The 461,373-nt window shown below is 37.0% G+C and carries 413 protein-coding genes, 2 tRNA genes, 1 pseudogene and 1 riboswitch (2 of these 417 running past the window's edge); of the genes and pseudogenes, 160 read left to right on the top strand and 256 right to left on the bottom strand.

The window, feature by feature from the left end; translation table 11 throughout:
- The 7 genes from DEU39_RS04920 to DEU39_RS04890 all read right to left on the bottom strand — a co-directional run.
- Nucleotides 1-4,133: the 5' portion of a CusA/CzcA family heavy metal efflux RND transporter gene (locus tag DEU39_RS04920; protein WP_120231140.1), read on the bottom strand. Its footprint begins 205 nt before the window's first position; only the first 4,133 of its 4,338 coding nucleotides appear in the window; the start codon lies at nt 4,131-4,133; its stop codon lies off the left edge, out of view.
- A gap of 201 nt (nt 4,134-4,334) precedes the next feature.
- Complete coding sequence (locus tag DEU39_RS04915) at nt 4,335-4,697, bottom strand: hypothetical protein (RefSeq protein ID WP_131797460.1); 363 nt, start codon at nt 4,695-4,697, stop codon at nt 4,335-4,337.
- 133 nt (nt 4,698-4,830) lie between these two features.
- Nucleotides 4,831-5,400 carry a Crp/Fnr family transcriptional regulator gene (locus DEU39_RS04910; RefSeq protein ID WP_062669523.1) on the bottom strand — a complete coding sequence of 190 codons (570 nt, stop codon included), beginning with the start codon at nt 5,398-5,400 and terminating at the stop codon, nt 4,831-4,833.
- A 66-nt stretch (nt 5,401-5,466) separates the two neighbouring features.
- Nucleotides 5,467-6,231, bottom strand: a complete 765-nt coding sequence (locus tag DEU39_RS04905; RefSeq protein WP_120231139.1) for a siderophore-interacting protein — start codon at nt 6,229-6,231, stop codon at nt 5,467-5,469.
- A 2-nt stretch (nt 6,232-6,233) separates the two neighbouring features.
- Complete coding sequence (locus DEU39_RS04900) at nt 6,234-7,409, bottom strand: MFS transporter (protein ID WP_120231138.1); 1,176 nt, start codon at nt 7,407-7,409, stop codon at nt 6,234-6,236.
- Nucleotides 7,410-7,493: 84 nt separating this feature from the next.
- Nucleotides 7,494-8,102 (bottom strand): hypothetical protein, encoded by a 609-nt coding sequence (locus DEU39_RS04895; RefSeq protein ID WP_120231137.1) that lies wholly within the window; start codon nt 8,100-8,102, stop codon nt 7,494-7,496.
- A 580-nt stretch (nt 8,103-8,682) separates the two neighbouring features.
- A complete protein-coding gene (locus tag DEU39_RS04890) occupies nt 8,683-9,465 on the bottom strand; it encodes an AraC family transcriptional regulator (protein ID WP_120231136.1) in 783 nt (260 codons plus the stop codon).
- A 71-nt stretch (nt 9,466-9,536) separates the two neighbouring features.
- Between DEU39_RS04890 and DEU39_RS04885 the strand changes: the two genes are divergently transcribed.
- Nucleotides 9,537-10,742: a CynX/NimT family MFS transporter gene (locus DEU39_RS04885; protein WP_228436642.1), complete on the top strand. Its 1,206-nt coding sequence runs from the start codon at nt 9,537-9,539 to the stop codon at nt 10,740-10,742.
- Nucleotides 10,743-10,754: 12 nt separating this feature from the next.
- Here DEU39_RS04885 and DEU39_RS04880 read toward each other — a convergent pair whose 3' ends face one another.
- Both DEU39_RS04880 and DEU39_RS04875 read right to left on the bottom strand, forming a co-directional pair.
- Nucleotides 10,755-11,462 (bottom strand): DUF421 domain-containing protein, encoded by a 708-nt coding sequence (locus DEU39_RS04880; protein WP_120231134.1) that lies wholly within the window; start codon nt 11,460-11,462, stop codon nt 10,755-10,757.
- Between the two features lie 61 nt (nt 11,463-11,523).
- On the bottom strand, nt 11,524-12,288 hold the full coding sequence (locus DEU39_RS04875; RefSeq protein ID WP_120231133.1) for an MBL fold metallo-hydrolase: 765 nt from the start codon (nt 12,286-12,288) through the stop codon (nt 11,524-11,526).
- A 92-nt stretch (nt 12,289-12,380) separates the two neighbouring features.
- Between DEU39_RS04875 and DEU39_RS04870 the strand changes: the two genes are divergently transcribed.
- Both DEU39_RS04870 and DEU39_RS04865 read left to right on the top strand, forming a co-directional pair.
- Entirely contained in the window at nt 12,381-12,695 is a 315-nt protein-coding gene (locus DEU39_RS04870; protein WP_120231132.1) for a winged helix-turn-helix transcriptional regulator, read from the top strand.
- Nucleotides 12,696-12,754: 59 nt separating this feature from the next.
- Nucleotides 12,755-13,309, top strand: a complete 555-nt coding sequence (locus DEU39_RS04865; protein ID WP_062669542.1) for a hypothetical protein — start codon at nt 12,755-12,757, stop codon at nt 13,307-13,309.
- A 101-nt stretch (nt 13,310-13,410) separates the two neighbouring features.
- Here the strand turns inward: DEU39_RS04865 and bioA are convergent, their stop codons facing one another.
- The 5 genes from bioA to DEU39_RS04840 all read right to left on the bottom strand — a co-directional run bounded on the left by bioA (nt 13,411) and on the right by DEU39_RS04840 (nt 18,354).
- Complete coding sequence (gene bioA / locus DEU39_RS04860) at nt 13,411-14,703, bottom strand: adenosylmethionine--8-amino-7-oxononanoate transaminase (protein WP_120231131.1); 1,293 nt, start codon at nt 14,701-14,703, stop codon at nt 13,411-13,413.
- A gap of 278 nt (nt 14,704-14,981) precedes the next feature.
- Nucleotides 14,982-15,965 carry a biotin synthase BioB gene (gene bioB, locus DEU39_RS04855; RefSeq protein ID WP_120231130.1) on the bottom strand — a complete coding sequence of 328 codons (984 nt, stop codon included), beginning with the start codon at nt 15,963-15,965 and terminating at the stop codon, nt 14,982-14,984.
- Between the two features lie 2 nt (nt 15,966-15,967).
- On the bottom strand, nt 15,968-16,579 hold the full coding sequence (gene bioD, locus DEU39_RS04850) for a dethiobiotin synthase (protein ID WP_120231129.1): 612 nt from the start codon (nt 16,577-16,579) through the stop codon (nt 15,968-15,970).
- A gap of 49 nt (nt 16,580-16,628) precedes the next feature.
- A complete protein-coding gene (locus DEU39_RS04845; RefSeq protein ID WP_120231128.1) occupies nt 16,629-17,738 on the bottom strand; it encodes an aminotransferase class I/II-fold pyridoxal phosphate-dependent enzyme in 1,110 nt (369 codons plus the stop codon).
- Nucleotides 17,731-18,354 carry a hypothetical protein gene (locus tag DEU39_RS04840; RefSeq protein WP_120231127.1) on the bottom strand — a complete coding sequence of 208 codons (624 nt, stop codon included), beginning with the start codon at nt 18,352-18,354 and terminating at the stop codon, nt 17,731-17,733. Before DEU39_RS04840 ends, DEU39_RS04845 begins: the two co-directional genes overlap by 8 nt.
- Before the next feature lie 66 nt (nt 18,355-18,420).
- On the opposite strand from DEU39_RS04840, the gene DEU39_RS04835 reads away from it, so the two are divergent.
- Entirely contained in the window at nt 18,421-19,911 is a 1,491-nt protein-coding gene (locus tag DEU39_RS04835; protein WP_120231126.1) for a PLP-dependent aminotransferase family protein, read from the top strand.
- 388 nt (nt 19,912-20,299) lie between these two features.
- Here the strand turns inward: DEU39_RS04835 and DEU39_RS04830 are convergent, their stop codons facing one another.
- Genes DEU39_RS04830 through DEU39_RS04790 form a run of 9 tightly spaced genes read right to left on the bottom strand, consistent with a single transcriptional unit; the run spans nt 20,300 to nt 33,992 of the window.
- Nucleotides 20,300-21,487, bottom strand: a complete 1,188-nt coding sequence (locus DEU39_RS04830; protein WP_120231125.1) for a PepSY-associated TM helix domain-containing protein — start codon at nt 21,485-21,487, stop codon at nt 20,300-20,302.
- Between the two features lie 2 nt (nt 21,488-21,489).
- Nucleotides 21,490-23,931, bottom strand: a complete 2,442-nt coding sequence (locus DEU39_RS04825) for a TonB-dependent receptor (protein ID WP_183037375.1) — start codon at nt 23,929-23,931, stop codon at nt 21,490-21,492.
- The gene (locus DEU39_RS04820) at nt 23,918-25,306 is read right to left on the bottom strand and encodes an AMP-binding protein (RefSeq protein ID WP_120231124.1); all 1,389 of its coding nucleotides are present in this window, start codon (nt 25,304-25,306) and stop codon (nt 23,918-23,920) included. The genes DEU39_RS04825 and DEU39_RS04820 overlap by 14 nt, the downstream gene beginning before the upstream one ends.
- A gap of 4 nt (nt 25,307-25,310) precedes the next feature.
- Entirely contained in the window at nt 25,311-25,556 is a 246-nt protein-coding gene (locus DEU39_RS04815; RefSeq protein WP_002979498.1) for an acyl carrier protein, read from the bottom strand.
- A gap of 1 nt (nt 25,557) precedes the next feature.
- The gene (locus DEU39_RS04810) at nt 25,558-26,961 is read right to left on the bottom strand and encodes an MATE family efflux transporter (protein ID WP_120231123.1); all 1,404 of its coding nucleotides are present in this window, start codon (nt 26,959-26,961) and stop codon (nt 25,558-25,560) included.
- Nucleotides 26,958-28,769 carry an IucA/IucC family protein gene (locus DEU39_RS04805; RefSeq protein WP_120232194.1) on the bottom strand — a complete coding sequence of 604 codons (1,812 nt, stop codon included), beginning with the start codon at nt 28,767-28,769 and terminating at the stop codon, nt 26,958-26,960. The genes DEU39_RS04810 and DEU39_RS04805 overlap by 4 nt, the downstream gene beginning before the upstream one ends.
- 7 nt (nt 28,770-28,776) lie before the next feature.
- Entirely contained in the window at nt 28,777-30,093 is a 1,317-nt protein-coding gene (locus DEU39_RS04800) for a lysine N(6)-hydroxylase/L-ornithine N(5)-oxygenase family protein (protein ID WP_120231122.1), read from the bottom strand.
- On the bottom strand, nt 30,086-32,494 hold the full coding sequence (locus DEU39_RS04795) for a GNAT family N-acetyltransferase (protein ID WP_120231121.1): 2,409 nt from the start codon (nt 32,492-32,494) through the stop codon (nt 30,086-30,088). The genes DEU39_RS04800 and DEU39_RS04795 overlap by 8 nt, the downstream gene beginning before the upstream one ends.
- Nucleotides 32,466-33,992: a pyridoxal phosphate-dependent decarboxylase family protein gene (locus tag DEU39_RS04790; RefSeq protein WP_120231120.1), complete on the bottom strand. Its 1,527-nt coding sequence runs from the start codon at nt 33,990-33,992 to the stop codon at nt 32,466-32,468. The genes DEU39_RS04795 and DEU39_RS04790 overlap by 29 nt, the downstream gene beginning before the upstream one ends.
- 216 nt (nt 33,993-34,208) lie before the next feature.
- Between DEU39_RS04790 and DEU39_RS04785 the strand changes: the two genes are divergently transcribed.
- Nucleotides 34,209-35,306: a TauD/TfdA family dioxygenase gene (locus DEU39_RS04785; protein WP_120231119.1), complete on the top strand. Its 1,098-nt coding sequence runs from the start codon at nt 34,209-34,211 to the stop codon at nt 35,304-35,306.
- Nucleotides 35,307-35,544: 238 nt separating this feature from the next.
- Here the strand turns inward: DEU39_RS04785 and DEU39_RS04780 are convergent, their stop codons facing one another.
- The 9 genes from DEU39_RS04780 to DEU39_RS04740 all read right to left on the bottom strand — a co-directional run bounded on the left by DEU39_RS04780 (nt 35,545) and on the right by DEU39_RS04740 (nt 43,016).
- A complete protein-coding gene (locus DEU39_RS04780; RefSeq protein WP_120231118.1) occupies nt 35,545-36,357 on the bottom strand; it encodes an alpha/beta hydrolase in 813 nt (270 codons plus the stop codon).
- A 167-nt stretch (nt 36,358-36,524) separates the two neighbouring features.
- Entirely contained in the window at nt 36,525-37,502 is a 978-nt protein-coding gene (locus DEU39_RS04775) for a 3-oxoacyl-ACP synthase III family protein (protein ID WP_062669574.1), read from the bottom strand.
- 127 nt (nt 37,503-37,629) lie between these two features.
- The gene (locus tag DEU39_RS04770) at nt 37,630-38,220 is read right to left on the bottom strand and encodes a Crp/Fnr family transcriptional regulator (RefSeq protein ID WP_120231117.1); all 591 of its coding nucleotides are present in this window, start codon (nt 38,218-38,220) and stop codon (nt 37,630-37,632) included.
- A 97-nt stretch (nt 38,221-38,317) separates the two neighbouring features.
- The gene (locus DEU39_RS04765) at nt 38,318-38,839 is read right to left on the bottom strand and encodes a GNAT family N-acetyltransferase (RefSeq protein WP_062669578.1); all 522 of its coding nucleotides are present in this window, start codon (nt 38,837-38,839) and stop codon (nt 38,318-38,320) included.
- Between the two features lie 17 nt (nt 38,840-38,856).
- Entirely contained in the window at nt 38,857-39,438 is a 582-nt protein-coding gene (locus DEU39_RS04760; RefSeq protein WP_120231116.1) for a nucleosidase, read from the bottom strand.
- A gap of 35 nt (nt 39,439-39,473) precedes the next feature.
- Nucleotides 39,474-39,848: a hypothetical protein gene (locus DEU39_RS04755; RefSeq protein ID WP_228436640.1), complete on the bottom strand. Its 375-nt coding sequence runs from the start codon at nt 39,846-39,848 to the stop codon at nt 39,474-39,476.
- Between the two features lie 107 nt (nt 39,849-39,955).
- A complete protein-coding gene (locus DEU39_RS04750; protein ID WP_120231115.1) occupies nt 39,956-40,657 on the bottom strand; it encodes a DsbA family oxidoreductase in 702 nt (233 codons plus the stop codon).
- Nucleotides 40,658-40,914: 257 nt separating this feature from the next.
- Nucleotides 40,915-42,081 carry an MFS transporter gene (locus DEU39_RS04745; RefSeq protein ID WP_120231114.1) on the bottom strand — a complete coding sequence of 389 codons (1,167 nt, stop codon included), beginning with the start codon at nt 42,079-42,081 and terminating at the stop codon, nt 40,915-40,917.
- Nucleotides 42,082-42,086: 5 nt separating this feature from the next.
- Nucleotides 42,087-43,016 (bottom strand): alpha/beta hydrolase, encoded by a 930-nt coding sequence (locus DEU39_RS04740; RefSeq protein ID WP_120231113.1) that lies wholly within the window; start codon nt 43,014-43,016, stop codon nt 42,087-42,089.
- A gap of 157 nt (nt 43,017-43,173) precedes the next feature.
- On the opposite strand from DEU39_RS04740, the gene DEU39_RS04735 reads away from it, so the two are divergent.
- Nucleotides 43,174-43,551 (top strand): winged helix-turn-helix transcriptional regulator, encoded by a 378-nt coding sequence (locus DEU39_RS04735; protein ID WP_120231112.1) that lies wholly within the window; start codon nt 43,174-43,176, stop codon nt 43,549-43,551.
- An 88-nt stretch (nt 43,552-43,639) separates the two neighbouring features.
- On the opposite strand, the gene DEU39_RS04730 is transcribed toward DEU39_RS04735, so the two are convergent.
- A complete protein-coding gene (locus DEU39_RS04730) occupies nt 43,640-44,836 on the bottom strand; it encodes an MFS transporter (protein WP_120231111.1) in 1,197 nt (398 codons plus the stop codon).
- A gap of 244 nt (nt 44,837-45,080) precedes the next feature.
- Here DEU39_RS04730 and DEU39_RS04725 point away from each other — a divergent pair, with 244 nt between their 5' ends.
- Complete coding sequence (locus tag DEU39_RS04725) at nt 45,081-45,812, top strand: MBL fold metallo-hydrolase (protein ID WP_120232192.1); 732 nt, start codon at nt 45,081-45,083, stop codon at nt 45,810-45,812.
- 16 nt (nt 45,813-45,828) lie between these two features.
- Here the strand turns inward: DEU39_RS04725 and DEU39_RS04720 are convergent, their stop codons facing one another.
- Both DEU39_RS04720 and DEU39_RS04715 read right to left on the bottom strand, forming a co-directional pair.
- Nucleotides 45,829-46,170, bottom strand: a complete 342-nt coding sequence (locus DEU39_RS04720) for a helix-turn-helix transcriptional regulator (protein ID WP_062669594.1) — start codon at nt 46,168-46,170, stop codon at nt 45,829-45,831.
- 518 nt (nt 46,171-46,688) lie between these two features.
- Entirely contained in the window at nt 46,689-47,318 is a 630-nt protein-coding gene (locus DEU39_RS04715; RefSeq protein ID WP_120231110.1) for a chloramphenicol acetyltransferase, read from the bottom strand.
- Between the two features lie 197 nt (nt 47,319-47,515).
- On the opposite strand from DEU39_RS04715, the gene DEU39_RS04710 reads away from it, so the two are divergent.
- The 4 genes from DEU39_RS04710 to DEU39_RS04695 all read left to right on the top strand — a co-directional run bounded on the left by DEU39_RS04710 (nt 47,516) and on the right by DEU39_RS04695 (nt 50,633).
- Entirely contained in the window at nt 47,516-48,388 is an 873-nt protein-coding gene (locus DEU39_RS04710) for an NAD(P)-dependent oxidoreductase (protein ID WP_228432527.1), read from the top strand.
- Between the two features lie 11 nt (nt 48,389-48,399).
- Nucleotides 48,400-48,846 carry a PPC domain-containing DNA-binding protein gene (locus tag DEU39_RS04705; protein WP_120231108.1) on the top strand — a complete coding sequence of 149 codons (447 nt, stop codon included), beginning with the start codon at nt 48,400-48,402 and terminating at the stop codon, nt 48,844-48,846.
- A gap of 49 nt (nt 48,847-48,895) precedes the next feature.
- The gene (locus DEU39_RS04700; protein WP_120231107.1) at nt 48,896-49,480 is read left to right on the top strand and encodes a Crp/Fnr family transcriptional regulator; all 585 of its coding nucleotides are present in this window, start codon (nt 48,896-48,898) and stop codon (nt 49,478-49,480) included.
- Nucleotides 49,481-49,565: 85 nt separating this feature from the next.
- Nucleotides 49,566-50,633, top strand: a complete 1,068-nt coding sequence (locus DEU39_RS04695; protein WP_120231106.1) for an SDR family oxidoreductase — start codon at nt 49,566-49,568, stop codon at nt 50,631-50,633.
- Between the two features lie 207 nt (nt 50,634-50,840).
- On the opposite strand, the gene DEU39_RS04690 is transcribed toward DEU39_RS04695, so the two are convergent.
- Genes DEU39_RS04690 through DEU39_RS04680 form a run of 3 tightly spaced genes read right to left on the bottom strand, consistent with a single transcriptional unit; the run spans nt 50,841 to nt 52,860 of the window.
- A complete protein-coding gene (locus DEU39_RS04690) occupies nt 50,841-51,647 on the bottom strand; it encodes a helix-turn-helix domain-containing protein (protein WP_228436638.1) in 807 nt (268 codons plus the stop codon).
- A 15-nt stretch (nt 51,648-51,662) separates the two neighbouring features.
- Nucleotides 51,663-52,064, bottom strand: coding sequence for a GlcG/HbpS family heme-binding protein (locus tag DEU39_RS04685; RefSeq protein ID WP_120231104.1), 402 nt, complete (start codon nt 52,062-52,064; stop codon nt 51,663-51,665).
- Between the two features lie 4 nt (nt 52,065-52,068).
- Entirely contained in the window at nt 52,069-52,860 is a 792-nt protein-coding gene (locus DEU39_RS04680; protein ID WP_120231103.1) for an SDR family oxidoreductase, read from the bottom strand.
- 200 nt (nt 52,861-53,060) lie between these two features.
- Between DEU39_RS04680 and DEU39_RS24650 the strand changes: the two genes are divergently transcribed.
- The 7 genes from DEU39_RS24650 (at nt 53,061) to pdeM (ending at nt 61,460) form a co-directional block, all read left to right on the top strand.
- A complete protein-coding gene (locus tag DEU39_RS24650) occupies nt 53,061-53,480 on the top strand; it encodes a hypothetical protein (protein ID WP_228436636.1) in 420 nt (139 codons plus the stop codon).
- Nucleotides 53,481-53,651: 171 nt separating this feature from the next.
- Nucleotides 53,652-54,509: a S41 family peptidase gene (locus tag DEU39_RS24645; protein ID WP_228436634.1), complete on the top strand. Its 858-nt coding sequence runs from the start codon at nt 53,652-53,654 to the stop codon at nt 54,507-54,509.
- A gap of 282 nt (nt 54,510-54,791) precedes the next feature.
- Nucleotides 54,792-55,814, top strand: coding sequence for a ligase-associated DNA damage response exonuclease (locus DEU39_RS04670; RefSeq protein WP_120231102.1), 1,023 nt, complete (start codon nt 54,792-54,794; stop codon nt 55,812-55,814).
- Nucleotides 55,811-57,391 (top strand): ATP-dependent DNA ligase, encoded by a 1,581-nt coding sequence (locus DEU39_RS04665; protein WP_120231101.1) that lies wholly within the window; start codon nt 55,811-55,813, stop codon nt 57,389-57,391. The genes DEU39_RS04670 and DEU39_RS04665 overlap by 4 nt, the downstream gene beginning before the upstream one ends.
- Before the next feature lie 176 nt (nt 57,392-57,567).
- Nucleotides 57,568-60,018 (top strand): ligase-associated DNA damage response DEXH box helicase, encoded by a 2,451-nt coding sequence (locus tag DEU39_RS04660; RefSeq protein ID WP_120231100.1) that lies wholly within the window; start codon nt 57,568-57,570, stop codon nt 60,016-60,018.
- 146 nt (nt 60,019-60,164) lie between these two features.
- A complete protein-coding gene (locus tag DEU39_RS04655; protein WP_062669619.1) occupies nt 60,165-60,767 on the top strand; it encodes a 2,3-bisphosphoglycerate-dependent phosphoglycerate mutase in 603 nt (200 codons plus the stop codon).
- A 51-nt stretch (nt 60,768-60,818) separates the two neighbouring features.
- Nucleotides 60,819-61,460 (top strand): ligase-associated DNA damage response endonuclease PdeM, encoded by a 642-nt coding sequence (gene pdeM, locus DEU39_RS04650; RefSeq protein WP_157885740.1) that lies wholly within the window; start codon nt 60,819-60,821, stop codon nt 61,458-61,460.
- 4 nt (nt 61,461-61,464) lie between these two features.
- On the opposite strand, the gene DEU39_RS04645 is transcribed toward pdeM, so the two are convergent.
- The 3 genes from DEU39_RS04645 to DEU39_RS04635 form a co-directional block, all read right to left on the bottom strand.
- On the bottom strand, nt 61,465-62,316 hold the full coding sequence (locus DEU39_RS04645) for a GLPGLI family protein (RefSeq protein WP_120232191.1): 852 nt from the start codon (nt 62,314-62,316) through the stop codon (nt 61,465-61,467).
- A 69-nt stretch (nt 62,317-62,385) separates the two neighbouring features.
- Nucleotides 62,386-62,604, bottom strand: coding sequence for a bacteriocin-like protein (locus DEU39_RS04640; protein ID WP_120231099.1), 219 nt, complete (start codon nt 62,602-62,604; stop codon nt 62,386-62,388).
- Between the two features lie 334 nt (nt 62,605-62,938).
- Nucleotides 62,939-64,156, bottom strand: coding sequence for an MFS transporter (locus DEU39_RS04635; protein ID WP_120231098.1), 1,218 nt, complete (start codon nt 64,154-64,156; stop codon nt 62,939-62,941).
- Between the two features lie 149 nt (nt 64,157-64,305).
- On the opposite strand from DEU39_RS04635, the gene DEU39_RS04630 reads away from it, so the two are divergent.
- The 4 genes from DEU39_RS04630 to DEU39_RS04615 all read left to right on the top strand — a co-directional run bounded on the left by DEU39_RS04630 (nt 64,306) and on the right by DEU39_RS04615 (nt 66,080).
- The gene (locus tag DEU39_RS04630; RefSeq protein WP_120231097.1) at nt 64,306-64,896 is read left to right on the top strand and encodes a TetR/AcrR family transcriptional regulator; all 591 of its coding nucleotides are present in this window, start codon (nt 64,306-64,308) and stop codon (nt 64,894-64,896) included.
- A 67-nt stretch (nt 64,897-64,963) separates the two neighbouring features.
- Nucleotides 64,964-65,422: a hypothetical protein gene (locus tag DEU39_RS04625; protein WP_120231096.1), complete on the top strand. Its 459-nt coding sequence runs from the start codon at nt 64,964-64,966 to the stop codon at nt 65,420-65,422.
- Between the two features lie 2 nt (nt 65,423-65,424).
- Entirely contained in the window at nt 65,425-65,727 is a 303-nt protein-coding gene (locus DEU39_RS04620) for a DUF3817 domain-containing protein (RefSeq protein ID WP_120231095.1), read from the top strand.
- Nucleotides 65,724-66,080: a rhodanese-like domain-containing protein gene (locus DEU39_RS04615; protein WP_120231094.1), complete on the top strand. Its 357-nt coding sequence runs from the start codon at nt 65,724-65,726 to the stop codon at nt 66,078-66,080. Before DEU39_RS04620 ends, DEU39_RS04615 begins: the two co-directional genes overlap by 4 nt.
- A 46-nt stretch (nt 66,081-66,126) precedes the next feature.
- Here DEU39_RS04615 and DEU39_RS04610 read toward each other — a convergent pair whose 3' ends face one another.
- The gene (locus DEU39_RS04610; RefSeq protein WP_120231093.1) at nt 66,127-67,080 is read right to left on the bottom strand and encodes a nitrilase family protein; all 954 of its coding nucleotides are present in this window, start codon (nt 67,078-67,080) and stop codon (nt 66,127-66,129) included.
- Nucleotides 67,081-67,143: 63 nt separating this feature from the next.
- Nucleotides 67,144-67,941, bottom strand: a complete 798-nt coding sequence (locus tag DEU39_RS04605) for a helix-turn-helix domain-containing protein (protein WP_120231092.1) — start codon at nt 67,939-67,941, stop codon at nt 67,144-67,146.
- A 312-nt stretch (nt 67,942-68,253) separates the two neighbouring features.
- Between DEU39_RS04605 and DEU39_RS04600 the strand changes: the two genes are divergently transcribed.
- Complete coding sequence (locus DEU39_RS04600) at nt 68,254-68,760, top strand: pyridoxamine 5'-phosphate oxidase family protein (protein WP_062669636.1); 507 nt, start codon at nt 68,254-68,256, stop codon at nt 68,758-68,760.
- Between the two features lie 138 nt (nt 68,761-68,898).
- Here DEU39_RS04600 and DEU39_RS04595 read toward each other — a convergent pair whose 3' ends face one another.
- From DEU39_RS04595 to DEU39_RS04585, 3 genes are read right to left on the bottom strand one after another with little or no spacing between them, the layout of a single operon-like run.
- Nucleotides 68,899-69,132 (bottom strand): thioredoxin family protein, encoded by a 234-nt coding sequence (locus tag DEU39_RS04595; protein ID WP_120231091.1) that lies wholly within the window; start codon nt 69,130-69,132, stop codon nt 68,899-68,901.
- 9 nt (nt 69,133-69,141) lie between these two features.
- A complete protein-coding gene (locus tag DEU39_RS04590; RefSeq protein ID WP_120231090.1) occupies nt 69,142-70,026 on the bottom strand; it encodes a dihydrodipicolinate synthase family protein in 885 nt (294 codons plus the stop codon).
- A 31-nt stretch (nt 70,027-70,057) separates the two neighbouring features.
- Nucleotides 70,058-70,513, bottom strand: a complete 456-nt coding sequence (locus DEU39_RS04585) for a cupin domain-containing protein (protein ID WP_062669648.1) — start codon at nt 70,511-70,513, stop codon at nt 70,058-70,060.
- Nucleotides 70,514-70,614: 101 nt separating this feature from the next.
- On the opposite strand from DEU39_RS04585, the gene DEU39_RS04580 reads away from it, so the two are divergent.
- Nucleotides 70,615-72,066: a PLP-dependent aminotransferase family protein gene (locus tag DEU39_RS04580; RefSeq protein ID WP_120231089.1), complete on the top strand. Its 1,452-nt coding sequence runs from the start codon at nt 70,615-70,617 to the stop codon at nt 72,064-72,066.
- 127 nt (nt 72,067-72,193) lie between these two features.
- On the opposite strand, the gene DEU39_RS04575 is transcribed toward DEU39_RS04580, so the two are convergent.
- Nucleotides 72,194-73,330, bottom strand: a complete 1,137-nt coding sequence (locus DEU39_RS04575; protein ID WP_120231088.1) for an Atu1372/SO_1960 family protein — start codon at nt 73,328-73,330, stop codon at nt 72,194-72,196.
- Nucleotides 73,331-73,445: 115 nt separating this feature from the next.
- Between DEU39_RS04575 and DEU39_RS04570 the strand changes: the two genes are divergently transcribed.
- Nucleotides 73,446-74,249: an AraC family transcriptional regulator gene (locus DEU39_RS04570; RefSeq protein ID WP_062669654.1), complete on the top strand. Its 804-nt coding sequence runs from the start codon at nt 73,446-73,448 to the stop codon at nt 74,247-74,249.
- Here the strand turns inward: DEU39_RS04570 and DEU39_RS04565 are convergent.
- The 14 genes from DEU39_RS04565 to DEU39_RS04505 form a co-directional block, all read right to left on the bottom strand.
- A complete protein-coding gene (locus DEU39_RS04565; protein WP_120231087.1) occupies nt 74,231-74,887 on the bottom strand; it encodes a DUF6766 family protein in 657 nt (218 codons plus the stop codon). The genes DEU39_RS04570 and DEU39_RS04565 overlap by 19 nt on opposite strands.
- Nucleotides 74,888-74,939: 52 nt before the next feature.
- The gene (locus DEU39_RS04560; RefSeq protein WP_228436631.1) at nt 74,940-76,472 is read right to left on the bottom strand and encodes an FAD-dependent oxidoreductase; all 1,533 of its coding nucleotides are present in this window, start codon (nt 76,470-76,472) and stop codon (nt 74,940-74,942) included.
- A gap of 20 nt (nt 76,473-76,492) precedes the next feature.
- Nucleotides 76,493-76,657: a hypothetical protein gene (locus DEU39_RS24285; protein WP_183037374.1), complete on the bottom strand. Its 165-nt coding sequence runs from the start codon at nt 76,655-76,657 to the stop codon at nt 76,493-76,495.
- A 37-nt stretch (nt 76,658-76,694) separates the two neighbouring features.
- Nucleotides 76,695-77,441, bottom strand: a complete 747-nt coding sequence (locus DEU39_RS04555) for an SDR family oxidoreductase (protein ID WP_120231085.1) — start codon at nt 77,439-77,441, stop codon at nt 76,695-76,697.
- A gap of 23 nt (nt 77,442-77,464) precedes the next feature.
- Nucleotides 77,465-78,256, bottom strand: coding sequence for an SDR family NAD(P)-dependent oxidoreductase (locus tag DEU39_RS04550; RefSeq protein WP_062669663.1), 792 nt, complete (start codon nt 78,254-78,256; stop codon nt 77,465-77,467).
- Between the two features lie 5 nt (nt 78,257-78,261).
- The gene (locus DEU39_RS04545; protein ID WP_047430617.1) at nt 78,262-78,762 is read right to left on the bottom strand and encodes a CinA family protein; all 501 of its coding nucleotides are present in this window, start codon (nt 78,760-78,762) and stop codon (nt 78,262-78,264) included.
- A 129-nt stretch (nt 78,763-78,891) separates the two neighbouring features.
- Entirely contained in the window at nt 78,892-81,030 is a 2,139-nt protein-coding gene (locus tag DEU39_RS04540; RefSeq protein ID WP_120231084.1) for a catalase, read from the bottom strand.
- 58 nt (nt 81,031-81,088) lie between these two features.
- Nucleotides 81,089-81,466 (bottom strand): hypothetical protein, encoded by a 378-nt coding sequence (locus DEU39_RS04535; RefSeq protein ID WP_062669667.1) that lies wholly within the window; start codon nt 81,464-81,466, stop codon nt 81,089-81,091.
- Between the two features lie 15 nt (nt 81,467-81,481).
- Nucleotides 81,482-81,784: a hypothetical protein gene (locus DEU39_RS04530; RefSeq protein WP_131797461.1), complete on the bottom strand. Its 303-nt coding sequence runs from the start codon at nt 81,782-81,784 to the stop codon at nt 81,482-81,484.
- Nucleotides 81,785-81,846: 62 nt separating this feature from the next.
- Nucleotides 81,847-82,434, bottom strand: coding sequence for a ferritin-like domain-containing protein (locus DEU39_RS04525; RefSeq protein WP_120231083.1), 588 nt, complete (start codon nt 82,432-82,434; stop codon nt 81,847-81,849).
- A gap of 72 nt (nt 82,435-82,506) precedes the next feature.
- Entirely contained in the window at nt 82,507-83,301 is a 795-nt protein-coding gene (locus DEU39_RS04520; protein ID WP_062669673.1) for a KGG domain-containing protein, read from the bottom strand.
- A 215-nt stretch (nt 83,302-83,516) separates the two neighbouring features.
- Nucleotides 83,517-84,131, bottom strand: a complete 615-nt coding sequence (locus DEU39_RS04515; RefSeq protein ID WP_228432485.1) for a Crp/Fnr family transcriptional regulator — start codon at nt 84,129-84,131, stop codon at nt 83,517-83,519.
- A 51-nt stretch (nt 84,132-84,182) separates the two neighbouring features.
- Complete coding sequence (locus DEU39_RS04510; protein WP_120231082.1) at nt 84,183-84,779, bottom strand: Crp/Fnr family transcriptional regulator; 597 nt, start codon at nt 84,777-84,779, stop codon at nt 84,183-84,185.
- A 512-nt stretch (nt 84,780-85,291) separates the two neighbouring features.
- Nucleotides 85,292-86,176 (bottom strand): DMT family transporter, encoded by an 885-nt coding sequence (locus DEU39_RS04505; protein WP_120231081.1) that lies wholly within the window; start codon nt 86,174-86,176, stop codon nt 85,292-85,294.
- Nucleotides 86,177-86,272: 96 nt separating this feature from the next.
- Here DEU39_RS04505 and DEU39_RS04500 point away from each other — a divergent pair, with 96 nt between their 5' ends.
- Nucleotides 86,273-87,694, top strand: a complete 1,422-nt coding sequence (locus tag DEU39_RS04500) for a PLP-dependent aminotransferase family protein (protein WP_120231080.1) — start codon at nt 86,273-86,275, stop codon at nt 87,692-87,694.
- 145 nt (nt 87,695-87,839) lie between these two features.
- Here the strand turns inward: DEU39_RS04500 and DEU39_RS04495 are convergent, their stop codons facing one another.
- The 5 genes from DEU39_RS04495 to DEU39_RS04475 form a co-directional block, all read right to left on the bottom strand.
- The gene (locus DEU39_RS04495) at nt 87,840-88,436 is read right to left on the bottom strand and encodes a Crp/Fnr family transcriptional regulator (protein WP_034698263.1); all 597 of its coding nucleotides are present in this window, start codon (nt 88,434-88,436) and stop codon (nt 87,840-87,842) included.
- Nucleotides 88,433-88,813 carry a bacillithiol system redox-active protein YtxJ gene (gene ytxJ, locus DEU39_RS04490; RefSeq protein WP_120231079.1) on the bottom strand — a complete coding sequence of 127 codons (381 nt, stop codon included), beginning with the start codon at nt 88,811-88,813 and terminating at the stop codon, nt 88,433-88,435. The genes DEU39_RS04495 and ytxJ overlap by 4 nt, the downstream gene beginning before the upstream one ends.
- Nucleotides 88,810-89,271, bottom strand: a complete 462-nt coding sequence (locus DEU39_RS04485; protein ID WP_228436629.1) for a DUF1569 domain-containing protein — start codon at nt 89,269-89,271, stop codon at nt 88,810-88,812. Before DEU39_RS04485 ends, ytxJ begins: the two co-directional genes overlap by 4 nt.
- A complete protein-coding gene (locus DEU39_RS04480; protein ID WP_062669686.1) occupies nt 89,265-89,801 on the bottom strand; it encodes a YfiT family bacillithiol transferase in 537 nt (178 codons plus the stop codon). The genes DEU39_RS04485 and DEU39_RS04480 overlap by 7 nt, the downstream gene beginning before the upstream one ends.
- A 216-nt stretch (nt 89,802-90,017) precedes the next feature.
- Nucleotides 90,018-91,160: a DEAD/DEAH box helicase gene (locus tag DEU39_RS04475; protein WP_120231078.1), complete on the bottom strand. Its 1,143-nt coding sequence runs from the start codon at nt 91,158-91,160 to the stop codon at nt 90,018-90,020.
- A 214-nt stretch (nt 91,161-91,374) separates the two neighbouring features.
- Between DEU39_RS04475 and pncA the strand changes: the two genes are divergently transcribed.
- Nucleotides 91,375-91,980: a bifunctional nicotinamidase/pyrazinamidase gene (gene pncA, locus DEU39_RS04470; RefSeq protein WP_034698270.1), complete on the top strand. Its 606-nt coding sequence runs from the start codon at nt 91,375-91,377 to the stop codon at nt 91,978-91,980.
- A gap of 189 nt (nt 91,981-92,169) precedes the next feature.
- On the opposite strand, the gene DEU39_RS04465 is transcribed toward pncA, so the two are convergent.
- On the bottom strand, nt 92,170-93,351 hold the full coding sequence (locus DEU39_RS04465) for a pseudouridine synthase (RefSeq protein ID WP_228432286.1): 1,182 nt from the start codon (nt 93,349-93,351) through the stop codon (nt 92,170-92,172).
- A gap of 101 nt (nt 93,352-93,452) precedes the next feature.
- On the opposite strand from DEU39_RS04465, the gene aroB reads away from it, so the two are divergent.
- From aroB to DEU39_RS04435, 6 genes are all read left to right on the top strand, one after another.
- Nucleotides 93,453-94,499 carry a 3-dehydroquinate synthase gene (aroB, locus tag DEU39_RS04460; protein WP_120231077.1) on the top strand — a complete coding sequence of 349 codons (1,047 nt, stop codon included), beginning with the start codon at nt 93,453-93,455 and terminating at the stop codon, nt 94,497-94,499.
- A 275-nt stretch (nt 94,500-94,774) separates the two neighbouring features.
- Entirely contained in the window at nt 94,775-95,410 is a 636-nt protein-coding gene (locus DEU39_RS04455) for a porin family protein (RefSeq protein WP_062669694.1), read from the top strand.
- A gap of 231 nt (nt 95,411-95,641) precedes the next feature.
- Nucleotides 95,642-96,262 carry a porin family protein gene (locus DEU39_RS04450; protein WP_062669696.1) on the top strand — a complete coding sequence of 207 codons (621 nt, stop codon included), beginning with the start codon at nt 95,642-95,644 and terminating at the stop codon, nt 96,260-96,262.
- A gap of 205 nt (nt 96,263-96,467) precedes the next feature.
- On the top strand, nt 96,468-97,055 hold the full coding sequence (locus tag DEU39_RS04445; protein ID WP_062669698.1) for a porin family protein: 588 nt from the start codon (nt 96,468-96,470) through the stop codon (nt 97,053-97,055).
- 431 nt (nt 97,056-97,486) lie between these two features.
- On the top strand, nt 97,487-98,185 hold the full coding sequence (locus tag DEU39_RS04440; RefSeq protein WP_120232189.1) for a porin family protein: 699 nt from the start codon (nt 97,487-97,489) through the stop codon (nt 98,183-98,185).
- A gap of 365 nt (nt 98,186-98,550) precedes the next feature.
- Nucleotides 98,551-99,270 carry a porin family protein gene (locus DEU39_RS04435; protein WP_120231076.1) on the top strand — a complete coding sequence of 240 codons (720 nt, stop codon included), beginning with the start codon at nt 98,551-98,553 and terminating at the stop codon, nt 99,268-99,270.
- An 89-nt stretch (nt 99,271-99,359) separates the two neighbouring features.
- Here the strand turns inward: DEU39_RS04435 and DEU39_RS04430 are convergent, their stop codons facing one another.
- The 6 genes from DEU39_RS04430 to DEU39_RS04405 all read right to left on the bottom strand — a co-directional run bounded on the left by DEU39_RS04430 (nt 99,360) and on the right by DEU39_RS04405 (nt 106,476).
- Nucleotides 99,360-100,307: a glycerophosphodiester phosphodiesterase family protein gene (locus DEU39_RS04430; RefSeq protein WP_120231075.1), complete on the bottom strand. Its 948-nt coding sequence runs from the start codon at nt 100,305-100,307 to the stop codon at nt 99,360-99,362.
- 144 nt (nt 100,308-100,451) lie between these two features.
- Nucleotides 100,452-101,951, bottom strand: coding sequence for an amidophosphoribosyltransferase (purF, locus tag DEU39_RS04425; RefSeq protein WP_062669706.1), 1,500 nt, complete (start codon nt 101,949-101,951; stop codon nt 100,452-100,454).
- A gap of 99 nt (nt 101,952-102,050) precedes the next feature.
- The gene (purC, locus tag DEU39_RS04420) at nt 102,051-102,773 is read right to left on the bottom strand and encodes a phosphoribosylaminoimidazolesuccinocarboxamide synthase (RefSeq protein WP_047430685.1); all 723 of its coding nucleotides are present in this window, start codon (nt 102,771-102,773) and stop codon (nt 102,051-102,053) included.
- A gap of 36 nt (nt 102,774-102,809) precedes the next feature.
- Nucleotides 102,810-103,505 (bottom strand): DUF3307 domain-containing protein, encoded by a 696-nt coding sequence (locus DEU39_RS04415; protein WP_120231074.1) that lies wholly within the window; start codon nt 103,503-103,505, stop codon nt 102,810-102,812.
- Between the two features lie 2 nt (nt 103,506-103,507).
- Nucleotides 103,508-104,113, bottom strand: a complete 606-nt coding sequence (locus tag DEU39_RS04410; protein WP_034698295.1) for a SatD family protein — start codon at nt 104,111-104,113, stop codon at nt 103,508-103,510.
- A 449-nt stretch (nt 104,114-104,562) separates the two neighbouring features.
- On the bottom strand, nt 104,563-106,476 hold the full coding sequence (locus DEU39_RS04405; RefSeq protein WP_120231073.1) for an endonuclease: 1,914 nt from the start codon (nt 106,474-106,476) through the stop codon (nt 104,563-104,565).
- 191 nt (nt 106,477-106,667) lie between these two features.
- Here DEU39_RS04405 and DEU39_RS04400 point away from each other — a divergent pair, with 191 nt between their 5' ends.
- The 9 genes from DEU39_RS04400 (at nt 106,668) to DEU39_RS04360 (ending at nt 115,368) form a co-directional block, all read left to right on the top strand.
- Complete coding sequence (locus tag DEU39_RS04400; protein ID WP_120231072.1) at nt 106,668-107,807, top strand: acyl-CoA dehydrogenase family protein; 1,140 nt, start codon at nt 106,668-106,670, stop codon at nt 107,805-107,807.
- A gap of 21 nt (nt 107,808-107,828) precedes the next feature.
- The gene (locus DEU39_RS04395; RefSeq protein ID WP_062669718.1) at nt 107,829-108,326 is read left to right on the top strand and encodes a DinB family protein; all 498 of its coding nucleotides are present in this window, start codon (nt 107,829-107,831) and stop codon (nt 108,324-108,326) included.
- Between the two features lie 366 nt (nt 108,327-108,692).
- Entirely contained in the window at nt 108,693-111,623 is a 2,931-nt protein-coding gene (locus DEU39_RS04390; RefSeq protein ID WP_120231071.1) for a reprolysin-like metallopeptidase, read from the top strand.
- Between the two features lie 471 nt (nt 111,624-112,094).
- Nucleotides 112,095-112,808, top strand: a complete 714-nt coding sequence (locus DEU39_RS04385; RefSeq protein ID WP_120231070.1) for a glycohydrolase toxin TNT-related protein — start codon at nt 112,095-112,097, stop codon at nt 112,806-112,808.
- 10 nt (nt 112,809-112,818) lie between these two features.
- Entirely contained in the window at nt 112,819-113,238 is a 420-nt protein-coding gene (locus DEU39_RS04380; RefSeq protein ID WP_120231069.1) for a hypothetical protein, read from the top strand.
- A gap of 229 nt (nt 113,239-113,467) precedes the next feature.
- Nucleotides 113,468-113,935: a nucleoside triphosphate pyrophosphohydrolase family protein gene (locus DEU39_RS04375; protein WP_034694493.1), complete on the top strand. Its 468-nt coding sequence runs from the start codon at nt 113,468-113,470 to the stop codon at nt 113,933-113,935.
- A gap of 3 nt (nt 113,936-113,938) precedes the next feature.
- Nucleotides 113,939-114,502 carry a TlpA family protein disulfide reductase gene (locus tag DEU39_RS04370; protein WP_062669728.1) on the top strand — a complete coding sequence of 188 codons (564 nt, stop codon included), beginning with the start codon at nt 113,939-113,941 and terminating at the stop codon, nt 114,500-114,502.
- 3 nt (nt 114,503-114,505) lie between these two features.
- Nucleotides 114,506-115,111 carry a DUF4230 domain-containing protein gene (locus tag DEU39_RS04365; protein ID WP_062669730.1) on the top strand — a complete coding sequence of 202 codons (606 nt, stop codon included), beginning with the start codon at nt 114,506-114,508 and terminating at the stop codon, nt 115,109-115,111.
- 71 nt (nt 115,112-115,182) lie between these two features.
- Nucleotides 115,183-115,368, top strand: coding sequence for a hypothetical protein (locus DEU39_RS04360; RefSeq protein WP_120231068.1), 186 nt, complete (start codon nt 115,183-115,185; stop codon nt 115,366-115,368).
- A gap of 95 nt (nt 115,369-115,463) precedes the next feature.
- Here DEU39_RS04360 and leuB read toward each other — a convergent pair whose 3' ends face one another.
- The 4 genes from leuB to DEU39_RS04340 are packed head-to-tail and all read right to left on the bottom strand — an operon-like array spanning nt 115,464 to nt 119,774.
- On the bottom strand, nt 115,464-116,588 hold the full coding sequence (gene leuB / locus DEU39_RS04355; RefSeq protein WP_120231067.1) for a 3-isopropylmalate dehydrogenase: 1,125 nt from the start codon (nt 116,586-116,588) through the stop codon (nt 115,464-115,466).
- The gene (gene leuD, locus DEU39_RS04350) at nt 116,569-117,177 is read right to left on the bottom strand and encodes a 3-isopropylmalate dehydratase small subunit (RefSeq protein ID WP_062669734.1); all 609 of its coding nucleotides are present in this window, start codon (nt 117,175-117,177) and stop codon (nt 116,569-116,571) included. Before leuD ends, leuB begins: the two co-directional genes overlap by 20 nt.
- A 15-nt stretch (nt 117,178-117,192) precedes the next feature.
- On the bottom strand, nt 117,193-118,581 hold the full coding sequence (leuC, locus tag DEU39_RS04345; protein ID WP_120231066.1) for a 3-isopropylmalate dehydratase large subunit: 1,389 nt from the start codon (nt 118,579-118,581) through the stop codon (nt 117,193-117,195).
- A 29-nt stretch (nt 118,582-118,610) separates the two neighbouring features.
- The gene (locus DEU39_RS04340; RefSeq protein WP_120231065.1) at nt 118,611-119,774 is read right to left on the bottom strand and encodes a 2-isopropylmalate synthase; all 1,164 of its coding nucleotides are present in this window, start codon (nt 119,772-119,774) and stop codon (nt 118,611-118,613) included.
- 148 nt (nt 119,775-119,922) lie between these two features.
- Between DEU39_RS04340 and DEU39_RS04335 the strand changes: the two genes are divergently transcribed.
- On the top strand, nt 119,923-121,467 hold the full coding sequence (locus DEU39_RS04335) for a hypothetical protein (protein WP_120231064.1): 1,545 nt from the start codon (nt 119,923-119,925) through the stop codon (nt 121,465-121,467).
- Between the two features lie 169 nt (nt 121,468-121,636).
- Here DEU39_RS04335 and DEU39_RS04330 read toward each other — a convergent pair whose 3' ends face one another.
- Nucleotides 121,637-122,611 (bottom strand): dipeptidase, encoded by a 975-nt coding sequence (locus DEU39_RS04330; RefSeq protein WP_120231063.1) that lies wholly within the window; start codon nt 122,609-122,611, stop codon nt 121,637-121,639.
- 242 nt (nt 122,612-122,853) lie between these two features.
- Here DEU39_RS04330 and thrS point away from each other — a divergent pair, with 242 nt between their 5' ends.
- Entirely contained in the window at nt 122,854-124,773 is a 1,920-nt protein-coding gene (gene thrS / locus DEU39_RS04325) for a threonine--tRNA ligase (protein WP_110008821.1), read from the top strand.
- A 174-nt stretch (nt 124,774-124,947) separates the two neighbouring features.
- Nucleotides 124,948-125,448: a translation initiation factor IF-3 gene (infC, locus tag DEU39_RS04320; RefSeq protein WP_027372223.1), complete on the top strand. Its 501-nt coding sequence runs from the start codon at nt 124,948-124,950 to the stop codon at nt 125,446-125,448.
- 95 nt (nt 125,449-125,543) lie between these two features.
- Here infC and DEU39_RS04315 read toward each other — a convergent pair whose 3' ends face one another.
- Complete coding sequence (locus DEU39_RS04315; RefSeq protein ID WP_147367552.1) at nt 125,544-126,107, bottom strand: hypothetical protein; 564 nt, start codon at nt 126,105-126,107, stop codon at nt 125,544-125,546.
- Between the two features lie 158 nt (nt 126,108-126,265).
- On the opposite strand from DEU39_RS04315, the gene DEU39_RS04310 reads away from it, so the two are divergent.
- Both DEU39_RS04310 and DEU39_RS04305 read left to right on the top strand, forming a co-directional pair.
- Nucleotides 126,266-127,339: a resolvase gene (locus DEU39_RS04310; RefSeq protein WP_120231061.1), complete on the top strand. Its 1,074-nt coding sequence runs from the start codon at nt 126,266-126,268 to the stop codon at nt 127,337-127,339.
- 86 nt (nt 127,340-127,425) lie between these two features.
- A complete protein-coding gene (locus DEU39_RS04305) occupies nt 127,426-127,992 on the top strand; it encodes a hypothetical protein (protein WP_120231060.1) in 567 nt (188 codons plus the stop codon).
- An 81-nt stretch (nt 127,993-128,073) separates the two neighbouring features.
- On the opposite strand, the gene DEU39_RS04300 is transcribed toward DEU39_RS04305, so the two are convergent.
- The 3 genes from DEU39_RS04300 to DEU39_RS04290 form a co-directional block, all read right to left on the bottom strand.
- A complete protein-coding gene (locus tag DEU39_RS04300; protein WP_120231059.1) occupies nt 128,074-128,703 on the bottom strand; it encodes a response regulator transcription factor in 630 nt (209 codons plus the stop codon).
- A 2-nt stretch (nt 128,704-128,705) separates the two neighbouring features.
- Nucleotides 128,706-130,913, bottom strand: a complete 2,208-nt coding sequence (locus tag DEU39_RS04295) for a histidine kinase (RefSeq protein ID WP_120232188.1) — start codon at nt 130,911-130,913, stop codon at nt 128,706-128,708.
- A 61-nt stretch (nt 130,914-130,974) separates the two neighbouring features.
- Entirely contained in the window at nt 130,975-133,428 is a 2,454-nt protein-coding gene (locus tag DEU39_RS04290; protein ID WP_120231058.1) for a tetratricopeptide repeat protein, read from the bottom strand.
- Nucleotides 133,429-134,400: 972 nt separating this feature from the next.
- On the opposite strand from DEU39_RS04290, the gene DEU39_RS04280 reads away from it, so the two are divergent.
- The 6 genes from DEU39_RS04280 to DEU39_RS04255 all read left to right on the top strand — a co-directional run bounded on the left by DEU39_RS04280 (nt 134,401) and on the right by DEU39_RS04255 (nt 140,256).
- A complete protein-coding gene (locus DEU39_RS04280) occupies nt 134,401-135,222 on the top strand; it encodes an alpha/beta fold hydrolase (protein WP_062669756.1) in 822 nt (273 codons plus the stop codon).
- A 229-nt stretch (nt 135,223-135,451) separates the two neighbouring features.
- Nucleotides 135,452-135,649 (top strand): 50S ribosomal protein L35, encoded by a 198-nt coding sequence (rpmI, locus tag DEU39_RS04275; RefSeq protein ID WP_034694453.1) that lies wholly within the window; start codon nt 135,452-135,454, stop codon nt 135,647-135,649.
- A gap of 117 nt (nt 135,650-135,766) precedes the next feature.
- Nucleotides 135,767-136,111, top strand: coding sequence for a 50S ribosomal protein L20 (gene rplT, locus DEU39_RS04270; protein WP_002979659.1), 345 nt, complete (start codon nt 135,767-135,769; stop codon nt 136,109-136,111).
- A 350-nt stretch (nt 136,112-136,461) separates the two neighbouring features.
- A complete protein-coding gene (locus DEU39_RS04265) occupies nt 136,462-137,640 on the top strand; it encodes a M28 family peptidase (protein WP_062669758.1) in 1,179 nt (392 codons plus the stop codon).
- A gap of 62 nt (nt 137,641-137,702) precedes the next feature.
- Nucleotides 137,703-138,878 carry a M28 family peptidase gene (locus DEU39_RS04260; protein WP_120231057.1) on the top strand — a complete coding sequence of 392 codons (1,176 nt, stop codon included), beginning with the start codon at nt 137,703-137,705 and terminating at the stop codon, nt 138,876-138,878.
- 208 nt (nt 138,879-139,086) lie between these two features.
- Entirely contained in the window at nt 139,087-140,256 is a 1,170-nt protein-coding gene (locus DEU39_RS04255; protein WP_120231056.1) for a M20/M25/M40 family metallo-hydrolase, read from the top strand.
- 83 nt (nt 140,257-140,339) lie between these two features.
- Here the strand turns inward: DEU39_RS04255 and DEU39_RS04250 are convergent, their stop codons facing one another.
- The 16 genes from DEU39_RS04250 to DEU39_RS04175 form a co-directional block, all read right to left on the bottom strand.
- Nucleotides 140,340-140,765 carry a tetratricopeptide repeat protein gene (locus tag DEU39_RS04250; RefSeq protein WP_120231055.1) on the bottom strand — a complete coding sequence of 142 codons (426 nt, stop codon included), beginning with the start codon at nt 140,763-140,765 and terminating at the stop codon, nt 140,340-140,342.
- An 87-nt stretch (nt 140,766-140,852) separates the two neighbouring features.
- Complete coding sequence (gene hisIE, locus DEU39_RS04245) at nt 140,853-141,440, bottom strand: bifunctional phosphoribosyl-AMP cyclohydrolase/phosphoribosyl-ATP diphosphatase HisIE (RefSeq protein WP_120231054.1); 588 nt, start codon at nt 141,438-141,440, stop codon at nt 140,853-140,855.
- Complete coding sequence (gene hisF / locus DEU39_RS04240; RefSeq protein ID WP_120231053.1) at nt 141,437-142,189, bottom strand: imidazole glycerol phosphate synthase subunit HisF; 753 nt, start codon at nt 142,187-142,189, stop codon at nt 141,437-141,439. Before hisF ends, hisIE begins: the two co-directional genes overlap by 4 nt.
- Nucleotides 142,182-142,901, bottom strand: coding sequence for a 1-(5-phosphoribosyl)-5-[(5-phosphoribosylamino)methylideneamino]imidazole-4-carboxamide isomerase (gene hisA / locus DEU39_RS04235; protein WP_120231052.1), 720 nt, complete (start codon nt 142,899-142,901; stop codon nt 142,182-142,184). The genes hisF and hisA overlap by 8 nt, the downstream gene beginning before the upstream one ends.
- 2 nt (nt 142,902-142,903) lie before the next feature.
- Nucleotides 142,904-143,482: an imidazole glycerol phosphate synthase subunit HisH gene (gene hisH, locus DEU39_RS04230; protein WP_120231051.1), complete on the bottom strand. Its 579-nt coding sequence runs from the start codon at nt 143,480-143,482 to the stop codon at nt 142,904-142,906.
- A 2-nt stretch (nt 143,483-143,484) separates the two neighbouring features.
- Nucleotides 143,485-144,579 (bottom strand): bifunctional histidinol-phosphatase/imidazoleglycerol-phosphate dehydratase HisB, encoded by a 1,095-nt coding sequence (gene hisB, locus DEU39_RS04225; RefSeq protein ID WP_120231050.1) that lies wholly within the window; start codon nt 144,577-144,579, stop codon nt 143,485-143,487.
- Between the two features lie 2 nt (nt 144,580-144,581).
- Nucleotides 144,582-145,607 (bottom strand): histidinol-phosphate transaminase, encoded by a 1,026-nt coding sequence (gene hisC, locus DEU39_RS04220; RefSeq protein ID WP_120231049.1) that lies wholly within the window; start codon nt 145,605-145,607, stop codon nt 144,582-144,584.
- 89 nt (nt 145,608-145,696) lie between these two features.
- Nucleotides 145,697-146,971 (bottom strand): histidinol dehydrogenase, encoded by a 1,275-nt coding sequence (gene hisD, locus DEU39_RS04215; protein WP_120231048.1) that lies wholly within the window; start codon nt 146,969-146,971, stop codon nt 145,697-145,699.
- Nucleotides 146,972-147,185: 214 nt separating this feature from the next.
- The gene (gene hisG, locus DEU39_RS04210) at nt 147,186-148,043 is read right to left on the bottom strand and encodes an ATP phosphoribosyltransferase (RefSeq protein WP_120231047.1); all 858 of its coding nucleotides are present in this window, start codon (nt 148,041-148,043) and stop codon (nt 147,186-147,188) included.
- Nucleotides 148,044-148,290: 247 nt separating this feature from the next.
- A complete protein-coding gene (locus tag DEU39_RS04205) occupies nt 148,291-149,388 on the bottom strand; it encodes a glycosyltransferase family 4 protein (protein ID WP_120232187.1) in 1,098 nt (365 codons plus the stop codon).
- Nucleotides 149,385-150,161 carry a polysaccharide deacetylase family protein gene (locus tag DEU39_RS04200; protein WP_062669784.1) on the bottom strand — a complete coding sequence of 259 codons (777 nt, stop codon included), beginning with the start codon at nt 150,159-150,161 and terminating at the stop codon, nt 149,385-149,387. Before DEU39_RS04200 ends, DEU39_RS04205 begins: the two co-directional genes overlap by 4 nt.
- A 1-nt stretch (nt 150,162) precedes the next feature.
- Entirely contained in the window at nt 150,163-151,092 is a 930-nt protein-coding gene (locus DEU39_RS04195; protein WP_120231046.1) for a glycosyltransferase family 2 protein, read from the bottom strand.
- A gap of 5 nt (nt 151,093-151,097) precedes the next feature.
- The gene (locus DEU39_RS04190) at nt 151,098-152,267 is read right to left on the bottom strand and encodes a glycosyltransferase family 87 protein (protein ID WP_120231045.1); all 1,170 of its coding nucleotides are present in this window, start codon (nt 152,265-152,267) and stop codon (nt 151,098-151,100) included.
- A 29-nt stretch (nt 152,268-152,296) separates the two neighbouring features.
- Nucleotides 152,297-153,109 (bottom strand): 2,3,4,5-tetrahydropyridine-2,6-dicarboxylate N-succinyltransferase, encoded by an 813-nt coding sequence (locus tag DEU39_RS04185; RefSeq protein ID WP_062669791.1) that lies wholly within the window; start codon nt 153,107-153,109, stop codon nt 152,297-152,299.
- 71 nt (nt 153,110-153,180) lie between these two features.
- Complete coding sequence (locus DEU39_RS04180) at nt 153,181-153,792, bottom strand: methyltransferase family protein (RefSeq protein WP_228436627.1); 612 nt, start codon at nt 153,790-153,792, stop codon at nt 153,181-153,183.
- A 213-nt stretch (nt 153,793-154,005) separates the two neighbouring features.
- The gene (locus tag DEU39_RS04175; protein ID WP_062669794.1) at nt 154,006-154,578 is read right to left on the bottom strand and encodes a C40 family peptidase; all 573 of its coding nucleotides are present in this window, start codon (nt 154,576-154,578) and stop codon (nt 154,006-154,008) included.
- Nucleotides 154,579-154,732: 154 nt separating this feature from the next.
- Between DEU39_RS04175 and DEU39_RS04170 the strand changes: the two genes are divergently transcribed.
- The gene (locus DEU39_RS04170; RefSeq protein ID WP_120231043.1) at nt 154,733-155,368 is read left to right on the top strand and encodes a hypothetical protein; all 636 of its coding nucleotides are present in this window, start codon (nt 154,733-154,735) and stop codon (nt 155,366-155,368) included.
- 38 nt (nt 155,369-155,406) lie between these two features.
- On the opposite strand, the gene DEU39_RS04165 is transcribed toward DEU39_RS04170, so the two are convergent.
- Nucleotides 155,407-155,775, bottom strand: coding sequence for a hypothetical protein (locus tag DEU39_RS04165; RefSeq protein WP_034694405.1), 369 nt, complete (start codon nt 155,773-155,775; stop codon nt 155,407-155,409).
- Nucleotides 155,776-156,160: 385 nt separating this feature from the next.
- Here DEU39_RS04165 and DEU39_RS04160 point away from each other — a divergent pair, with 385 nt between their 5' ends.
- Complete coding sequence (locus DEU39_RS04160) at nt 156,161-156,844, top strand: hypothetical protein (protein ID WP_062669796.1); 684 nt, start codon at nt 156,161-156,163, stop codon at nt 156,842-156,844.
- Nucleotides 156,845-156,936: 92 nt separating this feature from the next.
- On the opposite strand, the gene DEU39_RS04155 is transcribed toward DEU39_RS04160, so the two are convergent.
- The 3 genes from DEU39_RS04155 to DEU39_RS24815 all read right to left on the bottom strand — a co-directional run bounded on the left by DEU39_RS04155 (nt 156,937) and on the right by DEU39_RS24815 (nt 158,491).
- Nucleotides 156,937-157,122, bottom strand: coding sequence for a bacteriocin-like protein (locus DEU39_RS04155; protein WP_062669797.1), 186 nt, complete (start codon nt 157,120-157,122; stop codon nt 156,937-156,939).
- Between the two features lie 207 nt (nt 157,123-157,329).
- A complete protein-coding gene (arr, locus tag DEU39_RS24820; RefSeq protein WP_410493208.1) occupies nt 157,330-157,743 on the bottom strand; it encodes an NAD(+)--rifampin ADP-ribosyltransferase in 414 nt (137 codons plus the stop codon).
- 577 nt (nt 157,744-158,320) lie between these two features.
- The gene (locus DEU39_RS24815) at nt 158,321-158,491 is read right to left on the bottom strand and encodes a bacteriocin-like protein (RefSeq protein ID WP_409993834.1); all 171 of its coding nucleotides are present in this window, start codon (nt 158,489-158,491) and stop codon (nt 158,321-158,323) included.
- Nucleotides 158,492-159,151: 660 nt separating this feature from the next.
- Between DEU39_RS24815 and DEU39_RS04145 the strand changes: the two genes are divergently transcribed.
- The 16 genes from DEU39_RS04145 (at nt 159,152) to DEU39_RS04070 (ending at nt 174,497) form a co-directional block, all read left to right on the top strand.
- The gene (locus DEU39_RS04145; protein ID WP_120231041.1) at nt 159,152-160,159 is read left to right on the top strand and encodes a LacI family DNA-binding transcriptional regulator; all 1,008 of its coding nucleotides are present in this window, start codon (nt 159,152-159,154) and stop codon (nt 160,157-160,159) included.
- Between the two features lie 54 nt (nt 160,160-160,213).
- A complete protein-coding gene (locus DEU39_RS04140; RefSeq protein WP_120231040.1) occupies nt 160,214-161,128 on the top strand; it encodes a carbohydrate kinase family protein in 915 nt (304 codons plus the stop codon).
- Nucleotides 161,129-161,138: 10 nt separating this feature from the next.
- Nucleotides 161,139-162,383, top strand: a complete 1,245-nt coding sequence (locus DEU39_RS04135; RefSeq protein WP_120232186.1) for a sugar MFS transporter — start codon at nt 161,139-161,141, stop codon at nt 162,381-162,383.
- A 5-nt stretch (nt 162,384-162,388) separates the two neighbouring features.
- Nucleotides 162,389-163,798 (top strand): carbohydrate porin, encoded by a 1,410-nt coding sequence (locus DEU39_RS04130; protein ID WP_120231039.1) that lies wholly within the window; start codon nt 162,389-162,391, stop codon nt 163,796-163,798.
- A gap of 17 nt (nt 163,799-163,815) precedes the next feature.
- Nucleotides 163,816-164,655 carry a sugar phosphate isomerase/epimerase family protein gene (locus tag DEU39_RS04125; RefSeq protein WP_120231038.1) on the top strand — a complete coding sequence of 280 codons (840 nt, stop codon included), beginning with the start codon at nt 163,816-163,818 and terminating at the stop codon, nt 164,653-164,655.
- A 164-nt stretch (nt 164,656-164,819) separates the two neighbouring features.
- The gene (locus DEU39_RS04120) at nt 164,820-165,293 is read left to right on the top strand and encodes a Dps family protein (protein ID WP_002978775.1); all 474 of its coding nucleotides are present in this window, start codon (nt 164,820-164,822) and stop codon (nt 165,291-165,293) included.
- Between the two features lie 54 nt (nt 165,294-165,347).
- The gene (locus tag DEU39_RS04115; RefSeq protein ID WP_002978774.1) at nt 165,348-166,043 is read left to right on the top strand and encodes a LytR/AlgR family response regulator transcription factor; all 696 of its coding nucleotides are present in this window, start codon (nt 165,348-165,350) and stop codon (nt 166,041-166,043) included.
- A gap of 110 nt (nt 166,044-166,153) precedes the next feature.
- Nucleotides 166,154-168,361: a hybrid sensor histidine kinase/response regulator gene (locus tag DEU39_RS04110; protein WP_120231037.1), complete on the top strand. Its 2,208-nt coding sequence runs from the start codon at nt 166,154-166,156 to the stop codon at nt 168,359-168,361.
- A 12-nt stretch (nt 168,362-168,373) separates the two neighbouring features.
- The gene (locus tag DEU39_RS04105; protein WP_120231036.1) at nt 168,374-169,432 is read left to right on the top strand and encodes an NADH:flavin oxidoreductase/NADH oxidase; all 1,059 of its coding nucleotides are present in this window, start codon (nt 168,374-168,376) and stop codon (nt 169,430-169,432) included.
- A 21-nt stretch (nt 169,433-169,453) separates the two neighbouring features.
- The gene (locus DEU39_RS04100) at nt 169,454-170,005 is read left to right on the top strand and encodes an antibiotic biosynthesis monooxygenase (protein WP_120231035.1); all 552 of its coding nucleotides are present in this window, start codon (nt 169,454-169,456) and stop codon (nt 170,003-170,005) included.
- Between the two features lie 199 nt (nt 170,006-170,204).
- On the top strand, nt 170,205-170,762 hold the full coding sequence (locus tag DEU39_RS04095; protein ID WP_120231034.1) for a hypothetical protein: 558 nt from the start codon (nt 170,205-170,207) through the stop codon (nt 170,760-170,762).
- A 132-nt stretch (nt 170,763-170,894) separates the two neighbouring features.
- Complete coding sequence (locus DEU39_RS04090; protein ID WP_120231033.1) at nt 170,895-171,941, top strand: cupin domain-containing protein; 1,047 nt, start codon at nt 170,895-170,897, stop codon at nt 171,939-171,941.
- Nucleotides 171,833-172,639, top strand: a complete 807-nt coding sequence (locus DEU39_RS04085) for a YoaK family protein (protein WP_120231032.1) — start codon at nt 171,833-171,835, stop codon at nt 172,637-172,639. Before DEU39_RS04090 ends, DEU39_RS04085 begins: the two co-directional genes overlap by 109 nt.
- Nucleotides 172,640-172,643: 4 nt before the next feature.
- Nucleotides 172,644-173,105, top strand: coding sequence for a redoxin domain-containing protein (locus DEU39_RS04080; RefSeq protein WP_120231031.1), 462 nt, complete (start codon nt 172,644-172,646; stop codon nt 173,103-173,105).
- 2 nt (nt 173,106-173,107) lie between these two features.
- A complete protein-coding gene (locus DEU39_RS04075; protein ID WP_120231030.1) occupies nt 173,108-173,626 on the top strand; it encodes a DsbA family protein in 519 nt (172 codons plus the stop codon).
- Nucleotides 173,627-173,675: 49 nt separating this feature from the next.
- Nucleotides 173,676-174,497: an alpha/beta fold hydrolase gene (locus DEU39_RS04070; protein WP_120231029.1), complete on the top strand. Its 822-nt coding sequence runs from the start codon at nt 173,676-173,678 to the stop codon at nt 174,495-174,497.
- A gap of 117 nt (nt 174,498-174,614) precedes the next feature.
- Here the strand turns inward: DEU39_RS04070 and DEU39_RS04065 are convergent, their stop codons facing one another.
- From DEU39_RS04065 to DEU39_RS04055, 3 genes are all read right to left on the bottom strand, one after another.
- On the bottom strand, nt 174,615-174,821 hold the full coding sequence (locus DEU39_RS04065; protein ID WP_062669825.1) for a hypothetical protein: 207 nt from the start codon (nt 174,819-174,821) through the stop codon (nt 174,615-174,617).
- A 46-nt stretch (nt 174,822-174,867) separates the two neighbouring features.
- Nucleotides 174,868-175,668: an HAD family hydrolase gene (locus DEU39_RS04060; protein WP_062669826.1), complete on the bottom strand. Its 801-nt coding sequence runs from the start codon at nt 175,666-175,668 to the stop codon at nt 174,868-174,870.
- 176 nt (nt 175,669-175,844) lie between these two features.
- Nucleotides 175,845-176,717 (bottom strand): AraC family transcriptional regulator, encoded by an 873-nt coding sequence (locus DEU39_RS04055; protein WP_120231028.1) that lies wholly within the window; start codon nt 176,715-176,717, stop codon nt 175,845-175,847.
- A 156-nt stretch (nt 176,718-176,873) separates the two neighbouring features.
- Here DEU39_RS04055 and DEU39_RS04050 point away from each other — a divergent pair, with 156 nt between their 5' ends.
- Nucleotides 176,874-177,470: a hypothetical protein gene (locus DEU39_RS04050; protein ID WP_062669830.1), complete on the top strand. Its 597-nt coding sequence runs from the start codon at nt 176,874-176,876 to the stop codon at nt 177,468-177,470.
- Nucleotides 177,471-177,592: 122 nt separating this feature from the next.
- On the opposite strand, the gene DEU39_RS04045 is transcribed toward DEU39_RS04050, so the two are convergent.
- Genes DEU39_RS04045 through DEU39_RS04020 form a run of 6 tightly spaced genes read right to left on the bottom strand, consistent with a single transcriptional unit; the run spans nt 177,593 to nt 187,556 of the window.
- Complete coding sequence (locus tag DEU39_RS04045; protein ID WP_120231027.1) at nt 177,593-179,626, bottom strand: alpha-glucuronidase; 2,034 nt, start codon at nt 179,624-179,626, stop codon at nt 177,593-177,595.
- A 27-nt stretch (nt 179,627-179,653) separates the two neighbouring features.
- Nucleotides 179,654-180,628: a glycoside hydrolase family 43 protein gene (locus tag DEU39_RS04040; RefSeq protein WP_120231026.1), complete on the bottom strand. Its 975-nt coding sequence runs from the start codon at nt 180,626-180,628 to the stop codon at nt 179,654-179,656.
- 21 nt (nt 180,629-180,649) lie between these two features.
- Nucleotides 180,650-181,759: an endo-1,4-beta-xylanase gene (locus DEU39_RS04035; protein ID WP_120232185.1), complete on the bottom strand. Its 1,110-nt coding sequence runs from the start codon at nt 181,757-181,759 to the stop codon at nt 180,650-180,652.
- Nucleotides 181,760-181,769: 10 nt separating this feature from the next.
- Nucleotides 181,770-183,215, bottom strand: coding sequence for an MFS transporter (locus DEU39_RS04030; RefSeq protein WP_120231025.1), 1,446 nt, complete (start codon nt 183,213-183,215; stop codon nt 181,770-181,772).
- Between the two features lie 28 nt (nt 183,216-183,243).
- Nucleotides 183,244-185,148: a sialate O-acetylesterase gene (locus DEU39_RS04025; RefSeq protein ID WP_120231024.1), complete on the bottom strand. Its 1,905-nt coding sequence runs from the start codon at nt 185,146-185,148 to the stop codon at nt 183,244-183,246.
- A gap of 32 nt (nt 185,149-185,180) precedes the next feature.
- On the bottom strand, nt 185,181-187,556 hold the full coding sequence (locus DEU39_RS04020; protein ID WP_120231023.1) for a glycoside hydrolase family 127 protein: 2,376 nt from the start codon (nt 187,554-187,556) through the stop codon (nt 185,181-185,183).
- 516 nt (nt 187,557-188,072) lie between these two features.
- Between DEU39_RS04020 and DEU39_RS04015 the strand changes: the two genes are divergently transcribed.
- Nucleotides 188,073-188,759 (top strand): NUDIX hydrolase, encoded by a 687-nt coding sequence (locus DEU39_RS04015; RefSeq protein WP_120231022.1) that lies wholly within the window; start codon nt 188,073-188,075, stop codon nt 188,757-188,759.
- Nucleotides 188,760-189,416: 657 nt separating this feature from the next.
- Nucleotides 189,417-191,138: an RICIN domain-containing protein gene (locus DEU39_RS04010; protein WP_120231021.1), complete on the top strand. Its 1,722-nt coding sequence runs from the start codon at nt 189,417-189,419 to the stop codon at nt 191,136-191,138.
- Between the two features lie 616 nt (nt 191,139-191,754).
- Here the strand turns inward: DEU39_RS04010 and DEU39_RS04005 are convergent.
- The 49 genes and pseudogenes from DEU39_RS04005 to DEU39_RS03760 all read right to left on the bottom strand — a co-directional run bounded on the left by DEU39_RS04005 (nt 191,755) and on the right by DEU39_RS03760 (nt 257,952).
- Nucleotides 191,755-193,482 (bottom strand): sodium:solute symporter family transporter, encoded by a 1,728-nt coding sequence (locus DEU39_RS04005; RefSeq protein ID WP_120231020.1) that lies wholly within the window; start codon nt 193,480-193,482, stop codon nt 191,755-191,757.
- 3 nt (nt 193,483-193,485) lie between these two features.
- Nucleotides 193,486-194,643: an aldose epimerase family protein gene (locus tag DEU39_RS04000; RefSeq protein WP_120231019.1), complete on the bottom strand. Its 1,158-nt coding sequence runs from the start codon at nt 194,641-194,643 to the stop codon at nt 193,486-193,488.
- A gap of 27 nt (nt 194,644-194,670) precedes the next feature.
- The gene (araA, locus tag DEU39_RS03995) at nt 194,671-196,167 is read right to left on the bottom strand and encodes an L-arabinose isomerase (RefSeq protein ID WP_110009788.1); all 1,497 of its coding nucleotides are present in this window, start codon (nt 196,165-196,167) and stop codon (nt 194,671-194,673) included.
- A gap of 39 nt (nt 196,168-196,206) precedes the next feature.
- The gene (locus DEU39_RS03990) at nt 196,207-196,917 is read right to left on the bottom strand and encodes an L-ribulose-5-phosphate 4-epimerase (RefSeq protein WP_120231018.1); all 711 of its coding nucleotides are present in this window, start codon (nt 196,915-196,917) and stop codon (nt 196,207-196,209) included.
- 33 nt (nt 196,918-196,950) lie between these two features.
- Nucleotides 196,951-198,651, bottom strand: a complete 1,701-nt coding sequence (locus DEU39_RS03985; RefSeq protein ID WP_120231017.1) for a ribulokinase — start codon at nt 198,649-198,651, stop codon at nt 196,951-196,953.
- A gap of 128 nt (nt 198,652-198,779) precedes the next feature.
- On the bottom strand, nt 198,780-200,768 hold the full coding sequence (locus tag DEU39_RS03980; protein ID WP_120231016.1) for an alpha-L-arabinofuranosidase C-terminal domain-containing protein: 1,989 nt from the start codon (nt 200,766-200,768) through the stop codon (nt 198,780-198,782).
- Nucleotides 200,769-200,814: 46 nt separating this feature from the next.
- Nucleotides 200,815-203,454 (bottom strand): beta-glucosidase, encoded by a 2,640-nt coding sequence (locus DEU39_RS03975; RefSeq protein WP_120231015.1) that lies wholly within the window; start codon nt 203,452-203,454, stop codon nt 200,815-200,817.
- A 293-nt stretch (nt 203,455-203,747) separates the two neighbouring features.
- Nucleotides 203,748-206,486 (bottom strand): T9SS type A sorting domain-containing protein, encoded by a 2,739-nt coding sequence (locus tag DEU39_RS03970; protein WP_120231014.1) that lies wholly within the window; start codon nt 206,484-206,486, stop codon nt 203,748-203,750.
- Between the two features lie 269 nt (nt 206,487-206,755).
- The gene (locus DEU39_RS03965; protein ID WP_120231013.1) at nt 206,756-209,278 is read right to left on the bottom strand and encodes a glycosyl hydrolase 115 family protein; all 2,523 of its coding nucleotides are present in this window, start codon (nt 209,276-209,278) and stop codon (nt 206,756-206,758) included.
- A gap of 17 nt (nt 209,279-209,295) precedes the next feature.
- On the bottom strand, nt 209,296-210,516 hold the full coding sequence (locus tag DEU39_RS03960; protein ID WP_120231012.1) for an SGNH/GDSL hydrolase family protein: 1,221 nt from the start codon (nt 210,514-210,516) through the stop codon (nt 209,296-209,298).
- Between the two features lie 26 nt (nt 210,517-210,542).
- Nucleotides 210,543-212,480, bottom strand: a complete 1,938-nt coding sequence (locus DEU39_RS03955) for a glycoside hydrolase family 97 protein (RefSeq protein WP_120231011.1) — start codon at nt 212,478-212,480, stop codon at nt 210,543-210,545.
- A complete protein-coding gene (locus DEU39_RS03950) occupies nt 212,477-213,859 on the bottom strand; it encodes a glycoside hydrolase family 43 protein (RefSeq protein WP_228436625.1) in 1,383 nt (460 codons plus the stop codon). The genes DEU39_RS03955 and DEU39_RS03950 overlap by 4 nt, the downstream gene beginning before the upstream one ends.
- Nucleotides 213,860-213,891: 32 nt before the next feature.
- Nucleotides 213,892-214,764 (bottom strand): alpha/beta hydrolase, encoded by an 873-nt coding sequence (locus DEU39_RS03945; protein ID WP_120231009.1) that lies wholly within the window; start codon nt 214,762-214,764, stop codon nt 213,892-213,894.
- A gap of 100 nt (nt 214,765-214,864) precedes the next feature.
- Nucleotides 214,865-216,472: a glycoside hydrolase 43 family protein gene (locus tag DEU39_RS03940; protein ID WP_183037372.1), complete on the bottom strand. Its 1,608-nt coding sequence runs from the start codon at nt 216,470-216,472 to the stop codon at nt 214,865-214,867.
- A gap of 86 nt (nt 216,473-216,558) precedes the next feature.
- A complete protein-coding gene (locus tag DEU39_RS03935; RefSeq protein ID WP_120231008.1) occupies nt 216,559-218,277 on the bottom strand; it encodes a glycoside hydrolase family 43 protein in 1,719 nt (572 codons plus the stop codon).
- Between the two features lie 174 nt (nt 218,278-218,451).
- The gene (locus tag DEU39_RS03930) at nt 218,452-219,726 is read right to left on the bottom strand and encodes an MFS transporter (protein ID WP_120231007.1); all 1,275 of its coding nucleotides are present in this window, start codon (nt 219,724-219,726) and stop codon (nt 218,452-218,454) included.
- A 4-nt stretch (nt 219,727-219,730) separates the two neighbouring features.
- Nucleotides 219,731-220,363, bottom strand: coding sequence for a bifunctional 4-hydroxy-2-oxoglutarate aldolase/2-dehydro-3-deoxy-phosphogluconate aldolase (locus DEU39_RS03925; RefSeq protein WP_120231006.1), 633 nt, complete (start codon nt 220,361-220,363; stop codon nt 219,731-219,733).
- A complete protein-coding gene (locus DEU39_RS03920) occupies nt 220,360-221,358 on the bottom strand; it encodes a sugar kinase (protein ID WP_120231005.1) in 999 nt (332 codons plus the stop codon). The genes DEU39_RS03925 and DEU39_RS03920 overlap by 4 nt, the downstream gene beginning before the upstream one ends.
- A 4-nt stretch (nt 221,359-221,362) precedes the next feature.
- Nucleotides 221,363-222,781: a glucuronate isomerase gene (gene uxaC / locus DEU39_RS03915; RefSeq protein ID WP_120231004.1), complete on the bottom strand. Its 1,419-nt coding sequence runs from the start codon at nt 222,779-222,781 to the stop codon at nt 221,363-221,365.
- Nucleotides 222,782-222,909: 128 nt separating this feature from the next.
- Complete coding sequence (locus tag DEU39_RS03910) at nt 222,910-223,725, bottom strand: SDR family oxidoreductase (protein WP_120231003.1); 816 nt, start codon at nt 223,723-223,725, stop codon at nt 222,910-222,912.
- A gap of 32 nt (nt 223,726-223,757) precedes the next feature.
- Nucleotides 223,758-224,933 (bottom strand): mannonate dehydratase, encoded by a 1,176-nt coding sequence (uxuA, locus tag DEU39_RS03905; RefSeq protein WP_120231002.1) that lies wholly within the window; start codon nt 224,931-224,933, stop codon nt 223,758-223,760.
- Between the two features lie 79 nt (nt 224,934-225,012).
- Nucleotides 225,013-226,971 (bottom strand): RagB/SusD family nutrient uptake outer membrane protein, encoded by a 1,959-nt coding sequence (locus DEU39_RS03900; protein ID WP_120231001.1) that lies wholly within the window; start codon nt 226,969-226,971, stop codon nt 225,013-225,015.
- A gap of 12 nt (nt 226,972-226,983) precedes the next feature.
- Nucleotides 226,984-229,878, bottom strand: coding sequence for a SusC/RagA family TonB-linked outer membrane protein (locus tag DEU39_RS03895; protein ID WP_062669889.1), 2,895 nt, complete (start codon nt 229,876-229,878; stop codon nt 226,984-226,986).
- Between the two features lie 93 nt (nt 229,879-229,971).
- Nucleotides 229,972-231,300 carry a xylose isomerase gene (gene xylA / locus DEU39_RS03890; protein WP_062669891.1) on the bottom strand — a complete coding sequence of 443 codons (1,329 nt, stop codon included), beginning with the start codon at nt 231,298-231,300 and terminating at the stop codon, nt 229,972-229,974.
- Nucleotides 231,301-231,406: 106 nt separating this feature from the next.
- Nucleotides 231,407-232,891 (bottom strand): xylulokinase, encoded by a 1,485-nt coding sequence (locus DEU39_RS03885; protein WP_110009769.1) that lies wholly within the window; start codon nt 232,889-232,891, stop codon nt 231,407-231,409.
- Between the two features lie 15 nt (nt 232,892-232,906).
- Nucleotides 232,907-233,632, bottom strand: a complete 726-nt coding sequence (locus DEU39_RS03880; protein ID WP_062669895.1) for an NUDIX hydrolase — start codon at nt 233,630-233,632, stop codon at nt 232,907-232,909.
- Between the two features lie 925 nt (nt 233,633-234,557).
- Nucleotides 234,558-235,877: an aspartate kinase gene (locus DEU39_RS03870; RefSeq protein WP_062669897.1), complete on the bottom strand. Its 1,320-nt coding sequence runs from the start codon at nt 235,875-235,877 to the stop codon at nt 234,558-234,560.
- 288 nt (nt 235,878-236,165) lie between these two features.
- The gene (locus DEU39_RS03865) at nt 236,166-236,849 is read right to left on the bottom strand and encodes an MBL fold metallo-hydrolase (RefSeq protein WP_062669899.1); all 684 of its coding nucleotides are present in this window, start codon (nt 236,847-236,849) and stop codon (nt 236,166-236,168) included.
- Between the two features lie 54 nt (nt 236,850-236,903).
- Complete coding sequence (locus DEU39_RS03860) at nt 236,904-237,491, bottom strand: Crp/Fnr family transcriptional regulator (protein WP_120230999.1); 588 nt, start codon at nt 237,489-237,491, stop codon at nt 236,904-236,906.
- Between the two features lie 570 nt (nt 237,492-238,061).
- Complete coding sequence (locus tag DEU39_RS03855; RefSeq protein WP_062669903.1) at nt 238,062-239,252, bottom strand: DUF3570 domain-containing protein; 1,191 nt, start codon at nt 239,250-239,252, stop codon at nt 238,062-238,064.
- Nucleotides 239,253-239,287: 35 nt separating this feature from the next.
- Nucleotides 239,288-239,509: a DUF4266 domain-containing protein gene (locus tag DEU39_RS03850; RefSeq protein ID WP_062669905.1), complete on the bottom strand. Its 222-nt coding sequence runs from the start codon at nt 239,507-239,509 to the stop codon at nt 239,288-239,290.
- Nucleotides 239,506-240,432 carry an FAD:protein FMN transferase gene (locus DEU39_RS03845; RefSeq protein WP_120230998.1) on the bottom strand — a complete coding sequence of 309 codons (927 nt, stop codon included), beginning with the start codon at nt 240,430-240,432 and terminating at the stop codon, nt 239,506-239,508. The genes DEU39_RS03850 and DEU39_RS03845 overlap by 4 nt, the downstream gene beginning before the upstream one ends.
- Nucleotides 240,433-240,437: 5 nt before the next feature.
- Complete coding sequence (locus tag DEU39_RS03840) at nt 240,438-240,881, bottom strand: thioredoxin family protein (RefSeq protein WP_120230997.1); 444 nt, start codon at nt 240,879-240,881, stop codon at nt 240,438-240,440.
- 70 nt (nt 240,882-240,951) lie between these two features.
- Nucleotides 240,952-241,341, bottom strand: coding sequence for a hypothetical protein (locus DEU39_RS03835; protein ID WP_062669911.1), 390 nt, complete (start codon nt 241,339-241,341; stop codon nt 240,952-240,954).
- Nucleotides 241,342-241,378: 37 nt separating this feature from the next.
- Complete coding sequence (locus DEU39_RS03830; protein ID WP_120230996.1) at nt 241,379-243,886, bottom strand: cation-translocating P-type ATPase; 2,508 nt, start codon at nt 243,884-243,886, stop codon at nt 241,379-241,381.
- 75 nt (nt 243,887-243,961) lie between these two features.
- Nucleotides 243,962-244,426: a heme-binding domain-containing protein gene (locus DEU39_RS03825; RefSeq protein WP_120230995.1), complete on the bottom strand. Its 465-nt coding sequence runs from the start codon at nt 244,424-244,426 to the stop codon at nt 243,962-243,964.
- Nucleotides 244,427-244,468: 42 nt separating this feature from the next.
- On the bottom strand, nt 244,469-245,623 hold the full coding sequence (locus DEU39_RS03820; protein WP_120230994.1) for an efflux RND transporter periplasmic adaptor subunit: 1,155 nt from the start codon (nt 245,621-245,623) through the stop codon (nt 244,469-244,471).
- A gap of 2 nt (nt 245,624-245,625) precedes the next feature.
- Nucleotides 245,626-249,973, bottom strand: a pseudogene (locus DEU39_RS03815) (CusA/CzcA family heavy metal efflux RND transporter).
- A gap of 137 nt (nt 249,974-250,110) precedes the next feature.
- Complete coding sequence (locus DEU39_RS03810; RefSeq protein WP_228436624.1) at nt 250,111-250,428, bottom strand: hypothetical protein; 318 nt, start codon at nt 250,426-250,428, stop codon at nt 250,111-250,113.
- A 152-nt stretch (nt 250,429-250,580) separates the two neighbouring features.
- A complete protein-coding gene (locus DEU39_RS03805) occupies nt 250,581-251,255 on the bottom strand; it encodes a MarR family winged helix-turn-helix transcriptional regulator (RefSeq protein WP_062669921.1) in 675 nt (224 codons plus the stop codon).
- Nucleotides 251,256-251,488: 233 nt separating this feature from the next.
- Nucleotides 251,489-251,788 carry a hypothetical protein gene (locus tag DEU39_RS03800; protein ID WP_062669922.1) on the bottom strand — a complete coding sequence of 100 codons (300 nt, stop codon included), beginning with the start codon at nt 251,786-251,788 and terminating at the stop codon, nt 251,489-251,491.
- Between the two features lie 316 nt (nt 251,789-252,104).
- Nucleotides 252,105-252,695 carry a GTP cyclohydrolase II gene (gene ribA, locus DEU39_RS03795; protein ID WP_062669924.1) on the bottom strand — a complete coding sequence of 197 codons (591 nt, stop codon included), beginning with the start codon at nt 252,693-252,695 and terminating at the stop codon, nt 252,105-252,107.
- Nucleotides 252,696-252,721: 26 nt separating this feature from the next.
- Nucleotides 252,722-253,270 (bottom strand): lipocalin family protein, encoded by a 549-nt coding sequence (locus DEU39_RS03790; RefSeq protein WP_120230992.1) that lies wholly within the window; start codon nt 253,268-253,270, stop codon nt 252,722-252,724.
- Nucleotides 253,260-253,949 carry a lycopene cyclase domain-containing protein gene (locus DEU39_RS03785; RefSeq protein ID WP_120230991.1) on the bottom strand — a complete coding sequence of 230 codons (690 nt, stop codon included), beginning with the start codon at nt 253,947-253,949 and terminating at the stop codon, nt 253,260-253,262. The genes DEU39_RS03790 and DEU39_RS03785 overlap by 11 nt, the downstream gene beginning before the upstream one ends.
- On the bottom strand, nt 253,946-254,398 hold the full coding sequence (locus DEU39_RS03780; protein WP_062669930.1) for a sterol desaturase family protein: 453 nt from the start codon (nt 254,396-254,398) through the stop codon (nt 253,946-253,948). Before DEU39_RS03780 ends, DEU39_RS03785 begins: the two co-directional genes overlap by 4 nt.
- 1 nt (nt 254,399) lies before the next feature.
- A complete protein-coding gene (locus tag DEU39_RS03775; protein WP_120230990.1) occupies nt 254,400-254,867 on the bottom strand; it encodes an SRPBCC family protein in 468 nt (155 codons plus the stop codon).
- Nucleotides 254,868-254,924: 57 nt separating this feature from the next.
- Nucleotides 254,925-255,761: a phytoene/squalene synthase family protein gene (locus tag DEU39_RS03770; RefSeq protein WP_062669934.1), complete on the bottom strand. Its 837-nt coding sequence runs from the start codon at nt 255,759-255,761 to the stop codon at nt 254,925-254,927.
- A 1-nt stretch (nt 255,762) separates the two neighbouring features.
- A complete protein-coding gene (locus DEU39_RS03765) occupies nt 255,763-257,253 on the bottom strand; it encodes a phytoene desaturase family protein (RefSeq protein ID WP_120230989.1) in 1,491 nt (496 codons plus the stop codon).
- A gap of 42 nt (nt 257,254-257,295) precedes the next feature.
- Nucleotides 257,296-257,952: a MarR family winged helix-turn-helix transcriptional regulator gene (locus DEU39_RS03760; RefSeq protein WP_120230988.1), complete on the bottom strand. Its 657-nt coding sequence runs from the start codon at nt 257,950-257,952 to the stop codon at nt 257,296-257,298.
- 416 nt (nt 257,953-258,368) lie between these two features.
- Here DEU39_RS03760 and DEU39_RS03755 point away from each other — a divergent pair, with 416 nt between their 5' ends.
- Entirely contained in the window at nt 258,369-259,664 is a 1,296-nt protein-coding gene (locus DEU39_RS03755; protein ID WP_120230987.1) for an NRAMP family divalent metal transporter, read from the top strand.
- 10 nt (nt 259,665-259,674) lie between these two features.
- On the opposite strand, the gene DEU39_RS03750 is transcribed toward DEU39_RS03755, so the two are convergent.
- The 7 genes from DEU39_RS03750 to DEU39_RS03720 form a co-directional block, all read right to left on the bottom strand.
- On the bottom strand, nt 259,675-261,054 hold the full coding sequence (locus DEU39_RS03750) for an MBL fold metallo-hydrolase RNA specificity domain-containing protein (protein WP_120230986.1): 1,380 nt from the start codon (nt 261,052-261,054) through the stop codon (nt 259,675-259,677).
- A gap of 12 nt (nt 261,055-261,066) precedes the next feature.
- Complete coding sequence (locus DEU39_RS03745) at nt 261,067-261,483, bottom strand: Hsp20/alpha crystallin family protein (RefSeq protein ID WP_120230985.1); 417 nt, start codon at nt 261,481-261,483, stop codon at nt 261,067-261,069.
- A 69-nt stretch (nt 261,484-261,552) separates the two neighbouring features.
- On the bottom strand, nt 261,553-261,924 hold the full coding sequence (locus DEU39_RS03740) for a hypothetical protein (protein WP_120230984.1): 372 nt from the start codon (nt 261,922-261,924) through the stop codon (nt 261,553-261,555).
- A gap of 81 nt (nt 261,925-262,005) precedes the next feature.
- Nucleotides 262,006-263,058 (bottom strand): response regulator, encoded by a 1,053-nt coding sequence (locus DEU39_RS03735; RefSeq protein ID WP_120230983.1) that lies wholly within the window; start codon nt 263,056-263,058, stop codon nt 262,006-262,008.
- A 15-nt stretch (nt 263,059-263,073) separates the two neighbouring features.
- Nucleotides 263,074-264,261 (bottom strand): PAS domain-containing sensor histidine kinase, encoded by a 1,188-nt coding sequence (locus tag DEU39_RS03730; protein WP_062669950.1) that lies wholly within the window; start codon nt 264,259-264,261, stop codon nt 263,074-263,076.
- Between the two features lie 122 nt (nt 264,262-264,383).
- The gene (locus DEU39_RS03725) at nt 264,384-265,259 is read right to left on the bottom strand and encodes a universal stress protein (RefSeq protein ID WP_120230982.1); all 876 of its coding nucleotides are present in this window, start codon (nt 265,257-265,259) and stop codon (nt 264,384-264,386) included.
- Nucleotides 265,260-265,267: 8 nt separating this feature from the next.
- Entirely contained in the window at nt 265,268-266,641 is a 1,374-nt protein-coding gene (locus DEU39_RS03720; RefSeq protein WP_228436622.1) for a L,D-transpeptidase family protein, read from the bottom strand.
- 250 nt (nt 266,642-266,891) lie between these two features.
- Here DEU39_RS03720 and DEU39_RS03715 point away from each other — a divergent pair, with 250 nt between their 5' ends.
- The 19 genes from DEU39_RS03715 (at nt 266,892) to DEU39_RS03625 (ending at nt 290,089) form a co-directional block, all read left to right on the top strand.
- A complete protein-coding gene (locus DEU39_RS03715; protein ID WP_062669955.1) occupies nt 266,892-267,554 on the top strand; it encodes a BON domain-containing protein in 663 nt (220 codons plus the stop codon).
- Between the two features lie 38 nt (nt 267,555-267,592).
- Nucleotides 267,593-268,357 (top strand): MlaE family ABC transporter permease, encoded by a 765-nt coding sequence (locus DEU39_RS03710; protein ID WP_120230980.1) that lies wholly within the window; start codon nt 267,593-267,595, stop codon nt 268,355-268,357.
- A gap of 17 nt (nt 268,358-268,374) precedes the next feature.
- The gene (locus DEU39_RS03705; RefSeq protein ID WP_228436620.1) at nt 268,375-269,136 is read left to right on the top strand and encodes an ABC transporter ATP-binding protein; all 762 of its coding nucleotides are present in this window, start codon (nt 268,375-268,377) and stop codon (nt 269,134-269,136) included.
- A gap of 12 nt (nt 269,137-269,148) precedes the next feature.
- Nucleotides 269,149-270,192: an MlaD family protein gene (locus tag DEU39_RS03700; RefSeq protein WP_120230978.1), complete on the top strand. Its 1,044-nt coding sequence runs from the start codon at nt 269,149-269,151 to the stop codon at nt 270,190-270,192.
- A gap of 200 nt (nt 270,193-270,392) precedes the next feature.
- The gene (locus DEU39_RS03695) at nt 270,393-271,742 is read left to right on the top strand and encodes a sigma-54-dependent transcriptional regulator (protein WP_120230977.1); all 1,350 of its coding nucleotides are present in this window, start codon (nt 270,393-270,395) and stop codon (nt 271,740-271,742) included.
- Nucleotides 271,743-272,879, top strand: coding sequence for an FIST signal transduction protein (locus DEU39_RS03690; protein ID WP_120230976.1), 1,137 nt, complete (start codon nt 271,743-271,745; stop codon nt 272,877-272,879).
- 2 nt (nt 272,880-272,881) lie between these two features.
- Nucleotides 272,882-275,149, top strand: a complete 2,268-nt coding sequence (locus DEU39_RS03685; RefSeq protein WP_120230975.1) for a PAS domain-containing hybrid sensor histidine kinase/response regulator — start codon at nt 272,882-272,884, stop codon at nt 275,147-275,149.
- Nucleotides 275,150-275,264: 115 nt separating this feature from the next.
- A complete protein-coding gene (locus DEU39_RS03680) occupies nt 275,265-275,705 on the top strand; it encodes a response regulator (RefSeq protein ID WP_120230974.1) in 441 nt (146 codons plus the stop codon).
- Between the two features lie 6 nt (nt 275,706-275,711).
- Nucleotides 275,712-276,443 carry a polysaccharide biosynthesis/export family protein gene (locus DEU39_RS03675; protein WP_062669970.1) on the top strand — a complete coding sequence of 244 codons (732 nt, stop codon included), beginning with the start codon at nt 275,712-275,714 and terminating at the stop codon, nt 276,441-276,443.
- A 10-nt stretch (nt 276,444-276,453) separates the two neighbouring features.
- Complete coding sequence (locus DEU39_RS03670) at nt 276,454-278,601, top strand: GumC family protein (protein WP_120230973.1); 2,148 nt, start codon at nt 276,454-276,456, stop codon at nt 278,599-278,601.
- The gene (locus DEU39_RS03665; protein WP_120230972.1) at nt 278,598-279,824 is read left to right on the top strand and encodes a lipopolysaccharide biosynthesis protein; all 1,227 of its coding nucleotides are present in this window, start codon (nt 278,598-278,600) and stop codon (nt 279,822-279,824) included. The genes DEU39_RS03670 and DEU39_RS03665 overlap by 4 nt, the downstream gene beginning before the upstream one ends.
- The gene (locus DEU39_RS03660; RefSeq protein ID WP_120230971.1) at nt 279,815-280,930 is read left to right on the top strand and encodes a glycosyltransferase family 4 protein; all 1,116 of its coding nucleotides are present in this window, start codon (nt 279,815-279,817) and stop codon (nt 280,928-280,930) included. Before DEU39_RS03665 ends, DEU39_RS03660 begins: the two co-directional genes overlap by 10 nt.
- A gap of 1 nt (nt 280,931) precedes the next feature.
- The gene (locus DEU39_RS03655; RefSeq protein WP_062669979.1) at nt 280,932-282,236 is read left to right on the top strand and encodes an O-antigen ligase family protein; all 1,305 of its coding nucleotides are present in this window, start codon (nt 280,932-280,934) and stop codon (nt 282,234-282,236) included.
- 119 nt (nt 282,237-282,355) lie between these two features.
- Nucleotides 282,356-284,665 (top strand): hypothetical protein, encoded by a 2,310-nt coding sequence (locus tag DEU39_RS03650; protein ID WP_120230970.1) that lies wholly within the window; start codon nt 282,356-282,358, stop codon nt 284,663-284,665.
- The gene (locus tag DEU39_RS03645; RefSeq protein ID WP_062669982.1) at nt 284,662-285,405 is read left to right on the top strand and encodes an acyltransferase; all 744 of its coding nucleotides are present in this window, start codon (nt 284,662-284,664) and stop codon (nt 285,403-285,405) included. The genes DEU39_RS03650 and DEU39_RS03645 overlap by 4 nt, the downstream gene beginning before the upstream one ends.
- A complete protein-coding gene (locus DEU39_RS03640; protein ID WP_120230969.1) occupies nt 285,350-286,585 on the top strand; it encodes a glycosyltransferase family 4 protein in 1,236 nt (411 codons plus the stop codon). The genes DEU39_RS03645 and DEU39_RS03640 overlap by 56 nt, the downstream gene beginning before the upstream one ends.
- A gap of 1 nt (nt 286,586) precedes the next feature.
- Nucleotides 286,587-287,663 carry a glycosyltransferase family 4 protein gene (locus DEU39_RS03635; RefSeq protein ID WP_120230968.1) on the top strand — a complete coding sequence of 359 codons (1,077 nt, stop codon included), beginning with the start codon at nt 286,587-286,589 and terminating at the stop codon, nt 287,661-287,663.
- Nucleotides 287,664-287,789: 126 nt separating this feature from the next.
- Nucleotides 287,790-289,010, top strand: coding sequence for a DUF1972 domain-containing protein (locus DEU39_RS03630; protein WP_228436618.1), 1,221 nt, complete (start codon nt 287,790-287,792; stop codon nt 289,008-289,010).
- Nucleotides 289,011-289,021: 11 nt separating this feature from the next.
- Nucleotides 289,022-290,089 carry a glycosyltransferase family 4 protein gene (locus DEU39_RS03625; RefSeq protein ID WP_120230966.1) on the top strand — a complete coding sequence of 356 codons (1,068 nt, stop codon included), beginning with the start codon at nt 289,022-289,024 and terminating at the stop codon, nt 290,087-290,089.
- A gap of 590 nt (nt 290,090-290,679) precedes the next feature.
- Here DEU39_RS03625 and DEU39_RS03620 read toward each other — a convergent pair.
- Nucleotides 290,680-292,260, bottom strand: a complete 1,581-nt coding sequence (locus DEU39_RS03620; RefSeq protein ID WP_120230965.1) for a hypothetical protein — start codon at nt 292,258-292,260, stop codon at nt 290,680-290,682.
- A gap of 341 nt (nt 292,261-292,601) precedes the next feature.
- On the opposite strand from DEU39_RS03620, the gene DEU39_RS03615 reads away from it, so the two are divergent.
- Complete coding sequence (locus tag DEU39_RS03615) at nt 292,602-292,826, top strand: hypothetical protein (RefSeq protein WP_062669994.1); 225 nt, start codon at nt 292,602-292,604, stop codon at nt 292,824-292,826.
- Between the two features lie 64 nt (nt 292,827-292,890).
- Entirely contained in the window at nt 292,891-293,250 is a 360-nt protein-coding gene (locus DEU39_RS03610; protein WP_120230964.1) for a VOC family protein, read from the top strand.
- Between the two features lie 7 nt (nt 293,251-293,257).
- Here the strand turns inward: DEU39_RS03610 and DEU39_RS03605 are convergent, their stop codons facing one another.
- Together DEU39_RS03605 and DEU39_RS24640 are read right to left on the bottom strand one after the other, a co-directional pair.
- Nucleotides 293,258-293,674, bottom strand: a complete 417-nt coding sequence (locus DEU39_RS03605; RefSeq protein ID WP_228436762.1) for a GNAT family N-acetyltransferase — start codon at nt 293,672-293,674, stop codon at nt 293,258-293,260.
- 12 nt (nt 293,675-293,686) lie between these two features.
- Nucleotides 293,687-293,794, bottom strand: a complete 108-nt coding sequence (locus DEU39_RS24640) for a GNAT family N-acetyltransferase (protein ID WP_228436616.1) — start codon at nt 293,792-293,794, stop codon at nt 293,687-293,689.
- A gap of 172 nt (nt 293,795-293,966) precedes the next feature.
- Between DEU39_RS24640 and DEU39_RS03600 the strand changes: the two genes are divergently transcribed.
- A tRNA-Ala gene (locus DEU39_RS03600) sits at nt 293,967-294,040 on the top strand.
- Between the two features lie 463 nt (nt 294,041-294,503).
- Here the strand turns inward: DEU39_RS03600 and DEU39_RS03590 are convergent.
- Both DEU39_RS03590 and pnuC read right to left on the bottom strand, forming a co-directional pair.
- Complete coding sequence (locus DEU39_RS03590; RefSeq protein WP_120230962.1) at nt 294,504-295,535, bottom strand: hypothetical protein; 1,032 nt, start codon at nt 295,533-295,535, stop codon at nt 294,504-294,506.
- Nucleotides 295,522-296,118 (bottom strand): nicotinamide riboside transporter PnuC, encoded by a 597-nt coding sequence (pnuC, locus tag DEU39_RS03585; protein ID WP_120230961.1) that lies wholly within the window; start codon nt 296,116-296,118, stop codon nt 295,522-295,524. Before pnuC ends, DEU39_RS03590 begins: the two co-directional genes overlap by 14 nt.
- A gap of 25 nt (nt 296,119-296,143) precedes the next feature.
- A riboswitch (TPP riboswitch) is annotated at nt 296,144-296,250 on the bottom strand.
- 121 nt (nt 296,251-296,371) lie between these two features.
- Between pnuC and DEU39_RS03580 the strand changes: the two genes are divergently transcribed.
- Complete coding sequence (locus DEU39_RS03580; RefSeq protein WP_062670008.1) at nt 296,372-296,830, top strand: PA2169 family four-helix-bundle protein; 459 nt, start codon at nt 296,372-296,374, stop codon at nt 296,828-296,830.
- Nucleotides 296,831-296,952: 122 nt separating this feature from the next.
- Here the strand turns inward: DEU39_RS03580 and DEU39_RS03575 are convergent, their stop codons facing one another.
- The 8 genes from DEU39_RS03575 to DEU39_RS03545 form a co-directional block, all read right to left on the bottom strand.
- Nucleotides 296,953-297,564, bottom strand: coding sequence for a DUF4142 domain-containing protein (locus DEU39_RS03575; protein WP_120230960.1), 612 nt, complete (start codon nt 297,562-297,564; stop codon nt 296,953-296,955).
- A 129-nt stretch (nt 297,565-297,693) separates the two neighbouring features.
- Entirely contained in the window at nt 297,694-298,302 is a 609-nt protein-coding gene (locus DEU39_RS03570) for an alpha-ketoglutarate-dependent dioxygenase AlkB family protein (RefSeq protein ID WP_062670013.1), read from the bottom strand.
- A 225-nt stretch (nt 298,303-298,527) separates the two neighbouring features.
- Nucleotides 298,528-299,094 (bottom strand): ferritin-like domain-containing protein, encoded by a 567-nt coding sequence (locus tag DEU39_RS03565; protein WP_062670015.1) that lies wholly within the window; start codon nt 299,092-299,094, stop codon nt 298,528-298,530.
- A 163-nt stretch (nt 299,095-299,257) separates the two neighbouring features.
- Nucleotides 299,258-300,736: an alpha-amylase gene (locus DEU39_RS03560; protein WP_120230959.1), complete on the bottom strand. Its 1,479-nt coding sequence runs from the start codon at nt 300,734-300,736 to the stop codon at nt 299,258-299,260.
- A gap of 11 nt (nt 300,737-300,747) precedes the next feature.
- Nucleotides 300,748-301,500, bottom strand: coding sequence for an SDR family oxidoreductase (locus DEU39_RS03555; protein ID WP_120230958.1), 753 nt, complete (start codon nt 301,498-301,500; stop codon nt 300,748-300,750).
- Between the two features lie 37 nt (nt 301,501-301,537).
- Nucleotides 301,538-301,840, bottom strand: a complete 303-nt coding sequence (locus tag DEU39_RS24765) for a CinA family protein (RefSeq protein WP_262696559.1) — start codon at nt 301,838-301,840, stop codon at nt 301,538-301,540.
- Between the two features lie 47 nt (nt 301,841-301,887).
- Nucleotides 301,888-302,106, bottom strand: a complete 219-nt coding sequence (locus tag DEU39_RS24760) for a CinA family protein (RefSeq protein ID WP_262696558.1) — start codon at nt 302,104-302,106, stop codon at nt 301,888-301,890.
- A 27-nt stretch (nt 302,107-302,133) separates the two neighbouring features.
- Nucleotides 302,134-302,529 (bottom strand): low affinity iron permease family protein, encoded by a 396-nt coding sequence (locus tag DEU39_RS03545; RefSeq protein WP_120230957.1) that lies wholly within the window; start codon nt 302,527-302,529, stop codon nt 302,134-302,136.
- A gap of 374 nt (nt 302,530-302,903) precedes the next feature.
- Here DEU39_RS03545 and DEU39_RS03540 point away from each other — a divergent pair, with 374 nt between their 5' ends.
- On the top strand, nt 302,904-305,513 hold the full coding sequence (locus DEU39_RS03540; RefSeq protein ID WP_062670024.1) for a TonB-dependent receptor: 2,610 nt from the start codon (nt 302,904-302,906) through the stop codon (nt 305,511-305,513).
- Between the two features lie 101 nt (nt 305,514-305,614).
- Here DEU39_RS03540 and DEU39_RS03535 read toward each other — a convergent pair whose 3' ends face one another.
- Nucleotides 305,615-306,196 (bottom strand): YdeI/OmpD-associated family protein, encoded by a 582-nt coding sequence (locus tag DEU39_RS03535; RefSeq protein ID WP_120230956.1) that lies wholly within the window; start codon nt 306,194-306,196, stop codon nt 305,615-305,617.
- 169 nt (nt 306,197-306,365) lie between these two features.
- On the opposite strand from DEU39_RS03535, the gene DEU39_RS03530 reads away from it, so the two are divergent.
- On the top strand, nt 306,366-306,995 hold the full coding sequence (locus DEU39_RS03530; protein WP_120230955.1) for a hypothetical protein: 630 nt from the start codon (nt 306,366-306,368) through the stop codon (nt 306,993-306,995).
- A gap of 1 nt (nt 306,996) precedes the next feature.
- Here DEU39_RS03530 and DEU39_RS03525 read toward each other — a convergent pair whose 3' ends face one another.
- The gene (locus tag DEU39_RS03525; RefSeq protein ID WP_062670029.1) at nt 306,997-307,479 is read right to left on the bottom strand and encodes a MarR family winged helix-turn-helix transcriptional regulator; all 483 of its coding nucleotides are present in this window, start codon (nt 307,477-307,479) and stop codon (nt 306,997-306,999) included.
- Between the two features lie 2 nt (nt 307,480-307,481).
- Complete coding sequence (locus tag DEU39_RS03520; protein ID WP_120230954.1) at nt 307,482-307,970, bottom strand: GNAT family N-acetyltransferase; 489 nt, start codon at nt 307,968-307,970, stop codon at nt 307,482-307,484.
- 160 nt (nt 307,971-308,130) lie between these two features.
- Between DEU39_RS03520 and DEU39_RS03515 the strand changes: the two genes are divergently transcribed.
- Nucleotides 308,131-309,111 (top strand): BtrH N-terminal domain-containing protein, encoded by a 981-nt coding sequence (locus DEU39_RS03515; RefSeq protein ID WP_062670034.1) that lies wholly within the window; start codon nt 308,131-308,133, stop codon nt 309,109-309,111.
- Nucleotides 309,112-309,199: 88 nt separating this feature from the next.
- Here DEU39_RS03515 and DEU39_RS03510 read toward each other — a convergent pair whose 3' ends face one another.
- The 14 genes from DEU39_RS03510 to DEU39_RS03445 all read right to left on the bottom strand — a co-directional run bounded on the left by DEU39_RS03510 (nt 309,200) and on the right by DEU39_RS03445 (nt 327,815).
- Nucleotides 309,200-310,615, bottom strand: coding sequence for an efflux transporter outer membrane subunit (locus DEU39_RS03510; protein WP_062670036.1), 1,416 nt, complete (start codon nt 310,613-310,615; stop codon nt 309,200-309,202).
- A 91-nt stretch (nt 310,616-310,706) separates the two neighbouring features.
- The gene (locus DEU39_RS03505) at nt 310,707-313,853 is read right to left on the bottom strand and encodes an efflux RND transporter permease subunit (protein ID WP_062670038.1); all 3,147 of its coding nucleotides are present in this window, start codon (nt 313,851-313,853) and stop codon (nt 310,707-310,709) included.
- On the bottom strand, nt 313,853-315,040 hold the full coding sequence (locus tag DEU39_RS03500; protein WP_062670040.1) for an efflux RND transporter periplasmic adaptor subunit: 1,188 nt from the start codon (nt 315,038-315,040) through the stop codon (nt 313,853-313,855). Before DEU39_RS03500 ends, DEU39_RS03505 begins: the two co-directional genes overlap by 1 nt.
- 1 nt (nt 315,041) lies before the next feature.
- Entirely contained in the window at nt 315,042-315,497 is a 456-nt protein-coding gene (locus tag DEU39_RS03495; protein ID WP_034694378.1) for a hypothetical protein, read from the bottom strand.
- Nucleotides 315,498-315,613: 116 nt separating this feature from the next.
- Nucleotides 315,614-316,126, bottom strand: coding sequence for a GNAT family N-acetyltransferase (locus DEU39_RS03490; RefSeq protein WP_062670043.1), 513 nt, complete (start codon nt 316,124-316,126; stop codon nt 315,614-315,616).
- 173 nt (nt 316,127-316,299) lie between these two features.
- The gene (locus DEU39_RS03485) at nt 316,300-316,530 is read right to left on the bottom strand and encodes a DUF2007 domain-containing protein (RefSeq protein ID WP_062670045.1); all 231 of its coding nucleotides are present in this window, start codon (nt 316,528-316,530) and stop codon (nt 316,300-316,302) included.
- Between the two features lie 61 nt (nt 316,531-316,591).
- Entirely contained in the window at nt 316,592-317,917 is a 1,326-nt protein-coding gene (gene lat / locus DEU39_RS03480) for an L-lysine 6-transaminase (protein ID WP_120230953.1), read from the bottom strand.
- 111 nt (nt 317,918-318,028) lie between these two features.
- Nucleotides 318,029-319,579 carry an aldehyde dehydrogenase family protein gene (locus DEU39_RS03475; RefSeq protein WP_120230952.1) on the bottom strand — a complete coding sequence of 517 codons (1,551 nt, stop codon included), beginning with the start codon at nt 319,577-319,579 and terminating at the stop codon, nt 318,029-318,031.
- Nucleotides 319,580-320,053: 474 nt separating this feature from the next.
- Entirely contained in the window at nt 320,054-320,242 is a 189-nt protein-coding gene (locus DEU39_RS03470; protein ID WP_034694367.1) for a hypothetical protein, read from the bottom strand.
- Between the two features lie 83 nt (nt 320,243-320,325).
- Complete coding sequence (locus DEU39_RS03465; RefSeq protein WP_079241549.1) at nt 320,326-321,192, bottom strand: SPFH domain-containing protein; 867 nt, start codon at nt 321,190-321,192, stop codon at nt 320,326-320,328.
- 355 nt (nt 321,193-321,547) lie between these two features.
- Nucleotides 321,548-324,817 carry a cytochrome c biogenesis protein CcsA gene (gene ccsA, locus DEU39_RS03460; RefSeq protein ID WP_120230951.1) on the bottom strand — a complete coding sequence of 1,090 codons (3,270 nt, stop codon included), beginning with the start codon at nt 324,815-324,817 and terminating at the stop codon, nt 321,548-321,550.
- A gap of 244 nt (nt 324,818-325,061) precedes the next feature.
- On the bottom strand, nt 325,062-326,198 hold the full coding sequence (locus tag DEU39_RS03455) for a tetratricopeptide repeat protein (RefSeq protein WP_183037369.1): 1,137 nt from the start codon (nt 326,196-326,198) through the stop codon (nt 325,062-325,064).
- A 136-nt stretch (nt 326,199-326,334) separates the two neighbouring features.
- Nucleotides 326,335-326,916, bottom strand: a complete 582-nt coding sequence (locus DEU39_RS03450; RefSeq protein WP_120230949.1) for a Crp/Fnr family transcriptional regulator — start codon at nt 326,914-326,916, stop codon at nt 326,335-326,337.
- Nucleotides 326,917-327,176: 260 nt separating this feature from the next.
- Complete coding sequence (locus DEU39_RS03445; RefSeq protein ID WP_120230948.1) at nt 327,177-327,815, bottom strand: cysteine hydrolase family protein; 639 nt, start codon at nt 327,813-327,815, stop codon at nt 327,177-327,179.
- Between the two features lie 361 nt (nt 327,816-328,176).
- Here DEU39_RS03445 and DEU39_RS03440 point away from each other — a divergent pair, with 361 nt between their 5' ends.
- The 4 genes from DEU39_RS03440 (at nt 328,177) to DEU39_RS03425 (ending at nt 333,959) form a co-directional block, all read left to right on the top strand.
- The gene (locus DEU39_RS03440; RefSeq protein ID WP_062670057.1) at nt 328,177-330,756 is read left to right on the top strand and encodes an FtsK/SpoIIIE family DNA translocase; all 2,580 of its coding nucleotides are present in this window, start codon (nt 328,177-328,179) and stop codon (nt 330,754-330,756) included.
- A 64-nt stretch (nt 330,757-330,820) separates the two neighbouring features.
- On the top strand, nt 330,821-331,468 hold the full coding sequence (locus tag DEU39_RS03435) for a LolA family protein (protein WP_120230947.1): 648 nt from the start codon (nt 330,821-330,823) through the stop codon (nt 331,466-331,468).
- A 110-nt stretch (nt 331,469-331,578) separates the two neighbouring features.
- Entirely contained in the window at nt 331,579-333,036 is a 1,458-nt protein-coding gene (locus tag DEU39_RS03430) for an LptF/LptG family permease (protein ID WP_120230946.1), read from the top strand.
- 131 nt (nt 333,037-333,167) lie between these two features.
- Nucleotides 333,168-333,959 carry a hypothetical protein gene (locus tag DEU39_RS03425; protein WP_120230945.1) on the top strand — a complete coding sequence of 264 codons (792 nt, stop codon included), beginning with the start codon at nt 333,168-333,170 and terminating at the stop codon, nt 333,957-333,959.
- Nucleotides 333,960-334,002: 43 nt separating this feature from the next.
- Here the strand turns inward: DEU39_RS03425 and DEU39_RS03420 are convergent, their stop codons facing one another.
- The 3 genes from DEU39_RS03420 to DEU39_RS03410 form a co-directional block, all read right to left on the bottom strand.
- Complete coding sequence (locus DEU39_RS03420) at nt 334,003-335,064, bottom strand: 3-oxoacyl-ACP synthase III family protein (RefSeq protein WP_062670066.1); 1,062 nt, start codon at nt 335,062-335,064, stop codon at nt 334,003-334,005.
- 195 nt (nt 335,065-335,259) lie between these two features.
- Complete coding sequence (frr, locus tag DEU39_RS03415; RefSeq protein WP_034694343.1) at nt 335,260-335,814, bottom strand: ribosome recycling factor; 555 nt, start codon at nt 335,812-335,814, stop codon at nt 335,260-335,262.
- A 347-nt stretch (nt 335,815-336,161) separates the two neighbouring features.
- Entirely contained in the window at nt 336,162-336,806 is a 645-nt protein-coding gene (locus DEU39_RS03410; RefSeq protein WP_120230944.1) for a hypothetical protein, read from the bottom strand.
- 512 nt (nt 336,807-337,318) lie between these two features.
- Between DEU39_RS03410 and DEU39_RS03405 the strand changes: the two genes are divergently transcribed.
- Nucleotides 337,319-338,674 (top strand): lipase family protein, encoded by a 1,356-nt coding sequence (locus tag DEU39_RS03405; protein ID WP_120230943.1) that lies wholly within the window; start codon nt 337,319-337,321, stop codon nt 338,672-338,674.
- 79 nt (nt 338,675-338,753) lie between these two features.
- On the opposite strand, the gene pyrH is transcribed toward DEU39_RS03405, so the two are convergent.
- Nucleotides 338,754-339,461 (bottom strand): UMP kinase, encoded by a 708-nt coding sequence (gene pyrH, locus DEU39_RS03400; protein ID WP_062670071.1) that lies wholly within the window; start codon nt 339,459-339,461, stop codon nt 338,754-338,756.
- 168 nt (nt 339,462-339,629) lie between these two features.
- Here pyrH and porQ point away from each other — a divergent pair, with 168 nt between their 5' ends.
- The 5 genes from porQ to DEU39_RS03375 all read left to right on the top strand — a co-directional run bounded on the left by porQ (nt 339,630) and on the right by DEU39_RS03375 (nt 342,720).
- A complete protein-coding gene (gene porQ / locus DEU39_RS03395; protein ID WP_062670073.1) occupies nt 339,630-340,622 on the top strand; it encodes a type IX secretion system protein PorQ in 993 nt (330 codons plus the stop codon).
- A gap of 84 nt (nt 340,623-340,706) precedes the next feature.
- Nucleotides 340,707-341,381, top strand: coding sequence for a (d)CMP kinase (gene cmk / locus DEU39_RS03390; RefSeq protein ID WP_120230942.1), 675 nt, complete (start codon nt 340,707-340,709; stop codon nt 341,379-341,381).
- Nucleotides 341,382-341,476: 95 nt separating this feature from the next.
- A complete protein-coding gene (locus DEU39_RS03385; RefSeq protein WP_047431084.1) occupies nt 341,477-341,827 on the top strand; it encodes a YtxH domain-containing protein in 351 nt (116 codons plus the stop codon).
- Nucleotides 341,828-341,907: 80 nt separating this feature from the next.
- A complete protein-coding gene (locus DEU39_RS03380) occupies nt 341,908-342,216 on the top strand; it encodes a phage holin family protein (RefSeq protein ID WP_034694332.1) in 309 nt (102 codons plus the stop codon).
- Nucleotides 342,217-342,219: 3 nt separating this feature from the next.
- Nucleotides 342,220-342,720 (top strand): hypothetical protein, encoded by a 501-nt coding sequence (locus DEU39_RS03375; RefSeq protein ID WP_062670076.1) that lies wholly within the window; start codon nt 342,220-342,222, stop codon nt 342,718-342,720.
- 80 nt (nt 342,721-342,800) lie between these two features.
- On the opposite strand, the gene DEU39_RS03370 is transcribed toward DEU39_RS03375, so the two are convergent.
- Entirely contained in the window at nt 342,801-343,526 is a 726-nt protein-coding gene (locus tag DEU39_RS03370; protein WP_120230941.1) for a TrmH family RNA methyltransferase, read from the bottom strand.
- On the opposite strand from DEU39_RS03370, the gene DEU39_RS03365 reads away from it, so the two are divergent.
- A complete protein-coding gene (locus tag DEU39_RS03365; protein ID WP_062670078.1) occupies nt 343,512-346,121 on the top strand; it encodes a BamA/TamA family outer membrane protein in 2,610 nt (869 codons plus the stop codon). The two genes, DEU39_RS03370 and DEU39_RS03365, sit on opposite strands and share 15 nt — an antisense overlap.
- Here DEU39_RS03365 and DEU39_RS03360 read toward each other — a convergent pair.
- Nucleotides 346,118-346,675: a vancomycin high temperature exclusion protein gene (locus tag DEU39_RS03360; protein ID WP_373427997.1), complete on the bottom strand. Its 558-nt coding sequence runs from the start codon at nt 346,673-346,675 to the stop codon at nt 346,118-346,120. The genes DEU39_RS03365 and DEU39_RS03360 overlap by 4 nt on opposite strands.
- Nucleotides 346,676-346,731: 56 nt before the next feature.
- Nucleotides 346,732-347,856, bottom strand: coding sequence for a ferredoxin--NADP reductase (locus DEU39_RS03355; protein ID WP_120230940.1), 1,125 nt, complete (start codon nt 347,854-347,856; stop codon nt 346,732-346,734).
- A 33-nt stretch (nt 347,857-347,889) separates the two neighbouring features.
- Here DEU39_RS03355 and DEU39_RS03350 point away from each other — a divergent pair, with 33 nt between their 5' ends.
- The 13 genes from DEU39_RS03350 (at nt 347,890) to DEU39_RS03285 (ending at nt 361,695) form a co-directional block, all read left to right on the top strand.
- Nucleotides 347,890-348,450, top strand: a complete 561-nt coding sequence (locus DEU39_RS03350) for a TlpA family protein disulfide reductase (RefSeq protein WP_120230939.1) — start codon at nt 347,890-347,892, stop codon at nt 348,448-348,450.
- A 23-nt stretch (nt 348,451-348,473) separates the two neighbouring features.
- Entirely contained in the window at nt 348,474-349,445 is a 972-nt protein-coding gene (locus tag DEU39_RS03345) for a FecCD family ABC transporter permease (RefSeq protein WP_183037368.1), read from the top strand.
- 773 nt (nt 349,446-350,218) lie between these two features.
- On the top strand, nt 350,219-350,596 hold the full coding sequence (locus DEU39_RS03335) for a GxxExxY protein (RefSeq protein ID WP_062670086.1): 378 nt from the start codon (nt 350,219-350,221) through the stop codon (nt 350,594-350,596).
- Nucleotides 350,597-350,695: 99 nt separating this feature from the next.
- A complete protein-coding gene (locus DEU39_RS03330) occupies nt 350,696-351,619 on the top strand; it encodes an ABC transporter ATP-binding protein (protein ID WP_120230937.1) in 924 nt (307 codons plus the stop codon).
- A 165-nt stretch (nt 351,620-351,784) separates the two neighbouring features.
- On the top strand, nt 351,785-352,237 hold the full coding sequence (locus DEU39_RS03325; RefSeq protein WP_062671553.1) for a MarR family winged helix-turn-helix transcriptional regulator: 453 nt from the start codon (nt 351,785-351,787) through the stop codon (nt 352,235-352,237).
- Between the two features lie 53 nt (nt 352,238-352,290).
- Nucleotides 352,291-354,684 carry a 3-hydroxyacyl-CoA dehydrogenase/enoyl-CoA hydratase family protein gene (locus DEU39_RS03320; protein WP_120230936.1) on the top strand — a complete coding sequence of 798 codons (2,394 nt, stop codon included), beginning with the start codon at nt 352,291-352,293 and terminating at the stop codon, nt 354,682-354,684.
- A 118-nt stretch (nt 354,685-354,802) separates the two neighbouring features.
- Nucleotides 354,803-355,984, top strand: coding sequence for an acetyl-CoA C-acyltransferase (locus DEU39_RS03315; protein WP_062670092.1), 1,182 nt, complete (start codon nt 354,803-354,805; stop codon nt 355,982-355,984).
- Between the two features lie 80 nt (nt 355,985-356,064).
- Nucleotides 356,065-356,274: a four helix bundle protein gene (locus DEU39_RS24795; RefSeq protein ID WP_317126629.1), complete on the top strand. Its 210-nt coding sequence runs from the start codon at nt 356,065-356,067 to the stop codon at nt 356,272-356,274.
- 233 nt (nt 356,275-356,507) lie between these two features.
- Nucleotides 356,508-358,283, top strand: coding sequence for an acyl-CoA dehydrogenase family protein (locus tag DEU39_RS03305; protein WP_120230935.1), 1,776 nt, complete (start codon nt 356,508-356,510; stop codon nt 358,281-358,283).
- A 144-nt stretch (nt 358,284-358,427) separates the two neighbouring features.
- Nucleotides 358,428-358,742, top strand: coding sequence for a hypothetical protein (locus DEU39_RS03300; protein ID WP_120230934.1), 315 nt, complete (start codon nt 358,428-358,430; stop codon nt 358,740-358,742).
- A 26-nt stretch (nt 358,743-358,768) separates the two neighbouring features.
- Complete coding sequence (locus tag DEU39_RS03295; protein ID WP_062670100.1) at nt 358,769-359,104, top strand: YegP family protein; 336 nt, start codon at nt 358,769-358,771, stop codon at nt 359,102-359,104.
- Between the two features lie 79 nt (nt 359,105-359,183).
- Nucleotides 359,184-359,630, top strand: coding sequence for a phosphohydrolase (locus tag DEU39_RS03290; RefSeq protein WP_120232183.1), 447 nt, complete (start codon nt 359,184-359,186; stop codon nt 359,628-359,630).
- Between the two features lie 16 nt (nt 359,631-359,646).
- A complete protein-coding gene (locus DEU39_RS03285; protein ID WP_120230933.1) occupies nt 359,647-361,695 on the top strand; it encodes a M48 family metallopeptidase in 2,049 nt (682 codons plus the stop codon).
- On the opposite strand, the gene DEU39_RS03280 is transcribed toward DEU39_RS03285, so the two are convergent.
- On the bottom strand, nt 361,692-362,408 hold the full coding sequence (locus tag DEU39_RS03280) for a DUF2490 domain-containing protein (RefSeq protein ID WP_062670101.1): 717 nt from the start codon (nt 362,406-362,408) through the stop codon (nt 361,692-361,694). The genes DEU39_RS03285 and DEU39_RS03280 overlap by 4 nt on opposite strands.
- A 71-nt stretch (nt 362,409-362,479) precedes the next feature.
- On the bottom strand, nt 362,480-364,291 hold the full coding sequence (locus tag DEU39_RS03275) for a TonB-dependent receptor plug domain-containing protein (RefSeq protein WP_120230932.1): 1,812 nt from the start codon (nt 364,289-364,291) through the stop codon (nt 362,480-362,482).
- Nucleotides 364,292-364,929: 638 nt separating this feature from the next.
- On the opposite strand from DEU39_RS03275, the gene uvrA reads away from it, so the two are divergent.
- Both uvrA and DEU39_RS03265 read left to right on the top strand, forming a co-directional pair.
- Nucleotides 364,930-367,722: an excinuclease ABC subunit UvrA gene (uvrA, locus tag DEU39_RS03270; RefSeq protein WP_120232182.1), complete on the top strand. Its 2,793-nt coding sequence runs from the start codon at nt 364,930-364,932 to the stop codon at nt 367,720-367,722.
- Between the two features lie 88 nt (nt 367,723-367,810).
- Nucleotides 367,811-368,578: a methyltransferase domain-containing protein gene (locus DEU39_RS03265; protein WP_120230931.1), complete on the top strand. Its 768-nt coding sequence runs from the start codon at nt 367,811-367,813 to the stop codon at nt 368,576-368,578.
- Nucleotides 368,579-368,662: 84 nt separating this feature from the next.
- Here the strand turns inward: DEU39_RS03265 and DEU39_RS03260 are convergent, their stop codons facing one another.
- A complete protein-coding gene (locus tag DEU39_RS03260) occupies nt 368,663-369,301 on the bottom strand; it encodes an NAD(P)-dependent oxidoreductase (RefSeq protein WP_120230930.1) in 639 nt (212 codons plus the stop codon).
- A gap of 344 nt (nt 369,302-369,645) precedes the next feature.
- Here DEU39_RS03260 and DEU39_RS03255 point away from each other — a divergent pair, with 344 nt between their 5' ends.
- A complete protein-coding gene (locus tag DEU39_RS03255; protein WP_120230929.1) occupies nt 369,646-370,752 on the top strand; it encodes an epoxide hydrolase family protein in 1,107 nt (368 codons plus the stop codon).
- Nucleotides 370,753-371,359: 607 nt separating this feature from the next.
- The gene (locus tag DEU39_RS03250) at nt 371,360-371,647 is read left to right on the top strand and encodes a hypothetical protein (protein WP_120230928.1); all 288 of its coding nucleotides are present in this window, start codon (nt 371,360-371,362) and stop codon (nt 371,645-371,647) included.
- 49 nt (nt 371,648-371,696) lie between these two features.
- Here the strand turns inward: DEU39_RS03250 and DEU39_RS03245 are convergent, their stop codons facing one another.
- Genes DEU39_RS03245 through DEU39_RS03220 form a run of 6 tightly spaced genes read right to left on the bottom strand, consistent with a single transcriptional unit; the run spans nt 371,697 to nt 378,969 of the window.
- Nucleotides 371,697-372,068 carry a response regulator gene (locus DEU39_RS03245; protein ID WP_062670114.1) on the bottom strand — a complete coding sequence of 124 codons (372 nt, stop codon included), beginning with the start codon at nt 372,066-372,068 and terminating at the stop codon, nt 371,697-371,699.
- 18 nt (nt 372,069-372,086) lie between these two features.
- A complete protein-coding gene (locus tag DEU39_RS03240; RefSeq protein ID WP_120230927.1) occupies nt 372,087-372,656 on the bottom strand; it encodes a chemotaxis protein CheB in 570 nt (189 codons plus the stop codon).
- 11 nt (nt 372,657-372,667) lie between these two features.
- Complete coding sequence (locus DEU39_RS03235; protein WP_062670119.1) at nt 372,668-373,498, bottom strand: CheR family methyltransferase; 831 nt, start codon at nt 373,496-373,498, stop codon at nt 372,668-372,670.
- Nucleotides 373,499-373,864 carry a response regulator gene (locus DEU39_RS03230; protein ID WP_062670121.1) on the bottom strand — a complete coding sequence of 122 codons (366 nt, stop codon included), beginning with the start codon at nt 373,862-373,864 and terminating at the stop codon, nt 373,499-373,501.
- A 15-nt stretch (nt 373,865-373,879) separates the two neighbouring features.
- A complete protein-coding gene (locus DEU39_RS03225; RefSeq protein WP_120230926.1) occupies nt 373,880-377,488 on the bottom strand; it encodes a response regulator in 3,609 nt (1,202 codons plus the stop codon).
- Nucleotides 377,489-377,493: 5 nt separating this feature from the next.
- Nucleotides 377,494-378,969: a response regulator gene (locus DEU39_RS03220; protein WP_120230925.1), complete on the bottom strand. Its 1,476-nt coding sequence runs from the start codon at nt 378,967-378,969 to the stop codon at nt 377,494-377,496.
- Between the two features lie 309 nt (nt 378,970-379,278).
- Here DEU39_RS03220 and DEU39_RS03215 point away from each other — a divergent pair.
- Nucleotides 379,279-379,350, top strand: a tRNA-Arg gene (locus DEU39_RS03215).
- A gap of 243 nt (nt 379,351-379,593) precedes the next feature.
- On the opposite strand, the gene DEU39_RS03210 is transcribed toward DEU39_RS03215, so the two are convergent.
- On the bottom strand, nt 379,594-382,557 hold the full coding sequence (locus DEU39_RS03210) for a response regulator (RefSeq protein WP_120230924.1): 2,964 nt from the start codon (nt 382,555-382,557) through the stop codon (nt 379,594-379,596).
- Between the two features lie 632 nt (nt 382,558-383,189).
- Between DEU39_RS03210 and DEU39_RS03205 the strand changes: the two genes are divergently transcribed.
- From DEU39_RS03205 to DEU39_RS03180, 6 genes are all read left to right on the top strand, one after another.
- Entirely contained in the window at nt 383,190-384,215 is a 1,026-nt protein-coding gene (locus DEU39_RS03205) for an NAD(P)-dependent alcohol dehydrogenase (RefSeq protein ID WP_062670128.1), read from the top strand.
- Nucleotides 384,216-384,618: 403 nt separating this feature from the next.
- Nucleotides 384,619-384,972 carry a hypothetical protein gene (locus DEU39_RS03200; protein ID WP_062670130.1) on the top strand — a complete coding sequence of 118 codons (354 nt, stop codon included), beginning with the start codon at nt 384,619-384,621 and terminating at the stop codon, nt 384,970-384,972.
- Nucleotides 384,973-385,161: 189 nt separating this feature from the next.
- The gene (locus tag DEU39_RS03195; RefSeq protein WP_228436614.1) at nt 385,162-387,414 is read left to right on the top strand and encodes a TonB-dependent siderophore receptor; all 2,253 of its coding nucleotides are present in this window, start codon (nt 385,162-385,164) and stop codon (nt 387,412-387,414) included.
- 3 nt (nt 387,415-387,417) lie between these two features.
- The gene (locus DEU39_RS03190; protein WP_120230922.1) at nt 387,418-388,863 is read left to right on the top strand and encodes an ABC transporter permease; all 1,446 of its coding nucleotides are present in this window, start codon (nt 387,418-387,420) and stop codon (nt 388,861-388,863) included.
- Nucleotides 388,864-390,210 carry a DUF3526 domain-containing protein gene (locus DEU39_RS03185; protein ID WP_120230921.1) on the top strand — a complete coding sequence of 449 codons (1,347 nt, stop codon included), beginning with the start codon at nt 388,864-388,866 and terminating at the stop codon, nt 390,208-390,210.
- Nucleotides 390,204-390,899, top strand: a complete 696-nt coding sequence (locus DEU39_RS03180) for an ABC transporter ATP-binding protein (protein ID WP_120230920.1) — start codon at nt 390,204-390,206, stop codon at nt 390,897-390,899. The genes DEU39_RS03185 and DEU39_RS03180 overlap by 7 nt, the downstream gene beginning before the upstream one ends.
- Nucleotides 390,900-390,996: 97 nt before the next feature.
- On the opposite strand, the gene DEU39_RS03175 is transcribed toward DEU39_RS03180, so the two are convergent.
- Nucleotides 390,997-392,292: a cryptochrome/photolyase family protein gene (locus tag DEU39_RS03175; RefSeq protein WP_120230919.1), complete on the bottom strand. Its 1,296-nt coding sequence runs from the start codon at nt 392,290-392,292 to the stop codon at nt 390,997-390,999.
- Between the two features lie 187 nt (nt 392,293-392,479).
- On the opposite strand from DEU39_RS03175, the gene DEU39_RS03170 reads away from it, so the two are divergent.
- On the top strand, nt 392,480-392,722 hold the full coding sequence (locus tag DEU39_RS03170) for a hypothetical protein (protein WP_110008709.1): 243 nt from the start codon (nt 392,480-392,482) through the stop codon (nt 392,720-392,722).
- Between the two features lie 65 nt (nt 392,723-392,787).
- On the opposite strand, the gene DEU39_RS03165 is transcribed toward DEU39_RS03170, so the two are convergent.
- From DEU39_RS03165 to DEU39_RS03155, 3 genes are all read right to left on the bottom strand, one after another.
- A complete protein-coding gene (locus tag DEU39_RS03165) occupies nt 392,788-393,552 on the bottom strand; it encodes a hypothetical protein (RefSeq protein WP_120230918.1) in 765 nt (254 codons plus the stop codon).
- Nucleotides 393,549-394,043 (bottom strand): MarR family winged helix-turn-helix transcriptional regulator, encoded by a 495-nt coding sequence (locus tag DEU39_RS03160; protein ID WP_120230917.1) that lies wholly within the window; start codon nt 394,041-394,043, stop codon nt 393,549-393,551. The genes DEU39_RS03165 and DEU39_RS03160 overlap by 4 nt, the downstream gene beginning before the upstream one ends.
- 115 nt (nt 394,044-394,158) lie before the next feature.
- On the bottom strand, nt 394,159-394,905 hold the full coding sequence (locus DEU39_RS03155; protein ID WP_262696554.1) for an AraC family transcriptional regulator: 747 nt from the start codon (nt 394,903-394,905) through the stop codon (nt 394,159-394,161).
- A 169-nt stretch (nt 394,906-395,074) separates the two neighbouring features.
- Between DEU39_RS03155 and DEU39_RS03150 the strand changes: the two genes are divergently transcribed.
- Nucleotides 395,075-396,451, top strand: a complete 1,377-nt coding sequence (locus DEU39_RS03150; protein WP_120230916.1) for an MFS transporter — start codon at nt 395,075-395,077, stop codon at nt 396,449-396,451.
- Between the two features lie 38 nt (nt 396,452-396,489).
- Nucleotides 396,490-396,879: a hypothetical protein gene (locus DEU39_RS03145; protein ID WP_120230915.1), complete on the top strand. Its 390-nt coding sequence runs from the start codon at nt 396,490-396,492 to the stop codon at nt 396,877-396,879.
- A 64-nt stretch (nt 396,880-396,943) separates the two neighbouring features.
- Here DEU39_RS03145 and DEU39_RS03140 read toward each other — a convergent pair whose 3' ends face one another.
- The 3 genes from DEU39_RS03140 to DEU39_RS03130 all read right to left on the bottom strand — a co-directional run bounded on the left by DEU39_RS03140 (nt 396,944) and on the right by DEU39_RS03130 (nt 399,822).
- Nucleotides 396,944-397,594, bottom strand: a complete 651-nt coding sequence (locus tag DEU39_RS03140) for an HD domain-containing protein (protein ID WP_120230914.1) — start codon at nt 397,592-397,594, stop codon at nt 396,944-396,946.
- A 91-nt stretch (nt 397,595-397,685) separates the two neighbouring features.
- On the bottom strand, nt 397,686-398,543 hold the full coding sequence (locus DEU39_RS03135; protein WP_120230913.1) for an AraC family transcriptional regulator: 858 nt from the start codon (nt 398,541-398,543) through the stop codon (nt 397,686-397,688).
- Nucleotides 398,544-398,664: 121 nt separating this feature from the next.
- Complete coding sequence (locus DEU39_RS03130; RefSeq protein ID WP_120230912.1) at nt 398,665-399,822, bottom strand: MFS transporter; 1,158 nt, start codon at nt 399,820-399,822, stop codon at nt 398,665-398,667.
- Nucleotides 399,823-400,015: 193 nt separating this feature from the next.
- Between DEU39_RS03130 and DEU39_RS03125 the strand changes: the two genes are divergently transcribed.
- The gene (locus DEU39_RS03125; RefSeq protein ID WP_120230911.1) at nt 400,016-400,627 is read left to right on the top strand and encodes a GNAT family N-acetyltransferase; all 612 of its coding nucleotides are present in this window, start codon (nt 400,016-400,018) and stop codon (nt 400,625-400,627) included.
- Nucleotides 400,628-400,680: 53 nt separating this feature from the next.
- Here DEU39_RS03125 and DEU39_RS03120 read toward each other — a convergent pair whose 3' ends face one another.
- Both DEU39_RS03120 and DEU39_RS03115 read right to left on the bottom strand, forming a co-directional pair.
- Nucleotides 400,681-401,595 (bottom strand): helix-turn-helix domain-containing protein, encoded by a 915-nt coding sequence (locus tag DEU39_RS03120; protein ID WP_120230910.1) that lies wholly within the window; start codon nt 401,593-401,595, stop codon nt 400,681-400,683.
- Between the two features lie 77 nt (nt 401,596-401,672).
- Entirely contained in the window at nt 401,673-402,470 is a 798-nt protein-coding gene (locus DEU39_RS03115) for an SDR family oxidoreductase (protein WP_120230909.1), read from the bottom strand.
- A 134-nt stretch (nt 402,471-402,604) separates the two neighbouring features.
- Here DEU39_RS03115 and DEU39_RS03110 point away from each other — a divergent pair, with 134 nt between their 5' ends.
- Nucleotides 402,605-405,946: a DEAD/DEAH box helicase gene (locus tag DEU39_RS03110; protein ID WP_120230908.1), complete on the top strand. Its 3,342-nt coding sequence runs from the start codon at nt 402,605-402,607 to the stop codon at nt 405,944-405,946.
- A gap of 98 nt (nt 405,947-406,044) precedes the next feature.
- Here DEU39_RS03110 and DEU39_RS03105 read toward each other — a convergent pair whose 3' ends face one another.
- The 6 genes from DEU39_RS03105 to DEU39_RS03080 form a co-directional block, all read right to left on the bottom strand.
- Nucleotides 406,045-407,355: a T9SS type A sorting domain-containing protein gene (locus DEU39_RS03105; RefSeq protein WP_120230907.1), complete on the bottom strand. Its 1,311-nt coding sequence runs from the start codon at nt 407,353-407,355 to the stop codon at nt 406,045-406,047.
- A gap of 240 nt (nt 407,356-407,595) precedes the next feature.
- On the bottom strand, nt 407,596-408,771 hold the full coding sequence (locus tag DEU39_RS03100; protein WP_120230906.1) for an acetyl-CoA C-acyltransferase: 1,176 nt from the start codon (nt 408,769-408,771) through the stop codon (nt 407,596-407,598).
- Nucleotides 408,772-408,924: 153 nt separating this feature from the next.
- Entirely contained in the window at nt 408,925-409,425 is a 501-nt protein-coding gene (locus DEU39_RS03095; RefSeq protein ID WP_120230905.1) for an endonuclease V, read from the bottom strand.
- Between the two features lie 2 nt (nt 409,426-409,427).
- Nucleotides 409,428-409,796: a glyoxalase gene (locus DEU39_RS03090; RefSeq protein WP_120230904.1), complete on the bottom strand. Its 369-nt coding sequence runs from the start codon at nt 409,794-409,796 to the stop codon at nt 409,428-409,430.
- On the bottom strand, nt 409,793-410,242 hold the full coding sequence (locus DEU39_RS03085) for a GNAT family N-acetyltransferase (RefSeq protein ID WP_120230903.1): 450 nt from the start codon (nt 410,240-410,242) through the stop codon (nt 409,793-409,795). Before DEU39_RS03085 ends, DEU39_RS03090 begins: the two co-directional genes overlap by 4 nt.
- A gap of 89 nt (nt 410,243-410,331) precedes the next feature.
- Complete coding sequence (locus tag DEU39_RS03080; protein WP_120230902.1) at nt 410,332-411,372, bottom strand: M28 family metallopeptidase; 1,041 nt, start codon at nt 411,370-411,372, stop codon at nt 410,332-410,334.
- Between the two features lie 160 nt (nt 411,373-411,532).
- Between DEU39_RS03080 and DEU39_RS03075 the strand changes: the two genes are divergently transcribed.
- Complete coding sequence (locus DEU39_RS03075; RefSeq protein WP_120230901.1) at nt 411,533-412,672, top strand: aminotransferase class I/II-fold pyridoxal phosphate-dependent enzyme; 1,140 nt, start codon at nt 411,533-411,535, stop codon at nt 412,670-412,672.
- Between the two features lie 142 nt (nt 412,673-412,814).
- Here the strand turns inward: DEU39_RS03075 and DEU39_RS03070 are convergent, their stop codons facing one another.
- On the bottom strand, nt 412,815-415,547 hold the full coding sequence (locus tag DEU39_RS03070) for a sodium-translocating pyrophosphatase (RefSeq protein WP_120230900.1): 2,733 nt from the start codon (nt 415,545-415,547) through the stop codon (nt 412,815-412,817).
- 135 nt (nt 415,548-415,682) lie between these two features.
- On the opposite strand from DEU39_RS03070, the gene DEU39_RS03065 reads away from it, so the two are divergent.
- Nucleotides 415,683-417,404 carry an amidohydrolase gene (locus tag DEU39_RS03065; RefSeq protein ID WP_120230899.1) on the top strand — a complete coding sequence of 574 codons (1,722 nt, stop codon included), beginning with the start codon at nt 415,683-415,685 and terminating at the stop codon, nt 417,402-417,404.
- A 79-nt stretch (nt 417,405-417,483) separates the two neighbouring features.
- Here DEU39_RS03065 and DEU39_RS03060 read toward each other — a convergent pair whose 3' ends face one another.
- The 10 genes from DEU39_RS03060 to pdhA form a co-directional block, all read right to left on the bottom strand.
- On the bottom strand, nt 417,484-418,095 hold the full coding sequence (locus tag DEU39_RS03060; protein WP_062670183.1) for an inorganic pyrophosphatase: 612 nt from the start codon (nt 418,093-418,095) through the stop codon (nt 417,484-417,486).
- 17 nt (nt 418,096-418,112) lie between these two features.
- Nucleotides 418,113-418,625 (bottom strand): hypothetical protein, encoded by a 513-nt coding sequence (locus DEU39_RS03055; RefSeq protein WP_062670185.1) that lies wholly within the window; start codon nt 418,623-418,625, stop codon nt 418,113-418,115.
- Between the two features lie 24 nt (nt 418,626-418,649).
- Complete coding sequence (locus tag DEU39_RS03050) at nt 418,650-419,825, bottom strand: hypothetical protein (protein ID WP_120230898.1); 1,176 nt, start codon at nt 419,823-419,825, stop codon at nt 418,650-418,652.
- A gap of 88 nt (nt 419,826-419,913) precedes the next feature.
- Nucleotides 419,914-420,810 (bottom strand): phytanoyl-CoA dioxygenase family protein, encoded by an 897-nt coding sequence (locus tag DEU39_RS03045; protein ID WP_228436612.1) that lies wholly within the window; start codon nt 420,808-420,810, stop codon nt 419,914-419,916.
- Between the two features lie 109 nt (nt 420,811-420,919).
- Complete coding sequence (locus tag DEU39_RS03040) at nt 420,920-421,834, bottom strand: hypothetical protein (RefSeq protein ID WP_120230896.1); 915 nt, start codon at nt 421,832-421,834, stop codon at nt 420,920-420,922.
- Nucleotides 421,831-422,508 (bottom strand): RadC family protein, encoded by a 678-nt coding sequence (gene radC / locus DEU39_RS03035; RefSeq protein ID WP_120230895.1) that lies wholly within the window; start codon nt 422,506-422,508, stop codon nt 421,831-421,833. Before radC ends, DEU39_RS03040 begins: the two co-directional genes overlap by 4 nt.
- A gap of 29 nt (nt 422,509-422,537) precedes the next feature.
- Nucleotides 422,538-423,116 carry a murein L,D-transpeptidase catalytic domain-containing protein gene (locus tag DEU39_RS03030; protein WP_120230894.1) on the bottom strand — a complete coding sequence of 193 codons (579 nt, stop codon included), beginning with the start codon at nt 423,114-423,116 and terminating at the stop codon, nt 422,538-422,540.
- Between the two features lie 13 nt (nt 423,117-423,129).
- On the bottom strand, nt 423,130-423,798 hold the full coding sequence (locus tag DEU39_RS03025) for an ABC transporter ATP-binding protein (RefSeq protein ID WP_120230893.1): 669 nt from the start codon (nt 423,796-423,798) through the stop codon (nt 423,130-423,132).
- 245 nt (nt 423,799-424,043) lie between these two features.
- Entirely contained in the window at nt 424,044-425,639 is a 1,596-nt protein-coding gene (locus DEU39_RS03020; protein WP_120230892.1) for a 2-oxo acid dehydrogenase subunit E2, read from the bottom strand.
- Nucleotides 425,640-425,723: 84 nt separating this feature from the next.
- Nucleotides 425,724-426,725: a pyruvate dehydrogenase (acetyl-transferring) E1 component subunit alpha gene (gene pdhA, locus DEU39_RS03015; RefSeq protein WP_062670214.1), complete on the bottom strand. Its 1,002-nt coding sequence runs from the start codon at nt 426,723-426,725 to the stop codon at nt 425,724-425,726.
- Between the two features lie 843 nt (nt 426,726-427,568).
- Between pdhA and DEU39_RS03010 the strand changes: the two genes are divergently transcribed.
- Genes DEU39_RS03010 through DEU39_RS03000 form a run of 3 tightly spaced genes read left to right on the top strand, consistent with a single transcriptional unit; the run spans nt 427,569 to nt 430,480 of the window.
- Nucleotides 427,569-428,171 (top strand): phosphatase PAP2 family protein, encoded by a 603-nt coding sequence (locus tag DEU39_RS03010; protein WP_120230891.1) that lies wholly within the window; start codon nt 427,569-427,571, stop codon nt 428,169-428,171.
- An 8-nt stretch (nt 428,172-428,179) separates the two neighbouring features.
- Nucleotides 428,180-428,671: a BlaI/MecI/CopY family transcriptional regulator gene (locus tag DEU39_RS03005; protein WP_120230890.1), complete on the top strand. Its 492-nt coding sequence runs from the start codon at nt 428,180-428,182 to the stop codon at nt 428,669-428,671.
- A gap of 24 nt (nt 428,672-428,695) precedes the next feature.
- Nucleotides 428,696-430,480, top strand: a complete 1,785-nt coding sequence (locus tag DEU39_RS03000) for a DUF4153 domain-containing protein (protein ID WP_120230889.1) — start codon at nt 428,696-428,698, stop codon at nt 430,478-430,480.
- A 55-nt stretch (nt 430,481-430,535) separates the two neighbouring features.
- Here the strand turns inward: DEU39_RS03000 and DEU39_RS02995 are convergent, their stop codons facing one another.
- Both DEU39_RS02995 and DEU39_RS02990 read right to left on the bottom strand, forming a co-directional pair.
- Nucleotides 430,536-431,288, bottom strand: a complete 753-nt coding sequence (locus DEU39_RS02995) for a hypothetical protein (RefSeq protein ID WP_062670220.1) — start codon at nt 431,286-431,288, stop codon at nt 430,536-430,538.
- Between the two features lie 137 nt (nt 431,289-431,425).
- Nucleotides 431,426-431,776: an RNA recognition motif domain-containing protein gene (locus DEU39_RS02990; RefSeq protein ID WP_034696719.1), complete on the bottom strand. Its 351-nt coding sequence runs from the start codon at nt 431,774-431,776 to the stop codon at nt 431,426-431,428.
- 368 nt (nt 431,777-432,144) lie between these two features.
- Between DEU39_RS02990 and DEU39_RS02985 the strand changes: the two genes are divergently transcribed.
- From DEU39_RS02985 to DEU39_RS02945, 9 genes are all read left to right on the top strand, one after another.
- On the top strand, nt 432,145-432,558 hold the full coding sequence (locus DEU39_RS02985; protein ID WP_120230888.1) for a DUF6157 family protein: 414 nt from the start codon (nt 432,145-432,147) through the stop codon (nt 432,556-432,558).
- A 97-nt stretch (nt 432,559-432,655) separates the two neighbouring features.
- A complete protein-coding gene (locus DEU39_RS02980; protein WP_062670225.1) occupies nt 432,656-433,051 on the top strand; it encodes an acyl-CoA thioesterase in 396 nt (131 codons plus the stop codon).
- Nucleotides 433,048-433,608 (top strand): helix-turn-helix domain-containing protein, encoded by a 561-nt coding sequence (locus DEU39_RS02975; protein WP_062670227.1) that lies wholly within the window; start codon nt 433,048-433,050, stop codon nt 433,606-433,608. The genes DEU39_RS02980 and DEU39_RS02975 overlap by 4 nt, the downstream gene beginning before the upstream one ends.
- A 194-nt stretch (nt 433,609-433,802) precedes the next feature.
- Complete coding sequence (locus DEU39_RS02970) at nt 433,803-436,670, top strand: heavy metal translocating P-type ATPase (RefSeq protein ID WP_120230887.1); 2,868 nt, start codon at nt 433,803-433,805, stop codon at nt 436,668-436,670.
- Between the two features lie 4 nt (nt 436,671-436,674).
- Entirely contained in the window at nt 436,675-437,403 is a 729-nt protein-coding gene (locus tag DEU39_RS02965; RefSeq protein WP_120230886.1) for a DUF72 domain-containing protein, read from the top strand.
- Nucleotides 437,404-437,697: 294 nt separating this feature from the next.
- A complete protein-coding gene (locus DEU39_RS02960; RefSeq protein WP_120230885.1) occupies nt 437,698-438,567 on the top strand; it encodes a polysaccharide deacetylase family protein in 870 nt (289 codons plus the stop codon).
- Between the two features lie 64 nt (nt 438,568-438,631).
- Nucleotides 438,632-439,291 (top strand): YggS family pyridoxal phosphate-dependent enzyme, encoded by a 660-nt coding sequence (locus tag DEU39_RS02955; RefSeq protein ID WP_120230884.1) that lies wholly within the window; start codon nt 438,632-438,634, stop codon nt 439,289-439,291.
- A 56-nt stretch (nt 439,292-439,347) separates the two neighbouring features.
- On the top strand, nt 439,348-440,532 hold the full coding sequence (locus DEU39_RS02950) for a sigma-54-dependent transcriptional regulator (RefSeq protein WP_120230883.1): 1,185 nt from the start codon (nt 439,348-439,350) through the stop codon (nt 440,530-440,532).
- A gap of 100 nt (nt 440,533-440,632) precedes the next feature.
- Nucleotides 440,633-441,994 (top strand): MATE family efflux transporter, encoded by a 1,362-nt coding sequence (locus tag DEU39_RS02945; protein WP_120230882.1) that lies wholly within the window; start codon nt 440,633-440,635, stop codon nt 441,992-441,994.
- Nucleotides 441,995-442,165: 171 nt separating this feature from the next.
- Here the strand turns inward: DEU39_RS02945 and DEU39_RS02940 are convergent, their stop codons facing one another.
- Together DEU39_RS02940 and DEU39_RS02935 are read right to left on the bottom strand one after the other, a co-directional pair.
- A complete protein-coding gene (locus DEU39_RS02940) occupies nt 442,166-442,669 on the bottom strand; it encodes a GNAT family N-acetyltransferase (protein ID WP_120230881.1) in 504 nt (167 codons plus the stop codon).
- A gap of 181 nt (nt 442,670-442,850) precedes the next feature.
- Complete coding sequence (locus tag DEU39_RS02935) at nt 442,851-443,414, bottom strand: Crp/Fnr family transcriptional regulator (protein WP_062670243.1); 564 nt, start codon at nt 443,412-443,414, stop codon at nt 442,851-442,853.
- A 76-nt stretch (nt 443,415-443,490) separates the two neighbouring features.
- Between DEU39_RS02935 and DEU39_RS02930 the strand changes: the two genes are divergently transcribed.
- The gene (locus DEU39_RS02930; protein ID WP_120230880.1) at nt 443,491-444,180 is read left to right on the top strand and encodes an HAD family hydrolase; all 690 of its coding nucleotides are present in this window, start codon (nt 443,491-443,493) and stop codon (nt 444,178-444,180) included.
- 85 nt (nt 444,181-444,265) lie between these two features.
- Here the strand turns inward: DEU39_RS02930 and DEU39_RS02925 are convergent, their stop codons facing one another.
- The 3 genes from DEU39_RS02925 to era form a co-directional block, all read right to left on the bottom strand.
- Complete coding sequence (locus tag DEU39_RS02925; protein WP_120230879.1) at nt 444,266-446,668, bottom strand: alpha/beta hydrolase family protein; 2,403 nt, start codon at nt 446,666-446,668, stop codon at nt 444,266-444,268.
- A gap of 324 nt (nt 446,669-446,992) precedes the next feature.
- Nucleotides 446,993-447,421, bottom strand: a complete 429-nt coding sequence (locus DEU39_RS02920; RefSeq protein WP_120230878.1) for a DoxX family protein — start codon at nt 447,419-447,421, stop codon at nt 446,993-446,995.
- 68 nt (nt 447,422-447,489) lie between these two features.
- Entirely contained in the window at nt 447,490-448,365 is an 876-nt protein-coding gene (gene era, locus DEU39_RS02915) for a GTPase Era (protein ID WP_062670247.1), read from the bottom strand.
- 351 nt (nt 448,366-448,716) lie between these two features.
- On the opposite strand from era, the gene DEU39_RS02910 reads away from it, so the two are divergent.
- The 3 genes from DEU39_RS02910 to DEU39_RS02900 all read left to right on the top strand — a co-directional run bounded on the left by DEU39_RS02910 (nt 448,717) and on the right by DEU39_RS02900 (nt 450,690).
- Nucleotides 448,717-449,280 carry a Crp/Fnr family transcriptional regulator gene (locus DEU39_RS02910; RefSeq protein WP_120230877.1) on the top strand — a complete coding sequence of 188 codons (564 nt, stop codon included), beginning with the start codon at nt 448,717-448,719 and terminating at the stop codon, nt 449,278-449,280.
- Between the two features lie 225 nt (nt 449,281-449,505).
- The gene (locus tag DEU39_RS02905; protein WP_034696733.1) at nt 449,506-449,838 is read left to right on the top strand and encodes a DMT family transporter; all 333 of its coding nucleotides are present in this window, start codon (nt 449,506-449,508) and stop codon (nt 449,836-449,838) included.
- A 141-nt stretch (nt 449,839-449,979) separates the two neighbouring features.
- Entirely contained in the window at nt 449,980-450,690 is a 711-nt protein-coding gene (locus tag DEU39_RS02900; protein WP_120230876.1) for a T9SS type A sorting domain-containing protein, read from the top strand.
- A gap of 58 nt (nt 450,691-450,748) precedes the next feature.
- On the opposite strand, the gene DEU39_RS02895 is transcribed toward DEU39_RS02900, so the two are convergent.
- From DEU39_RS02895 to DEU39_RS02870, 6 genes are all read right to left on the bottom strand, one after another.
- Nucleotides 450,749-451,516, bottom strand: a complete 768-nt coding sequence (locus DEU39_RS02895) for a class I SAM-dependent methyltransferase (protein WP_120230875.1) — start codon at nt 451,514-451,516, stop codon at nt 450,749-450,751.
- The gene (gene map, locus DEU39_RS02890) at nt 451,516-452,325 is read right to left on the bottom strand and encodes a type I methionyl aminopeptidase (RefSeq protein ID WP_062670256.1); all 810 of its coding nucleotides are present in this window, start codon (nt 452,323-452,325) and stop codon (nt 451,516-451,518) included. Before map ends, DEU39_RS02895 begins: the two co-directional genes overlap by 1 nt.
- A gap of 86 nt (nt 452,326-452,411) precedes the next feature.
- Complete coding sequence (locus DEU39_RS02885) at nt 452,412-452,843, bottom strand: BT0820 family HAD-type phosphatase (RefSeq protein WP_062670258.1); 432 nt, start codon at nt 452,841-452,843, stop codon at nt 452,412-452,414.
- A gap of 97 nt (nt 452,844-452,940) precedes the next feature.
- A complete protein-coding gene (locus DEU39_RS02880; protein WP_047431293.1) occupies nt 452,941-453,918 on the bottom strand; it encodes an acyl-ACP desaturase in 978 nt (325 codons plus the stop codon).
- A 150-nt stretch (nt 453,919-454,068) separates the two neighbouring features.
- A complete protein-coding gene (gene gpmI, locus DEU39_RS02875) occupies nt 454,069-455,610 on the bottom strand; it encodes a 2,3-bisphosphoglycerate-independent phosphoglycerate mutase (RefSeq protein WP_120230874.1) in 1,542 nt (513 codons plus the stop codon).
- Nucleotides 455,611-455,793: 183 nt separating this feature from the next.
- Nucleotides 455,794-456,723: a DUF2268 domain-containing putative Zn-dependent protease gene (locus DEU39_RS02870; RefSeq protein WP_120230873.1), complete on the bottom strand. Its 930-nt coding sequence runs from the start codon at nt 456,721-456,723 to the stop codon at nt 455,794-455,796.
- A 160-nt stretch (nt 456,724-456,883) separates the two neighbouring features.
- Between DEU39_RS02870 and DEU39_RS02865 the strand changes: the two genes are divergently transcribed.
- The gene (locus tag DEU39_RS02865; RefSeq protein WP_002979957.1) at nt 456,884-457,207 is read left to right on the top strand and encodes a translation initiation factor; all 324 of its coding nucleotides are present in this window, start codon (nt 456,884-456,886) and stop codon (nt 457,205-457,207) included.
- A 2-nt stretch (nt 457,208-457,209) separates the two neighbouring features.
- Here DEU39_RS02865 and DEU39_RS02860 read toward each other — a convergent pair whose 3' ends face one another.
- The 3 genes from DEU39_RS02860 to DEU39_RS02850 all read right to left on the bottom strand — a co-directional run.
- The gene (locus tag DEU39_RS02860; RefSeq protein ID WP_120230872.1) at nt 457,210-458,109 is read right to left on the bottom strand and encodes a leucine-rich repeat domain-containing protein; all 900 of its coding nucleotides are present in this window, start codon (nt 458,107-458,109) and stop codon (nt 457,210-457,212) included.
- A 57-nt stretch (nt 458,110-458,166) separates the two neighbouring features.
- Nucleotides 458,167-460,320, bottom strand: a complete 2,154-nt coding sequence (locus DEU39_RS02855) for an alkaline phosphatase PhoX (RefSeq protein WP_120230871.1) — start codon at nt 460,318-460,320, stop codon at nt 458,167-458,169.
- A gap of 275 nt (nt 460,321-460,595) precedes the next feature.
- Nucleotides 460,596-461,373: the 3' end of a LamG-like jellyroll fold domain-containing protein gene (locus tag DEU39_RS02850; protein WP_120230870.1), read on the bottom strand. 3,281 nt of this gene lie beyond the right edge of the window; the window shows 778 of its 4,059 coding nt (coding positions 3,282-4,059); its start codon lies off the right edge, out of view; it ends in the stop codon at nt 460,596-460,598.

Raw genomic sequence — 461,373 nt, 5'->3', positions numbered from 1 at the left:
ATCTGCTGTTGGTTCATATAGGTAGTCAACTGTTGTTTCAATCTGTTTTTAAGTTCAATTTCTTTTCTCTGGTACTGATTCTCGGAGATGGCTATTTTTGCCTGTGCTGCCTTTGCCAAAGCTCTCTGTCCTTTGGTGAATAGTGGAATTCCTACTCCTACCTGAACCGAATTGAACCGATTATTATTGATGTTTTTCATACTTTGATTGGTGTATCCTATAAGAAGATCCGGAAGCAGCCTGCTTTTTTCAAGCTGTACTTCTGCCTCTCCTACTTTGATCTGCTGCTGCAGATATTGAAGCTCAGGATGCTGTTGTACCATTTCTTCTGCAATCTGAAGTCCGATATTCACCGTGGGACGATCGGCAACTGGTTGGTACGGAACCTCTGACTGAAGTAATAACTGAAGCTGAAGTTTTGCAATATTCACGTCGTTTTCTAACGTATTCAACTGTACTTTGATCTGTTCTTTCTGGATTTCTGCGGTGGATTCCTCCAGAATATTGGCTTCCCCTTTTTTTAATCTTAATCCGGCTTTATCTGCAAAATTATTGTAAAGCTGGCTGATGTATTCCAGCACTTTTTTCTTCTCCTGAAGCACCAGTATCCTGTAGAAAACACTTGTTACTTCTTTGGTAAGCTGTGCCCTGGTCAGATTCTGATTGATGACACTGGCAGACCATTCGGCATCCAGCATTTGTTTTCTTTTTGAATACACCGTTGGAAAACTGAATCTTTGAGTGATTCCGAATGAATTATCCGTTTCCTCTCCCTGAATCTGGCCAAATCCTCCGGTAATTTCCGTCTGGGGAATATCCAGATAACTGGCTTTCAGTTTTTCCTGATAATCTGAGACTAATTTTGAATTTTTAAGAGTACCATTCTGCTGGTATGCTTTTTCCAAAGCCTGATCATAGGTAATATTTTCCTGAGCCTGATAAGTTCCAAAGGATATTAACAACAGGAAAACAGACAGTTTTTTATAGTTGGTTTTTTTTGAGAATTTCATTTTATCTTTATTAATATGTTCAAAGAGGACGTATAAAATTGGAAGGACAAACAAGGTTAAAAGAGTGGCAAGCATTAATCCTCCGATCACCACCGTTGCCAGAGGTCTCTGTACTTCTGCTCCTGCACCGTTGCTGATGGCCATGGGAAGAAACCCCAGAGAAGCTACAAACGCAGTCATTAGAACCGGGCGAAGCCTGATTTTGGTTCCTATCAGTACAATTCTGCTGGTATTGGCTATTCCATTCTTTTTCAATCGGTTAAATTCTGATATCAAAACAATTCCATTAAGTACGGCAACTCCAAATAATGCAATGAATCCTACGCCTGCACTGATACTGAAGGGCATTCCTCTCAACGCCAGAAAGTACACTCCTCCTATCGCAGATAAAGGAATGGCAGTATAGATTAACAAGCTGTGTTTTACAGAACCGAAAGCAAAGAATAAGAGCAGGAAAATCATTACTAACGAAATAGGAACTCCGATTCCCAGTCTTGCTTTGGCTTCATTTAAGTTTTCAAAAGCACCTCCATAAGAAACAGTGTATCCTGGTGATAGTTTCAGGTTTTTATCTGCTTTTTGCTGAAGTTCTTCAACAATACTCTGGACATCTCTTCCTCTCACATTAAAACCTACAATAATCCTTCTTTTAGTATCTTCCCGCTGAATCTGGTTCGGACTGTTTTTAAGCTCTACTTTAGCCAATTGTGACAAAGGAATCTGTTCTCCTGAAGAAGTTGGAACCAAAAGATTCTGAATGCTGGTAATATCTTTTTTATGCTCATTATCCATTCGGACAACGATATCAAACTTTTTTTCACCTTCATATAAAGCACCTGCAGTTTGTCCTGCAAAAGCCATATTAATTACCCTGTTGATATCCGCCACTGAAATATTGTATCTAGAAAGTTCCGAACGGTTATAATCAATCACAACCTGCGGAGCTCCTACTACCGGTTCAATATAAAGATCCTGGGCACCTTTTACAGTGTTGATGATGCTTCCCATCTTTTTTGCATAGGTGGCAAGGCTGTCCAGGTCTTCACCATAAATCTTGCAGACTACATCCTGCCTTGCTCCGGTCATCAGCTCATTGAAACGCATCTGTACAGGAAATTGAAAACTGGTTGTCAGCCCCGGAATAACGCTTAATGCTTTGCCCATTTTGTCAGAAAGCTCAGAAAATGTCGTTGCAGAGGTCCATTCCTTTTTAGGCTTTAAAACGACGATCATATCTCCGGAATCCATTGCCATTGGTTCCGTGGGAATTTCTGCACTTCCAATTTTCATGACTACTTTTTCTACTTCAGGAAACTGTGTTAAAAGAATATGCGCCGCCTGTGTAGTGGCTTTCTTGGTTTCATTGATATTACTTCCCTGAAGAATTCTCATTTCGACAGCAAAGTCGCCTTCCTCCAAAGATGGTATAAATTCTCCACCCATTCTGGAAAGGATAAAAACAGCACCTGCAAACAGGATTAGCACACCAATAATGATAGTTTTTCTGAATTTAAGAGCTTTCATCAGTAATTGCTGATGTCCGGTTTCCACTTTACCCATGACGCGGTCCGAGATGTTTTCTTTTTCTTTTTTCTTTCTGCTTAATACCAGAGAACTCATCATCGGTATATAAGTCAGGGAAAGAATAAATGCTCCGATCAGGGCAAAGGCAACAGTTTGAGCCATAGGCTTAAACATTTTTCCTTCAATTCCCTGCAGGGTAAAAATCGGAAGATATACAATTAAGATAATAATCTGTCCGAAAACTGCACTGTTAACCATTTTGGTCGCAGAGCCTGAAACCTGATCATCCATTTCTTTTTTGGTGAGCATATTGTCTTTCCCAAAGTGCTTTTTATGAGCAAGCTGATGCAGCACGGCTTCCACAATAATGACAGCACCATCTACAATAAGACCGAAATCCAGCGCTCCAAGACTCATCAGATTTCCTCCAACCCCGAAAATATTCATCATGATAATGGCGAAAAGCATGGCCAAAGGAATAACGGAAGCCACCAGTAATCCTGCTCTGAAATTTCCTAAAAATAATACCAGAATGAAAACAACGATCAAAGCCCCTTCCATCAGGTTTGTTTTTACAGTACTGATGGTATTGTTCACCATTTTAGCGCGATCAAGGAAAGGCTCAATCACCACTCCTTCCGGTAAGGACTCCTGAATTTTTTCCAGTCTTTGTTTGATATTTCCAATCACGACATTGGCATTTTCTCCTTTCAGCATCAGAACAATTGCTCCGGATACTTCTCCGGTGTCATTATAGGTCATCGCGCCATACCTTGTCGCATAACCGATCTTGACAGACGCTACATCTTTAATATGCACAGGAATTCCTTCTTTAGTTTCCGCTACCTGAATGCTTCCAATATCTTCCGTACTTCCCACAAGTCCTTCGCTGCGGATAAACAGAACGGTTTCTTTCTTTTCAATATATGCACCTCCGGTATTCTGGTTATTCTTTTCCAGTGCTGCAAAAACATCATTGATGTTGATGTTAAATGCCTGTAATTTATTAGGATTAATGGCAATTTCATACTGTTTCAGTTTTCCTCCGAAACTGCTTACATCTGCCACACCTTTTGTTCCCAAAAGCTGTCTTCTGACCACCCAATCCTGAATGGTTCTCAGTTCTGTTTCGTCATATACATTTTCGTATCCTTTTTTGGCTCTTACCACATATTGGAAAATCTCTCCCAACCCTGTTGAAATAGGCCCTAATTCCGGCTTACCGATTCCTGCCGGTATATTGTCCTGAACAAGCTGCAGCCGTTCCTGAACCTGTTGACGCGCCCAATACACATCCGTCTTATCATCAAAAACTACCGTCACTAATGAAAGTCCGAAACGGGAGAAACTTCTCAGCTCTGTAATTCCGCTGATATTGCTGGTAGCCTGTTCGATAGGAAACGTAACAAGACGTTCTATATCTGCTGCACCATATGAAGGAGCAGTAGTAATGATCTGAACCTGATTATTGGTGATGTCCGGCTGGGCATCAATAGGAAGTTTAGTGGTTTCATAGACTCCAAAGAGGATGAGAGCCACAGTAAACAGAGCAATGATGAGTTTATTCTTTACAGAAAACTCAATAATTTTATTTAACATGGAAAAAACGATTAATGGTAATCCGGAATGCTTTATAAAAGCTGAAATGCTCCCAAAACTTAAAGTATCAAAACATGCATTTGTAACTTCTTTGGTTAAGGCTTAAGCATCAATACAATGCATTACGAATTAATTGATATGTAACAAAAATTCACTGCTTTAGATAAGAATATAAAGCATTAATTTTCAATGTGAAGTCGATTAAGAAAGCCGCGGTGGCTGGAAAATCTGAGAAAGGTATTGGTTGGAAAAGTCTTTTTCCTTGTAAATACTGCTTTTCTTTGAAACAGTAATTTCCTTAGGTTTTTTTATTTCGAATGAAAGCTCCGGAAGCTGTGCGTGTACGGTAAGTACGATAGGAGGATTGATAAAAGGCAGTTTCTGATCGGTATCCCAGTCTGAATCCTCTTTGTGGTTATCATAGTGCTCCATTACAAATTCTGAAAAGCTTCCATGGTATTCCATGAAATGTTCCACAAACATAGGCACTTTAAGTACTTCCCCCGCATTGGTGGTAGCCAGCACATACATCATTGAACATAATATGGAGAACCATTTTAACATGAGTGCAAATATAGGGCTTAAATTTTTTCTGAATGGGCTGTAGTATTAATTTTTTGAGAATTTTAGCCAGTTTAAAAGCAGTTTAAATAAATAATAACTCTTCGTAAAAATGTTAGGTTTATCAAACAAAAAATCAAAGCCTTGACTTCAGTCTGCTCAGTGTCTCCTGTGAGATATTAAGATAGGAAGCCACCAGTTTGTTGGAAAGCCGGCGTACAATAATCGGATTTTCTTCCAGTAACTGTTTGTATTTTTCAAGAGCATCCTGCACCATAAAAGACATCAGCCTTTTAGTGTTGGCAATACAGGCAATTTCAATATAAATTCTGTAAAATTTTTCCCATTGAGGAATAATGTCCAATAAATGATAAAAATCCTGATGGGTAATATAATAGACCTCTGAATCTTCTACTGCCTGAAGAAGTTCATCAGAAGGTTCCGAAGTAATAAAGGTATGAAGTGCTGTAGCGAACTGATTTTCAAAAGCAAAATATCTTGTAGAATCCTGCCCTTCCTTATTAATGTAAAATATCCTTAAACAGCCTTTTACAACAAAGAATGTTTTTTTGGGAGAATGAACATTGGTAACGAGAAGCTCGTTCTTTTTTAATTTGACAGGTTTGAAATAAGAAAGAATAACTTTCAATTCTTCATCTGTTATTGATATTTTGCTTTTAATATATGAAACTAATACGTCTTCCATTTATTTAAATCAGTCACCGCAAATGTAGCAATAAATATGTTAAAAACTTATTGCTATTCCTGCTTCTTAAGTGCTTTCAGAAGTTTTTCCTTCCGGTTGCCCTGCTCTCCAATAGGAACAGGCGTATAGGGCTTGGGTGTCCCATTTCAGGTTTGTTTTAAAATAGGTGCGAAGCTCATGTACAGTAGTATATTCTGCAGCGATGTAAACATATTCTTTCAATACACCTGATGGAAACTGAACAGATTTCACCACTTCGGCAAGCATGCTTCCCTGCTCAGGATGAAGATTGTACAGCCATTCAACTGAAATATCTGCTGCAGAACAAAGCATAAGCTCATCCTCTTTACCTGCCACTTCCAATATTATTTTTGCTCTTACGTAGGAAGGAAACTGTTCTGCGATGGCACAAATCACAGGCAGAGCCGTTGCGTCTCCTGCCATCAGATAAAAATCAGCATCCGGAATTAAAGGTTTTGTGCTTTCTTTCATTCCTATTTCCAATACATCACCTGGATTGGCCTTCAATGCCCATGCAGAAGCCGGACCGTTATCACCATGAGCTACAAAATCAATGCTCAGTTCCTTTTCTTCAAGGTCAATTTTTCTGTTGGTATACGTTCTGATGAGAGCTACGTTTTCTTCTTCAGCGGGTATAAATATTTTATTATTAGATCCTGACTTAACGTTAGCCAATAGTTCAGTCTGTTTTTTATCAATATTAAATATGACACGGATTAAATGCGGTGTAATAAAGAGTTTCTTTTTAACGGTAAATACAGAACGTATTTTTTTCGTTTCTTTTACTTGAGATATTAGGGAATATTCCATTTTTATTTTTTGTTAAATAGTAAAATAATCATTGCAATGACACAGCTGATTCCTCCGAACAGGTATACAGTCTGATAATCAAACCACCCGGCAATTAATCCTGCTATAGGACCTGCCAATCCTAATGAAAGGTCAACAAATGCGACATAGGCTCCTAGTGCTGTTCCTCTCATCTGCGGCTTTACTTGTTGAATGGCAAGAACTCCCAATGCAGGAAAGACCAATGAAAATCCTACTCCCGTCAATCCACATCCGATAATAGCCAATGTTTTGGAGGCAGAGGTCCAGATCAGCATTTGTCCTGCCACTTCGATAATCAGAGAGATCAAGGCTATTGTAAATCCTCCGTATTTATCCGGAAAAGAAGCAAATAAAATTCTGGTCAGCACATAACATGCTCCGAAGATCATAAAGGCAAGAGAAGCATCACCCCAATTTTTTTGAGAGAAAAACAAGGCAATAAAAGAAGCAATACATCCAAAAGCCATTGATGAAAAAGCAAGGCTCAGACCCTGACCCGATATGGTACCAATTACTTTGTAGAAAGGCATTCTTACATGATCTTTATCTACGGGAATAGAAGGAAGTTTTGCTGTGGAAAGCCAACTTACCAGCGGAAGTAAGGCAATAAGAAGAAAAGCAGGAAAAATATTGTATTCTTTACTTAACCAGATACTGATGGGAGCTCCGATTGCAATTCCCGCATACATGGCAATACCATTCCAGGTCATTACTTTTCCCGAACTGGAATGTCCTGCAAGACCTATTCCCCACGTTAATGCTCCTGTAACGAGAAAACTTTCACCAATCCCATGAATAATTCTTGCCAATAAGAGAAAAGCAAGTGCCAGAATCGGTTGAGTCTGAAATAATACCGCCAGGACATAAGCAATTCCTGCAATAACAGCCAGTATTACGCCGGACATTTTACTTTTCTTAGCACCTCTGGTATCTGTGATTTTTCCGGAATAGGCACGGGTTAAAAGTGTTGATAATGATTGCAGACCAATCACAAGTCCTACAATAATGCTGTCAAAACCCAACGTGTTCTGAACAAACCTGGGAAGTAATCCCAACGCAATTCCTATGGTAAGGTAAATTGCAAATACCGAAATGATAATAGGAGCCGTTGCCTGATAGAAATTAATAGTCTGTCCTTTTTCTAATGTTGTACTCATAAATCTGTTTAAAATATTCGGGTGCAAAGGTCCCGGTACAACAGATAAAAAACTTTGACTTAGATCAAAAAAGGAAGAATGGCATTAATCAAAATCCAGAAAACTATCCGTAAGTTGTTTCCACTGTATTTTTGCAATTCCCAGCATTCCGCCTAAAGCAGTAGCAAGATTTCTGATGACATCCGGAAGCTTTGCGTTCCAGTTGGGTCTTTCATTTCGTCCGTATACGGCTGCTTTTAAATAAGCTATATTGCGGGATATCATAAAAGTTGAGCTGGCTGCAGAACTATAAAAATGGGCAATATGACGACTTTTTTTATTTTGAGGATTTATCGAAGGTCTGCATGTGATTGATATACTTTCAGAAAAACTGTCCTGATAGAAGCAGATATCTGTTATTTTTACCCAATCGTACCCTTTAGCCTCAGGTTCTCCCGGACCAGGAATATCAATCCTGATAAAATCTCCTTTTTGAGGTTCTCGGTCTGCAGGATTCCCATCAAAATCATATAATTTAAATGCAGCGAAAGCTTTTCCGGTATAATTTTCCCAATTATTAACTGAAAAGAATCTTTCTTTTAATAGGTTAAACTTTTCCGGAATCAGATCCTGGTCAAATACTTTTCTGCTTTCCGTATCATGGAAGCCACCGAACTTTTGTGCAGGAACTCCTTTAAATATCTTTGGACTCATATGACAGGTTTTTATCCAAAGTAGTACAAAAAACTTTCAGAATTTATGAGTAGGATCACAAAAGAGTTAAGCGTGTGTTTAATTATTACCTTTATAAAGTCGTATTCTGATAATAATTCACTTTTTGAGGTTTCTTTATTTTGCTTAAAAAACATGCGTACAATTCTTCAAATGGCGAATTATATTTATCAGGAGAGGTTTATATATTGCTGATTTCGGAATCTCAAAGAAAACAAGGAAGATTTAGGAAATAATTACTTTTAGGAAAAATCAATAATTTTTAAAAAAAATAAACTTATACTGTTTTGCATAACGTGATTTTTGTTTATATTTGTGAATCGAAATAATTTTTTTTCATCATTTGTGTTTTTTTAAGGTCTCCATCCGTGGAGACCTTTTTATTTTCAATAATATCATAATTGAATATTGACTAATGAAGTGGAAAAACGGGCGAAATGTGAAATATTTTCTTATTTAATTCAGTTGATTGCTTTTCTTTAAAGGAATGTACGAAGTTTTATAATGTTAATAACTCCCCTTTTTTAATAATTTCAAACTGTTTTTATAAAGATTAAAAAAACTATTGAATGGTTTTAATAAAATCAGTTGGCCTGAATTTCATCACAGAATAAAAACTTCTGGTATAAGCCTGAACACTCTTGTACCCTACTTCATAAGCTGTTTCTGAAATGGTAAGATTTCCGGAACTCAAATATTCCAGACTCTTGATGATACGAAGCATTTGCTGATATTTGCTTAAAGTAAGACCTGTTTCTTTTTTGAAAATACGCTCCAGAGTACGGAAAGATAAAAGTGCTGTATCACTCAGGTCTTCCATTTTGATCTCATTTCGGTAATGACTGTGGAGATACTCTATGACTTTAGCAAGGCGTTTATCTTTGGGAAGACTGATATGAAGAGTCAGGGAATGTTCTACAAACCGTGGAAGTTCGTTGAACAATGCTTTCAGAAACAAGCTTTCATGATGATCCGGAGTCATCAGCTTAGACCATTTCTCTGCATATTTTATCATTTCCTTTAAAACCGGAGGAACAGAAAATACCTTCACATCTTGATAAAAAGATTCTTGGATACTGATCTCCGCAAACATGATCATCAGTTTGATCTTTTCAGAATGGGAATTGGTTTTATGGACTGCATTTGGTGGGATCCATACGGCATGATTTTGAGGGAGGAGATAGATTTTTTCTTCGATAGTTATGTACTGGAAACCACTCTCTACATACACGAGCTGCCCTTTCTGATGGTGATGCAGAACATTATCATGCACCCAGTTTTCTTCAAACCATACAAAATAAGGCTTTTTCAGTTCATCTATTTTTATACTGTCATTAGCATTCATGTCGTTTCAGGTTAAAACTTTGGCAAAATTAAACAAAATTACTGTGCTAATTTTGTACAAAAGTTTTTATTATGATGAAGAATGAAGTAAAAAAGAATGCTTCGTATATTTTATTAATTATTAATGTTCTGGTAGTTATACTTATTTCCAGCAATCTCCGTTCACCGATTGTGGCGGTTGCTCCTGTACTTGGAGAAGTAAGGGAGGCTTTGAAACTGGATAATTTTCAGGTGAGTCTGCTTACTTCTATTCCCCTGTTTATGTTTGCCGCCTGTTCTGTACTGGTGAGCAGATTTTCCAATAAGTTTGGAATCAGTAAACTGCTTATGTATTCTCTGATTATTCTAAGTTTTGGATTATTCTTGCGAATCACCGGATCTCTATGGCTTTTGTTTTTGGGTTCTATCTTCATTGGTTTGGGAATATGCATTGGAAATGTGGTTACTCCCGGATACGTTAAAAATAATTTTCCAAAGCAGATTGGTCTTATGACAGGAATTTTTGCGGTATCTATGAATCTTACAGCAGCTTTAGCTTCAGGATTCAGCGTGAAAATAGGAGAACTGACAGGTTTTGGATGGAAAGGCTCTCTGGGAATATGGCTGGTGATTGCCGCATTGGGTTTCCTTGTTTTATCATTGGAATTCATATTTAACAAAAGAAATCCGGCTCCACCTAAAACAGCGCTCAGTACTTCAGATTTTAATATGTTCAAATCTGCCCAGGCATGGAATATCAGTATTTTTATGGGATTGCAGTCTTTATTTTATTATTGCCTGGTAGCATGGCTTCCTTCCTTTCTTGCTGACTTTCATATGCAGGGAGAAAGTTCGGGCTGGGTATTTTTTGTCATTCAGATTACCATGATTCCTGTGACATTCTGCTGTCCGATTATTGCCAGTAAAATGAAAGACCAGAGACTTATGATCCTTTTCATATGTACCCTGATGTTCAGCAGTACAATGATGTTTGTCTTTCTGAAATCTCAGTGGATTTATGGGAATGCGGTGATAATTGGTATTTCTAATGGATTATCTTTCAGTTTGTCAATTCTTTTCTTTTCTACAAGAACGAAAAGCAGTATCAATGCCGTTAAGATATCAGGAATGGCTCAGTCTGTAGGATATCTGATTGCAGCGTTCGGGCCTCCGTTATTTGGAAAACTGCATGATTGGGATACTTCCTGGAACAGTTCATTCTATTTGTTAAGCTGTGCGGTAATACTGATGCTGTATTTTGGATTGAAAGCAGCGAGAAATAAATATGTTGAGGATTAGGATAGTCAAAGGTCAGGTGACACGTCTTTTATTGCTGGATGCTACCCATTCTTCTTTTTGGCATTTCGGGCAGCGTCCGGCATTACCCTCTCTTTTATGTTCAGTATACCCACAGAATATACAAGAGTAATGTCTTTCCTCACGAATATATCGTAACGGATTATGTAATGAGCCTGGCATAATAGGAAGTCCATACCTTACAAATTCATCATCTAAAAAAAATACACTGATTTCTCCTGATATTTCTTCTATAGCCATTTCAATTTGGCCAAGTTGCGAAATTCCCTTTAGTCTCAGCTCTGCAAAGAATTCGTCACTCCCAAGGTTTTCTTTTTGAAAGTTTTTAATTGAAAATTCTCCATTTTCTACCAGGCAGATGGATTTTCCTTCCACCAGATTTTCAAAACTTTTACTTTTTCCGATAAAATGCGTCACAATAGAATATAGAAGAATAATAACAATAAAAACAATAAGGGACGAAATAATTCCAACATCTTTATTAAACATAGGATCTCCTGCTGCCGATCCCAGGCCAATAATGACTACCAATTCAAAGATTGAGAGTTGTTTTACCCCTCTTTTTCCTAAAATTCTAAGTCCGATGATGATGGCAAGGAACATAATCATGGTACGAAGAATGATCTCCAAAAGAAAAGACCATTCTTCGTGTCCCAATAATAATTCTTTCCAATCAAGATTTAAGAGAAAAACTGACAGCATATAAATTATTTATCAGGAAATATTCAAAAAATAAGCCATAACTCCTGTTATTTATTCACATCTATTTCAAACTCGCCTCTTCTCCGTCTTTCAATATGAAACATTGATTTTCGAGTCCTTTTTCTGTTATTTTTCCCTGAATAAATTTTCGGTCTTCTCTGCAATGGCTTACCGCTTCCAGATGGGTTACCCAAACAGTAGAATCCGGTGCATATTCACAGACCTTTACAATGTCTTCACTGGTCATAATAATAGGATCTCCCACAGAGAAAGTGGCGGCTCCTCCGGCAACAATAATGTGCTGTGGTTGGTGTTTGTCAATTTCTGATGCAATTTCATCATACCAAATCGTGTCTCCTGCTATGTAAACGGATTCATTTTCTTTTTTAAAAACAAAACCATTTACGATACCCATTTTTTCTCCTATTTCTCCGGTTCCATGTTGTCCTTTCGTGGCAGATATCTCAATATTTTTCCACTGAATCTTATTATTCACAGCAATAATATTGGTAAATCCCTGTGCAGCAATGTGGTCTGCAATAATATCCGAACAGATGATCGGAATATTTTTATCAAGAAGTCCGACGGCTGCAGGATCCCAATGATCAGGATGAAGATGGGTGACGACAACAGCATCAATTTCTTTTAATCTTTTATTTAGTTCTTCTTTATTAAAAGGCAGATCTGTAAGTGGGTTCATTAATTCACTGTCCGTCATAGGTATTTTCCCCATAGAGTCTTTTTCACCCAGCATAGGATCTACAAGGACGGAAATTCCATCAATATTTAATAGCAATGTTGCATTGCGCCATAATTGTAATTTCATTTTGAGTATGTTTGTAGAACAAAGCTATTACCCGATGAGGGTAAAACAATCGAAGGTTACCAAAAGGTTAACCACAAATATTCAACTGTGTTATGAATTTCGAAGAATTTAAAAACTGTGGATTAAGAAAAAGCCTGAATATTCTTTCAGGGAAATGGAAGCCTCTGATCCTGCACAATCTTTTTGAAGAAGATCGGGTACGTTTTGTAGAACTTTGGCGGAATATGCCCCGGGTTTCCAAGAAAGTATTGGCAGAACAGCTGAAACAGTTGGAAGAAGACCTTATTATTGAAAGGATTGAAGTTTATAATTTCCCACCGGAAGTCTATTATAAATTAACAGAGAAAGGACAAAAACTGGGACCTATTCTTTCCGAACTTCATTCATGGGGAAATGAATTGGGATAAAATTATTTTTAAATATTTTATATATTGTTGAAAAAAAAACTAATAACAATTTTTTACAAATGAAAAGAATCATTATTTTGATCTCCTGCGCAATAGGCACATGGGTAACTGCACAGATAGTGCCACCACCAACGATTCAAAGATCCAACACAACATCCCGCGGCCTAACTGTCAATTCAAGAAAAGGAACATTAATTGAAAAGAAAATCATCAATTTAGGTAAATTTAAAAACCTGAATATTCAAAAAATTGTAACGAAAGATATTTCTGACAATTCATCGGATACTTTTCTTGGAATTATGTATGAATATGAAACCTTTGATGAAATCTCCAAAAAGACACTCACTATTGACAAAAATGAATTGGGAAAACTGATTCAGGCTCTTCAGATGGTAGAACAGAAAGAAAATGAAAAGGCTGGCCAGGAAACCAGATATAAGTTTGTAACGATGAGTAATATTGAATTCGGAAGTGTTTATCGTGAAAAACTTTCTTCATGGGTGAATTATATCAAAATTCCATCCAATCATTTTAATCAGAACTTGCTGGAATTCAATAAAGATGAATTAAAAGAATTGATTGCTATTTTGAAGAAATCAGAACAGGATATTTAAAAAATACCGGCACTGGCATTCAACATAAAAACCTTATAGGTCCTGGAAACCTATAAGGTATATTAAAAAAATTAAAAATAATTATTACCGGACCGGATCTTTTATTCTCTAAACTGATCCAGTACCTCCGTAATATTCTGATAGACAAAATCCAATTCTTCCGATGTAATACAATATGGAGGAACCAGATAGATTACATTTCCTAACGGCCTCATAATAATTCCTCTCTGTAAGAATTCATTGTAAAGCTTCTTCCCTATTTCATTGAAATAAGAAGTATCATTCCCGGTTTTAAAATCGAACGCTAAAATAGTTCCGATCTGACGAACCTTTTCTACATGAGGATGCAAAGCAAGTACTTTCACAAACTCTGAATGTTGATGAGTGATGCGGTTAATATTCATTTGAGTTTCATTTGTCAATAGTAATTCCATACTGGCAAGTGCCGCGGTACAGGCTAGAGGATTAGCTGTAAACGAATGCCCGTGAAATAAGGTTTTATAACGGTCTTCAGAAAGGAAAGCCTCATAAATTTCATTGGAGCAGGTTGTAATTCCCATAGGCATCGTTCCTCCTGTCAATCCTTTTGAAAAACACATAATATCCGGCTTTTCCGTAAGATAATCTGCTGCGAAAAGTTTACCTGTTCTTCCAAACCCTGTAAAAACTTCATCCTGGATCATGAGAACGCCTTCTTCTCTACAGAATTTCATTAGCTGGCTTAAGTCTTCAGCTTTATACATCAGCATTCCGGCAGCACCCTGAACTAATGGCTCATAGATAAAGCAGGCTACTTCAGCAGCAAGTTCTTTAATCTGCAACCGCAGGCTTTCTATATTTTCTGCATTGGGTGTATCTATAAAAACAACTTCAAACAACATGCTTTCAAAAGGTCTTGTCCAAAAGCTTTTTCCACTTACAGACATAGCCCCGAAAGTATCTCCGTGATACGCATTTTTAAAAGCTAAAATCTTTGTTTTCTTATTCTCTTTATTGTATGCATATTGAATACACATTTTCAAAGCAACTTCTACTGCGGTAGAGCCGTTATCCGAATAAAAGACCTTTTCCTGGCTATCAGGCAGAAGTCTCAGTAAATTTTCTGAAAGCTGTATTGCCGGCTCATGGGTAAATCCTGCGAAAATCACCTGTTCCAGTGTATTCAACTGTTCAAAAACACGTTGTGCAATATAAGGATGAGAATGGCCGTGCAATGTTACCCACCATGATGAAACGACATCCAGATATTTTTTTCCTTCGGTATCATACAGATAAATTCCTTTTCCTTTTACAATAGGAATGGCATCATCAGCTGTTTTCATCTGCGTGTACGGATGCCAGTTCACCGCTTTATCTCTCTCCTGCAGACTGATTTCTTTGGTTAATGTATTCATATATTGATCTAAAAAGTAATAAGTGATGGAGATGGATTTAACAATAATTTAGTTGAATATGTTGGAGTAAATGTTGTATTAATCGCAAAGACGCAAAGTTTTATCATAGATTGCGTGGGATATTTAAGGACGCAAGAAAATATTGCTTACTAAGCTTTTGCGCCTTTGCGTTTTCCAACTTGTAGAGCAGTTTATAAAAGTTCAAAAACCAGTTTTATAATAAGCACTATAATACCAATAATCCAGCTCATCACTCATTATTTATCGTTTATAATTTACTAGCAGCATGTTTCTTTTTTCATCATAGGTTTCAATCCTAAGGTCTGCAGCATCTGCATATCTTCAGAAACTCCCGGATTTGGTGTTACCAGTAAAGTTTCTCTTTCTCCCGTGAAAATGGAATTGGCTCCTGCCATAAAGCACCATGCCTGTTCTGTTTCGGTCATTTCTATACGACCTGCGCTTAATCTCACCATAGAAGATGGCATTACGATTCTTGCTGTGGCAATCATTCTTACCATTTCCCAGGTATCTACTTTTTCATTATCTGCTAATGGTGTTCCCGCTACCCTTGCTAATGCATTAATTGGAACGGATTCCGGATGTTTTGGCATTGTTGCCAACGTTAAAAGCATTGAAATTCTGTCTCTATGGGTTTCACCAAGTCCGATGATTCCTCCGGAACATACTGTGATTCCTGCTTTCCTTACATTGTTGATCGTATTGATCCTGTTGTCAAAAGTTCTGGTAGAGATGATCTCCTCATAATACTGTTCAGAAGTATCAAGGTTGTGGTTGTACGCATATAATCCGGCTTCCTGAAGTCTGATGGCCTGTTCTTCGGTAAGCATACCCAATGTACAGCAAACTTCAAGGCCAAGTTCGTTTACTCCTTTTACCATATCAATCACCCGGTCAAAATCACGGTTATTACGAACTTCACGCCATGCTGCTGCCATACAGAATCTTGAAGATCCCGAGTCTTTCGCTTTTTGAGCGTGAGCAATTACAGTTTCTGTAGGTAATAAAGCCTGTACTTTAATATCCGTGTGATAACGGGCTGCCTGTCCACAATAAGAGCAGTCTTCAGGACATCCACCTGTTTTGATGGATAATAAAGTAGATATCTGCACTTCGGAAGGATCATGCCATTCGCGGTGTATGGTGGCTGCTTTATAAATCAGTTCCATCAGAGGAAGGTGGTAAATCTCTTCGATTTCTTCTTTAGTCCAGTCGTTTCTCAATGTTGTTTTTGTATCCATTATCATAATTTTGTTATTACTAATTGCTTTGCAGCATGTTGTACAGATTCCTTATCCGTATTTCTGATTTCCGGGATCTTTATAACTTTTGTTTCTTTTTCGATAAAACTGCAGATCATTCTTTCTGTATCTTCCGGAAAATCTCCGTTAAGAATTAAATATTCCAGCTGAATTTCTCTCTGTTGTAAGGCTAAGATTGAAAGCAGGCTATGGTTGATACAGCCCAGGTAGTTTCTTACAACCAGCGCTGCAGGAATGTTTAATTCCTCAATCAGATCAATCATAAATGTAGTGTCTGAAATGGGCACCATAAGACCCCCGGCTCCTTCTACAATGAGTGGATTTGCTGTTTTGGGGAGTTGAAAATCATTCAGATTGATAGTGGTATTTTCTTCTCTTGCAGACTGATGTGGTGAAGCTGCCAGCTTTAAACGGTAAGTTTCCGGATGGCAAAAGCTGGTGTCTGTCCAGTCTTCAATTTTATGACTGTCTGTATAGTCCAGATCTCCTGATTGTATGGGTTTCCAGTATTCTGTTTTAAAATGCTGAACCAAAACAGCTGAACATACTGTTTTTCCTATTTCGGTTCCTATTCCTGTTATAAATAGTTTCATATCTTTCGTGATTCGGGGTTCGGGATTCGTGATTCGGCTGTTGAAAGTTTTAAATAAATTCTTTAATAATTCCTGTCAGTTTTACAATTTCTTCCTCCGTATTGAAGCTGTGGAGGCAGATTCTCAATCTTTCGCTTCCTTCTTTTACTGTGGGACTGTATATAGCATAGGTCAAAAATCCTTCTTCAGATAAAATATCCTGTAATTCTTTCAGTCTTTGATTGTCCGGGATCACAATAGCCTGAACCGGACTTGTTTCTGCCGATGGAGACTGTAATTTACTGCTTCGGAAAACTTTGGTGTTATTCTGAAGTTTTTCAGCCAGTTCATGATTTTGATCTAAAAATTCATATCCTGTTTTGATGCTCATCCATTGGAAATCCTGTGCTGATGTGGTATAAATGAAAGGACTTGCAAAATTGATCAGGTAAGATTTCACTGTTTCATTACAGAGAATAGCTGCTCCATGAGCCCCGAGAGCTTTTCCATAGGTCACCACAGCTGCTGAAACATGGTTCTGTAACTGTAATTTTTCAATCAATCCATATCCAAAAACGCCGAAGGCGTGGGCTTCATCAACAATCAAAGAAGATTTATATTTGCTGGCAAGGGCAGCGATTTCCTGAACAGGAGCAAAATCTCCTTCCATCGAATAAAGACTTTCTATCGCGATATAACAATGTCCTTTCTGTCTTTTTAAAATATTTTCAAGATCTTCGATATCATTGTGTTTGAATTTCAGTTTTTTAGCATTGGATAGTTTGCAACCATCATGTACTGACCGATGAATTTGTTCGTCCACAATAATGGCATCATGACGGCTGGGAAGCGTTGAAAACAAAGCAAGGTTGGCATTATATCCGGATGGGAAGAGCAATGCCGATTCAAAATGATGTTTCTGCGCAATCTCATTTTCCACGGAAACTGCAATATCACTGTTTCCGCTAATTAACCTTGAACCTGTGCTTCCCGAAAGCAGTTGAGGGTTATCCATAATCTTTTGCAGCAGTAATTGTTGAAGGTCTTTACTTTTTGCAAACCCCAGATAATCATTGGAATAAAAATCAATTCCATCGGATATAAGCCTTAAACTTCTTAAGGTTCCTTTTTCTCTTCGTTTATCAAGGGATTCCTGAAAATGGGAAGTATTGCTAAGCATAATTTAATTGAGCTACTTCTTCTGTAATCGCATTAATCCACTCTTTATGCAGTTCTTTTTCTATGTCCAGAATATGGTCTGCATGATGCTTCCAGTCTGGCGAAAACTCATTGAGCTGATGAATCATTTCTTCCAGATGTCCTTCTTCTTCAAGGATAATAGATTTTACCATAATTTTAGAAGAAGCTTCGGTAAGTGCCTGCTGATAAACAGGGTAAAGTTCATCCGCCCGAACCTCAATAGCATAGGTTACGAAAAGATAGGCAGCATATTTGATATCTGTTTTATTAAGTTGGAAAGCTTCCTGAAGATAACGACAGGCTTTAATATCTAATGAGTGAAGATATTGGCTTGTTGCGATAGGAGCCAGAAGTTCTGTGCTTTCATAGGTTTTGCAGAGTTCAGGGTTTATTTTCCCAATCTGCTTTTTTAAATAATAGGCGTGGCGGTGTTCTTCAGCAGCATGTTTCAGCTGAATCTGAGAAACCAATGTTGGATGTTCACATTTTGATATTTTTCTTGCACCGGCATTTTCCATAAATGAAAGCGTGTTCAGCCATTTGGCGTGGGTACTTCCTTCCTGTACAATTCTTTTTAACAGATGATGAAATTCCATAGATTTTTATTTTGATGTCAAAAGTAGTATATTGCCGGATGGTTGTGTGGTGCCAGTTTTGATATTATGGATAGTCCGGTTAAGATTCCTTACGAAAGTTTTATAAAAATTGATAGAAAATCAGAAACATCAATCTATTTACAGATCGCTAATCAGCTGATCAATGCAATTCAGCGGGGATTTTTGCCTTTCGGAACCAAGCTTCCGGGGACAAGAACTTTCAGTGAAATGCTGGAAATCCATAGAAATACGGCCGTTGCAGTATATGATGAATTATCAGCCCAGGGCTGGACGGAGAGTTTTCCCAACAAAGGAACTTTTGTTATTGGAAAAGATCAGGAAAAACCCGTTAAATTGAATGATTTTAAGCAAAATAACCTTCAGAACTACCCTGTTTCGACTGGTTTTTCATTTAAAACGTCCAATATTTTAGATAATCCTTTCGAGCATTCCAATTGTGAATATGTCTTTAATGATGGGGTTCCGGATATTCGTTTGACGCAGATAGGACAGCATTCAAGATTTTACAGTTCTATTTTAAAGCGCAAATCTAACCAAAAAACGTTGGGACATTATAATCATGACGGAAGTGAATTTTTTAAAGAACATTTATCCCAATACCTGAATCTTTCCCGTGGACTTCCTATTTCTAAGAACAATCTTCTCATTACCAGAAGCACGGAAATGAGTATTTATATTGTTTCTGAGATTCTTCTTTCCAAAGGTGACACAGTATTGGTGGGAGCTTTGAGCTACTTTTCAGTCAATATGATATTTATGAAAGCTGGTGTTGACATTGTTTCAATTCCGATTGATGAAGAAGGAATTATAGTAGAAAGCGTACGGGAAGCCTGTAAAAAGCAGAAAATCCGGATGCTTTATCTGACACCGCACCACCACTATCCTACTACGGTTGCTTTGAGCGCTCAAAGACGTTTCGAGTTGCTGGAACTAGCCAATGAGTATGGATTTATTATTCTTGAAGATGATTACGATTATGAATTTCATTACGATAAAAGTCCTATTCTTCCTCTTGCCAGTGCTGATACCAACGGAATGGTGATCTATATCGGTTCTTTCGGGAAATCTCTGGCACCGGGATTCAGGACAGGATTTATTGTGGCTCCTGAGAATCTGATGACAGAAATGCGTAAATACCTGGGAATTATAGACCGTCAAGGCGATATTCTGATGGAAAGAGCACTTGGAGAAATGATTGCAGAAGGAGAAATCAACCGTTATCTGAAGAAATCTTTGAAAGTTTATCAGGAAAGGCGTGATTATTTTTCCGGATTGCTGGAAGAGAATCTGGGTGAGTTTATCTCTTTTGAAAAACCCTCCGGTGGACTGGCTATATGGCTGGAATGGAATATTCCGCTGAACCTGATGCAGCTGAGTAGAAATTGTGCGAAGGACAATCTTTTTATTCCTAAAACATTGTTATATCAGAATAAAGGGCTTACGGCTATTCGTTTAGGTTTCGGAGATCTGAATGTTGAAGAGATGAATAAAGGAATTGAGGTGTTTTCAAAAAATGTGAAGGGATTGATTGGGTGATGAGATCTCTCGCCGATTGAATAAATTACGGCTTCACTTACTGAAAATCTTTGATTTTCTTGCGTCTTAAAATACATTAATATTAAAAAAACTTGCGCCTTTGCGACTTTCCAAAAAAAAGATTATTTTATTTTTGAACGCGAAGGCGCAAATAATGACCAAAACAATGTGTTTTAAGGCGCGAGGATTTTATCTGCGATAAAATTGATACTGGATATTCTTGCTTTGAATAGTAAAAGTGAAGAGGCTACGTCAAAGTGTCATTCTGAACGAAATGAAATGTAGTGAAGAATCTCTTAGTTAAATTATAATGAGATTCTTCCTTCGTCAGAATGACAAAGCCACAAAAACCACGTCATTTGACTTTTGAGATAACCTCTTCTCTTTATTAATGATGAGAAGGAAAAATTATTTTGTTTTTCTTATGCTTCGGTTGCTTCTTTTTTCTGTTTAAGTAAATGATAAAACCGGTGATGGGAAGTGAAGTTGCAATAATAGCTGCCAGAAAATAAATAATTCTGGTGGTTATTCCCAGAATACTTCCGGTGTGAAGATCGTAATTTCTTTCCCTTAATGCGGTTCCATATCCGGTATTTTTGTTTTTATAAGATTGAGATTTTAAAACTTCTCCTGAATACTGATCAAAATTAAACTGTTCATTCCTGTATTGTCTTGCGTCATAGGTCAACTCTGCATAATAAGTTCCTTCTTCCGATCTCGGAAAATTGACAAGTGCTGATTTTTTGTCTTTCATCCCTTTTTCCATGGTATTTCCAATGAGATTGAGAATGTTTTTTCGGTTTGAAAATTCTTCGGAAGGAATTGTACTTTTGGCTTTCTTTTCTGTTGGAATGTTTCCGTTCAGTGTATTCTTTACCCATTTATCTACATCTTCAAAGCTCCATATCAATGCAGAATAAGATATTAAAAGTAAAGGAATGATGGCATAGAATCCTAAGACATTATGAGCGTCATAATTGATTCTTTTCCAGTTGGCCGATATTTTAATGAAAAACATTCCTTTCAGCATGGCTTTACTCATTTTTCGGGGATACCATATCACAAGCCCTGATAGAAGTATCACAGCAAATATCAATGTGGAATAACCGGTAATTGCTTTTCCGATTTTCTCACCTAGAAGAAGTCTTCGGTGAAGATCCAGCACAATTTCAAAGAAGTCCTTTTTGGCATTTTCTACTTCCTGTACTTTTCCGGTATAAGGATCCACATAAATCCGGTAATAATAAAGATAGGTTCCCCAATACGTCCATGCTTCATTGTCCATTTTTAAGGTACGAAATACATACGTTCGTGAGGGATCGGAAGGCATCACTACCCTTTTGACTTTCAATCCTTCAGGAAGTACTTTTTCTGCTTTTTCCGTAAGTTCAGCCAATGAAAGTTTGTTTCTTCCAATGTTTTCAACATAATATCGGTTGGGGTGAACAATATGTTTTAATTCTTCTTCAAAAGCCAGGATACATCCTGTAGCAGCCATGATAACAACTATAAGCCCGGACGTTAGTCCGAGCCATAGATGTAACTGATAGGCAATTTTTCTGAATTTCAGCTTCATTCTTAAAATTTAAAGCTTACCTCAGCAACAAAATTCCGAGGCATCTGAGCGACTACCACTCCCTGCCCTGCAAAATATTGTGCATTCCCCAGGTTGTTCATTTTAAATCCTAATCTGTATCTTTCTTTTTCAAGAGAAATGGAAGCATTCACTAAAGTATAGGCAGGAAATACAAATTGTCCGGTAACCACTTTATTTCCGGTAATCTGTTTTCCAACACGGTTTACTCCAAAACCTATTCCTAGTCCCTGAAGTCCTTTGATCGGAAGAATATAACTGATCCATGAATTGAATACATTGGCAGGACCTGCAGATTCCGGACGGCGCCTATCTACAGCGGGATCAGCCTTTTCATATCTGCTGTGATTGTAGCTATATCCGGCCATGATATTTAATCCCTGAACAGGGTTCATGATGGTTTCGATTTCAATCCCTTTGCTTCTTTGCTTTCCATCCTGAACAACAATATTGTATTCTTTTCCGTCACGGATCACTCCGGTTCCTCTCTGGATATTATCAACAAGGATATCATAGTATCCAACCGTGAAATTCACTTTATTCCTCCAAAGATTTCCCTTGATTCCTACTTCCCACTGATTCGCCATCTGAGGTTTCATCTCACCGCTAATGTCCGGAAGCTGCTGGGCAACAGGGGCTGTATAGCTGAAACCATTCATATAGTTACCATAGGCAGATAACTGGTCTTTAACGATCTGATATACAATTCCTACTTTTGGAGACCATGCAGTCTGACTGAAATCACCGGTACGTTTGTTATCATTCAGATTAAGCTGTCCTTTACTTTCGTAATGATCCATACGCAAGCTTAAAAGCGTAATCAAACGGTCCGTAATATAAGTGACGTTTGAAATATAGGCTCCATAAAGGTTGGATGCGGAATTATTTCTCACTAAAGGTGTTTTGCCTGCCTGAATGGCTGCCTGTGTAAATGCCTGGATTTTTTGAAGGGCAAGATCTTTAGAAATATTCGGGTATCCTTCTAAGCTTTGTCCGTTGACATTATCAAAGACTACAATTGGAGAATGGTTATTATTGATTGTCTGATTCAGATAATCCAATCCGATCAATACTTTATTTTTAATTTTCCCGATATTAAATTGTCCATTGAAGTTCTGCTGAACACTTGTAGAAGAAGCTTCAGAGTTCTGCCACTGTACATTACGTTCCAGCAGGGCATCACTGGTTGTCCCTCTGATAAACTGGTATTGATATAATCCTTCCGTTTTTCTGAAGTTTCTTGAAAGCAAGGTTTGCGAAGTCCAGTGATCCGAAATTTTGTAATTAGCCTCTGCTTTTACATTAATAGACGGAGCTTTTAAGGTCATATCATTGTTGGAATATGATCTTTTCCAGTCAAAGCCTAGTTCATCAGGATTATGGGCAAAATATTGCCTTGTTCTCGGAAGGAAAATAATCGGAGTATTAGTTCCTTCATAATTATAAATCTGAGCTCCCAGGTTAAATTTCAATCTTTCATTAACCTGGTAGCTTACAGTTGGGGCTACAAAGAATGATTTTCTGAATTCGGAATCTCTGAAACCATTCTGATACTGATAGGCTGCATTCAAACGAAATAACATATTTCTGGATTCTGTAATCGGGCCGTAAACATCAGCGGTAACACGGTTCAGGTTGTAGCTTCCCATCAGATAAGAAGCTTCTCCTCCGAAATAATCTTTCGGTTTTTTGGTTACTGCGTTAATCAAACCTCCAAAAGAAGTTACAGAACCTCCATACAACGTTCCTGAAGGTCCTTTGATGACTTCAAGACGTTCAATATCGGAAGGATCAATCTCACCATTGGTATTGGCTGGTACACCATCTACCATCGATACTTTGGTAGGAAAACCTCTGAGGCTGTAGTAAAAACTCCCGTCTCCGGAACCTCTTCCCGGGCTTCCCTGCATTTTTACCATACCCGGAACATTTTTCAATACTTCCGAAATATCGTAAGTAAGCTGTTCTTTCATGATCTGCTGGTTGATGCTTGTATAAGCCTGTGGATTTTCAAGAACTTTCAAAGGCATTTTGGCCACTGAAGTACTGTCTCTGTCCAAAAATTTATTTCTGCTCACAGCATATACTGTAATTCCTTCAATTACATTATTGTGTAACGGGGCATAGATTGCAGGGATTTCATAGACATCTTTCTGAATGTGGATGGGTTCCCTCATCAGTTCGATGTCATTTAAAACCACCTGAAGCGTATATTCTCCAGGTGGTACATTTTCAAAGTAATATTCTCCTAAATTATTGGTTTTTGCCTGATAAGACGTATTGACAAGTCTTAAAACAGCATTTTTTACCGGTGCTTTTTCAGACAGCATGATTTTGCCATGAACTCTGTCGCCCTGCTGTGCAGAAAGCGAATTGGAAGATAAAGCAAGACCAAGAAGTAATATAAGGGTTTTAGATGTTTTCATGCTGTAATTTTTGTAACAGGGGATAGTTTATTTTACCGTTTTGTGATAAAGGGAATGATTCTATACGTTCTGTGCGTACATATTGTGGATTAATACGCAGTTTATTTTTAATGGTTTCGGTGATGATCTGAGGATCTATTTCCGGATTGTCATACAATACCACAATTTTTTTATCATTGGCATTCAGACATACGAAAGTATTGCCCTGCATTTCATTTTTAAGGATAAATTCTACCTCATCAAGATTAAGACGTATTCCGAAAAGTTTCATGATACGTTTTATTCTACCTGTGATGTAATACATTCCGTTTTCACCTTTTCTGGCGGTATCTCCGGTATGCAGTACAGAAGGCTGCTCGTACGTTGTCAAATCTTCAAGCTTATTGGCGTAGCCTCCGAAAATACTGATGTGTGAAAAGAGAAGTTCATCGGTTTCAGGATCAATTCTGAAACTTCCGTTGTGTACGGGCGTTCCGATAGAGGTTTCTCCCTCCAGCAATCCTTCTGTAGTAAGATAAGCCATTCTTCCTCCAGCCTCAGTCTGGCCATATTGTGCAAAGAAATCTTTTTTAAATTCATGACAATAAGAGAAAATCGTTTTTCTCAATTCCGCGTTAATTACTCCGCCGGTATGGGTAAAATACCTCAGACCTGGAGAATCTTTTCTGAAGAATCCTATTCTGTTCAGATTTTCATAAAGAAAGGGAACTCCACCCAAAGTACTGTAACCGTACTCCTCCATTTCATCCCAGAATGCTTTCTGCATAATGTCTTTATCGGTACAGACAATTCTTCCGGCACGCATGCAGTTGGTGGTGAAAATAGAGAATCCGTACACAAAGTTGATCGGAACGTTTAAAGGAACTACATCCGTTTTCTGAATCGGCATATACTGAAGGATGCTCAATGCGTTCTGATAAAGGCTTTCATCAGATAATTTAACTAGTTTCGGAACACCTGTTGTCCCTGAAGTACTCAAAAGGATTTTGATGTCAGTATGAATGGTAACTTCACTCCTATAATCATCCTTTGCGAAGATGCTGATGTTGTCTGAGAATGCTTTCAGAGTATATCCTTCAATAGCTTCTCTTTGTGGGTCAAAGATGTATTTCGGACGGTATTCTGCCTGAATACGTTCTTTGAATTCTTCATGCACTTTCTGTCCCAGTACCGCAATCGTGTGCGCTGTTCCGTAAAAATTGAGAAGCACCTCAATGCTTGGCAGCTGATTGTCGTTGTACAAAAAGAGCAGTCCTTTTTCTACAGGATTTAAGCCTAAAGACCGGTACAGTGTTCCCACCGGTATTGTTGTACCGGTGGAAGCATCTGTAAACGCCAGGTTCTTATTGGCAATTACATTTTCTAAAATTTTCATAGGCTTAGTTTTCTACGAATACATCGTATTTTTTCATTTTTTCACGAATCTTGCCGACGGTTCCCATCTCAAGAATATCATTAAAATCAAATTTGATCTGATAAAACTGTTCAAGGGCTTCTACGATCAAAAGATGAGACATAGAATCCCATTCCGGGATTTCCTGATACGTAAGCTTTTCATCTACCAATTCTTTTTTTATAGCGATGGCAGAGGCGATAATTTCATAAAATTCTTCTGTAGTGTTCATTTTAAATTTTTATAGTTTTCCATTTTCCATTTTTAAAAATCATTAGGAATAGCACAGCTAAAACAATCTCCGAAGAAACGATAGCGGTAAATATTCCTCTCAGTTCCCAATGAAGTCTTACCCCTAAGAGATAAGCCATAGGAAGCTGTATCACATAAAACATGACGATATACAGCAGGGTAACCTGCATGATATTTCCGGCTGCATTCAAGGCACGGCTGATGACCATGGTGAATCCTAACAGCAGATAAGCCATTGATACCACGTGGATGTACTGTACCGCATATCCTGCAACTTCAGGTTCTGTAGTGAAAAATTTCACCACATATTCCGCAGCAATCTGCCAGAATAAGGCTACAATGACCAGATAAGTCATGTTGATGGTTCCGGCTCTCCATACTGTTTTTTCAGCACGTTCCGGTTCTCCGGCACCGAGATTCTGTCCTGTAAGCACTCCTGCTGCGTTTCCTATTCCCCAGGCAGGCATTGTTGCCACCGAAGCAATACGCTGGGCAATAATATATCCTGCAAGCGCTGTAGTTCCGAAAGTGGAGATGATCTTCACCATGATCAGCCAGCTGGATGTTGGGATAATATACTGAACCAATCCTCCAAAGGCGAGTTTCAGAATCTTCTGCAGCAATGGAATATCAAGCTGTAAAGGAACTCTGATACTGATGCTGGTTTTTCCTGTGGCAAATACAAAAGCCTGGTATAAAACGCCTAAAAGCCTTGATAAAACTGTAGCATATGCCAATCCCATCAATCCGAAAGCAGGAATAAATCCTAATCCGAAAACAAGGATCACTGCAATAATGATATTCGAAATATGACAGATCCAAAGTGATTTCATGGCAATATCAGCATCACCAGCCCCTCTGAAAAGTCCATTCACAGACAAGCGGAGAATCACAAGCCCGATACTCAGGAAGACCAGTCTCGAGAAAGAAACTCCTTCGGTTACCGTACTGGCATTGATTCCCAGAAAATCAACAATTTCTGATGCAAAAAAGCAGGAAACACCACCAATAAGCACTGCAAAAAACAGGGCCAGCAAGATGATGTATTGGGCTGTTCTGCCCATTCCTTCTTTATCTTTTTCACCCGCTCTTCTGGCGGTAAGGGTTGCTGCTGCAATTCCCAAACCTACTGCAATGGCATAGGCGAAGTTGATGTAGTTATCAGTAATTCCCACAAGCCCAAGAACCTTGTCGCCTAATTTTGCAATAATCAATAGATTGACACTCACAAAAACAGATTCCATGACAAGTTCCATCACCATGGGAATGGCAAGACTAAAGATGGAACGGTTGATACTTCCGGAAGTCAATTCAACTTTCTTTCCGGCTATGGCTCCATACGTAAAAACCGCTCCTTCTTTTAGTATATGCAGGAATTTCCTCATACTGCTGCTACTGAATTTTTATTGGCAATCTGATACAGCGGATTAGGCAGCGCTCCGTCTTTTCTCGGAATGGCAAATGCCTTATTTTCACTGTAACCGTTATTTTTCAGACGCAGACTGTTGATATAGAATCTTTTGAATGCCGGAACATACAGGTCATACTTTTCGTATCGTTCCTGAAGGTGGGTATTCTCAGCTTTATAATTTTCTACACAGTTGTGAACCAGTTCCCAGAACGTCTCTTCATTAAAGTTGGAATACGTATGTAAAGCATTCGACAGATATCTGAAGAAGGCATCAAAAACTCCAAGTAAAATAAATAATGGAATGTTTTCTTTGTTGGAAGACTGGATCAAACCATCTGCAAGGTGTGCAGGAAGTTTTTCTCTGGCTTCTGTAGTAAGTACAATATCATCCACAAAGTCTTTGATGACGATTCTCTTCGGAACTCCGTTCTTCAGAACCACCATAATATTTTCCCCGTGTGGCGTTACACATAATGAATGCGTGTAATAGATATGTAGCAAAGGAGTAAGATAAGCATCAAGGTAGCTTTCAATCCATTCTTTGATACTCACTCCTGCTTTTTCTGCAAATGCCTGGACCAATGGAACTCCACTTTCGTCTACGTACAGTAAAGAAGCCATGGTTACCATTTGTTCATCCTCTTTCAGATAGTTCTCAGCACTTTCTCTCCATAATGCGCCAAGGAATTCATTATACTGGTAGGGTACGCTGGCAATAGATCCGTATTGAGGGTGCAGATAAGTAATAGCAGCCTCTTCTCCCAGGAAAATAGTTTCTTTATTTTCCAGATAGGCGTCATCTTTTATTAAACCTTTTACCCAATCTGTAATGGCTGGAGCAATTTTCATCTGCTTGGGTGATAATCCTCTGATATTCCCTGTGCTCAGAATAGAAACAGCCGTTTTCAGGTATCTTTTTTTAGGATGATCTACATTGAATAAAGTACGGATACTCTGCTGCGGACTGTAGGTGTCACTACCCTCACCCAATTGTATTAAAAGTCCGGAAGCAATATCTCCAGCAAAATGTATCTGAAGCTTATGCTCCCACTGCCATGGATGTACAGGGATAAAGTGATAATCTTCAACAATTTTTCCTTCGCTGATCAGTTGCTGCTGAAAATCATTATACAGCAGGTCTCCTATTTCAGAACGATAAAACTCATCTCTGTTGATATGTTCCAAAGCCTGGAATGATGATCTGCTTTTATGAGATGCCAGCCAGATCACTTTTAGATTCTCATCGGCTTCAGGGGCAAATGTTTTCAGGTCTTTTGGAGAAAAACCTAAGCGGCTTTTGTTCACAATTACCCAAGGATGTCCGGTCATATTATGCTCTACAGTTTGATAATCCGCATCCGCAAGATCTTTTGAAGGCATCACTCCTCTTGATAAGATTAAAGCATCACAATACAAAGTATGCAGTAATTCTTCTGTATATCTTGCAATGGTATAAGCGTCTAAGTCAAAAACTGATTGCATTTCCAGAAAGAAGGCCGCTACATCTACAGAAGACAAATCTTCACCGTTTTCTGTTTTTGTAATGCTGTCTTTATCAATATGCCAGTAATCCATCATTCTTTCCTGTCCGCGAAAGCTGTAGACAATATTTTCAACTCCGGTTTCAAGGGTAAAAACAGTATATCCGTTTTTATTTTCAAAGGTTACCACAGGTTTTAGAAGCTCTTCGTGCATCAATTCTGCGATGGTTTTGGCCATTAGGTTTCTGTTGGCCTGATTCCAGTTTTCCTGGCTTATTGTATTTTTTAAGTGGGTGTTCATTTTTTGATTAAATTTTGGCAGTTGGTAAGTCAGCATATTTTTCGACATCAAAATCCTGGAAAGCAATTTTCTTTTCAATTTTATAATGCTCTCTTCCCAGAATATCATTGATGATGTAGGAATTACGGTACGCAGCCATTCCCAGATCGGTAGAAATATAGCTGTGGGTATGAACTTCGGCGTGAAGCACATAGATTTCGCCTCCGTTGTGGTCTATTGAATAATTCCTGTTGACATCAAACAATCCGCTGGAATCTCTTTTGATTCTATCCTGAATATTCTTCAAGAATGCAGGCTCGTGATAACGGTATCCGGTTCCCAGAATCAGATAATCTGCTTCCTGATCATAAGGTACTTCCTGTTCCAGTTGGGTAAACTCAAGATTGATGAAATCCGGATTGCTGTTGTCTACTCTGTTCAGCTGGCTGTTAGGAATAATTGTAAGATTAGGATCCGCATTATCGATATTCAGATCATAGATGAAATCGTAGATATCATTGATCAGATCGTAATTGATTCCTTTAAACTGAGCCTGCTGCTTGCTTAAAATGGTTTTTCTTGCAGATTCGCTTCTGTTGTAGAAATAGTCTACATAATCAGGTGAAGTAAGCTCCAGTGTCAGCTTAGAATATTCCATAGGGAAAAATCTGTCCGGTCGGGAATACCATCCCAATTGTGTTTCTTCGTTCCTGTTTTGAAGCAGGTCATAAAAAACTTCTGCTGAACTCTGTCCGGATCCGATAATGGCAATTTTCTTTCCTTGAGATAACAATTCCTCTTTTCTATACAGATAAGAACTGGTATGAATAACACGGGAATCATCCTTCGGAATGAAAGAAGGAATATGAGGTTGTGTTCCTGTTCCTAAAATCAGTCTTTCCGTTTTAAAAATAGTCGTTTCTTTGGTTTTGGTATGAATAGTCGTTACATGATATAAACCGTCTTCATACGTAATATCCACTACCTGAGTAGAAAAACGGCATTGCGGAAGCTGTTCAATCACCCATTGGCAGTAACGGTTGTACTCTTTTCTCGGAATGAAAAAATCTTCTCTGATAAAAAACTTATACAGTCTTCCGGTTTCTTTCAGATAGTTTAAAAGGCTTAAAGGATTCGTTGGATCGGCCATTGATACGCAGTCGCATAAAAATGGTGTCTGCAGGGTTACATGGTCGATCATCAGTCCCGGATGCCAGTCGAAACCATCTCTCTGGTCCAGGAAAAGGGTTTTCAGTTCTGAAATCGGATTAGATAATGCGGCAAGTCCCAGATTAAAAGGGCCTATACCTATGCCTATTACATTGTATACGGCTTCGTTAGTCATTTTTTGTGATGTTTGTGGTGATTTGTACCTCTTTATTCTGTGGGAATTTTTCCCAGTACCATTCTCTGTAGCAGAAGTTCAGATTGGCTTTTTTATGAGGCATTTCAATTACTTTGTCTACTTTGAAGCCTACGTGGGCTTTATTCATCATAGACGCAAGCGAGTCTACAGATCCTTCGCCTACCATTTTTCCTACCTGTGGCTGTGCAAAAACATAATCCACCATAGACTGCGTGGATGGAGAGACAAATTTTTTCTTTGGATCGGTAGGTGCAATAAACTGGTGCGTTCCGTAGTCGGTAGGCAATACTTCGTAATAATCGCCTACAATATCTCTGCATGCCCAATAGATCTCGATATTACAGGAAGGCTCATCATTTCCGGCAATAATATAGCTATGGGCTTCATCACCTGGAAGCATCAGTCTGTAATAGGTTTCCAATTCGTCAATGGACCAGTTCATCTGCCAGATTTTAACGGCGTGTTCACGGTTGAACCATTCATGAAGCATTTCAAGGTCGTTTTCAAGATCTATAGGACGCATACTCATCGTCACGTCTTCTTTCTGGAAGTACCTTTTAAAGAAAACCTCTGTTCCCTGCGGATTTATTAATTGATCCGAGAAGAAGTGTTTGTGAAGAAGGTTCGGAACTTTAGCATAAGCAATTGAAGAAGCATTTACACCTCCATCTACATCAGCAACCGCCGACTGAAGATTTGATTTTACAGCCCAATATCTTTGGTTTAAAGCATAGTCCGTTAATGAGGAAGGTTCAATTTCATGAAGGTTTTCAAACTCTCTGTACAGAATATGGATTAATCTTCTTTCTTTAACCAGTCCCGTCTTACCTATTGAAGCAATCAGTGCACTCAGGTTGCTTACCAAAAGATGGTGTGAAATAATATCCAGAAGACGTTCATCTCTGATGAAAAGGTCTTCCACTTCAGGATAATCTTTGATCAAAGATTCATATTTTCCTTTGAAACTTTCTTTGATTAAATAACCTTGTCCATCTCTCACATAAATAGATTGAGGAAGCAATTGATTATCCAATTGTACAAGCAGATTCTGCTGATGTACTTCCAGAGCCATCCCGAATTGATTGTATAATCTGTTTAAAGGAGAAAGCAATAGATTTACATACTTTTCAAACCAGATAATCGCTGCTTTTTCTGCATCTACACCCAGTTGATTGGCTACATTTTTAAAGAAATGCGCCGTAAAATTGAATCCGTCTGTAGATTCATCCTGACATAGCCTTGCCAATAGAATCACTTTATCTTCATTGGAAAAAGGATTTTCCCGGAGCAGAATATTGAGACTGTCCATATTCTTCCCTTCATAATGAACGCTTAACGTGGATGGTTCCAGTAATAATTTAAAATTCGGAAAGTCATTTTCAAATGAAGCTTTTTCGTGCTGCCACCAGATTGCGGAAGCATAACCTCTGTTGAGATCTTTTAAGCTGTTTGTTCTTACAGATCCTGTCATTAAAACATGCAGAGAAAATTTCAACATCCAGCTGAAATCTGGATTATACACCGTTCTTATGGAAGATGTTGCATAAAAATCCTCACCCAATGGCCCGATGTGAATGATTTTCCCGGAACCGAGCATTTCAGGATATTCTTCTGTAGATAAAAGATATTGTGCCTCCCATGGATGGCATGGAACTATATAAAAATCATTGATGTTTTCAAAATCGTAGCTTTCCGGTAAAGAAGTCCATTTTTCAAAGATTTCTTTTGCAGAAATTCCTGGAAGAGATTTTTCTGTAATACAGTCTTTATGGATCAGGAAGTAATCCAGCTGAAATCCTTTTCCGAATTCAGGGCCGTATAACAACTGTTCTTCCTCAGAAAATCCCATTCTTGATTTGGTGAAAGGATGCAGATTATGGCCTGCAGGAAGCATTTGCTCAGATTCAAGGAAAGAATAGGTCAACAACTGATCATCCTGCAGGCAGGCTTCTGTTGTCAGTTCCAGATTTCTTAAGCTGCTTTGAATTCTTTCCACAAAGTTTCTAAAACTCGTTTCGTTGGTAGTTTCAGAAAGTTCTTTGTAAACCAGTTCAGTAAGCTTTTGATCATTCACTTCAAAAACTTCTTGGTTTTGATGATCTACCGCCCACAAAACAGGTCCGTATTCATGAAAAAGAGTTTCGGAACGATAGGAAACCGGAGCAAATAAAAACAGTCCGCTTTTTTTCATTTCAAATCTCATAAACAATGAATAATCACTGTTCTGAAGAGCCTTTGCTGTAAGAAGATCATATTTCGGAACGCCCTGATAGAATTTTCCGTTTCCCAGTTCTCTCAGCATTCCGTTCAACAGAATTCTGAAAGTAATTTCCCGGGCTTTTTCTCCCGTTTTATTTTTCTGAATTAAAGTCTTTTCCATGTGCTTTGATTGTGGTGAGAATTTGATGAATGTCCTCCGTAGTCGTAATCGGGTTCAGGAAGGTAAACTTCAGATAGAAGTTCCCATCCACTTTTGTACTGGCTACAAGGATTTCTCCGCTATAGAACAATTTCATCTTGATGTATTGATTCAAGGCATTCAGATCACTGATTTCCGGATTTACATACCTGAAAACAAGAACACTCAAGTCGGAATCTGAAAGGAGTTCAAAATCAGTATCTTCAGAGATCATCGCTGCAGCATCTTTGGTAAGATCAATCACCGTATCTGTGTATTCTGCCAATTGTTCTTTCCCCATCATTCTTAGGGTAAACCAAAGTTTTAGCGCATCAAATCTTCGGGTACTTTGCGTAATGGATTTATTGATCTGTGCAGGAATTTCCTCTTCGTCCATTTCCTTAGGATTCAGATAATCTGCGTGGTGTTTAAGAATCAACAGTTCTTTTTTGTTTTTCACAATAAAAGCACTGCTGCTGATCGGCTGGAAGAATGATTTGTGGTAATCAATCGTTACAGAGTCGGCTCTTTCAATGCCATTGATAAGATCACGGTATTTTTCGCTTAATAATAAAGCACAACCGTAAGCGGCATCTACATGCATCCAGATGTTATAATGTTCTGCAATATTGGCGATATCATCCAGTGGATCAATGTTTCCAAAGTCTGTCGTTCCGGCTGTCGCTACGATTCCGATAGGAATATTTCCTAATTGCTCTTCCCTCTTAATGTATTTCTTTAAAAGAGAAATATCCATACGGAAACGGTCATCGGTCGGAACTTTAACAATACTTTTCTCACCCAATCCCATAATGGATGCATTTTTCAGATTGCTGAAGTGAGATTTATCGGAAACAAATATCCTGAAACGGCTTGCCTCCGCTGGCAGACCATCCATTTTAATATTGTGGTTATATTTTTTCTGAGAAAAACAGTCACGCATCATCACCAATCCCATTAGGTTGCTCTGTGAGCCTCCTGCTGTGAAAACGCCATCGCTTTCGTTCGGATTATATCCGATCTGACCGGCAGTCCAGTCGATCAGTTTTCTTTCCATAAAGGTTCCTCCCGCACTCTGATCATAAGTATCCTGAGAAGAATTGATAGCACTTACAAGGATTTCTCCTGCCAATGCCGGAATGACTACAGGGCAGTTAAGATGCGCTACATATTGTGGTAAGTGAAAAGCGGTGGCATGTTTCACATAGATTTCATCTACTTCAGCCAGCAGCTCATTATAGTTGGATAGTTTTTGGTTAAGATCAATCTGTTGTACCATTCCTTTCATTGTTCTGGCTTCTATACCACTGAAAGGTTTGTTGTTTCTGTGAAGAAATTCCTGAACCAGGTCCAAAGTACTGTTGACAGCATTACGATAATGATCATAATTGTCAGGATGAAAAATATTCCCAAAATTCCCCGAAATGTGGGGTGAAGTTGTGCTTGTGAGCGCTTCAAGGGATATTAAATTGTTGTTCATAAAAGTTTTGTAATGTGATTTTTTTAATCTGTGAGTTGTTGTGGTTTTTTCGATATATGGTTATATATATCTAATAGTCAGGTTTTTAAATTTTGCATTTTTTATTATATTTTATTTGGTGATTACATAATTATTACTAAATTTGACTTAGCTATTGTTATTTAGAATAATTAAAAACAAAGATAAAAATTATTACTTAACACCAAATTTTTTTTAATGAATTCTACAGAAATTTTAGATAAAGACTGTTTAACAGCTGTAAAACTGCTTCCTACGGTCATAGAAGTCACCTCTCAGGAAAGAAGAATGATAAAAGATGCTGCTCTGCATCTTCAGAAAAAGTATGACACTTATGAAAACCGTGATTTTATAAAGCATGTACATCAACTGGCCTCTTATTTTCTTCCGGAAAGGATTCTAAATATAGCAGCTGATTTTGCGAGTGACTTTTCTGAAAATCAGTATGGCGCGCTGGTTTTTACAGGATTGATGGATATAGATCAGGAGGAAATAGGTTCTACTCCACCCAACTGGCAATCGGCAGATTATTCAAAGTTTAATTTATATGGTTTTGCGTGTGCGCTTATTCATGGGGCACTTCCCTCAAAGCCTGTACAATATTATTCACAGCGTAAAGGCGGCGGATTGATCCATGCCATCATTCCTGATGAAAAAATGAAGGAAACGCAAACCGGATCAGGATCTTCTACAGATTTATATGTCCATACGGAAGACGCTTTTCTGAAACATCAGGCTGATTTTTTAAGCTTTATGTATGTGAGAAACGAAGAGCAGGTTCCTTCAACGCTATATTCCATCCGTTCTCATGAGTCTATCGGGGAAAAGTACAGAGCACTTTTTGATCCTATTTATAAAATTCCAAAAGACGCCAACCTGGAAACGGCAAACAGTGAAGAAGAAACCCTGGATTCTGTATTGTATGGCAATTATAACCTTCCTTTCATGAGATTCGATGCTGCTGAACAGCTTTTCAATTCCAGCATCAGACAGTCTGATGAAGCACAGCATACACTGCATGAATTCTGGGAAGAAGCCCGACATTTGATTTATTCAGGATTTACTCCTCAGGCTGGTGATGTTATTCTTGTTAATAATCACTTATGTGCTCATGGAAGATCGGCCTTCCGTGCGGGAATAAGAAATATTGATGGTGTAGAACAGCCATGTGAAAGAAGGATTATGCTTCGTATGATGAGCAAAGTAAGTCTTATTGATATGAGAGCACACACCCTTACGGAAGATCCGTTCTTTGTGATTGAGGAACATCTGGGGAAAAATTTTCAACATTTTTAATAGAATGCCTGGTTAGTTGGTATTTTTGAACATTCAATCAGTCGAAAACCTTTTTGGGCATTGCCCGAAAAGGTTTTTTTTCTGGTTAGCCCTTTTAAAAGGTTAATAAAGTAAGTTTTGGCTAAAGCCAATGGATTTATTATCTATTTATTTAAACGGGCTAAAGCCCGTTCCTATTGAATATTGATTAGTTTTTATATCAATAGAAGCGGATTTTAGTCGAAACTTAAAAAAGGGTTTATTGTTTAAAAAATCTGTCAAACAAAGACAACTGTTCCGATAATGATCTGCTCCAGTATTCCGGAACGTGCCCGCCTAAAGATTCTGTGTAGAGATGCTGGATCTTCATTTCAGTCAGCTTTTTATGAAAATTGCTGTTCATATTAATCATTTGAGTGTCTTCTGTACCACAGTCGAAAATATATTGCTGATCTGCTGCGGCCATCAGTTTTATTTTGTTGTCCGTAAGGAAATTCGGATTGATAGACTCCAATGGTCCCAGCACTTTATTCACCATATATTTCTGATATCCTTCCCCGAACGAATTGAAGTCCAGTGCTCCACATGAACTTCCAACGATTCCAAATGTCTTGTTATACGTAACCCCGATGTTGGTAGCTCCATAGCCTCCCATACTCCATCCTAAAATCCCGCGGAATTTCTTCTCAGCTTTCACAGGATAGTTTTTATCAATAAATTCTACCAGTTCTTTTCCAATAAAAGTCTGATATTGCGAATCCTTAACAACCGGGCTGTCTACATACCAGGAACTGTAGTTTCCATCCGGCAGTACATAAATGGTTTTAAATTGCTGAGCTTTTTTAACCAGATCAGGAATATCCTGCTTGATAATCCTGTCCGGATTTCCGCTGAAGCCGTGAAGAATATAAACGGACGGATATTTCGTATTACGCTGAAGATTGGGGGTAATAATTACTGTTTTGATTTTCTTATTCATTTTCGGACTGAAAACTTCCTGATGAATAATTTTTTGTGCGGATAACTGTACAAAGGCAGTCATTACAAATACAATGTTGATAAGCTTCTTCATGCTGAAATAAATTTTAATTAATGATAATCGCTGGTCTCTTACGTTTTAAACATATTACGTACCAATACATCTTTGACAGAACAAAATTGTACTATAAAAAAGATAAAAGCCTCAACCTATGTTGAAGCTTTTGTTAATTCTTTTAATAAAAGTATATCTGTCAATGATTAATATTTCCAAAGCATTAATCCTGCCTGATAACCTGTTCCCAAGGTCCATATAAGAATATAATCTCCTTTTTTCAATGATTTTACTTCTTTTTGATATTGGTCTAAAGCTAAAAATGGACTGGATGCTCCGGTATACCCAAGCTCTTTAGAGTAAAAAGGAATTTTTTCCTCCGGCAGCTGAAAGTAATCACGGATCATATTGATATTCCTGATAGAAAACTGTGAAAATAAAAACAAATCAATCTGCTCAAGGCTTATCTGATTGCGCTTTAAGAACAGAGGAATATTTTCCAGTGCAAAATTAACACTTCCCATGCCGTCAAAAATACGATCCCAGGTTGTCAGATCGCCATGATCATGACGTGAATTTCCTTTAGGTGGGTAGAGTACGGTATTACAAAAACTGCTGTCTGTATGATATAATACATCTAATAACCCTGAGGTGTTGTCTCCATCATTTTCTACGATGAAAGCAAAAGCAGAATCTGAAAGACAAAAAGCGGTAATCGGATTGTCAGGATCTAATATCCTTGAAAATTTTTCGGCACAAACTACCAAGGCTTTTGTTCCGGACCGGGTTCCTTTTAAATATTTTGATACCTGATCCAGCGCTATAAACGCTCCAATACAGTTGGCGTTCATATCATAACATAGGGTATTCGGTTTTCCGTTAAGCGCATGATGGATCTGGATGGCGTCACAGGGAATATGATGTTCGGGAGAACTGCTTACAAAAATAATAATATCTATATCGAGGATTGAAATATTACTTTCTTTAAGAACTCCTCTTGCAGCTTCAATTCCCATAGAAAGTGTAGTTTCAAAAGAATTCTCGGGAACAATAAAACGTTCTGCCCTGCCTAAAGCATTCTGGATTTTTTGCATTGAAATCTCCTGCCTTTCAAAGTGTTCAATAACGGCTGTATTATTTTCTACAAAATCAGGATGATAGAAATACGTGTGGTGTAACTTCATGTCTGGTTAATATTTTAATTATATCTCTTATTTGTGATATAATGTAAATTTAACATAATATTGAGATATATCCCAGAAACATGAAATAAATCATTAATAACTGATTATTATAAAATACGGGTAAAATTTAATGGTATTTATCTCCCTGAACTTCTTTTTTGATCCGGCTGAGCTGTGTAGGTGTAATTCCCAGATAAGAAGCAATGTGATGCTGTTTTAATCTGTTATAAAGAGTGGTGTTTTCAAGCAACTGCAAATACCGTTTTTTAGCTGTTTCGTATTTGAGGGAAACTTCCAGAGGTTCTTTTTTAACTACCCAGTTTTTTTCCAGATAATACAGATGAAAAAGAGCAAGGTCATGGTGTTTTTCAAGCAATCCCCGATAGGCTTTTGCGGGATATTGTATTACTGAGCAGTCTTCCAGTGCAACGATATTAAAATCGCTGGGTTCATTTTTTATAATAGCAGCTGTAGAAGCGACAAAGCTGTTTTCTTCAAAAAAGATTTTGTAAATGTTATTCCCCTGTTCATCTACTGTGTAATATCCTATAAGTCCTGACTTTAAAAAGTAATAATATCTGGCCATAGAACCGGATTCCAGCAGAAGATTGTTTTTGCGGTAGTACTCTTCTGTACAGATATCCAATAAATCTTTAATGGTTTCCTCAGATAAAGGATAATAGTGATTAATATGTTTTACAAATTCTGAATGCTTCATTTTGGTATTTGGAAAGTATAAAGGATTGTATTACACAATCATCTGTGAAACCCTGTGTAATCAGTGGTTACATACAATCTTTCTGTTTTGCAGAAAATTAATCCAATACTTTTTTCATCATCAGATCGGTCTGTTCTTCTTCCCCAAGCCTGAAAATATGCTTATCAAACTCAACGAATCCATTTTTTCTGTAAAATTGTAAAGCTCTCAGGTTTTTTTCCCAAACACCAAGCCATAAGTATGATTTACCAAGCTGCTCAGCTGTTTCCAAAGCCTGGTTATAAAGAAGCTGGCCCACTTTTTTACCGTGATGGCTTTTCTTTACATAGATTCTTTCAATTTCAAGGGCGGTATCATCCTGAAGTTCGGTCTGTGCCTCTCCGGAATTGACTTTCAGATAGCCTACAGGATTGTCTTCTTCCCAGGCAATATAGAAAAATGAATCAGGATTATTCAACTCTGATTTTATTTTTTCTGTATTAAAACTTTCTTCCAGATACTTTTTCATGGCCTCTTCCGTATTATCTTCTGCAAAAGTTTCAGAAAACGTCTGTATTCCTAAACTTTGTACAATTTCTACGTCTTCAGCCGAGGCTTTATTAATGATAATTGAACTCATAATGATAAGAATAAATGTTATGAAAAAAGGATTTTCTTAAATGCTTCGGAAGCCAGATGTACCTGTACACTCCAGTCGTCAGCAGCATCACTTCCTGCATCGTCAGAAATATATTTCAGACATAAAAACGGAATGTTTTCCTGTTGGGCAATCAATGCCAGTGGATAGGCTTCCATGTCTACAATATTGTAATCTGTCTCAGAGTGGTTCATTTCAAAACTGTCTCCGCTTCCACAGATTCCCTCTTTCAAAGTATCCATTTTAAGACCGTATTCCAATACAGGTGGTACTCCGGATAATGGTGTTTCATACAATTGAAACCCTAATCCTCTTACGTCCATGTCTCTCTGGATGAACTTTGTACAGCATACCACTTCTCCTTTGTGAAATCCTTTACTTCCTGCAGAACCTAAATTCACGATCAGTTTAGGTTTTCTTGTATGAATTTCTTTGGTTAATTCAATCGCTGCATTTACTTTTCCGATGCCGGTAATTAATTTGTTTTTATCGTCAAAAACGGTTCCTGCTTCGGAATCTAATGCAAAAACAAAAAGGGTATCATCTATTGAATAATGACTTTCGTTGTTAATTTTTATCATTGAGAAATCAGATTTATACAGCTATTGACACTGTATTACAAAGATACAACAGGTTTTCCTTTTTTTGCATTAAGAACGATAAATATTAAATAACATACAATAAACAGAAACAAAGGAATCTTGAATGCAAAATAATTAAACTTTTCTATGGGAGTTTGCACTATCCTGCCCATAATGAGTGAAAGCATCATCATAAAACTTAAAATTGTTATGAGTACTTTATTTTTCCATCTTGTAACATTAAGTATAGCACCTAAAAGCCCTAATATAGCAAAAATTTGCTCTATATTCCAGAAATCAAAAGCAGTAAATAGAAGCCAAAAAATAAATGGTAATCCTATCATTTGTCCCATTAAGATAATGAACAGGTAAGAAATAATTGAGGTATATCTAAAAATGTTAATGTTCATTTTCTTAAATCTTAGCGGATTTCATTGAAGTCTTTCAAATATATAAATATTCAATTATATACCTAATTAAAAACCCCAAAATAAAACTATTTTGGGGTTCTCATATCTTAGATGCTGCATCCGTCTGCATCACAGGAAGCTCCGTTTTCACCGGAAAGATCCTTAAACGGGCTCACGGTTTCTTTATACGTCTGCTGAAGGGCATTTTCAAATACCTCTGCAGGCTGCGCGCCGGAAACGGCATATTTACCATTCAAAACGAAGAAAGGAACTCCGGAAATTCCATTGTTTCTCGCCTCCTGAATATCCTGGTTGACTTCATAATCCAGTTGATCTGTTGTAACGGCCTGTCTTGCTTCTTCTTTATCAATTCCTAAACTTTCAGCAAGATCAACCAGAACTTCTATATCTCCCACGTTTTTACCATCAATAAAATGGGCGATAAATAATGCTTCTTCCATTTCATTAGATTTGTTATGCTTTTTAGCCAAATGAAGCAGTTTGTGGGCACTGAAGGTATTGGTGATCAAAGTTTTCCCAAAATTAAAATCAATTCCGGCTCCTTTTCCCATTTGAGTAACCTGCCCCAGCATCTGAGCAGCCTGAGGTTCAGCAACTCCTTTTTTCTCCCTGAAATATTGTATTGTATCCTGAGTTTTATTGGGGTCTAGAGTTGGATCCAGTTGAAAACTCTTCCACTCTACTTCTACTTCATCTTTAAAAGGAAGCTTATTCAAAGCCTGTTCAAAATTATTTTTTCCGATATAACAAAACGGACACATCACGTCCGACCAGATTTCTATTTTCATTGTCTTTAATTTTAAATCAAGAAACTGTTTAAACTTATCAAAAAATATTCAATCTCTATTAAAACCGTTAAGAAACATTTAAAAGATAAAGCGTAGTTAGATGAGTCATTCAGATTTTTAATCGTAAAGCGAAGCCCATCTTAATACTCTTAAACTCTTATTAAATCTTAATGGTTCAAAAATAAAAGCTTAATCAATTTCAAATTAATAGTACAAAGATACTGTATTTTATTTAATGTAACAAAAATTATTACAGTTTAATTCTGACAGGCGGAAAGTACCTGTCTGCGCTTCCCTACGATTCCTTTTAGAATCATCATTGCAAAGGCAAGAAGTCCAAAAACAAGGCCTATCCAGGGAATATACTCTACTCCTTTAGTAACGATTACCCATCCACCGATGGTAGTTCCCACCGTCACCCCCAGATTTCCGAATGAGGTAGCAAGGCTGTTGGCAAACTCCAGTGACTCCGGTGCTGAAGAAATCATATAAGTGGATGCATTCAAAAAGCTCGGTGAATAAAGGAATCCCCAGATTCCAATAACAGCAATCGTTGCCCATAGGTTTCCGTCAGAAAAATAGAGAAAAACAGGTACCACAATCGTTCCGGAAAGAAAAATAGCGGTGGTATCTGCCACATTTTTATTAAGCATTTTTCCGGCAACTCCATTGGCAAATACTCCGATAATTCCAAACAACAGAAGCATATAGCTTATCATTGAAGTATCCATTCCCTTGGCTTTGTTCAGATAATCTGCAAAATAACTGTAAGTAGAAAACCACGCAGTAATCATGAAAAAATTAGTCAGTGTACTCAGTACAAATGGAGGTTGCTTCAATATTCTGATCTGATTTCCATAAGATTTTTTCTCTTTCACAGGCATTGGAGGAAGCATAAAATAAATTACCATCAGAGCAATCAGACTCACCACAGTCTGTATCATAAATGAATATTGAAAGGCCCAAAGCCCGGCAATCCAGGTGGCAAACGGTACTGTTGTTACCATGGCAATGGCTACTCCATTAAAAACAATTCCCATTAATCCATTCTTTTTCCGGTCATCTGCCTGAGATACCGCCACAGATAATGCAGTCGCGATATATACCGGCTGAAGGAATGCAGGTAAAATTCTCACCAACATCAGCAGCCAGAAAGGAGGTGAAAAAGAAGATACAAATCCTGTAATCAGAAACATGAAAATCGCAGTAAGCATTATTTTCTTACGGTCAAAACCTGATGTCAGTAAAGTCATAAAAGGTCCTGTAAGCGCAATAATTAAAGCAAAAGCACTCAAGAGATACCCAGCCTTGTCTATGCTGATCTTATAATGTTCTGCAATCTGTGGAAGAATTCCGATCACCCCAAATTCTGTTGTAATAACCGCTATAAATCCCAGACATCCAATGTATGCATATTTCTTCATGATACTTATTCGCCGGATTTTAAGTTTTGATGGGCAAACTCAGCCATTTCATTCACTGCTGACTGTACTTCTTCCAGTAGTTCTCCCATATGCATAAATCCATGGACCATATCTTTGTAGAGGCTTGTTTTAAGCTTAATTCCCGCATTTTCCATATTGGCAGAAAGCTGTTTTCCATCATCCAGTAAAGGATCATGTTCTGCCAGAATAATTAAGGTAGGTGGTGTCTCTTTAAAATCTCTGATTAAAACAGGAATTGCCAGAGGATTATCTTTCTCATCTTCCGGAAGATATCCTGCCCATGCTTCTATCCCACCCTGTTTATTGAGAACCGGACCGTTTTCATAGGTTTCCCAGGTCTTAGAATTCAACTGATTATCAACTGCAGGATAAATCAATACCTGAAATTTCAGATGTTTTCCCAGCTGAGTAGAAACTGCCGTTGATAAAGCCGCTCCGGCACTGTCCCCTATGATTCCTAATTTATCAGTATCGATTCCTAAAGATTCTGCATTTTCAAATACCCATTTTACACCATCGATACAATCATTTAGACCAGCCGGAAAAGGATGTTCGGGAGCAAGACGGTAATCTATAAAAATAACTACAGCTCCTGTTTTATTAGCCAACTTGCGGACTACAGCATCATGGGTCTCATACCCACCGGCAATAAACCATCCTCCATGAATATAAATAATAGCTGGTGATTGTTGAACATCTCTTCCTTTAGGACGGTAAATACGGATAGGAATCTGATGATTTTCCTGTGGAATATGCAGCTCTTCAATCATGGTTACTGATTCTTTCTTCCCGCTAAGCTGAAGAGACATGGTTTCAAGAAATTTTCTTGCTCCGTCTAAAGAATCCTGAGGATTGAAGGGTTGTATACTTTCTAAATGATTTAAAATCTGTGTTATCTTAGGCGTTAATTGCATTTTTATTTTGATTTAAGTTGTTGCTACTGCGGAAAACATGAGCGCTATTGTCCTTCCTCTTGCAGTTATTTTCTGTTTTGATGAGCAAAATTAAATCTCAAACCATACATTTGCATTGTATACAGCTAAATGTATGGTACTAACAAATTTGTAAGTAATGGGCAAAATAAAAGAAAACTCAACGAATAATATCAACAAAAAGTATATCCAGGGATGTGATCTGAGCTATGCAGTATGCAAAATCGGAGGACGTTGGAAACTGATTATTTTAAATAAGTTAAAAGACGGAAAATTACGTTTCAGTGAACTTAGAAACTCTATTTCAGGAATAACGGAAAGAATGCTAACCCTTCAGCTGAGAGAACTTGAAAAAGAAAGTCTGGTAAAAAGAACTGTCCATGCTGAAGTTCCGCCAAGAGTAGATTATGAACTTACAGCTATTGCCAGAGAGTTGATTCCGATCTGGAAACAGCTTGATGAATGGGGAGGAAAACATAGGGAAATGATGCAGACCCAGGAAACAATTGAAGAGTAAAGATTAGAATCTGCAGATTTGAAAATAAAAGAAGCGTGATTTTATCTTGATAAAATCACGCTTCTTCAGCAAGTCAAAATATAAAAAATCACATCTCTGTGTTTGCTTTATTTACTCTTTTTGAAAACAATATATGAGCGATCAGAGCCAATACACCAAATACAGTTCCTACAAAGCATACACCTGTCCATTGAGCCTTTTGCCAGGCGATAGAAGCCAGCCAGGTTCCCAGTGATCCTCCGATAAAATAAGATACCATGTACACCGTATTCAGTCGGTTCACTGCATTGGATTTAATCAGGAAATAATTGGTCTGGTTCATAATATGGCTCGACTGTACTCCCAGATCAACAAGAATCACCCCTACAATTAATCCCCAATAGGTTTCTCCTGCAAAATAGGTAAAGCCCCAGCTTCCTATCACAATCAATAAAGAGTACAATATAATTCGGTTAATATCCAGATACTTTTGAAGTTTCCCCACCTTAGCTGCAGCTAAAGCTCCTACAGCTCCTGCTAATCCAAAGCTTCCCACTACAGACGATCCGGCATTAAAAGGAGGTTTCTCCATGTGAAAAACCAATGTGGTAAACAAAGCACACATCGACCCGAATGCCATAGCTCCACGGAATGATGCCAGTTGAAGAATCGGTTGTGTTTTGGCAAGTTGGACAACAGAACGCATCAGTTCTTTATAACTTCCTTTAAAATTAGGAGACAGCTCCGGAAGCATTTTATAAACAGCTAACCAAACAAGAATCATCAGTCCGGCTGCAATTCCAAACATGGCTCTCCACCCCCAGACTTCTCCTACGATTCCACCTACAAAACGTGACAGAAGGATTCCGAGCAATAACCCGGACATAACCAACCCGATATTGGAGGATTTTTCTTTATCAGATGAAAGCTCAGCTGCAATAGGGACAAATAATTGCGGAATTACTGATGTAGCTCCAATCAGTAAACTGGCTGCATACAGCATCCACAACTGAGTAGCAAAAGTCATCCATAAAAGTGAACCAAAAACCAGACACAAATCAATTAAAATTAATTTCTTGCGGAAAAACTTATCTCCCAAAGGAACAATCAGCAGCAATCCTAATGCATAGCCAATCTGTGTAAGGACAGAAATTTTACTCGCAGCACTTTCAGAAACCTGAAGTTCTTCAGAGATGAGTGCCAATAAAGGCTGATTATAATAATTGTTGGCGACTACAAGCCCGGAAATAACGGCCATAAGCCAGATGACAGTCCGGGAAATACCCTGGGAAGAACTCTCCTGCATTGCGTATAAAGTTTTTATTTGAATTGAAAGTCATCTGACAGCAGATCGTCAGATTTTTAAGAGATCAAAGATAATCATAAAAAAAAGAAATTTTACGGTCTCATCTTTTACATCTTTATGAATAATCCGTAATGTTGCGATAAGTAGAATAATCTCAGCATTCTGTATCTATGATTGTTTTTATTGATCATATATATCGATGAAAAACCTTTTGAATATTAGAAATATTAAAGAAATTTGCAACATGAGAATAATTCCACTTAAAGAAGGCAATTTTTCAACGAGTAAAACCAAAGATTTTACGCTTTTAACAGAAGAAAATTTTGATACCATCGGAGGAATCAAAATGTCTGTGCAGCCTTTTCTTATTATTACTGAAAATGATTATATCCTTTTGGATGCAGGAATTGGCTGGAAAAATGAGTCCGGAACAACGGTGGCTTCAGAAATTCTTAAAAAAGAAAATATTCGTCCTGAACAGATCACAAAGTTATTGCTTTCCCATCTCCATAAAGATCATATTGAAGGAGCTGTAAAGCTTACGGAAAATGGTTTTGAAGCTGCTTTTCCAAATGCTCAGATGTATATCCAGAAACGCGAACTGGATTTTGCAATGGAAAAGAAAGGAAATTCTTCTTTTGATTTTGATATCCTGGAAAAATTGATTCAACTTCCGAACATTATCTGGATGAATGAAAACCAGGGACAGATCACAGACGAAATTACATATGAAGTAGTCGGCGGACATACTCCTTTTATGCAGGTTTTCTGGATCAGGGAAAATGATGAAACGGCTTTCTACGGAGCCGATGATCTTCCTCAGGCTTCTTATTTAAAATACCATTTGGCCTATAAAAGCGATTTCGATGGCAGAAAAGCAATGGAGCTAAGGCTTAAATGGGAAAAAGAAGCAAGAGAAAATAACTGGAAAATTCTTTTATATCATGATCTGGATAAAGCCATAGTAGAAGTATAAATGCAGAAAAAATGGTTTAAATTTCATTAAACCATTTATAAATATCAAATTCAGAAGGAATATTCAATTTTTTTCTGATTCTGTTTTTCCTGTTCTGTATTGCTTTTGGAGTCACAAAAATACAGGTTGCAATTTCTTTGGTGGTCATATTGAGCTTAAGGTAAATACAAAAGATCAGTTCAGAATTTTTAAGGGAAGGCTGTATATCAGATAACTTTTTAAAAAAATCGGGATAAACCAATCTGAATTTATTCAAGAGACGAGGAGAATTTGCTTTAGCCAATGCCATTATTTCGTCTTGTACAAGAATCTTTTGGGTTAAATCCTCTAAGTTAGTTTCAGGTTTTCTATTTTTCATAATACTTTTTCATCTCTTATTTCAGATACCACATCTCTTGTATATCTGTACAAAGTCTTTTTTCACTGTTCAATTTGTGTTTTACAGAATCAATACCGGGAATAAAATAATTTTTATATATTCAAAATTCTATAAGTTTTAATTAATATTATGCAATATTTTATGGTTTATAGCTTGCAATTATTGAAATATTTTGTTAAAAAAATAACACCTATGAATTTCTTTCCATTTTTACACAGGCAAAGAAAGAAAAAAATGATTAAAATTTTATTAAATACGTGTACCACATACATACCACGTTATATTTTGAGTCAAAATATCATAACTGCTTTTATCAGCCTGTTTCCCATTATTTGCGTCTTATTTTAACAGGAAGTAAATGTAGTGGGTTATTGCATTAACTTTTTATGATCTCGATCAATGTTTTCAGCGTATTTACCACAGAAGTGAATAATGATGTATCCATAAAAAGCCGGATTTATTGTAAATCCGGCTTTCTTATAAATTATGTATTATTTTTAGTCTTGATCCAACCCTTTCTGAAACTCTTCCAGATATCTAGAAAGATGAATTCCATCTGCCAATCCGTGATGAGCTTCAATAGAAACCGGAAGGTATTTTCTTCCTTCACGAATATTGAACCGTCCAAAGGCGATTTTAGGAACCGATTCTGTGGTATTAAAATCAGTAGGATGTAATATCGCACTGAACGAGTTCCACGGGATGGTGGTGTGTCTGATGTGGTCCTTCCCCAGCCTTTCATTACTTAACCTAAGGCCTGTACTTGCATGAACACCTTTTATCTCCTCCTGCAAAGCGGCATTGAATGTTTCGAAATCTTCTGAAAAAGGAGTGAATGAAAAACCGAAAGTACCATCCGGTCTGCCAATCGTACTGCCAGCGTGAACGGTATCAAACTGTATCACCTGATCATCAATGATTCTTAGCTTTAGCTCATCCACAGTATTAATTGCCACCATAGATTTGTGGAAATAATAGGCAAAAAATGAATACCCTTTTTCTTTTGCCCTATTATATGCTTTTGTACAGTCTACCTCGGTTGTAAATCCAAAATAAGGGCTTGCCATACCAGAAAAAAAATCAAAATGTTCTTTTCTGTTCCAGTTCTCTATATCTACGATCTTCATTGATTCTTATTTGCTGCAAATTTCTGAAAGTTTATCCGGTTTTAAAAGTTTATGCTGAAAAATATAATTAAAACTTAATTTTGTAAAATACCCATTTGGTCGATATTTTGCTGCAAAACAATCATATTTTATACTTTCATTGATTTACTTTTCAACTAACTCCTTTTCATCCAGGAGATTGAAAACATACAACCTTAATTAATAACAAAATAAAAGATAGGATAATGGAAAAAATCGGATTTATCGGACTAGGAAATATGGGCCACCCTATGGCAAAGAATATTGAAAAAGCAGGTTTTCCACTTTCGGTTTACAACAGATCATTGGAAAAAACCAAAGGTTTTCAGGAAAAATCTACCGTTTATACCGAAATTAAAGACCTTGTACAAAACAGTGATATTATATTCACCATGCTGACCAACGACAGTGCTGTAAAAGCAGTATATAAAGAGATTCTTCCTTTAGATATTCAGGAAAAACTCTTTGTGGATATGAGTACTATTTCTTCGGAAACGTCCACAGAAACCGCTGCCGCTCTCAAAATAAAAGAAGCATCTTTTATTGATGCTCCTGTAGCAGGAAGTACTTTACCGGCAAAAGAAGGAACACTGATCATTATGGCAGGAGGTGAGGAAAACGATATCCAGCGCGCTATGCCTTATCTTTTGAAAATGGGAAAATCTGTAAAACATTTGGGTGAAAACGGAAAAGGAATCGCAGGGAAACTATCGATCAATTATTTTTTGTCCACTATCTATCAGGGACTGGCGGAAACTGTTTTACTCTCAGAAAAATTAGGAATTGAACGATCAGATATGCTGGAAATTATTAACGAAAGTGCCAGCGGAAGCGGTGCAACCAAAGTAAAAACACCATTGTTGATTGAAGATCAGTACGCTCCGGCATTTGCCCTTGATCTGATGCTGAAAGACATTCTTCTCGCTAAAAATGCAGGAGCAGATTATCCTCTTTCCGAAGCTTTGATTCAAACCTATCAAAATGCGCATGACAAAGGTTTTGGTGAAGATGATGTGATTGGAATCATCAATTATTTGAAAACAATAAGATAAATACAGAGATTATGAATTACAAAGGAAACCGTTGGTCTGCCAGAAAAACAGATCAGATTTACCTCTTGAGTCTTGATAATCATTCCTATATTATAGAAACTTTAACGGATTTTATTCAGGATCAAAATATCCAGGCAGGAGAAGTAACCGGAATTGGAGCTGTAAGTGAAGCTACCCTTCGCTTCTTTAATCCCGCAACCAAAAAATATGTAGACAAGACTTTCAAAGAACAGATGGAAGTCACCAATATTTCCGGAAATGTGTCTGAAATAGAAGGGAAACAGACGCTTCACCTTCATATAACGCTGGGAAGAGAAGATTATACCGCTTTGGCTGGGCATCTTCTGGAGGCAAAAATTCAGGGAGCGGCAGAATTTATTTTCTATCCATTGAATACAAGGGCTGTCAAAATCAAAAATGAAGAAATAGGCATCAACCTCTATGATTTCGAAAAATAGGGTTTCAATTGCTGTTGAAAAATAGTAATTTTAATGAAATATTTATTGGATGTTTGAAGTACTGCTTTCCCATATCGAAAACAAGGTTGATATCACGGACGAACAGAAGAACCTGATTCAGTCCTATTTTACCCTTAAAAAACTTCGCAGAAAACAGTATCTTCTTATGGAAGGAAATGTCTGCAAATCGTTGTCTTTTGTAAGCAAGGGGCTGCTGAAGTCTTATTTTCTGGATGAAAAAGGAAATGAGCACATCAATATGTTCGCCTTTGAGGGCTGGTGGATTTCAGATTTCAACAGTTTTATCAATCAGGAAAAATCTGTCCTGAATATTGATGCTATTGAAGAAACAGAAGTCCTGATGATTACCCTGGAAAACTATGAAAAAATGATGCTGGAAATTCCTATGATGGACCGCTATTTCAGAATTTTATATCAAAACAGCCTTGTGACAAAAGATTACAGACTCATTGTTTCCAATAGCTATACGGCTGAAGAAAAATATCTTCAACTGGTACAAAAGAATCCTGAAATGATCAAAAGAGTTCCACACAACCTTATTGCTTCTTATCTTGGTCTTGCTCCTGAAACCGTAAGCAGAATCCGTAAAAAGAATTTTATGAATAATCCTTGATCCAGATCAACCCAAATGCATGATCCACATCAATGGTAAAGCCTTCTGTCAGCCATAATTTTGTACAGGAAATTTTACAATACTTATGGAAAATATTGCATTGGTAGTTGGCGCTACCGGAATTACAGGAAGTAACCTTGCTGAAGAATTGATTGCACAAGGCTGGACAACATACGGATTATCCAGAAACCCGAACACTCCTATTGATGGTCTTCGTCCTATTAAAGCAGACCTGATGAATGAGCAGAACCTTGCAGAAGCACTGAAAGAGATCTCTCCCACTCATATCTACTTTACCACATGGATGCGCTACGACACAGAAGAAGAAAATATCCAGGTCAACAGCCTATTGGTGAGAAATCTGCTAAACGTTTTATCCCATAAAAAATCGGTTCAGCATGTGGCTTTGGTTACAGGGCTTAAACATTATCTGGGGCCATTTGAAGCTTATGCTAAAGAAAGCGTTTTACCGGAAACACCTGTCAGAGAAGAACATCCAAGACTTTCCCTTCCCAACTTTTATTACGCGCAGGAAGACGAAGTATATAAAGCTTCTGAAAGAGATGGTTTTACCTGGAGCATTCACAGGCCTCACACCGTAGTTGGATATGCCATAGGAAATCTTATGAATATCGGGACTACATTGGCTGTATACGCCAGCATCTGCAAAGAAACTGGAAGAAAGTTCATCTGGCCAGGTTCAGAGGCTCAATGGAACGGTGTTTCAGATGTGACTGATGCCAAAATACTGGCTAAACAATTGGTTTGGGCATCATCTACAGAATCTGCAAAAAACCAGTCTTTTAATATTGTTAACGGAGATGTTTTCCGATGGAAATGGCTTTGGAAAAAACTGGCGGTCTGGTTTGGTGTAGAAGCTGAAGGTTTCAACGGAACGATAAGACCTCTTGAAAAAGAACTGGAAAACGATCACGAAACCTGGACAGCCATTGCAGAAAAATATAATCTCAAAGAAAGTAATCTTAACCGTCTGTCGTCTGCATGGCATACTGACCTGGATCTGGGGAGACCTCTGGAAGTGATGTGTGATATGTCTAAAAGCAGAAAACTGGGCTTTACAGCTTACACAAGTACAGAAGACTCTTTTACACAGGTATTTGAAAGATTAAGATCAGAAAATATGATCCCATAACAGTAAGAAAACGCAAAGAGGCCGGAAAATCATAAATGATCGATAGATTCTCGCAGATGTTGTGATTAATCAACGATTCAGGATCACATTTTATCAGAGATAAAATCCTTGCGACTTAAAATCATCACATTGTAAAACCTTTCTTGCGACTTTGCGTTTTTCCAACAGTTAAATTATAGTGTAATTATGTTTTTTAGTAGTTAAAAGTTAGATCTCCGTAGTCGTTACCCCGAATTTCTTTTTGAAGGAAGAATAAAAGTGAGATAAATTCTCAAAACCCAGATCAAGATAAATATCTGAAGGCTTTTTATCTCTGTTCTTAATTAAATAGTACGCTTCTTTTAATCTTTTCTCTTTCAGCCATTGCTTGGGTGTCATTTCAAAAGTTTTGCTGAAATCTCTTTTAAATCCCGAAAGACTGCGTCCTGTAAGTCTTGCAAAAGCATCTACAGATACATTGAACATAAAGTTTTTGTTCATAAATTCTTTAAGATCAATCTTATGAGGTTCAGAAAAATCAAAAAGAAGATTCTTAACATCCGGATTACTCAGCAAAAGTAATTCAATAGCTTCCTTCACCTTTAATGCTGCTAACTTTGAGGGAATTTTCTTTGTTTTATTAATGTAAGGAATAAGAGAAGCAAAATAGCTCTTAAAAAAATCATCAGGTTCAAAAAATAACCGCTCATTACCACTAAAACCTGTATTTATGGTTATTTTATTTTCTGTAGCATACTGTCTCAGCGTTTCATCATCCAATGTAATGGAAACAAACTGATACTTTTCATGGCTCGAAGGATATTTGATCGTTCTGATCAGTTGGTTTTTTCTGACCATAACTACGGTATTTTCTTTAATCACCGTTTTACCATGCTCATGAAAAGCATGAGTCTCTCCTGATATCTGAAATCCCAGAAAATGATCCGGAATAAACTCCTCATGGCCTCTGTAAGATTCAAAGGCGCATGAATAAACCAGTTTGTCAAATATGATCTCAGAAATATTTTCCATCATGCAAATATCTGAAATTTAAGCAATAGCCTGTGCTCCTGCTTCTGCAATTTCCTTATCCTGCTCCGGGCTTCCTCCTGAAGAACCTATAGCACCAATAATTTTTCCTTCTGCATTTTGAAGGACAACACCACCTGCAATAGTCAAAAGCCCTTCATTTGAATTCAGCATACCATATCCATGGATGCCTGTTTCTGAGATAATACTTCCCATCATTTCAGTATTTACACCAAACATAGCGGCAGTTCTTGCTTTTTTAACGGCAAAATCAATCACTCCATAAACACTATCCAGTCTTGCTAATGCGATAAGGTGTCCGCCCATATCTACCACAGCAATAGTTACTGGAATATTTAGAGATAATGCTTTTTCCTTGGCTGTTTGCAAAGCCTTTTCGGCTGTTTTATAATTCAACTCCATGATATTAGCTTTTTGCGGTCCATGCCTCTGCCTGAAGCTGTTTTACAAACTCTTCGGTTTCCTTCGGATGAACATTTCTGAAGTTGCTGTTGTCATCTAAAGCTACATTTACAATCACTTCGGCCATAGACTGAGGATCAAGCTGATGTGCCAAAGATTCTGCTGCTCCGTCAAACGCTGATTCAGGAGTAAAGTTGATTTTCGGATCATACCAATGGAAAATAGAATCTACGCCTCTATCATTGAAACCTGTTCCAAATACACCTGGATTACAAGTTGCAATTTTGATATTGAACGGAGCTAACTCAGTTCTCAATCCTTCTGCAATAGACTCCAAAGCATGTTTTGAAGAGCAATAAGCAGCAACATAAGGAACGGTCCATAAACCTCCCATCGAAGACGTGAAAATAATCTTTCCACTTTTCTTTTCTACAAACCTTTTGATAAAACCTTGTGCAAGGTTCAATGCACCAAATACATTCACTTCAAACATAGAACGGATAATATCTACGGGCTGTTCAGCAATCGGACCGCCTTCCATAATTCCGGCATTGCTGATGAGAATGTCAATATCACCATATTTCTTTACAATATAGTCTACATCTCTTTGGCTTGTTACATCCAGTTTGTCGACAGTCAGATCAACTCCCTGTTCTTTAGCTTCACGGATTAAATCACTCATTTGAGGATAGACCTGAGCTGTAGCGATTATTTTGTGTCCTTTTTTAGCAAGATCAAAAGCTACTATCTTTCCAAATCCACTTGCTGCCCCTGTAATTAAAATTGTTTTACTCATTGTATTCTTTTTTAATGATGTACAAATTTCAAAGATTTTAAGAAGGTCAATATTGCCTGAAAGTTCATTTTCATATTGCTGAAAAGCTCAAAAAGTGCATCAGAAAAGATTTTTTTTAGAAAAATTCTCTTTTTTGCATCATAAAAAATTAGGATTATCGTTAGGTTTGTAAGCTTTACAACACAACTAATAACTAATATATGCTTAAAATTAAAACACTTTTTTTAATTTTTATCACATCTACTTCTTTTAGCTTTGCTCAAAACTGCAATTGTGAAAGTAATTATCAGTGGGTAAAAAAGACTTTTGAAGAAAATGATGCCGGATATCAGTATGTGATTGATAAAAAAGGTCTTCCCGCTTATCAGGCTCATAATGATGACTTTCTGAAAAGAATCAAAAATGCAAAATCCGATACAGAATGTTATCAGACAATTTATGACTGGCTTAAATTCTTCAGATCCGGTCATTTTTCAGTTTCAAAAATAGAAAATAAAGCTACCGAAGCCCCGCCACCAGTTAGTGAAAATACCAAAACAGAATTGGTGAAAATAGATCTTGAAAAGTTCAAAAAAGAAGCTGCATCTAAAAATGATTCAGATATTGAAGGAATTTGGTAAGTTGAGCCCTATACAATAGGTATTAAAAAGTTTGGGGAAGTCTATAAAGGTTTTATCATACAATCCGCAGCCGAAAACTGGAAACCTAATGAATTAAAGCTGACTTTCAACAACGATAAAACCAAAGGAACCTATTATCTGAGAAATAAAACCGGACAGGAAATTCACGATATGAGACTTGTAGGAAAAAACTATCTTGAAATCAATGACTTTACCCTGAAAAGAGTTTCCCCGAAATTTGAAAAAGAAGAAGGAATTGAAACGTATTATGAGGCTATTATGGCACAAAAACCGTTCCTGAAGCAGCTTAATAAGACTACACTGCTTTTGAGAATCCCTTCATTTAATGGTGCTTTGAAAAAAGATATTGACAGCGTTATTACAGCCAATAAATCAAAAATTGAAAGTACAGAAAATCTAATTATTGATATCAGATATAATGGTGGTGGAAGTGATAACAGTTTTGCCAAAATTATTCCTTATCTCTACACAAACCCTATCCGAAGTGTAAGAACACAGCTTTATTCTACAAAACTGAATAATCAGAGAATGCTTGATTTCTATGACAACTATCAGAAATATGGTATGCAGGCAGATGAAAGAGAATATCTGAAGAAAGCTTATGACAAACTCAGCAAGAACTTAGGCAAATTTGTAAGCCTTCAGGATGATGGAAAAATTGTAGGAATCACCAAAATGGATAAAATTTCACCATATCCAAAGAATGTAGGAATCATCATTAATAACGGAAACGGAAGTACTGCAGAAGAATTTTTACTGGCTGCTAAACAAAGTAAAAAAGTAAAGCTTTTCGGAACCACTACTGCCGGAGTTCTGGATATCTCCAATATGTATTTTGTAAATTCCCCTTGTAACGAGTTTAAACTGGGTTATGCACTCTCCAAAAGCTTTCGTATTCCTGATATGGCCATTGACGAAAAAGGTATTCAACCCGATTATTTCATAGACAAAACTATTCCGGATTATCAATGGATTGACTTCGTAAATGACGTGTTGAATGAAAAATAATCGATAGAAGCTGTTTCGAATCGGAACAGCTTTTTTTATGCCTTCAATCTTTCCTGTATCATTTTCCATCAATAGAAATGGACCATTATCCTGGGCGTAGTCGGAGAAAGCCTGTTTAATAAAAGAAATTTCATTACCGGCTTTGGCCTGAATTTATTATGAATGATCATTCAAACATAATAGATCCTGTTATTAGATTTCATACCACAAAAATTAAAAAATAAACACTTTATTGTAAATTGGTTAAGTTTTTGAAGCTAATTCTATAAACCAATTACACCATTGAAATTAATCACATTTACAAAAAAAGGCATTTACTGTCCCCAGGGAAAATTTTATATAGATCCCTGGAGACCCGTAGAGATGGCTGTTATCACCCATGGTCATGCTGATCATGCCCGCTGGGGAATGAAAAAATACCTTTGTCACCATTTTACCAAACCTATTCTTTACCAGAGAATTGGACCAGATATCGAATGCCAGAGCGTAGAATATGGAGAAGTGATTACCATCAATGGAGTAAAACTTTCACTTCACCCTGCCGGACATATCATTGGTTCTGCTCAGATAAAGCTTGAATATAAAGGCTATGTAACTGTCATTTCAGGAGATTATAAAGTTCAGGATGATGGGTTAAGTACTCCTTTCGAACTGGTAAAATGCAATGAATTTGTGACAGAAAGCACCTTTGGACTGCCTATTTACAACTGGCTGGAAGTTCCGGACTTAAATAAAAAACTCCAGAACTGGGTTCTGAAAAATAAAGAAAACAATAAAACTTCTGTATTCATAGGGTATTCTTTAGGAAAAGCCCAGCGTATCATGAAAGCAGTGGAAGATTTAGGGAAAATATATGTTCATTATTCTATCGGAAAGCTTAATGAAGCCTTTGAAACAGTAGGAATTGAACTTCCTGAATATACCATTGCGGATTTCAGAGAACGTCCGAAAGAAATGGAGCACGAAATTGTGATTGTACCACCTGCTTTGCTCGACAGTAATATCATCAAAAAGATTCCAGATCCGGCCACGGCCATATGTTCCGGCTGGATGCAGGTACGTGGTGCCAGAAGATGGCGAAGCGCGGACGCAGGATTTGCGATGAGTGATCATGCAGACTGGAAAGGGCTGTTACAAACGGTAAAAGCAACTGAAGCAGAGCTGGTTCATGTTACTCATGGACAGACAGAAGTTTTTTCAAAATATCTTAATGAAACAGGAATTAAAGCAGATGTTGTAGAAACACTTTACGGTGAAGATGAAGAAGAATCTGAAAAAGAAATCTCACAAAATCCGGAATCATGAGACATTTTGCAGACCTTATCAACGCGTTGGAAACAACCAATAAAACCAATGCTAAAATTGATGCCATCATTGACTATCTTGAGCGTGCTCCTGATGAAGATAAAGTATGGTTTATCGCTTTATTTACCGGCAAAAGACCTAAGAGAAATGTCAATACCAATTACATGAAAGAATGGGCCCTGGAAATCACAAAACTTCCTTATTGGCTGTTTCAGGAATCCTATTCTTCGGTAGGAGATCTTGGAGAAACTCTATCATTAATTCTTCCGCCTCCAGAGGAAAAAATTGAACGTTCATTATCAGAATGGATGAATGATATCGTGAGTCTGAAAGGCAAAACAGATGCAGAAAAAAAAGAATTTATACTGCAGTCCTGGAATGGGCTGGATTATACCGAGCGATTGAATTTCAATAAATTAATTGGCGGAAGCTTCCGGATTGGAGTTTCAGATAAAACATTAATCAATGCACTGACAAAATTTTCAGGGCAGGAACCGAGTGCTTTGATGCACAGTTTAATGGGAAAATGGCAGCCGGAAGAAGTTTCCTTCAAAGAACTTATTGATGCCGAAAATGTAAACCCTGACAACTCAAAACCATACCCTTTCTGCCTTGCCTATCCTTTGGAAAAAGAGACTAAAGAACTGGGAAATCCTGATGAATGGCTGGTAGAATACAAATGGGACGGAATACGCGGGCAAATCATCAGGAGAAACGATGAAGTGTTCATCTGGTCAAGAGGTGAAGAACTCGTCACAGAACAATTTCCGGAAATTGCAGACGCCATAAAAGCCATGAAAGGTAACTTTGTACTGGATGGAGAAATACTTGCAGTAAACGATGGTAAAGTTTTAAATTTTAATGAATTACAAAAGAGATTAAACAGGAAAACTTTAACTAAAAAAATGCTCTCAGAAATACCTATAGAAGTCTTTGTCTATGACTTACTGGAACTGGAAGACAACGATCTGAGAGAAAAACCCATCTCCGCAAGAAGAGCTTTACTTGAAGAATTATTACTGAATGAGAACCCTGAACGCATCAGCATTTCCAAAAGTCTGGATTTTGAAAAATGGGAAGAACTGAATTTGCTTCGTGAAAATTCAAGAGATGTAAACAGCGAAGGTTTGATGTTAAAACAAAAAAATTCACCTTACCATTCCGGACGGAAAAAAGGTGACTGGTGGAAGTGGAAAATCAATCCTTTTACCATTGATGCCGTTCTGATCTATGCCCAGAAAGGAAGCGGCAGGCGAAGTGCTTATTACACAGATTATAGTTTTGCTGTGAAAAACGGAGATAGCCTGGTGACCATTGCCAAAGCCTACTCAGGATTAACAGATAAAGAAATCATGGAGGTGAGCCGATTTGTTACCAAAAATGCCATCGAGAAATTCGGTCCTGTAAGAACGGTAAAAGCAGAACTGGTCTTTGAAATTGCTTTTGAAGGTATAGGTTTCAGCAATCGTCATAAAAGTGGTGTAGCTCTACGATTTCCAAGAATTGTAAGATGGAGGAAAGACAAAACCGTAGACGAAATTGATGATTTGGAAGAAATAAAAAAATTAATACAATAGATTTTAAAACAATGTCGCAAGATATTTTTATTAATACTATTTTCGTTCGCAAAGACACTACGTTCAGCGATAGTAAGAATTGTCTTTACTGAGTGAAACGTCCTTGCGATCGAAAATTAAACAATATCACATAAATTCTTAGCCCCTTTTGCGTTAAAACAAAATAAAAAATAAAATTGGCAGCTTTCGAACATACCAACGGACTAAAGATCATTCAGCAATGGATGACGGATAAAGGTATTGCCCCTTTCAGATTTCAGCTGGAAACCTGGAAAAAATTTGGAAACGGATACAGCGGAATGGTGGTTGCTCCTACGGGTTTTGGAAAAACTTTTTCTGTTTTTTTAGCCTTAATTTCAGATTTTCTGAATCATCCTGAACAATATAAAAAAGGATTAAAAATGATCTGGATCACGCCACTCCGATCTTTGTCCAAAGATATTGCAAAAGCGATGCAGGAAGCCATTGATGAAATCGGGCTTGATTGGGCTGTAGGCGTAAGAAACGGAGATACGGATCCGAAAGTTAGACAACAGCAGGTAAAAAAGATGCCTGAAATTCTTGTTGTAACTCCTGAAAGCCTTCATCTGCTTCTGGCACAAAAAAATAATGAAACATTTTTCCGGGATATGAAATGTGTAGCAGTGGATGAATGGCATGAATTATTGGGTTCAAAGCGTGGTGTCATGGTAGAACTTGGTATCTCTCAGCTTAAAAAATATGTTCCGAAGATCAAAATATGGGGAATCACCGCAACCATCGGAAATCTGGATGAAGCCATGGAAGTGCTTATCCCGTATGATATTAAAAAGATAAAAATTACAGCCAAAGAACATAAGAAAATAGATATTCTGCCGGTATTCCCGGATGAAATCGAGATATTGCCATGGGCAGGACATCTGGGAAACAAACTTGCAGATAAAGTTGTTCCTATTATTCTGGAATCAAAATCTACTATTGTATTTACGAATACCAGAAGTCAGAGTGAAATGTGGTACCAGCTTTTACTCGATGCTTATCCTGATTTTGCAGGTCAGATCGCTATCCATCACAGTTCCATTGATGCTCATTTAAGAATCTGGATTGAAGAAAATTTAAGTTCAGGAAAATTAAAAGCTGTGGTTTCCACATCATCTTTAGACCTCGGAATTGATTTTAAACCTGTAGACACAGTTATTCAAATTGGTTCTGCCAAAGGCGTTGCACGCTTTCTTCAAAGAGCCGGACGTAGTGGCCACTCTCCTTTTGAAACTTCAAAAATCTATTGTGTTCCCACCCATTCTTTGGAACTGATCGAGGTTTCAGCTCTAAAAGAAGCTGTAAAACAGAAAGTGGTTGAGCCCAGAGAGCCACAGGTTTTATGTTTCGATGTGCTGGTTCAGTTTCTGATGACATTGGCGGTTGGAGATGGCTTTTATCCTGATGAACTGTACCCAAGAATTAAAAAAGTATATGCCTTTCAGGAAATGCTGGATGAAGAATGGAAAAGCATCCTGGAATTTCTTACGATTGGCGGTAGTGTGTTGAAAAGCTATGAAGAGTTTCATAAAATCGTCATTATGGAAGATGGTCTTTATAAAGTAACTTCAAGAAAAATCGCTATGCTCCACCGGATGAATATGGGTGTGATTGTGAGTGATGCCATGTTGAAGGTAAAATTTATTTCCGGTGGCTATATCGGAATGATTGAAGAATATTTTATTTCAAAATTAAAAAAAGAAGAAAAATTTATTCTGGCCGGACGTACACTGGAAGTTGTTATCATTAAAGATATGACGGTATATGTAAGAGCAGCTAAAGGAAGAGCCCTGGTTCCGAGCTATCTTGGCGGAAGGCTTCCTTTGAGCTCCAATCTGGGGCATTTTCTTAGAGAAAAACTGTCACATGCCTTAAATCCGAAAGCTTCGGAAAAAGAGCTTAAATTTTTACACCCACTTTTAAAGAACCAGGAAAAAAACTCCCATATTCCAAAAGAAGATGAGTTTCTGGTGGAATTGATCAAAAACCGTGAAGGATATCATTTGTTTATGTATCCTTTTGAAGGACGTCTGGTTCATGAAGTAATGGCAGCTCTGATTGCCTATCGGATCTCGAAACTGGCTCCAATATCCTTTTCTATGGCGATGAATGATTATGGATTTGAACTGTTCAGTGATAAAGAAATTCCTTTAAATGAAGACAATCTTCAACAGATTTTAAGCAGAGAGAATCTGATGAATGATGTGATCGCAAGTATCAATTCTGCGGAAATGGCAAGGAGAAAATTTAGGGATATTGCAGTGATTTCAGGAATGGTAATTCAAAATTATGCCGGGCAACAACGTTCTAACAAATCATTACAGAGTTCTGCCGGACTGATTTTTAAAGTATTGGAAGACCATGATTCCAATCATTTTTTAATAAAACAGGCGTATACAGAAGTTTTTAATATGCAACTTCAGGAACAGCGGCTTGTAGAAGCTTTTAAAAGAATTGAAAAATCTGAAATTATTTTAAAATATTCCCGATCATTTACTCCGTTAAGTTTTCCTATTAAAGTAGACAGTTTACGACAAACGCTTTCAAGTGAAGGACTGGATGCGAGAATTAAAAGAATGCTGAAACTGTCTGATATAAGTGATATTTGATGATTAATTCAATATTTTTCTCAATAAATCCACGCTATTTTAAATCTTATTCATTACCTAATATTCTACGTTAATTTTCTTGATAAGTTTAAATAATCATCGTAACTTAGAGTATACCTTCTTAGAAGTTGAAATAAAATTTAAAAATGGAAAAATTGTTCTTAGTCCGTCACGGACAGTCACTCTGGAATCTGGAAAACAGATTTACAGGGTGGAAAGATATCGATATAACTGAAACCGGTATTGAAGAAGCAAAAAAAGCAGGTATTGCGCTGAGAGGAGAAAGAATAGATATAGCATTCACTTCTGCCCTGATCAGAGCCCAACATACCCTCTCTGTCATTCTGGATGAAATAGGAAATCCGGATATTCCTGTCGTTAAAGATAAAGCATTAAATGAACGTTCTTACGGAAATCTGGAAGGGCTCAACAAAGCAGAAACGGCTCTGAAATATGGTGATGAACAGGTTCATACCTGGCGCAGATCATTTGATGTAGTTCCACCAGGTGGAGAAAGCCTTAAAGATACTTACAACAGAGTAATCCCTTATTTTGAAAGCCAGATAAGGCCGTTGCTGAAACAAGGGGAAAATGTATTAATTGTAGCGCATGGCAACAGTCTACGAGCGCTTATCATGTATCTGGAACATCTTTCTCCTGAAGAAATTTTAGAAAGAGAAATTGCTACTGGTTTTCCACTGACTTATATTTTTGATGAGAAATTTCATGTAAGCAGGAAAGTTAGCTGATGTGGTTTAAATAGATTAACTTTAAACCTTCAATTTTCAATTTATTAAGTGTTGATAGCAACTAAAAATATTTCCATCCAAAACGAAAGTTTCATTCTCACCAACCAGCGGGCAGCATTCTGGCAAAAAGAAAAAGCCTTGATTCTATCTGATCTGCATATTGGAAAAACCGCTCATTTTCGTAAAAACGGCATTGCACTGGCCAATCATATTATGAAAAGTGATATGGAAAGATTGTCAGCGCTGATTGCATATTTTCAGCCTGAAAAATTTATTGTAGTCGGAGATCTACTTCATGCCGGAGACAATTCTGATGTAGATGAATTCTGCAGGTGGAAAAATCAGTATCCAGATATGAAGTTTTATCTTATTGAGGGAAATCATGACCGGATCTCAAAACCTCTGGAAGAAAAGTTATGCTTTAATTATAAATCTGAATTACTTGAAATAGAAGGCATCACTTTTATTCATGATTTTGATGCAACAGCATCCGGATTCCAGATTACCGGACATATCCACCCAGGAATTGTGCTGAATTCTGCTGTTAAAAACATCAGACTTCCATGTTTTGCTCTCAGCAACAATCAATTATTATTACCTGCTTTCAGCGAATTCACAGGACTAGATACAAAAAACCTGCCTAAGAAAAGTACATTTTTTGTATTTACAGATGAAGAAATTTATGAAATATGATCACTTAAGGTGTTAACTCCAGGGGATTTTCATATTTTTTATTCTCTTTTCTTTCTTTTTCTCTTTTCTTCAATATTTCCTGTCCTTTTATAATGGTAGTTCCATAACTAGCAAGTACACCTGCTGCATTCGTTTCAGCATTGCTTTGTGCCTGTTTTAATTTTGCCTGTGTGGTTTCTGCAGCTCTGGTGTATCTGCTTTTCTTCATATTGATTCGTTTATTTTTTAATTGAGAGTTAGACATAGATTTTACCAATTCAAAATCATAATCTCCTTTTTCATCGGTGATTTTTATGATTAAACCAGGTAATCCACTGAATTTCATTGGCCCGTACGGAAACGGAATTTCAGGAGCATACCATGCAATCCAGTTTCTTCCTTTAAAGGTAACTTCCGCTTTTTTACAATTAATCGTATTGATTACTTTAGTTTCATTTATAAGCTTCCAGTTCTTTATCACGGGTTCTTTATAGGTGAACAATGACATGAAAACTGAATCAAAATATTGTATGTTTTCATGAGTTTGTATAATGGTAAAGTTAAAGTCTGTTTTTGGAATTACCGTTCCTTTTTTCCAACCCAGTGTTATACTTCCATCCGGATTATTTGTTGTTGTTCCTGAGTTTGCCATTACTGAATCTCCTTTAAGTGATACTGTATTTGCAAAAAATGCACAATTATCACCTATTTGTAACAAAAATTGGTCTTCATATTTGTTATCTGTTCGCGTATCAAATTTGGCTCTTAACATATATGTGAACTCACCACGTAAAGTATCTTGTTTGTATGATTGGGTATAGGATAAAACACTATACAACAGAATGAATAGTTGAAGTAACTTTTTATGGCAATCCATAGGCGAGGTTTTCATTTTTAAATAGCACTTATAATCAAATATCTTCTACTATAAGTGCTTCAATTTACATTAATTAAGGTTAGCTGCAAGATGTTTAGGATCAGAGCTGGAAAAGATAGGTGTTTTACAGTTAATAGCTTCAACCCTTTCACGCCATTCTGTTGCTTGTTGTGGTGTCCAGCCCTGAGTCGTCATAGCTGTTATACCGCAAGAAGTTTCGGCAATCCAAACTTGACCTGCTTTTACCGCTTTAAGTTCGTTTCGGGATAATTTTTTTAAATTTTTCATTATTTGTGTTTTTAAATTTGAATATAAATGTACACAATAATTCACCTCAGAAATGAATTATTATTTTATGTTAAATAATTGATTTTCAATAATTTAAATTAATACAATTTAAATAACGAAGTCTATTCTATAATCAGAAAATTGTAATTTTATACATGCTACATAATCAGAATTAAAGAGATTTTTTTAAACTGAAAATATTTTAAGAAAAAATAAAAGGCAGATAAAAACCTGCCTTTATAAAACCATCATTTACATGCCTCTAACATCCTGGTTTGTAGTTTTCGCTATGAAGCATAGCTTAGAAATTATTATAAAAACGATTCGTGAAATCTTAATTTTTCTTGCTTAAACGAATACTGTAGACTGTAATCAATACCGTAACCAACAGAAATAAAGCACCTATCCATGGCGTACTTGCCAAACCTAAGGAAGAGGTAACAATCATTCCTCCAGCATAAGATCCGATTGCAATACCGATATTAAAAGCCGCAATATTGATCCCTGAAGCTACATCCTCAGTTCCCGAAACTTCTTTTTCAGCAATCTGTACCACCAATAACTGAAGTCCGGGAACAGAAGCAAATGATAAAGCTCCTAAAAGAAAAAGAGTAATGATGCTTAAAACCGGACTGCTTACTGTAAAATAAAACGCAAGCAATACCAATCCCTGTGCTGCAAACATCCATAAAAGAGCTTTCAGAGGATTTTTATTCGCAACTTTCCCACCAATGAGGTTTCCTAAAGCAATGGCAATTCCATAAATCAAAAGGATAAAAGTGACCGTAGATTCCTGAAATCCCGTAATTTTCTGTAAAATAGGTGACAGATAGGTAAATACTACAAACGTACCTCCATACCCCATCGCAGTCATTAAAAAAGCAAAAATCAAACGTCTGTTTCCCAATACTTTAAACTGACTCTTTAAAGATGTGGTTTTCCCATTTTTAAGGTTATTTGGAACTAATAACAAACTGGCTATCAACCCTATAATTCCAAGGATTGAAACCCCTATGAAAGTTGCTCTCCATCCGAAATGCTGTCCTATAAATGTTCCCAGTGGAACTCCTGTTACAATCGCAAGAGTAAGTCCGGCAAACATAATAGAAATGGCTGTGGCTCTCTTCTCTTCAGAGACGAGCGAAGCTGCAATGGTAGAACCTATGGAAAAATAAACTCCATGGGCCAACCCCGTAAGTATTCTTGCCAGAACTAATGTTATAAAGCTGGGAGCTATAGACGCCAGTCCGTTTCCAATAACAAATAACATCATAATGGAAACCAGAAGCATTTTGCGTGGTACTTTCCCTGTTAATGCCGTTAATATCGGTGCTCCGATTGCCACTCCTATCGCATAGAGACTAACCAGCAGCCCTGCGGAAGGTATGGTAATTCCCAGGTCTGAGGCTACGGTAGGAAGCAGCCCTACAATAACAAATTCTGTAGTTCCTATTCCGAAAGCACTTATTGTTAATGCCCATAAAGCTGCAGGAAGACCTTTTTTAGCGGTCTGTGTTGCAGGATTGATTTGTATTTCTTTTTGAAAGTTCATTGTCTTGTAATTTGTTGAGATTGACAAGGCAAAGTTCTGACGAATATTTATATTATAAAAATTATTTAAATTGTATAAAAGTATCAGAATAATGATAGTTTTATTTTACATTTAAAATGTGTTCCTTTGTAAAATAATCATCAGTTTTAATGAAGAAATCAGAAGCAACCCGTCTTACCATTCTCCAGAAAGCTTTCGAATTGATCTATGTGAAAGGTTTTCAGACTACAAGCATTGATGAAATTATCGCAACGACTCAGGTGACGAAGGGTGCTTTTTATTATCATTTTAAAACCAAGGATGATATGGGACTCGCTATTATTACGGATCTGATGAAGCCCAATTTCAGAAAGATTTTCATAAACTCTCTTCAAAACAGTCAGAATCCTTTAGACAGTATTTATGATATCATGTTCCATTTACTGATTGAAAACGACTTTTTAAAAGTGGAATATGGCTGCCCTACTTCAAATTTCGTACAGCAAATGGCACCATGGCATCATGCTTTTACACAGGCTTTGCATGAACTTTCAAAAGAATGGGAACAGGCTCTTGCAGAAAGTATTGAGAAAGGTAAAGAAGCAGGAATCATCAACAAAGAAGTAAATGCAAAAGAAGTAAGTGTTTTTGTTATTTCAGGCTATTGGGGAATAAGAAATCTGGGTAAGTTAGAAAATTCAAAAGAAGTATATTTTATTTATTTAAAAGGACTTAAGTCTTATTTCAACACGCTTCAATAATTTTTTCTCAAAAAACATACTAATTAGTATGTTTTTATTTTACCTTTGTTGTGTTCAAAAAAAAACGATGTATCAAACCCTTACTTTTTTACATTCCCTCACCCGATGGTTGGTCTTAATAAGCTTGATTTATGCAATTTATCGTTCTTTCAAAGGATATTCTTCCAACAGAAAATTTACAGGAGCAGATAACAAGGTAAGGCACTGGACTGCAACGATAGCTCATATTCAGCTGGCCATAGGAATGATATTTTATTTTAAAAGCCCGGTGATCCAATACTTCTGGAAAAATTTTAACGAAGCCAAAGACTCTTTGGAACATGTATTTTTCGGACTAATCCATATTTCGCTGATGATTACAGCCATTATTATCATCACGATCGGCTCTGCATTAGCCAAAAGACAACCATCGGATAAAGAACAATTTAAGACAATGGGACTCTGGTTTTCTATCGCATTGATTATTATTTTCATTGCCATTCCGTGGCCTTTTTCTCCTTTTGCAAACAGACCTTATTTCAGATAATTATGATCAATTTATTTAAAACAAAAATCGGCCGGCTTAGGATTCTGGCTATTTTGGAAGGAATTTCCTTACTGATTCTGATATTTATTGCAGTCCCTATGAAATACTGGATGGACAATCCTTTATGGGTAAGACTCATTGGCCCTGTGCACGGAACATTATTCCTACTCTTCCTGTTCAATACACTGAGTGTGGGCGTAGAGCAGAACTGGAAATTTAAAGAAATAACATGGAAGGTAATTTTGGCCTGCTTTATTCTGTTTGGTACTTTTTATATTGATAAAAAAATTCTGAGCAAGCTATGAAAATTCTTTTTATATTCTGTGGAATAGCTCTTATTCTGTATGTTGTCTACAAAGTATACAGATTCCAGACTTTAGATAACGGTTTGCCGGAACTCCTTAAAAAAGGAGCTGTTATTTTGGATGTAAGAACGGAAAAGGAATATCAAACAGGGCATATACAAGGTTCTGTGAATATTTCTTTAGGAACAATCAGAGAACGCTATACTGAATTAGATCCCCAAAAAACATATATCACAGTGTGTTCTCACGGACTCAGAAGTGTAAAAGCGGAGAATATCCTGAAAGAAAGAGGCTTTAAACATATCTACAACGGAGGTGCCTGGACCGATCTCCAGCAAACGATTCATCCATAAGCAATGAATCTCTTCCGCACATTATTGACAGAAGAGATTCAATTTTTTAAAGAGTTTTATCAGTAAGCCAAACTACTTTTTGTTCTGACGAATGTTCCTGCCCAATGATATCCCTGTATAATTCTGATCTTCTTGCTTTGATGTAACGATATCCTCCCGCCTGAGTAAGTTTTTCAGGAGTAATGACAGCTGATTCAAAACCGTCTTCCCATGAACGGCATTCTGCAATCACATCCCCGAAGGGATCTATAATCATGGAACATCCGTTTTTAAGCTGGTCATCATCCATACCAATCGGGTTTGAAAAAACAATATAAGCTCCGTTATCATAAGCTCTGGACGGAAGCCATTTCATCAGCCAGTCCCGGCCCTTCATTCCATTAAATTCCAGACGTAAAGAGGTAGGATCTGCTACCCTGTTTTTCCAAAGCTGAGGATCCACAAAACCTGCTCCGGGCCTTGTAGAAGGCGTACACATCGTAACATGTGGCATAAAAATAATCTTTGCACCCAAAAGTCGTGTAGCCCTTACATTTTCAATAATGTTGTTATCATAACAGATGAGAATTCCACATTTCCATCCCATAATATCAAAAACACAATATTCATTGCCTGGTGTAAGATGAGGATTGATGAAAGGATGCAGTTTCCGGTATTTAGCCTTCAGTCCTGTTTTATCTACACAAACATAAGCCTTGAAGAGGTTATCATGTTCATCTTTCTCAAACAATCCGGCCAATATGGTGATATTATATTGAGTAGAAATCTCCTGTAGTCTTTTAATACTCTCACCGTCCGGAATAAGTTCTGCAATATCAAGAAGCTGTTCTCTGGAAAGCTTTCGGGCAAAAGTATAGCCTGTAATCGAACATTCATGGAAGGCAATTACATGAGAACCTTTGGATGCTGCCTCTCCAGCTAATTTTTCTATAACGGATAGATTATAAGTTTTATCACCACTTTTGTTTTCAAATTGTGCCGTCGAAATTTTAATATTCATATTTTTTTAAGCAAAACTAGGTTGTGTTACTTATTAAAAATTGTATAAAACCGTCATACCGGCTTAAAGCTCAATAAAATTAACCGCCATTTTATTTTCTGTATTCAGATATTGCTTGGGAGTAAGCCCGATATTTCTTTTAAACTCCCTGATCAGATGAGACTGATCAGAATATCCCGCTTCGTAAGAAAGTGTGGTCATATTGTTATCATCAATCCCATTATTCATAAGGCTTAAAAAGTAATGAAGACGGATAATATTTCCGTATTTTTTGGGAGACATTCCCATATAATATTCAAACTTTCGCTCTAAATGACGCTCTGAATAACCGGTAAAATGCTGCAAATCTTTGGAAGATACTGAACCTTTATTGTGAAGAAGATATTGCTGTGTAGCTGTTATTAAATGATAATCTGTACTCATTCGTTCGGATAGAAAACGGGTAAAAAAGATATTCAGATCATTGATTGTGGCTAAAGGATTCTCTTTATTAAACAATTTCTCCTGAAACATTTCAAGCTTATTTTTCAAAACATCTTCCACGGAAATTATCTGATTGCGAATTTCTTTGGCGGAAGTTTTGAAAAGAATATTCAAAAAATATGGTTGAAATACTATGGCCATAAGAGAGAATTTACCTTTTGAAAAGAAATCCCTGTAACCGTTTAATGTACCATAGAAAAAGGAAAGTGGCATCCGGTCCTCAGAAATACCGGAATACAGATTCATGTCTCCGGATAGTATCAATCCGGAACTTCCGTCTGTAAAGAGCCTTAAACTTTTTATATCCTCCCGGGAATTTTCCAAAAAGATATAATGTCTGATATAAGAAGCCAGGTGTTTGGGAGGCGAAATCTGCATTCATCAAATTTACAGAAAACTTATGGGCAGAAAAAGACAATATCTGAATTTAAGAGATGTAAAATCAAATATTTAATTCTCTTGGAGAATTTAATTATGCAGATATATACAATCATCTGCGAAATCTGTATGATCTGCAAAAGATAGAAATTGATGAAATACTTGCATCTTATATAGTATTAAAAATTATTCTGCTTCTTTGTGATTTCAAAAAAAAAACTAAAAGAAATCCATGTAAGATACCACATTTTATCCTCTTTTGGTCAGGTATTTGAATCTTATACTACTTACCAATCACTAAAATATAAGAATATGTCAACAGAAAACCTTACCCACCTGGAAGCGATCAAAAAGATCAAAGAATTGTCAGAAAATGCAAGAATATGTATGTTCTGTACGGAACTGGAAACCACTCCCATCAATTCAAGACCCATGACCCTGCAGGAAACAGACGACAGCGGAAATCTATGGTTCATAAGCAGTGGTACCAGTAACAAAAATTTTGAGATAAAAGAAGACCGTAGAGTACAACTGTTTTTTATGAACAACAGCGATTCCCAATATCTTTCCGTTTACGGAAAAGCTTCTGTTTATAAAGATAAAGCAACGATCGAAGATAAATGGTCTCCTCTGGCTAAAGCCTGGTTTGACGGAAAAGATGACCCAAATGTTACCATTATCCGCGTAGAACCTAAAGAAACCTATTATTGGGATACCAAAGCGGGGAAACTGGTAAGCCTTTTCAGTTTTGTAGCTTCTGCCATAACCGGAAACAAAACCAATAATTCTGACGGTGTTGAGGGAAATGCAACGATTTAAAAAGTCCGGAATAAAAAAATCTCTCGCAGATGTTGCAAATTAAGCAGATTTCTATGTAATTATCTGCGTAATCTGTATAATCTGCGAGATAAAAAACGGCTCAAGAAATTGAGCCGTTTATACCAGATTAATGAAATTCTAATTTTTCACATCCTCCATAGACGCTCCAAAATTAATATGAAGAACATTCCCGTTGGGAGTTACTAAAGCTGGTACAGATTTTACACCCGCTTTTTCAGCATCTTCAATTTTGCTTTTGTCATCACCTAAATGGATAATCTCAACATTTTCCGAACCTATAAGGCTAACAATATCATGTTCTGCACTGATACATACAGGGCATCCTGCATGATAAAAAATGGATTTTTTCATAGGATTGTACTAGTTAATAAGCGTTGCAATAATATTTTTTAATTCTTTGGTTTCTTTTTCGTGTAAAGGTTTTAAAGGACTTCTCAAATTTCCGCCATCTTCACCCAGAATATTGAGACCAGATTTCACCGCTCTTGGCAATCCTTTGTTCACAATAAATTTTAAAAGATCAAACTGCTGATAGAAAATTATTTTTGCTTTCTCAAGATCACCTTCCTCCACTGCATTATAAAGACTGATATTCAATTCAGGAATGAGATTGGGAGCTGCAGTGCACCAGCCTCTCGCTCCCGCAGAAAATGCAGCCAGAGCCAAAGGATTTGAACCGTTATAGAATGCAACCTCTTCTCCAAGTTCCCGCCTTAGATAATGCATTCTCTGGATGTCTCCCGTACTTTCTTTGATCATCGTTACATTGGGAATTTCAAGCAGCCTTTTCAGCAAAGCCGGAGACATGTCTACTCCACTTGTTGCCGGATTATTGTACGCCATAATCGGAATGGAAATCTTACGGGCAACGGCATCATAATGCGCTACAATTTCATCATCCGTCAGCTTCCAGTAACTCATCGGGATAATCATTACCGCATCTGCTCCAGCTTTTTCTGCGAACTGGGCATGGTGAATTGTTTTTTCTGTTGTAAGATTAGAAACCCCTACCAATGTCGGAATTCTACCTTTTACCTGCTGTAAAGTAGCTTCAGTAACTTCTTCTTTTTCTTCGTCAGACAGATAAGGCATGACTCCTGTACTTCCCAATGGAGCGATACCATGGCTTCCGGAAGTGATCAGTCTTTCTACCAAATGCTTGAAAAGCGGAATATCTACTTTTTCGTTTTTATCAAAAGGGGTTATAGGATAGGCTATAATCCCTTTGAATGGTACATTTTTCATGTTTTTTGTTTAAAAGTTTAAAATATTGATATTAGAGGTCTCTTCCTTCTTCCTCTCTCAAAGCGACTCCTAAGTTCTGCAGCTGAGGAGCATTTTCACAAGCGATATATTTGGCAGGTTCGGTATCGCTCAGATTCTGGTGTTTATGCCAGGCCCAGGAAGGAATATATACAGCATCACCAGCTTCCCAATATACTCTCTCATCCTCTACTTCTGTCCAGCCTTTTCCTTCAATTACAAATAATACGGTTTCATAAGTATGGCGGTGTCTGTTGGTTTGCTGCCCGGGAGTTAAACCTCCAATCGTCATACTGACATTCTTACTCGGAAGATCTACAAAGAAAACAGGATGCTTTCTTTCTGTTGAAAACTGATTATGCTCTCCAGCATTTTCTACATTTTTATGAATCAAATGGCTTGGTTTTACATACTTAGGTCTTGCAAAAGTTTCGTGGAAATCTTTAGAACTGAATTGTTTCTTATCCATGATTTTAAAATTATTATGGTTTTGTGCTTTATTGCATGACAAAATTATCCTATATTTGGACTGTTTAAATGATTCAGTTTTTACATAAATAGATAGTCCAGATGTTACGGCCTTGGAAATTGGAATTAGAAATTGATAAAAAGCTTGATAAAGCAGTTTATCTACAGATTGCGGATACTATTATCACTGATATTCGTACAGGAAGATTAAAAGCAGGGGATGCCCTTCCCGGAAGCCGAAACCTTGCCCAAACGTTAAAAATAAACAGAAACACTGTTGTAGAAGCCTATCAGGTGTTGATCAATGAAGAATGGGTAATTTCAAAGGAAAGAAAAGGTATTTTCGTGTCAGAAAAGCTTCCTGTCTTACATGAAAAAAATGCAAATGCATTGCAGGATTCTAAAAATCTACAGGTCTTGCCTAATGGAATTTTAATTAATTTCGATGACGGGCATCCCGATAGTAAAATTGCACCTGTAACAGAATTGGCAAGAGCTTATAGGCAAATTTTCAGTATTAAAGCCAAATGGCAGATGATGGGTTACGGAGATGAACATGGAGATTTGGATTTTAGAAAAATGATCTCTCAGATGCTTAATCATCAGCGCGGAATGCATATTCTTGAAAACGAAATTTCTATCACCCGAGGCAGTCAGATGGGTATGTTCCTTACTGCTCAGAGTCTTTTAAGTCCTGGTGATATGGTTGTTGTGGAAGATCCCGGCTATCAGCCTGCATGGCAAGCGTTTCAGTATGCGGGAGCACAGCTTTTGTCTGTACCTGTAGATAATGAAGGAATCAGTGTCGAGGCTGTTGAAAAGCTTTTAAAACAACATCGAAATATAAAAGCATTATACATTACTCCTCACAGGCAATATCCTACTACCGTTACACTAAGCCTTGCAAGAAGATTAAAACTGATTGAGTTATCAAATCAGTACAATATGACCATCATTGAAGATGATTATGATAATGAGTTTCACTTCGGATATCGTCCTATTCTCCCGATTTCAAGTTTTCCCGAACTGCACAATTATGTGTATATCGGAACTTTAAGTAAGGTGGTAGCTCCCGCTTTGAGGATTGGTTATCTGACCACTAAAAATCAGGAACTGCTGAAAAGAATTGGTGATCTGAGAAAGATTATTGATGTGCATGGAGATGTCATCATGGAACAGGCAGTTCTTCAGCTCATTAAAGAAGGTGCTATAAAAAAGCACATCAGAAAAGCAACCGTTCATTATAAGAACAAAAGAGATTTTGTTTTTGAATTGTTGAAGAAAAACATGAAAGATATTGCTGATTTTACACTACCCGAAGGTGGTCTGGCTTTTTGGATAGTTCCTAAAGTACAATTGGATTGGGATGTGGTAACAACTTTATTACTGGAAAAAAATATTAAGATTATTCATCCTAAACAATATAGTCAAAATAATGTAAATGGATTCAGATTAAGCTATGGAGCGCTTTCCGAAGAACAGCTGAAACAAAGTATTCCTTTGATTGCTGAGATTTTTTCAAGGTTTATGATCAAAGATAACGTTGAATTATAATGGAAAATAATTATACCCCGGTTTTTATCCCTCGCAGATTTTACAGATTACACAGATTTTTATGCTCGGTGTAATCTGTCAGATCTGTCAGATTTTTATGCAAAAAACATTAAATGATTATGAAAACCTACTCTACTTCAAAAACTGCCTGAATCTCTACTGAAGAACCTACAGGGATAGAAGAAGCCCCTAAAGTTGCTCTTGCATGTTTTCCTTTTTCCCCGAAGACTTCAACCGCAAGATCGGAAGCAATATTCATCAGATCTGCATGTTTTGTATAATCATCCTTGGTATTGAAGATTCCTGTAAGCTGAACACATTGTTTTACTTTGCTCAAATCTCCTCCAACCGCTTCATTTAACACTGAAATCACGTTCAGCATGGTTACTTTTGTAGCATCTTTCACCTGTTGCTCATTTACTTCAACACCTAATTTTCCCGGATTGAAAATTTTCCCGTCTTTTAAAGCAACCTGATTGATAAATACCAGATTTCCGGAACGTACAAACGGCTGATAATTTCCTGCCGGTTTTGGAACCTGTGGAAGTGTAATATTTTTCTGCTTCAATATTTCATTGAAATTCTGGTGATTTTCAGCAGCAGCTATTGTTTTCTTAGGATGAGTATCCTTTAACGCCAGTGCTATTTTTGCGAAATTTCTTCCCTGAAGTTCAGCAATATTTCGTTCTCCTTTCGTTGGTCTTTCCACATCTTTTAATGAAGCCATGCTGGTAACTCCCAAAACCGTATTCCCCTGTGGAATAGATTTGTTCAGCTCTTCTGTTCCACGAATTCCATTAGATACCAATACCATCCCGTGCACAGCAAGACTGTTCCAAAAGGCCTGAAGAGCAAGCTCTTTTCCTGCTCCGCTTCCCGCTGACATAAAAACAGTGGCAGGAACTCCTTCCAAAGCGTGATTAGTCCACAACGGAACGGTTTTCGATAAAAACTCACTCATCCCCGTACTGATATTCCCGAAATAAACCGGTGAACCAAAAGCAATTCCATCATACGAGGTTAGTTCATCTACAGTTGCTACAGGAAGATTTTTCAGGGTTGGATTTTGTGAGGCCTTGACTAATTTGATATACGGAACTGCATTATTTTCAATTTCCATTCCTTTGGCTATTTCTTTAGCCAGTTCGTAAGTTCCACCATTATCGGAATGGATAAGAACCAATATTTTAGCTTTATTTTGTGCCATGATGTAAGTGTTATTAGATAATAAAATTAAAATAAAAAAAAGACATAGTTTTTTCATTCTGAATAAGATATAAATTATATTTTGGATTAATCATGTAGCTATTACATTGATAATACAAAATTACTACTGTCGTTTTTATTAAATTTGCCAAAATATACATACAAAACGACATATGAAATGTGGACTGATTGAAAAAACGGAAAGCCAGTTTGTAGATTCTATAGAAAAAGAAGCTTATGTGTGGTGCGAAAAAAACTGGAAACATGATGATTATGAACACAGGCATACCCGTGCCCAGCTTACATTTGTGGAAGAAGGTTATCAGTATTTTCATATTGACAGGAAAATTTATCTTGTCCCACAATATCATGTCATCTGGATTCCTTCAGGAAGGGCCCACAAAATTACCTCAGAGGCACAAACCGTTAATCTGATGGTATTTCTTTTCAAATCTGTTTTTGAAGATGAATTTTATCAGAATGTTCAGGTATTTGCTGTTCCACCTGTTTTGAAAGAAATGCTTTTGTATGCCTCAAAATGGAACCAATCTCTGAATGAAAATGAAGAACAGGATATCTTCTTTAGAGCTATTTTAAAAAGTCTTCCTAATTTCTGCAGGGAAAGCAGCGGTCTAGAAATCCCTGTACCAACTGACACCAGACTGATTCCCGTGTGCAATGATATTAATTCCAATTTTAAATATAATCTGGATATTGTTTCTTTAGCCGAAAAAGCACAAATGTCTGTGAGAAGTCTCCAGAGAATTTTTAAAAATGAAACAGGAATTACGTTACAGAAATACCTCCAGCTAACCCGAATTTTAAAAAGCATTGAGTTAATTGATACCCAACAATATACTTTGAGTGAAGTAGCTTATAAAGTAGGTTACCAAAGCCTGTCAGCATTCACAGCATCATATTTTGCGATTATGCAGACAAAGCCAAAGATGAATAAAAATCAAGGGGTTTCATCATGAGCCATATCAACGGGTTTTGATTCCGGAGAACCTTTTTCGCGGAGCCATATAGAGAGAAGAACAAGAGAAGCTACTGCCAGGAATTCACTCTGCCAGTTTTGAAAAGATTCAAACCAGAATCTTGATTCTGAAATATATTGAATGGCCGTTATAGCAGCATTTCCTTTTATCATCTGTTCATCATTGAAATCCTTAAGACTTCCATAAAAATGTAAAATAAAACTTGCCAGAAAGAGAATGGCAAAAGCGAGTGATAAAGAGTGTTTGTAGAGTTTCAGCCATATGCCTCCTTTTTTAACAGGCCACGGTGCTTTTGGGTGTGGTACGGGTTCTTTATCAACATCTTCGTCCTCTGTCATAGATTTTGATTCACTAGAGCCTTTTTGCCTCAGGGAAATCGTTAATAAAACATACAGCATCATCTGTAGGAATTCGCTTTCCCAATTTTCAAAAGTTGCCTGTATAAAATGCCCGCTATGGATGTATTCACCAATCTTTAAAGCAGGCTGTCCGTTTTCAATAAGTTCTTTATTTTCTGTTTTCCAGCCCATAAATAACTGTCCTGCAAGAAAAATAATCATCAGGATAATGAGAACAATACTTAAGCTGTTGCGATACAGGAAGCTGTTGCGTGACATATTTCGGAGTTTAAAGGTTAGAGTTCAGGGTTCAAAGTTTAAGGTTTAACGTTTATAAATCACGTTTTTGGTAAGGAAATACCTTTGGCAGGTTCTTTGTGGTAGGCCCGGTAAGGATTTTTCCGTTAACATTAAACCGAGATCCGTGACATGGGCAGTCCCAGCTCAGTTCAGCACTATTCCACCGCACTTCACATCCTGCATGTGGACAGGTACTTCTCAGAAGATGCAACGTGCCATCATTTTCTTTGTACAGTGCATAAGATTCGGATTTGTATTGGATCACTTTTGCTTCACCTTCTCCAACTTCTGAAAAGGATTCAATTTTATCCTTGAAAATTTTATCTTTCACAAAATCAAATGCCACAGTTGCTGCTTCCTTCACAAAATCAGAAAATCCGGCAATAGGTTTGATTCTTGAAGGATTAAATAAGTCTCCATATTTACTTTTTCCGGTAATGATTAAATCATGTATTATTTGTGAGGAAAGTGTCCCGAATATCATTCCGTTACCTCTGAAGCCTGTTGCCACAAAAATTCTTTCCTTAGTTCCTGGTAATTTCCCAATGTATGGAAGCCCATCTACTGGTTCGTAATATTGGCTGGACCAGCTGTAGAATACGGTTTCCACATCAAAGTATTTCCGTACATAATTTTCAAGCCTTGAGAAGCATGCTCCGGTGTCATCAGCATGTCCTGTTTTGTGGTCTTCACCGCCTGCAATCAATAAGTTTTCACCATCGATATTCTGAATACGGTAATAATGATAAGGTTCACAGAGATCATAACCTAACTCCCGCGGATATTTATCATTTTTCAGAGTAAATGCCATCACATAGCTTCTGTAAGGCGCGTTAGTAAAATGAAGCAGATTCACTCCCGGCGGAATATGAGTCGCATATACTACATGTTTTGCTTGTATTTCTCCCTGGGAGGTTTTTAAAATAACATTGTCTTTCTGCTCATCATGTTCTTCAACAAGACAATTTTCCAGAATAGAACCGCCCAGTTTTATAAAAGCCCCGCAAAGTCCTTTAATATATTTTATCGGATGAAAATGCCCCTGACCAGGAATAAGCACCGCTTCTCTGAACGGGATAGGAAAAGGAATTTCATTTACATAACTCATTTCGTGGCCTACTTTAGCTGCTCCTTCTACAATGTCTTTTAACTGCTCTTCCTGTTTTTCATCCAGGGCAAAAAGGTAAGCTGATTTTCTTGTGAAATCACAGCTGATCTGATATTTCTGAATATTATCTTCAATAATACTGATGGCATCAGTTCCGGACTGTGCATACAGTTGTGCATTGTCCAGTCCAAAATCACGGATAGCCTGATTAAAGGTTGTATCAAAAAAATCGTTTAAATGGGCCGTTGTACCGCCGGTAGTTCCGAATCCTATATTGGCTGCTTCCAGAATAATACATTTTTTTCCGGATTCCTGAAGTTTCAGTGCTGTTGAAACTCCTGTAATTCCACCTCCTACAATGGCAACGTCAAATAATAAGCTGAGATCCGTTTCTGTAGAAAATTTTCTGATCTCTTCCTGCCAAATACTTTTTCTTGCACCGTCTCTGTACATCATCAGAATTTTTTATAGTTAATTTATCTGATACTCAGGGTATCACTTTCGGGCAGACAGGATTTATCGGTATTGGACGAACTGCTTTTCTGATCCCTTTTCTTGCTTTCGTCTTCATCAATATTACATCGGCAGGAAGTAAAAGCAAACAGGCTGATAACGCCTAAAATAAGTGCTGTAGTTTTCATATTTTAAATATTTTGATGTTTTATACTTTAATATACTTTATCCGTTTACTATCAGTCCTCCATTGGGATGAAGTACCTGTCCTGTCATTTGTGAGGCATCCGGACTTGCCAGAAAAAGAAAGCTGAAGGCTATTTCTTCGGGCGTTGCATTTCTTTCCAACGGTGGTTTGTTGGGATTTTCTTCTTTTTCATCAAAAGTCTCTTCAGTAAGCGGTGTAGCCACAGGTCCCGGAGCAACGGCATTAATCCTGATTCCTTTGGGTTTGGCCTGCAGTGCCAATGAGCGGGTGAAAGAAACAATAGCGCCTTTTGTTGCAGAATAGTCAAGGAGCTCAGGATGTCCCTGATAAGCGGAAACGGAAGTGGTATTGATTACGCAGCTTCCTTGTTTCAGGTAAGGAAATACGACTTTCGTTAATAAAATCATTCCTACAATATTGGAATCAAAGGTCTGTCTGATGTTTTTCTCTTCAAGCTGTTCAATACTGTCAGCAGGAAATTGAACTCCGGCATTATTAATGACGATATCAATTTTTCCGAATGATGAATTAACTTCTTTTACTGTTTTTTCACAAAATTCATAATCATTGATATCTCCTTGAAAAATGATGTATTTTCTATTCAGGTTTTCAATTTCTCTTTTTGTTTTTTCAGCATCACTATCACTTGAATGATAAATAATAGCAATGTCTGCTCCTTCCAAAGCAAAAAGAAGAGCCACTGCCTTACCTATTCCGCTGTCGGCTCCGGTAATCAAAACAGATTTGTTATCTAATTTTCCCATTTCATAATCTTTTTATTTCTGCTCTATTCTATTGGTTTCTGCATTTCTGCCATTCTATGAGCGGCCATACTATCACTTGTAAGATTCGCCATCGCTACGGACAGTTTATTTTTCAAACCCGAAATTATTTTATCTTCATTATTCATCAGAGCGTTATAGCCGTCAATTGCCACTTCTTCCGGAGAGGCCAGACTATCTTTATCTTCCAGTATTTTACTGCGGTTCATATCTGCTTTATTAAAGAAATCAGTGTCTGTAGGGCCGGGTAAAAGTGCGGTTACTGTAATTCCGGAGTCTTTCAGCTCTTCACGAATGGCTTCGGACCACGACAAAACAAATGCTTTGGTAGCATGGTATACCGAATGCCATGGGCCAGGAGCTTTACTGGCCACAGAAGCCAGATTCAGAATTTTTCCTGATCCTTTTGGAAGCCTGTCCTTAATAAAAAGCTTTGTAAGGATGAGAACTGAAATAATATTTAAATGAACAATATCTATTTCCCTATGAATATCCGTATCCTGAAATTTCCCATACACTCCCTGTCCTGCGGCATTAACTAATATTTCAGGACTTATTGCATTCATTTTCAATTCAGAATAAAGAGAATACGCTTCTTCTTCTAAAAACAGATTTTTAGAGATACTGATCACGTTTACTCCATGGTTTTTAAATTCTTCGGCTTTTCTTACCAGTTCTTCATGGTCTCTGGCTACAATAACAAGATCGTAGCCGTTCATGGCAAACTGTTTCGCGAGTTCATAACCAATCCCACTGGTAGCACCTGTAATAAGTACAAATTGATTCTTGCGTTGCATAAATTTTATTTTAAGATTAAAAGCCTGTTAAGCTCACTTTTAAAACAGCCCAGAATAAATTCCGTGTAATACAGCTGGGCATTTAGAGCTTGTGTTTTCGGATGTAATTCCAGTTTTTTAGTCAGGACAATCTCACCTTTGTAAGAGAATGAGAAATAGGCAAAAATTTTATATCCTGAATTCCGGATTGGCGTACAGTAGCCGGTAGTGGCAATAGACCAGTCGGATTCGTAAAGTCTTGCTACATTTAAAGCCATCGTCTCTGCAATATTCTCTGAAACGCAGTCACATTCTTCGGCTTCCTGTCTGTCAACCTTTAGTAATTTTACTTTTTCTGACAAAGAATAGGCTGTCATTCCTCCTTTGTAGAACATTGACGCATTAGGCATCTGTGAAAAAGCCAGTTGCAAGCATCCTGACGTAACACTTTCTGCAATTGAAATGGTTTCATCGGTGGTCATCAGTGACTGACTTATATATTCTAAAAGATTTTTCTGAAAATCCATAATAATATAATTTTTAATGAGGTTAAAAAAAAGAAAGCTAAAAAAAAGCTGCTGAATAAATAGACAGCAGCTTTGCTTTCACATAAAAATATTCAAGTTGCTTGGTGTGGTGTGAAGGGTGTTTATCATTTAAGCGTTTCTCTCCTTTTCAAGATCCCAGACTCTGTGCTGAGCAACAGCCTGGATGAATTTATCTGATGGATCACTGTCTTCCCATGTAATGATTGCAGGATCCTCATGTTGTTTCGCTGATACATTGGTATTATGGTAAAGTACCTCTGTATCTTTTCCAAAGTAAATTGCTTTACAGTGTTTATAAGCTTCATTGATGAAATGCAGAACCAGATGTTTGTTTTCAGCAATCATCAGTTCTTTTACGGAATTTTCTCCCGGACAGATGGTAAGAGCATCAAAACAGACACTTGCCGTACTGGTAAGAGAATGTTTGGGAGTCAGTTCGGAACCGTCATTGAGTTTTACCGGAGCAACACTTGTTGCAATCAGTTCCACTCTGGCACCTTCTGCTTCAAGTTTTGTTTTAAGATCATTGACAGCTCCTCCATCCGCACCGTTAGCCAGAATAAAGCCTATTTTTCGGCTTTTAATCGTGTTTTTAACGGTATTCATCATGCTTAAAGCATCAGAAAACTGTGTATGTGGTTCTCTTTCTTCGCTTTGAAGTTCTATAATGTTACTATCCGCAGGCAGACTTTGATTGGGCCATTCCAGTTTTTTGACTTCCAATCCTAATTTTTCCGCTACTTTCCATGCAAGATCTGTATCAATATAGGCAAGCTGCCCTACCAGTCTTTCTCTGATCTCAGGACGGGTTACCTTTGACAATTCAAAGATCAACGCATTCTGAAGGTGTGTTTTCTCCGGTGCAGACTGGCTGTTATAGAATAATTTCGCCTGTGAATAATGATCTACAAAGCTTTTACTCCTTTCTCTGATCTTCACTCCTGAAACTCTTTCCTGCTGGGAGGTAAAGCCGCCTTCAGACATCATGGCCTGAAAAGGACATCCACCGCCTATGGAATTCGGTTCATAGCTGCTTTTTCCTTTCACGATCTGCTGTCTCATATGACCATCTCTTTGGTTGTTATGAACCGTGTTGATAGATCTGTTGATCGGTATTTCATGGAAATTAGGCGACCCCAGTCTTGAAAGCTGTGTATCGGTATATGAAAATAATCTTCCCTGCAGCAGCGGATCATTGGTGAAATCAATCCCAGGAATAATATGTCCCGGGTGAAAAGCAATCTGCTCGGTTTCTGCAAAGAAATTATCCGGATTTCTGTTAAGCGTTAAAGTTCCAACAATTTCTACAGGAACTTCTTCTTCGGGAACTATTTTTGTAGGGTCAAGAAGATCAAAATCAAATTTATGTTCATCTTCTTCAGGAATAAGCTGTACCCCGAAATCCCATTCCGGATAATCACCATTTTCAATGGCTTCCCATAGATCGCGTTTATGGAAGTCAGAATCTACTCCGGAAATCATCTGAGCTTCACTCCAGGCTACGGAATGCACGCCTAATCTGGGCTTAAAATGGAATTTTACAAAATGTACTTTTCCTGCCTCATTGATGAATTTAAAAGAATGTACGCCAAAGCCCTCCATCATTCTCAGACTTCTCGGGATCGCTCTATCGCTCATTAGCCACATAATCATGTGCATACTTTCGGGCATTAGTGAAATAAAATCCCAAAATGTATCATGAGCAGATGCAGCCTGCGGAATTTCATTGTCTGGTTCCGGTTTTACGGCATGCACAAGATCAGGAAACTTGATCGCATCCTGAATAAAAAATACCGGCATATTATTGGCCACCAGGTCATAATTTCCTTCTTCAGTATAGAATTTCACCGCAAATCCACGGACATCCCTTGCAAGATCTGTACTTCCTTTACTCCCTGCTACAGTTGAAAACCGTACAAATACAGGTGTTTCTTTTCCCAGTTCTGTTAAAAATTTTGCTTTGGTATACTCTGCAAGGCTTTTAGTAAGTTTAAAAATGCCATGCGCGCCGGAACCTCTGGCATGAACTACTCTTTCAGGAATTCTTTCATGATCAAAATGGGTAATCTTTTCCCTCAGAATGAAATCTTCCAGTAATGAAGGGCCGCGCTCTCCGGCTTTTAAAGAATCCTGATTGTTATTGATCTTTAAGCCCTGATTGGTAGTCAGTTTTTCATTATCATTGGAAGTACTGTGTACATCCAGTTGTTCTGCTTTCTTGTTGTGTTCGTTGGTGTTCATATTCATAATCTTTTTGTGGTTGGTGTATTTTCTTTCAAAAGCAGTAGATCATTGGACACAGAAATTAATCTGTCTTATTTCCCAGAATTTCAAGAATCCTGTTGATATATTCTTCTTCCTTTAGAACTTTATAATAAGCTGTTTTGGCATATAAAGTAAATGCGGGAGATTCATATCTTATTTCAGCATCCATATCCGTAGTTTTCGTTGTGTTATTAGAGTGGAACTCCTGGATATTGAGGATATATTCTTCGAGATAAGTATCTATAACTCCTTTCAGAACTTCACAGGTAGCATTGTTCTTAATCTTTTCCAGAGACTTGATCAGAAAAGCTGTCACTCCGTAAGAATTCATAACAGACGGAAATAAAGACTCATTCTCTATTGCATTATTTTTGTTGTTCAATTCGGACTGTTGCAAAGTGTCGTTTTCAAATGTCATATTCAAAAAATGGTATTAGTTATTGGAAACTTTCAAATACTGTTCAAAATAATGAAGGTCATTTTTATCTTTTATGGATAAATAAAACATGATCTGCTCCGGTTCTTTTAAGCCTATACTGCCTAAACAGTCGAAATGAGCAATTAACGCCTGGATATTTTCAATATCAATATCTTTCAGAATGATAAATAGCAGGAAGATATTTTCTCTGATCTCTTTAGCATAAATTGCAGCTCCATCTTCGAAACACGTCCCTGTATGGGAGACTTTTACAAAATCTTTGTGTTTCAGTGTTTTTATGATTTTCTGACAGTCCATATATTTTGATTTCATGATTAAAATAAGCCATATAGAACAAGCTATATGGCTTATTACATAGTTTAGTCTTCTTGTTCTGCATCGAAATTGATGGATGTCTCCGCAATATCTGTAAGATACGAATCCGTATCTTCTTCTTCCTGAAGGGTTCTTTCAAGAAGGTCTGCAGCCTTATCATGTCCCATGGTTATGGCTAGCTGGGCCAGCCCGCCGTAAGTGGCAATTTCGTAATGTTCTACTTTCTGTGCTGCAATAATTAATGCCACATCTCTTGTTGCAGAACCATCTTCTGTGGATTTGATGACTTCTTCGCCTTCTTCGATGATTCCTTTAATAGCTTTACATTCTTTTTTTTCGGGCTTTTCTTCAATAAGCTGGAATACTTTTTCCAGTCGCTTAACGTGTTTTTGGGTCTGAAGATGATGATCTTCAAACGCATCCTTCAGTTCTTCCGTTGTTGCGGCTTCCTGCATCTTTTCCAGCGCTTCAAGAATGGCATTTTCAGCAAAATAAATATCTTTAAGAGCACTTACAAAAAACTTATGCAGCGGAGAACTTTTCATTTCATCCTTGTTGACTGTTTCTTTGTCTGCCGTACCTTTCTTGGTAGCAGGAACTGCACTTTCAGTTTCTAATATTTTATTGGGCATGGTGTAAATGGTGTTTGTTATTAAAGGATTACCTCTTTATATAAGTCTAAAGAGGCAATCCTGGAAAAAGAATTATGAATTACGTCTGCCTCCGAATCCGGAACGACCTGAAGATCTTCCGCCTCCGTGGGATGCCTGGCCTCCCATTCTGGCTATTCTTGTACGCTCAGATTTACTCATCGCAGCAAATCCTCTTCTTGAATTTCCTGAGTTTGAGTTTGAACCTCCTCTTCCTGAGCTATTACTATTGTTTCCTGATCTCGATGAACCTCCTCTTCCTGAGCCGGAACCTGAGTTCGAAGATCTGCCTCCACCATGTGAAGCCTGACCTCCCATTCTGGCTATTCTCGTACGCTCAGCTTTGCTCATGGAAGCGAAACCTCTTCTTGAAGTACCATCTCCCGATGATGACCTGCCTCTGCCTCCTGATCGGGAGCCGGAACCAGAATTTGAACGTCCTCGGGAACTACCACCGGAGTTTCCTCCACGAGAACCGCCTCTACCGGAAGTAAATCTTCCCTGGCTGTCTCTCTGCTGGTTGCCGTTTCCGCCTCTTGAACTGCTTCTTCCTCCTCTACGACCCCTCTGATCATCATCGTCTTCTTCGTCATCATCATAATCTTCATCATCTTCATCATCATAATCGTCGTCGTATTCATCATAATCATCTTCATCGTAATCATCATCATAATCGTCATTTTCATTATCAAAATAATTTTCATATTCTGAAAAATCATCGTCATAATCTTCATCTCTTGTTGCATCATTAAAACCATGATCATATCCTAATTGATATACTTCTTCAAGGTTTTCTGGCGAATGCGAACGCCCTCTTGAGCTGCTGCTTCTCGAATTTCTAGTGTTCATAACTGAATTTTTTTATTAATATTTAGTGATGCCTATTGCAGTCCGTGACTAGTATTAGACGGCAACAATTGGGTGTCGGTAATTTTAAATAATAATAAAAGCGAAATGCTTTTTGCTTGCCTTTTACTAAGGGCTTAAGAATAGTGTTGAAGAACTATGCCAAATGTACAATAGAATAACTCACGTTTTTATGATCTGAGTCATTAAAATCATATTTAATATAAAATTTTACGATCTTTTAAAGAAAGTATACCTTCTTTTTCCATCTTTTTTAGGTTTCTAATCACTGTTTCTACACGCAGACCTGTAAGATTGGCGATCTGTTGGCGTGTAAATGCGATGTGAAAACACTGATGACAATCTTCATGATGAAAGCTTTTAAGATAATCCATTAATCCTTTTAGTCTATGCATGGGATTTAGTGAAGCCAGGCTCTGCATCATTTTTAGTTTATAATAAATTTCCTGGGAAAAACAGGCATTCATTTCAAGAGAAAGATGGGGGTGCTGATCGATCATTTCCAGAAAATTATTTTTGGGAAGTCTTATAATTCTGGATGCCTCAAGACAAACTGCATTCACCGGATAATCCTGACTAAGAAAAAGCATGGCTTCCCCAAAGCTTTGATTTTTACCTAAAATATTATGAATAAACTCTTTTCCCTCTTCACTATAATTATTAAGCTTCACCTTTCCGCTACCTATCTGAAAATAATAAAGCGCATGATCTTCTTCTTTAAAAACAACTTCTTTTTTTTTATATATCCTGTCTTCTGCGCCATAGGAGTACAAAAGATTTTCATCAATATTCATACAGCTTATTGTTTTCATAATTTCAATGGATTTTTTTAATGAAAAACAAATAATATGCCTGAAATAAGGTTAGTAAAGAATTTTACGATTTTCAATTCTCACAATTTTATCTCTTTCCATATGTTTAATCGTTCTTATTGCAGTTTCCACGCAAAGCCCTGTAAGACTCGCCATTTGCTGCCTGGTTAAGGGAACTAAAAAAGAATAGGGACTCAGGTCTTTTTGAGAACTTTTAAGATAGTCCATTAATCCTCTAAGCCGTATAGAAGGGTTTTGAGAAGAGAGACTCTGCATCATAATGAATTTATAATAAAGGCGTTCAGAAAGAAAACTGTTTACCTCCATATATAATTCAGGAGATTGATTCAACAGATTGAAAAAAGCAGATTTATGAAGTCTCAGAATACTGCATTCTGTAATAGCTTCCGCATTCACAGGATATGGCTTTTCTATAAAAAGAATAGATTCTCCACAACTTTCTCCGTCGGATAAAATATTTTGAATAAACTCTTTGCCTTCCTCATTATAATTGTTGAGTTTTACTTCTCCTTTTACAATCTGGTAATAATAATTAGGAATGTCTCCTTCAAAGAATATCATTTCTGAAGGGGTATAACGTCTCGTTTCTGCTCCCGCTGAAATCAAAATGTTTTCGTCGATAACCATAATAGTTTTTTTTGGAATTGTTTTCTTCTTCCTATCCTCCTAGTCTTAGTAAAAATATTATTGATAATCGATACTGAAATGAATGCAAAAACCACACCTTACCTATTGTCATTAAAGTTAAAAAATGTTAAAAATTTCAACAACTTTAAGTCTTTTTGTATTTATTGATTGAATATCATTACTAAAAATGCAATTAAATTACTTTTTTGATATTGTATTTTTAAAAACATAGTTTCATCAATATGTAAAAACGCCAAACAATAAACCCCGATTCTCTTGATTAGAACGGGGTTTTCAATGTAATAACAGGAAAATTTGTTATTTTTTTTGTATTCTATTGTTACGGCTTCTTGTAATATATGTACATTTTTTTGAAAAAACCGTAGATCCTATATTGTACCGGAAGGGATTGGATTTGTATTGGAAAACCTGTAAGATTCTTGTGTTAATAAAGTCAAAATAAGATTATGATTGGTTAATTCTTTTATAAGTCATGAATGCTTTATATTTAATTATTTCGCAAACTTCTTAGTTCCTGCAACACATAAGATCACCCCTACTGTCACCCCTAGCATTCCTACACTTACCTGCTCATGAAGAAGCCATGCAGCCAATGCCAGCCCAAAGAAAGGTTGAAGTAACTGCAGCTGGCCAACAGTAGCTATTCCTCCCTGTGCTAATCCTTTATACCAGAATATAAATCCAATAAACATACTGAAAAGAGAAATATAAGCCATTCCAAACCATCCCTGAAAACTGACATTTTGAATATCAGCCGGAAAATAAATAAAAAATAAAGGAATCATTACAGGCAGCGCCAATACCAAAGCCCACGAAATCACCTGCCATCCGCCTAATGTCTTGGATAATTTAGCTCCTTCAGCATAACCCATACCACATAAAATAACGGCAAGCAGCATCAGAATATCTCCAATAGGTGATGCAGATATTCCTTGTGAAATAGCATAGCCAATCACCAAAAGGCTTCCTACAATCGAAAAAAGCCAAAATATTGGATGAGGTCTTTCACCACCACGCATCACACCAAATACAGCAGTAGCCAAAGGTAACATTCCCAGAAATACAATAGAATGCGCTGAAGTAAGATATTGAAGCGCTAATGCTGAAAGAAGAGGAAACCCTACCACACAGCCAAGAGAAACCAATAATAATGGAATCAAATCTTTTTTGACAGGACGTTTTTCTTTCCCAAGCCATAATACGATAAGCGCCAGGACTCCGGCAACAGCTGCACGAACAATCGTTACAAAAGTAGGACTCATTTCCATTACAGCTAATTTAGTGGCCGGCAAACCACCGCTAAATAAAACTACACCTATAAATCCATTGATCCAGCCACTTATATTTTCATCTTTTGATAGTTGCTTTGTCATCATTTTATTGAAGCTTTTAATTAATATTCAAAATTAGAAAGGATAATTAAATAAACACAGTATCAGTTTTGTATATTTGCATGAGCACAGTTTAACAATATGAGTAAAGAATTTTTATATACGGAAATTGCAGACGGAATTGCAGGACAGATCAGAAATGGGATTCTAAAGACAGGAGACAAGCTTCCTTCTGTAAGAATGCTATGCCAGGAACATCAGGTGAGTATGAATACTGCCAAGCGTGTTTTTCTGGAACTGGAATCACAGTCTTTAGTAGAATCTAAACCACAGTCTGGGTATTTTGTAAGCCAGCTGCTCTCTGTAAAACTTCCTTTACCTGAGGTAAGCCGCCCATCATTGATCGCCAATAATGATGAACCGGATGAGCTGATCAGTAAGGTATATGAAAATATGGGTAAAAAGTATCTTACCTTTTTCTCTATAGGAATTCCATCAGGAGCTCTCTTACCTCAGGCTAAACTTAAGAAAGAAATTGTAAACGCCACAAGGGAATTAAAAGACGGTGGTACAGAATATGAAGAACTTCAGGGAAATCTGAAATTAAGAAGAATGATTGCTGTACGTTCTTTGCAATGGGGAGGAAATCTGAGCGAAAATGACCTGATTACCACCAATGGCGGAATGAATGCTCTTTCTTTTTGTTTAATGGCTTTAGGAAAACCAGGAGACACCGTTGCTATTGAAAGCCCTTGTTATCCCGGAATTCTTCAGCTTGCCAATGGTTTGGGTTTAAAAGTCTTGGAACTTCCTACCCATCCCACTACCGGAATAGAAATTGACGCTTTAAAAAAATTAATGCCTAAAATAGATCTGTGCTTGTTGATTCCCAATTTTAATTCACCTTTGGGAAGCTGTATGCCTGATGAAAATAAAAAGGAAATTGTAAAAATACTTTCTGAAAATAATATTCCGTTGATAGAAGATGACGTCTATGGAGACCTTTATTTTGGTTCCAGCCGTCCAAAATGTTGTAAATCTTTCGATAAGGACGGAAACGTACTGTATTGCAGCTCTATTTCAAAAACTTTGGCTCCCGGATATCGTGTAGGCTGGATTGCTCCGGGGAAATATAAAGATAAAATTCTTAAGCTTAAACTGCTGCATTCTACATCTTCTATTTCCATTGTGAATGAAGCTGTTGCCAATTTTCTGAAATCCGGAAAATACGAAAAGCACCTTCAGCAGCTTCGCAGAACATTACAGTTCAATTATCAGAACTATGTACAGACCATTGCGGAATCTTTTCCTGAAGGCACAAAAACCAGTCGTCCACAGGGAGGCTTGTCTTTATGGGTAGAATTTGATCAAAAGATTCGAACAACAGAATTATACGATCTGGCCATTAAACAGAATATCAGTATCGCTCCCGGAAGAATGTTTACCTTTCAGGAACAGTTTGAAAACTGCATGAGGCTCTGCATAGGGCTTCCATGGTCGGAAGATACACAGACAAAACTCAGACAGGTTGGACAGCTTGCCAAAAAGATTTATTTAAAGTAAGGAAGATGGAGGCCGGAAGATTGAAGCTAAAATAGTTTTAAAAATAATTTACCTTAATTCTTATTGATATTGTAAAGGAAATCTTATAACTCTTGAAGTTTTTTTATATTTACCAGAACTTCAAGCCTCCATCTCCCAGTCTTTCTTATTTATTATCCGGGATGAAATTTTTTCTCGCCAGCTCCTTTCTTACACGGCTCAGGCTCTCAGGAGTAATTCCGAGGTAAGAAGCAATCATCCATTGTGGAACTCTCAGGAGTAAATCCGGATACATTTTGATGAATTTCATATACCTTTCTTCTGCAGTCTCTCCCAATAAAGAATTGATCCTGTTTTGAAGACTTCTGATATGTTTCTGAAGAAGAAAATCACTTCTTTCGATGCTGTTCGGAAATTGTTCTACCAGTTTGTTGAAGAAATCAGGATGAAGAAACAAAACTTCAGAATCTTCCACTGCTTCTATATAATAAATGGATTTTTCATTGAAATAAAGGCTGCTTCGGTCAGAAATCAGCCAGCTTTCCGGAGCAAACTGTATAATATGTTCCTTTCCGTTTTTATCAATGGAATACATCTTTATCAGGCCTTTTTCTACAAAGAAAATATGTCGGCAGATTTCACCATACTGAAGAAGGAACTGATTTTTAGGAATTTTCTTTACTTCATAGTGAAGACTACACGTATTCACATTCTGAAGCGGAACATTTAAAACTTTGGCTAAATAATTATTTATATTCTTCATGATACAATCTGGCTTAAAGAAATATCCTGGTGTGAAGCACTGTTAACAGGTTTTCCGTTCTCTATGACAATCAGCTGCGGACTTTCATGTCTGATCTCAAAATCTGCTGCTATTTTGTTAGAAACAGGCCGGTGTGCCAATAAATCCAGATAGTATACACTCACCGGTTGGTCTGAATTTTCTATTTCTTTTTCAAAGTTTTTCAAAACTGTCCTGCTTATGAAACAGCTTGTAGAATGTTTAAATATCGCTATCCTATTCTGAAAAGAGTCTTCCATTGCTTTGGCAAGGTCTTCTTCAGATTCTATCTTTTTCCAGAATGTTTTTTGGTCAGGGTTTTCGTTTTTACCACCGAATATTTTATCAAAAAAACTCATACATTAAATTGTTTTAGATGATGATCAAGATGTTTGTATTCTAAAAATGTCCAGTCTTTTTCAGTCATTGTACCGAATAATCTGTGGCGGTCCGGCAGGTTGTTTTTTTCACAAACTTCCCGGAATTCTTCCAGCGTTTTCAGCAGATTGGTTTTTGAAACATCGAAATCACACTCAAAATTAACGATTAGTTTTTGAAAAGTAGGCATGTTTCTGGGAATTCCATTATTGAAAATATGCATTTCTATTTTAGTAAAAATTCCTACTGCCTCAAAAATGACATTAATACGGGGAAGTTCGAACTTTCCCAAAGCCACCTGAAGAACTAAATCACAATGCTTTAGCATTTGACACACGTTCATCTTCCCCCATTTTCCAATAGAGTTTTCAGATAACATAGAAATCCTGTTAACGATTTCCTGATAATATATAGGATTATTAAGACGTTTTCTTACCAACCTTTTTCTATCTTCAGATTTTCAATATGAGCAAAATGATGATTGCAGTGCCACACATATAAAGCAAGGCTTTCTCTTAAATTATAATTTTTATTGTGCTCAGGATGATGGAAGGTTCTTTCAAACTGTTTATTGGTAAGACTTTTAAGAAGAGCTACCCATCTTTGGTGTGTTCCCTTCAACATTCTCATTGCCGGTTTTACGGGCATATGAAAACTGTCCTGAAGCTCCGCCCATTTCGCTTCATCATAAGGCTTTATAGTAGGATTTTCTTCTGTCAGTGCCAGTTTGAAACGGATAAAACTGTTCATATGACTGTCAGAAAGATGATTCACAAGCTGCCTTACTGTCCAGCCTCCTTCTCTGTAAGGAGTATCCAATTGATCGTCTGTAAAATGTTCAATAAGATTCTTTAGCCTTCCAGGAAAATCTTTGATTACTTTGATATAAGTATCCAATGTAATATCACAAATATTTTCAGGCACTTCAAACGGGCCTATTGGAAACTTTTTTTTCTCTAAATCAATCATTGTTCAGGTTTTAATTTTTTAATTATTGCCGATTGGTATTACTATTATTGATGAGAATAATTGACAAATACCAGCTTGCGCGAATTTATCAAAAATTCAAGAATATTAAGTGAATAAAGCATTAATTATACCGATAATGTTTTTTGTGGTACCGATTTTTTATTAAAAAAGGCTTCAATTGTATAAACTGAAACCTTTCTTGATTATAATAAAGTATTAATATCCGTGTAAATCAATACCTTCTGTTCTTTGCAGGGTTACTTTTCGACCCATTTTCTTTTGAATTACTCTGAAATGCTGCAATTCATCATCCGTCAGAATGCTGATTGCAGTTCCTTTTTCATTGGCACGCCCTGTTCTACCAATACGGTGAATATAATCCAGCGGTGAACGCGGCAACTCGTAATTGATAACACATGGCAGGGATTCAATATGGATTCCTCGCCCAATTAAGTCTGTAGCCACCAAAATCTGAGCACCGTTTACTTTAAATTCTTCCAGATTATTTCTTCTCGCTCCCTGTGACTTTTGGCTGTGAATGGCCACAGCTTTTATTTTATTCTTTTTAAGTTTCTCTACCAGATTATCTGCAGATCTTGTAGACGAAACAAAAATCAAAGCCTTTTCAACTTTTTTTTCTTTGATCAGATATCGTAAAAAAGGTCCTTTATTTTCCGGAGCAACATGATAAGCAAGCTGTTCGATATTATCAATTTCAACTTCTTCTTTTTTAATCTCAATAATTATAGGATTGATAGAAAGACGTTCTTTCATTTCAGCAACTTTATCATTCAAGGTAGCTGAAAATAAAGTAGTTTGTTTCGCTACAGGCATCATGGCAAAAAGCTTATTCATTTCTTCACCAAACCCTAGCTGAAACATTTTATCTGCTTCATCAATCACCAAATGTTTAATTCCTGAAATACTTAATGCATTATGATCAATTAAATCCAGCAGACGTCCCGGAGTAGCAATCAAAACTTCCACTCCAAACATTCCCTTCATCTGTGGATTGATAGAAACACCTCCATAAACAGCCATCGTACGGACTTCTCTCTTTAGATTTTCTGTGAATGCCCTGAAAACTTCATCGATCTGAATAGCTAATTCCCTGGTAGGAACCAATATCAAAACCTGAACATTACGGTTTTTTTTAACTTCCGCATTCTGTAATTTTTCTAGAATCGGCATCACAAAACACGCTGTTTTACCAGAACCTGTCTGAGCAATTCCCATCAGATCTTTCCCTTCCAAAATAACAGGAACAGCCTGCTCTTGTATAGGGAACGGTTTTAAATATCCTAATTTTTTGACAGAACGAATAATATTGTGTGATAATCCTAACGATTCAAATGACATAAAAATACTTATTTCCTGCAAAGATACGCTATTGATATTTGGTGTAAGCCTCAAAATACAATAGGCTGCAGATAAACTTCAATTATTTAAAGTTTTATGCCTTTCATTCAAAAGCATTGAAAATTTATATTGCCGATTTGTCCGAAAATTCAGGTTTGGACAAATTTTTGAAGATTAGTTTTGTAAATTTATCAAAAATTCGAGAAATCAAAATATGAAAAAAGCGTTAATAATAGTCGATGTACAGAATGATTTTTGTGAAGGCGGAGCACTTGCAGTTCCTGGAGCGAGCGAAATTATTCCATACATCAATCTCCTGATGGAAGAAAATGAATATGATCAGGTGGTTCTTACACAAGACTGGCATCCTGCAGGTCATAAAAGTTTTGCAAGCAGCAATGGAAGAAAGGTAGGAGAAAGTATTATTTTAAATGGTGTTCCACAGTTTATGTGGCCGGATCACTGTATTCAGGGAACTTTTGGGGCAGAATTTCACAAAGATCTGAACAGAGATAAAGTAACCCACATTGTACAGAAAGGTAAAAATATTGAAATTGACAGCTACAGCGGTTTCCAGGATAACAACCATTTTATGAAAACAGGTTTGGATGATTTCCTGAAATACCATGATATCCAACTGGTAGAAATTGTAGGTCTGGCATTAGACTATTGTGTTAAATTTACAGCACAGGATGCAGTAGCTAACGGATATGTAACGTGCCTTCATTTCAATGGAACACGTGCAGTAAACGTAAAACCTGACAACGGCAGAGATGCCATCTATGAAATGATTGAAAAAGGAGTAACGGTGTTGGGTTAATTCTTTTTAATGATGAATTATAAATGATGAGTTATGAATTTTAAAATTTATAGCTTAATAAAATAAAAAAGCGCAGAAAATAATTCTGCGCTTTTTGTTTTTTATCCTAAAGATACTTTTGAGAGAATGAAGTAAATTACAAATCTGAATCTGTTATTCATCATTTATAACTCATCATTTATCATTGTTTTAAAGCATTTTAAGGTTGTTCACTTCCAGTTCTGTAAGGATTCTCCAGTGTCCTCTCTTGATATTCTTCTTCGTTAATCCTGCAAACATTACTCTGTCTAAAGATTCTACCTCGTATCCTAATCTCTGGAAAATTCTTCTGATCACACGGTTCCATCCGATGTGGATCTCAATTCCAATTTCATTCTTAGGTTTCCCTTCAATATATGAAATCTGATCAACCACAGCTAATCCTTCATCAAGACGGATTCCTTCTGCAATAAGACGTAAATCTTCACCAGTAAGTTTTTTATCCAATGTTACATGATAAATCTTCTTAGCATCAAAAGATGGATGCGTCAGTTTTTTGGTCATGTGTCCGTCATTGGTCAGTAAGATAACTCCTGTTGTAGAACGATCCAGTCTTCCCACCGGGAAAAGTCTGTACGGAGAAGCATTCGCTACAAGATCCATTACAGTTTTTCTTGCTTTATCGTCTTTTGTAGTAGAAATATAACCTTTTGGCTTATTCAAAAGTACATATACAGGTTTTTCAGGAGTAATGCTTTGTCCGTCAAAAACTACTCTGTCTGTTTTCTGTACCTGATATCCCATTTCAGTTACCACCTTTCCGTTGACTTCTACCAATCCCTGAGTAATCAGTTCATCAGCTTCTCTTCTGCTGCAGATTCCGGAATTAGCGATATACTTGTTAAGACGGATGCTGTCTTTATGAACATCTTTTTCAATTTTATTCAACCTTCTTTTCTGTACAAAAGATCTTGTTTTGTCATCATTTCTGTCTTCACCATTAGATGGTCTTCTTCCGTATTTCAGACTGCCTCTTTCATACTTATCTCTTGTATCGAAATTCTTTCCTCCTCTCTTCGGTTTTCCAAAAGATTTTTTCTCATAGCTCTCACTTTTGTTCGTGATATAAGGTTTTCTTTCAGATTTTGAACCTGAATCTTCGTTAGAATTTTCGAAACTGTCGGTATTTCTTTTAAAAGGTTTCTTTTCAAATCTTGAGTTGGATCCCTGATGTTCTGGTCCTTTTCTTCCTCCGTCTTTAGAGAACGGCTTCTTGAAAGGTTTTGATCCTGAAGAATTTCCAGATCTGGAAGCACGAGAATCATCAGAACTTTTCTTGGTTGAAATTCTTGGTCTCTTTGGTCTATCTGAATTATTATTATCTCTGCTCATTCTAAAAATTTATGCAAAGATAGTAATTTAGTTACGAGTTAAAAATTAAGAATCATAACTTTGCACTATAGTTTACATTTTAACTTTACATAAAATAGAAGATGATAACAATATTAAACGATAATTTTTCACAGCTCAACGAGTTTCTTCACGAAAAAACTTTCAGTAAAATTTTCATTCTTGTAGATGAAAACACCCATGAATACTGCCTTCCTGTTCTTTTAGGAAATATGGAAACGGATCTTGGCTTTGAAATTTTAGAGATTGAAGCGGGAGAAGAAATGAAAAATATCCAGACAGCCAATCAACTTTGGGAAATTCTTACAGAAATGCAGGCGGACAGAAAAGCGCTGGTTATCAACCTTGGCGGTGGTGTAATAACCGATATGGGCGGATTTGTGGCATCTACTTATAAAAGAGGAATACAGTTTATCAATATTCCTACTACCCTTCTATCGATGTGTGATGCTGCCATAGGGGGAAAAACCGGGATTGATCTGATGCACTATAAAAATATGGTGGGAACTTTTGCTTTCCCTGAGCAAATCTTTATTTTTCCCAAATTCTTAGAAACACTACCTTTTAAAGAATTAAGAAGCGGATTTGCTGAAATGCTGAAACATGGGTTAATTGCTGATAAAAATCATTGGGACCAGCTAACACAGATCCGTAAACTGGAAGTAGAAACGGTAATCCCACATATTCAAACGTCTATGAATATTAAACAGAATGTTGTAGATCAGGATTTCCATGAGCAGAACATTAGAAAAACACTTAATTTCGGGCATACCATAGGACATGCGGTAGAAAGTTTATGTCTGCAGCAGGAAAACCCGATCCTTCACGGTGAAGCTGTGGCTATGGGAATGATTGCTGAAGCTCATCTGGCTTATCTTGAAAACCTTATTTCTGAAGAAGATTCAAAAATAATCATTGAAAACATTCAGAGATATTATCCATACCTTGATATCAGCGATTTTAAAGATGAAGATATTACTGCTTTACTACTGAATGACAAGAAGAATACCGACAGCAAAATCAATTTCTCTCTGCTTTCTGGAATAGGTTGTTGCATCTATGATCATCAGTGCAGCAAGGAAAATATCCTTGAATCTTTATCTTTTTATAGAAAATTGAACGATGCTTAACGTGTTTTTCAAAAATAAATTTATTTTAAAACGTGTTTTTGACAAAATTGTCAATTTAGACCACGTCTAAACAAACATTTAGTTAAAATTACAAATAATTAACAATCAATACTTTATTTAAAAAATCACTTAAACACTAAGTGATTTTTTTATTGATTTTACTCATAAAAAAAATTTTGGCAAGCAATTTGAAAGATACTCTCCGTTCAACTGAAAAGCTGGACAAGTAGTAAAATTTAAAATTAAGAAAGAGTAAAATTAAAAAAATTAAAGTTATGAAAAAGTTAATTTTAGGATTAGCGTTAACTGCAGGAACATTCGCATTCGCTCAACAGACAGGAAACACATCTTCTAATCCAGTAACATTTGGGGTAAAAGGAGGTATGAACGTTTCTTCCCTTTCAAAAGATAGCGGTCTTGATGATCAAAAATCTAAAATAGGATTCAACGCAGGTGTATTTGCCAACATTCCATTAGCCGCTTCATTCAGCGTTCAGCCAGAGGTTCAGTATTCACAATATGGTAATAAATCAGATTATACGTTAGCAGGAACTAAATATTCAGCTTCTACTAAACTAGATTATATTACAGTACCGGTAATGTTCCAGTACAACCTGATTCCAAATCTTTATGTGGAAGCAGGACCTGAATTTGGGTTCATGGTAAGTGCTAAAAACAAGTTCAAAAATGAATCAAACGGGCAGTCAAGTACTACAGACAACTACAAAGACAATTTAAATACATTTAACTTTGGTATTGGTCTTGGAGCTGGATATTATTTCACTCCGAACTTAGGACTTACCGCAAGATATGTTGCAGGTTTAACAGATGTAGCGAAAAACAGACCTAGTGGATCTGATGCTACAAGAAACAACCTATTCCAGGTAGGATTAGCTTATAAATTTAAGTAAGCTACATATTCACTAACAAATTTTATATTCAATAAAAAAGAACAGATTAATTTTTTAATCTGTTCTTTTTTTATGTTAAAATAACAAAGTGTCGACAAAATAACAAAAATATATCCCAATTTGATGATTTATGGATTTGTTAAAAACCCATAAAGTCTTTATACAAGGGGTTTACCGGCATATTGTTTGTTGCTTCTCGGACGTTAAACAACGTAAAAATTAAACTAATCTATGAAAAAGATTTTTCTGGGCCTGGCGCTTATCGCAGGTACTTTTGCTTTTGCTCAAAGCACTTCAACTTCTACAGAGGCTACTACTCCATCCACATCTTCACCCAAAATCAAATTCGGTTTGAAGGCGGGATTAAATGTTTCCAACCTTTCTAATATGGATATGAATTCAAAAGCCGGATTCTATGGTGGTGTTTTTGTGAATATTCCTGTCGCTAAGGATTTTTCTGTTCAGCCGGAAGTATTATATAATGCTGTGGGAGCTAAAGAGAAAGGAGGCAGCAATGCAAAACTTAATTTAGAATATCTTTCCGTACCTGTAATGTTCCAATATAAAGCACTTCCCAATCTATATGTGGAAGCAGGACCACAATTTAGCTTTTTAATTGATGCAAGATTAAAGAAAAGCGCTTCTACTGGTGCTTTAAAAAATGCAACTCAATCGTTCGACTTTGGAATCGGGTTGGGAGCCGGTTACAATTTAACCAAAAACATTGGCGTGAATGTAAGATACACTGCAGGATTATCTGATATTGTAAAAACAAAATACCAATACGGATATGACAGAGAAGGATCTGTTAGAAATGGTGTATTCCAGGTAGGAGTAAACTACAAATTCTAAAGCTTTATTAAGCTTTTTTCATTAAATTTTTATAATTAAAGTGGAGTCGGATTAAAATTAATCCGACTTTTTTAATGCGATAGAAAAATTATTCTTCAAAAACCACAATAAATAGTACATTCACAGTACATTTACACTTTGGCATACAGTTTGTTTCTTAATGAAAAGTTAAATAAAACTTAAAAACTATTAAAATAAAAAACTTATGAAAAAGATTTTTTTAGGCCTTGCCCTAGTAGCAGGTACTTTTGCTTTCTCTCAGAAAACTTCAACAGCTTCCGCTTCGCCAGTTAGATTTGGTGTAAAAGCAGGTCTTAATATCTCTACTCTTTCTGATAATGACTTCAACTCTAAAGCCGGATTTTACGGAGGAGTATTCGCAAACATTCCTGTAGCTCAGGACTTCTCTTTCCAACCGGAAGTAATGTACAGCGGAATGGGAGCAAAATTTAAAGCAGACAGCGATGCTAAAGCAAACCTAGATTACATCTCTGTTCCTTTAATGCTTCAGTACAATGCTCTTCCTAATCTATACCTGGAGGCTGGACCACAGTTTAGTTTCCTTGTGAATTCAAAATTAAAATATAAATCAAACTCTGCAGATGCCAAAGATATTTTCAAATCATTTGATTTCGGAATTGGTCTTGGAGCAGGATACTATTTCACACAAAATATCGGAGTTACTGCAAGATATGTTGCAGGTTTAACAGATGTAGCGAAAAACAGACCTGATTTATCTGAAGATAAAGCGAAAAACGGAGTATTCCAATTTGGTTTAGCTTACAAATTCTAAAAACAAACTTTCTATTCAATACAAAGCCGGATTATAGTAAATCCGGCTTTTTTATTGTTTGAATATTTTTTGGCAAGAAATTTGCGTACAGAATAGTTATTGTACTCTATTCCGGAATTTCCAATTTTACAGTTCCTGTTTTACAATGAATAGGTATTGATTCAATTGTGTATTCAATTGAAATTCAAAACTAACTCTAACTATTACCATTAATTTTTAACGAGAACTGCAAGAGATAGCTGGACATTAGAGTGCACAACAGAATACTGAAAAGTGTTTTGTTTTATTTAAAATACATTTTGATTTCAATAGAAAAAGTCAGGTTTATTAGTTTAATCCTGACTTTTTCGCATACCGTATGATTTTTATCACTTCTTATCTTTATGGCAGATATTTTGCCACAAAAAAAACAGAAAATAAAACTTATAATCATGAAAAAAATTTTTCTAGGACTTACACTTGTTGGCTCTTTTTTAATGAATGCTCAGGAAAAAGAAAAGTCTCCTACCCAACCATCTTCAGTAAAATTTGGGATTAAAGCTGGTTTCAATGGTTCTACTTTCAGCAGAGGGGAAAGAAACGAAGTAGATAATAACGAAAAAATCAAAGCCGGTTCACATATCGGAATATTTGCCAATATTCCTGTTGCTGAAAAATTCAGTATACAACCCGAGCTTCTTTTCAGCCAACTAGGCTCAAAAACGGAAGATCTCTTTATTCATGATTCCGGAGATTATTTTACGAAGCAGGAATATGAGTACAAAACTAATCTAAACTACCTTACTCTTCCTATTATGGTTCAGTACAATATTCTTCCTCAATTGTATGTGGAAGCAGGACCTGAATTCGGATTACTTCTGGGAGGAAAAATAGAAGGAGACGGAAGAAACGAAATAAGATACGATAATACAACGACTGTTAATTCTGAGAATTTCTCTAATAAAATTTCAATGAAATTATATAATAAATTCAATTTTGGAATTGGAATTGGCACAGGATATTATTTTACACAAAATTTTGGAGTAACTGCGCGATTCACAGCAGGTATAACAGGAATTTTCAAGAATGATTACGGTAGTAAAGTCAAAAACAATGCGCTTCAGCTTGGAGTGGCTTATCGCTTTAAATAGAGATATTTATTATTTTCAAAACGGATGTCGGGCTTTTAAGAGTCCGGTATTTTTATTTTTTATTCTTAAAAAGAGCCCGGAAGAGTTATTAATCCCTGAAAAAGTCAATTCCAGTTCAAAATTTTTCATGATTTCAATTATCAATAATAAAGCGCATTGAGCATTCAACTATTTTCACAAAACATTCAGTTTACAAAACATTTATTCATCAAAAAGGGATAAATGGTTTAAAATAAACTTTTCAAAAACCATCTGAAAAGCCCTTTAAACAGGCGTTTTTCGACTTTGGCAAGCAATTTGCAAAATACTTGGAGTCTGATTGAGAGATATCCGACACACAAATAGTAAAATTAAAAAATAAAATTATGAAGAAGTTATTTTTAGGATTAGCATTAACTGCTGGTACACTAGCTTTCGCTCAGGAGACAGAAACAAAGACGGAAACGAAAACAGTCAATGCATCACCACTAAAAAAAGATGTTCAGCCTATTAGATTCGGGATCAAAGCAGGGGGAAACTCAGCGTATTTCAGCCAGCAGAAATTTGGAATCAACACACAACAACTAGGTTTCCACGCAGGTGTATTCGTTAATATTCCAATTTCTAAACAATTCAGCTTCCAGCCAGAGGTATTATATAACCAAATGGGGGCAAAAGATGTAATGTATTCTACAGAAACTGACAATGGAGTAACGAATGTAAAAACTAAAGTACAGAGCAGAGTAAAAATGGATTACATTTCAGTTCCATTAATGGTTCAGATGAGACCTACTGACAAATTTTATATTGAAGCAGGACCTGAATTCAGTTATTTCATTAACGGGAAAAATAAAGGAGAATCTACTGTAGCAAGTACTACTGGAGGTGTTACAACAACTACTTCAAGTTCTCATTCTACAGATATCGACAAAGATATGATCAACAAATTCAACTTTGGTTTAGGCCTTGGTTTAGGATATGATATCACTTCCAATATCGGTATCAATGCAAGATATGTAAACAGCTTAACAAAGATTGATAAGAGCATGTCTGCCGCTGAAAACAACAACAGAGTATTTCAGTTAGGTCTTAACTACAAATTCTAATTAAGAACCAATTTTTTAACCGAAGTGCATTAACCTTGCACGCATAAAATAGCCGGAAGATTTTCTTCCGGCTATTTATATCAAAAGTTTTATTCAAATATTCTCGGATCATCACTGATCACACCATCTATTCCCATTTCTTTTAATTCTTTTAATCTTTCTCTGGTATTCACAGTCCATGGGATTACTTTCATGCCTAATGAGTGGCATTCCTGTACTAATTGAGACGTTACAAGATTGTGTTCCGGACTGTAAATCGTAGGAGTGAAACTCAGGAACTTCATATCTCCGGCTACTCCACTCAGATGATCTGGATACATTTTGAACTTTTCCACAGAAATATTTTTAAAATAAGCCTGCTGCTGGGCCAGTTTTTTATCATCTACCTTTTCCACAAGTAAAGCGGTCATGATTTTAGGATATTCTTTATGAAGAATTTCCAGTGTCCGTGGATCAAAAGATTGAATGATTACCCTGTCCTGAATATTTTTTTCTACAATAATCTTCATCATCAGATCTACAAATTCTTTCGGTTCAGGATGAAAAATGTTATCAGAAAAGGGACGTGTTTTCGTTTCTATATTGTAAAAAGGCAGTGGTCTTTTCAATTCGCGTGCATAGGCCTCACAAGCATCAATGACGTCTGAAAAAAGAGGTTTCTGAGCCTTCATTTTCTTTTGATCAGGATAATTATTCAGTTTTTTTAAACCTACGTCAAATGTTTTGATCTTTGCGTAAGGCATTTCATATATTTTGTAATAAAAGCCTGAATCTTTGGGAATGTAAGTTCCATCCGGTTTTGTAACCAGTTCCGGTGAAAGAAAAGCATCATGCGAAAGAATCACTTTTTTATCCCTGGTGATGGCCAAATCCATTTCCAGAGTTGTCACATTCATTTTAAGGGCATTCTTCATTGCCGGGATCGTATTTTCGGGGTAAAGAGATTTTCCTCCGCGGTGTGCCTGCTTGTCAAAAGACTGCGAAGAATACAATTGGGTAAATACCAGAAAAATACCCGTAAAAAGTGCGTTTTTCATATCCTGAAGTTTTAATCTGACAAAATTAAAACTCCATTATATACTGTATAATACAGGAATATTAAGCTTTTGCTACATTTAAACAACAAAAGAGCCGGATTACAAATCCAGCTCTTCTATTTTGATATATTTCAGATAAAGAGATTAATTGAATAAATCTATCTCTTCTCCTTTTCCAACAGGATATTCTTCTGTAAAGCATCCGAAACAGTGATTAGCTGATCCTAAAATGTCTTTCAGGTTGTCTATGCTTAAAAACTCTAAAGAATCTACCCCAAGATAATTTTTAAGTTCTTCCGTAGTCATATTCGCTGAGATAAGATCATCTTTAGACGGAGTATCAATTCCCAGATAACAAGGAGCAATAATGGGTGGAGAAACACTTCTGAAGTGAATCTCTTTTACGCCTGCATCTTTTAAAATTTTAACCAGTCTTTTAGATGTTGTTCCACGAACAATAGAATCGTCAATAATGACTACTCTCTTGTCTTTCATCTCAGAGATGATCGGGTTCAGCTTAAGGTTCACTACCCTTTCTCTCATTTCCTGTGTAGGAACGATGAAACTTCTTCCGATATATCTGTTTTTGATCAAAACCGGACGGAAAGGTATTCCTGAAGCTTTAGAGAAACCAATAGCAGCCGGAACTCCGGAATCCGGAACTCCAATCACCAAATCAGCTTCTACAGGAGCCTGTTCCCAGATTTTCTCTCCGGATTTTTCTCTGATCTCGTAAACATTGATATTTTCTAAGGTAGAGTCAGGTCTTGCGAAATAAATATATTCGAAAGAACAGATTCTCTGCTTACCCTTCGCTTCATCCATCATATAAGAATGAAGTTTTCCAGGTTCGTTTTCGTTGGTATAAATGATCTCACCAGGAAGGATATCACGTACATACTGAGCACCCACAGCATCCAATGCTACAGATTCTGAAGCTACTACATAAGATTTTTCATCAATAGCCCCCAATACTAACGGACGGATACCGTTGAAGTCTCTGAATGCAAAGAATTTGTTTCGGGTCATCCCTACTACAGAATAAGCTCCTTCAATCTTTTCCATGGTTGCTTTAATCGCTCCACGAAGACCTAAATCAAGGTTTTTCTGAATCAGTCTCAGGATAACTTCAGAATCGGAAGTCGCTCTGAAAACTACGCCTTCAGCTTCTAATTCTGCTTTTAATTCTTTGGCATTGGTAAGGTTACCATTGTGTGCTATAGAAAGTATAATCTGGTCATATTCGTTTTTCGCGAAAAATGGCTGAAAATTATATTTCTTCTTATCTCCTGCAGTGGTATAACGGGTATGCCCAATTGCAGAATTTCCCATAAAAGTTTCAGGTTCCTGAATTTCTTTATAAACATCCAAAACCAGTCCTTCGTCTTTCATGTTTGTGATTCTTCCATCCTTTAAAACGGAAATACCACAAGCCTCCTGACCTCTGTGCTGTAATGCAAAAAGGCCAAACTGTGAAAGAGAGAAAGTATCCAGATCATTATCTGAATACATTCCGAAGATCCCACATTCTTCATTAGGGGCATCCAGTCTTTCCTCTTCCTGAGTTCTGAAAAGATTCCTTCCGTAAGTCTGGGTTTCAAACTGTTTTAAATATTCACTTTTATGAATGTCTAAACTTTTCATTTCTATTTTTTCTAAATTAAAAGATTAAAAAATTTAACGATTAAAAAGATTACAGCCTGTTTAATTTTTAAATGGTTTAATCTTTAAATAAATTAAATCTTATTTCTGTAAAAGATTTTTAAGACGGTTATAGATTTCAACATAAGCCTCAGTAACTTCACCAAGATCTCTTCTGAATCTGTCTTTGTCTAATTTCTTCATGGTATCTTTATCCCAAAGTCTGCAAGTATCAGGAGAGATTTCGTCTGCTAAGATGATTTCACCGTCTGAAGTTTTACCTAATTCGATTTTGAAATCTACCAGGATGATATTGATTTTGTCAAACAGGTCGATAAGGATATCATTGATATCTGAAGATAACTCATACATTTCGTCAAGTTCTTCGTAAGTAGCTGCTCCTAAGAAAACGGCATGGTGATCATTGATAAGCGGATCTCCCAATTCATCTTTTTTATAACAGATATCGAAGATCGTTACAGGAGATTTAATTCCTTCTTCCACTCCTAATCTTTGCGCCATGCTTCCCGCAGAGTAGTTTCTTACTACCATTTCCAAAGGAATGATAGATACTTTTCTTACCAGCTGCTCTCTTTCGTCTAATTTTTGGATGAAATGAGTTTTGATCCCTTTTTCATTTAAATATTCAAAAATAAGAGTTGTGATGGCGTTGTTCATTTCTCCTTTAAGGTCTACCTGACCTCTTTTTTGAGCATTAAATGCTGTAGCATCGTCTTTGAAACGTACTACTACTTCATCAGGATTATCGGTTGCAAATACTTGTTTTGCTTTCCCCTCGTACAACATTTCTTTCTTTTGACTCATAATTTTACTTTCTAAATTGTAGTTAGATTTATTAATTTATTTTATTATTATTCCTGTTAAGACAGCCAGTCCAAAACTCAGCAGTGTACCAATTAATACATATTCTGTAAGCTTTCTCTGTTTTGCCTGTGCAAGGTCGCTGAATCTGAAAACAGATTTGGCAGCCACCATGAAACCTACGCCTTCCCAGTGATTCACCATAATAAAAATGAAAACCAGCAGGCGTTCTAAAATTCCGATATATTTTCCGGCACTTGATAAAGATTCGGTTTGAATAGTATTGGGGCCATCCGGAGCGGGCGTCCATGATGACAATAAGATTTTTATAAAAATAGAAGCCGGTGTTGTTAAAAACAGTGCCGCCATAATTACCTTTAAAAATTCCTGATTCTGTAAAAATCCAAAGCTGAATTCCTGGAAATAAAAAGAAACTCCGCCAATCACCAGAATATGCAGCAGCTGATCTATGAAAAACCATCTTTTCTTAGTCTTTACATTCTGGAAACTAAGCTTGGCTGCATCAATAATAAAGTGAGTTATTCCCACTAATACAGCAACCCACCAAAGCTGAAGGTCCCAAATAAAAATCAGACTTAAAACAATGTGAATCAGAACATGAATGTATAAAAACTTACTTTTCAGTTTATAGTTTTCCTTATCTGCAACCCATGAATTTGGCTGAAGTATAAAATCTCCGAGTAGATGTGCCAATATGAGTTTGATGAAGATCATGCCTATAATTCTGAGATTTTCTTTCTGAAATACTGATTGGTTTCCACGATGAGCTCATAGTTGGCTCGTTTCAGTCTCTGGCTTACCGAAGACTGTGAAATAGCAAATCTCTTAGCAAGATCCTCCTGTGTGATATCCTGATTCATGATCATTTCATGAATAATCTCTGCCGTAGCCATCGTCCAGTTATCAAAATCCTTGGACGACCATTTCAACAGGATATTAAGATCCCTGTCCACCGGATCACTGGAGGTTTTAATAGCAACCGTATGACCGTCACTTTTAAGATCATTAAGCAGTCTTCCTGAATTAACATAAGCTGTACCATTAGATTCAGTGATCTTCTCAGAAGAGAAACTTTCCTCACCAATACCTATGGCCATTCTTACATCCAGATTTTCGACACTTTTAATAAGAGATTTTATGGCTAGAAAACGCCAGAAAACGTCATCAATTTTGCACTTGAACTGAAACTCATCTCCCCTGTAGATTTCCCATGTGTGAGGAGCGCTTCCCCATTTTTCGAGAAGATGTTTAAGTCTGGTAATCCAAACTTCAGTGTCCGCATGCTGTGAATTTATAATATCACCGGTAATGACCGCTATCATACTGCAAATATAAGCATAATTACTTATATATAAAAAATATAAGCAGAAACACTTATAGATATTCATTATTAGCGAATCAGCTTATATCAATGATGTAGTAAACATAAGGTTTTTAAGGCTTTATGCCAACCATAAAATTACGGAAAAGCAAAAAAACATTCAATCATCCTGTTGTTATATTTACTTTAACTCTACTTTTTTATACTTTTTTTATAATAAGAAGCTGTTCCTGCTATCCGCTCATACTCCTCGCGCCTTCGTATTCCAACTCCCTAACCCTACAACTCTCCCACTTCTACTGCGGGGTAACCGCTGCTATCAGGGCTAGGACAGTCAGTGCGAGCAAGGCGAAGCAATCTCCTGAATTATTTCTACACCATATAAAAATAGAACTAACAGGTTTTAAAAACCTGTTAGGTTTAGCTGATAGTATTTAAATCTGATGTTATTTACTTTTTAATAAACTGATGTACCTTTTCATCAAGCTTCAGGAAATAAGTTCCCGTTGGAACATCTTGTACAGAAATATGTTTCTTATATCTGAAAGGATCTTTTTCGGTATAAATCACTTTTCCCGAAAGATCTATGATTTGGGCTATTTTTACTTTGTCAACCGCTCCTTTCACATAAAGATAATCATCAGCCGGATTGGGATAGATAATAAATTCATTATTGTCAACAATCAATTCTGCTGTAGACAATGTGCCACCAAGGTTCTGACAGTAATTGGACGGATAAGAATCCCATTCACTGATAGTAAAAGTATTATTAGGCTGATTGATGGTGTTCTTTCTGTATAAAGATACGTTCCCGTTATTATTGGTCGTGTATTTTACCCCGATAGCATCTACTGTAACTGTTTTGTTATACGCAAGTTCCACATAATTTCCTCCCGCAAACATCATAGGATCAGAAGCTGTAGCAAATCTTGCCTCATCAGGAGTATAACATGATAAAGTGCCTTTCGGATTCAGGATAACAAAAGTTTCATTGTTTCCTACCCTGCCTTCCAATTCATATGTGTCACCATTATAGAAATCTCCGGATAGACTATTTTTAAACTGAATATTAATTCTGTAATTATTTAAATTAACCTCATGTCCTGTTTTATTGACGATTTCCAGCGCATTATTTTTCACAGATTCCGTATTTGTTCCGGATATATATTTGGTAATGATAAGATCCGAGGCATAGGAATCCGAAGCAATTGTTGAGGCTGTCACCGTATTACTGAATGGAGATTCCAGGTATGCTTTATCAAAAGCTTTCACCGTAAAAGTATAGATGGTTGACGGGCTCAGATGATCGATGCTGATGGAAGTCCCTTTTGTAACCGCAACAGGTGTCGCTGATCCATTCATATAAACTCTGTAGCCTAAAACATCATTATCAGGAGAAGCCGTCCAGCTCAGATTCACAAAATAAGCATTCTGCTGGGTTGAAACCAGTGATCCGGGAGCTGCGGGAGCAATATTATCAGGCGTTTCGGACCAGATCATATCAATCCACTCAGGATGATCTATAAATGGATTTCTATTTTTTTGTATAGTATAAACAGCATTGTTCCGGTCAATTTCTCTTTGTGAAACAGGATCTGCTGCACTCCATTGTTTCAGCATTGCAATATAAGCAAGATCAACCGCTCTTTCTTCCGTTCCATCCAATGGACACTGATCAGTAGCAGGAGTAAGATTGGCCGAAGTAGTATAAGCTGTATTGAATGAACCTAATTTTCCTTCATACCGTACTGCAAAATACAACAAGCTCCTGGCAATATCACCTTTGAATTCATTAATAGGTTCATACACTCTTCCGGTATAAGGATAATTGGGAATAGCTGCATTGGATATTCTCGAAGTGTTGGAAAAAATATAATGGTTGGTATTATTTCCTATTCCATAAGGATAATTGCTCCTGCGCTGGTTGATCCATCCATCAACAGGAATTATAAAATTCAGATCCGAATACATAGGATAATCACTGATAGATGAGCTTGTACTGAATGTACTCTGCGGCATCATGTGTTCTCTGTTATATCCCTGGCCTTCCATGCCGACACCTGCTACCAGCTGATCCGCAGTATATTCATAAGAATCAGGTCCTGAAGGAATTTCAGAATAGATATCCAGCAGATACTGAGTATTGGAAGCATCATGATCATAATATTTATCCAGATCAGTCTGTCCATACAACACCTTAAGATCGTCATAATGCCAGTTGACCATCTTTTCAGAAATAATATCATGAAGTTTTGATTTCAGAGCATATCCCGTCAATCCGGCAGTTCCGTCGTAATATCCGGCAGGAACCTGCGCAGAAATATAAGAGGAAATTAAAATGATAGGAAGTAGAAATTTTTTCATGCTTTAAAAATTGGGGAACTAAAATAGTGAAATAAAAAACGGAAAGGACTGAATATTTTATTAATAAAGTATTAATTCTGAAAATATAAAAATTTGAAAACTAAAGGGATTACCCTTTAGATATTACGATTGAAATAATTTATTTTAGCATTCCATCAATTTGGTTATCTTTGGGAACTAACTATTATTATATGAATACAGAGACTATTGACAACATCAAAATGATAGCGGAAACCGCTAGAGAATTCGCAGAAAAGAACATCAGACCGAATATTATGGAATGGGATGAAAGCCAAACGTTTCCAAAAGAGTTATTCCACCAATTGGGTGAGATGGGTTTTATGGGAATTGTAGTTCCTGAACAATATGGAGGTTCCGGCTTAGGTTATCATGAGTATGTTACTATTCTGGACGAAATTTCTCAGGTTGACCCATCTATTGGTCTTTCTGTAGCAGCACACAACTCACTTTGCACCAATCATATTTATGAATTTGGAAATGAAGAACAAAGACACAAATGGCTTCCTCAGCTGGCTTCCGGAAAAGTAATCGGAGCTTGGGGACTTACAGAGCACAACACAGGTTCTGATTCAGGAGGCATGTCTACTACAGCTGTAAAAGATGGTGATGAATGGATCATCAACGGAGCTAAAAATTTCATTACTCACGCTATTTCAGGAGATATTGCCGTAGTAATGACAAGAACAGGAGAAATAGGTGCTAAGAACAACTCTACTGCTTTTGTTTTAGAAAAAGGAATGCCTGGTTTTACTTCCGGAAAAAAAGAAAATAAACTGGGAATGCGTGCTTCTGAAACAGCAGAATTAATTTTTGATAACGTACGTGTACCGGATTCTCACCGTTTAGGAGAGGTAGGTGAAGGCTTCAAGCAGGCTATGAAAGTTTTGGACGGAGGTAGAATTTCTATTGCTGCATTAAGTTTAGGTACTGCAAGAGGAGCTTACAAAGCTGCTTTGAAATATGCAAAAGAAAGACATCAGTTCGGAAAACCTATTGCAGATTTCCAGGCAATCAACTTCATGTTAGCAGATATGGCTACAGAAATTGATGCCGCTGAACTTCTTATCCAAAGAGCTTCTACACTTAAAAATGCAAAACAAAAAATGACAAAAGAAGGAGCTATGGCTAAATTATATGCTTCTGAGGCTTGTGTAAGAATCTCAAACAATGCAGTTCAGATCTTCGGTGGATACGGATATACAAAGGACTTCCCTGCTGAAAAGTTCTATAGAGACTCTAAGCTTTGTACGATTGGAGAAGGAACTTCTGAAATCCAGAGACTGGTCATCGGAAGAGATATCACGAAATAACATTTTAAAATCCCAATACAAATGATTAAACAGGCACTTTTAGGTGAATTTCTGCATGAAGCTGAAAACACCAGAAAAATTTTACAGGCAATCCCCGACAGCGCACTAGACTGGAAACCGTCCGAAAAAAACTGGACAACCGGTCAGCTTGCCTCTCACATTGCTGAAGTATACAATTGGTACGAATCCACTTTCAATAAGGATATTTTTGATATGGGTACGTATAAGTATGACAAAGGAGATATTTCCAAAGCGGAGAATATCCTTGCAAAATTCGAAGAAAATGTTGCCAACGCACAGAAAGCTCTTGAAAACTCGGATGAGAACACTTATTTCAATGAATGGAAAATGGAAATGGATGGAAATGTACTTTTCCCTCCTATGCCAAAGGTTCAGGTGGTAAGAGCTTTTCTTTATAATCATTTGTACCATCACAGAGGTGAGCTTGTGGTTTACCTAAGATCAACCGGAAATAAAGTTCCGGGACTTTATGGCCCCACTGCTGATGATAAAATGTAATTAAGGATTACATACATTAAATATAGTAAGCTGTTTCATTCTGGAACAGCTTTTTTTGTCTACTGAATACGGAATAGCGTAATAAATTCAATTTACTAACATTATCCACATATCTTTAAATAATTATCAATTTATATTGTCTCATTTTAATTAAATAACAAACAAAATATCAATATATTATTTTTTTTCAAAATCAACGCATTCTTCATTACTTTCACTTTTCTGTATTAATGAGCCTTTTCAATTATATATAATGTATTGCATAATATATTATATACAAACTCCAAATATTCCTTAAAAAATTTTATTTTCCGTAATATATTTTTTATTAGATTTGATATTCCACAATCAAATTTAATATTTAATATGAAAAAACAATTAACGCTGATTGGAATGCTCCTTATTTCGGGTATTTCTTTCGCACAGACTGACCGTCTTTGGTCTGAAGGTTCAAAAAGAACTTCATCAGAAATCTTTGCAAACAAAACCGGCATCAGCAATCCTAAGGTATACAACCTGGATATCAACGGATTGAAAAACATTCTGGCAAAAGCTCCCAAGAGACTGGCTGCAGGCGAAAAATCAGAACTCATCATCTCTTTTCCGAATTCTGAAGGCAGAATGGAAAATTTTAAAGTGAGGGAGAATTCCAATTTTGCCCCTGAGTTGGCAGCAAAATATCCGGATATCAAATCCTATGTAGGACAAGGTCTGGATGATCCTAATTCCACAGTCTATTTCAGTGTTTCTCCACTAGGACTGTCATCTATGGAAATTTATGGTGACAAATCGGCTGTTTTCATCGAGCCTTACACCAAAGATCTTTCTTCGTATGTAGTGTACAGAAAATCTGACAAAAAAGATGATCTTAACAAATTTGAATGTACCGTGGTGGATGCCGCACAGAAAGGAGTTTCCAATTCTGCTCTTGCAGCAAGACCTAACGCTGACGATGCCAAACTGAGAACATTCAGACTGGCATTATCGTGCACAGGAGAATACACCACTTATTTCGGAGGTACAAAAGCTCAGGCTTTAGCAGCAATGAACACCACAATGACCCGTGTAAACGGTGTTTTTGAAAAAGATTTCGCTGCAAGAATGGTTCTGATTGCCAACAATGATGCTGTCATCTACACCAATGCGTCTACAGACCCCTATTCTGCTGCTTCAGGAATGAGCAACTGGAATTCACAGCTGCAAAGCACTTTAACATCTGTAATTGGCGAAGCTAATTATGACATCGGACACTTGTTCGGAGCTTCAGGAGGTGGAGGAAATGCAGGATGTATCAGCTGTATCTGTACAAACGGATCAAAAGGAAGTGGTTATACTTCTCCAGCAGATGCCATTCCTTCAGGAGATAATTTCGATATCGACTATGTAGCTCATGAAATGGGACATCAGTTCGGTGGAAACCACACCTTCTCCATGAATAATGAAGGAACAGGTGCCAATATGGAACCAGGTTCAGGATCAACCATTATGGGATATGCAGGAATTACCAGCCAGGATATCCAGCCGCATTCTGACGCGTTTTTCCATGCAATCAGTATCCAACAAATCACCAATAATATTAAAGCTAAAACCTGCTCTGTTAATACCAATACAGGAAATTCAATTCCTACAGCCAATGCAGGATTAGATTATACTATTCCAAAAGGAACTCCATTCGTACTGACAGGAACAGGAACGGATGCTGACGGAGATTCTTTAACCTACATCTGGGAACAAATGGACAACGCTTCTTCTTCTCAGACAGGAGCAAGTTCCGCCGCAAGTGCTACAAAAGCCTCAGGACCTAATTTCAGATCATGGACTCCTACTACTGCACCTGTAAGATATTTTCCAAGAATGGCTTCGATTTTAACCGGAGCAACTACTACAGCTGGTTCTGAAATCACAGTTGAGGCTCTTTCTTCAGTTGCCAGAACATTAAACTTCAGATTTACTGTTCGTGATAACAAAGCAGGAGGTTCAGGAAATAATTCCGATGATGCTGTTATCACTGTTAACGGAACTGCCGGACCATTCAATATCACTTCACAGAACTCTGCAACAACATACGCCGGAGGAAGTTCTCAGACAGTAACATGGAATGTGGCAGGAACTACAGCCAACGGGGTAAATGCTGCTAATGTGGATATCCTTTGGTCTACAGACAGTGGAAATACATGGACTACTCTATTGGCAGGAACTCCGAATGATGGCTCACAGGCAGTTACTATTCCTAATGCCAATACAACGACAGGAAGAATTATGGTAAAAGGATCAAACCACATTTTCTTTGATGTTAACAATGCTAACATCTCTGTAAATGCAGGTTCCGGAACTCCTGACACCGTTGCTCCTACAGCTCCTACTCTTGCAGCTTCAGGAACTACAGCTACAACCACTAACCTTTCATGGTCTGGAGCTACAGATAATGTTGGCGTTACCGGATACGATGTATATCAGGGAGCTTCATTAATTGGTTCTACGGCTTCTACTACATATACTGTAACAGGACTTTCACCGGCAACTACATATTCTTTCTCTGTGAAAGCAAAAGATGCAGCTGGGAATGCTTCAGTATCTAGCAACACCGTAAGCGTTACGACTCTTTCTGGAGGAACAGTTACTTATTGTTCTTCTTCGGCCTCAAACACAGCAGATGAAAGAATAGGAAATGTAACCTTTGGATCTATCAATAATACGTCTACAGGAACTGCAGGATATGAAAACTTCACTTCAGTTTCCACGAATGTTACAAGAGGAAGCGCTTACACAATTTCCATTACTCCGGTTTGGACTTCCACAAAATACAGCGAAGCTTACGCGGTTTATATTGATTACAACGGAGACGGAGACTTTACAGACAGCGGAGAACTGGCATGGACAAAAGCAGGTTCTACAACAAGTCCGGTTACAGGATCTATTACAATCCCGGCTACTGCTACTGTTGGTTCTACAAGAATGAGAGTAATGATGAAATACAGTTCAATCCCTACTTCTTCGTGTGAAGCTTTCACTTACGGACAGGTAGAAGATTATACCCTTAATATTGTTTCTTCCGGAAAAGGAGATCTTCATAGTACGAAAGATCTGATCACCGATGTGAAACTTTATCCAAACCCTGCAAGAGATATACTTTATATTTCCAATACAACTTCTGAAGATTATAAAATCTTCGATATGGGTGGAAAACTAATAGACTCAGGAAAACTACAAAGAGGATCCGTGAACGTAAGCAACCTTATCAAAGGTGCTTATATGATTCAAATCGGAGAATCTTCTAAGAGATTTGTTAAAAACTAATCCTTTACAATTAAACGATGTAAAAACTGCTCCTTATGGGGCAGTTTTATTTTTTAAGTAAAATATCATCACAATAAACAATTATAAATGAAATTAATTACATAAAAACATTTTATTTAAAACAAAATAACTATAATTTAAGTTTTTTAATTTAAATTTATCGCATAACAATATTTTATTGTGCCGTTTACCCAGATTGTATTTAAGGGAGCTCCAAAGCCGTTTTTGATGTCTCATGCAGCTGCTGTTTCTGACTCTATTTTGGAGTAAATTGATATTTCTACACTTTACTGTCAGAAAAGTGTATTATTAAAACAAATTCCAGCCTCAAAAATGTCTCTTACTGAACAGAAAATCATTACTAATCCTCATTTCAGTAATTCATTTAAAATCTTTGTAAATAATATGATGTTTCAAAAAGGTAATTCCCTCTAATACATCACTATTTTAAAATAATTTTTAATTTTTTATATGAAACATTTATTTAAGTACATCTTTTTTTTAGCCATCACTTCTTTCTCGGTTGCCTGTAGTTCTGATGATGATGAAGTAATAGACATCAATCCGGATGTGACCACTGTATTCTACAAAAATGCGGATGAATTGGCAGTAACCTATGATCCCGGTAATTCGGTAAGTCAAGCCATAAAAAATCAAGCTTATGACCTATACAAAAGGGGAAAATGGAGTGAATTGGAATCACTTTTTAAAGCTAATAATTTAAATGGTGGATGGCCGCCTGCCAACGGAGGTTATAATATTGTTGATGATGTTCCTTTACAGGTTGGACAAAAATTCGACAGATACAGCGGAGCAGTGGGCAACTATACCGGTACCGGAGTTCCTACATTAGGAGGAAGTTTTACAAGTCCTATTATCAATGGTTACACTTATACTTTTACCCAAAGAGCATTAAATCAACCTGAAGACAAGTATGATTTTTACTATGAAATCGATGTTTTGAATAGTTCCATGCAGTTTAAAACCCAAACCGCAGACATCATTCCTTGGTTTAACCAGGCAGGGAAAGGAAAACAAACCATGTGGAAAATCCCTATCGACATCAACACGGGTTACCAGAAAACATGGAATAAGCTGGCTGAAGAAGGTTATATAAAAGTTACCATTAAGAAAAGCCCAAGCGGAAAATACACTAATTTAGTAGGCACAGTTATTCAGCCATAAATCAACCCAGATGTATTCAATATCAGAAAAAATAAACCTAACCGAAAAAGCTACTGTTGAAAAAAGCACCTTCATCAACGATGAAGCTCTTCCATCAGCAATAACTACTTTCACCTGCTGTCATTGCGGCAACAAAAATACTGTTGCAATAGTACCTTATGAATCAGGATTTCCTGTTCTGCAGCTGTATCATGAAGATAAAGTAGTATCTAAAGATGAATTGTTAAAGCACAAAATTGTCAACGGAACTTCTCAAAGAATGTTGCATTTCGGAGAATTGACAGTCAACGATCTGCCAACTTTATATTTTGGAACCGACTGTTCTTCCTGTCATTCCAGGTTCATCTGTCTATTCAGCTATGGAGAAAAGCAGCCGGGTTTGATGATACTTACCATCTCCGGAGTCTGGAAATATGAAGAATCTAAATAATTGAGTATAATTGAATCACTTCAAAATAAAACCACAATTTTCAAGTTGTGGTTTTTAATTTTTATGGATTAAATTTCCCCATTGATAATACAGATTTTTGCAGTTTTTGGTTTAAAGATAGGATTGTATATTCAAAAACATTTTCCCAGACACTTTATTTTTACATTTCCTGCTGTACATTTCACATTTTGCAAATCCTTTTCTATCTTTGTGGGAAATAAAAAAATTCATGGATAAAATTGATAGTCTGAACCAAGTAGCAGAATTCCATACTACTTTCAAAGCCCCTATTTTAGATACCCCACAAATTCCTTCTCCGGAAAGATGCAATCTGAGAGTAGAACTTTTACAGGAAGAATTAAACGAACTGAAGCAGGCAATTGCTGACAATAATATTGTAGAAATTGCTGATGCATTGTGTGATCTTCAGTATGTTTTGAGTGGTGCTGTACTGGAATTCGGACTTGGCAACAAATTTGTAGAGCTATTCAACGAAGTTCAGCGCTCCAATATGTCGAAAGCATGTGATAATGAAGAACAGGCGAAGGAAACTGTTGAATTTTACAAAGAGAAGGAAGTAGAATCTTTTTATGAAAAGTCCGGAGAAAAATTCAATGTTTACAGACAGGCAGATCATAAAGTATTGAAAAACAAATACTACTCTCCTGCTGATTTAAAATCAATTATCGAAAAATAAAATATGAAAAAATTTATTACCAATATTGTTGCCTTTTCAACCTTGTTTTTGGCTTCACAACAGCTTACTGCACAAAAAGTAGTGGTAAACCGTGAAGTTGAAACCCAGAATGACGGCAAAATGCTTTTGGGAAACCAGTTGAAAGAGCAGTTTTTAAAAGCTCCTTATGCAGATTGGTATGTGAAAGAACATGATGAGTATGTTCTTGATCAAAAAGCAGTCAGTGAATTAAAAAAAGAGAGAATCGGAACCTATGATATTATTGTTTTTATGGGAACCTGGTGCGAAGACAGCCACAGAGATTTTCCAAGACTGATGAAAATATTGGAAGCCGTAGGTTATCCGGAAAATAAATTGAATATTATTGCTGTTAACCGTAAGAAAGAATCTCCTACCGGAGACGAAAGTCTTTACAATCTTCAGAAAGTTCCTACCATTATTCTGAAAAGATATGGAAAAGAAGTAGGTAGAATTATAGAAATGCCTACTACAGGATATATTGAAAGGGATTTGGTTCAAATTCTTAAAAAGAACGATTCATCTGTCATCAAAGAAATTTTTAAATAGATTTTGAGAAATTATAGAACAATATTATCCTTTGTAGCCGGTGCCGGTGCGATGGTGCTGCTGTTTTTTGGTCTGAAATCCTGCCTGAACCCTGGAAATAAAACTGAAAAATCGGATTATTATATCCTGACCAATCAGATTTCCAAGATGAATAAGATGGTGGTCATGGAGCAAAATACTTCCAGTATGCAGAAAACCAAAATGGGTTATGAAGTTTTTGGGAAAGAAATTTCCAGCAACAGCATTATTACGTATACCAAAACCAATGCACAGGTTTCTTATGATCTTAACAAAATGAAGATCGAAGTAGATTCCATCAATAAAAAGCTTATTATTACCGAGCTTCCTGATGCTGAGATCAGAATAACTCCAAGTGTTGAAATTCAATCTTTAGACGATTCTTTTATTAACAGGATCTCGGAAAAAGACATTAAAAATGTTACAGCTAAAGCTAAAGAAACGGCAGAAAAATCAATTGATCAGAATCAGTTGAGAACCGAAGGCCGTAAGCAGCTCATGGAAAACCTGAATAATATTTTTGTACTGGCTAAGGCTTTGAATTATGAAATAGAAGACAAGACCGGAAAAATTGGTATTCTGGGACTTTAGAAAAAAAAATTCTGTTTGGCAAACCCTTTGAATGATAATATCCATATTGTTTACATTTAAAATTCAAACTCATGGATACAAAAGGAAAAACCACCAGGAAAGAATCTGCCAATACCGCAGAAACCCAAAAGCAAAATCAGGATTTCCAGAATATTCCTGCAGCATCAAAAAAGACCAATCCACCTGATATTGACAAAGAAGATGTTCAGAAGTCTTCCAAAAACAAATCAGGAAAAATGGATAACACAAAAAAATAAAAGAGCTTTTAAGGCTTTATATAAGGAAAAACGAAAAGTTCCGTCTCATACGAGGCGGAACTTTTCTTTCTAACTATCTAACTGAACTTTTGTTTCTATACAATGGTCGATTTTCCGATCTTAATATTTTCAAAATTGTAATAAGACTTTTCAGAATATCTGATATGATCGGCAATAAAGCTTCCCACTTCACTTGTGGAGTAATACTGTTTGCTATTAAGATCGATTGTGACATACTTATTCTCAATAGCATGCTCTACCGACTGTCTTAATTTTTCGGCTGCGGTCTTTAAACCAAGATGATCCAGCATCATCGCCACACTTAAAATAGAAGCAACAGGATTGGCAATTCCTTTCCCTTTCGCCTGTGGATAAGATCCGTGAATAGGCTCAAACAAAGCATTCTTCTCTCCTACTGAAGCAGATGGTAATAATCCGATGGATCCTCCGATCACACTTGCTTCATCGGAAATAATATCACCAAACATATTTTCCGTTACAATGACATCAAAATGCTTAGGATTAAGGATCAGCTGCATGGCTGCGTTGTCCACAAACATATAATCAAGCTCTACATCCGGATATTCCGGTGCAATTTCCTGACACGTCTTTCTCCACAATCTTGACGTATCCAAAACATTGGCTTTATCGATAAGCGTAAGCTTTTTCTTTCTTTTCTGTGCTTCCTGAAACGCCATGTGCGCAATCGGAATAATATCTTCACGGCTGTATTTGCAGACATCATAAGCGTAAGCACCTTCCGGATCTGTAAATTTTTCACCAAAATAGATTCCGCTTACCAGTTCTCTGAAAATCTGAATATCAGCACCTTCAATAATTTCTCTTTTCAATGGGCTTTTATCAATCAGAGAGGCATAGGTTTTTAAAGGACGGATATTGGCAAACAATCCTAACTCCTTGCGAAGTTTCAATAATCCCTGTTCAGGTCTTACTTTCGCTTCCGGATTGTTATCAAAAATCGGATCACCAATAGCTCCGAACAGTACAGCATCAGACTCTTTACAGATTTTCAGCGTTTCTTCGGGCAAAGGATTTCCAGTTTTAAAAATAGCCTCTGCACCGATTAATCCATATTCAAAATGGAATTTACATTGAAAAGCTTCAGCAATAGCATCTAATATTTTAATGCTTTCACCGATGATTTCCGGGCCAATCCCATCTCCGGGAAGAACCGCGATTTTAAAATAATTGTCGCTCATTTGCTTTTTGTGTTTTTAATTCAAATTCTGTGATCGTCTGCTTTCTGCTGATTAAAAAATCAATATCGTCATAGCCATTCAGCAGGCATATTTTTTTATAGGAATCAAGCTCAAAGGTTTCTGTGGTATCTTTAAAGCTGATGGACTGTAGTTCTACATCAATAGCGATTTCATTATCAGGATTTTCATTGATACCCTCTAAAATTTCTTTTAAAAATTCTTCGGAAACTTTTACAGGAAGAAGGCCGTTATTCAAAGCATTTCCTTTAAAGATATCCGCGAAATAACTTGAAACAATGACCTTGAATCCATAATCCGTTAAAGACCAGGCAGCATGTTCACGACTGCTCCCACAACCGAAATTATTTCCTGCAACAAGAATCTCACCACCGAATTTGGGATTGTTTAAAACAAAGTCCGGATTAGGTTCCCCAGTATGAATATTGAACCTCCAGTCTCTGAACAGATTCTCTCCGAACCCTTTTCTGTCTATACTTTTCAGGAATCTTGCCGGAATAATCTGGTCTGTATCTATATTTTCTGCCGGCAGTGGAACTGCACGGGATTTTAAAACAACTAATTTTTGCATTTACTTTTAATCTGTTTAGTTTAAACTTTCAAAAGCTGATATTTTACCTTCTATGGCTGCTTTTGCTGCAGTAAGCGGGCTGGCAAGAATTGTCCTTGAGCCTTGTCCCTGTCTGCCTTCAAAGTTTCTGTTGGAAGTGGAAACACAATATTCTCCTTCCGGGATTTTATCATCATTCATCGCCAGACATGCCGAACATCCCGGCTGACGAATCTGAAATCCTGCATCACTGAATATTTTATCCAAACCTTCCTCATAAATCTGTTTAACCACCTGTTGAGATCCGGGAACAATCAGTGCTTTTACAGCCTCAGATTTGCTTTTCCCTTTAATATACTGGGCTGCAGAACGGAAATCTTCTATTCTTGCATTGGTACAGCTTCCTATGAACACATAATTAACTTTGATACTGTTAACTGCCTGTCCGGCTTCCAGTCCCATATATTGTAAAGCTTTCTCTTCAGATTCATTTTGCGGTGCCGGAATCACTTCGCGGATTGAAATCCCCATTCCCGGATTAGTACCGTAGGTAATCATAGGATAAATATCCGAAGCATCAAAGCTGAGTTCCTGATCAAAAACAGCGCCTTCATCTGTTTTCAAGGTTCTCCAATAGGCTACTTTTTCATTCCAGTCTTCTCCTTCCGGGGCGAATTTTCTTCCCTTTACGTATTCAAAAGTAGTTTCATCCGGAGCAATCATTCCGCCTCTCGCACCCATTTCAATACTCATGTTGCAGACCGTCATTCTTCCTTCCATTGACATTTCTTCGAAGACATTACCTGCATATTCGCAGAAATATCCTGTTCCGCCGTCTGTTCCTATTTTTGAAATGATATAAAGAATCACATCTTTAGGCTGAACATTTTCGTTTAATTTGCCATTGACGGTAATTCTCATTGATTTCGGCTTGTTCAGCAATAAACACTGGCTGGCAAATACCTGAGCTACCTGGCTGGTTCCAATCCCAAAGGCAATTGATCCAAATGCCCCATGCGTAGAGGTATGGCTGTCACCACACACAATACTCATGCCCGGCTGGGTAATTCCTAATTCCGGAGCGATGATATGAACAATCCCCTGATATTGATGTCCCAATCCGAAAAGTTCAATATTATTTTTTTTACAGTTTTCTGTAAGCTGTTCTACCTGATTTCTTGAAAGATCATCTTTAATAGGCTGATCCTGATGCAAGGTAGGTACATTGTGATCCGCAGTCGCAACAATCTGTTCCGGCCTGAATATATCAAGATTTCTGGATTCAAGTTCTGCGAAAGCCTGAGGGCTTGTTACCTCATGAATAAGATGTTTGTCTATATAAATGATCTGAGGTCCGTCAGGAATGGTTTCTACCACGTGAGCGTCCCAAACTTTATCAAAAAGTGTCTTTTTACTGTTGTTCATTGTTTACTTTATCTTGATTTAAATCAAACCTATCCTATTTTTCTGGCGAAAGAATCCATCATAACACTCAGATCATCGTTGTCTATTTCTTTTTTAAGGTCAGCGATTTTCAAAAATTCCTGATACAGATAATCAAGTTCATTTTTGGTAACCTCATAACCGATATGCTTGAAACGGTAAGCCAATGCTGAACGTCCGCTTCTGGCAGTAAGAATGATTGAAGAGGCATTCACGCCTACTTCTGCAGGATCTATGATTTCATATGTTTCCCTGTTTTTAATGACTCCGTCCTGATGAATTCCTGAGCTGTGAGCAAAGGCATTAGCTCCTACAATAGCTTTGTTGGGTTGTACAGACATTCCCATCAGATCAGATACCATTGCGCTCATTTCATTCAGCATTCTGGAATTCACATCAGTATGCAGATTCAGATTTTTATGCTGTTTTAAAATCATGACGACTTCTTCCAGCGCTGTATTACCCGCTCTTTCTCCCAATCCGTTGATCGTACATTCAATCTGGCGGGCTCCATTAATTGCTCCGGCAATAGAATTAGCAGTAGCCAGTCCCAGATCGTTATGGCAATGACATGAAAGCACTGCTTTTTCAATTCCCTTTACGTTTTCTTTCAGATATTTTATTTTCTGACCATACTCTTCCGGCAGGCAATATCCCGTGGTATCAGGAATATTCAGGACAGTTGCTCCTGCTTTGATCACGGCTTCACACACTCGCGCCAGATATTCATTATCCGTTCTTCCTGCATCTTCAGCATAAAATTCAACGTCTTCAACATATGTTTTCGCGTATCTTACTGCATCAGCTGCTCTCTCAATAATATCCTCTCTTGTTGAGTTGAATTTGTATTTAATATGAGAATCCGAAGTCCCGATTCCTGTGTGGATTCTTGGTTTCTTTGCCAACTTCAGCGCTTCTGCTGCTACATCAATATCTTTTTTGTTCGCTCTTGTGAGTCCGCATACCTTTGCATTTTTCACCAGTTTTGAAATTTCTGAAACTGATTCAAAATCTCCCGGGCTGGAAATCGGGAATCCTGCTTCAATGATATCAATTCCTAATTCGTCAAGCCTTTCAGCAATAATCAGCTTCTGTTCCGTATTCAGTTTACATCCCGGAACCTGTTCCCCATCTCTCAGTGTCGTATCAAATATTTCGATTTTTTCGGAATTCATAAGTGAAGTTTTTTACTTAATTTTGGCTCAAAACTACAGCTTGCGATATTTTTTTATTTTCACTTTTTCTGAAAATTACAATATTCAACAGCTTAAAAAACAATTGTATTTATTTATTAATCAATAATTTAATCCCTTAAAATTTACAATGGCAGAATTGCAGAAAGATTTTTTGTTTGTATTGGTAAAGTCATTGACGACCTCTGAAAAAAGACAGTTTAAGCTCTACGTAAACCGACTCGGAATTAACGTAGATGCCAAATTCCTATTGTTATTTTCTGAGATGGACAAGATGAAAGAATATGACGAAAATATTATTATTGAGAAAAAAATATCTACAAAACAACAGCTTTCTAACCTTAAAGCCCATCTTTACAAACAAATCCTGGTGAGTCTCCGCATGAACCCGAGTCATCAGAACTATAGAATCCAGCTTCGTGAACAGTTGGATTTTGCCAATATCCTGTATCAGAAAGGACTTTATAAACAGGCTTTAAAGATATTGGACAAGACCAAACAGACAGCTTTGGAACTGGATGAAAAAAGTATTGCCTCAGAAATCATAGACCTTGAAAAAGTAATTGAATCACAATTCATTACACGAAGTATTGAAGGTCGTGCCGAAGAGCTTATCAAGCAGTCTCAGGAGATCAGTAAACAAAACCGTTATACAACAAAATTATCCAATCTTTCGTTGAAATTATATAGCGAAATGCTGACCCATGGTTATGTAAAAAACGATGCAGACCGGCAGGAAGTTATGGACGTTTTTAACTCCGAGATTAAAAACATTAATCCTGAGAAATTGAATTTCACAGAGAAATTATGGTATTACAAAGCCCATGTCTGGAAAAACCAGCTTCTACAGGACTATAAATATACCTTGAAATATGCTTATCAATGGGTCGATCTTTTTCACAAGAAACCTGAAATGATCTATAGCCATCCTGTCTGGTATATCAAAGGGAATACGTATTTGCTGAAAATTTTGTTTTTATACGGAAATATTGATATTCTGGAGGAACATTTCCAGAACTTCAATACAATGGTTCATTCGGAGAATTTTGTTCAGAATGAGAACCTTCAGTCTCTTATTTTTCTTACTCAGTACAATACGCTGATGAATATTCACTTTGTAAAAGGAGAATTCTTCACAGGAACCAAACTTATTCCTGAGGTGGAATTAAAAATGGAAAAGCTCAGAGAGAGGATTGATGAGCACCATTTTATGATTCTTTACCTTAAAATGGCCGCCATGTTCTTCGGAAGTAAAATGTTTGAAAAGTCCATTGAATATTCTATGAGGATTATAGAATCCAAAGGAAATGTACAGGAAGACCTCTTGTTCCATACAAGAATTCTGATCTTAATGGCAAAATATGAGTCTGGCAATGATGAAGATTATGATGAATTTATTGCTTCTACTTTGAAATTTGCGAAGAAAATGAAAAAACCGGAAGAATTCCATTTTGAAAGCATTCAGTTTTTTAAGAACCTGAATAATCAAATCCCGGATCAGAGACAAAAAGCTTTTGAAAGCTTTGATAAAAAGCTGGAAGAATATTCCAATAATGAATATTATAGACGTTCATTATTCTATATTGACATCCACGGATGGATTAAATCTAAAGTTCAGAATGTGGATGTTATTGAGATTATAAAGCAGAAAGTAAAGTATAAAAGAAAGCATTAAATAAGAATATATAAAAATATATTTTTCAATAATTTACAATGTTTTATTTCATGTAAAATAAAACATCAAAAAACATTTTTTAATATAATCTTTTATAGATTTAGGTATTAACAGGTCGCTCCTCCGGAGCGACCTGTTAATTATGCTGTGATGTAATCGGATGATGATTTTATTTATACATATCCTTTATAAAATTCAATGCATTTCTATGACTGATTTTTTCCATCAGTTCATGTGAAAAACGCTTCTCAATTTCTTTATTGATAGCATTAAATGCAGATGCATCATCATATCCTTTAAAGAAAAATGGATGACGGGATTTATCAGAATGGTTTTTACAGAAGAAAAAATCGGCACCATACGCAACTGCATCTTCTCCGCCCAAATCAAGGCCGTACTGAATATGTTCATATAACATTTCCGGATTTGTATCATCGACACAATTGCGGATAAAATTGAGTCCGATCAGCCCTTTTCTTTTAATCACTTCTTTCGCCAGTTCATCGGGAAGATTTCTCTTTTTATCATGTACCTGTCTGTAGTTGGAATGGCTTGCGATAATAGGAATTTTGTAGTTTCTCTGATCAATATAATTAAGAATTCCATAGGCAAGCTGATCACTGGTGTGGGCAAGATCAATAGCAATGTTTTTTTCTGAGAAATAGTCAAGCAGAACTTTACCGTCATCTTTCAACCCTACATCGGAATTATTTCCTCCTCCAAAGCGGTTTTCAGTATGATGGGTTATTCCAAGGTAAAGAATTCGTTGTGTTTTTTCAATAATCGCTTCCAGATTTTTAAAACCCGTTTCCAAAGTGTCATCTTCGCCACAGAAGCCGGATGCATTTTCAATAGAAGCGATAACTCCTACTTTGCCTATATTTTCAGGATTTTTATAATTGTTACCATCGAATAAGAAAAAACTTTCATTTTGCAGGAGATCTGAAAATATTTCGCTCTGTTTTACTCCGTAAGCAGTACTATTTTGCCCTGTCGCGGAGTATATAGCCATCACCTGAAGCTTTACATTTCCTTCTTTTAAATAAGGAAGTGAGCATCCAAGTTCTTTGTCGTTAATTAATGAACCCGGCTCCAACAAATAGCATAATAAATCGCAGTGAAGGTCAACATTTATAGCATTCATATTAATTATAATTAATTTGTTTTTAAAGACTTACAAAAAGAATAAGGATCTTAATATTAGTGTTATCATGAATAAAAAATCAAAGGTATTTTTCTATGAAAAACGAAATATGGAATTCAGTGAGACTAAAACCATCTGCATCTTTTACATTTTTAATATTAATTCTCATTCTAAATATATGCTAATATAGTATTTTATCTAAAAATTCCGTATTTTTGCATCTTAAAATTTCTTAGTAAACAATGATAAAAATTACACTTCCAGACAATAGTGTCAAAGAATTCGAGGGAGCAGTGACTCCCCTTGATGTGGCAAAATCTATAAGCGAGGGATTGGCTAGAAACACCATTTCCGCAATTGTTAATGACAAACAAGTAGAAACGACCACACCTATAACCACGGATTCTACGGTACAGCTTTTGACCTGGAATGATGATCTTGGAAAGAAGGCTTTCTGGCACTCTTCTGCCCACCTTCTGGCGCAGGCAATCCTTGAGTTTTATCCTGATGCTAAGTTGACCATCGGTCCTGCTATCGAAAGCGGATTCTACTATGATGTAGATTTCGGGGATGAAAGTCTATCTGAAAAAGATTTTGAGAAGATTGAGAAAAAGATCCTGGAAAATGCAAAGAAAGGTTCTACCTTCTCTTTGTATCCGGTTTCTAAAGAAGAAGCTTTGAAGACGTATGCAGATAACCCTTACAAAGTGGAATTGATCTCTAATCTTAATGATGGGGAAATCACTTTTGTAACCCACGATAACTTCACAGATTTATGTCGTGGTGGTCACATTCCGAATACAGGAATCGTAAAAGCGGTTAAAATATTAAATGCAGCAGGAGCTTACTGGAGAGGTAATGAAAAGAACCCACAATTAACAAGAGTATATGGTATTTCTTTCCCTAAGCAGAAAGATCTGACAGAATATCTAGAAAGACTGGAAGAAGCTAAAAGAAGAGATCACAGAAAATTAGGTAAAGAACTTGGAATCTTCGCATTCTCTGAAAAAGTAGGTGCAGGCTTACCACTTTGGCTGCCAAAAGGTACTGCTTTAAGAAGAAAACTGGAGAATTTTCTTTCTGATGCTCAGAAAAAAGGAGGTTATGAATTCGTAATGTCTCCACACATCGGGGCAAAAGAATTATATGTAACTTCAGGACACTGGGACAAATATGGGGAAGACAGCTTCCAGCCGATTAAAACACCGAACGAAGGAGAAGAATTTTTGCTGAAGCCAATGAACTGTCCTCACCACTGTGAAATTTACAAAACTTCACAATGGAGCTACAGAGATTTACCAAAAAGATATGCAGAATTCGGTACGGTATACAGATATGAGCAAAGTGGAGAGCTTCACGGTTTAACGAGAGTTCGTGGATTTACTCAGGATGATGCTCACTTATTCTGTACTCCGGATCAGCTTTCTGAAGAATTTGAAAAAGTAATTGATTTAACGCTTTATGTTTTCAAATCTTTAGGGTTTGAAGATTTTGTAACTCAGGTTTCATTAAGAGATCCTGAAAACAAACAAAAGTATATCGGTTCTGATGAAAACTGGGAGAAAGCAGAAAGTGCGATCATCAATGCAGCTCAAAAGAAAGGTTTAAAAACAGTTGTAGAATACGGAGAAGCGGCATTCTACGGTCCGAAGCTTGACTTCATGGTGAAGGATGCTTTGGGAAGAAAATGGCAGCTTGGAACGATTCAGGTAGACTATAACTTACCGGAAAGATTTGATCTTCACTATATCGGAAATGATAATGAAAAGCACAGACCGGTGATGATCCACAGAGCACCTTTCGGTTCTATGGAGCGTTTTATCGCTATTCTGCTGGAAAACACTGCAGGTGATTTCCCGTTATGGCTAAGCCCGGATCAGTTTATTATTCTACCAATCAGTGAAAAATATGTAGATTATTCAAAAAAAGTTTCACAATTTTTGGAAAATCACGATATTAGCGGTCAGATTGATGAAAGAAATGAGAAGACAGGTAAAAAGATCCGTGATGCTGAATTGAAGAAAATTCCTTTCATGCTTGTTGTAGGAGAAAATGAAGAGAAAGAAGGCACGATTTCTGTAAGAAGACGTGGAGAAGGTGATCTTGGAGCGATGAAGCTGGAGGATTTCGTTGCTTACTTCAAAAAAGAAGCAGCCATATAACTTTTAAATTAAAAGATTGAAGGATTCAAAAATTTTAATAATTAACTGGAATCTTTTAATTTTAAATATTTAAATCAATTAAATTAAGTAATTAACCAATAAAATTATAATACAATAGCACAAAGATTTAACAACAGGGGCCCACAGAGACGTCCGGTACAAGAGGACGCTCACTTGATCAACGATAAAATTCGTGTGAGAGAGCTTCGTTTAGTGGGCGATAACGTAGAGCCAGGAATTTACCCAATTGACAAAGCAAGACAAATTGCGGCGGAACAGGAATTGGATTTAGTAGTAATTTCTGACAAGGCAGAACCATTTATTGCAAGAGTATTGGAATACAAGAAATTCTTATACGAGCAAAAGAAAAAACAGAAGGAACTTAAAGCCAAGCAGGTAAAAGTGGTAGTAAAAGAGATCCGTTTCGGACCTCAGACTGATGATCACGATTACGAATTCAAAAAGAAGCATGCTGAAAAATTCCTTGAAGAAGGTTCTAAATTAAAAACCTACGTATTTTTTAAAGGACGTTCGATTATCTTTAAGGACCAGGGAGAAATTTTGCTTTTAAAACTTGCTCAGGAACTTGAGCATGTGGGTAAAGTAGACCAACTTCCTAAACTTGAAGGAAAAAGGATGATTATGATGATGAGTCCTAAAAAACCAGCAAAATAATTAAGTCATTATTTTATATAAAGAAACCTCAAATTACTTTGAGGTTTTTTTATGCTTATATTTTAAGACAAGACTGTCCCGGGCTACTCTACGGCTTATCCCTCAAAATCTCCACAGTCATTTTCTGTGAAAAGCGGCAAAGCTTTTTTGGTGGTAAAATATTTTGATATTCTTTTGTTCTTTAACTCCAGTTTTTTGCCTTCTATCACAAGTTCGTAAACGGGTGCTTTATCTATTTGAGTTAAAATATAGATTCTTTCCGGTGTTTTAAAGATCGTTTTGTTTCCTTCAGTAGTGTATGAAAAATCATCAATTTCAAAAGTGTCTTTTTCATCACAGACGTTGGTCCATCTGATCTGCTTCTTCGTTATAGAAAGACTGGCCAAATCGCATGAGTAACAGTTCCCGGAGAATTCTATACCATATTTATCATGCACATTGGGGCTTTTACTATTCAATACGTCAATAGGAACCAATGTTGAAAAATCAGCTGGAATTTCTACTGGTTCCGGATCATTCTTCACTGGTTCCGGTTGAGATGATGCCATTTCTTTTTGAGTATCCGGAGATGTATTTGTTTCTGTTTTTTTGTCTGAAGAAGGTGAACAGGACGCCAATAAAGCAGTCACCATTGAAAGGCTGATTATTAAGTTTTTCATTTTTATAAAGTAAATTACAATATTGAGGTTTTCATTTTGTAAAATTCTCCAAAATCCATCGTTCAAAATATCCCTGTTTTCGGCCATTTATTCCCTATATCAGGTGGTTTTATTGGCTGCTGGTCTGAATACTGATACATTTGCGCAAAAATATAAAAATGAAAGTCATCAATCAATTCTTTATATCATCCATGGTGATTCTTGCAGGATGTAACCAAAAGGATAAAACATCAGAAACACATAATGTAAAAACTGAAGTAAAGCAGAAAACGGTAACATTTGCCGATTTCAAAAAAATACAAGGCGTGGACAATGTTCAGGAGGTACCGTTTCAATTATTTACTAAACTGGATTCTGTACAGTTTTTTACCGCGCCGAATACAGATGCTCCCTATTTGAAAATGCCTTACAATAAACTCGATAATTATTATGGATTTGAAGAGTTTGAGGACTTCTATTCTATTCATTACAGCATTAATAATAACATTTCGAACAGTATTGAAGCGTTTGTCCTGAAGTCGGAATTCACACCGGCATACGAACTTACGTTAAAAGGGGTTGACCTTTATGAGATCAGAAGCAGCACTTTTAGAGAATCTAGTGATTCTAAGAATAAATCTTTTAAGAAGTTCGGGACCATTGTGGAGATTTCTGAACAGGAATTTAAAGCCAGTTCAAAAAAACAAATTGGTGAAAAGCTGGTAAAAAATCCCAATATACAACTGCAGGCAGATAACTGGGTTTACAAAGAAAACGGCAGAGAAGACGTCATTACACAACATGAAAGTATCTCTACAGAGACCGGACCGCTTGCCAATGAATATGTAGGAAGGTCGCCTTATTTAAACCTGGAAGTATTCAAAGAAAATTCTGATGAAGCTGCAGATTCCTACTATTCTTTTTATAATTTAAAAAATGCAGTTATGTTTGAACTGAGTACAGAAGGTTATCCGCAAATCCTTCCAACTAAAGGCTGGGTTACCTTCGTTTCATCCAATCATGATGTGGGGAGTAATTTTGTTATTTCTAAATACTTTCCTCAAACTAAGAAACAGGACAACCTTTTATATGTGAATTTCACCAACTTTAAAATAGCAGATGATAAAAAGGCTTTCTGGACCGATAATGACACTTTCTATGCAGAAGTCTACCCTCTTAACTCTGCTTCGGCTAATGGTAAAAAACATAAAACGGCTTATATAAAAATCCAGCTGAAGACTGACCTGCTTTAATTTGATGAAATAAAAACCCCTGAAATCAGCGAGTGCACAGGGAAATAAAGTCTAATATCTTTGCTGCAATTATTTAAAGAGATACAATGAAAAAATTAAGTTTGACCCTTCTTTTTTGTTTATTAAGTTTTATGACTTTTGCACAATCGTTAAAAGTCGTTATTAAACAGGATGGAAAAGTAATTGAACCCGTGAATGATGTTTATGAACTGAAAAAATCTCCTTTTTTATTTGAAATCACGTCTTCCAATCTGGAAGGATTTTTAGTGGGTGCCACAACAAATAAAGATATCTATGCAGGAGCTTTGGGCGTTTTGAATACTGAAGTTCCATGGTTCCAGAATACAGGTATGGCCGAAGAGCTCTATAACAAGGATAAAGAAATGTTTCTGATGGATTCCGCGCCTTCATACTGGTATTATACAGATGCAAAAGATCACAGATTTGATAAAAACCCAAAAGGCAATGCAAAGCAATGGACTGCTACCCGTACGATTACAAGATTTTATGATATTATGGTAGATCAGCCCATCAGTTTAAAAGATTTTGATGGCAGCGTTTTCATCCTGATGTACCAGCCGGTTTACAATGACGAATACGATTTAGTAGACAAAAAGAATCTGTTTCAGGCTGCGTTGAAATTTAAAGATTAACCGTACACACCCAAATTATTTGATTATATAAGAAAAAGGCTGCTTACATCATGTGAGCAGCCTTTTTTCGGGATGATTATTTTATTCGATAATCAAGCCGTATTCTATAGCTAATTTTATAGCTGAACTCAGGTTGGAGGTCTGAAATTTTTCGATAAGATTTTTGCGGTGGCTTTCTACCGTGTGCGGACTTATAAAAAGCTTTTCCGCCATTTGATTGGTAGTAAGCCCTTTTGCTGCTTCACCCAGAATTTCTTTTTCTCTTCGTGTCAGTTTCGGAACCTGACTTAATCCGTCTGTTGATTTTTTCTCCAGAACAGCTTTGGTTTGAGAGCATAAAAACCTGTTACCGCTATATACAGCATTAATTCCTTCGATAATTTCGGAAACTGAAGCATTTTTTTGAATATATCCTAAAGCACCTTCCGCCAGAGTACTGTTGATGACGGGCAGTTCGTTATGAACACTAAGGATAATAATCTGAAGGCTGCTGTACTTTTTCTTTAAAGGTTTGATGAGTTCAATGCTGTTGGTATCATCCAGATTAATGTCGAGCAGCAGAATGTCAACCGCCTGTTTTGCAAGGCCTGCATTCATTTCGGAGACACTTTTGAAACATTCTACGACATCTATTGTTCCGCTGTTGCCTAAAATATTTTTCAGACCTTCCAATAGAAGCGGATGATCGTCTGTTATGGCTACTTTTATCATGTTTAATGAATAGGGATTTGAAGTTCTATACTGGTGCCAATATTTAATTCGGAGGTGATATTCATGGTTCCTTTTAAAAACTGGACTCTCAATTCTATATTGTGAAAACCTGCCGTTTTTCTAACGTCTAAATTGGTATGATCGAAACCTTTACCGTTATCCTCTACTGTAAGATTTATTAGGTTTTCTTCTTCGCTTATCTGAACAATAATTTCGGAAGTATCGGCATGTTTTATAGCATTATTGACCAGTTCCTGAATAATCCTGTAAATGATCAATTGCTTTTCTTTCGATATGGAATTGCTGTAATTGATAAACTCTGTATGGATTTCCAGAGCATGATTGGAAATTCGTGAAGCAAACTCCTGAATAGCCACTTCCAAACCGTATTTTGTTAATAAATCAGGCATTAGATTATGTGCCACCCTTCTCAGTTCTTCTACAGCACCATCGATCTGTTCAATTGATTTTGAAATTCCTTCTTCAATATTTTCGGATTGATGAGGATTTAAATAAGAAAGTTGATGCTTAGTTCCGGACAGCAAACCTCCCAATCCGTCATGGAGATCACGGGCGAGACGGCCACGCTCCTGCTCCTGCCCTTCAAGCAATGCAGTAAGGGTAGATATTTTCGAGTTTTGTTTTTCCTGTTCCATGGCTAAAGCATGCAATTCGTCTCTTCGTTTAATAGACCTGGCACGCTGTTTATAGGCATACAGCAACAAGAGGATCAAAATAATGAAAAAGATAATAAAAAAAATGTAGTACGTATTGATCTTTTCCTTGAACGCCAGAAGCTTTTTAAAGGTATTAATATCGTTATTCTTCTGTTGGGTTTCCAGTTTTGCCAAACGAAGCTGCTGTTCTTTTTTCTCGGATTCAAGTTCTGAGAATTTTAGTCTTTCACGCTGGTTTTCTTCCACCAGTTTTAGGTTGTTATAAACCTGTTCACGCTGTGCACGCAAAATATTAATAAGTTTGATTTCCTGTGCTTTCTTGTCGCTTTCGAGCTGTAGCTTGATGTACTTTTGCTCCTGTCGCTCTTTATCAAACTGTGATTCTAATCTTTTGGTGATATCCAGTTTTTCCTGATCGTAAATGCTCTTGTATTGATCAACATATCTTTTATAATAAGTCAGTGCTTCTTTATAATTACCCTGCTCTTCACTAATTCTGGATAGAGATTCAAGGATAGACAATTCTATCATATGATTTCTTACCGGGCTTTTCCCAATTTCCATGGAGGCTTTCAGAAAATAAGATTTGGCTAAATCATAATTTTTATGCTGCAATGCCAATTCTGCCAGAATTCCAAAGGAAGAAGCAATGTGAATAGCATCACCAATCTCCAGGCTCACTTTATTGGCTAACTGTGCATATTGCATAGCTTTATCACTGTCAAACCCAGTATATAAATTAGCTAAATTGATGGCAGCATATGAGAGGCTGTTTCTGCTAAGCATCGCATCTTTATTTTTATTAAAAGTCGCAATAGCCTGTAAATAATACTGTTCCGTTTTATTTCGAAACATTGTATTGGATGGCTCCTGTGTATATTTTTGTTCATATACGTACCCCATCCGCATGTAAGCATCAAAGATAAGATTGGGGTCATTTTGCTTGGAAGCTAACAATAGAAATTGTTTGCTGTATTTTTCTTCCAGCTGATATTCATTCAGGTCAGAATAAATGGCAGATAATTCCTTGGCTGCATTACCCAATCTTCCATATAGTGTGGAAGTAGTTGGTGAGTTTTCATAATATTCGATCGCTTTCAGGTAAGCAGCGACAGCATCGGTCGTTTTATTATTGCGTACCAGAATCCAGCCTTTTGCATATTGTACATAACCCTTTGCTTCATTACTATTCGTTTTTAAGCTGTATGCCCTAGCCATATCAAGGCTTTTTGAAGACTCCGCGGTTTTATTATCCAGCCGGTAATTCATGGCCTGTACCGCATATAAAATTGTGGCATACTTTCCATCCGCCTGTTTTGCAGCAAGGGAAATATTAGTATCTAAAATCTGGTAAGATTTGGGCTTAAGATTATGAAAGAATAATGCTGTAGCGTACCTGGGAGCCAGGTTGAGCTGTTCTGCCGTATTGTTTGAGGCATGGCTGTATTCTCTTTCTAATTTGCTTAAAACATCCTGTGCCTGAGCAAAAAACGGACAAATAAGTAAAGTAAATATAAGTAATAACCTGTGCATCAAACCCTTATCTTTATTAAGTTGCATTCCATTAAGGAAAGTAAATATAGGCAAATCCCTGCTAATCTGTTTCGAAACCATGCTTTTCAGCAAAAGCATTCCACTTCAGGTATTTCTTTTCATTTTTAAAGACCGGATCTTCACCATAATAATACATCAAACGTTGTGTTGCATATTCGTAGGCACTGTAAGTATTGGCCTGTTCATAATACTTGATGGCTTTCTTCAGATCCGTTTTTACTCCCATACCGTGTTCGTAGATAATGCCGTAATAAGATTGATCATAGTCTTTCTTCAAGTATACCAAGAGGTTTTTATAGTCTCTTAACTGGTAATAGATTTCTGAGATTTTATCGTAATTGTAGGTATATTTTTTCTTAGCTTTCTGATAAAAATCCAAAGCTTTACTGTAATCCTGCTTCACGTGTTGTCCAAAATAATACAGATCACCCAGGTTGACAAGTGCCATTTCGTCACCAAGCTCGGCACTCTTTTCATAGGCCTCAATTGCTTTTTTGATATTAAAAGAATACCCTATTCCGTTGTGGTATAAAGCCCCGATATTATTCCAGGCTATAGGATGGTTTCGTTGTGCTGCTTTTTCGTAATATGCAATGCCTCTTTGCGGATCAAATAATGATTCTATTTCAGGATCCGTAAGCAGTAATCCTATTTCTACCAGGCTATCCATGTCACCCTTTTGGGCAGATAACTCAAAAAGACGAAGTGCTTCGTGGTAATTCTGGTTTTCCTTTTCGTCAAAAGCCATTTTTTTAATCGTTCCAACCTCCATGAATTGTTCGGGGTTCTTACCTTTCTGGCTTTTCCAACGGTTATAAAAGGAAGTAAAGTATTCCAGATCTTTTCCCCGGAATGAATACCGGTCCAGATAAACGGCACCATATTCGGAAGCCTCTACCCGGTGAATGCTTTTGTCTTCATGCATCCTCAACATATTTTCACCCTGATACAGAAACAATAAACCTTCTTCTGTTCTGTAATTCAAAGGATTGGAAATATAATCATACAATTGGGCTGACAGACCATTCTCAAAACCGAACAATTGATACCCTTCATTTTTTTGAACCGATAAAAATCCATTTTCCAGATAGTGAATCTGCTTAATTTCCGGTTGGGGAGTGATTAACCAATTTCCATTACCTGCATCAAAAAGTCCTGATCCTGCATTGGTTTCCAGGATAAAGATATTTTTATATCCGGCATTGGACTGTGCTTTTATTTTACTAACAGATTCATTTTCCAGCAGAAACTGATCTTTTAAAGCATGATAGATCTTCCAGCTTTTGTCTTTACGAACAGCAAGAGTTTCATAATTATCAATTAAGATCATCTGATCTGCTTCGTCTATAATGAGGCGGCCTTTCTCGTCAATCAATCTGCCCTTCTTGTCAAATTTGTTCTGCTTGACCCAGAAACAGGTACTTGCTTTTGAGATGCTGCCTTCTAAAAAGTCTCCGAGATAGTTTCCTTCTTTTGTATAATATTTTCGTTTTCCGGTACCTTTTTGTCTGGTGAAAAATAATTCAGGGAAATAATCATATTCATATGGATTTTCGCTTTCAATAGGGATAATCAGTATGTTTTCATCGTTGTAAACTCCGAATTTTCCATCTTTTTCTACCAAAAGAAATCCATAGGCTGCTCTTTCAATGGCATCGTATTCCGCAGGAATCATCCAGGTGTTTGAATAGATTTTTAAAATCCCTGATTTGCCATTCACCTTTACTTCACCTAAAGGTTCCTGCCCAAAATCGAATACGTCAAAAGCATCTTCATATACCGGAGAAACCCATTCTTTTCCGTCACTTTGCAGGTAACCAAAAAAAGCACCTTTTTGAATTACCGATATATTGTAGTAATCATCGGCTTCAAAAATATCATCATAAACTGCCGGAGCTAAAATACCCCCTTTTGCATCTTTAAGGCCAAACTTCCCGTTCTCTTCAAATACAGAAGATGCCGCTTTTTTATAGGCAAGCTCTTCAAAATATCCTAATCCGTAATTAACCCAGTCGGTTTGTAAAATTTCAAGAAATGAGGAATATCCTGTCTGTGAAAACAAGGGATCCAGCAGCGAAAGGTTACGGGCTTTAACAGCCTTTTTATACAGCTTGCTTTTTTGCTGAATTTCTACCAGCCATTCCTTTGCCTGTACCGTATGTTCTTCTTCGTTCATATTGAAAACATCTGTTGCATTCAATACAAAAGTGTCGTAAGGTAAAGCTTCCAGAAACTCGAACATTTTATTAACGGGTTCGTAATAAGCCTTCTTGTAATGCAGCTGATAAGAATCTGCCAGCAGATTAAAAAAATAACGCAACTGAACAATTCCCTGATTTTTATCTGAGAAAAATTCAACGCCTTCCACTTTGATGTCTTCTGTGAACAGAGGATACAGCAGTAATGGAATTTCATAGTTCCACTCGCCAAGATAGGTATCGAATGTCTGATTTAATTTCTGATCGTAGTTGTATAAATAAATCCGGTGTGCCATTCGTCAAATTTTATAATGTCGGAAAGCATTACAGCATTCCCTGTTACCTGAGGTTACCTCCAGAGTAGCTGCATAATTCCAAGATACGCATCAATATTACTTTTACAGCTTCTTCCTCACTCCATTGTATCTGGCTAGTGTTTTTACCCATAGTTTTTTAGTGTTTATTCGAAATAAGAATTTATCGTTGAATCGGGGTGTGAAAAAGAAAGCTGTAAAAGTTATAAATTATTGTTTATCAGTGAGATATTTAACCTTTTTATCTTTATTATATTTTAGGCCAAAGATAAAAATAGAGACAGTATAAAAACATCCCTGATATCAGTGGTTTTTAGTTTACTCCGTTTCATGAGACACTGCATCGCATCTTCTTTATGGCCTATAGGTTTCGGCCTGTTCAAATAAGATCATGTAACAATAAAATGCAGTTAAAACTACTCCAATAAGGCCGGAAATAAGAAATATAAGAAGGTAATACACGGCTTTTTTATCTTTCTTTTGTATAAAATTGATAATGAAAGTAATCAGCGTGCACAGGAATCCTGCTCCAAAAAATATAATTAAGACAGCAAAAAATAAAGCTCTTTCCAGGTGTAGGTCTGCGGATGAAAGCATAACAGTTTAAATTTACAGGTTAACAATAAGTTCAGCAGGTTTGACTGAAAATAGTAATGATCAAGCCTACCTGAATTGTATGTTTCATATTCATCGTCAATATTAGAGAGAACCGTCAAATACTGCAATCCCGATTATCAGGTATATTTTGTGCTGCCTTACTTTTTTGAGTGTTTTCTTCGTAACAAAAACATTTTCAACCTATTTACTCTTTGAAGAGTATTACCTATACATTATTATTGTTAACAAATTTTTAAACAATTATTATCTTAGATCAAGATATTCTAAAGATTTTCTATCTAAATTTGTGATATAAAAAATCAAACACACTATTTATTAATATTAAAAAAAGAAACAATGAGCACACTTACATTAAAAGACGGAACAGAAATTTATTACAAAGATTGGGGGAAAGGACAACCGGTTTTCTTTCACCACGGATGGCCATTATCGAGTGATGACTGGGATGCCCAAATGTTCTTCTTTCTGGAACAGGGTTATAGAGTAATTGCTCATGACAGAAGAGGACACGGAAGATCTGAACAGACACCTTACGGACATGATATGGATACTTATGCATCTGACGTAGCAGAAATTGTTAAAGCTTTGGATTTGAAGGATGTAATCCACGTAGGACATTCTACAGGCGGTGGTGAAGTAATCCGATATGTAGCAAAGCATGGTAACGGAAGAGTGGCAAAAGCCGTTCTGGTAAGTGCAGTGACACCAATTATGGTTCAGAATGAGAATAACCCGAATGGAGTTCCTATTTCCGTTTTTGATGATATCCGAAACAATACGGCAAAACACAGACAGCAATTCTTCATCGATATTACCTTCCCTTTTTATGGGTACAACAGAGAAGGAGCCAAAGTTTCAGAAGGAATCCAGAGAAACTGGTGGAGACAAGGTATGAATGGTTCTATCAAAGCACATTATGACTGTGTGAAAGCATTCTCTGAGACAGATTTCACTGAAGATCTTAAAAGTGTAGATGTTCCTGTATTGGTAATGCACGGTGAGGATGATCAGATTGTACCTTTTGAAACCACAGGCAAGGTAGCTGCTACCCTTCTTAAAAACGGGAAACTGATTTCCTATCCCGGATTCCCGCACGGAATGCCAACTACAGAGGCTGAAACCATTAACAGAGATCTTCTGGAGTTTTTTAAATCCTAAATTTTTATACATACCATATCAATTCTGGTAAAAAAATCATTAATATAAGGCAGACCTGTTGTTATGCAGGTTTGCCTTTAAAATTTAAGGTATCCTGCTTTCTATGATGTAGATTAAAAAAACTTTCACGGATCACTTTTTTTTCGTAATTTTGCAAACTATTATTCCTAATGTCTTTAGGAGTAGCCAAAACAGATATTGATAACAAAAACAATAAAAAAGCAAAACAATGCCAAAATTAAAAACGAAATCAGGTGCTAAGAAACGTTTTGCTCTTACCGGAACAGGTAAGATCAAAAGAAAAAACGCTTACAAAAGCCACATCTTAACTAAGAAAGAAACTAAGCAGAAGAGAAATCTTACGTCTACTTCTTACGTAGCTAAAGTGGATGAGAAAAGCGTTCAACGTCAATTAGCAATTAAGTAGTTTTTATAAATCTATATTCGGTTTATAAGAATTCAAACAAATTCACAATTTTAACCCTGAAACGGTGCAAATAAGAGCAATAACACTGCCGCCCTTTTCAAAAAAACAATTTAAATTATGCCAAGATCAGTAAATGCCGTAGCTTCAAGAGCTCGCAGAAAGAAAATTTTTAAGCACGCTAAAGGTTATTTCGGAAGAAGAAAGAACGTTTGGACTGTAGCTAAAAACGCGGTAGAAAAAGCAATGCAATATGCTTACCGTGGTAGAAAAGAGAAAAAGAGAAATTTCAGAGCACTTTGGATCACTCGTATCAACGCGGGAACTAGAGAGCACGGAATGTCTTACTCTCAATTTATGGGAGCTCTTAAAAAGAACAACATCGAACTTAACAGAAAAGTTTTAGCAGATTTAGCAATGAATCACCCTGAAGCTTTCAAAGCTGTTGTAGATCAAGTAAAATAATGTAGAATAGATTTTGTTATCAATATAAGTCCCGGGTTTTCCCGGGATTTTTTTGTTATATACTTTTCAATTTCTTATATGGTAAATTCCATTCTAATTACCATAACAACAGTAAACTTTATGAGTTAGAATTCACAAAAGATGAATTTATCATTAAACATATTCAATAATAAAGAAAAATTTACCTAAATTTTATTTATTTAGCGAATTTTAATCTAACACAATAATAAATTTAATAAAAAGATAAATTATTATTGATAAATCAAACAAACCAACACTATTCAAGTTAATAATCAACAATAAATGATGATTTATTGCTATATTAGCAATCTCTAAAGAAAGTATCAAAAATGAAAAAAGTTGCAGCTTTTTTGCTCACATCCATTGCACTGCAGAATATAAGTGCACAAAGTTTTATTCAAGCTTATAAGGACAGAGCAGATATGGTTACCCAAACCAATATTAGTACAAACCTTCAGGAATTTGCAGGTTTTGGAATTAAAAAAACTGGCACAACAGCCAATAACAATGCTTTTGACTGGCTTAAAAACAAATATCTGTCCTACGGATATACAGCAACTAACATGTCCGAAGATTCTTTTACTTACGGAAGCAACACTTCAAAAAATTTAATTATTACCAAAACGGGAACAGTCTACCCTAACAAATATGTTATTATCTGTGGGCATTATGATACAATTGTAGGCCCTGGAGTAAGTGACAACGGAAGCGGAACTTCCATTATTCTTGAAGCAGCAAGAATATTGAAAAATGTTCCAACAGAATACTCTATCAAGTTTATTCATTTTTCCGGGGAAGAACAGGGGCTTGTGGGAAGTAACCATTATGTAAATAATGTAGCTTATCAGAATGGCAGTCAGGTTTTGGATATAAAACTGGTTTTAAATATTGACCAGGTAGGTGGGCTTATTGGAAATAATAACAATACGATTACCTGCGAAAGAGATACTGGTGGAGTGTCTTCCAACAATGCAGCCTCTACTGCTGTAACACAGGAACTGATGAACTGTACTACCCTTTACTCTCCTCTTCAGACGAATCTTTCGTATGCTTACAGCTCCGATTATATGCCTTTTGAGGCGAAAGGATACACCATTACCGGGTTCTACGAATATCTGAGAAGTGAAAACGAACATACAGTAAGTGATACTTTTGCCAACCTGGATCCTGTATATGTCTTCAATGTAGGAAAAGCAGCTGTGGGAGCTTTACAGCACTTTGCCGTTGCCTCTACAACCAGCAATCTTTTAAGCACTAAAGATACAGCACAACACTCAACAGAAGCCATCAGGTTTTATCCTAATCCGGCTAAAGATCTTGTGACTGTGGAATTTCAGGAAAAAGTAAAACAATTCAAAGTTGAAGTCAACGACATGTCAGGAAATACTGTGTTATCGCTTGAAAACCAGGACAAAATAAATACTTCAGGATTAACAAACGGAGTCTACACCTTTACCATTAAAACCGATAAAGGAAATACTACAAAAAAAATAATCATTAATAAATAATGTCAGGTGGAATATTCTGAATCTGTTTTACATTTAGGAATATTCAGCATTACTTTCATAGAATGAAGAAAATCACTACTTTTTTATTGGCTTCTGTTGCTTTTCAAAGTATTGGAGCTCAAAGTTTCATTCAGGCTTATCAGGACAGGGCGGATATGGTAAATCAAACCAATATTACAACTTACCTTCAGGAATTTGCTAATTTAGGGGTAAAAACTACTGGGTCAGCTGCTAATGCCAACGCCCTGACGTGGCTCAAAAACAAATATCTTTCTTACGGATATACAGCCAGCCAGATTGTAGAAGACCCTTTTACAGCAGGGAGCTATAATTCTAAAAACCTTGTTATTACCAAGACAGGAACTGTATACCCCAATAAATACGTAATCATTTGCGGACATTTCGACAGTATTACCGGCCTGGGAATCAATGATAACGGAAGCGGAACTTCTATTATTCTTGAAGCAGCAAGGATTCTGAAAGATGTTCCGACTGAATATTCTATAAAATTCATTCATTTTTCCGGGGAAGAGCAAGGACTTCTGGGAAGTAAGCATTATGTCAACAATGTGGCTTACCAAAGTGGTGTTCGTGTCCTGGATATTAAACTTGTTTTTAATCTGGATCAGGTAGGCGGTGTGATGGGAAATAACAACAATACTGTTTACTGTGATGAAGATCAAGGCGGACTTTCTTCCAATAATGCCGCTTCGGCTGCTGTAACTCAGGAACTGAGAAACTGCACAGCACTCTACTCTCCTCTTCTGACTGCTGTAGATCCCGCTGCTGATACAGATTACATCCCTTTTGAACAGAAAGGCGAAGTGATTACAGGTTTCTTTGAAAGAATAAGAAGCACCTATCCGCATACAGTGAATGATACTTTTGCCAATACAGATCCTGTATACATTTACAAGATAGGAAAAGCGTCTGTGGGAGCACTGCAGCATTTCGCCGTTGCTACCGGAACATTGGGAACGCATGAAACCGCTGTAAAAAACACACTGGAAAGTGTAAAAATCTATCCAAATCCTGCCAAAGATGTCATCAATATTGAACTTCCGGATTCCGGAATTAAAAATTTCACTTTTGAAATCACGGATTTTCAGGGGCGTTTCATTTTCAGAAGAAACAATGAAACAAGAATTAATGCTTCAGGACTTAAGAACGGAGCTTATATCGGAATTTTAAAAATTGGAGATCAAAAGGTTGTCAGAAAAGTGATGATTGAAAGATAATACAATAATGCAAGCCTCTATTTGTAAATAAAACCTTTGAATAGTTTCAGAGGTTTTTATTTTTATACCAGATCCATATTACAGTATTTACAAAACATTCGCAATAATCAATATGATATTCATAGTAAATATTCTTTTATTTTAAAATATTAAACACTTTATTGTGATTTATTTACTACATTCGTGTTACCAAAATAATATTATTTATATGAAAAAAATCACAACACTTTTATGCTCTGCATTGATGATGCAGAGTGTTGCGGCTCAAACTTTTATTCAGGCTTACAAAGACAGAGCTGACCTGGTAACACAAACCAACATCACCAACAATCTCCAGGAATTCAGTAATTTAGGCGTAAAAACCACAGGTTCAGTAGCGAATACGAATACCCTGAACTGGATTAAAAACAAGTATCTTTCTTACGGCTATACTGCGAGCCAGATAGAAGAAAGTCCTTTTACCTTTGGAAGTACCAGTTCCAAAAATTTAATCATCACCAAAACAGGAACGCTGTATCCTAACAAGTATGTCATTATATGTGGGCATTTCGATACCATTTATGGCCCTGGAGTGAATGATAACGGCAGCGGAACGTCTATTATTCTTGAAGCAGCAAGGATTCTGAAAAACGTTCCTACTGAATATTCTATAAAGTTCATCCATTTTTCAGGTGAAGAACAGGGATTAAAAGGAAGCAGCCATTATGTGAACAACGTAGTATATCAGGGAGGTGTCCGCAAATTGGATATCAAACTGGTCTTCAATCTGGATCAGGTAGGCGGAGTGAAAGGAAATAACAATACAACCGTATATTGTGATGAAGACCAGGGAGGTGTTTCCAGTAACAATGCAGCTTCTGCTGCTGTCACTCAACAACTAAGAAATTGTACAGCACTCTACTCTCCTCTTCTGACTGCTGTAGATCCGGCAGCTGATACGGATTATATTCCTTTCGAACAGAAAGGTGAAGTGATTACCGGATTTTTTGAAAGGATAAGAAGCACTTACCCTCACAGCTCTAAGGATACTTTCACCAATATGGATCCTGTTTATGTATACAAGATCGGAAAAGCAACCGTGGGTGCCTTACAACATTTTGCAGCAGCATCAACTACCATGAGCAAACCTGCTTCAAAAAATTCACTGGAAGCTGTAAAGATCTACCCTAATCCAGCCAATAATATGATTAATATTGACTTACCGGATTCTAAGGGAGTGGATTTCAGCTTTGAAATCAGCAATTCTTTGGGAAGGTCACTTTTGAAAGTCAATAACGAAAGAAAGGTTAATGTTTCATCCCTTCAGAACGGAGTCTATGTTGGAGTTTTGAAAGTGGGCGAAGAAACCCTTGTCAAGAATATTATGATTGAAAGATAAGAAATCAATTCATTGATAATAAAAAAACAGCAGGGGTATTCTATTCCTGCTGTTTTGTTTTAGAAGAGCGTGTTTAAATATTTTTATTTCAAACAGTTATTTTTTAATGCGAGTCCTTTTATTTTAGAAATAATAGCTTGTTCATTAATAAAACCATTTTTGATATCTGCTAATAATTCTTCCAGAGTTATTTTATATACATCCGCTTCATTAAATGACAAAAACCGTATAATTTCTTCTAAGGCTTTATCAAAATCTTTAAGTCCACAATAGGACAGATATTTTATCTGAGATGCTAATTCATTGTGCTTGTCTCTTTGTAATAAATTATCCGCAATATCAATAGCCCATTGATATTCTCCTAGTTTATACCAGCAGTTTGACATGAATAATAGTCTGTAGCTTTCAGATTTTGTAGATAACTTGCTGATATTCTGCAAAATTTCTACAGCGGGCATATATTGCCCGTTATCCATTAAATTCTTAGCTTTCTGTAACCCATCAATCATATCTGAAAGTTTATTTTCTATGATCTTAAAATAACGCTTTTCATTTACCGAAAGAATCTTGTCTTACAATCAAAAAGCGAGTCAATTTTATTGATCTCTGCCTTTAAGAATCTCTTCAATCTCCTCCATTGAAAATCCTTTGGCTTTCAATAAAATTAAAAAGTGATACAACAGATCTGCAGCTTCATTTTTAAAGAGATCATCATTATTGTCTTTTGCTTCTATAACTAGTTCTACGGCTTCCTCGCCTACTTTTTGAGCCATTTTATTGATTCCTCTCTGATATAATGAGTAAGTATATGAGTCTTCAGCCTTTGTATCTATTCTCTGAGAGATTTTTTCTTCCAGTTCATATAGAAATCCTTTGGGACTCTTTTCCCCGAAACAACTAAAACTGCCTGTATGGCAAACCACATTTTTCGGAACGGCTTTAATTAAAATGGTGTCCTGATCGCAGTCGATATCAATACTTTTTACAGTTAAAAAATTACCCGATTCCTCACCTTTTGTCCAGAGTCTGTTTTTGGAACGGCTGAAAAAAGTAACAATTCCTTCTTTTTTTGTTTTCTCAAAAGCTTCCTCATTCATGTAGCCTAGCATCAAAACCTGCAGCGTTCTGTTATCCTGAATGACTACCGGAACAAGCCCGTTATCTTTACTAAAATCTATTTTCATCGTACTTCAATTTTTTGAGTTTTTAACTGTTGTTTCAAATCCTGAATTCCTATTTCATTAAAGTGGAAAATACTGGCTGCCAATCCTCCTGTAGCTTTTGTTTCATTAAATACTTTAACAAAATGATCTACAGCACCAGCTCCCCCAGAAGCAATCACGGGAATGGTAATACTATCTGAAACCAGTTTTGTAATGCGAAGATCAAAGCCATTTTTTGTACCATCTCCATCCATTGAAGTTAGCAGAATTTCTCCTGCTCCAAGGGATTCTGCTTGTTTTGCCCATTCCAGTGTAGAAAGTTCAGTAGCTTCTCTTCCTCCTTTGATATGCACCAGATCTTTGTCGCCTACTTGCCTTGTATCAATAGCAACCACTATACACTGGCTCCCAAATTCTTTAGCCAGATCAGAGATAAGGGACGGATTTTTAACCGCGGAAGAATTGATACTGATTTTGTCTGCCCCGGCTTCCAAAAGCTTTCTTACATCTTCCACAGACGAAATTCCGCCTCCTACCGTAAATGGAATACTGAGCTCTTTGGCAATTTCTTTTACAAGTTCTACAAAAGTCTTCCTGTTTTCAATAGTTGCCGTAATATCAAGGAAAACAAGCTCATCAGCTCCTTCCCGCTCATATTTTTTGGCAAGTTCTACAGGATCCCCTGCATTTTTAAGATCTTCAAAGTTGACTCCCTTTACAGTTGCTCCATCTTTGATATCCAGACATGGAATAATTCTTTTCTTAAGCATTTTCAATAAAATTTTGAAGTTGTTGTAAACTTATTTTTCCCTCATAAATTGCTTTTCCAATGATTGTTCCCGAACAGCCGACATCCTTCATCTTATAGACATCAGCAATACTTGAAATACCGCCGCTTGCTACCAGCTGAACAGATGTTTTATATAAAATTTCAATATAAAGACCTGTTGAAGGACCTTCCAGCATACCGTCTTTTGCAATATCAGTACAAATAGTGGTCTGTATTCCTTTTTCCTGGTACTGAAGGATGAAATCGATGATATCATTGTCACTTTCTTCGAGCCATCCCGAGGTTTTAATCTTTCTGTTATCACAGTCTGCTCCCAGAATAATTTTCTCACCATACTTTTGAATCATTTCATAGCAGAATTCAGGATTTTGCACTGCAATACTTCCTAAAGTGATCTGTTTTGCACCGGAATTAAAGGCTGTTTCAATATCCTCCTGAGTCTTTAATCCTCCTCCAAAGTCGATATGCAACGAAGTGGCATGAGCAATATTTTCCAGAACCTTCTGATTCACGATATGCTTTGATTTTGCCCCGTCAAGATCTACCAGGTGAAGAAACTGAATACCAAAACTTTCAAACTCTTTGGCCATTTCTACAGGGTCTTCATTGTATATTTTCTTTGTATTGTAATCTCCTTTTGATAAACGGACACATTTACCGTCGATAATATCAATAGCCGGAATTATCTTCATCATTATAAATTTATAAAGTTCTTAACGATCTGATTCCCTACCATTCCCGATTTTTCCGGGTGAAACTGTACTGCATAGAAATTGTCTTTCTGCAATGAAGCACTGAATGGCAGGATATAATCACAAACCGATGTTGTATAGTCTGACAGTTCACAATAATAGCTGTGAACAAAATACACATCACTACTCTTTTCTATTCCTGAAAACAGTGGCGAAGTCTGCCCGGAAACGGTATTCCAGCCCATATGCGGAACAATATCCTTTGCTGGAAACTTTCTGACATTGATATCAAAAATCCCCATTCCTTCGGTATCTCCTTCTTCATTTTCTCCACACATCAACTGCATGCCTAGGCATATTCCTAAAACCGGCTGTATAAGACCAGGAATCAACAGATCAAGCTCTTTTTCCTTCAGCAGTTTCATGGTTGATGAAGCCTCTCCCACGCCCGGAAAGATCACTTTGTCAGCTTTTAAAATCTGTTCGGGATCATCGGTGACCACGGAATCAACATTCAGTCTGTTGAGGGCATTCTGAACGGAATTTACATTTCCTCCGTTGTATTTTATTATAGCGATCATATTTATAAACTTCCTTTTGTAGAAGGTAAACTGTAGTTAGCATCCGATTGGTTCACTGCCATTTTAACGGCTTTTGCAAAGGCTTTAAAAATGGATTCAATTTTATGGTGTTCGTTATCTCCTTCTGCTTTGATGTTCAGATTGGACTTTGAAGCATCGGTGAAGGATTTAAAGAAGTGAAAAAACATTTCCGTAGGCATGTCTCCTATTTTTTCTCTTTTAAACGGAGCATCCCATACCAGCCACGGTCTTCCGCCGAAATCGATAGCCACCTGAGAAAGACAGTCATCCATCGGAAGCAGAAAACCATATCGCTCAATACCTTTTTTCTTTCCTAAGGCTTTTAAAATAGCTTCTCCCAGCACAATTCCGGTATCTTCTATCGTGTGGTGTTCATCTACGGCAAGATCACCGTTCACTTTAATCGTAAGATCCATATTTCCGTGTCTGGCAATCTGGTCCAGCATGTGATCAAAAAATTTAAGCCCGGTTGAAATATCTGATTTTCCGTTTCCATCAAGATTGACCGTAATTTCTATGTCTGTTTCATTGGTTTTTCTGGATACTTTAGCCTTTCTCATTCCTGATTTTAAAAACTGATAGATCTCCGACCATTTTAAAGTAGATAGCTCCGCTTCGCTATTTAAGTTTTTGTTAAGATAAATAGCTTTAGTACCTAGATTTTTAGCAAGTTGAACATCGGTATTTCGATCACCAATTACATAGGAATTTTCAAGGTCGTAATTCCCATAAATATATTTTCCGAGCATTCCAACTCCGGGTTTTCTGGTGGGAAGATTTTGGGATTCAAAGCTTCTGTCAATCAAAATATCACTGAAAGTTATCCCTTCATTTTCAAATGCCTGCAACATTTTCTCATGAGGTTTTATGAAATCGTCTTCAGGAAAACTCTCAGTTCCCAATCCATCCTGATTGGTGACCATTACCAATTCATAATCTAATTCATTGACAATTTTTGCAAGATTTTGAAAAACTCCCGGATAAAACTCAAGCTTTTCCAGAGAATCAACCTGAAAATCTGCAGGCGGTTCGATAATAAGCGTTCCGTCGCGGTCTATAAAGAGTACTTTTTTCATTGTTAGATACTTTTTAAAAGATTAATTAATTTTTCATTTTCGGCACGGTTTCCCACATTAATCCTGATACATCCCGGAATGGCCGGATCTCTTCTGCTGGTTAAAACTTCCTCTTCCAGCATTTTTGCATAGACATTATCAACATTTTCCATTCTGATCAGAAAGAAATTGGCATCTGTTGAAAAGACTTCGGAAATACATTGAATTCCTTCAAACTGCTGTTTAAGCCATGTTCTTTCTTCCAGAATACGACTTACGTTCTCCTGAAGTCTGTTTTCTTCCGCGAGAGTCTTTAAAATCAATTCCTGGCTCAAAACATTCACATTATAAGGTGCTTTTACCGTATTAATAAGACTGATAATTTCTTCAGATGCATATGCCATACCTACTCTTGCTCCGGCAATTCCCCATGCTTTAGAGAAGGTTTGCAGCACAATCAGGTTAGAATATTTTTCCAACAACTCAAGACTTGATTTTTTACCAGAGAATTCGATATACGCTTCATCTACCACTACAATTCCGCTGAAATTCTGAATATAAAATTCAATATCATCCACACTGTTTCCGGTAGGGTTATTAGGAGAACATAAAAAGAAAATTTTCAGTGAAGAATCATCTGCCACCTTTAAGAAATTATCTTTTACGATTTCAAAGTTTTCATCCAGATCCAGTTTCAGAATTTTATTTTCATTGATGGCTGCATAGAAACCGTACATCGCAAAGGACGGATTCATCATCAGAATGGCATCTTTTTTAGGCTCGCAAAAAATTTTAATGATAAGATCTATCAGCTCATCACTTCCATTTCCTATGGCGATCTGTGAAGGTGCAACTTTTTTAATCCCTGCAAGCTTGCTTTTAAGCTTTTTCTGGGTAGAATCAGGGTAACGGTTGCATTCTCCAAAAGGGCTTTCATTCGCATCCAGCATTACCGGAGCATTAAATTCATTGTGATCCCTGAAACTGATATATGGCTGTAATTGTAATATATTTTCTCTTACGAGTGTTTTGATACTGTTATTTTTCATTGTATTGTTTATCTAAATCTATTTTAAACCGTTAAGTCCAGGACCTTTATTTTCAAATGGTTTTATGGTTTTGGATTTTTCAACATTTATCATTTTAATCTTATTGATACTGCATTTTTGTGAGCAAACAAACCTTCTGCTTCTGCCATGAGTTCTATGGTTTTTCCCAAATTCTGAAGTCCTTCTTTTGAAAGTTGCTGGAATGTTATTTTCTTCACAAAGCTATCCAGGGATACTCCGCTGTAGTTTTTTGCATAACCATTGGTAGGAAGCGTGTGGTTGGTTCCACTGGCGTAGTCGCCCGCGCTCTCGCAAGAGTAGTTTCCAAGAAAAACCGAACCTGCATTCTCAATCAGCGGAATGTATTTTTCAAAATCAACGATAGCCAAAATAAGGTGTTCAGGAGCATAAAGGTTGCTGAACTCAAGAGCCTCTTTCAGCGTATTGATCAAAATAAAAGAGCTGTTTTCCAAAGCCTGAGCCGCAAATTCATTTCTCGGCAAGTCTATGATCTGACGTTCAATAGCCTTAACCGTCTCTTCAAATACTTTAATATCTGTAGAGATAAAAACCACCTGACTGTCACTGCCGTGTTCTGCCTGTGAAAGAAGATCGGCAGCGCAAAAATCAGGAACAGCCTGCTCATCAGCTATGACAAGAACTTCACTCGGACCGGCTGGCATATCAATGGCAACTCCATACCGTTGTGCATATTCTTTTGCCGCTACCACGAACTGATTTCCAGGACCAAAAATTTTATTAACTGCAGGAATAGTCTCTGTCCCAAAAGTCATCGCTGCAACAGCCTGCGCCCCACCTGTTTTAAAGATTTTCGAAACTCCGCAAAGTTTTGCGGCATACAAAATTGCGGGATTGATATTTCCGTTTTTATCCGGTGGTGTGCAAAGAACAATCTCTTTACAACCTGCAAGATTGGCAGGAACCGCAAGCATCAATACGGTAGAAAATAACGGAGCTGTTCCTCCCGGAATATAAATCCCTACTTTTTCTACTGCACGATTTTCACGCCAGCAAACCACTCCTTTCACTGTCTCAACTTTCTGAATTTCCTGCTTTTGAGAAGCGTGAAATTTAGAAATATTTTCTTTAGCCTGTTGGATAGCCTGTTTCAGTTCATTACTAATCTGTTTTTCTGCGTTTTCAATTTCTTCTTCGGTCACAGAAATGCTTTGAGTGTCTGCTTTATCAAATTTTTTATTGAATTCTCTTAAAGCTTTATCTCCGTTTTTTTCAACTTCTGCAAAAATGTCTGTGATAAGTCCTGAGATTTCTTTCTGTTCCAAAACGGGACGTTTTACTAAGTCTTTCCAGCTGTCTGTTATGGGATATCTATATATTTTCATTGTATTATTTTTAATTGTTTTTTACGCAAAGGCGCAAAGTTTTTAATTCATATATCTTTTTTAAGACGCAAGAAAATCTTAGATTTTCAGCAAGTATGTGAGTATTAAATAGTATTCAATTTTATCGCAGATAAAATCTTTGCGTCTTAAAACAGTCTTAATTTTTATTCTATTGCGTCTTTGCATCGGCCAACATTAAACATTCTTATTTTTTTTAAATAACCATTTTATCAATTGGAATGATTAAGATATCCTGAGCACCATTTTCTTTCAGTTCATCAATCACTTCCCAGAAACGCTCTTCATCAATCACAGAATGAATACTGCTCCAGCCTTCTTCTGCAAGTGGAATCACCGTAGGACTTTTCAATACGGGAAGAACGCCGGCAACTTTCTGTATTTTTTCGTTGGGAACATTCATCAGAATGTATTTTGAATTTTTTGCTTTTAAAACTGCTTTGATTCTGAATACAAATTTTTCAAGAATGGCTTCTTTTTCAGCTGATAATTGAGGCGTTTGAGCCAAAACTGCCTCCGATTTTAGCAAAGTAACCGTTTCTCTTAATCCGTTTTTGAATAAGGTGCTTCCTGAGCTTACAATATCACATATTCCGTCTGCCAGACCGATATTAGGTGCTATTTCTACAGAACCGGAAATCACGTGAATATCTGATACAATTCCCTGGTTTTCTAAAAAGTTTTTCAGAGTGTTAGGATAAGAGGTAGCAATTTTTTTACCCTGGAAATAAGAGATTTCATCGCTTTCTACTTCTTTGGGAACAGCTAATGAAACACGGCATTTTGAAAAGCCAAGTTGCTGGATCGTTTTAATGTTTTTACCTTTTTCAACCAGAAGATTTTCGCCAAGAATGGCTACATCCACCACTCCGTCTTCGAGGTATTGCGGGATGTCTGAGTTCCGGAGATACATGATTTCCATCGGAAAGTTATCTACTGAAACTTTGAGTTGGTCTTTACCGTTGTTGACGAAGATTCCGCAGTCTTTGAGAAGCTGAAGAGATTCTTCGTAAAGCCGGCCGCTTTTTTGGATTGCAATTTTTAATTTACTCATTTTGCCTTTTTTGGGTCCGAGCAAATAAAAACTGATCTGTTGAAATTTCTGATGAGAATTCAGGAAACAAAAAAACCGTCTATTTACTCAGACGGTTTTAATTATTTTTGATTTTAGCACATACTTATATCAATCAATTCCGTCTAGCAGAGATGATGATGATAATGATGTAATGCTAAAAATGTTGGTTTCATTGTATTGAATTATGATGCAAATGTAGGATTTATTTTTAAAATGCAAAGTTTTTTCAAATAATTTTTTGATAAAAATTCATCAACTCTTTTGCAATGGATTGGTCATTAAACTTCTGAACAAACTCGAAACCCTTTTCCTCACGGCGTTTTCGCTCGGATTCATTTTCCCAGAGAAATTTTAATTTGGCTCGGATATCAAGATCGTTCTCAGGATTCACATACACAGAGTCTTTTCCACCTGCTTCAGGCAGACAACTGGTATTGCTGGTAACAACAACAGTTTTCGAGAAAAGTGCCTCAATGACAGGGATTCCAAAGCCTTCAAAGAAGCTAGGATAAACAAAAATATCTGCCAGTTTATAGAGACAGGCCAGCTCATCCATAGAAACGCCCTCAAGGAAAAGCACCTGTTTTTCCATTTTGTTTCTTTTCAGAAAGCGTTCTATTTTCTGATAGTATCCGGTTTTTCGTCCCACCACAACCAATGGAATTTCTGTACCGTTGATCGCTTTTACAACATTCAAAAGGTTTTTACGGTCTTCGATAGTGCCTACATTCAGTACAAATCTTTCGGGAAGCTTAAATTTCTCTTTGACAGCCTTCATTAATTCCGGAGACTGCTGTTCTTTAAAAGCATGATGACATCCCTGATAAATAACTTCAATCTTAGTCTCAGGAACTTTTAAATACTGAATAATATCTTTTTTGGTCTGTTCTGAAATCGCAATGATTTTGTCAGCCGTATCAGCGGCTTTTTTGAATTTCCAGAAATGAATTTTCCTGTCAAAAAAAGAATAATACTGCGGATATCTTACAAAAATCAGATCATGGATGGTAACCACCTTTTTAATAGGCTTTGGATCCCATTTGAGTGGAAGTTCACCTGATAATCCATGAAAAATATCTGCGCCCTGCTTCTGGGCATCTTTACCCATTTTCAGCTGACGTGAAAAGTTTCCTTTTGAGGTTTCAATAAAGTGAACATTCGGGCGTTCCAGAATATCTTTCCCTCTCTCGGACTTATTTTTGTTTAATAACAGATATTCATTCTCCGGTTCATATTCGGAAAGGATTCTTACAAGATTTCTCGAATAGTTTCCCAGGCCGGATGTATTGTGGAAAAACCGTTTGGCATCAAAGGCAATCTTCATCGTTGGATCTGTTTTTGAAATTCCTGAAATGTTCCGAATGTATGTCCTTTTTCTTTCAACCATCCTACAAACGAGTCAAATCTTTCCACCATATCTTTTCCTGAGTTTTTTACCGTAAATCCAGGAAGTTTAAAGGTATCATCTTTAATTTCTGCAAATTCCCAAGGATGGAAATAAATGTTCAGATATTGATCTTTTTTCAAACAATCCGAAGCCAGTTTTTTGTAGAAAAACAAAGGGAAATTGTGAAAGCTTAACCAAAACAAAGGAATCCTGAAGTTAGGAGAAACCGAAGCCGGAATCTGAGTCACATTTCCTTCTTTGAAATAGGTTCTGGATACTTTTAAATTATTATATCTTCCCGGCAAAAATGTAGGGTTGATGGAGGAATTGTATGCGTATCCTGCTTCTTCCACTGCTTTTTCATCTACCGGCATCATTCTCGGCATTCTTAATCCGGTCACTTTTGTGGAAAATAACTCTTCCAGCCTTTCTCTTGATTCTTTCAGGTGTTTGTCTTCAAATTCTGAATGAAACCACGTGTGAGAGGCCAGCTCATGCCCCTCATTCAATAACCTTTCGATAAGGTGTTTGCTATTTTCTGCAAAAACTACTGTGGAAAAAAAAGTAGCTTTAGCATTATGTTTTTTAAGAATATCGAGAATTCTCTCTAATCCTGTCTGTGAAATTGAAATCTGCTTTTCAAAGGGAATTTCACCCTTATATTCCAATGGCATATCAAATTCTTCAATGTCAAAACTCAATAAAACCATTCTAAAAATTTTTGTTTTTAATAATATAATTTGGTCTGTCTTTCACCTGTTTGAATATTTTACCTAAATAAATTCCCATGATTCCGAGGATGATCAACTGAAGCCCTCCAAAGAAAACAATGGTCATAATCAAAGATGCCCAACCTGAAATTTCAGTTTTTGCAATAAATGAGTGAATAACGTATGCTCCATATCCGATTACTGAAAGTGCTGAGAATAAAAATCCCAGATAAGCTGCCAGATAAAGAGGCTTCACGCTAAAAGCCGTAATTCCGGTGAAAGCAAAAGTAAACATCTTTTTGATATTGTAACTGCTTTTCCCTGATAGTCTTTCTGCTGCAGTAAAATCGATTCCTGTTTGTTTGAAACCCATCCAGCTCGTTAATCCTCTAAGGAAGAGATCGTCTTCATTAAAGTTTCTCATGACTTCAACAGCACTCGCATCCAACAATCTGAAATCTGAGCCTCCGCCTTTTGTTAAGTTAACATCTGATAAACTTGATAAAAGCTTGTAAAATAGGTCTGATGTTTTTCTTTTAAAAAATGAAATCTCTTTGGGATACGTTCTAAAGGTAAAAACGACGTCATAACCTTCTTCCCATTTCTGAATCATTTCAGGAATAAGAGCCGGAGGATGCTGAAGATCCCCATCCATAGAAATGACTGCATTTCCGTGGGCATTGTCCATTCCTGCTTTTACAGCCGGCTGATGTCCAAAATTACGGGAAAATTCGATGAATTTTACTTCATCATACTGACTGGAAAGTTCTTCTAATTTTTGTTGAGTATTATCCCTGCTGCCATCATTCACAAATATGATTTCAAAGTCATAATTGTTCAAACCATCAAAAACTTCTTTAATTTTCTGATGGATCATGGCCACGTTTCCTTCTTCGTTATAAGCGGGAATTACAATTGAAATTTTCTTCATATGTATTAATTCAGGCTGTAATTTGTCTCAAAATCTTTAGTCAGAAGTTCATAAGTCACTCTCAACCAGATTACAATACAAGGTACGGCTTTTAACGAATATTTGATAATATAATTCTCTTTTACAAATTTCGGGAAAAGGTCCGAAGTTGAGAAACAGGTAAAAATAATAACAAAAATCAACAATCCAATGATCAATGGTGTTCTTTCTTTCTGAAGGAAAAACCAGATCAGCACTCCTACCACCGCAATAATATACGTAGGAGATTCTGAACTTGAACTGAATAATACCAAAAATAGTAATGTTGAAGCCAAAATCATCAATTGAAAAGCATAATGCTTATATTGCTTTATTCTGATGTAAGGTAAAGCAAAGAGAGGCAATCCGCCTGCTAAAAACACAAGGTTTGAAATGGATGCATCACCTAAAATTCTTCTCACAAAGCCCATTAAAGAGATATCCTGCATATTTCCAAGAACCTGATTTTCGCTATTCTTTTCTACAATAGACTGAAACCAGTCCGAGTAACACTGAATGACAAACTGCGGACTTGAATAGGCCATCGGAAGTACGAAAAATAATATAGCAATGCCAATTCCTGAAAGTATAAATTTAGTTTTGCTTTTAATAAAGAAAAACTGAGTTAATCCTACAATTCCGTAGATTTTTACAAATATTCCTATTAAAATTGCAGTTACGGATTTTACTTCTTTTCTTTCGTAAATATACACTGCAGACAACAACAAAAGACCGGTCAGCGCCACATTGAACTGCAGACTTAAAGCTGCTGTGATGTATTCCTGAAGGCAAAGCAATCCGAAAATGGCTTTCTTACTGTCTGAAAAAGGCAGTTTATAAATTCCGTAGATAAAGATGAAAGTATTGGCAATATTCCAAAGTGAGATTCCCAGCCAATCCGGCATCATGGCAAACGGCGCAATCAAAGCACTGAAAAATACACCATAATGGTTCAGATCAAAATAGAGATCGGGATAATGGATAAATAAGTTTTTCTGATGAATGGTATTAAAGAATACGTTTTTAAAAATCAGATAGTTATTGATCGCATAATCTCCTCTCAGATATTTGGAAATTGCAGTAACAACGGATATAATAAGATAAACCCCAAATATATATTTAGGGTTTAATAGTATTTTAAGAAATTTTTCTTTCAAGATTGTGGTATTAGATTAAAATATTAATCTTAAACGGCTACATTATTCTCTCTCAATGCATCATTCAGAGATGTTTTCTTGTCTGTAGATTCTTTTCTCTGACCAATGATCAGTGCACATGGAACCTGATATTCTCCTGCAGGATACTGTTTTGTATAGCTTCCAGGGATTACTACTGAACGTGCAGGAACTCTTCCTTTGATTTCAATAGGTGTATCTCCAGTAACATCGATAATTTTTGTAGAAGCAGTCAATACCACGTTAGCACCCAGTACAGCTTCTTTTTCTACGTGAACTCCTTCTACAACGATACATCTTGAACCGATAAAGCAGTCATCTTCAATGATTACGGGAGCAGCTTGTAATGGTTCCAATACCCCACCGATACCAACGCCACCGCTCAAGTGAACGTTTTTACCGATCTGTGCACAACTTCCTACTGTTGCCCAGGTATCTACCATTGTTCCGGAATCTACATAAGCACCAATGTTAACGTAAGATGGCATCATAATAACTCCTGGAGCAATGTAAGCACCTTCTCTCGCTACTGCATGTGGAACAACTCTCACCCCTTTTTCAGCATAACCTTTCTTCAAAGGCATTTTGTCATGAAATTCAAACGGGCCTACTTCAATAGTTTCCATTTTCTGGATCGGAAAATACATTACTACAGCTTTTTTCACCCATTCATTTACCTGCCATCCGTTTTCTGTAGGTTCTGCAGTACGAAGTTCCCCTTTATCAACTAAAGAAATGACTTCTCTGATCGCCTTCTGGCTGTCTTCATTCTGCAATAATTCTCTGTTGTCCCAGATATTTTCAATAGTTTGTTGTAACGACATGTTTCTTATTTAAAATTATACCGCCCAAAGATACAAAAAAGTTCAGCAAAACAGGTTGTAACATCATGCATTTAATAAAGACTCAACATGCGCCTCACCTTCTTTTTGTAGGCGATGTAAATTTCTCCATGTACTTTTAAGAGATACTCTTCTTCAAGCCTGATCTGGATCTGCATCAACATACTTCCCGTCAGTAGAAAAGCAAAAGCAATTACGGTAGGGAAAGCAAGGAAAAATCCAATAAGGCTTATGGTCATTCCCAGAAATATAGGATTTCTTGAAAACCTGAATAATCCGTGAGTTATCAGTTCTGTTTTTGCTGAGTTATCAATTCCAATCCTCCATGAGTTTTTCATTTGTAACTGGGCAATAACAACCCAAATCAATGCCATCATCATTAAACCCAACCCTGTGTATTGAATGAGATCATATTCCAGCACATTGATTTTAAAAGCAGGGAAAATGTCTTTCGGAAAAAATAAAAGAAGTATTGTATAGATAAACAAAGCAAATAGAACCAGTTTAAAATACAATCCCACAAGTCCATATGCAGAATCATCTTTGGGAAGAACATTAGGATTTTTGCCAATCTGTCTGGCTACTTTATAACTAATTCCAACAAAGGAAATGATAAAGAAGATTATGAAATATAAAGGAATAAAGAATCTGATGAAATCTGCCATATGATAATAGTTTTGGACAAATTTCATAAGTTTTGGGATGCAATGCTATTGCAATGACAAGAATATTATTGATTTGCAGAAATGCGCAATTGTAAAACCTGGCAATTCCCCTCCACCGGAGGTGTGGCAAAAATTCAGAGAATTTTTGACGGGGTGGTTAAAGAAGAAGATTATGTAAGTTTTGGCTAAAGCCCATTTCTATTGATAGAATATTTACAACACTCTTTGAGCATGAAGATAGGCCTTATTCCAGTATTTTTCATTCAGGGATGAAATGATTACGCCTTTTGAGGTAGAAGCATGAATGAATTTCACTTCTCCATCAGGGCCAATATCATGAACAATTCCCACATGGGATACTCTGCTTCCTCCGGCTGTCGCAAAAAACAACAGATCACCCGGTTTTACGTCTTTGATATCAATATTCTTTCCGGCATCGGCCTGATCAGAAGATCTTCTGGGAAGATTAAAATTATTTTCTTCAAATACTTTTACCGTAAATCCCGAACAGTCAAATCCTGAAGAAGTATTTCCTCCAAATTTATATGGTGTTCCGATATACTTTTCTGCATCTTTCAAAATATCATTGATGGACCTGGAAACACTGCCATTAAATTTTGAATCCAGTTTTCTGAGATTTTCAGCCTTCGCTACGGCTTTTGTATTTGACTTTTTGCTCGCAGAAGCACTTTTCGAGGATCCACAGGAAACCATAAAAACAGCAGCTGCCAGGGTAACCACCAACTGCTTTACTTTTATTTTTTGTTGAAATAATTCCGCTCCCATATTCTTCTGATTTATAATTAATTAACAAAATTTATCACAAATATACATTTTATAATTTAATTATGGTATAACTATACTACAACTATATTATAAATATATGTTAAAATTTTGATTTTCATTATTTATTGGTATATTTGATTTCTATTTTAAAGATATGGCAACCTATGAAAGTGTAATCAAGATCACAGGAGCAGTAGGCGATCTGGTATTTTATACTCTGAATGGCAAAAATGTGGTTCGGAAGAAAAGCGGGTTTAATAAAGCTGCGTTTAAAAAGAATCCATCCTATGAGAAAGTAAGACAGAACAGTTCTGAATTCGGACACTGTTCCAAAATGGGGAAAATGATCCGGAAAAGTCTGGAAGTATATGTTAAAGAAACAGGTGATCCTCTACTCTACCAGAAATTTGCAAAGGTGATGACTGCTATCAAAGATTTAGATAACACTTCTGAAAGAGGAAAAAGAACGGTTGAAAACGGCTTAAAGACTGAAAAAGGAAGAAAACTCCTGAGAGATTTTCAATGGGGAACGGTCAGGAAGGTTTCAGATTGTGTAAGAATGGAAGATCAGGTTCTGTATAAAAATGACCATTGTACATCAGAATATACTATGATTATGACGATGAAATTAGATTCTGAAAATTATAATATAGAAAGTAATGAAGAAATAATCAGCTGGAACACACAACAGAATCCATCTTTTAAAAAGTATTTTTCTGAGGATGGTCTTCTCTATTTTATAGCATTAAAGGATGAAAATGATAAAATTACCCATATGGGATTTGTTTAAATAAAGAAGTCTGCAGTATATTCTGCAGACTTCTTGTTTTATTTCTTTTCTCCTTTCCAGCTTCCTGATACGGCAGGTGTTGGAAGTGAGTTGGACCAGTTTCCGTTTCCTTTTTTTTCTGTGGTTAACGTTCCTTTGAAATCTCCTTGTGAAGGAAGCCCCACTCTGGCGTTAAGATCTCCTGTCTCACTTAAATTTCCGGTAATGCTGTAGTTTTCATTATTAACATCAGAATGCATTGTTCCTACCACTTTACCACTTTCATCTACCACAAAGTTCCAAACTCCTTTGTCTGCTCCTTCATAAGAACCAGACCATGTTCCTACATAATCATAAATAGTATCATCATCAGAGCTGCAACCGATAAATAAAAACGCCGTTAATAAAAGTAAAAAAAGTTTCTTCATAGTTTCAGTAGTTTTATAACCTAAAATCCTGTTATTCTTCTGTACTTTCCTTCTAGAGACCCAGTCAGAGAGAATATTGCTTAATATTTATTATTTTTTTGTTTCGTGCAAATCTACTAATTTTTTCATTCAAATTATCTGAATTTTAATTAGCACCCAATATGTTTATTAAAAAACGACATATTTCGGCTAAAATACAAATATTTTTCAAACAAATAGAGTGTCTATAAATTTTGAGTTATTTTAAAATTTATACGTTAAACTTAATATTAATATGTTTAATATCCATTTACAATTAGTTTATATTAGATTTCATGTCGTTTGCATTCTATTTTAAAGATATTTCTTACCTTAGTGAAAAATTTAACCTTTTTCAAAAAATAACATGAAAACAAAAACATTATTTTTGGCAGCACTTGCTATTTGTGGAAGTTCAACAGCGCAGGTTGGAATCAATACCGCCACTCCAAGTCATACTTTGGATGTGAATGGTCTGGTAAGAGTAAGAGGACTTTCAAATGCTGAAAAAAAGATTGTTGCGGCAGATGCACAAGGAGTTTTAACGCTTATTTCTCCAGAAGAAATTTTTGCGCCAAAGGCTATACTGAACACATCTACCTCTTCCAGTGAACAAAGATCGACTGTATACGAAGGAAAATGCTTCCAACCTGGCGACAATGCTTCTTCCTGTACCGTTTCTGTAAACCATTACTCTTCCTGTGCGGGATTCAGTAATCCTGTTGACACTCAAATTATTGTAGGGCAGGGAATTAATACAGGAAACGGACAATTTCTAGGAACATGGACAGCCCGATATGTTGATAATAAAGGGTTTGCCAATGCAACTGCTGTGGCTAATCAGACAGCACCTGACTATCCCAGAATCTCTTATCCAAGTACCAATACAGTGAACTATTTAGGAAGTGGAAATTTTGCGGGTCAATGTAATACAGATTTGGTTACTACCATCAATCAGGCCACCGGAGATATAAAAGTAGAGTCTGTAAAGCGAAGCATGTACGCACACCTTGTGTACCTTATTAATATTGCCCGCTCCAGATCTTTATAATAGTTGATATTTGATTTCAAAAAGGCAGCCACAATATTTTCATTGTGGCTGTTTTTGTTAAATGAAAAACCCTCTGAAAAGAGGGCTTTGATTTATCTTGGAAAAGGAAGCGTTACCGGATAGCAACCACAAAGACAGTCCCATTGATCAAAATCTTCTGAACAAACACCAATGGCTTCACATCTCCATAAAGCACCTGGAGGACATTGTGGAACATTAGGTCCTGCTCCTTTAACTGTTTTTAATTCTTCTCTCGAGATTTTCTTTAAATTTTTCATGGTTTAAAATGTTTTAGTTCATTTCAAATATAAGAATATTCATTAAACGGTAATTTAATTTGTGAAAAATTTAACTTTTCAAACAAAAAGCCTCCAAAAAGAGGCTAAAAACTATTATTGAATGAATGAAAAACTTATCCCAAATGTATGAAATATCCATCCCGGCTTTTATGAGTACAGTCATAAATCAGCTTTTTTCCATAATTCCTAATTAATAATTTCTCCTTGACTGTTGTCCAGTTTTTCACGGAATTTCTGAAGATCTTCCGGACTGGGCCTACTCCACTCTGTAATTTCTCCGATAATTTTCAAAGGCATTTCGGAGCGATAAGATCGGGTTGGATTTCCCGGAAACTTCTTATCTGTTACATTGGGATCATTTTCGAAATTCCCTGTGGGTTCTACAATATAAACACGCTCTGCTCCATCGCCTTTTGCCAGTGCAGCAGCAAGCCCTGCTCCATTGATTAAAGCAGTGAAATAAATATGATTCATTTTGAATTCTGATTTGTAATTAGAATTTCCTCCCGCTGTCAACAGTTCTCCGATCTGTAAGTCGGCTTTTGTTCCGTGGTAAAAAGGACCTTTATCAGACGGATGTTTTTGAAGTAACTCTGACAATTCAGCATTGTTTTTTGATTTTTCATGATCTCCTAACTCATTATAGCATCTGGAAATATTCAGGTAAAGAGAAGGTAATGCACTTTTAACAGTATCATCATTTATTTTTAAGGCAAACTTTAAGGAAGTTTCAAACCATTTCAACTGATCAGCGGTGGTTTTCTGGTGATGTGACAGATAATAAGCTGCCAGAAACTTTTCATGATCGTCTGATGCATCTTCCCAGGCTTTTAAAAATAATTGAGCTGCTTCTTCAGGCATTCCCTTGTCTTCAAAGCTCATCCCTTGCAGACAAAGCTTGATCACAGGATTAAAAGGAGAAAATTCCATGTTTTATTTTTTTTCCAAATCTAGTTTATTCTATTGGAATTCTTTATTTAAAAATGTATAGTTGGAAAATTGAGAAAATAAAAGATCCTTTTTGTAGTTTAAACACATGCCTAAGAACAGGAATAATATGAGAATGCCTAGTATAAGTTTATCTAGAATCTTTGAGATGGATATGACTAGAAGTTTCCTGCAAATATAACAAAAAAGCCCTCTCAAAGAGAAGGCTTCTGCTATATAAAAGTTTTTATTACGATCCTATTGGAACGCAAGAGCAAACACAATCATAAATACCCTGGTCTGGATCACAAACATAGATCGATTCGCATTTAAGATAGTATTTTGCAGGACATGTAATTGGAGTCCCTGCTCCCTGAACATTTTTCATTTGATCTCTTGTAATTTTCTTTAGATTTTTCATAGTTATTTATTAATGTATTAGTTTTTAGTACCTTCAAATATAACTAAATAAAATTAATCACAAAACAATTGAAAATTTTTCTTTACGATTCTTTATCAATAAGAAATAGGCCTTGCTGATCCAAAGTTAAAATCTTTCTTCTGTGTTAACCGTTATTGTTTTTGATAAAGATTAATACAATTACCAAAAAAGCTGAATATATAAAAAACCTTTATAAAAAGGGCTTTATTGTCGTGGATAATACCGGATTAGAACTCCCTATTGTAAACCTGCATTTAAAAGATTTTAATTAACCCGAAATACAAATCGCCACGATTTCTTGAGAAACAGGAAATCTAAATTATATAGCCGGAAATTACTTTCACATCCTATTAAATATTTTTAATTTTAAGTCTTAACTGGCCAGGCAGAAATGAAAAATTATATACAATTTTTGAAATTCATAGAATAAACGTTTAACCAAAATTAATAATTACCATAAGATAATTTAACAAATGGTTAATATTACAATAGTCAACAAAATGTAAACAATTGTAAATCAAAGTTTTAATCAGAATGATAAAATTTGCGAAATTACACTATTTTTTTTAACTACCAAATAAATTACACTATTGTTTTTTTACTATTTTATGGAATATTTTTGCCTATTAAAAAAATAAAATGAAAAGGTCTTCTATAAAAGATATTGCTAAACTGGCAGGAGTTTCCGTAGCCACAGTATCTTATGTTCTCAACAGAAAGGAAGGGCAACGTATCAGCGAGGAGACCCGTAAAAAAATTTTTGAAATTGCTGAAACGATTAACTATACTCCCAATAAGATTGCAAAAAGTCTTAAAACGAATAAGACCAAGCTGCTGGGGCTCATCGTTGCAGACATTTCCAATGACTTCTATTCTCATATAGCAAGGAATCTGGAAGATAAAGCTTTACAATTAGGTTATACCCTGATTATTGGTAGTTCTGACGAAAATGCAGAAAAATTTGAAAAACTTACCCAGCTTTTTTCACAGCAGCAGGTAGATGGAATGATCGTTGCTCCTGTAGCAGGATCAGAAAAGACGCTTGAAAACCTTATTCAGCTTAAATATCCTGTTGTAACGATCGACAGGTATCTTAAAGGTGTTTCTGTTCCGGGAATTACCATTGATAATCAGGAGATAGCCGAGAGAACAACCAGCCTGCTTCTTAATAAGGGTTTTGATAAAATGATCTACATTGGTTACGAAACTGAACTTCCGCATCTGCTGGACCGACAGCATGGTTTTGAAAAGGCAATAAGCTCTTCCAGCAAAACAGCTGATATACAATATCTTCTGGTGGGATTAGAAAATATAGCACAAGAGGTACGTGCTCAGCTTGAAAATAGCCTGGGAAAACGACCTGAAAATACCGCGTTATATTTTTCCAGTAATAAACTTGCGGTAGCAGGACTTTCCTATCTCGTTAAAAACGATATAAAAGTTCCGGAACAGGTCTCTGTAATCGCATTTGATGAAACCGATGCTTATGACCTCTTCCCTACGGAAATCACCTACATCCAACAGCCGATTGAAGAAATGGCAGAAGAAGCAATTAAGCTTCTGGACGGGCAAATCACTGATTATACAGCTACCGGAAAGAGAATAACATTATCCGCAAAGCTGGTTGCTAAAGCCTCTTTAAAATAATTAATCTGATATAAAACATTTTTTTTAAACAATAACTTAAACGTTTAACTTAATATGATAACAAATAAATCAAACTATGTGGTGTGCTTCGGAGAAGTTCTGTGGGACATCTTCCCTGCCGGTTCCAGAGCTGGTGGTGCACCATTTAACGTTGCCTACAATCTTTTCAAAATGGGAATCGATACCAAGATGCTAAGCCGTATAGGAAATGATGATTTAGGACATCGACTTCTTAATCAGATCCAGGATTGGGGAATAACCACAGATTTTATACAGGTAGACCAGGAAAAAGCCACAGGAACGGTCATTGCTGATTTTGATGAGCATGGAGAGGCTGCATATGATATTGTACAGGATGTTGCCTGGGATTACATCCAGCCTTTTCCGGAGCATAAAGAACTGATACAAAACTCAGAAGCATTTGTTTTTGGAAGTCTGATCACAAGAAATGAAACATCCCGGAATACTCTGCTGGAACTTTTGGAATATTCAAAATTCAAAGTTTTTGATGTTAACTTCCGCCCTCCTTTTATTGATTTTGAATTCATTAAAAAATTATTGCATAAAGCTGATCTTGTTAAAATGAATAAGGCAGAACTCAGAACCATTCTTGAATATCTAGGTGAAGAGTATATTGACGAAGATACAAGCATCAGACATCTCCAGGCTTATTTTAATTTAAATGAAATCGTCCTTACCAAAGGAAGTAAAGGCGCCCGATACTTTGTGGGGAATATTGCGTATGATTTCCCGGCAGTTCATATTGAAATTGCAGATACTGTGGGCAGTGGAGATTCTTTTCTGGCTGGGTTCCTGTCTAAAAGAATTCAGCGAAGATCTCCGGAAGAGATCATGAAACAGGCCACATCACTGGGTGCTTTTATCACTTCGAAATCGGGGGCATGCCCTGATTACACTTATGAAGAATTCAAAGCATTCAGAGAAAAAAACAGCTGTAAAACCTCTTAAAACATACGATATGAATACTCCAAAATTTACAGATAAGAAATATTACATCATTCTGTCATTTGTTACGTCCTTATTCTTCTTCTGGGCCATTGCGCTTACCATGGGTGATGTACTGAATAAGCATTTTCAGAATGTCCTCCATATTTCGAAATCCAAATCTGGCTTGGTACAGCTTTCCATCTTCGGGGCTTATGCACTCATGGGAATTCCGGCGGGTCTTTTTATGAAAAGATTTGGTTATAAATTAGGCGTTATACTAGGGCTTTCGCTTTTCGCCCTGGGAGCCTTTCTGTTTATTCCGGCAGCCGACACTTCCTCATTTAACTTTTTCAGACTGGCTCTTTTTGTCCTTGCGATGGGAATGGCAACCCTTGAAACGGTAGCCCATCCTTTTGTAGCCGCTTTAGGGGATGAAAGAACAAGTGATCAGAGGGTTAATTTTGCACAGTCATTTAATGGTTTGGGAGCCATTATCGGACCTTTGCTGGGAGGGTACTTCATTTTCGGAACGCCTGATACAGGATCAGGATCCCTGGATTCCGTAAAAAGTCTTTATACATGGATTGGGATTGTCATTCTCGCGATTACCATAATTTTCAGCTTTATAAGAGTACCGGACCTTAAAGACCCTCATGCTGAAGATATCATCACTTCAGACAATGAAAAAGGAGAAGACCAGTCTGTATCAGATCCGCACGCACCGCTCTACAAGCAGAGACATTTTATATTTGCCGTTATTGCCCAGTTCTTTAATATTGCCGCACAGGGCGGGACATGGGCCTATTTTATCAATTACGGGGTAGAAAAAATGCACCTTCCGGAGATACAGGCTTCCTATTATTTTTCTTTAAGTATGGCGATGATGATGATCGGAAGATTTATCGGGACTTTCCTGATGAGATTCATTGCACCCAACAAACTGTTGGCTATTTTTACCGCATGTAACATCATTCTGTGCCTTATTATTTCCCAAAGTTTCGGATGGGTATCATTTATAAGCCTTATTTTGCTCAACCTGTTCCTGAGTGTGATGTATCCTACTATTTTCAGTCTTGGACTTAAAAGATTAGGGTCAAAAGTTCAGCAGGCTTCCTCATTTCTGGTTATGGCGATGTTTGGAGGTGCTGTTTTCCCTCCGATTATGGGTAGAATTGCAGAAAAAGACATTGCCCATGCCTATCTCCTTCCTATTCTCTGCTATGTCGTTATTTTATTATTTGCATTAAAATTCTACAAGCCCAAAACACTTAAATAATCCCTATGAAAACAAAGCTTTTATTAGCCTGGGGCATTTTACTTATATGCGCCGGAAGGGGAATTAATGCCCAGATCACAATAACCAACAAAAAATTTTCCTTTGGGACAACAGGAAGAATCGGAGCTGGTTATTCTCCAAATGCTGATGGCAAAACCGGGAGACAACTGAATCTGAACAATCAGGGATCTTTAGGAGGCAGAATGGATCAGGGAGATTACGTAGATTTCTTACCAGCCTTCCATTTTAGCCCGGTGGTAAACGGTGACAGTACCAAAAGTACAAAGATCGATATGCAGGCAAGACTGAGCTTTTATTCAGGAGGAACTTTTCTGGGAAATGTAGATTCAAAATCCAATCAGGGGATGATTATTGCCTTGCCGGAAGCCTTTGTTGAGGCCAGAAATATTATGGGAAGTGACTGGGATGTCTGGGCGGGATCAAGATGGCTGAGATATGATGATATTCATATTGCAGATTATTTTTATTTTGATGACCATTCGGCAACCGGTTGGGGTGTAAGGCACAAAAACACACGATTTTCCATGTTTTTCCCGGCGGCTATTGATACCGCGGCCAGCAACTCCACTCCTTATTCTTACACCAATGTGATCAGCGGATCAAAAAACCTGATCTACAGACAAAGAGAAGTTTTTGTCCTTGAGCAGACGCTGCCATTTAAAAATACAAAACACAAGCTGAAACTGATGGCGGAATTTCATCATGTAGAAAAATCAGGAGAAAATTCTGTAGAGCAATACCCATCGGATCAGGGCTGGGTTTTTGGAGCTAAATTAAATACAGATATTGCAACGACAATTCCGGGTTCATTCAATCAGTTTTCTGTAAGATACGGGAGCGGAATTGCCAATGGAGGTGATAATGGTAATACACAGACCTGGCGAACCTACGGAGCTCCTGATGAGGTCACAAAAACGTATAAAGGAGCTTACTCTTTTACGGTTGTTGAACATTTCCTCTGGAATATCTCAAACCGCTGGTCACTTAATCCCTATGCAGTTTTCACCAAAAGTAAAGGAGGATCAACCAGTACTGATAAAGCGATGGACTATTATAACCGTGAAATTTTCAACAAAAAAACAGAGTTTAATACCGGTATAAGAGCGACCTATTATTTCAACAACTGGTTTCATATCCTTTCTGAGTTCCATTATGCCACCCGAAAAAACGGAACGCAGGATGCTGCATCGATGATGAAGCTGGTTTTAGCTCCTACCATCGTACCTACTGCGGAAAGAAGTGTATGGGCAAGACCCCACATCCGTTTTATTGCAGAAGTATCAAGGTATAATGATGAAGCTATGAAAAGTCTTTACTCACCGTTTTTACAGCAGTCAGGAGCCAAAAGATATGGGACTTATTTCGGAATACGGACAGAATGGTGGATTTTTTAAATTAAATAAAAAAAATAATGAATATAAAATTAGGGGCTTCCCTACTCTCCTGGATCACGCCATTATGGAATGCAGAATCAGGAAAATATGCAATAGAAAAAACCGCTCAGGCCGGGTTTGATCTGATTGAAATACTGTTACCCGCATCAATGGATTTTGACGCTGTCACCGTAAAAAAACAATTGAAAGACAATCATCTGGAAGCAGTATGTTCGCTGAATCTTCCCAAAGATGCTCATATTGCGTTTGAGCCTGAAGCTGCGGAAAAGCTTATCAAAAAAGCCATCGATAAAGTATATGAGTTGGAAACCCATCTTCTGGCTGGTGTCCTGCATGGCGGAATCGGTGTTTTTACCGGAAAACCACTCACAGAAAACGAAAAAGAAATCATTGCTGATGTGTGGTGCAATGTGGCGGATTACGCCCAGGCCAAAAGTATAGATATCGCCATAGAACCTATTAACCGCTATGAATCCTATGTCTGCAATACAGCAGAAAATGTACTTGAACTTATTAAGAAAACGGGCCGAAATAATCTCTTCCTTCACCTTGATACCTTCCATATGAATATCGAAGAAAATAATTTTTATGACCCGATTATCAAATCCGGAAAAATGCTGAAGCACATTCATGTGACAGAGTCTCACCGGGGTATGCTGGGAGAAGGAACTGTCAACTGGGAAGAGTTTTTCGCGGCATTGAAAAAAATTAATTTTGAAGGGAATCTCGTTCTTGAAAATTTCAGTTCCTCAATTCCGGAAATGCAGGAAAAGGTTTCATTATGGCAGAAATCACCTTATGATGCTCAAACATTGGCAGAAGGAAGTCTTGCCTTTTTAAAGAAGCATCTCAGCTGATAAAATTATCTGTTATATTATTCTGAAACTTATGGAAAGCGGAGATTGTCCGCTTTTCACCGATTGATTCTGCCCGTTCGCCGAAAATACCGATCGTTTTATAGGATTATGGCTGACCTTTACATCAGAAAAAAGCAATAATGCTCAACTAAAATCTTATTATTATGAAAACAAAAATCGGAATTACAGAAAAAAACACAGAAGCTGTTGCAGAACAATTAGCAAAATTATTGGCAGATGAAACACTGCTTTACATTAAAACAAGAAATGCCCACTGGAACGTAACCGGAGATAACTTCCATGCCAATCACATTTTCTTTGAAGAACAATACAAACAACTGGATGAACTTATTGACAGCGTTGCAGAACGCATGCGTAAAATCGGCCATTATGCACCGGCCACGATGAAAATCTATCTGGAACTGACTCATTTAACAGAATACAGTGAAAGAACAAACGATGGTCTGGGATACATGAAGGATTTATTGAGTGATCATGAAAGCATTATCGAATTTCTCCGCGGAAACATCACCCCATTTGCAGAAAAGTATAAAGATTACGGTACCAGCGATTTTATTACAGGTCTGATGGAAACCCATGAAGAAATGGCATGGATGATCCGTTCCTATTTCAGATAACACAAAATAAAAAAGTTATAATTATCTTTGTGTAAACCATAAATAACTATACCTATGAAAGCCTTAATCGTGGATGATAATGATATTGCAAGAACAACATTAGCACACCTCGCCAAACAGGTTCCGGATCTTTCCATCGTCAGCGAGTTTTCCAATGCTATAGAAGCTTATCATTATCTTCAGTCCAATTCCGTCGATCTGATATTTCTCGATATAGAAATGCCGGAAATGACAGGAATTGAGCTCACGAAAACGCTTTCCGGTAAAGAGACCATCATTATTTTCACGACCTCGAAAAAAGAATATGCACTGGAAGCCTTTGAGCTTAATATTGCAGATTACCTTCTGAAGCCCATTATGCCGGTAAGATTTCTGCAGGCTGTAAGCAAGGCACAGACGATTCTTGAAAGCAGAAAAGAAAATGTTGAAATCACAAGGGATGAGTTTCTTTTTGTAAGGGATTCCAATATTACAAGGCGCCTAAAGCTGGATGATATTTTCTATGCAGAAGCTATGGGTGATTATGTAAAATTTTACACCAAGGAAAAGATGTTTGCCATTCACGGCAAAATGAAAACGGCTGAAGAACGTCTTCCCAAGGATCATTTTATAAGAGTTCACCGTTCCTATATTGTTTCAGTAGGCAAAATTGACACCCTGCAGGACGGCGGTATTATGATCAATGGCAAATTCATTCCTGTGGCAGACGCATACAGAAAAGCTCTCAATACACGAATGAATGTCTTTTAGCCGTTACAGGCAATCAAACATTTAAATTCGGTTTGATTTAAGCCCGTGAACAGTTCCGGGTCTATCTTGACTTTTTACCGGTATTTTATCTTAAAATCAGACCGTTAATTATGAAAAACATATCTTCAGTAATGGATAACAAACGATTCAGCTATTTTATTATCCTGACATTTATTGCGGGCTCACTCCTATTGATAGCTGTTCAGCTCAATTCTGCAGGAAATACCAAGGCGCTGATTCAGAATAACAATACCTTGCTGAGCGAATTGCGTTCAAGCAATCATTTGAGGGAGATAGACCGTGATATTCTGGGAGTGGAAAGCAGAATCAGGGCGTCTATTGCAACGAATGATACCACCCATCTTGAAGGCATTGACCAAAAAATCAGTCAGATTGAAAATTTCCTGGATTCTCTTTCCAAGGACAATGTAAATGCTGAGGAAGAAAAGCTGATTCACAGATTAAGCGTTCTTGCCATGGAAAAGAAAACAACCAAAGATAAACTCCTGCACCGTTATCTTTCTGTTGGAAACATGGACGATAATACCTCCATTGCCAACCCGCGTGCAAGAAAAATTTCTAATGAAATCACCAGCATCACGGCTAAAATATATGAAAGCAGAAAGCTGAATATGGTTGAACTCAGCCAGAAAAGTGAAGAAATGGGGCAAAAAGCAAGATTCTATGATATTTCTTTACTGATCTTACTGATTTTGAGCGGTTCTGTCGTTGGATATCACATTCTCAGACAGTTCAAACGCCAGAGGTTACTTATAAGCGAACTTGATATTGCCGAGAAAAAAGCGTTGGTAGCAGCACAGACCAAAGAAAATTTCCTTGCCAATATGAGCCACGAAATCAGAACTCCTTTAAGCGGAATTCTCGGGTTTACCAATCTGCTGCAAAAACGCCCACTGGATGAAACCTCAGCAGAATTTGTCTCTTCAATACAGCGTTCCGGAGAAAACCTGATGGCGATCATCAATGACATTCTGGATTTATCTAAAATAGAAGCCGGGATGATGCGCATTACCCCTGGAATTTTCAGCATCAACGGTCTCGTTAATTCCGTAGAAACATTTTTTACAGAACGGGCCAAAGAAAAAGGACTTACCATTTCCAGTACGATTGATCCTTCAATTCCTGACACATTGGTGGGAGATGCCACAAGACTGACGCAGATTTTAGTGAACCTGATCGGAAATGCCATAAAATTTACTCATCAGGGAAATATTTCTGTTGAAATCTACAGTAAACAGCAAACAGAGAACGAAGCTGTTCTGGGATTTAAAATTTCAGATACGGGAATAGGAATTGACAAAGAAAAGCTTACTGAAATATTCGAAAGATTCAATCAGGGAGAAGATTCAACGACAAGAAATTACGGTGGAACAGGATTAGGTTTATCCATAGTGAAAAGCCTAATTGTACTGCAAAAAGGAAACATCGAAGTAAGCAGTGAACAAGGCAAAGGAACTACTTTTCATTTCTATATTCCTTACGGAATTGCTGAGGAACAGCTTACTGTCATTCCAGCTGTTGATCCCCACTATTTTAAAGATAAGTCTAATACGCCCCTGAAAGTATTGGTGGTTGATGATAATGTGATCAATCAAAGCCTGATGAAACATTTGCTCTCCCAGTGGAATATTGATTTTCATATTGCATCGAATGGTCTTGAAGGAGTAAGCTATCTCAAAAGCAATGCATGCGATCTGGTTTTAATGGATATACAGATGCCGCAGATGGACGGCTATGCTGCCACCCAGAAAATACGGGAAGAACTCAGACTGGATATTCCGATCATCGCAATGACCGCCCATGCGCTGGCAGGAGAAAGAGAAAGATGCCTGAGCCGTGGGATGAACGAATATATTCCTAAGCCTGTCAATGAAGAAGAGTTGTTTATGCTTATTTCGAAACTCGGGTTTAAAGAAAATAATAAAAACGAAAAGAAAACCGAAAATCCATCATCTGACTATCAGTATATTGATCTCACTTATATGCACACGGTGAGCGGCGGCGATAAAAGCTTCGAACAAATGGTCACTCAACAGTTTATTGAGAATATTCCCAATCATCTACAGAAATTGACAACAGCTTATGAAAACCGGGATTTTTCAGGGATGAAACTGTGGGCTCATGATCTGAAATCCAGCATTGCCATCATGGGATTACATCCTCTGTTAAAGGAAAAACTTGATATTCTTGAAAGAGCATCAGCAGAAAATACTGATCAGCAAAAAATACTGGCAGAAGTACAGAAGGTTTTGTTGAAAGCTGTTTCTGAAGCTGAAGCATTTTCAAAAACAATTTAAAAATAAGAAAAAATGAATTTATTTTCACCCATACACATTCGCAGTCTTACCTTAAAGAACAGGATTGCACTATCTCCTATGCAGCAATACAGTGCTAAAAACGGAGTTCCCGGCAACTGGCATCTCGTTCACCTTGGAAGCAGGGCTGTTGGCGGTGCAGGATTGATTCTTACCGAATGTACAGCCGTTTCAGAAGAAGGTCTGGCTACACTATCCGATGTAGGGATCTGGAACGATGAACAGAAAAATGCCTGGAAAAACATCGTAAATTTTGTGCATGAACAGGATGCCAAAATAGGAATTCAACTATGGCATGCAGGAGGAAAAGGCAGCCTGAAACATCCCAATGAAAGAATGAAACCTCTCACTCCGAAAGAAGGAGGCTGGACGGTAAAATCATCTTCTGCCCAGGAATTCAACGGAGTTTTTGCTGCAGAACTCACCATTGATGAGATCCAGGAACTGAAGACTAAATTCGTTAAAGCAGCCCTTCGTGCTCTTGAAGCAGGGTTTGATACCATTGAACTTCATGCGGCACATGGTTACCTGTTCCATCAGTTTTATTCCGCAGTGATCAACAAAAGACAGGATGAATATGGCGGAAGTTTTGAAAACAGGATCCGTTTCCTTGTAGAAACCGTTCAGGAAATCAGAAAAGTTATTCCTGCTGAGATGCCTCTGTTCGTACGAATTTCTTCAGTTGACTATATAGAATCCGAGGAAGCCTGGACTCTGGAAGACAGCATTAAACTTTCAGAGATCCTTAAAGAAAATGGTGTAGATTTCATTACTGCTTCCGGCGGCGGATTTACCAATGTAAGCAAGGATAAGGTATTTCCCGGATATCAGGTTCCTTTTGCAAAAGCGATTAAAGAACAGACCGGGATTTTAACAGGAGCTGTTGGAATGATTACGGAAGCAGAACAGGCTAATGATATTATTGTCAATGGAGATGCAGATCTGGTAATCATTGCCCGGGAACATCTGAGAGATCCTTATTTTGCTATTCATTCTGCCAAGACATTAGGTATTGAAACAGAAATTCCGTGGCAGTATAAAAGAGCGTATTAAATTAACCCATAAAAATCAGTTATGGAAAATCAGGGTGCTTCAGTAGTCATTACCCATCATATTCTGGATGGAAAACAATCACAGTATGAAAAATGGCTGGACGAAATTATTCCTGTCACCAGGCATTCGGAAGGCTTTATTGATCTTCAGATTGTTCGTCCTATTCCCGATCTGACTTTTGTATACACTTTCATTATCCGTTTTGATACGATTAATCATCTTAAAAGCTGGATGGAGTCGGATAACCGGAAAAAACTCATTGAGAAAGCCAATCCGCTGTTCAGAAAAAATGACCATTATCAGATCAGATCCGGGCTTGATTTTCTTTTTACGACAGAAAATGAAGGGAATAAAGTTCCGGTACGCTGGAAACAGTTTCTGGCAACCTGGTCCGCCATTTATCCGCTGTCTGTTCTTATTCCTGCTTTGATCATTCCTTTTTTAAGATTTTTATATATTCCACCCAATCATTATTCTGATGGATTCATCAATTCGGGTATCATTGTTTTTCTGATGGTATTTGTCGTCATGCCCAATTATACGAGACTGATCAAAAAATGGCTGTATAAATAACCACATTTAAAAACTATCCTTTATCAATCACTGTAACCTACAGTGATTTTTTTGTTTCAGGAGCGTTCCCTGTTATCGTTTGAACATCATCAGCTTATTCAACGATTGTTTTCGCCTGTTGAGCGAACAGCAGGCAAAATTAAAACAACCGGTTTGTAGCTTTACATCATCAATAACATAAAAATCAAAATCAACAACTATGGAAATCTTACAAACTCCCGAAAACGCACTATCTCATTCAAGCGTAAGTGCCATCATCAATGCACCCATTGAAAAAGTGAATATCGCAGACTGGCTGCTTAATCTGCCGGATGCCGAATACCAACGCTGCTCTACCCAGCATATTGGAGCTGCTATTTCAGTTACCTTTGATGGTAAGCCGGTATCTTTAAATGTAGAAACCATTGGGGATGCTCTGATGGTACAGCATTATGTTGCAGATGTTCACCGTCCTGACTATTGCCGCATGCTTTCAATCTCTGATTCAATTACAAAAAACGGACGTACAAAAGTTCAGGTCTTATGGGAACTGAAAGTGACAAAGATTGATGAAAACACCTGTCTTTATACCAACGAAATTCATGCGACAGCTACTCCAGAAATGTTTGAATATATGAAAGATCATGGGATCAACCTTGCAGATGCAGCCGCATCCAGACAGGCTGCTTCTGACGCCCACAATCATGAAGAAACACCAAACTTTGCAAAAAGCATTGAAAATAAAGCACTGACAGGTCAATATAACCAGCCTTTTTAAAAAAGTAGCAACCCTCTATATCCTCAACGACTCATTTTGCCTTTTCACCGAATGACATCAAGAAAAAGTAAAATTCAGAAGTAGCTTTACAATAGCAAAAACAAAGAGCATTAATCACAAAAAAATAATATTATGAATCCATCATCATTAAGTTTCAGATACGAATTAGAAAAAAAGGAACCGCGTACCAGTGACGGTGGTACAACAAGAGGTGCTTCCGTAAAAGAATTCCCTACTTCTGTAGGTATTGCCGGAGTTTCCATGAGATTACAGCCCGGAAGCATGAGAGAGCTTCACTGGCATGCCAATGCCGCAGAATGGGCGTATGTAATTTCAGGAACAGTACGTACAACGATTATTCATCCGGACGGACGAAGTTATACTGATAATTTTGAACCCGGTGACGTATGGTATTTCCCGAAAGGCTACGGACATTCCATCCAGGCTACCGGAACAGAGGAATGTCATTTCATTCTGATTTTTGACAACGGTAATTTTTCCGAAGACCATACCTTCAGCGTTACAGATTTTGTGTCAAGTATGCCCCCTGAAATCGTTGCACAGAATTTAGGACTAAGCCTTGAAGAAGTAGCAGAACTTCCACAGAAAGAAGTTTACTTTGCAGCAGGAGTTGTTCCGGACGAACTCTCTGTGAATGCTGCAGCCCGTCCTGAGGAATCAGACATTGAACTGATAAGCCTTCACCGATATCCTCTGCATTCCCAACAGCCAAGAATCATTCTCGGCGGCGGTCTCCAAAGATTGGTTACGAGTAAGGAATTTCCGATCAGCACCACAATGGCCGGTTCTGTACTGGAGCTGCAGCCCGGTGCTTTAAGAGAAATGCACTGGCATCCGAATGCGGATGAGTGGCAGTATTTTATATCCGGACAGGCAGAAATGTCGGTATTCCTGGCAGAAGGAGTTTCTGTTACAGAACAGTTCAATGCCGGTGATGTAGGTTATGTACCTATGGGAGCCGGACATTATATCAAAAATACCGGAGATACCGTCTGTAAGGTATTGATCGGATTTAACAGCGGTACCTATGAATCCATTGATATCAGCGAATGGCTGGCAGAAAACCCGAAAGATGTGGTCATCACGAATTTCGGACTGAAGGAAGGAGAAATAGAGAAATTTCCGGAAAAGAAAGTATTCATCAAACCTGGAAAATAGCGTCTGTGCTTCCGGAAACAAAAATCCTGCTCCCTGACAAGACCGTCAGAACACAGGAGAAACTGGCAGTATTCCTTGCTTTTATCGCAGGATATACAGATGCCACAGGACTGATACGATGGAAAACCTACGTTTCTTTTATGAGTGGCAATACGACCCAATTAGGTGCAGCAGTTTTCAGTGAAAAATATGGTGTTATCATCAGTTCTGTCATTGTAATCAGCTTTTTTCTGGTGGGGATTTATACAGGAACGTGTCTATCATTATCAAAGAAGTTCAGAAGCGCAAAGATGATCTTCTACACGGTTTCCGGCATCATGATCCTTTACAGTATCACTGATTACTATGAGCATATTGCCAATGAAGTGTCTATAGCTGTTATCGGTTTCTCAATGGGTCTTATGAATACCATTGTCACATCGGTAGGTAACCAAAAGATCAACACCGATTTTGTGACAGGAACTTTAAACAGTCTGGCAAAAACAGCTGCTCTTTTTGTCATGAGTAATCAGGCAGAGGAGCGGAAGGAATACAGAGTGAATATTTTTCATTTGTTATTCTTATGGGTGGGTTTCCTCTCGGGTGCTTTAGTTGCTCCTTTCCCGCTCTCCTGTTTAGGAAACTGGACACTGATTTTTCCCGCGGCCTTACTGCTCATCTGCGCGTTAACAATACCAATTCCAACGATTAAAAACTAATCCTATGCTAGAAAAAAATACGGTTGCCCCTGATTTTACATTATTTGCAACCCCGGATCAGAAGATTACCTTATCAGAATTCAAAGGACGAAATGTCATTATTGCATTTTACCCGGCAGACTGGAGCCCGGTGTGCAGTGACCAGATGGCATTATACAACGAAATGCTGAAGTATTTCAAAAAATATGATGCGGAGATTTTCGGAATTTCCGTAGATAGCAAATGGTGCCATCTGGCATTTTCACAATCCAGAAACCTGCACTTTCCACTGCTTGCAGACTTTGAAGCCAAGGGAGAAACAGCCAGGAAATATGGTGTTTACAATGACGAAGAAGGAGAATGCAACAGAGCCATTTTTGTCATCAATAAAGACGGCATCATCGAATGGAGCTACCTCTCTCCCACCGCCATTAATCCTGGTGCAGACGGAATTTTAGAAGCATTAGAAAACCTTAACACAAAATAATTATGTCACTTAAACCATCAGTCAGCAATGCTGACCACACTCAGGGCAGCTCAGATGCCAGCTTAGTCATTGTAGAATACGGGGATTATCAGTGTCCTTACTGCGGAGCAGCCTATCCGGTTCTTAAAGAGTTACTAAAGGAATTTGGAGATCAGATCAGATTTGTATTCAGAAATTTTCCTCTGTCAGAAATGCATCAGTATGCAAGAACGGCAGCGCTGGCAGCAGAAGCGGCAGCTTTGCAGGGAAAATTCTGGGAAATGCATGATGCTATTTATGAAAACCAGGAATATCTGAATGCTGATCTTCCGTTAAAGCTTGCAGAAAAACTGGGATTAAATATTCCCCAATTCAAAGCTGATATTCATAAGAAGGAATTGGCAGAAAAGGTAGATACAGACTTTGAAAGCGGCATCATCAGCGGAGTGAACGGAACTCCTTCTTTTTTCATTAACGGAAATAAATTCAATGGCGGTGCAGAAGATCTTTTCCAGTTGGTACGTGAAAACACAGCCTATTAATCAGAAAATATTTAAACAAAATCAATTCATAACATTAAAAATAAACAACATGAGCACATTAACATTAAAAGACGGAACAGAAATTTTTTACAAAGATCAGGGAGAAGGACCTGTACTGATGTTTCACCACGGATGGCCTTTATCATCTGATGACTGGGATGCACAGGTAATTTTCTTTTTACAGAGAGGATACAGGGTGGTTACCCACGACAGAAGAGGTCACGGGCGTTCCAGCCAGAATATCTATAATCACACTATTGAACAATACGCTTCTGATGCCGCTGAGCTGGTTGAATTTTTAGATCTGAAAGATGTTGTACACATCGGGCACTCAACTGGTGGTGGTGAAGTAATCCGCTATGTGAATAAATACTCGAATGGAAGAGCTAAGAAAGCGGTTCTGATCAGTGCCATTCCACCGGTAATGGTGAAAAGTGAGAACAATCCTGACGGCGTTCCGATGGAAGTCTTCGACAATATCAGGGAACAGACTATGAATAACAGAAACCAGTTTTATTATGATCTGACTTTTCCTTTCTACGGCTACAACAGAGAAGGAGCGAACGTAAAAGACGGTGTACAGAGAAACTGGTGGAGACAGGGATTAATGGGCGGAATTGTAGCCCATTATGACGGAATTAAAGCCTTTTCGGAAACAGATTTAACCGAAGATTTAAAAGCAGTGGATATTCCTGTCCTGGTGATGCATGGCGAAGATGACCAGATCGTTCCTATTGCCAATGCAGCATTAAAATCAATTAAATTATTAAAGAACGGAAAACTGATCACGTATCCGGGATTCCCTCACGGAATGCCGACTACGGAACATCAAACCATTAATAAAGACCTTTTGGAATTTATCAGATCATAAGTATCAATACTTTTCTAAACAACAAAGATGAACCTTTCAAGGGTTCATCTTTTTATTATTCAAGACAATAGAACACATTGAAAAACAAAACTTTATAGTTCCACTATTTTTTACTTTTTATTCACCCTTTATTTTTGAAAGGTCAATCCCGAGTTTTGTAAATTCTTCTGTTCCTTTATCTGTAATGTAATATTGCCGTTCGGCAGGATTATCCTTGGCAATCCAGCCCTTCTCTACAAATTGTTCCAGCAGAAGCTGCCCTAATTTTCCTCCAATATGCTCATAGCAGGGTTTGGCGGGTTTTCTTGCGCTTGGTTTGTTCATATCCTTATATTTAATAGTGTTTCTGGTAGTATAGTTTTAGGAAATATCAATTCACATGCAGATAATCTTTAATTGTTTTCAGAACCCCGAAGCTGTCATTGGTACATGCTTCAAAATTAGCGATCTGCTTTACATTGGGATGCGCATTTTTCATGGCGTAAGAGTATTTGGCATTCTTCAGCATTTCTATATCGTTCATATAATCCCCGAAAGCCATTGTATTTTCAGGAGAAATACCCAAAGATTTCTGTAAGATTTTCAGAGCATTCCCTTTATTGATATCCTTATTCATAACATCCAGCCAATGCGCTCCTGAAATAACTACCTCAAGACCGAATTCTTCAAATTTTTTAAGAGCCGGATACAGGTGTTTTTCTGAACCATCAGGATGATAGACTGCTATTTTAAAAGCTGTATCATCAATTTTTTCCGTAAGATCATCCGTTTTCATATTTTCGGTATAATACTTTGAGAAAAAATCTACAAACTGCTGATCTTCGGTCTCATAATAAGCCATTTTTTTAGCAGATAATACAGCTTTGGCGCCTGGTATTTCACGAACAGCTTTGATGATCTCAACAATATATTTGTATTCCAGTGTATCGGCAAAAAGCTCCTGATCTTTATAGATAACATACCCTCCGTTTTCAGCAATAAAACCAATTTCACTTTCTATTTCTACGAAGTAATGGGTAATTCCCGGCATCTGTCTTCCGCTTGCGGGTACAAATACAATATTTCTTTTTTTCAGTTCTTTATAAACTTCTGCAAACTCAGGGCTCATTTCATGGCTGGAATTGAGAAACGTCCCATCCATGTCCGTCACAATTAATTTAATCTGTTCCATAATTTTATTTAAAAACAATATTCTGTTTGCAACAGAATCGTCATTTGCTTATTCTTTTCAAAGATATTGATTTATTATTTTTTCTTGCAATGAATGGTGGGAAGGTTTCTTAATATAGCTGCACTTTGTTCCGAAGTAATGTCCCGCTGAGACTTTGCCAGCATTTTCGTATAAAACTATTGGATAAAGTAATTAAATTCTTTCCGGTATTGAGAAGGGCTTTTTTGGATGTAATCTTTAAAAGTCCTGTTAAAATAGCTGAAGTTATTAAACCCTGATTCAAAGCAAACTTCTGTGATACTCAATGGCTGTTCCGCCAGAAGCTTAAGGGCATGGGTAATTCTGTATTCGTTAACAAACTGCGTAAAGGTCTTATTGGTAATTTTTTTAAAATAACGGCAGAAAGACGGCACTTTCATATTGGCAAGATCAGCCATTTCTTCGAGGGTTATAGCTTCTTTAAAATGATCTTTAACGTAATTGAAAATAAGATTAATTCTTTCATTGTCTTCAACCTGCGTCTGAAGGTAATATTTTCCTGCATTTAAAATCCTGTAATCCTGAGTCACAGACAGTTCATCCAAAATTTTCAGAAACCTGCACAGCTTGTCCAGTGAAGAAGTTTCATGCATCTCCGTAATCTCTTTCCCGATTGTTTTCTTCACCTCTTCCCCGAATACCATTCCTGCCTTTGACTTTTCCAGCAGAGCCGAAATCCTTTGCATCTCCGGTATATCCCAAACAGGTTCTCCCAGAAAATCAGGCTTAAACTGGATGACCATTTCATACTCATTATGCGTACTTTCATTGGTCAGTCCACAATGTGGAAGATTGCTTCCTATCAGTACAAGATCTCCTTCTGAAAAATAAGTGATACTGCTTCCGATCTGTCTCTTCCCGGAGCCTTTGCATACAAAAATAAGCTCAACCTCAGGATGGTAATGCCAGACATGAGATTTTATATTCTCATTAGTCAGAAATTTAAGACTGGTAAAACTGCTTCCTATAGTAGGTCTTACCGCCTCAAAAGAAGGATTTACATGTTTCATAGGACAAATACAAATAATTTCATATGCAAAATTAACAAATAATACATTAATATCATTAAACAAGGTTAATATAGTACATCAATATGAAAATTTAATTATAGCGTGAGAATTATTGCTGCAATAGCTTTGCAGTATTAATCCTAAAAGCCTTAACCCATGAGCACATTATTAAAAGCCGTATTTTTTGCAGGAGCCTTATTGTTCTCAGCAAACGTAATGAGTAAGGATAGAGATTTTTCCCTTTCCTTTGGAAATGTACAAGACAAAACCCTGAACTTTGAGCTTTCAAATGCTAAAAGTGTTTCTGTTTTTGTTTATAACACTGCACATGATGAACTATTTTCCGAAAATCTTAAAGATGGAGATCATGTGATGAAGACTTATGATTTTCAAAACTTTACACCGGGAACGTATTATCTGGTAGCAGAATCAGAAGCCAAGATAGAGAAATACAAGATAAAAATTAATGCTGATAATGTAATGGAGGTGGAAAAAACACCTGTAAGCGCTGTGAATAAGCCTGAATATACAATTTCCGGGCATATGGCCAAGCTTCACATGTCTGATGTAAAAGGTACTGTAAGCATTTCAGTATATGACCTTTCCAATACAACGTACTATACTTCGAATAAAAAATATGCTGACGGCAAGGTGGATATCACTTTTGATCTTGATCCTAAAACTGCTGATCAGTATATCATCCAGGTAGAAGAAAACGGAAATGTTTTTAATAAAATAATTTCTCTCCGATAAAACGGAATATACAGATAGATTGACCTATCGATCATTCCAATTATTTTGGATTAAAATTTTACTTACAGTTTATTGTTTTGAGGCAGCTCCATTTCCTAACAGAAAAAGAGCTGCCTCATTTTTTAATTGTGATGGCCCATGTTCAGTTTAATCTTTTTCAGATCTTCCAGTTCATGAATAGGACGTTCTGTGTCGTAAGGAATCGGCTTTTTGGAAAAAGTCTGGAAATACAGCAGGCAGGCATCTTTCCACCATACCGCATCCTTAGATTGAATTTTAAGCTTTGACTGAACATCAGCAAATCTCTGTTTATCAATATAAGGTTCCATTCTATCCCAGGTTTTCTGATAATCCCTTACCTTCTTCACCCCGGAATCATAGGTATAGCACAGCTCATCCCACAAAGATTTTCCATCTTTCATTGTATAATCCCACGGAACATGATGAAACCACAGGATAAGATTTTCCGGGCAGGTTGAGATATTTCCGTATCTTTCATTCAGTGGTGTAAAATACTGTGAAACCGCATTACTTCCTGTTTTTGTTCTGTCAAAACCTAACCCTTTAGCATCAGCCTGATGGTAATAGACAGGTGACCAGTCCGGTCTTCCGCCTTTATAATCTCCCCACGGTTCAGGGCCGTAGTGATGGCCTCCTGCAAAGATATGGTGTAATCCTAACGGCATCATATAATCCACAGCAGTTTCTCTTGAAGAAAGCATCATTTCTTTTACCGGATTCAGAAAGTTCTGATCATCTGTGAAGGTCATTTTAATCCATTCCTCCGCAATCTGCTCTGAAGTCAGCTGATGATTCCATGCTAATCTGCCGAATGCATACCAGTTGGCCTGAGCAAAATGATGTCCGGTCCAGTTGGTATCTTCCCCTATATTGGCAACGGCTGAAATGGCTGTCAATTTTGCAGGTCTTAATGTGCCGTCTGTAATTTTTGCAATCGTGGATCCCTGTCCGTCAGAATAAGTATCGCTGTCCAATGTTTCCTTGAATAATGGAGCCAGGAAAACGAGATGGTTTGAAAAGCCCAGATATTCCTGGGTGATCTGAAATTCTACCATTTCGGAAGTTTTTCTTAAAGCTCCGAAAAGTGGATTAAATGCTTCACGGGGCTGAAAATCAACAGGTCCGTTTTTGATCTGAATAATCACATTATCCCTGAATTTACCGTCCAGAGGTACAAATTCCAGATAAGCCTGTTTGGCTCTGTCGTCTTTGCTCGGACTGTATACAAAGGCTCTCCACATGACGATTCCGTTGTAAGGTTTTAAGGCATCAGCCAACATATTGGCTCCGTCTGCATGGGTTCTTCCGTAATCCTGAGGGCCAGGCTGGCCTTCGGAATTGGCTTTCACCAAAAATCCACCGAAATCAGGAATCAACTTGTAAATTTCAGCCGCTTTATCTTTCCACCATTTCTGTACGTCTTTATTCAATGGATCTGAGTTCTGTAATCCGCCCAGCGCTTTAGGTGAAGAAAAATTGACGGAAAGATATACCTTGATGCCATAAGGCCTGAAAATATCAGCCAGAACCCTTACTTTTTTAAGATAATCTTCCCTAAGCATATTGGGTGATGCATTCACATTATTCAAAACAACGGAATTGATTCCTACAGAAGCATTTGCTCTTGCATATTCTTCGTAGCGCGGAGAAATTTTATCCGGTAAATCTTCCCATTTCCAGAGTGATCTTCCGGCATATCCTCTTTCAATACTTCCCTCCAGATTATCCCAATGATCCAGAACCCTTACATCGTATGAGGGTTTTTCAACAGTATTTAAATGAGACAGGTCGGCTTTTGTCTGCTGTAATCTTAAAATATGATAGACTCCATACAACAGTCCTATTTCTTTACCCGCAGAAATAACAATTTTTTCAGGTGTGGAAACAATCCTGTAACCGTCTTTCAGGTTTTTCTCTTTGTTTTCGGTACGAAGTTCCACCGTCTGTCCCTGCCAGTGGCTGCCTAGCTCTTTTCTGGCAATATTCAGGGTTGGACTGCTGCTTCTGGAAATAATTTTATCTGCCGATATTCCGTTTTTTGCAGGAAACCGAAGCCAGAGCTGACTTCCGTCCTCCGCGAAAACCAGCAAAGGAAATATCAGAAAAAATAGAATGTTGAATCTCAGATATCGCATTGAAAAATTTTAAGTTATTAAAGATGACTATGACTGGTCATCAAGACCTTCAATCGTTTTGATTTTACCTTCGTGATCGTATTCCAGTTCAATCACTTTCATACTTCTCAGCCATGTTTTACCCCCACTCGGGACAGAATCATGGAAAAACAGATACCATTTCCCTTTGAATTCCACAATACTATGATGAGTGGTCCATCCTACCACCGGAGTAAGAATTTCACCCTGAAAAGTAAACGGTCCATAAGGAGTATCCCCGGTTGCATAACAAATCAGGTGGGTGTCTCCTGTAGAATAAGAAAAATAATATTTGCCATTGTACTGATGCATCCATGACGCTTCAAAAAAGCGGTGCTTATCACCATGCAGCAATGGTTTTCCGTTTTCATCGATGATGACAACGTCTTTAGGAGCTTCCGCAAATTGAAGCATATCATCGCTCAGCAGTGCCACTTTTGAATGGATTGCGGGTTCATCATTTTCTGGAATTATAGCAGATTCAAGTGCTTTATTATCTCTGTATCGCTGCAATTGTCCACCCCAGATCCCTCCAAAATACATATAATATTTTCCTTTATCTTCAAAAATGCAGGGATCGATGCTGTAACTTCCCATCATCGGATGTTTTTCAGGAATGAAAGGTCCGTAAGGTTTATCACTCACTGCAACACCGATTCTGAAGATATCATTTTGGTCTTTCAGGGGAAAGTACATATAATACTTCCCGTCTTTGAAGGCAACATCGCAATCCCAAAGCTGTCTTCCCGCCCATGGAATATCTTTTACCGAAAGTACTACACCATGATCTTTAATTTCTCCTCTGTCCACATTATCCATTGAGAAAACATGGTAATCATTCATATCAAAGTGGTCCCCGTTATCGTTTTCTTCAATTCCGCTTTCGCGGTCGTGAGAAGGATAGATATAGATTTTATCTTCAAAAACGTGAACGGAAGGATCTGCCATATAATCTTCCGGGAATAAATATTTTGATTTTTTCATTAAATAAAAATTCTATTGATTTTAATTTTTCTCTGCCAATTTTATTATTTTTTGTACCACAGGTTTCTCCTGATCTTTTCTGTCAAACAATAATGGGTAATCTGTTCTCCCTTTTACCGGGAAATCGTTTTTCCAGGATTGTTTGTCGGTAACTCCCCATAAGGTTACTCTTCTTATTTTATCTTTATGTTTTAAAAACAAGCTAAAGAAATCGAGGTAACGCTTTTCCCATTTCGCTTCTACTTCCTTGGGAAGTCCTTTGGTGTAAGGATTCATTTCTTTCTGATAGGCAACGGTATCGGAAACATTGGCAGAGCTACCCCACGGAGAAGGCAGTGCACTAATTTCCAGCTCTGTTATATTAACTTTAACTCCAGCATTGGAATAATCTACAATTGCTTTTTCATACTCATCCATAGAAGGGTTATCCATTCCGACGTGGGACTGCATTCCTACTCCATCAATACGGATTCCTCTTGATTTAAGTTTTTCAACCATTGCAATGACTGTTTTTACCTTTTCAGGATACCATTCATTATAATCGTTGTAATATAATTCTGCATTGGGATCGGCTTCCTGTGCATACTGAAATGCCAAAGGAATAAAATCCTCACCCAGGATTTCGTAAAATTTACTTTTTCTGTAGGTTCCGTCTTCAAGAATGGCTTCATTCACCACATCCCATCCTTTTACTTTTCCTTTGTAACGGGAAACTACGGTTGTAATGTGGTTTTTCATGCGTTGTTTCAACACTTCCGGAGAAACATCTTTTCCGTTACTGTCTAAAAAGAACCATTTTGGAAGCTGTGAATGCCAGATTAATGTATGCCCGATAATGAACATATTGTTTTTCAGTCCGAAATCAACAAATTTATCAGCATCATCAAAGAAGAACTTTCCTTCCTGAGGCTGCAGGAACATAGATTTCATACAGTTTTCCGCAACAACAGAGCTGAATTGTTTTTTGATAATCGCTGCGGCCTTCTGATCTGTCCCGTCAATCTGGGGAAGGCTCATGGCAGTTCCGATATAGAATTTATCCTGAAATGCTTTTTTTAAAGTACCGTCAGACTTCTGCGCCGACAGCCCGGAAGCGGTAAGAGCCGCCAAACCAATTAAAATACGTTTCATAGTAATTTTTTTATTTTCTTCTTTCAGCCAGATCTTTTTCAATCTGAACTTCCATTTTTTTATTGATTTTGTAAAATAAAAGCAGTCCGCAGGCAATGAAAAACGGAATGGACGGGAATATGCTCACAAGCATCTTCGCTCCTGCGGCCACTGTTTCAGGCTGAATCACCTGCTCGCTCCCGTGTACTGAAATGTATCCGTATTTTCCAATAATCAAAGCTACCAGAGAGCTTCCGATGCTTAGACCTACTTTCAATCCTACCATCATGGCAGAAAAGATAATAGCCGTTGCCCTGCGGTTGTTTTTCCATTCCGAATAATCTGCCACATCAGCAATCATTGCCCACAAAAGCGGTGTGCTGATTCCATAAAAGAATCCGTGTAAAATCTGTGACAGGAACATCATTCCCACTGCTTTCGGAGGATAAAATATAAAAGCGAGGATGAATAATGTAGAAATGAATAATGAAGCAATAAAAGTATCTCTTTTTCCAAACCGGTCTGCCAATTTTTTAGAGAAGGTAATGCCGACGATCATCATCAAAATTCCTCCTGCATTAAATAATCCGAACCCTGCAGATTTCGGGTCTTCCCCAAAGAAATTCATCCCTGCAGAATTAAAAAATGCTGTAATGGGTGAGATAAAACTTTTGAGAGCATTTTCATCCACATAATTGTTAAAATAATAGACATAAGATCCTCCTTTCATGGCCAATGTGATAAATATAAATGCAGTCACGGTAAGCATAATAATCCATGGCCTGTTCTGGAACAAATCTTTTAAATCCTCTTTCAGGCTTGATTTCTGCTCCGGCTTGGGAATGATTCTTTCTTTGGTCGTAAAGAAGGTAATCAAAAGCATGATGGATCCGATCACTGCCAGCCAAGTCATAACGGTCTCAATTCCCTGCGCTTTATCTCCGTGTCCTACATATAAAATGATAGGAAGCATAAATACCTGTACAAAGAACTGGGCAAACATTACAGCTACAAAACGGTATGAAGAAATACTGTTCCTTTCCCCCATATCTCCTGTGATAACGCCACTCAGAGCGGCATATGGCAAATTATTGGAAGCATATAATAACAATAATAATGAATAGGTAATCGCAGCATAGATCATTTTACCCTGATAGGAAAAGTGAGGTGTACTGAAGGCTAACAGAGCTGCAATACCGAGCGGTACAGCGGTAAATAAAATCCATGGACGGAATTTCCCCCATCGTGAGCTTGTACGGTCTGCCAGCGCTCCGATAAGCGGGTTAAAACCAAATCCGGCAATTAAACCTACCGTAAGGGTGATAACAGAAGCATCTTCTGCTTTGAGTCCGTAAATATCTGTATAAAAATAGGTCAGGTAGGTGACTAAGGTCTGAAAAACAAGGTTGGCTGCCAGATCTCCCAGGCTATACCCTACTTTTTCTATTACCGATATTTTTTGTGGTTGATGATCCATTGATTGTAATAAGGTTTTCTATGTTAAATTAATTTTTTTCTGTTGTAAAAGGTGAAGCCGGAAGTCCGCTTTTATTTTTAAGATTGCCGTCCGGGTTATCTGCCCAGTCGTAACGTACATTAACAGGACTGGTGACCTGATCATTCCATACCCTAACTTTATTTCCTTTTGCTTCTGCTTTTGCCCATTGATAGCGGCCGTCTTTCTGCTGTATGGCAAAACCTTTAAGGCTTCCCTGTACCAGATCATCTGTTCCGGTTTTAAAGGATAAAATAATGGTATTGCCTTCTGTTTTCATCGACTGATAAACAGGTCCGTCAGCTATGATTTTTTTGCCCTCCCCGATTTTCAGGGCCTGCAAAGCCAACCTGTCACCTACTGCTTTTTTATTGAGCGGATGAATATCGTTCCATTCTCCCACATCAATAGTTACCGCAAGTCCTGAATACGGAACATTCAGAGAAACCTGTCTTTGCTGTTCTCTCAGCTCAGCCCAGTTGCTTTCAATCGGTTCATCTTTTTTCTCCATGAAATTGGCCAGCTGCACAATGAAGAACGGCAGATCAGTCTTGTTCCATTTTGAACGCCAATCTAAAATCATTGTTGATAGCAAATCTTCATATTCTTTTGGTTTTCCCGTATTGCTTTCACCCTGGTACCAGACAAATCCTTTGATTTTATAATTGATCAGCGGATTAATCATAGCATTGTAAAGTCCTACCGGTTTCCAGCGGATAAATGTCTGTCCGGGAGCCATTTTTTCCATTTTTGCTCCTATTTTATATTTCCACTCGCCTTTAAGATCTGTTTTTTGTCCGTCGATTTCTAAGTAATAGGGTTTATCAGCAATAAACTGTCCTTTTCCGCTGCCATTGATAACTCTAACCGTAATGATATTCTTTCCTTCTTTTAAAACACCTTTGGGAATATCATACCAGCGTGGCGGATATTCATAGGTTACATTGCCTACTTTTATTCCGTTGATGTAAGTAATATCGGCATCTTTTATCCTTCCAAGATTGAGAAATGCTGTTTTCTGGTCTGCTCCTTTTGGCAGGATAATTTCTTTACGGAACCATACCGACCCGTCAAACGGAGCTTCCTGATCTTCCCATGAGCCTGGTACCATCATAGTTTTCCATCCGGAATCATTGGCGTTATCTTTTTCCCAGTGCTGGTTTAAACCGATATCACTCTGATCCAGCTCTGCATACCATGCTTTGCTCAATGATCTTTCCTGGGATTCTGTAGATTGTATCAGATCATCATTTTTCCATTTTTCTGCTTCAGCGAGATATTCCGGATATTTTTTCAGTGATTTTTCATCCATCCAGGCCTGAACCGGAGAGCCTCCCAGACTGGTATGAATAATTCCTACAGGAACTTTGTTTTTGTCATTCAGTTCTTTCGCAAAAAAATAAGCAACTCCCGAAAAATCAAGAATAGTCTGAGGATTGGTACTTTGCCACTTCCCTCCGTCAAGATCATTTTGCGGAGCTTTAAAATTATATTTCTGCGGAACAGTGAAGAATCTTATATTCTGATTATGGGCGTTTTTAATTTCATTTTCATACAAAGGGGTCAGCCTGCGCATCGGAAGTTCCATATTGGATTGTCCTGAAGCCACCCACACATCACCGATAAGAATATCTTTAAGGGTGATCTCATTAATCATCATGGTATATGGGCCTCCGGCATTAAGCTTTGGAAGCATAAGAGACCAGTTTCCCCTTTGGTCTGCTGTGGCATTATACGTTTTATTGATAAACTTAATTGTAATTTTTTCTCCTGCATCGGCATATCCCCAGATTTTAAGATCCTGATTTCTCTGAAGGATCATTCCGTCTGAAACCAATGCCGGAAGCCTTACCTTTGCATGAAAACTGCAAATAGCTGCAAGAAAAAATAATAAATATAGAGTTCTGTTCTTCATGGAAAAAATCTGTTTTTAATGTTGGTTCAGCTTTATTTCTTTTCGTAATTTTCCGTCAGTAAACGGACTTCAATGACTTTAGCGGTCATGAGCTTTTCATCTGCAAGGAATTTTACACTAAGATTTTCTTTATTCTTTTCTGAATCCGGAATCGGAACAATCAGATATTGAGGTAAACTTCCGGACTTTCCTTCCAGATTTTGAGTCATGATTTTTTTACCGTTGATCTCAATATTCAGCGTACGGCTGGTATTCGCATCAAAGTACAGCAGGTAAAGGTATGAAGCATTTTTTCCGGTATTTTTCATCCGGTAACTGAACCAGCCTTTGGCATCACGGAAATGGCGGTCTTCCATATATCCTGTACCAGAGTCTTTGCTTTCTATAAAATGATCTGATTCTGGCTGCTGTTCGCCCAGCTGGATCTTATCTGCGGTGATCATATCCAGCTTTCTGGTTTCTGCTTCTTCTTTTGCTCTTTGCTTCAGTATATTTTCTATTCCATTTTTGTCAGCCTGAGGCCAGTACAAAATATATCTTTCTGCCTGAATACTGTAAAACGGTACAAGTTTTAAACCTTTCCCGAATTTTTCAAACGGATAAAGACCTGTAACGGTAAAGTTGAGCGGTTTATTGTTCGAAGGCGCAACATGACTGACAACTTCTGAAGAATTTCCAAGGATAACGGGAATTTCGTTTAAAGGGATCTGCGGACCATGAGCAATATGGCCGCCTCTGCTATCGTCCGCAAGAAGTCCCTGTTGGTTTTCGGTACCGTATTTTGCGGCAAGCACTACAGGACCGTATTTAAATGCATAATAACTGGAGCGGTCAGGAAGTTGTTCTGCGGAAAGATGCATCGGCAGGGTCATTTTCACAACATCACCTTTTTTCCATTTTTTAGTCAGGGTAAAATAGCCGTCAGAACCACGCTGTGCTTTTTCCTGTTTTCCGTTGATCAGAATTTTTACTTCTGAAGGTGTCGTCCATTCCGGGCATCTAAGTTTTACATCAAATTCTGATTTTCCTGCAGCATCGAAAATCAATGTTGTTTCAGGAACTTCCGGGAAGTTGTTTACCTGACGGATGACTACATTTTGCTCTTTCCATGTCAATGTGGAAGGGATAAACAGGTTCACATATAAATCCTTATCTGACCGGGCATAAATCATTTCCCCATATTTGGCATGGTTTTCCATTCCGGATCCCACACAGCACCAGAAGCTGGTCTGAGGCTGCGAATACACCCGGTAATGTCCGGGACGCATTGGCGTAAAGTAAACAAAGCCTCCTTTGTCATGATTTTCTGTGGAAAGGATATGATTGTATAGTGCTTTTTCGTAATAATCGATATAGTAAGATTCAGGCAACGTTGCATAAAGCTCTTTGGTAAGCTTCAGCATATTATAGGTATTGCAGGTTTCCGGACCTTCAATATTTTTTATCATACTGCTGAAATCATTGACAGGGTTAAAATGCTCACTGACACTGTTACCTCCAATAACTGAAGATCTTTTCTCTGTAACGTTATGCCAGAAAAAATCAGCGGCATTACTCCAGGACGTATTATTCTCAAGATCGGCAATACGTTTATAGCCGATTACTTTTGGAATCTGTGTATTGGCATGCAGTCCCGTAAGTTTATCTTCTCCTGATAAAAGCGGTGTAAGAATAGCCTGATGGGAAAAACGGTGAGCCAGTTTGAGATATTTCCGGTCATGAGTGATATCATAAACATCTGCAAAAACTTCGTTGAGCCCTCCATGTTCACTGCGCAGCATATCCTGTATCTGCTCATCAGAAAGATCTGAAACTTCATTTGCCATCCAATCTGTAAGCTTTATAAGCATTGCCTTTGCTTTTTCATTTTTGGCATACCAATACGCATCGCGCAGCCCTGAGTACAGTTTGTGAATATTATATAAAGGTACCCAGCGGTCGTTCAAACCGAAGCCTGAAGCGCGAATATTTCCCTGTTTTATTTCTTTCCAGATTTTTTTTCCGTTGGGAATCCCTGAAATGTATCCGTCCGGAGAGGTTTTCTGGCACCGTTCCAGCTCACTGATCATATAATCAATTCTCTGTTGTATCGCAGTATCTCCTGTAGAAGCATACATCAGGGATAATGCGGAAATATAATGTCCTCCTATGTGACCGTCCAGTCCTGTATTTTCCCAATTAGGATAATTATCTGCACTGGGTTTCAGCCCCGCTTCTTTAAGATAAGGAGCCAGCAGCCTGTCAGGTTCCATTGCCATGAGATATTGACGGTCTGCCATCATAGCTTTATTGAAAACACTCTCTGATAACTTTACAGTTTCCAAAGGGAAATAATGAATTTTCTTATTCATCTGCGCTGAGGCAAATGAAGCAAAACACAATAAAATAACCGAAAGTTTTGGGGTCATGGATAAATGTTAATTCAACATTTCTAAAATAACAGAAAGAATCTATATACGAAACATTTCCTGAGTCTGTTTGACTTATTTTTTCATTTAAAACTTTCAATAAAGCCCTGAAAACAACAAAAAACACACTACCTTATCATAAAAAATAAGATAATTAATTTACAGTAAAACAAAACCTTAAAACCATATGATTCCCTATGAAAATGAATTCAGGATATGTTTTGGTAAAAATTTCAAAGATATAGCAAATACCTTATCGTATTTTTAACGTTAAGTCCCTTTTCTTGACTATTATCAATCTTCTTTTTTAATTTTAACACAATTTTAACATTCAATTCATGTATGATTAACCTGATTTCAGTGATATTTTCCGGTTTTGATACCGGTTTTACCTCCCAAAATATCCGTTAGGAATAATTTTAATGAAATAAATCATCCGGATTAAAAAAGTGTATGAATCACATTTATATAATATCATATCCATAAAAGATTTACCTTTGTAGTAAAATATAAAAGATGACTGAGGATTACTCCCAATATCCCAAACACCTTGTTGCTGTTGACTGTATCATTTTCGGTTTTGACGGCGAAAATCTTAAAATCCTTTTGGTAAAAAGAAATTTTGAACCTCAAATGGGCGAATGGTCATTGATGGGTGGCTTCGTTGGCAGTGAGGAAACCTCTGATGAAGCGGCTAACAGAGTTCTGTGTACATTGACCGGTCTTGAAAACATTTATCTTGAACAGCTGAAATGTTATACGGAAATTAACCGTGAGCCGACAGCCAGAATCATGTCTATCTCCTATTATGCACTGATCAATATTGAGAAAAACATCCAGATCAATGAGCAGTACAGTGCAAAATGGGTGGAACTGCAGAAAGCTCCTGATCTTATCTTCGATCATAACGAAATGGTAAAGGATGCTGTAGCCAGGCTGAGGAGAAGAGCTTCCACAGGACCTATAGGATTTGAGCTTCTTCCTGAAAAGTTCACAATGAAAGATCTTCAGAATCTTTATGAAGCTATTTTTGATGAAAAATTTGACAAGCGAAATTTTACCAGCAAGATCAACAGTATGGATATCCTTGTGAATACGAATAAAAAGGATATGACTTCATCCAGAAAAGGGTCTTTTCTTTATCGGTTTGACGAAAAAAAATACAATAAAAAAATCTCACAGGGATTTATGTTTAAAATCTGATAGACCAACCTGTTTAATTTTGGAAAAAGTATTCCAGAAAATTAACAATTTAGAATGATAGAAAATTCAGCATACTCTTATTAAAATCTCACTTTTGTGAGATTTTTTTTGTGTTCCTGGCGGAAATTTCCAGCAGGACAAATAGTTATTTTGTCTTTTTTCAGAATGATCGTAATAAAAATTTATGATAAGGTTTTTTCTTTTCTCCTACCACACAATGCATTATGATTATATGGCTTATAATCTTATTTATGATATGTAATTTTTTGTTAATTTTTAATAAAATATTGACTTATATTTAATATTATATGTATTTTTATGTAAAACTAATAACCATATTTAACAACAACTCAAATTTTCACAAACCCCGAACTTAACTTCGTGGGAACCAGAAAAAAGAGAGAAAAAGATTTTCCAATTGCAAACTGAATAGAAATGATTCCAGTATTCCACCTGAAACCAGTATTGAAAAATTAGGTAAGGAAATATGGGTTCAAACAGGTTAAACAGTTTAGTAATCTGAAATCAATCCTTATTCAAATCCACCGTTAATAAAAATTAAGAAGTTTTACTTATCTGCATAATACTCCTGCGCAGTATAAAGAATCAGAATATTGACGGCTAAAAAATAAGACCAAACTTTAAATATATCAAATTATGAGAACAAACAAAATGTGGCTTTTTCTGGCCTTTCTGTTAATCATTCTTTCTAGCTGTTCTACGATGGATGAAAAAAATTTACTAGAAGACCCTGACTCCAACTTAAATGCCAGCGCTAGTGCAAGAGCGTTGGCAGCAACACCAATGCTGCATGTCGGAGGCAGATACCTTAAAGATCCCTGTGACAATAATGTTGTCTTACATGGTGTCGCCATAACTCCAAGCCCCTGGTTCAATGGCTGTCAGTATGGCGCCAATTCCGGCTACTGTACCTGGGATAATTACAATGTACAGGGCGCACTGAACTATAATAAGGCTGTGATGAACAAGCTCACCAGTGCTGCTGATGGCTGGTATCTCAATTACATCCGCCTCCATATTGATCCGTATTGGACCAATGATCCCGGACCGGCTATCCCAGAGAACGATATCTCAAGATTCAATTATAACCGCCTGGTAACTTATACAGATCAGGTGATAATCCCACTGATCAACCATGCCCGCAGCCTGGGAATGTATGTCATCCTACGTCCGCCAGGCGTATGTCCAAATCGTATTGCTGTGAACGATGCCTATCATAGCTATCTTAAAACCGTATGGACCTTTTTGTCGCAACATCCGGGGCTAAAGAACGCTGACAATGTGATGTTCGAATTAGCCAACGAACCTGTTGAGATTCTGGGTACAAATGGCACATGGGGATCGACAGGAAACGAGCACTTTGCAGCACTTAAAAACTTCTTCCAGCCATTGGTTAACATTATTCGCAACAATGGAGCCAATAATGTTTGCTGGATACCGGGCACAGGATGGCAATCCCATTACCAAGGCTATGTCAATAACCAGATTACAGGTGGTAATATTGGTTATGCTGTTCATATCTATCCAGCTTACTGGGGCGGTCTCAGCAACTATCAAGCCTTTCAGAACGCATGGAATATCAACGTTAAACCAATCGCAGACATTGCGCCGATCGCCATTACCGAGACCGACTGGGCACCTCAGGGATATGGTACCTTCGGCATCGGTACAACAGGTACGGCAGGCGGAAGCGGATTTGGCGCCAATTTAAAATATATCGTGGATCAGTCAGGCAATGTAAGCTGGAATGTTCTTGCCCCGGATAACCTCCTCCACAAAGGCGATCCTAATGCAGGAACAGCCTACAACAATGATTGGGAAGCCTGCGCCGCACCAGTTAAACAGTGGTTCCAGCAATATGCATCCTCCAATTATCCTGTTGGAAACTGTAATACAACCAGCAGCCTGGTTAATAATGGTATTTACGAGATCGAGTTTCAAACCGATGCCAATAAAGTAGTTGATCTAAAATCCGGAGAGGATGCCAATGGCGCAGTGTTAAGACCATGGACAAGGAATGGTGCTGCTGCACAGCGCTGGGTTGCAATTGACGCCGGCAATGGTTACTGGCGTTTTGTATCCAAAGCGAGTGCAACCAATCGCTGCATTGACTTAGCCAGTAACAGCAATACCCTGGGAACCTCGATCAGGCTTTGGCAGAACTATGGTAATGATGCACAAGCCTGGCAGGTAGTTGCTGTCTCCAATGGTTATTATAAAATCCTGTCCAAGGTGGACCCTACACGTGGCTGGGATATTCCCAACTGTACCATGGATGGCAATTCAAACTTACACCTTTGGGATTATTATGGTACGTCCTGTCAGTTGTTCAAGTTCAAATATATTGGGATGAACTGATATCAATAAAAAAACAGGGTGCTTTTTAAGCATCCTGTTTTTTTATTATATGTGAAAAGTCAATTTTGCTTCACAAGTCAATGGTAAATTTTTAAAAATTGACAATAAAGCGAATTCACTATTGCCCTTTCACTTTTTCCATATAATCAACGTTTACAAAAACTTACGTATAGAATAGTCTTAAAAACAATATCAAACGATTAAACTAAGTGCCATACAGATGCATAAAGTGCATATAATTAATTCTGAAATAAAAAAATAGGATGCTTTTTCCAGCATCCTATTTTTTATGTGAATAGTCAATTTGCTTCGCAGTCAATGATGAATTTCTAAAATTGACAAGTGAAACGAATTCACTATTGACCATTCACTTTTAAAAAGTCAATTTTGATTCCCAGTCAATGATGAATTTCTAAAATTGACAGTGAAACGAATTCACTATCGACCATTCACTTTTAAAAAGTCAATTTTGATTCCCAGTCAATGATGAATTTCTAAAATTGACAGTGAAACGAATTCACTATTGACCATTCACTTTTAAAAAGTCAATTTTGATTCGCAGTCAATGATGAATTTAAAATTGACAAGTGAAACGAATTCACTATTGACCATTCACTTACCAAAACCTTACATACAAGGCGGTCAGTAAAAGCAGTGTCATCACAATCAAAACTAATGTCCTGTTGTCTACTTTAAACATTGCTACATCAATGGCAAAGGCTTTAGGATTAATTTTCGGACCTGCAAGACTGATCAGGATCATGGCGATTATGGTGATAAAAAACGACCATCCCATATTGATCAGGAAAGGAATTTCGGTAATGGTATGAACCATCCCATTTTCCAGCTTTTCATAAGTGAATGCTGTATACATCCACGTCTCTTTCCCGAAAATTTCAACGGCAAAGCTGTTGAAGAAAATGGCCAGGACAAACCCTAAAATCACTCCTACCAAAGCGGCTGTACCAGTCGTTCTTTTCCAGAACATTCCCAAAAGGAACATGGCAAAAACTCCAGGACTGATAAAGCCTGTGTATTTCTGGATAAATGTAAAACCTCCTTCACCACCAATTCCTAAAACATCTGTCCAGGTAAAGGCCAGTGCTGCCATCATGGCGATAATAATTACCCAGCGGCCTGTTCTCACCATCTGAATTTCGGTGGCATCTGTTTTAAGGTATTTTTTATAGATATCCAACGTAAAAATGGTTGAAATACTGTTTACTTTTCCTGCCAGTGAAGCTACAATCGCTGCTGTCAAAGCGGCAATGGCCAATCCTTTCAATCCTACTGGTAAGAATCCCAATATTGCAGAATATGCCCCATCTTTCACTCCATTGAATCCCGGAAGGTGTCCTTTGGAATATAATACATAAGCAGCAATTCCCGGAAGCATAACAATTACAGGCATGAATAATTTCAGAAAACCTGCAAACAGAATTCCTGTTCTTGCTGTTTTCAGATCTGCTCCCAAAGCTCTTTGGGTGATGTACTGATTACAGCCCCAATAGTTCAGGTTAACAATCCACTGACCGGCAAAATACATGGCCAAACCTGGTAGCACAACATATTTCTGCACCTCAAGGTTCTGAGGCATTGCCAAAGTAGTGGTTGTAGTTGTTGGTTTTTGAAGAATCAGCTTAAAGTGCTGCGGAGCCTCATTGATCAGGGTATTGAATCCTGCCAACGCATTTCCTACAGCGGCTCCGTTGATTCTCTGGTCCACAATCTGCAACGCCATATAAACTGTTGCAAAACCTCCGATAATAAGGACTGCCACCTGTATAACGTCTGTATATCCAATTACTTTCATTCCTCCAAGACCGATCAGAAGAGCCATAAGCAAAAGACCTATCATAATGCCGTGAAGATGTTCTCCTCCCAGCAAAGTATCGATGGCAAGAGCACCAAGATAAAGGATGGAAGTAAGATTCACAATAACATATAGAAACAGCCAGAATACTGCCATGATGAGCGAAACAGATTTGTTATACCTTCTTTCCAGAAACTGGGGCATGGTATAGATCTTATTTTTAAGATAGATCGGAATAAACCAGACCGCAATGATGATCAGCGCAACGGCAGCAATCCATTCGTAAGCGGCAACAGCGATTCCGACAAAGAAACCTTCACCGCTCATTCCGATAAACTGCTCAGCAGAGATATTGGAGGCAATTAAGCTGGCTCCGATCGCCCACCAGGTCAAAGATCCTTCCGCAAGGAAATAATCCTTACTTCCTGTAGATTCAGACTTTTTCTTTTTATAGATCCATAATCCGTAAGAAGCTACCACTACAAAATAGATCAGGAATATGATGATATCAATAGTTGCTAATTTTCCCATAGTTTACTTTTTTACGGAGAATTTATAGATGGTTTTCGACTGGTATTTCTGTCCGGGCTTCAATTCTGTAGAAGGAAAAGAAGGCTGGTTCGGTGAATCCGGGAAGTGTTGTGTCTCTAAGCAGAATCCTGTTCTGAATTCATTTTTACCTCCGGTTTTGGTATCAAACTTTCCGTCAAGAAAATTTCCGGAATAAAACTGCACACCGGGTTCATCTGTGAAGACTTCCATTAATCTTCCTGTTCCCTGGTGATACACTTTGGCGATACTTCTCAAACCTTTTCCATTCAAAATCCAGTTATGGTCATATCCTTTTCCTTTTTTCAGCTGATCATCGTCTGCACTGATATCTTTTCCAATCGGTTTTGAAACCGTGAAATCAAAAGGAGTTCCTTTTACAGCTTTCTGCTCACCCGTAGGAATTAAGGTTTCGTTCACTGGAAGAAAATGATCTGCATTAATCTGTAGTTCATGATCGGTAATCGTTTTAGTAAAATTTCCTGACAGGTTAAAATAGGAATGCTGGGTAAGATTCACTACAGTAGGCTTATCTGTTTCAGCTTCATACGAAATTTCCAATGCATTGTCGTCTGTAAGCGTGTAAAAAACGGTTGTTGTTAATTTCCCCGGATATCCTTCCTCACCGTCTGCGCTGGTATAAGATAATTTCAATGTCGGAAATTTTGCATCTTTTACTACCTCAATATTCCAGAATCTGGTATGAAACCCTTCTTTTCCTCCGTGAAGGCTATTGGGTCCATCATTTTTATCGATTTCGTATGCTTTACCATCCAATGTGAATTTAGCGTTGGCAATTCTGTTACCGTATCTTCCGATCAATGCTCCGAAATAATAAGGATTACCATCGAAATATCCTTCAGGTTTTGTAAAGCCAAGGACTACATCCTCATATTTCCCGTTTCTGTCCGGAGTAGTTAAGGAAGTGATAATTCCGCCGAAGTTGATAACCTCAACTTTCATCCCGTTTTTATTGCTTAATGTGTATTTTTTAATAGAATCGCCCTTAGGCGTAACTCCATAGTCTGAAGTATGAACATTCTCCATTTTCCCTGAAATATCCTGTTTGTTATTTTCTTTTCCGCAGCCGAAAATAATTAAAAATAATAAAATAAAAATGCTATTATGTGTTGCTTTTTTCATAATTATTTACATATTTTTTACAATTAATTAACGATAATACATTTCATTCCAACGAAGTGTATTTTTGAAATCACGCATTCTGGTATCTTCATCAATAACTAATGATTCAATTCCTGCTATCTCAGCAAAATCTTCCAGCTGTTCTGCCGAAATATTTTCACTGTAACATGTATGGTGCGCCCCTCCTGCCAGTATCCAGGCTTCTGCGGCCGTATATAAATCAGGAAGAGGTTTCCATAAAACTCTTGCTACCGGAAGCTTTGGCAGCTCTTCTGTAATTTCCAATGCTCTGGTTTTGTTGATCAGCAGTCTGAAATGGTTTCCAAAGTCCATCAGGGCAGCATTCAGAGAATCAATATTTCCTCTGGAGTTAAAAACAAGACGAACGGGATCTGCTTTTCCTCCGATTCCCAGCGGATGGATCTCGCATGAAGGTTTCCCGGCAGCCAGCACAGGATCTACTTCCAGCATATGTGAGCCTAAAATGGAAGGATTGGAAGGGTCTAAATGATAGGTATAATCTTCCATAAAGGCATTTCCACCTTCAAGGCCCTGCCCCATTGTTTTCATGGCACGTACGAGCGCTGCGGTTTTCCAGTCTCCTTCGCCTGCAAATCCGTATCCTTTCTGCATCAGTCTCTGTACGGCAATTCCCGGCAGCTGCTCCAGCCCGTGAAGGTCTTCAAAAGTATCAGAGAATCCTTTAAATCCACCGTCTTTTAAAAACTTCTCAAGTCCTAATTCAATTTTTGCAGCGGTGTGCAGCGAACTTCTGTTGGCTCCTCCCTCCAAAAGAGATGCTGCCATGTGATAAGAAGATTCATATTCTTCCATCAGGCTTTTTATTTCTCCCTCACTTACAGAATTGATAACGCCTACAAGATCACCGATTCCCCAGGTATTCACTGAAAAGCCGAACTGGGTTTCAGCTTCCACTTTATCTCCATCTGTAACGGCAACAAACCGCATATTATCTCCGAAACGTGCAAATTTAGCTCCCTGCCAGTCGTCCCAGCCTGCAGCAACACGGCTCCAGTCACCAATTTGCTTCTGAACTCTTTCTTCTGACCAGTGCCCTACCACGACTTTTCTGTTCTTTCGGAGCCTGCTTACCATAAAACCAAATTCACGGTCTCCATGAGCCGCCTGGTTAAGGTTCATAAAGTCCATGTCCATGGTAGACCACGGAATATCTCTGTTGAATTGGGTATGCAGATGCAGAAGAGGCTTCTGTAAAATTTTTAGCCCTCTGATCCACATTTTAGCGGGTGAAAAAGTATGCATCCACGTAATTACTCCTATACAGTTTTCTGCATGATTGGCTGCTGCAATGGTTTCAAATATCTCTTCGGTAGTTTTTACCGTTGGCTTTACAATAACTTTTACCGGGATGAAAGAAGATTTTTCAAGTTCTGCCACAATTTTCTGTGAGTGTTCTGCTACCTGTGCCAGTGTTTCTGGTCCGTATAAATGCTGACTTCCTGTGATGAACCAGACTTCTTTGGTATTGAGAGGTGTTAACATAGTTTTGTTGATCGTTAATAGTTGTTTATCTTGAAATGTTTAGTGTTTAAATTCCTGTCCGTAATAAGCATTCTTGCCGTGTTTACGTTCATAATGTTTTTTGATGAGTGAGTCTTTCAGACGTTCTGCATCAGGATTGATCTGCCTGGTGAGGTACGCCATTTCGGCAATGGTTTCCAGTACTTTGCTGTTGTAGACCGCTTTCTCAGCATTCTTACCCCAGGTAAACGGACCGTGATTGCCGATCAGAACCATTTCTACTTCTTCCGGGGAGAGCTGTTTTTCTTTAAAGCATTCCAGAATCTGTATTCCTGTATTGTATTCGTAGTTTCCTTCGATCAGCTCATCCCGCATCGGCGGAGCGCAGGGAATATCTGTCGTAAGATGGTCTGCATGAGTGGTCCCGAAAACAGGAATGTCCATTTGTGCCTGTGCCCACGCCACGGAATAGATGGCATGAGTATGAGAAATCCCACCGATATTTTCCCAGTTTTTATAAAGGAAAGCATGGGTCTTGGTATCGGAAGAAGGTCTGAGCCTGCCTTCAATAACATTGGCGTCAAAGTCTAAAATCACCATATCTTCCGGCTTTAAAATGTCATAAGGGACACCGCTTGGTTTAATGGCAAAAATGCCTTTATCACGGTCTACAGCACTCACATTCCCGAAAGTATAGACCACCAGCTTCAGGGCATCCAGCTGCATATTCGCTTCATAACATTCTCTTTGGAGTTCTTTATAGGTATTCATTTTGAGTATCATTCAAAAGGTTAAAATGGAAAATCAGGAGTTCTGAAGTTCTTTCCTGTTGTTTTTCAGTTTGGTATTGTATTCTACAAAATCAGCGAGCTTCTGGTATTGCTGCATTAATTCTCTGTAGTGCTGTACTTCTTCCGCTTTCGGCTGATATTCCGCTTCAAATGCGGAGCCCATTTTCATGCTTGCTTCCTGAACGGTCGGATAAATTCCTGCTGAAACAGCAGCATAAACAGCAGCCCCTAACGCGGGAGTCTGGTCCGAAGCGGCAACAACAATCGGCATATCCAGAACATTAGCGAGTGTCTGCATGATAAACGGTGATTTCCTTGCTACTCCTCCGATTCCGATCACTTTATTGATTTTCACACCTTCCTCTTCAAAACGGTCAACGATCTTCTTAGCTCCGAAGCAAATGGCATTCACCAAAGCTTTGAAAATATGGGGAGCTCTTGTTCCCAAAGAAAGCTGACTAATTGCTGCCTTAAGTTGCTGGTCTGCATCCGGTGTTCTTCTTCCGTTTACCCAGTCCAATGCAATCGGAACACTATCTGAGAGAGGAATTTTTTCTGCTTCAAGAGTCAATTCTCTGATAAGTCCGTCCTCCATTTCTTCAGCGAGCTTTGTTTTATGCTCCTCTGAAATATTTTCGGAATGTATCATCACCTGGTGAACCGGCCACATCAGGATATCTTTATACCATGCCAGCACATCTCCAAAGGCTGACTGTCCTGCTTCAAGCCCTATCAGTCCCGGAATTACGGAGCCGTCAACCTGTCCGCAGATTCCTTTTACGGTTGTATCTCCGATAGCTTCCTGTGAGGCCACCATAATATCGCAGGTAGAAGTTCCCATGATCCTGATCAGGGTATTTTCTTCCACCCTGGCTCCTACAGCTCCTGAATGGGCATCAAAAGTTCCTACAGTAATAATGGTTTTGGTGGTAAGACCGGTTTTTGCGGCCCATTCTTCATTCAGGTAGCCGGCAATTTCATCTGAAGTATAGGTTTCCTTGTATAATCTTCCTCTGAGCGCTCCCAGAGAAGGATCTAGCCTGTTGAGAAACTCTTCGGAAGGCAGACCGCCCCACGACTCATGCCACATGGCTTTGTGGCCGGCAGCACAACGGCTTCTTTTGAATGTTGCCAGGTCTTTATGATCTGATAAAAGATAGGTCAGATAATCACAGTGCTCCATCCAGGTGTACGCAGCATTTTTTACCTCTGCATCTGCTCTGCTGATGTGCAGTATTTTAGCCCAGAACCATTCTGAAGAGTAAATACCGCCTTCATATCTTGTATAATCTTCACCACCCCAGGTTCTTGCAAGGGTATTGATTTCTTCGGCTTCACGAATGGCAGTATGGTCTTTCCATAAAACCATCATGGCGTTGGGATTCTCTTCAAATCCCGGAACCAGCGCCAGAGCAGTTCCATCACTTGTTACTGGTAACGGTGAAGAGCCTGTAGTATCAATACAAATACTGACGATCTGCTCTGCCGGTATCCCGCTTTCTTTTACTATTTCTGAAATCGTTTTTTCCAGACCTTCAATATGATCTGAAGGATGCTGTCTGAAACTGTTGGCTGATGGATTACAAAATCGGCCTTCCTTCCATCTCTGGTAGTAGCTGACTGAAGAAGTTATTTCGGAACCGTTTTCAGTATCAATAAGGACGGCCCGTACGGAATCTGTACCGTAGTCCAGCCCGATAACATATTTTTTCATGGTGGTGAAACGTTTTTGATTATTGAGATTTTAAATTCTCCTGATGAGATAAAAACAAATATAAGATTCTATTCTAAATAAATGTAAAAAACACACTTATTTTTAACAAAACACTGAATATCAAATTATTAAATTAATTTCACCTTTAAAACAATTAAAGAATTGGCAGGAATTTCCGTTGAAATTTCACCATTTTTGGCTTCAGAAATCTCTTCTTTAGGTTTTATAGGTTCAGCATCGAAACTATTTTCAGTAGAAAGCTGTGGTGCAGATAGAAGGATTTTGGTTATTTTCTTACCTGTTTTCAGAGTTCCGGGTTTGATATTAACCGTTTTAGCCTGAGTATCAGTATTGACTATTTTAATAATAATCTCATGAGTTTTGGCATCTTTTACAGCTGTAGCATATAACTTCTCCTGCCCGGACAAGGCTTTTCCGTTACTTTCTATTTTCAGTACATCCGTTCCTTTATTGTTGGAAAATAATTTCTGAACATAATAATTCGGGGTCGCGTAGGATTTCAGATTATTGAACCAGATGAGATCGGGCGTCCACTGCCAGCCGTCAGCATGGGCAAAAAGCGGTGCGTAGGAAGTCATATAAACCACATCTGCATTTCTTTCAAGACCGGTCATAAAAGCGGCTTCTGAAAGGGCCGTCAGCCAGTTATTTTTATTATCAGGCTTTACCACGCCTACAGACTGGGCTGCATATTCCCCGGCAAAAACTTTTGGCCCGGAACGGTCATACTGATCGTATCTGCCTGCATTTTTCATAAACCATTCGGGAGAGTTGTAATAGTGCTCATCAACAATCTGTGCATTAAGCTGCTTCAACTCTTTCCATCCATATTCAAAGAACTCGCCGTCAGGTGACGGTCCGCTTCCGGAAATGATCTTTATGTCAGGATATTTTGTATGAATTGCTTTTTCAAAAACTTTATAGCGTTCAATATAATCCGCTCCCCACTGTTCATTTCCCACTCCGATAAATTTTAAATTAAAAGGCTTTGGATGCCCCATTTCAGCACGGATTTTACCCCATTTTGTTCTGGAATCTCCGTTGGCAAATTCAATCAGGTCCAGGGCATCCTGAACGTAGGGATCAAGGTCTTCCATTTTCACCAGTTCTGCGGTATTGAACTGGCAAGCCATTCCGCAGCTCAGAATAGGAACAGGTTCTGCGCCCAGATCTTCGGAAAGCTGGAAATATTCATAAAAACCTAATCCGAAAGACTGTCCGTAATCCGGTGTAAGACGATGCGGAAATCCTGTGCTCCATTTATTGATGAGATATTCGCGGTCTGCCACATTTCCAATTGTTTTTTTCCACTGATATCGTTCTGCCAACGTTCTTCCCTCTACAATACAGCCCCCTGGGAATCTCAAAAAACCGGGTTGTAAATCATATAATTTCTGAACCAGATCTTTTCGTAAGCCTCCTTTTCTGCCTTTCCAGGTATCCTGCGGGAAAAGGGAGATCATATCCATGTTCACGATGCCGTTTCCGGTAAATGTAATCCGCAGTTTTGCTTTTTCTACAGTTTGTGGTGCTTTGAAAACTGTTGTATACTTCTGCCATCCGTTTCTTTTTATAAGTGTGGAAACTGAAGAAATTTCCTTCCCATTTTCATCAACAAGACTTGCATTGACCGCAGCAATATTTCCCGAAACATTCTCCAGATCAAAGCTGAAATCATAATTTTCACCTTGATGAAGCCCTATTCCCCTGAATCCTTCATTTTCCAGAATATAATTTTTATCATTCAGAACGGTAATTCTCGCATAATTTTTATTGTTTTTTTTAGGGTCGGAATAAATGGTCAGAAATCCGGAATCCAGATTAGGGGAAAGTGTTTTTGCGTTAGGCTGTTTCCATCCTGTGAAAGGTTCGTCAAATTCAAAGCTGCGGTTTTTAATCAGTTCAGCATACAATCCGCCATCTGCTGCAAAATTGATGTCTTCAAAGAAAATCCCATACATGGTAGGTTGTATTTTAACAGGTGCAGAAGTTTCTTTCAGATCCAGGTTAAAGCTACGGACCGTATTATTCTGAGCCGAAAAAAAAGCAGCACTAAGGGAAATCGCGATGGAGAATATTTTATTTTTAGTTGTCATAGATCGTATATTTTGAAAGCTAAAGCATGTCTCAATTTATCCTGAATCAATTTCTATTTACTGTTAACGGAATACTTTTTAACCCCGTATCATCAGAAGTTCCGCCATAAAAAATGGTATAATCGCCGGGTTTTGAAACCAGATCATCTGCTTTTTCATCATAGAAGGCAAATGAATCTTTGGAGAGGGTCAGCTGAATATTTTTTGTTTCTTTAGATCTGATTAAAGTCCTTTCAAAAGCCCTTAACGTTTTTACCGGTGCCTGGGTATCATTATTTCTTTTGATATAGACCTGAGCGACTTCTTCGCCATCCCTTTCTGAAACATTGGTTACCGGAATTGTGATCGTCACATTTTCGTTGGTATTGATAGTATTTTTGCTGAGTTTTGAATCTCCATAAACAAATTTTGAATAGCTCAGGCCATGCCCGAACGGATAAAGAGGTTTTTCCGTCATATAACGGTAGGTTCTTCCCTGCATATCATAATTCTCAAATCCTTCGTGTTTGCTTGTCTTTGAAAGAGCGTTATCCAGCTGCTCAAGGTTTTTGTAAAAGGTAATGGGTAATTTTCCTGAAGGGTTATAATCCCCTGCCAAAACATCTGCTACGGCCGTTCCTCCTGATTGTCCGCCATACCAGGCATTCAACAGGGCATCATAATTTTTCTCATCCTGTTCCAATCCCAGAGCACTTCCGGTACAAAGAACAAAAACAACAGGTTTGCCGGTTTTTCTAAGCTCCGCCAACAGGTCCCGCTGGACTTTAGGAAGGGCAATCGAAGTTTTGTCACCGCCTTTGAAGCCTTCTGCATTTACCATCATCTCTTCACCTTCCAGACTTGGAGAAAGTCCGCCTGCAAAGACAATAACGTCTGCATTTTTCACCTTTTCTCTCACCGAAGCAAAATTAACAGGGTCTTTTCTGTACACTTCAAAACTGATGCTTACATATTTTCCTTTTTGTGTATGACGCAGTTCTATCTGGTATTCTTTTCCTTTCTCCATTTTTACAGGAAACTCCGAAGGATGTCTTGCATCAGGTCCTTTTCTTGTTGCGATTTCTTTCCCGTTCACAAAAAGAGTATAAATATCAGAAGTGGAAGCAGAAAACACAACCTCTCCTGTATAGGTACTTTTGAAAACCCCTGAAATGATCGCTGAGGTATTTTCTCTTCCTACATTGGGCGCAAGCTGGGTTCCTCCAAAACTGTTGTAGCTGATGGCGGTTGAATTTACGGAAACATTGGCCGGCTGCCCTTTGAATTCATTGTTATTAAAAAACGTTACTTTCATTCCTTTCGCGCCGTTTTTCTGACTGATGAAATTCTGATAGAGTGACGTTCTGGACGAAGGATCTGTTACTTCGCTTCCTTTTTCGTAAATAATTTCAGTATTCGGGAATTTGGTTTTGATTCCGTCTAAGATTGTTACAATTGAAGAGGGAGTTCCATTATAGTTTCCTAACTGCATCAATCCGTCATCAGCATTCGGACCTACAACGGCAATTTTTTTAATGTTTCTACTGAGAGGCAGAACATTGTTTTCATTTTTCATCAGCACAATTGACTTTTGTGCCATTTTCAGTGCCTGCTTTTTATGTTCTTCAGAATCGACTACAGAATAAGGAATTGTATTCCAGTGAACGGAAGATTTCGGGTCAAGCATTCCCAGTTCAAACCAGCCTTTCAGGATTCTGCGCATTGATGCATCGATATCTTTTTCGGTAATCAGTCCGCTTGCCAGAGATTTATTCAGATTGTTATAGGTATCTCCGCATTCCAGATCCGTAGAATGTTTCAGGGCATCCGCTGCGGTTGTTTTTTCGTCAGGATGAGTGCCGTGGTATTTTTTCTGAAAGAAATCGGCCAATGCCCAGCAGTCCGAGACCACCATTCCGTCATACTTCCATTTTCCACGGAGAATTTCTGTAAGTAAAGTATTGTTAGCACAACATGGCTGCCCGTCAAAAGCATTGTAGGCACACATTACTTCTCTTACATTCCCTTCCTGAACCAATGCTTTAAAAGCGGGAAGATACGTCTCATACAGATCTCTTTTTGAAATTTCTGCATTGTAGGAATGGCGGTTCCATTCCGGTCCGCTATGTACTGCAAAATGCTTGGCGCAGGCGTGGGTTTTAAAATATTTCGGGTCATTTCCCTGCAGACCTTTTACTGCAGCAACACCCAGAACAGAGGTCAGATAAGGGTCTTCACCGTAGGTTTCCTGGCCTCTTCCCCATCTTGGGTCACGGAAAATATTGATATTGGGTGTCCAGAAGGTCAGTCCTTCGTATCGTCCTGTTTTCAGAGCTTCATCAAAAGATCTGTTGTATTTTGCCCGTGCTTCATCAGAAATCATTTCAAAAGTTTTAAAATGCTCCGGAACATCCCATGTGGCTGCCATCCCGATTGCCTGAGGAAAAACTGTGGCTGTTCCTGCTCTTGCCACTCCGTGAAGTGCTTCATTCCACCATCCGTAGGCAGGAATTTCCAGACGGGGAACTGCCTGGGAATTATCCATCATCATTCCTATCTTTTCTTCTGTGGTCAATAAAGAAAGAAGGTTCTCTATTCTCTCATTAACCGGAAGATCCGGGTTTCTGAATGGGTATTTATAATGGCTCTGGGCAAAAAATAAAGGGGCTGCCAGTGTTGCACATAGGATTAATACAATTCTTTTCATAGGTAGTATGGTTTCAATAAAGTCCGGAAAAGGCTGTTGATTTTGTGATTAACAATTCTTAGCCCACTGATTTTACAGATTTTCATGGATAATTATGTTTTCATTCTTATTTTATACAAATTGCCAGTATTATTCAGCAACAATGCAATGAAAAACAAATATAACGTTCTATTTTAAATAAATGTAAATAATACACTTAAATTAAGAATAAATCCTACTTACTTTTGGTTTTCATACCAAATTGTTGAAATAAAGCCACCATAAGCAATGCTCATGATGGCTTTGGATTCAATTTACTCTTTGACAAATTTTTGTTTTACTACTGTACTATTTTTTTGAGTAACCTCAATAAAGTAAATACCAGCCGGGAAATCTCCCACGTTAATATGGTTTTTTCCTGGATTTATTTTCAATCCGGATCTGATGACACTTCCTCTTCCGTCAAAAATGGTGGCAGCTGCTTCTGACAAATCAGAATCAATGAAAAGGTCTGCTTTTACCGGATTAGGATATATTTTTACATCCTCTTTTTTAGCTTCAGCAGAAATATTTCTGGTGCTTAACGATCCGAAGTTTAAAGGAAGAACGTTGGCAGAATAAGTATTTTCTTCTGTAAGATATGCTTTGAAAGATCCTATTGCAGGTTCGCTTCCTGCAGTTACTTTATAGAAGCCTGTTACTCCGTTTTCTGTTTTCAGCACATAAGCATTCGCCGGAACTTTGATACTCTGATAAACCCCGTTCATCTGATTCACAGTGATTGCTTTAGGTGTGGAAACATTTCCTGAGCCGTTGAAAGTAATATTCCCTGTCGCATTGATGATTACCGGAGTATTCGCAGGAATGATTCCGTTTGAAATTGCGGTACAACTGATATTACTGGCATTCGGAGACATCAGATAAGCAGTAACTCCGGAAGGTATATTAGCCTGGAATGGAAGGATCAACACATCGTAACCATTAAATATACGGCTGTAAGAAGCTGTATTGGCTGTAAAGTTAAACGGCACCTGAAAGTCCATACCCTGACCGGAAAGGACAAGATTTGAACAAGCTGTACCTGAAATCACATTATTGGCAGATGAACTTATGTTTGAATTCACATAATAAATGCTGTTAGAGTTAGCACTCATAGGCTGCCAGTTATTGGAGGAAGTAACTCCTGCTGCATTTCTGATGTCTACAGAAGTGTAGTAGCCATTTTCCAGGGCATCCATCAGATAGCTGTCGCTTGCAGAATAAGTTCCTCCGAATTTAGAAGCAATTTCATTACCTACATTGAAATAAACATCTCCCAGATTAAGCGTAAGCACAGAGCTGTAATTGGAATTTCTCAGTCCTAAAATTCCTTTGCATCCGTCTGTAAGCACCTGTCTTGAAATATCTAATGTGATATCGAAGTTTCCTCCCTGCGGAAAATTAATCTTGCCGTAATTATATGATTTCGTTACGCCCTGACTGTTGATGTAATATAAAGTCGTATTGTCTGAATAGCTTTGTCCCGCTGTTGTATAGCTGTTTACATGCAGGATCAGTTTATTGTACCGGTCATTAAGCTGAAGATATCCGTTAGCCGCAGTCATATTATTACTGATAAGAGGGCTTGGATTAGAGAACGTCACCGTTGTATTGCTGATATTGAATCCTGTCCCAAAAGCTGTACTGGTAGTAGTTTGTGTTTCGATTTTATTATAATGGATATCACCGCCTGTCATGAGAGAAGCAGGCCTGTCGCCACTTTTATTAAAAACAAAAGTCATAACACTGGAAGGGCTGATATCAGCAGTAGGCCGGAATGTTGCCGTACTCAAAGAAAGAGGTGTGCTCACCATATTGGATTGCGTATTGGTCAGGATTTTTGTTCCCGAAGTCGTGTAAAAAGGCAGATCAACCTTCAAACTATAGGAGTTCTGAGAAGGATTAATGACCATAAGAACAACCTGATTGCCGTCCTGCGAAATATATGAAGAGCCTTGTAAAACTCCGGTTTTGTCATCCCATTTGGCTTCTATTCTCGTCTTGCCTATTGTATACTTGGCATAATGGGAAAGGATATAGCCTCTTTTGGTCATTAGGCCTGCGGTGGTTCCATAAGTTCCGTCACCCATTAACCCGTAATACCTTTTGGCAGAGTAATGAATCCAGGCATTGATATTTCCCAGTAATGCATTGTTGACACTGCTGGCAAAAGTAAAAGCATCTGTATTCCAGCTGAAATCTCGTGCCGGCTGGGTGGATGAAGAGTTCCAGTTGATCAAATACTCTGTCTGCCAGATTTCTTTGTTGTAATTCTGGAATTGTTTGTAGGCAGACTGCATAAGCCCGTATTGATGCCCCCCATAAACTTCAAAATTGGCCATTGCCGCAGGATCCAGCAAAGCACTGGCAAAATTATCCGTAAATCCTACACTTTCCGGGGCAATCACTTTACAGTTGATGAGCTGCCCATAGTTCTTGATAAAAGTGGTAACTTGTGCAGGAGTCCAGATACATCCCTGATACTGGGCCATTTCATCCGGTTCATTTTGAATAGAGATATAATCAAGATCTACTCCATTGTTCTGGAGATAGGTAACAAAGCTGTTAAGATAAAGGGCGTAATCCTGATAATTTTCCGGCTTTAAATATCCTACCTGCTGTACTCCGTTAGTGTCAGTGTAAACAGCATTGACATGATTATTGGTTTTCCAGGCTGCCGGCATGGTCCAGGGCGAAGCAAAAATGGTAAGCCCCATAGATTTGGCGAGCTGTGCTGTGGCCAGTACTGAGCTCCAGTTGCTGCTGTTTTCGGGAATATATAATCTCATAATATTATATCTACCTTCACTGGAAGCTCCCCAAAGCGTCTGAATTTCTGATGCAGACATATGATTATAGGCAAACTGGGGACTGCATACAAATCCACCGAACCCTTTTATTTTCTGATAAGATGTGTTCTTATCAATTTTTACAGTTGTAAGCTGCCCATACGCCAGACAGCTGAAAAACAAACATATAGAATGAATACTGAGAAGATTTAAAAATTTTTTCATAATGGTTTAGTTTTAGATATTTGTGATTTTGATCGTAAACAATTAAAGTAAGGGCAATAGATTCCCCATCAAGACGGTTCATTTTCAAAAACCGTCAGGAAAATACCCTGAATGATATCAGGCAGCGATCTGTTAAATAAAGTTGCTTACAAAATCATTCGCTGTGCTTTCTCTTCATTCTCTGTGAGGGAACTGTATTTCAGATTGGAATTTGAATTAAGATTAATGTTTCATAATTAAAGTGTTGTTTGTGATGAGTATCGGGCCAATCAGCGAAGCATTTCGCTTTCCGGAGCGCCCAGGTAAGAGGGTTTTAATCCTCCGGTGTTGATCAGTATCTTTTCAAGGATAATACCGGGTTCCAGCACTCTGAAACGTAATGTATGTTTTCCAGCCTGCTGAACCGAATGCTTTGTAATAGATTTAATAATATGTTCGGACTGCCATCTTCCCAATTCTCCTTTGTAATGGCCATTGAAGTTGACAATTTGCGGAGTTTCGTTGTCAAAATAAATTTCGTAAAGCAATCCTTTATTATGATTAAAATTTAAAGTCGGAGCTAATAATAACTGGACTTCAAACTCCCCTTTTGATTCAAAATTGATATCATATTCCAGCCAGATATTTTCATCGCTTTTAGGATAAGCATTCTGCGGAAAAGTTGTCACTCCCGACTTTGTTTTTCCAAAATCAGGAATCACTTCCCAATGAATCCGGTTAGAGTTGCTCATTCTTGCAAAATTTTCTGCTTCAATGGAAACATAGCCGTTTTTCTCCTTAAATACCTTTTCTTTGGGAACCTCAGCTTCAGAAATATAGGTCACTTCAGGCATTATATTTTCTTTTCCGTCTGCCCAACTTTTATATCCTATCCTCATCTGATCCATCATATGCTTCCATTTTCCTCCGGCAATCACATTATTGTATTGATTATCCAGATAAGCGTTTCTTTCAAAACATGTCTTCACTTTATCTGCGTAGAAATTGGCTTCAGGATCTTTTTTTGCTGCCAGTTCCCTGTTTTTTGCCACCGCATAGTACATTTCGTATAAATTACTGCATGCATCAATCGGGTACAAAACCAACTGATAATACGCATCCTGATATTCTGTCGGAATCTGCTCTTTTAAACGTAAGGCTTCTATCGCCAAAGCTCTGTAATCATTTAAAACCGTTTCAAATTCATGGTAATTTTCAAGGCTGTACGTTTTGCTGTCAAGGGTTTCAGGGGTTACTCTTCTGTTATATTTGGAATACAGATTAATCATCCCGGCAATTTCTTTTGCATGTTTTTCACCAAACTGCTGAGCAGCCCATTTCTCAGTATATTCCAAAAGGTTTTTAGCATTAAACTGTTTGGGATTCCAGGCCATTTCCAGGAAAAAACTGATCGGAAATTCCATCGGTTTTAAATCTCCTACATTCACGACCCAAAGCTTATCTACTTTGTGTGCATAGGAAAGGTTCATCTGTTCCCAGACTCTCTGGATGGGGCTTATGTTGATCCATTTGGAGTTTCTTGGTCCGCCTACATAATCAAAGTGGTAATAGATTCCATAGCCTCCTTTATGCAAAGGTTTTGAGAGGTCCGGAAGCTTTCTTACATTTCCCCAGTTATCATCACAGAACAGTAGAATCACATCATCCGGAACCCGCATTCCTTTATCATAATAGTCCTGAACTTCTTTATACAATGCCCAGACCTGAGGTGTTTTCTCTGCTTTTTTCCCGGTAACCTCAGCGATGATTTTACGCTGGTCTTTTACAATTTTCTCCAGCAGGGAAATATTGGTTCCCTCTCCCATCGCTTCATCACCATCACCGCGCATTCCTACTGTTACGAGTTTTTCCCAGTTTTTGCTTCTCTCGAGTCCGGATCTCCAGAATTTCTGTAAAACTTCTGCATTTTTAGCATAATCCCAGACATTCGGGAGGTTATTTTTTTTGATATACCTGTGCCAGTCGGTTTGTGCCAAAGCCATAGGCTCATGGTGGGAAGTTCCCATGACAATACCCATTTCATTTGCTAAAGGGCCACTCAGAGGATCGTCGTCATAGAATGCTTTCCCCCACATTGCCGGCCAGATATAGTTTCCTTTAAGACGTAGAATCAGTTCAAAAACTTTTTCGTAAAATTTAGAATTAACTCCGCCAAAAGTTGCTCTTGCCCAGCCTCCCAATGAAGGTTCTTCATCGTTAAGGAAAATACCGCGATACTCTACAGCAGGCTCACCATCGGTATAGATTCCTTTTTTAAAGTATACATTATCTTTTTTCTCAACCGGAACGTCAGCCCAATAATACCATGGTGAAACACCTATCTGCTTAGACATTTCATAAATTCCATAAATTGTTCCCCTTTTATCACTACCTGCAATCACAATGGCTTCGGAAACGCCCGGAAAAGGATTGCTGATATTCTGAATGATATATTTTTCTCTTTTCCCTGTTAATGCTTTTCCATCCAGCTTTTTTTGACGAATTAAATTATCAATGGTCTTGCTTTTACCTGCTTCACCAATAATGATGATCATTCCGTTCACACCAGAGTTTTGGGAAACCAGATTAGGATGAACACCAGTTACTTTTTGAAAATCAGATTGAAGATTCGCAATGGCACGCAGAATTCCTTTATCCGAATCGCTGTCTGAAAACAGTGTCAAACCTGAATTGCGTTCTTTCAATACCATCGAATTTTCTGTCTTAGCAAAAGAAATAAATGGTTCGGTTGCTTTTACAAAAAATATAAACAACAACGTAAGAAACAGCGAAATGTTTTTTGTAAAATTCATACTCTATCTTTTTGATTTTAATTTTTAAATAAGTTCAGATCCACAAATTCTCCCATTCTCCTGTAGCCGGCCTCATTGGGATGAAGAAAATCATGATCGTGCATATCGTTTAAGATGACTTCCGGATTTTCACTTTGCATTTGTTTTGCAAAATCGATGACGGCATCAAATTTTCCGCTGTTTCTTATCCAGTCATTTACTTTTTTCCAGGCCTCGATACGGAAAGGTTTGTCATAGAACGACTTTCCAAAAGGAAGAATTGTTGCTCCGTACACTTTGATTCCGCTAGCATGTGCCTTATTGATCATCACCTGGTAAGCGGCAATCAGTTCTTCTATTCTTTTGGAGGCATCATCAGCATCTCTTGTTCCTCCCAGATCATTCACTCCTTCCAGAATGATCAGCCATTTTACGCCCTGCTGATTGAGGATGTTATAATCGAAACGGTCTAATGCTGTAGGACCCAAACCGCCACGCACCACACAATTCCCACCAATCCCGAAATTAAGGACACTTACATTCCTGGTTGAAGGATTCGCCAGTAACCTCTGCGAAAAAATATCCGGCCAGCGATTCTGTTTATTGGTTCCCGATCCTCTTCCGTCGGTAATGGAATTTCCCATAATAGCGACCGCATACGAGGGTTCACCTGTCTTTACATCGATGTTAGAAAGCGAATACCAATGATCTGTTTTTACAGGATTTTTAAATATAGCAGCACTCGCTTGCACACCTTTAACAATAAAAGAGGTTGTTCTTGAACCCGGATGCCCGGTGACAGATTGGGTTACTTTTCCATAGGAAATGGTAATGGCCAGCAGCGAATTGGACTTCAGGTTAAAGTTCACTTCATCAGAATAAATATCAGATCCGGGAGCAATTTTAAAACTGTTTTTCTTCTCAAACGTTAATGATCTGATGGTAGCTGCATCCACATTGCTGCTATCGGACGGAACAGCAATGGAAACCGCTTTTACCGCCAGACTATCCATGGAATACTTGTTGGAAAAACGTAACCGCAGTTTTTTCCCACCTACAGATACACGCACAATCTGACGCAGGGTGTTCCCCGAAAGCCCTGGTTCCGGCGCAAGGTTTTTGGGTTCCACCAATTGGGGAGCCGTTGCCCAGGTAGTGAGCCACTGGTCATTGGAAGACTGCTTTTCCAGACTCCGGGGGGAAGTGCAGGAAACCAAAAATCCCGAAATGATAAAGATGTATAAGTTTTTGAAGCACATTTTTTCTGTTTTTTCTTTATCAATTTTTAATTTCTTACTATAAATCCTCCGTTCGGCTGAATTTCAATCGTAAAATCCCCTTTTGTATTCACTTTTACGTCTTTCTCTGTTGTGTTTCCTTTTGCATCATCATTGATATACTTCAAGTTTTTCCCGGCGAACATCGGAAGTTTTATCTTCAGTTTCTGGGATTGCTTCTCAGCATTTACGCCTGCCACATACCATTGATCCGCTTGTCTTCTCGCAACCACGGCATATTTCCCGGGATAGCCGTCTATGAAAACTGTCTCATCCCAAAGTGTCGGAACTTCTTTCATGAAGCTGAGCTGAAATTCCGGAGCATCGGTCAGATTATTCGGCATGATCCCAAACATCTGAACGGGATTCTGAAACAGGACTGCTGTAGCCAGCTGAAAACCGTCCGTAGTATGTCTTTTATTTTTATCCCTGTTGGATTTCGTTAAAAATTTGTTGAGGAAAGTCCCGCCAAACTCCATGCTTCCCACTGTATTTCTGATGAAAGGATGAAGTGTGGCAAAAAAAGCTTCATGTTTCCGTACATCTTCTGAGAAATAGAGCATTTCCGAGGCAAGAACGGCTTCGCTTCCTGCATAATTCGGGTACATTACTTCCCAGCCTCTCGGTAAAGTAGCTCCATGGAAAATAATGGTTAGTCCAAAATCATTGGCATCTGACAGAATATCTTCGTAAAGACGCATGGTTTCCTGTTTGTCTCCTCCGAAGAAATCCACTTTAAGTCCTTTTACGCCTAATTCTTTCAGCCATTTCATTTCTTTTTTCCGTTCAATGGATGAGCTCATTTTATTTCTAGGTCCCATGGGTGCATCATTCGCAGCACCGTTGGAATTATACCAGAGTAATACCCCGACATTTTTAGATTTTGCATATTGAATAAGCTCTTTCATGCGGTCTTTTCCTATGTTTTTATCCCAAAGCGCATCCATAAGAATAAACTGATATTTCAGCGCAGCAGCAAGGTCTATGAATTTCACCTGATCATCATAGTTCATACTGTTATCCTGCCACAGAATCCAGCTCCAGGTAGATTTTCCGAACTGATACTTCTGTGAAGGCTCATACATCGGATCTACCACATCAAAAGGAATGGTAGTTTCTACGATGGGTTTCAGGGAGCTGCCTACTGTAATTGTTCTCCACGGTGTCTTTCCGGGAAGAGAAACGGCTGCTCCGGTACTTCCGAAACCGTTATTTTCAGCAATGCTCGGATATGCTACTTTGTAAAGGCTTTTTTCTGCTGTGGTTTCAAGGTGTGAGGCACAATATGTACTGTTCACTCCTGTCTCAGAAAGTAATACCCAGCCTTCATTTCCGATATGGAACAGACCCGGGAAAACGTATCCATAATCGGATGGTATTCCCAGCTCAGCATCAGCTTTATAACCACTTTCATAACTTGGCGCTGTGCGGGCAAAACCTGTCATCGGTTTCATCATAGGTGAAAGAAAAGTAGTAGTCTGTGACGGAAATCTGTACCCTGTGGTTTCTGACTGTACCACAACACTCAGCCGTTCTTTCATCGGTGGAATATTATAACGGAAAGCAATATTGTTGTTGCTCACCTGAAATTCAATGCTGATCTGATGCTGGTCTGCATTGGTGAAATTAACGGTTAAAGTATTCGCATTATAATGAACCTCAGATTTTTTGATTTTTCCGTTCGTATATTTCTTAGAAACGATATCTTTTTTGCTGTCAGTAAATGTCAGATTCTTTGAAAAGTTGGACTCGTTGGTTACCAAACCCAGCGGGGATTTTTCAAGCATTGCTTTTCCCTGAAGGATAACATTATACGATGCTTTTCCCTCTTCTGAAAAAACCTGAAGCTTCAGATACCCGTCCGGACTTGAAATTTCTGCTACCTGCGCAAAGCTTTTGCTGATCAGGAATAAACTGAATACGATATATAAAATTTTTTTTCTCATAACTCATTATTTTCAAGAAAGGTCCAGTAATCGAAATACATAATATCGGTTGAGGCTTTTCCATTGAATACAAAATACAGATCATGAATGCCGGTAATTTTTTCAGTCAACTGAACTTTTACGGTTTCCCAGCGGTCATCACCGCCCGTCAGCGGAACCTTTACCGTTGCAGCAACCGGTCCGTTCACAGCATCCAAATGAATGGTCATTGTGACGTCACTGTTATGGGTAGTTCCGACCCTTGCAGAAAAAGAACTAGCTCCTTTTTTCCGGAAATCAACGTTCTTTACACTGGTATACGCTCCATTTTTCTTTGCTTTGATGAAAACACCAACCTCTTTATTCTGATAGGATTTTACATTTTCCGACCAGGCAATCATTTCTGCCTGATTGAATGAATAAGGATTAACTGTTGCGATAGCTTTTGTAATTCCGTTAGTCATTTTAAATGGCGAAATGGATCCGTCTTTATTGAAGGTAAGCTCTTCCAGACTTACTGATCTTGTAAACCCGCTTCCGCCCGGCAATGCACCATTGTGATAAAAGAAATAGGTTTTCCCCCGGAAATCAATAACACCGGGATGATTGGTGAATGATTTCCCTTCCGTAGGCATAACAATTCCTCCATATTTCCAGGGTCCCTGTGCTGTTTTACCTGTAGAATATCCTATGAATTCGGGAAGCGGACCACCCGGCCAGAAAAGATAATACAGGTTTTTCCTTTTGTACAGCCACGGGCCTTCCTCGTATTTTGTGGGTCTTTCCGGGTTAGGTTTTCCGTCCCTTTTTCCAAATGATTCTTCGGTCATCGGAACTTCTATAATATTTCCGGAATAGGAGATCATATCTTCATTCAGCTTTACGTATTTTAATTTAGGATTTCCCCAATACATATGAGCCTGTCCGTCATCATCCACAAAAACGGTGGGATCAATATCTCCCCATTCGCTCTGAACAAGAGGTTTTCCCAGCGGATCATGAAAAGGCCCCAACGGACTGTCGCCAACGGCAACCCCTATAGCGCCTTTGTTATTGGTTTTGGACCACATCGGAACGTATAAAAAAAACTTTCCGTTTCTTTCTAAACATTGTGCGGCCCAGGCATCGCGTTTTGCCCAGTCGAAATCTTTATAGGAAAGAATTGTTCCGTGATCTGTCCAGTTGACCATATCATTGGTGGAATACACTTTCCAGTCGTTCATGGTAAACCAGGTGGAGTCATCCTCATCGTGTGTGGTATACACGTACAGCCTGTCATTGTACACCATTGGTGCCGGGTCTGCAGTGTAATTGGTCTGAATAATAGGGTTCTGCGCAGTTCCCATTGAAAATAAACCTATCAGCGAAATGAAACTTATATGTATTGTACGGATATTCATAGAAATTTGGATTTAAAAGCTTAATCCTGTATTTATTGTGACTTCAGAATACGATTGACTTCTTCCTGATTGACAGGTTTGAAAAGCAACTGTGAGAACAGATACAGATCATTTTTCCACACTTTGAAATCGTGACCGCCCGGTTCTATATAAAAAATATGGGGAATTTTATTGTCTGTAAGATAGTCACTCGTTCTTTTACTGAAAGGCATTAGCCTGTCCTGGTCTCCGCATGAGATCCAGAGAAGTTGTAAATCTTTAGCTTTGGATGGATCCGGGAGAAGAACTTGAGGTTCTTTTGTATTTGGAGCTGCGGAAAAGGCTCCCACCCATGCGAACTTATCGATATTTCCCAGTCCGAAATTCAGGGTCTGTCCACCACCCATGGAAAGTCCGGCAATCGCTCTGTCAATTCTGTTTTTTTTAACCGGATATTTTTTTTCTACAAAGGGAATCAGATCATTCAGCAGGTCTTTTTCAAAGGTTACAAAAGCTTCTACTTTATCCTTTGCCATGATGTCTCCGGTTGCCCTGTCATCCTTCATCGCCCGGCCGTTGGGAAGTACAACGATCATGGGAGAAAGTTTTCCTTTGGCATAGAGATTATCTAAAATAATTTGCGGAGTTCCATTTTTAAACCACTCTTTTTCATCTCCTCCAATACCGTGTAGCAGATATAGAACGGGATATTGAGCACCTTTTTTATATCCGGGAGGCGTATATACCAAAGCTTTACGTGTAGTTCCAACCGTTGCCGAAGAATACTGTATAGTATCAATTTTTCCGTGTGGAATTTCCTTTTTTTCTGTATCGAAATCCTGTGGTACTTTTTTATCAAAAACCTGTGCAGAAATAAAAACTCCTGACAGCATGAAACCTAATGCTAATACAACTGACTTATTCATGATTTTTATTTGTAGTTTTAACACTTATTATTTCAGTTAAAAAAATAATAGCGTATTATTTCTTTGCTTATTTATCACACATTTTCTGTGCTTCTGCTTATTATTTTCCAGTTTCATTGATCCTAAAAAAATCAACATCTACGAAACCTCCGGTATTTTTAGTGGCATAATTGAAAACTGCAAATTTGGATCCCATAAAAAATCTCCGGTAATCAAAGATCATTTTGTAGTCTTTTGCCATTTCGGTCCATTTCTTCTGATCGGTACTGTAATAAAAGTCTGCAAGATCTTTCCCGAGGTTAAAATCAGCATCAATACGGAGAAAAACCGTATCCGAATTGAGAGGAATCCGTTTTTTCTCTTCTTTTTTAACTCCTGTAATCGCTTTGGTTTTGCTTTCCAGACTTACTTCATTGGTTGAAAAAACAATGAATTTTTCTTCACCTTCCTTCACTACTGACAAGATCCCGGAATCTCCGTTGAAAGCACTGAAACCTGCAACGTCTCCATCTTTCATTCCTTTAAGATCCATTGCCACAACTGCTGACGAAGTTGGGCCTTCCATTCTCTGGGTCAAAGTATTGGGTGCAGCGTACAGATTGTCTACGACTCTGCTGGTTTTCAGTCTCAGAAAGCCTTTTCTTTCGGATAAAGACCAGGCTTCATTCACCGGATTATGATTCCATTGCCACTGGATTTTCATTGTTTTATCAGAGAACTCATCGCTTTCCACCAAATGATTTTTTGCTTTGAATAGCGGAAGCGGAACTTCTCCTTTCAAAGGAACTTTTCCGTTATCTCCCAATATCGGCCAGTCGTTTTCCCATTGAACAGGCAGCAGCAGCGGAACACGCCCTACGCCGTTTCTGTCCTGAAAAATAAGGGAATACCAGTTTCCATTTTTATCATCTATCAAAGCTCCCTGACCTGCGTAGGAAAATCCTAAAAAATTATCTTCCAAAACAACTTTTTTCTCGTAAGGGCCTATCACTTTATCTGCTCTGTAGACGACCTGGCGGCGTTTTCCGTTTTTGGGCCAGGATATCATCATCATATAATATTTCCCGTTTCTTTTGATGATCTGATTGCCTTCCAGAAGTCCGGTTTCCGAAGCATCTTTCTGAAATACCTCAGTTCCATCAGGATTTCCGATCACTTCTTTAAAATCGGGGCTCAGTTCAAAAACTTTGTTGGAAGTGAAAACATATATTCTGTTATCGTCATCAAAAAACAGTGAAGCATCATGAAAATGCCGTGTTCTGGTGATCAGCTTCCATTTTCCTTTTTCAGGATCATCAGTCACATAGAAATAAGATTTGAAAGGTTCATCATTCGGAGAGAATAAAACGTAATATTTTCCTTTATGATAACGGATTGAAGAAGCCCATTGACCTCTGCCGTAAACGGTTCCGTTCAATAAATCATATTTCGAGTTGTCATTCAAAGTATCGAAAACATAACCAGACATTTCCCAATGTACCAAATCCCTGGAATGCATTACCGGAGCTCCCGGCATCAGATGCATGGTGGTACTGATCAGGTAAAAATCGTTTCCGTTTCTGGTAATGGATAAATCCGGTGCATCTGCCCAGATGATGGGATTGGTAAATGCAGTACTCTGTTTTCCGGAAGGATTTACCTGGGCTGAAAGAAGATTCAGCCCGATAAATCCCAATAAAGAAACTATATAAGATTTTTTGATTTTCAAGGTTTTGATATTTTGGTTCGATTTAATTCTTTACAATCTTAAAAGGAACACTTCGACAAGCTCAGTGTGACATTGCTAATACTAACTTAATTCGGTACAATATCATTGGAAGATGTACTGTAAAGCCCGATAAGGCTTCCTGTAAAGCCTCCCGCTACATCAGTAGAAAGAATATCTCCTGAAACCGGTCCTCCCAAATTTTTATAATTCGTGCCATCCAGTGAATAATTAAAGCTATGTTCATCTTTATCGGCAACAACCTGCAGTTTAACCGGTTTGGATAATGAAATCTTCTCGCTGGCGATCAGCTTTGATTGGCCTTTTTCTGTTCTTTCCAATACGATGTAGAAATCTTTATCTTTTTTCGTGATTCCGAAAACATAATTGAATGTTTCGCTTTGGTAGAGGGTAATTCCAGCCAATTCTTTTTGCGATTTTGGTTTATAATCCAGGGTTACGGAAGTTTCGAAGTCTTCGTGCTGTAATCTGTGGAACAAAGATGAAATCGGAGCCAACGCTTTGATGTTCGTTTCCATTGGATTCACTTTTACACCATTTTTTGTTGCAGTAATGAAGTTTTCACGCGGTCCGCGCATGGCAATCCATCGGTAGTCAAGGTTTTTATCGGTCAGCTTATCAGCATAAGTAAAGTTTCCATTGGGTAAAAATTCGTTTTGTCCGTTTTGATTCTGAACTCCAGCAGGTAATTTCAGTTTTGGTTTCATTGGAACCAGCCCGTTTTGGAAAACCGGGAATTTTCCGCTCCAGTCAATTGGAAGGATGAATGTTTCACGGCCTTTGTTAACTCTGTTTTTCTCGTTCGGACGTATTGCCAGAAATACTCCATAATATTGGCCTTCCGGTGTTTCTACCAGATCTGCATGACCTGCCCAGTCTACTTTTTCTTTTCGGTCTTTTGGGAAATAGCGCTGCGTCAGAATCGGATTATTATCAGCCGGAACGTAAGGTCCTTTGGGAGAATCGGACATAAAAATAACTTCACTGTGATTACCACCGGTTCCTCCTTCTGCACACATCAGGTAATATTTGCCATTCTTTTTGTAAATATGAGGCCCTTCAATCCAGATGGGTTTTTGGGAAAGGTCTACCCCTCCGTTTACAATAATTTTATCCGAACCCGGAACTACCTGGTCTTTTTCGAGATCATAATCCCACATCTTAATCACACGGTGGCCGTTGTACTGCTCGCTACCTTGTGGTGGAGCATCATTATGAACGATATATGCTTTTCCATCATCATCAAAGAAAATAGCAGGATCAATACCTTCAAAATTGAGTTTCTGAACTTCGCTCCATCCTTTTGCCGGATCTTTGGTTTTTACGACCATATTTCCAATACCACCTGCAAACTGGGTAGTGATCATATAAAAAGTATCGTTGTGCTTATTGTATTTGATGTCCGGGGCATAAATTCCATGGGAAACGCCTGAATTTTCAACCTTAAGCTGTGAAGGTCTGTCCAGAACGTGCCCTACCTGTTTCCAGTTCACAAGATCTTTAGAAGTAAAAATAGGAACTCCCGGAAACATTGAAAATGAAGAGTTTACGAGATAGTAATCTTCGCCTTTTCTGGTAATACTGGGATCGGGATAACAGCCCTGAAGAATCGGGGAATAAAATTCGTCTGGTTTAAGAGGGTTATCATTGTATATTTTATCGTTTCCACGGTAATTGAAGTCTGAGAAAGTCTGGGCAGAAATAGTAGTCACCGAGAGCAAAGCTGCTGCTGCAAGGATATTCGTTTTATTCCTGAAAAAAGCTAAATTCATTATATTCTGTTTCATTGTTATTCTTTTTTTATAGTTTTTAAAATGTATATTTTTGAATAGGTGTTGTTCTTTTTAACGCTAAGTCCGCAAATTTTTTAACGACTATCTTTTTAAGGTTCGCCAAGTCGTTATACTCAGCAAATGGCATTTATATTTATCATTATAATCGTTTACCGATCGTTATATATTTTAAGCGGTTTTCTTCCGGTTGACTATTTTAATTAATCCCCAGGCTGTAACATAGGATATTCCGGCTATGAAAAATATAATATTGTAGCCTCCGTTGATATTTCCTGATTTTTTAAAGGCATCGAGAACAATTCCGATAAAAAGGGGAAAAATGATTCCTGCCGCTGAGCCCAGCATTCCGCCAAAACCAATGACAGAACTGACATAATTGTTGGGTAACTGATCTCCGACCGTAGTCATAAGATTGGCTCCCCATCCTTGATGTGCAGCTGTTGCAAAGGCAATGATGATTGTGATCATCCACATATTATCTACATATTTTGAGAACATGACCGGAACTACCATCAAAGCAAACAATAACATGGTAATGCTTCTGGCTCTTCCGATGGCCCAGCCTTTTTTGATCAGAAATGATGAGAGATATCCTCCACCAATACTTCCGATCGTGGTTCCGCTGTAAATAATAATTAACGGAAGAGATGGTTTGGTTAAATCCATTTTAAATACATCCGAGAAATAGGCCGGCAGCCAGAACATGAAGAAATACCAGATAGGATCGGTTAATATCTTACCGATGGCAAATGACCATGTTACTTTATATTTCAGTAATTCCGATAAAGGAATTTTGGTTTTCTCTTCTGCTTTTTCAGCCTGATCACTTTTAATGTACTGCAGTTCTTCCTTGCTGAGATTTTTTGTTTTTTCCGGTACGGCATAAAATTTCCACCAAAGGATAATCCAAATCATGCCCAAAGCTCCAATCCACACAAAAGTCTGCCTCCAGCCGTAATGCCCAAGAATGAACGGAACCAATAGCGGCGCCAAAATAGCTCCCACCGTTGCTCCTGAGTTAAAAATTCCCGTTGCCAGTGCTCTTTCTTTTTTGGGAAACCATTCAGCCACTGATTTGATGGCAGCAGGAAAGTTTCCTGCTTCACTGATTCCCAACGTGCTTCTCGCAATGATAAACCCGATGGTACTTTTGACAAGACCATGTCCTATCGAGGCCAAACTCCATACAATAAGGGAAACCGCATACCCGATTTTGGTTCCGACCTTGTCTATAAACCTCCCCATCGCCATATAACCGATGGCATATGTCGTGGTAAAGGCCATGACGATATAGCTGTAATCTTTTTCATCCCAGCTGAATTCTTTTTCCAGCACAGGTTTCAGCAAACCCATTACCTGACGGTCAAGATAATTGATCGTAGTGGCGAGAAAGACAAGAGACAGCATCCACCATCTTATATTGCGGTTTTGAGGAGCCTGCATTGAGTTATTGATTAAGTTGTTGTAATAATTTTTTTGTTTTCAGAGTCAGTTCTTCTTCATTAACATCTTTTCCGATGAGAGAGCTTCCCAGCCCTGCTGCTATGGCACCTCCATTGAGCCATTCACTGATATCTTCAGTTTCAGCATGGATTCCTCCGGTGGGCATAAAATTCATTCCCGGAAAAACAGGCTGTACCGATTTGATGTAGTTCTTTCCTAAGGCATCAGCCGGAAATATTTTAACCAGTGTTAACCCATTCTGATGCGCGATATTGATATCAGAAGGGGTAAAGCAGCCCGGAATCAGAAGGAGATTTTTTTCGAGAGCATGGTTTACCAATGCTTCACTGATAACCGGTGTAATGATAAAATCTGCTTTTGCATGAGCATAATCATCCATTTCTTTTATGTTTTTCACCGTTCCGATTCCTAACAGAAGACCAGGAAATTCTGTATGGGAAATTTCTTTCAGCTTAGTGAAATTTTCCAATGCCTGATGGCCGCGGTTGGTATATTCTATCACACGGATTCCTGCTTCGTATAAAGCTTTTACGATATTTTTTGAGACCTCAAACGATTCGTTATAGAATAACGGAACTATTTTCTGGTCTTTTATTTTTTGTAGTATTTCACTCATAATTTCTCGATATTTATGCTTTCATCAATGGTATCTCCCTTTACAAAAAGTTTTTTAAAAGCAACTTTTGTCGCATCCTCAAGGATCTGCTCATCAGAATTTCCTTTTAAAATTCCATGAATCAAGGCCGCCATGAAAGAATCACCGCTTCCTACCCTTTCCTCGATTTTATCTGAATTATATTTTTCTGAAATCAAAAGTTTCTCATCAGCAAATAAGGTGGCAAAGTAATTCACCTGTTCTCCGTTTGTAAAGCGGAAAGTATTTGCAATTTTTTCCACAGCCGGGAACTGTTTCCGGATTTCCAACGCTGTTTTTTCAGCCTGTTTCAGAAGATTTTCATCATCGAATTTTCCGTTAAGCTCATATTTAACCGGAATATCCAGGAACTGCCCAACAGACCAGATATTTCCCATAAGGACATTCACAAAAGGCATCAGCTCTTTAATTTTGTGAGGATTCTGGTTTTGCCAAAGCAATGCTCTGTAATTCAGGTCCAGAGAAACTGTAATATTTCTTGTTCTGGCTTCTTTCATGATCTGTAAACATTTGCGGAATGCATTGTCACTCAAAGCCGGTGTGATGGTACTGATATGCAGCCATTTTACTCCTGAAAATAGTTCATCATCACTGAAAGTTTCAAAATCCGACTGGGTAAAAACAGACGGAAATCGGTCGTAAACCACTGAAGCGTTCTGCATATCTCCATCAGAAGAAAGGTAAAATGTTCCTATTCTCCCTTGAGTTTTTTCTGCAAGGATTTCTATTCCTTTATTGTTAAGCTGGGATTCCAGCTGGTTTCCTACGAAATTCTCCGGTAAAGCTGATAACAATTTCACAGAATTTTTCCATTGGGAAAGTGCTGCTGCTACATTGTATTCTGCTCCGCCTATATACATCTTAAGAGACTGCTCATTCAGCCAGTTTCCTTCGGAATCCGGGGCAAAGTGGAGAAGCAGTTCCCCGAAACATAGTATTTTCGTCGAGTCCTGCATGGTATTAGATTTCAAAATAATTTTTTGTATTGTGATAACAGATATCCTGAATGATCTTTCCTACCCATTTTTCATCATCGGGAAGAAGACCTCTTTCCATTTCACTTCCGAACAGATTGCACAAAAGCCTTCTGAAATAATCATGTCTTGAGAATGACAGCAGGCTTCGGGAATCGGTCAACATGCCGACAAAAGTGCTTATCAAACCGATATTGGAAAGTGTGTTCATCTGTTTGGTCATCCCGTCGAGCTGATCAAGAAACCACCAGGCTGCTCCAAACTGTACCTTGGATTTGATTCCTCCTTCATTGAAGTTTCCGGCAAGGGATGCCAGAACTTCATTAAATGCCGGATTCAGATTGTATATAATGGTTTTGGCCAGTTTTTCTTCTGAATTCAATGCATCCAGCAAAACGCTCAATCGCTGTGCATAATATGGTTCTCCAATGGCATCATATCCTGCATTGGCTCCCATTTTTCTGAACATTTCTGAATTGTTGTTTCGGGTTGCCCCTACATGAAACTGCTGTACCCAGCCTTTTTCTGCATACATTTTGCAAAGCTCTTTCAGCATATAGCCGCATAAGGCATCCGGATCGGAAAATGTTGAAATATTCCCTTTCAGGAATCCGGAAAATTCTTTTTCAAGGTTTTGATTCCACTTTGTCGTATCCGGGAAATATTCAAAGCCGTGATCAGCTACTTTTGCTCCTGCTTCCACAAAATAATTGATTCTGGACTGAAGTGCATTCAACAGATCAGAAGCTGACACGATGGAAAATCCACATACTTTTTCAAGCTTTTTAATTCCTGAAAGATACTGTTCAGGATTAATCATATTGATATAGGCATCAGGGCGGAAAGCCGGAAGAACAGCTGTGTTAAATCCACTGTTTTTTAAAGCCTTGTGATGAACCAGATCATCAGCAGGATCATCTGTAGTGCACAACGCTTCTACCTTAAAATTCTGAATGATGGATTGTGGTAAAAAGCCGTCTGTCTGCAGACTTTCATTCATCTGATGATACACCGTATCTGCATTATTGGGTGATAAATACTCGTTGATACCAAAAGGATTTTTGAGCTCCAGATGCGTCCAGTGAAACAAAGGATTACGAAGAGTATACGGTAACACTTCTGCCCATTTCATGAATTTTTCCTGATCTGAAGCATTTCCTGAAATAAACTGTTCATCAATACCAAAATTTCTCATGGCTCTCCATTTGTAATGGTCACCATCCAGCCAGATAGCTGCTGGAGAACGGAAGTTTTGATTGGCAGCAATAACATCCGGCTCAAGATGATTGTGATAATCAATAACCGGCATATCTTTAGCATAACCGAAATACAGATTTTCTGCTTTTGCTGCTTCAAGCAAAAACAATTCTCCGAAAACGTCTTTATTTTTAGTGGAATTACTCATTATTTGTTATTACAATCCTGGATTTTAATTGTCGTTTATTTCTGACTTCATGAAAGCCGGCATTTTAAAAACAGAACCCTTAATGAAACCACTAAGGTCCTGTTTGATGATATGAAGAAATTAGCTTTTTATACTCCGCTGAATGCGCTGAAACCTCCGTCAACAGGAATCAGTGCTCCTGTGATGAAACTTGCAGCATCTGAACACAGAAACTGTACAACCCCATTCAGTTCTTCTACTTCTCCAAATCTCTGCATGGGTGTTTTGGCCATTACTTTTTTACTTCTTTCGGTTAAGCTTCCGTCCGGATTCAACAGAATAGCACGGTTCTGATCACCAATGAAAAATCCTGGTGCTACAGCATTAACGCGTATTTTATCTCCGAACTTCAATGCCATATCAGAGGCCAGCCATTGGGTAAAATTGGTGATTGCGGATTTGGCGGCAGAATATCCGGCTACTCTTGTAATTGCTGAATACACAGCCATGGAAGAAATATTAATAATGTTTCCGCTTCCCTGCTCCGCCATTACTTTTCCGAAAACATAGCTGGGGTAAACTGTCCCGTTGATATTGAGATCGGTAACCTCAGCCCATCCTTTCATATCCATATCAAAAAATGACTGTTCGGGTGATAAGGTTGCTGACGGAATGTTTCCACCTGCTATATTGAGCAGAATATCAATGCTGCCATACTTTTCTTTTATTTTCAAGGAAGCGGCTTCAAGGCTTTCAATATCCATCACATTGGCTTCTACAGCAAGTGCATCCCCGCCCAAATCTGTAAGTTCTTTTACCCGGGCATCCAGTGTTTCCTGGTTTCTTCCCAGTGCGACAACTTTTGCTCCGGCCTCTATAAAACTTTTGGCAAGGCTGCCTCCCAAAACGCCTGAAGCCCCTGTGATGACTGCTACTTTGTTTTTAATACTAAACAGGTCTTTCATTTTACTTTTTACTATTTTATTACAAACGCAGATTAATTTTTCTGTAATTCTGACTGAACGGCAGCCATTACTCCTTCTATCTGGCCCAATGCCAGCATTCTTCCTAAAAATGAGTAACCGGGATTATATCCTTTATCAATATCTTCCGTTAAAAGTCTACCATGGTCAATCCTCATAGGAAGATCAGGATTTTCTTTTTCGAATACACGGATCACTTCAATGAGCTTTCCTCTTCCTCCCAGATGATGAGCCTCGATGAAATCGCCGTTTTCAAAGACATTTGTACTTCTCAGGTGAACGAATTTGGTACGGTGAGCAAATTTTTGCGCAAGCTTTGGAACATCATTCTGAAGGTTGGCACTGAGAGATCCGGCACAGAAGGTTACTCCGTTGTGAGGGTTATCAACAGCCTGCAGCAGCCAGTCAATATCTTCTTCATTGGTCACTATTCTTGGTAATCCCAGTAATGAAAAAGGCGGATCATCAGGATGTACACACATCTGGATACTCCATTTTTCACAGACAGGCATTATTTTTTCAAGGAAATATTTCATGTTCTGACGAAGCTGATGCTTATCTATACCATCGTACAAAGCCAGCAGACTTTTGAACTTTTCTACAGGATTCAATTCACCATCTTTGATATTTCCGTTCACGAATCCCTGTGTTTTTACAATGACTGAGTCTATCAGGTCATGATTATCTTTTTCTGTTAATGTATTTTTTAATTCTTCTACTTTTTGAAGGGTTTCCGGACTGTAATCGTTTTCTGCACCTTCCCTTTTAAGGATATGAATTTCGAAGTACGCAAACTTGGCTTTGTCAAAATAAAGTGAGGATGAACCATCTTCCCATTCGTGAAAAAGATCGGTCCTTGCCCAGTCGAGAACAGGCATAAAGTTGTAGCAAACTGTTGTAACTCCTGCTTTACCCAGATTTTCAAGGCTTGTGATATAATTTTCTATTAAAGAGTCACGGTCTTCACCTCCGTATTTGATGGCTTCGCTTACGGGAAGACTTTCCACAACAGACCAGCGAAGTCCGTGGCTTTCTATATAGTTTTTATAATCATTGATGGACTCTGAATTCCAGATTTCTCCGTTGGGGATATCGTGCAGGGCAGAAACAATTCCTTCTACTCCTATTTGACGAAGTGTGCTGAGTGCTATTTTGTCTTTTTTGCCAAACCAACGCCAGGTTTTTTCCATAGTTTTAAAATTTAATTCAGATAAACAAAGCAGGTGCTTTTCACACCTACTCTGTTACTGATATGAATGTAGAATGAAATTAATTGTATCCCGGATTCTGATATTTTGCTTTAATATCTGCCGATACTTCCATGGCATCGATCTGGTTCTGAGGAATCGGTCTCAGATAATGAAATGGTTTTATCGTTCTAGTAACCGTTTGCGGAGCATGATCTCCATAAGAAGCTCCTCCAATCTGATAACTTGCCGCATAATCTCCCCACTTCTGTGTACGTACCAGATCATACCATCTGTAGAATTCTCCGTAATATTCACGGGATCTTTCTGCAAGGATATAATCAATGGTAATTACAGATGGCGTAGCAGCAGTCATTGCGGCACTGTTATCTGCTACATAAGCGGTATTCTGTGCATTATTGAACTTCCATTTTCCGGCACGGGCACGGATGACGTTGATAAGATCTCTGGCTGTCATAGCTCCTGAAGCCCCTTTTACAGCTGCTTCTGCGGCAATAAAATAGAATTCTGAGAATTTGGCAACGCTGAAAGGACGTGTTAATCCTGCATTCGGATATCCTAAGCCGTTTGGATCATCGGTACGGTAAGTTCCTATTTTCCAAAGACCAGGATATACAATTCTGCTGATTCCGTTCGGTGCAATGACCCAGTCTGCTCTTCCTGACAGAGTTCCTGCTCCCACACCACTTTGCCCTGCTCCCGTAGGATAAGAAGGAGTCTGGCTGTCATCATTAAGGAAGCTTAAAATAGCACCTCCTGGCTGTACAGGTAGATTATTGGCATTATAAAGTACGGGAACCGTAGTTAATCCCGTTCCATTCTTGTTCCAGTTTCCTCTGTAAGTGGTTACAAAAGTTCCGTCATAACGGGAATCGTTGGTTTTATCTGCAAAAGTATTTTTAATAACTCCCAAGGTAGGACACATACGAACCCAAGGACGTCCCAAAGGCTGTGATGCTTCTCTCTGTACGGGGCTAACAATGTCTGCCCCTAACCATGCTGTTGTTTTACTACTTTTGATGGCAGTATAGTTCCAGGTCTGCATCCATGCTGCAAAATTGTCCGGAGCCCAGCCTGATCCGAATCCTACAGGATCACTTTCGTTATAGTATGTGCTCGACTGAGTATGATCTGCATACAACATCGATTCGGTATTTCTGTCATTTGAACCTACATTCACATCATAGAAGGTAGGCTGAAGCGCATAAGGACCGGGATTATTGATTCCTTCCAAGGCAATATCATAAGCCTGCTGGAAATACCATTGGGCATTGTGTCCGTCCGGGTCAGTTCTTGCTGCTTCAGGATACGTTGGAATTCCGTTTGGATTCTGCAGCCACCATCCGTAAGTAAGATAGGCTTTGGCAAGCATTAGTCTTGCTACATTTTTAGTGACACCTCCGGTTACCCTTGGTGATGCCGGCAGATTTTCTATTGCTTTTTTAAGGTCAGCAAAAACAGTTTTTGTGTATACTTCCGGTACGGTATTTCTTACGGAAGAGGTGGAAGGTAAAGTGTTATATTTCAGTTCTCCTGTTCCTAAATCCAGTGGAACTCCTCCATACGTTTGTACAAGCATGAAATAGTAAAAACCGCGGAAGAAACGGGCTTCAGAGATCATAGATTCTGCGATTCCGAATCCTGGTCCTTTTTCAATAATTCCGTTGGCAGTATTGATATACGGGAATACAGAGTTCCAGACCATACTTGTAGGAAAGGTATTGGAATTGATAATCCCGTTTCCGGACATATCTAATTCCTTAAAGTTACCGTCCGCACTCTGTGCCCAGGTAGATTCGTCAGTTCCGTTCTGACAATTGCTCATAAAGTAGCCATTGCCGTACAGTAATCTCATCTGCCTGTATAAAGCCGTAAATCCCTGATTAACACCATCCGGTGTATTAAAATAATCAGCGGTATATATTGATCTTGGCTGTTCATCAAGAATTTCATTACAACCTGTAAATGTTAAGGATAAAAAGATTGCTCCTAATAACAGTTTTTTATTAAAATTTATCATGACAATACAGTTTTAAAAGGTTAAGTTAAGTCCCATTAAGTAATTTCTTGTGGAAGGGTTATTGGTTCCTATAACAAGCTGGCGGCTCTGATATCCGCTTACCGCCTGATTTTCATTTCCGAAAGAGTTCGGTTCCGGATCCATCCCTGAGAACTTATGATACGGTGAGAATAGTACAACAGGATTGGTTACGGTGAAGTAAATTCTTAAGCTGGTAATTTTCAGGTCTTTTAAAAAATCTTTGTTAACATTATATCCTAAGGTAATGGTACGAAGCTTAAGATAAGAAGCATCAAACATAGCTAAAGTAGAAGAATACTTCGGATTATCACCACTCAGATGGCGCCCCGGACGTGGAAAATAAGCTCCTGTATTGTCTTCTGTCCAGTAGTCTACATCTACGTTATTTCCTCTTCCCGTTAATCGATTAAGATAACTTGCAGATCCATAAATGGTACTTACCAAAATTCCCCCATGCTGAAAAGCTCCGACTGTGCTCAGTTCAAAATTTTTGTAAGCAAAGCGCATATTAAATCCTCCCTGGAATTTCGGAGCCGTATCAAAAATCTGTCTGTCATCCGGTCCAATTGCTCTTACCGGTGTTCCGTCAGCATTATAACCTCCGGTGTAAAGAACTTTGATAGATCCTACAACATCTGCAGCAGTACCCGGTTCCAGAATATTCTGGTAAGGATCGCCTGCCTGCCAAAGGCCGATGTACTGATAATCGTATAATGAATTGATATTATGCCCTACAAACCATGAGTTATTGATGTCACGTTCTGTTCCTGATGCAAGCGATAAAATTTTGTTTTTATTGGTATAGAAATTAACTCCTGCTTCCCATGTAAATCCATCCGGATTATCGAAAATAACCCCGTTTAAAGAAACTTCAACTCCTTTATTTTCTGTTTCTGCTACATTGGAAACAATGGAAGACCATCCGCTTGATGCCGGAAGGCTTTTCTGTGTTAACAGGTCATAGGTATGGGTTTTGTAATACTCCACACTCCCCGTAAGGCGGTTGTTCAAGATCCCGAAATCTACTCCGTAGTTTTGTGTTTTTGAATATTCCCATCCCAGGCTTGGGTTAGGCGGCTGATTTCCATAGATTCCTGTACTTCCTGCACTTCCGTAATTATAAGGAGCAACGTTAAATCTTCCCATCGTAGAATATGGATCTACTGCCTGATTGGAAGTCTGTCCCCATCCGGCTCTGAATTTAAGGAGATTAATCACTTTGATATTCTGCATGAAAGATTCATTGGTAACATTCCACCCTAGTGATAATGCGGGATAGGTGTGCCACTTGTTTCCCGGAGCAAGCCTTGAAGATCCGTCAGCACGAAGTGTCGCCGTAAGCATATACCTGTTATCATACGTATACATGATTCTTCCCATCGCTGAAAGCAGGCCTGTTTTCCAGTACACCTGGTCTTCAGGTCTTACGGTAATATCAGCCTGAGGCGACTGTCCTAAGTTATAATACTGGAAAAAGTCTGCCGGAACATTCTTTGCACTCATGTATGAGCTTGTATACTTATTCTGTTCTGCTGAATAAAGTGCTACAGCATTTACTTTATGCTTACCAAATGTACGGTCATACGTTAAAAGGTTTTCCAACACCCAGTGGTAGGTCTGGTTATTCCCTCTTCCGGCTGCGGAAGGACCTAGAGGATTTGTATTAAAGACTCCTACACCGGAGTAATTTCCGCTGTTTGAAGTACGGTAATCCAACCCTACATTTAATCTGTACTTTAATCCTTTGATCGGAAGGCTGGCTTCCCCGTAAAGATTGTTATAGGATGCGAAGGCCTTGGTCTCATCGATATATTTATCTCCCAGATTCCCCAGGCTTCCTCTTGTATAAATCCATGTCTGATCGATACCGCCAGCTGTACTCATTACTCTTTTCGGAGTTCCGTCCGCATTGTAAGGATTAGCAATAGGAGAATATCCTAAAACAGCTCCCGGGTTTACCCCATTTCCTTCAGAAACGGAATAGTTTGTATTGGTAGTGAAACCGAACTTAAAGATAGATCCCACCTGCTGATCAATCGCCATACGAAGAGCAAATCTTTCATAACTTTGAATAGGGATTAATGCGTTTTGCTTGAAGTATGACAAGCCTACATTATAATTTCCACCTTCTGTTCCTCCAGATACGCCAATATCATGACTCGTCATCATGGCAGGTTTATAATACAAACTTTGCCAGTCTGTATTAACACTGCTATTTTCATCCGCCCCGTTGGAATACAAAGGTGTTGTATTTCCTGCTGGAATGGCATAAGCACGCAACTGCGCAAATTTAGGACCATCCATCATCGGATATTTTGAAAATAAGGTCTGAACTCCTGTAAAGGTGTTATAACTGAATTTAGGTCTCTGTCCTTTTGCCCCTCTGTTGGTGGTAACAAGGATAACACCGTTTGCTCCTCTTGATCCATAAATGGCTGTAGCAGAAGCATCTTTGAGAATATCAATACTTTTGATGTCACTAGAGCTTATATCTCCCAGTGAACCTACGAAAGGAATACCATCCAATACAATCAGCGGGTTATTATCTCCTGTAAGAGATCGTGTTCCCCTGATACGAATCTGCATGGCAGCACCCGGTTTTGTAGATGTTTGCGAGATATCTACCCCAGCTGTCCTTCCCTGTAATGCCTGGGTAATGTTGGCAGAAGGTACTTCACGCAAGGCATCTCCTTTTACAGTGGCTACAGAACCTGTCACAGCTTCTTTTCTCTGGGTTCCATATCCTATCACAACAACTTCATCTATTTTATTTTCTTTAGCTACTGTATCTTTCTTAACCTGTGAATATGCTATGCCGCAAGGCAACAGAGTCATTGCAAAAAACAGTGCTGCTCTATTGCTTTTATTGAAATAAAATCGGTTCATAATTATTATTTTAATATTAGTTGTTGAATAAAAGGCTCTTTAATAATTATTGTGTATAAAAATCCTTAGTGTTTATAAGCCTTTTATTTTTAATTATATATACATATTCACGATGGCTTCAAACAATTCCTGTTTTCCGCTTTTTGGCTGTGGTTCGCCGATTTCGTGAGCTATTCTCTGCAGATCTTCCAGTGTAAGTGTGCCTTCTTCAAATGCTTTTCCGTTTCCGTTATCAAAAGAAGCATAACGGTTTGTTCTCAGCTTTTTGTAATCTGAATTTTCAAGGATATCAGCTGCAGCAAGAAGACCTTTTGCGAATACATCCATTCCTGAGATGTGGGAAATGAACAGATCTTCAGCATCAATAGAATTTCTTCTGATTTTGGCATCAAAATTCACCCCTCCGGTTCCCAGACCTCCTGCCGGAAGAAGAACAAGCCATGCCTGAACCATATCATAATAATCGATCGGGAATTGGTCTGTATCCCATCCGTTCTGATAATCTCCCCTGTTGGCATCAATGCTTCCTAAAAGTCCTGCATCAACTGCAACCTGAAGCTCATGTTCGAATGTATGGCCTGCCAATGTAGCGTGATTCACTTCAATATTCAGTTTAAAATCCTTATCTAATCCGTAATGTCTAAGGAATCCGATTACTGTTTCAGAATCATAATCGTACTGATGTTTGGTAGGCTCCATCGGTTTTGGCTCAATCAGGAAAGTTCCTTTAAAGCCCTGCTGGCGGGCATAGTCTCTTGACATGGAAAGGAAACGCGCAAGGTGATCTTTTTCACGCTTCATGTCTGTGTTCAAAAGGCTCATATATCCTTCTCTTCCACCCCAAAAGACATAATTTTCACCACCAAGCGCTATCGTTGCATCTATTGAGTTTTTCACCTGAGTTCCTGCACAGGCTACTACATCAAAATTTGGATTGGTAGAAGCACCGTTCATGTATCTTTCATGAGTGAAAACATTGGCTGTTCCCCATAAAAGCTTAATTCCTGTTTCCTGCTGCTTTTGTTTGGCGTATTCCACGATAGTCTGCATATTTTTCTCGTAGTCCTTCCAGTTGCTGGCAGGGTCTACAAGATCGATATCATGGAAGCAGTAATAATTGAATCCCATTTTAGACATGAATTCGAAACCTGCATCCATTTTGTGCATTGCTCTGGTTACCGGATCGTTTCCGATATCCCATGGGTGGTGAATGGTAGGACCTCCGAAAGGATCACTTCCGTTGGCACATAAGGTATGCCACCATGCCATCGCAAATCTTGTCCAGTCTTTCATTGGTTTTCCCATCACGATCTTTTCCGCATCATAATAGCGGAATGCCAAAGGGTTCTTACTTTCTTTCCCTTCAAACTTAATTTTTTCAATACCTGTAAAAAACTCTTTTGTACCTGTTAAAGTGTTCATATTTATTTGATTATTTTTATTTCTGTTTTTAATTTTTTGCGTAGAAATTCCCTTCTCACTGATTCTGAAAAGTCAGTAAGAGGATGAAAAATGCTGTGTAATGGTCCTAGATTATTTCGTTAAGATGATGTTTCCATCTGGCATAGGCTTCTAAATATTGTTCCTGTTTTTCGTGTTCGGGCTCTATCACCGCTATTTTTTCGAGTGAAGAGAATGCTTCTCTGGAATCTGAATAAAATCCTATTCCCATTCCGGCAGCTCTTGCTGCTCCTACCGCTCCATCGGTATCATAAAGTTCAATAACCGCGTTGCTGACACTGGATAGCGACTGGCGAAAAATCGAACTTAAAAACATATTGGCATTTCCAGCACGGATCACCTGGATATCCATGCCTATATTTCTCATGATATCCATTCCATATTCGTAAGAGAATACAATACCTTCCTGTGCTGCCCGAAGAATATCGCCTTTTGAATGGATATTGAAGTTAATTCCGTGAATTGAACAGCTTGTATCCTTATTTTCCAGCACTCTTTCAGCTCCGTTTCCAAAAGGAATAATGCTTAACCCTTTAGATCCGATGGGTGAAAGTGAAGCCATATCATTCATATCACCATAGGAAGAAAGCGAAGTTGCAAAATTGTGCTTCAGCCAGGAATTTAAAATTCCGGTTCCGTTGATACACAGTAAAACCCCAAGCCTGATCTGTTCCGGTGTATAATTGACATGGGCAAATGTATTAACCCTTGATAATTTATCATATTCCAGCTGGTCCAGCACTCCATAAACCACTCCTGAAGTTCCTGCTGTAGAGGCAATTTCTCCAGGATTAAAGACATTCAGGGAAAGCGCATTGTTGGGCTGGTCTCCTGCTCTGTAAGAAATAGGTGTACCTTCCTTTAAGCCTAATTCTTCTGATGCTGCCTTTGAAACTGTTGCCTGAATACCAAATGTAGGTACAATTTCCGGGAAGAAACTTTCAGGAATTCCATAGTGGTTAATAATATCTTCTGAAATGCAGTTATTCTTAAAATCCCAGAATATTCCTTCTGATAAACCTTCAATGGTCATTCCTATCTGCCCTGAAAGTCTCATGGCAATATAGTCTCCGGGAAGCATTATTTTATCTATCTTTTCAAAGATCTCAGGTTCGTTTTCTTTTACCCAGGCAAGCTTTGATGCTGTAAAGTTTCCCGGTGAATTCAACAGATGTGAAAGACATTTTTCTTCTCCTATGGTTTTGAAAGCCTTTTCACCATAAGGTACAGCACGGCTGTCGCACCAGATAATGGATGGTCTTAAAAGGTTCTGATCTTTGTCTACAAGAATCAGCCCATGCATCTGCCAGGTAATCCCGATTCCTTTAATATCTTCTGCATGTACTCCGGATTCATGCATGACAGCTTCGTGTGCCAACTTCAGATTGATCCACCAGTCTACCGGATTTTGCTCTGCCCATCCGGGATTTATAGCAGTGATTTTCATCTCTTTTTTGGGAGAAAATTCAGAAGCAATCACTTTTCCGCTGGACGCCTCAATGAGGCACACTTTCACAGAAGAACTGCCAATGTCATAGCCTAGTAAGTACATAATTTTTTAAAGGAATTATTTTATAAGTTTTGTATTGTTTTTCTTGTAAATCTTTGCATCAAACCTGTAATATCTTGCTGCACGGTGTGATACATCTTTTTGAATTTCATCCAAGGGAACAATATAGGGGAATGAAGATATTTTTTTATGGAAATTTTTGATATCAATATTCTTTTCATTTAAAGCGCTATAGAGCTGATAGAGCTGTCTTATGGTGAATCTTTTTGGCAGCAGTTCGAAAATAATGGAGAAGTCAGATTCAATCCATTTTCTGATCTCCATTAAAGATTCATTGATAATCTTGTTATGATCAAAAGGCAGTAAAGGAACCTCATCAACAGGATACCAGTCTACGGTTTCATATTTTGTACTGTTGATCTTGTGATCTATTTTACAAAGAGAAAGGTAAGCAACTGTAATAATCCTGTCTATATGATGTTTATATTCCTGATCCATCCATTTGATATCATGCGCATTACTTGCTCTCATAGGATCGGCAAAGCATTTAAACTGCTTGAGAACCATTTTTTTTATCCCTGTAAGTTCATGAAGTACTCTTTGTGCAGCATCGTCTACATCTTCATCACTGAAAATTAAGCTTCCTGGAAGTTTGATCTGTTTTTCCAACGGTACATCATCAACATGGCGTTGTACTAGTAATATATTCAACCGGTTTTCATGGTCAAATCCAAATACAACACAATCTACAGAGACATAGGTATGGATAAAGTTCTGATTCATTAGTTCGTTAACATTTTGGTAACATTACAAATATAAAAATTCATCTGAATAAAAAAAATAAATCCGCTATTATCTACTGCTTATCAATGATTTACATATCGAATTTTTATGATATGAATTGTATAAAAAATATGATAAGGTTATCATTGTTTTTACACTTACTTATTTCATAAGATATGAATTCACAATCAATTGCAATTTTACAATACTCTTAAAAAGATTATTTTTTTCCGAATAAATATTATGATAAGAAGAGTTAATTTTTTTTTCATTTTAGACGAAAAAAAAATGTAAAAAGCACACTTTTCATTATTAAAAAAGAGGTAAATCTTCATTTTGGATTACCATTTTTTACACTCTAACTACAAATAATTACGAAACAATTAACTTAAACAACAATTTAATATCATAATGCAAACATGAAAAAGTGGTATATAAGCAACGTGTTTATTTGAAAATTTCATGAATAAAGGTAAAAAAACTGTACATGTTTAACTTGTCCAGTTTTCTTACGAAAAGCTTCCTTCAATGTTTTTCCAGGGTTTTAGGGATAAATTCCAAGCTCATTTCTGGATCAGATAAACCAAAGACCTGTTGTAATCCTGAAAACATGGCAATGTCTCTATCCAACCATATAAGCAATTTCTTTCATATGATAGCAGATAAAAAGGTTAGAGATGGTATTGGATATTCTTATAATATAAAAAAACCTCCCGTGTCAATAGGGAGGTTAAAGTTCAAAATGAATTATAAATAAAGTGATGTGGTGTTAAACAAGTTTTCTCTTCAAAACTTCTTTTAGTATTAACAATGCCTGTGCCATATACATCACCGTTTAAAGAAATCTCTATTTTTGTGGTACATTTTGATATCGTTAACTTGAATCAAATTTTATATCATTTTTCTTCAGTACTTATCTATTTTTCTAAAACAGTCTGTTATGCAGTGATCTCAAAGCTTCTACCTTAAAAGCTGAAGGAACTAATAATGAAATATTATTTTCACTTCCTCCGTAGGAGATCATTCTTATTGGAATATGTTTTACTGCTTCAGAGACAATAGTTGCATATCCGTGATTATTTTTCCTGAAATCCCCCACAATACATATAATAGATTGCTCACTGTCAATTTCAACAGCTGAAAAGGTGTTTAGTTCTCTTATAATTTCAGAAAGATTTTCCGTTTGGTCAATGGTTAGAGAAACAGCTACTTCAGAAGTTGTAATCATATCTATAGGTGTTTTGTATCGTTCAAAAATTTCGAAAACCTTTCTCAAAAAACCATAGGCCATCAGCATACGTGAAGATTGAATACGGATAGCCGTGATTCCATCTTTAGCAGCTATTGCCACAATTTGATTTTGATTGGTAGCCTCTCCAGAAATCAATGTTCCGACGGCAGATGGATTCATGGTATCTAATAACCTTACAGGAACATTATATTTTCTGGCAGGAAACACACTTTGTGGATGAAGGATTTTAGCGCCAAAATACGAAAGTTCGGCTGCTTCATCAAAACTAAGTCTCGCTATAGATTTTGTATTTTGTACATATCTCGGGTCATTATTATGAAAACCATCAATATCTGTCCAGATTTGAATTTCTTCTGTCTGTAATGCTGCTCCCAGCAAGGAAGCGGTATAATCAGAACCTCCCCTTTGCAGATTATCAATTTCGCCCTGAGCATTTCTGCATATATACCCTTGGGTAATGAATAAAGTATCTTCCGGATATTTTGCAATTTCAACAGCTGCCTGTTTTCTTATTTCATCAATATTAGGTTCTTTGTCTTCATCAATTACCATAAAATCTAATGCTGATAATAATACAGAAGAAACTTCTTTTTCTTTTAAGTATAAATGAAAAAGGGTCGTTGAAATAATCTCACCTTGCGCAAGAATAATACGTTCTGCCGTAGAAGAAAAATTTTTATGTTTGAACTGATAAAAAAGATCAAAAATCTTGTCAATAAAAGCTAAAGCTTCCAAAATTCCTTTTTCAGTTTTAAATAATTCATTTACAAATTTTATATATTTCTGCTGTAGGCCATCAATATGCTTGTAGGCCGCTTCAATATCTTTGTTTTCATAGAGCTCAGATAATTTCACCAAATCATTTGTTGTACCTGAAACAGCTGACAAAACCACCAAATGTTTATCTGATTGCTGAGATCTGATTATTGGTAATAACTGTTCGATACGTTCCGGACTTCCTACTGACGTCCCTCCAAATTTCAATACTTTCATAATAAGATTAATTGTTAATTTTTATCAATAAAAAAAAGGAGCCTGTCGTGATGACAAGCTCCTTTTTTATTTAATTTCTAACCAATAGGAAAATGACTCACGACGTTGGACGTAAGTACTGTTTCTTTCCTTTTTTTAAGTTAGATAATATCATTTTCTTTTTTTGCTGGGCAAATATACACTTTTTTGTTAATCTTTATAAAAAAAGTACGAGTTAAATTTAAAATTCTTATCATGAGTTTTCAGATAGGAACAATAAAACGCAAGCAATTTCATTATGTTCTATTTTTAACCAGAAACGCTGCAATTCTCTACAAATTTTTCAAACTTCCGATCGGTATTTCTCATTACGGGGCCATGACCAAAACAGATGATAGCAGGGTTAAGTGTTGCCAATTTCTTGAGTGATTGGACATTTCGCCTTTGATCTGATGTAAATATATTGGGTGGGAGCCTCAAACCAACTGCTGTGGTAAGCAAATTCATATTTGTGGCCACATCTCCGATGATCAATACTCCATCCCGCTCACGGAATAAAGAAATATGACCTGCAGAATGGCCAGGGGTCTCTATTACCCGAAAATCTCCAATGATATCATTTTCAACAATTGTCTGCTTTACTTTATGTCCCTGACCTGCCCAGTACTTTTGCTGTAGCTTTGCTATCCAATGCTGTGGAGTTGGATAGTCGTTGGTTACCATACCTGTTTCAGTTCTAAAAACTTCGTTAGGATGACAGAGTAATGGTATTTCAAACTCAGCACAAATCTGATCACTACAACCCTGATGATCTGCATGGGCGTGAGTCAGTATATGCTGATAAACGGGAATTTTCTGGACAGCTTTCTTTACAGAGCGATATGAACTCCGTATTCCGGAATCTACCAATACACCCTCAATTATATAGCAATTGATGCTATTTCGTGGCATTAATGAAATCTGAAATACTTCGGGAGCAATTTGACGTAGCATATTTTTTTTGTACAAATCTACAGTGCTACCTAAGATAACATAAGGACATTTGTCCTATAATATATTGGGTCTGTGTATTTGTCCCTTCGCCCGTGTAAGCGATCTCTGGGTGATGCCCAGGTAAGATGCCAGATCCTGGGTTGCAACTCGTTTTACGAGTATAGGTTCGTTAGTGAGAATATAACTATATTTATCCAAAGCCGACCTATTATTATAATTAATCATATAGCTTTCTTTTTGGCTATACTCACTTTCCATCACTGATTTTATAACTTCGTTCCAAGCAGTCACGTGGGTAAGCAACTGTTGATAATCCGGGAAATTAATTCTATAAATTATACTATCTTCTATAGCCCTGATGCTCCTTATTGATTTCTTCTGTTGTACAAACTCCTGAAAAGAGGTAACAAATTCATTCTCAAATTTGAAACACGTTACATTTTCTTTACCATCCTTATCAAGAGCATATGCTTTTACTGCACCACAAACAATAAATCCAATATAACGGCATGATTCGTCCTCACGAATAAAAAAGTCTCCTTTTTTTAAACGAATCGGTTTAAAAAACTGTAAAGAAAAGTTGATTTCCTCAGTTGATAATTGTCCTGTTGACCATAAGTAATTTTCCAATACATTACTCATTTCTATTATTTATATTTACTATTGTTATTAAAATTCTATAAATTACATGTCCAATCCATTGGGCAAGTATTATGTCCGGTATTATTAAAATTGGCTTTTATACCTTCATGAAATTTAGTAGTCATGGAAAATAAATGAAAGCTAAAGTGTTAACTCATAAAAATACTAATCCGGTAATTGAACTCACCATTAGATGCCATGTGCATTTCCATTGCTGATATCTATGATTTTTTTGAGATTTTTCTCTCCTCTCGTTCCAATCGTACAGAAATCTCAGTTTATTTTATAAAGATACACTTCTTTTAATTTAAAAAAACAGACCATAGACGTCCGTCCTAATGTTAAAATATCATTATAACGATAATGGTAAGTCAGTAATTAATAAGGAAATAATACTTAAACTATCGAAGTGAGTCTGAACCTATTTCTTGTTTCTGCATTAAAGTGTTTGAGTACTCGTTTTGGTCACAAAAAACCAAATTGCGCCAACTAAAGACAGCTGGCGCAGTTTTTTTAATAAATAGATCTTAATTGAATGTTAATCTTCAAAATTCTAACTAAAAAAAAATTTTACTTAAATCTCAAATTCAGAGAGATGATATCAGATTTCATTCCTACGGATTTTGTATAATGTCCGTATCTGATTTCTAACATATTCAGCCTTTCAACACCAAATAAACCATTCTTCGGACTGATTCTTATTCCCGCTCCGTAAAAATTACTGCTGAATTTTGACATATCATAATTACTGGTATAAAAGTCATCAAAAGCCGTGTGTTGCTGATATGGTGCAAAATATTTGGCTGCAGTCTGAGAATAATACCTGTAAAATGGAGTTACCGAAACAAAAGGTGAAATTTTCACAGGCGTTTCTAAACTGAATGTATTTGATTTCAAGCCCCAATCATCAGTGTAATAACGATAATAAGTTCTCAAAATGACTTTGTCGCCGAGGAAATAATTTGCTCTTACTCCCAAAGGAATTTTAAACCGTTTATCCGGCAAAGTTTCCTGATGGACGGAATTATCATTGAAATAAACCCTATGGAAAGGTAAACTCAAATATCCTGTCTGCTGAACACCATCCGCCAACAATTCAACCTGAAAGTTCTGATTGATAATTTGTGAATATGATAGTGACAAAGCATAAGTATTTCTTCCGCTTGTTCCATAGTTATCATGTTCTCCTCCTGTACTTCCATTGGTTCTCAGTTCAATCGGCGCAATCAGTTTTACCTGATCCAGATAAGCCTGGAATTTCGCCGTAAACTCTCCCATTCTGTTCTTTGTCTTTTGTGAAAACCCAATGTTTGCTCCGTACGATGTGTAATCAAACTCGAAGGAAGTAGAAATACCCGCCATTAAAGTGGTTCCTTTATCCGTATTTTCACGGCTCCAGCTCAATGCAGGATAAATTCTGTTGTCTGCGTGGGAAGCGGATGAATTGGCTTTCAAATCTATCATATCCGACGAAGCAGAAGTATAATGATCGATCCCGACACTGAGATCGAATTTATTTTTTCTGTCTTTCTTGTCATATTTTACCATGGTTACATCGATGGTATTGGAAATATCGGTTAGTTTTTCTGTACCAATTCCTCCCGTAACAGCAGAGTTATTCCCGTTTTGTTTATAATAGCTTGAAACTAAATTAGCTTCATCGAAAGTCAGCTTTTTAGGCTGCTCATTGTTTGTATTTTCCTGTGCTTTTGCATTGAAAATTCCGAAAAGAGCAATAACACTTACGATTATTTTTTTCATTCTTGAATCACAATTAAATTTTACGATTACTCTTTTTAATTACATCCGCAACCGCCACCTACTTTTCCTGCATTCGCACCTGAAGATCCTTCTCTGTACGATTGAAAGCTCAGTTCGGTTTTTTCAATTTTTCTGTTTCCAAGAGCCATTTCGGCATCGTTTAATTTGTTTTTCTCGTACTCTTTTACCGTTGTACAAGACTGTACTGAAGCAACTGTGATTAGTAAGAAGCCGAATATTTTTATAAGGTTTTTCATTTTAGATTAATGTTTTGAGATGAATAAATTTTGTCCTGATCATCAATAATGATGCATTCCAGATGGTTGATCTGGTTGATCATATGGAGGGCCGCATCAATTCCCATAATACTTACCGGAGTTGCCATTGCATCTGCAATTTCTGCGTTAGGACAAAAGATCGTAACACTTTTTACGCCCGAAACAGGCATTCCCGTTTTGGGATTGATGGTATGAGAATATTTTTTACCGTTGATAACGACAAATTTTTCATAATTTCCCGAAGTTGCAACCGCCATATCTGTAATATTCATATAAGAAAACGGCTGTTTTGCGTTATCAGGATCGGCAATTCCCACAGTCCAGGGCTTTCCGTATGCCTGATTTCCCCAGGTCGTTAAATCTCCTGAAGCATTTACAATTCCGGAAGTGACACCTCTGTTTTGAAGCATCTGTTTTGCCATTTCAGCAGCATACCCCTTACCGATTCCTCCAAAGCCAATCCGCATGCCTTTTTCTTTTAGCAGAACAGTTTGCTCTTCGCGGTTTAGAATAATATTCTGATAATTTACTAGTTTCAGATGATCTTTAATCAGTTCAGGATTCGGAAGCTCTCTCATTTCCTTGTCGAAATTCCAGAAACTTTTATCAATTCCACCATAGGAAATATCGAAATATCCGTCTGTTATTCTGCTGATTCTAAGGCTTCTTTCAATCAGGTCAAAAATCTCCCAATCCACTTTTACAGGCTTGATTCCGGCATTTCTATTGATGAGATTGGTCTGGCTTTCCTCACTGAATGTCGTCAAGAGCTTTTCAATTCTCCGAATCTCGTTAATCGCTGCATCGATATGCTGATTTGCTAACTTTTCATCATCGCTTACAACAGTAATTTCAAAAGCGTTCCCCATTAGTTTCTGAGGTCTTTTGAATTCTCTTACCATACTTTTTATTTTTGATTTTCTTTTATACTTTTTATCTCTTTGCTGAAAGCCAGCGCATCTTCCGAAGGCAGTCCTTCCCAGCTTTTCAGGACTTTTCCTTCAGAATTCAATAACAATGTATAAGGAAATAATCCTTTTTGATTGTATTGATCGGCAAGCGAAGCATTTTCTTTTTTCAGTTCAGAGGAAAGCTGATTCTTTTTATTTCTTGGAAAATCTGCATTGATATAAACGATGAAATTTTCCGACTCCAGCTTTTTAAATTCATCAGTTTCTATGATATTTTTGTGAAGTTTGATGCACGGAATACACCAGTCTGAACCTGAAAAATTCAATAAGATAAGTTCTTTATTTTGGGAAGCTTGTTTTTTGGCATTTTCCAAACGGCTTTGCGCATGAATGCCAATAGCGAATACAACCATTAATATGGCTGAAAATAGTGTTTTCATTATTATAAAATTAATGATATAAAATAATTGATGATGTTGGTCTGTGAGCACAAACCAAATTGAGACTGAATTATATAAAAGAAACCCTTGGTGGTTCCCATACGGAATTCAGAAATCCTTTATAACAAAGATCTTCATCTTTTGATGGGATTTTATGACATTCTAAAGAACTGAAATGATATGGTCCCGTTTCAAAACTGAATCCCTGATTTATCGTAAAAACCAATGACAAAGGGGCAGAATGTATGATAAACGGAAGTTTCTGATCTTTACCGTAATCTCCATCTTTCACAGGATGATCATAATGTGTTTTTAGAAATGCGGTAAGTGTCATATCCGGATTCAATTCTTTATGTTCGAAATAATGCTCGACCAATTCCGGGATTTTCAAAAGCTGATACAATTCGGTTGTGGAAACCAAATATAAAAATAACAACAATATGGAAATCAACTTTTTCACTATTCAAAATTATGAAATATTTTATTACAAATATTTTTTATCTTCTTCCCAAATATCTTTTCATCAACTTATAAAGCTCAAACCACAAAACTGAAATAGCAGCAACAATCAATGTCATTCCCAATTCTTTTGCTTCAAGCGGAGTTACACTAAAGAATGCTGATACCGGCTTTACGTAAAGAATAAAAAGCAATAATACAAGAACCAACACGGAAATTCCTGTCAATAAAAAGTTACGATTTTTAAAACTTTCAAAAATACTATAATAGAAAGACCGGTTTACCAGACTGAGTAATATATTAGAAAATATTAAAGTACTGAAAACCAATGATCTAGTATTAGATTCATCATTCCCCAGACCAAGAGAATACTGATATATCCACAGTATTCCTGCCGTAATGATGAGTCCCTGAATAATGCTTATTGTGAGTTCTCTCCAGTTCAGAAAAGTATCTGTCAATGCCCTCGGAGGCCTTTGCATCGCATTTTTTTCCATTGGTTCATTCTCATAAACAATGGAACACGTCGGCCCCATAACCAGTTCCAGAAAAATCACATGCACCGGAGTAAAAATATGGGGAAATACCCAGCCCAGAAATAAAGGTAAAGAAACAGTGAGTATAATAGGAATATGAATAGAAATAATATACTGGACCGCTTTTTTTATATTGGCATAAATTCTTCTTCCTGCAGCAACCCCAATTACGAGTTTATCCAGATCATCATTCGTGATAACCAGTGCTGCGGCTGATTTGGCAATTTCAGTCCCTTTATTTCCCATGGCCACTCCAATATGAGCCGCTTTTAAAGCCGGGCCGTCATTCACTCCGTCACCCAGCATGGCCACTACATGGCCCTGCGCTTTCAAGGCAGAAACCACTTCGAGCTTTGCTTCGGGAAACATTCTTGTAAACAAAGTGGTATCTTCAGAAACTTTTATAAGCTCTGTTTGTGAATATCCTGCTATTTCACTTCCATTAACGGGCAGAGTCTTGTTTTCTATTCCTGCCTGCAATGCAATAGCTCTTGTAGTATCTGCATTATCTCCTGTAATGACTTTTACTTTAATACCGGCATCATAGATATGTTTAAAAACTTCTTTTATTCCTTTTTTAGGAGGGTCATAAAATACAGTCAGACCTAAAAAGTCAAATTTAAAATCCTGTTGCTTGTCAGGGAAATCATTTCCTTCAAAATGAGATCTGGCAACACCGAGAACTCTGTATCCCTGTTCTCCGAAATTCTTTATTAACGTTCTTATTTTATTTTTTTCTTCTTCTGAAAGACTGGAAACACTTATAATGGCTTCCGGAGCTCCTTTAGCTGCTATAATTCTGTCTTTTTGCTCATTTTCAAAAAGATGGGTCATCATCGGCGGTTTACCTTCCAACGGGTACTCATGAAACAGCTGATAGTCTTTTCTTTGATCAGGCTTACGATTCTGTTCATAGACCTTATGTAGTGTTATTTCCATGGGGTCAAAAGGTACAGGTTCACTACTCCACATTGCATAATCAATGAGTTCATGCAGCACTGTTGTCTCAAACTCTGTTTCTTCATAAGTTCTGTCAGAACGGTAATCATAAAGATGTTTCAATTGCATGGAGTTTTCCGTAATCGTTCCTGTCTTATCAGTACAGATTACAGAAACGCTTCCCAGCGTTTCTACAATACTGCTTCGTTTAATAATAATTCCTTCCCGCATCAGTTTCCATGCGCCCAAGGCCATAAAGGTAGTAAAGGCTACAGGAATCTCTTCAGGAAGAACAGACATTGCTAATGTAAGCCCACTCAATAAACTGGTCACAAAATCTCCTGTTTTGACAAAGCTGAAGATGCATACTGCCAGGAAGATGATGAGCCCGATAACAGCCATCCCCTTTACAAAGTTCCTGATCTGAAGCTGTAAAGGAGATATTTCTGTTTTTATATTGAGTATGGACTGTCCTATTTTTCCTACTCTTGTTTCCTTTCCAATATTTTCAACCTCAAAAACCGCAAGTCCGGAAACTGTAATTGTTCCGCTATAGACTTTATTATCTTCAGATTTGCTGTCCTTGAAAACAGAAAAGCTCTCTCCGGTAAGGGAAGATTCATTGACAGAAAAATCGTTGCTATGAACAATTCTTCCGTCCGCATTGATGAGGTTTCCTTCTTCGGTAATACACAGATCACCAACTGCTATTTCAAAAGTGGGAATATCTAAAATCTTTGAATCCCTGATTACTTTACTTAAAGGTTCATTCAATTTTTCAAGTTCTTCCAGTGCCTTTTTGCTCCGGTTATCCTGATAAAAAGAAATTGCAGTAACTCCAACAATAGCAGCAAACATAAATAAAGCCTCGCCATAATCTCCTGTAAGCACATAAATGAAGGAAACACATATAAGAAGAATCAGCATCGGTTCTTTAAGGATGTTGAGAAGAAGATCTGCCCATGATTCTTTCTTAACCGCTTCGAGACGGTTATATCCGTATTTTTTTCTGGAAGCGGCTACTTCAGATTCTGTAAGCCCTTTCAAATTTTCCGGTATATTGTAATTCATACGAAATGGATATGATATTAAATTTACTGATTGTTTTGTTATATCAGGGTACTATTTCTGTTTTTTTACAGCCTCCTATTCAATCTGCTTTTTCACCTCATTTACCCATTGTTCAATTTCTGACTTTTGGGTATCAGTCAGCTTTGCATTCTGATGAACAACGGTATAGGATGTAAGGGGCATTTCGCCCTCTCTGATTGTTTCTGCAACCTCGTCAAGTTTCTTTATTTTTTTCTCTTTTGAATAACTGTTAAATTCATCAAAATTGAGATGCCGTTTTCCTGAGTTCACATGATCTGCCAGCCACCATTTTACAGGCTGTATGTTATTGTACCATGGATAAGCCGTGGTGTTGGAATGGCAGTCATAACAGCTTGTTTTTAATAATCCCAGTACATGAACCGGAACCTGATAATGTTTTTCAATGGCATTATCCGAAGGAACTGTTGCAATATTTTTATCAGTATCAAAAAACTGAATCACAATCAGAAACAAGGCTATAAAACCTGCTCCTGTTTTTATTAAAGATGATGTTTTCATAATTTGTATTTATTTATAAGTTCTTTTATTTTACTATAATTTTTATTCATCTGCAGTGTTCTTAAGTTTCATAAGAAGTGTATATGCATTTTTGATGACTATTTTTTTATTCTTAAAATCGTCAGTATTCATAATCTGTACGAATCCGTTTTCTGTTTCACCTAATGTTACAGCAGTCAATCGGTAGGTCTGTTTTTTTTCTTCAACGAAGACAAAGTCTTTTCCTTCAAAATTGACAATACTCTGCTCGGGAACAGCATTGGAAAAAGAAGTACTGGTCTCGATCTCGGCATTCATATACATTCCCGGTACAAGACTCTGGTCATATTTTTCAAAATGACAGTGTACTTCAGCCCATCCGCCCGGGTTTACATCTTTGCTGATCAGCAGAATTTCACCATAGTATTTTTTATCAGGTTCGGCATTGGTATAGGCAGCAAACCTCTGCCCTTTCTTCAGATTTACCAGATCTTTTTCATATACTTTGAGATTTAGATGAATATCATCCGGATTAATAAGTTCAAAAAGGACATCGGAGGGATTCACATATTTACCAATATTCACGTTGACCTTGCTTACAAAGCCATTGATACTGCTGTAAACAGGTACACTTTTTTGAATACTTCCCGAATTGAGAGATTCAGGATTGATATTGATAAGGCGGAGCTGCTGAGCCAGGGAGTTCATCAGGATTTTCTGACTGTTCATTTCAGACTGAGCCTGCTGCATTACCTTATCGCTGGTGGCCTGACTTTGGTTAAGGGTTTTCTGGCGGTTATAATCCAATTGGGCAAAATGATTTTTAGATTTTGCCATTAAATAATCCTGCTGAAGCTGAATAAACTGTGGATTTTCTATCACTGCAATCACCTGCCCTTTTGATACCGGCTTTCCCGGAAGCAGGCTGCTCGATTTCAGGTATCCGCCTAAAGGAATACTGACAGAAACCAGATTTTGCGGTGGTACATCTATCATTCCGTTAAGTTTTAAAACAGAGGAAATCTTCTGTAAAGAAAGTACCGTTGTTACGACAGGTGCATTTTTCAGTTGAGCATCCGTAAGCGTTACAACATTTTCATCTTTAGAAGATACTGCGGCTGGTGCCGGCTTGGCTTTTCCATGGTCTCGACACTCATAAAACATGAGCAATCCTATTATTGACAGGGAATATGATATAATTTTAAATGTACGTTTCATTGTTATGGATTTAAAGTGAGATATTCCAGCTCTATAGCACTCTGATTCAGTTTCCAGACTGCATCGGTATAGCTGTTTTTTAAAGTAACCGCCTGATTGATCAGGATGACAAATTCCAGATAATTGATCTCGCCGGCAAGAAACTGTTTTTTAGCTGTTTCAGTGATGATATCGGCATTTTTCAGTTCCGAGTTTTCGTATTGCGAAACAATATCAAGGTTAGCCTGATAAATTCCGGATGCCTTTCTGTATTGATTCTGCAGGTTGAATTCCATGTTGGCAATATCACTGTCCACAACAGATTCAGCAATTTTTGCGGCCTGAATTCTGGCTTTCTGTCCGCCTGAAAAAACAGGAACCGAAACCCCAAGCTGTACAGAATGAAACTGTGGTGCACCGTTGTAGACTTTTTCATCAGCACCCGTCCCTCTAAAGCTGTTGAGGTTGTAGGCCAGCTGAAGTCCGGGAAGCATTTTTGCTTTTTCAAGGGCAATCTGCTGTTCAGAAATATTTTTCTGTTGCTGTAATACTTTAATAGCCGGATGCAAGCTAAGCTCCTCTTTAAGACCTCCATGGTAAATTTTCTGATCTTCAGGAAGGAAATCTGTTTCTGTATTTAAAAGCCACTGAAGCTGATATCCCAACACAGTAAGCTCCTGTCGCAATTGCTTCAGCTGAATTTCAATAGAAGATTTCTGATTGGAAGCCGTAGTTTTTTCCAGAATATTGCTTTCTCCTGCTTTCAGACGGATATTTGCCTTATCGAGAAAATCAGTGTACAGCTTTAATGTTTCCAGAAGCAGCTTTTCTTTTTGTTTCGCATACAGGATATTATAAAAAGTAAGACTCACCGCTTTCTTCAGTTCATATTCCTTAAGAGAAACATTCAGCAGAGACTTTTTCCATTCTTCCGTGTATACATTCTTCTGCTTTTTATACACAGTCGGAAATGCGATATTCTGTGAAATTCCGAATTTCATATCCGTCAGTGCACTGTTGATCTGACCATAATCTACTGTTACTCCCGTTTGAGGAATATCAGATGATGACCTGATAAGGGCTTTTGTATATTCTGATTTTAATTTTTCATTTTTAAGATTTCTGTTATTTTTCAAAGCAATATCAACAGCATCCTGCAATGTAACGGAAGTCTGGGAGTTTACCTGCCCCGCAAAACCGAAACATATAAAACAGACCAGAACGGAAATCTGTTTTTTATTTTTTATTTTTTTCATTTTTAAATCCTTTTTCAATAGTTACATACAATAATGGTAAGACGAACAGAGTAAGAAAAGTTGCGACCATCAGTCCTCCAATGACCACTGTGGCCAAAGGTCTTTGTACTTCTGCTCCTGCTCCGTTGCTGACAGCCATCGGAATAAACCCCAGTGAAGCAACGAATGCTGTCATCAGCACCGGTCGAAGCCTCGACTCTCCACCATCTGTAATGATTCTTACAATATTTTTAATTCCTCTCTTTTGAAGACGGTTAAACTCTGAGATCAGCACAATTCCATTGAGTACTGCCACTCCGAATAGAGCAATAAATCCCACACCCGCACTAATGCTGAAAGGCATTCCTCTAAGTGCCATCAGAAATACACCACCAATAATAGAAAGTGGAATCGCGGTGTAAATTAACAAGCTTTCTTTAACGGAATTAAAGGCAAGGAAAAGCATTACGAAAATAAGAGCCAGAGCAATGGGAACTGCTATCATGAGACGCTGTTTGGCATTATTGAGGTTTTCAAACGAACCTCCATACGTCATATAATATCCTGTAGGAAGTTTCATCTTCTGATCTACCTTCTGCTGAAGTTCTTCTACAATACTCTGAACATCCCTGCCTTTGATATTAAAACCTACTACAATTCTTCGTTGGGCATTTTCCCTCTGAATCTGATTGGGACCATTCTTCACTTCCACTTTAGCAAGCTGGGACAGCGGAATCTGATTTCCAAATGGTGTAGGAACCAAAAGATTTTTAATATCGGTAACATTTTTCCGGTCTTTGTTATCCAGACGTACGACCATATCAAAGCGTTTTTCACCTTCAAAAACCAATCCGGTACTTTGCCCCGCAAATGCGGTATTAACCACACGGTTGATATCTGAAACAGATAAATGGTACTGAGCGATCAGAGGACGGTTGTATTCAATGATTACCTGCGGCATTCCCGAAACAGGTTCTATATATAGATTCTGGGTTCCTTCCACTGTTTCTATAATCTTCCCGAGCTTCTGGGCATTTTGGGAAAGTACATCAAGGTCTTCCCCAAAAATTTTGATCACGACGTCTTGTCTTGCCCCGGTCATCAGTTCATTAAAACGCATCTGAACAGGATATTGGAAGCTGGCAGTAATTCCTGGTACATCCTGCAGTTGTTTCCCCATTTTATCAGCCAGCTCCGGAAAAGTGGACGCTGAAGTCCATTCTTTTTTATCTTTTAGAATAACCATCATATCAGAAGCATCCATCGGCATCGGGTCTGTAGGAACTTCTCCGCTTCCAATTTTTGTGACCACTTTTTCCACTTCGGGAAATCTGGATTTGAGAATGTGTGCTGCTTTCTGGGTACTTTCGATAGTTGTCGTCAGATTACTTCCAGGTAAAACCCTGGTATCAACGGCAAAATCACCTTCTTCAAGGGAAGGAATAAATTCACCACCCATTTTGGACAAAATGAAAACAGCAGTTATAAATAAGACTGCCACTATCCCAAAAACTATTTTGGGCACTCTGAGAAGTTTGAGCAAAACTGCCAGATATACCTTCTCTACCTTTTTCATCATTCTGTCTGATAATGTAGGCTTACCGCTTCTTTTTCTAAGCAATAACGCGCTCATCATTGGAATATAGGTCAGTGAGAGCAAAAATGCTCCCAGCAGTGCAAAAGCTACGGTCTGGGCCATAGGCTTAAACATTTTGCCTTCAATTCCCTGCAGGGTAAGGATCGGGAGATAGACAATCAGAATGATAATCTGTCCGAAAACGGCGCTGTTCATCATTTTTCCTGCAGATTCTATAACGACGGTATCCATTTCTGATTTTCCGACAGAGAAAATCTTTTTAAACTTTGAATTATGACTGAACTGATGTAAAACAGATTCCACAATAATCACTGCTCCATCAATAATCAGCCCGAAATCCAAGGCCCCAAGACTCATCAGATTTCCGCTGACTCCAAAGAGGTTCATCATACATATTGCAAAAAGCATCGCCAAAGGAATAACAGAGGCAACCAGCAAGCCTGCTCTTATATTCCCAAGAAATAAAACGAGTACGAAGACTACAATCAATGCTCCTTCCGTAAGGTTTTTTTCTACTGTTCCAATGGCATTGTTCACCATTTTGGTTCTGTCCAGAAATGGCTCTATCACCACTCCCTTCGGAAGCGATTTCTGAACCTGGGCAATTTTTTCCTTTACATTTTTTATGACCTGATTACTGTTCTCGCCTTTGAGCATCATTACTACAGCTCCAGAGACTTCTCCCTCATCATTAAAGGTCATGGCCCCATAACGGGTTGCAAACCCCTGCTTTACCTCAGCAATATCCCGTATAAACAACGGAACATCATTTGTTTTTGTCGCAATAGAAATATTGTTGATTTCTTCAATACTTCCTACTAACCCTTCACTCCTGATATATAGAACAGTAGGCCCTTTCTCAATATAGGCACCTCCTGTATTCTGATTGTTGGCCTGCAATGCATCAAATACGTCATTGATTGTTATTCCATAGGCATTAAGCCTGTCTGGATTTACAGCAATTTCATATTGTTTCAGCTTGCCTCCGAAGCTGCTCACCTCTGCCACTCCTTTTACTCCCAAAAGCTGTCTTCTTACAATCCAGTCCTGAATGGTGCGGAGTTCTGTGATATTGTATTTTTTTTCATATCCTTTTTCAGGCCTCACTACATACTGGAAAATTTCGCCAAGTCCTGTCGAAATAGGTCCAAGCTGCGGATTTCCTATTCCCTGTGGAATAACGGACTGTATCTGTTGGAGCCTTTCGGCGACCTGCTGCCTTGCCCAATAGATGTCTACATCATCTTCAAAGACAATGGTAACCAGAGAAAGTCCAAACCTGGAGAAACTCCTGATCTCCTTTAATCCTGAAATATTATTGTTGGCCTGTTCTATAGGAAAGGTAACAAGCCGTTCTATATCTGTTGCACCAAAAGAGGGTGCCATCGTAATGACCTGTACCTGATTATTGGTGATATCCGGAACAGCATCTATTGGCAATTTGGTAACCTGATAGGCGCCTACACCAATAAGTCCCAATACCAACAATGCAATAATGAGTTTATTCTTTACAGAAAACTCAATGACTTTTGTAAGCATAAAAATGATTGATTATCTTAATTATTGTAATGAAATTCTGGTATCCTGAAACGTAGCCCCAAGCATCTACATATCATGCAAACACCTATAAGTAAACAGAATACCTTCCCAATCAAAAAATGACTGAGAAAAACAGATTAAGATTGAGGAAATCTTGGCGGCTGCCAGATAGAATTAAGAATTTCCTTATTGTAAAGCGCACTTTTGTAAAAGGTCTTCTTGATTTCAATAGGAGTAAACACCTTCTCTACACAATGAAAATCTAAGGAAGGATTAATAGTGAAAACCACAGACAACAGGTTTGCATGTGATACAAAAGGTAATCTCTGGTCCTGATCATGGTCACTGTCTTTCACAGGGTGGTCGTAATGGGTTTTCAGAAATGCAGCAAGTGACATTTCAGGATTGAGATTTTTATGCGTTATATAATGCTCTATAAGGAGCGGTATTTTCAAAAACTGATACAGTTCAGTTGTAGAAACTAAAAACAATGATAGCAACAATATGGAAATCAACTTTCTCACGCTATCAAAATTATCAAATTTTTAGTTAAGAATAATTTTAAATAAGCTAACCATTACATATTTATATTTAGTTTTACTAAAAACTACTCCATAATTTTTTTGTTGATAGCGTATTCGTCATAGACAATATTAATGAGTTCATCAGAGTTAATATTTCGCGAAAAAATAGGATAATGGAAAGCATCAAGCTTGTTAAGAATACGAATGAGATCCATCTTTTCTTTATAGGTAAGATTTCCGGCAACAATATTCGTTGCCTGACGAATTTTTTCCATTTGTCTTTCGAGAACAATCAATCCTTTTTCTGAAATACGGATGAGCTTGCTTCGTTTGTCCATATCAGACTCTGTCTGCTCCACAAGTTTCTGACGAAGCAGCCTTGCAATAACAAGCATGCCAACTGGCTTATCATGTATATTTTTTTTGATAAGTGCCATTTTGGTCATTTCGCCAAAAGCTTTTAAGTTGATAAGGTAAATAAAGTCTTCCTGAGTAGAAAATTCAGAATTAATAATAGCTGACTTTGAATAGGTTTTAGCGTATCGGTTTATATGGACCAGTAAGGTACTAATTGCACTTTCAGCACTCCTGCCATTCTCTTTTCCTTCCCAATACGGCTCATCAACAAGGTTCTCTCCACCGGAAATCCATGATTTAAAGCCTTCAATAGTAGGTGGATAAGAATGTGAAGATGTTTTATTCTCTGACTCAAATTGCTCAAGAAGAGTCATAAATTCTTTGATAAGGGTAAAATTCATTTCAATTAAATACTATGCAAATATACCTGCTTTTAATTTAATATCAATTCTTTGCTCACTGCATATCGTGTCTATTCAAGGAATAATAAAAAGAGGAACAAATTACTATTTTTGAAACATTTATGTAAATCTCTCAACAAGCAAAAAAGAATATAAATAAACCAAATTAAAAATTAAGAAAGCTGTCCGAAACTGATAAAGTTTCGGACAGCTTGTCGTATGAGGTCTTTGAATTAATTTGTTCTTTTTCTCCATTCAGCCTTCACATCTTCAGCGGCATCTTTTGTACTTTCCCAAGCTTCATCGGCTTTATCTTTAATATCTTCCCATGCCTCGGAAACATTTGATTTTACCTTATCTAACCAGTCTTCCTGCGTCGCTTCCTGATCATTATCTCTTTTTTCATTGATATAATCTTTTGCTTTATCCGCTAATTCACTGATCTTCCATTTTGCATTATCAGCCGCATTTTTTAAAGAGTTTTCTGTTTCATTAACTGCATTTTCCGCTTTGTTATAATCTGAATTATTCATAATATAATATTTTAGTAATTGGTATATAAATAAACAATGTCCATGCCTAAAACGTCCGTTAATATGTTAAAAATATCTTAAAATATTAAATCATCATTTTAAAAACCACACTTCATTTAATTATGCGTCTCATAACCAATGACATAATCTTTCATGCATCCTAGAATATTCTCTGCAGCAGTATATCACTTTATGTCCTTATGCTACTATGACACTGATCATTCTTTTGCCAATTTATCCGGTATCACCGGTTAGCAGAATTTTTCCTATGACATTTGAATTTAAATGTATCCTAAAACATTATCCCCAAAAAGCATTAAATCTTCTCTAAAAGATGGCCAAAGTATTTTTTCTTTTTCACAAGATAACTTTCATTCACTTCATTGGAATCAATTTCCAAAGGAATTCTGTTGTTGAGAATAATCCCACTGTTCTCTATTGATCTGATCTTATCCGGATTATTGGTCAACAGATTAATATTCCCGACCTCTAAAATATTCAACATTTCAACGGCTATGTCAAAGTTTCTTCCGTCTGCCGGGAGCCCTAGTTTCAAATTGGCTTCAACAGTATCCAATCCTTTCTCCTGAAGTTCATATGCCCTGAGTTTATTAATGATTCCGATATTTCTTCCTTCCTGACGAAGGTAAATGATCACTCCTCCATTTTCCGACATATATTTCATAGCAGCATCAAGTTGTTGTCCACATTCACATTTTTTGGAATGAAAAACTTCTCCTGTAATACATTCTGAATGAAAACGAACATTGACAGTTGTATTAAAATCTGTATTGTCTGCCACCCAAACCAGATGAGGACTCCAGTCTTCTTCATTCTCCGAAAATGCATACACCATGAACATCCCATATTCTGTAGGTATTTTTGATCGAGCTTGTATTTTGAGCATTTTTTCTGATTTTAAGTTAATATAATCTATTTTTCAAACGGACTTTTTCTGTCTTGTTTTACCCATATCAATTTTGAAGTATCATAACCGATCTCCTGAGCTTTACTTATAAAATTTTGTTTTATGTTTTCGGGAACGGTCTTTTCACGGGATAGAATCCACAAATAATCTAAGTTTTTTCCAGCAATCAAGGCGTATTTGTAATCTTCCAGGGCTACGACGTTATATCCGCTGTAAAAAGGGCCGAAAAAGCTCACTTTCAGAGCTGCAGTGTTCTTGTCTCCTCTAAATTTAGCTGTTCCATTAACAGACACCCATTTATTCTTTTTAAAATTATATCCGCTGTTGACTACTTTTACATTTCCTTCCTCATTAAGACTGTACTGAGCGATTGCATTATCAAGATCTTTTTCAAAGCGATAATCGAATCGGGCTATCTCATACCATGTTCCTAAATATCTATTGACATCAAATCGATCAATAGGCTGCGCTTTTTCGGGCATAGAAGAACAAGAAAACAAAATGATTAACAACGTGAAACTTGATAATAATGTAAGAATGAATTTATTTTTCATTTTTAGTTACTTTTTTAAAGAAATAAATATTAAGTAAAAACTGACTGTAACCATAAACGGCATCTTCTACAGGGATAGTTCCCATTCTAATCCCTAAAAAGTCATCGGGATTATAATTAACAACCGGCGAAGGAATAAAAGAACCTGTCAGGATTCCATTCACTGCAAAAAAACCGGGCATCAATATCAGATATACGAGACTAACCTTTCCTATCCATTCTTTTTGAACAATAAAATGAAGATAAAATAGGGTAAGCAGTGTTACAATTACGGTAAGAAGCGTGTATATTCTCTCATAATAAAGAAAACCAACCACACCAAGGATAATAAATGACGTGAATACGATGAGATTATTAAAAGCACCAGCCCAATCAAGACGATAGAATTTCTCAATGCAATAATAAGTGAAAACGCATGCAAAAGGAATACAGTAAAAAAACAGCCATTCTTCAACAGGAAGTCCTGCTATTTTAAATCCTAAGGTATAATTGAGATTAAACCACCATACTCCATTTGCGGTAAACCATATATCCCAGACAATAAAAGGAACTCCCACAATGGTCGATGACAGAAGAAACTTTCCAAAAAATCTGCTAAACTGTATTCTTCTGTCAAAAGATGCAATAAAGCAAATAATGATCGTGAAAAAATTAATCAGTATGTAAGTATAAGGCATCATTTTTTATTGAAATACATTTTAAAATATTTAACAGGAACCCACAAAAAGCCAAAACATTCTCCTTTTTCTTTACCCAAATGTTTGTGATGTTGCTTATGGGCCCGTCTTATGGCAAGGAAGTAAGGGTTTTTTGCTTTTGTAAAAATTTTTGCTCTCTGGTGAATAAAAATATCATGCACAAAGAAATAGGCCATTCCGTAGAGGCTTATTCCCAGACCGATAAAAAACCAATAACTGAAATTCTGCTGTACTCCCAGATATAGTAAAGCAATAGCCGGGCTTGCAAAAATGAAAAAGAACCAATCATTCCTTTCAAGCTTGCCATCATGACTATGATCATGATGATCCCGGTGCAGGAACCACAAAAAGCCATGCATAATATACCGATGGATCAGCCATGTAGCTCCTTCCATTGAAATAAATACTCCCAAAACGATCAGAATATTCATTTTAATTATGTTTATCGTTAAAAAGATCATCCAGAACTCTGTATCTGAAATCGAAAATACTTCTGAGTTTTTCTTTTACAAATAACTGATGGGCTATTTTACCTAAAATTCCCATCGGCAGTTCATAATCTACTGTGTCTTTCATGAGTACTCCATTCTCATTAGGGATAAATTCATGAAAATGATTCCAGTACTTGTATGGACCTTCTTTCTGAAAGTCTGTAAAACTTTCATGATCTTTTACCTGGCTTATAACGGTTTTCCATTTCATCGGAATTCCCAGCACTGGAGAAACTGTGTAATCTATTTCCATTCCTTTAAAAATAGGCTTATCCTTAACATCGGAAAGAACAACAAAGCCCATGCTCTCAGGGGTTATTTCTGATAAATTATGAGGCGATGAAAAAAAACTCCATGCCGTTTCAATGCTGCAACTCAGCTGTTGCTCTCTGTATAATCTGTACATCATTTATTTTTTATCAATTGTTAAACACTTCAACAATCATTTTAATCCTGTATTCTACGGTCAGAAATAAGCAGATTTGTAACGGATATAACTTTTGAAAGCAACCAGCAACTTTTGTGAATTGGCAATTCTGATTCTTTGCTGCAACATATTCTGGGAGCTTGTTCTTTTTATTTTCTCAAACAGGGAAAGATAGTATCTGTAGGCAAGGTATACTCCGAAAATGGATGATCCTGGCAGTTTCTTAATTCCCTGCAATGCTTCTTTGAATTCTTCTTCAATTTCATTTTCAATCTGCGTTTTTACTATATTATCAAAGACTGACATATTCAGAGATGGGAAATAAGTTCTTCCTAAAAGCTGATAATCATCTTTAAGATCCCGCAAAAAATTTACTTTCTGAAAAGCAGATCCTAATTTCATTGCAAAGGGTTTAAGCTTATCATATTGCTGCTTATCACCTTCTGTAAATATCTGCAGACACATTAATCCTACAACTTCTGCAGATCCGTATATATACTCTTTATACAGGTCAGAATTATAATCAATTTTATGAAGATCCATTTCCATACTATGTAAAAACTGATTGATCAGCTTTATATCAATATCATACTTCCGAACCGTTTCCTGAAATGAATGCAAAATAGGATTGAGTGATATTCTATCTTCAAGCGCTTCATAGGTTTCCGCTTTTAATCTCTTCAGAAGCTTTTCTTTATCATAGCCATGAAAACTATCTACAATTTCATCTGCAAGGCGCACGTAACCATAAATAGCATAAATAGCAGGCCTGATAGCAGGCTTGAGGGCAAGTATTCCCAACGAAAAACTGGTACTGTATTTTTGTGTAGTGTACTTACTTACTTCGTAAGACAATTCATCAAACAGCTTTTTCATATTATTTTATTTTTAGTTTACTAACTTCAGCCGCCACAATTTTCCCTGAAATTACCGAGGGAGGAACTCCGGGACCAGGAACCGTCAACTGTCCTGTATAGAACAGATTCCCGATCTTTCTGTTCCTTATCTTGGGTTTTAAAACTGCCGTCTGTGATAAAGTATTAGATAACCCGTAGGCATTACCCTGATAAGCATTATAATCCGAAATAAAATCGCTTACACAATAGCTTCTTTTATATTCAATTCTGGAAATAAGATCGGTTTCACCGGTATGTTTTTCAATTCTTTCAAGCATTTCCATCAAATATTTTTCCCTAACAGGTTCCTCATCATGTATGCCAGGGGCAAGGGGTAGCAGTAAAAAAAGATTCTCACAACCTTCAGGAGCTACATCCGGATCTGTCTTGGAAGGGCAACATGTATAAAAGAGAGGCTTTTTGGGCCATTTTTTATTTTTATAAATACAATCTATATGATTATCAAGTTCATTTTCAAAAAACAAAGTATGATGTTTTAAATGGGGTATTCTTCCTCTTATTCCCAAATAATAAATAAGACAAGAGGGGGCGAAGGTTCTCGTCTTCCAATATTCATCTTTATAGTTTCTGAGCGATTTGGGAAGCAGTCTTTCTGTATGATGATAATCTGATGAAGCAATGACCGCATCAAATTCATATGTTTTACCATCCACTAGTATGGAAGATACCTTTCCTTTTTCCGTATTTATTTTTTGTACTTCATGATTAAAATGAAACGTTACACCCTGTTTTTCTCCTACCTCTTTCATAGCAAGAACAAGTTGATAAAAGCCTCCCATAGGATATTTTGTGCCCAAAACATAGCCTCCGTAATTCATAAGGCTGTACAGGGCAGGAATCTGCTGGGGAGAAGCTCCGAGGAATATAACCGGAAACTCCATCAGAGATTTTAATTTTTCATCAGAAAAGTATCCTGATACATACTTTCGGAAATTACTGAGAAGATCAAGCTTGAGAGCACTGTTTGCTATTTTTAAAGAAGCAAATTCACGCCAGCTGTAGCAGGGCTTGGTAACAAATTCCTTCATTCCGATTTCATACTTAAATCTAGCAGACTCCATAAATCTGTCATACTGATTACCTGCTCCACTTTCTGTTGCTTCAAAAAGATCTCTTATAGCATCATTATCTCCAGGAACAGAAACTTTTTCTCCTGAGAAAACCATTTCAAACTGTGGGTCTAAGGAAACAAGTGAAAAAAAATCAGACACTTTGCAATCAAAATCATTGAAAAATCTCTCAATAATATCAGGCATCCAGTACCAGCTAGGGCCCATATCAAAAACATAGCCTTTATCTGTTTTAAACTGCCTTGCACGACCACCAGGTTGGTTATGCTTTTCAAATACATGCACTTCATTGCCGGATTTTGCGGCATAAGCAGCTGCTGAGAGTCCTGAAAATCCAGAACCTATCACTGCAATTCTCTTTCTTAAGTTTCCAGTATTCATTGGTATTTATCTAATAGTTTTAACAGATAATCTTATATAGTATCAATTGAGTTCCTTATTCACCATATCCAGTAAACTGGCAGTTGTCAAATTCATTTTGTAGAAAGAATCATGGAATTGGTCCAATTTAGAAAGTATGGTAATGAGTAACATTTGTTCAGAACGGGTCAAATTCCCCACCACTATCTTTGAAACTTTACGAATCTCCTGCATATGCTCCTCAAGCACCGAAATTCCTTTTTCTGTTATCTGAATATATTTTTTTCTTTTATCTTCCTGAGATTTTGTCTGTTCAGCCCAACCATTATGAATCAAACGGTTAATAATTAGTATCCCTGAAGATTTTTCACTTACATTATGGCCGATAAGTTCCATTTTAGACATTGCTCCCCTTGTCCTTAAACTGATCAGATAAATAAAATCATCCTGGCTTGAAAAAACAGAATTCCCAATTGAACGGGAATACATTTTCGCAAACCGTCCTATTCTTATAAGTAAGGTATTAATAATACTCTCGGAACTTCTTCCTAATTCCTTCCCTACCCACCAAGGATTTTCTGATTCAGAAGGATTTTTATGGCAATCATTAATCCAATGTATAAACCCTTGAAGATCATTATTATATAATGCCTTATTTTCATTTTGCTGAATGAATTGATGAACAAGTTCCAAAACTGATTTTAAAAGATCAAAATTCATATCAATCAAATTAGTATACAAATATACTAAAATATGTATATAAATATACTTTAAATTGTTTTATTTAAAAATTATTAATTAAAGAAATACAAAGATTGGGTTTTAAACAAAAGGAAATAAAACAATAAAACACTAATAAACAATATTTTACATATCATCAATTAGATTAAAAAAAATGAAATCATAAGAAAGAAATTAAAAACATATAGTATATTTATAAACTTAATATTTATAAATATCAAACGCTTTAATAAGATTACCCTGTTGACTTGGTCGCTATTTTACAATATAAATCCCGGGCTTTTTTAATTATTAATGTATGTATTGCAATATATTATGTATAATGGAATTGAAAAAACATATTGATTATTAGTCATTTTAATAGTATCTTGTAGAAAACAAATCTTTATTACGATATGTCTGCCAAACGTTATGTTCAAACCCACACCAGGAGGATAAGAAAATTCTTTGGGTTATTAGGTCCGGGATTAACGACTGGTGCTGCCGATGATGATCCGTCTGGAATTGCAACATACTCTCAGACAGGAGCTCAATTTGGTTATGGACAGCTATGGACAGCACTTTATATGCTTCCCTTTATGATTGCGGTACAGGAAGCTTGTGCAAGAATAGGAATGGTTACCGGTAAGGGGCTTACGGGAGTAATCAAAATGCATTACAGTAAGAGAATATTGTACAGTTCAGTAGGGCTTGTGGTTATTGCCAATACGATTAATATCGGGGCGGATATTGGAGCAATGGCCGCTGCCGCACAATTAATTATCCCTGTTGATATTATCATACTGATGCTTGTTTTTACTATCAGTATATTGGTCTTGGAGATATTCACCAGCTACCAGGTGTATTCAAAATTTCTAAAGTGGCTGGCATTATCTCTTCTTGCCTACCCTCTTACTGTATTCATCATTGATCAACCCTGGAAAGAAATACTAAAAGCCTCTGTTATTCCTCATTTTGAGTTTTCATTTAATTTTCTTTTCATAATAACCGGAGTGTTTGGAACAACTATTACCCCTTATATGTTCTTTTGGCAGGCTTCACAGGAAGTGGAAGAAGAAAATAAAAAGGGGTTAATACAAGATGGGAAACCCCAAATCGGATGGCGTCATATTCATGCGATGAGAAAAGATAATAATATAGGCATGATCATTTCCGAATTTACCACATGGTGTATTATTTTGGTCGGAGGAACCGTCTTGCACAGCGCTAATATAACAGATATTAATACCGCAGCTGATGCGGCAAAAGCTCTGGAACCTTTAGTGCAGTCATTTCCAAATTCTGGATTGATATCCAAAATTATATTTGCCATTGGCATCATCGGCCTGGGTTTGCTTGCTGTCCCCGTCCTCTCAGGATCAGCATCTTATGCCGTTTCAGAAGCTCTTAACTGGAATGCCAGTTTAGATATGAAATTTACAAAAGCAAAAGGATTTTATATGGTTATTATTATTTCTACCCTTATTGGCCTTTGTATGAATTTTATCGGTATAAACCCAGTAAAAGCTCTTGTTTATACCGCAGTTCTCAATGGCATAGCAGCTGTACCTCTTTTGTTTCTGATTATCCGGATATCAGCAAGTGAAAGTATTATGGGAGAATTTAAAAGCAGATGGCTTTCAAAAAGTTTATTATGGGCGACATTTTTCTTTATGGCCACCGCTTCATTGGCAATGTTGTTTACTATTTAAATAATAATTCCTATTCTACTTGTGTTAAAATAATTTCTTCATCTTTTTTAAGAATTTTAACCGGAACCTGAAGATCTGTTTGAATTTTCACCCTAAGTGCCTCCAATGCAGAAGATTCTCCGTGAACAAGCATAATCTGCTTGGGAGGAATTTCATATTTTTTAACCCACTCTATTAATTCAGACTGGTCTGCATGAGCAGATAGTCCCGTGATTTCTGCAATATGGGCTCTGACCTCATAGAATTTCCCGTGCATTTTCAGCTCGTGAGACCGGTTGAGCAGTGCTCTCCCCCTTGTACCTTCAGCCTGAAATCCAACAATGAGGACCGTATTTCTACTGTCCCCAATATAGTGTTTCAGATATTCCAGCACTCTTCCGCCAGTAATCATACCACTTCCCGCAATGATAATTTTTGATTTTTTTTCTGCGATGATTTCCTGAGTTTCAGTATAATCTTTTGTGATATAAATCTTTTCAATAATATCATTCCATTTCTGGGTATCAACCAAAGTGTAACCAGAGTACCTGACCATAATTTCGGTGGCTGAAGCTGCCATAGGGCTATCCAGAACCACTGGAATACTGACTGGGATTTTATTTTCGTTTTTAAGTTCCTGAAGGATATACATGATTTCCTGTGCCCGTCCAACCGCAAAGCAGGGAATAATTATATTTCCCCGGTCTTTTAGGGTTTTATTAATCCAATACTCCAACTGATCAGACAAGTCTTTATTTTCGTGAAGTCTGTCCCCATAAGTTGATTCCATAACCAAAAAATCAGCTTGGGAAAAAAAATCGGGAGGAGCTAAAACTGCACTGTGATTTCTTCCAATATCTCCAGAAAAAACTATTATTTTCCCAAAGCAGGTAATTTTTACAGAGCACGCTCCTATAATATGTCCACAGGGTTTAAACATACAGCTGATATGATCGCTTAGTCTAATTTCCTCATTTTCATCAATCACATAAAACTGTTTAAAAGATCTTTCTGCATCATTTATCGTATACAAAGGTTTTGCCGGATTATGTCTTGTATAATGATGACGGTTGGCTTTTTCGGCATCTTCTTCCTGAAGTTTGGCGCTATCAAGTAATATTAGCTTTGTAAGTTCCTTAGTAGGGCCACTCATGTAAATTTTACCTTTAAATCCATTCTTTACGATAAGCGGAATATATCCGCAATGATCAAGATGAGCATGGGTAAGAATAATGGCATCTATTTCCGAAACATCGGTATTCAGTGGCATCCAGTTTTGCTCTCTAAGGTATTTTACTCCCTGAAACAAGCCACAATCAATTAAGATTGTAAGTTCAGGAGTTTTTAATAAATGCTTCGATCCGGTAACAGTTTCTGCGCCGCCGAGTGATGTTAGAGTTATAGCGTTCATGGTAATACAATTTTATTGGACTTTTACTTTTTTATTCATTTGCTTTACAGTATTTGCTTTGCCCATTTTGATGTACAGACGGCCATTTCTATAGTGGGCTTTAATATTACTGACATCAATACCTTCCGGAAGTCTGAAACTCCTTGCAAGAGAAGAGGTTAAAAATTCTTTCCTAACATAATTTTTCTTAATTTCCTCTTTTTTACCTGATGTATAAGCCTGAATATTCAAAATGCCGTTTTCAACCTTTACCTTAAAATCGGATTTCTTAAAACCGGGAGCATTGACCAATATCTTATAATTCCCGTTTTTATCAATAATATTGACTGAATGTTCTATTTTAACAGGCTGGTTAAGAATCTCATTTGTACTCCAGAACTCTTCTGTTAATAGTTTTGCTGCAGATTGTTTTTGGGCTAAAGTTTTCATAATAATCGTATTTGATTAGAGATCAAAGGTACCATAAGACATATTCAGAAACAGTGACAGTCATTGCATTTAATTGTGACCGTCATCATCCTTCTGCCACCTATTAATAATATCGATAACTTCATAGGCATCGGACGGATCTGCATTTCTGACAGACACCCATCGCAATCTATCATTTCTTATTTCGGGTACATCATCTTTAAATGGATCTTTAAACCATGCTATAATATATCTGACTCCTAAAGAAATAAGAATTTTAAGAATAACGGATGAAACAGAACAGTCGTTACCGTTAATGATAACAACATCTTTTGCCTCGGCAAAATATACTGTTGCCTCATTCAACGGAACGCTGATGATGGTAATTTTATGCCTTTTATGATTGGCTAAAGCAAGAAATTGTTTGTCAATCTGACTTGTATTGTACGCGATCACTTTCATAGCTTTTTTTCATTCATCAAATGTATTGAAGAATAAAAAAGCCAACCGTGTTCAAAATCATTATTAAAAATGATCTGTATTTCAATTTTTCATTTTCTGTAATCGTGTAATGTCCAAAATTGTAATTCTACCTGCATTCCTATCGATAAGACCTTCTTCTTTAAAATCTCCAAGTATCCTGCTCACTGTTTCGATAGCCATACCGGCCATAGATGCAAGATTCTCTCTGGAAATTTCAAAATTTCCTGTCTCTGAATGGGCCTGGTATAATTTGCTGAGGATTTCCGCCATTCTTTTTCTTACTGAAAAATAAGCAAGGTGTAAAAGCTGCTGTTCATGGTTAACAACACTTTGCGCCAGAATTTTAATAAACTTTTCTGCCACATCAGGATATTTACATACCAACTGATCCAGCTCCTCTCTGGGAATAGAGCGAAAGGCAGCATCTTCAAGTACTTCGGCCGTTTCTTTATACTCTCTTCCTGTAAACAATGAGGTAATTCCAAAATATTCGTCAGGGTAATATACACAGGTCATCAGCTCTTTTCCATCTTCTGTCATTTTTGTAGTTTTCACCGACCCGGAAAGTATAAGGTATACTGTATTTGCTGTATCACCTTCCGCGTATATAATCTGTTTCTTTTTAAGGATTTTGATTTTGCGATCATCAAAAGATTTTTTCAGCTCATCCAGACCATTTACAGGTTGAAACAGATGATCCATCTGTTCAGAGTTACTGCTATAAAACTTTTTCTGATGTTCTTTTTTCTTAAGTCTGCCCTCAATTGCATTTAAAAGTTCAATATCATCAAAAGGTTTTGTCAGATAATCATCTGCTCCCATTTCAATTCCTCTGCGTATTTCTGCCCTATCCGCTTTAGCAGTAATAAAGATAAAGGGAATCAGTGAAGTTTCTTCTCTCTTGCTTAAGAGATACAGTACCCCATACCCATCGAGTTCCGGCATCATAATATCACACAATATGATGTCAGGTATATATTTGATGGCCAGCTCTACTCCCTGTTTACCATTTTTTGCCTGCAAAACTTCATATCCAGCCAGCATCAGAATTTCGGAAGTGCTTTCCCGGATGTCATCATTATCTTCAATGATCAATATCTTTATTTTTTCCATGAAATAATAAAACTGTTATTTTCTATTAAAAGACAACGTAAACTGAGTTCCATTACCAGGTCCGCTGTTAAAATCAATTTTTCCATTCATCAGATTAACATACCGTAGAACAATATTTAATCCCAGGCCGGTTCCCGGAATATTACCAATATTATGAGCTCTGAAAAAAGGCTGAAAAAGCCCTGCCTGGTCATCTTCAGGTATTCCAATTCCGTTATCTTTTACCGTCATCTGATAATATTCTTTATTTATTTCTGTACAAAACTCAATAAGCGTATCTTCTCCGGAGTATTTGATCGCATTGCTGATGAGGTTCATAAGACAGTTCCTTAATAAATTCTGATCCAGATTTACAATATTTTCTACTCCGGTATGTTGATAAATTACAATTTGATTGTCTTTGGTTATCAACTGCATTTCTTCTACAAGTTCTTCCGAGAATTTTATTATATCAAACTCTTGATAATCCGGGGTTACAATACCAGCTTCCAACTTCTCCAGAGAAAGAAAATCGTTAAGAATTCCATTGAGACCAGTGATTGCATTTTTTATTTTATGAAGGTGTTTTAGGATCTGAGAATGATCAGCAAGCTGAAGATACTTTTCAATGAGAACTACAGAAAGTTGCATCGAGCTTAAAGGGGTACGAAATTCATGCGAAGCCATAGATACAAAACGACTTTTCATGCGGTTAAGCTCTTTTTCTTTCTCAAGAGAAAGATTCGCTTCTTCTTTTGCCTTTTCCAAGGCACTTAACATTTGTTGAAGAGATTTTGTTCTCTTCTCAACCAGCTCTTCCAGCTCAGTTGTATATTTTTTAAGAAATTCCTCAGCTTCTTTCTCCTTAGAGAGATCGTGTATAAACCCAGTATAAATAACCCTGTTTTGAAGCTGGACTTCGCTTACAGCAAGTCTGAACGGAAATTGGGAGCCATCCTTTCTAAGACCTTTTACCTCTCTGCCTTTACCAATTATTTTTTTTTCTCCTGTCTGCTGATAGCGCAACAGATACCCGTCATGTCTGCTGTGATGGGGTTCCGGCATTAATACAGAAATATTTTTACCGATTAATTCTTCTTCTTTATACCCAAATATCTTTAATGCAGAGGGATTTAAATTTTCAATCCTCCCCTGACTGTCAATAGTAATAATTCCGTCTATTGCTGTTTCTATAATTGCTTGCAAGAGCCTGGCGCTTTCCATAAAAAAATAAATACTTACCCTTATTAAAGATAAGTATTTTAAATCAATTTCCTGTAAAACACTTTAATATGTCAACAAAATACATATTTCTTAATTATTATTTTCATCCATATTTTTAGAATCTAAAAATAGATATGACCTCCTTCCGGAATAATCAATAAAGGAATCTGTAAATCCTGAGCTTGTCTGGCTGCATGGCTACCGGCAATAAGCCTTCTTATAAAACCTTTTTGTTGATGTCCCATAACCAGCATATCTATATTTTTATCTTTTAAAATATTCAATCCTGTATCAATACTGTCGCTTTCAATATAGTTATAACAGATTTTTCCCTCAAGATCTTTAAAAAAAGTATCTTTCTTCTGCTGATAGGAGATATTTTCTATGAGATCAACAGCGGTGTCTGTAATATGGGTAATAAGAAGCTCAGCATTGAAATAGTCCGCAAATTTGATGAGTGCATGTGATATTTTTATATCCTGTACATTCAGATCTGTTGCAAATGCAATTTTTTTCAGATCTTTATACTGATATCCTGATGGGATGAGAAGTAGCGGATATTCCGTATGTTCAATCATTTTGATACTGTTACTTCCCAGAAGGAATCGTGCAAGATTACTCGCTCCCTTCATTCCCATTACCACCAGTAATGTTCTGTTTCTCGCCGCTGTGTCGTTAAGCAGTCGGATCGGATCTCCTGTTTCACATGTATAATAGATAGAAGGATGAAAAGGAAAAGCATCCTCACCCCAGATTTTTTTTTCTTCGGATTCAATGTTTTTAACTTCTTTCTTTAGTTCGTCCTCATATTCTTTCTTTAATACAGGATATTCATACAAGGTCCATGCGGTCTGTCCGAACATTGGTTCCTCAATAGGAATATTGAAGGCGTGACATAGTTCTAGATTACTTTTTAATGCATGTGCCAGATGAAGAGCATATTCTGCGGCAGTTCTGGCGGGCTCCGAAAAATCAGTGGGTACTACAATTGTTCTCATTATTTCAGTTATTTAAATTGAAGTTTACTTTCCAAAATAGGATCAAGATTATAAATGTCATTATAAAACACAAGCTGTCCATTTTTTATACGGCAGGTAAGGTATGTGATCATGATTGGAACGGGCTGCCTTAAAACGAAATCTTTTCTTTCATAACGATCCATCAAAGATTTCATAAGTGGAATTTCATTTGCAGCACCATCATATTTCAGCAGCTCACCAGCCAGCTCGCCAGCCTTTTCTACACGGATGCAACCATGGCTTAAAGCCCGTTGGCTTTTGCCAAATAATTGTTTCTGAGAGGTATCGTGAAGATACACTCCATAGGAATTTGAAAACCTGAAAACGACTGCTCCGAGTGCATTATCACAGCCTGAAGACTGCCTTATACTATATTGATATGGATTGTTATAAACTTGTTTCAAATTCGATGATGTAACAGGTATTGCTTTTCCTGATCTGTTATACAGTGAATAATGATGTTCTTCCAGATACTGACTGTTCTTTACTATTTTAGGAAGCATCTCTTTTATGAATATATTTTGAGGAACTTTCCAATCAGGGCCTGTTGTAAAATAATCAACTGTACTTTTTAAAACAGGACTAGGAGTAGAAGGCTTTCCTACAATCACATTATACGTGAGTATCTTATCTTTTTGAACAAAATCCAGAGAATAAGAAGGAATATTTACCAACAGATAGACATCTCTACCAACATCCATCCAGCGTAAACGCTCCATATTAATGGCTATCTTTTTAATTTCTGATTCCTGGTTGGAGACACTATTACCTTTAAAGATCATATTCAGGTAATTCTGAAGATCAATATATTCCTTAATTTTAGGTTCAACATCAAGAACTGCTTTTGACAAATCACCTTTCTTAACTGCCTGATACAATATCTCTCCAGCTTGAAAGCCCTCTATATCATCATTACTATCAATAAAAGACGAACTAAAAAAAGGATTGTATTTTCCAAAATGCAGATCGTTGATAAAGGTAATTAGTGCATCTGTCATTAAAATATCCGTTACTGCATTGTCCTTAGTATTTGTCTGTTCAGGTTGATTTCTTAAAGTATTCAGTCTTTCACTAGTAAGATTCTCCTGATGGTAGTCTTTTGCCGACAATCCCTTCTTACCTGCATCCTTAAGTAAAAGAATCGCGTCCTGAAGCAGGTCTTGTTTTATAGTTGAATGAATCCACACATATTCAAACTGGTGCTGTTTATAAAACTGATTAACAGATTTTGGAAAGTTCAATTCTGAAAGTTCAGTTTTATTACTCAATACAAGTTCTATTTGATTTACAGAGCTGACATCTTGTCCAGAGAAAAATGTAATACCGAAAATGACCGCTATCCAATTCAATAAATTTTTCATAATCCCGAATTTAATCATGTAAAATTCCAAATTCAAAACATTATGAATAATGACCCTTATCACATAAAAAAATGATATTGCCCTTTACTGCATCTTTCTTTTATAAATGTGATCATAAGTTGTCTTTGAAAGATCAGCTTAAAAACCGAAACATTAGTTTCACTATGATGAACATCATTTTTCAGAATGACTGCCATCATTCCTTTTACAGTAAGTCTTTCTGAACTTTGAGGCATAAAATTAACTACAAATGAAAACAAATGAACAATTACAACAGGATGTTCAGGAAGCCATCAAATGGGAACCTATGCTGCATCCGGCAGAAATAGGAGTTACTGCATCAGATGGTGTTGTCTCATTAACAGGTACTGTTGATAGTATCGTGAAAAAAAAACAGGCTGAGAATGCAGCCAGAAATGTAAGCGGAGTAAAAGTACTGGTCGAAAACATCCAGGTAAAACTTCCGGATTCAAAAGTAAAAACTGATATCGAAATTGGCGCTGAAATCATCAGTGCTTTTACTTCCAATGTTATTATTCCCCAGGATAAGATAAAGGTTAAGGTAGAAAACGGATGGGTAGATCTGGATGGTGAGCTTCCCTGGGATTATCAGAGAGAGATTACTGAAAATGCAATACAATTCCTCCCTGGAATAAAAGGTATCTTTAATAATATCACCATCAATCCTGATACTAAAGATGTTGTCAGCAAGAAAAAAGTAGAGGAAGCATTGAAAAGAAGTGCTGTTGATGAAAGAGAAATAACGGTCTCTGTATCTGGTACAACAGTAACCCTGACAGGAACTGTCCATTCATGGCAGCAAAAGGAAGAAGCAGGCCGGATTGCCTGGAAAACGCCTGGTATTAAACATTTAAAAAACAAACTGGAAGTCGATTATGAATACAATGTATAAGTAAACGATTCCGGTTATCAGAAATTAAACATAATATTGTGAAATCTTTTCTTACAAAAAGCTCTGCTCTTGCAGGCAATATTGCCTCCTTTTCTGCTCGGTTTTTCAGAGAGATGGTGAAACCCGGTTTTGAATATAAAGAGTTTACCAGACAATGTTTTGTTGTGGGATATCAGTCATTGCCTCTGGTAACCGTAACCGCTTTTATCATGGGGCTGGTACTTACCATTCAATCCCGTCCGGCGATGTCAAAATTTGGGGCTGAATCCTGGATACCTGGGATGGTTTCACTTTCATTAATAAGAGAAATTGCCCCGGTTATTACTGCTTTAATCTGTGCAGGAAGAGTATCCTCCGGAATAGGTGCCGAGCTTGGCTCAATGAAGGTTACCGAACAGATTGATGCCATGGAGGTTTCTGCCATTAATCCTTACCGCTATCTTGTGGTAACAAGAACTCTCGCCACAACATTAATGATACCCATCTTAGTTGTTTTTGCAGATTTGGTAGGAATCATAGGAGGTTTTATAGGGATCAATATTCACGGAGATAATAGTATCAGCCATTATTTTTCCCATGTTTTTGACTCTCTGGAATATGCCGATCTTCTTCCCGCAACCCTAAAAACATTTTTTTTCGGTTTTTTTATCGGAATTATCGGCTGTTATCATGGGTTTACTGCTGAAGGAGGAACAAAAAGTGTAGGAAAAGCGGCCAACACAGCCGTAGTTTCAGCTTCCCTGATGATCTTTATTATTGATCTGATAGCAGTACAGATTGCGGATTTATTTTTTGAACTGTAATGGAAACATATGAAAAAATGAATGCTGAATTTATCATGCCTGTAGCTAACGGGCCTCTTATCGAGTTTAAAAATGTATATAAATCCTATGGTAATAATAAGGTTTTGGACGGGATAAGTTTTCAGGTAAAAAAAGGAGAAAATCTGGTGATACTAGGTAGATCAGGTTCAGGAAAGTCCGTTACGGTAAAATGCCTTGTAGGTCTTACCAAAATTGATGAAGGAGACATCTATATTGACGGAAAAGCCATAACCAATCTTAATGAAGAAGAGCTTAACAAGGTGAGGAAAAAAATTGGTTTTCTGTTTCAAAACGGAGCTTTATATGATTCTATGACAGTGAGACAAAATTTAGCATTCACTTTACAGCATCATAATAAAAAACTAAGTGAAGAAGAGATAAATAAGGCTATTACTGAAGCATTATACAATGTTGGGCTTGAAGAAGCGATTGATAAAATGCCTTCAGAGCTTTCAGGAGGGATGCGAAAAAGAATAGGCCTTGCAAGAGCTCTGATTATAAAGCCTGAAATTATGATCTATGACGAACCTACCGGAGGATTGGATACAATTACTGCCAAAGAAATTATAGAGCTTATCTGCAGTATTAAGCAAAAGTTTAATACAACCTCTATTATCATCACCCATGATCTCCTATGTGCAAAGTATACCAGTGACCGGATTATTGTACTGAAAGATGGGAAAGTCAATATTGAAGGAACCTATCAATTGCTTGAGCACAGTAAAGACGCTTGGGTAAAGTCATTTTTTGAAAAATAAAGAGAACACGTCATGAAAAATGAATCATCAAACAATCTGAAATTAGGAGTCTTCGTTATAGCTGGAATTATTCTTTTTACATTGACCATTTATTTTATTGGCCTTAACAGAAATATATTCGGTACAAACTTTATTTTGCGTTCAGAATTCGAAAATGTAAGCGGATTAAAACAAGGCAGCAATGTACGCCTTTCAGGAATTAACATCGGAACTGTCAGTAAAATAGACTTTATTTCTGATTCATTGGTAATGGTAAAAATGAGCATCAAAAAGAATGTTCAGCGATATATCAAAACAGATGCGGTGGCAAGCATCGCTTCAGACGGTTTGGTTGGTGATAAAGTACTAGTTATTTCTCCGGGAACAGGTTCTTCCAAAGTGGTTGGTAATAACGCAGTAATTGCTTCATATAAAACTACAGAAATTGAAGATGTACTTTTCAGTATCAAGAAAAGTGCAGACAATATCCAGACCGTTACCACCGGCTTGGTTGATTTCACAGCCAAAATGAATAATAAGGATGGTTTATTGGTAAAAGTAATGACCAGTAAAGATTTTGCCAATCGGATAGATAAAACAGTACAAAATATTCAGACGAGCGTGAATGATTTCGCATCATTTACTCCTACCCTTCGCAACAAAGATGGAATCATTAATAAAATATTTACTGATAAAAATTGGAGCGATAATGTAGAAAGCAGTGTTCTTGACTTAAAAAACAGCTCAAGGCAGATCAGTATTTTTGCCGAAAATCTCAATGATAAAAACAATATACTTTCCAAAATCACTACAAACGATACTTTGGCTGCTTCATTGGAAAAAACACTGGATAATCTGGAGAAATCTTCTGATGATCTAAAAAAATTCACCTCAAAAATCAACAATGAAGAAAACGTTGTTTCCAAATTGGTTGATAACCCCAGATTAGGCAGATCAGTAGATTCCACAATTAATAATATCGGTAAAGGAGTCGATGAACTCAGAGAATTGGAGGCGGCAGCAAGAAATAATTTCTTATTAAAAGGATATTTCAGAAAAAAAGCGGCAAATAAATAAAAGCCTACCCAGTGAAAATTTAAACCCACACGTACTTAATCCTGTAATTAATATAGAGATTTTGCTTACACAACTCCACATCAGATATTCAACAATAATTAATTATTACTTCAAATTATTAATCTTTACAACAAAATAATTCATTAGATAATGAAAATTCATTATTTTAGTAGTAAACTTAAAAACTAAAACCAACGCAAATGTGTAAAATTTTTATTGTTGATGATGACATTTTTTTTGGAGAAATGCTAAAATATCATCTCCAGCTAAATCCTGATTATGAAGTTCTGTTATTCAACAATGCAAAGGACTGCCTTTCCAATCTTTATCTTAATCCAGATATCATTTGTATTGATTTTGGGCTACCAGACATTCAGGGCGATGAACTTTTTATACAGATTAAAAACATATATCCTGATCTCCCGATTATTGTTATCAGTGGACAGGAAAATATTGAAGTTGCCATCAATTTTCTAAAGCTGGGAGCCAAGGATTATATTGTAAAGAATGACCATACAAAAGAACTTTTGTGGAATTCTATCATGAGATTGAAAGAAAACATCAGTTTAAAACAAGAGGTCGAAGATCTTAAAGACGAGCTCGAAAAAAAATATACGTTTGAAAAAACAATCATTGGACAAAGCCATCCCATAAAAAGTATATTTTCTAAAATTAATAAAGCACTTACTTCCAATATCAATGTTTCCATTACCGGAGAAACCGGCACCGGAAAAGAAGTTGTTGCGAAGGCCATCCATTATAATTCATCAAGAAAGAACAAGCCTTTTATCGCTGTCAATATGGCTGCGATTCCTAAAGAACTTGTAGAAAGTGAGTTTTTTGGTCACGAAAAAGGAGCTTTTACAGGTGCAACAGAAAGAGCCAGCGGAAAATTTGAACAGGCCAATGAAGGAACTATTTTTTTAGATGAAATTGCAGAACTTGATCTTAACATTCAAAGCAAACTTCTTCGTGCCTTACAGGAACGAGAGATCACAAGAGTAGGTGGAAAACAGAAAATTGAACTGAACGTAAGGATCATCACAGCTACACATAAGAATCTGGCACAAGAAGTTAAAAAAGGAAATTTTCGTGAGGATCTCTATTACCGGATTATTGGCCTTCCCATTGAACTTCCTCCTTTACGTGAAAGAGATCAGGATGTTTTGATTTTGGCCAAACACTTTATAGATCTTTTCGCAAAGGAAAATAAGAGCAAACCTTTAAGCTTATCTTCAGATGCAAGGAAGAAGCTTCTGGATTATCATTTCCCGGGAAATGTAAGAGAGCTAAAATCCGTTGTTGATTTGGCCTGTGTGATGTGTGACCATCACGAAATTACAGCAGAAGACATCAATTTCTACAATCTGGAAAAAGACTCAGAATCTTTTCTCAATGAACAAAAAACGCTAAAACAATATACCACCGATATTATTTTGCATTTTCTAAAAAAAAATAATAATGATGTCATTAAAACTGCAAAATTATTAGATATAGGCAAATCAACTATATATAATCTTATTAATAACCTTGAAATCGAAAATAACTAGATGAAAGTTGCTAAATTACTTTTTACGGACGGAGAATTCAAATATGAAAGAAATGATGAAAAGCTTAACTATCATGAAGCTCAAATCATTATAGGATATGGAGCCAGAAGTATTATTGAAGAGGATAACTTTTATCTTCTTTTAAAGGAAAAGTTTCCCAATGCAGAGATAGCCCTGTCTTCTTCTTCGGGAGAAATTTTCTGTAATGAAGTCTATGATGATACGGTAGCTTTAACCATAATCAGCTTTTCAACAGCTTACATAAAAACATCACAGATTGATATTGAAGACTTTTCATGCAGCTATGATGCAGGAAAAAAATTAATTGAAAACCTTCCTTCTCAGGATCTTAAATGGGTTTTTATTTTGTCCGATGGCAGTAAGGTTAATGGCAGTCAATTGGTTCGCGGACTTAATGCCAGCCGCCCCGAGGAAGTTTTGATTTCTGGTGGGCTGGCCGGGGATGGAGATAAATTTGAAAAAACTGTAGTTGGACTCAATCAGGTTCCTGAACCCAATAAGATTCTGGCCATTGGATTTTATGGCGCAAACCTGGAATTATCTCATTCTTCAATTGGGGGCTGGGAAAGCTTTGGGCTTGAAAGAGTGGTGACCAAGTCACATGATAATGTTCTTTATGAAATTGATAATAAAAATGCATTAGATCTTTATAAAAAATATTTGGGGAAATACGCCGAAGACCTTCCCGCCTCTGCTCTTCTTTTTCCATTGTCTCTTACAATGCACCAAGATTCTTTATCAGTAGTGAGAACAATTCTTTCCATTAAAGATAACACGATGATTTTTGCCGGAGATTTGCCGGAAGGAAGTAAAGTAAGGTTTATGAAAGCCAACATGGACAGACTTATTGATGCAGCCAATGATGCAGCCAATCAATGTCTTAAAATGAATATACATACTCCTAAACTGGGAATTATTATAAGCTGTGTAGGAAGAAAAATAGTATTGGGAGACAGAGTCTATGAAGAAGTGGACATCGTACGTGATGTTTTTAAATCAAGTACTATACTAACCGGATTTTACTCCTACGGAGAGTTATCTCCTTTAAGCCCGTTCGGCAACTGTGCTCTGCACAATCAGACTATTACCATCACCACAGTTAATGAAATTGAATAGCTATGGAAACCAAATTTCACAATTTACTCGAGAGACAGATCAATAAATATCTTACGGAAGATTGCAAAAATCATCCGCAATTTAAAAATTTCATTCATGCAGTTAATGAATCTTACAAATCCTTTGAAAGAGATAAAGAGCTGATGGACTATGCTTTCAAACAAAGTGAAGAAGAATATCAGGAGCTATATCAAAGTCTTAAAAATGAAAATACACTCAAACATGAGTCTATCAGTAACCTCTATGAATCATTAAAAATTATTGATTCTGATATTGAAATAAAAAAATCAGAAGATCTTAAAGAACTTTCACTGTATCTCTCTGAACAGCTTAGAAAAAGAAAAAGAGCAGAAGATTATATCAAGCAGCAAGAGGAAAAATACCGGAATATTATTGCAAATATGAACTTAGGACTCATTGAAGTAGATAATGATGAAATTATTCGCTATGCTAACCAATGCTTTTGTAATGTGTCAGGGTTTGAACTGGATGAAGTAATGGGTAAAAATCCAAGTACACTCTTTTTGTACGGAGAAAATAACGTCCGGTTTTTACAAGAACAGATAGAACTGAGAAAAAAGGGAATTTCCAGTGTATATCAACTTCCTGTAAGAAACAAGAGAGGAGAAATAAGATGGTGGGCTGTAAGCGGTGCTCCTAATTATGATGATCAGGGAAATCTGTTAGGCTCCATTGGAATCCACCTTGATATTACTGACCAAAAAAAATTGGAAGAAGAGTTAAAACTTGAAAAAGCAAAAGCACTGGAAGCATCCAAGGCTAAAGAGGTTTTTCTTGCCAATATGAGCCATGAAATCCGAACACCCCTTAACGGTATCATTGGTTTTCTGAGAGAACTCAAAAGAAGCAACCTTGCTGATGAACCGAAACAATTTGTAGAAAACAGCTATAACGCTTCACAGCACTTATTATCCATTATTAATAACATACTCGATATTTCTAAAATTGAATCCGGAGAAATGTCTTTGGAAATTAAAAGCTTTTCTTTAAAAGACAGTATTCAAAAAGTCACTTCCGTTCTCAAGCCAAAAGCAGAAGAAAAAAAGCTTAAACTTATTACAGATTTCTCTTCAGATATTTTCCCGGTTTTAAAAGGAGATTCTTTAAGACTTGAACAGGTGCTCTATAATATCATTGGTAATTCTTTGAAATTCACCAACGAAGGGTATATCAAAGTTGAAGCTAATGTGCTGAAAAGTTTTTTAAACCAACAGACCATTTCGATCAGCATTGCGGATACCGGTATTGGAATGAGTGAAGAATATGTACGCAATATATTCAAAAAATTTAATCAGGAAGACAGTTCAATTTCAAGAAAGTATGGAGGTACAGGTCTGGGAATGTCTATTACCCGGGAACTTGTTCACCTTATGAAAGGAGAAATTAATGTAAAAAGCGAAAAAAACTCAGGAACATGTATTACAATAGTTCTGATTTTAGACAAGGGTGATGAAAAAGCTTTAAAAGAAAGTAGCTGGAAAAATCAAAATATTTCTATTGCGGGTACAAAAGTGCTCCTGGTAGAAGATAATCCGCTCAATCAGCTGGTTGCAGAAAGATCTCTGAAACATTTTGAATGTTTCGTTGTCAAAGCTGAAAATGGTAAAATAGCATTAGAAATATTAAGCAAGGAACAATTTGACATTATTCTGATGGATTTACAAATGCCAGAATTGGATGGTATTGAAACAACTAAAATACTGCGAAACGAACTTGGGATTAAAGTCCCTGTGATAGCACTAAGTGCTAATGCTTTTAAAACAGAAATAGACACCTGTATTAATGCAGGAATGAATGACTATATCACAAAACCCTTTAATGAAGAAAATTTACTCAAAGTAATTTACAAGTACGTTAAAATCCCTGAAAATACTATAAAGACAGTGCCGGAGGCAGGCGAAAATTTCTACAACCTTAAAAACATACAGATACTCAGCAGAGGAGATAAAGATTTTATGCGGAAAATGCTGTCAATATTTACTGGACAGACTGAAACAACAATTCCATTAATTCAAAAGGCGTTTGATGAGAAAAACTATGCTGAAATTGCAAAGCTGATCCATAAAATCAAACCAAGTATACAAGCTATAGGAATCACTTCTATTGAAAGTGAAGTAAAGCAGCTTGAACTAATTACTATGGAACAAAATAAAGAATTGCCTGATTTATATTCCTTGTTCGAGAAAATAAAACAGACCCTTGAAATTGTGGTCACTCAATTGAAAGATGAAATAAACCAATCTATTTAATCCAAAATCTAGACATCATTCCATATTATGGAAAAAAACACAAATGTAAACAACTAACAAACAACCACTTAACAAAAGGCATGGAAGTAGAAATAGTGTTTTTAAATTAAACAAAATGGAAACAAATAATCAAAATTTAAAACTCTTTATTGTGGATGATGACAGTTTTTGTTCAAATGTTTATCAGCAGTATCTGAAAAACCATCATTATGAAGACATTACCTCTTTTAACTGCGGCGAAGATTGTCTGGACGAACTTTATCAGAAACCGGACATTATTTTTCTGGACCATAATATGGAAGACCTGAATGGATTTGAAGTTCTAAAAAAAATAAAACGTTTTGATCCTAATATTTACGTCATCATGGTTTCCGGGCAGGAAAATATAGATACAGCAGTAAATGCACTTAAATATGGAGCATTTGATTATTTAACGAAAAATATAAATGTCTGTGAGAAAATGGTAAAAACGATAGAAAAAATTTTAAAAATTAAAGAAGAAATGTCTCAAGGCAAACTTAAAGGTTTTCGCAAATTTTTTTCAATGATATTCTAATAATCTATGGTAAAAAAACTCATCATATCAGTTATTTTTCTCTTTCTTCTCAGCTCTTGTAAGACCTATAATGTTCTGGAAGAAGAGCAGGCATCGAGAAATATGCAGGATTTCAGTTTTGATCCGGATTATGAATACAAAATCCGAAAAGATGATAAAATTACGCTTTCTGTATGGGGCCAGGATGATCTAAGTGTAGGTTCTGTATATGGAATTTATAATTCTAACGAGGTTTATGGCAAATGGCTTCTGGTTGATAAACATGGAAATATTGAAATTCCCAGACTGGGAACCACCTTTGTTGTTGGAAAATCGGTTCCTGAATTGAAAGAAGAAATTAAAACCAAGCTAAAAAAATGGCTGGTAAACCCCGTGATTGATGTCAAAGTCCTGAATAAAGAAATAACGGTAATGGGGGAAGTAAGAAATCCAGCTGTTATCCAGGTAGATAAAGATCAGAATACATTACTGGAATTGGTTTCAAAAGCAGGAGGTTTTGAAATGTACGCCAATCTCAGGTTAATAAAAATTTTAAGACAGGAGGGCGAAAATGTGAGGATTACCAATATTGATCTTAGTAAAATGAAAGATGTTCCCAATCAGAATATTATACTTCATCCGGGAGACTATGTAATTGTACCCTCTAAGAAAAGTAAAGATTTTGATAAACGAATCTCCACAATTATTCCATTTGCAACCGTAACCTCTGCTGCTGCAATTTTAATAGGTCTGTTATAAAACTTACACCATGAATAACGAAAATGTTCGGTTTCTCAAACCTCTGTTAAGAGGGCTGCCCATAGTAGTTCTTGCAATGATATTTTCTGTTTTGGCCGTAAAAAAATATCTGAATTACGTTACACCCATGTTTGAAAGCACGGCAAAACTAAAACTTGCCGATACCCAGGAAGGTGTACCCAGTGCAAATCTTTTTAAAGATTTTGATGTATTCGCATCTTCCAACAAAATCAGTACAGAAATTGAAGTTCTCAAGTCTTCTTCACTCATTGAAAAAACTTTAAAAAAATTATCCTTTTCCACAGAAATATACCGTAAAGGAAAAATGCACTCTGTAGAGCTGTTTACCGACTCTCCAATAAAAATAGAAGCTACATTAAGTGATAAAAAAAACTATGATAAGACATTTTCTTTACATATCATATCATCAAAGAACTATCTGCTGTTTACTTCAGATTCCAAAAAGGAGTTAAAAGGTACTTTCGGAATTCCCGTCAGCATTCCAGGAGGAAGGATACTGATCACAAAAAATGATGATTATCTTCTGTCCAAACCTAATGCACAAATTATTGATTTTTACAATTTTGTATTTTTAAGCAGAGAGAAACTTTTAGAAAAGATTAATAAAAGTCTCGACATTGTTGCCGTTGACAAAGATGTTCCCGTTATCAGAATCAACTTTAAAAGTAATGTCCCAGCCAAAGCAAGTCTTTTTGTAAATACACTGGCTGAAACATATATTGAAGATTATATTGAAAATAAATACCGGGCAGCCAATACTACTGTTGATTTTCTAAAAGGAGAAATCGGACAGGCTAACAATAAATTATCTGAAACAGAAAACCGTATTGAAAATTATAGAAACAAAGAAAATATTATCAATATCCCACAGGAGACTGAAACGGATTTGAGAAAAATAGCCCAGCTAAAAATTCAACAGAGTAATCTCAAAATGAATCTTGACGCCATCAAAAGTCTTAACAGCTATATTACGGAAGGAAAAGATAACTACCTTGATCTGGCCACAAACTTTGAGGCATTCAATGATCTTCTTTCTACCGAAATGGTAAAAAACATGAAACAGCTACAGGCTGAAAAAAAGGAATTATTACTTACCTACACTCCTGAACATGAAAAAGTAAAGATCATTGACACAAAAATTAAAGACCTCACTGATTATCAAACTGAAAGCATACAAAATACCCAGAAAAATTTACAGATAAAATACAATGATATAGAACATGATATTCAGACTGCAGAAAGAGCTTTCATAGGTCTTCCTGAAAAGGAAAAACTATTGAATATCATGAATAGAGAATTTAATCTCTATGAAAAAAACTATAATTTTCTCAATGAAAAAAGAATAGATGCCGAGATCGCAAAAGCTGCAAAGATCTCATTTCATAAAATTATTTCCCGGGGAGAACTGCCACAGGAGCCTGTTTCACCTATGCGTTCTATCATTATTATCGTTGCTGCTATTATGAGTATGGTTGCTTCTATTTTCCTGATTTATGCAGTACATTTTGCCAAAGCCAAGGTGAATGATATTTTCACTATTGAAAAAAACAGTTCCATACCCATAGCATTCACTACTCCATTTATCAAAAAGAAAGAAAAAATAATGCATCATTTTCTGGAAAATGTTTTGGAAATGGAGCTTAAAGAAATAATAAAAGATAAAAGTCAGATTTGTATTACTTCATATGATAAAGCACAGCAGCATACATTTCATGCAAAAAATATCATCAAAGCATTACAACTGCAATCCAGAATAGTTCTGTTAGTAGATGCAGCCGGAACCTTAAGCAATTCAGAAGCAGATCATTATATCAATTTATCAGCCGAGGAAAACCTTAAGCTTACAGCTCAGGATATCAGGAATCTTATTCGTGAAAAAATGAAGGAAAGCAATATCTGCATTATCAATAATCAGTCTATAAAACAAGGCAAGCTACCTTTACTTTTTATGAATATTGCAGATCAGAACCTGTTCATACTTGACAGCAGAAAAACTGCAGCCAAAAACATAACAAACATTGAACTTTTAAAAGACGAATACAAACTTTCCAATCTTTGGTTCGTTTTGAATAAAGAAGGATACAACCCTAGTCTGATAACGACTTTTAAACGTATTATAAACAAATATAAATCGTGAAAAGAATCCATGAAATATTTAAAAGCGCCTCTGTGTTGGTTTTTACAGATCAGCTCATATTCAGCGGGAGCAATTTTCTTCTGACCTTTTTACTGGTGAGAAAACTAAGTATTTCTGAATTTGGAATATTTTCATCCATCCTTTTAATAACCTATTTTCTGGTAGGCATTTCTAATGCCTTTATTGTTCAGCCTTTTCAGATTTTATCAGCAAAGAATTTCAGTAAAAAATCACTGGGCTTTGCATTTATGGCTTCATTGGTTTTGATTTCCATGTTCAGCCTGCTTGTTTTTTTTATTACTCTTCTTCCTGTTCCGGCAATAGCATTTGTGAAAAACAATCTTTCTGCCTTAATAGTTTTTGTTTCAGCCTATATTTTACAGGACTTTCTCAGAAAAATATTACTGACCATAGATCATATTAAAATTGTCCTTTTTATCGATACTATCTTTATTATTATTTTCCCTCTACTTGGATTTGAGACGTCCCTTACTTTATGGAAAAGCTTATATATTATCGGTATTGTAAACATTGCAGCATCTGTTCCCGGCATAGGATACCTTATAAAAAATGCAGATTTCAATCTGAAAAACACCTCACTTTTGCGCTATTACTTTACAGAGGGTAAGTGGCTTTTAAGCGCTTCTGTTCTTCAATGGCTTTCAGGTAATTTCTTCACCCTTGCGGCAGGTGTATACCTAGGAATCAATGCTTTGGGAGCATTAAGGCTTGTTCAATCCTTCTTCGGAATTATCAATATTATCTTACAAACCATTGAAAATTATTACCTTCCTAAAACAGCTCAGCTTTATTATCAAAATAAAAACCAGGAAAAAAAAGAGCTTCTTCTCAAGATAAGGAAGGCTATAGCCCTGTTAGCTATTATAATCGTTTGCTTTTTCACCTTTTCAGATTCGTTGATTATTATTCTCGGAGGTGAAAAATACCATCAATATGGATTTGTCATTAAGCTGATCTCAGCTTTATATATTGTAATCCTGTACAGTTATCCAACCCGGATTTCTATCAGAATTTTAGAGCAAAATAAGGCGTTCTTTATCGGATATTGTATATCCTTTGTTTTTTCGGTTCTGAGTTTCCATTTTTTATTAAAATACGGGCAGCTCTATGGCGCTGTAGCCGGATTAGCAGTTAATCAGATTGTAATGATTGTTTACTGGAAAATAATTCTAAACAAAAAACAAATTTCGGTATGGGCATAGTACATTTAATATTAGGAAAAGCGAACCCCGAAAAAATGAACGGCGTTAATAAAGTGGTATATAATATCGCTACAAAACAGGCCGAAAACAAAGGGAATGTAGAAGTATGGGGTGTTTCTGAAAACACAGAAATCAACTATCCAGAAAGGACATTCATAACAAAGATTTTTAAGAAAAAAAGAAATCCTTTTTCTATTCCCGAAGATCTTAAAAAAGAAATTCTGGCCGCTGATCAGGCAACAGTTTTTCATTTTCATGGAGGATGGATTCCCATATTTGCTTCTTTAAGTAAATTTTTAAAGAAAAATAACTACCGATATGTAATAACTCCTCATGGTGCATATAATAGTATTGCCATGAAGAAAAGCAAATATGTAAAAAAAATTTACTTTAAAATATTTGAAAAAAAAGTCATTGAAAACGCTTCTAAAATCCATTGTATAGGAGAAAGTGAAATAGAAGGTCTCAATTCTGTTTTTCCAACCTCAAAAGGTGTTCTGATCACCTATGGCTATGATAGAATAAATACCAGCAATTATTGCAGTAATCTCAAAGAACCTATTATTTTCGGGTTTGTTGGCAGACTGGATATTCATACAAAAGGTCTGGACATTCTCATTGAAAGTTTCGCTGCTTTTTCCAGAAAAAAGCCTAATTCCAAACTTTGGATTGTAGGAGACGGGGCTGAAAAAAATGATCTTATCCATACCATAAAATCATATAATATAAGTGACAAAGTAGAATTGCTGGGAAGCAAGTTCGGAGAAGAAAAAAATAATCTAATCAAAAGAATGCATATTTTCGTGCATCCTTCCAGAAATGAAGGCCTGCCTGTCTCAGTTATTGAAGCCGCCGACTTTGGAAAGCCCTGTATTGTCACCAGAAATACGAACATCGGCCACCTTGTAGAAAAATATGACGCCGGCATTTGTATTCCAACCCCTGATCCTACTCTACTTACGCACTCTTTTATAACAATTTCTGAAGTATGGGAACATCAGAAAAAGTATATCGCCATGTCAGAAAATGCTATACAAATGGTGGAAGAAGCTTTTGACTGGAAAAAAATTCTTGACGATATGAATACTCAACTCTACAATATCTGATATGGAAACCTTATCCCCTAAACATCAGCTCTTTCTAAAAAAAACAAATAATCAATTGTTTATTATTCTGCTGCTAATGGTAGCCTGCTTTTTTACGTGGAGTGAAAATGTTGCTATCACAAGGGGAATAAAGATAGTAGGTAGAATGGGGGTTATGATTTCTTCTATTCTTGTTTATCAAAAAATCATCAATTATGGCGGAGTAAATTCATTGTCCTATAAAAATATTTTCTCCCCTATCCTGTACATGGGCTATCTTACTTTAGGATTTATATCATTCTCCTGGAGTACCAATCCGGGATTCAGTGCACTGCAATGGTTTATGACTTTTCAGAGTTTTGTCTTTGCTTATTTCTTTGTAAAAAGTTTAAAAATACTGGATATTTATTTTGAAGGCCATAGCATCCGCCTTTATCATCTTTTAGGAAACACTGTATTTGTATTGCAACTTGTCTTTGTTATCGGGCTATGGATTGCTCCTGATATCTTTTTCCGTCTTACTGACGGAGGTGAAGAGGCAAGACTTGGTGGTACATTAATGAATCCCAATGAGCTTGGAATGCTTGCCGGTGTGGGTTGTGCCTGTCTTATTTTTGACCTTTACCGTTTTAAAAATAAAATTTGGACTATTATAAAGATCATCATCATTATGTATGCACTTTATATGACGGGATCAAGATCTTCACTTATCGGAATTTTACTCATTATATTTTTCCACGTTAATCAGACCAAGAAAAAAACTTTAAAATTTGCCATTATCGGAGTGGTGGCGATAATAGCTCCCTTTGCGGTTTACAGTATCATTTTAAAGGGTGGCGATCAGTCTCGTCTGGAAGAAGTAATGAGCCTTACAGGGCGACTTCCTTTCTGGAAAGCTTTAATTAATGAAGGATTACCAAGGGAACCACTTTTTGGCTTTGGATTTATGAGAATAGACTATAAAGAGTTTTTTCAGAGCGCCCACACCTATCCGGGAAAAATGACTCATAATACATTCATGCAGGTTCTTATGAATCTTGGTTTTATTGGGCTCACCATTGTTTTTTTTCAGGTCTTTTTTACTCTAAAATCAATAATGTCCCAACCCAAAGAAACAAAACTTATGCTCATTGGAATCCTTATTCCTATTATCATCAATTCTTTTACTGAGTTTGGAATATTTGGAGAAAGCAATTACGGAATTTTATTTTACCAAATTATAATCTTTTCCGTGGCTATTAAAAACAGCAACCATCTTACCAGGCTGCAAAAAATTGTTCTTAAAAGAAAAAGACCTGATCTTATAGAAAAAAATTCCATTCTATAGTTTTTTTTCCATTTTTTGGAAAACACATCTCACTAAAAAACAACACAAACAACACAAATTCAACAACTTAAATAATTGGCAAGATGTTTATATCCTATGTTAATATAAAATAGAACATCATGAGAAACTTATTTAAAAACATAGGATATAAACTGTATCTGAAACAGCAGACAGGAAGTAAAAGAATCTCATTTTCTTATATTCCCAACCAGGATGGAAGTGTACGATGGTTTTGGAATTCGCGATCAAAAAAGCCTTTATTCCTGAAGTTCTATAATATAACAACGATTAAGGGAAAATTATTTGCCTTCGTTGTGCATGTCATATTCTTTCTGAATCTGCAGAAAGTAGTATTCAAAAAAGAGACTTTATATTATACCTCAGAAGAAAACCCTTTATTTGACATCATGAATGATTGGGCCATATTTACCGGAACTCCAGGCCCTAATAACAAAGCCGTTTTATTTGCAGACAAATGCTTCTTCAAAATTGCTGCGACAAAAAATGCAAAAAATCTTATCAATAAAGAATATAAAATCATCACCTACTCCGGAACCAACAGATTGTATTCAACACCTTCTGCATCTTTAATTAATGATTGTGTATTAAGGCTTTCTGATATTTCAAATAACGGAAAGAGACAAAAGAAATTCAGTGGAATTCATGCTAAAGCTCTTCAGGGAATCAAAGAAAAATATCAGACTGCCATTAAAATATCCAATTGGAAACATTTCGGCACATTGATAGAAAACTTCACCACAATTGATGATAAACGGATCCCTCCAAATCTGATGCGAAAACTTAAAATGATTCTGGAAAATATTGATAAAGATGAAATGATACACTTATCCTTTTCTCATGGGGATTTTACTCCCTGGAACTGCTGTGTAAAAGATGATATCCTTGGAATATACGATTGGGAACTGGCTTCATTTGAAAAACCTAAAGGATTTGATTTCTTTCACTTTATCATACAGAACAGTATCCTTGTACAGCATCTGCCATGGAAAGAAACCTGGACACAAATCAGAAAGCACAATAAAACTGCATTTAATTTTAATGATAATGAACTTAAAAAATATCTGAAATTCTATCTGCTGACCAATGTGCTTTATTACCTGAAATTGTATTCTGAACAAGAACAATGGCATCTTCAGATTCATTGGCTTTTAAAAGTATGGTCGGAGGCCTTGAATATGTATCTTACTGAAATCAAAACCGAACGAGAGCTTCTTATCATGGATATTTTTGATTACTTATATCCTCAGAAATATGCTGCACTGAAATTCCATGATAAAGAACCGGAAAACCTCCCTCTCAACTCTGATATTGATCTTGTTATCTCCTTCCAGGATACTTCAAAAATGGCTGTATTTCTAAAACAGAACAGTCTGGTCAACAGAATAAAAATTGTCAAAAAATCATTCATGTACAACATAAGGCTTATTACTCATGATCTTAAGATTCTTAATCTGGATCTTATTTATCAGCTGAAGTGGAAACATCTTGAATTTATGGAAACACACAGAATGATAGATCATGCGGAGCAGAACAGATATGGAATTAAAATATCATCTCCACAAGATACGGCAAAATACCTGTATTATTTTTATACCCTAAATAATAGTAAAATTCCGGATTCATATAAAAGTTTTGTATATGAGAATGCCTCAGAAACAATAATGAAAAGTAAAACAGAATGTATTACAATGCTAAAAAACAAAGAATGCAACAGAGGATTTTTATTCCTTAAGAATCTCGGCGGCTATTTAAAAGATATTTTTTCAGAAAGAGGATTCATTATTACTTTCAGTGGTGTAGATGGTGTTGGAAAATCAACGGTTATTTCTGAAGTTTCGGAGCTCATTGAAAAACGCTACCGAAGACCTGTAAAAGTTCTCAGACACAGACCTTCTCTCCTTCCGATATTGAGTGTATTTACAAAGGGAAAAGAAAAAGCGCATCAGGATATTGTAAATTCTCTGCCAAGACAAGGTAAGAATGATCATTTTTTCTCCTCATTGTTAAGATTTACATATTACTATGCAGATTATATTATTGGACAATTTATTATTTATCTGAAATATGTGTTAAGAGGAAAAATTGTATTGTATGACAGATATTATTTTGATTTTATTGCAGATAGTAAAAGAAGCAATATCAAACTTCCGGAAGGCATCACAGAAAACGGATATCATCTGCTATTAAAACCCAAATTTAATTTTTTTCTGTATGCTGCTCCCGAAAAAATTCTGGGCAGAAAAAAAGAACTTTCCTATCATTCAATATGTGATTTGACAGCATCATACGGCAGATTATTCTCAAAACTGGAAAAAAAAGATCCGAAGATCAAATATCTTTCCATCGAAAATAATGATTTGGACACCACTTTAGGTACTATAATGAAAACTATAATTGCTGCAAAATGAAAACAATTGTTGAAAAAATCATAAAGCTCAGAAATCCGGACTTTACTTTAGATAAGGCATTAAACTCCGGAGCCGTATTCCTGCTGATTTGGGTTCAGTTCTGGAGTCTCATCAGAGGACTGAAGACGATATTCTTTTTAAGAAATCCAAAAGGAATGCTTTTGGGAAAACGTGTAGGATTCTTCAATGTTTCAAAAATACAATGGGGAAAATTTCTGAGATTAGGGAATGACGTTTATATTTCTGCACTGGCTAAACAGGGGATAGAATTTGGAAATAATGTTTCTATAGGAGCTTTCAGCAGAATTATAGTTTCTACTTCATTAAATAATATTGGAGAAAAAATAAAAATTGGAAATAATGTAGGGATTGGAGAATTTGCTTATCTCGGAGGTTCCGGAGGTCTTGAAATTGGTGACGACTGTATTGTAGGACAATACCTTAGCTGCCATCCGGAAAATCACAATTATGAAGATCCTGATATTTCCATAAGACATCAGGGCGTGAATCGAAAAGGAATTAAAATAGGCAAAAACTGTTGGATTGGCAGTAAAGTTACAATTTTGGACAGCGTAGAAATTGGCTCCGGCTGTATTTTAGCAGCAGGAAGTGTTATTACAAAATCATTTCCAGACAACAGTATTATAGGAGGTGTACCTGCAAAACTAATAAAAATGAGAACTTATGATGACTACCAATCAGATTATACTGGCGACTTGCTATGCCGTAAATCCCTATAAAGGTTCGGAAGATGCCATGGGCTGGAATTTTGTATATCAGATTGCCCGGTTCCGAAAAGTGATTGCCATTACAAGAGAAAATAATAAAATCCATATTGAAAAATATATGGCAGAAAATCCTGATCCTGTATATATGAATATCCAATTCCTTTATTTTGATCTTCCTTACTGGATGCGCTTCTGGAAAAAAGGAAATCTCGGTGCCATGCTTTATTACTATCTGTGGCAAAAGAAAGTTGTCTCTTTTATCAAAAAACAAAAACTGGATTTTGATATTGTTCATAATGTCAACTTTCATAATGATTGGACGCCAAGCTTTTTATGGAAACTTAATAAGCCTATGGTTTGGGGACCGGTAGGACATCATCCTCTGATTCCAAAACAATATCTGAAAGATTATTCAATACAATATTTAATTAAAGACCGCCTTATCTGGCTGATCAAAAATTGCTTTTGGAAATTTTCCGTATCACTAAGAAATACAATTGAGCATTCAGATCATATTTGGTGTATGAATAGCAGTGTTCCGGAAAAACTGAAGCCGGGTAAAGGCCAATACTCACTTTATCCTTCAGTAGCATCAGAAGACTTTTTCCAGAAAAAAGAACTACTTCCAAAATCAGACTTTAAGATAATCAGCGTAGGAAGGTTCGTTCCCTTAAAAGGGTTTGATTTAACAATAAAATCTTTTGCCCAATTCATTAATCAAATTTCAGAAAAAGATAAAGCATTATGCAAACTTACTCTTATTGGAACGGGGGAACAGAAAAAATCTTATCAGTCCCTTATCAGCAGTCTTGAAATGAATAATTTCATTGAAATAATAGAATGGATTGACCGGAAAGAACTCATGAAAATCTATGAACAATCATCAGTATTTTTATTTCCGTCACATGAAGGGGCAGGAATGGTAGTTCCGGAAGCACTCTCATTTGGATTACCGGTGGTATGTCTTGAAAATGAAGGCCCTGGAGAGTTCATCAATCGTACCTGTGGCTTTGCAATTCCACAGCAGGAATACAATGAAACCATTGAGAAGCTCAGCTATGCATTACTAAGGCTTTTTCTGGAAAAAAATCTAAGGAAAGAAATGAGTACCGGGGCAAGAAAACATTATCTGGAAAGATTTTCCTGGGAAAAAAGAGGTGAATATCTGAATACAATTTATAATCAAATCTGAAATGAAAAGAATTGTTGCCATCCATTTATTAAATGATTATAGCGGAAGTCCAAAGGTACTGATGCAGTTATTAAAAGCCTGGACAAAAAATAGTATGGAAACCCATCTTTTTACTTCAGGTGGAAGAAAAGGTTTTCTTTCTGATATTTCTAAAGTGAGAAATCATTATTTCTGGTATCGCTTTTCACCCAATCCTGTCACAAGAATATGTAATTTTTTTCTCTGTCAGTTTCTATTAATGATAAAGCTTTTGTTTTTCCTGAAAAGAAAAGATATTCTCTATATCAATACTGTGCTTCCTTTTGGAGCGGCTATTGCCGGAAAAATAAAAGGCTGCAAAGTAATCTATCATATCCACGAAACTTCAATCAAGCCTGCTATTTTTAAGAATTTGCTTTTTGGAATAGCAAAATTTACAGCCCATAAGATTGTTTTTGTTTCAGAATTTCTTTTGAGGCAGGAATCTCTTATCAACAACCAGGTTCTTCTTTACAATGTATTGGAACAGGATTTTGTTGAAAAAGCAGACCAATTTCAAAATCATCAAAATACAGTTCCGGTGGTTTTAATGATCTGCTCTTTAAAAATATACAAAGGGGTAAACGAGTTTTTGCAGCTGGCACAACAAAATTCACAATATATTTTCAAACTGGTAGTCAATGCTTCAGAGCAGGAAATTTTAGATTATTTCAGGATGAAAGAAATTCCAAAAAATCTGAAAATCTATCCTACTCAGGTTGACACTCATATTTTTTACCGTGAGGCTGATTTAGTGGTCAATCTATCTCATCCCGATCTTTGGGTTGAAACATTTGGATTAACTATTCTGGAAGGAATGCGATATCGTCTTCCTGCTATTGTTCCGCCAATTGGCGGCGTTACGGAGCTTGTGAAAAATGGTGAAAATGGTTTTTGGGTTAATTCTAAAAATATAAATGAGCTATCTGAAAAAATAAACTATATATTAAAAGATAGAATTATTTATCAATCTTTCAGTGATGCAGCTTATGCTAAAAGTCTGATGTTCTCGGAGGAGTATTTTGAGAAAGAATCAATCCATATTATTTCCAGTTTATAACAGATTTTCCATTTTTTGGAATTATGCGCAAGTATTTATAAAAGTAAAATACTGATTATCAATAAATTACAACCCGGTTTACTTTTGGAACATGAATAGTTATACTCTTTTTAAATATAACTAATTATGAAAACAAAAGTAGCAATTATCGGAACCGTTGGCTTACCTGCCAATTATGGAGGATTTGAAACTTTAGCTGCTCATCTTGTAGAAGAGCTCTCAGATACCTATGATTTTACAGTATACTGTTCCTCAAAAAAATACCCAGAAAAAGAAAGGAGCGAAAGCTGGAAAGGAGCCAGACTAAAATATATTCCTCTAGACGCCAATGGAGTTCAGAGTATTGCATATGATACATGGTCTATTATTCATTCATTATTTTACTGTGATGTTTTACTGATTTTAGGGGTAGCCGGAGCCTGGCTTCTTCCATTTGTAAAAATGTTTACCAGTAAAAAAATCATTATTTCCATAGATGGTATCGAATGGAAGAGAGATAAATGGTCATTAGCAGCCAAATTATATTTATGGTGGGCAGAAAAACTGGCAGTACAGTTTTCTGATATTGATATTTCTGATAATGAATCTATTCAGGATTATACTTCTTTAAGATATAAAACAATCAGCAGGGTAATAGAATATGGGGCAGACCACACAAAAGTAAATTTGGTTCCCACATCAAAAAATATTGAAGAATATCCTTTTTTACTGGGTGAGTACGCCGTAAAAGTGTGCAGAATAGAACCAGAGAATCACGTTCACACTATTTTAAAAGTATTCAGCGAATTTCCTGGCCGCAAGCTCGTAATGGTTGGTAACTGGAAGAATAGTCAATATGGTGTGGAATTGAAACAGCAATATTCAGATTTCGAAAATATTCATCTTTTAGATCCAATTTATGAGCAAGAGACAATAGATCTTATTCGCGGAAATGCTTCGCTTTATATTCACGGTCATTCTGCAGGAGGCACCAATCCTTCTTTAGTGGAAGCCATGTTTTTAGGACTACCGGTTATCAGCAATGGTGTTTCTTACAACAGAACAACTACAGAAAATCAGGCATTCTATTTTTCAAATGCAGAAGAATTGAAAAATATTTTGGCTCAACTGAAAAATGAAGATCTTCAAAATTGTGCAACCAGGATGAAGCAGATAGCGGAAAGAAGATATATCTGGAAAAAAATCGCAAAAAAATACCATAATCTTATTGAAGAAACATTTACTGCAAAAAACAAAGCAAAAGTATATCCTGTAATTTGTAACCTGGAGAAAAAAATCCTTGAAAAGTACAACTTAGAACATCTGAAAAACATACAGTTATTCAATAATCCCAGTGAACCCATTTAAAACAAAGTACCATGAAAAATTTTATAGAACTATTAATATCGGGAACCCTTGCCTTCATTTTATCAATCTGTATAATCCCCGTAATGAGAATCATTGCCAAAAAAATTAGATTGGTAGATGTTCCCAATACAAGAAAAATACATTACACTCCTACTCCATTAATTGGAGGTCTGGCTATTGGAATGATTATTTTACTATTAATTGAAATTTCCGCAGATAAAGGCTGGAGAATAATACTTCCAATTATTGTAACCTCTTATATTTTACTTCTGGTGGGAACTCTAGATGATAAAACTGATATTAAAGCCATTTATAAACTAATCATTCAAGTTTGTGTAAGTATCATTATAGCGACTTCCGGAATAAGAATTTCATCTTTATACGGATTGTTCGGAATCTATGAAATTAATACATACTTCCAGTATCTGCTCACTGTTTTGGTTATCGTAACAGCAGTTAATGCTTTTAATCTTATAGATGGAGTGGATGGGCTTGCAGGTAGTGTAGCAGGAATAGGATTTGTTTTATTTTTTATTATCATGTTAATAGAAGGCAACTTAGGGCTGGCAAGAGTAGCTATACTTTTTGTTGGAAGTATTATAGCTTTTCTAAAATATAATCTTTCTCAGAAAAATAAAATTTTCTTAGGAAATTCAGGCTCGCTATTTTTAGGATATTTATTGATATGTCTGGGAATTTTCATCACAAAGTTTGATAACAATACAACAACTTTTCCTTATGGAGTATTTTTTATACTTTTTGTATTTACTATTCCCGTAATTGATTCTATACGAGTGTATACTGATAGAATATTAAGAGGAAAATCACCTTTCAAAGCAGATAAAACCCATATCCATCATCTTCTTCTTTTATTAGGTTTTTCTCATAAAAAAATAAGTATTACTTTTATTTTGATTAATGTTCTTACATTTCTCGTTCAGTATGTTTTTTTTAAAAGCTACTCTATTTATTCTTCATTAATCTCCTTTTTTATATTTATAGCTGTTTTCAAAATCATTAAAAGTATTAATCATTTCCTGAGCTGGAAAAAAAGGATAAAAGAATTAGAGTACAACTAAGATTGTTTCATTTATTCACTGTCATTTTTTGGAATCTCTTGTATAAACTCCTCTATCACTAATTATAAAACAAGATGCTGCGAGCACTTTAGTAGAAAACCTTCCTGAGAATAACTAAGGGCAAGTAATAAACAAAGAAAGCAAGGATGCTCTGTTTCTCCGGATGAGCAAAAAGTAATTGGCTTCATCATGATTTATAAAACTTCTAACATCTTTTAAAAGCAGTAAAAGCTAAAAAGTCAATTGAAAACTAACTGTTGTTATACATATTTAAAATCTTACAATAAAATTGCGCAAAATTTTATTGTAGAGAATTACTTATAAAAATGAGCTTTTTAGAGCCCAATCATCAATAAAGTGATTGGATATTATGTAGTTCTACATTGCTTTTGTCTTATAATAAGAGTAGAATACTTTTAAAGACCTTATAAATTTAGAATAAAAAACAATACAAATCCCATCAAATCACTATTTTTTCCTTTGTAGGGAAAAAGTAGTGATTTTAATCCATAAAAAAACTACAAAGAAATAATCCTTGTAGTTTTTTCTGTGTTTTTAGAATCGCTGAACCTTAGCATAAAAGCCGCTATTTAATTTTGGAATTTTACAAAATCCAGATAAAAAGAAGGGTTTCCAGCATTGAATGAGGCCGGAACTACTCCATTTGTTTTACCAGCTAACACAGTGTAGGTTCCTGGTGTAGCAAAATATAATACACGGTTCTGATCTCTTGGAAACATGAATGCAGCAGTGTTTGAGCCACAGTAGCTTCTCCAGACATCTCCAATACCGTTAATATAAAAAAAGTAATCATTACAATCAGAATTGATCGCAACTCCACATCGGAAAAAATACCATCCTTTTGCAGGGATAGTTACCTGAACTCCCGTATTTAATCCTGCAGCTCCAGTTCCGCCTGTATAAGGATTTATTAATGTCCCGGTATATGGTGTCCAATTATTGGCGAACGCTGTAGTAACAGTGGATGACCATGTTGCCAAACCATTGGCATCACTTGTGAGGACATACCCCAACTGCTGAGTACCATCTTTAATTTGAAGAGCACCGTTGGTAGTCCCATTATCAATAATAACTTTTGCATTTGATGCACCCGCGGGCACTGTATTGGTCCCCATTAGGACTTTTCCTGTACCATTAATACTTAAATTGTTTCCCGCCATTGCTATATCTGTAGCTTGTGAGAGGGTTCCTCCCAGTTTTACATCTGTACCTGATAATGTAAGACCATTGCTTGCGGTAATATTGTTATTAATAATCGTTGTTCCTCCGTTTCCATTCCCTCCAGCAAGCTCTGTAACAGTCATAAATCCTATCTGAGGATTCAACTGAGCAGTTCCTGCTCCTCCTAATCGTACTTTTACAGAGGTATCCACTGTAGGTCTGTAAATAGCATAGGCTTCTGGCTGGCCTCCTATTGAAGTGGCAGGATAATTATTTATTGCATCAACAACACCGGTGGTACTGGAGGGAAGAACAGAATTATTTGAAGCATCAACCCATTCATAGACAAAGAAACCTCCAGCTAGTGAGAACTCTGTAGCATGCAGTTGGCAACGGAGAACATAGGTTTTCCCGGCTTTCAAATTAAAAACACCGGCATTATAAGTAATATTATTGGCTGCAATTACAGACCCAAATGTAACGTCCGACCCTGTAGATACTGTTTGAATAGCGTTTGGTTTTACAATAATATAATCTCCTGTAGAAGAACTTCCTTTTGAAAGGATTTCCCATGTAGAAGAAGCTCCTGTAAGCCCGGTATTGATTAATTCTACACTTTGATTTGCTGGTACAAGAACATTGGGATTTCCATTAATAGTCTCTGGAGATGCAGAATTTACTGTAATACTAAAGTTTGTATTATTTTTAATCCTATAAATACGCCCTTTATAATTCCCAGCCCCACTGACTGCGGAAGGGAGATTAAAAACAGCATTGGAAACACCATTATAAGCAACATGGAAATCTGATGAGTTCAAATTATAAGAATTTGTAATAACAGCATTATAATTTGCTGCTAATGATCCATTAATATCCATAGTGGAACCTGGATTTGCAGTATTAATACCAACATTTCCTGCCTGGGCAAAAGCAAAAGTAGAGCTTAAAGCTAATACTGCTATAAATAATTTTGTATAAATTTTAACCATTCATTATTGTTTTACATATCATAATTGATATTATTACGGGGTAAAGGTATGTTAATAGAGATGTAAAAATTCTTCGAATGCCGTGGAAATACATGTACAGGCTTGTGGAAAAATATCCACAAATATTAATATCAAAGAATAGGCTGTATCATATAACAAATCAGACAACCTTAAAAACTAAAGTCCGTTATTCTGGACTTGTAACTGGTATTCTTTTATGACTGGCGTCATAAAGTAATTTTTTATTATTTCACTATATTTGGAATAATAAAACTAACCCCATGAAATAAGCCAACATAAAGACTTGTTAAACTAAAAATGATTAAAGATTACCAAAGATTATGAAAGACTTATTTTCATTAAACGGAAAGAAAAAGGATCATGTGATTACGCACTTAAAAAAAGAGATGTATTCATTGATCGAAAATGATAACTGGATTACAGTTACGGTTAAAAAGTGGTTTCATACAATGATCGTATCCTATTTGATTTGCAATGGTTTAGTTACTTTAACGATTGTAAGAACAAAATTCACTCCATTTTACGAAAAATATACCGTTTTGTAATTATTTCTTTTTGAGAATAGAGTTATAAGATCTTAAATTCTTTATTATTTAAAACAACACTGAAATGAAATTAAAAATATTATCCATCGTTTGGGGCGTTGCGGATTTGAACAGAGCAATTGCATTTTGGTGTGAAGCTTTGCACTACAAAATAAAGAATGAGCCTGATGTTGACTTTGCCATTCTGATACCAAAGGAAGGAGATGGAATGCAGTTATCATTAAAATTAACCAGTTCGGAACAGCCAAAGAGACATCATATGGACCTGATATCTGATAATCAGCGGCAGGAAGTAGAGCGGCTTCTTAGTATTGGGGCTGAAAAGATGCCAGGCTGGAATTACGAAGATGATGCTGACTATGTAGTTCTTCTTGATCCCGAAGGAAATTCATTTTGCGTAGTACAGCAAAACAATGATATCTGAAAGGCATCTATTCTGTAACCCATTCTTCACGAAGAACTGCATAAATAATATCATCAACCCATTTATTTTTCCAGAACAGACTTTTCACAAAATGCCCTTCTTTTCTTAAACCAATTCGTTGCATCAGTTGAAGAGAAGCAGTGTTGTCAGGATCTACGGAAGCTGTAATTCTGTGTTTTTGTAAATCATTAAAAAGAAAATCAATGGTACCTTTTAAAGCCTCAGAAGCATACCCTTTACCCTGAAATGAGGTGTTTAAGGTAATTCCAAGTTCTACCTGTACATTTTCATCTCCAATAAAATGAATTCCGATATCTCCAATGACTGCTTTTGTTTCTTGATCAGTAATCAACAGCTGATACCAGCTTTCAGGTTGGTTGAATTCAGTTGTGTTTCTTTGGATAAAACTTTCCACTTCTTCCAGGGTTTCAGGAATCTAGCCTTGAAATTTATTGGCTTCGGCATCTGAGCGGTAATCGAAAATATCCTGTTTGTCATCAATCGTAATATCCCGAAGAACTAATCTTTTTGTATAGAGTTGCATGATTGTATTATAATTTCAGACAAAAATAGGTTAATTAGGAATTTATTCTAGGGATAATGATGGATTTTTATGGTCATTGAGCCTATTTCCATTAATTTTAATTCAATAAAAATTATAAAATAGTTGCAAATATCATTTAAATACTTACTTTTGTATCGCCTTACAAAAAAACGGGGGATTGGCGCAGTTGGCTAGCGCGTTTGACTGGCAGTCAAAAGGTCACGGGTTCGAATCCCGTATTCTCCACTTAGTGCAATTATAAAATGTATATAATGCACGAAAATATGATAAACCCTACAAAAATTGATTTTTGTAGGTTTTTTTTGTAAAAAGGGATGGTATAGTTTTCAAGATTTTTAGTTCCACTTTTAATAACCTTTAAATGTTGCATTGTGTTAGAGCAAAGTTATGGACTCTTTTTCTATAGAGATGCTTATCAATTAAAGTGGAAAGATATAAAGGAAGGTCATGATGGAGGTCTATGGATTATGAACAGTAGACATAAATCTAATTCACAAATGAATATTTCTCTATTACCGAAGGTTATTGAATTTTTTTTAATTAAAAGAAATCGCAGATATATACGAAATACCAAATAATCTCAATACCCATAAATTTTTATTCTTTTTCTCCAAAATTGTATTTAAAATATTTTGATCTGAAATAGATCAGCATTAGATAAAAAGTTTATTAACAAAGAATTTTCTACTCAAAAAGAAAAGTCCAAATCATCAGCAGAAGGTCTGACATTAGAATGCATCGCAGCTGTAAAATAATCACAGAACACCTGATACACTTCAGAATTAATATCCGTAGCCCGGATTCCCAACTGTGTATAAATAGTAAGGATCTGATGGGATAATCTTTGAACCAGCTCTACTCCATATTGGTGGATTTCGTTTTGATATCCTTCAGAAATATCTTTGTGATCACCGAGTATATTTTCTACTTCTCCGGCAATTTGCAATACTTTTTCCAAATGCTTTTCAACAGACTCTGCGAAACTTTTGAAATGGATCTCAGGACGAATATATTCTGCTTCTTCAATAAAATGAGAAGCCATTCCCAAATAGTTGACCAACAGTGTCAAGTCTGCAAAAATCCGAAAAGGAATAGTGTCCAGAATATCATTGGTGAAAAAAGTATCGTAAACAAAACTATAGTCTTCATTAACGAGCACATTTTCAACAGTGAATGAATAGGTGCCACTGGCCTTCATTCCCACAGATTTCCAGTTGGGAATAACCTCAGCTTGTTCTTTCGAAATAATAAATGATCGAATTATTCCATTGCCATGACCATCCATTAAAGGTTTTCCGTTTTCTGTAATTTTGGCATTCAATGTAAAATGGGTAAGATGAGGTGCACCTGTTGCAAAATTCCATGAACCGTTGATCAGATAGTGGCTGTTGTCTATTTTTTCTGCAGTTCCTCCCACCATTCCGCTGCCACCAAAGCAGGTTTCAGAATGGATAAACAGTAATTGAGCAATTTCAGGCTTGATATTTCTGGAAAAATAATTGGCTCCGGCACAAAGTGTCAGCATCCAGCCAAAGCTTCCATCGGTTTCTGCACAGCCAAATAAGGTGTTAAGTCCTTCTTCAAAACGATAGCCGAGTCCTCCATATTTTTTGGGAACCCATATTTTAAGCAGTTTTTCTTCATGAATATGCTGCATTACTTTATCAGAAATTACAGGGGCTCCATGAAGTTCCCGTCTGATCTCTTTAGTACTCAGCATTAGCTTTCGATTTAATAATTTTTTGCCACTCTATATATCCGGAAATGGCTACTAAAAATAAGAATGACGTCAAAACAGCATAGAGATACAATTCTTTATGAATCATTAAAGGAATAGAAATGATATTACTGACATTGAGTATCACCCAGTTTTCAATTTTCCGTCTCGCCATCAGCCACATTCCCGCCCAGGCAAAAGCACTCACCAGAGAATCCCAGATCGGAACATCCGAGTCTGTAAAATGGGTCAGAAAAGACCAGAATAAGATAAAAGTTCCCAGAACAATTCCTCCCGTAATCCATTTTTCTGTGGTGGTGGTAACAGAGATTTCCATTTCTGATTTCTGCTTTCCGAATTTCCAATATAACCATCCATAGATGCTCATGATCAGATAATAAAGATTTAAGGTAAATTCAGCGTACAGCTTGGAAGTAAGCATCACATACAGCGTAAGCAGAATCCCCGCAATTCCGAAAAGATAGTTGTTGACATTGTTTTTACAGGCCAGTAAAACCTGAATGACTGAAAATAAGACTCCGAACCATTCCGGTAAGGTAATTTGTTTTAAAATGTCCTGCATCATATTAATTATTAGAAATCAAATGATGAGATGATCAGTAAGCAATCCCTACACCGGCATTATCCGGATCAGGTGTGGAAATACATTCCTGGGTATCATCTCAGCCACTGTTTTGTAGCACCCCATTGTTCGGCAAAGGTGCAGCTTTTTGTTGAAAAAAGAAAGGACTTTGGTTTTTTATTTACAGGATATGATCACGATTATAAGGAGTCGATGAGGGAAATTATAATTTTATGGATAACTAAAAATTTATATTATGGACAATCAAGAAATATCAGTACTTAATGACTTACTTCACATTACCAACGACAGAAAGGAAGGCTTTGAAAAAGTTGAGGGAAAAGTATGGGAAATGTATCCGGATGTAAAAGATGAGTACGAACATATGATTTCGCAGTCGAAAATCATGAAAAATGAACTGATCAACCTCATCACAGAAAAGCAAGGCACTCCGGAGGACTCAACGTCCATGGCAGGAGCTGTTCACAGAACTTGGATTGACATTAAAAATTCTTTTACCATGGGAAATCTCATAGAATCTACATTAGAAAATGTGGTATTTGGCGAAAAAGCAGCTATTGAAGCTTATCAAAATGCCCTGGACACAGGTGAGCTCAGCCCAAAAAGTACTGAGATTGTGTCTGAACAGCTTCGTATCCTTAAAGATTCTTACAGACAATTCAAGAAAATTGAAGAATATAAAAAGAAAGAATAATCAAAAAACTCCTCTTAAAAAGAGGAGCTTACTATAATCAAGAACAAAATAATATTTAATCAATTCAAAATTATTAAATATTGTATGCTCATACTTATGATGCAGGTCATAAAAACTCAATATTATTTGACCGCATTTTTAGCTTTTTCCGATTCCTGCAAATGATGTTCAAGTGTCGGAAGGGTTTTCGCTGCGAAAGATTTTAATGAGGCTTCTGTTCCTTCTGACACCTCTTTTTTGAATGCTTCTACATCTTCCTTGTGGTCACTGACCATTAAATCTGTATATTTTTTGTCAAAGTCTTTACCTTTCTTAGCTTTCAGGTCATCATACATCTTCTGCTTTTCGGCATCCAGACTTGTGGGTAAGGTATACCCAATTCCTGATGCCCAATTCTTAAGCTCGTCGTTCGCTTTGGAATGATCGGTTACCATCATTGCTCCCAAAGATTTTACCACTGAGTTTTCAGCGTTTGTTGCGGCCAGTTTTCCCATCATTACCTCCATCAGTCCTCCTATGGCTGCAGCATCTGCAAACTTTTTGTCCTGATCACTGAGAGTACTTTTCTGATCTTTGGTGTCTGACATTTTGGTGGAGTCGCTTACCGTCATCCCGGATTCTGCAGGGGCAGACATTGTGGTACTTTCCTCAGATTGACTCGTGGTTGTCGGTTCGTTTTTTTTGCAGGCCGTTAAAGCAGCTAATGCAAAAATTGTTACTACAAGATTTTTCATAATAATAAATTTTAAGTGGTGATATTAATGAAGTCAAACAATGACTTTGTTTATAAATGCAACAATTTATCTGCCAAAAACCGATTACAACACTTCTAACCTAATCATAAAACATTATGAATAAATACCTTACAACTTATTAACCAACCGGAATGTAAGATTAATACGCTCCTTCATAGCGGTTAGAGACTTGGCAATACGATGTTCCCAGTTTTCCTGAAGGTCTCCTTTCATAATCAATAATGATCCGTGAGGAAGAGGCAGGCTGTATTTACTCTGATGATGGTCTTTTTTCCTGAAATCAAAATTTCTGGTTTGCCCCAGACTTACTGACGCAATCACCGGACGTTTCCCATATCTGCTTTCCTTATCCCGATGCCAGGCAACAGAATCGTTATGATCTCTGTAAAGGTTCAACAATACGGAATTGAATTGATAGCCAAATGTTTCTTCTATTCTTTGTTTTAAAGAAAACAGTTCCGGTGTCCAATGATGGGCATCCAGTTCATTGTCTGAAGGATAGGCATTTTTCTCATCTCCATACCAGGCGGTTAAGCGAGGTGTGAGAACCATCTTATCATACATTTTCTGGGTACGTTGTTTCCAGGGAGCTGTTTCAAGCAGATGAATTTTAAGGCGGTCAGCTTCTTCCTGATTCAGGAAATGTTCTCTGTATTCCAGAAGGTCTTTTGGAAATTCGTACAGATCTGCTGAGTCGAACAGGCTAAGTTGGGTCATTTTTAAACTTTATAAATGGTAGAATACAGTTTTCTTTTACAGTATAAGAGTTTTGTTATTCAATTACAGTTCATTTTAAAAAACTAAATTGATACAAATTATATCCACAAATATACTACAACTGATACAAAATCAACCAAGATAAAAATGTTGCATTTTAAACCTTTCCGGATTTCAATAAAAAGGAGACCTGATTTTTTCAGGTCTCCTTTTTAAAGATTGTATTTACATGGCTTTACTGTTAAGATTGGTATCAGCAACTTTTGTAAGCAGTTCATCACATTTTTTTTCTTCTTCCAATGTGCTTAAAAAGTTTTTAAGACACTCTTCTTCCTTCAATACTTTTGCGAATGCTGCCAGTGTTCCATAAGTAGCAATTTCATAATGTTCAACTTTTTGCGCTGCTGCAATAATGCCCGCATCTCTTACTGCTCCCGGTTCTGTCTCTTCCATAATGCTCTTTCCTTCATCCAGCAATCCCTGCATAGCATCACATTTTTTTGCCTGGGCTTTTTTTCCTAATGCTTTGAAACATTCTTCCAATCTTTCCACATGGCCTTCTGTTTCCGTGATGTGCTTATCAATGCCTTGTTTAAGCTTTTCACTGGTTGCATTTTTCATCATTGCCGGCAGCGCTTTCAGCAGTGCTTTTTCAGCCCAGTAAATATCTTTCAGCGCATCTTCAAAAAGATCTTCCAAACTTTTGGCTGCATTTTTTTTAGCCGGAGTTTTTGCTTTTGCTGTTGTTGCTTTTTTGGCTGGTGTTTTTTTGGTTGCCGTTTTAGTTTCCATATTATAATAATTTAGTGATTGATTGGTGGTAAATCTGCAACTATAAGACCATTTTTGTCCAAAATACTGAGATGTGGTATCTAAAATTACAGGAGCTTATATGGTAAGTTAAAATTAGAATAGCTGTTCGCAGAGAATAAAAGGCCTGAAAATTTGCCAATCATTACGGTGTTTGTTTTTTTACCCATATACTTACCGAACCCGAATTTACGGTAAACACCGCTTTCCCGTCTTTATCCGTATAAATTTCTTCATGACGGTTCTTTAAAAAATCGGTATAAACCGAATCCGCATGTTCTTTTCCCAATTCTATTTCTTTATAACCTTCTTCGCTATTAGACATGATTACAATGCAGTCCGCATGCTTTTCATCTCCTTTCCGTACAAAAGCCACGCAGTTGGGATGATCAAAATAATCGATCTGCTCACCATATGCAAAAAGCTTTCTCGCTTCAAGCAGACCAGGAAGTTCTTCAACCTTCGGCATGATGATATGCACTTCCTGCTCATCCTTTATATCGATATAATCTGCACCAAAAAGATCGGGATAAAATATGCAGGGATAAGCTTCATCGGTAAGAAGAATAATAGCATAAGCCAAGGGTTTGAACCAGTCTTTCACCGCAGATTCAAGAGCCTGAAGCTGCTGTGTATCGTGGTTTTCAACAAAAGAAACTGAGAATACCGGTTTCTTCTCCAGGAAGCTTCCTTTTAAAATCCGGCTCATATCATAATCTTTACCATCCTGTGATGCTTTAAAGAAATTATAATGCAGCGGAGTATCAAAACAAGAGATAAGATCAGACATTTTATCGGAAAAATACTCAATTTTTTCTGCCTCGTCTTTCCAGAATTCGCCCAAAACAAAACATTCAGGATTCACTTCTGTTTTAATATAGGAGATCCAGTCTTTCAAAAAGTCGGAGGAGATATGTTTTAAGGCATCCAATCTGATTCCGTCTACTTTCGTTGTTTCCATATACCATCTGATCCATTTTTTCATTTCCTCCACAACATAAGGATTACGGTACTCTATGTCAGCTCCCATCAGATAATCATAATTACCGAACTGATGACTTACGGCATCTGTCCACTCCTCACCATATTCATTATGGATTTTAAAAACACCATTCATCTCCTCTCCTTCTCTGATCACATAATCAATACCGCTGAAACAGTGATGATCCCATATAAAGTTCGAATACACTCCTTTTCTTCCCGGAAAAGTAAATTTCGTATAGGCTGAAACCTCCATATTTTCAGAGATTCTTTCATTACGGTTTTCTTCACTCAGCTGATGTACCATAATCTTTTCTTCTTCATCTCCACCCATCCTGTGGTTTAAAACAATATCCGCATACACAGACATTCCCGCTTCATGCGCTTTCTCTATTGCCATTAAATATTCGGCTTTTGTCCCGTACCGGGTTGGTATACTGCCTTTCTGATCAAATTCTCCCAAATCATAAAGATCATATACATCATAGCCACGCCCTTCCATATTGAGACTGCATTTATTGGCAGGAGGAAACCAGACGGCAGTAAACCCCAAATCTTTTAAATATTCTGCTTTTTCAGCAAACTCATTCCATAGGTTTCCGGGATGATACCAATGGAAAAACTGAATAATAACTCCATTCATATCCGTTAAGATTAACCGTTAACAATTAAACCTCCATTAGGATGAAGAACCTGTCCCGTTATCTGTGATGAAGCAACTGTGGCAAGAAATAGAAAACTTGCTGCCACTTCTCCGGTAGAAGCATTACGTTCTAGCGGCGGTTTATTCTGATCTTCATCTTCTTCTCCGAATGTTTTTTCCGTAAGCGGCGTGGCTACCGGTCCGGGTGCAACAGCATTCACCCTTATTCCTTTAGGTTTAGCCTGTAATGCCAGTGAACGGGTGAACGAAACAATAGCGCCTTTGGTTGCTGAATAATCCAGTAATTCTTCATGTCCAAGATAGGCAGTAGCTGAAGTAGTATTGATAATAGAATCCCCTTGTTTTAAATAAGGAAATACAATCTTTGTCAGCAGGATCATTCCGATAATGTTGGAATCGAAAGTTTTGCGGATATCCTCTTCTTTAAGATTTTCTATACTTTCACAAGGAACCTGGGTTCCTGCATTATTAATCAGTATATCTATTCCTCCGAATTTAGAAACTACCTCATTAACAACAGATTTACAAAATTCACTATCATTAATATCACCTTCAAACGAAAGGACTTTTCTTCCTGTTTTTTTTAATTCCTCCACTGTTTTCATGGCATCTTTGGCATCATGATAGTGGATGAAGGCAATATCTGCTCCTTCCTTAGCAAATAAAAGAGCGATGGCTTTACCAATTCCGCTGTCTGCTCCTGTAATAAGGACAGATTTATTCTGCAATTGTAATTTTTCCATAATTGATTGTATTAACAGCTTATTATTGTGATGATTTTTACTCCTTATTTTCACGGTGTTTATCCAGTTCCAGCTTAAAGCATCCCAGAATGAATTCACTGTAATAGAGCTGGGCATTAACAGGTTTGGTTCTGGAGTGCAGATCTAATTTCTCTGAAAGAACCACTTTTCCTTTGTGGGCAATGGCAAAGTAAGCGAAGAGCTTCCCTTCTGATTCTTCCACCGGAGTGGCATATCCTGTAACTCCAATAGACCAGTCGGTTTTGTAGAGTTTACCTACCTGCAACGCCATTGTTTCAGCAATATGAGGAGATACAGAGTTATATTGTTGAGCTTCCACAGGATCTACCCCAAGAAAATTTACTTTTTATTCTAAAGTATACGCTGTCATGCCGCCTTTAAAAAATTGGAGGCATCCTTCATCTGGGAAAACGAAAACTGTAAAAATCCGGCTGTAACACTTTCAGCTGTTGAAACGGTTTCATCTCCTGAAAGAAGATACTCTCCGATACGCTTAAACAGTTTCTCGAGTTCTATGACGAAATGCACCAGGGATTTCACTGACAGTGAATCAGCGTGGGCAATTTGAGAAGATTTTAAAATCATGCTGCATATATTATAATAGTATTAAGACTATTTTTGCACGGGATCCTGTGAATGTTCTTTTTCTTGGGATAGTTGTCCAAGTTTCTCATAATATTTATGAAGCTTGTCCAGCTCTTCTTCCGTCAGATCTTCAATATCCACCAGTCTGTTACTGGCTTTTTCATAGGAGGCTATCAATTCGTTGAGTTTTATCTGAATAGCCTTAGAGTCTTTATTCTGAGTTTTTTGAATCAGAAATACCATCAGGAAAGTAATAATAGTGGTACCGGTATTGATAACAAGCTGCCAGGTTTCTGAATAATTGAAAACAGGTCCGCATACAGCCCACACAACCACCAGTAAACTGGCTCCCATAAAAGCACCCGGACTTCCGGTTATACAGACAACACGATCTGAAAACCTTTCAAAAAAATTTTTTTTCATAAATAATACGATTTTGAATAAAATGATAATACAAGTTATCAAAACAACAGTATAAAAATTATGACTCAAGTCACCTATGCCTTTTATGACTTAGCTATTATTATAGTATATTTTCCAACAATATTGAGTTTTGTTTAAAAATGTGGAGAACCGCATAATTATTTTTACCCGTTAAAAACAAGCCATTTTTTTGATCAATCTCTTTTATAACAAATTGTAAACGAAAGATGTGGAATAGTTAACATATTCAAAAAAGTGAGAAATAAAGTATATTCCAAAAACTGAATAAAATCACTTCGTTAAGATTTAATACTTAATTAAAAAATAATTATCCATCTTTGCAGCCTTAAAAATCAAACACGCTAGTTTATTTCATGAGCATTACTTTTAAAAAGCGACTAATTATAGCGCTTGTATTACCTACGGCCGCCATCTATTATGGGCAGAGTACGAAGGATTCTTTAGAGAAATCCAAATCTATTGATGAGGTTATGTTGGTGGGTAGAAACCTTTCCCAAACAGCCAAAGAGAGAAAAACACCTGTTGCGGTTTCCAACATTAAGGCTGCAGAAATTCAGGAGAAACTGGGAAACAGAGAATTCCCTGAAATTATGAAGTCTACTCCATCCGTTTACGTGACCAAAGTAGGTGGTGGTTTCGGAGACAGCAGAATCAACATGAGAGGTTTTGACGGAGCTAACATTGCTGTGATCATCAACGGACAGCCTGTGAATGATATGCAGGGAGGTACCGTTTACTGGTCCAACTGGACCGGTTTGGCTGACATTGCGAGCAATATTCAGATTCAAAGAGGTTTGGGAGCATCTAAATTTGTTGTTCCTTCCGTGGGAGGAACCATCAATATTGTTACCAAAGCTACCGATTCTGAACAGAAAGCAATGGTGAAAGGAGAAGTTGGAAATGACAACTACTCCAGAATATCTGCTATGTATTCTTCCGGATTAAAAAACAAATGGGGAACAACTGTATTGCTTTCCCGTTGGCAAGGTGACGGATACATCAATGGAACAAAAGGAGAAGGTTACTCATGGTTTTTCTCTACAGGATTTAAACCTAATGAAAAGCATGCTTTCAATTTAATCGCTACCGGAGCTCCTCAGGTACACGATACAAGAAGATCTTCTGCAACCGGAGCCAATGTGGCAACATTGCAACAGTTTGAAACTTACGGAAGAAGATACAACCCACAGACAGGAATGTTGAATGGTTCTCAATTCAACCTTGCTCCTAACTTCTATCACAAGCCTATCGCATCATTGAACTGGGACTGGACAATGAATGACAATCTTAAATTATCCACAGTTCTTTATGGTTCATGGGGACGCGGTGGCGGTGGTACCGGACTTAACGGTTCTATCAAAAACGCAGCCGGACAAACTATGAACTTCATGAATTATGGAGCAGGTGGTGACGGTACAATCAACTGGGATATGATTTATCGTTATAACAGAGGCGGTATGGTAACGGATTATAATGGAAATAGCTTCCAGAAATCTACTTTTACGGCTCCTGCAGGCTCTCCTGGTGATTATAACGGACAATATGTATCTACTCTGAACGGAACCACTGGTATTGTGAGAAAGCAAAGTATCAATGCTCACGACTGGTATGGAGTAATCGCAGACCTTAATTACAAAAAAAATAACTGGACTTTCAACGGAGGGATTGATCTTAAAACTTACAAAGGAGCTCTATATGATATTGTAACGGATATGTTGGGATCTGATGCTGTATTTGTTCCTGGTACAGCAAATGCTCCAAAAGGATATTATATCAATCAAACGGTAAAGCCGGAACCTCTTACAAAGCTTAAAGATGCTCAGAAAGTATCTATCCATAATGAAGGTTTGGTAAAATGGGCTGGTATTTATGGAATGGTGGAGTACAGTTCTGAGAAGCTAAGTGCATCTGTCCAGGGATCTGTTTCCGAGCAATATTACAAGAGAAGAGACTATATGCTATATACTCCTGGAAATCAGGAGACAAAATGGTATCATAAAACAGGTTATATTGTAAAAGGAGGTGCCAACTATAATATTGACGACCACCACAATGTATTTTTCAATACAGGAGTTATCTCAAGACAGCCTTTATTCAATGCATTATTCCCGTCCAACCAGAATATCTATAATGATGCTAAGAATGAAAGAATCTTTTCTGTGGAATTAGGATATGGTTTCAAATCGCGTTATATAGATGTGAACATCAATGCTTATAGAACGCAGTGGGATGACAGATTTATCTCAAGAACATTCAATGCTACAGCGGCAGATGTTGCTAAATTCCCTCAGCTTAACCTTGGAAGTGCATATTTCTACAATGCTCTGAACGTAGGTCAGCTCCACCAGGGAATCGAATTGGAAGCAAAAGCCAGACCTTTTACGAATCTAAGATTAAGAGGAATGGTATCAATGGGTAACTGGAAATATAAAGGAAATGCTAACTTCAACATCCTTGATGTTCAGAACAACCAGGAAATAGCTGGTGCAACCGGAACCATCAATATCAAAGACCTGAAGGTTGGAGATGCTGCTCAAACAACTGCAAGCATCGGTGCAGATTATAATATCACCAAAGCATTCAGTATTGATGCCAACTGGGAATATTATGACAAGCTTTATGCTCAGTTCAACCCGATCAACTTCCTTACGGAAGCCGCAAGAGAAAAAGGAATTGTAAAATTGCCAAGCTATCATTTATTTGATGTAGGGGCTTCTTACAAGTTTACATTGGATGCGAAAAAGTCTTTAACATTGAGAGCGAACGTATACAACTTATTCAACAAATATTATATTTCTGAATTAAGCTCCAACATCTTTGCAGGCGATAAAATTGCGAATGGTCCGGATGCAGGAAAAACGTATCAGGAAGCTGGAAGAGTGTACCAGGGAGTTGCAGACGGTAATACAGGATTCCTTGGTTTTGGAAGAACGTGGTCTGTTGCAGCCACTTTGAGATTTTAAGTAATATATTTCAATAATGAATCAATTGAATAGGCTGTCCCAAAAATGGGACAGCCTATTTTCATCATAAGCATTAAAAATAAGATTCTATCTTTTAAAGCTTAAAAATTTTTAGGTTTCTTATGTTGAGCAGCTTGTTTTGCGATTTCGTCAATACGGTTTTTTCTGGTTTCGGGTCTTTTAGCCAACACAATCCATTGCAGCAGCATTTTTTTCATGGATTTGCTTAAACCTAGAAAATAGGTTTCGGAACCTTCATGTAGTTTAAATGTTTCATTCAGATCTTCAGGAATAGTAAGATCTTCTACAGAATCCAAAATATTCCAGGAACCATTCTCTTTTGCAATTCGGATAGTTTCAAATCCTGCTTTTGTCATCAGCTTATTTTCGATCAGCTTCTGAACCTTATCCTTATTAATTTTTGACCAGGTACTTTTCGGTTTCCGTCTGCTAAATAACTGCATAAACGAACTTTCGTCAATGGTTTTCCTTGTACTGTCAATCCAGCCAAAACAAAGGGCTTCATCTACCAGATCCGTCCAGTGAACAATGGGCAAATTTGATTTTGTGGTATTGCAAATAAGCCATACAGACTGTTCTATTTGATGATTCTCTTCAAGCCATTGCCGCCATTCTGTCTTTGTCCTGACATGAAAGGTCTGTTTCTCTGCAATTTTACGCATAGCTTTTCTTTTATTACTGTAAAATTAAAATACTTTAGTGACAATAGTTTGTCAGTATAAAAATTTCAAATAATTAATTATGACATCCCATAATATAAGCCTATTAAAGAAATAAATGATAAATTAGTCAAAATAAATCATTAAAAATATTCTACCTTATCAATCGAATATGGACAGAGAAACTATAGATTATATTATCAGATACTTTAGCAAATTAATGACAAAGGATGAATCATTAGCACTGAATCATCATATGTATACTTTGAAGAGTTCTGAAAGTGTACATATGAGAAATCTAATGATAGAACGAGGCTGGATAAATTCTGATCCTGAAGTTATACAACTATTAGAACATGGATATCAAACTTTTGAACAAAATGTTGTGACCCGGATAATGGCAGAAACTCCCGAAAAAGTTTTTTTCAACAATTGTCCTGAATGCCACAAACTCGCCCGTACTCCACATGCTAAGCAATGCAGATATTGTGGATATCACTGGCATCATTTAACTGTTGCTCACTTTAAGCTCAATAATACATTTCAGATTACAGGAAGAAATTTTTTCTTAATAGGAAAAATTGAAGAAGGTAAAATAAAAGAAGGACAAAGAATAGATTTAAGAATATTGGGTCTTAATAAAAAGCCTAAAATTCAATCCATTGAATTTGCCCTTACACGGCACGACGGAAAAGCGTGGGAAGATATTGCACTGGGCATAGACGAGCTAACTGCAGAAGATAAAGAATATTTAAAAAGTATCATGCCTGTCAGAGATCCACTTGACATCATAATAGAATAAATTATTTTTTCGAGTTCTTCACCTGCAGTGCTCTCTGATAAAAGGACTGATTGGCAATTTTCTCTTCGGCTTCATCAATGGCAGTCAGCAGATTATTTTTATTGTCTGCAATATCACCTAAAATCTGGGACATCAGTTCCCAAACGGGTTTCATTTTTTCAATGAGCTCCTGCCCTTTTGAAGTGAGTTTAAAAAGCCTTTTGCGCTCGTCCTGTTTATCTTTTTCCCATTGGATCAACTCCTGCTTTTCAAGTTCTTTGAGCAGTGTTATGGTGGATGGATGGGTATATCCTATTTCATTGGCTATTTCAACAACACTTGCCATTTCTTTTTTATAAATGGTGAAAATAACCGGAAACCACTTCAGTTCAAAATCAATTCCGAATGCTTTATAGATGAGCGCTCCGTCTTTCCTCAGTTGTTCGCTTAGGCGGTGCAGTCTGGTGGATATGGCAAGAATTCCTGCTTCGTTGATTACATTCATATTCAGTCAAGATTTAAGTGGTAAAAAACATCATCGGCACTCATTAGAGGAAACTTCACGGGAAGATCGCTTTTTTCAATCTTTACAAAAAGATTCCTTTCATAGAAACGCTGGGCTGCTTTCAGTACCGTTATGGTTCCCAAATATAAATCATCAATTCTGTTTTCGCGGCAGAAAGAAATTAAAACTTCCAGTAATTCTTGCGCAATATTCAGTTCTTTTCCTCTGAATTCCTTTTTAACAAACATTTTTCTGATGGCTCCTGCCTTTTCATCAAATTTAACCAATGCTATAGAACCTACCAGCTGATTATCTACAAAAGCACCCCAAAAGTTACCTCCGGCTTCCATGTAAAAACTTTCTATCTGCAAAAGATCAGGCTGATCTTTTATAGTAATCGGAATATTAAACTCTTTTTGCTGGATCGTCAAAATCAGATCAATAGCGTGTTCTGAATAGGAATTCCCTATGGATTGTATCTCTAATTTCATAGTGTCACATTTTAAAGTACAAAACTACGTAGTTGAATACATATATGCAAATCAATTCTACCTTTTAAAAGATTTTAACACTGAATTTCAAAAAAGGGAATTTATATATAACGATATTTATGTAATTTTCTTTGCCCAAAAATTAATAACCCACGCCAAAATGAAAATAGAAAACCTGAAGCCTTTTAGCGGACAACATTGTGAAACTACTGCCACAGGAACATTATTACAACACATTGGAATTGAACTTTCCGAACCCATGCTTTTCGGGTTGGGTGAAGGTCTCGGTTTTATTTATTGGAATATGAAAACGATGGACTTTCCTTTCATAGGAGGACGGATAAAACCTGATCTGCTCACTCAAAATTTAGCCAGAAATCTGAATCTGGAATTAACCGTAAAGGAAACTTCTTCACAACAAAAGGCCTGGGATAAGGTTAAAGAACTTCTCAATGACGGACAGGCAGTAGGATTGAAAATGGATTGCTATCATCTTGAATATTTCTCAAATCCTTTCCATTTTGCCGGACATTATGCTGCTATTTATGGTTATGATGATGAAAATGCTTTTCTGATTGATACCAGACAACAAGGCGGACAAGTACAAACATCTTTAAAAAGTCTGGCTATGGCCCGTTCTGAAAAAGGTCCGATGGCTTCCAAAAATCTGTATTATACCCTCAGGAATACAGACAGAAAATTTGATCTGAAAAAAGTCATCATTACTGCGATCAAAAATAATGCAGCTGAATATCTGAATCCACCCATTACCAATATTTCTTACAAAGGGATTTTAAAAACAAGTGCTGAAATTATCAAATGGTTCAATACAAGTAAAGATATTGAAGGAGAATTTAAGCAAGCGGCTTTACTAATGGAAAAAGCAGGAACCGGAGGTGCACTGTTCAGGAATTTATACCGTGATTTTTTGAAAGAAAGTTATGAACTGATTCAACTTGATCCGCTGAACACAGGCTATGAAGCCTTCACTGAAATTGCCGGACTCTGGACAAATGTATCTCAGCTGTTTGAAAAAGTGAGCCAGACAAAGGAAATAAAATATATTCAACAGGCTTCGGATATTTTAAAAACGATATCTGAAAAAGAGAAAAAAGCGATGGAAATATTGGCGACACTCTAGCTATTTTTTGCAAACTCTTTAAGTTTGAAATAAAAAACGTATGCCATTCCTGACATACGTTTTTATGATATTACATTGCTGAAAACAGTTATTTCCAGCCTCCGCCTAAAGCCTGATAAAGCTCTACGGCTGCTTTCATTTTACTGTATCTTGCATTGGAAATGTTAAGTTCTGCATTCAATGAATTCACACTTGCATTCAATACTTCAAGATAGTTCGCCATACCATAGTTCACTAATTCCTGGGAATAGTCAACCGATTTTTTGTAGGCATCCAGCTCTTTTTGTTTCAATTCAATGAATGAATCCTGAACAGAGAAAACCCTGATAGCATCCGAAACTTCTTTCCCGGCAGTCAAAACTGTTTTTCTGAAGTTTAAATAGGCAGTTTCTTTATTGGCAAGACTTACGTCATAGTTGGTCTGAATCTGTCTCTTATTTAAAATCGGCTGAGCCAGTCCTGCAACTACATTGGCAAATAAAGAGTTCACACTAAACAGGTGATCAATATCTACCGACTGTACACCTCCGCTTCCTGTCAGTTTTAAAGTTGGATAAAACTGAGCTTTAGCAGCATTGGTCAACTCAAAAGCATTCATTAAATTATATTCTGCTCTCATAACATCCGGACGGTTGGCCAGAAGTTGAGTAGGATAACCTAATTTCAAATCGATGGGAAGCTTTTGCCCTTCCAATGTAGATCTTTCGATAGCGTGAGAAGGTTCTCCCATCAAAAGACTCATGGTATTTTCCAGCAACTGTATCTGTGTATCAATATCAATCAGTAATGATTTGGCATTGAAAACCAGAGCCTCACTTTGCTGTACTGCTACTTCAGTAACTGTTCCGGAAGTTTTTAAAGCCTTAGTAGCTTCAAGGTTTTTCTCTCTTACCGCAATGGTTTCCGTAATAATTCTCTTCTGTGCATCAAATGTCAACAATTGATAATATGCAGAAGCAATGGAAGACACCAAACTACTTTTAACCGCTTTATGTGCTGCAACAGTTCCTAAATAAGTGGCCAGCTGTGCTTTCTCCTGTGCCTTCAATTTACCCCAGATATCAGCTTCCCATCCGATACTTGCCGTAATGTCAAACTGGTTCACATAACGTCTTGATCCGATGATCTGTCCAAACTGTGTATTGATAGACTGAGTTTGAAAGGTATAGTTGGGTCCGATAGAAAGTGTCGGCTGATACGCTGCTTTACTCTGTTTAAGATACGCTTCCGCAGAATTAATACTTTCCAAAGCAATTCTGATATCAAGATTGTTCTCCAGTGCCTTAGAAATATGCCCCTGCAATATCGGATCAGTAAATATCTCTTTCCAGGAAATATCTGCAATATTCGTACTGTCCGAAGGAAGCATATCTGTACGGAACAGCTTTTCGTCTACAACATTCTTCGGTCTTTCATATTCTTTTCTTGCCATACAGGATGAAATGGCTCCGAGTATGAAAACTGAAAAAGTGATTCCTTTTATGATGTTTAATAAACTCTTCATTATTTTTAATTAGAAGTTAGAGTTTAGAAGTTAGAAGTTAGTTTTTAGACTTATCTCTAATTGCTAACTTCTAATTTCTTAAATCTTAATTTTATTCTGCTAAATTGATATCTTCTTTTTTGATAGGTTTAATTTTTTCCTGTAGTGTTTCAAAAATCACATACAGAACCGGAATTACAAATAATCCCAAAACAGTTCCTATCAATAGTCCGATGGCGGCACCCGTAGCGATAGATCTGTTACCTACTGCTCCAATTCCACTTGCCAGCACTAACGGCAATAAACCGAAAATAAAGGCGAATGATGTCATCAGAATAGGTCTCACTCTGGCTTTCGCTGCATTGATGGCTGACATTACGATGGTTTCTCCATGATGCCTTCTCTGAACAGCAAATTCGACAATAAGGATTGCATTCTTCGCGAGCAATCCCACGAGCATGATCAGGGCAATCTGGAAGTAAATATTATTTTCAAGTCCCATGATCTTCTGGCCGAAATAAGCTCCCATTACCCCAAGAGGAAGAGAAATAATGACGATCAGCGGAAGGATATAACTTTCATACTGTGCAGAAAGGATAAAGTAAACGAAGATCAAACTCAGTCCGAAAATCAAAAGCGTTTGAGATCCTGAATTTAATTCTTCTCTCGTTAATCCGGTAAATTCTACGGCATAGTTTTGATTCAGGGTTTCATCCGCTACCTGCTGTACTGCGGCAATTGCATCCCCGGAACTGTATCCGTCAGAGTTCGCTCCCGTTACCTTCACTGAAGTAAAGAGGTTGTAACGGCTTACGGATTGTGGTCCGTATGCTTTTGTCAATGTTACAAACTGTGAGATCGGCGTCATAATCCCTGATCCTGTTCTCACATAAAGCTGATTCAGATTTTCAATATTCTTTCTGTTTTCAGGAAGAGCCTGAACCATCACTCTGAACTGCTTTCCATACTTAGTAAAGTCTGCAGTATAAATACCTCCGATATACCCCTGCATCGTAGCCAGAATCTCGTTTACAGAAACTCCAAGCTGTTTGCTCAGAGGAACATTAATTTCCATCTGATACTGAGGATATTTGGTATTGAATGAAGTCTGTGCAAACTGAATTTCCGGTCTCTGCATCAGCTTACCGATGAATTCATTGGTTTTAGCATCCAGATCAGCATATTCTCCGCCTGATTTATCAAGCAATACCATTTCAAAACCTGCACTGTTACCAAATCCCGGTACACTTGGCGGCTGGAAGAATACGACTTTAGCATCAGGAACAGATCCTACGATTCCAAATAATTTTTTAGTGATATCTTCAGAAGTCTGTCCGTCTTTTTTTCTTTCTTCGAATGGTTTCAGTTTCACAAAGGCAAGACCGTTGTTACTTCCGTTCCCGGATAAGAATCCTCTACCTGTCGAGATCGTTACGTTCTGTACGCCCGGAACTTTCAATGCCTTAGCCTGAAGAGTTTTCAATGCGTTGTAAGTTCTTTCCATAGAAGCTCCCGGAGGAAGCTGAACATCGGTAAAGATAATCCCTCTGTCTTCTGTAGGTACAAACCCTTTCTTCATGCTGCTGCTTGCCCAGAACAGAATACCTCCGGTAACAGCGAAAATTATCAGGGTTACCCATTTATGTCTCAACAGGAATACAAATCCTCTTCCGTAACGCTCAGTAGTTGTTTTAAAAGCAATATTAAACTTATAGAAAAACTTTTGTAACAGGTTCAGATTTTTATATTCTGCATGATGCGCTTCGTGAGGTTTTAAGAATAATGAACATAAAACCGGACTCAACGTTAATGCGTTAATCGCAGAAATGATGATGGCTATAATCAGCGTAATACCAAACTGCTGATAGAATACCCCTGTAGGACCTGTAATGAACGTCACCGGAATAAATACCGCTGCCATTACCAAAGTAATCGAGATAATAGCTCCCGTAATCTCATCCATCGCCTCTACTGTTGCTTTTTTAGCATCGGAAATACCATGCTCCATCTTGGCGTGAACGGCCTCGACGACGACGATGGCATCATCCACTACAATACCAATCGCAAGTACCAATGCAAATAAGGTTAAGAGGTTTAATGAATATCCGAATAAATTCAGGAAGAAGAATGCCCCCACAATAGATACCGGAACCGCGATAGCCGGGATCAGCGTAGATCTGAAGTCCTGAAGGAAAATATATACTACAATAAATACCAGAATGAAGGCTTCGATAAGGGTATGAACTACCTTTTCAATAGAAGCTTCCAGGAATTCATTGGTATCGAAGTTGAAAGTATACTTGATTCCCTGCGGGAAAGTTCCTTCAGCCGATTTCAGATAAGCTTTAATATTTTTAATAATCTCCTGTGCGTTGGATCCCGGAGTCTGGAAGATTCCCATACTGATGGAAGGATTGTTCCCGTTCTCCCCGATTCCTGTATAAGACTGTCCTGCCAGTTCCACTTTGGCAACGTCTTTCAGCATCAGGTTTTGTCCGTTTGCCAAAGATTTGATGATGATATTATCGTACTGTTCCTTATCGTTGAATTTCCCTACGTATTTGATGATATACTCAAAAGAACTACCGCTGTTCTGGCCGATAGAACCAGCTGCTGCTTCTCTACTCTGCTCATTGATGGCATTGGTAACGTCGGTAGGAGTTACACTGTAGGCAGCCATTTTTGCAGGATCAAGCCAGATTCTCATCGAGTAGTTTTTACCACCGAAAACGTTCGCATCTCCAACACCATTTACCCTTTTCAGGTTAGGAATAATATTGATATTCAAAAAGTTCTGAAGGTATACGTCATCCAGGTCTTTATTTTCAGAATAGAAGGACATATACATCAGGGCACTGGTCTGCTGCTTCTGGGTTACTACCCCTGAACGCGTTACTTCGGCAGGTAAAAGCGGCGTAGCTCTCGCTACACGGTTCTGTACGTTTACCGCTGCAATATCCGGATCTATTCCCTGTTTGAAGAAAACCTGGATCTGGGCAGAACCGTCGTTTCCGGCACTGGAAGTGATATAATCCATACCTTCCACCCCATTGATCTGTTCTTCCAAAGGTACTACTACACTTTTCATTACCGTCTCGGCATTGGCTCCCGTATAGTTTGCGGAAACACTCACCGTAGGCGGTGCAATGTCCGGATACTGTGTAACCGGTAACGAGATCAGTCCCAGTACACCGAGAATCACAATCAGGATTGAGATTACGGTGGATAAAACCGGTCTGTTAATAAAGTTTTTTATCATTAGAATTTCGGTTTTATTGATTGAACAAGACTATCCATTTTAATTGGCTGCGGTTTCACGGCTGTTCCCGGTTTCAGACCTCCGATACCAGCTGCAATAACTCTTTCACCTTTATTAACTCCTGATTTGATAAGAGCCATATTGTCGATTCTGTCGATAACATTCACAACAACGTTTCTGGCAGTATCTCCTTTTTCTACTTTGTATACGTAAACGATACCTTGTTGCTCATAAGTAGCACTTTCAGGGACAACAAGAACATTATCATAATGCTGAGGGAATCTGATGGTTCCACTGTTCCCATTACTTAATAATTTCTGAGCATTCGAGAAAGCAACTCTAAACTGGATAGTTCCGGTTGTAGGATCAATCTGACCGGTAATGGCTTCAATTCTCCCTTTTTCAGGATAAAGACTTCCATTGGCCAACTGAAGTTCCACCATAGGTAAGTTTTTAATTTTTTCAGGCATCGATGCGCCCGGAGATTTTTCAAGGAAATCAAAATATTCCTTTTCATTCATCGCAAAGTAAGCATAGATCTCAGACGTATCTGAAATTGTTGTCAGAGGAGTCTGATCAGACGGCCCTACCAAACTTCCTACTTTCAATGGCAGTCTTCCGATTACCCCTGAAATAGGAGCACGGATAATAGAATATTCGATGTTGGCTTCCACCCCTTTATAATTGGCTTCAGCCTGTCTTTTGGCTGCATTGGCCTGCTGTAACTGTGCCTGAGCCTGAGCCAACTGAGCCTGGGCAGTCTGTAACTGTACGTTGCTGATGATATTTTTCTGAACAAGAGGTTTTAATTTGTTTACTTCAACCTGAGCTGCATTTACAGAAGCCTGAGCCGCCGCAACACTGGATGCCGCTGCACCAATTCCTGCTTTGGAAGCTGCTGCATTTTCGTTCAGGATATTGGTTTCCAAACGGAACAAAGGCTGTCCTTTGGTAACATATTGTCCTTCATCTACCAATACCTGGGTAATATACCCTTGTATCTTTGCACGTACATCATTGTTTACCCTACCCTGGATGGTAGCCGGAAACGTCTGATAACCCACTATATTTTTTGACTCCACTGAGATAACAGGATATGGCTTGGCACCATCCTGTTTCGGAGCTTCTTTTTTGCAGGCAGTCAGTGAAAGCGCTGCAATGGAAAGTATAACTAGCTTATTATTCATTTTATAGTTTATTAAGAGATTCCTGAATATTTTCTATGTTTTTATTTAAGAGTGCTTTGTAAACTTCTATTCTTTCGTTGTATCCATCGTCTTTACTTTTTTTAAAATTGTTTAAATCATCTAATAGTCTTAGTTCGTCCTGCATTTTCTGGACAATTTTTTCGAATCGTATTTTCTTGTATTCATCATTGATGAAAAAATACCGTTTCCGCTCATCCATTTTGTTATGATCTACGATAAGCTGGGCATTGAGCAGTAATGAAATACTGGTAGAAACAGAGCTTTTACTCGCAGAGAGCACTTCAACAAACTCGTCAAAAGTAATTCCTACTTTCTCATAGTCGAAAAGAAGGTAGGAATAAATTTTTGAAGCTAAAGGGGGTAAGCTAAACACGGTGCCATAGAATTTTACGGCATCTTGAAAAATTTTTTCATCAATTTCTATACTTTGGTGCATAATATAAAAATTTGAACAAAAGTAGAAATTAGTTCAGAACCAAACGAACAAACCTGATAGAGTTTATAAATACAGGGCGTTTTAAAAATTCAATGAAAGTTGATTTAACTTTTTGATTAAATTATAATCTTCTCAAAAGCTTTTCTCATTCCGTCTTTCAAAAGAACTTCTCCGCAATAAGAATAACCTCTGCCTTCAAGGATTTTCAACATGGCAATATTGTCATGATTGGTATCAACTTTAATACTCTGAATTCCATGGGATTTAGTAAATTCTTCGATCTGATCAAAAAGCTTCTTTACCATTCCCTGTCCTGCAAATTTTTCATCTACAGCCACTCTGTGAACTACAACAAATTCACCATCACTTAACCACGCTCCTTCAATGGTGCTGTAAGCAGGTTCATCATTCAGAATAAGTGCTGCATATACTGCAATCTCTCCATCCACTGTCATAACGTGACCAAATCCTTTCGCAATATCGCTTTCCACTGTCCCGAGATTAGGGTACCCGTTCTGCCATTGGGTACTTCCATCCTGTCTTCTTCTTTCGATGGATTGCTGAATGATTTCCCAAATAATGTTTCTGTCTTCAATTTCCGCTTGTCTTAGTTTAATCTCTGGATTCATGTTATAAAAATTTGATTAAAAGATTGAATGATTTAAGAATTTAAAATCAGATTTGTTGCTTTTCGTTCAATCTTTGAAATATTTATTTTTTGATGGTTTGCAATTAAAAAACCGAAAATTAATTAAAATTAATTTTCGGTTCGAAGTAGTAAAATTTAAAATTATGAAATTGTTTATTGATTTTCACTTTGTTGAAGGTAAGCATCAATAATTTCAAATGCTCTTTTTTCTTCTTCCAGATCTACCATTACCTTCAGCGAGGTGGCTGTTGGCGTAGTGGTAAACGTAAGATAATTATTTTCAACGGTATTTGCAATTTGCGCGTCATCCAATTTAGACTTAACCAACTGAATTTCTGAAGGGTTATCACTTTCATAAACTGATACTCTCGTACTTCTTTCCATATTCTAATTGTTTGAGTATCTAAATATACAATGTTTTTTTTAAAATTACAAATTCCGGATTTTAAATTTTATTAATATTGTTTTCAATTTTGTCTAAAGCAAGCTGGATTTCTTCTTTAGTAACATTCAAGTGAGGTCTGAAACGAAGAGACTGATCCCCGCAAGGAAGAATAATCAATCCGTCATTGAAAAGCTCGTTCATCATGTGGTTTCTCTGCTCTGCAGTAGGAAGATCAATAGCACACATCAAGCCTCTTCCTCTTGCATTGGAAATTTTTTCAGGATATTTTTCAGCAAGAGCTTTTAAGTTTTCCAGTAAGAAATCTCCAACTACTCTTGCGTTCTCAACAAGATTTTCTTTCTCAATCACTTCCATTACCAACTGGAAACGAAGCATATCGATAAAGTTTCCTCCGAATGTTGAGTTGATTCTTGAACTTTCCCTGAAAACATTATTCGGAACCTGATCAAATTTTTCTTTGTTAGCCAATACACCACAAACCTGAGCTTTTTTCCCGAAAGAAATAATGTCCGGTTTTGCTGTAAAATGCTGGAATGCCCACATTTTCCCTGTAATAGCAATCCCTGTCTGAACTTCATCAAAAATAAGTAAGATTTCGTTATCATCACAGATTCTTCTTAATCCTAATAAGAATTCGTCTCTGAAATGATTGTCACCTCCTTCAGCCTGAATAGGTTCAATGATAATACAAGCCACTTTATCAGGGTGCATCAAAATAGCCTCCTCAATCTGAAGTAAAGCAAGATTTTCGTTTTTGATAGTTTCTTCAAGGTTCTCTTCTGTGATGGGAAACTTTAATTTTGGATTTAAAATTCTCGGCCAGTTAAACATTGGAAAATATTGATACTTTCTTGGGTCAGAAGTATTGGTTAGGCTCAAAGTATAACCACTTCTTCCATGGAAAGCCTGTTTGAAGTGGATACAGATTCCAGCTTCAGTGTCTAATCCTTTTTCAAAGTTTTTGCGGGTTTTCCAATCGAAGCATGCTTTCATTGCATTTTCAACCCCCATTGTTCCGCCTTCAATAAAGAAAGCATATTGTAATTCTTCAGGGATAACCACTCTTTCGAATACCTCAAGGAAATGAGCGTATTCTTCCGAGTAAACGTCAGCCAAAGTAGGTTTATTAACAGCCATTCTTCCTAACCATTCTGATCTTTCAACAAGATAAGGGTGGTTGTATCCGATGGATGCAGATGCAAACATAGAGAACATATCCAGGTATTCTCTGTCTGTCAGTTTATCATAAAGCCATGATCCGTGTGACTTTTCAATATCCATGACAAAATCGAAACCGTCTGCCAACACATGTTTTCCTACTGTTTCTTTTACTTTATTTGCTTTTATATCTAATGTGTGTTCCATAATAAATTGTAGTGTGATTTAATAAATGAACGATTAAATGATCCAAAAATGAAGAGTTTAATCATTCAGGTTATTAAGTTTTATGTTTTTTGAGTGCTTTAAGTAAAGCTTTTATAAATCAAATTTAATTCCCTGTGCCAAAGGAAGTTGTGCGGTGTAATTGATAGTATTGGTTTGTCTTCTCATATAATACTTCCAGGCATCAGATCCTGACTCTCTTCCACCACCGGTTTCTTTTTCACCACCGAAAGCTCCACCAATTTCAGCACCGGATGTTCCGATATTGACGTTGGCAATACCACAGTCTGAACCAGCATGAGAAAGGAACAATTCTGCCTCTCTTAGATTCTGGGTCATGATCGCAGAAGATAATCCCTGAGGAACATCATTCTGAATAGCGATCGCTTCTTCTAATGTTTTGTATTTGATCAAATATAGGATTGGTGCAAAAGTTTCGTGCTGAACAATTTCATAAGAATTTTTCACTTCCGCTACGCAAGGTTTCACATAGCATCCGGATTCGTAATCTTTACCTGATAAAACTCCGCCTTCAACAACGAATTTTCCACCTTCTTTTTTACATTTTTTGATGGCTTCTTCGTATTGGTTTACAGCATCAGTATCAATAAGCGGTCCTACATGGTTTTTCTCATCCAATGGGTTTCCGATTTTCAGCTGACCATAAGCTTTTGCCAATCTTGTTTTCACTTCATCATACACACTTTCGTGGATAATCAGTCTTCTTGTCGAAGTACATCTTTGGCCCGCAGTTCCTACAGCTCCGAAAACAGCTCCGATAATTGACATATCAATATCAGCTTCTTTTGTAATAATGATCGCATTGTTTCCACCCAATTCAAGGATAGACTTCCCGAATCTTTCAGCTACTTTAGAAGAAACCATTCTTCCAACTCTTGTAGATCCAGTGAAAGATACCAGTGCTACTCTTTTATCATCTACCAGTTTCTGCCCGATTTCGTGGTCCGATACCAATACACTTGAAATTCCTTCAGGAAGATTATTTTCCTTCAAAACTTCCATCATGATATTCTGGCATGCAATAGCACAAAGCGGTGTTTTCTCAGATGGCTTCCAAATGGTAACGTTACCACAGATCCATGCTAATGCAGTGTTCCAGGACCATACGGCTACCGGGAAGTTGAATGCGGTGATAATCCCAACAACTCCCAGCGGATGGTATTGCTCATACATTCTGTGTCCAGGTCTTTCAGAGTGCATAGTGTACCCCTGAAGCTGTCTTGAAAGTCCAACTGCAAAGTCACAGATATCGATCATCTCCTGAACTTCACCAAGACCTTCCTGTAATGATTTCCCCATTTCATAAGAAACAAGTTTACCAAGGTCGTCTTTATATTCTCTTAATTTTAAGCCCAGCTGTCTTACCATCTCTCCTCTTTTGGGAGCCGGAATCAGCCTGAATTCCTGAAATGCCTTTTGAGCAGTTTCAATTACTTTGTCATAATCACTTTCTCCGGAAGTTTTTACTTTAGCGATCAACTTTCCGTCTACAGGAGAAATGCTTTCTATCACCTTTCCTGAAGCGAAATATTTTCCGCCCACTGAAGTCCCTTTGTTCTCTTCTTTGATACCAAGATTTCTAAGTGTTTTTTCAATTCCGAAATCCTTTACTTTTTTTGACATAAAATCTTACTTTTCGTTCTCTCTAAAGATAAAAATATTATGTGAACCTCAAAACTTTAATTTTTAACAGGCTTTTTATTTGGACTAATTACAAACATGCTTATCTTTGTCGGGTAATCTTTTTGATAATCACCAATGGAAAATTCACAAGAAAACAACTCAAAGCTTAAAAAGTGGTTCAAGCGTGTGGGATGGGCTGGATTAGCTTTCTTTACCATAAAAGGCTTGATTTGGCTGGTCATATTCTACGTTGGAGCAGATAGTCTCCAGAGTTGTATACAATAAAAAAGCAGAGAAATTTTCTCTGCTTTCTTTTTGACATAAGGTTAATCAAATTATTATTTCTTTATTGTAAAGCCAAAAAAAGAGGTCTTTTTTATATTTTCTGTAATTTAAAAAAAGGAGGTTATCATAATTTTCTATGGATCTGCCTCCCAAAAAGATTACTCTTCTTCCTCAATTCTTTCCTTTCATTTACTCTTTCTTCTTCCTCCCTGCGTTGACCAGGCTCTGATGCAGCAGGTATTCTATCTGTCCGTTCACACTTCTGAATTCATCATTGGCCCACTTTTCAAGAAGTTTATAAGTAGACTCATCTATCCTTATCACAAAGGATTTTTTGCCTTTGCTTTCCGAAGAGTTCTGAGCTTTTTCTGATTTCATTTTCTAAATTCTCTAACATTATTTCTGACTATTTTAGTGTAAAAGCTATCTGCACTAAAATCTAACTATTAATTGTTCACTTCTTAATTGTAAAGTGTTCCCGCATTTAATATGGGAGTTGCTGCTTTTTCACCGCAAAGAACCACCATTAAATTGCTTACCATTGCCGCTTTTCTTTCATCATCAAGATCTACGATATTTTCTTCCGAAAGCTTTTTCAATGCAAGGTCTACCATTCCTACAGCTCCTTCCACAATCTTTGTTCTTGCAGCAACAATAGCTGTTGCCTGCTGTCTCTGAAGCATTGCTCCCGCAATTTCCGAAGCATAAGCCAGGTGAGAAATCCTTGCCTCCTGAATCACGATTCCTGCCTTTGAAAGACGGTCTGTAAGTTCCTGCTCCAAAATAGAATTGATTTTATCTCCTCCTTCTCTTAATGTAATCGGAGCATGATCATCTTCTAAATTATCATAAGGAAAGCTCATCGCCAAATGTCTTACGGCAGCCTCACTCTGCATTTTTACAAAGTCTGAATAACGCTCCACATCAAAAGCCGCTTTATAAGTATCTCCTACTTTCCATACAATTACAACTGCAATTTCAATAGGGTTACCCATTTTATCATTGACCTTCAAAGTCTGACCTTGCAGATTTTCGGAACGTAAAGAAATTTTTTGTGATGAATATAAAGGATTGATAAAGAATAATCCGTTCTCTTTTACACTTCCTACATATTTTCCAAAGAAATTTAATACTCTCGAATGGTTAGGCTGAATAATCATTAACCCTTTTAAGAAAAAGCACGAAAGAAGAAAGCAAAGCATAGAGATAACCACATAGGCTATACTTTGATCTACTCCACTCACAAAGAAGTATACTGCTGCAACAAACAAGGCCAGGCAAATGACCAATGTAAGATAACCCGACATGGGTTTTAATGTTTTTTCCATGATTGAATTTTAATTTGATATTATTTTGATATCATAAAGATAGTGATGGATTTTGAATTATGAATGATAAATTTTGATTTTTTTGAGGTGCGAGTTTCGGGATCCGGGAATTTTTAACTAATGCAAAGTTCGGAAGGTTAATTTATTAGGATGTATTATACTTTTGTTCGCAAAGCCAATTCGTTTAGCTAAGACCGCTAGTTCTTTGCTGAGTGAAACGCCTTTTCGAACGATATTTTATCCCAAAATCATTGCGAACCTTAGGTTAACACAACTCATCCCAAATCCAGCAACAATAGAAATAAAAAAATCCCGGAAAGTGAATTCCGGGATTTAAATTTATATGTTCAGATCGTTATTTCTTTGTTAAAGCTTTAAACTTTATATAAGAAACAGCTGATAAAATAATCATTGTTGAGATTCCGATGTATACCCAGGCTGGTACAGGTACCGGATCTCCCGCTGCGTATGAGTGAAGTCCGCTCAGGTAATAGTTTACTCCAAAATAAGTCATTACCATTGAGCAGAATGCAAACATTGTTGCTACGTGGAATGCCCATCTGCTTCTCAATCCCGGTACTAATCGCATGTGCAGTACAAATGCATATACCATGATGGAGATGAAAGCCCATGTTTCTTTCGGATCCCAGCTCCAGTATCTTCCCCATGATTCGTTCGCCCAGATTCCTCCTAAGAAGTTTCCTACCGTTAAAGCAAACAATCCGATCGTTAATGACATTTCAGAAACAATTACGAGTTCCTTCAATGTCGTATCGTGGTGAATTTTATACGTTTCTTTATTGGAGATAATATAGAATACTAATGAGATCACCGCAATAATCATCGAGAGTGCGAAGAATCCGTAACTTGAGGTAATAATAGCTACGTGAACAATTAACCAGTAAGATTTCAATACCGGAACAAGTGGTGTAATCTGCGGATCAAGTGCTGAACCTCCGTGGGCAAATCCCATCATGATAACAGCTACCATAAATCCTGCTGCAGGAATCAATGCATTGGCATTTCTGTACAGGATTAAACCTGCCGTAATACCTACCCAGGAGATAAAGATAATTGCTTCGTATCCGTTACTCCAAGGAGCGTGTCCTGAGATATACCATCTTGCAACAAGTCCTAAGAAATGACACAGATATCCAATTAAACCAATCGCAATGATTACTTTAATTGCTTTATTTAATACTTTATTTGATTTGAATAATTCAACAAAACCTAATATAAGAAGAAGACCGCCGATAAGCGTGTAGAAGATCAATAATTTGAAGTTAATGTCTACTTTATTCATAAATACTTCAAGATCTACTTTGGATTTAGCAGGAACAACTGCTTTACCCCATTTCTGCTGATAGTCTGAAAGCTTTTTCAATTCTGCATCTGCTTTGCTCCAGTCACCGGTTTTTTGTGCCGTAAGCGCTTCTGCAAAATAAGGTCCCATTACCTGCTGAGATTCCATATCCGGTTCGAATTTCTGATCCAGCCATGAATGCCATGTATGGTTGGCATCATTTTTCACAGGAACAATTCTCATAAACTGACCGCTGAAAAACTCATTGAAGATCTGTACTCTTTCGTTTACAGCAATCACTTCTTTATCATAATTTGTTTGTTCAGCCGGTTTCTTACGGAATGCGGTGTTGTAATCATGCTCAAGAATGTAAGTAAGATTACCGTTTGCATCTGCAGGGAAAAGGTTCATCAATGAAGTATAACCATCTTCATCTGCTTTTGTTTTATTCTTCAGCTCATCACCTCCTTTAGTTCCTACTTTAATAATCGGAACCATTGTCCAGCTCGGAGTATCTGTATTGATAGAAAGGAACCATTGGTTGGCTGTAAGAGATTTTCCGTCTGTTCCTTTAAATTCGTCTTTCTTGTATAATTTTCTTAAAATATCGATTGCTTCTGTATTGATAGGAACAATTCTTCCTTCAAAGTTCTGAACCAAAAGATATCCGAATTTATCAGCGTGTTCTTTACTGATTTTGTTTCTTGCAATGATCTCGTCCGGAGAAATAGTTCTCATTTTTCCCATTGGAGTTGCCAGAGAGTTCTGCTTTGGAGCAGCGCCATCAAGCGGCTGGGCAGACGGTGCCGGAGCATGAGAATGATTGTCTACTTCCACATGAATATGTTCTCTGCTTCCGTCGGTAGTTCCGTGAGTTTCGATTTTTTGTGCATGTAAACCTAAACTTAAGAACAATAAAAGTATACCTGCTGCTTTCTTTTTATTCACGTCAGCCAGCATTTTATTTAATTTCCAGAAATGAGTTCCTTTCCAGAAGAAAATGACAAACATTCCAAGGAATAAAAGTCCGTATCCGATGTAAGAAATCAATGTTCCCCAGTAATCGTGATTTACGGAAAGAACGGTTCCCATTCTGTCCGGATCAAAACTCGACTGGAAGAAACGGTATCCTTTATGGTTAAGAACGTGGTTCATATAGATTTTATAAGGAGTTTCTTTACCTTCGTCAATGATTTTTACGTGGCTTTCATAAGCACTCGGAGATGAACTTCCAGGATATGTTTCCATCACGAAATCATCCAGTTTCAATGCGAAAGGGGTGTTGTACACTTTAGGTCCGAAACCTACCATGATGTTTAAACCATCCATCGTCACCTGCTTGTAAGCATTCGGGTTTCCTTTTTCAACAGAAAGATCTACAATTTGTTTTGTTTTTGGACCCTGAAGCTCAATCTGAAGCATATCAGGAACATTAGCATCTTTCTTTCTGTCGCCTTCAATAGCCATCAGTCTTCCTTTTTTAAGACCTTCAGGTACTACCAGCTTCAGTTCGTTAATGGTATATAAACTCCTTAATGCCAAAGGTTGGAATTCATCTTTCACTGTAGTTCCTGTTGCCTGAGTAGCCATGGTCATATAGCTTGCATCTACAGGAGTTTTGATGAATAATTTTCCGCCTTCATTTTTGAATTCAACAGCACCTTCAATAGCTCTGTTGAATGTCACCAAAGTACCGTTGATGGATTTTGTTTCTCCCGGTTTGATGTAAATGTTCTGTCTTCCGGTATTTCCGGTAGAAACCAAATGAAGATACTCAGCACCATTTGGCTCAGCTACAAGGCTGTCTTTTTTTCTTTGGATGTATTCCTTGGCAAACACTTTCACTTCTTTTCCGTGGAAGTCATAAGTTGCTTTGAAATCTTTGTGTAACGGAGACATCAGATAAGGAACATCCTGATAATTCAGTACATCACCCTTTTCTTCGATCTGAATTTTAAAGAAATTTTTATCGGTTACGATTTCGTTGGATGTCTCACCTTCTCTGATGTGCATTTGTCCTTCGAAACTGATGTATCTGGTGATGGCACCACCGATAAAAATAAAAACAAAGGCAAGGTGGAAAACAAGAACCGGCCACTTATCTTTTTTCCACAGTCTGTATCTTCCGATATTTCCTATGAAATTGAGAATCAGTAAGACCATGATCAGTTCGAACCATTTAGCCTCATAAATTAATGCTTTTGCTGTAGGAGTTCCGTAGTCGTTTTCTAAGAACGTTGCATAAGCCATCGCGAATGCGTACACCAGCAACAATACAGCCATTGTCCTGGTTGAGATAAGAATATCTTGGAGCTTCTTCATGATTTATTGTACTTGACATGCAAAAATAAGCATGATAAACCACAAAGAGCTTAAAAAAAGCTGTTTTTTATCACTTTGGCCTTGGTTTTGCTTATTTTGAAACGTTCTTAATAAGCGCGAAAACATTAGGAAAAATTCAATTTTTAAAAATGTAAATATCTGGATTTATATTGCCTATCCGACTGATTGAGAAACTCTATAACCGATTCCATATTCTCAACATAATCAACTCATATAAAACATTTTACGTATCCAAAGTATGATTCACCTCCATTTTTAATTTCAGCTTATTGATTAAAGTATCAATTCCGGTGAGTGATCCATCCATTTTCTTAGCTTTTAAAAACAAATCCATCGCTTCCTGATACTCCATTTTTTTCATATGGTAAATTCCTAAATTTTTATAGGCATCAGCATTTTGCGAATCAAGCTTTAATGAATCTTCAATATCTTTGCGTCCTTCTTCACAAAGGTTTAATTTAATTTTTGCCAGTCCGCGGTTATTATAGGAATATGAAAATTTTTTATCCACTGAAATAGCTTTGTTTAATAAAGGGATAGACTCTTCATATTTTTCGAGGAGAATTAGTGTATACCCTTTATTATTTAAAGCAAATTTGTTGTCCGGATTTATTTTTAAGGCTTTATCATAATATTCAAGAGATTCTTCCAACGATCCTGTTTCAGTAAAGGTCAATGCAAAATTCGTCCAGTCATCCGTAGTCATGGAAGAATTATTTTCTTTGAATGTAATGGCTGTCTCTTTTGCTTTTTCAAAGTTCTTAGCATTAATATGAGATACTATTGCCATCCTGTAGATATCAAGATCTTTTGATTCCTGCATTAAACTGTCAAAGATTGATGCCGCTTCACAATACTTCTTTTCGTTAAATTTATAGATTCCTTCTGTATATTCTTTAGGCAGTTTCTTCTGACGGATAAGATTGACAATAGCTTTTCCATCGTTAAATATTAATCTTCCATCACTCATATAAATAGGTTTGTGGCTCGGAAAAATATTGATTAAAAAATCAATGGCTGAAGAAACCATTAAGATGATGAAAAATAAAGTAAGAAATTGAGTATTTGAAATGATTAAATAAGAGAGTAAAGCCAGTAATAATGATGCAGCCGGCCCTCCAAATACATATAAAATATGCTTATTGACAGAAAATCTTTTTTCTTCACTTTCACAGAGTCCTCTTCCCCATTTAAGGGGATTTTTAAAAATATAAAAAGAAAAATCTTTGAAATTGATGAGAAAACTGTTATCCTTATCTCCGTAAGAACCCATAAAGACATGTACTTTCTTTCTTGTCACCAGCCAAGCGGTAACGGCATGTCCCATTTCATGAAAAAAGACTGTTAAAGGTCTGACCAATATTAAAAAGATGAAAATAAAAATTCCGGGGACACCAAAAAATTCCATTAAAAAGTCTTCAATCGGTTATTAATTATCATTCTTTATCCTATCGGATACAAATCCTAATATGATAAAGAAAACTGTTGCAATATACTTATTTTTCCAATGACATTTTCCTCCTGATTTTGCTTAAAAACTCATGGGTAATTCCCAGATAGGATGCTACCTGCTGCTGGGTAATCCGTTGTTCCAATCCAGGATACTTTTCAAGGAATTCAAGATATCGTTTGTCCGCTGTTTTGCCCGTTAAGGAAAGAATTCTTCTCTGCAACGCTACCGAAGATTTCTGGTTCATGATTCTGAAAAGCTTTTCTATCTGTGGCATTGTTTTATACAGATTTTCTTTATCTTTTCTAGAAATCATCAAAACTTCACTGTCTTCAAGGGCTTCAATATTGAGAATACTGGGAACGGTATTGATAAGACTGTCAATATCGGTGATCCACCATCCTTCTACCGCAAAATAAAGGGTTTGTTCCAATCCATTTTCATTCAGGTAATAGACCTTGAAACAGCCAGTCAAAACAAATCCTTCAAAATTACAATAGTCGCCTTCTTTGAGAACGATTTCTTTCTTTTTGAACTTTCTGTATTCAAAAGGTTTTGTAAACTGGTTGAAATCCTCCTGGGAAAGATTTACATAGTTACTGATATTTTTATAGAGCAGATCGGGCATTCTGTAATTTAAACAAAATAAAGTTATCAAAATTATTGACACCTTTATTGAATTAAGTGATGTTAAGTCGTTTTTATATATAAGCAATAGAACTTCAATTTTTGTTGGGTAAACGTAAAGACGCAAAGTTTTACCATACATATTGTTTATTTTAAGACGCAAGAAAATTGAAGATTTTCAGCAAGATAACCTGTTTTAGATTTTTATCGGAGATAAACAATTTTTACTATCATTTTGTGCCCTTGCGTATCCAAAGAAGCCTACTTGCTTAAAAATTCATTTGTATTCATTACGAGGGCATACAGGTTTCCAAGAGCAGAAATCCCCGCCAAAAAGGATCTTTGAACTTCTTCAGCCTTTATCACTTCCCCATTCAGTTCACGGTTTCCGGTGGCTGTGGCATCACCGATAATGATATTGGTAAACCCGAAATCGAAAGCAGCTCTGGTGGTAGATTCCACGCAGACATCTGTCATCATTCCTGTAATCACCAGATTTTTAATGTTCTTTGAATGAAGATAATTCAGAAGATCCGTCTCTCTGAAGCTGTTGGGAAAGTGCTTGACAATCACTTTTTCATCTTTCTCCGGCAAAACCAGATGATTGATTTTAGCTCCATCTGTACCTGGAAGGAAAAACGCTGCACCATCATTGGTAGAAATATGCTGGATGTGAATAACAGGAAGATGATTGTTTCTGAAATATTCTAAAATCCTTCTGGTGTTTTCAGCGGCCTGTACACTTTTTTCCAGCGTCATTTTTCCGCCCGGGAAATAATCATTTTGTACGTCGATAATTAATAGTGCCGTGTGTTCCGTTTTTTGTTGTTGTGCATTCATTGTAATCATTGAAATTAATATCAGACAAGAGGTCAGTATAGTTTTAAATTTATTTTTCATGAGTAAAATTGTATAGGTCAAAATTACAGAGGTCTCATGGCCTGGCCTTTGAACTAGTTCAAAAAACACTATTGACATCTAAAAACTTAATATTGTTAATTTTTTTCGTACTCATCGGTTTAGAACGAAAATTTTATTATATTTTTAAAGAAAAACTATTGACAAACAGTTAATATAATTTAACGGTATCAGATTTGGATAAGCAAAAAAAATAGCCTTATTTTATTCTGTCATAAAAGAAAATATTTTTAAAGTAAAAATTTTAAATAACCTTTATAAAAGCGGGATTACCAAAATGTTTTTTGGATAAAAAAGATTCATTTAGTGTTGAATAAAACATTAAATTTGCGACATTGATATTATGGATAAAAAGACACAAAAAAAACCGACTGAATCGCCTGAAAAAGGCAGAATCTTATCTAAGCCACGTATTTTTTTCGGGCTTACTTTTATACTTTTATCGGCTGTTCTTGCATTCTCATTCGTCTCTTATCTGATGAACTGGAAAGCAGATCAAAGCCAGGCCGGAACCATGCTGGACAAAAGCATAAAATCGTCCAATATCTTTGGCAAGGTAGGTGACTGGCTTGGAAATATTTTCATTTTTGAAAGTATTGGTATTGCTTCATTTATCATTGCATTTTTGTTCCTTGTAGTAGGAACACTGATCCTTAAGAAGAAAATCTTCAAACCGTGGAAAACGATCGGCCACTCTTTATTTTTCATCTGCTGGCTTCCTATTTTTATGGGGGCACTTACGAAAGGCCAGGGTGTTTTAGGCGGTGTTTATGGATATCAGATCATGGACTATCTTAACTCCATCATCGGAGCAGTAGGCCTGTGGACGGTATTAGCAGCAAGCATTCTGCTCTATTTTATTCTTGAATTCAATCTTCGCCCAAGTTCTATCAAGGCAAAACTGGATAAGATCAATGAAAATACGATTGGAAAAGTAAAATCTATGATGCCGGACTCCAATGATGATTTCGAAGCTGATGAGGAATTGAAAGAGGAAGCAGAGGAAGCGGAAGAAGAGACGCTTTCCAGAGTTACGGTGAGTGATGTTGCCAACAAGCCCGTTACAACTCCTGTCAGTACAATGAAAGAACCAGAACCTGTAAGTGCTCCGAAAGGATTCCCTGAAGTTCCGGTTTCAAACGAGATAGAAACTATTACAACACCCAACCATACTTCTTTTGAAGCAGAGCCAAGAGATGTTTCTCAACAGGTAAGCTTAAACCTTTCTACCAAGCCCATTGTTCCGGTTTCCAGCCCGGAGGAAGCATTTGATATCAGACCTTCTGCTCCGTCTCCGGCAGTAACAACAGCTCCGGCACAGGAAAACATTAAATTCAATGTAGAAGTGGCACAGGTGGTTGATGTTCTGGATGATTCTGATAAAAAGTCTCAGGAACTGGTAGAAAAGCATGGTTTATATGACCACAAGCTAGATCTTGCCAACTTCCAGATGCCGCCTGTAGACCTACTGAAAGATTACGGAAATGAAGAAATTTCTATCAATAAAGAAGAATTAGAAGAAAATAAAAATAAGATTGTTGGACTTCTGAAGAATTTCAACGTTGGAATCGCAGAAATTAAAGCAACAATCGGGCCTACAGTTACGCTGTATGAAATTGTTCCTGAAGCAGGAATCAGAGTAGCAGCGATTAAAAAACTGCAGGATGATATTGCATTGAACCTTTCTGCATTAGGAATCAGAATTATCGCGCCAATGCCAGGAAAAGGAACCATTGGTATTGAAGTACCAAGAAAAAATCCTACGATGGTTTCTATGCGTTCTGTCATTGCTTCTCAGAAATTCCAGAATACAGATATGGACCTTCCGGTAGTTTTCGGAAAGACCATTTCCAACGAAATCTTCATGGCTGACCTTTCAAAAATGCCTCACTTATTGATGGCTGGAGCAACAGGTCAGGGTAAATCTGTTGGTATTAATGCTATCCTTACTTCCCTTCTTTATAAAAAGCACCCGAGCGAACTGAAATTCGTCATGGTAGATCCTAAAAAAGTGGAACTTTCATTATATTCTAAAATTGAAAGACATTACCTGGCAAAACTACCGGATGCAGAAGAAGCCATCATCACAGACACTAATAAAGTAATCAATACACTGAACTCTCTTTGTATTGAAATGGATACCCGTTATGATCTTCTGAAAAATGCTTTCTGTAAAAACTTAAAAGAATATAATAAGAAGTTTACGGAAAGAAAATTAAATCCTGAAAACGGGCACCGTTATTTACCGTATATCGTATTGGTAGTAGATGAGTTTGCAGATTTGATCATGACGGCAGGAAAAGAGGTTGAATTACCGATTGCCAGACTTGCACAGCTTGCCAGAGCCGTAGGAATCCACCTTATTGTAGCTACACAGAGACCATCCGTAAACGTAATTACAGGGATGATCAAAGCCAACTTCCCTGCAAGAGCTGCCTTCAGAGTAATTTCCAGTGTTGACTCCAGAACCATCCTTGATTCTCCGGGAGCAGATCAGCTCATTGGTAAAGGAGATATGCTTTATTTCAACGGAAATGAGATCCTGAGACTTCAGTGTGCTTTTGTAGATACTCCGGAAGTGGAAAGACTGGCAGAGTTTATCGGAGAACAGAAAGGATATTCTTCAGCATTATTACTTCCTGAATACGTATCTGAAGATTCAACAAGTACAGTAGGTGCTTTTGACCCGAACGAAAAAGATGCTTTATTTGAAGAAGCAGCAAGAATCATTGTTTCTACGCAACAGGGATCTACCTCAATGCTTCAGAGACAATTGAAACTGGGTTATAACAGAGCCGGAAGAATTATGGATCAGCTTGAAGCAAGTGGTATCGTTGGAGGCTTTAACGGAGCAAAAGCAAGAGAGGTTCTGATCAGTGACCTTCATTCTTTGGAACAGTTTTTGGAAGATCTGCGTAGTTAAAGGAAAAACACATCGTTTTAACCTTAAGAATTAAAGAAAATCTAACGATTATTAAATTAAGAAAATGAAAAATATTATTTCAAAAGTTATATTGGGAAGTTTTGTTGTAGGTTCAGTAGGTATGGCCAACGCTCAGAAGATTGATGCTAAAGCTAAAAAGATATTGGATGATATTACAGCCAACTACAATTCTAAAAAGAATTCTTACTTCAAATTTTCTTTTGGAAGCGGTCTTAACGGGCAGGTAACAAAAACAGAACCTGGTATTTATTACGTAGCAGGAGAAAAATACAAACTGAAGATCATGGATACAGAGCAGATCTTCGACGGAAATAAAATTTACAATATCAACGCCGATGATATGGAAGTAACTATTGCTAAACCTAACGGAAGCAGTACCATGTTCTCCCCTATCAACTACCTTACAACCTATAGAAACGATTATAACGTAACATACAACGGTAAGAAAGTGGTCAATGGCGTGAATGCTGACTTTATTAAACTGACCCCGGTAAAAGCGAACGGAATAAAATACGTATACCTTTTTGTAGATTCAGCGAAAAAACAAATGGTAAAACTGGAACAGCATGGAAACAACAAAGATGTTGCTGTAATTGCTATTAAAGAGTATAAAGAAAACCAGGAGCTGGATCCTAATATGTTTGTTTTTGACAAAAATAAGTTTAAAAACTACATCGTTACAGAACTTTAAAAAGCTGAAAGTGAATTCGCAACTATGTAAATTTACTTTTAACGTTAAAAAAATAACAAAATATAAAAAGCCACAAGTAAACTTTGTGGCTTTTTGATTAATTTTGGCGCATGTTAAAAATACTAGACCGATACATTATAAAAACCTTCTTTGGACCGTTTTTCTTTATATTCAGCGTATTGTTTTTCATTTTTATTGTAAACATTATCTGGGTACAGTTGGGACAGTTTATGGGAAAAGGATTAAGCTACTGGCAAATCCTTAAACTTCTTTTTTATCTTGGGGTGAACGTCATCAGTATGGTTCTCCCGCTTACGATCCTTCTGGCGAGTATTATGTCGTTTGGTGAATTTGGAGAACGTTACGAACTTGCAGCAATGAAAGCGGCAGGAATTCCTTTGACTCGAGTAATGACTCCTCTTCTTGGGATTTCCACGGCACTTGCCATCATGCTGTTTTTCTTCTCTAATAATATTATTCCGGACTTTCAGAAGAAAGCCAAGAACATGCTTTTCAATATTGCCCAAACCAAACCGGCTATCAACTTTACTCCAGGACAGTTTATTGATCAGATTCCAGGTTATATGGTAAAGTTTGACAAGATCTATGGGGAAAACGGTGAAAATATTGAAGGCGTTTTTGTTCATAAAAAAGCCAATGCTTATGAAAACCAACAATCTGTAGTGGCTGAAAAAGGAAAATTTGTTCCGGCTGTTAACAAGAATTTTCTAAAGCTTGTCCTTTATAACGGCTATGTATTTGAAGATGCTTTTGCCGGAAAAGGTGATAACGTAAGGCTGAAACAACCGGACCAGGCTATTAAATTTGATACATTGGTATCCCACTTTGACATTAGTGAAATCATCAATAAAGCGATCGAAAAAGAACAGATTACGGATGACTACCGTTTCCAGACCTATAACCAGCTTGACGGAACGATTACAAAAACCAAAAAAGACAATAAACAGTTCTTTGATAACATCGGTTCTGAGGTTCTTAACCAGACCAATTCTGTGATTACCTACATGGATAAAGGGAATAAACATAAAGTAGCTCCGAAGACCCAGATTAAACTGGACACCGTAAAAGGTGAAAAAAAACTGGAAATCATTTACAATTCCTATAACAGATTAGACAACCTGAAATCAACACTGGAATCTAAAAAGAATGAATACAGTTCTAACGTAAAATACTTCAGTAAAGTCGTTATTTACCAGCAGAGAATTGTTGCCTATTCTGTGACCTGTATCATCTTCTTTTTGATCGGATCCAGCTTAGGTTCTATCATCAGAAAAGGTGGAATGGGGCTTCCGGTCATCATCGCTATCGTTATTTTCATCATCTTTTATGTCATGAATGTCGGGGTGGAAAATATGTCATGGAGTGGGAAAATGAATCCTTATCTGGCAGCATGGCTTCCCAACCTGATCCTTCTTCCTTTTGGAGTCTGGATGACGTATAAAGCACTTACAGATTCGCAACTGTTTGATGCAGAAAAATACAAAGCATTGTTCAAACCTATCACCAAAAGGTTTACCAAAAGTAAGGAACATCAGAGATACCAATAATTCTGATTTTAAAATAAAATTAAAAGCTTCGGAGAAATTCCGGAGCTTTTTTGTTGATTATTATTACAATATTTAATTGATAATGATTTTGAATTTAAAAATTTATATTTGTGGGAATTTAAAACAAAACCATGAAGAAATTACTACTTATTGGCCTGTTCGGTCTTGTATCGCTCAATGCCCATGCTCAGTATCAGGATGAAACCGGAACCTACAACGGTGAAAAATACGGCTACATCATTGACAAATCCGGAAAGAAAATTGAAGGTGTTGTACATCTGCACGGCGGCTATTCAAGTCCGTGGCAAAATCAGTTAAAAGTAAAATTTGCGGCCATTGCTGATATTGACAAAGTAAAGAATAAGATAAAATTCAGAACCTACGACACAGACGATATCAAAGAATACATGTTATACGAAGGTGACACTCCAAGGGTTTTCAAGTCGGTAAAATACTCAAACATGAGAGAGGCTCTGAACAGCTCTGAAAGTTCAACAGGATTATCAGCCGGCTTTAAGGCACTCAACAACCTATCCAGAACGGAACAGTTTGCTGAAGTAGTAGCAGAAGGTAAAATTACAGTTTATAAGCTTTATGGCTATCCTACGGCTCTTTCTGCAAACAGTACTCAGGCCATCACGCAGAGAGAAACAGACCGGTTAAGAGAGAATCCCAATTATATCTTTTCAAAGAAAGGAGGAAAAGCTGAAGAATTAACGCCCGCAAAAGCCAAAATTATCCTGGCAGACTGCCCTTACGTAAAAGTAAAAATGACAAAGGGAGAATATGGTTCCCTGAAAAATGAAGAGAAAAAAAGAAGCGGTCTTGGAAAATTCATCCGGGATGAAATCAACAATTCAACGGTGGATAAACTTTCAATTATCAATGAAGTGATCTATGATTACAATGAGAACTGTAAATAGAATATACAAAAAGAGGTTTCCGGTTGGAAACCTCTTTTTATTTTTAAAACTGATACACAAAAGCATTGATATTCATCCCTGCTCCTACTGAAGCAAATAACACAATATCATTTTTTTTGATTTTATGATGTTCAAGTTCATCCTGCAAAATCATCGTCAGCAAAGAAGGAATCGTAGCCACACTGCTGTTACCTAATTTATGAATAACCATAGGCATGATATTTTCCGGAACCGGTTTTCCATACAGCTGATAAAACCTGTTCACGATGGCTTCGTCCATTTTTTCATTCGCCTGATGAATGATAATTTTATTGAGCTGATCAATAGAATATCCACTGTTGTCCAGACATTTTTTCATCGCATCCGGAACATTCACGAGAGCAAATTCATATATTTTACGACCATCCATCTTAATGTATCGGGTATCCGGGCATCTTTCGTTGTTGTAAGATTTTCCAAAATACAGATAGTCTTTTTCTTCAAGGGTATAAGAAGCTGACAAATGGGATTTGATCCCGGCATCATCATCCTGATTTACTTCCAGAACAGCTGCTCCTGCTCCATCCGCATAGATCATACTGTCTCTGTCGTGGATATCTACCACACGGGAAAGTGTTTCTGCTCCAATAACCAGGCATCGCTTCGCTATACCGGATTTGATAAACGCGTGAGCCTGAATTACCCCTTCAATCCATCCCGGACATCCGAAAAGAACATCATAGGCCACACAGAAATTATTTCTGATTCCCAATACATGCTTCACCCTTGCAGCAAGGCTGGGCACCGTATCAGACTGAACCGTTCCGAAGCGAACATCCCCAAAATTATGGGCAAATATAATATAGTCTAATGTTTCAGGATCGATTCCTGCATTTTCTATAGCTGCACGCGCCGCAATGACGCCCAGATCTGAAGTGACCTGTGTACTATGTGCATATCTCCTTTCTTCAATACCTGTAATCTTTTTAAGCTTATCCGTAATGGAAGCGTTATTCTCCTTTAATAAAATCCCTTCTTCATTAAGAAAAATATGTTTATCAAAAAATAAATTGGTTATTGTTTCCGATGGGATATAATTTCCTACCCCGATTATTTTTGTCATCATTATAGTATCTGTTTCCTGTTTTTTAATTGAACGTCAGGAATAATTCATTAAATATAATGAATGAACGTAAATACTTCACAATATAGTATGGAATAAGAATGCATTGCATTATAAAAAGTTAAATAAAACAGCAAAAAAACAAAAAAAAAGAGATCTCCTATAGGAAATCTCTTTATTATTTTTCAAAACTGAAAATTATACTTTCATAATTTCAGCTTCTTTTGTCTTAAGATGCTCATCGCAAAGTTTAACGTATTTATCAGTATAAGCCTGGATTTCTTCTTCCACGCCTTTTACTACATCTTCAGAAACTCCTTCCAGCTTTTTAAGTTCTTTCAAACCGTCCTGTCTTGCATTTCTTACCGTTACTTTAGTGTTCTCAGTTTCCACTTTAGCCTGTTTTGCAAGCTCTTTTCTTCTTTCCTCTGTTAAAGGCGGAACATTAAGGATAATGTTTTCCCCGTTGTTAGAAGGTGCAAAACCTAAGTTGGAATTGATGATTGCTTTTTCAATCGCATTGATTGCCGTTCTGTCCCAAGGTTGAATAGAGATTGTCATTGCATCCGGAACAGAAACATTCGCAACCTGGTTGATAGGAGTCATTGCTCCGTAGTATTCTACCATTACATCCTGAACCATTGTCGTAGAAGCACGTCCTGCCCTAATTCTTTGAAATGCGTGATCCAGGTGCTTTACCGCTGCATCCATGTCCTGTTTTACAGATTCTAATATAAGATCTAATTCTTCCATTATTATAGTATAGTTTGATAAATTACACATCTATTAATCCATCTGAATATCAATCAATTAAACTAAAAACGCTGTCAAAATCAGTGTTTTCTTACTATTTTAAATTCCTTTTGCTATTCAGTGCTGCAAAAATAATGATTATTTCCATATTCTGGTAAGACTGCATTCTGTATTTTGTGAAAACGTTGATATTTTTAAATAGGACACTATATAAAATCATTTTGTTTTGTCCATGGAATTTACTAAATCTTCAGCAGTAATTTCCATGTTCACTAGCTTTTCTGGCAATTAAACCAAAAAGCCTTCTCCAAGAGAAGGCTATCATTACTATTAAAGTAGGAAGACAATTAATTACTTAATTTCAATCTTATTCTTATGCCTTTTGCGGCAGGTATACAAAGATAGCTTTCAGTAAAAATATGTACTGCTACTACATGCTTACCTTGAGAGGTCCATTGGTCAATATAAGTCTTAAAATAATGATAGACAGTATTAGCCGCATCATTCGTCATTGGTGCATTATAAGGGAAAATATCTCCGTAGAATGAAGCATTATCAGCATCTTGCCCGTACGAATACTCCGCATTATTATCATAAGGAGTAGGATCGCTCAGGAAATCCCCGTATGCATTATATCCATAGTAGATTGTCGGAGCACCTAGAAAGGGACCATTTATAGACGGAAACAAAGCCTGTGCAACAAATTTATCAAGATATATCTGGTTTCTTCCCCACATTGGAGTTCCTTCCTTGTACAATACCTCGTAATTACTGATGTACGGATAGTTCGGATTTACGTTGATAGGATTAATAAAACTGGTTGAACCACACTTAAAAGTAGTAGGATCACCAGATGAGCCTTTTTCGGAACCTTTTTTAAAAGCTTGAATTTTCTCTTCAGAAAGTGTAGATTTTTCCTGATTTCCTATTTCTTCATTGGTTGAACAAGAAAATAGCAACACACTGCTTGCTAGCAGAAGTAATTTTTTCATAGTTATTAGTTTAGTTTTAGTTAAGTCCCAAAGATAGAGAAATTATTGAATTTACAAAATACCACACGGTTTTTGGATATTTCCTCAAATAAATAACAATTAATTTCTCAGATCTTCATTTGTTTTTTTTTTCTCTTTCAGAATTGATTTCCTCCTTCCTATTGTCAAATCCTTGATTCTAGCCTTTTGCCTACATAGCGGTTGACTCCGTTAACTTCTAGTTGCACCTCGGAGAACCCAGCTTCATTGTTGAGATAACGCAAGGAGGAATAACACTGATTTTTATTAACATAGATCTCTAAGTGCAAAATTCCGGGTACAAATACCTACCGAATATTTTGGTTATTTCTACTTAGTGTGATATCATTTTTAATAACGTCCTTTACTCTATTCTTTTAAACGAAACGTCGGCAGGTATTTCAAACGGAAAACTTGCCATTACAAACGGAAAGTCTTGGAGAAGACATTTTGCAGAAATGAACAATTATAAACTAATTTAAACCAATCACATCATGACAAATCCATCTTTAGATGCCTATCAACAAGTTTTCGGTATGGCAGGTCTTGCCAACCGTGCCGGAGGCTACAACGGTTTTGGTATCCAACTGCAGCAACAGCTTCAGTATGATTTATCCTATTATTTTAACAATGTTCCTCCGGTTAAAATAATGGATCAGAAAATACCTTCCATAGCTAATCCTTCAGCAGTAGCGGAATTAGGAAACTGGGATCTGGTCTGGGGCCCTGCTCTGATCGAAGAAAAAAATGAAAAGGGAGTTCCTACTGGTGTTGCAGATAATGCATTATATGTCGTTAAGTCTAATGCTGTCGCATTTCCGGGAGGTCCTACATTGCCTACCTACGTTGTGGCTATTGCTGCCACTAATCCTTCCTCTCTTTACGATTGGGAAACAGAAGATTTCTCAGTGGCAGAAGTAGTAAACTGGACCACTTATAATCCTTCCAATTTCGCTCCATCAGCTTATAATGGCACTGATCCTTATATTTCAAAAGGAACTGCTACTGGTATAAGTATCCTTCTCGGGCTTGAAAGTCCTCCATCTGCTGCTTCACCCAATACCACACTTCAACAGTTTCTTGCCAGCTTAAGTCCGGATCCGGATACAGCCATCATATTTTGTGGGCACAGTCTTGCCGGAGCATTATCTCCTACCCTCGCCCTTTACCTGAAAGAGAATAAAGATCTGGATTCTTTTGGGGTAACACTTGTATATCCTACTGCCGGACCAACGCCGGGTGAGGCTGCATTTGCCAACCTGTTCAACAGTAAATTCCCACCATTGCCTCCGGGATGGCAGCAGCAGACAGGTACTTATCAAAGCTGGAATACCATGCACTGGAATGATCTGGACGTTGTTCCTCATGCATGGCCGGTATCGGAACTGGGAAAAATAGCAACTATTTATGGTCAGGCTCCTACCTATATGACGGCAGCCTTATTAAATGCTTTACAAAAGATGGCGATTGCTGATTCTTCAAATTCAGGAGCCAGTTATACAAGAATACAGAACCAATCGCTCCCAGGTCAGCTCCAACACTCAAGCGCCTCCTCGGTGAGCATCAAGACACCTCCTGAGTCTTTGCAAGACTACATGCTTCAGTTATCAGTACAGCATGTGGGAATGTATAATGGTATTCCTGCGGAAGGATCCAATCCACAGGTAGAAGGACTTATTTTATCACAGCCATTACCAAAACCCGATGTGAAGCTGGTACCGGGAGTAACTGCTGTCACGGAATTAGAGATGATTCTAAAAATAATCGATCAGATCATCGGATGGATTTCTTCCCGTTATGTTTTGGTTGAAAAGGAAAACGTCACACAAAATGCTGGTGTGGATAAATAATTCAGATTAGTGTTAAAATGAAAACACCTGTCACAATTACTGTAACAGGTGTTTTTATATTTTTTAGAGCTTATATTGATTATAAATTAACCAAAGTACCTACATTTTCTCCGTCTACGATTTTTTCTAAATTTCCATCTTTGTTCATATCGAATACAATGATTGGCAATTTATTCTCGTGGCTCAAAGTAAAAGCAGTCATATCCATTACTTTAAGGTTTTTCTCAAATACTTCATCAAAAGATAATGAATTGTATTTTACAGCATTTGCATTCTTTTCAGGATCGCTGTCATAGATTCCGTCTACTCTTGTTCCTTTTAAGATTACATCAGCCCCGATTTCGATCGCTCTTAAGGTAGCCGCTGTATCTGTGGTAAAATAAGGATTTCCTGTTCCAGCTCCGAAGATCACTACTCTTCCTTTCTCAAGGTGTCTTACTGCTCTTCTTTTGATGAAAGGTTCAGCTACTTTATCCATTTCGATAGCCGACTGAAGTCTTGTTTTGATTCCTGCATCTTCTAATGCGCCCTGTAAAGCCATACCATTGATAACAGTAGCAAGCATTCCCATATAATCTCCCTGCACTCTGTCCATACCTTTTGCAGCTCCTGCTACCCCACGGAAGATATTTCCTCCTCCAATCACGATCGCTACTTCACAGCCTTTTTCAACTACCTTTTTGATCTCAGATGCATATTCCTGCAGTCTTTCGTTGTCAATACCGTATTGTCTGTTTCCCATTAAGGCCTCACCGCTCAGTTTCAGAAGGATTCTTTTATATTTCATCTTTTATTTTTAAGTAACTTTTTATTAGTACGGGTTTCCCCGGAATTTGATTTTGCAAATATAATCATTAATGATATTGATAAAAGAAAAATATTTAAATAGAAATAATGTAAGAAATATTTTGAAAAGTACGAAAAAGGATTATTTTTGCATTAATTATAAATTGAGTTGAAGAAAATTATCATTTTTTCATTATTTCTATCAGGAATTGTTTCTTATGCGCAAACGGGAACAAATGTCTATCCGTTCTTAAATGTACCTGTATCTGCAAGACAGGCTGCTTTGGGCGGAGATGCAATTTCGGTAAGAGATTATGATGTTTCCTTTGCTATTGCAAACCCTGCCCTTTTAAATAAAGATTCTGACAAACAGCTTTCTGTAAACGCAACGGCTTACCTTGCCGACTCGAAATACGGAACGATTGCTTATGCCAAAGACTTTGAAAATGGCCACATGGCTACCATCAATGCAAGGTATATGAGCTATGGAAGTATTCCGAGGACAGATGAAAGCGGTTTTGAAAACGGAGAATTTAAAGCTTCAGATGTAGCGATTGGCGCAGGCTATGCCTACCAGTTTGAGGAAGACTGGACGATTGGTGGAGGGCTTAATTTCATTACCTCAAAAATTGACAACTATACTTCTTCCGCCATCTCAGGAACAGCGGGAATTACCTATCATAATAAAAAGAATAAAGAAGTACTATCACTTGTGATGAGAAATTTTGGTTTCCAGCTGAAATCCTTTAACGGAACAAGAGAGAATCTTCCGTTCAGGGTTGATCTGGGATATACCAAAATCATCAAGAATTTTCCTCTTGCCATCACCATTACCGCACATGATCTTCAGAAGTTTGATATTTCTTCAGAAGAAAACCTGGACGGGCAAAAAGTGGGTGCCGGCAGAAAGATCGCAGACCACTTTTCTTTGGGAGCAGAATTGTTTCCGGAAAAGAATTTCAATATCAGACTGGGATATAATGTAAAAAGAGGAAATGAACTGGCTGTTGCAGATCAAAGAAACTTCTCGGGACTTTCTGCTGGATTTGGAGTTAAAGTTTCCAGATTCCGTATTGATTATGCCCACGTGAGATATCACAACTCTTCGAACGTCAATCAGATAGGAATTTCCATGGACCTTTCCAGCCACAGAGGAGAATAATCTTCCTGGCCGGAAATTTCTTAATTATTCTGAAATTTTCTTACTTCTTCTTGATTTTCTAAAAAAAATCTTGAAATTTGCAGTATGAAAAAACCTGTAATTGCTATCGATGGGTACTCGTCTACCGGAAAAAGTTCTATCTCAAAAATCATTGCTGATCAACTGGGACTTATTCATATGGATACAGGAGCACTTTACAGAGGAGTTACCTGGTATGCTTTGCAGCATTGTCTGAACGAAAACGGTGAGATTGATCTGAATACGCTGTTCTCTTCTTTTGACCAGATTAAACTTGAATTTAAAAACAGCGACGGCACGCTTATTCTTTTCCTGAATGACACAGATATCTCTACGGAAATCCGTACCAATATCGTATCTGATAATGTGAGCCTTGTTGCCAAGCAAAAAGAGGTGAGAGATTTCCTCCTGCAGTCACAGCGCACTTTGGCAGAAAAAGGTGGCGTTATTATGGACGGACGTGACATCGGGACAGTAGTTCTGCCAAATGCAGACTATAAATTCTTTCTTACTGCCAGTATTGATGAAAGAACCAACAGAAGGTTTCTGGAACTGAAAGGACTGGGTATAGAAGCAGATAAAGAACAGGTAAAACAAAACCTGATAGAACGTGACAAGATCGATAGTGAGCGTGAAATAGCCCCATTGAAGCAGGCTGACGATGCTATTGTTATTGATAATTCGACACTCACCAAAGAAGAAACCATACAGCTTATTTTATCTCACATCAAAAAGATTTAACAATTTTTAATAGGCTTCAGGCCTCCTTTGGTATACAAATTGTAAGTTTTATTACTGTAAAAACTAATCTATTATTAATTATTAAAAAACTTAAAATGTCTAGAAAAGGAAATAATACAGCAGGTATATTGGCAGGACTTCTTGCAGGTGCTGCGGCAGGTGTAATCTTAGGAATGTTATACGCACCGGAAGAAGGTAAAGAAACCAGAAAAAAAATTAAAACGAAGGCAAATGATCTTAAAGATCAGGCAAAGAACAAATACGGTGAGGTTTCTGAAAAGGTGAAAGACCAGTACAGCAATATTTCTTCTACTTTCAAGGAAACAGCTAACAGCGTAGCACATACAGTGAAAGACGGATATGACAAATACAAAGATCAGATTGTTTCTAAAACTGCAGATTTGGCAAAAGATGTAGAAGCGGAACTGAATGATCTGAAAAAATAAGTAATTTATCTTTTTTAAGTAAATTACAGAAAGGAACTTTTGTGCGAAAGTTCCTTTTTTTGTAACTTTAAAAAAAAACAATGATAGAAACTATTAAAGAATACGCCTCCAAGAGAATAGATCTTCTGAAAATTGAAGCGACTGAAAAGTCGTCACTTTCTGCCGGGCTCATTACTTACTTTGTAGTACTGCTTGTTGCTTTTGCTTTTTTTATTATCCTTTTCAACTTTGGAATCGCTTTCCTTATCGGAAAAGCACTGGATAATTATTCCTATGGATTCTTAATTGTGGCTGCATTTTATGCGCTGGTAATGGCGTTTGTAGTTGCCTTCAAAACTAAAATTGTGAATACTGTTGCAGATCAGGTTATTAAATTTTTAAATCATTAAACTATGGGCAGAAAATACGAGAGCATAGAAGAATTAAGAAGAAAGAAAAAACTGCTTCAGGGTGAAATAAGTGATCTGGAAAATCTTCTTACCTTCAAAAATACAAAAGAAAGCTTAAGTGCATTTACCAATGGTTTAAGTGATCAGTATCTTCAGGAAAAGATTGATGAAGACGGTGATGAAAAAGTAGTTTTAAGAAAAGATGTCATTGCCAAACAGCTTACTTCAGAAGTAAAAGATCTTCTAATCAGCAAAAATACAGCTGTAGGTATTGCGAGCTCTGCTTTCAAAGGAGGAAATCTTACAGACGGGCTTGTAAAACTAGGGGTTACTGCTATCGTAGGGAACTATGCCAAAAAGAATATGAAAAGTTCCAACTGGAAGAAAAAACTGATTGGTGCAGCATTGATTTACCTTGCTCCTATTGCTCTGAAATATGTCAGAAAAAAGATGGAGGTTTATCAGAAAAATAAAAGTGTTTCAAGTATGGAGCAATTGATATAAAAATCAGATATCAGAAACCAGGCGCCGGATATTATTCAGTAATATTTTACAATAATTTTTAACCTCTGGTTTCTGATTTTCTATTTTGAAAATAACTGTCCTAAAATAATCCCGGCAGCCATTGACACATTGAGGCTTTCTGTAGACTGGGATTTTCCAAATCTTGGAATGCTGATGCTTTTTTGTACAAGTTTTTCCGTTTCCGGTCTCATTCCGTTTCCTTCATTTCCTAAAATAAGGTTTAGCTTTTCGGGTTTCTGGAAAGTATAGATATTCTCTCCTTCCATATCTGTTCCGATATTTACATTCTCTGTCTTAGAAAGATATTCCACCAGATCAGTATACACCACATTCACTCTGGTAAAAGATCCCATGGTTGCCTGAATGACTTTCGGATTGTACACATCTACGGTATCTTCACTACAGATGATCTGTTCAATACCAAACCAGTCTGCAAGACGTATAATGGTTCCCAGGTTTCCGGGATCCTGTATTCCATCCAAAACCAATTGTATATTCTTATCTTCCCATTTTTCTTCCTCGGCAAGATAACATACCGCCACGGAATCTTTTGGAGTTTTAAGAAAACTTAGTTTTTTTAATTCATTTTCAGAGATATGGGTAACAGGGATATCACTACGGTCCAATTTTTGTGGATCGGTTGACAATATTTCTTTAACTTTAAAGTTAGAATTAGAAAGTTCACAAATGATTTTATTACCTTCAACCAAAAACAAATTGTATTTTTGTCTGAACTTCTTTTTATCTAAAGATTGTAAAACTTTTATTGTATGAGCTGTAAGCATTATAAGAATTCTCCTCAAAAATATTATAAAATTATCTCATTTGCAACATTTGTTGGTCTCCTTTATGCTTGTAGTACGACAAAAAAAGTTCCTGAGGGCGAATATCTGCTTACCAAGAACAGTTTAGAGTTCGAGGATAAGAAAGTATTTTTCGATGAGGAACTTAAAGATTATATTCAGCAGAAGCCCAATAAAAAGCAGTTTCTTTTCATGCCATTAAGTCTCCTTCTGTACAATATGGCGGATCCGAAATACGACACCATACTTAATGAATATATGACCTATCCCGGTGAGATGAGAAATCAGAAGCTGAGAGATTCTTTATTCCTTAAATATAATATGAAAAGCAGTGTCGGAAAAAGTCTTCTTTTCGACCGTTTACTGCACAACTGGGGAACACCGCCGGTTATTCTTGATCAGACAAGAAGTGAAAAAAGTGCTGAATCTATCAAGAAAAGACTTACCTACAGGGGATATTGGGATGCTGATGTCAATTTTAAACATACACTGGATTCCGCTTCCAAAAAAGCATCGGTTAATTATTCCATCAAACATAATGATCCTACACGTATCAAGGATTACTTCTATAATATTCCGGATCAGGGGATCAAAGGGTATTACAACTATAATCTGAACAGAAGTCTTGTAAGATCCGGACAGATCCTTGACCAGACCGTTCTGGAAAGAGAGGTGACCAGAATTACGGATCTGATGAGAGAGTTTGGTTTCTACAGGTTCAATGCTTCCAATGATGAAGTTTATTTCGTTGCAGATTCCCTTAAAAGCAGAAAACAGGTTCCTTTAACCCTGGAAATTCATAAAGATTCCCTGGATACCCCTTATAAAATAGCCACTTTTGGAAATATTGATGTTGCCATTGTGGATGAACCCGGTGATTATCCTAAAAACACCAAAAAAGATAGCTTAAGGAGAATAAGATTCCATACGATGAATGATAAATATAAACTTTCATCGGTGTGGAGAGCTATTATTCCGGACAGTAAAAAGGTTTTTGACCAAACGAAACTGGACGTAACCAAGAGAAATCTTTTATCGATGAATAACTTTAGCATCGTTAAAGCAAGAGACTCTCTGAGACAAGGCGGAATGACCTCTCCAAACGACAGTATTGTTGATGTTTTATATGTACTGAAACCACTTCCGAAATACGAACTTAAAGTGGGAACAGATATTAACTATTCTCAGGTTTTAAACCTGGGGATCTCTCCTTCTGTGGACCTTACCACCCGAAATGTTTTTAGAGGAGCGGAAAACCTTTCTACCAGTCTTTCAGGAACATTTGGTTCTATCAGAAGTACAAAAGATATCAGTAAAAGAGTTGCAGCCTACGAAATATCGGCTCAGGCATCCCTGAACTTCCCAAGACTGCTGCTTCCTTTTAATTATTATAAATTCATTCCAAAACGATACACGCCTACATCATCTATTTTGCTGGGGGCATCCATACAGAACAACATCGGTTTGGGAAGGTTGATTTTCAATACGGGACTGAACTATCAGGCAAGTGTTAATGATCAGGTGTATCACAAGCTTACTTTATTCAATACTCAGGTCAGTCTGACAAAAAATAAAGATGCGTACTATGACTACTTTGTGAATGACGGAAGGGTAAAAGATGAAGTATTCGGAAATTATTTTATGTTTAACCCGGAAACTGCGCAGACCGGACAAGATTATAAAGATGGAAAACTCAGTGTAGATGAAGTTTCCAAAATGATTATTGAGAACGATGCTTACCGTGGAAGCCTTAATCAGCAGGGAAGAGATCTTTTAACAGCCTTTACCGGAACATTGGTGAACAAAGACAGACAAACTCAGGATGTCCTTATTTCTTCCATGATCTACAATTTTGTCTATAGTGAAATTGGAAAGAAAGAATATCCAAATGCCTTTTATTTTAACGGAAAAGTGGAGCTTGCGGGAAATATATTAAGTATATTCAATAAAAAAGATAACGGCGGAGGTATTGTTACCGGCCCGCAAGGAACTATTTTCGGACTGCCTTACGCACAGTTTGTAAAATTTGATATTGATACAAGAAAATATTTCAAATTTAACGGAAACCAGACATTGGTGCTGCGCCAGTTTATCGGAGTTGGAATACCTTACGGAAACTCTCAGGATATGCCCATCATCAAGTCTTATTTCAACGGAGGTTCCAACGATATCAGAGCCTGGGTAGCCTTTGGAGGATTAGGTCCTGCAGATTCCCAGGTGGATGAAAGAGTTCGTACCTATATGACAGACAATCTAAAACTTACCACTAATATTGAATATCGAATTCCTTTCAATAAAACTTATGAAGGCGCTTTATTTACCGATATCGGAAATACATGGAGTCTTCGTAACTATAACGATGGATATGGAGATGAATTTAAGTTCGGTAAGTTCTGGAAACAGGTGGGTATCGGAAGTGGATTCGGATTAAGATTAAATATTGCTTATGTAACGGCGAGAATTGACCTTGCGTATAAGATCTATGACCCGAATAAACCTGAAGGCGACCGATGGAGATTCAAATTCATCCAGCCTTTCAAACCAACAGTTAATATCGCGTTCGGATATCCTTTCTAATCCGGAGAAACGCCTAAAATAAAATAGACTACAGCAATCACACGGGCGAGGATTTCCCTCGTCTGGTTTCTGTAGAAACTCTCGGGTTTTGTGACATCCTGCGCATCAAATCCCAAAGCATTCATATCATTATTTCTTGCAAAAAACAATGCTCTCAGGTTGTGATATCCCTGAGATACAATGATGACATTCTTCTTCTTATAAACATCCTTACAACGAAGAATACTTTTATAGGTATTAAAACCTTTAGGATCTTCCACAATAATATCTTCAGGCACACCTTCCTGATTGATCAGATAGTTTTTCATTGCTCCCGGTTCGTTATAACCTTTGCTTTTTTCCCCGCTTACTATAATTTTCTTGATTTTCCCATGATGGTAAAGAAGGGCTGTGGCATCCATTCTTTTGGTGAAATAAGGATTGGATTTTCCGGATCTCATTTTTGGAGATGTTCCCAGAACCAAAGCAATTTCACGAGGTGGAATTTTTGAGATTTTGGTATAAGTTCTCCCATTGGTAAGCCCGAAAACCCACACATTACAGAAGCATATCATCAGAACTCCCAATTCCAGTGATATAAACCCAAGGTTAAATATGTTCCTAATAACTCTCAACTAAGATCAAAGTTAAGCTTTATTTTTTTACTTTTCACAATAGACATACAGGCTAAAATATGTCCCTGCTCTTCCTCTTTTTCGGTAAGATACTCATTTTCTAATAGTTCCACTTCCCCTTCATCTAAAGAACATTCACAACTTCCGCAGATTCCGGATTTGCAGGAATAAGGGACAGGAAACTTTTTCATCAGAAGCTGCTGAAGGATTTTATCCTTGTTATCAGGAAGCTGGGTCGTATATTTTTTCCCTAGCATGGTAAATTCGACCTCAATATTTTCAATCAGAGGAAATTCTTTTTCTACAGGATAAATATCATCATTAAATTCTTCAAAAAGTTCAAAATGAATATTCTTTTTCGGAATTCCGTGATGATAACATGCATTGGCCAATGTCTTGATCATTTCTCCTTTTCCGCATATCAATACTTCATCCACGGCATCCCAAATGGTGGATTCTTCATCTGTATCATCCAAATGAAGGATCTGATTGATGATCAAATGTAACTTCTTCTCATCCAGTCTGCCATAGAAAAACTGATCTGCTGTTTTCTCCTGAGAAAAGAAATAAAATATCTGAAGCCTGTCACCATATGTTCTGGCAAGGTTGTCCAACTGTTCGCGATAGACTAAATCTTCTGAACTTTTATTTCCAAAAAATAAAAACAACCGCGTTCTGGGTTCATTGTGAAGAATATTTTTGAAATGACTTAAAATAGGGGTAATTCCAATGCCTGCTGCAAAAGCAACAATAGTTCTGAATTCACTGGGTTTGGATACAATGGTAAATCTCCCGGAAGGTTCACTTACCCAAAGTTCATCACCAGCATTATAATTTTGAAATAACTGCGAAGTAGCTCCTTCAGAGGAATTCACCTTTATCCCCAGACATATTTTCTCTTCATAAGGAGCTGAAGTCATTGAATAATCATTAATAACTTCTTTCCCATGTGATTGAAATCTTATACTGACGAACTGCCCGGCTTCAAACCTGAAATTTTCTTTTAAATTCTCAGGAATATCAAACTCCAGAGAAAAAGTATTTTTGGTCAGCTCTTCCTTTTTCGCTATTTTTAACGGATGAAACTGTATCAGTTTCCCCTTATAGATTTGTTGTTCCATAACTTCAATTCAAAAATAGATAAAAAATAATTTATGAAGAAGATAATTTTATCCACGTTACTTCTTACTGCACTGTACAGCTGTAAAAAAGAAGGTCAGAAAACTGAAGACACAGCTGGCGCAGACCCTGTTTCTGTATCTCAAACTACAGAACTTGAAGGAAGTACAGCTATCCCCCAAGAACTTTCCCCTGACAATGTAAGCCAGCATTTGGCAAAAAATAATGATACTTTATATGTAACCAATTTTTTTGCAACCTGGTGCGGCCCATGTATCAGAGAAATTCCAAGTTTTAAAAGTAAAATGGAGGAATTGAAAGGCAAACCTGTAAAATTCACTTTCGTGAACCTTGATGATAAGGCAGATTGGGCTGGTGCTGTTAAAAATTTTGCTGCAGAAAATAAATTGGGAGGCAGCATTATCCTACTGGATGGACAAAAATTAGATCCAAACTTCTTTCACAACAACTTCAAACAATGGGACGGAGGTTCTATTCCCTTTACTTTCATGAGAAAAGGTGATAAAACCGACGAATATCTGGGAATGATGACGGAAGATGTTTTGAATTCTAAAATCGATTCTTTCCTAAAATAAATAGACTGAACTCTTTCTGAATCATGTCAAAAAGATTTAAAATCCTGTGTTTATTATTCGTGATTGTCATTATTGCAAGCGCAATTATTAATCTGAACACAGGATTTTTAAGTTTAAGCTTCCAGGACTTCTTTCAGGATTCTGCGCACAGCCAGATTGCTGAAATCCGTATCAACCGTGTCCTAGTAATGATGCTGGCTGGGATTTCCATTCCTACTTCTGGTTTCCTGATGCAGGAATATTTTCAAAATCCACTGGCAGGACCTGATATATTGGGGATAACATCAGTCGCCAGTTTATCAGTTGCTTTTTATATTTTCTTTTCCCATACTATTTCCCTTCCTGAATTTTTACAGAATAGTTTTCTCAGCTTATCAGCTATTGGAGGCAGCTTACTGTTGATGTTGGTACTCCTCTCTATGTCCAATAGATTTCAGGACAAATCATATCTTATTATTTTTGGGTTTTTGGTATCTGCTTTTGCCGGAGCTATTGTTTCTCTGCTTCAGTTTTATGCAGAAAATCAAAGTCTTAAAAACTATATTTTATGGTCTTTCGGAGCGAATAATATGGTAACGAGGAATCAGATCTATGTACTTTCCGTTCTGGTTTTAATCGGAATGTTGATCTGCTTCAGAGCGATAAAACCACTTATTGGAAATTCTCTGGGTAATTCCTATGCACAAAGTTTAGGGGTCAATCTGAAACAGCTGAAACTCTTAATCATAGTAGCATCTTCTCTCCTATCTGCTTCTGTTACTGCATTTTTAGGACCTATTCTGTTTATTGGAATCATTGTGCCACACTTTTGCAGACTTGTTTATAATCCATCCAGATTATGGCAGCAATGGATTCTTAATATGTTTCTGGGAATGCTGATTATGTTATTTTTCTCTGTCATTGCCGAAAAAACACAGATTCCTCTGAATGTAATAAGCTCTGTATTCGGGATTCCTGTGATTCTGATGATGCTGTTGAAACAGAATAAAGTGTGATTTTTTTGTTGGATAAACGCAAAGGCGCAAAAAACTTTTAAAAATTTTATATTTTTAAGACGCAAAGATTTTATCTCCGATAAAATTGAGCACCTCATATTCTAAACAAAAAATTTCTCCAATACCTTGCTGAAAATCTTCGATTTTCTCGCGCCTTAAAATATTACATAAAAATATTAGAAACCTTTGCGTCTTCGCGTTTACCCAACAGACTTCCTAATAAACTTAATAGTATAGTTTTGAATGTTGATAAGTATATACTTACATCTATTATACTTATCTAACAATTCATATATTTAAGCTCAACTATGCTAGGAATAGATTCTCGATATGTTTCTGGGAATGCTTATCATGTTATTTTTCTCTGTCATTGCCGAAAAAAGTCAGATTCCTCTGAATGTAATAAGTTCTGTATTCGGGATTCCTGTCATTCTGTTGATGCTGTTGAAGCAGAATAAGAGGTAACTTTTTTGTTGGATAAGCGCAAAGACGCAATAAAAATGAGTTTGACATTGTTTTAAGGCGCAAAGATTTTATCTCCGATAAAATTGAACACCTCATATTCTAACCAAAAAATATCCCCAATACCTTGCTGAAAATCTTTGATTTTCTTGGGCCTTACAATATTACATAAAAATATTGGAAACCATTGCGTCTTCGCGTTTATCCAACATTTCGCAACAATAGGCATACTATGTTCCAAAATCATTAGTAACAGTCTTTGTAATTATTAAGCAACTATTCATATATTTAAGTCCAGCAAAACACCACAAATGACAGAAAATGAATTATCAAAAGTAGTTTTTGAAACAGGTTTAAAGATTCACAGAAAACTTGGAGCAGGATTATTTGAGCATGTGTACGAAGAATGCATGTTCTATGAGTTAACAAAAGCAGGATTTTTAGTAGAAAAGCAAAAGCTACTTCCAATCATTTATGAAGATTTGAAAATAGAGAACGCTTTCAGACTCGATATGATTATTGAAAACAAAGTAATTCTGGAAATAAAAACAGTTGAGTATATATCACCTACTCATAAAGCGCAGCTTTTAACTTACTTAAAAATGACAAACTGTAAATTGGGACTATTACTTAACTTTCAATCTGATGTCTTCAAAAACGGAGTAACAAGAATTGTGAACAACTTATAAGATAAACATGATAAAAATTTGACAAAGTCAAATTCCTTGCGCCTTAAAACATTATTTTTGTAAAAAACTTCGCGTCTTCGCGTAAAACGAACAAAAAACATGCACCTACAGATCAAACAGGCAAATATCGGATACAATACCACATTAATCTCCAATGCCAATGCAGATTTAAGGCTTGGTGATGTATGCCTGTTGATTGGTAATAACGGTGTAGGAAAAACAACATTAATCAAATCTATCCTGCATCAACTCCCTTTACTGAATGGGGAAATTTCTATTAATGGAAAAAATGTAAAAAATCTTTCGGTAAAAGAGATTGCGGAGAATATTGCCATTGTCTTTTCAAAGTCAGTTATTCCACAGCATTATACCGTTGAAGATCTTATTTCTCTGGGAAAGTATATCTACTACCCTTTTTATTTTGAACTTAAAAAAGAGGATCGTGAAGAGGTTGGCCATATTATTGAAGAACTGCAACTTAATCAGTACCGATATACTCTTTTGAAAAACCTATCAGATGGAAATCTTCAGAAAGCGTTTATTGGCCGTGCTATTACCCAAAATTCGCCTATTATCATTCTGGATGAGCCTACTACCCATTTGGATGAAAAAAATAAAATCATCATTCTAAAAACCCTGAGAAAGCTGGCTAAAGAACAGAACAAGCTTATCCTTTTTTCTTCCCATGACTGGCGACTGGCCAAAGAATTCGCAGACAAAATATGGTATGTAAAGGAAAATAATTTGTATTCTGGAATTGTTGAGGACATTTTGATTCAGCATAATGAACTTACGAATGCTTCCTTATTTCAAATCAATGAGACCTTTATTCCGCCGGTGATCTCTGCACCACAATTTCACAAGGAAATGCTGTATTCTCTGCTTCAAAAAAACTTCCAAAAAGACCTGTCTGACCTGAATTTCGAATTTCAGAACCCATTTTGGGTAATTGCTAAGGATTCCTCCACCTATCAATGTGAATCTTTTGAAGAAATCATCATTTTAGTCTCAAACATTCATTAATACTTGATTTTCTTTGATTTATCCACATACTATGCATGCATAGTATTATGCTAATCATACAATTTAATCCATTTATTTACAGTCTATTAACAAAATTTAACGTTAATAAATATTATGCATGCATAATATTTATTAAATTTGGGTAAAACCATTGGCGCAAAAATGATGGATCATAATAAGGAAAAAATAGAAAACGTAGATTTAATTTTAAAGCAGACCTGGCTGGCTGTTTCTAAAATGTACACAGAATTAGCCCAGGAACATGATTCCACAGCGGTACAGGCACTCACACTTTTAAAAATAGATCCTAAAGAAGGAACTCGAAGTACCAATCTTGGACCGAAGATGGCTATTGAACCCACTTCATTAACGAGAATCATCAAACTTCTTGAAGATAACGGATACATCTATAAGGAGAAGACCACCACTGATAAAAGAGAGGTGATCATCAAACTTACAGATAAAGGATTAAACTCCAGAAATATGTCTAAGGAAGTCGTTGTGAATTTCAACAAGAAGGTGATGGAAAAAATTTCTCCGGAAAAACTGGAGGCTTTCAAAGATGTGATGGGTGAAATCATGAAAATAGCCAACGAATTATTAAATAACAGAAAATAAATTATGATGAAGCCTTCGGGTTCATATCATCTTATACAAATAAAAATTTACATATGAAAAGAAGAATCAAACATGTAACGGTTCTTGGTTCAGGAATTATGGGAAGCGGAATCGCTGCTCACTTCGCCAACATCGGCGTTGAAGTATCACTTTTGGATATTGTTCCTTTTGAACTTACTGAAGCTGAACAGAAAAAAGGCTTGACCAAAGATGACAAAGCAGTAAGAAACAGAATTGCTTCCGAAAACTTTGAAAAACTTAAAAAAGCAAGTCCTGCACTTCTTTATTCACCAAAGTTTGCAGACAGAATCAAAATCGGAAATTTCGATGATGATTTGCCGAAAATAAAAAATACCGACTGGATCATTGAAGTAGTCGTTGAAAGACTTGATATCAAGAAGTCTGTGTACGAAAAAATTGAACAGTTCAGAAAACCGGGAACATTAATTTCTTCCAATACATCCGGTATTCCTATTCATCTCCTTACAGAAGGGAGAAGCGAGGATTTCAAGAAGTACTTTGCCGGAACACACTTCTTCAACCCGGTAAGATATCTTCCCCTTTTAGAGATTATCCCAACCAACGATACAGCTCCTGAAATCATCGATTTCTATATGAATTACGGAGCGAAATTCCTGGGTAAGACGACTGTCTTAGCCAAAGATACACCAGCTTTCATCGCCAACAGAATTGGGGTGTTTTCTATGATGGATCTTCTTCACAATGTACAGAAATTAGGACTTACCGTTTCTGATGTTGATAAATTAACAGGTCCCGTAATCGGACGTCCAAAATCTGCTACATTCAGAACAGCTGACGTTGTAGGTCTTGATACTTTGGTAATGGTAGCCAACGGAGTTCGTCAAAGCGGTGCTGAAGCGAATGACTTCAATGATGTATTTGCCCTTCCTCCTTATATCCAGAAGATGATGGATAATAAATGGCTAGGTTCAAAAACAGAACAAGGTTTCTATAAAAAAGTGAAAAATGCAGAAGGAAAATCTGAAATTCACGGATTAAACCTTGATACTTTGGAGTATGAACTTCAAGGAAAATCATCCTTCCCTACTCTGGAATTAACAAAATCTATAGATAAACCGATTGACAGATTTAAAGTATTAATTGGTGGTAAAGATAAAGCTGGTGAATTGTACAGAAAGTCTTTAGGAGCATTATTTGCTTACGTTTCGCATAAAGTACCTGAAATCTCTGACGAGGTCTATAAAATTGACGATGCGATGAGAGCCGGTTTCGGATGGGAAAACGGTCCATTTGAAATCTGGGATGCCGTAGGTGTTCAGAAAGGTATTGAACTGGCAAAAGATGCAGGATACGAAGTTTCTGACTGGGTGAAAAATGTAGAAACTTTCTATAAAGTTAATGACGAGGGTCAAAGCATTTACGTTGATAAAAATTCAGGAGAATACAACAAGATCCCTGGTCAGGATGCATTCATCATCTTAGATAATATCAGAAAAAATAAAACGCTTTGGAGCAATTCAGGGGCTGCTATCCAAGATTTGGGAGACGGAATTATCAACTTTGAGATCCGTTCAAAAATGAACTCTCTTGGAGGTGAAGTTCTTGACGGATTAAACAGAGCGATTGATTTGGCAGAAAAAGAATATGATGGATTGGTTGTAGGAAATCAGGGAGCTAACTTCTCTGTAGGAGCCAACCTTGCGATGATTCTTATGATGGCTATTGAGCAGGATTGGGATGATTTGAATATGGCAATTGCTTACTTCCAGAAATCAATGATGAGAGTACGCTACTCTTCTATTCCTGTAGTAGTTGCTCCTCACGGAATGACCTTAGGTGGAGGATGCGAAATGACCATGCATGCAGACCGAGTGGTTGCAGCGGCAGAAACGTATATAGGACTTGTAGAAACCGGAGTTGGAGTCATTCCTGGTGGTGGTGGTACTAAAGAATTGACTTTAAGAACTTCCAGAGAATTCCACAATGATGATGTTAAAAATAACAGACTTCGTGATGCTTTCATGAACATCGCTATGGGTAAAGTAGCTACTTCTGCTTACGAAGCTTACGATATGGGAATCCTTGAAAAAGGAAAAGACATCGTTTCCGTAAGCAAAAACAGACAGATTGCTGAAGCGAAAAAAGTAGCGAAACTATTAGCAGAGCAAGGCTATACCCAGCCCATCGAACAGAAAGTAAAAGTTTTGGGTAAAGACGCATTAGGAATGTTCTACGTAGGAACTGACCAGATGTTAACCGGAAACTTTATTTCTGCACACGATAAGAAAATTGCTGATAAACTAGCCAACGTGATGGTAGGTGGAAATCTATCAGAGCCAACAGTTGTAACGGAACAGTATCTATTGAACCTTGAAAGGGAAACTTTCCTTCAGCTTTGTGGAGAAAGAAAAACTCTGGAGAGAATCCAGTACATGTTACAGAACGGAAAACCATTAAGAAACTAATACTTTCAAAAATAATTAACAAACACTTTGTCATTCCGAAGGGATCCAAACATTGAATAGATGCTTCCAGCATGACAAACAGTATGGTTAATTTTTATAACAATTAATTAATAAAACAATGTCAAAGACAGCATACATAGTAAAAGGTTTCAGAACTGCCGTTGGAAAAGCTCCAAAAGGAAGTTTAAGATTTACAAGACCTGATGTCATGGCGGCTACCGTTATTGAAAAATTAATGGCTGAGCTACCACAATTAGATAAAAACAGAATTGATGACCTTATCGTAGGAAACGCAATGCCGGAAGCTGAACAAGGGCTTAATGTGGCGCGTCTGATCTCTTTGATGGGGTTAAATACCGATAAAGTTCCGGGAGTAACCGTGAACAGATATTGTGCATCAGGAAGTGAGGCAATTGCTATTGCTTCTGCGAAAATTCAGGCTGGTATGGCAGATTGTATCATCGCGGGTGGTACAGAATCTATGTCATATATTCCTATGGGAGGTTATAAGCCGGTTCCTGAAACGGATATCGCAAAAACAAACCCTGATTATTACTGGGGAATGGGTTACACAGCGGAAGAAGTTGCAAAACAATATAATATTACAAGAGAAGAACAGGATCAGTTTGCTTTTGAATCTCATATGAAGGCTTTAAAAGCTAATCAGGAAGGTAAATTTGCCAACCAGATTGTTCCGATTCCTGTAGAATATAATTTCCTGGACGAAAATCAGAAACTGCAGACTAAAAAGTTTGATTTCTCTGTAGATGAAGGGCCTAGAGCTGATACTTCTTTAGCTGGATTAGCAAAACTAAGACCTGTATTTGCCAACGGAGGAAGCGTAACTGCCGGAAACTCTTCTCAAATGAGTGACGGAGCCGCTTTCGTAATGGTAATGAGTGAGGAAATGGTAAAAGAATTAGGACTGGAGCCTGAGGCAAGATTAGTGGCTTATGCTGCAGCCGGATTAGAACCAAGAATCATGGGAATGGGGCCAATTTATGCTATTCCAAAAGCATTGAAACAGGCTGGTTTAGAATTAAAAGATATCGATTTGATCGAGCTTAACGAAGCTTTCGCCTCTCAATCTGTTGCTATTAAAAAAGAATTAGGTTTAAATCCTGATATCTTAAACGTAAACGGAGGAGCAATCGCCCTTGGACACCCGCTTGGATGTACAGGAACAAAACTGACAGTACAACTTCTTGACGAAATGAGAAGAAGAGGCAACAAGTACGGAATGGTTTCTATGTGTGTAGGAACCGGTCAAGGAGCAGCTTCTATTTTTGAACTTCTTTAATAGACGGATAGATAATAGACTTAAAGACACCAAAAATGAATGAATGATTTTTTAAGAGGCACAATTTTAAAAAGCTTAAAATTTGGCAAATGAGTATGGAATTATCAAGATTAACTTTAGATCTTACAGATACTTTTCCGATTTATGAAAAGTATGGTTTGAAAAATCAAATGGACAGATGTGCAATTTCAATTCCATCAAATATAGCTGAAGGTTCAAGCAGGACAAATCAGTCTTTTAGTCATTTTTTGGATATTTCTTTAGGTTCTTCATTTGAATTGCAAACATAAATATTGTTAGCAAATCATAGAAAATATTTATCTGATGAAAAAACTGAAATCTTTGAAATTAAGATTGAAGAATTTCAAAAAGCAACAATGGTATTTCAGAATACTTTAAACAGGGACTAAGAAAACAAAAGACTAGGAGATAAGGGACCGAAAGAAAATAGACAGTATAAAAGTCTATCATCTATCCGTCTATTATCTGAATGTCTCAAAAAATTTAAAAAACAAAATAATATATGGCTACATTAAAAGGCGGGGAATTCCTGATCAAACAGATTCCTGCAAATGAAATTTTCAGTATTGAAGAACTGAATGAAGAACAAAAGATGCTTCGTGATTCTGCGAAGGAATTTATAGATAGAGAAGTAGTTCCTCAAAGAGAACGTTTTGAGAAGAAAGATTACGCATTTACTGAAGAGACCATGCGTAAACTGGGAGAAATGGGGATGTTGGGAATCGCTGTTCCTGAAGAATACGGAGGTCTTGGAATGGGCTTTGTGACTACAATGCTTGCCTGTGATTATCTATCAGGAACTACAGGTTCATTGGCTACAGCTTATGGTGCACACACCGGAATTGGAACCCTGCCAATCGTTCTTTACGGAACTGAAGAGCAGAAGAAAAAATACCTTCCGGATTTAGCAACGGGAACAAAATTCGGAGCTTACTGTTTGACAGAGCCAGATGCTGGTTCTGATGCCAATTCAGGAAAAACAAAAGCAAAACTTTCCGAAGACGGAAAACATTATATCATCAACGGTCAGAAAATGTGGATCTCCAATGCAGGATTTGCAGATACATTTACATTATTTGCTAAAATTGATGATGATAAAAATATCACAGGATTTGTCATCAACAGATCGGAACTTGAAAACCCTGAAAGCTTAACTTTCGGAGAAGAAGAACATAAATTAGGTATCCGTGCTTCTTCTACCCGTCAGGTCTTCTGCAATGATATGAAAATTCCTGTGGAAAATCTTTTAGGAGAAAGAAACAATGGTTTCAAGATCGCTTTGAATGCATTGAACGTAGGCCGTATCAAATTGGCTGCAGCATGTCTTGATGCACAGAGAAGAATTTTAAACCACTCTATCCAGTACTCTAACGAAAGAAAACAGTTTGGTGTTTCAATCGCTACTTTCGGAGCGATCAGAAAGAAAATTGCTGAAATGGCAACCGGAGTTTTCGTAAGTGAAGCAGGTTCTTACAGAGCAGCTAAAAACGTTCAGGATAAAATTGACGAATTAGTAGCAGGTGGATTAAGCCATCAGGAAGCAGAACTGAAAGGTGTTGAAGAATTCGCGGTAGAATGCTCAATCCTTAAAGTATTCGTTTCTGACCTTGCCCAGCACACAGCAGACGAAGGAATCCAGGTGTACGGAGGGATGGGATTCTCTGAAGACACTCCTATGGAAGCGGCTTGGAGAGATTCAAGAATTTCAAGAATCTATGAAGGTACCAACGAAATCAACAGATTATTAGCCGTAGGAATGCTTATTAAAAGAGCGATGAAAGGTGAATTGGATCTTTTATCACCTGCTATGGCCATCAGCAAAGAATTGATGGGTATCCCTTCATTTGAAGTTCCTGATTATTCAGAATTCATGAGCGAAGAAAAAGCAATTATCGCAAACCTTAAGAAAGTATTCCTAATGGTTTCCGGAGCAGCTCTTCAGAAATATATGATGGATATTGAAAAACAACAGCATTTATTATTGAATGCATCTGAAATCCTTAACCAGATCTACATGGCAGAATCTGCAGTACTAAGAGCAGAGAAACACTTCTCTCCTGAATCTGTAGAAGCAGCTATGGCTCAGTTAAATCTTTACAAAGCTGTTGAGAAAATCATCACTGCAGCTAAAGAAGGAATTGTTTCTTTTGCTGAAGGAGATGAGCAGAGAATGATGCTTTCTGGATTAAGAAGATTCACTAAATATACCAACCATCCGAATGTAGTAGCGCTTACTGAAAAAGTAGCCGCTCACTATATCGAGAAAGGATCTTATTAATCTTTAATAACATAAATTTGATTCAGCGTCCCAATTTTGGGGCGCTTTTTTGATCTTTATCAGTTATGACATCCATTGAAATTAATGGTATTTAGCAAGGTTATTCAAAAAAAATTATTATTTTTATTTTAAAATAACTAACACATGAAAATTTTATTATTTCCAATACTCCTTATTTCCGTTACTTTTTCAGCACAAAAAAAAGATAATTTACTTCCTGTTCCCAAGATGGATACCACAAAAATTGTTGCTAAAGGGAAATTCCCGGGATATTTTGCTCTGAAACCCGATCAACCTCAAAAAGAACTTTACAAAATATTAACGGTTAAGCCCAATGATACAATTCTTTATCTGGCTTTAAAAGAATCTTCAAAGGATTATTCACAATATAAAATTCTAAATTCGATTACTCCAGATAAGCTTCAGGTCAATCGGAAAAAAATACTACCATCCAAATAACATAACACAAACTAAAAACTATTACCATGGGAAAATTTATTATCTCTAAAAGAACAAACGGAGACTTTCAGTTCAACCTCAAAGCTGGAAACGGGCAGGTTATTTTAACCAGCCAGGGATACAGTACCAAACCTTCCTGTGAAAGCGGAATCGGATCCGTAAAACTCAATGCACAGGAAGACGCAAAATTTGAAAGAAATACAGCCAATGACGGCAGATGTTATTTTAATCTAAAAGCCGGAAACGGACAGATCATCGGAACCAGCCAGATGTATGAATCTGACAATGGTATGGAAAACGGAATAGAATCTGTAAAAAACAATGCTCCTCATGCTCATATAGAGGACGAAACAGACTTTTAAAATCATATAAAATATTCTTCATAAAATGTCTTATTTTTTTAAGGCATTTTTTATTTTTGTACTCTATTTTTCATTAGAAATGACAAAAGAAGAATTACTGAATAAAGCAATCAAAATCGCCGATAAGGCTCATAAAGGACAAACCGATAAATACCATGCTCCCTACATTGCCCACGTAATGCGGGTGATGAACTATTGTAAAACACTGGATGAAAAAATCGTTGGAGTACTTCACGATGTTGTAGAAGACCATCCACAGGAGTTTAGTCTGGACTATTTAAGGTCGGAAGGATTTCCTGAATATATTATTTTTGCCATCAGCTGCCTTACAAAGCTTGATCCGGAAGAAGATTATGATGAATTCATCAAAAGAACAGAAAGATCTCTGCTATCTGTTGCTGTAAAGCTCAATGACCTTCGAGACAATATGGATCTCAGAAGAGTCAACAGAGAGCTTACCCCTAAAGATATCAAAAGGTTCAATAAATATCTGAAAGCCTATCGTTATCTGATAGAGAAATACTAAATAAAAAAAAACACACATGACTAATAACCTACCCAAAATTTCATCAGCTTATCAATCTAAGCTGGTTTCTGCTATTGTATCCATTTCAGTTTTTTTCCTGATCTATCTGATACTTATACTCGCCTCACTCCTTATGATATTCTTATTAGGATATGGAGCAATAAAACTGTTAAGCATTTCTCTCAATTACTTTACCGTTTTTGGTGCAGCAGGATTATTAAGTGTTGGAATTTTTGTTTTTATTTTCCTTGTAAAATTTATTTTTAGAAAAAACCATTACAGTACGCGTCATTTGCTGGAGGTTAACAGATCCCATCAGCCTCAGCTTTTTGCTATTATTGATGAAATTGTGGCTGAAACAGGAGTGAAAGCTCCTCAAAAAGTTTTTCTTTCTCCGGACGTAAACGCCAGTGTAAGCTATAATTCTATTTTCTGGAGCATGTTTTTGCCGGTAAAGAAAAATCTGACAATTGGAGTTGGGTTGATCAATACTACAAGTGTAGGAGAATTGCGGACAATTCTGGCTCACGAATTTGGACATTTCTCTCAAAAAAGCATGAAAGTCGGCGGTTATGTAAGCCAGGCAGAAAAAATTATTTTTGAAACCGTTTACAATAACAAAGACTACGAAAACTTTATCATGGAATTTTCCGGAGGAAATGCTATTTTTAAAATTTTTGGTTTGATTTCAGTTAGTTTTATTAATGCATTTCAGTCCGTGCTTAAAGGCATGTCCAGTTTTCTTTTCAAAAATCATGCTTCTCTGCAAAGAGAAATGGAATATCATGCAGATGCTATTTCAACCTATATAACCAATCCTGATGAGCAGACATCATCTTTATTAAGACTGGAATTAAGTGATGTTGCTTTTATTAGTTCTTTTAATTTTTATATTGAAAATAAACAGAAATATCTTCCAAAAGATCTGTACAAGAATCAGATTTCTTTAATGAAAATCCTATCCGAAAGGAATAACCACCCTTATATCAACGGACTTCCAAAAATAGATGCTGAAGATCTTACCCGCTATAATAAATCAAAAATAGAAATTGAAGATCAGTGGACTTCACATCCGGATATTTTAAAAAGAATTGAAAGGATTAAAACAAACAAAACAAGAAATACAGCTGCAGACCACAGATATGCAAAGGAAATTATCAGCGGATTTGATAAAATTTGTGAAATTATGACTTCAAAATACCTGACATTACGCACGGTAAAAAATGTAGGTGAAGTAATAGAGGATGAAGCGTTCGTCAGGCTGTATCTCGATTATAATATCTATCAGACCTTCAGTTCAGATTTTAACGGATATTACGAAAGGCATAACCCTGTTATAGAAAACATTGAATCTGTTATTTCTGATATTCCAGCTCATCAGGGCGAAGATCTTTTCAATGACAGAAAGGTATCTTTAGTTTACGAAAAATCAGGGATAGAAGGTGATATACAGATTTTGCATTATCTGGTTTCCCATCCTAAAGAAATAAAAACATTCAGATTTGACGGCACTTTATACAAAGCAAAAGATGCTGCAGGCCTCATCCCTCAACTGGAAAATGAACTGGCGAGAGTAAAAGAAGAACTTTTGGAAAATGACAAAGCTATTTTTCAGCATTACTATCATATCTCCAATGAAAACCTGAAAAAAGACCTTCTTAACAAATACAAAAAGTTTGCGTTAATCGATAAGGAATTCGATGATTTTCAAAAAGGCCTTAATGACTTTACACCCTATCTTCAGTTTATGGCTGTTACCTTACCTTTTGAAGAAATACGTAAACACAGGGCCAAACTATTGAAAGCAGAAGAACCTTTTAAACTGATAACCAAGCAACTGATTGAAAACTCGGCTTACCAGGATGCTTTAAAAGCTGAAGATAAAAACCTCTTACAGGAATTTGTAAACTCTGAATATATTTATTTCAACAAAGATAAATACCTTGAACATGAAGTAAATGCCATATCGTCAGTAATTGAAAAATATCAGACATTACTGAATGATCATTATCTTAATTCTAAACTCGAGCTGCTAAACTTTCAGGCAGATTTAAATAAGAATTAATCCGCACCCGGGAAATCGTAACTCTTCGTGTGATGATCTGTTCCATCGATATTGATATTTAAAGCAAGGTAAACGAAATGTAAATTTTTGTTTCCTTTTGCTTCAAATTCACGCTGCCACAGATATCCGCTCACTATTCCGAAATAATCATCGATCTGATAGCCGAAACCGCCATAGACTCTGTTTCTGGCGAAAGTAGGCTTCATCGGAGAGACAAAGAAAACCTCGTCATAAGCATTAGCGAAAACAGTTCCTTTCTTAATGGTTTTAGCGTTCAAAGGAACACTAACGTTCAGACGGTATCTGTAACGCATTCTCTGGGAAGTCTGATCTGTTTTTGGCTCGTAAAACCAGCTCTTTTCAGCACGGAAACGGTTTTCAAACTTTACGATACCTTTCTTGATATCAATAACGTCCTGAAGCCATACCCTGAACTCCTCTCTGCTCAGGCTATGTTCTTTATAGTTAACATATCTTCCCAGTCCTACAAAAGGTTTGTGGTTTTTGGTAAGATTATACCCTAGCCCCCCTTTTATTTCATAATAATCAGGGTAGGTATAATCTTCGTTACCACGCATCTGCCCTTCAGCATAAAGGAAAAATTTCGGATGAAACTTATAGGTCAGAGTCACTGCATTGAAGCTGGAAATGTGTTCCTGTGCTTTAAAAAAAGATATTCCAAGTAATAAACCTAAGCCTATAAGACGTTTCATAAAAAATTTTTGCAAATGTATATTTTTTAACAATTTGTTAATATTAACTTTCATTAATATTAAATTAACACCTACTTAATATTAATTGTATAAGAAAACCCAATATGGAACCACCTTTGCGGCATTCCCACCCCAAATGCTTCAGTATATTTTGTGTTGGTCAAATTGTTAATCAACACATACACTGAATAATCTTTCTTAGCAAAACTCAGCTTCTCATCTACAAGATTATAGGTTCCCAGATTGACTCTTTCGTTGTAACGGTAAACAAGCTCATTGGTAAAGTTTTTCAGGAATTTCACCTCTAACTTGGACACAAACTGATGCTTCAGATTGTCCAGAATATATCTTGAAATCACACCAGCTTTTTCTTCATATTTACTATCAATATAAGTATATCCTACTGTATATTTTAACCAGTCTGTCGGTCTGTGGCTCCACTCGGCTTCGACTCCTTTTGTTTTGATATCTCCTACATTCTGGGCATACCATACTTTATCACTAAGGTCTTTTTTTACCCAGTCAATAGAGTTGCTGGAATTCCTAAGAAATCCACTTATTTTTGCTAAAATTCTGTTATTTTGATATTGATAACCTATCTCTGATGACAAAGCATTTTCAGGCTGTAAATCCGGATTTCCCTGTTCTGTTTTACTCACATAATAAAGTTCGGTAAAAGTGGGTACACGGTGTACTTTTGCGATATTTCCGTAGATTTTAGAATTAGTATTAAAGTTATAGCCTACGTCAAGCCCCGGATAAAAGAAATTTCCTTCTTTAGAATAATTAGCCCATGAAATTCCCGGACTGATGTTCAGTTTTTTATCCAGTAATGAAAAATGATGTTCAAAGAAAACCTGAGATACAAAACGGTTTCGGTCACCCAAATTACTGCTTATTAAAAATTCTTTTCTCAGTTCAACACCAATTCCGGTTATTCCCAACCCCCACTGATAGCTGGAATTCACTTCTCCACCTACGTTATTTCCGATGTGCATATTTCGGTAAAAATCCGGATTCCATCTGTCATAAAGATACATATCCTGCCCTCTTCTCCAATACACATTAGAGTTAAGCTTCAGCTTTCCAAAAGTCTGCTGATGAGCTACACTTACAATAGAGGCCTGTGTTTCCTCATACTGTTTGGTAGCAGCACTGGAAGCATAAAAACCATTGGCTCCGAATTTCTTTTCCGAAAACCCGGCCTGTACTCTTACATCTCCGTTTTTGATATTCAGCTTTCCCTGATAAAATACATTTCTGATCTCATAATCCGTATTGAACATATACCCTTCTGATGAAGCTGAATTCGCCTGCAGGGAGTTCGTGAATTTTTCATTTCCGATCTGCGCGTTAAATCCCAGACCATAGCTGCCGTAATCTCCACCCTCTGCACTGATTTTTACTTTTTTCCCTGGGGTAGTTTTGGTAACGATATTGATAACACCGGCATAAGCATTCTGCCCGAAACGTCTTGCAGCCGGACCTTTTATGATTTCTATCTTTTCTACCTCATCCAGATCTACCGGAATATTCATATTATTATGTCCGGTCTGGGAATCATTCATCCTGATTCCGTTCAACAACAGAAGAACCTGCTCAAAAGAACTACCACGAAAACCGATATCGCTCTGCACACCATTAGCTCCTCTCCTTCTGATATCCATTCCTGGCACCTGTTGAAGGATTTCGTCTATACTTTTAGCCGGAGAATTTACAATGTCTTCTCTGGTGATAACACTGATGTTCTGATTGGCACTTTTATAAGGTGTAGAGATAAATTTTCCCTGAAATTCGATGCTTTCAATATCTGTTGTCTTTTCCTGTGCATTTACCCAAAGTAAAGATCCCAGAAAAAAAGCACTTCCTATCTTTTTGATCATAATCGTTTCCGTAGTTTTTTAACAGAGTCCAAAAGTAAGAGAGTTCACCAAGACAGGCAAATGATAGTTGTCATAAAAAAAGATGCAACGTAATGCTGCATCTGTGTGAGGGAGTAATTCTATCTTTTTCTCATTAAATGTGTAACTAGATCTCTGAATAATTTTCTCATTTCTATATTACATATTTACGGCTACAATTTTAAATAATTTTACAACATAAAACAATAGTTAAACAAAAAAACACAATATATTTTTAAAAATTATATAAAACACTGTAAAATAAACCGTAAAACAACATTAAGTCCACAAAAAATATTCATTTTTATCATTCATCAACAGATTTATTTCCTTTTTCGCCTTCTTATTTCATGTTGATAATAACAATTTTTAACAATAAGATAAGCGTAAATTTTTCGCTAAAATTTCGTAATTTTGTGGGTCTTAATTTTACGATGAAAGCATTCTTTTTCAACGGTAATTCTATCGGCAATCTAAAAAATTACAGCTGCAGAATATCAGATGAATTTGGGAATACCGGCAAAAGTTCAATTGATGACAGCCTGGGAAAATTCTAAGGCAAAACACCATTATACTGAAAGTTTTAATGCTTTACAGTTACTTTTATGAATAAACAAAATATGGCTAACACAACAGAAATAGACATAAAGAAACAGATTTTCGTTAAGAATGCACATCTTAACAATCTGAAACATATAGACGTCCTGATTCCGAAAAATAAACTTATTGTTATTACAGGTGTTTCAGGAAGTGGAAAATCCTCTTTGGCCTTTGATACTATTTATGCAGAAGGACAGAGAAGATATGTAGAAAGTTTAAGCTCATATGCCCGTCAGTTTTTGGGAAAATTAGAAAAACCAAAAGTGGACGATATCAAAGGACTTGCACCTTCTATTGCCATCCAGCAGAAAGTAATTTCTTCCAATCCGCGTTCTACTGTGGGAACTTCTACAGAGATTTACGATTATATGAAGCTCTTGTTTGCAAGGATCGGGAAAACCTTTTCACCGGTTTCGGGAGAAGAAGTGAAGAAAGATTCGGTTTCTGATGTAGTCGACTTCATCAAGGCTTCAAAAAAAGATACTTCCTTTCTATTAACTGCTCCTTTGGAATATGATGTTGACAATTTCAAAGAAACCTTAAATATTTTAAAACTGGCAGGTTTCACAAGGCTTGAAATCAATGGAAATGTTGCAGGAATTGAAGACCTTGAAAGTTTTGGTTTTACTCCTGAAAAAGGAATGACTATTAATCTTGTCATCGACCGTTTCTCATACGAAGAAGACGAAAGTTTTTTACAGAGACTTGCAGACTCTATACAAATGGCGTTCTATGAGGGACGCGGATATTGTTCACTAAAGAACATCGATACAGAAAAAGTAAAAGAATTTTCCAATAAATTTGAGTTGGACGGCATGGAGTTCCTTGAACCCAACGTTCATTTTTTCAGCTTTAATAACCCATACGGAGCATGTCCGGCGTGTGAAGGATACGGAAAAGTAATCGGAATTGATGAGGATCTTGTAGTTCCTAATAAAACATTATCCATCTACGAAGATGCCGTTGTCTGCTGGAGAGGAGAAACGATGAGCGAATGGAAAAAAGATTTCATCAAAAAAGCAGGTGATTTCCCTATCCACAAACCTTATCATCAATTAACAAAAGAACAGAAAAACTTCCTTTGGAAAGGTGACGGAAGGAGCAGTTTCCCTTGCATCAATAATTTCTTCAAGATGCTTGAAGAAAACCTTTATAAAATCCAGTACAGAGTAATGCTTTCCCGTTACAGAGGAAAAACCCTTTGCCCGACATGTGAAGGGTTGAGACTTCGTGAAGAAACAAGCTGGGTAAAAGTAGACGGACACAATATTCAATCGATGATTGAGCTTCCTTTGGATGAGCTGGCTCCTGTCATTAATGGATTGAAGCTTTCTGATCATGACAAAGAAGTAGCCAAAAGACTGATCTATGAAATCACCACCCGCCTGGAATTTTTATTAAAGGTAGGATTAGGATATTTAACCTTAAACAGAACGTCCAATACCCTTTCAGGAGGAGAAAGCCAGAGAATTAACTTAGCAACCAGTTTAGGAAGTTCTCTGGTCGGTTCTATTTACATATTGGATGAACCTTCTATCGGACTGCACTCTAAAGACACCGAAAACCTGATCGAAGTATTGAAAAATCTTCGTGACCTTGGAAATACCGTTATTGTAGTAGAACACGACGAGGATGTGATGAGAGCGGCAGACTATATTATTGATATTGGTCCGGAAGCAGGTTATCTTGGTGGCGAACTGGTATTTGCCGGTGATTATAAAGATTTGAAAAAAGCCAATACCCTTACTTCAGAATATCTTACGGGAAGACTTGAAATTGAAGTTCCGAAAAAAAGAAGAAAAGGAAAAGAATGGATTCATATTAAAGGTGCGCGTCAGAATAACCTTAAAAATATAGATGTAGACGTTCCTTTGGAAAGTCTCGTAGTCATTTCCGGAGTTTCAGGAAGTGGAAAGTCTACTTTGATGAAAGAGATCCTTACCAATGACATCCAGATCCAACTTGGAATGGGTGGTAAAAAAGGAGACTATGATTCTGTAGAATTCCCGAAAAAACTGATCAAAAATATTGAATTGATTGATCAGAACCCGATTGGAAAATCATCCCGTTCAAACCCTGTCACCTATCTAAAGGCTTACGATGATATCCGTGATCTTTTTGCCAAGCAGAAAGTGGCCAAAATGATGGGTTACAAGCCTAAGCATTTCTCTTTCAACGTGGATGGAGGTAGATGTGATGAATGTAAAGGAGAAGGAGTAATCAATGTGTCTATGCAGTTTATGGCAGACATCGAGCTTGAATGCGAAGTTTGTAAAGGAACCCGATTCAAAAATGAAATCCTTGAAGTAAGATTTGATGAAAAAAACATCTCTGATATTCTTCATATGACCGTAGATCAAGCATTAGAATTCTTTAAAGATAATAATGAAGAAAAGATTGTAACAAAGCTGAGACCTTTGCAGGAAGTAGGATTAGGCTACCTGCAGCTGGGACAAAGCTCTTCTACCCTTTCAGGTGGTGAGGCACAGCGTGTGAAACTGGCTTCTTTTCTTGTAAAAGGAGTAACCACAGATAAAACATTATTCATCTTTGACGAACCTTCTACAGGGCTTCACTTCCATGATATTCAGAAATTACTGAAGTCATTACAGGCTTTGATTGATCTTGGACATTCAGTGATTGTTATTGAGCATCAGCCTGATATCATCAAATGTGCCGATTATATTATCGATATCGGTCCGGAAGCCGGAAAACATGGTGGCGAAGTTGTATTTGCAGGAACACCTGAAGATCTGACTAAAAATAAAAAGTCCTATACGGCAAAATACATCAAAGAAAAATTGGAACAATAAATACAATCGGCTGTTTTAAAAACAGCCGATTGTTATTTAGATTCTTTATCTTTATTCAACTTATTAACCCATTACAAAATTATTCTTTATGCCTTGGAATCCCGAATTATACGATCAATACAAAGATGTACGTTACAAACCCTTTTATGATTTAGCAGCATTAATTAAGCCTGAAAATAATATAAAAGCTATTGATTTAGGCTGTGGAACCGGAGAACAAACCTCTATTCTAACGGAAAAACTCACAGGTTCTACATTCTTAGGAATTGATTCATCAGCAGAAATGCTTGAAAAATCAAAGAAATTTGAAAACGATCATTTACATTTTAAGCTTCAGAGCATTGAAGAAGCAGCACTGTCTGATCAGAAATGGGATCTTGTCTTCAGTAATGCCGCTTTACAGTGGGCTGATGATCACAAAACTTTATTTCCTAAAATCATTGGATTACTTTCAGAGAATGGACAGTTAGCCATACAAATGCCCGTCCAGAAAGAAAATATTCTGAACCAGATTCTAACGGAAATGGCAGATGAGGAGCCTTATGCATCCCAGTTAAATCATTTTAACCGCGATTCTCCGGTGCTTTCAATGGATGATTATGCCCAGATATTATTTGATAACGGAATTCAGGAGATTGAAATATTTCAGAAAGTATATCCCATCATTGCGAATGATCACGAGGCTTTATACACCTTTATTTCAGGAACAGCATTATTACCTTATGTAGAACGTCTGGAAGGAAAACAGAAAGAACAATTCATCTCCGAATTTAAATCTCGTATCGCCAAAAGGTTTACAAAATATCCGGCTATCTATGCATTCAAGCGCATCCTGATGTATGGCCGTAAGAAATAGAAAATCTTGATCCCATAAAAGAAAGCTGCCACAAAAGCCAAATTATTTGGCTTTTGTGGCAGCTTCTTCTTTATAGATTCTTTACTATTTTATATTATACAAGAACGGACTTTCCCTGATATACTCAGAATTTTCAATATGAGAAGCTAAAAAATCAGCAAGATCTACAGCACTGATACTTTCTCCTTTGCAGTCTGTAAGGCTTATTTCCGTTGGAAAACGGTCCTCTGTAAGATGAATCAGAGGTAGTCTTACCAAGGTCCAATCCAGGTTGCTCTCCAGAAGAAGTTCATATTCTTTTTGTTTATCAGTTGTAGTCTCAGGGTAATTCTGATACATCCAGTCTGTCGCCATCTTTACCTTTTCATTTTTATGATCGGACGGTGTATTTACACTCAAGCCTGTAGTTACAATATAGCGACCGATTCCATGATGACTCATTGCAGAAATGATATTTTTTGTAGCATCACTAAAAATAGACTTCTCTCCTTTTGGCTGCCCTAAAGTACTCATGACAAGATCAGTTCCTAGAATCAATTCATCGATCGCTGTTGTATCCCTTGCATCTCCTTTTACCACTTCAATTAATGGATTTTGAAGGGTGAAATTCTTGGGATGCCTTAATAAAAGTTTAAGATGATATCCTTTCTCAAGAAGGTTTTGTACCAGATATTGTCCGGATTTTCCGGTTCCGCCGATGATGGCAATTTTATGGATTTTCATAATGATTTTTTTTAATATTAAATATCAATAATCAGCAGCTGATTCACCGCTAATGACCATTAGTATTATAAAAGATGAATTGTCTTTTCTTTAGATAAGAATAATAGGTATATAGGGTTCAGAAAATTGAACCTAAGATGTTCAGGCTTAAAAGTAACACCTGACTCATAGTAATATGTATTACGAGATTTTAATGAATTAAAGTTACTTATTTTCCTTATTAAAAAAATCAAAAAATTATGATTTTGACAACATATATTAAAAGAGAAAGTTTTTAACTTTGATAATAAGCTTACTACCAGCACATTCCACCAAAAACATCTACACTAATAAAATATAATAATATGGAACCCTTTACAGTAAACATCCCTGAATCGGTGATCACCGATCTTAAAAATCGCCTGCAAAATACCCGCTGGCCCGGAGAACCTGAAGGCTCAGGCTGGAACTACGGAACCAACGAAACTTACCTAAAAGAACTTACCCATTACTGGATCAATGATTATAACTGGAGAATGCGCGAACAGCAATTGAATCAGCATCCTCAGTATATCGTATTGATAGACGGAGTTCGAATTCATTTTCAATACATAAGGGGAAAAGGTCCTAACCCAAAACCATTGATTCTTACTCATGGCTGGCCGGATAGCTATTACCGTTTTCATAAAATTATCCCATTGCTTACAGAAGGCGAAAAGAGTTTTGATCTGGTTATCCCTTCCATTCCGGGATTTGGTTTTTCTGATAAAACAGCAGTCAGCAGCGAAAGAGTCGCTGATCTTTGGAAAAAATTAATGACAGAAGTACTTGGCTACAAAAAATTTTATGCTGCAGGAGGAGATATCGGCATGGGCGTAGTAAAAGCACTGACTTCAAAATACCCTGAAGTCCTGGAAGCTGTTCATCTTACCGATGTGGGATACCCTACCGGTCAGGAAGATTTCACCACACTGAGTAAAGAAGAACAGGAATTCGCGCAGTTTGTTCAGCAGTGGTGGTACAGCGAAGGAGCTTATGCCATGGTACAGTCTACCAAACCTCAATCTCTGGCCTATGGTCTCAATGATTCTCCTGTCGGATTGGCAGCCTGGATCATTAGCTTTACCAATGCAGGAGCTTCTCCGGAGCTGATTGAAGCAGCATTTGGGGGTAGAGACGAATTACTGACTAATATTATGATTTATTGGGTCACACAAACCATAGGATCTTCGGCCAGAATGTACAAAGAAGATGCAGCGGCTTTATGGAGCGGAACACAGGTTCATCAAAAAAGCAGCGTTCCTGCAGGAGTACTTGTATTTCCACGCGAAGCCCAGTTTCCAAAAGAATGGGCAGAACGTTTTGTGAATGTCACCAGCTTTAAAAAGATGAATGAAGGTGGCCATTTTGCCGCCCTAGAATTACCTCATCTATTTGCAGATGAGCTAAGGTCATTCTTTTATTCTGTATAATGAAATAGTTTTTCATGAAGAAATATTATATGACTATTGATGGAAATATGAATAAAAAAGTGACATATGAAGAGGAAAGAATACTTAATGATTTTGCTTAAAATATCTTTCTGAACAGTAATTTCAAAAAGCTCCACAAGTTATCCACAAAAAAATGTGGATAACTTGTGAATTTTAACATTTAATTCATATTTCGTATTAAAATAATTGCTACATTTACTATGTAATAAACATCGAAGTGGAAACTTTATTTGCTTTTCTTACTACTCTTGAAATTGCAATTAAATTTGAAATAAAAATTTAAGCACAGCATTGTCGGCTGTGCTTTTTATTGTTGTCTAATTAAAAAAATGAGATGTATTTATCTACTGGATCTACCCCTAAAGGGTAGATTCTTTTATCCATATATCCTTTCAAATAAAGATTTTTAGAGTTTTTGAATCCCAGAACATCTATTTATTCCAAACTGTATTAAAGAGCCGGTCAGAAAACCTATCATCAATGCAAAATTCATTTTAATCAGATTGCTCTTTATAATGTTATAATCTCCTCATATTTTTCCCCGTACGGTATAACATTTGTATTTTACAGTTTAATTATCAACAATATGGACGAAACGAAAATAGAATCTTTAGACCTGATTAATGATAAGTATTTAATAGATGAATATTTTAAACTTAAGGTGAATAAGGAATTAAATATTGACATTGATCTTAGCTCTGAATATATCACTGCACATAATATAGTTTCAAAAAAATTAATTCTTGTGCAGACATTTTCTCATACCATTATGGAAAACCCGCAGCTCTATCTTTTATTACGCTCTTTAATTCATAACGTCAACAGTTATCACGTAACAAAAAGTCAAATGATTTCTGCTCTGAATAATATATAAAAAAATCTCTCAAAATTTGAGAGATTTTTTATTTGGAAAATCGAAAGATTTACACCTGCTCTTTTATGTGCTTTGCCACCATTTCTTCAAGATCATCCAGATTAAAAGGTTTTGAAACATAATCATCTGCCTTTGCTTCGGAAGCTAAAGCAGCAATATCATTGTTTGCCGTAACATAAATGACAGGAATGTGATTGAATTCTTCACTGTTTTTCAGAAGTTTTGTGGCTTCCACTCCTCCAATTTTCGGAATCCAGTTATCCATCAGAATAACATCGGGATGATATTCGGCCACTTTCTCCAGAATATCATGTGAAGTTTCTGAGATTCTGACCTCGTAGCCATTCTCTTCAAATATGATGGTAATCACTTCCAAAATAGCAGCGTCATCATCAAAAATTAAAATTTTCTTTTTGCTCATATTATTTAGGTTATTCTATTACAACTGATTGATATAATCTGCCAGATTATCCGGTTTGATAATTTGGTCATAATCTATTTCTTCTACGGCATGTTTGGGCATATATTCCACTTCTGCCGTTTCAGGATCCTGGATCCATACCTGTCCGTTATTTTTTTTAATATAACAAAGCCCTTCTACTCCATCAGCATTGGCTCCAGACAGAAGAACTCCAATCATATTCTCTCCATAAATTTCTGCTGCAGACCTGAAGGTAACATCTATTGAAGGACGGGAATAATTCATTTTTTCTGAGCTGTCCAATGACATATTTTTCTTATTCTCAAACAGCAAATGATAATCTGCCGGAACAATATAAATCGCATTATTGTCTATTTCAGTTTTATCTTCTACTTCTATCACCGGTATTTTCGTGAACTGCTGCAATAAGGTTCTCAGAATGTCTCCGGATTGGGCTTTACGGTGAACCACCACTACGATTGGGATTTTCAGAATATCATTCAGGTTTTTGATCATTTCAATAATGACCTGTAAACTGCCTGCTGATCCTCCTATAACAATTAATTCAATGTTTTTCTGTGATTCCATAGCATTGGTTATTAATGATGATCAAGCTTTTTCCAGATTTTCTGGTCTTCAATCTGATGGTAATTCTTTTCAATAGTGGAAAACCTGAGTGTTTCTTTTGCTCCCAAAGCCAGAAAACCTAAATTTTCCAGACTATTATCGAAAAGTTTAAAAACTCTTTCCTGCAGTTCTCTATCAAAATAGATCAGAACATTTCTGCATATAATCAGCTGAAAGCTATTGAAAGAACTGTCTGAAACCAGGTTGTGCGTAGATAAAATAAGTTTTTCCTGTAAGCTTTTATCAAATTTTACACTATCATAATTGGCCGTATAGTAATCTGAAAAATCACGTTTTCCTCCTGAAAGCATATAATTTTCAGAATATAATTTCATCTGATATAACGGGAAAACACCGGCTCTGGCTGTTTCAAGAACTGCGGGATTTAAATCTGTACCATAAATCAGGGATTTATCATACAACCCTGCCTCTTTCAATAAAATAGCAATAGAATAGGCTTCTTCTCCCGTAGAGCAACCCGCAATCCAGATCCTAATCAGCGGATAAGTGCCTAATTGGGGCAGAACTTTCTCACGTAATGCTTTGAAAAAAGAAGGATCCCGAAACATTTCTGTAACATTTACTGTAACTTCTTCTACAAAACGTTTTAGATATTCCACATCATTCATAAGGGTATACCTAAGTTCCGCGAAGCTGGTAAACCTATCCAAAAGACATATCCTGTTTACCCTTCTTTTAAACGAAGCCCTGCTATAACCTGAAAAGTCATAGCCATACATCTCATAGACATCGTTGATCAGATATTCTATTTCTCCATCTTTTACGATACTTGGTTCCAGCATCTATGAAAGTTTTTCTATTGCCATTAGTAAAAGGTCTACATCAATAGGCTTTGAAACATAATCATCAGCGCCTACCTCAATACATTTCTCACGGTCTTCAGGCATAGCCTGTGCGGTTACTGCAATAACTGGTATATCTTTAATTTCAGGCGTATTTCTTATGATTCTTACGGCTTCATATCCGTCTATTCCCGGCATCATCATATCCATAAGCACCATTGAAAAATCAGGATCAGCTTTTAGCATATCTAAAGCTTGCTGAGCCATCGTACTGGTTTCTACTGCATATCCGCGGGCCTTAAGGGTGAGTTTCAATGCGAATATATTACGTGGATCATCATCCACAATTAAAATTTTCTTTTTCATCAGAATTTTATCTGTTTAACTTTCATACAACCAAACGCGAAGCAGCGATAACAGCTGATCAATATCTACTGGTTTTGAGATATAATCCGAAGCACCTGCTGTAATGCATTTCTCACGGTCTCCAATCATTGATTTTGCGGTTACCGCTATAATAGGCAGTTTTTTAAATGCCGGCATTTTTCTGATCTGCTTTATGGTTTCATAACCATCCATTTCCGGCATCATCATATCCATTAAGATCACGTCTATATCAGAATTGTGGTGAATTTGCTCCAGAGCATGCTTTCCGTCCATGGCTACAATAACCTCTACTTTATATTTTTCCAGTGCTTTGGTTAAAGAAAAAATATTGCGGACATCATCATCGGTAATCAGAACCTTTTTACCACTCAGAACCTCTGTTAGGGATCCCAGCATTCTGCCTGCAGTACTTTCTGCGGAATTATTTTTTTCTTCCACCAGATGCAGGAACAATCCTACTTCATCCAAAATCCTTTGGTACGAATGCGCTGTTTTTACAACAATTGAATCTGCGTATTGCTTTATTTTAAGCTCTTCTTCTTTAGATAAATGGTGTTCTGTAAAGATGATAATGGGAAGGTTTTCCAGTCCTTCATGGCTTTTGATAGATTCTATGACGTGATAATCATTTCCTTTTGCGCTCGCAATATCCAGAATAACGCAGTCTACAAGATCAGAAGTCAGTGCTTTTACGCTATCTTCTACCGTATGTTCTACAGATAAAGAGATATTAAAATTGCTCAGGAAATAAGACAATGCACTGGCATGTTTGGCATTTTCTTCAACAATCAGCACTTTTTGAGATCCTTTTTTTAAGGCTTCTTCAATCTTTCTGAAAACGTCAGTCATTTTATCCAGTGCTACCGGTTTGTTAATAAAGTCAACGGCACCTTTCATCAGACTTTCTTTTTTAAGATGAAGAACAGACATCATATGAACCGGAATATGTTTGATATAAGGATCAGATTTCAGTTCATCCATGACCTCCCAGCCATCTTTCACAGGAAGCTGAACGTCCAGTAAAATAGCATGCGGATGGTACTTCTGAGCCGCTGAAAGAGCATAATCTCCTCTTACCACAACCACTCCTTTATAGCTCTGCAGATGGGCATATTTCAATAAAGCTTTTGCAAAATTGATATCATCTTCAATAATCAGAATGACTTTATCTCCTTCCTGAATATTTTCTCTGTCGTCTGCTACATCTTCAGGAATTTCAAGGGTATTTACCGGAATTACTTTTGGTTCTCCTTCATCAAGAATATTCTGAATTTCTTCCACATCTTCACGAATTACCTCTACAAGATCCTGATCTGTCTCAGAATGTATAATCTCTGTCACCGCGTGTGCAGGAATAATAAAGCTGAATTCACTTCCTTTATCTATCTCACTTTTCAAAACTAATTCACCTCCAAGAAGTCTTGCTATTTCACGGCTTATGGACAGACCTAAACCTGTTCCTCCGAACTTTCTTTTGGTAGATCCATCAGCCTGCTGGAATGCTTCAAAGATAATTTTTTGCTTATCTTCTGCTATTCCAACGCCTGTATCTTTCACTGAGAATATGATAAAATCAGGTTTTTCAGAATGTTTCTTGATGTGTAAACCGATGCTTCCTTTTGTGGTAAATTTTAGGGCATTCGACAATAAATTTCTCAATACCTGGTCAATTCTCAGACGGTCACTTTCGATCACTTTCTGTACATTTGCATCGATTTCGATATTAAACGGGAGTGCTTTCTCCTGAAATACAGGATTGAAAAGACTCTTAAGGTCTTTTACCACTTCTTCAAGGTTTACGTCCTGATATTCAAGCGTCATTTTACCAGATTCTATTTTGGCAAGATCCAGAATTTCATCAATAAGGGTTAATAAGCTTGTGCCTGAACTATGAATTACTTTGGCAGATTCCATTTGATCTTCGTTAAGATTTTCGTCAGGATTTTCCGTCATTAATCGGGATAAAAGAAGAATAGAATTCAGCGGAGTACGCAATTCATGAGACATGTTGGCTAAAAACTCAGATTTGTATTTAGTACTTAATGCCAGCTCTTCTACTTTTTTCTGAATTTCATTATTACGTTCAGCAATTAAATGATTTTTTTCTTCCAGCAATCTGGAGCGCTCTTCCAGTTCTGCATTAGCCTGCATCAGCTCTTCCTGCTGTACTTTAAGCTCTTCTTCAGATGCCTGAAGCTTCTGGGTTTGTGCTTCCAGCTCCGTATTCAGATTTTCAAGCTCAGAGTGCTGAACCTGTAATTCCTCAGATTGAGCCTGCGTTTCTTCCAATAATTGCTGCTCTTTTTCTCTGCTTTTTGCAGCACTCAGGGCGATTCCTATATTGGTACAGCATTCTTCAAAATAGTGTATTCTGTCTTCCTCAAAATTAGAAGTAGAACCAAGCTCTAATACTCCTATTATATGGCCGTCTGCAAATAGCGGCAGCAATATAATTCCGTAAATTTTAATCGTACTGCTGGCAAAAGTAACCACAAAATCTTCTTCATGAAGGTTATTATAAACCTGTGTCTTAGCATTAACAAAAGCCTGTCCCACCATTCCTTCTCCGGGTTCAAAAGCTTTTTTCATATTGGATTCCAGTCCAAATGCTTTATTAAGTTTTAAAATTCCTTCATCATATAAATACACAGAACCATTAATACATTTTCCGTATTCAATCAACTGCATTAAAGATTTATTGGAAACTTCCTGTACAGTCTTATTCCCTACCAGGGATTCATTCAGTAGCGCAAGCCCTTTCTGACGCCAGTCGCTCTTATTAATCTTATCAAAAGAGGTTTTGAGAGACTCCGTCATGTGATTAAGAGATTCTACCAGATCTCCAAGATCATCCTGAGCATTATCCACCGCTTTTTCACTGTAATCCCCATTCGCTACTCTGTTGGCAATTCTTTGAATAGCACTTACACGGCGCGTCATTTCTTCATCTTTTGCCTTAAGCATTTTCTCAAGCTTATCTCTTCGGATAAGATCTGCGCGCATTTTTATATAGAAAAATACAGTGACAACCACTGCAGCAACGGCGGAAAAAAGGATAAAAAGGACAGTTGTACCGGACGAACGGTTGAGATCATTATTTTTAATTTCAACCTGGTTTTCTTCATATTGTACAAAATCATTGACAATTTTCCGGCACTGATCCATATAGATTTTACCCTCAGTAATTTCCTGTTGCGTCATGATAATGCCTCTTCGTCTGTTCTCAACCAAATGTTTCAGGTTCTGCATTACCTGATCAACTGCTGCTTTTAAGCCTGCAAGTCTTTGAATTTGATTCTGATCATCGATATCCAAAGATTCAGCGCGTACCAAAGCTTTAGGATATTCTCTTAATCCCCGTTTATAAGGTTCAAGAAAATCTTCCCTTCCGGTAAGCTGATACCCTCTGTTTCCTGTTTCTGCATCCAGTAAAGCAACGAGAACGTCTTTCACCGCTGTTACAGAACGTCTGCTTTTGGAAAGATTTTCACGGTGGTTCATCTGATTTTGGATACTCCAATAAGAAGCCAACGAGCTGGCTATTAAAATCAAAAGTGAAAGACCTACTCCGAACTGAAGATTTCTTATTATTTTTTTCGGCATTAAAATTAGTTTAGTGGTAATGTGAAATAAAAAGTAGAGCCTTCATCTACTATACTGGAAACCCCAACACTTCCATGGTGCTGTTTGATGATCTCGGAACAGATAAACAATCCGATTCCCATTCCCTGAAATTGCAGTGAAGATTCTTCTACACGGTAGAATTTTTTGAAAACCGCATCCTGTTTAAAATCAGGAATACCAATTCCAAAGTCAGTTACGTTCACTCTTACTTCTTCAGCTTCTTCATCTACAAAAGTGGTGACAATCACCTGATTATTATCTGGTGAATATTTTATAGCATTGGTCAGAAAGTTGATGAGCACCTGTTCTATACGGATTTCGTCTAAAGGAATTAAAATATCCGGTTTTGTTCCGTGACGCTCAATTTTCACTTCACGCTGATCATGAGTTTGTATGATTGTTTCAATGGCATTATTGATCAAATTTTCCAGATTAACGGGTTTTTTATTAATTTTCAGCTTGCCATTTTCTATTTTAGAAACATCCAGCAGATCAGTGATCAAGGTATTCAGCTTTTCAATCTGTCCCTGAACTTTCGCTACAAATCCTGCTTCAGAGCTTTCTTTATCGAGTTTTAATTTTCTTTCCAACAACTGAACATAGGCTTTAATACTCGTTAAAGGAGTCTTTAGCTCATGGCTGGCGATGCTTAAAAATTCATCTTTTTCTTTTTCAACTTTCTTCTGATCATCAATATCGGTAAAAGTTCCCACCCAGTTTTTAATACGGCCTTCATCATATACCGGCGTTACTCTAAGCAAATGATAACGGTAATTACCAGAAACCACATTTTTAATTCTGACCTCCAGCTCAAGAGCTTTTCCTTTTTTTCTGCATCTCTCAAATTCTTCTGTTATATCAGGATCATCCGGATATATTTCAGGAAAATTCTGTTCAGAATCTGAATATTCATACCATTTACCGTTCACGAAATCCACAGTTCCGGCTTCATTAAGGGTAAATGCAATTTGTGGAAGTGACTCCAGCATTAAGTGAAAATGGTCAATCTGAGACTTCATTGTCACTTGTGATTCACGTCTTCCTTTAACCTCCAGCTCAAGATTCTGCTGGGCCTTCTTCATTGCTATATTCTGCTCCTGAAGATTATAGAATGTTTTTACTTTCAGTAAAAGAATTTCAGGATCTACTGGTTTCGTGACATAGTCTTTAGCACCGGAAGCATAGCCTTTCGTTATAAATTTCTTATCTGTATTAACAGCAGATAAAAATATAATGGGAACTTCTTTTGTTTTACTGTAATCTGCCAATGTTTCTGCTACTTCAAAACCGTCCATATCAGGCATCTGAACATCCAGAATAATGAGGGCATAGTCGTTTTTAAGGGCTTTAGCAAGCGCCTCTTCACCGGAATTGGCTGTTTCCACCTGAAAATCTTTGGACTCTAGTAATTTTTGCAGTGAATAAAGATTACTTTGATTGTCATCAACAATTAAAATCATAGAAGTTAAAATCAATAATTAGTTACAGATATTTAAACCTCAAAAATACTTACAATATTTCAAAACGTAGCAATTTTTAAAGTATTATGAATAACTAATTCATACCACATTTTATGCTTTAAATAGGAATAAAATGAGATTAAGGGAGCTCATCCCATCTAAAAAAAAGTTCTATCATTTCAGAGAAAACCAGATTATAAAACTCCTAAAACCTACTTGAGCATTTGTTGTTAATGTTTTTCTCTTGAATCAACATCTTGATCATTACGCTACTAAGGCAAATAATTTGTAATTTTATAATCTTAGCCAGGCCTCATAGTTCAATGGATAGAATAGAAGTTTCCTAAACTTTAGATCCAGGTTCGATCCCTGGTGAGGCTACAAAACGTGAACTCTTTGCTGAAGCATCTAAGAAAACTGAATGCTCTTGATGATAAATCGTCTAATTTGACAATTAAATTTTGAATAATTACAAGATAATAACAATCTTAAAAGAGGCTATCTCTTCTAAGATTTAAGACAGCCTCTTCTGCTTTATAAATTGTATAAAATCTTTCTTGTAAAAGTATTTCTAAATAAAAAATAACTTAGTAGGAGAAATCGAGCACCATTTTTTTATAAATTCTAAACTCTAATATATTTTTTGAGCACCTCAAGAAGATCTGCCTTTCTTACAGGTTTGGGAAGGAAATCATTCATTCCGGCTTCAATGCACTTTTCTTTTTCGCCCAGCACATTTCCGGCTGTAACGCCTATGATAGGTATGTGTTCATATCCCGGCAGCATTCTGATATTTTGTGTTGCCTCAATACCGCTCATTATTGGCATCTGTACATCCATCAGGATAATGGAAAACTGCTTTTTCCTGCATTCCTCCAGAGCCTGCAGCCCATTGACTGCTTCCGTTAGATGTATACTGGGAGCAAGAGATTTCATCATTCTATTATTCAGGACCATATTCACAACATTATCATCAACCAAAAGCACATCTAATTCCGGGGCAAATAAATGGGAAACTTTTTCAGACTGGTCCTTCCCGGTTTCCACTGTATAACTTCGATCTACTTTTTTTAAGGTTTTGTATAGTTCATGTGATTTGATAGGCTTCAACAATAAATGTGCATTTTGTATTTTCCTAACCGAGGTAAATATGCTCAATTCTTCTGAAGAAGAAGAAAGTATTATAAATGGGGAAGTCTCTTTTCGCTGGTTGAACAGCCCTGTCATTTTATCAATCGTTTCCAATCCGGACATAAGAGGCATATGATAATCCATCAGGATCACATCGAACCGCTCACCTTTCAACAAGATCTCTAATGCTTCCATCCCATTAGAAGCCAGGGTAGATTTGATATTCTTATAGCTAAGCATGTGCTCAAGAATGATCCTGTTGGTTTCATTATCATCAACCACCAGGGCCGTTTTGATTGTTATTTCATCCTCCTCTCTCAATTGAGAGATCTCGTAAGGAATCTCAATGTCAAAGAAAAATACAGAACCGCTTTCCTTTGCGCTGCTCAGCGACAAATGGCTTCCCATATATCCCAGGATATTGTTCGAAATAGTAAGCCCTAGACCCGTGCCACCATATTGTTTACTGATGGAACTGTTTTCCTGAGTAAAGGCATCAAAAATGTATTTCTGTTTTTCAACAGGGATGCCGATTCCCGTATCTCTAACCGAGAAACGCAAAGCAATAGTACGATCATCCATACGTAATTTCTCTACTTTTAGCTCGATCTCTCCTTTTTCTGTGAATTTCACGGCATTCCCAAGAAGATTGATCAAGATCTGCTTTAACCTTGCTTCATCCATAAAAAGTATTTTTGGAAGACCCGGTTCAATATTGAGAAGAAGTTCGATATTTTTTTTCTGGGATTGATAAATAATAACATTGATAACCTGGCTCAACATGTCATAAACATCACATTTTTCAATCAAAAGCTCCATTTTTCCGGATTCTATTTTAGAAAAATCCAATATATCATTGATAATGCTAAGCAGGTTTTCCCCTGACTCATTGATGTAATTCAGATATTGCATCTGTGTTTCATTCAGCGGTGTTGTGAGGAGAAGGTCTGAAAAGCCAATAACTCCGTTTAAAGGAGTTCTGATCTCATGACTCATATTGGCAAGAAATTCGGATTTTGCTTTGCTGGCAATATCTGCTGTTTCCTTGGCATTTTTTAGTTCTTCATTTATCTTTACAGCATTTGTAATATTCTGTATGGAAATAATTACTCCTCCTACTTCATCTTTTGTAAGATACCAAGGTCCGACTTTAAGGTCGTAATGCTGAATTTGTTCTTTTCCTTCTACCTTTAGCGTATAGTCACTGTTGATGTAGGTTTTTCCCAACAGCGCATTGTCATAAATCTCTTTTCTTTCTTTGGGTATACTAGGTGATATAGTGAAAAGATTATTACCAATAAGATCTATATTATTCATACTAAATTCCTCCTTCCATCTGTTGCTTACGGCAACATAATTAAGGTCTTTATCAAACATGGCCAAAGGAACAGGAACATCAGTGGCAAAAGACTGCATTATAGCCTCCTTGCGGGTAACCTCCAGAAACATCTTTTTGAAGGCATCAATGTCCTGAATGATTCCGAAAACCCTTTTGCAGCTATTACCTTCAAATTCTGGAATCCCTTTTACTCTTACCCATATCGTAACTCCATCATTACGCAAAAGCTGAAACTCCTCATCAAAAGTAATTCCTTGTTGTATTGCTCTGTTAAAAAGGTATTTTATTCTCTCCTTGCTTTTTCCTTTGTAAAAATCAAAGGCAGTTTCGAAAGTAGGCTGAAGATCATCTTTCAGTTTGTGAATTTCTCTTGTACTTTGAGACCAAAAGAGCTTTCCGGTCTTCATATTGGCTTCCCAACCTCCCACTTGGGCTACTAAGCTTGTTTCCTCAAGCATTTCCTTAGTGTTAAACAGATCTTTTTCCAACTTCCCGCGTCGGATAAGGTCAGATTTTAGTTGTATATAAACAAAAATAGTTACCCCAATGGCTGCCATGGCAGAAAAAACGATGAACAAAACGGTCCACTGGGAAGACTTGTTCAGATCTTCATTTTTTATAGCAAGTTGAACTTCCTCCTTTTTTACAAATTTCTGAACGAGCATGCGGCATCTGTCCATAGCCTCCTTGTTTTGTACAAGTTCGTCCGGACTCATTAATATTCCTTTTTTACGATTCTCAATAAGCAATACATATTCCTTCATCATCATCTCTGAAGTATGCAGCAATTCATTTAGGATATTAATCTGATCTTTATCTCTCAGATGAAGTCTACCTTTGTTAGAAACAAGCAACGGATATTCACTCTTACTTTTATTGAAAGGTTCAAGAAAACTTTCCCTTCCGGTAAGCTGATATCCCCGATTTCCTGTTTCGGCATTTAAAAGAGTATTTAAGATATCTTTTGCTAAGCTTATAGATTCCTTATTTTTTAATAAGTCTTTCCTATTCTCCATCTGCTTATGTATGCTTATATAAGATGCTATGGAACTAGCAATCAGAAGTATCAAAGAAATCACTACTCCAATTTGAAGATTTCTTATAATTTTTTTTGGCATTAAATAGTATTTTTGTAATAAAATACTAAAAATAGATCATTTTATAATATTAACAAATTAATTTAGAAATTTGTCAGCAGATATTGGAACATGAGTATAATTTAAGCCGTTTAAAGATAGAGTTGCCCAATTTAAAAGTTTATTTTGTATGTTTTCCTGATTGCTAGTTGTTATCTAATTTGCTTATTTAAAAAAGGAACTGTTTTTTTATAACAAATTGACAATAAAAACCTTACGTCAGATATAGATGGTTGTTTAGAATTGTATTAAAAATATAGAGGAATCATCTGCTGGGCTACATGTAACCTATAAATCAATAGTTCTAATTGTATATTGAAATTTCTCCACAAAAAAACCTCCCGAATCACTGAGAGGTTATACTGTAATTTGTCAGAAATATGAAATTTTCAATGCTCAAATATAATTAAGTGTTTACACGATCGAATATGATCTGAATCATACCGTTCCAAAAAACCTTTTGACACCTATTTTAATGTAATAATTTACAAGCACATCACCATAGAATTTTCTCCATAATTTACTGACATATATTAGTTTAATATCAATTAAATCACCCGTTATTCAAAATCAATTTTCGTACATTTAAGGTATAAGTTTTAAAATATTAAGTTATGAAAGCAGTACGTTTTTTCGGGCACAAAGATGTCCGTGTTGTCAATGATATGGAAAAACCCACTCCTAAAGGAGATGAAGTCTTGCTAAAAATTGGAGGAGCAGGTGTATGCCACTCTGATCTTCATATTATTGACGAGGGAACTGTAGGAGGTTCAGTATTCACATTAGGCCATGAAAATGCCGGCTGGATTGAAGAAGTAGGGCCTGACGTGAAAGGCTATAAAAAAGGAGATGCCGTTCTGGTCTATGGTCCATGGGGATGTGGCCATTGTAAACCCTGTCAGCAATCCAAAGAAAATTATTGTGACCATCAGTCCGAAATGGCTTATGGAGGTGGTTTGGGACTAGATGGAGGGATGGCTGAGTATATGCTTGTTCCTTCTTCAAGATTATTAGTTCCTATCTATGATCTGGATCCTGTGATTGCCGCTCCGCTTACTGATGCAGCTTTGACTCCTTATTCCGCAATTAAAAGATCATTGTCTAAACTAACACCCGATGAGTATGTTGTAGTGATTGGCGTTGGAGGACTTGGGCACGTTGCTCTGCAGATCCTTAGAGAAGTTAGCGGCAGTACAATCATTGCCTGTGATGTAACGGACGAAAAACTAGCCTTCGCCAAAGAACTGGGTGCGACATTTACTGTGAACTCAAAAGATGCCAATGCAGCAGAACAGATTCAGAGAATTACAGGAATCAAAAAAGCTAAAGTGGTTATTGATTTTGTAGGGGCAACGTCAACCATAGAGCTCGGAACTAAAATTGTAAGTCTGGATGGTGATCTTACCATTGTCGGATTGGGCGGAGGTCATTATCAGTACAGCATGTCCGGACTGCCATTTGGGGTGAGCATGACGAATCCTTATTGGGGATCAAGAGTTGAGCTTATGGAAGTGGTAGGATTGGCAAGACAGAAAAAAATTCATATTGAAGTTGAAAAATATAAACTGGATGAGGCCAATGAAGTTTATGACCGAATGAGAAATGGAAAGATCAGAGGTAGAGCTGTTTTGATCCCATAACAAAATGAAATAGAATATAAAGCCGGAAGTAGTTTTGCTTTCGGCTTTTTATTATCTATACACCATGAAATGTTCAGAATAACCTTTGTATTGATATACCCGGCTTGTTAATTTAACATCATTCACCTTTATCCGTTCAGCTTTCATAGATTTTAAAATGGCAACACAATTATTATAAGGAATCCACAAGTGCCATCGCAGTCATGTGCTATTCCTTCAATATCATTACGATCAGGAACCACATAAGTCAGTCTTAAGTTTTTAAGATTAGATTCATATGAACAACCGTACTCCATAAAGTAAATTCAAATCTATTAATTCCAAGTAAAAGCTAAAAATATCTGCTACTTTTTATTCATCATTCAATTTTTATCAAATTAAATTGTACATTTGTTTTTCTATTATGCAAAAATTTCTCAGAGTCTTTTTTGTTTTTTCTTTACTTCTGATATTTGTTTCAAATGTCAGCGGGGTTACAACATGTCTTGACCATGCCAGGCACTCCAAAGGTAAAGTGACTTATAAAAAAGGTTCAAAAGAAGAGAAAATTCCTACTTTTTCTCAGGACGACGAATGTCAGTGTGCACTTCATTTACACATGAGTAATGTTCTTCTCCCTGAACCTTTGAATTTGGATTTTGCTATCGACACTACCAATGATAACGAGATGCCACAACCAAAAGCCATTTCTTATCGTTGTCTTCTGGACTTTTTCAGTTCCAGAGCTCCCCCATATCTATTTTCTGCAGTAGCTTAATCTATGCTGCCCTAATATTTTCGTTTACAGATTTTTTAGTCTGTACTGTAATTCCGTGGATACCTGTGTCTTCACACCTATAAGGATATCCTTTTATTAATGGGCAAATTCAATGCCCGTACACCCCTGTTCATGACTACCAGTAATTTTAATTATTCGGGAATAATTCATTGTATTTCCCCAAATTCTGTGAAACTTTTCAGTCTAAGTTTCATCACCGCATCATCATTTCTGTATGCTCAATCCCGTTCTGAAGATTCACTATCTACTGTGGTTCAAACCGTAGAGGTCATCGGAAGAAAGTCTAAAGATTATACTTCCGACTATTCTTTTGCCGCCACCAAGGTTGCGATGAAAAACAAAGATCTACCCTTAACACTCAATACCGTTACCAAAGAACTGATCACCGACCGTCAGGCTTTCCAGCTTGGAGATGTGATGAAAAATGTGAACGGAGTTTCTCCTTCCAGCTATTATAACCAATACAACATCCGTGGCATCAGCCAGAATGAAGAAGGCCAGATCATCAATGGAATGAGGACAAGACAGTATTATTTTTTACAACCGATGACTTCCAATATAGAACGTGTGGAGGTTTTCAAAGGGCCGGCAAGTATTACCATGTCCAGTGTAGATCCCGGAGGGACCATCAATATGGTTACTAAAAAACCATTATCAAATTCTCGCCACGAAATCAGTTTATCAGGTGGAAGCTTTGAAACTTACCGTGTCACTACAGATCTTACAGGTCCTTTAAATAAGAGCAAAACTTTATTATTCCGTTTTAACGGAGCGTATCAAAATGCTCATTCATTCAGGGAGCATGTTAAAAACAGTGGTATTCTGATGTCTCCTTCTATCACCTTTGTTCCGAATGAAAAAACATCCGTGAATATAGAAATGATTTTCAATGATCTCTATGGAAACCTTGACAGAGGACAGCCGATTTTCGGAGCCGTAGCAGCAAAAACAGATTTATACAGCACTCCTAGAAGTCTGAATTTAGGAGCTCCGGATGATTTTTTTAAAACCAGAGAACTCATAGTAATGGGAACGGTTGCCCATCATTTTAACCAATCCATCAGTTTTAATGCTTCCTATATGAAGCAATATTGGAGAGAAAATCTGCAGGAGCATAGAACAACCAACTCTTTTGTGCCTGATATGGATAACAAATCGGTTTCCAGCCTTGCCATGATGCAGTTTGTACAAAGAAAGCAAAACTGGGCAACAGATAACATTAATGCTTATTTTAATTTTAAATTTAAAACCGGGGCTGTTCAGCACCAGGCTTTGATAGGCTATGACAGTCAAATTTGGGAGAAACGTAAAGGCGGACAACAGAATGCAGCAAGAGGTTTTCTGCTGAAGAACGGTTCGGTAGCTTCTTCTTACAATCCTGCAAAAGCATCGGATTATCAGACCGTTAATTATAATGGAACAATCATTCCTAAGCCTAATGTCACGCCATTTGATCTGAATCCGGAAGCTGTAAATTATCAGGGTGCGGATTTTAATACGCTTAATGTGATCACGCCCTTACCTTCTGCTCTTACCACAACGCATGCAGCTTATATCCAGCATCTTTTTACCTGGAAAAAGTTTAAAATATTAACGGGAATCCGCCAGGAATGGTTTCAGGATATTACCAACTTCAAAGAAGCTAATGAGACCTTTTTTAACAATAATAAACTGTTGTACAGATTCGGTATTACCTATAGCATAACGGATCATATTAATATATATGGAACTTATTTAACTGGCTATCAACCTCAGTCCAATACGGTAACATTGATGCCCAATACCTCGAGTCTTACAGGATCTGCAGCAAGATTCAAACCTTTGACTTCTGATCTTAAAGAGCTGGGAATCAAAGCACAGCTTTTTGGAAGAATTTCTCTGAATCTTGCAGTGTATGAAATCAACCAGAAAAATATTTTAATCAATGCCAATAATCCTTCAGAACCTGACGAACTTGTGCAGCGTGGTGCAGACCGAAGCCGGGGATTTGAAGCTGAGTTTTCCGGTCATATTCTTCCACAATGGCATATTTACGGAGGCTACAGCTATATTGATGCTAAAATAATGGATGACAGTAACCCCGATGTCATAGGTAAAAGAAAGGAAAACACATCTAAGAATTCGGTGAATATCTGGACACGCTACAATTTTTCAACTATTGAATTCCTCAAAGACTTTGGGATTGGTGCTGGAATACTTTATCAGAGTTCTAAAGTTCCGTGGTTTACAAGGAGTTTTGAGCTTCCCGCCTATACAACAATAGATGCAGCATTGTATTATACTCCTGCAAAGACTGTCCATCTTTCTTTTAATCTGAATAATATCACCAACAAAGTCTACTGGATAGGAGCTCAGAACTATTTAAGACTGTTTCCGGGAACTCCAAGAAATTATTTACTAACTGCTACTTATAAATTTTAAATTATGGCTATTTCAAACTTACAACTGATGGTGAGAAAAACCTGGCAGGATTTGTTTAAAGGAAAACAAAATCTGCTCACCACGATTGCCGTACTCCTGTTCTGTATGCTGAGTATTGGTATAGGATATACAAAATACACGGATTCTTTTTCGAAAATAAAAGAATACCGGAAAGAAGTCCGGGAAAACTGGGAGCACAGACCAGACAAACATCCGCACCGTATGGCTCATTATGGTTATCTGGTTTTCAGAATCGGGCATCCACTAAATATTTTTGACAACGGACTGGATGATTACCTTGGAAATGTTATATTTCTGGAGGCGCATAAACAAAATACTGCCAACCTTTCGGAAGCAGGAAGTTCCGGAACTTTAGTCAGATTTGGGGCATTTAGCAGTGCATTTATTCTGCAGAGCATTGTTCCATTGATTATTCTTTTTCTAGGATTTGGATTAATTGTTCAGGAGCGTGAGAATGCTACTTTAAAGATCATCAGTGTGCAGGGAACTTCCGGAAGAGATATTATCTGGGGTAAAATCCTGGGACTCTGGCTGTTTTCTTTATGTTTCCTGATTCCGGTCATTCCCATTGTTTTCATGGCTGCATTCATGTCGGAGGCTACTAATACAGCGGATATTGCATTACGCTTATCATTTCTGTTACCTGCTTATATGATCTATTACTTTTTTATCTGCACGTTGACCGTAGTGGTTTCTGCAAATAGTAAAAGTACCTCATCTGCGTTGATCAGCCTTATTGGTTTCTGGCTTCTTTTCATCATTGTTTTGCCTAAAGGAATTCAGTTTGCAGCGCAGAATTTATATCCTGCCCCTTCCCGGATTGCTTTTGAAACGAGCCTGGAAAAGGATATTTTAAAGTCTGGAGACAGCCATAATCCTGATGATCCGCATTTCAAAAAAATCAAAGACTCTCTGCTGGCAAAGTATCAGGTAAAAACAACCAATGAACTTCCTTTCAACTATGGCGGATTCGTTATGAAGGAAGGGGAAAAAATAAGTTCACATATCTATATCAGACATCAGAAAGAACTGCAGAACATTTACAGTAAACAGCAAAATCTGACTGATATTTCAGGACTGATTAATCCTGCCATTGCGATCAAAAATTTTTCAATGATTGCAACGGGCACAGATTTCTTCTCTTATAACCAGTTTCAAAAACAGGCAGAAGAATATCGTTATCAGATGGCTCAACATTTAAATGATTTGCAGATTGAGAAGATCAGTAATATTAAACCGGAAAATGGCGGACCGCCTGCCGTCATCGACAAACACAACTGGGAAAAGTTCCCGGATTTCCAATATCGGTATACTTCTGTTCTGAAAAGTTTAAAGCAACAGCCCATATCTGCTGCTGCATTAGTACTATGGATGGTTATCTGCATCATTGCTATCGAAATAAGTGGAAGAAAACTAAAACTCATCTAAATGAACCGTTATTTATACACCCAATTTTACCGTAACAAAGCCTATATCATTGCACTGCTGTTTTTATTGATAGCTGGGCTGATGGCTATTTATACAGGAAAAAAATTTTTAGACAGAAACGAAGACATCATCTCCCGAAGCGGAGCATTTCAAAAAGAAAGTATAGAAAGAAATACAAAATTTCACAAAGATGATCTGGGGCTGGTTCTTTATTATATTAAATTCAATCTGGTGAACGAAACACCCAGACTTGCCGCTTTAAATATCGGAATGCGTGACCTGAATCCTTCTATTCAGGGAGTAACCATCCGAAATCTGGAGGAACAGCGCTACAATGCTGATTTTTATAATCCAGCCAATGCCGCAGTTGGAAATTTTGACTTTAGTTTCGTTGTTGTTTTCCTGTTTCCACTGGTGATTGTCGCATTATGCTATAATCTGATTTCTGAGGAAGAAGAAAAAGGAACCTGGAAGCTGCTGTCTATTCAGAGCGGTAATTTACAAAAGTTTCTGGATCAAAAGATGTTCGTACGTCTTTTGGCTGTTACAGCTGTATATTTTGTATTAATTATCATCGCTTCGGTCTGGATAAAAATACCTTTTGATTCTTATTATATTGCTTTTATCATCAGTGGCTGGCTATACATTATTCTTTGGTTCGCCTTGTGCAGATGGATGGTATCGTTCCGTAAAACATCGGCTCAGAATGCATTAATTCTTCTGATTGTATGGGTGGGAATCAATTTTATTATCCCGATGAGCAGTAATATTCTGATACAGAAGCTTTATCCGGTTCATGAGTCCCTTAAAGCTGTGATGGAACAGAGAGAAGGCTATCACAACAAATGGGATGAAGACAAACGTCCTACCATGGAAAAGTTTTACAAAGCCTATCCACAATACAGCAATTTCACTGTAGAAGAAAATGATGCATTCACCTGGACCTGGTATTATGCCATGCAGCATATGGGAGACCTGGAATCTGCAAAATCATCCGAACTGTATACGGAAAAAATGCAGAAACGAAATCAGGCAGCAACCTATTTAGGTTATTTCCTTCCCAATCTACATACTCAGCTTGTAGAAAGTCATCTGGCAAAATCTGATCTGCAGAATCACTTACAGTATGCTTCATCGCTCAAAAAATTCCATGAGAAAAAAAGGCTGTTCTTCTACCCTCTGATTTTCTCAGGCAAGAGTGCGGAATCTGTCAACTGGGCACAGCAAACGATAGAGGTTTTCAAATTCTCTTCCTCTATCAAATGGATACAGATACTTCTTCCTTACCTCATCTTCATTACTTTATTCATCATTCTTTCACAATACAAATACAGAAAACTATGTTAAAAACAGTCAACCTGCATAAAAAATACAACGATTTCACCGCCCTTCATTCTCTTAATCTGGAAGTAAAAAAAGGTGAAATTTTTGCACTACTCGGACAAAACGGAGCAGGAAAAAGTACAACCATCAATATTCTTCTGGGACTCATTAAAGCAACTTCCGGAGATGCTTTTATTAATGATACTTCGGTAACAGAAGAGCCAAAAAAAATAAAAAAACATTTGGCTTACATTCCTGAAACCGTTCTTTTATATCCTAACCTTACAGGAATAGAAAACCTTGATTTTTTCTCCAAAATTGCAGGTTTTGATTACCAGAAAGATGAACTGTCTGCGCTCCTTAAACGTACCGGTTTGCAGGAAACCGCCCATCATAAAGCATTGGGCAGTTATTCCAAAGGGATGCGCCAGAAAGTTGGAATTGCCATTGCTCTGGCCAAAGATGCCAAAGTGCTTCTTCTGGATGAGCCTACCAGCGGTCTGGATCCCATAGCTACAGCAGAGTTTACAGAAATTGTAAGACAGCTGGGTAAAGAAGGCAAAACGGTTTTAATGGCAACTCATGACATTTTCAATGCGGTAAGTGTTGCTACCAATATCGGTATTATGAAACAGGGAGAACTTGTCCAGAATTTACCTTCCAAAGCATTTACAGCGCAGGAATTACAGGAGCTGTATCTGAAAACAATCTGATGATCCTGTTACTTTAGCAAGTAACTTTTCATATTAAATATCAATTGGTTGATGCCCGGTGACATTTTGTTACCGGGCATTTTTCATATCACATTATTTATGTTAATGCTTTCTTATATTCTGACAAAGCTCTTTCGCGGGCAAAGGTGTGTTCTACAATGGGTGATGGATATGCTGGTGTATTCCATTCAGGGAGCCACTTTTTGATGTACACTAAGTCTTTATCAAATTTTTCTGTCTGAGCCGTTGGATTAAAAACCCTGAAATAAGGTGCTGCATCACATCCCGAGCCTGCAGCCCACTGCCAGTTTCCATTGTTGGCAGACAGGTCATAATCATTCAGTTTTAATGCAAAATACGCTTCCCCCCAACGCCAGTCGATCAACAGATGTTTGCATAAAAAGCTCGCTACAATCATTCTTACCCGGTTATGCATATAGCCTGTCTCATTCAGTTCCCTCATTCCGGCATCTACAATCGGATACCCTGTGGTTCCTTCACACCAGTGCTTAAACTCTTTTTCATTATTCCGCCAGTGGATATTATCATACTGCTTTTTAAAAGACTGATGAACTACCTGTGGGAAATGATATAAAATCTGCATAAAAAATTCACGCCAGATCAGCTCGGACAGCCATACCGCATTATGTTTTAATGCAAAACCCACACACTTTCTGATGCTGATGGTTCCAAAGCGTAAAGCAATTCCGAGCTGTGTGGTATGCTGTAATGCCGGAAAATCACGGTACTTATCGTAATCATCAATAATAGACGCCTCCAGAACCGGTTTTTTAAAATCAAAATCTGTTTTTTTGAAACCTATTTCCTTTAATACCACAATCTCAGAATATTTCTGTTGAAAGAGGTTCTTAAAATCCAATTCAACAGATTGATAATGCTCAGGAGTTAAGACTTCCCGCCACTTTTTGGCAAAAGGAGTATAAACCGTGTAAGGCGAACCGTCTTTTTTAACAATCTGATCCTTATCAAAAATCACCTGATCTTTACAGGCTTTAAAAGGAATATTCTTTTCTTTGAAAAAATAATAGATTTCCTTATCTCTTTCAATCGCCTGAGGTTCATAATCTCTGTTGCAGAAAACACTTCTGATAGTGTATTCTTCAGACAATTTCCTGAATATTTCTATAGGCTTACCATGATAGATATTGATTTTTGAATGATACTTTTTTAATGAAACATTGAGATCCGTCAAAGCCTGATGGATATAATCAACCCTGCGGTCTTCTTTATCTTCCAGCTTGCCGAGAATATCAGTATCAAATATAAAAATGGGTAGTACCGGTGCATCAGACTGCAGAGCGTGGTGAAGTCCGATATTGTCTTCCAATCTCAGGTCACGCCTGAACCAGAAAATGGTGATTGTATCTTTCATAATTGCTTAATTCAAATTCATTGATCATTCCTGCTTTTGAATGACTCCATAACTAAGGATAAATATACAGATTTACTCCATTAATATTTTTAATAATTTGCACGATCTGGCTTTATCATTACAGTTTATATGATGATATGAATTAAAATTTCCCGACATTTGCTCCAATTATAATAGAAGCTTACGCATGGAAGAATTTGAAGTACCGGTAACTTACAAGGGCAAAGAACTGCTTTTCAATGGAAAGCTGGCTACATTCTCTTACGGATATAAACTGTATGTAGACGTAGATGGAACTGAAGTCGTTATCGAGCGTGATGATCACGGTGACTTAAGAGCTCTTCTCCCCGATGCTGCTTCCGAAAAAAATGTAGATAAAGGACTTATTGAAGCCATTATAGAAGTATTTAAAGAGCTTCAGGTTTTATAATTTGTTCTGCATAAAAAAAGAGACTTTTCAGAAGTCTCTTTTCATTCCCATATATTGAGTTTCATTTATTCGAAAACTACATAATTGACCTTATCCACGCCTGTATTTCCTGTTTTTTCATGATAGGCATACAGAACAAGCTCATAGTTTCCCGGCGAACTGATGATATGATCTCCTTCAAACAGATTGGTTGAAACTAAAGACATCTCTACATTTTTCACAAATTTTCCGTCTTTCTTCAGGATTCCTTTCACTTCTATTTCATCAGAATTCCATACGCCTCCTTTATCAATAACACATCCGCACATCATCACAATATTGGCCTGAAACAGGAAAGGTTTATCTTTAATACTTTTCAGTGCAATATACTGATGGGTTCTGGGTTTCAGAATATCAATAATATACCCCGGAATCTCAAGGATAATTCCCTCTCCCAGAATATGTTTCCCGGGAATCAGCCATAGCTCTGTACTTACTACCGCCTGAGCCTGCTTGCTGTTCAAAGGAGAGATTACTTCTATATTCACAAATGTAGGTTCATCAATATCTATGGCAGCCATAAAACCTCCTGTCTGTTCATCTGCAATGGAGTTTCCTCTTACTTTGGGCGTTTTCATAATCAGATCTGTGTTTCCCGTGCTTCCGGTAGTGTTTCCTTCTGCCAGAATCCTTTGATTAAGCTTGTTTCTGATGATAATATGAGCGCCGCCCAATGAAGTTCCGATAAACTTTGCATCTCTTGCTTTGGCTCTGATCATGATTTTCGTTTCTGTTGCCGAAATCAAATTCGTGGAAAAAAGAAATGCTGTAATGAGAAGTAATGCTTTCATGATTGAATTGATTTTAAATATTCCTGTTTAAATCTGTGATGAAAAGATTCATTTTTTAATTCCTGATCAATATCATCCAGATACGTTAAAATCGACAGATCTTCTGATAATACCTTCAGAATTGCTTTTTCACAACTGTCCCAGATCTGCTTCAGCTGAGGAAGCATATCAATGGCTTTGGGAGATAATGAAATGATCTGCTTTCGCTTATCTACACTATCTTTTTTGATGATGAGATAACCGCTTTCGCTCATTTTTTTGACGATAGCCACAACGGATGGATGTGAATAGCCCAAAGGCTCAGCGATATCGGTAATAGAAATTTCGCTTTTTTTTTGCAGCAACATAAAAACCAGATACCAATTGGGTTCCACATCAATTCCGAATTCTTTATAAAACTTCCGCACATCATGAGACATGCGGTCACTGATCCTCTTCAGTCTGCTATCCAACGCTTTATACCCTAATTCTTTAATAAAGTCAAAATCCATCTGAAATATATTTGCAGTAAATATATAAAAATATAAAGTCAACTATATAGTTAACTTTATATTTTTTAAAATCAAATCTTAACCTAATAAAAAAAGCCTTCTTATAAAAAGATATTTACTTGAAACTTTTCCTGTATTCTCCGGGAGTTACTCCTCTGTATTTCTTGAACAGTTTGGAAAGGTGGCTTTCATCGCTGAACTGGAGCTCGTAGGCAATCTCACTTAGTCTGACACTGCTGTATTTTAAATAGGTTTCCACCAGTTTTAATCTATAGTCCAGCAGATAATCCTGATAAGAAATTCCTGTCTGCTGTTTAAAATATTCTCCGAAATAATTCCCGGAAATCCCAAAATGACCGGCAATAGTCTGAATTCCGGTTTTCTCACGGTCTTTTATATGTTGCTGAATATATGCAATGATTTTCATGATGGAGAAAGCTTTCCGGTTTTCCTGCAGATCTGAAGTTTCACTCTGAATGATATTTCGGGCAATCAGATTCAGAAGGATCGACATGCAGTTGCGGATAATTAAATAATCCTCAGCTTTATTTTTGAATTCATTTGCAATTTGCAGAATAAGGGTTTCTGCAAAGCGCTCATCATTTTTATCTCTGAAGACACAGCCTGCTCTTGCATGATAATTATGGCTGATGTATTGTAGTTTATGTAAATTCTCACAGCTTTCAATACGGTCCGCTTCCAAACGGATTTTATCAATAAACTCCACCGGGCATTGAATTGTAATAAGCTGGGCAGACTCACTTTCAAAACGATAGACCTCCTTCTGTGGAATAATAAAGAGCTTGCCCTGCGAAAAATTAATGTTTCGCCCATCATAAGTAAGCGATCCTTTTCCCTTCACAATATAAACGAATGAGAGAAAAGTGTTTGTTTAAGTACAATCTCTTCTTTCAGTTCTAATTCTCTTACATCAATCTCTTCAAGAGGCAATCCTTTCATGACACACTGTATTTTCCTCCAAAAGTACAATTTTAACAGAACACAAAGGAGGTAATTTTGCTCAAAAAAATATGAACATACATCCGAAACGGTGGCAGGCACTCAACTTTCTGATTGCAGGTGCTTTTCTATCACCACTGGATTATTTTATTGTTAATATGGCTCTGCCTTCCATCAAAAAATCACTGAACGCCAGTGATCATCAGCTTCAGATGGTTATAGCCATTTATGGACTCACCTATGCCGCACTTGTTGTGTGTGGCGGACGCCTGGGTGATATTTACGGACGTAAAAAGATATTTATAGCAGGATTGTATACTTTTCTGTTTTCCTCTCTTGCCTGCGCTTTTTCTCCGGATGTTACATGGTTAATTACTTTCAGATTGTTTCAGGGTGTTGGTGCATCATTGCTTGCTCCACAGGTACTGGCTTCTATAAAAGACCTTTTCAACAGTCAGGAACAGCCTAAGGCCGTTAGTATTTTCAGCTCGGTATTTGGTCTTGCTTCGGTGATCGGACAGTTATTTGGCGGAATTCTTTTAAGCATGCATTGGGGAAATTTTTCCTGGGAAATGGTGTTTCTTGTCAATGTGCCAATTACCAGTATCTGTATTCTGGGCATTCATTTTACTATGGGCAACAGTAACCCGAAAGAACAAACAGGTATTGATTTTGTGGGAGCTTTATTATTAGTTATTGCCTTACTTTTTATCATCTGCCCTCTTATTTTCGGCCAGAAATTCGAATGGGCATGGTGGATTTTCGGAATATTTGTCACCGGAATCGTATTAATAATTTTATTTTTAGAACACGAGAAGAAACAGCTCAAAGATAATCGCCCCATACTTATAGAGCCGGCTTTATTGCAGCAGAAACCTTTCGCATTAAGTCTTCTGATTATTTTCTTTTATAATTTCACAGCTGGTTTATTTATTTGCTATCCTTATTATCTTCAGCAGTTTCTTCATCAAAATTCAATGCAGACAGGATTTGCCATCATTCCTTATGGTCTCGCTTTTTTTCTGGCACCTTTGGTTACTTCCAGAGTACAATTAAACGCATCCAAAATGATCTATATAGGATTAGGATTGTTAATGACAGGATTTCTGATAAGTGCAGCTGTTTTTTATTTTCAGCACAAACCCTCATTTGTGACTCATCTGACATTGTTTATTGCCGGATTTGGACATGGTACGATTATGCCGGTCATGATGCGGACGGCCATTTCCCTGGTTTCAAAAGATAAAGCCGGGCAGGCTTCAGGTTTGGTAAGTATTGGTATTCAGATTGGGAGCGTCACCGGAGGAGCTGTTATTGGTACGCTGTTCTTTAATCTGATCCCAATTCTGGGGTTTAAAGAAGCCTTTGCAGCCGCTGTAGGAATGATAGGTATTTTTCAGCTGGCTGGGCTCTGGGCACGAAACAGATTAAGCAAAATTATTAATTAAAAGATAAGTTTAAATCAAAAGATATAATACATTTAATTATGAATAATACAGAAAAGATCATTCGCGAAATCGAAGAATTCCACGGGAATATCGAAAAATGGTTTCAGGGGAAAGCCGAAAATCAGGAAAGTCTTTATCAAGAATTATTAGCCGGATTTTCGCAAGATTTTAAAATGATTAATGGAAACGGAGATACTGTTACCCTATCTATGCTTGAAGAATGGCTTCCGACTGTATTTGGAAAATTTCCTGAGCGAAGTCTTCAGGTTGAAAATATTGAAGTGAATCATTCTGCGCATCACGGACTTGCTACCTATATTGAAACACAGGTCACTGGAGAAGTCCTGACTAAGAGAAAATCATCTGCGGTATTTCTGCTTGATAAAGAAAAAGCACTCTGGCTTCATCTTATAGAAAACTGGATATAAACCATAACAGCCCTGATCATCTAAGAATGTCCGGGGCTGTTTATTTTTTGAAAGAGTTATTTTCCTATTCAGACCATGGAGAATGTAAAATACAGTCGCAGAAGTTTTTCCTTTCAAAATTTGGGATCATGAAGGCACATACATCTGCTTTTATATTTCCGAAAGTAGTTTCGGTTTTATGTTCAAAACCACCGAAAAATGTAGGAATGATCTTCTTTTTGAAATCATTTCTCGGAAAAGCTCTGATAATCTCTTCCCGATGTTCCGCACTCAGGTTTTCATAGCCTTCGCCCATCACATCCAATCCCACTCCTGAATACATTAAAGCAACCTCATTTTCTTTATGTTCCGCAATTCCAATGGTAGTGTGAAGGGCAATGGTGTCCCAAACGAGCTGAAGTTTATCCTGAGCAATACCATGACCCTTCAAAAAGTCTCTGGCTGCATTGGCTCCGTCTACTTCAAATCTCAGATCCGGGCTGCTGTAATGAGAAACAAGCCCCAGATCGTGAAATACGGATGCTACATACAATAGTTCCGAGTCATGCGCTTTGTTTTCACGTTTTGCATTTAAGGAAGAAAATAGAAAAACACGCATAGAGTGATTGTAGATAAATTCTGTTCCGTGTTCTAATAGAAGTTCTGTGGCTTCTGTTGCAATTTTACTGTCCGGGATGATGATTCCCGCAACTTCTTTCATACGATATACTGACATATCTTTATATAATTTTATCCAAAGATATCCTGATTAGAAATGCTTCGGAATATCAATAAATGCCGATAAGATGTCAAAATTTCCGTCGAAATTATATTCCGATATGAATGAACTTACTGCGATAGTTTGCCGGAGATATTTCCGTATTTTTTTTAAAGAAGTGGCTGAACTGTTCCGGTGTACCGAAATGAAGCTGATAAGCAATCTCTTTTACAGAATGGGAACTGAACTGAAGAAGTCTTTTTGCCTCTGCTATAATCTGTCCGTTGATAATTTCTTTAGCACTTTTATCAGAACACCGTTTACACAATTCACTTAACCTTCTTGGCGTAATATTCAATCTTTCCGAATAATCATTCACGGCGTGAAGGCTATGATACTGACTGCTCAGCAATTCCATAAACTTGCGGTAAATAATATAATCCTGACTGTCAAAAGTATCCTCTTTTACCATTTTTACATTCGCCAGCTTGATCATCATGATTTTTAAATAGGCCGCCAGTACATCCATTTGATTGGTATAAGATGTTGCTTTGTATTCCGTCAATAAGTTTTTACATAAGTTTAAAAATTCATCTGTTTCAACTGGGTCCGGTATCAGTTTTTGATTCGCAGCAGCATTATTAAACAGAACAGCCTTGCAATTGCTGGCACTGGAAGGAACTCTTTCCCAGAAACAATCGCCAAAGGAAATATGATAGCCACAGACTTCAGCATCATTTTCAAATCTGCAGATCTGGCCTTTTGAGAGTAAAAAAATTTCCTGATCTGTGATATCAAAAGAGCGCTCATCTATCACCAGTACTCCTTTACCTTTTTCAATCATTACAATGTGATGATAATTAAGCCTCACAAAATCCACGAAATACAGGAGATCATCTTCCAATCGTTTTACGGAAAAAGAATGGTCAATAACAGATTCTGATACAATTCCTGAGACCGGCTTCATAAAAGGAAATTTTTAATAAAGATAAAAAGTATTTTACAATGCAAGATTAGGTAACGATCATGAGCCAGAACATGTCAAAAAATGCTTAAAAGATGTCAAAAACTCCTTAAAAAGAAATTGATTATGATTTCCTGAAGACTTTCATCTGACCCGCCATAATCGCCAGTAAAATCCCAAAGCAGGCAAAAAGACCATATGAGTACCTGAGATCAAAACTTTCTGCAATATATCCGATAAGAGGCGGCCCCATCAGAAATCCTAAAAATGATATGCTGGAAACAAATGATAAAGCAATACTCGGAGCTACTGTACTCACTTTTCCTACTGTACTGTAAACGGAAGGCACACTCAGGGAACTTCCGAGGCCAATGATCATAAAAGCAATGATGCAGATCCACAGTTCCGGAAAGAAAACACTTAGAAAAAGCCCGCTGCTCATCAGCAGTCCACAACACTGCAGAACAATCTTTTTCCCATACTTTTCAATGATTTTATTCCCGATAAAACGACCTAAAGTCATCATTAAGATAAAACTTGTATACCCCAGTATGACAAGGTTTTCAGGTGCTTTAACTATAGTTTGAAAATAAACCCCGCTCCAGTCGAACATTGCGCCCTCAATCGCCATACTCAGAAAGCCTATAATTCCCAAACCAATCAGTGTAGGATTCACTGCTTTGAAAATTGAACGGGTCTGCGGTTCTGCTTTATGAATAATATTGGTCAGATTTTTTGTACTGTAAAACCAAAGTATTCCTACCAGAATGAAAATAACAGCAAAATGGTAAAAAGTTCCTACATGGAGATTAATCATCAGCAAACCTATGACTGCCCCCGTAAGCCCTGCAAAACACCATGCTCCGTGATAGGAAGAAAGAAGAGTTCTTTTCGTGATAGATTCTATCTCAATTGCCTGTGTATTGATGGCAATATTGCACATATTCCCGGACACACCGAAAAAGAACAGAACGGCCCCTAAAGTCCAGTAAGAAGGTGATAAACCAATTAAGAGAAGAAAAAAAGGATACAACATAAAGCATCTTTTAATAATTCCGCTGCTTCCGTAAATACTGATCAGTTTTCCGGCCAGAACCATCGTCGACAGCTGTCCTATCGGCATCAGAAGCAAAAGTGTTCCCAACTGGGCTTCAGTAATGGAAAGAGCAGTTTTAATGATAGGAATCCGGCTCGCCCAGGAAGAAAAAACAAGCCCGTGGGCAAAGAATAGTAAAAAACAGGCGGTCGGCATTTTTGCATTAAAAGATTGAGTCTCGTTCATTATAACAGGGTAATAAAAATCCTTTTTGCAAATTTAGACACGCTGCGCTATTAAAATGTAGTTCATTTTTGTCATTTTTATGTTCCATTTTAACCAATAATGGAAATGTGGATCTCCTTATGATGGAAAATCACTTTGTTTTTTGAATACAGATTTTCATTTTTTATTAATTTCGTTGTATAAAAAATGAGCCATGAAAGAAAAATGGATCGCCTATCCAACTATTTTGGAAGGAGAAACTGTTGAATTAATTCCCCTTGAAAAAGAGCATTTTGAAGAATTATATGCTGCTGCTTCAGATAAAGAACTCTGGGAACTGATTCCTACCGATTGTTCTGAAGAAACCCTGTTTTATAAAACGTATGAATTCGCCTTATCAGAAAGAGAAACCGGAAATCAGTATCCATTTGTAATACGACATAAAGAAACCGGAAAACTGATTGGTTCCACACGCTTTTTTGAAATATATCCGGCAGACAGAAAACTGGAAATCGGATGGACATGGATCACCAAAGAGTTCTGGGGAACAGCCATCAATCTTGAATGCAAATTACTGCTCCTCACCTTCTGCTTTAATGTACTGAAAACAAACAGGGTACAGTTGAAAACGAAAGACGATAATTTCAGATCACGAAAAGCGATCGAAAAAATCGGTGGTGTATTTGAAGGTATTTTACGTAAAGACAAAGTTCTCAGCGATGGTACTACAAGAAATGCGGCTTATTACAGTATTTTGAATGATGAATGGGCAGCTGCAAAAAGCAAAATTGAAGCTTTGATCAAAGAAAAGCAACGTGTTGACTAAAAAGTATACAATAAAAAAACACCTGATATTTGAACCAGGTGTTTTTTATTTATTTAGTTGAAAGACTGTCTGTAACTCAGAGGTGTTTTATCGGTTTTCTTTTTAAACAGCTTATTGAAAGACTGCGGATGTTCAAATCCAAGAGCATACGCTACTTCAGATACAGAAAAACCTGTGGTAGTAAGATATTCTTTCGCCTTTTCAATCAGTTTTTCGTGAATATGCTGCTGGGCATTTAATCCGGTAAGGTTACGAAGCATATCACTCAGATAATGGGGTGACAGATTGAGTGTGGAGGCCAGAAATTCTACCGTAGGAAGCCCCTTATTTAAGGTTTCCTGCTCGTTAAAATACTTTTCCAGCACTATATCCATTTTAGCCAGTACATCATTATTAACCGCCTTTCTGGTGATAAACTGTCTTTTATAAAAACGGTTGCTGTAATTGAGAAGCACATCAATATAAGAAACAATAACGTCCTGACTCACTTCATCAATAGCTGTATTTAATTCATTTCCAATATTATCCAACAAGCCTGTTATCGTTGTCTTTTCCTGATCAGACAAGTGCAGTGCTTCATTCGTATCATAAGAAAAGAAACCGAAGTTTTTGATATTCTTTGCCAAAGGATAACTTCTGATGAAATCCGGATGTACCAGCAAAGTATACCCGCAGTATTCTGCATTCTCATCAGTAGAAAGAACCTGACCGGGAGCCGTAAACATCATTCCTCCCTCATTGAAGTCATAATATCCCTGTCCGTAACCCATTTTCCCGACCGTGGAATATTTATATGAGATCTTATAAAAATTCAGGATAAAGCTTCTCTTCAGCATATCTTTTCTGATGCTCATTTTCGTATTATCCACAAGGCTTACCAACGGATGAAGCGGCTTGGGCAGCTGCAACATATCGTGTAATTCTGATATGGATGAGATCTTCAGTGGAATATTATCTTTCTTTTCCATGATATAAAATTATAAATTATTGGAGTAAAAAGACAGTACAAATGTAATTTACTTTATACTGTCTTTCAAAAAACTGATTACATAAACTGTTTTCCGAACTGCTCTCTGAATGCTTCATCACCTAGTTCAAGACGCTGTGCATAGATGGCTTTAGCATCTTCTCCGGCCACATATCTCAGTTGTTTTTTACCATCTGTTACTGCCTCATAGACTACTGCTGCAATCTGTTCCGGTGTAGAAGCCGCTTCCATCATTCCTTCCATTTTAGAAAACAGAGAATTCGTCATGTCTTCATAAGCAGGACTGGATGCTGAGTCCAGAGAACGGCTTACAAAATCCGTCTTGATTCCTCCGGGAGACACCGTTTTAATATCAATTCCCAAAGTATTAAGCTCAAAAGCTAAGCTTTCACTCCACCCTTCAAGCGCCCACTTGGTCGCGTGATAAGTAGAACCCAATGGGAATGCTACCAGTCCTCCTATAGACGTTGTAGAAATGAACATTCCTCTTTTCTGTTCTCTGAAGTAAGGAATAAATGCCTGTGTAACGCGTATAACCCCTAATAAATTCGTATTAAGCTGTTTGACGATCTGATCATCAGAAAGCGCTTCCAAAGGTCCTATAAGGCCATATCCCGCATTATTATACACCACATCGATGTCTCCAAGTTCAAGAGCCTGCTTTACAGTAGACTTAATCTGTTCCGGATTGGTAACATCCAGCGGAAGTACAGTTACATTCTCCAAAGCCGCAAGATCAGCTGCTGCTTCAGGGTTTCTCATAGTCGCGATTACTTTCCATCCGTTGTTTTGAAATAATTGGGCAGCTGCTTTTCCTAATCCTGTAGAAGCACCTGTTATAAAAATTGTTTTCATTTTTCTTGGTTTAAAATTACAGGACAAAGTTCTGCATTACAACAAGCGCCCGAGTTGCCAAAATGGGGTAAGGTGTAGCCAAAAAGGATTCTTTAATATATTTGTTTTTTGTAAGTTTGTCCCGATCTATTTTTATGGCAGAATATATTCTTGACAACATCAATATCAGTACACTTTCCGTATATGACCTGCTGAAACATACCTCAGACAGTGCATTTATCGGGATCAGGGATTTTCGTGAAATCTATCCTGTTGCTATTGAAAACAATACAGGAATATTTACAAAACAATCTTCACTGCAGGATTTTCCGGTGGTCAGTATCAGCAAAATCAACAGTTCATTACTCTGTTCCTGCACCTGTGACCATGAAAAAAAACAGCTTTGTACTCATCAGGCAGAGATTATTCACTGCATTATTGAAGATAAAAATTATCGATTGTTTTTTGATGAAACGCTACGCAAGAAAATATTTCTCCCTAAAGCCAGAGGATATGGTCTGGAAAACGAACCGGATCTGGATCAGTATTTTGAATTGGAATACAAAGATGGCCAAATTCAGATATTGCCCAAAATCAAGGAAATACTTCCTGTAGATGATGTAATGCTGACAGGAGATCTACTTCCTCAGCTTCCTTCTAAACTGGATGAGCTGGCAGTATTGGAATCGGGTAAAAAGCAAATAATGGTTATCGGTAAACACCGTTATTACAATCACATGACCTTCTCTCTTATGGAGGCAGAGATAACGCAATCAGGAAAAATCAAAAATCCGGTCACTCCCGTAGATGCCATGCAGCTCATATGGAAAGCGGAGAAACCTGCAGATATTAAATTTTACACTGCTATCACTTCTTTTCAGAATAATTACAGTGAAGATTATAATCCTTCAGAACTAGAAGCTTTAAAGCTCATTGTAAAGAATCCTCTGGAGCTGGAAGTCTATTATCATGACCGGGAAATCGCAGAAACCGTTTCCGCAAAGTCACTTTCCCATATTGAATTAAACACTTTAGATGCAGAGGTTCAATTATCTGTATTTAAGAAAGATCCGTTTTTTGAAATCACCGGAGAACTGTTGTTTAATGACATTGCTCTTCCATTTAAAAATATTGTTCTCAGAAATGATTATTTTGTTTATAACCGTAACGTTTTCAACTTTGTAGACGATCCTGACATGCTCAGAATCATCCGGTTCTTTAAGGCTCATAATGAAATATTACTGGTTCATTCTTCAAAATATGAAGCATTTATGCAGGACATTCTCTCTTCTTTAGAAGAACGTATTCATATCAATTACAATTATATACGACCTGCAACAAAAGTACAACTTGAAGACAAGAATTATCAGACTGAAAAAGTCATTTATCTCCGTCAGCAGGAAAATTATATAGGAATTACTCCCGTTATGAAATATGGTGATGTGGAGGTCCCGGTCTATTCCAGGAAGCAGATTTTTGATACCGATCAGAATGGAAATCCATTTAAAATAGAAAGAAATGAATCAGCCGAAGCCCGCTTTACTTCTTTGGTGATGCAGCAGCACCCTGATTTTGAAGACCAGATGGACGGCTATCAGTATTTTTATCTCCACAGGGATAAGTTCCTGGATAACAACTGGTTTCTTGAAGCATTTGAGACCTGGAGAAATGAAGGAATCATCATACTTGGTTTTAACGAATTAAAAAACAATAAATTAAACCCTCACCGGGCAAAAATCAATATTCAGATTACCAGCGGACTGGATTGGTTTAACGCTAAACTGAAAGTAGGATTTGGTCCCAAAGAAGCTTCTCTGAAACAGCTTCACCGGGCCATCCGGAATAAGAGTAAATTCGTCCAGCTGGATGATGGCAGCATGGGAATTCTTCCCGAAGAATGGATGGAAAAGATAGCTGCTTATTTCAGAGCAGGAGAAATTGATGAAGAGCTTTTAAAGATTCCGAAAATCAATTTTTCGGAGGTAACGTCACTGTTTGAAAAAGAAATTCTGAGCAAGGAGATTCAGGAAGAACTTACCTCCTATTCTACAAAGTTTTCAAAAGTAAAAGACATCCCGGAAACGGCTATTCCCACTGAGCTGAATGCTGAGTTGAGAGATTACCAGCATGACGGACTCAACTGGCTTAATTTTCTTGACAGTTTCAACTTCGGAGGATGTCTGGCAGATGATATGGGGCTTGGAAAAACCATTCAAATCATTGCTTTTATCCTTTCGCAGAGGGAAAAACGGGGACACGCCACGAATCTTATTGTCGTTCCTACTTCCCTGCTTTTCAACTGGCAGGAAGAGATCAGCAGATTTGCACCTTCCATAAAAGTTCTGCTTCATTATGGTGCAGACCGTCCAAAAACAACAGTTCATATGCCTGATTACGAAGTAGTTCTTACCACCTACGGAATGCTGCTTTCGGACATTCAATTTTTGAAAAAGCTTAATTTCAATTATGTGTTTCTGGATGAATCACAGGTGATTAAAAATCCTAATTCAGAAAGGTATAAAGCGGCACGTCTGCTTCAATCAAGAAACAGAATTGTACTGACGGGGACGCCCGTTGAAAACAGCACTTTTGATCTTTACAGTCAGCTTTCTTTTGCCTGTCCCGGATTGTTGGGAAGTAAACAGTATTTTAAAGACATTTATGCTATTCCTATTGATAAATTTGAGTACAGCAAACGTGCCATAGAGCTTCAGCAAAAGATAAAGCCATTTATCCTCAGAAGAACTAAGAAACAGGTTGCCAAAGAACTTCCGGAAAAAACTGAAACAGTCATCTACTGTGAAATGAATACGGAACAGCGCAAAATTTATGATGCTTATGAAAAGGAACTTCGAGAATTTATTGCCGCCAATGATGACGATGATCTGAACAAGAACAGCATGCATGTTCTTACAGGCCTTACGAGGCTCAGACAGATCTGTAATTCCCCTGTTCTGATGAAAGAGGGATACTCCGGTGAAAATGCCGTTAAAATCGAAATTCTGATGGAACAGATCCTCGGAAAATCCAAAGATCATAAAATCCTTGTTTTCTCACAGTTTGTGGGTATGCTGGACCTCATAAAGACAGAACTGGAACGCCACAATATTCAGTTTGAATATTTAACAGGTCAAACGAAAGACAGAGGTGAAAAAGTAGCTCATTTTCAGAACAATGAAGATATCCGTGTATTTTTGATTAGCTTAAAAGCTGGAGGCGTGGGCCTCAATCTTACGAAGGCAGATTATATTTACCTTGTAGATCCCTGGTGGAATCCTGCAGCTGAAAACCAGGCTATTGACCGAAGTTACCGTATAGGACAAACCAAAAATGTAATTGCGGTAAGGATGATATGCTCCAATACTGTAGAAGAAAAAATTCTTACGCTGCAGAAAAAGAAAAAACAGCTGGCTCAGAATCTGCTTGCCACTGACGGAAAAAAACTTCAGGGATTGTCTAAGCAGGATTTGATGGATTTACTGGGATCTGAATCGTAATATAAAAGTTTAAAAACAGCAAATAAAAAACCGACAGGTAAAAGACCTGTCGATTAAAAAACAAAAATTGATATGGATATGATTTAGATATGATGTGTCTATTTTTTTATCATCTTTTCTGTAAAGAGTTTCTGATTCTTAGTCTTAATTTTGATCAGATAAGTCCCCGGAATAAAATTGTCCATTGAAACGGTCATCGAATTACCTTCCAGCATCTTTTGTCCGGACATGTTATAAATTTCATATTTCTCCAATCCTTCTTTCATCTTGATTGTTACAGAATTTGCGGTAGGATTTGGATATATCGTAACAAGGGTCGATGCCTCTTTAGAAACTTCAAGGGTTGAAAGACTCTCAGGCTGAATATTTATAGTATAATCTTCTGCTTGACCGATAAACCAATCCGAAGGACACGGAAGATTCTTCAAAGCTCCCATCCAGGAATTGGATTCATAGGCTTTTACCAGTCTGAAACGGGTTTCTCCCAATTGCGCTCCTGCCGGAATGGTAATATTAGCTGTTGTAATCCCGGACTCATGACCGGAAACCGGATTGGAATTATCCAGATAGCCCAGATTAAATTGTTCATCAGCATCAAACTGATTATTATGGTTAAAATCAATATAAGCATAGGCAGATACGGTATTCTGGCCATGGGTACCACCTGTCACACTTATAGGATAGGTATTTCCACGGTTCACATTAAACACTGTTGCTGTAAAGTTTTCAAGAACATCAGAATTGCCGTCAAGTGCACTGTTTCTAACAACTCCGGCAAATTCTACCGTACTGATCTCACTCACGGTCAAGCTTGTAATATTTTCAGTACCGCAATAAGGAGCCGGGAAACTGGCCGTATTTCCTATGATATTAACCGTATAATCTTCCGTCTGCCCTGCTCTTAAGCTACTGTCACAAGCTGAACTGATAGAGTTCGGAGCAGCAGGATTTGAATAGGCCTGAACATTGGTATTTTTAAGAACTCTCATTCTTGTACTTCCGATGGCAGCATTGACCGGGATTACTATGGTATTATTGACTGTAAAAGCATTGGCCGGATTAGCGGCATCAAGTCTTCCGATATAAAAGCTCTCTCCTGCATCATCAAAATTTCCGTTCTGATTAAAGTCTATAAAAACAACTACATCACTTGGAAATGTACTGGATGGCCCTTTCACAGATATCGGATAGGAATTTCCCAGCTGCAGGTCTGTAGATATTGCTGTAAAGTTCTCATAAATTTGTGCATTGGAGGATTGAATGGATGAGGAATTATTAATCGTTCCGAAAGTTACATTACTGATCATGTTGCTGTCAGCTCCGTACTGAAAGGTTGGCATACAATATTGCAGCTGCGCATTCGTCAGGGATGCAAGTACAATACCAGAAAGAGTAGTTATTTTTTTCATTTTCTTTGTTCAATTTCTTGGGACAAATTTATATTTATTTAGAATGAATAAAAATAACAATGTAATGATATTTGTCAGCTTAATAAAAATAGAGTCTTAAATTTCGTCTGAACTCATTGAATATTCTGCTTTACCAATGGATAATCAATCTGTTACCAACTCAAAAGATCCTTCTCAAATTTAACTTTAAGAAAGATCTTTTTTAATATAATAATTGAAATCTAAGGTAATTTATCCCTTTTAGTCTATATTTTCGATAAGAACTGCGGAAGCGCCTCCTCCTCCATTACAGATGGCAGCAATTCCATACTTTCCTTTTTCCTGGCGTAAAACATTCACTAAAGTGGTCATAATCCTTGCTCCTGAAGCACCAATCGGGTGTCCCAATGCAACTGCTCCTCCGTATACATTTACCTTGCTGATATCATAATCCAGAATTTTTTGATTGGATAGAATTACTGAAGAATACGCTTCATTAATTTCAAAAAAGTCGATATCTGACAGATTGAGACCTGTTTGTTTCAACAATTTCTGAATAGCGATGGAAGGTGAAGTGGTAAACCATTCCGGTGCCTGAGCGGCATCTGCATAGGCTATTATTTTTGCCAGTGGTTTTAAATTATGTTGCTCTATTGCTTCAGAAGACGCTAGTAAAAGGGCTGCAGCACCATCATTCAGATTGCTGGAATTGGCTGCTGTAAGTGTTCCGTCGGCTTCAAATGCAGGTTTCAAAAGGGAAATTTTCTCTGGGATCAGTTTATCAATATCTTCGTCTTTACTAACGATTGTAGTTCCTTTTTTACTTTCAATCGATATTGGGATCAATTCGTTGCCAATCTTGTCGTTTTTTGCCGCTTCCTGAGCTCTCTGGTATGAGAGAAGGGCATAATCATCAAGTTCCTGTCTGGTAAGTCCATATTTTTTCACGCCTAATTCCGCTGCACTTCCCATGTGGAAATCATTGTAGACATCCCATAGCCCGTCTTTAATCAATCCATCAGTAAGATTCGTATCTCCCAGTTTTGTCCCCTGACGGATTTTGACATAATGCGGAACGTTGCTCATGCTTTCCATTCCTCCCGTCATAACAATATGCTCCATTCCAAGCTGGATCTGCTGAGCCCCAATCATTGCCGCTTTCATTCCGGATGCACAGACTTTGTTGATTGTCGTAGCATCTTTATCAACGGGAATTTTAGCAAAAATCGCAGCCTGTCTGGCTGGCGACTGTCCGAGTCCTGCGCTTAGCACATTTCCCATATATACACTGTCTATATGCTCTGGTGAGAGATTGATACCTTCATAAGCGTTCTGAATGGCAATAGCTCCCAACTGTGGTGCTGTAAATCCAGAGAGGCTTCCCATAAAACCACCCACCAGGGTTCGTTTTGCGGCGACTATAAATACTTCTTTCATAGAATTTATTTTTTACAATATACCGATCAGTATATTTTTGATTAAAAAAAATCCTTTTTATATTGACAAAGGAATATAACAAAGATAATTAAAATATACCAATCGGTATATTCATAGACAAAAAAAATCTTACTTTTTGTAAGACTTTATTATTTATGCTCTGCTTAGTTGGTCTAATCTTTTCAACAGCGTAGGCATTCTGTAATCACCATGCATCTGTTGTACTTTTAATTGAACTTCATCTACATCTATTCCTTTCGCTGTTACAAAAAGTGGGGTTTTACTTTCTCCACGAACTGCATTTCTTCGTTGGGAATCAGGAGTTCTAAATTCATTCTTTGCAATCCCAACAATAGGATATTTTTCTTCCAGTTCTTCATAAAGATGGCCGCCTAAGCCAATTTTCCCATTATTATCCAAAGTGACATATCCATCAACAATGATAATGTCTTCTGGTCTTAATGTTATTTTTTTTAGCAGACTCAAAATACAGGGCAACTCTCTTTTGTAAAAAGCCCCGCTTTCATATTCTGAACTTACGGGAATCTGTTCTATAAAGACTTCCACTTCTTTTTCAGAGGTCCAGTCTTCAAATGCAATACACACGGTATTGGCATAATCCTCATAATAATAGGTATCGAATGCGTAAATCATATTTATTTCTTAAAAAACTCACCGAAGTGCCACAATATTCCTGAAGGATCATGTACAAAGCACTCTTTCCCCCAATCCATTGTTCTTACAGGAGTAAGCCTCACATTTTCATATTTTTCTGTAAGCTCCAGAGACAAAAGTTCTTTCCAGAATTCATCAGTATTGGCAACTTCCATAAAGATCATGGTATTATCCACCCAGTCTTTTGCATAATAATCCTGGAGATAAAATCCGATTTCTTCTCTTGTAAATAAAGACAATTTAGATTCCAGAACCACTTCTTGAAATCCCATATCTCTGTAAAAATTTCTGCTGATCTCAAAGTTTTGCGCTCCGATAAAAGGTCTGATGGATTTCAGTTTTGGTATCATAATTTTTTATTTTTCCAGTTTTCAGAAATCATTTGAAACTTGATTTCTCCTTTTCCATGGGGTCCAGCTTCCTTCCATCCAGATTTTCTGTAAAAGATTTCAGCCCTTGTTCCAGGTGAAGTACCCAGCCATACGGAATCTTTATTTTGTTCAAAATACCAGTCCAGCATAATATCATGGAGTTTCCTGCCTATTCCAAGGTTTTCAAAATCCGGATGTACAAAGAGTGCCCAGATATTGTTTTCTTTCAGATCTGCAATGGAAAAACCAACGATCTGATCTTTCATCTCACAAACCCAACCTTTTCCTCTTTGGAATAGAAATTCCTCACAATCTTTATCGGTAACCAATCCAGGATCTGGCAGCGTGTTTTCTTTCACGGAGTTTCTCACAATCTGTATTTGTGGGATATCTTCTGGCTTTGCTTCCCGGATTATTGTTTTCATGGTAATGTTTTTGCTGGCAGTTTACAGGAATGATATTTTTTTAACCTTATCAAGGTTTAAAAAAATATCATTCCAATTAAAATTAATAATTATTTTCTGTCAACCACAATTCTTTCTTCTCTGTTGGCAATATCCCATGCAGTGGTAAAAATAAGCTGGGTTCTTTTCTCCAGCAACTGATAATCAATTTTTTCAGGATCATCACCTGGTTTGTGATAATCTTCATGAATACCATCAAAGAAAAATGCTACAGGAATATTATGCTTGGCAAAATTATAGTGGTCCGAACGGTAATACAATTGTTCAGGGTCATTCAAGTCATCGTATTTGTAATTCAGTTCCAGGTTGTTGGTTCTTTTGTTCGCCGCTTCGTTGATTACTTTAAGTTGGGAGCTCAACATTTCAGAACCAATCACATAGACATATTGTTTTCCTCTGTTGGCAGGATCATCACGTCCGATCATATCAATATTAAGATCAACCACGGTATTGGCTAACGGGAAAACAGGATTTTCGGAATAATATTCTGAACCGAAAAGTCCATGTTCCTCTCCTGTAACATGAAGAAACAGAATAGATCTTTTAGGCCCTTTTCCTGCTTTTTTAGCCTGTTGGAATGCTTTGGCAATTTCCATTACAGCTACAGTTCCACTTCCGTCATCGTCTGCTCCATTGTACACAACTCCATTTTTGGTTCCTACGTGATCATAATGAGCAGAAACCACCACAATCTCGTCCGGTTTTTCACTTCCTTCAATAAAAGCTAAAATATTTTCAGAATCCGGAAGGTTACCTTCTCCTCTTTTCTTCATGAATTCAGACGGTACTTTCTGATAGTAAGAGCCTAGTGCTTTAGGAGCTGAAATACCCAGATTCTTATAGTAATTAATCATATACTCACCCGCTTTTTTCTGTCCTTTGCTTCCGGTATCCCGCCCTTCCATATCGTCTGCTGCAATGACGTAAAGGTTTTTCTTTAAATCCTCTGCATTAATCTCTTTATAGGCATTGTTAAACGCTTTGTTATGTTTTGTTGAAACAGGATGTGAAGCATTCCCGTCAGATATTTTTGCCGTTCCACAACTGGTTACTACAGCCATTGCCAACAGCGGAATAAGTATTTTTCTCATAAAAGATAAATTTCTTAAAAATAACAATTTTTATTGAATCCCAGTATTAATAATCAATAGGACAAAATAATATGCAGTTCATTACAAATCTACCAACACACAAGCTTAAGTGTAATTTTGATATTAAAATTTTATTATATTTGATAAAAATACAAAATAAGTGAAAGAAATTTACGGATTTACTCATTATTCCTTTTTTACGGAAATGTCCGAGCTGGCAGCCAGGCACGGAAGCTTTGATCTTTCTCTGGGACTTCCCGATTTTGATATTGATGAACGCCTGAAAGTATTTTTAAAGGAAGCTGCTGAACACAACACGCATCACTATGAACCTCTTGCAGGCAATCCTCTGCTGATGGAGAGCATTATCAGATTCAATGCAAAACGAGCTCATCAAATAACGGTTACCGCAAAGGAAATCACGATTGTACCCTGTGCAACCTTTGCTTTATATACTGCACTTAAATCAATTCTGAATCAAGGTAATGAAGTTATCATTATTCAACCTTCATACTACACTTATGGGCCAGCTGTTGTTATGAATGGAGGAATTCCTGTTTATTATGATCTTGATGGTGATTTTACCATAGATTGGAATCTGTTTAAAGACTGTATTACTGAAAAGACAAGAGCAGTCATTGTCAACTCTCCCCAGAATCCAACCGGAAAAATATGGAAAAAAGAAGACTGGAATCAGCTCTATGAACTGATCAAAGATCGTGATATTTATTTGATTTCAGAAGAAATATATGATACTTATTGTTATGATGAAACTGAACATTACAGTTCTTTCATCCATCCTGAACTCAGGGAAAAGACTTTCTGTATTTTTTCTTTCGGTAAAATGTTTCATACTTCGGGATGGAAAGTGAGTTATATGTTTGCTTCAGAAGTTTTAACAACAAGATTTCAATGTCATCAACAGTATATTTCTTACAGTGCCAATGCTCCTGCACAATATGCTATCGCAAAATATCTCGACGTATTTGATCCGGATCTCAATAAAAAACTCATGCAGAAAAAAAGAGATATTTTTAATGAAATGATTAAAGAAACACCGCTTCAGATCGAACAACAAGCGGAAGGAAGTGTTTTTCAGGTTGTTAATTTCAGGACTATTTCTAAAAACATGACAGATGTAGAGTTTTCAAAATGGCTTACCATTGATAAGAGGGTTTCCTGCCTTCCACTTTCTGCTTTTTACAATTCCAGAGATAATTCTGATTATATCAGGTTTAGTTTTGCTAAAAAAGATGAATTGATTATTCAGGCTTTGGAGCATTTGAAAAGAAGTCTTTGATTTTTCTGGATTTGCTTTTCCCAAAGATCACACAAATTTTCACAGATGATGGCTGATATTTTTTGCCTGGATTTTTTATGACGTGGATAGACGTGAAAAAGCACCGCCATAGCGATGCTTTTGTACTATTTTCACATTGATTTTAAAGAGCCAATACTCTTACATCAATTCTTCTGTTTTTTGCTTTGCATTCATCAGTATCATTAGCTTCACAAACAGGATGCTGTGAACCATATCCTTCTGCTTCTATTCTGTCTCCGGAAATACCTAGTTCGAGTAGTTTAAGTTTGGCTGTCTGTGCTCTCAGATTGGATAATTTGATGTTACTATCTTCATTACCGCTGTTATCTGTATATCCGCCCAGTTTTATTTTCAGATCAGGATAAGCATTTAAAATTTCTGACAAAGTATTCAATTGAAGCACGGATTCTGCTTTCAGATCACTTGAACCTGTTTCAAAATAAAGGTTTTCAATGGTATACCACTTATTTGGATCTAATGCAGACTTATCTTTTTGTTTCACCACATTGTAAAGTTGGTAAAGCTGGCTTCCGTCACCAATAGCAATTGTTTTTCCTCCGTCCAGTTTTATTTTCTGAATATTACCTGTTTCATATACAAAGTCTCCGTTTTCATTAAGGTGTCCTTTAATTTCTCCCGGAATGACCGTAATTATTTTAGAATCTCCATTTACAGTTACTGCACTACTGGAAATTCCTGTAAGGCTTTCAATTTTTGCTTTTCTGTTAGCTTCAATTTTATCTTTATGCAAAACAGCCAAAGTAGGTGCAATCACCAGAGAAACGATTGACATTAATTTAATCAGGATGTTCATCGAAGGTCCTGATGTATCTTTAAACGGATCTCCCACCGTATCACCTGTTACAGATGCTTTGTGTGGTTCTGAACCTTTATAATACGTCTGTCCATTAATATCAACTCCTTTTTCGAAGGATTTTTTTGCATTGTCCCACGCGCCTCCTGCGTTATTCTGAAACATTCCCATTAACACACCACATACTGTAGCTCCCGCCAGGAACCCTCCTAATACTTCAGGTCCGAAAATAAAACCGATTAATAAAGGAGAAACGATAGCAATCGCACCAGGCAGCATCATTTTTCTGATGGATGCATCTGTAGAAATGGCTACACATTTTTCATATTCCGGTTGCGCTTTCCCTTCCAGAATTCCCGGAATTTCACGGAATTGTCTTCTTACTTCTTCTACCATTGCCATGGCAGCCTGTCCTACTGCGGTAATCGCCAATGAGGAGAAGATAAACGGAATCATCCCACCTACAAAAAGTCCGGCAAGAACATCTGCTCTGTAAATATCAATACCATCAATTCCTGCAATTCCTACAAAAGCAGCAAATAAGGCCAATGCTGTTAAAGCAGCTGAAGCAATGGCAAATCCTTTTCCTGTAGCAGCCGTTGTATTTCCTACGGCATCCAGAATATCTGTTTTTTCACGTACTTCTTTGGGAAGTTCACTCATCTCAGCAATACCTCCGGCATTATCTGCGATAGGTCCAAAAGCATCAATAGCAAGCTGCATGGCTGTGGTAGCCATCATTCCAGCTGCGGCAATTGCCACTCCATAAAGCCCGGCACACAGATAAGAACCATAAATTCCTCCCGCCAATACAATAATAGGAAGCAAAGTAGATTCCATTCCCACGGAAAGCCCACCGATAATATTGGTTGCATGCCCTGTAGAAGATTGTCTCACAATACTGGAAACGGGTCTTTTCCCCATGGCAGTGTAATATTCTGTAATAATGCTCATTAAAGTTCCCACTACCAGACCTACCATGATAGCTCCGAATACACCCATTTTCGTAAATTCATGACCTCTGAGAACCATTTTTTCAGGAAGGATATACGTTACCAGGAAATAGGAAGCAATAGCCGTAATCACAATACTTCCCCAGTTTCCAAGGTTTAATGCATTCTGCACACTGGAAGTGGATGCCCCTTCATTGTCATTAATTTTCACAAATAAAGTTCCGATCATTGAAAATATAATTCCTGTTCCTGCAATCAGCATCGGCAAAAGAATCGGGGCAAAACCTCCGAAAGCATCATCAGAAACAGTTTCTCTGCCTAATACCATCGTGGCAAGAACTGTCGCCACATAGGATCCGAAAAGGTCGGCTCCCATTCCGGCAACGTCTCCTACGTTATCTCCTACATTATCTGCAATGGTAGCTGGATTTCGGGGATCATCTTCAGGAATTCCGGCTTCCACTTTTCCTACAAGGTCGGCACCTACGTCTGCAGCCTTAGTATAAATACCACCTCCTACTCTTGCAAAAAGCGCAATAGACTCAGCGCCCAGAGAAAATCCGGTAAGAATTTCGATGGTTTTTTCCATTTCATGAGAATCTACTGTAGCTTCAGGGGCAAAAATCTGTTTAATAATCAGAAATAAAGCTCCCAACCCTAAAACAGCCAGTCCGGCAACTCCCATTCCCATTACAGAACCTCCTGTAAAAGAGACTTTAAGAGCTTTTGAGAGTGAAGTTCTTGCAGCTTCTGCCGTTCTCACATTCGCTTTGGTAGCGATTTTCATCCCGATAAACCCTGCTGATGCAGAGAATACAGCTCCTACGGCAAAAGCAATTCCGATACTCCAATGTGAGTTGGCATTACTTGACCCCATTACTGCCAATAGAATGGCGACAACAACAACAAAGTACGTTAAGATTTTGTATTCAGCCTTTAGAAAAGCCATTGCACCGTCTGCAATATGGCCGCTGATTGTTTTCATTTTTTCATTTCCAGCATTCTGTTTATTGACCCAGTTGCTCTGAAGAAATGTATAAAGCAAAGCTATGACACCAAAAATTGGCACTAACACAAATAGATCCATAGTTTATTATTTTATATTAAAAAATTGAGATTAGTCTTATAAATATAATGAAATTATAAACACATAATAAAATTCACTAATAATAATATATTATTTTGTAAATTTGTTTATCACTATGATTTGAATTAATTATTTATGAAAAGGATATTGTACACTATTTTTTTATCTGCAAGCATAAGCAGCTGTCAAAATAAGATTCCACAACAAAACGCTGAAATACTTTATTTCGGAGGTCCTATTATAACAATGGAAGACACCCCTCTTCAGGTTGAAGCTGTAGCAATAAAAGACGGGAAAATACTTTTTGCGGGAACAAAATCAGATGCAGAACGTTTTTCAGAGCCAGCAACCAAAATGATTAATCTTAATGGAAAAACTCTACTTCCTGGTTTTATAGATGTTCATGGACATCTTACTTCAAGAGCCGGGATGATGGATGTTGTAGATTTATCTCCTGAACCCTATGGCACTGTAAATTCAATTGAAGATTTACAGATTATCATTAAAAACTACATCAAAGAAAAAAAAATTACAGATCAACAGCCGATTATCGGAAATGGTTATGATGATGCAATTATGACAGAGCATCGTCATCCTACAAAAGCTGAACTGGATGTTATCAGTAAGACCAATCCTATCATTGTTATTCATGCTTCAGGCCATGCCAGTGTAGCTAACAGTGCCATGCTAAAGCTTTTGGGAATAACGGAATCATCAAAAGATCCTGAAGGAGGGCACATTGGCAGGGATAAAAAAACAGGAAAACTGAACGGAAAATTAGAAGAAAATGCAAGTTTCAACGCGTTACTGGTCATCACAGAAAAAATGGGTAAAGGCAAAAACACAGAGGCTCATGCAATGGAAAATCTGATGAAAGCCCAGAATGAATGGCTCAGCTATGGACAGACTACTATTTGTGATGGGAGAACGATGGGAGAAAGTGTTGCGCTGTTAGAAAAAGCAGCATCCCAACATCTTCTTAAAGCTGATGTTGTTTACTTTCCGGATTACGAATATTTCAAAAAGGATTTCAACAGTTTCAAACCAAAGTATATGAAATATGAAAATCACCTGAAATTAGCCGGATTTAAATTTTCTGACGACGGTTCTCCACAAGGTAAAACGGCCTGGCTTACCCAGCCTTATTTAGTTCCTCCTGAAGGTCAGTCTAAGGATTATAAAGGATTCCCTATTTTTACGGATGAAACCTTATACAACGATCTGAAAGTCCTTTTTCAAAATCACATCACTGCCCAGCTTCATGTAAATGGAGATGCTGCAATTGATCAGGCCATCCGTGTTATTCAAAGATTAAAAGATGAAAACATTTACAAGCCGGAATTGCGGGCAACATTAATTCATGTACAGAACAGCAGACCTGATCATATTCAAAAAATAAAAGAATTAGGAGTAATCCCTTCTTACTTTTCTACGCATGCTTATTTATGGGGAGATTGGCATTATTCGAGTGTTTTCGGCCCTGAAAGAGCTTCTTTTATAAGCCCGGCAAATTCAGCATTAAAAGCAGGAATTATTTTTACCATTCATCATGATGCTCCGGTTACACCACCCGATCTGATTACAGCAGTATACGCAGCAGTGAATAGAAAGACACGGTCTGGAATGATTTTAGGTCCTAATGAAAGAATCTCCACCCTTGAAGCGTTAAAAGCGATTACCATTAACGGAGCTTATCAATTGCAGGAAGAAAACAGAAAAGGGTCTATTAAACCTGGTAAACTAGCTGATTTTGTTATTCTTGATCAGAATCCTTTAACCACAACTCCTGAAAATCTCAGAAACATTAAGGTTCTGGAAACGATAAAAGAAGGAAATTCTGTATACAAAAGAAATTAATCCTATTGATACATAATAAAATATTCACAAAAAAAGCAGATGAAAAATCATCTGCTTTTTTTATTCTAGGGAAAAAATCTTATCCTCCGAATTTATCTGCATAGTCTGTTTGAGAAGCTTTGATCACTTTTCTTGCGTGTTCAGCTCCGTAAACTTCCTGGATTCTGCATTTTGCAGGCTCATCCGGTAAATTTTTATAAGTAAGGAAGTAGTGCATCAATCTTTTTACTTCAGCTTCCGGTAATTCAGAAATATCTCTGAAGTGCCCGAAAGCGTGGTCATTAATCATTACTGCAACAATTTTATCATCTGCTTCACCTCCGTCGATCATTTTGAAACCTCCGATTGGAATAGCTTCCATCAATAAACCTCCGGCATGGATATTGTGAGAACTTAAAACACAGATATCAAGTGGGTCATGATCACCCATAGTAACGTCAGTAGCACCTGATTCTACAGCAAGTTTCATCACCTCTTTATCACAGTATGTTCTTGGTACAAAACCATATAAAGCCGGGATAATGTTAGAGAATTTCTGTGGCCTGTCTACCTTTAAGTATCCTGTTTCTTTATCTACTTCATATTTAATAGTATCTGAAGGAACAATTTCCACAAATACGTTGACAACATTTGGCGCATCTTCTCCTGCAGAAATTCCGTGCCATGGATGTGCTTTAAAATTTGGAATCATTATTTATCTGTTATTTTTTAAGTTATTATTAAAATTTCTTTTCTTAAATCTTCTATAGTTTCAGCAATATAATCGTTGCTTTCCATATAATTCATGATGAAAATCGTTTTGAATTCATCCAGCTGAACTTCTCCTTTTAATCCATCATAGGTTTTGTGAAGCAGTTCTATAATCGCATTCTTTGAGTCAACAATATTCTTCCATGAATTTTTCGTAATGTACAACTGTTGTGAAGAGTTATACTCAAATTCTTCGTTGATTGCTTTTTCTGTCAGGAAAATAAACTCATGAACAGCCAGTCCTCTATCAAACCTCTGGATAAGGTTGGATGGTTTCATTCTGTCCAGAAACAATGTCATTCTTTCGTAGGAATGTGCTTTGTTCTCTGAATTTGATTTCACGGTAAGCAGTTTGATTTCCTGGTTCTTAAGAGTAATGTATGAGTGTACAAATTGTCTGAGCAAAACCAGAAAAGGAATTGCAATAATCAATGCAAATGCATAGGGTAAATATCCTGATAGACTCGTCATAATTTTAGACTGCAAAATTACTAATTATTTTCCGTCTTCTAAAGAGTTTTTAAAGATATCCACTTTAGAAATTTGTATATAGACCAATGCAAGGATAATTATAAGATAAAAGCCAAGCATCATCCTGTTTACCAGAGATGGGAAAACTAAGAATCTCAGCAAAACAGTTCCATAAATAATTGCAAAAAACAAGACCTGAGACTGGTTCTTTTTATTATGAAATGAAAAACGATTCGCCAGAATGACTACTATAAAAATCAACAGGACTGGAAAATAGGAAGTATTGAACTCCAGCATGATATTACTTTTAATAAAACGAAAATAATCTGCAAAGGAAAATGGATCAGGCTGCGACACAGGATAAATCTGAACTTTCGTAAACTGGTTCATAAAAAGTGTAGACCAAGAAACCTGATTGAAAACCTGTATTAAAAAGAAGGAAAGAAATATATAGCCGTATGATACCAGTAATAAACCTGTTTTAATCTGAAAGCTATTTCTATAAAAATAAATAAGGGAATACAGGAATGAATAAAAAATAAAATATTCAGGTCTTGTAAGCACACAAAGCATAGCCCATATGCCTGCAAAAAAGAAATTTTTTCTCACTAAAAACACATAAAAGCTCAAAAGAAGCAGAAAGCATGATAAGGAATCTGCTGATACATGCCGGGCTGCCTCCGGTAAAGGTTTGAACAAGGAAATTAAAACAGTAAGGATAAAGGCAAGAGAATAATTTCTCAGAGTCTTTATCAAAAAGCTGAAAATCAGAACCAGAATCAATGCATAAGAGATAACTGAAATCAGGGAGATTGAAGCAGAAGCACTGAAACCAAGCTTAAACAATGACCAGCCGATAAAATTATAAAAAGGTTTTACCACAAAAAGCTGTAACTCTTCTTCGTAGGCTTTGGGATTTTGTGAGATTATTTTATAGTAAGTACTCTCTCCTTTTGCCACTTCCTCAACCCTTTGATTAACAGGCCCAAGCCCTGCAAAGTCGGGATTCTTTTCCGTCAGTTCGTCATATACCCTCTGATGAATTTCTTCAATTTTCATTTCAGGATATTCCGTTTTATAAATAAGCCCCATATAGGCCTCCATATCAGTGTTGTAATAATGATGGGTATACAGGTAGTATGACATCATGCATACATAGATTGAAAATATAAAAACAAGAATATTCTTCTTTTTTTCCATACACTGATATTAAGAATACAAATGTAAAAAAACTATCTTTTTAAACCCGTATTCCTATAAAAAGCTTTACGAAGAGAATTTTTCTGTATTAAAGTTCAAACAGCGCCGGCCTCTGTGTCACTTCATGATAACAGACACTATTTTCATCAAAGAAATGGTAAACAAGGCTTTTTCTCGTTCTGTTTTTATCCGTGTGAGGTTCTCCGCCGTGAAGAATATTGGCATGCCAGATTAATAAATCTCCTTTTTTGGCTTTAAAGATTTCTTTCTTCAAGCCTAATTCTTTTACTTTATCCTCCAGGAAAGCTTCATAAGCTCTGTAGCTTTTCTTACCAATTTTCAAAGCTGTCCCTTCATTATCATAATCAGAATTCAGGAAATAAGGGAGTTTATGGCTTTTAGGAATATAATGAAGCGCTCCGTTATTCTCATCTACATCTTCCAGGGCAATCCATACACCTAATAAACCACCTAATGGATACGTGGTCATGTGAATACTGTCAGAATGGGTTTTCTGCTGGCTGCCGTTGATAAAATTGATACTTTGGAAAAGTTTGGATTTTCCGTCAAGCAAAACAGATAAAAATTCTAACAGTTCTTTATCACTTCCAATATTTTTAATGATTTCTGAATGGTGGATCGCAAACATCAGTTTTCCTCCGTATATAAATTTCAAAGTCCCATCCTTCATTAGTTTATCAATTTCAGCATTGATCTGATCGGCCGTTTCAGGAGTAAGGAAATTTCTAAGAATCATATAGCCATTTTCATCATACTGAAGAGCACTTTCTTTATTTTCGTCGGAAAGTTTCTTAAAAAAAGGAGTTTCCCTAAGTTTTGAATCATCCAGTCTTCTTTCGCTAGCCGGAAGATGTGCAAAATCTTTACTTGAAATACTTGAAAAATAGTTCTTATTGATTCCGTATTTTTTATATAATGGAATATTATGCTTTAATTTATTCTTTTTAAATATGTTATAAAGCATGTATGATAATTTGTACTGACGAATCTGTTGTAACATAACTGTTTTACTAAGGATTTTATAAAGTTACGGAATATTACCTAATTAGAACCAATCTAAACAATGCTTTTCATCATAAAAAAGACTTTCCTCTTAATACAAGATATCCTAATTTTTTAAAAAGGTTCTTTTTTGAATTCTCAATAATTCCGTACGGTCTTAATTCGGGACGAAACCCTCTGAAAAACTCTTCAATATTAGGTAGTTCTCCCCCTTCAAAATCAAAAATATGAGTTTCTATATTTTCTTTAATGAGATGATCAATCAATACGGATGCTCCTGATAATTTGACATAATCTTTATCATTAAAATTTCCTAAAAGCGCTACCATATTACTATCCGAATACGTAGCAATCATGTTAGCAATCTTATGCTTATAGTAAAAAGCTGTGAATTTCAGATATCCGGACTTATAAAAGCTTTCAAAAATTCTCATGAATTCAAACAAATCATGGTCTTTATTCAATCCTATTGTATTGGATTCAATAAAAGCTTTTGCTTTCTCATAAGGGATCGTTTTGATTTCTGATTCTTGTAAAACAGCTTCATCTAACCGAAGTTTTCTTTTTCTTTTGGGTGAATATTTCGAATATACTTTCTCATAAGCCTCAGGATATAATAAAAAGTTTTTCTTGATTCTGATCTTTGTGCGAAGCTGATTGACATCATTAAAAGGATACGCCCTTATCATGTAATTTTTTTCCAGGTATTCTAAAAATGTCTCATTAAGATCCACATCATCTTTGCTGGAAAAAACCCCAAGCTGTTGACAAAGCTTAGGATTATGCACTATTTTCAGCCCATATTTTCTTACAAAAGGTATGGGCATTACAGCTTCATAATCTTTATAAACAAGAATTTCCCATGGCATTGTAGAAGTTGTATCTAAAAAATCTTTTGTTGCAGAATATTTTCTTTGTTCGGAATTTTCTAAACATTGAGCATATTTTACAAAATCAATTTCATGGTATTTCAATCTTCTAATCATAATAATCCTGCGTCTGAGAAGCTAAAATAAGAGTCCTGCGTGACAATAATATGGTCTAAAAGCTGAATGCTTAATGTATTTCCCGCTTCTTTTATTTTCTGTGTGATATTGATATCTTCCCGGCTTGGTTTTAAACTTCCGGAAGGATGATTGTGCGCAATGATAATACCTGTTGAAAAATGATCCAAAGCTGACTTATAAAGTGTTCTTACATCTACAATAGACTGACTGATCCCTCCCTGTGTGAGTTGAGAAACATGAATTACTTTATTGCTGTTATTAAGGAAAATTGTCCAGAACTCTTCTGTTCTCAGATCGGAGAGCTGGTTTCTGAGAATCGCATAAGCATCATGACTGTTTCCAATAATTGTTTTTTCAGGAATATCCTGCACTGCTCTTCTTCTGCCGATTTCCAAAGCTGAAATAATTGAAATGGCTTTTGATTCTCCAATACCTTTAAATTTCATCAGATCTTTGGCAGAAAGTAAGCTCAATTCATTCCAACTGTTATTGACAGAGGCCAAAATTTTCCTTGCTAATTCCAAAGCATCTTCCTCTCTATTTCCACTTCCCATAATAATTGCCAGAAGTTCAGAATCAGAAAGTGAGCCTTTGCCTTTCTGCAAAAACTTTTCTCTGGGTCTGTCATCTTCGGCAAGGAGTTTTATGGCCATGGAAAAAAATTATAGATGAATATTATCAATTAATAGAAAGCATATAAAATAACAGGTTTTGGAGACCTATCAATATATTTTGCTGTTTCTTTAAGTGCATTGACGGAAAGCATCGGGCATCCTAAACTCAGACATGCAGGAGTCTGAGATTCTGTGTCAGGAATGCATCCGTAGGAATGAAGAACAATAGCTCTTTGCATGGCATTGCTATTGGTAGCATCCAGTCCTGTCAGACGATAAGCTTTCCCAAACTTCCCTATATAGCTTTCTCCAATGACATATTTTCCAAGTGATGACTGATAAGAGCCTTCAACATTACTGAATTTCAAAGCATCTGATTTTGGAATGACAGAGCCTGATCCATGAGAAACTACAGCCTGCTGTAGAATCGTATTATTTTTCAGGTTATAAATAAAATAACGATACTTCCCGGATGGGATTTTAAAGTTGATAAAAACAGCCAGTTCCTGATTGTACTCTTTTCCTTTTATATAATTTTTAATCTCCAAAATTCTTGTTTGAGGAATACCTGATGGGTTCAACTGCTGGGATTCAGCTTTTGAACAGGAAATTACAATTAAAAAAAGAAAAATAAAGTGCTTCATCATCCGGTTTTATATACTACTCTATGATCATTCCGTCTTTCATAACGAGCTTGCGGTCTGTGATTTCTGCCAGATTCGGGTTATGCGTTACAATGACAAAAGTTTGGTTGTATTTGTTTCTAAGATCAAAAAACAATCTATGAAGATCATCGGCGTTCTTTGAATCAAGGTTACCTGTAGGTTCATCTGCAAAAATAATTTTCGGGGAATTGATTAAAGCTCTTGCTACAGCTACCCTTTGCGCCTCTCCACCTGAAAGCTGGTTGGGTTTATGATTCAGTCTTTGCTCTATCTTTAGATCTTCAAATAAAGCATAAGCTTTTTCGATAGCTTCTCTTTCGTTAGCTCCAGCTATTTTTGTCGGAAGCAATACATTTTCCAATGCGGTAAACTCCGGAAGAAGCTGATGAAACTGAAATACGAAACCGATATTCTGATTTCTGAATTTTGACAGCTGTTTATCATTCATATTAATAAATGATTCTCCTGCAATTTCAATTTCAGTATCATATTTATTAGATTGACTAGGATGATCCAAAGTTCCCAGAATCTGCAGCAATGTAGATTTACCAGCTCCTGATTCTCCTACAATAGAAACCACTTCCCCCGTTTTGATCTGAATATCAACACCTTTCAGTACCTCTAAATTCCCATAAGATTTATGGATATTTCTTGCTTTAATCATGATTCAAAAGTAGTGAATTGCCTGCAAATAAAAAACCGCTTTTTGAAGCGGTTTGTATTTTATTTTAGATTTAATATTATTAGATTTTGTTAATTCATTTATAGAAGTCTTTTCTATTAATTTTTTTAATGATTCCTGTCTTATTTTTTTGTAAAAATTTTTCCTAAACTATAAGATTTTGTTGGCATTCCATTTACAAAAAAACCTCCCGATTTGGGAGGTTTTACTATTTTCAGTTCAGAAAATTACAGTAACAAAGTTAATGGACTTTCTAAATAAGTTCTTAATGTCTGTAGGAACTGAGCCCCTGTGGCACCGTCTACTACTCTGTGGTCACACGCCAATGAAAGTTTCATGGTGTTTCCAACTACGATCTGACCATCTTTAACGATTGGTTTCTCAATAATGGCTCCTACTGAAAGGATTGCAGAGTTTGGCTGATTGATGATACTTGTAAACGTTTCGATTCCGAACATTCCTAAGTTTGAAATAGAGAATGTAGATCCTTCCATTTCGTTAGCTTTAAGACCTTTACTCTTAGCTCTTGAAGCCATATCTTTTACAGATGCAGAAATCTGAGTATAAGTCATCTGATCTGTATTTTTCAATACCGGAACTACCAATCCGTCTGGAATAGCTACTGCTACGCCGATGTTGATATTTCCTCTGTGAATGATCTTATCACCTGCCCAGCTTGAATTTACCTGAGGATGTTTTCTTAAAGCAATTGCAGTTGCTTTAATAATCATATCATTGAAAGAGATCTTAGTATCAGGTAAAGAATTGATTTCTTTTCTAGCCTCAATTGCTTTATCCATATTGATCTCAACCATCAGATAATAGTGAGGGGCAGAGAATTTACTTTCAGAAAGACGTTTTGCAATAATATTTCTTACTTGTGAATTTGGAGTCTCTGTATCTTCACCTTGTACAAAGCTTACTGCAACAGGAGCAACGCTTGCTGCAGGAGCTGAAGCAGCTGGTTTTGCAGCTGGCTGATAGTTTTCAATATCTTTTTTAACGATTCTTCCGTTTTCACCAGAACCCTGAACACTGTTGATATCAACTCCCTTATCCTGAGCCATTTTCTTAGCCAGTGGAGAGATTGCTACTCTGTCAGAAGATGAAGAGTTCGCAACCGGAGCAGCTTTTTCTTCTGTTTTAGCTTCTGCTTTTTGTTCAGCTGGTTTTTCAGTTGACTGACCGGCAGCTTTTGGAGCTCCTACAGCGGAAACATCTGTTCCTGCAGGACCAATGATTGCTAATACGGAATCAACCGGAGCAGCACCTCCTTCTTCTACACCTTGCTTCAATAATACTCCATTGAATTCAGATTCGAAATCCTGTACTGCTTTATCTGTTTCGATCTCAGCAAGAAGGTCTCCTTCTTTTACTGTATCTCCTACGTTTTTGTGCCATTTAGCCACTTTACCTTCTGTCATTGTATCAGAAAGTCTTGGCATTGTAATAATTTCAACTCCTGCCGGAACTTCTGCAGCAGCAGGCGCAGCAGTTTCTACTTTAGGCTGTTCTTCTGATTTTTTTTCTTCAGTTGCAGCAGCGGGAGCAGCAGCCCCACCTGTCAATCCTGAAATATCTTCTCCTTCATTCCCGATAATAGCTAAAACAGAGTCTACAGCAGCAGCAGATCCTTCTTCTACACCTACGTATAAAAGGGTTCCTTCTATTTCAGATTCGAAATCCTGAACTGCTTTATCAGTTTCAATTTCAGCTAAAATATCTCCTTCTTTTACTTTATCTCCTACTTTTTTATGCCATTTGGCCACCTTACCTTCCGTCATTGTGTCGGACAGGCGGGGCATCGTAATTACTTCTGCCATAATCTATATTGATTTGAGATTCGAGATTTGAGATTTGAGATTTCAGAAATTTCAAACTTCAAATTTCAAATAAATTTTTATTTTTTAGTTTTCTAATTTGTCTAAGAATGGATAATCTTCCTGAGCATATACATACTCATAGACTTTTTCTGCATCCGGATACGGGGAGTTTTCCATAAATTCGATACACTCTTCAACAAAGTCTCTGGATTTGTTATCCATAACTTCCAATTCTGCTTCTGTAGCCCATCCGTTTTCTAAAATTCTATGTTTTATCAATTCGATTGGGTCATCATTTTTATGAAGAGCTACTTCTTCTTTAGATCTATATGGCTCGGCATCAGACATAGAGTGTCCTCTGTAACGGTAAGTTCTTGCTTCAATGAAAGTAGGTCCATCTCCTCTTCTTGCTCTTTCAATAGCTTCGTAAGCAGCTTCTGCCACTTTTTCAGGATCCATTGCATCTACAGCAAGGCAAGGCATTTCGTATCCTAATCCTAATTTATAGATATCTTCGTGGTTGGCTGTTCTTTTTACAGAAGTTCCCATTGCATACTGGTTGTTTTCTACAACAAATACTACAGGAAGTTTCCAGTTCATTGCCATGTTGAAGGTCTCATGTAAAGAACCTTGTCTTGCAGCACCATCACCAAAGAAACAGATATTTACTGCTTTTCTGTCGAAATATTTATCTGCAAAAGCAATACCTGCACCTAATGGAATTTGTCCTCCAACGATACCATGTCCTCCGTAAAAACGGTGTTCTTTACTGAAAATGTGCATAGATCCACCCATGCCTCCGGATGTTCCGGTAGCTTTACCACAAAGTTCAGCCATGATTCTTTTAGGATCTACTCCCATCGCCATTGGATGGATGTGACATCTGTAAGCAGTAATCATACTATCCTTTGTAAGATCCATTGCATGTGTAAAACCGGCAGGGATAGCTTCCTGACCGTTATACAAATGTAAAAATCCTCTGATCTTTTGTTTTAGGTAAAGAGAACGGCATTTGTCTTCAAACCTTCTCCACATTGTCATATCTTCATACCACTTCAGGTATACCTCTTTAGAAAATTCTTTCATGTGTTAGCTCTTGCTTTTTTATGATGAAATAGTTGAGCAAAATTATGAAAAAAACTTTGTTTTTATTCTATACATAGATAACTTTTCGATTTTTCTGCAAAATCTATTTGCGGGCTGTATGGATTATTCTTAATTTCCGACCCCTTGGAAGCTTGATAAAGCTACGTTTTATCCATTACATTCTTTCCGTAATATTTCAGAAATCGCCCTATTCATAAGTATTTCCCGAAACAACATATAATTAGGAGACATTGGAATTCTTTATATTTTGTTCTCCTATTTTATTCCTCTTTAATTATTGTTAATATATATTTTGGTTATTTCAACAGCTTCTTTTCCGGGGAAAAATCTGTAATTTTCAGAGTTCTGTCTTCAATTTCATTAACGAAATTACCCTATTGTTTTACCGTTCTGGCTTTAATTTCCTTCCAATCTTTGTCTGCTATAAATCCTTCCCTGCCATTTTCATTGTATACTCACCTTTTCACTCAAGCAGGTAAACAACCTCTGTTTTTCATTGAATCCCGACTCTCAGATTGACACAATTGATGGACAGGTTGTAGTGTAACAATATTTTCCCGGGAAACTTTTTGAATAAAGGCTAAACAACCTGAAAATATAAATAATATGAATACAGGTTACATGATAATGCTGACTAAGACCCATCAATTAATATTAAGCATTTCCTGCAAAATTCAGTATTCATTTAAAGAAGCAAAAACATTTCACTTCATCAAAACATTTAGTAATCAGATAACTTACCCATTAAACCACCTATTCCATCTCATGGTTTCCATTTGATTTTTGAGGTTATAATAGTATATTTGGTTTTTAATCTCAACTATGGAAGAAAAACAATCTTCATTATTACATAAAATTTCAAAAGTCATCTCTGATTTTTTTAATCCTTTGGTCTCTCTGATCATTTTCTTTATCTACATGAGCATCAGAGAATATTCCCTTAAAAATTCTATGCTTTATTTCCTTCCTGTATTATTAATGATCATTATTCCGGTTGTGATATGGCTGGTGTGGAATGTAAAGACTGGAAGGTATACCAATATGGATGTTTCCAACCGTGTCCAAAGGAAAACCTTATATATATTTATTGCAGTTTGTGTGATCGCCTATCTTCTTTTTAATTATATCAGAAACGGATACATTGATTTTGTCATGCTATTTATTCTGGTACTACTTTTCGCTCTTCAGATCAGCAATCTTTTTATCAAAAGCTCGATGCATACAGCATTCAATGTATTTGTGGCAGCACTCTTTTTCTCACTGAACTGGAAAATGGGTTTTGCATGGCTGGGAATCGCTATTTTAGTCGGAATCACACGTATCATTTTAAAAAGACATACCGTAAAAGAAGTATTTATGGGGGCTGGAATAGCTTTTCTGGTATCTTTTATCTATCTTTATTGCAATATTCAATTTCAACATTAGAATACTCTATGAAAATAAATCATCTTACTGCCGCAGAAGAAAACTTTATGAAGCTGTTTTGGAAAATGGAATCTTTTTATCTGAAGGACGTTATGGAGCAGCATCCGGAACCGAAACCACACCAGAACACGGTTTCCACTTATTTGAAAATATTAGTTGAAAAAGGCTATCTATCTACTGTAAAAGAAGGAAGAATCTTTAAATACAGCGTACTTGTTCCTTTAGATGGGTATAAAAAATTTCTATTAAAAGAACTTTCACACAACTTTTTTAATCATTCAGGGAAGGAAATCCTGGAGCTTTTATTAAGTGAAAAATTAATTTCCCAGGAAGATATGAAGGGTTATTTTGATCTAAAAATCGAAATAAAGCCAGCAAAGGTGGAAGAACCTAAGTTCGAAGTAGCTGAAGAAATCCTGAATCCAAAAAAAGAAAAGAAAACCAAAGGAAAAGAAAAAGACAAGGATAAGGATAAAAAGAAAAAAAAGAAAAAAGATTAATCTAAACCTTAAAAACACCAAATCATGAAAACAAAATTCCAGGAAACTCTAAGCCGGGCCAATGAAGTCATTTTCCGATATCCAATGATTTTGGTAATGGCTTTATTAGCTGTTATTGGTGCCATATACATTGTGGAAACGGAACGTAGCGAAATTACTTCTTATATTAAGTTCACCATTTGTTCCTGTCTCGGAATTTCTCTGATGTTTGCATTAAAAATGTTGTCACAGAGAATCGGGAAAGAATTACTACTACAAGTATGCGGTATAGTTTTCCTTATAGGTTTCTATTATATCCTGCCTGATAAAAAAAACAGTTTTACAGAAGTATACGCTTATATCATTGCTGTTACTGCTCTTCTCTCTCACTTATTGGTATCATTTGTTCCGTTTCTGGAGAAAGACAGAGAGCTCAGATTCTGGCAGTATAACAAAAACCTTTTTATCAATATCTTTCTCACTGCCGTATTTACAGGAGTTCTGACAGGCGGTGTGGAATTAGCCATCTTAGCGGTTGATAAACTTTTTGACTTTAATTTTCATGACAGAATTTACAGAGATACATTCTTTGTTCTCGCTATTTTGGGAAGCAGTTTTATTTTCCTTTTATTTAATGACAAAGGCTTAAATAACCTTGAAAAAGACGGAACTTATCCCGTTGTTCTGAAGTTTTTTACTCAGTTTATATTAATTCCGTTACTCCTTATCTATGTAACAATTCTTTATTTTTATTCTGTTAAAATATTAATCAACTGGCAGCTTCCAAGAGGCTGGGTTTCTTACCTTGTTTTAGCCTATAGCATTGTTGGCATCCTTGCATTACTTCTGGTTCATCCGTTGAAAGAAGAAAACGCAAAATCCTGGGTCAGAATATTTTCAAAAGCATTTTATTATACCATTGTTCCTTTGATCGTTCTGCTTTTCACTGCTATTTTTACCAGAATTTTAGAATATGGTTATACAGAACCAAGGTATTTCGTTCTGCTGCTTGCTCTATGGTTGTTAAGCATTGTTGTCTACTTTATTTTCAACAAAAAAGCTACAATAAAGTTCATTCCTGTCAGCTTATTTTTATTTGGTGCTTTTGCATTGGTTTTCCCTTACCTTAATGCATTTAGTGTGGCTAAGAGAAGTCAGAAAACAGAATTGATGAATATTTTAAACCAGCATCAGCTAATGAGTGCAGGCAAGATTAATTTTCAGAAAAAAGTTACTGATACTGTCCGTAATGAAATTGCTGATAAATTTGAATTTCTGGCTGAAAGAAAGCAAAGTGAATTTCTATCAACGCTACTGAATGAAAAAGATCAGGCTGAATTAACCGACAATATTAAAAATGGTACATTTTATAGTATCAATTACGATATTCAGAATAAGTTCTCGGATGTGAATGTAACAGTAAAAAACAGAGCATACGAAATGAACAGACTCGTTCTTATTCGTAAAGAACAGGCTGTAGAAATTGGGAATTATCAATATTTAATTTTTTTCCATCGGTATAGCAGGGATCCCCAACAACTGAATAATGATCAGTTTGAGCTTACGGACCAACTGACAGAAAAATCCTCATTAAAACTCAGTTTAAATTCTCAGGAAGAAATAGATTTCGGGCCACAGATTATTAAACTATTTGAGAAAAATAAAAACAAGAAAGGAAATGTATTAATCCCAGAAATTGCTATGGAATCTGATTTAGGAAAGTATCACGTTAAGCTTATTTTCAGTGAAATTACAAGAGAAAAGTACTCTGAAAATGACAATGCCAGTATTTATTACGAAAACGTTTATATCCTTATAAAATTAAAATAAATAAAAAGAGACTACCATATGGATAGTCTCTTTTTTATTTTATCTAAATAGTCTGTTATCTATTAGTTCCTGAACTCCACAATGGAGTATAATCGTTATAAACGACTAAGTTTCCGTCATTTTGTACAGAAAGCTTGTTCGCTCCTCTGCGAGAAGTATTTGAACTCCATACTGCTTTATTATAAGAATCATAAACAACTAGGTTTCCATCTGACTGGAACTCCGCTCTGCTTCCTTTATTATCTGTTCCGGATGCCCAGATTGCATCTCCGTTATCGTATGATAAAACAAGATTTCCGTCATTTTGGAAAGTCAGATAATAACTGCCATTAGGAGAGAAAACTTTTCCTCCTTTACGGAATTTGTATCCAGTACTTATATTTCCATTTCCGCGGCCAAAGCCATTATCTCTTCCACTATTTTTCAAATCGCTTTTTGAAGCCCATAACGGGTTTGAGCCATTATAAATAACAAGATTTCCGTCATCCTGAATAGTTAATCTTTCCGCTCTTCTACCGTTAGTATTAGAACTAAAAGCCACCCCATTTCCAGGAGTATAAACGACTAAGTTCCCGTCATCCTGAAAAACAGCTCTTACTCCCTTGTTATTAGTTCCTGCATCCCACATGGCAACTCCGGCTCTGTTATACAAAACAAGGTTACCATCATTCTGAAAAATCAAATAGTATCGGTTGTTACTTGCCCAGTATTTTCTATTTTGCTCTAAGTTCTGCCCTGTATAAATGTTCTGTGCATTAATTAATAATCCACCAAACACCATCATTAATGCTAATAAATGTTTTTTCATTATAATTATTTTTTGATTGATTGATAATTTCTAAAATTATGCCAAAACATCATCATTTTCCAACCCAAGTTATAATTAAATGATTTACTGGAAATTAAATTCCATAAAAAAAGCGGCTTAAAAGCCGCTTCATATTTTTACCAACGATTTCCGCCTCCGCCACGGTTGTTACCATAGCCTCCGCCTCTATTATTGTTGTTACCATAACCTCCACCTCTGTTGTTATCGAAGCTTCTTCTTGGCTTCTCTTCTCTTGGCTTAGCCTCAGATACGTTTAGAGTTTTTCCGTTAAATTCTTTTTGGTTAAGAGCTTCAATAGCTTGCTTTCCTTCTTCATCACCCATTTCTACAAAACCGAAACCTCTGGAACGACCAGTTTCTCTGTCTGTAACGATTTTAGCTGATGATACATCACCAAATTCTGCGAATAGATCGTGCAACTCATACTCTTTAGTTGCGTAATTGATGTTTGAAACAAAAATGTTCATTTTAAATAAATTAAAAAATTAATAAAAATTTGGTATATAAAAGAAAAACAACATAAATTAATGAACAAATATTGATTCCAAATATAAACGTATGCAAGATACAATTAAAAATTTCAAATCAAAGCTTTTTTTAAATATTTCTCACATTATGTTGAATCTAAAAACAAAAAAAACACATAAAAACAATTTAAAAACCTGATTACCAAATAGTTAATTAGAAATACATTTTGTTATAAAATTAGTTAAAGATTTAAAAACAAATGCCAACGCTGAGTCCTCAAAATCAAGTTGATATAACACACAACATTTCATTTATCAACTTCCTTATTGTCCTATTCTTCATAAAATTTTAAATACTGCACCAGAATATGAAATCTTACACCACAAATTATACCAACACACTTATTGAAGCCGCTGAAGATTGTCCTGTTTTCCGTTCACAGGTTCCTCCTGAAAAAAAGGAAAAAACACTCGCCAATCTCCAATATGAGCAACTTATAAAAAGTCCTTATCAATATTCTTCCGATGATCTAATTTTTGAATGCTATGCCATTAAAAATGAAATTTCAAAAAATGAGAAAGAGAATGAAAGAGAAAAATTCTTTTCCAGAGGCCAGCCTTGTCTACGGTGTTCTCCTTTAGCAAAAAAATATGGGTTTGGATTCCATCATAATACAGAAGGGAAAGTAGCTCTGATTGCCATAGAAAGCGAAGAATATCAAACATTACTGAATGATCCTTCTATAGCAAAAACGAAAGCCATGCGTTCCAAAAGAAAATGATTGAGAAAATGAATGATTCTTTTCAGATCAATAAATACTATTCTTTTGAAAAGATCAGCTTTTAACACTAAATTTGTACTGCAAATTATTACAAGATATGAACTACCATACCAGAAAATGGGTGAAACCCGAAGACTTAAACCCCAATCATTCACTTTTCGGAGGAAGACTCCTTCAATGGATTGATGAAGAAGCTGCACTTTATGCTATCATTCAGTTGGAAAACACAAAAGTAGTAACCAAATTTATTTCTGAAATCAACTTTGTCAGCTCAGCCAAACAGGGAGATATTATAGAAATTGGAATTGAAGCTACCCATTTCGGGTCTTCTTCTATTACTTTGAGATGTGATGTAAGAAACAAAATGACTCATCAAACCATTATTACGGTAGAAAGAATTGTCATGGTAAACCTTAACGAAGAAGGCAATCCTGTTCCTCATGGCAAAACCCAGATAGAATTCGTAAAAGACAGGTTAAACAACAGCCTATGAAGATTTTCATAAAGAATATGGTCTGCAACAGATGCATTTCGGCAGTAGAAAATATTTTCCGTAATGCAGATGTAAAGACAGCTAATATCTTACTGGGAGAAGTAGAAACGGAAGCTGATCTTTCTCCTGAAAAAATGCAGATCATAGAAAAAGAACTGCTTGATACAGGTTTTGAAAGAATTATGGATTCAGCTCATCAGACTGTAGAAAAAATCAAAAACCTGATCATTGTAAAAATAAGCGAGCTCGATATCTCGGAAGATTTTCTGCTTTCCGAATTTTTAAGTTCAAAACTTCACAAGGATTACAGTGCTCTTTCCAAAACATTTTCTCAAAACGAAAATATCACATTAGAGCAATTCTTCATTCTTCAGAAAATAGAAAAGGTAAAAGAGCTTCTTTTATACAACGAATTCAACCTTACTGAAATTGCAGGAAAACTTGGGTATAAAAGTGTACAGCATCTTTCTTCCCAGTTCAGGAATACAACAGGATTCACTCCTACTGAATTCAAAAAACTCAAAGAACACAATCGCAAAGCACTCGACAATCTATAAGTTTAAGTGTTTGAGCGCTTAGGGTGAAGGAGTTAAATATTCCTATTCACACTTACAAACTCTCAAACACTCTTACTCTTATACTCTCCTACCCTTAAACTCTCCCACTCCACCTAATTTTATAACTATTATCCTTAAATTTATAACAACCTTAGTTTTCCATTTTGGAAATTTGTACTATAAATTTAAGAATCATGGAACAACAGTATAAAATACTCGGAATGACCTGTTCCGGCTGCCAGAAAAAAATTTCAAATCAACTGAACAGTGTTGATGGTGTTAAAGCCGATGTAAATCTGGAAACCCATACCGCTACCATCACTTCTGATCATGGAGTGAAACTTTCGGTATTAAATGATGCCCTGGCAGAAATAGGGAAATACAGACTTGAAGATCCCAATCATCCCGAGACAGCCTTTGTAAAACCTCAGGACCGTGTATCTCCGTCTTCGGTATACTATTGTCCAATGGAATGTGAAGGAGATAAAGTATATTTCAAACAAGGGGAAAGATGTCCTGTCTGCAAAATGTATCTGGTTCCTATTGAAGAAAAGCTTGCCAAAGATCCTAATTATAAACCAACTTATTCATCAACCAACCTTCCTGAAAATTTTAAAGATAGTATCGGGAAGCATTACTGTCCGATGTTTTGTGAAGGGGATAAAGTATATGATGAAAAAGGCAGCTGCCCTGTTTGTCATATGGATTTAGAGCCAATTACTGAAGAACTCGCCCAAAAAGCAACCTCACATCAGCATCACGCTCATTCCCATTCTCATTCTCACCATCATCATAATAATGACCATCATCATGAGGCTCCTAAAGTGACTGATGAAATGGCAGGCAGGTACTACTGCCCAATGTATTGTGAAGGCGACAAAACCTATGATTCTAATGTGGGATGTCCGGTTTGCGGAATGGATCTTGTAAAATATCCGGAAAAGAAAACCGCAAAATACACCTGTCCTATGCATCCGGAAATCATTCGTGACGAACCGGGAGACTGCCCGATCTGCGGAATGGATCTTGTGAGAATGCCGGACAGCGGTGATGATGACGAAGATGAAACCTATACTCTATTACAAAGAAAGTTCATTATTTCACTCGCGTTTACGATTCCGGTTTTCATTCTTTCTATGGGAGGAATGTTGATCAATTTCCCTTTTTCTCATCAGGTTCAGGGATTTATTGAGCTTGCATTGACTCTTCCTGTAATGTTTTATTCAGGATGGTTTCTGTTGAAAAGAGGCTGGGTTTCCTTCAAAACATGGAACCTCAATATGTTCAGTCTGATTGCTCTGGGAGTTGCTGCTGCATTTATTTTCAGTATTGTTGCTCTGATATTTCCAGACATTATTCCACATGAAATTCGTGGACACAATCATGAAATCCCATTGTACTTTGAGGCTGTCTGTGTGATTTTAACCCTTGTTATTTTAGGTCAGCTGATGGAAGCAGCAGCTCATAAAAAAACAGGAAATGCCATTAAAGAATTAATGAACCTTTCACCTGATGAAGCCAATCTTATGATAAACGGTGAAGAAAAAAAAGTACTGCTTTCCCAGGTAAAAATAGGAGATTTATTAAAGGTTAAACCTGGTGAAAAAATTCCCGTAGACGGAAAAATCATTGAGGGAAATTCTATTGTGGACGAAAGCATGATTACCGGAGAACCTGTTCCTGTTGAAAAAAGTGTAGACGATAAAGTATCTTCCGGAACCATCAACGGTAACCAGGTATTCATTATGAAGGCAGAAAAAGTAGGTGATGAAACACTGCTTTCCCAGATCATCAAAATGGTGAATGAAGCCAGCCGCAGCAAAGCACCTATCCAGAAGCTTACGGATAAAGTTTCAAAAGTATTTGTCCCTGTAGTCATTCTTATTGCAGTACTTACTTTTGTTCTTTGGCAGTTTTTCGGCCCGGAAGGAAAAAGGACTCTATTTGCCTTTGTGAATGCTGTTGCCGTTTTGATTGTGGCTTGTCCCTGTGCCCTTGGTCTGGCCACTCCCATGTCTTTAATGGTAGGAATAGGGAAAGGTGCTAAAAACGGAATCCTTATCAAAAATGCAGAAGCTCTGGAACAGATGAATAAAGTAAATGTTTTGATTACTGATAAAACAGGAACTTTAACAGAAGGGAAACCCTCCGTAGAACATATTGAAACAGTAAACGGAGATCAGAATCAGATTTTAAAACTGGCTTTTTCTTTGAATCAAAATTCTGAACACCCACTTTCCAATGCCATCATAAAAAGAGCAAAAGAAGAAAATCTGACTGCGGAAAAAGTAGATCAGTTTGAGAATATCTCAGGAAAAGGAGTCAAAGGAAATATCAACGGTAAGACCTCTTATCTTGGAAATGAAAGTCTCCTGACCTCCCATCAGATTATGATTCCGGAGAGCTTAAAACAGAAAGCAGTAGAAGTTCAGTCTAAAGCTCATACTATTTCTTATATCGCACAGGAACAGCAGGTGCTGGGATTCGTAAGCTTTACAGATAAAATCAAAGAAAGCTCTAAGAAAGCCGTAAAACAGCTGATGAGTGAAGGTATAGACGTCATCATGATGACCGGAGACAACGAACATACTGCGAAAGCTGTTGCTGATGAATTAGGAATCAAACATTTCAAAGCCAACTGTCTTCCTGAAGATAAACTCAATGAGGTAAAAAAACTACAGCATCAAGGTAAGATCGTTGCTATGACCGGAGACGGAATCAACGACTCTCCTGCCCTTGCACAGTCTGATGTGGGCATTGCTATGGGAACAGGAACAGATGTTGCGATTGAAAGTGCTGAAATTACTTTATTGAAAGGAGATATCTTAGGCGTTGCAAAAGCTAAATTACTTAGTGAAAAACTTCTCAAAAACATTAAAGAGAATCTGTTCTTCGCATTCATCTATAATGTACTGGGCGTTCCGGTTGCGGCAGGATTATTGTATCCATTCTTTGGAATTCTTTTATCACCAATGATTGCAGCTACAGCCATGAGCTTCAGTTCCCTGTCTGTGATACTGAATTCATTAAGATTAAACTCTGTAGATCTGGATATAAAATAATAACATGACAAAAGAAAATCTTTACATAGGGTGCTCGGGATTTTACAATAACGACTGGAAAGGGTCTTTATATCCCGAAAATGCCCAAAGTAAAGATTTTCTTTCTTTATACTCAAAAACATTCAATGCCGTAGAAATCAATTCTACTTTTTATAGAAAACCGACCTCAAAAACATTATTGAAGTGGCATGCTGAAACACCTGATAATTTCAGATTCTTCATTAAAATTCCAAAAGCCATCACCCATCAAAACCGGCTTGAAAATTCCAAAGACGAGATTGCTCAATTTTGCAATCATATTCAAAACAGCCTGAAGGATAAACTTTCCGGATTTCTATATCAGCTTCCTCCTTCCTTTAAAAACACGGTAGAGAACACAGAACGGATTATCAACAATCTCGATTCCAGATTTCTGAACGTCATTGAATTTCGGCACAGCTCATGGTGGCAAAAAGAGATATTTGATCTTTTAAAACAATACGATATTGTCTTCTCAGGCGTAAGTTTTCCAGGCAATCTTCCTGAAGACCTTATTATTAATCATCCGGAAATACTCTATTACAGGCTTCATGGAAAACCTGTTCTTTACAAATCAGAATATAGTAATGATTTCATGGATGCATTAGCTGAAAAGATTAAAAATACAACCCAAACCTCATTTATTTTCTTCAATAATACCTGGGGAACGGCAGCTATTAAAAATTCGCTGTATCTAAAACATATTTTGGAATAACACTCCGGCAGAATGATTCGATTTTGTTAAAATAAAATAATTCTCCGTCAATTGAAGAATATTGAAATCTTAACAAATATAGAAAAATACTATCGTTTTCATATTTATAAATGTTAAATTTTAAAGAAAAGAAAATCATAAATTTACAACTTGTCAGGTAATGGAAATCTCCCTTAAAATAAAGTTCTTAAAATAAACTTAAAAAGAAAAACAACTGCACAGCTTGGCATATAATTTGTTAATTTTCACCTGTTATTTTTAACGATTTTTAACAATTTAAATTCCATTATTTTTATGAGAAAAATTTTTGCGGGAAAGTCAAAAAATATGACTTTTCTCGGGATGGTTGTATTGATGAGTACAACTTCGGCTTTATTGAACAGCTGTAATTTCAAGAATGAAGTGAATAATGACCCCGTCGTCAGTTCACAGGAACATCCTTCCGCAGAAATAGTCTCCAGTAATATGGATGATGAAAGCGTAGACCCGGATAAAAGAGTGATCTACCTTACCTTTGATGACGGACCCAATCAGGGGACAGAAAATCTTTTAAAAATCCTGGACAAGAGAAATGTCTGCGCCACTGCCTTTCTGGTGGGAAAGCATGCTTATGGAAGCAAAAAACAGAAGGATGATCTGCTATTGCTTAAGCAAAACCCTTTGGTAGAGCTGGCCAATCACAGTTTTTCTCATGCTCACAACAAATACACAGATTTTTATAAAAATGCTGATGCTGTAGTTCACGATTTTGACATCGCCAAAGACAGTCTGAAGCTTACCGATAAAATAGCAAGAACTCCCGGAAGAAATATCTGGAGGCTCAACAATATTAATGTAACAGATATTAAAAGTTCCACTTTAGCAGCAGATGGCCTTAAAAAAGCAGGTTATAAAGTAATTGGCTGGGATCTTGAATGGAGACCTTCTCAGAAAATGACTTTAAAAGGAAGTCATGAAGCCATGATTAAGAAAGTAGACAGTATTTTCATGAACGACCTTGAGAAAACATCCAGACACCTTGTATTCCTTACTCACGACCAGTATCTGAGAGATACAGACTCTATCAATGAACTGGATATGTTTATTGAAAAATTGCAGAAAAGCAACAGGTTTGTGTTCAGAAAAATATCTCAATATCCTAAAATCAATGAGGTTTTGAATTAATAACCGCTGCATACCTGATATCACTAAGCTTTGAATATTCAGAGAATTTTCGGACATTTGTATTATGAGTATTAAAGAGAACTACAACACTATAAAAAACCAGCTGCCATCCACTGTGCAGCTGGTTGCTGTTTCTAAAACCCATACGGTTTCTGCAGTACAGGAAGTCTATGATCTCGGACAAAAGGTTTTTGGAGAAAATAAAGTCCAGGAGCTGATGGAAAAAGCTCCTCTTCTTCCTCAGGATATCCAATGGCATTTGATTGGTCACTTACAGACCAACAAAGTGAAGTACATTGCTCCTTTCATAGATACCATACAAAGTGTGGATTCTGAAAAATTATTAACAGAAATCAATAAAGAAGCAGGAAAACACAACAGGAAGATTAAAGTTCTTCTGCAGGTAAAAATTGCAGCAGAAGAAAGTAAGTTCGGACTTGAAATTTCTGAAGCGAAAGCTCTTTTTCAACAATCTATTGAAGGCAATTTTCCCAATGTGGAAATAACTGGTTTAATGGGAATGGCAACATTCACCGATGATGAGCAGCAGGTTAGAAATGAATTTTTAACACTGAAGAAGCTTTTTGATGAATTAAATCAATCAAAAGCATTAAATACTTTATCAATGGGAATGAGTGATGATTTCCCGATAGCAATCGAGTGTGGGGCTAACTCTGTGAGGGTTGGATCTGCTATTTTTGGAAGAAGAGACTACTCCAAATAGAATATTTAGGTACAGTTTTTGCTAATAATTGAAACAAAAAATTTAAATTTGCAACTATGCAAAAAATCCTTATAGTAGAAGACGAAAAAGCAATCTCGGGAGTACTTCATAGTATTCTTTCGGATGAACTCACCGATTATGAATTTGTTATCGCCGAAGATGGCCTTGAAGGTTACAAGCAGGTAGAAAAAGAAGATTTCGCCCTAGTGATTTCTGATATTAAAATGCCTAAGCTTTCAGGAACCGAGCTTTTGAAACAAAGTCTTGCCTTAAAACCAGAAACTACTTTTATCATGATCTCAGGACACGCAGACATTGATTCCGCTGTTTCCTGTTTGAAAGAGGGCGCATATGATTTTATTTCCAAACCCATTGATATCAACAGACTTATTACAAGTGTGAAAAATGCATTGGTGAAAGAAACCCTGAAGAAAGAAAACAAAAATCTCCAGACTGAAAATAAAACTCTAAAAAGAAAAGTAAGTAAGAAATACCAGATGATTGGTACTTCTCCTGCTCTTCAAAAGATTCAGGATATGATTGAAAAGGTAGCTGCTTCTGATGCCAGAGTTCTGATCACAGGACCTAACGGTGCAGGAAAAGAGCTGGTAGCTCATGCAATCCACAATCAAAGTGAGCGTGCAAGAGGCCCTATGGTAGAGGTAAACTGTGCTGCTATCCCATCTGAACTTATTGAATCTGAACTTTTCGGACACGTAAAAGGATCTTTTACAGGTGCTATTAAAGATAAGCAGGGAAAATTTGAACAGGCCAATGGCGGTACTATTTTCCTGGATGAGATTGGAGATATGAGCCTTATTGCTCAGGCTAAGGTATTAAGAGCTCTACAGGAAAGCAAAGTTTCTCCTGTGGGAAGTGATAAAGAAATCAAAGTTGACGTAAGAGTAATTGCGGCAACCAATAAAAATATGCAGAAAGAAATTGAGGAAGGAAAATTCAGAGAAGACCTTTACCACAGACTTTCCGTCATTGAAATTTATGTACCACCGTTGGATGAAAGAAAAGAGGATATCAAATTATTGGTTGAACATTTTTCTGGTATGATTGCTGATGAGCATGGTACTGCTGCGAAAAAGTTTGACGATAAAGCTATTGATGCTTTAAAAGCGCTTTCGTGGACTGGAAATATCAGAGAATTAAGGAATGTTGTTGAAAGATTGATTATTCTTGGTGGAAACACTGTTTCTGAAGGTGACGTTGCAAGTTTTGTAAGGAAATAATAGCCTATTATTTACCATATTATAAAAATTTGCAGTGTTACCACTGCAAATTTTTTTTTGACCTAATTTGAATGATAAACTATATGAATCTTAAAATATTATGAACTTTTTAAACAAAAACTATACAAAAGAATGCCTGACTTTGGCTCTGCCTGTAATGCTTACTCAGGTGGGGCAAGTTTCAGTAAACTTATTCGATAATATTATTGTCGGAAAATTATTGGGTGCCGATGCTCTGGCATCTGTTTCATTGGGGAATGCTGTGTTTTTCTCCATATTTGTGTTAGCCCTGGGCTTTTCATTTGCCATTCCACCATTGGTTTCGGAAGCGCACTCCAAACAGGATCACGCTACGATCAATTCTGTATTCAGCCACGGCTTTATTATCAATATGTCGGTCGGAATTATCCTGATGGTCATTCTCCTTTTGGGAATGCCACTCCTCTATCATTCCGGACAGCCCGCCAAGATCATTCCTGATACGGTAAGCTTTTTAAGTATCATGGTGATCAGTATGATACCATTCATGGCCTTTCAGACCCTTCGTGAAGTTTCTGAAGGTTTATCCTATACCATTGGAGTTACCAAAGCGACCATTATTGCCAACATCATCAATATTGCCTTAAACTATGTCTTTATCAAAGGACTTTGGGGAATTCCGGCAATGGGTGTACAGGGATCTGCACTTGCTACTCTGATTTCCAGAATTTTTATGGTGGTTTTTCTTTATTTTGTTTTGGTAAAAGAAGAAAGAACAAGACGCTATATCAAAGATTTCTCTTTAAAAATTCAGGTTTTTTCAAAGCAGATGTTTGATAAAATGGTGAAACTTGGATTACCTACAGCTTTACAGATGTTCTTTGAAGTAACTGCTTTTGCCGGAGCTGCATTTATTTGCGGGCTGATCTCAGCACACGATATTGCTTCTCACCAGATCGCATTAAGCATGGCTTCATTTACCTTCAACTTATGTGTTGGATTCAGTGTTGCCTCTACGGTAATGATTGGGAGAAAACTGGGTGAACAGAATTTTGTGGAACTGAGAAAGGTAGGAATCAACAACCTGAAAATCGCCTTTATTTTTATGTGCATCTGCGGATTGGTGTTTATTTTAGGCAGAAATATCCTTCCTACCTTCTTCACGAAAAAAGAAGAAGTGGAAGTCATTACCCTGGCTGCAAAACTGATGATCATCGCTGCTTTATTCCAGCTTTCTGATGGAATTCAGGTGACCGCTTTGGGAATGCTGAGAGGTTTGCAGGATGTGAAAATTCCTTCTATTTATACCTTTATTGCATACTGGGTGATTACCATTCCTTTGGGATATTTCTTCTGTGTTACTTTAGAAATGGGCGCATTCGGAATGTGGATCGCACTTGGACTGGGATTAACGGTTTCCGCTGTTTTCCTGGTGAAACGATTCCTGAATATGTCTGCGAAAAGAATTAAGCAGAATTCATAAAAACAAAAAGGCTGTTTCAATGTGAGACAGCCTTTTTTATATTCGTTAATTTACAACAGAACAGTGCGCTATATCCTTTCTATATCTATATAATTATGCATATTTTCTAAACACAAACAGTATAAATTAAATTCACAAATAGACACTAGCTTATCCGCCTTTCTGCTCAGTTTAATCTATCCTCTTCCCTAAGATCTTCAAACTTCTTTCCACACCATCCAGAATCGCTACATTAGGAAGGCTTCCCCAATCTTCGAATCCAAAGTATCTGAATAATTTCAAACTTGGCTCATTATGAAGGAAAATAAGGGCTACAAGGTTTTTTACTCCAAATTTTCCGGCGTTATCAATACAATACTGAAGAATGGTTTTTCCGTATCCTTTTCCTCTTGAGGTTTCGTCCAGATAAATACTTACTTCTACCGTACCGTTATACGCAGCCCTTTCATGGAATGAACTGAAACTTACCCAACCAACGGTTTGCTTCTGGTCATCTTCAACTACCCAAAGCGGTCTTGTCTGGGGATTATGCTCTTCAAACCATTGTAGCTTGCTTTCCACAGAAACTTCTTCCATGTCTGCAGTGACCATTCTTGAAGCAATGGTTGAGTTGTAGATGGCTACGATTTTATTTAAATCTGCTAATTCAGCATTTCTGAACTTTAATGTTTCCATGAATATTGAAGTCAAATTATTGTAATGCAAAAATACTACATTTTAAAAACACCCTGTAAAAACACACTCAATTTATTTTATTTTTAATAATTAAAGCAAATACACCCCTAACAATACAATCATTTTTTACACAAAGACGTAATAAATTTAAACTTTGAATATTTTTAAGGAGCAAGGAAAATTATTTTAAATCTTTTAAAATTCTATTTAAACTTCTTACTGTAATTCCTAAATAAGCCGCCATATCTTCTTTGGAGATATGAATATTCTGCTTAGCCTGCATTTGTAACAATTGTTTTAAAGTATGTTCTATCGTATATAACTGTTGATAGGATGCTCTGCTGGAAGTATTGATAATTCGCTCTGCAAAAGACTCTAAAAGAAGGTGGTTCAGGGCAAGATCATTTTTAATCAAAGCTTTAAAAAACGGAATCTTTACTGCATATACTGTCACTTCATTGAGGGCTTCAATACTGCACAGACAGTTTATATTTTTGATTAATTCCACTTCCCCGATGATTTCACCGCTTCCCAGAAATTCAACAATATATTCTTTTCCGTTTTCTTCAGCCAGAAAGCATTTGACAATCCCTTCTTTAATCATCATGACATGAGAAAGCTGATGATCCTGTACCAGTATTTGATCCCCTGCAGAAAAAGATTTTACTATAAAATCGTCACTTCTATTCTGCTTTTTGTGCAGTTCATCAAGATAGTTTAAAAATGTCTGATTCGTCCTTAACATATTCTCCCGGGACAAATGTCCTTTTCTTATTGAGTTTTTATACTGAATTTTACGGACAGAAAATTACAAAACAAAAATGAATAATCATATTACAACCATTGCTTTTGATGCGGATGATACACTTTGGATCAACGAACCTTATTTTCAGGAAGCAGAAAAAGAATTCTGTGTACTTCTTGAAGATTATCTTCCACAACATTCGGTATCACAGGAATTGTTTAAAACAGAAATGCAGAATCTCCATTTGTATGGCTATGGAGTAAAAGGATTTATGCTGTGTATGATTGAAACCATCACTAGAGTTTCTAATAATACAGCTTCATTGGAATTAGTCAATAAAGCTATTATTCTGGGTCAGGAGCTTCTTCAGAAACCTATAGAATTATTGGATGGAGTTACCGAAACTCTTGAAAGTTTAAAAGGAAAATACAGACTGGTTGTTGCCACAAAAGGCGATTTGCTGGATCAGGAGCGTAAACTGAAAAATTCGGGATTACAGGATTATTTTCATCACATTGAAATCATGAGTGACAAAAAAGAACACGATTATAAAAAGCTTTTGAAACATTTGGACTGCCAACCTGAAAACTTTCTGATGCTTGGAAATTCTATCAAATCAGATATTCTGCCGGTACTAGAAATCGGTGGTTATGCCGCTCATATTCCTTATCATGTCACCTGGAGCCACGAACAGCATGATGTCAATCTGGAACATCCTAATTTTATGGAGCTTAAGAGTATTGATGAGATTTTGAAGCGCTTTTAAATACGATATAACAACGCCCCAACTTCCTTAATATATTTTTAATCAAAAAAAGAGACTGTTTTTGATAAACAGTCTCTTTCTTTATTTATTTCTTCAAGCACTTTTCAAGGAACTGATCCTGTTCCCATAAAACGTGTAAGATATTTTCTTTCGCCTGGTAACTGTGGGCTTCTTTTGGGAGGAGAACCATTTTCACAGGAGCACCTAAATTTTTCAGTGCCTGGAAGTATCTTTCCGTCTGCAATGTAAATGTTCCCGGATTGTTATCTGCATCGCCGTGAATCAGAAGAAGTGGGGTCTTCATTTTGTCCGCATGCATAAACGGAGACATCGTGTTGTAGATTTCCGGAACATCCCAATAGTTTCTCTGCTCACTCTGGAACCCGAATGGTGTCAAAGTCCTGTTATAGGCACCACTTCTTGCAATTCCACAGGCAAAAAGGTTAGAATGAGTCAGAAGGTTTGCCGTCATAAATGCACCGTAAGAATGCCCTCCTACAGCCACTTTCTTTCTGTCGATATATCCTAAATGATCTACTGCATCAATGGCAGCAGCAGCATTGGCTACCAACTGAGGAATAAAGGTATCATTAGGCTCTGTTTTTCCTTCCCCAACAATTGGGAAAGCAGCATTATCTAAAACAGCATACCCTTTAGCTGTCCAATATACAAAAGAGCCATACGTTGGGAATGTAAAGTCATTATCATTTTGAGTACTCTGTCCTGCAGTATCCTTATCTTTATATTCTCTAGGGTAAGCCCAGATTAATAAAGGTAATTTTTCTTTCTTTGTCTTTCTATCATAGTTTGCAGGTAAATAAAGGGTCCCTGTCAGGGTAACACCATCATTTCTCTTGTAAGTAATCACTTCTTTGTAAACGTCTTTGATACTTTCAAAAGGATTTGCAAAATTGGTTACGGCTTCTGCTTTATTAGATTTAATATTCTTTTTAAAATAATTCGGATATTGGCTTGGTGACTGCTGAGTGGTCAGAATTTCTCCTTTTGAAGGATTTAAAATATCTACAATCCCTTCTTTAGCGTTTTTAAGATTAGAGGTATAAAGTCTTTTCTTTTTCAAAGATTTAATATCCATTTCGTCGATAAACGGATGCTGTCCATCTTTGGTAAATCCATCTCCGATAAGATAGGCTTTTCCACCTTTCATATCGACTACAGATCTTCCGTATTGGTTTTTCGTTGTATTAAAATGTCCGGGATCGCTGTAAACATCCTGGTAATTTCTGTCATCGAAAACTTTTGATTCTCCACTGTTAAGATCCAACAGGTAAGATTTTGTATTTCTTGTATCATACCAGCCTTCAGAAACAATAGCATAATGATCATTAGTCCACACCACGTCCTTATATCTCTGCTTTGTTTTGAAGAAAGATTTCGGAGCCGCTGTAAACGGAGCTTCCCAGGTAAATATCTCGTCTCTGTACTCTGCTGTTTTAAACTGATCTCCTCCATCCAGAGCTTCCGCATAGGTAAGAGTAGCCGGAGTGTCGCTTCTCCATGCCATTTCTCTTTTTCCGGTTCTTACGGATGAAAATCCTTTTGGCATGATTTCATTCAAAGGAACGTCATTTACTGTTTTTACAGTATTTCCTTTCATATCATACACCACCGTTGTTGATGGAAATCTGCTCAGTGGCACAATATAAGAGAATGGTTTTTTAATAATAGTAGCCAGCAGATAGTTTCCGTCCGGAGAAAAACTTAAGCCGGTATACATATCCTGATCTTTCAGTTTCTTAAGATTTCCTGTAAGATCTACATTATAAATTTCAGAAGCAGTAAGGGTCTCAAAGTTTTTTTCGTCCTGAGGGTTCTTCAAAAGATCCTGATAAGTCCTGTTCTGGGAAACCTTACCATCCGCTGTTGAAACAATCGGGCCTGTCGGAAGATCTTCGTCTGCATTTAAAAGAGCAGCTCTGTTTTGTGGAAGCGTTCTGATCAGGAAGCTTTGAGAGTCATTATACCATATATAAGGCATTCCTAAATTAGCATTCAGATTATCTGCTGTAATCTTTTTGGCAGATGCTGTTTCCATATCCACTATCCAAAGTTCTACTCCTTTAGCGGTTGTATTGGTAAAAGCCAGCTTCTTTTCATCCGGTGAAAACGAAACGTAGGCAATTTTTGAATGGGAAGGTAAATTTTTTACCTGAATTTCATTTTTATCATTGAGCTTTCTGATCTTCAGATTATTGGAGTAGATCATGCTGCTTGAAATATTGGTAACAGGATTGATTCTAAGTCCGCCAAGCTTCATTTCATTCTGACTGAGGTCTTCCAATGTTTTATATGTAGTGCGATACGTAAACACTACCCAGTCCTTTTTGCTGTTCATCAGAACACTCGGAGGTCTTTCATAATCTGCAAGTTTTAAAATCTCGGCAGAGGGTTTCTGATAGCTAATATTTTCCTGTGCATCATAAAAATTGAGAAATGCCAAGAGGCAAATAGTCAGTTTTATCTTCATTATAAATTCATTTTCTACGAATGTAGTGAATTTTAAAAGAATTTTAACATTTAAAATAAGACTCCTTTTAGTGTCATATTTATTTTTTTTACATTTATCTTACAAATTAAAATAATATGAAAAATTAGAAAAAATTATCAAAAGGAAATTTAAAATTGATTAAGGGAGGAAATACTCCACTATGTGATGCAGGCTTTATGGCTTGCAGAGTAAGAGATGAAAACGGAGCCCTGATCTGGGAATGCTTACCTAACTGTAATTATTAATAACAGAAAAGGCACTTCATTTTCTGAAGTGCCTTCCTTATTTTGTATGGTTGTAAGATTACCAGTCTGAAGCTCTTTTTCTTCTTTCAATCATATGATCTACTGAAACTTTTCCAGCTCCAATTACCATAAGCAAAAGATAAACAGAAAGATAAATAAGGCTCATTTCTCTTTTTTCGAATGGATCTGCTCCATGTACCACAAAACCTGCAATGATCATTGTAAAGATTAAAAATCCCAGAGCAACTCTTGTAAAAAGCCCTAATATCAGGAGTATTGAACATACAAATTCAGCAAAAACCGTAAGAATCAATGACACCTGTGGTCCCAATCCCATAAAATCAAAAAATTCGATTTTACCACCAGTCAATAGCATCTGAAGCTTTGGAAAACCATGAGAAAGCATGGCAAAACCAACAAACACTCTTACTGCCAATAAAATAATATCTTTAGGTATTGAGCTGAAATTTGAATTATTATAGTTCATGTACTAAAAAATTTATACTAAGGTAGTAAAAAATCTTTTAATACAACGGGATTACAGGCTATTTTAGTCTATCTGTAACCGAAATTTTTAAGATCCCTGTCGTTCTTTCTCCAGTCTTTTTTCACCTTTACAAAAAGGTTTAAATGAATTTTTTTGGTGAAAAACTTCTCAAGGTCCAATCTGGCTTCAGTTCCAACTTTTTTAATCGCTTCTCCTTTATGCCCGATTATAATTCCTTTTTGAGTATCTCTTTCTACATAAATAATAGAGTCTATAAAGATAATTCCTTCTTTCTCTTTGAACTGTTCAGTCACTACCTCTACAGAGTATGGAATTTCTTTATCGTAGTTCAAAAGGATTTTCTCACGAATAGCCTCATTAACAAAGAACCTTTCAGGTTTATCTGTGTACTGGTCTTTATCATAGTAAGGCGGATTCTCAGGAAGCAAAGATTTTATTTTAGGTAAAATAACTTCTGTATTGAAGGCATTCAATGCAGAGATAGGTAAAATCTCAGCCTTTGGAATTCTTGCATGCCAATCTTCTACCAATTTTTCAAGACCTGCCTGGTCCGTCTGATCTACCTTATTTAAGAGAAGAAGTACAGGAACAGGAATTTTATTCAGTTTATCAATTAAAAATTCTGATGGTTCTGCTTTATCGGTAACATCTACAATAAACAGGAAAACGTCAGCATCCTGCAAAGAGTCCTTTACAAAATCCATCATTTTCTCCTGCAGTCCGTATTTTGGATCCAATACTCCCGGAGTATCAGAAAATACAATCTGAAGATCATCTTCATTATAAATACCAAAAATTCTGTGGCGGGTTGTCTGAGCTTTCTGCGTTACAATCGCCAACTTCTCTCCCATCAATTGGTTAAGCAAGGTCGATTTTCCCGCATTGGGCTTTCCAACTATATTTACAAATCCAGCTTTGTGCATAAAAATAATATTACGAACTGCAAAGTTAGTAAAACAAAATTGGTCTTTACGGTTAATCTTAACAATTAAAAGAAAAAAGAGAGTTATATGCCTAAATACAGTGTGAGAAAAGGAAATTTCCCCTGGATCACAATTGCCGGGCTCACCAAGCGGTCAAAAATTCTTTGAATTTTTGAAACCTCTCCAATGGAGAAAAATTTTGCTCTTTTCCTTTGTAGTATTGACAATAAATAAATTGAAATCAGAAAAATTTTTGATTATACATATTGCAATATTTCTGATAAAAAATATCTGATAATTTTGTATTGCATTACTTAAAACTGATATTTTTGACTATTAGAATTCATCTTTATGAATATAGACCAGATTCTTGATAAGGTTTACCTCCTTCCTGAGACCTCAAAAAACAGTTTAAAAGAGTATATCACCGAAGTTTCCCATCCTAAAGGCTTTTGTCTGATGGAAGCTGATAAAGTGATTCCTTATCTTTATTTTATAAGAAAAGGGATCGCACGGGCTTATTCTTCAACAGCTGACAATGATATTACTTTCTGGTTCGGAAGCGAGGGACAATGTATTCTCTCTATGAAAAGCTATGTGGAGGACAAACCCGGCTATGAAAGTATTGAACTTCTGGAAGACTGTGATCTGTACAGAATGGAAACAGAAAACCTAAGAAAACTGTTCAATGAAGATATCCATATTGCCAACTGGGGACGAAAGCTGGCAGAAGCAGAAATGATAAAGTCTGAAGAACTGATTATTTCCAGACAGTTCAAAACTTCTCTGGAACGTTATAAAGATATTATGGCGTATCAACCTGAACTGTTAAAAAGGGTTCAGCTGGGGTATATTGCGTCGTATCTTGGGATTACTCAGGTAAGTTTGAGTAGAATACGGGCCGAAATCAAGTAGATTAAAAAATTCTTTGATCCTTAATTTATGTTTGGGCTAAAGCCAACGGAATGATCTTTTATATTATAAGCGGACTAAAGTCCGCTCCTATTGATATGACAAATCTTTCATTTCTATCTTCATTCTTCCAGCTCCCATCTTTCTTTCTTTAATTTCATTTTTTAACAATTGTAAAATTTTTTCTCCTGTCAAATTCTGAAATTTGCAGTAGTAAAATTTTAAAAAATGAATTGGTTAATATTAGTTATCGCAGGATTATTTGAAGTTGCCTTCGCATCATGTCTGGGAAAGGCAAAAGAAACATCAGGAACTGAAATGTACCTGTGGTACGCGGGTTTCCTGGTAACAATGACAATCAGTATGCTTTTACTCATCAAGGCTACTCAAACCTTACCTATCGGTACTGCTTATGCGGTATGGACGGGAATTGGAGCAGTAGGAACTGCCTTAATGGGAATTATATTCTTTAAGGATCCTGTAAGTTTCTGGAGAGTATTTTTTATTGTAACACTTATAGGTTCTGTGGTAGGATTAAAGGCTGTATCCTCATCACATTAAAAAGCGCATAAATTTCTATCTATATTTAAAAGTGGGAACCGTTTTCGTATTGAAGGCGGTTTTTTTTAATCATTTTCAGGTTTTAATTTATTTGACAAGAAAAAGAAATTCTTTTATATCTTTATCGGAAACTTTTAACCTATGAAAAAAATTCTATTCCTTTTAGCAGGTGGCTTACTAACTGCCCAGCAAACCTCTGAATTAATTTCCAATAACTGGTATATTTCCAAAATGGTAACAAGCAGTGGCCAGACTACCAATACACCTTTAATAGATAATGGAGTTCCCGCAACTACATTTAATTCCGCGGGAGGAACGAGCTATGTTATCAATTCTAGATATTATAACACCTCTATGATGGGCTTTGGGATTATGCCCGGAAGCAACAATCTGATCAAAACATCAAGTGCATGTACTCTTTTATTTTATAATGGCGGAAATGCAGCACCTGTTCGTGCTTATGATCAGAAAAACTGTGATATTTATGGCTTAGGAGCATATGCCTCAATTTACAGTTACCAAATAACAACCAACGGAATTGTAAAAACTTTGGTGATTACAGATCCTTCAGGAAACAAAATTTACTATAACAATACTGACCAATTGAGCACTAAAGAGACTGCTGCAGTAACGAAAACGTTTAAAGCATATCCAAATCCTGTAAAAGAAGTTTTGCATCTCGAAAATATTGAGAAAAACCTTCCTCTTAAGATCTACGATTTGTCAGGAAAACTGGTATTTGAGACTACAACCAACAGCAACAAAACATCAGTTGATACAAGCAATTTACAGAAAGGGCAATATATTGTAACGATAGAAAATTATAAGTCCTACCCTTTTGTCAAAGAATAAAAACAGAACGTTTCATGTAAATAAAAAAACCGTTTCACTGGCTGAAACGGTTTTTATTTTATTTCTTATAAACTACAGGTAAGATTTCATTATGTCTTAATCCGAATTTTTTTATTTCTTCTTCAGAGAATGTCTGTGAATAGAAGTTCTGTTCTACTTCGAAGCCCGCCTTTCTTAAACGGTCAAAATAATCCATTCCGTACCAACGAACATGATCGTACTGTCCGAAATGTTTCTGACGTTCTTTTGGATCTTTAATCGTGAAGTCTTCATAGGTTTTCTCTAATGAATTTTTCATCGGAACCTGAAGAATTCCCCACCCGCCGGGCTTCATTACCCTGTATAGCTCGCTCATTGCTTTTGCATCGTCTTCAATATGTTCCAGAACGTGGTTACAGAAAATGATATCAAAACTGTCATTTTCAAAAGGTAAATCCAGAATATCAGCCTTCACATCTACAATAGGAGAATATAGGTCTGCAGAGATATAATTCAGGTTGCTCATTCTCTTGAATTTCCTTAAAAATTCCTGTTCGGGCGCAATATGGAGGACTTTATAATTCTTAATGAAAAAATCGGTTTCATTCTGAAGATACAGCCACATCTGGCGATGTCTTTCCAAACTTAACGTTCCGGGAGAAAGAGCATTTTCTCTTTGTTTTCCATATCCATACGGAAGGAATTTTCTATAAGATCTTCCATCAATAGGATCAAAGAACTGATCTCCTTTGAAAAACTGATAAATAAGCGGTCTAGCCCAGATGCTCATTTTAATAAGCATAGGACGTGGAATTTTATTCAGTAAAAGCTTAGTTACCTTTTTCATTAAAAATCCAGTTGGAACTGCTTTTCTTCATCACTTACAATCCCTAAAGCTTCGTATACATAATCAAATGTAGAAAGCAATACCGGCTTACCATTGATCACAGCTACATCATGCTCGAAGTGAGCAGAAGGCAAATTATCTAAAGTAGTTACTGTCCAACCGTCATTATGGAATTTTACTTTTTCAGTTCCCATATTAACCATCGGCTCGATTGCAATGGCTAAACCGTCTTTAATTACTTTTCCGCTTCCTTGTCTTCCATAGTTAGGAACTTGCGGATCTTCGTGCATTTTTCTTCCCAATCCGTGTCCTACAAGCTCTCTTACTACTCCATACCCTTCCTTTTCACAATGTGTCTGGATGGCATGGGAGATATCTCCTATTCTTTTTCCTCTGACAACCTGCTCAATTCCTTTGTATAAAGATTCCTTGGTAACCTGCAATAATTTTTTAACCTCAGGTTTCACTTCCCCGATTTCAAAAGTATAAGCATGATCTCCTACGAAACCATTCAAAATAACGCCACAATCTACAGAAAGAACATCTCCTTCTTTTACTACATCATTGTTTGGGAAACCGTGAACAACCTGCTCATTGGGAGAGATACAAAGAGAATTCGGAAATCCTCCGTAGCCTAAAAATGCAGGCTCAGCACCATGATCTTTAATAAAATCATGAGCCAGTTTATCTAAATATAAGGTAGTAATCCCCGGTTTAATTTCTTTTGCCAACATTCCCAATGTTTTAGAAACCAGTCGGGCACTCTCCTTCATCAGACGTAATTCGTCTATTGTTTTTAATTGAATCATTGTATTAATTTACCAATGTATTAATAGATCAGTGTAACAATATGGATTGGTAAATTGGTACACTGTTAAATTTAAATTGTTTTATTCTACCAGAAAAGTCCTTTTTTCTTTTCTTTTTTAAGTTTTGAATAGGCAAGAACTTCTTTTCCTTCAACGCGGAATTCTATTCTTTCCTGAATAATATTGTAGATCTCACCCCATCCCGGAAATCCACCTAAATTTCTGTCATCGATAAACCAATCTGCATCTAATTTTCTGGACTGATTTTCAGGATCAAAAACTTCTCCTTCAAAGCTTGAGTTCACAGCATAAAATTCTATTCCGTTTTTTTTACAGAATTCTACCGCTTCATCTAATGTTTTTCCGTGTCTGTATGTCCAAAGTATCAATCTGAATCCTTCAGACTGAAGTCTTTTCAAAGTTTCGAATGCAAAAGTTTTCGGTTTTCCAATTGCCGGGTAAGCATCGTCAACAATAGTCCCGTCAAAGTCAACAGCAATCTTTTTATTATTTAACATTTTGTTCTTTTTTTAGCTTTGCAAAGATAAGAAATAAAAAGAGTGCCAAAAAGAAAGGCACTCAATACTTTTATATTTTAAATAATAATAGATCTAATTAGCTTTTTACCCAGCTAAACTGGAACTGAAGATCCGGAGTAGAAACTCTGTCTGTAATCTTCTGTAGCCTTGCAGGAAGTTTCATCAGGTATTCCTGAGCTTTTTCTGCCTTTTCTGTAAGTCCTTTTACATGCTCAATTTTCCATTCATCTAAAAGGTCTTTCATAATATTGATATAATCCTGACCTGTGTAGACCATACATCTTTGTGCAGCATCTGAGAAATGTCCCCAAAGTTCACCAGCTTTTTGTCCGGACTGTCTCATTAAGTGGGCAGGCATTACAATTTTCTTACGCATCATATCTTCAAATGCCAGAATCATTTCTGAAGGGTCTACTTCAAGGATTTTTGCTACGAAATGTTTGTATGCTTTAGCATGTCTTGCTTCGTCTGCAGCAATCACACCACACATTTTTGCTAATTTTCCGTTTCCTGATTGTTTAGCCAATGTACCAACTCTTCTGTGAGAAATATTGGTAGCTGTTTCCTGGAAGCTTGTATAAATAAAGTTTCTGTATGGATCCATGCTGGTTCCTAAATCGAAGCCATCATTAATCAGGTATTGAGTGGTAATTTCCACTTCTCTCATGTTTACTCTTCCACACAGATAAAGATATTTGTTTAATAAATCTCCGTGTCTGTTTTCTTCAGCAGTCCATGCTCTTACCCAATTGGCCCAGCCTAATTTTTCTTCCTGATTGATTCCATCAACTCCCATTAACCAAGACTCATAGGAAGGAAGAGCTTCTTCTGTGATACAGTCCCCAATCAATGTTACAAAAAGATCATAAGGCATTTCACGGGCAAAGGTCTGAATTTCTTCTAAATCGTGTTTAAATTCTTCACTTGAAGGATCTGGTAAATAATCGGAAGGCTGCCATATTTTTTCAATTGGCGTTAAAAATTTATCAAGAAAAGAACCTACTTCCTTTTCCAATAATCCCATTACTTCTTTCCTAACAAGCTTTTGATACATTTTACTATTCAGTTTTAATTTACAAAGATATGATTTATTTATTATTTAACGCATAATAAAGTATGACTTGCATACTTTATCTGACATAAATCATAAAAAAAATACCGCTACTAAAGCATAACGGCATTTTTTTAACAATATTATTGAATATTAATTAACCAAAACTTCTCCAGTCATTGCATCTGGTATTTCAACACCCATTACTTTAAGGATTGTAGGGGCTACATCGCCCAGTTTTCCAGGCTTCAGGTTCCATGTATGGTCTTTATCCATCACGATAAAAGGAACCAGGTTTGTAGAGTGCTGAGTATTTGGAGTTCCGTCCGGATTGATCATTACATCTGAGTTTCCGTGATCGGCAAGAATGAAAACAGCATATCCGTTTTCATAGGCAGCTGTAGCCACTTTTTCTATACATTGATCTACCACTTCTGCTGCCTTCACTGCTGCTTCAAAAACACCTGTATGGCCTACCATATCTGTATTGGCGAAATTTAAGCAGACAAAATCAGCAGTTCCCTGCTCCAGTTCCGGCACGATAGCATTGGTGATATCATATGCCGACATTTCCGGTTTCAGATCGTAGGTAGGAACATCTTTCGGGCTTGGGCAAAGCAGTCTTCTCTCCCCTTTAAATTCCTCTTCCCTTCCTCCTGAAAAGAAGAAAGTAACGTGAGGATATTTTTCTGTTTCTGCAATTCTGATCTGGGTTTTTCCATTTTTCTCAAGAATTTCACCCATGGTTTCCGTCAGAACATTTTCATCAAAAACAACCTGTACATTCTGGAATGTTTTATCATAGTTTGTCAATGTGATATAATACAGGTTCAGCTTCTTCATTCCAAATTCCGGGAAATCTTTCTGGGAAAGAACTTCTGTAATCTCTCGTCCTCTGTCTGTACGGAAATTGAAGCAGATCACCACATCATCTTCAATGATTCTTGCTACCGGCACTACATTTCCTGTAGCAGTGGTATTCATTAAAATAATAGGCTTCAGGAACTCATCGGTTACATTATTATCATAATACATCTTGATTGTTGCCAAAGCATCCGTTGTCTGTTCTCCTATTCCTTCCACAAGGGCACCGTAAGCTAATTTTACACGCTCCCATCTTTTATCTCTGTCCATGGCATAGTATCTTCCTACCACTGTTGCCAGCTTTCCGGTAGTTGCTTCCATATGTTTCTGAAGTTCATCGATAAACCCTAATCCGGAATGTGGATCACAGTCTCTGCCATCGGTAAATGCGTGAACAAAAACATTCTCATTTAAACCGAACTCTTTTGCAGCGGTCAGTAATCCTTTTAAGTGATTGATATGTGAGTGTACTCCTCCATTGGAAACCAGTCCGATGAAATGTACTTTTTTATTTTCTTTTTTGGCGTATTCAAAGGCGTCCTGAATCACTTTTTCCTGGCCCAATGTTCCGTTTTCAACGGCCATGTTCAGCTTCACCAGGTTTTGGTATACTACTCTTCCGGCTCCCAGGTTCATGTGTCCTACTTCAGAATTTCCCATCTGTCCGGCTGGTAAGCCTACCGCCAGCCCACTCGCTTCAAGCGTTGTATGTGGAAATTTCTGGTAACAGCTGTCTATGAATGGTGTATTTGCTTTATCTATTGCAGAAACGTTAGGGTTTGTTCCCAATCCCCATCCGTCAAGAATGGCCAGTATTGCTTTTTTCGACATTTTGTAAAACTTTTGTTAGACAAATTTACCTAATTTCCTATGAATAGAAGAATTTGAAGTCTTGAATTTTATGGATTGCTAATGATCAATTGATTGCTTTTGAAATTTTAACCATGTCAAGGTTTTAAACCTTGACACGGTTCGTATAATGATGAACTTTTAAATTACCCGCAGCATTCCGTATTATTCTTTAAAAAAATCTTCGAATTTTATGTTTTTTTGCTTTGCATATTCTCTGATATACTGATCCAGAAAGCCACTCTCCCTAAGAAACAGAAGAGGATTCTGAATATGTAAGATGTCGTCAATAGCTTTATGCTTATCTGACTGTTTATTAAAATACGCCTCAGAAATCTTATATCCCATCCAATAGCCCAGATCGTTAGGCCTGTTATCTTTTTTACTGGTTCCGTACAGCCAGTCTGTAGGATCATTCTTCTTAAGTACCGTTACAAATTCTTTACACAATTGAACAAAATTTGCTTCTCCATATTGATAAAACGGACTATTGTTGGTTTCTCCAGACACCAATTCACTGATAAAATCGGCACTCCCTTCACTTAAAGTATATTTTAACAGGTTATCAGTTCCTTTGATATCCTGTTGAAAGTGAATCGTCTCATGTGAAACAAGTCCTGCAATGCCATCCAGATTCTGAAGAGTTTCGGTACCGATCATAATGCCGTCTTTAGTAAATGTTCCTCCTGTATTAAACCTTCCGTATACAAAATATATAGGAGGAAATTTTGCCTGTGGATACCAGTATTTCAATGCACTGTAAACAGCCCTGATTTTTTTTTCTTTTTGGTTGATTCCGAGCAGAACATTCCGGCTTTTAAGATAATCTTCTTTTCTCTTTTTTACCATTGTATATAACGAATCAGCATTGATTATGCGGTATTCCATAAAACCTTTTACGCCCTGAGATCCGTTGCTGATATAATCTTTAAAAGGATTTTCTTTTGAAGCATCCATTTTATCGAATGCTTTCCAGAACCGGTCTGTATCTCTGGTTTCAAATACAGCGTTCAATGGATCGGTGGAGAAACCTGTCTGTGCTTTTGCAATTCCGGAGGCTAAAAGAAGACATGTAAAAATATATCTGGTTTTCATATTAGTTTTTAAAGATATCTTATCAAACGGTTTAAAAATATAAAAATTTATACAGAATAGAAATAAACGCTGTCAAGGTTTGAACCTGACAGGCTTCAAAAATTGAAATTTCGTTGATTATTTCAGTTCATTAATCGCTAATTCTTTTTAATTTTGCGGTATGGATTTACGAGATCAATTGAAGAATCTTTTTCCTGATCATGAAGAGCAGGATTTTGAGATGCCTGAAGAAGAATTCAAGCAGAAAGAGCCATTGGTATGCAAATTTGAGAAAAAAGGAAGAAACGGTAAGCCTGTAACGATTGTTGAAGGCTGGGAAGGCAGCGAGGAAGACCTGAAAAAAATCTCAAAAAAAATAAAAACCACCTTGGGTATAGGCGGCTCTGAGAAGGATGGAACGATTATCATTCAAGGAGATAACCGTGATAAAATAATGAATATCCTTAAAGAAATGGGATATAAAACCAAACGTGTTGGCGGATAATTCTAGAAATAGATCTGGGTTTCCGGCAGTAAGGTTTTTAAGTTTTCAATTTTAGATTTTTCTATAGGATTTCCTGTAAGAATCAATGTTTTCAGATTTTTAAGCTGTTTGATTTCTACAGGAATGTCTTTCAGATCATTATTGGCCAGATTCATGCTGACGATATTTTTCAGCCCTTTTACTTTGGGCGATATTTCTGTGATATGATTTCCGCTTACATTCAGAAATTCAAGCTTCTTTGCTTTAAAAAGGTTTTCCGGAAGCCTGATAATAGCATTCTGCTGCAGTTCAAGATATTTTAAATTTTCCGGAAAAGACAGATTTCCAAGATCATTGATCTGGTTATCTGAAAGGTTCAGGAATCTCAGATTTTTGATCTGATCCAGTTTGTCTGCAATAAAGCTTATCTGGTTTCCCTGAAGGTTGATTTCTTCCAACGCGGGAATTTCCATAAGGGCTTCGGGAAATGTATTTAGATTATTAGCATCAAAATGTACCACTTTTAGGTTCTGAAGCTTTGCAAGATTAGGATTAATGCTTGTCAAGCTGTTCAGATTCATAGAAAAAGTAGTCAGTTTCTTCAGATTGCTTACCTCATCAGGAATAAATTTAATGCTGTTTTCATTCACATTTAAAATTTCCAGTTCTTTTAAAGCAAAAAGTTCCTGATCCATTTTCTCAAGCTTATTCGCCATGATATTCAAAAAGAATAATGAATCCAGTTTTACAATCTGAGGAGGAATATTGAAAAGACCTTTTTCTCTGAAACTTATACTGTAAACCGCTTTTTTACTTTTTAAAGCATCTTCAATATTGGTAAATGTAGGATATTTCACCGGATCAATCTGTGCTTTGATCTGAGAAAGTGAGATGATGGAAATCAATAAGAAAAGCTTTTTCATAAAAATAAAAGGTCTGCCAGCAACCAAAGCTGCCGACAGACAAGAATTATAAATAATTTATTTCTTTACAAGTTTAACTGTTTTCTGGAATCCTCCTTCAGCTTCAATATTTAAAACTAAAACTCGTGATCCTTCTAACTGTTGTGTGAAATCAAGATCCAATACTTTATTGGTTCCGTTGAATTTCTTCGTGTAAACGATTTTCCCGTCCATGCTGTAAGCTGTTACAGAAATATCTTTCAATCCTTTTGCTGAATTGATTTTTACCACTCCTGAAGTTGGGTTCGGTGCTACCGTTACTGTATTCTCTTCAATTTTAGTATCAATAGTTCCTAAAGTTCCTTCAGTTCCAAGATTATTTTTAAGGGCAATAACAATTGTTGCTGATTTCCCTCTGTAATCAATCGTATTTCCTGTAGCATCTACATCTGTAGAAATTGTTGAATCCGGGTGTTGAATAGAGAAGAAACCAAATTTATGATCAGGTGTAAATGTCAATCCTGTAGGTTCCGAACCAGCCGGCATAGAAGCAAATAGTCTTACTTTCGGATTGGCCTGTGTATGATCCGGAGCAATGACCCAGATATAGTTTTTACCACCATCCTGAAGTACCCAAAGGTTTCCAAGTTCATCGAAAGTAAGGTTGTCATTTCCGTCTCCCCAGGCTTCAGATTTCATTCCCTGAGCTGTATTGAAAGAATATACAGAAGAACTTCCACCTACAAATGTTTCTACCTGAGAAGCAGTAGTTCCGTTATCCTGTAAACGGTATACTCTGTCTAATCCTTTGGCTGTAAAATAGATTTTACCATCCAGCGGGCTGATATCAACATCTTCTACCCCGTTGAATTTTGTTCCACCTAATGACAGGGCGTTGGTATTGGTATTATTCTGATCTACTTTTTCTTTATTCGGAACCTGAATCCATGTCGCTGTAGTTCCTACCGGATCTCCTGCAGCCGTTAATCCCTGATCCAGTTTTAATACATAAAGGTTTCCAGAAGAGAGATCATTAGGAGTATCCATTACATATTTGTACACCAAGTGAGTTCCACCGTCTTCTCCATAATACGCTATAGTTCCCGCATTATTGATCACCACATTCTCGTGGTTCATGATTCCCATCTGCCAAAGCTTACCTTTTGTCCCGTTAGGGTTTTTAGATATAACCTGAGCAGTAGCAGGATCAATCTCTACCAGCCAGCCATAATCTTTATAACCGTCATTGTTCACATCATTGGAAGTTACAGATTCTTCTGCAGTGACTATAGTTCCCCACGGCGTAATTCCTCCGGAACAGTTCCTGATCGTCTGTACCAAACTTGGATCTGAGAAACTTACCGCTCTTGATTTTGTCAGCTGCCAAAGTTTTGAAGTCGCGTTATAGTTGATTTCTGCCATGGTAACTCCTCCGGGATTCGTTTCATGGTTGACAGAAAGATATCCGTTCGTACTGCTTCCTGTTTTTGGGACATAACCGGTAAAGTCATTCTGACCTCCTACCAATCCTCCGCCTTCGGTATAGCTGTCTCCTTCTTTTAAGATAAGCTGGTATTTGTGTTCAGCCGGAATAATTAACTTATTGGTTTGTGCTGTAGGAACAATTGAAGTAAAACAGCTGATATGCGTTCCGTTACAAGCTACAGGAATAGTTGTATTGGTAGTCGTTTTCAGATAAGCATCAATTCTTAAGTCTGAACTGGTTGTACTTCTGTTATGTAATTCAATAGAAAATCTGTTAACACCGTTTACAAATTTTGATTTTGGAATTGAAAAAATGTTATAAACACTCTCTGCTGCCCCATCAATAGTAGTACTGGAGAAAGTATTGAATGTAACAGCACCTGCAGGCATATTATCTCTTACAACTTCTTCTCCGTTAAGGTATACAATAATACCATCGTCTCTCATCACACCAAACTCCATAGTATCGGAAAGCGTTGAAAGATCTACCGTAAAATCTTTAGCAAAATAGGCTGTAGTAAGCCCTGAATTGATTGTGGTAGTTACAGGATCTCCATATCCTAACGGGCCGTTTCCTACTGCCCATGTTGAAATATCATAGGTTTGGGCATTCCAACCGGCTGGCTGCGCCTGGTTGTTATCTTTATAGCTCCATGACGCATTCTTATTGAATATCAAGGTCTGCGCCTGAAGACCAGAACTGGCCAGTATAGCCAAAGCTCCCACTGCTAGTAGTTTTTTCTTCATTTTTTATTTGATTTATTAGACCTTGCAAAACTATTTTTTTAGCGCTTTTTCTCTGTTAATAGGATTTTAAATCTAAATCGTCGAATATTAACTTATCAAAAACCTAATGTTAAGTGGATTAATTTTTTGTTACAAAAGCATAAGGTCCCAACCTTCTTTTCGGAACACAAGTATCTGAAATCCTTATTAAGGTTATAAAATTTTAGAAACAGGACAATCAAAAAATAAGGTATGTCAACTGACATACCTTATAAATCAAATATTGTTTTTTTAATTTATTTAATGATGAATTTTTCCTGAGATGTATTGGTTTTAGATATGTAAGATGCGATATATGCTCCTTTTGGAAGGTTCAGTATAATGTTTTCTTCAGATTTTAAACTGAATATTTCTGCTACTTTTTTACCGGACATATCATAAATAATTAATTGTGAGCCTACCCAAGATTTTGGCACGCGGACTGAGATTGGAGTGCCCTGAGCAGACGGGTTGGGAACAATTCTTGGCAACTGATTTTTCGCAACCTCGGAATTAACTCTGGATAATGCAGAAGATGAATTGGTAAGGAAAAACTGACTGAAAGAATTTACATTTAAATTTGTGTTAAAAGTAACCCTTGTATTAAGACCTGTACCGGAAACCTGATCTGCATTATCGACGCTTGTTCCCCAGGTGCTTCCAAAGTCATTACTCCCTCTTTTGAAGAGACTGTAAGAAGATGGATTCAGATAATTGCCAAATCCTGCATTTTTATAAAATGATAACGATGTAAGCGGTGAAAATGTAAGATTTGTCCCATAATTGTTTATAATCGTATAGAACTCAAAATTAGTATCCGTATTTGGTAATTGGTCAGGATTAATTGTACCTCTTGATATCCATACATCTCCATTCGGATAAGTACCTGAATTAAACTCCATAGCAACTCCGGCAGTTGTAAAGTCTTTCACACCAGAAGACGTAACATTCATTTTTTCACTTACTCCTTCAAAAACCGGGGCATTTGAAGTTAATCTTGTATATCCTGTTCCCTGATAAGATGCAAAAGTTCCT

Origin of the sequence: Chryseobacterium sp. AG363 (assembly GCF_003610675.1) — a bacterium.
GTDB classification, from domain to species: domain Bacteria; phylum Bacteroidota; class Bacteroidia; order Flavobacteriales; family Weeksellaceae; genus Chryseobacterium; species Chryseobacterium cucumeris.
The sequence above is the reverse complement of the archived record's forward strand: the minus strand, read 5'-3'. Positions and strand labels throughout refer to the sequence as shown.

What these genes read in the sequence shown, in the direction of transcription:
- DEU39_RS04915 (WP_131797460.1), bottom strand. Translation starts at nt 4,697, where the DNA reads ATGTTAAAATGGTTCTCCATATTATGTTCAATGATGTATGTGCTGGCT.
- DEU39_RS04910 (WP_062669523.1), bottom strand. Translation starts at nt 5,400, where the DNA reads ATGGAAGACGTATTAGTTTCATATATTAAAAGCAAAATATCAATAACA.
- DEU39_RS04905 (WP_120231139.1), bottom strand. Translation starts at nt 6,231, where the DNA reads ATGGAATATTCCCTAATATCTCAAGTAAAAGAAACGAAAAAAATACGT.
- DEU39_RS04900 (WP_120231138.1), bottom strand. Translation starts at nt 7,409, where the DNA reads ATGAGTACAACATTAGAAAAAGGACAGACTATTAATTTCTATCAGGCA.
- DEU39_RS04895 (WP_120231137.1), bottom strand. Translation starts at nt 8,102, where the DNA reads ATGAGTCCAAAGATATTTAAAGGAGTTCCTGCACAAAAGTTCGGTGGC.
- DEU39_RS04890 (WP_120231136.1), bottom strand. Translation starts at nt 9,465, where the DNA reads ATGAATGCTAATGACAGTATAAAAATAGATGAACTGAAAAAGCCTTAT.
- DEU39_RS04885 (WP_228436642.1), top strand. Translation starts at nt 9,537, where the DNA reads ATGATGAAGAATGAAGTAAAAAAGAATGCTTCGTATATTTTATTAATT.
- DEU39_RS04880 (WP_120231134.1), bottom strand. Translation starts at nt 11,462, where the DNA reads ATGCTGTCAGTTTTTCTCTTAAATCTTGATTGGAAAGAATTATTATTG.
- DEU39_RS04875 (WP_120231133.1), bottom strand. Translation starts at nt 12,288, where the DNA reads ATGAAATTACAATTATGGCGCAATGCAACATTGCTATTAAATATTGAT.
- DEU39_RS04870 (WP_120231132.1), top strand. Translation starts at nt 12,381, where the DNA reads ATGAATTTCGAAGAATTTAAAAACTGTGGATTAAGAAAAAGCCTGAAT.
- DEU39_RS04865 (WP_062669542.1), top strand. Translation starts at nt 12,755, where the DNA reads ATGAAAAGAATCATTATTTTGATCTCCTGCGCAATAGGCACATGGGTA.
- bioA (WP_120231131.1), bottom strand. Translation starts at nt 14,703, where the DNA reads ATGAATACATTAACCAAAGAAATCAGTCTGCAGGAGAGAGATAAAGCG.
- bioB (WP_120231130.1), bottom strand. Translation starts at nt 15,965, where the DNA reads ATGGATACAAAAACAACATTGAGAAACGACTGGACTAAAGAAGAAATC.
- bioD (WP_120231129.1), bottom strand. Translation starts at nt 16,579, where the DNA reads ATGAAACTATTTATAACAGGAATAGGAACCGAAATAGGAAAAACAGTA.
- DEU39_RS04845 (WP_120231128.1), bottom strand. Translation starts at nt 17,738, where the DNA reads ATGCTTAGCAATACTTCCCATTTTCAGGAATCCCTTGATAAACGAAGA.
- DEU39_RS04840 (WP_120231127.1), bottom strand. Translation starts at nt 18,354, where the DNA reads ATGGAATTTCATCATCTGTTAAAAAGAATTGTACAGGAAGGAAGTACC.
- DEU39_RS04835 (WP_120231126.1), top strand. Translation starts at nt 18,421, where the DNA reads ATGGATAGTCCGGTTAAGATTCCTTACGAAAGTTTTATAAAAATTGAT.
- DEU39_RS04830 (WP_120231125.1), bottom strand. Translation starts at nt 21,487, where the DNA reads ATGAAGCTGAAATTCAGAAAAATTGCCTATCAGTTACATCTATGGCTC.
- DEU39_RS04825 (WP_183037375.1), bottom strand. Translation starts at nt 23,931, where the DNA reads ATGAAAACATCTAAAACCCTTATATTACTTCTTGGTCTTGCTTTATCT.
- DEU39_RS04820 (WP_120231124.1), bottom strand. Translation starts at nt 25,306, where the DNA reads ATGAAAATTTTAGAAAATGTAATTGCCAATAAGAACCTGGCGTTTACA.
- DEU39_RS04815 (WP_002979498.1), bottom strand. Translation starts at nt 25,556, where the DNA reads ATGAACACTACAGAAGAATTTTATGAAATTATCGCCTCTGCCATCGCT.
- DEU39_RS04810 (WP_120231123.1), bottom strand. Translation starts at nt 26,961, where the DNA reads ATGAGGAAATTCCTGCATATACTAAAAGAAGGAGCGGTTTTTACGTAT.
- DEU39_RS04805 (WP_120232194.1), bottom strand. Translation starts at nt 28,769, where the DNA reads ATGAACACCCACTTAAAAAATACAATAAGCCAGGAAAACTGGAATCAG.
- DEU39_RS04800 (WP_120231122.1), bottom strand. Translation starts at nt 30,093, where the DNA reads ATGACTAACGAAGCCGTATACAATGTAATAGGCATAGGTATAGGCCCT.
- DEU39_RS04795 (WP_120231121.1), bottom strand. Translation starts at nt 32,494, where the DNA reads ATGGAAAAGACTTTAATTCAGAAAAATAAAACGGGAGAAAAAGCCCGG.
- DEU39_RS04790 (WP_120231120.1), bottom strand. Translation starts at nt 33,992, where the DNA reads ATGAACAACAATTTAATATCCCTTGAAGCGCTCACAAGCACAACTTCA.
- DEU39_RS04785 (WP_120231119.1), top strand. Translation starts at nt 34,209, where the DNA reads ATGAATTCTACAGAAATTTTAGATAAAGACTGTTTAACAGCTGTAAAA.
- DEU39_RS04780 (WP_120231118.1), bottom strand. Translation starts at nt 36,357, where the DNA reads ATGAAGAAGCTTATCAACATTGTATTTGTAATGACTGCCTTTGTACAG.
- DEU39_RS04775 (WP_062669574.1), bottom strand. Translation starts at nt 37,502, where the DNA reads ATGAAGTTACACCACACGTATTTCTATCATCCTGATTTTGTAGAAAAT.
- DEU39_RS04770 (WP_120231117.1), bottom strand. Translation starts at nt 38,220, where the DNA reads ATGAAGCATTCAGAATTTGTAAAACATATTAATCACTATTATCCTTTA.
- DEU39_RS04765 (WP_062669578.1), bottom strand. Translation starts at nt 38,839, where the DNA reads ATGAGTTCAATTATCATTAATAAAGCCTCGGCTGAAGACGTAGAAATT.
- DEU39_RS04760 (WP_120231116.1), bottom strand. Translation starts at nt 39,438, where the DNA reads ATGATAAAAATTAACAACGAAAGTCATTATTCAATAGATGATACCCTT.
- DEU39_RS04755 (WP_228436640.1), bottom strand. Translation starts at nt 39,848, where the DNA reads ATGAACATTAACATTTTTAGATATACCTCAATTATTTCTTACCTGTTC.
- DEU39_RS04750 (WP_120231115.1), bottom strand. Translation starts at nt 40,657, where the DNA reads ATGAAAATAGAAATCTGGTCGGACGTGATGTGTCCGTTTTGTTATATC.
- DEU39_RS04745 (WP_120231114.1), bottom strand. Translation starts at nt 42,081, where the DNA reads ATGAAGAAATATGCATACATTGGATGTCTGGGATTTATAGCGGTTATT.
- DEU39_RS04740 (WP_120231113.1), bottom strand. Translation starts at nt 43,016, where the DNA reads ATGCAATTAACGCCTAAGATAACACAGATTTTAAATCATTTAGAAAGT.
- DEU39_RS04735 (WP_120231112.1), top strand. Translation starts at nt 43,174, where the DNA reads ATGGGCAAAATAAAAGAAAACTCAACGAATAATATCAACAAAAAGTAT.
- DEU39_RS04730 (WP_120231111.1), bottom strand. Translation starts at nt 44,836, where the DNA reads ATGCAGGAGAGTTCTTCCCAGGGTATTTCCCGGACTGTCATCTGGCTT.
- DEU39_RS04725 (WP_120232192.1), top strand. Translation starts at nt 45,081, where the DNA reads ATGAGAATAATTCCACTTAAAGAAGGCAATTTTTCAACGAGTAAAACC.
- DEU39_RS04720 (WP_062669594.1), bottom strand. Translation starts at nt 46,170, where the DNA reads ATGAAAAATAGAAAACCTGAAACTAACTTAGAGGATTTAACCCAAAAG.
- DEU39_RS04715 (WP_120231110.1), bottom strand. Translation starts at nt 47,318, where the DNA reads ATGAAGATCGTAGATATAGAGAACTGGAACAGAAAAGAACATTTTGAT.
- DEU39_RS04705 (WP_120231108.1), top strand. Translation starts at nt 48,400, where the DNA reads ATGAATTACAAAGGAAACCGTTGGTCTGCCAGAAAAACAGATCAGATT.
- DEU39_RS04700 (WP_120231107.1), top strand. Translation starts at nt 48,896, where the DNA reads ATGTTTGAAGTACTGCTTTCCCATATCGAAAACAAGGTTGATATCACG.
- DEU39_RS04695 (WP_120231106.1), top strand. Translation starts at nt 49,566, where the DNA reads ATGGAAAATATTGCATTGGTAGTTGGCGCTACCGGAATTACAGGAAGT.
- DEU39_RS04690 (WP_228436638.1), bottom strand. Translation starts at nt 51,647, where the DNA reads ATGATGGAAAATATTTCTGAGATCATATTTGACAAACTGGTTTATTCA.
- DEU39_RS04685 (WP_120231104.1), bottom strand. Translation starts at nt 52,064, where the DNA reads ATGGAGTTGAATTATAAAACAGCCGAAAAGGCTTTGCAAACAGCCAAG.
- DEU39_RS04680 (WP_120231103.1), bottom strand. Translation starts at nt 52,860, where the DNA reads ATGAGTAAAACAATTTTAATTACAGGGGCAGCAAGTGGATTTGGAAAG.
- DEU39_RS24650 (WP_228436636.1), top strand. Translation starts at nt 53,061, where the DNA reads ATGCTTAAAATTAAAACACTTTTTTTAATTTTTATCACATCTACTTCT.
- DEU39_RS24645 (WP_228436634.1), top strand. Translation starts at nt 53,652, where the DNA reads ATGAGACTTGTAGGAAAAAACTATCTTGAAATCAATGACTTTACCCTG.
- DEU39_RS04665 (WP_120231101.1), top strand. Translation starts at nt 55,811, where the DNA reads ATGAGACATTTTGCAGACCTTATCAACGCGTTGGAAACAACCAATAAA.
- DEU39_RS04655 (WP_062669619.1), top strand. Translation starts at nt 60,165, where the DNA reads ATGGAAAAATTGTTCTTAGTCCGTCACGGACAGTCACTCTGGAATCTG.
- DEU39_RS04645 (WP_120232191.1), bottom strand. Translation starts at nt 62,316, where the DNA reads ATGGATTGCCATAAAAAGTTACTTCAACTATTCATTCTGTTGTATAGT.
- DEU39_RS04640 (WP_120231099.1), bottom strand. Translation starts at nt 62,604, where the DNA reads ATGAAAAATTTAAAAAAATTATCCCGAAACGAACTTAAAGCGGTAAAA.
- DEU39_RS04635 (WP_120231098.1), bottom strand. Translation starts at nt 64,156, where the DNA reads ATGAACTTTCAAAAAGAAATACAAATCAATCCTGCAACACAGACCGCT.
- DEU39_RS04630 (WP_120231097.1), top strand. Translation starts at nt 64,306, where the DNA reads ATGAAGAAATCAGAAGCAACCCGTCTTACCATTCTCCAGAAAGCTTTC.
- DEU39_RS04625 (WP_120231096.1), top strand. Translation starts at nt 64,964, where the DNA reads ATGTATCAAACCCTTACTTTTTTACATTCCCTCACCCGATGGTTGGTC.
- DEU39_RS04620 (WP_120231095.1), top strand. Translation starts at nt 65,425, where the DNA reads ATGATCAATTTATTTAAAACAAAAATCGGCCGGCTTAGGATTCTGGCT.
- DEU39_RS04615 (WP_120231094.1), top strand. Translation starts at nt 65,724, where the DNA reads ATGAAAATTCTTTTTATATTCTGTGGAATAGCTCTTATTCTGTATGTT.
- DEU39_RS04610 (WP_120231093.1), bottom strand. Translation starts at nt 67,080, where the DNA reads ATGAATATTAAAATTTCGACGGCACAATTTGAAAACAAAAGTGGTGAT.
- DEU39_RS04605 (WP_120231092.1), bottom strand. Translation starts at nt 67,941, where the DNA reads ATGCAGATTTCGCCTCCCAAACACCTGGCTTCTTATATCAGACATTAT.
- DEU39_RS04600 (WP_062669636.1), top strand. Translation starts at nt 68,254, where the DNA reads ATGTCAACAGAAAACCTTACCCACCTGGAAGCGATCAAAAAGATCAAA.
- DEU39_RS04595 (WP_120231091.1), bottom strand. Translation starts at nt 69,132, where the DNA reads ATGAAAAAATCCATTTTTTATCATGCAGGATGCCCTGTATGTATCAGT.
- DEU39_RS04590 (WP_120231090.1), bottom strand. Translation starts at nt 70,026, where the DNA reads ATGAAAAATGTACCATTCAAAGGGATTATAGCCTATCCTATAACCCCT.
- DEU39_RS04585 (WP_062669648.1), bottom strand. Translation starts at nt 70,513, where the DNA reads ATGGATAAGAAACAATTCAGTTCTAAAGATTTCCACGAAACTTTTGCA.
- DEU39_RS04580 (WP_120231089.1), top strand. Translation starts at nt 70,615, where the DNA reads ATGTTACGGCCTTGGAAATTGGAATTAGAAATTGATAAAAAGCTTGAT.
- DEU39_RS04575 (WP_120231088.1), bottom strand. Translation starts at nt 73,330, where the DNA reads ATGAAAAAACTATGTCTTTTTTTTATTTTAATTTTATTATCTAATAAC.
- DEU39_RS04570 (WP_062669654.1), top strand. Translation starts at nt 73,446, where the DNA reads ATGAAATGTGGACTGATTGAAAAAACGGAAAGCCAGTTTGTAGATTCT.
- DEU39_RS04565 (WP_120231087.1), bottom strand. Translation starts at nt 74,887, where the DNA reads ATGTCACGCAACAGCTTCCTGTATCGCAACAGCTTAAGTATTGTTCTC.
- DEU39_RS04560 (WP_228436631.1), bottom strand. Translation starts at nt 76,472, where the DNA reads ATGATGTACAGAGACGGTGCAAGAAAAAGTATTTGGCAGGAAGAGATC.
- DEU39_RS24285 (WP_183037374.1), bottom strand. Translation starts at nt 76,657, where the DNA reads ATGAAAACTACAGCACTTATTTTAGGCGTTATCAGCCTGTTTGCTTTT.
- DEU39_RS04555 (WP_120231085.1), bottom strand. Translation starts at nt 77,441, where the DNA reads ATGGGAAAATTAGATAACAAATCTGTTTTGATTACCGGAGCCGACAGC.
- DEU39_RS04550 (WP_062669663.1), bottom strand. Translation starts at nt 78,256, where the DNA reads ATGCAACGCAAGAATCAATTTGTACTTATTACAGGTGCTACCAGTGGG.
- DEU39_RS04545 (WP_047430617.1), bottom strand. Translation starts at nt 78,762, where the DNA reads ATGGATTTTCAGAAAAATCTTTTAGAATATATAAGTCAGTCACTGATG.
- DEU39_RS04540 (WP_120231084.1), bottom strand. Translation starts at nt 81,030, where the DNA reads ATGAATATGAACACCAACGAACACAACAAGAAAGCAGAACAACTGGAT.
- DEU39_RS04535 (WP_062669667.1), bottom strand. Translation starts at nt 81,466, where the DNA reads ATGACATTTGAAAACGACACTTTGCAACAGTCCGAATTGAACAACAAA.
- DEU39_RS04530 (WP_131797461.1), bottom strand. Translation starts at nt 81,784, where the DNA reads ATGGACTGTCAGAAAATCATAAAAACACTGAAACACAAAGATTTTGTA.
- DEU39_RS04525 (WP_120231083.1), bottom strand. Translation starts at nt 82,434, where the DNA reads ATGCCCAATAAAATATTAGAAACTGAAAGTGCAGTTCCTGCTACCAAG.
- DEU39_RS04520 (WP_062669673.1), bottom strand. Translation starts at nt 83,301, where the DNA reads ATGAACACTAGAAATTCGAGAAGCAGCAGCTCAAGAGGGCGTTCGCAT.
- DEU39_RS04515 (WP_228432485.1), bottom strand. Translation starts at nt 84,131, where the DNA reads ATGAAAACAATAAGCTGTATGAATATTGATGAAAATCTTTTGTACTCC.
- DEU39_RS04510 (WP_120231082.1), bottom strand. Translation starts at nt 84,779, where the DNA reads ATGGTTATCGACGAAAACATTTTGATTTCAGCGGGAGCAGAAACGAGA.
- DEU39_RS04505 (WP_120231081.1), bottom strand. Translation starts at nt 86,176, where the DNA reads ATGATGACAAAGCAACTATCAAAAGATGAAAATATAAGTGGCTGGATC.
- DEU39_RS04500 (WP_120231080.1), top strand. Translation starts at nt 86,273, where the DNA reads ATGAGTAAAGAATTTTTATATACGGAAATTGCAGACGGAATTGCAGGA.
- DEU39_RS04495 (WP_034698263.1), bottom strand. Translation starts at nt 88,436, where the DNA reads ATGAAGAATATAAATAATTATTTAGCCAAAGTTTTAAATGTTCCGCTT.
- ytxJ (WP_120231079.1), bottom strand. Translation starts at nt 88,813, where the DNA reads ATGAGTTTTTTTGATAAAATATTCGGTGGTAAAAACGAAAACCCTGAC.
- DEU39_RS04480 (WP_062669686.1), bottom strand. Translation starts at nt 89,801, where the DNA reads ATGATTGATTTAGAGAAAAAAAAGTTTCCAATAGGCCCGTTTGAAGTG.
- DEU39_RS04475 (WP_120231078.1), bottom strand. Translation starts at nt 91,160, where the DNA reads ATGTCATTTGAATCGTTAGGATTATCACACAATATTATTCGTTCTGTC.
- pncA (WP_034698270.1), top strand. Translation starts at nt 91,375, where the DNA reads ATGAAAAAAGCGTTAATAATAGTCGATGTACAGAATGATTTTTGTGAA.
- DEU39_RS04465 (WP_228432286.1), bottom strand. Translation starts at nt 93,351, where the DNA reads ATGAGCAGAGATAATAATAATTCAGATAGACCAAAGAGACCAAGAATT.
- aroB (WP_120231077.1), top strand. Translation starts at nt 93,453, where the DNA reads ATGATAACAATATTAAACGATAATTTTTCACAGCTCAACGAGTTTCTT.
- DEU39_RS04455 (WP_062669694.1), top strand. Translation starts at nt 94,775, where the DNA reads ATGAAAAAGTTAATTTTAGGATTAGCGTTAACTGCAGGAACATTCGCA.
- DEU39_RS04450 (WP_062669696.1), top strand. Translation starts at nt 95,642, where the DNA reads ATGAAAAAGATTTTTCTGGGCCTGGCGCTTATCGCAGGTACTTTTGCT.
- DEU39_RS04445 (WP_062669698.1), top strand. Translation starts at nt 96,468, where the DNA reads ATGAAAAAGATTTTTTTAGGCCTTGCCCTAGTAGCAGGTACTTTTGCT.
- DEU39_RS04440 (WP_120232189.1), top strand. Translation starts at nt 97,487, where the DNA reads ATGAAAAAAATTTTTCTAGGACTTACACTTGTTGGCTCTTTTTTAATG.
- DEU39_RS04435 (WP_120231076.1), top strand. Translation starts at nt 98,551, where the DNA reads ATGAAGAAGTTATTTTTAGGATTAGCATTAACTGCTGGTACACTAGCT.
- DEU39_RS04430 (WP_120231075.1), bottom strand. Translation starts at nt 100,307, where the DNA reads ATGAAAAACGCACTTTTTACGGGTATTTTTCTGGTATTTACCCAATTG.
- purF (WP_062669706.1), bottom strand. Translation starts at nt 101,951, where the DNA reads ATGAAAAGTTTAGACATTCATAAAAGTGAATATTTAAAACAGTTTGAA.
- purC (WP_047430685.1), bottom strand. Translation starts at nt 102,773, where the DNA reads ATGAGTCAAAAGAAAGAAATGTTGTACGAGGGGAAAGCAAAACAAGTA.
- DEU39_RS04415 (WP_120231074.1), bottom strand. Translation starts at nt 103,505, where the DNA reads ATGATCTTCATCAAACTCATATTGGCACATCTACTCGGAGATTTTATA.
- DEU39_RS04410 (WP_034698295.1), bottom strand. Translation starts at nt 104,113, where the DNA reads ATGATAGCGGTCATTACCGGTGATATTATAAATTCACAGCATGCGGAC.
- DEU39_RS04405 (WP_120231073.1), bottom strand. Translation starts at nt 106,476, where the DNA reads ATGAAAAAATTTCTACTTCCTATCATTTTAATTTCCTCTTATATTTCT.
- DEU39_RS04400 (WP_120231072.1), top strand. Translation starts at nt 106,668, where the DNA reads ATGAATACAGAGACTATTGACAACATCAAAATGATAGCGGAAACCGCT.
- DEU39_RS04395 (WP_062669718.1), top strand. Translation starts at nt 107,829, where the DNA reads ATGATTAAACAGGCACTTTTAGGTGAATTTCTGCATGAAGCTGAAAAC.
- DEU39_RS04390 (WP_120231071.1), top strand. Translation starts at nt 108,693, where the DNA reads ATGAAAAAACAATTAACGCTGATTGGAATGCTCCTTATTTCGGGTATT.
- DEU39_RS04385 (WP_120231070.1), top strand. Translation starts at nt 112,095, where the DNA reads ATGAAACATTTATTTAAGTACATCTTTTTTTTAGCCATCACTTCTTTC.
- DEU39_RS04380 (WP_120231069.1), top strand. Translation starts at nt 112,819, where the DNA reads ATGTATTCAATATCAGAAAAAATAAACCTAACCGAAAAAGCTACTGTT.
- DEU39_RS04375 (WP_034694493.1), top strand. Translation starts at nt 113,468, where the DNA reads ATGGATAAAATTGATAGTCTGAACCAAGTAGCAGAATTCCATACTACT.
- DEU39_RS04370 (WP_062669728.1), top strand. Translation starts at nt 113,939, where the DNA reads ATGAAAAAATTTATTACCAATATTGTTGCCTTTTCAACCTTGTTTTTG.
- DEU39_RS04360 (WP_120231068.1), top strand. Translation starts at nt 115,183, where the DNA reads ATGGATACAAAAGGAAAAACCACCAGGAAAGAATCTGCCAATACCGCA.
- leuB (WP_120231067.1), bottom strand. Translation starts at nt 116,588, where the DNA reads ATGAGCGACAATTATTTTAAAATCGCGGTTCTTCCCGGAGATGGGATT.
- leuD (WP_062669734.1), bottom strand. Translation starts at nt 117,177, where the DNA reads ATGCAAAAATTAGTTGTTTTAAAATCCCGTGCAGTTCCACTGCCGGCA.
- leuC (WP_120231066.1), bottom strand. Translation starts at nt 118,581, where the DNA reads ATGAACAACAGTAAAAAGACACTTTTTGATAAAGTTTGGGACGCTCAC.
- DEU39_RS04340 (WP_120231065.1), bottom strand. Translation starts at nt 119,774, where the DNA reads ATGAATTCCGAAAAAATCGAAATATTTGATACGACACTGAGAGATGGG.
- DEU39_RS04335 (WP_120231064.1), top strand. Translation starts at nt 119,923, where the DNA reads ATGGCAGAATTGCAGAAAGATTTTTTGTTTGTATTGGTAAAGTCATTG.
- DEU39_RS04330 (WP_120231063.1), bottom strand. Translation starts at nt 122,611, where the DNA reads ATGAATGCTATAAATGTTGACCTTCACTGCGATTTATTATGCTATTTG.
- thrS (WP_110008821.1), top strand. Translation starts at nt 122,854, where the DNA reads ATGATAAAAATTACACTTCCAGACAATAGTGTCAAAGAATTCGAGGGA.
- DEU39_RS04315 (WP_147367552.1), bottom strand. Translation starts at nt 126,107, where the DNA reads ATGAAAAACTTAATAATCAGCCTTTCAATGGTGACTGCTTTATTGGCG.
- DEU39_RS04310 (WP_120231061.1), top strand. Translation starts at nt 126,266, where the DNA reads ATGAAAGTCATCAATCAATTCTTTATATCATCCATGGTGATTCTTGCA.
- DEU39_RS04305 (WP_120231060.1), top strand. Translation starts at nt 127,426, where the DNA reads ATGAAAAAATTAAGTTTGACCCTTCTTTTTTGTTTATTAAGTTTTATG.
- DEU39_RS04300 (WP_120231059.1), bottom strand. Translation starts at nt 128,703, where the DNA reads ATGATAAAAGTAGCCATAACAGACGATCATCCGCTTCTATTGGAAGGT.
- DEU39_RS04295 (WP_120232188.1), bottom strand. Translation starts at nt 130,913, where the DNA reads ATGCACAGGTTATTACTTATATTTACTTTACTTATTTGTCCGTTTTTT.
- DEU39_RS04290 (WP_120231058.1), bottom strand. Translation starts at nt 133,428, where the DNA reads ATGGCACACCGGATTTATTTATACAACTACGATCAGAAATTAAATCAG.
- DEU39_RS04280 (WP_062669756.1), top strand. Translation starts at nt 134,401, where the DNA reads ATGAGCACACTTACATTAAAAGACGGAACAGAAATTTATTACAAAGAT.
- rpmI (WP_034694453.1), top strand. Translation starts at nt 135,452, where the DNA reads ATGCCAAAATTAAAAACGAAATCAGGTGCTAAGAAACGTTTTGCTCTT.
- rplT (WP_002979659.1), top strand. Translation starts at nt 135,767, where the DNA reads ATGCCAAGATCAGTAAATGCCGTAGCTTCAAGAGCTCGCAGAAAGAAA.
- DEU39_RS04265 (WP_062669758.1), top strand. Translation starts at nt 136,462, where the DNA reads ATGAAAAAAGTTGCAGCTTTTTTGCTCACATCCATTGCACTGCAGAAT.
- DEU39_RS04260 (WP_120231057.1), top strand. Translation starts at nt 137,703, where the DNA reads ATGAAGAAAATCACTACTTTTTTATTGGCTTCTGTTGCTTTTCAAAGT.
- DEU39_RS04255 (WP_120231056.1), top strand. Translation starts at nt 139,087, where the DNA reads ATGAAAAAAATCACAACACTTTTATGCTCTGCATTGATGATGCAGAGT.
- DEU39_RS04250 (WP_120231055.1), bottom strand. Translation starts at nt 140,765, where the DNA reads ATGATTGATGGGTTACAGAAAGCTAAGAATTTAATGGATAACGGGCAA.
- hisIE (WP_120231054.1), bottom strand. Translation starts at nt 141,440, where the DNA reads ATGAAAATAGATTTTAGTAAAGATAACGGGCTTGTTCCGGTAGTCATT.
- hisF (WP_120231053.1), bottom strand. Translation starts at nt 142,189, where the DNA reads ATGCTTAAGAAAAGAATTATTCCATGTCTGGATATCAAAGATGGAGCA.
- hisA (WP_120231052.1), bottom strand. Translation starts at nt 142,901, where the DNA reads ATGAAGATAATTCCGGCTATTGATATTATCGACGGTAAATGTGTCCGT.
- hisH (WP_120231051.1), bottom strand. Translation starts at nt 143,482, where the DNA reads ATGATCGCTATAATAAAATACAACGGAGGAAATGTAAATTCCGTTCAG.
- hisB (WP_120231050.1), bottom strand. Translation starts at nt 144,579, where the DNA reads ATGAAAAAAGTACTCTTTATAGACCGCGACGGAACGCTTATTATCGAA.
- hisC (WP_120231049.1), bottom strand. Translation starts at nt 145,607, where the DNA reads ATGAAAAATAACAGTATCAAAACACTCGTAAGAGAAAATATATTACAA.
- hisD (WP_120231048.1), bottom strand. Translation starts at nt 146,971, where the DNA reads ATGAAAATATATAGATATCCCATAACAGACAGCTGGAAAGACTTAGTA.
- hisG (WP_120231047.1), bottom strand. Translation starts at nt 148,043, where the DNA reads ATGAGTAAATTAAAAATTGCAATCCAAAAAAGCGGCCGGCTTTACGAA.
- DEU39_RS04205 (WP_120232187.1), bottom strand. Translation starts at nt 149,388, where the DNA reads ATGAAGATTGCCTTTGATGCCAAACGGTTTTTCCACAATACATCCGGC.
- DEU39_RS04200 (WP_062669784.1), bottom strand. Translation starts at nt 150,161, where the DNA reads ATGGTTTTATTGAGTTTTGACATTGAAGAATTTGATATGCCATTGGAA.
- DEU39_RS04195 (WP_120231046.1), bottom strand. Translation starts at nt 151,092, where the DNA reads ATGAAGAAAATTTCAATTGTAATTCCCGCTTATAACGAAGAAGGAAAC.
- DEU39_RS04185 (WP_062669791.1), bottom strand. Translation starts at nt 153,109, where the DNA reads ATGTCGTTACAACAAACTATTGAAAATATCTGGGACAACAGAGAATTA.
- DEU39_RS04180 (WP_228436627.1), bottom strand. Translation starts at nt 153,792, where the DNA reads ATGGCAGATTTCATCAGATTCTTTATTCCTTTATATTTCATAATCTTC.
- DEU39_RS04175 (WP_062669794.1), bottom strand. Translation starts at nt 154,578, where the DNA reads ATGGGAGCGGAATTATTTCAACAAAAAATAAAAGTAAAGCAGTTGGTG.
- DEU39_RS04170 (WP_120231043.1), top strand. Translation starts at nt 154,733, where the DNA reads ATGGCAACCTATGAAAGTGTAATCAAGATCACAGGAGCAGTAGGCGAT.
- DEU39_RS04165 (WP_034694405.1), bottom strand. Translation starts at nt 155,775, where the DNA reads ATGAAGAAACTTTTTTTACTTTTATTAACGGCGTTTTTATTTATCGGT.
- DEU39_RS04160 (WP_062669796.1), top strand. Translation starts at nt 156,161, where the DNA reads ATGAAAACAAAAACATTATTTTTGGCAGCACTTGCTATTTGTGGAAGT.
- DEU39_RS04155 (WP_062669797.1), bottom strand. Translation starts at nt 157,122, where the DNA reads ATGAAAAATTTAAAGAAAATCTCGAGAGAAGAATTAAAAACAGTTAAA.
- DEU39_RS24815 (WP_409993834.1), bottom strand. Translation starts at nt 158,491, where the DNA reads ATGAAAAATCTAAAGAAAATTACAAGAGATCAAATGAAAAATGTTCAG.
- DEU39_RS04145 (WP_120231041.1), top strand. Translation starts at nt 159,152, where the DNA reads ATGAAAAGGTCTTCTATAAAAGATATTGCTAAACTGGCAGGAGTTTCC.
- DEU39_RS04140 (WP_120231040.1), top strand. Translation starts at nt 160,214, where the DNA reads ATGATAACAAATAAATCAAACTATGTGGTGTGCTTCGGAGAAGTTCTG.
- DEU39_RS04135 (WP_120232186.1), top strand. Translation starts at nt 161,139, where the DNA reads ATGAATACTCCAAAATTTACAGATAAGAAATATTACATCATTCTGTCA.
- DEU39_RS04130 (WP_120231039.1), top strand. Translation starts at nt 162,389, where the DNA reads ATGAAAACAAAGCTTTTATTAGCCTGGGGCATTTTACTTATATGCGCC.
- DEU39_RS04125 (WP_120231038.1), top strand. Translation starts at nt 163,816, where the DNA reads ATGAATATAAAATTAGGGGCTTCCCTACTCTCCTGGATCACGCCATTA.
- DEU39_RS04120 (WP_002978775.1), top strand. Translation starts at nt 164,820, where the DNA reads ATGAAAACAAAAATCGGAATTACAGAAAAAAACACAGAAGCTGTTGCA.
- DEU39_RS04115 (WP_002978774.1), top strand. Translation starts at nt 165,348, where the DNA reads ATGAAAGCCTTAATCGTGGATGATAATGATATTGCAAGAACAACATTA.
- DEU39_RS04110 (WP_120231037.1), top strand. Translation starts at nt 166,154, where the DNA reads ATGAAAAACATATCTTCAGTAATGGATAACAAACGATTCAGCTATTTT.
- DEU39_RS04105 (WP_120231036.1), top strand. Translation starts at nt 168,374, where the DNA reads ATGAATTTATTTTCACCCATACACATTCGCAGTCTTACCTTAAAGAAC.
- DEU39_RS04100 (WP_120231035.1), top strand. Translation starts at nt 169,454, where the DNA reads ATGGAAAATCAGGGTGCTTCAGTAGTCATTACCCATCATATTCTGGAT.
- DEU39_RS04095 (WP_120231034.1), top strand. Translation starts at nt 170,205, where the DNA reads ATGGAAATCTTACAAACTCCCGAAAACGCACTATCTCATTCAAGCGTA.
- DEU39_RS04090 (WP_120231033.1), top strand. Translation starts at nt 170,895, where the DNA reads ATGAATCCATCATCATTAAGTTTCAGATACGAATTAGAAAAAAAGGAA.
- DEU39_RS04085 (WP_120231032.1), top strand. Translation starts at nt 171,833, where the DNA reads ATGGCTGGCAGAAAACCCGAAAGATGTGGTCATCACGAATTTCGGACT.
- DEU39_RS04080 (WP_120231031.1), top strand. Translation starts at nt 172,644, where the DNA reads ATGCTAGAAAAAAATACGGTTGCCCCTGATTTTACATTATTTGCAACC.
- DEU39_RS04075 (WP_120231030.1), top strand. Translation starts at nt 173,108, where the DNA reads ATGTCACTTAAACCATCAGTCAGCAATGCTGACCACACTCAGGGCAGC.
- DEU39_RS04070 (WP_120231029.1), top strand. Translation starts at nt 173,676, where the DNA reads ATGAGCACATTAACATTAAAAGACGGAACAGAAATTTTTTACAAAGAT.
- DEU39_RS04065 (WP_062669825.1), bottom strand. Translation starts at nt 174,821, where the DNA reads ATGAACAAACCAAGCGCAAGAAAACCCGCCAAACCCTGCTATGAGCAT.
- DEU39_RS04060 (WP_062669826.1), bottom strand. Translation starts at nt 175,668, where the DNA reads ATGGAACAGATTAAATTAATTGTGACGGACATGGATGGGACGTTTCTC.
- DEU39_RS04055 (WP_120231028.1), bottom strand. Translation starts at nt 176,717, where the DNA reads ATGAAACATGTAAATCCTTCTTTTGAGGCGGTAAGACCTACTATAGGA.
- DEU39_RS04050 (WP_062669830.1), top strand. Translation starts at nt 176,874, where the DNA reads ATGAGCACATTATTAAAAGCCGTATTTTTTGCAGGAGCCTTATTGTTC.
- DEU39_RS04045 (WP_120231027.1), bottom strand. Translation starts at nt 179,626, where the DNA reads ATGCGATATCTGAGATTCAACATTCTATTTTTTCTGATATTTCCTTTG.
- DEU39_RS04040 (WP_120231026.1), bottom strand. Translation starts at nt 180,628, where the DNA reads ATGAAAAAATCAAAATATTTATTCCCGGAAGATTATATGGCAGATCCT.
- DEU39_RS04035 (WP_120232185.1), bottom strand. Translation starts at nt 181,759, where the DNA reads ATGAAACGTATTTTAATTGGTTTGGCGGCTCTTACCGCTTCCGGGCTG.
- DEU39_RS04030 (WP_120231025.1), bottom strand. Translation starts at nt 183,215, where the DNA reads ATGGATCATCAACCACAAAAAATATCGGTAATAGAAAAAGTAGGGTAT.
- DEU39_RS04025 (WP_120231024.1), bottom strand. Translation starts at nt 185,148, where the DNA reads ATGAAGAACAGAACTCTATATTTATTATTTTTTCTTGCAGCTATTTGC.
- DEU39_RS04020 (WP_120231023.1), bottom strand. Translation starts at nt 187,556, where the DNA reads ATGACCCCAAAACTTTCGGTTATTTTATTGTGTTTTGCTTCATTTGCC.
- DEU39_RS04015 (WP_120231022.1), top strand. Translation starts at nt 188,073, where the DNA reads ATGACTGAGGATTACTCCCAATATCCCAAACACCTTGTTGCTGTTGAC.
- DEU39_RS04010 (WP_120231021.1), top strand. Translation starts at nt 189,417, where the DNA reads ATGAGAACAAACAAAATGTGGCTTTTTCTGGCCTTTCTGTTAATCATT.
- DEU39_RS04005 (WP_120231020.1), bottom strand. Translation starts at nt 193,482, where the DNA reads ATGGGAAAATTAGCAACTATTGATATCATCATATTCCTGATCTATTTT.
- DEU39_RS04000 (WP_120231019.1), bottom strand. Translation starts at nt 194,643, where the DNA reads ATGAAAAAAGCAACACATAATAGCATTTTTATTTTATTATTTTTAATT.
- araA (WP_110009788.1), bottom strand. Translation starts at nt 196,167, where the DNA reads ATGTTAACACCTCTCAATACCAAAGAAGTCTGGTTCATCACAGGAAGT.
- DEU39_RS03990 (WP_120231018.1), bottom strand. Translation starts at nt 196,917, where the DNA reads ATGAATACCTATAAAGAACTCCAAAGAGAATGTTATGAAGCGAATATG.
- DEU39_RS03985 (WP_120231017.1), bottom strand. Translation starts at nt 198,651, where the DNA reads ATGAAAAAATATGTTATCGGGCTGGACTACGGTACAGATTCCGTACGG.
- DEU39_RS03980 (WP_120231016.1), bottom strand. Translation starts at nt 200,768, where the DNA reads ATGACAACTAAAAATAAAATATTCTCCATCGCGATTTCCCTTAGTGCT.
- DEU39_RS03975 (WP_120231015.1), bottom strand. Translation starts at nt 203,454, where the DNA reads ATGAAAAGAATTGTATTAATCCTATGTGCAACACTGGCAGCCCCTTTA.
- DEU39_RS03970 (WP_120231014.1), bottom strand. Translation starts at nt 206,486, where the DNA reads ATGAAAAAATTTTTAAATCTTCTCAGTATTCATTCTATATGTTTGTTT.
- DEU39_RS03965 (WP_120231013.1), bottom strand. Translation starts at nt 209,278, where the DNA reads ATGAATTTTACAAAAAACATTTCGCTGTTTCTTACGTTGTTGTTTATA.
- DEU39_RS03960 (WP_120231012.1), bottom strand. Translation starts at nt 210,516, where the DNA reads ATGTGCTTCAAAAACTTATACATCTTTATCATTTCGGGATTTTTGGTT.
- DEU39_RS03955 (WP_120231011.1), bottom strand. Translation starts at nt 212,480, where the DNA reads ATGAGAAAAAAAATTTTATATATCGTATTCAGTTTATTCCTGATCAGC.
- DEU39_RS03950 (WP_228436625.1), bottom strand. Translation starts at nt 213,859, where the DNA reads ATGAATATCCGTACAATACATATAAGTTTCATTTCGCTGATAGGTTTA.
- DEU39_RS03945 (WP_120231009.1), bottom strand. Translation starts at nt 214,764, where the DNA reads ATGAATAAGTCAGTTGTATTAGCATTAGGTTTCATGCTGTCAGGAGTT.
- DEU39_RS03935 (WP_120231008.1), bottom strand. Translation starts at nt 218,277, where the DNA reads ATGAAACAGAATATAATGAATTTAGCTTTTTTCAGGAATAAAACGAAT.
- DEU39_RS03930 (WP_120231007.1), bottom strand. Translation starts at nt 219,726, where the DNA reads ATGCAGGCTCCTCAAAACCGCAATATAAGATGGTGGATGCTGTCTCTT.
- DEU39_RS03925 (WP_120231006.1), bottom strand. Translation starts at nt 220,363, where the DNA reads ATGAGTGAAATACTACAAAAAATAAAAGACCAGAAAATAGTTCCGTTA.
- DEU39_RS03920 (WP_120231005.1), bottom strand. Translation starts at nt 221,358, where the DNA reads ATGCAGGACTCGACGAAAATACTATGTTTCGGGGAACTGCTTCTCCAC.
- uxaC (WP_120231004.1), bottom strand. Translation starts at nt 222,781, where the DNA reads ATGAGTAATTCCACTAAAAATAAAGACGTTTTCGGAGAATTGTTTTTG.
- DEU39_RS03910 (WP_120231003.1), bottom strand. Translation starts at nt 223,725, where the DNA reads ATGAAAGACCTGTTTAGTATTAAAAACAAAGTAGCAGTCATCACAGGG.
- uxuA (WP_120231002.1), bottom strand. Translation starts at nt 224,933, where the DNA reads ATGGAAAAAACCTGGCGTTGGTTTGGCAAAAAAGACAAAATAGCACTC.
- DEU39_RS03900 (WP_120231001.1), bottom strand. Translation starts at nt 226,971, where the DNA reads ATGATAAATTTTAATAAAAAACTGTTATTAGGAGCAATCTTTTTATCC.
- DEU39_RS03895 (WP_062669889.1), bottom strand. Translation starts at nt 229,878, where the DNA reads ATGAACCGATTTTATTTCAATAAAAGCAATAGAGCAGCACTGTTTTTT.
- xylA (WP_062669891.1), bottom strand. Translation starts at nt 231,300, where the DNA reads ATGAACACTTTAACAGGTACAAAAGAGTTTTTTACAGGTATTGAAAAA.
- DEU39_RS03885 (WP_110009769.1), bottom strand. Translation starts at nt 232,891, where the DNA reads ATGTACTTACTAGGCTATGACATTGGCAGTTCTTCTGTGAAAGTGTGC.
- DEU39_RS03880 (WP_062669895.1), bottom strand. Translation starts at nt 233,632, where the DNA reads ATGAATCAGAACTTTATCCATACCTATGTCTCTGTAGATTGTGTTGTA.
- DEU39_RS03870 (WP_062669897.1), bottom strand. Translation starts at nt 235,877, where the DNA reads ATGAAAGTATTGAAATTTGGAGGGACGTCAGTAGGAAGTCCGGAACGT.
- DEU39_RS03865 (WP_062669899.1), bottom strand. Translation starts at nt 236,849, where the DNA reads ATGCTACGTCAAATTGCTCCCGAAGTATTTCAGATTTCATTAATGCCA.
- DEU39_RS03860 (WP_120230999.1), bottom strand. Translation starts at nt 237,491, where the DNA reads ATGAGTAATGTATTGGAAAATTACTTATGGTCAACAGGACAATTATCA.
- DEU39_RS03855 (WP_062669903.1), bottom strand. Translation starts at nt 239,252, where the DNA reads ATGAAAAAAATAATCGTAAGTGTTATTGCTCTTTTCGGAATTTTCAAT.
- DEU39_RS03850 (WP_062669905.1), bottom strand. Translation starts at nt 239,509, where the DNA reads ATGAAAAACCTTATAAAAATATTCGGCTTCTTACTAATCACAGTTGCT.
- DEU39_RS03845 (WP_120230998.1), bottom strand. Translation starts at nt 240,432, where the DNA reads ATGGTAAGAGAATTCAAAAGACCTCAGAAACTAATGGGGAACGCTTTT.
- DEU39_RS03840 (WP_120230997.1), bottom strand. Translation starts at nt 240,881, where the DNA reads ATGAAAACACTATTTTCAGCCATATTAATGGTTGTATTCGCTATTGGC.
- DEU39_RS03830 (WP_120230996.1), bottom strand. Translation starts at nt 243,886, where the DNA reads ATGAATTACAATATACCGGAAAATTTGAAAGGGCTTACAGAATCTGAA.
- DEU39_RS03825 (WP_120230995.1), bottom strand. Translation starts at nt 244,426, where the DNA reads ATGAAAACATCATCTTTAATAAAAACAGGAGCAGGTTTTATAGCCTTG.
- DEU39_RS03820 (WP_120230994.1), bottom strand. Translation starts at nt 245,623, where the DNA reads ATGAAACGTACATTTAAAATTATATCATATTCCCTGTCAATAATAGGA.
- DEU39_RS03805 (WP_062669921.1), bottom strand. Translation starts at nt 251,255, where the DNA reads ATGAATTTTACCCTTATCAAAGAATTTATGACTCTTCTTGAGCAATTT.
- DEU39_RS03800 (WP_062669922.1), bottom strand. Translation starts at nt 251,788, where the DNA reads ATGAATAATTCAGATTATAACAAAGCGGAAAATGCAGTTAATGAAACA.
- ribA (WP_062669924.1), bottom strand. Translation starts at nt 252,695, where the DNA reads ATGCTCAAAATACAAGCTCGATCAAAAATACCTACAGAATATGGGATG.
- DEU39_RS03790 (WP_120230992.1), bottom strand. Translation starts at nt 253,270, where the DNA reads ATGAAAAATAAATTCATTCTTACATTATTATCAAGTTTCACGTTGTTA.
- DEU39_RS03785 (WP_120230991.1), bottom strand. Translation starts at nt 253,949, where the DNA reads ATGATGCCTTATACTTACATACTGATTAATTTTTTCACGATCATTATT.
- DEU39_RS03780 (WP_062669930.1), bottom strand. Translation starts at nt 254,398, where the DNA reads ATGAATATTCTGATCGTTTTGGGAGTATTTATTTCAATGGAAGGAGCT.
- DEU39_RS03775 (WP_120230990.1), bottom strand. Translation starts at nt 254,867, where the DNA reads ATGATGTACAGATTATACAGAGAGCAACAGCTGAGTTGCAGCATTGAA.
- DEU39_RS03770 (WP_062669934.1), bottom strand. Translation starts at nt 255,761, where the DNA reads ATGAAAAAGCTGTTTGATGAATTGTCTTACGAAGTAAGTAAGTACACT.
- DEU39_RS03765 (WP_120230989.1), bottom strand. Translation starts at nt 257,253, where the DNA reads ATGAATACTGGAAACTTAAGAAAGAGAATTGCAGTGATAGGTTCTGGA.
- DEU39_RS03760 (WP_120230988.1), bottom strand. Translation starts at nt 257,952, where the DNA reads ATGAATTTTGATCTTTTAAAATCAGTTTTGGAACTTGTTCATCAATTC.
- DEU39_RS03755 (WP_120230987.1), top strand. Translation starts at nt 258,369, where the DNA reads ATGTCTGCCAAACGTTATGTTCAAACCCACACCAGGAGGATAAGAAAA.
- DEU39_RS03750 (WP_120230986.1), bottom strand. Translation starts at nt 261,054, where the DNA reads ATGAACGCTATAACTCTAACATCACTCGGCGGCGCAGAAACTGTTACC.
- DEU39_RS03745 (WP_120230985.1), bottom strand. Translation starts at nt 261,483, where the DNA reads ATGAAAACTTTAGCCCAAAAACAATCTGCAGCAAAACTATTAACAGAA.
- DEU39_RS03740 (WP_120230984.1), bottom strand. Translation starts at nt 261,924, where the DNA reads ATGAAAGTGATCGCGTACAATACAAGTCAGATTGACAAACAATTTCTT.
- DEU39_RS03735 (WP_120230983.1), bottom strand. Translation starts at nt 263,058, where the DNA reads ATGGAAAAAATAAAGATATTGATCATTGAAGATAATGATGACATCCGG.
- DEU39_RS03730 (WP_062669950.1), bottom strand. Translation starts at nt 264,261, where the DNA reads ATGGAAAGCGCCAGGCTCTTGCAAGCAATTATAGAAACAGCAATAGAC.
- DEU39_RS03725 (WP_120230982.1), bottom strand. Translation starts at nt 265,259, where the DNA reads ATGAGAACAATTGTAGTACCCACTGATTTTTCGGAGCCCGCCAGAACT.
- DEU39_RS03720 (WP_228436622.1), bottom strand. Translation starts at nt 266,641, where the DNA reads ATGAAAAATTTATTGAATTGGATAGCGGTCATTTTCGGTATTACATTT.
- DEU39_RS03715 (WP_062669955.1), top strand. Translation starts at nt 266,892, where the DNA reads ATGAAAACAAATGAACAATTACAACAGGATGTTCAGGAAGCCATCAAA.
- DEU39_RS03705 (WP_228436620.1), top strand. Translation starts at nt 268,375, where the DNA reads ATGAATGCTGAATTTATCATGCCTGTAGCTAACGGGCCTCTTATCGAG.
- DEU39_RS03700 (WP_120230978.1), top strand. Translation starts at nt 269,149, where the DNA reads ATGAAAAATGAATCATCAAACAATCTGAAATTAGGAGTCTTCGTTATA.
- DEU39_RS03695 (WP_120230977.1), top strand. Translation starts at nt 270,393, where the DNA reads ATGTGTAAAATTTTTATTGTTGATGATGACATTTTTTTTGGAGAAATG.
- DEU39_RS03690 (WP_120230976.1), top strand. Translation starts at nt 271,743, where the DNA reads ATGAAAGTTGCTAAATTACTTTTTACGGACGGAGAATTCAAATATGAA.
- DEU39_RS03685 (WP_120230975.1), top strand. Translation starts at nt 272,882, where the DNA reads ATGGAAACCAAATTTCACAATTTACTCGAGAGACAGATCAATAAATAT.
- DEU39_RS03680 (WP_120230974.1), top strand. Translation starts at nt 275,265, where the DNA reads ATGGAAACAAATAATCAAAATTTAAAACTCTTTATTGTGGATGATGAC.
- DEU39_RS03675 (WP_062669970.1), top strand. Translation starts at nt 275,712, where the DNA reads ATGGTAAAAAAACTCATCATATCAGTTATTTTTCTCTTTCTTCTCAGC.
- DEU39_RS03670 (WP_120230973.1), top strand. Translation starts at nt 276,454, where the DNA reads ATGAATAACGAAAATGTTCGGTTTCTCAAACCTCTGTTAAGAGGGCTG.
- DEU39_RS03660 (WP_120230971.1), top strand. Translation starts at nt 279,815, where the DNA reads ATGGGCATAGTACATTTAATATTAGGAAAAGCGAACCCCGAAAAAATG.
- DEU39_RS03655 (WP_062669979.1), top strand. Translation starts at nt 280,932, where the DNA reads ATGGAAACCTTATCCCCTAAACATCAGCTCTTTCTAAAAAAAACAAAT.
- DEU39_RS03650 (WP_120230970.1), top strand. Translation starts at nt 282,356, where the DNA reads ATGAGAAACTTATTTAAAAACATAGGATATAAACTGTATCTGAAACAG.
- DEU39_RS03645 (WP_062669982.1), top strand. Translation starts at nt 284,662, where the DNA reads ATGAAAACAATTGTTGAAAAAATCATAAAGCTCAGAAATCCGGACTTT.
- DEU39_RS03640 (WP_120230969.1), top strand. Translation starts at nt 285,350, where the DNA reads ATGATGACTACCAATCAGATTATACTGGCGACTTGCTATGCCGTAAAT.
- DEU39_RS03635 (WP_120230968.1), top strand. Translation starts at nt 286,587, where the DNA reads ATGAAAAGAATTGTTGCCATCCATTTATTAAATGATTATAGCGGAAGT.
- DEU39_RS03630 (WP_228436618.1), top strand. Translation starts at nt 287,790, where the DNA reads ATGAAAACAAAAGTAGCAATTATCGGAACCGTTGGCTTACCTGCCAAT.
- DEU39_RS03625 (WP_120230966.1), top strand. Translation starts at nt 289,022, where the DNA reads ATGAAAAATTTTATAGAACTATTAATATCGGGAACCCTTGCCTTCATT.
- DEU39_RS03620 (WP_120230965.1), bottom strand. Translation starts at nt 292,260, where the DNA reads ATGGTTAAAATTTATACAAAATTATTTATAGCAGTATTAGCTTTAAGC.
- DEU39_RS03615 (WP_062669994.1), top strand. Translation starts at nt 292,602, where the DNA reads ATGAAAGACTTATTTTCATTAAACGGAAAGAAAAAGGATCATGTGATT.
- DEU39_RS03610 (WP_120230964.1), top strand. Translation starts at nt 292,891, where the DNA reads ATGAAATTAAAAATATTATCCATCGTTTGGGGCGTTGCGGATTTGAAC.
- DEU39_RS24640 (WP_228436616.1), bottom strand. Translation starts at nt 293,794, where the DNA reads ATGCAACTCTATACAAAAAGATTAGTTCTTCGGGATATTACGATTGAT.
- DEU39_RS03590 (WP_120230962.1), bottom strand. Translation starts at nt 295,535, where the DNA reads ATGCTGAGTACTAAAGAGATCAGACGGGAACTTCATGGAGCCCCTGTA.
- pnuC (WP_120230961.1), bottom strand. Translation starts at nt 296,118, where the DNA reads ATGATGCAGGACATTTTAAAACAAATTACCTTACCGGAATGGTTCGGA.
- DEU39_RS03580 (WP_062670008.1), top strand. Translation starts at nt 296,372, where the DNA reads ATGGACAATCAAGAAATATCAGTACTTAATGACTTACTTCACATTACC.
- DEU39_RS03575 (WP_120230960.1), bottom strand. Translation starts at nt 297,564, where the DNA reads ATGAAAAATCTTGTAGTAACAATTTTTGCATTAGCTGCTTTAACGGCC.
- DEU39_RS03570 (WP_062670013.1), bottom strand. Translation starts at nt 298,302, where the DNA reads ATGACCCAACTTAGCCTGTTCGACTCAGCAGATCTGTACGAATTTCCA.
- DEU39_RS03565 (WP_062670015.1), bottom strand. Translation starts at nt 299,094, where the DNA reads ATGGAAACTAAAACGGCAACCAAAAAAACACCAGCCAAAAAAGCAACA.
- DEU39_RS03560 (WP_120230959.1), bottom strand. Translation starts at nt 300,736, where the DNA reads ATGAATGGAGTTATTATTCAGTTTTTCCATTGGTATCATCCCGGAAAC.
- DEU39_RS03555 (WP_120230958.1), bottom strand. Translation starts at nt 301,500, where the DNA reads ATGGAAAAATTACAATTGCAGAATAAATCTGTCCTTATTACAGGAGCA.
- DEU39_RS24760 (WP_262696558.1), bottom strand. Translation starts at nt 302,106, where the DNA reads ATGATTTTAAAATCTTCTCAAATTGCCCACGCTGATTCACTGTCAGTG.
- DEU39_RS03545 (WP_120230957.1), bottom strand. Translation starts at nt 302,529, where the DNA reads ATGAAAAAAAATTTTTTTGAAAGGTTTTCAGATCGTGTTGTCTGTATA.
- DEU39_RS03540 (WP_062670024.1), top strand. Translation starts at nt 302,904, where the DNA reads ATGAGCATTACTTTTAAAAAGCGACTAATTATAGCGCTTGTATTACCT.
- DEU39_RS03535 (WP_120230956.1), bottom strand. Translation starts at nt 306,196, where the DNA reads ATGCGTAAAATTGCAGAGAAACAGACCTTTCATGTCAGGACAAAGACA.
- DEU39_RS03530 (WP_120230955.1), top strand. Translation starts at nt 306,366, where the DNA reads ATGGACAGAGAAACTATAGATTATATTATCAGATACTTTAGCAAATTA.
- DEU39_RS03525 (WP_062670029.1), bottom strand. Translation starts at nt 307,479, where the DNA reads ATGAATGTAATCAACGAAGCAGGAATTCTTGCCATATCCACCAGACTG.
- DEU39_RS03520 (WP_120230954.1), bottom strand. Translation starts at nt 307,970, where the DNA reads ATGAAATTAGAGATACAATCCATAGGGAATTCCTATTCAGAACACGCT.
- DEU39_RS03515 (WP_062670034.1), top strand. Translation starts at nt 308,131, where the DNA reads ATGAAAATAGAAAACCTGAAGCCTTTTAGCGGACAACATTGTGAAACT.
- DEU39_RS03510 (WP_062670036.1), bottom strand. Translation starts at nt 310,615, where the DNA reads ATGAAGAGTTTATTAAACATCATAAAAGGAATCACTTTTTCAGTTTTC.
- DEU39_RS03505 (WP_062670038.1), bottom strand. Translation starts at nt 313,853, where the DNA reads ATGATAAAAAACTTTATTAACAGACCGGTTTTATCCACCGTAATCTCA.
- DEU39_RS03500 (WP_062670040.1), bottom strand. Translation starts at nt 315,040, where the DNA reads ATGAATAATAAGCTAGTTATACTTTCCATTGCAGCGCTTTCACTGACT.
- DEU39_RS03495 (WP_034694378.1), bottom strand. Translation starts at nt 315,497, where the DNA reads ATGCACCAAAGTATAGAAATTGATGAAAAAATTTTTCAAGATGCCGTA.
- DEU39_RS03490 (WP_062670043.1), bottom strand. Translation starts at nt 316,126, where the DNA reads ATGAATCCAGAGATTAAACTAAGACAAGCGGAAATTGAAGACAGAAAC.
- DEU39_RS03485 (WP_062670045.1), bottom strand. Translation starts at nt 316,530, where the DNA reads ATGGAAAGAAGTACGAGAGTATCAGTTTATGAAAGTGATAACCCTTCA.
- lat (WP_120230953.1), bottom strand. Translation starts at nt 317,917, where the DNA reads ATGGAACACACATTAGATATAAAAGCAAATAAAGTAAAAGAAACAGTA.
- DEU39_RS03475 (WP_120230952.1), bottom strand. Translation starts at nt 319,579, where the DNA reads ATGTCAAAAAAAGTAAAGGATTTCGGAATTGAAAAAACACTTAGAAAT.
- DEU39_RS03470 (WP_034694367.1), bottom strand. Translation starts at nt 320,242, where the DNA reads ATGAAATCAGAAAAAGCTCAGAACTCTTCGGAAAGCAAAGGCAAAAAA.
- DEU39_RS03465 (WP_079241549.1), bottom strand. Translation starts at nt 321,192, where the DNA reads ATGGAAAAAACATTAAAACCCATGTCGGGTTATCTTACATTGGTCATT.
- ccsA (WP_120230951.1), bottom strand. Translation starts at nt 324,817, where the DNA reads ATGAAGAAGCTCCAAGATATTCTTATCTCAACCAGGACAATGGCTGTA.
- DEU39_RS03450 (WP_120230949.1), bottom strand. Translation starts at nt 326,916, where the DNA reads ATGCCCGATCTGCTCTATAAAAATATCAGTAACTATGTAAATCTTTCC.
- DEU39_RS03445 (WP_120230948.1), bottom strand. Translation starts at nt 327,815, where the DNA reads ATGAAAAATAAATTTAAAACTATACTGACCTCTTGTCTGATATTAATT.
- DEU39_RS03440 (WP_062670057.1), top strand. Translation starts at nt 328,177, where the DNA reads ATGGATAAAAAGACACAAAAAAAACCGACTGAATCGCCTGAAAAAGGC.
- DEU39_RS03435 (WP_120230947.1), top strand. Translation starts at nt 330,821, where the DNA reads ATGAAAAATATTATTTCAAAAGTTATATTGGGAAGTTTTGTTGTAGGT.
- DEU39_RS03430 (WP_120230946.1), top strand. Translation starts at nt 331,579, where the DNA reads ATGTTAAAAATACTAGACCGATACATTATAAAAACCTTCTTTGGACCG.
- DEU39_RS03425 (WP_120230945.1), top strand. Translation starts at nt 333,168, where the DNA reads ATGAAGAAATTACTACTTATTGGCCTGTTCGGTCTTGTATCGCTCAAT.
- DEU39_RS03420 (WP_062670066.1), bottom strand. Translation starts at nt 335,064, where the DNA reads ATGATGACAAAAATAATCGGGGTAGGAAATTATATCCCATCGGAAACA.
- frr (WP_034694343.1), bottom strand. Translation starts at nt 335,814, where the DNA reads ATGGAAGAATTAGATCTTATATTAGAATCTGTAAAACAGGACATGGAT.
- DEU39_RS03410 (WP_120230944.1), bottom strand. Translation starts at nt 336,806, where the DNA reads ATGAAAAAATTACTTCTGCTAGCAAGCAGTGTGTTGCTATTTTCTTGT.
- DEU39_RS03405 (WP_120230943.1), top strand. Translation starts at nt 337,319, where the DNA reads ATGACAAATCCATCTTTAGATGCCTATCAACAAGTTTTCGGTATGGCA.
- pyrH (WP_062670071.1), bottom strand. Translation starts at nt 339,461, where the DNA reads ATGAAATATAAAAGAATCCTTCTGAAACTGAGCGGTGAGGCCTTAATG.
- cmk (WP_120230942.1), top strand. Translation starts at nt 340,707, where the DNA reads ATGAAAAAACCTGTAATTGCTATCGATGGGTACTCGTCTACCGGAAAA.
- DEU39_RS03385 (WP_047431084.1), top strand. Translation starts at nt 341,477, where the DNA reads ATGTCTAGAAAAGGAAATAATACAGCAGGTATATTGGCAGGACTTCTT.
- DEU39_RS03380 (WP_034694332.1), top strand. Translation starts at nt 341,908, where the DNA reads ATGATAGAAACTATTAAAGAATACGCCTCCAAGAGAATAGATCTTCTG.
- DEU39_RS03375 (WP_062670076.1), top strand. Translation starts at nt 342,220, where the DNA reads ATGGGCAGAAAATACGAGAGCATAGAAGAATTAAGAAGAAAGAAAAAA.
- DEU39_RS03365 (WP_062670078.1), top strand. Translation starts at nt 343,512, where the DNA reads ATGAGCTGTAAGCATTATAAGAATTCTCCTCAAAAATATTATAAAATT.
- DEU39_RS03370 (WP_120230941.1), bottom strand. Translation starts at nt 343,526, where the DNA reads ATGCTTACAGCTCATACAATAAAAGTTTTACAATCTTTAGATAAAAAG.
- DEU39_RS03360 (WP_373427997.1), bottom strand. Translation starts at nt 346,675, where the DNA reads ATGATATGCTTCTGTAATGTGTGGGTTTTCGGGCTTACCAATGGGAGA.
- DEU39_RS03355 (WP_120230940.1), bottom strand. Translation starts at nt 347,856, where the DNA reads ATGGAACAACAAATCTATAAGGGGAAACTGATACAGTTTCATCCGTTA.
- DEU39_RS03350 (WP_120230939.1), top strand. Translation starts at nt 347,890, where the DNA reads ATGAAGAAGATAATTTTATCCACGTTACTTCTTACTGCACTGTACAGC.
- DEU39_RS03345 (WP_183037368.1), top strand. Translation starts at nt 348,474, where the DNA reads ATGTCAAAAAGATTTAAAATCCTGTGTTTATTATTCGTGATTGTCATT.
- DEU39_RS03335 (WP_062670086.1), top strand. Translation starts at nt 350,219, where the DNA reads ATGACAGAAAATGAATTATCAAAAGTAGTTTTTGAAACAGGTTTAAAG.
- DEU39_RS03330 (WP_120230937.1), top strand. Translation starts at nt 350,696, where the DNA reads ATGCACCTACAGATCAAACAGGCAAATATCGGATACAATACCACATTA.
- DEU39_RS03325 (WP_062671553.1), top strand. Translation starts at nt 351,785, where the DNA reads ATGGATCATAATAAGGAAAAAATAGAAAACGTAGATTTAATTTTAAAG.
- DEU39_RS03320 (WP_120230936.1), top strand. Translation starts at nt 352,291, where the DNA reads ATGAAAAGAAGAATCAAACATGTAACGGTTCTTGGTTCAGGAATTATG.
- DEU39_RS03315 (WP_062670092.1), top strand. Translation starts at nt 354,803, where the DNA reads ATGTCAAAGACAGCATACATAGTAAAAGGTTTCAGAACTGCCGTTGGA.
- DEU39_RS03305 (WP_120230935.1), top strand. Translation starts at nt 356,508, where the DNA reads ATGGCTACATTAAAAGGCGGGGAATTCCTGATCAAACAGATTCCTGCA.
- DEU39_RS03300 (WP_120230934.1), top strand. Translation starts at nt 358,428, where the DNA reads ATGAAAATTTTATTATTTCCAATACTCCTTATTTCCGTTACTTTTTCA.
- DEU39_RS03295 (WP_062670100.1), top strand. Translation starts at nt 358,769, where the DNA reads ATGGGAAAATTTATTATCTCTAAAAGAACAAACGGAGACTTTCAGTTC.
- DEU39_RS03290 (WP_120232183.1), top strand. Translation starts at nt 359,184, where the DNA reads ATGACAAAAGAAGAATTACTGAATAAAGCAATCAAAATCGCCGATAAG.
- DEU39_RS03285 (WP_120230933.1), top strand. Translation starts at nt 359,647, where the DNA reads ATGACTAATAACCTACCCAAAATTTCATCAGCTTATCAATCTAAGCTG.
- DEU39_RS03280 (WP_062670101.1), bottom strand. Translation starts at nt 362,408, where the DNA reads ATGAAACGTCTTATAGGCTTAGGTTTATTACTTGGAATATCTTTTTTT.
- DEU39_RS03275 (WP_120230932.1), bottom strand. Translation starts at nt 364,291, where the DNA reads ATGATCAAAAAGATAGGAAGTGCTTTTTTTCTGGGATCTTTACTTTGG.
- uvrA (WP_120232182.1), top strand. Translation starts at nt 364,930, where the DNA reads ATGGCTAACACAACAGAAATAGACATAAAGAAACAGATTTTCGTTAAG.
- DEU39_RS03265 (WP_120230931.1), top strand. Translation starts at nt 367,811, where the DNA reads ATGCCTTGGAATCCCGAATTATACGATCAATACAAAGATGTACGTTAC.
- DEU39_RS03260 (WP_120230930.1), bottom strand. Translation starts at nt 369,301, where the DNA reads ATGAAAATCCATAAAATTGCCATCATCGGCGGAACCGGAAAATCCGGA.
- DEU39_RS03255 (WP_120230929.1), top strand. Translation starts at nt 369,646, where the DNA reads ATGGAACCCTTTACAGTAAACATCCCTGAATCGGTGATCACCGATCTT.
- DEU39_RS03250 (WP_120230928.1), top strand. Translation starts at nt 371,360, where the DNA reads ATGGACGAAACGAAAATAGAATCTTTAGACCTGATTAATGATAAGTAT.
- DEU39_RS03245 (WP_062670114.1), bottom strand. Translation starts at nt 372,068, where the DNA reads ATGAGCAAAAAGAAAATTTTAATTTTTGATGATGACGCTGCTATTTTG.
- DEU39_RS03240 (WP_120230927.1), bottom strand. Translation starts at nt 372,656, where the DNA reads ATGGAATCACAGAAAAACATTGAATTAATTGTTATAGGAGGATCAGCA.
- DEU39_RS03235 (WP_062670119.1), bottom strand. Translation starts at nt 373,498, where the DNA reads ATGCTGGAACCAAGTATCGTAAAAGATGGAGAAATAGAATATCTGATC.
- DEU39_RS03230 (WP_062670121.1), bottom strand. Translation starts at nt 373,864, where the DNA reads ATGAAAAAGAAAATTTTAATTGTGGATGATGATCCACGTAATATATTC.
- DEU39_RS03225 (WP_120230926.1), bottom strand. Translation starts at nt 377,488, where the DNA reads ATGCCGAAAAAAATAATAAGAAATCTTCAGTTCGGAGTAGGTCTTTCA.
- DEU39_RS03220 (WP_120230925.1), bottom strand. Translation starts at nt 378,969, where the DNA reads ATGATTTTAATTGTTGATGACAATCAAAGTAATCTTTATTCACTGCAA.
- DEU39_RS03210 (WP_120230924.1), bottom strand. Translation starts at nt 382,557, where the DNA reads ATGCCAAAAAAAATTATAAGAAATCTTCAAATTGGAGTAGTGATTTCT.
- DEU39_RS03205 (WP_062670128.1), top strand. Translation starts at nt 383,190, where the DNA reads ATGAAAGCAGTACGTTTTTTCGGGCACAAAGATGTCCGTGTTGTCAAT.
- DEU39_RS03200 (WP_062670130.1), top strand. Translation starts at nt 384,619, where the DNA reads ATGCAAAAATTTCTCAGAGTCTTTTTTGTTTTTTCTTTACTTCTGATA.
- DEU39_RS03190 (WP_120230922.1), top strand. Translation starts at nt 387,418, where the DNA reads ATGGCTATTTCAAACTTACAACTGATGGTGAGAAAAACCTGGCAGGAT.
- DEU39_RS03185 (WP_120230921.1), top strand. Translation starts at nt 388,864, where the DNA reads ATGAACCGTTATTTATACACCCAATTTTACCGTAACAAAGCCTATATC.
- DEU39_RS03180 (WP_120230920.1), top strand. Translation starts at nt 390,204, where the DNA reads ATGTTAAAAACAGTCAACCTGCATAAAAAATACAACGATTTCACCGCC.
- DEU39_RS03175 (WP_120230919.1), bottom strand. Translation starts at nt 392,292, where the DNA reads ATGAAAGATACAATCACCATTTTCTGGTTCAGGCGTGACCTGAGATTG.
- DEU39_RS03170 (WP_110008709.1), top strand. Translation starts at nt 392,480, where the DNA reads ATGGAAGAATTTGAAGTACCGGTAACTTACAAGGGCAAAGAACTGCTT.
- DEU39_RS03165 (WP_120230918.1), bottom strand. Translation starts at nt 393,552, where the DNA reads ATGAAAGCATTACTTCTCATTACAGCATTTCTTTTTTCCACGAATTTG.
- DEU39_RS03160 (WP_120230917.1), bottom strand. Translation starts at nt 394,043, where the DNA reads ATGGATTTTGACTTTATTAAAGAATTAGGGTATAAAGCGTTGGATAGC.
- DEU39_RS03150 (WP_120230916.1), top strand. Translation starts at nt 395,075, where the DNA reads ATGAACATACATCCGAAACGGTGGCAGGCACTCAACTTTCTGATTGCA.
- DEU39_RS03145 (WP_120230915.1), top strand. Translation starts at nt 396,490, where the DNA reads ATGAATAATACAGAAAAGATCATTCGCGAAATCGAAGAATTCCACGGG.
- DEU39_RS03140 (WP_120230914.1), bottom strand. Translation starts at nt 397,594, where the DNA reads ATGTCAGTATATCGTATGAAAGAAGTTGCGGGAATCATCATCCCGGAC.
- DEU39_RS03135 (WP_120230913.1), bottom strand. Translation starts at nt 398,543, where the DNA reads ATGAAGCCGGTCTCAGGAATTGTATCAGAATCTGTTATTGACCATTCT.
- DEU39_RS03130 (WP_120230912.1), bottom strand. Translation starts at nt 399,822, where the DNA reads ATGAACGAGACTCAATCTTTTAATGCAAAAATGCCGACCGCCTGTTTT.
- DEU39_RS03125 (WP_120230911.1), top strand. Translation starts at nt 400,016, where the DNA reads ATGAAAGAAAAATGGATCGCCTATCCAACTATTTTGGAAGGAGAAACT.
- DEU39_RS03120 (WP_120230910.1), bottom strand. Translation starts at nt 401,595, where the DNA reads ATGGAAAAGAAAGATAATATTCCACTGAAGATCTCATCCATATCAGAA.
- DEU39_RS03115 (WP_120230909.1), bottom strand. Translation starts at nt 402,470, where the DNA reads ATGAAAACAATTTTTATAACAGGTGCTTCTACAGGATTAGGAAAAGCA.
- DEU39_RS03110 (WP_120230908.1), top strand. Translation starts at nt 402,605, where the DNA reads ATGGCAGAATATATTCTTGACAACATCAATATCAGTACACTTTCCGTA.
- DEU39_RS03105 (WP_120230907.1), bottom strand. Translation starts at nt 407,355, where the DNA reads ATGAAAAAAATAACTACTCTTTCTGGTATTGTACTTGCATCCCTGACG.
- DEU39_RS03100 (WP_120230906.1), bottom strand. Translation starts at nt 408,771, where the DNA reads ATGAAAGAAGTATTTATAGTCGCCGCAAAACGAACCCTGGTGGGTGGT.
- DEU39_RS03095 (WP_120230905.1), bottom strand. Translation starts at nt 409,425, where the DNA reads ATGATTTACGCATTCGATACCTATTATTATGAGGATTATGCCAATACC.
- DEU39_RS03090 (WP_120230904.1), bottom strand. Translation starts at nt 409,796, where the DNA reads ATGATACCAAAACTGAAATCCATCAGACCTTTTATCGGAGCGCAAAAC.
- DEU39_RS03085 (WP_120230903.1), bottom strand. Translation starts at nt 410,242, where the DNA reads ATGAAAACAATAATCCGGGAAGCAAAGCCAGAAGATATCCCACAAATA.
- DEU39_RS03080 (WP_120230902.1), bottom strand. Translation starts at nt 411,372, where the DNA reads ATGAGAAAAATACTTATTCCGCTGTTGGCAATGGCTGTAGTAACCAGT.
- DEU39_RS03070 (WP_120230900.1), bottom strand. Translation starts at nt 415,547, where the DNA reads ATGGATCTATTTGTGTTAGTGCCAATTTTTGGTGTCATAGCTTTGCTT.
- DEU39_RS03065 (WP_120230899.1), top strand. Translation starts at nt 415,683, where the DNA reads ATGAAAAGGATATTGTACACTATTTTTTTATCTGCAAGCATAAGCAGC.
- DEU39_RS03060 (WP_062670183.1), bottom strand. Translation starts at nt 418,095, where the DNA reads ATGATTCCAAATTTTAAAGCACATCCATGGCACGGAATTTCTGCAGGA.
- DEU39_RS03055 (WP_062670185.1), bottom strand. Translation starts at nt 418,625, where the DNA reads ATGACGAGTCTATCAGGATATTTACCCTATGCATTTGCATTGATTATT.
- DEU39_RS03050 (WP_120230898.1), bottom strand. Translation starts at nt 419,825, where the DNA reads ATGGAAAAAAAGAAGAATATTCTTGTTTTTATATTTTCAATCTATGTA.
- DEU39_RS03045 (WP_228436612.1), bottom strand. Translation starts at nt 420,810, where the DNA reads ATGCTTTATAACATATTTAAAAAGAATAAATTAAAGCATAATATTCCA.
- DEU39_RS03040 (WP_120230896.1), bottom strand. Translation starts at nt 421,834, where the DNA reads ATGATTAGAAGATTGAAATACCATGAAATTGATTTTGTAAAATATGCT.
- radC (WP_120230895.1), bottom strand. Translation starts at nt 422,508, where the DNA reads ATGGCCATAAAACTCCTTGCCGAAGATGACAGACCCAGAGAAAAGTTT.
- DEU39_RS03030 (WP_120230894.1), bottom strand. Translation starts at nt 423,116, where the DNA reads ATGATGAAGCACTTTATTTTTCTTTTTTTAATTGTAATTTCCTGTTCA.
- DEU39_RS03025 (WP_120230893.1), bottom strand. Translation starts at nt 423,798, where the DNA reads ATGATTAAAGCAAGAAATATCCATAAATCTTATGGGAATTTAGAGGTA.
- DEU39_RS03020 (WP_120230892.1), bottom strand. Translation starts at nt 425,639, where the DNA reads ATGGCAGAAGTAATTACGATGCCCCGCCTGTCCGACACAATGACGGAA.
- pdhA (WP_062670214.1), bottom strand. Translation starts at nt 426,725, where the DNA reads ATGAAAGAATTTTCTAAAGAGGTATACCTGAAGTGGTATGAAGATATG.
- DEU39_RS03010 (WP_120230891.1), top strand. Translation starts at nt 427,569, where the DNA reads ATGGAAGAAAAACAATCTTCATTATTACATAAAATTTCAAAAGTCATC.
- DEU39_RS03005 (WP_120230890.1), top strand. Translation starts at nt 428,180, where the DNA reads ATGAAAATAAATCATCTTACTGCCGCAGAAGAAAACTTTATGAAGCTG.
- DEU39_RS03000 (WP_120230889.1), top strand. Translation starts at nt 428,696, where the DNA reads ATGAAAACAAAATTCCAGGAAACTCTAAGCCGGGCCAATGAAGTCATT.
- DEU39_RS02995 (WP_062670220.1), bottom strand. Translation starts at nt 431,288, where the DNA reads ATGAAAAAACATTTATTAGCATTAATGATGGTGTTTGGTGGATTATTA.
- DEU39_RS02990 (WP_034696719.1), bottom strand. Translation starts at nt 431,776, where the DNA reads ATGAACATTTTTGTTTCAAACATCAATTACGCAACTAAAGAGTATGAG.
- DEU39_RS02985 (WP_120230888.1), top strand. Translation starts at nt 432,145, where the DNA reads ATGAAATCTTACACCACAAATTATACCAACACACTTATTGAAGCCGCT.
- DEU39_RS02980 (WP_062670225.1), top strand. Translation starts at nt 432,656, where the DNA reads ATGAACTACCATACCAGAAAATGGGTGAAACCCGAAGACTTAAACCCC.
- DEU39_RS02975 (WP_062670227.1), top strand. Translation starts at nt 433,048, where the DNA reads ATGAAGATTTTCATAAAGAATATGGTCTGCAACAGATGCATTTCGGCA.
- DEU39_RS02970 (WP_120230887.1), top strand. Translation starts at nt 433,803, where the DNA reads ATGGAACAACAGTATAAAATACTCGGAATGACCTGTTCCGGCTGCCAG.
- DEU39_RS02965 (WP_120230886.1), top strand. Translation starts at nt 436,675, where the DNA reads ATGACAAAAGAAAATCTTTACATAGGGTGCTCGGGATTTTACAATAAC.
- DEU39_RS02960 (WP_120230885.1), top strand. Translation starts at nt 437,698, where the DNA reads ATGAGAAAAATTTTTGCGGGAAAGTCAAAAAATATGACTTTTCTCGGG.
- DEU39_RS02955 (WP_120230884.1), top strand. Translation starts at nt 438,632, where the DNA reads ATGAGTATTAAAGAGAACTACAACACTATAAAAAACCAGCTGCCATCC.
- DEU39_RS02950 (WP_120230883.1), top strand. Translation starts at nt 439,348, where the DNA reads ATGCAAAAAATCCTTATAGTAGAAGACGAAAAAGCAATCTCGGGAGTA.
- DEU39_RS02945 (WP_120230882.1), top strand. Translation starts at nt 440,633, where the DNA reads ATGAACTTTTTAAACAAAAACTATACAAAAGAATGCCTGACTTTGGCT.
- DEU39_RS02940 (WP_120230881.1), bottom strand. Translation starts at nt 442,669, where the DNA reads ATGGAAACATTAAAGTTCAGAAATGCTGAATTAGCAGATTTAAATAAA.
- DEU39_RS02935 (WP_062670243.1), bottom strand. Translation starts at nt 443,414, where the DNA reads ATGTTAAGGACGAATCAGACATTTTTAAACTATCTTGATGAACTGCAC.
- DEU39_RS02930 (WP_120230880.1), top strand. Translation starts at nt 443,491, where the DNA reads ATGAATAATCATATTACAACCATTGCTTTTGATGCGGATGATACACTT.
- DEU39_RS02925 (WP_120230879.1), bottom strand. Translation starts at nt 446,668, where the DNA reads ATGAAGATAAAACTGACTATTTGCCTCTTGGCATTTCTCAATTTTTAT.
- DEU39_RS02920 (WP_120230878.1), bottom strand. Translation starts at nt 447,421, where the DNA reads ATGAACTATAATAATTCAAATTTCAGCTCAATACCTAAAGATATTATT.
- era (WP_062670247.1), bottom strand. Translation starts at nt 448,365, where the DNA reads ATGCACAAAGCTGGATTTGTAAATATAGTTGGAAAGCCCAATGCGGGA.
- DEU39_RS02910 (WP_120230877.1), top strand. Translation starts at nt 448,717, where the DNA reads ATGAATATAGACCAGATTCTTGATAAGGTTTACCTCCTTCCTGAGACC.
- DEU39_RS02905 (WP_034696733.1), top strand. Translation starts at nt 449,506, where the DNA reads ATGAATTGGTTAATATTAGTTATCGCAGGATTATTTGAAGTTGCCTTC.
- DEU39_RS02900 (WP_120230876.1), top strand. Translation starts at nt 449,980, where the DNA reads ATGAAAAAAATTCTATTCCTTTTAGCAGGTGGCTTACTAACTGCCCAG.
- DEU39_RS02895 (WP_120230875.1), bottom strand. Translation starts at nt 451,516, where the DNA reads ATGAAAAAGGTAACTAAGCTTTTACTGAATAAAATTCCACGTCCTATG.
- map (WP_062670256.1), bottom strand. Translation starts at nt 452,325, where the DNA reads ATGATTCAATTAAAAACAATAGACGAATTACGTCTGATGAAGGAGAGT.
- DEU39_RS02885 (WP_062670258.1), bottom strand. Translation starts at nt 452,843, where the DNA reads ATGTTAAATAATAAAAAGATTGCTGTTGACTTTGACGGGACTATTGTT.
- DEU39_RS02880 (WP_047431293.1), bottom strand. Translation starts at nt 453,918, where the DNA reads ATGTATCAAAAGCTTGTTAGGAAAGAAGTAATGGGATTATTGGAAAAG.
- gpmI (WP_120230874.1), bottom strand. Translation starts at nt 455,610, where the DNA reads ATGTCGAAAAAAGCAATACTGGCCATTCTTGACGGATGGGGATTGGGA.
- DEU39_RS02870 (WP_120230873.1), bottom strand. Translation starts at nt 456,723, where the DNA reads ATGAAAACCAGATATATTTTTACATGTCTTCTTTTAGCCTCCGGAATT.
- DEU39_RS02865 (WP_002979957.1), top strand. Translation starts at nt 456,884, where the DNA reads ATGGATTTACGAGATCAATTGAAGAATCTTTTTCCTGATCATGAAGAG.
- DEU39_RS02860 (WP_120230872.1), bottom strand. Translation starts at nt 458,109, where the DNA reads ATGAAAAAGCTTTTCTTATTGATTTCCATCATCTCACTTTCTCAGATC.
- DEU39_RS02855 (WP_120230871.1), bottom strand. Translation starts at nt 460,320, where the DNA reads ATGAAGAAAAAACTACTAGCAGTGGGAGCTTTGGCTATACTGGCCAGT.